Source organism: Flavobacterium sp. GW821-FHT11G01 (genome assembly GCF_058808175.1).
The window spans coordinates 1-425,447 of the sequence record NZ_JBXARK010000004.1 but is presented as its reverse complement, the minus strand read 5'-3'; the positions used below and the strand labels follow the sequence as shown (position 1 = coordinate 425,447).

Here is a 425,447-nt window from a genome sequence, read left to right as displayed (position 1 = left end):
GGATAGGGTTTTTTGTTTTAAACCCGTTTGTGTTTTAAAATTGGGATTTCTTTTCAATGTGAAACTTCTTGTTTACCTGAAACTGCGTTAGGGATCGCAGCGATATCCTTTTATGATATCTTGAGCTTCTTACCCAAACCAAATTCCAATCGCAAAAAATGTAACGGGCACTCCGGCCCAACAGGAAACGCACAGATCGTCTATGTGAAATAGCTTCTCTAGGACATTTTATCTTAAATTTTATATATTTGTCTAAATACTATTGCTCAAAATTTCAATAATACAAAAAATGAAAAATATTTTTCGTACAGAGGATTGTAATGAATTTGTAAACAGAATTAATCAGCTAACACCGGAGTCAGGGGCGCTTTGGGGTAAAATGAAAGTTGCACAAATGCTGGCTCACTGTAATGTTGCTTATGAAATGGCTTACGAAGATATTCATCCTAAACCGAATGCTTTCGTAAAGATGATTTTAAGATTATTAGTAATGAACTCAGTAGTAAGCGAAAGACCTTATTCTAAAAATAATCATACCGCGCCTCAATTTATTATTAAAGATGAACGAAATTTTGACATCGAAAGGAATAGATTAATTGCTTATCTTAATAAAACGCATGAATTGGGTGAAAGTTATTTTGAAGGAAAAGAATCTCTTTCTTTTGGAAAATTAAGCGCAGTGGAGTGGAATAATATGTTTTCAAAACATTTAGAGCATCACTTAAATCAATTTGGTGTCTAAATTTTTTAATTTAAAAGGATTGATTATGAGGAGTATAATTGTATTGTTTTTTCTGTTGTTCGGACTATGTTCTAATGCACAGAAACAAGAAGTTCAGAAAACCATAGAATACTTTTTTGAAGGATTTCATCAAAAGGATACGACAAAAATAAAGTCGGTTTGTGCTGACAATGTCATTCTTCAGTCGATAAGTGAAAGTGTTTCTAAGGGTAATAAATTATCTGATGAAAGTGCAAAAGAATTTTACAAATCGATTGCTTCAATTCCATCAAGCATGAAATTTCAAGAGAAAATTTTGAGTTATGCTATTCAAATTGATGGAGCAATGGCGCATGTTTGGGCGCCTTATGAATTTTATTTAAATAATAAATTAAGTCATTCCGGTGTCAATACTTTCACTTTATTTAAGGAAAAAGATTCCTGGAAAATTATCTATTTGATTGACACTAGAAGGAAATAATCTTTTTACGCGACGTAAGTTGCATAATAAAGGCAAATATCTGCCAATAAACATTCTTCGCATTTTGGTTTTGGCCTGCAGGTTTCTCTTCCTAAAAAAGAAATCGCCATTCCAATTTCGGACCAAATTGATTTTGGAAGTGCTTGCATAAGATCTTTTTCGACTTTATTTCCATCCTTACTTTCTTTTATGATTCCAATCCTTGGAGCTACTCTAATAACATGAAGATCAGCTATAATACCTTCTGCTGGTTGATTAATTTCTCTTAAAATAACATTAGCAGATTTTCTACCAATTCCTTTTAGACTCGTTAATTCCTTCATATTTAAAGGGATATTTTTATCTTCTTTAAGGGTTTTCGCAATTTCTAAAATCCATTGGGCTTTTGTGGGATAATTTCGAACTTTGCTGATATAAGGTATTAAAGTTTCAGAATCTGTCTGAGATAAACTTTTTAGTGTGGGAAATTTTTCAAATAAAGAAGGAGAAATTTTATTAATATTTGCATCTGAATCTTGTGCAGATAAAATCACCATTACCATCAATTGATATGTGTTTTGATATTCAAGAGGATGTTTCTTTCCTTTATACTTCGCCAAAATGGGTTGTAATTTCGCTTCCCAATCTGATGTTTCTCCAAATAAATTCATTTTTATATTTCTTTAGATTTAAATAAAAAGCGTATAACTATCACAAAATTAGCTACTTTTAATGAAACTAATAATTTTATTTATGACATTTTGATTTCCCAGAATTTTTCTATGACCTAAACCATCAGTTAAAAATAATAATCCGTTTTCTAAATTTTTATGAATGTGAATTCCCGCTTTTACAGGAACTTCCGGATCATCATTATCATGTATTACTAATACTGGAAGCTTTACTTTTTGAGCTGCTTTATAAGCTGAAAAATCATCCATTTTAACCTCGTATTTATGTTCAAAATGATCAAGCAGTTTTGTGCTCATTTCTGGTTTTAAACCTAATTTTGAAGTAAATTCATCCAGGATATCCTGAACAATATCGCCACTTCCAATTATAATTGCTTTATTTACTTTTAGTCCATCTTTAATAGCATTTAAGACTGACATTCCTCCTAAAGAATGGCCAATTGCAATTTCAAAAGGACCAAATTGTTTTTCAATTTCCAATATAGAATGAATAAATTCAGACATTATAGTTGTACTTCCTTGGGACTTTCCGTGCGCCGGTGCATCAAAACTAATGGTAGAATATCCCATTTTTAGTAATGCATCAGCGATCTTGAATAATTGTGTACCTCTGCCAGACCAACCATGAACTAACAAGATTTTATTATCACTTGTTCCATATTCATACGTGATTATATTTTTGTTAATAGCAGGAATATTGATTGTCTTTTTGGTACTTTTTAAATCCATCTCAAGCTCTCGTTTGGGAACTTTATGTTTTATTGGTGTTGTAAATAGTTTTGCAGCATAGGTTGTAGCCAATTTAGTAGATATAAAAGCACATAATTTAGCAGATAAAATTATAAACTGCGGAATTTTTAATGATTTAGTAGGATGAGTTTCCTTTTTTGCCATATTAATAAATTTTTTATGAGGGCTAAATGTTGTTTATTTTTTCCTAAATTTAGGAAACATAAATGTAGTACAATAAATAGATGTTTATAAATTTCTAAAATGGAAATATTTCATATCAGTGCAGAATGTTATCCAATGGCAAAAGTAGGTGGTTTAGCCGATGTTGTTGGAGCATTACCAAAATATCAGACAAATGCTGGCCATCAGGTTCGAGTTGTAGTTCCTTGTTATGACACAAAATTTAAAAAAGAAAATGATTTTGAATGTGTTCACTGGGGAAATGTTACGCTAGGAAATTTTGATTTTCCTTTTAGTGTTCTAAAAGAAACGTCTGATAAACTGGGTTATGAACTCTATTTGATAGAAATAAAAGAATTATTTGACAGGCCAAATGTGTACGGATATGAAGATGATATAGAACGCTTTTTATCTTTTCAGATCGCAACTTTAGATTGGATTACAACGCGTCAAAGTATTCCAAATGTGATTAATTGTCACGATCATCATACCGGATTAATTCCATTTTTGTTGAAATATGGATATAAATATGAGAGTTTACGAAGTGTAAGAACAGTAATCACGATTCACAATGGTTTATACCAAGGATGGTTTGGATTTGACAAATTACATTATTTGCCTGAATTCGACTTGATTCATGTTGGATTTTTAGAATGGAATCATTCTATTAATTCGTTAGCTGTGGGGATAAAATGTGCACATGCAGTTACAACAGTTTCTCCTAGTTATTTGAATGAAATAAATATTGCAGCAAATGGTTTAGAGGATTTGTTTAAATCTGTTAGAAGTAAATCAAAAGGTATTTTAAACGGTATTGATTTTGAAGTTTGGGATCCTTTAAAAGATAAAATGATTACCGAAAATTATTCAATCGAGACTTTTGAAAACGGAAAACAAAAGAACAAAGATAAATTGTGCGAGCAGTTTGAATTAGATCCTTCAAAACCTTTATTTAGTTTTATCGGACGCTTGTTTGATGAGAAAGGTGGCGATTTATTACCTCAGGCATCAGCTTTGGCTTTGTCTGAAAATTTTGAAAATATTAATATTTTGATTCTTGGGTCTGGAAACCCAGTTATTGAAGAGCAGTTGGTGCAATTACGAACGGATTACAATGGGAATTACAATGTTTTTATAGGTTATAATGAAGAATTAGCCCATTTAATATATGCAGGTTCAGATTATATTCTGATGCCTTCAAGAGTTGAACCTTGCGGTTTAAACCAGATGTATGCTTTGCGTTATGGGACGGTACCGATTGTTAGAAGAACCGGAGGATTACGTGATACGGTAATTGATTTTGGAGATAATGGAAATGGAATTTGTCATGATCAGGCTTCAGTAGGTGATATTTGTTATTCTATAAATAGAGCAATAAAATTATATGCTGATAAATCTAATTTCAATAAAATAGTAGAAAAAGGAATGGCTGCTGATCATTCCTGGGAAAGAGTTTGTCAAGAATATATAGAGATATACAACCTAATAATTGAGAAAAATGAAATTTAAAAAGAAAAATGTAGTTGCTATTATTTTAGGAGGAGGACAAGGATCACGTTTGTTTCCATTAACAGAAACAAGATCTAAACCAGCAGTGCCAATTGGTGGAAAATACCGATTAGTTGATATTCCTATTTCAAATTGTATTAATTCTGATATTTTTAAAATATTCGTTTTGACACAATTTAATTCTGCATCATTGAATGCACATATCAAAAACACTTTCAATTTTAGTATTTTCAGTCAATCATTTGTTGATATTTTAGCTGCAGAACAAACTCCGGACAATCCAACATGGTTTCAGGGAACCGCAGATGCTGTTCGTCAATGTATGTCCCATTTTCTTAAACATGAATTTGATCATGCTTTAATTTTATCTGGTGATCAATTGTATCAAATGGATTTTAACGAAATGTTAGAAGCCCATATTGCGGCAGACGCTGAAATTTCTATAGCTACTTTACCTGTAAATGCTAAAGATGCACCCGAATTCGGAATTCTGAAAACAAATCATGAAAGTTGTATCGAAGCGTTTATAGAGAAACCAGATGCTTCTTTATTGCCTCAGTGGGAATCTGATGTAAGTGAGCAAATGCAGGAGAAAGGAAAAAAATATTTAGCCTCAATGGGTATTTATATTTTTAACCGACAATTATTGGAAGATTTAATGGCTGATCCGCACACGAAAGATTTTGGAAAAGAAATCATTCCACAGGCTGTAGGAAAACATAAAATTTTGAGTTATCAGTATGAAGGATATTGGACGGATATTGGAAATATTGAATCCTTCTTTGAAGCAAATATTGGTTTAACTGCCGATATTCCAGAGTTTAATTTGTTTGATAATGATAATAAAATTTTTACCAGACCAAGATTACTTCCTCCATCAAAATTCAGAAATTCAATTATTAATCAGTCTTTAATTTCAGAAGGATGTATTATCAATGCCAAAGAAATAAAGAGATCTGTAATTGGTATTCGTTCCAGAATTGGAGAAGGTACTGTTCTTGAAAATTGTTATGTAATGGGGAATGATTTTTATCAGGATCTTGATGAACTAAATCATGAAGCAAATATCAATAAAATTCATGTTGGAATTGGAGAAAACTGTTTTATTCAAAATGCTTTGGTAGACAAAAATGTGCGCATTGGGAACAATGTTCATATTAGCGGTGGAAAGCATTTAGATAATTTTACTAACGAATTGTACAGTATAAAAGATGGTATCGTCGTTATTAAAAAAGGAGCGATTCTCTCTGATAATTTCAGAATTGAATAAAAAACATAAAAATTAATTTTTGCCATAAAAACCAAATATGAATAAAGTAATCACGCATTCTCTATTTACTGATTTTGATATAGACTTATTCAAAGCAGGGAAACACTTCAAATTATATGAAAAGTTAGGAGCGCATTTAGTTGAAGTTGATGGAGTAAAAGGTGTTTATTTTGCCGTTTGGGCGCCAACTGCACAATCTGTTTCTGTTGTGGGTGATTTTAATTATTGGACAGGTAATGAACATCAATTACAGGTTCGTTGGGATTCTTCGGGAATTTGGGAAGGCTTTATTCCGGAAATTACGAAAGGAGCACTGTATAAATATAAAATTCAATCCAATATTAATGGAATTGTTACTGAAAAAGCAGACCCTTTTGCTCTATATTGTGAAAAACCGCCTCATACCGCTTCTGTTGTATGGAATTTAGATTATAAATGGAAGGATGAAAATTGGATGCAATCCCGCCAAAATCACAATGCATTAGACAAACCTCATTCTGTTTATGAAGTCCATTTAGGTTCCTGGAAACGTGGTGATCATAACAGGTTTTTAACTTATTTGGAACTGGCAGATGATTTAGTTGCTTATGTAACAGAAACCGGTTTTACTCATGTTGAATTTATGCCGATTATGGAATACCCTTATGATCCTTCATGGGGTTATCAATTGACAGGATATTTTGCACCAACTTCCCGTTTTGGAAAACCACAAGATTTTATGGTTCTGGTTGATAAATTACATCAGGCAGGTATCGGTGTTATTTTAGATTGGGTCCCATCACATTTCCCGGATGATGCACATGGCCTCGGCTTTTTTGATGGATCTCATTTATATGAGCATCCAGATCGACGAAAAGGGTATCATCCTGATTGGAAAAGTTTGGTTTTTAATTATGGACGAAATGAAGTTCGTGCTTTTCTAATAAGCAATGCTGTTTTTTGGTTGCAACATTATCATGCAGATAGCTTGCGGGTTGATGCTGTAGCTTCAATGCTTTATCTTGATTATTCAAGAGAAGAAGGCGGCTGGGAACCGAATATTTATGGAGGAAGAGAAAATCTTGATACCATAAGTTTTCTTAAAGAATTCAATGAAGTAATCTATGCTAATTTTGATGGAGTACAGACTATTGCGGAAGAAAGTACTTCTTTTCCAATGGTTTCAAGGCCAACTTTTACTGGTGGTTTAGGTTTCGGAATGAAATGGATGATGGGGTGGATGCACGATACTTTAAAATATTTTCAAAAAGAAACGGTTTATCGAAAATACCATCAAAATGATTTGACTTTTTCAATGACGTACGCTTTTACTGAAAATTTTATGCTTCCGTTTTCGCATGATGAAGTAGTATACGGTAAAAAATCTATTGCTAATAAAATGCCGGGAGATGAATGGCAAAAATTTGCTAATTTAAGATTGTTATATGGTTATATGTTCACACATCCAGGAACAAAATTATTGTTTATGGGTTCTGAATTTGGTCAAAGTGATGAATGGAATTTTGAAAAAAGTTTAGATTGGCATTTACTTCAATATGACTATCATTCCGGAATTAAAAAAATAATTACCGATTTGAATCAGCTTTACAAATCTCAACCTGCATTATATGAAAAACAATTTACTGGTGAAGGTTTTGAATGGATCAATTACTCGGATCATCAAAATGCTGTTTTATCTTATATCCGAAAGGGAAATAATCCTAAAGAGAATTTAGTGATAGTTGGGAATTTCACGCAGGTTGTTCGTGAAAATTATAGAATTGGGATTTCACAAAAAGGTAAATTAATTGAAATTTTTAATACCGATGCTACTATATATGGAGGAAGCGGACTTGAAAATTCTGGTTCACTAAAAATTGAATCATCACCTTATGATGGCAGAGATTATTCTGTAGAATTAACTTTACCTCCATTGAGTGTGACTGTTTATTCTTTTGGATAAAATTACTGTATTAATTTTTAGAATATCATTTTGTCATTTTTTGATTCTAATATTACCGAATTGTTGATTTTTTGAGATGTAATTTGTTACTCATACAGAAAAAACGTTTTCGTGAATAAACCTCATATTCATAGGGGTTTATATACTTTTTTTGTATGTTTGAAATAGCGATATGTTAGATTAATTAATTCAATAGCGATATGATTACAAATACATCATTAGAATATAAAGGCGATTTATATCCATCAAAAATAGTTTCATATGAACATGAGGGTGATTCTATTTTTTTCAATACAGATAACAAAGTAATCTTAAAAGTCACTATTCTTCGAGACAGCTTAATCCGATTTCGTTTTACTACAAAGGGATATTTTAGCAATGATTTTTCGTATGCTATTGATAAAACGCAACTTCATGGTTATAATTTTCTGGAACTTACCGAAGAAGGAAATTATTTCCAGATTAGAACAAGTAAAGTAAAATGCAAAATTCAGAAAGCAGATCTTCGTTTATCCATTTACGATTTAAATGATCTTCTTATACTTGAAGATGAACTTGGTTTTCATTGGGAAGAAAGCTACGAATATGGTGGAAATATCGTAAAAATGAGTAAATCTTCTAAAGATGGAGAATGTTTTTACGGTCTTGGAGATAAAGCCACACAAATGAATCTAAAAGGCAAAAGACTTGAAAATTTTGCCACTGATCAATATGCATATCAAAAAGATCAGGAACCTTTATATAAAGTAGTTCCATTTTATATTGGTTTACATAACAAACAATCTTACGGTATTTTCTTTGATAATACTTTTAGAACCTTTTTTGACTTTTGTCAGGAAAGAAGAAATGTAGCCAGTTTTTGGGCTGAAGGTGGTGAAATGAATTATTATTTCATTTACGGTCCTCAAATGCAGGATGTTGTTACTACTTATACTGATTTAACTGGCAAGCCTGAATTACCACCACTTTGGGTTTTAGGGTATCATCAATGTAAATGGAGTTATTATCCTGAGAGTAAAGTAAAAGAAATCACTTCGAAATTTAGAGAACTTAAAATTCCATGTGACGCGATTTATCTCGACATTGATTATATGGAAGGTTTTCGATGTTTTACCTGGAATAAGGAATATTTTCCTGATCCAAAAAAAATGGTGGCAGAATTAGCAGAAGATGGTTTTAAAACGGTTGTAATCATAGATCCGGGAATTAAAATTGATAAAGATTATTGGGTATACCAAGAAGGCTTAGAAAAAGATTATTTTTGTAAAAGAGCAGATGGACCTTATATGAAAGGGAAAGTTTGGCCTGGTGAATGTAATTTTCCGGATTATACAAATCCCGTAGTTAGAGAATGGTGGGCAGGATTATTTAAAGAATTGGTTTCAGATATCGGAGTAAAAGGAGTGTGGAATGATATGAACGAACCAGCAGTTATGGAGGTTCCAAATAAAACTTTTCCGATGGATGTTCGTCATTCTTATGACGGAAATCCTTGTAGTCATAGAAAAGCGCATAACATTTATGGTACACAAATGGCAAGAGCAACCTATCATGGCGTAAAACGCTTTGCATATCCTAAACGTCCTTTTGTGATTACAAGATCAGCTTATTCAGGCGCACAACGTTACACTTCGTCGTGGACCGGAGATAACGTTGCAACTTGGGAACATTTATGGATAGCTAATATTCAGGTTCAGAGAATGTGTATTTCGGGAATGGGATTCACTGGCTCTGATATTGGAGGTTTTGCTGAACAACCAACGGGCGAATTATATGCACGTTGGATTCAACTAGGTGTTTTTCATCCATTTTGCAGAACACATTCTTCCGGAGATCATGGAAATCAGGAACCTTGGGCTTTTGATGAAGAAGTGATCAATATTACCCGAAAGTTTGTCAGTCTTCGTTATCAATTGTTACCTTATTTATATACTATGTTCTGGCAATATATTGAAGAAGGTGTTCCGATGTTAAAACCATTGGTTTATTATGATCAGGATGATACACAGACACATTATCGTAATGATGAATTTATCTTTGGAAATCAAATATTAGTTTGCCCAATTCTTGAACCTAATGCTGTAGGTAGACGCATGTATATCCCAAGAGGAGAATGGTATAACTACTGGACAAATGAATTTGCAATAGGAGGAAGAGAAGTTTGGATTGATACTAAATTTGATGAAATTCCGGTTTTTGTAAAAGCAGGCGCTATTATTCCAAAATATCCGGTTCAACAATATGTTGGCGAAATTGAATTTGATGAATTGACACTAGATTTATATTTCAAGATCGGAAAAGAACAATCATTTGTGTATGAAGATGCACAAGATGGTTATGATTATAAAAAAGGGCGTTACAGCTACTTATCTTTTAGAACGATTGGAAAAGAAAAAGAATTGATTATCCAGTTGCATAAAGAAGGAAAATATGATACACCATACAGCAAATACAAAATAAACTTAATTGGTTTACCTTTTAAAGTTACTGAAATTGAAATTGACAATGAAAAAGTAGCATTTGATCAGGTTTCTTTTGATTCAAATCATTTCTTAATCGTTGATAAAGAGTTTAATGAACTTCATATTAGTGGCGAATAAGTAAATTCTGATATGTTTGCAAAAAATTATATAAAATAAAAAGTTAATATTAATTGTATTTTTGTGTAGTAAAATATCAAAAATCATGAAAAAACATCTAATATTAGGGATTTGTGTAGCTGTTTTAATTGGCTGTGCAACCAATCCAATTACAGGAAAACAAAATTTGAATTTTGTTTCAAATAGTGAATTATTTCCAACTTCTTTTCAGCAATATAATGCATTTATCTCTGAAAATAAGGTTATAACAGGAACTGCTGATGCCAAAAGAGTTGAAACAGTGGGGCTAAGAATTAAGACTGCTGCCGAAAAATATTTAACTTACTTAGGACAAACGCAATATTTAAAAGATTATCGTTGGGAATATAAACTTGTGGATAATAAAGAAGTAAATGCATGGTGTATGCCTGGTGGAAAAATCGTAGTGTATTCAGGAATTTTACCTGTAACACAAGATGAAGCAGGATTAGCAACAGTTATGGGACATGAAGTTTCTCACGCATTGGCTAATCATGGTGCACAAAGAATGTCTGCAGCACAATTACAGCAAATAGGAGGTGTAGCATTAGATGCAGCAACAAGTAACAAGTCTGAGTCTACAAGACAAATATTTTCACAAGCTTACGGAGTTGGCTCAGAAGTAGGAGTAATGCTTCCATTCAGCAGAAGCAATGAAAGTGAAGCAGATAAAATTGGTTTAACATTAATGGCAATTGCGGGCTACAATCCAGATGATGCTATTGCTTTCTGGAGCAGAATGTCTGCTAAATCAGGTGCAGCAGGAACTCCGGAATTTATGAGTACACACCCTTCTGATGCAACAAGAATTGCGAATCTGAAAAAATTAATTCCAGAAGCAAAAGCTACTGCACTTAAAGTAGGTACAATAAGATAATTCAATTTTCAAAATATATTCAAAAGCCATTCTTTTAGAGTGGTTTTTTTTTTGTCGTAAATTTTAAATTGTTCATAATTTATTAATACACGAATTAGACAAAAAATTATTTGATTATCATAAAAATTAGATAAATTCGTAGCGCATTAACAAAACCATTTCTATGAAAAACCTACAAAAAGGAGATAAGAAATTATTAAATGCCTGGGCATTTTATGATTGGGCAAATTCAGTTTATACACTTACTATTGCTTCTGCAGTTTTTCCCATTTTTTATGAAGCTTTATTTTCAAAAGACAATCATTATATTGATGTTTTTGGGATGCACTTAAAGAATTCTGCTTTAATTAGTTTTACAACTGCTTTTGCTTTTTTGGTAGTTTCTTTTATTTCGCCGCTATTATCTGGAATTGCAGATTATGCGGGGAATAAAAAGTCATTCATGAAATTTTTCTGTTATTTGGGAGCTTTGTCTTGTATGGGATTATATTGGTTCGATCTTGATAACATTTATATCGGACTAGCATTTTATTTTCTGGGATTGATTGGATATTGGGGAAGTTTGGTTTTTTATAATTCTTATCTGCCAGATATTGCATTTGAAGAACAACAAGATAAAATAAGTGCAAAGGGATATTCTTTAGGATATATAGGAAGTGTAATTTTATTGATCATCAACTTAGCCATGATCATGAAACCAAAACTTTTTGGAATCACAGGAACAGATGGTGAAGCAGCAATGAAAGCGATGCGTTATTCTTTTATAATGGTTGGTGTTTGGTGGATATTATTTAGCCAGTACACTTACCACTATTTACCAAAAGGGAGTAAAGAAAATGGTCAAAAATTAAGTAATGATGTAATATTTAACGGTTTCAAGGAATTAAAAAAAGTTTGGAATTTATTAAAAGAGAATATTCCTTTAAGAAGATATTTAGGTGGATTTTTTGTTTCTAGTATGGCAGTTCAGACGGTTATGCTTGTGGCAACTTATTTTGGAGCTCAGGAAATTCAATGGTCATCAAAAGAAGAAGGAACAATTGGTTTAATCACTTGTATTTTGATTATACAATTAGTAGCGGTTGTTGGAGCGATATTAACCTCAAGAGCCTCAGCTAAATTTGGTAATATTCCAACTTTAATTGCAATAAATAGTATCTGGGCTGTTTCCTGTGGACTTGCTTTTTTTATTACAATGCCAATTCATTTTTATGTTATGGCGACGGTAGCAGGATTTGTAATGGGAGGAATACAAGCCTTGTCACGTTCGACTTATTCAAAATTATTGCCTGAAACAGAAGATACAGCATCATTTTTTAGTTTTTATGATGTTGCAGAAAAAATCGGAATTGTAATAGGAATGTGTTTTTACGGAATTATAGATCAATTAACTGGAAGACCGCGTATTGCCTTTACCATTTTAGGAATTTTCTTTGTTACAGCAATTTTTCTGTTGAAAAGAGTACATAAAAAAGGCGCTGTGAATTAATCAAGCGCCTTTAATAGATTTATTTTGAGTGATTTATTTGATTGATGACTTTTTCATTAGTGATTACACTTTTGAAATGCTTCCTGAACCAGAAACTTTTACATCACGTTTTTCTGGGTTTCCTGTATATTTAATATCTCCTGAACCAGAAACTCTGGCAGTTAAACTTTCGTTGCAGTTTACTTTAACATCTCCAGAACCAGAAACTGTGATATTGGCATTTTTAGATTTCAAATTTGCAGCTTCAATATCGCCAGAACCAGATAGTTTAATGGCTATACTGTCTGAATTTCCTTTTAGTTTAATATCTCCTGAGCCGCTCAAACTGAAATCAAAAGAATTTGTTGCAACATCTAAATCGATATCACCTGATCCTGATAATTTTGCGGTGAATTTATCATTTTTAATTGGAGATTTAGTTGTAATGTCGCCTGAACCAGAAAGGCTAAGCTCAGATATTTTCTCAAACGGAACTGTAATCTCTACTTTTTTTCCTATGCTCGGACGTAAATTCATCCCTTTTTTTACCTGAATTTTTAAAGCATTATCTTCAACTTCAACAATAATCGCAGACAGAATATTTTGTTCTCCTTTAATTGTAATTTTCCCTTCTTTTCCAGCTACTAAATCGACATCAAAAAAACCTGATATTTTAATGGCATCATATTCAGATGTTGTTCTTGTTTCAGTTACAACATTCCCGTTTCCGTTAATTTTTTCTTGTGCATTAGCTGTTAAGCCAATTAAAAATGCACCATAAACTGCTAATTGAATTATTTTTTTCATTGGTCTTTTTTTTTAATTATTGTTTTTTGATTAGTGTTACGTTTCCGTAATTAGAATTAATTAATACTTTATTTTGTCCTTTTTTCTTATTAAAGCCACTGATTTTTTTGCTTGAATTTTTGCTTTCAGTAACAGAAACCTCTAAAGAATTATCGTTTTTTATATTTCCATATTTAGTATTAATGTCAAAATCAAAAGCATAATTTGTATCGTATCCTAAAGAAACATCAGTATAATCAGTATTAATATTTACATTATTTGCTTTACTTGTTATAGTCGAAATATTTATTTTGCTATAAGTAGCGTCTAAATTTATATTGTTTGAAATTTCAGCGATAGAAATGGTAAGATAATTTCCGGATCCTGAAAAAGAACTTATTTTCTGAAATTTTAAGGTTCCGTAATTACAGTCATATTTAATATTTTGTCCGTCAGCAACAACTAAATCACTATAGTTAGTGTCAAGATTCAAATTACCTGAATCATTTATTTTTAATACTGAATAACGAGCTTCAACAGTTCCGTTTTTAATGTAATCAATAGTTGAATTTTGACAATATTCGATTTGAAATCTATTAGTTGTATTATTTAATTTTCCAACGGTAACTTTTCCATATTTACAGGTAATATCCGAAGCTCCTTCCAAAGTAACAATGTTAATGTTACCGTATTTATTTATCAATTTTACGGTTCCGTTTTTCGGGATTTTTATCACATAATTTATCTCAAAACTATTGTTGCTTCCTTTACTTTTCATTGAAGAATTGCCAAGTTTTGTTACGGCGGTTATCATAGATTTTAATGCTGTAATATCTACATCAATACTATTTAGCCTTTCATTTACCCAGTTTTCATTTGGTCCGTTAACCTTTATGGTAATATCAAAATCGATTTTATCTTCATCCCATGTTGATACTGAGATATTTCCATATTTATTATCAATATCAATTCCGGCATTCGAATTGACGATATAGGTTTTTTTAATGCTTTTTTGTTTTGAAATAAAAGTATCATCATTTGAAAATCCCAAAAAAGGAATCAAAAGGAGTAGAATAAGTATTTTATAATGTTTTTTCATCTGTGATGTTTTTTAGATTTTCGTTTTCTTCAATTCTTTTTAAAACAGTTTGCAAAAATGATATCCTGGTTTGCAAATTGCTGATCATGGCATAAATGATTTGTTTGTTTTCGCCATTCTTTTGTAATTCGTTAATAATTTTTTGATAATCGGCATCAAAAACTTTCATTTGTTTCAATGCATCATTAATGATTTGTTCGTTTTCAGGCGAACTTTTTTCTTTTAGTTTTACAAGTTCATTATCGATTAAGATGCTAAAAATTGAATCTGTGCGCTGTGTTTCTTTAGAGGCAAATTTGAATTCTTTTGGTTTTTCATTTTTATAAAATAATGATATTCCTAACATTAAAACAATCGAAGCCGCAATAGCTGTTACAAACCAGTAATTTCTCTTTGACTGTTTTTTATTTAGTTTATTTAAAAAATCTACCTGATGATCAGAATTCATTTCCTGAACGTCCCATTGATTTTCAAACTTGTTAAATAATTCATCTAAATTGTCATTTTCCTTTTTCATATATCCAAATTTTATTTTTTAGAGGTGATATATGGTATCGCCTTTTTGTTAATTTGTTTTTGTTGCCACAAAATTGTTTTAAGTGGCGATTTCATATGTCCTCTAATTTTTTTCGTAAACTTTCTTTTGCTCTGCTCAATGTTGTTCGGCAATTGGCATAACTAATATTCAAAATTTCGCATATCTCTTCCTGATCGTAACCTTCAATATAAAAGAGCGTCAATACCATTCGATAATTATCTTTTAGGCCTGCAATGGTATCTAAAACCTGTTTTACTTTAAGCGAATTCAAATCAATATTCTCAGAAAAAAAACTGTCATTTTCTTCGATTTTATAAAGTGTCTTGCTTAGATCTTCGATCTGAAAAGCATTATTCTTTTTGTAAAAATCAATACTATAATTGATGACAATTTTTTTCAGCCACGCTCCAAAAGCGACTTCCTGCTTGTAATCGTTTATTTTTGTAAAAGCTTTCAAGAAACCTTCCTGCATGACGTCTTGTGCAAAATGCTCGTCTTTTACAATCCTGTAAGCCACGTTATACATAGCCTTACTGTAACGATTATAAATTTCAAACTGTGCCTTCTGATTGTTGTTTTTACAAAGCGCGATTAATTCTTCGATATTTTGATTGGTTATACTCAAGTAATGGTTGCTAGTTTTTTATAAGGACTTTACTTTTTTTAATATGTTACACTTTTCATAAAATTAATTTTATTTTTTTTGAAATAATTAGATTTGTCACTTAAAAATTGAATTTCAAAACTGACTCTTTGCATTTGGCATAATGATTGTCTATTTTTACCGCCTATGTTGTAAAGGAATCACTTATTATAGTTTTATTAAAAACGAGAGTATTTGAGATTAAATTTACAACTTGGATTCAACTTTTAATGACAAAACGACTTATATACTATTATGTCAAATCATAAAATACTTACTATTGACAATCTGTCACTTCAAGAATTTGATTCAGAAGCAGAATTAATTCCATTATTAACTCCAGAAGACGAAGAGGAAATGAATAACGAAGAGCTTCCGCTTTCGTTACCTATTTTGCCTTTACGTAATACTGTTTTATTTCCGGGAGTTGTTATTCCAATTTCTGCCGGACGGGATAAATCTATTAAACTAATAAATGATGCCAATGCAGGCGGAAAAATTATTGGTGTAGTTTCTCAAATTAACGAAGAAGACGAAGATCCGTCTAAAGATGATATTCATAAAATTGGTACAGTAGCCAGAATTCTTCGTGTTTTAAAAATGCCTGACGGAAATGTAACGGTTATTTTACAAGGGAAGAAGCGTTTTGAAATTGATGAAGTAGTTTCAGAAGAGCCTTATATTACAGCAACTATTAAAGAAGTAGAAGAGAAGCGCCCTGAAGAAAATGACAGCGAGTTTACTGCAATTTTAGATTCTGTAAAAGAATTAGCTATTCAGATTATAAAAGAAAGTCCAAACATTCCTTCAGAAGCTACTTTTGCGATTAAAAACATTGAAAGCCAGTCGTTTTTAATCAATTTTGTTTCTTCTAATATGAATCTGTCGGTAAAAGAAAAACAAGACTTATTATCGATAAATGGATTAAAAGAACGCGCTTTGGAAACATTGCGTTATATGAATGTCGAGCTTCAAAAATTAGAATTAAAGAATGACATTCAGTCAAAAGTTCGTTTTGATTTAGATCAGCAACAACGTGAATATTTCTTGCACCAGCAAATGAAAACCATTCAGGAAGAATTGGGTGGCGTTTCGCAGGAAGAAGAAATGGACGAAATGGGACAGAAAGCGAAAACCAAAAAATGGGACGAAAAAACGCAGAAACATTTCGAAAAAGAATTATCTAAAATGCGTAGAATGAATCCGCAATCACCAGATTTTGGAATTCAGCGTAACTATTTGGAGTTATTTTTAGAATTGCCTTGGGGCGAATATTCTAAAGATAAATTCGATTTAAAATATGCTCAGAAAATATTAGATAAAGATCATTTTGGACTTGAAGAAGTTAAGAAAAGAATGGTTGAACATTTGGCTGTATTGAAACTTCGTAATGATATGAAATCGCCAATTATTTGTTTGACAGGACCTCCGGGAGTTGGAAAAACATCTATTGGTCGTTCGGTTGCCGAAGCTTTAGGACGTGAATATGTGCGTATTTCTTTAGGAGGTTTGCGTGATGAAGCAGAAATTCGCGGACATAGAAAAACTTATATTGGTGCAATGCCAGGTCGAATTATTCAAAGTTTAAAGAAAGCCGGAACTTCAAATCCTGTTTTTATTTTAGATGAAATCGATAAATTATCAAGCGGAAACAGCGGTGATCCGTCTTCAGCTTTATTAGAAGTTTTAGATCCGGAGCAAAACAGTTCATTTTATGATAATTTCCTTGAAATGGGTTATGATTTATCTAAAGTAATGTTTATCGCTACGTCAAATAATATGGCGGCAATTCAGCCTGCCTTGCGTGACAGAATGGAAGTAATCAAAATGTCAGGTTATACTATTGAAGAAAAAGTAGAAATAGCGAAACGACACCTTTTTCCAAAACAATTAGAAGCGCACGGATTAACATCTAAAGATTTAACCATTGGAAAAAAACAATTGGAGAAAATCGTAGAAGGTTATACACGTGAATCTGGTGTTCGTAATTTAGAAACTAAAATTGCTCAGGTAATTCGTAATGCGGCAAAAGCGGTTGCGATGGAAGAGGAGTACAATAAAAAAGTTACAGATGAAGATATCGTTACTGTTCTAGGTGTGCCAAGATTAGAGCGTGATAAATATGAAAATAATGATGTTGCCGGAGTTGTTACAGGTTTAGCCTGGACAAGTGTAGGTGGTGATATTTTATTTATAGAATCTTTAATTTCTGAAGGAAAAGGTTCATTGAGTATTACAGGAAATTTAGGTACTGTAATGAAGGAATCTGCTACGATTGCTTTAGAATATATTAAAGCCAATGCAAAAAAGTTAGGTTTAAATACAGAGTTGTTCCAAAAGTATAATATTCACTTACACGTTCCGGAAGGAGCAACACCAAAAGACGGACCAAGCGCCGGTATTGCAATGCTAACGTCTTTAGTTTCTTTGTTAACTCAAAAGAAAGTGAAAAAAAGCCTGGCAATGACGGGAGAAATTACACTTCGTGGAAAAGTTTTACCAGTTGGTGGAATTAAAGAGAAAATACTTGCTGCTAAAAGAGCTGGTATTAAAGAAATTATTTTGTGCCATGAAAACAAAAGTGATATTGATGAAATTAAAGGTGAATACTTAGAAGGTCTGACATTTCATTATGTGAAAGAAATGAGCGAAGTACTTGCTTTAGCGTTAACTGATCAGAATGCAAAAAACGCAAAAACACTGAAATAAGCGTCAATAAAAAGTTTACTATTTTTAAAATTCCAAATTCCAAACTGTAATTAATCAGAGTGGAGTTTGGGATTTTTTTATTGAAATTTATTTAAGCTTTAATTTTATTTTTGCTGTTATATAATTTTATATTTGTATTTGCGTTATTCCCATATAGGAATCGCCCCAAAAGCATGTTAAAACGATTTGTTTTACTTTTTTTTATCTTGATTTGTTCGATTTCCTACGGGCAAATTGGAGGGCGCTACACCTATCAGTTTCTTAATCTGACCTCGTCACCAAGGCAGGCAGCGTTAGGAGGAGAAAACATAACAATTTATGATGAAGATGTTAATCAGGCAATGTCAAACCCTGCAGCTTTAAATGAAGATATGGACAATCATTTAGCAATGAATTATGGGAGTTATTACGGAGAAGCTTCTTACGGAACGGCCTCGTATGCTTATACTTATGATCGACATGTTCAAACTTTTTATGCAGGTGTAAGTTATGTTAATTACGGAACGTTTGAAGGTTATGACGAAAATGGTCAGGCAACTTCAGATTTTTCAGGAAGCGAAGGCGCGCTTTCTCTGGGTTACGCCTATAATATTCCCTTTACAGATGTTCATATTGGAGCAAATGCAAAGTTAATAACTTCGACTCTAGAAAGTTATAATTCTATTGGTGGAGCAATTGATGTGGGAATTATGTATCAAATTCAAAAAAATAATGTAAATTTGGCTCTAGTATTTCGAAATATTGGTACACAGTTCACTACTTATTCAGGAATACAGGAGAATTTACCGTTTGAAATCATTGCTGGTGTTTCGCAAGAATTAGAACATGTTCCGCTTCGTTGGCATCTTTCGTTAGAAAATTTACAACAATGGAATATCTCTTTTTCGAATCCTGTTCGGGGAGAAACCAATATTGATGGAACAACAAGTGAGGAAAAAGTTTCCTTTGTAAATAATGCTTTGCGACATGTTGTTTTTGGTGTGGAACTTTTCCCTCAAAAAGCAGTCAATTTAAGGTTAGGTTACAATTTTAGAAGGGCAGAAGAATTGAGAATAGATGAACAACGTAATTTCTCAGGGATTTCTTTAGGATTTGGTTTGAAAATGAATCGTTTAAAATTTAATTATTCATATTCAAGATATACTTTGGCAGCAAACACGAGTCTTTTTGGGCTAATTTTAAACTTTCAATAGGTAATATTTATGAAACTATTTTATCTAATTCTATTTTTTACAACAGGTCTTTTTAACACCTCAAAGCTTAATTTTAAAGATGAATCCCTTTCGGAGATTGAAATCGAAAGAATTAATTATCATGTAAACACTGTAAGAGAAATGGTTTACGCCGGTCCTCAATACAATACTAAAATTGCTTTTTTAGTAGATATGAGAATAAAATCCGGAAAAAACAGATTCTTTGTTTATGATCTGGAAAACAACAAAATTTTAGATGAGGGACTTGTAGCTCACGGATCAGGTTCTGAAACCGGAATTAGAGGAGAACTTAAATTTAGCAATACACCAAATTCTAATTGCACAGCATTAGGCAGATATTCAATCGAGAAATGCTACAAAGGAATATTTGGAAAAGCCTACCGTTTAAATGGATTAGATGAAAGTAATAATAACGCTTTAAAAAGAGCTATAGTGCTTCATCATTATTCTGCAGTTCCTCTTGATGAGCAGGAATATTATATTTCAAACAGTCACGGTTGCCCAATGGTTAACGAAGAATTCTTTAAAAGAATTGAAAAAATAATTGATAGTTCTAAATCGAAAATTATCCTGGATATCTATTATTAGGCAGACGCTTTCATTTAGTTTAATATTTTAAAATAATAACCAAGTATCATATGAAGAAGATCTTAATCGTTTTTCTTATGATACTTTTTGTTTTTATAGGCTATATTTTTTTTTATAAAAGCAATAAACATTTTTCATCTGCTAGCGTAACAATTGATGTTAAGCGTATAAATGAAGTTAAAAAACTGATAGAAGGTAATAAAAAATACAATAAAAGAATTGCATTTTTTATTGATATGAAAATACCGTCAGGCAAGAATCGTTTTTTTGTTTATGATTTAAAGACTAATAAAATTATTGATAAAGGTTTGGTTGCTCATGGTTCAGGCTCAGAAACCAAAGTTAAAGGGAAATTGAAATTTAGTAACGTTCCAAATTCATTAAGTACTTCATTGGGTAAATATTATATTGGAAACCCTTACTATGGAAAGTTTGGGAAAGCTTATAAACTGTACGGATTAGATGAAACTAATAGTAATGCATTTCATAGAGATATTGTTTTTCATTACTATTTTGAGGTTCCATATCAAGAGCAAAAAGGATATATTTGCAACAGTTTTGGTTGTCCAATGGTCAATAAAAAATATTTTGAAAGAACTGCTAAAATAATTGATGGTTCTGAGTCAAATATTGTTATGAGTATTTATTACTAGCGGAACGATCAAACGACTTAAAATTAAATTTAAAATTGAAAAAATTGAAAAAAATTACGATTGCAATCGACGGATTTTCGTCAACAGGAAAAAGCACTTTGGCAAAACAATTGGCAAAAGAACTGGAGTATGTTTATGTAGATACCGGAGCAATGTATCGTGCAGTAGCTTTGTTTGCAATGCAGAATAATTTTATTGGAACTGATTTTTTTAATAAAGAATCATTGATTGAAACTTTATCGAAAATTCAATTAGAATTTAAATTTAATGCTGATTTAGGTTTTGCTGAAATGTATCTAAACGACGAAAATGTAGAGAAACAAATCAGAACTATTGAAGTGTCTAATTATGTTAGTAAAGTAGCTGAAGTTTCTGAAGTACGTTCTAAATTAGTAGAACAACAACAGGAAATGGGAAAAAACAAAGCAATCGTAATGGATGGAAGAGATATAGGAACTGTTGTTTTTCCAGATGCAGAATTAAAAATCTTTATGACCGCAAGCGCCGAAACCCGTGCACAAAGACGTTTTGACGAACTACAACAAAAAGGCGATGATGTGTCTTATGAAGATGTTTTAAAGAATGTTGTAGAAAGAGATTATATAGATACCCATCGCGAAGATTCTCCTTTAATCATCGCTGACGATGCAATTGAAATAGATAATTCTTACTTAACCAGAGAAGAACAATTTGCAGCTGTTTTAGAATTGATAGATGATGTTGTTAAAACGGCTTAATTTTTTGCAGATATCATTTTTAATGGTAGTTTTACCGCTTCATTTTATTTAAAAGACAATTTCATCATATGGGAATTAAAAACAGATTGATCGTAATGAGTTTTCTTCAATTTTTTGTTTGGGGAGCGTGGCTTATTACAATTGGAAATTATTGGTTTGGAACTAAAAATTGGGAAGGAACTCAATTTGGTCTTGTTTTCGGAACCATGGGAATTGCTTCTTTATTCATGCCTACTTTAACAGGAATTATTGCGGATCGTTGGGTTAATGCCGAAAAATTATATGGTTTTCTACATATTGCTTATGCATTAGTTTTATTTGGAATTGCACAGGTTACAACACCCGATACTTTTATTGCCGTAATGTTGGTTGCAATGTGCTGTTATATGCCAACAATTGCTTTGAGTAACTCTATTTCTTATACTTCGCTGAAACTTAATGATAAGAATATTGTAAAGGATTTTCCGCCAATTCGTGTTTGGGGTACAATAGGTTTTATTGTCGCCATGTGGATTACAAATTTAAGTGGAAGTAAAGCAACTGAATACCAGTTTTACATTGCTGGAATAGGAGCTTTAATTCTTGGAGTTTACGCGTTTACATTGCCAAAATGCGAACCACAGCGTTTAACTAAAGAAAATGCTTCGCTAACGGAGACTTTAGGATTAGAAGCTTTCAAGCTTTTTGGAAATTATAAAATGGCTTTGTTTTTTGTATTCTCTATGTTTTTAGGAGGTGCTTTGCAATTGACAAATGCTTACGGAGATGTTTTTCTAGATGAATTTAAACATTTTCCAAAATATGCTGATTCTTTCGTAATCAAATATTCGACTATCATCATGTCAATTTCTCAGGTTTCTGAAACCTTATTTATATTGGCGATTCCGTTTTTCTTAAGACGATTTGGAATCAAACAAGTAATGTTGATTTCTATGTTGGCTTGGGTATTGCGTTTTGGATTATTTGCTTTTGGAGACCCTGTAAGCGGATTATGGATGATTATTTTGTCTTGTATCGTTTACGGAATGGCATTTGACTTCTTTAATATTTCAGGTTCATTATTTGTTGAAAGTAATACTGATTCTAAAATTCGTTCTTCTGCACAAGGTTTATTTATGATGATGACCAATGGAGTAGGAGCTGTTTTAGGAAGTTTAACTTCAGGTTGGGCAATTGATCGTTTCTTTACTAAATCTTTCAGTAATACAATTGAATTATCAGGATTTTTGCAAACGGAAACTACAAATCCTAAAATGTTAGAATTTGTAAAAAGTCAGGGAAATTCAGTTTCTCCGGAAGGAATTTTCAGCAATCCAATTTTAATGAAAGACTGGCACACAATCTGGTTGTCATTTGCGGCTTATGCTTTGGTTATTGCAATTGCTTTTGCCGTTTTATTTAAACATAAACATGATCCAAAAGAATTGGAGAATTTGAGTCATTAAGAAAAAGTTTTTTTTCAAGACTTTTGTTTTGAAAATTAGAATAAAAAATAAATAAAAATACCACAATGATTTCCGCATAGAAATCATTGTGGTATTTTTTTATTAAATGAATTATATAATCGAATGTTATGGCAAAGACAAAAATAAAATTATATTCTCTTTCTGAAGTGAAAGACAAGTGTATCGGAAAAATTGAAACTAAAGAAAGAGATAAATACGAGAAAAGACTTCTCAAACATATTTCTAAATTGAAATAATATCTCAAGTAAGTCTTTGTCAAAGATAATTGCACATATTAAACCCGACAGGTTTTTAAAACCTGTCGGGTTTGTTGTTTTTAAAAAGTAACTTTTAAAAGATTAAGATTCTATTAAAAAACTTAAATTTGATTTTGTAATTAAAAGTTGTTCGATTATGATTAGACAAATTTTAGGAGTTATTATCGGTTATGCATTATTTGTAATTAGCTCTATATTTCTTTTTAAATTTTCAGAAGTGAATCCGCATGAGGAGGCTTCTAAGTTATTTATGGCTTGGACATTTGTTTACGGAACCGTTTTTTCGTTTATCAGCGGGCTTGTGACTCAATTGATTGCAAAGACAAGAAATATGAAAGTCAATTATGTGCTTTTTATTATCATGGCTGGTTTTGCGACTTTTTCACTTTTTAAGTCGAGTGGTAGTTCCTGGACGCAATTGTTGGCGATTTTTATTTTTGCACCGGTTTCTGTTTTGGGAGGGTTATTTTGGATTAAAAGAAGTAGAATATAATCTTTGTAAAAGATAGGTGTACATAGTAAATATCAGAATTTAAGATTCTTAAAACTACAAAACTTTCTTATCTAGCCCCGATAGAAGTGAAAATCCTTTTGTACCGGGGTTCGGTACAAAAGATTGTAACGTATAGCGGGACTGAACGTCTTAAAATAGCCTAAATCGTCTGCTCCTGACCAATTGACTGATAATCATTTAGAATTGTTTTGCTATTACAAATATTTGTAGTAATTTTGCAAACCTTTTGGCAAAGAAGAGTTTCCTTTAGGTATCAACTATTTATGTAAAACAACTTCTGTTTTTTCTACTGCTTTATGAAACTCGAGGAAAACAGAATACAAATTTTTATCAGAGCATGTCTGAACAATTAAAATCACAAGAAGAGTTTTTAGCAAATTTTAACTGGCATAACTTCCAAGAAGGAATTGATGCAGTAGATGAGAAAAACTTACAAGAATTCGAAGAACTAGTTTCAAAAACTTTCATCGCTACAGATCAAGAAGAAGTAGTTGAAGGTGTAGTTGTTAGAATTACAGATAGAGACGTTATCGTTGATATCAACGCAAAATCGGAAGGTGTTATTTCTTTAAACGAATTCCGTTACAACCCAAACTTAAAAGTTGGTGACAAAGTAGAAGTATTAATCGACATCCGTGAGGATAAAACAGGTCAATTAGTATTATCTCACAGAAAAGCACGTACTATTAAATCATGGGATAGAGTTATTTCTGCAAATGAAACAGGAGAAATCGTTAATGGTTTTGTAAAATGCAGAACTAAAGGTGGTATGATCGTTGACGTTTTCGGAATTGAAGCTTTCTTACCTGGTTCTCAAATTGATGTTAAGCCAATTAGAGACTACGATGTATATGTAAACAAAATGATGGAATTCAAAGTGGTAAAAATTAACCACGAATTCAAAAACGTTGTTGTATCTCATAAAGCGCTTATCGAAGCTGATATCGAAGTACAGAAAAAAGAAATCATCGGTCAATTACAAAAAGGACAAGTATTAGAAGGTGTTGTTAAAAACATTACTTCTTATGGTGTGTTCATTGACTTAGGTGGTGTTGATGGATTAATTCACATTACTGACCTTTCTTGGAGTAGAATCAACCACCCAAGTGAAGTTCTTGAATTAGACCAAAAATTAAACGTTGTAATCCTTGATTTCGATGATGAGAAAACAAGAATTCAATTAGGATTGAAACAATTAAACGCTCACCCATGGGATGCTTTAGATGCTAATTTAACTATTGGTGATAAAGTAAAAGGTAAAGTAGTTGTAATCGCTGATTACGGTGCATTTATCGAAGTTGCTGAAGGTGTTGAAGGTTTAATCCACGTTTCTGAAATGTCATGGTCAACTCATTTACGTTCTGCTCAGGATTTCGTAAAAGTTGGAGATGTTGTTGAGGCTGTTATCTTAACTTTAGATAGAGATGACCGTAAAATGTCATTAGGTATCAAACAATTGACTCAAGATCCATGGACTGACATTACTTCTAAATACCCAGTAGGTTCTAAACATACAGGTATCGTTAGAAACTTTACAAACTTTGGTATTTTCGTAGAATTAGAAGAAGGAATTGATGGATTAATCTACATTTCTGACCTTTCTTGGACTAAGAAAATCAAACACCCATCTGAATTTGTAAATGTTGGTGAAAAACTTGATGTAGTTGTATTAGAATTAGATGTTGAAGGACGTAAATTATCTTTAGGTCACAAACAAACTACTGCTAATCCTTGGGATCAATACGAAGATTCTTTCGCTGTAGGAACTATCCACAATGGTGAAATTTCTGAAATCGTTGACAAAGGAGCTACTGTAGAATTCGGAGATGATATCGTTGCTTTCATTCCTACTCGTCACCTTGAAAAAGAAGACGGAAAGAAATTGAAAAAAGGTGATACTGCTGATTTCAAAGTAATTGAATTCAACAAAGAATTCAAAAGAGTAGTTGCTTCTCACACTGCTATCTTCCGTGAAGAAGAAGAGAAAAACGTGAAAGCTGCAACTGAAAATACTTCATCTGCATCTTCTACAAATGCACCAGCTGCAACTTTAGGAGATAACAATGATGTATTAGCTGCATTAAAAGCTAAAATGGAGAAAACTGAGAAAAAATAATTCTTAGCTTTTTTATAAATAGAAAGTCCCACAGCAATGTGGGACTTTTTTTATGCTTTTTTGTTTGCTTCGCCAATTCGGCTAAAGCCTTGTATCAGGTTTTCTTTGTTTCAGGTCGTTGTGCTAAGTTTTTTTGAATCTATTTAAAATATAGCCCCCGGTTTCAACCGTGGGAGACGTATTGTGATATTCTTTGCGCTCCAATGTTGAAATCATTGGCTATGTTTGTATTATGTTGTGGCAGAAGTGCATAGCAATGAGTCTTTTACCTGGCATTTAATCCCGAAGCCTCGGGCTAAAGAATTGGCATTTTATTTTGAAGCTAATAATTTTGATTCTTCCGCAGTATATTCATCTACAATTGCGTAAGTATCGATTTTTGCAATTTTCATTTCATCCAAAATTTCAACCAAATTTTTAAAATTGCTTTTTGGGCTTGGTTTTATGATTACAATTGCACCATTTTTTGGCTTTCCAAGTGCTGTCAAATATTCTATAATTTTACTGTTTTTTTCAAATAACTCTTTACGAATTCCTTTTTTGCTATAATCTAATTTTTTTGGATTTTCTCTTGTCACAGATAAAAGACCTGAGTACGTAATTATTTTATTATTTTCATCTAATAAAATTGTAATAATACGACTTGGATCGCCCCCACAACTAATAACACAGGTAAATTCTTTGTCGGAATATCTTTCAGGCAAACTCAAATCCATAAGTTTAGGTTTGGATAATTCACCAACAACCATAAAAAATATAATTAACAAAAAAGATACGCTCACCATTGCGGTTAAATCAACTCTTGTGCTTAACTTTTTACTTCTTACTTTTTTAGTTAGGTTTTCCATAGTTTGACTTTTTTTATTTTGAAGCTAGTAATTTTGATTCTTCCGCAGTAAATTCATCTACAATTGCATAAGTATCTATTTTTGCAATTTTCATTTCATCTAAAATATCTACCAAATTTTTTAAAATTGCTTTTAGGGCTTGGTTTTATAATTACGATTACACCGTTTTTTGGCTTTCCAAGTGATATCATATAATCACTTACTTCTTTCTTTTTTCGATATACTTCCTTATGAATTCCATCCTTTCCAAATTCAATTTTTTTTGCTGTATCCAGATAAAATTCTAGTATTCCTGAATAAGTTATAATTTTATCATTTTCGTCCAATAAAATTGTATATAAACGATTTCCACGTACACAGCCACCGTATCCACCACGCTCTTTATCTGGTAGTGCTAAATCAAAGCTTTTTGGCTTCGCTAACTCAATCGTCACCATAAAAAATATAATCAGCAAAAAAGATACGCTGACCATTGCGGTTAAATCAACTCTTGTACTTAACTTTTTACTTCTTACTTTTTTAGGTAGATTTTCCATAAATGAATCTATTTGTTACGAAAGTTAGTAATAAAATTAACACAATAACGATCGAAGTTTTAAAAATAATTGAAAATAAATTTTAGTATTAATACCTTGTATTACAGTTGTTTTTGAAGATATTTTAATGTTTTTAAATCTTTTTTAGATTTTTCGCAAAACCAAAACAAATATATCACCGTAAATGAGCTTATAACTTAAAATATTAATTATGAAAACTAGAAAATTTTTAGCCGCAGCAATTTTAGCCTTGACATTCGGATTTACATCATTTGCACAAAAATCAGTTATGGTTGGTGGAGCAGCAATGTATCCTAATAAAAATATTGTTGAAAATGCAGTAAACTCAAAAGATCATACAACATTGGTAGCTGCGGTAAAAGCTGCCGGATTAGTAGAAACATTACAAAGCAAAGGACCATTCACTGTATTTGCTCCAACAAATGCAGCATTTGATAAATTACCAGCAGGAACTGTTGAAACTTTATTAAAACCAGAAAATCTTAAAATGTTACAAACGATCTTGACCTATCATGTTGTTGCAGGAAAAATGAATTCTTCTGATATTGCTAAAGCAATTAAAATGGGTAAAGGAAAAGCTACGCTTAAAACTGTTAGTGGTGGAACTCTAACCGCCTGGATGGATGGAAAAGATTTATACATAAGCGATGAAAGCGGTAACAAATCTAAAGTAACAATTGCAGATGTGAATCAATCAAATGGTGTGATTCATGTAGTTGATACTGTTTTATTACCAAAAATGTAATATTTACTTAATTCCAAATAATAAAAATTCCAAATCCCAATTTTAAAACTGGAATTTGGAATTTTTAAATTTATTGAGATTTTATAGTTTTATCGCTTTGCAGTTAAAGTTGACCCAGCGGAAGCCACAACAACACAAACCACAGCCAGAATTTCATAAAAACTTAAATTTTCCTGCAAGAAAATAAAAGCGCAAATAGCTGCAGCGGCAGGCTCTAAACTCATTAAAATACTAAAAGTACGTGGTGGAAGCTGTCCTAAAGCTTTCATTTCTAAAGTAAACGGAATAGCACTAGACAAAAGAGCAAGTGCAACTCCCATCCCGAAAAACTTTGGAGTAAGATTAGCTAATCCATTCTCGAAAAGTCCGAAAGGAAGAATTAAAATAGCAGCAAACAACATTCCGGTAGAAACTGCCTGACCACTATTCATAATCTTAGAAATTTTTCCACCCAAAACAATATAGGCAGCCCAAAGTGCACCCGCCAAAAGTGCAAATAGTACACCTAGTGAATCGATTCTGTCATTTGACCAGGGGGCTATTAACACAATTCCGGCTGCTGCAAGCAAAACCCAACAATAATCGATCATTCTCTTAGATCCAAAGATGGCGACTAATAAAGGGCCGATAAACTCTAAAGTTACAGCCAGACCAATCGGAATTCTTTCTATAGCGAAATAAAAAATTAAATTCATTGCACCCAAAGATAAACCGTACGGAACTACAATTTTCCATTGTTCACGTGTAATTGCTTTTAGGTTAGGTCTGTAAGCCAGTAATAAAATTAGCGCCGAAATACCAATTCGGATAGACGCAGTTCCTGCCGCTCCAATTGCCGGGAACAGCGTTTTAGCAATTGCAGCACCGCATTGTACACTAATAATAGCCAAAAGTACTGCGGGAACAGGCGGAATGTTGAATTCTTTATTTTTCATGAAAAATTGTAGTGATGACAAAACCTCAAATACGTTTTGTCAGATGTATTTTCTAACTTATTGAATAGAAAATTGAGATAAAAAATAATTTTTTACAAACTATTCTAAAGCACGTTTTGTAACATAAGCGCGATAGCCAATAATAGCCATCTGCCACTTTTTTGTTTTTGAAATGTCTAATCCTTGCTTAGTAAAACTTGGTAAAAGGATTTTATTGATTTTGGCTAAAATTTTAAACATAGTAGGTTTGTTTTTTCAAAGATATAAAAAAAGACTTTGCAGTTGAGCAAAGTCTTTTTTGTGGTTTAAAATAGTTTGGTTTTATAATTTTTCAGACAATAGTTTATCAATTTTTTCCAGCATTTCTTTAGTATTATTGTTTTCTGGCATCAATTCTAAAGATTTTTTATAATTATCATGAGAAATTTTCAGTTGATTGTTATTAAAATAACTTTCAGCTAAACTATTAAAAGCATTACCTGATTTTGGATTTTCTTTTGTATTTAATTCAAAAACTTTAATGGCGTCATTTAATCTTCCGTAATTCATTAATGTATAACCAATAGCATTTAAGCGATATTCAAAATTCCAATCAGGATGATTCTTTTTGATATTCAAATAATTTTGTTCTGATGCTGAAATGTCGAGTTTCAAAAAATCCTGATTAATTTTTTCTCCAGCTAAAAGATAGTCGTCCATTAGGGTTTTATCTACAATTGCAGCTACATGATTTATAACCTGACTTTGCACATATAAATTAGAGTATTTATGCCCATTTGATAAAAAGATGATTGTTAAATCGTTATCTGTAAATTTTCTAAAAGCTGTTTCATTTCCTCCAGTAAAGCCATACGAAGGTTTTTTGTTTACTGAAACAATTTCCCATCCGTACGCAAAATGATCTGTATTGTTTGCAAACGGAAAAGGTTTCCATATGTCATGTTTGGTTTCTTTTTTTAAATAAATGTTGTTGTCCAAATTTTGATTCCAATTGATAAATTCAGAGAGGGTAATATTTAAGCCATTAGCTGAATGTGAATCTGGACCGCTATTGTAGTTGTTTTTCTCATATTTTTTATTTTCTAAATTATAATTATAGCGAACTGCACCTTTTCGAGTAATTTGTCCAAAATCAGATAAAAAGAAAACGTCAGATTTTGCTTCCGGAAACTGATTTTTTAAAATATATTCTTCAAAAGTTAAACCTGTTATTTTTTCAATGATTTTAGCTAAAAACAAATAATTTGTCTGATTATAACGGTATTGATTTCCAACAACAAATTGCATTGATTTTTTTGATAACAAAGAAATTTTTTCAGAATACGGCAATGAAAATGGAATATCTTGAAATTGAACAATATCAGGAAGACCAGACGAATGTGTCAGTAAATTTTTGACTTTTATTTCCTGCCATTCTTTTGGCAGGTTATCTAAGTATTTAGAAATGGGATCTTCTAAAGATAACTTTCCAGTTTCTATAAGTTGAAAAACACCAACACTTGTGATTAATTTGGTTGTGGAAAAAATTTTAAAAGCAGTGTTTTTATCCACTGCTTTATTTTCTTCTAAGTTGGCTTTACCAAAATAGTTTTCATAAATTACTTTTCCATCTTTTATAACAGCCAAGGCCACTCCCGGAATTTCGTTTATATCAATTACATTTTTAATGTAATGATCAATTTCGTCTTTTGTAGATTTACTTTCGTTATTTTGACCAAACGAGAGATTTAAAACAAAAAGAAAGGTGATGAAAAGAGATTTTTTCATTTATGAAATTTAGAATTAAATAATTTTAAGTTAAGATTTTTTATAATCTTTCTCGTGTTTCTTCATTTCCTTTTCATAGGCTTTCATGTCCTTTTCATACTCTTTCATGTTTTTTTCATACTCCTTCATATCTTTTCCAACTGTTTCTTCGATGTGTTTGGCATACTTTTCCATATCAACATTGAATTTTTCCATGGCAATTTCATACTTTTCCATATCCTTGCCGTACAATGCTTCATGTTTAGACATGATTTCATCAACTTGTTTTTCGTACGCAGATAATTCTGGTTCAAAAGCTTCCATTTTTTTCTCAAATTCGGCCATATCTTTTTCAAATTTAGCCATTGCTACTTTATCTCTTGGGTTTGCCGGTGGCGCTGGAGCTTTAGGCATTTTGGACATATCAATAGCTGGCAATTTAGGCATAGATCCTCCAGGGAAAGCAGGCGCTATTGGCGGAGCTGGAGGTGCAATATTACCTATTCTGGCAGGAGGAGCTGGGGGTGCAGGAGGTACAATATTCTTAACATCCGGACTGTTTGCTTCTTCAACATCTGCAACGCGATCCTGAAGCATCATGGAGTTATTTGTATCACCATCTGTAACAACGCCAATTTTTTTGATATTATTATCTTCAGTTGATACCACCAAACCAAAGCTTTTTATTGCCTCATCTCCATCAATTTGAATGGTTTGAACTTCTTGAGCTCCTTTTTTGATGTTCATTTTAATGGCTGTCAATTCCTTATTTGTGTTTCTTTTTACATTGGATATAGCAACATCAAAATCGTGTTTTTGTTTTATTTTTTCAGAGATTACTTTTAATTCCTGATCTGTTGTTGTCTTTTCGATTTTGTAAACATCATCTGAAGTGGTTTTAGTAACTTCATGAGCTTCTTTTTTCTCCTGAGCAATAGTTTCTATTTGAAATAAAAACACAAATGCCGCCAGTGCTGGAATTATGGTGCAATACTTCCAGTAATTTGTTTTTTTTGATTGATTTTTGTTTAACATGACAATTCGTTTTTTGATTAATGATTGATAAAAATGATTGGTGATGGCAACACACGTTTCATGCGTTGTTATTTTTAAAAGCGTGTATTGATACGCTTTTTTGTCTGATATTTTTTTTGCTGCTTCATAATCGGCAATGAATTCAAGATTTTGAAGAATTGCTTTTTTGTACAACCAAATAATTGGATTGAACCAAAACAGCACACAGAATATTCTTGAAATAATGACATCTACAGTATGATTTTGATCGCTATGTACTTTTTCGTGCTCCAAAATACTTTCTAATTCTGATGCGCTGTACAGTGATGAGTTGTATACGATATAATCAAAATAAGAAAATGGCGCAATGTTTTCCTCAATATCTATAAATTTAAAATCGGCTTCCTGCTGTATTTTTTTTCCTTTTAAAACAGAATTTAAACTGTAAAAATCAGTTGCAAATTTTATGATAAGAGCCAAAAATCCAATTCCATAAATTGCAATTACAACATAATTCCAATTAATTTCAAATGATGCTTCCGGAATGGCATTAGTTTGCGGAATATAAACAGGAGAATAATTCATAGCAGGCATTGGAGTAGGGTCAACCCAGACAATTTTAGTATAAACCAAAAACGGCAATACTACAGAAGTGATCAATCCAGCCAAAAGAAACCATCTGTTGCTATTAAAGAAAGTTTCCTTGCGAAGTAGAAAAAAGTAAGCGAAGTAAAACAGAATTAATAATCCGCTAGATTTTGCGATAAAAATAAAAAGTGCTTCCATAATGCTTATTTATCTTCGTTTGGTTTTTCGATCATAGCTAAAATTTCACGTAATTCTGCCGCAGAGATTTTTTCTTCTTTGGCAAAAAATGAAACCATACTTTTATAAGAACTGTTGAAATAGTTATCAATAGCAGTGCTCATAAATCCTTTACGATAATCTTCAATACTTACAATTGGGTAATATTGATGTGTATTTCCAAAGGCATTATGGCTTACATATCCTTTTTCTTCCAGATTACGAACAATGGTGGAGAGCGTATTATAATGCGGTTGATCTTCCGTAATTTCAGCCTGAATTTCTTTTACAAAAGCCTTTTTAAGCTTCCATAAAATGTGCATTATTTCTTCTTCTTTATTGGTTAGTTTTAACATGGTTTTGGTTGGTTAAAAAATCAAAAAATATTATTCGGTTTCAATTTCGATTACGCTATTTTTATTTTGATCTCCATCTTTAGTTGTTGTTTTTGAACTCTTATATACACGAACTGTTTTACTGTTTTCAGGATCCCAATCTTTAATGTTTCCACTATACACAACTTCTCCGTCAACAATAATTATTTGGTTTGATTGCGTATTAGTATTATTTCCATTTCTTACCATATTTATGCTTGTTTGCATTTTTGGTTCAGAAACTACATTTGTACTAAAACCAATTTTTACATTTGTGTTTGTATGCACGTTTACATTAGTGTCACTATTTGCACTATTGCTTGTACTAATGCTTGTATGAGTATTATCAGTATTTTTAACATTACAGTTAATTTTAGCGTTTTTTACTTTTTTTACTTCAACTTTACTTTCTTTATCAATGATTTTAACTTCGTCAATTTGATTATCCGTTTTTAAACCTATTTTTTTAGAACCGTCGTTTTCAGTCTCAATAACGATTTCACAATCTTTTATTGCTTTATTTCCTTTAATTCGATAAGACTGTGATTGTTCAGCACCTCTTTTCAGATCAAATCTGATAGCTATTAATTCATTCTCTGAATTTCTTTCAACATCAGAAATCTTTGCATCAACATCATGATTTAGCTTCATTTTTTCAGCCATCTCTTTCAATTGCTGATCAGTTGTGTTTTTGTTGATTTTATACACATCAACAGTACCCTCTTTTTCTTTAGCTTCCTTTTTTGCAATTTCTCTTTTCTCTTTTGCAATTACTTCAATTTGAAATAATAACACAAAAGCGACGAGTGCCGGAATCACGACATAGAGTTTCCAGGAGCTCCTTTTTTTTGATTGATTTTTGTTTAACATGACAATTCGTTTTTTGATTAATGATTGATAAAAATGATTGGTGATTGATAGACAACTTTCATGAGTTGTAATTTTTAATAGCGTGTATTGATACGCTTTTTTGTCTGCTATTTTTTGAGCAGCTTCCTTATCTGCAATAAATTCAAGATTTTGAGTTATGGCTTTTTTATAAAACCAAATAACAGGATTAAACCAAAATAATATGGAAAAAGCTCTTGCAATTAAAACATCAATAGTGTGGTTTTGATCGCTGTGTACTTTTTCATGCTCGAGAATACTTTCTAATTCAGAAGCCGTGTACATTGATGAGTTGTACACTATATATTCAAAATAAGAAAAAGGAGCTATGTTTTCGTTTATATCAACAAATTTAAAATCAGCTTGTTGTTTTATTTGTTTTCCCTTTAGAACGGAATTTAAACTATAAAAATCAAAAGCAAATTTGATCACTAAGCCTAAAAATCCAATACTATAAACAGCTATTAAGACTAAATTCCAGTCAATTGTAAGTACATCTTTTTCTATCTGAGCCGAAACCAAAGAGGAATAATTTACATTCGAAAGTGGAGTAGGATTAACCCAAATTACTTTAGTATAAACTATAAAAGGAAGTATTGCAGAAGTAATTAAACCAGTCAACAAAAACCATCTGTTACTATTGAAGAAAGTTTCTTTGCGCAACAAAAAATAATAAGCGCAATAAAATAATATAACCAATCCAGATGATTTTGCGATATAAATGAAAAGTGCTTCCATAAAAAATAGTGTTATTTGTCTTCTTTTGGAGTTTCGATCATAGCAAGAATTTCGCGTAATTCTGCCGCCGAGATTTTCTCTTCTTTAGCAAAAAACGAAACCATGTTTTTATAAGAACTATTGAAATAGTTATCAATAGCCGTTTTCATATACTTTTTACTATAGGCTTCTAAAGTAATAATAGGGTAATATTGATGTGTATTACCAAATGCATTATGCGCCACAAAACCTTTCTCCTCAAGATTACGAACAATAGTCGAAAGTGTGTTGTAATGCGGTTGATCTTCAGTGATTTCAGCCTGAACCTCTTTTACAAAAGCTTTTTTAAGCTTCCATAAAATGTGCATGATTTCTTCTTCCTTGTTGGTTAACTTTTGCATGTTTTATAATTTTAATTCAAACCTACAACTATTTTTCTAGTTACGCAACTATAAAAATAGTTATTTAACTAAAAATTAAGTTTGTTTTGAGATAAAAGCACAGAAAATCTATTCAAATTTAAAAGTAATAAATTGAATTTGAGTAATTTAAGAGTTAAAATTGTTTAATGATTTTTTTCGAGAAGTAATGCTTTTTTAATCCAAAAACAACAAAGAGTAGCCACAACTCCAATGGAAGCCATGAAAAACCAATTGATTTGATATCCTAATCGGGTAATGATTTCAAAACCAACTTTTGAACTAATAATATGGGCTAAACTAAAACTCATGGTATAAAGTGCCATATAACGACCTTCCTGACCGCGTGGTGCACGGCTTAAAGCAAAAGCATTCGAAAATGGAAAGGTCAGAATTTCTCCAATCGAAATACAAATCATACTAATAACCAGAATTCCGGCCCAAATATTTATCAGAAGTAAAAAGAAACTTGAAGCCATAATAAAGGAACCCAGAATAATGATTTTAATTTTCGGAAAACCTTTGCGCTCCATAAAACCAACAGTTGGCATTTCTAAAGCAAAAATCAGAAGTCCGTTTAAAGTCATTAATAATCCGGTTTGAAATTCACTTAAACCGAATTTCTCATTATGATATAAAGGCAGTGTTGTGAAAAGCTGAAAGAAAATCATAGCCGTTACAAAACTCACAAATAAGAAAACCCAAAAGATTCGATCATGAAAAACTGACTTTTTATCTCCAGCACTTTCAATTTTATCATCATGAGCTACTTTTTTCTTCTCTTTAACTAATAAAGCAAAAATCGAAATTGAAATAATACAGGAAGCTCCGTCAACCCAAAATAAACCGGAATAACCAATTCCCATAATAATCAGTCCGCCTAAAGCTGGTCCGGCTGCGAAACCTAAATTTACGGCTAAACGCACTAAAGTTAGGGCACGAGTTCTGTTTTCGGGTTTGGCATAAGCACCTAAGGAAACAAACATTGCCGGTCTGAACATGTCTGCAATGACCATTAAAATAAACATTGCAATGCATAATCCCCAGAACGTCGTTATATATTGAACGAAGAAAAGCGAAACTCCACTGGTAAATAAACTAAAAATCATGATTTTATAAAACCCGATTTTATCTGAAAGTTTTCCGCCCAGCCAGGATCCTAACATAGATCCTAAACCAAATGAAACCATAATCCAACCTACCTGATTATAAGAGAAGTGTAAATCTTCTTTTAAGTATTTTGACAAAAAAGGAAGCACCATTGTACCGGCACGATTGATAAAAGTGACCAATGTAAGTATCCAAATTTCTCTTGAAAATCCTTTAAAATTGTTGATGTAGTGATTGGCTGCAGTTTTGAGCATTATAAAATATGTTATTTGCAACAAAGTTAGGAAACTTTGTCATGTATCGCGGTTGCTGCTTTGTTACTTTTAAACTATTTTTGTTGAAAATTTCCAAGATGAAAAAAAATGCATTTCTTGCTTTATTATTAATGTTTAATTTCGGCTTCAGCCAAAAGAAATTTGATAAAAAAGAAACAGAGAAATTTCAGAAGACTATAAATTCAGAATATGCTGATCCTAAGACAAGTCCGTTAATGGAAGAAGATTTAAAAGTTTTTAAAACTTTAGATTTTTATCCTGTTAATGCCAAATATTTTGTTAATGCAAAGTTTGTAAAAGCCAAAAATGAAAAGGTTTTCGAAATGAAAACTACAGGAACAAGAACACCAAAATATATAAAATACGGAACGTTGTATTTTACTTTGGATGGCACAAACCTAAAATTGAATGTATACAGAAGTATTGATCTTTCTAAAACTGAAGAATACAAAGATCATTTATTTCTCCCTTTTTCAGATTTAACTTCAGGAAAGGAAAGTTATATTGGAGGAAGATATATTGATTTAAAAATTCCAAAAGGAAATACTATTGCCATTGATTTTAATCAGGCTTACAATCCTTATTGTGCTTATAACCACAAGTATTCTTGTCCGCTTGTTCCGTTGGAAAATGATCTAAACGTTGAAATTAAAGCAGGGGTTAAAACTTTTCACTAATGGAATTCTTTAATTTTCATACCCATCAGTTTACGAACCAATCTAATGTTTTGGAATTGGTAAATCAATATCCAAATGAATTTGATGCTTTGATTCCGTTTTATTCAATCGGAATTCATCCATGGTATATTGTAGAAGATAGAATTGATGCCGATCTGAAAATTATCGAAGAAAAGTTACAAACTGAAAATTGTCTGGCTTTGGGAGAATGTGGTTTAGATAAAAGAGTTGAAATCCCGCTGGAACAACAGATTATAGTTTTTGAAAAACAATTGGCTTTAGCCGAAAAATATAAAAAACCAGTCGTTATTCATTGCGTAGCGGCTTTTCAGGAAGTGATTGAAATCAAGAAGAAAATGAAAATTTCAGTTCCAATGATTATTCACGGATTTTCGAAAAACAGTCAGCTTGCCAATCAGCTTATTGCAGCAGGATTTTATATTTCTTTTGGAAAATATTTACTCAGAAATCCCGAATTAAAAGCAGTTTTTCTGCAAATTCCAAACGATAGTTTTTTATTGGAGACCGATACGATTGAAGAAAACATTCAACAAGTTTACGATTTAGCATCAGAATATAAAAATATAACAATTAAGGACTTGCAAGGAATTATCTCAAGTAATTTTGAAGCTATATTTCGAAAGAATAAAGAATAAAGAATAAAGAATAAAGAATAAAGAATAAAGAATAAAGAATAAAGAATAAAGAATGTTGATAGAAATCTTTACTGGAGCTGAAGGCCGATGTGGAAAGAAACTTGAAACAAAATAAACAAAAAAATAAACAAAAGATTTTATGGCAGAGTGGACAGAAAGAGCCGAGCTTTTATTTACAAAAGAAGGATTAGAAAATTTAAAAAACTCCAATGTTTTGGTAGTTGGTTTAGGAGGAGTTGGATCATTTGCAGCTGAGTTTTTGGCGAGAGCGGGAGTTGGAAGTATGACAATTGTTGATGGCGATGTTGTTGATATTACGAATATTAACAGGCAATTACCAGCATTGCATTCTACAGTTGGACAGCCAAAAATTACTATTGTTGGAGATCGTTTGATGGATATTAATCCGGAATTGAAATTAACAAGAGTTCAGGAATTTTTATCTCCAGAAAGAGCTTTTGAAATTGTTTCTCCAGAATTTGATTATGTTTTGGACTGCATTGACAGTATTACTCCAAAACTGAATTTAATTATTGCAGCAAAACGTAAAAGAGTAAAAATATTAAGCAGTATGGGAGCTGGCGGAAAAATGTTAGCTTCAAAAGTAAAAGTTACTGATATTTCAAAAACCATAAACTGCTACTTTTCTAAAACCATCCGTAAACGTTTAAAAGCAGAAAAAATCAATAAATTGAAAGTGGTTTTTTCTTCTGAAATTCAGGATGAAAAAAGCTTAAAACTAACGGACGGAAAAAATTTTAAAAAATCGTTCTACGGAACAAACAGTTATATGCCAGGATTATTTGGCCTTCATGCTGCTGAAACCGTGATTCGTCATTTACTAAAAAAAGATTAATTTCAGGTTTCAGATTTGCTTATGTAATTTAACCGCAAAGTTCACGAAGCGCTACGCAATGATCGCAAAGTTATATTCAAAGACAAACAATTGAACCGTTAAAAAAACCTTTGAACCTTTGTTCCTCAGAACCTTTGAACCTTAAAAAAAAATGATAAAAACAGTAATTTTTGATATGGATGGTGTAATCGTTGATACAGAACCCGTACACCGTTATGCCTATTACAAGCAATTTTCAGAATTAAATATTGAGGTAAGTGAAGAAATGTATACTTCGTTTACCGGATTTTCTACCCGAAATACTTTTCAGAGTTTAAAAGGATTTTTTCCGGTAATTGAACATGAGGTTGAAGATTTGATTCAGAGAAAAAGAAACATTTTTAATGATGCTTTTGACACTAAAGAAGATCTATTGTTGTTAGAAGGTGTTGAAGATTTGATTAAAGATTTATATGCAAGTGGAATCCAGTTAATTTTGGCCTCTTCCGCATCAAAAGTTACGATTGAACGTGTTTTTACAAGATTCAGTCTGCATCAGTATTTTTCTCATATTGTAAGTGGCGAAGATTTTCCACAGTCAAAACCAAATCCGGCAATTTTTTTGCATGCAGCTTCATTGTCGATTGCACCAAAGGAAAATTGTATTATAATTGAAGATAGTACAAATGGTATAAAAGCAGCAAAAGCAGCAGGAATTTATTGTGTAGGGTATAACAGTCACCATTCGAAATTACAAGATTTATCAGATGCCAATTTAATTATCAATCATTTTAATGAATTGAATGCTGAAAAAATATCACAATTAGATGCTTGAATTAAGTTAAATTTAACATTTGTTACCTAATTGAATTTGTAAATTTGAACAAAACAAATAAAACCTAACAATGAAAAAACTACTTATTGCATTAGCTATCATAATAGCGCCTTTTGCTACAGAAGCACAAATAAAAACACCACAGGCAAGTCCTAAAGCTTATATCAAACAAACTGTTGGTTTGACAGATGTTGAAGTTACGTATTCAAGACCAGGCGCGAGAGGTAGAGCTGTATTCGGAAATTTAGTTCCGTTTGGTAAATTATGGAGAACTGGAGCGAATGAAAACACAATCATTAATTTTAGTGATGATGTTGTTATTGATGGTAAAACATTAAAAAAAGGAAAATATGCAATTTATACTATTCCTAAAATCGAAAGCTGGGAAGTGATTTTCTACCTTTCTACAGATAACTGGGGATTGCCGGAAAACTGGAGTGATGCTTATGTTGCCTTGAGAACTACGGTTAAAGAAAATGCGTTGCCAACGCCTGTTGAAACGTTTACAATTGGTATCAACGGTTTAGATCCTAATTTTGCTTATTTAGAAATGGCTTGGGAAAATTCTCATGTAGCTTTGAAATTTGAAGTTCCGACAGCAAAAACAGCTACTGCAAGTATCGATAAAGTTTTGGCTGGACCATCTGCAAATGATTATTTTGCTGCATCACAATATTTGTTCCAATCAAATGGAAACATTGAAATTGCAAGAACATACGTTGATAAATCTTTAGATATGAGTGCTGAAAAACCATATTTTATCTTAAGATTGAAATCGTTGATCCAGGCAAAACAAGGTGATAAAAAAGGTGCAATAGAAACTGCAAAAGCATCATTAGCAGCTGCTGAAACTGCTAAAAATCAGGATTACGTAAAAATGAATAAAGATAGTATTGCGGAATGGAGCAGATAATGCTTTAAACTTCAAAATCTCAAAAATCCAAATTCCAAAGCTTCTACAATCTTTGGAATTTGGATTTTTTTTTGCATATTTTATAAATAGACAGACTTGTCTGTTTCATTAAGTAAAAGTTATATCTTTGTCATTCATAAATTAAATTCGAATGTCACCAAAAGAACGAATTTTAGAAAAAACATTTACTTTATTTCATCAACAAGGTTATAATGCAACTGGTATTAATCAGATTATTGATGAAGCTAAAGTAGCAAAGGCCAGTTTTTATCAGCATTTTAAATCAAAAGAAGATTTATGTGTTGCTTTTTTAAATGAACGCCATTCTTTTTGGTTTAATCAATTAGAACAATTTACTTCTAATGAAAAAGAGGTTAAATCAAAAGTAATAGCTTCGTTTGATTTTTTAATCTTAATGAATAAAAATGAAAACTTCAGAGGTTGTAGTTTTTTAAATATACTTTCTGAAATTCCGTCAGGTAATGTTAAGATTTTAAATGTACTCCAAAGTCACAAATTTGATTTAAGAGCTTATTTCCAGAATATTATAAATAACGAACTACTGTCAGATCATATTTATTTATTGTATGAGAGTTGTATAATCGAAAGTCAATTATTCAAATCAAACCAACTTATTGAGCAATCTAAAAAAATCATTCAAACTTTAATTTCATAAAAATGGAACAAAAATTCCCCTTGCCACCTTTTACTTTAGAAAAGGCAAAAGAAAAAATTCAGTTAACAGAAGATGCATGGAACAGTCAGGATCCGGAACGAGTTTCAAAAGCTTATACGATTGATAGTGAATGGCGAAACAGGGATCAATTTGTAAACGGGAGAGAAGAGATTATTCGTTTTTTAACTCAAAAATGGAAAAAAGAAACCCATTATAAATTAAAAAAAGAATATTGGGCGCATACAGAAAATAGAATTGCAGTTCGATTTGAATACGAATATCAGGATCTTGAAGGAAACTGGTTTAGAGCGTATGGAAATGAGAATTGGGAATTTAATTCGAACGGTTTAATGCAAAAAAGATTTGCCAGCATAAATGATCTTGCAATTAAAGAAGAAGATCGAAAATTGAAGTAAATTAATTCAAACTCGGTGGTTCCGGAATCTTGATGTTTCTTTTGATCTTTTTTACAATCAGAAGATAGAAAGTGATTCCACCTAAAATAATTAACAATGCAATCTGTAGTTGCCCTAAGCTATTATTGTCGTTATACATTTTGTTGGCACTGGCTAATTTTGCCTTGCCTTCTTTTACCTGAATTTGAGACAGTGATTCTAATGTTTTAAGGGCTTCTCCACTGGAAAAAGCGATTTTATTCCAGTTTTTATTTTCAACCTGATTGTTTATTTCTTTGCAAGAAGCCAAAAAAGCGTCAAAATGCTCTTTTTCTTTATTGGTTAAAACTGTTTTGGCATACAAATCATCAATGTTGTGAACGATTTTTAAAGTATGAATAATTTCATCTTTCTTAATATTATCACTCAAATCTAGTTTTTCGGCTTCACTTTTTATAAAATGAAGTTCTTTAGCATATTGAAAAATATAGTGGGAAACCATCAAACGATCATTATAAATGGCATTGATGTTTTCGTTTACTTTTTTGGAATTACGTAATGTATTGAAATTACTCAATAAGATTATCAACATCACAATTAGTAAAATAAAAGCTGCTTTTGTTTTATTGCTATATTTTTTTAAATCCTTCATAATAAAGACGTTGTATTTTCAAAGATAAAAATTTTAAATTACACAAAAAGAAGCATTTATTAAATTCTGTTTATAAATACGATTTATTAAAAGCAAGTTGCAATAATAATGAAATAGGTAAAAGTAATATTATATTTAAAACCATAAATGCCATTTGAGGATTTCCACATCTAAAACCGGAGGTAGGCGGATCGATCAAATCTTTTATCCAGAAGAACAAAATAGGATAAATAAACATTATTAATCCTGTTATAAGATAAGTTAGTTTTTTTGATTCAAAATTAAATTGTTTAAAAAGGAATGTTACTATAAAAGGAACTAAGATATACGGTGCAAGAATAAGTAGCATATTGAAATTTCATATTTGTTTGGCATTGTAAATCTACTGAATGAAATTCAAAATATACTTCAAAGTTTCTGATTGTTGTTTTTCACGAGAAATTCGAGCCGAATTATCGCCAAATTGAAAGCCATAATAGCCAAACTGAGCATGATTGGCACCTTCAATTTTTACAAATTGTGCAGTTGTTGGGAGTTTTGATTTATTCTGAAGAATGGTTCTTTCATCAGCGACACCATCATCTGAGCCGTAAATTTTTAGAATTGGAATTGCACTTTCTGCAAGCGAAATATCTCGCGGATGTGTGGTGCCAATTAAAATTAACTTGTCAATTAAATCTGGGTTTTCTTTGACAAATATAGCTGCCATTTTTCCGCCTTGTGAATGACCGGCCAAAATATAGGTTTTGGTTGTATCAGCAAATAAATTAAGTTGTTTTGGAATTTCATATCCTTTAGAAGCTAATCTCCAGGGCATTTTAATCAAATAAACTTTAATCCTATTTCTGAAATCTTTCTGCATAAAGGTATATAAGCTTTTGGATCGACCATTGCACCTGGATAGAAAATAAAGACTTTATTAAATTTTTGCTTTGTTTCAAAAAGAAAATAATTGTCGTTTTCTTTTACTGAAATTTTAGCACTGTCTTTTAAAAGCGAATCTGAAATGCCTTTTGCCTGATAAGAATACACCAACCAAATTGTAAATGACATGGCAATTATAAACCATATTCGTTTTACTATTTTTAGAATTGGGTATTTCTTTTTCATTGCTTTTGACAACTTTTCACTTAATTAAATACTTCTGATTTTATAAAGAAAGAGATTAAAATTCCAAGCATATGAATTCCTAAAATATAATATTTCCAATTCGGTTTGTTGAACCAGATATAACCATAAACAGGAATTTGGATCAAAGCTATAAATAATGCAAAAAATCCAATTTCAAGCTGCAGTTTTGCAATTATCATAGTGTAGGGATAAATTATCTGGGCTGGCAGATAAGTTCCATGACCACCACCAGAAAATAGAATTGCAAAAAATAAAAGAAAAATTGTTATGGTAAGAGTTTTTGCTGTTTTCATGTACAAAAATAATTACTCCAAAACTATTTCCTCAACATCTGGCTTCCCTTTGAAAAATAAAACCTGCATCACTAAAGCCAATACTATCGTCAAAATTGCTCCAATAAAATTCAACCATAAATAACCTAGTTTCTCCTGAGTATAAATCATGAAATAATAGATAATAAAAATGGTAATTTGACTAATAATTGCACTATAAAACATTGGCTTTGCCTGAACCCGACGAAGATAAAATCCGACTAAAAAGATTCCTAAAACCGTTCCGTAGAAAATGGAACCAATAATATTTACCAATTGAATCAAATTCTCAAATAAGGTTCCCACACAAGCAAAAAGTATCGCTACAACTCCCCAAAACAAAGTGAAGAATTTGGTTGCATTCAGATAATGTTTCTCTGATTTTTCGGTTTTCAGATTACGTTTGTAAATGTCAATTGCCGTTGTAGAAGCCAAAGCATTTAATCCTGAAGCCGTTGACGACATTGCCGCAGATAAAATTACGGCTAACAATAAACCAATTAAACCTTTTGGTAAATAATGCAGAATGAAATGGAAAAAAACATAATCTTTATCATTGGTTTCACTGTTGCTGTCCGCTTTTGAAATGATTTCTTTGGCGCGGTCGCGAAGGTCTTTTTCTTTGTTGGATAAAGCGACTAATTCTTTACGCAAAATTGGATTATCATAATCCTGATTTAACTGATCGATGTACAATAAATTGATCACTTTTTTATCTTCTGAAAGCGTAATCAGTTTTTTCTCTAAAGCATGATATTCTTCTTTAAAAGCGGATTTTTCAATAACAATTTTGTTATTTGGATTAAAATTTAAAGGAACAGGATTGAATTGAAAAAAGACAAAAACCATAACACCGGTTAGCAAAATAAAGAACTGCATCGGAACTTTTAAAAGCCCGTTCATAATCAATCCCATTTGGCTTTCGCGAACCGATTTTCCAGATAAATAACGACCAACCTGAGACTGATCTGTTCCAAAATAGGCGAGAGCCAGGAAAAAACCTCCTGTGATTCCGCTCCAAAAAGTATATTTTTCTTCCGGATCAAAAGAGAAATCAACAATATTCATTTTATCATTCGCGCCTGCAATATGCATTGCACTTGTAAATGTCATGTCGTTTGGCAAGTAATGTAAGATCAGAAAAAAGGTGATAAACATTCCGGACATAATCACAAACATTTGCTGTTTCTGCGTTACGTTTACCGCTTTTGTTCCTCCTGAAAAAGTATAAATGATTACCATCAGTCCGATGATGATATTCATGATAGTTAAATTCCAACCTAAAAGAGCCGACAAAATAATGGCCGGAGCATAAATTGTAAGTCCGGTTCCTAAACCTCTTTGTACCAAAAAAAGAATTGCTGCCAGAGAACGTGTTTTAACATCAAAACGTTTCTCTAGAAATTCATAAGCGGTATAAACTTTATTTTTATGATATAACGGAATAAAAGTCACACAAATCACAATCATGGCAATTGGCAATCCAAAATAGAATTGTACAAACCCCATTCCATCATGATACGCCTGGCCAGGTGTAGATAAAAATGTAATCGCGCTGGCCTGAGTTGCCATTACCGAAAGTCCAACTGTATACCAAGGCGTTTCGTTGTTTCCTAAAATAAAATCTTCAACGTTTTTACTTCCTTTAGTCTTCCAGGAACCATATCCAACAATGAATAAAAGGGTAACAATCAGTACGATCCAATCAAATAGTTGCATAGGTTATGAGTATAATTGCATGATTAAGAAAAAAATCAGAATATAAATGGCATTGGCCACCAAAACGTAGGTGTAGCTTTTTTTCCATTTTTTTTGTTTTTTGGCTTCCATTTTTGTGATTTTTATTTCTTTAATTCTTGTTTAGGAGCTTCTATGGGTTGTTTTAGCGAAATGATATTCGAAAGCAATCTGTATGCACCCGCAACACCTTCCGGCAGTTCTCTAAAAAAGCTTAAACCGGTGTAAATATAATATCCTTTTCCATATGGTGCGACTAATAAAGCACCATCTTTAGCAGATTCACCTTTATCGTGTGATGAAATAATAGGAGTAAAGGCAGCATCATATTGGTCTGGATAATACAGCCCTTGTTCTTGTGTCCACCCTTGAAAATCTTTTTCAGTGATTTTATTAGGTACATTTAAAACAGGGTGATTTGGTGCTAAGAAAGTAATTTTAGCATTTTCTTCCGTTACACGATCGTTTGAAACTTTTAAAGGATAAGGCGCAATTTGGTCAGTAACCATTCTACCATAAGTATTGTATTGTACAATCATGTTTTTACCGCCTTTTACAAAATCAAAAAGTATTTTTTGTTTGTTGGCCAAAGCATTTACGGTATTGTAAGCGCGAACTCCGGTTATAACGGTACTGAAAGAATCTAATCTTTCAGGTGTAATTTCTTCGGGTTTTAAAATGGTAACTTTATATCCCATTTGGGTCAAACTTTCCGGAACCTCGTCACCAGCACCCATGATATAAGCAATGGCATCTCCCGAATTTTTTAAATCAATTCGGATGCATTTTGATTCAGCCGGTTTTAAAACCATTTGTTTGGTAATATGACTGTAATCAATAATTGTTTCGTCTTTATCAAAATGCTTATTGTCAACTATAGCAATTGCTTTTGCTACAGTTTCTTCCTGATTTACCGGAGGCGTAACTTCAAAATAAAACGTTTGTTCATTTCCTTTTTTATTTAAAGAAAACGGAATTTGTTTTGGTGAAACCACCCAACTTTTTGGCAATTCTAATTGTAAATTTCCTGTAATAGCATCTTTTCCGGCACGAACTTTTACCGGAATCATTTTGCTTTTGGTATCTTTAAAAATCAAGACTCTTTCTGAAATTGAAGTTGTAACTTCCGGAACAATATCAAGGAAATTGTACATTTCGCCTTTTACACCGTCATTGTATTTGTAAACAACAGTGCGCTCAAACGGAATTTCAATACCATTAATTTTTACATTAAAAACAACTTTTACCTCTCTGATAATATCCGGAATTCCAATGTTTTCCTGATTCGAAACTGTATACATTCCAACACTAGCTTTTTCTTTAAGCCAATAGGGTTGTGTGTATTCTAAGTTTTCGGGAAGTTGTATTTGAAGAATACTTTTCTGATCGTTATTGTTTTTTAAGATGCTGTTTTGAACCGTTGTTTTGTTATCTGGCAAAGAAGTTACACTTGTCAATTGCATTTCAATCGGACTTCTATTAATAACTTCAAGATTTAGTTTTATAGTACTACCAGGCGTTGCTTCCTGTTCGCTGGCAACTGCTTCTAGATATAAACCAGCACAAGAGGCAATAATATTTTTTATTGCGGCAGCTTTTAGGGGTTTCCAATGATCATCATCTAAAGCTTCGATCATTGTATAAGCTTTTACCAATTCTGCTATACTCGCAGATGGGTTACTGAAATTGTAATTAGCAATAATTTTAGAAATTAATTCACCAATTGGTTTTCCGTTTTTAACACGGTTCCATGAAGTATCAATTCCATCAAATAAATTATCTCTCTCTGTTGGAGTTTCACCATTAATAAGTTCCAGATATTCTGTTTCTTCACCACGGGCGCCAGTACTTCCAAAACCTTGAGACTGGTGACGGCTTCGGCTTAAAGCGGCAATTTCCTGATTTGATTTTCCGATTCCGGTATAATAAACGCCGGTTTCTAATCGGGTAAACTTTGATTTATTAGCAGCATCAAATTTTTCCTGGCTTCCATAAAACCACCATGACGGATTAAAAAATTGTCGTTTAACCTGCCACGGTTTTACATATTTTAATTGTTCAGGATATATTTTAGAATCATTGGTCAATTTAAAACTTTCAACACTCAACATCGCCGACGAAGTATGATGTCCGTGTGTAGTACCTGGGGAACGGTGATCAAATCGATTAATGATAACATCCGGCTGAAATTTTCTAATAGTCCAAACTACATCAGCAAGGACTTTATCTTTATCCCAGATTTGTAAAGTTTCATCTGGAGTTTTTGAAAAACCAAAATCATTGGCACGTGAAAAAAACTGTTCTCCACCATCAATTTTTCGGGCTTCAATTAATTCTTGTGTTCTGATTACACCAAGTAATTCACGCAATTGTGGACCAATTAAATTCTGTCCTCCATCTCCGCGTGTCAATGACAAATAACCAGTTCTGGCGTTCATTTCGTTTGCCATATACGAAATAAGGCGCGTATTTTCGTCATCAGGATGGGCGGCAACATATAAAACGGAACCTAAAAAGTTAAGTTTTTTTATTTGATTATAAATCTCAACAGAACTTGGTTTTTGTGGTTGTTGTGCAAAAGAAATTGAAATTCCTGTGAAAAAAAAGAAAAGAATTTGTAACTGAATTTTTCGCATAGCGTATTGTGGTGTTTTTGAAAGAGGTTCAAAAATAGTAATTATATTGTTGAACACTATTTAAATGAAATGTTAATGTTTAGTTATCGATTCTCTTTCAACAAAAGTTATTCCAAAAAAAAAGCTGCCAGATAAAATCTAACAGCTTTAAGAGAATTGATCTAAAAATTTAAATCATGTGGTATTTCTTAGGATTACAGAAAATTATTTCAATTTGTTTTCTGTGTCTTTATAGTTTCCAGTGATTGTTACACCGCTATTTTTTGTTACTTTTCCGTAGATCGTAATCGAAGAATCATTTCCGATGAAATTAATTTTTGCACCGCTATTTAATCTTAAATCACCCCAGATTACTACAGAACCTTCAATTTGCAGTGTTGCATTGCTATTGATAATAAGTTCAGTTGGATTTTGTTGTTGGTATTTACCCTGAGCTAAAGTTCCTCTCATATTAAAAGTTCCTCCACTATTTAAAATCAAAGTATTTTGAACGCTTATTGAACCACAATGTGTCAAAATTCCACCTGAATTAATAATTATCGAACTAATTGCTGTTGATCCAGAGTATGATTTTACTTCGTTAGAATTTAAAATTAAATTCTGCCCCTGATTATAAGCTCCGTATTGTGAGCAGCTTGCAAATGTTGTATTTGGTTTTTCCATTTTAATAATCTTCAAACCACCTTTTCCACTTGCAACATATATATAATCACCACTAGATTTTACGTAGTTTGATGAACCTGTAATTCCTACAGTTCCAACTAAACTAAGCTGAGATCCTGATTTGTAAACATTTAATCCTGCTGCACCGTTTGCTACAAAAGTATAACCATCGTTTACAGAAACTGCATTCGTAACATTATCTTCTCCAGCTGTTGTTAAACCTATAGTTTGCAATTTAGAGCCACTATTGATGTCATAAACACCTAAACCATTATAACCTTCAGAAACTAATAATTTTGTGCCATCAAAATCCATTGTTCTTTTTGCTCCGCTAACATCTGTAGATGTTGAAAAGGTTTTTTGTAAAGCTAAACTAGATTCGTTGTAAATATTTACACCTTTAGTACCACTTAAAGTAACAATTTTGTCACCACTTACGGCTACAGTGCGTAAATCTGCTAATGCAACTTTTCCTGTAATTGCTTTAGATGAACTGTTGATTTTATATAAACTTCCGGTATCTCCGGTTACAGCAAAATACGATGATGAATTTGCCGCAACATCAGTAGTAACTTTTCCTTCAAGGTTGTTGATAGTATATTTATCTGTAAGCAAACCTGAACTCAACTGCATATTGATTACAATTGACGGGTTTGTTAAAGTAGCATCTTTATCTATATCTGTTGCACCTGCAATAATTAAGTTTCCGTTAGAATAGGTAAGAGATGTAATATCTGTGTTAGCAATTAATGCCGATGTAATTAATTTAGGTTTATAAGGATCAGAAACATCAATTACGTCTATCGCTCCAGAATATGCATCACCTCTCATTGTATAAGCTACATAGGCATAGTTTCCGTTTACAGCAACATGATTGGCTTGTAAAGTTCTTCCGTTACTATCAGTTGGCGGATTTACTTCGGCGATTTGTACTAAAGGAAGATCACTAGTTGATTGAGCGCTATTTAATAATTTTGATGTTGAAATATTACTAATCGTAAGTACTCCCGAATTTGTTAAGTCAAGTCTGTTGTTCAACGAGGTAAGATCGTTGTTGATTTCGATATTATTTTCTTTTGCCTGGTTATCAGTAGAAGTATCATCATTACTATCACAAAATGTAAAAAGTGACATTGCTAAAAACGAAAATAAATAAACGCTCTTTTTCATAATTCCAATTTTGGTTTTAAAATATTTTGCAAAGATACGGTAGAATTATAACATAATAAGACAATTGTTAAGGATATTTTAACTTAATAACCTGTACTTCATGTATTTATATCAAATTGACAAAAAATTAACAAAATTTCAATATACTATGCGTGCATAAAAAAAGAGTATCAAATTTTTGATACTCTTTTGTGTTGAATACTAACTATTTAGCAAGTATTTATCTTCTTCCATGTCCATGATTATCATGTTTGTCGTGTTTATCGTGGTGATCATGATGATCATCATGACGATCGTGTTTGTCATAATGTTTGTAATCTCTATGATTATCATGACGATCATTGTATCCGTAAACCGGTCTTGGTTTATAAGGTCTTTGAGGTGCACCATGATATCCTTTGTAATATCTTGTTCTGTGACGATCAAAGTATACATAAGGCGTTCTACCGTGGTAATCATTCAAGACTACTTTATATCCTCCATATAAATCGTAATTTCTGTATTGTCTTGGTAAATAAGTTGTTCTAACCCATCTTCCATCACCAAAATAAATAAATTGTGATGCTCTAACATCGTAATATGCTTCAATATCTGGTAAATAGTAATATTCCATTTCAGCATATCCTGAAGGACCCCAAGCTGGAGGTGTTCCGATATTAACATTAATTGATACTTGGGCTTGTGTGGCGTTTGCAACCAAAAGGAATAATCCGGCGATTGCTATTTTTATTGTTTTCATTTTTTTAAAGTTTTAATGTTACTCTTGTTTAGGGATATTCATATACTGTGCCAAAAATAAAAAACAAATGTATTTGGTCGGATAAAATTTGCACTTTATCGATCGATAAGAGGTTAAGTGTTTTGTAAATATTTGATTTATAAACTGTTTTGAAATACTTGAAAATAGAAATAAAATTGAAAAATATTTTATTTCTATTTGTAATCTACAATTCTTGGTTTTCCAAGTTCAAAACTTTGTAAACCATAATCTGTAGTTTCAAAAGTATTGGTTTTGAAAACATTATCTCCTTCAAAAGGAATAGTTGGGTAATATGACAGTGACAGTTGAAAGGAACTGAAAACTAAATAGTCATTACTGATTACTAAGCCAAGAGTCACTTTAGAATACGCTTTATTTCGACCCATTGCATTATTTGGGCTTCCTAAAACCGCAATTGAATAATTAAAAAACGGATTCATACGAAATCCCCAAAGGGCATGAGGAGAATAAGTTTGAGTCTGAAGAGACAAAATCATTTTATTTGTTCCGTATATGGCACTGTTGAAACCTGCTAAACCATTTTGTTCGTTTATATTTAACTGGTCTCCCATAATATCTTCGCGATTCACACCAATAACAATTCTCGGATTAACAAATTGTCTTAGTTTCCATTTCCCTATAGTATATAGTTTTGTAAAATAATTGCTCTCAATTGCAAATGCTGTTTCATAGGTTTTAGACTGATGAAAAAAAGTGCCTGCTTCAAAATTAGTACTAAAGAAACCCCATCTGTAATAATTTCCAAATGAAAATTGACCACCTATATAAGGCCGCCACATTGTATTTTTATATTGATAGCCGAGTGTAATTCCGTAAATTCGGCCAATGGGAACATCTTCTGTTTGTCCGTTTCTAAAAATATAACTGTCTTTGATAAACTTTCTGGTATTGAGCCCAATTCCGGATAAAATTAGTTTTTCATCCGAATAAAAATGTGTAGGATCGTATAAATCTGTCGGACTTTCAGTATAATCTAAATTTAAAAAACGTGCTGAAACTATCAAATTAGTTATACCTCCATTATCGGTTTCAAATACTTTAGATGCCTTACCTGCCCAAAAATCCTGAAAATTATACTTGAAAGGCTGGTATTCATATGTCATATCTGGCGCCTGCAAAGTATCTTTTCTAAAATTTTGCCCCACATATACGCCGCCAGCCCACTTTGTTAGAGGGGAATAAAACAGACGTTCAACATTTATTGTTTTAGAATAATTATTGTCAAGATCAATATTATAATGTAGTGTCGCCCCAATATAAGTATTCTTGATATTAGGTACGGTATATGTTACATCATTACCATTTCGGCCATCATCGAAACGATTTGTGAAACGGTATTCTAATTGTTGACCAGAGCCAAAAAAATCTTTTTCTTTGAATCCAACTGAAACCTGATTACTTGAGATTGAGAATCTCGGAATTGTACTCCAGGAATCTAAAACACGAATTGTGATGTCAATAGAGTCTGAAGCCACTACCTTACGCGTTATTCGAACTGCAGTTACATATTTTTGCGCACGAATCAAACGCTCCGATTCCTGTACTTTATAACTATCATAAACAGAATTTCTTTTAAATAGCAATAAGTTCGTGATGGCAATTCTTTTTGTTTTTAGATGTAATCTGTTTCCTGTTCTTTCACCCCAATTTCGCGGTACCTGGGTCGTATCAGTAATAGAATGTCCAAACGGATCTAATGTTACAATATTTATTTTTCGGATAATTTTTCCAGTATAATCTGCAGTGTCTTGATGCACAATAAGTTCTTCTTTTTTTCGAGATTTTTTACTTCTAAAAAGAAGTTTATGAAGTGTTTGCGTGAATTTATTTTTCTTCGAATAATTTCGAATTTTATTGTAAATCTCGGTACTATCTTTTTTGCCTGACGTGTCTGTTTTTTTATCTACTTGTGCGTAAGACCCTTGCAGGCAAAAGAACAGTAAAATCAAAACTACTATTTTTTTCTTTAGAGACATTCAGGTATTTTTTTTGACTATAGGATAGATGATTTTTTTATGAATATAATGAAAATTGGTGTTATTTCCTCTTAATTCGTTTAGTTAGATTCAATTTTAGCTTTTCGAACGCGCCAGGTAAATTTCCTCGGCATATGATTGCCCATCAAATAACCCCATGGTTCTAAGGATTCGATTCTTTCAAAAATAATTTTTAAAATTGCCAACAACGGAATTGCCAGGAACATACCTGAAATTCCAGCCGCTGCTCCACCAACAATAATTCCCAAAATAGAGACAAAGGCATTAATTTCAACTTTAGAATTAATTATTAAAGGAACCAGTATATTATTATCGATTAATTGAACAATAACATTTACAATCAAAATACTTAAAATCATGGACATTTCCGGAGTTCCCGTTAATGAAGCTAAAAGCGATATAACGCCGGCTATTGCTATCCCAATATATGGTATTAAATTTAAGATACCTGTTATTAATCCTAATAGAATGAAGTATTTTACACCAACAATCCAAAGACCTAAACCCGTTAAGACAGAAACAACAATCATCTCCAATAATAAACTAACAATGTAATTGTTTATTGAAATCTTTATTTGGGATAGAATATCTTTTAAGGCAGCATGGTCTTCCTTATTAACTAATTTTGCCAGAAAAAGTATAAAATGATCTTTATAAAGTAAAAACAAAAAAGTGTAAATAGGGATGATAGTACAATCTAAAAGAAGATCAGTAATAGATAATATCGCAGAACCTACAGTAACAGCTCCTCCGTTCTTAACAGAATCTTTTGTTACAGTGTCAAGATATTTTTTTTGTTCGCCAATGCTTATATGAAAATTATCCTTTATAAATTTATGTACTTCAGTAATAAAATAATTGGTGTTTTTCTTTATGGCTTCAAAATCGTTGGCAATATCTTTGACCTGATAGGATATAAAAACTAATATTCCGACAATAAATGCGGCAAATATAAGGACACAAATTATCGCTGCAAGATGCCGAGGAAACTTAAACCTAACGTTTAATAATGTGAAAATTGGAAGTAATAAAACGGCGAATAGAAAGGCCATTAATACAGGTGTAATAATGTCTTTTCCTAAGCAGAAGATTACAGCAAAACAAATTAAACTTACAAGTATAAGGGAAAGTTTAGCATAAAATGGCAATTTTATTGAACGGATCATTTTGACAGGAAAAATTAGGTTTAGAAATCTGAATTAGATCTAAACAAAATTCCTGTTTTTTTTAAGAAATACCGTTCCACGTTTCCATAGTAACGTTACAAAATTCCCATTCAGCTAATCGAAAAACTCTTTGTCTTCGTATTGTGCTGGCATTATCGAAATTCCTTTTTGAAGTAAAAGGTTGTTTGGAAAAATGATTCTTTCGCCTTCTTTGGTTTTTAAATTGACATGAAAAGCGCTAATATCTTCGATTTCGGCTTCAATTGGAAAATCCTTATCATGAATTTTAATGGTATCACCAATTCTGAAAGGAAACGAAAAAAACAAAATCATTCCCGAAGTAATATTGCTCAAAATAGACCATTGCGCAAACATAGCAACTCCTATAACGGTTGCAACTGAAGAAACTGTAATAAATATATCTTCTGTATTAACTCCCCAAATTATAATCAAACTTATTGCAACCAAAATATTTATTAAAATATGAATGTATTTGATTACTAAGTTTGTTCGATGTTCTAATAACTGGCTGCTGCTGGCGTAACGACGAATTAATTTTGCAATAATAACTCTTAAAGCCACCAGCGCTAAAAGAAGTATTATAGTTGTTGCTATTTCCTGACTATATTCTTTAAAAGAAAACATACCTTATTTTTTTACACTAAAGTACTCAAATATTCGTAAACTTTAGCTGTTGGCAAGCCCATAACATTGGTATAAGATCCTTCAACTTTTGCAACTGCCATAAAACCAAACCATTCCTGAATACCGTATGCACCGGCTTTGTCGTAAGGTTTATAATTTTCTATGTAATATAAAATAGCTTCATCTGATAAATCATTAAAAGTTACCTTGGTAATATCATGCAATAGAGTAGAAGTAGTATTGGTTTTAAAACACACAGATGTAATTACTTCATGAGTAGTATTCGACATTGATTTAATCATTTCAAAAGCTTCTTCGGCACTTTTAGGTTTTCCTAAAGCTTTATTCTGATGCCAAACAATTGTGTCGCTTGTAACCAATAGTTCATTTTCCTTAAGTTCTCTTTCAAAGGCACTTGCTTTTAATTCGGCTAAAAAATCAGTGATTTCAACCGCTTTTAATTCTGGAGGATAAATTTCTTCAATATCTTTCAGTCTGATTTCAAAATCCAGATCTAAATCCTTGAAAAATTGCTGTCTTCTCGGAGAACCCGAAGCCAGAATTATAGTATATTTTTTTAATTTTTCTTTAAGCATTGTACTTAATATTTAAGGTAATAACAAGAATTGATAAAATCCCAAAAAGCAAAATCAATTTTAAAACCGTACTCAAATGGTGGAATTGTTTTTGAGATTTTGCACTAAATATTTTTACGATAAAATATAAAAGTGGTGCTAAAACAAAAGCAAAAGCGTATAAAGTTACAATAAGAAGATCGTTTTCGACAAAGTATTTATTGATATATAGCAGTGATAATATAAACGGAATAATAGCAAATCCTAAAGCAATTTTTGCGGCGCGGCTTATTCCAATTGCAATTGGTAAAGTATTCATTCCTTGATTGTAATCGCCATTTACATCTTCAATATCTTTAACTATTTCACGAATAAAATTTATCATGAAAGCAAATAAAGCGTAATCAATTAAAATAGAAAAAAGACTCGCCATTTGCGCCTGATTATCAACATTCGTTGCCGGAAAAAGATCAAAAACACCAATGATTATAACACTTAATGCTAATAATAATGCCACGACAAAATTCCCTAAAATCATAATTTGTTTTAAGGTTGTAGAATAGAAATAAAGCAAAGAAGCAATCAGAATAAAAATAGTTGCAAAACCTGGTCGCATGATCACATTAGACAAATAGAATCCAATGGCAACCCCAGTAATATTTAATCCGAAATAAATATTATAAGCTCTGGTTTCAGAGATTCCTTTTCCAATAACAACATCGTTTGGTTTATTGATGGTGTCTGATGCAACATCAAAAATATTATTGATTACGTAACCCGCAGCTGCCAATAAAACAGTACTCAAAACCAATAACCCGTATTGCCAATCGGCTAAAGCTAATGGAATATCTTGTTGTTTTAAAAAGGAATAACGAAATAAAAGCTGCATAAAAGCAAGCATCAATAGATTTTGATATCGAATGAGTTTAAGGTATTTCATTTAGTTTAAGGTTCTGAGTGGCTAAGTTGCTAAGGTTCTAAGTTTTTTTTTTAAAGGGGCAAAGGTTCTAAGGTTTTGGCTAATTAATAATTTACAATTAACAATTCACAATTCACCATTATTAATCGTGTTTCCCACTAAAATGTTCCATCCATTTCCCCTGTACTTTCATTACTTGTTCGATAACATCTCTTGCAGCGCCTCTTCCGCCTTTTACATGTGAGATATAACGGCAAATATTCTTGATTTCAGGACTTGCGTCTTGCGGGCAAGTTGGTAATCCTACTAATTTCATTACATGATAATCCGGAATATCATCACCCATATACAAAACTTGTTCCGGTTTAATATTATAAATATCAGTATATTCTTTAAAGGTTTTCACTTTATCCGGAGTACCTAAATGAATATCTGTAATCCCTAAATTTTTTAGTCTAACGCGAACGCCTTCATTGCTTCCGCCAGAAATAACACAGACATTATAACCACTTTCTACAGCTGCTTTCATGGCGTAACCATCACGAATATTCATTGTGCGAAGAATTTCTCCTTCATTGGTTACAAAAACCGAACTGTCTGTAAGTACGCCATCAACATCAAAAACAAACGTTGTGATGTCATTCATTATTTCTTTATAACTTTTTGCCATTATGCTGTATAGATTGTGTTAGTATTTTATAAATATTTTTTTGATTTTCATTGGTTAGATATTCCAAATGCGCTTCAATAGTACTTGAATCATTGCGTATAGCAGGTCCCGTTTGGGCATCAATTGGATCTAAGATTTTTATTTTCTCAGCCGTTTCCTGAATCAGCGGTTTTAAAATTTCGAATGAAACCTGATTATCTTCACAAATTTCCTGCCCAATCTGATATAAATGATTCGTAAAATTATTCACAAAAACAGCAGCGACATGCAATGCTTTTCGTTGCCCTGAATTTATAGGAAAAACAGCATTTGAAATACTTTTTGCGACTGTTTCTAAAACACGAAAATCAAAGGTATTGTCAGCTTCCAAGCATATCGGAATTACTGAAAAATCAATCTCCTTATTCTTAGAAAAAGTTTGCAAAGGATAGAAAACGCCTTTACGATTTTTAACGTCAAGTGTTTCAATAGAAGCAGTTCCGGAAGTATGAACCACAAGTTGATTGTTAAATGGTAGTTGTTGTGAGACTTCTGAAATTGCATTATCTGAAACAGCAATAATATAGAGATCAGCTTCTTTTAAATCTTCAAAATCATTGATAATTCTGTCATAATCAATTAAAGATGCCAAAGTTTCTTTTTTTCTCGAAAATACTTGCACAATTTCAACAGCTTCACTTTTAGAGAAAGCTTTTATCAAATGCTGCGCAACATTTCCGGAACCAATTAACGTTATTCGAATCATATCGCAAAATTAACATTATTTTTTTTAAAGTTCATTGCTTTGGTTAAACATGGAGAATCATTTTTGTTTTTTTTCCAAATGATGTATATATTTTTGGAAAGAAAATATATTAATATTTATCTTATTAATATATTTTTACAAACTAAAAACTTAAATTAACTTTAATGAAAAAAATTACTGCAATAATTGCAATATTATTTATGCCAATGTTAGGATTTTCCCAACAAATTAGTGATGGTTATGCAACTGGAATAGATAATTATACTACTCCTCTTAAATCTGGAGTTTATAGTGGTACAAATGCAATCGGTGGAATTCCAGATGCAAGCCATAGTTGGAATCATGTATTTGTTATTAGACACGGGAATCCTAGTAATAATCATCAATTACAAATTGTATCTTCATTTTCTGAAAATGACAGATTGTTTTTTAGAAAAATTGCTAGTGATTTAACTCCTTCAAATCCCACATGGATGGAACTTGCAACCCGAGGAACAAATACATTTACAGGAAATCAAAACATTAATGGTAATTTAGGTATCGGTACATCAAATCCGTCTTCTTATGAACATGGTGGAACTAATAAAGTGATTGAAATAAATAATTCAAATACAACAACAAATTCTCAATCTCATGTTGTTTTATCTTCTGGAGCAAATGCACCTAATAGTTCTATAGGAACTATAACATGGGCTTTACCAAATACATCTTCAAGTTTTAAAGGTGCAGGTTTCATAGCTATGAGAACAGAGGCTACCTCGACAAGTTTAAGTCCATCTACAGCAATGATTTTTGCTACAAGAAGTGCATCTACTGGGGTTTGGAGTGAGCAAATGCAAATTAATGGTATTGGTAATGTAGGTATTGGCACATCGAACCCAAAAAACAAATTAGACGTAAACGGAACAATTCATTCCAAAGAAGTAAAAGTAGATATGCTTAATTGGTCTGATTTTGTTTTTAAAAAAGAATATAATTTGCCAACACTTGCAGAAGTTGAAAAACATATTAATGAAAAACGACATCTGGAAAATATTCCTAGTGAAGAAGAAGTGCTTAAGAATGGTATTAATTTGGGAGAAATGAATGCTAAGCTTTTGCAAAAGATTGAAGAATTAACACTTTATGTAATTGATCAAAATAAGAACATTCAAAGTTTGATGGAAGAAAATAAAAAACAAAATGAAGAGATAAAAGCTTTGAAAGAGAATGTATTATCTAAATAGGCCAAAATAAAAACCCGTTACTTAACTAATTATAAGTAACGGGTTTATTTTGAATTTTAGTGTGATTAAAGTTTTACCGCTCCTTTTGAAACAGCTTCGCTTATCGTTGTTTTTTTAGCATATTCAGTTTTTTTAGAAGAAATTAATTCTATTTTTTCGCTTGCAGGACCATCGATTGTTACGGCTTTTGGCGAAGTGGAATTGAACTCAACATCTTTCAAAATCATATTTTTGCCGTTGTAGATTTCGAATATTGTTGGGTTCTGAATGTCTAATTTCGCGTTTGTAATTTTAATTCCGTTCGCATCAATTATAGAAAACCCTTTTTCAGCAGTAATAATTAAATTAGAAAGTTCTATATTTTGAAGATTCATTTCTGGTAAACCTTGTAAAAACACAGCCTGTTGTGCACCTTTAATAGTAATATTTTTGATCGAAATATTTTTAAACTGTGGCGTTTCTTCATTTACGGGAACTACTTGAGTTTTAATTTTAGTATCTCCTTCAGCCAATGTTTCTTCTATAGATTTTCCGCCATAATAAAGATTGAAAGAAATAGCCTGAGATGGAATATCAGTCATAAAAATATCCGAAATAAAGATATTTTCAACAATTCCGCCACGTCCGCGATTACTTTTAAAACGAAGTCCAACATCAGTTCCCATAAAAGTACAGTTAGATACATGAAGGTTTTTTACACCGCCTGACATTTCGCTGCCTACAGTTACACCGCCATGTCCGTGATAAACGATATTATTTTTTACAATAATATTTTCGCAAGGAACACCTCTTTCACGACCATCTTTATCTTTTCCTGATTTGATACAAATTGCATCGTCACCAACATCAAAACTAGAATTTTCCACTAATACATTTTTGCAAGATTCTACATCAAGACCGTCTCCGTTTTGAGAATACCACGGATTTCTAACCGTCACATTACGAACGATTAAATCTTCAACCATTAAAGGATGAATGTTCCAGGCTGGAGAATTTTGAAAAACAGGTCCGTCAAAAAGTACTCTTTTACTATTTTGAATACTCACCATTACCGGACGAAGAAAATCATGAATAGCCTCGAAATCTTCTTTAGTTTTTAAATCAAGACGTACATTTTGATCTGCTCCAACAGAAGCTTTCATAAAAGTCTCAGATGGATACCAACTTTCTTTTTTATCATTCAAAACACCACCTGAAGCAATGACTTTTTTCCATTGACTTTCTGTTAGTTTACTCTTTTTAACTTGTCTCCAAACTTCTCCTGAACCATCCCAAACCCCATTTCCTGTGAAGGCAATGTTCTCTAGATTTTTGCCATAAATAGGAGAGATGCAACGCCATGTATTCAGTCCTTCAAAACTGGTTTGAATAATCGGGTATAAACTTTTATCGGTTGAAAATTTGATTAATGCCCCTGTTTCAGCATGTAATTCAATATTGCTTTTTAAGATAATTGGTCCTGTTAACCAGATCCCTGGCGGAATGATTATTTTTCCGCCGCCTTTCTTTGAAACAGCATCTATAGCATCGGCGAAAGCCTTAGTATTTAAAACATAACCACCATTTACAGCTCCAAAATCTTTTATGTTTACGGTGTTATTTGGAATTTTTGGTTCCTGAATTTTGGCCATTTTAAATTCAATATTTTCATAAGAATCATAGGGCTTTGAATTTTGAGCAACAGTATTAGTTGACCAGTTTGATAACAAAACTGTCAAAGCAATACAGAATAAGTTAATTGATTTAGTTTTCATGCTTTAATTATATGAGTTCGGTGGTTAGTAGATACAATTCTTATAAATGAGTTTATTTTTTATTGATATGAGAAAAAGTATCTCTTTTAAAAAACAGATTTATAATGTAATCGATTACACAAATCTAGTAAAAAATATTTAGTATCAAAAGAAAATATTGAACACTATTTGTTTCTGATTGTTAATGAAATTTAAAAATCAAACTAGTCTTTTTTGGTTTTTATTAACAAAAGACAAATATAGGAACTCAACATTTTTAAGTACTTTTGTGGCACTTTTATACAATGTAATTCCTCAGAAATGGATAAAAAAATATTCTCTTTTTTGTTTTCTACACGATTAATGGCCGTTCTTTTTTTAACATTCGCAATCTCAATGGGTGTTGGAACTTTTATCGAAAGTAAATATAATACTGATACTGCCAGAATTTTAATTTATAATACATGGTGGTTCGAGGCTATAATGGTCTTTTTCATGATTAATTTCTTCGGAAACATCAAACGTTACCAATTATTAAAAAAAGAAAAATGGGCAACTTTCTTATTACACATTGCCTTTATTTTTATTCTTTTAGGAGCTTTTATTACGCGTTATATCAGTTATGAAGGTATGATGCCAATTCGTGAAGGAGCCGCTGAAAATCAAATTTATTCTGATAAAACATTCCTGACTGTATTTGCAGACGGAGAATATAAAGGCGAAATGAAACGCAGGGTTTTCGAAAAAAATCTTTTGTTTTCGCCTGTTACTAATAATGATTTTACACTTTCAGGAAAATTCGATGAAACTCCTTTTGAAGTTACGTACGTAAACTACATTATGGGAGCTAAAGAAACGGTGAAACCGGATCCAAAAGGAAGTTTATATCTAAAATTGGTTGAAGCAGGAGCAGGAGGACGTGAAGAACATTACCTTAAAGAAGGTGAAGTTCAGAACATTCATAATGTTTTATTTGCTTTGAATAAGCAAACTGACGGAGCAATCAATATTACTACAACCGGAGAAAAATATACAATTCAAACGCCATTTGAAGGAGAATTTATGCGAATGGCAGATAAATTGAAAGGAGCTGTTACAAAAGATAATGTACAACCTTTGATGATGCGTTCTTTATACAGTATTGGTGATATCCGAATTGTTTTTCCGGATCCTGCTGTTAGAGGAGTTATCGATTATGAATCTAATAATGATTTCAAGGCAAAATCTCATCATGACGCTTTAATTGTAAAAGTAAAAGCTGATGGTGAAGAAAAAAAAGTTCGTCTTTTAGGTTCTAAAGGTTCAGTAGGAGAGCCACAAACGGTTAAAATTGGAAAAATTGAATATAGTTTATTTTACGGAAGTAAAGCGTATATATTGCCTTTTAAAGTAAAATTGAACGATTTTATTGCCACTAAATATCCGGGAACTGAAAAAAGTTATTCTGCTTTTGAAAGCAAAGTTACCGTTCAGGATTCGGCTGAAACTTTTGATGCGAGAATTTATATGAATCACGTTTTAGACCATAAAGGATATCGTTTTTTTCAATCTTCATTTGATCCGGACGAAAAAGGAACAGTACTTTCTGTAAACCATGATTTTTGGGGAACTTCAATTACTTATTTAGGATATTTTATGTTATTCTTCGGTTTAATGGCGATTATGTTCACTAAACATTCTCGTTTTGCTGATCTAAAACGAAAACTTGAAAAAGTAAAAGAGAAAAAAGAAAAGTTAATTACTATTTTGGTTTTAATGATTGGTTTGAGTGGTTTTGCTCAGGCACCACATATTCATACACCTGGTCATGATCACAATCATACAGCAGATCCAAACAATCATGCTAATCATGTTACAGCACCACCAAGCCAGAAACAATTAGATTCGTTATTGTCAATCTACAAAGCTCCGAAGGAACATGCTGCCAAATTTGGCCGTTTGATTATTCAGGATGCCGGAGGTAGAATGAAACCTATAAATACTTTCTCATCTGAATTATTGAGAAAAGTAAGTCATGATGATAATTATAACGGAATGAATTCTGATCAGGTATTTTTGTCTATGACACAATATGCTCAGGTTTGGATACAGATTCCGATTATTTATATCAAGCCTGAAAATGATAGTATTCGTAGAATTATCGGAATTGAAAAAGGAGCGAAATTTGCTCCCTTTGTGAAATTCTTTGATGAAAACGGAAATTATAAACTTTCACCTTATTTAGATGCAGCCTACAAAGCAGCAAATCCAAATAATTTTGAAAAAGATTTTATCGAAACAGATAAAAAGGTAAATTTAATGGAATCTGCATTAAGCGGAAGTATCCTGAAAATTTTCCCAATTCCGAATGATCCAAACAACAAATGGATTTCTTATTTAGAAATTGAGCATGCTGGATTAAAAGGAATGGATGCTACTTATGTGAAGCAAATTTTGCCTTTATATTTTAGTGCACTTAATAATGGATCAATTTCAAAAGATTTTAAAACTGCTGATCAATTAGTCGAAAGTATCAATGGTTTTCAAAAGAAATTCGGAAGTAAAGTTCGTCCGAGTGAAAAGAAAATTGATCTTGAAATTGCCTATAACGAATACAATATTTTACCAAAAATGTTTTATTGGTATTCGCTATCGGGAATCCTTATGCTGATCTTTACTTTGTTTAGCATTTTCTTTGATAAAAAGTTTTTACGCATTACGGTAAATGGTTTTCATATTCTAATTGGGTTAATATTTGCGCTTCACACTGTTGCATTAATTGCTCGTTGGTACATATCAGGCCACGCGCCATGGAGTAACGCTTATGAAGCAATTGTATATGTAGCGTGGGCAACCATGTTCTTTGGATTGGCTTTTGACAGAAAATCAAAACTTACTGTGGCATCTGCAGCGTTTGTAACGGCGATGATTTTCATGGCAGCAAACGCGAATTGGATTGATCCTGAAATTGCTAATTTACAACCCGTTTTGAATTCGTATTGGTTAATGATTCACGTTGCAGTTATTGTAGCAAGTTATGGACCTTTTGCACTGGGAATGATTTTAGGTTTTGTGGCTTTGATATTGATTTTCTTTACCAATGAGAAAAACAAAGCAAAAATGGAATTGAACATCAAAGAAATTACCTATATCAACGAAATGTCGCTAACAATTGGTTTGATTATGTTAACTATTGGTAACTTCTTAGGAGGGCAATGGGCTAATGAAAGCTGGGGACGTTACTGGGGATGGGATCCAAAAGAAACCTGGGCTTTAATTTCGATTATGGTTTATGCGTTTGTAATTCACGCTCGTTTTGTTCCGTCTTTGAGAGGGAAATGGTTCTTTAACTTAATGAGTATGTTTGCTTTTATTTCTATTTTGTTTACGTATTATGGTGTAAACTTTCACTTGGTTGGATTACACTCTTATGCAAGTGGAGAAGCACATTCATTAAGCTGGATTTGGTATTCGTTAGGAACAATTTCTTTAATTGGAATTGTTACATATCCAAAATACCGCAAATATTATAAAAGTAAAAAGGTCAAAAAATAGATAATTATTGGGGAATAATTATTAATTCATAAAAAAAGGTTCAACATTACGTTGAACCTTTTTTATTTAAAAATGTAAGCTTTATTGTTTGGTTATAATTTCAGAAAAAACATAAAATATTTCAGTCGCAATTTGCAAGCTTCGTTCCTGATACTTTTCAGTTTGCTGCGGGGTGTTATCAAAAGCTTTCGGATCCTCGAAAGTAATAGGAATACGTTTTTCTGTTCCTGCTATAAAAGGACAACCATCATCAGCCTGTGAGCAGGTCATAATAGCTGCAAAACCGCTTTCCGGATTAAAAATATCATTATATGTTTTCGAAAATCCGATAACTGGAGATGCTGCCGAAGTAAATTTTATTGCATAAACCGGATTATTTCCCTCAGAAAGCATTTTAATCATAAAACCAGATTCTTTCAGAGTTTCTGCAATTTTTGGAAATAATGCAGTTACTTCTGTTCCGCCAGAATAGCAAAAAACATTTTTTACATCAAAATAGAAAGCTGCCGTTTGCGCCCAAACCTGCAATAAATGACTCCGCCTTGAATTATGGGTACAAATAAAATTTAACCTGATTTCATTATTGTCGTTTAGTTTTAACTGAATAAAATCAATCAAAGGCTGTAATACTTCTTTTCGTTCCAATGTAATCTTTTCAAAATCAAATAACGAAACGACTTTATTCAATTCAGGAAATAAGGTATTTGAATCAGTCATTTTTCAAACTTAAATTAACAACATCCGCCACCTGGCGCACAAGAATTTTCACTATCAGCATTTAAGTGGGTCAGTTTAATTTTTGGCTTTTCTGATGGAATTCCACATTGCTCTTGTGCAAGGCAAGCTGTTTTTTTATTCAATAATTCGAAATCTTTCCCATTAAAACCTAAGTCATATTTACCAATTGTAGTATCCTGATATTCAACTTCAATTTCAAAATCTTCTATCCCCAAAACTTTTTCAGAAAGTTCAATAATATGAATTAGTTTTTGTGGTTTTAAGCGATGTTCAAAATCATTGGCATCCCAAAGTTGGAAGTTTACAACTGTTTCTTTTCTAACTGTTCCTCCACAATCAATAAAGTTTTTAGTGATAAGGCCGACTTCAGTTACATGAAAATGCTCCGGAACAAAAGTTCCATTTGGCAATTGAAAATTTACTGTTTCAACTGTAGTTAATATTTTTTTAATTTCTGAAAGTTTCATAATAATTTGGTTTAATGATTAACAACATTCTTTTTTCTTTTTTTCGATATGAAGTGTGATGGTTTCGAAGAAACCTTTTATTTTTTCAAAACCTGCTTCATTAATACAATAACAAATGGCATTTCCGTCAATGTTTCCTTTTATCAGTCCCGCGTTCTTTAATTCTTTTAAATGCTGAGAAACTGTAGGCTGCGATAGCGGTAATTCATTTACGATATCGCCACAGATACAGGTGTTTACTTTTAATAGATATTCTATAATTGCAATTCTCGCAGGATGGCCAAGGGCTTTTGTTAAAATGGCCAATTCATTCTGATGATCTGTAAAGTGATCTGATTTAGATGCTCCCATTGTATTATATTTATATTGCAATATTACGATATAGTTGTCAAATTAAAAAATAATACCATTTTTATTTTTTAATACTTTCTGTTTAATTTATAGATTATAAGTTACTTTTAATGTAAACAACAAAACAAGAACAGTCATAAAACAAATTAAAAATATTATATGACTTAATGCCGTCAAAAAAAATGCCTTTAGTTTAGACATTTTATTAAAGAACTGAATATTAGTCCAAAAAATAAGAACAAGATCAATTGCATAAATAAGAGAGGTGATTTTTTGAATGTGAGGCGACCCATCAAAATAAAATATCAACGGAAATAAAATAAGATGGGCGACGAGTTTTTGAGATGCTTTGAAAGTATTTAGTACAAAATATTCAATAAAATTATATCCCTGATTTCTAAAACAAATATAAGTTCCTAAAGTAAAGATTGGTATTGTTGCTATGGTAATCCACGAAAAATGATGCGAGATCAAATCATTAATTTTTAAATAATCTACATTTGGATCTGTAGAAGTAACTTTGATTAAATTGATATCAAAATAATGATACAAAACGCCGTAAAGAGTTGCTAAAACTACAACCAAAGAAAGTGGTTTGAAATGTCTAACGCGCTTTCCTTCAATAAATTCTCTAATAGAATGTCCAGGTCTTGTATATAATTGCTTTATAGAATATAAAATTCCTTTGTCAAAATGTAGTAATCCATGTTGAATATCATGCCATAAAAAATGCCAGTTTATTTTATGAGTGTCGGCGGGCTGTCCGCAATTATTACAATAATGACCTTTGTAAATTTCATGGCAGTTTTTGCAAAGTATTTCCATCTTGTACTGTGTTTTATAATCTTATTCAGTTTTCTTCAAACCATTTGGATACATAATTGCCAAAAAAACGACAATCAATAAAAAGTTATATTCAACACCATTTCTTCCACCGCCAACAACAAACCAGCCTTCCTGAAAATGAACCATAATAATTCCCATCAACAAAACAAAAATGGTTACAAATCCAGCCAGTTTTAGGTATTTATTCAAAATTAAAAGTATCGCAGCAACTATATGAGATAATTTGATAGACCAGGCCAGAAAAACGCCAAAAGGAGCAAATCCAATCTGATTCAGATATAAATTTCCAAAATCATTAATACCATTATTAAATATTCCGAAAACGGAATGAGTAAGAAGAATAATAGCGACAGCAATTCTTAAAAGTAAAGTTCCGTTCATTTTGGTTTTTAGTTTGTTAGTTCAATTAAAAATAATAAAAAAACGCACATCAATTAAATTAATATGCGTTTTTAAGTTTTATGCTATGTTTATTTTTAAACTTTTCCTAAAGTATATAATTGTGTCATTGTTGGTGTTAAGCTTCCTCCGGCTGGTTCAAGCGTAATTCCAAAAGCCTCAGCTTCATTGGTACGATCTACAGCAAAGATTTTATTTGAATTTCCTTCAAAATCGCTCAATAAACCAATGCTTGTTGGCGTAAGAACCGGACTTAATTTTAAAGCCCAAACCTGGTAAACCATTCCTTTTGGAGGTTTTGGTAAACCTGCAGCATCAATATAAGTTGTTTTGGTGTCTTTGTTCCAATATACTTTTGCAAATGATGTTGGCGAAACAGCCTGACCACCAAGTGTTACTCCGGTATTTTTGATATCTCTAACGATAGTTAAGCTTTTTTCTGTTTCTTTATGTTGTTGGTCTAAATAAGCAAACTCTCTTTCGATTTTAGTTTTTTCATTGCCAACAGTTGCAATAGCATCTTTGGTTTTTGTCAATTCTAAAGTTTGATATCCAAGTCCTAATAGTAACAATACTGCAGCGGCCCAGCCCACATATTGTGACCATTTCGAAGCCGGTTTCATTTCGACTACTTTGCCATGCTTCAGTTCTAAACGAGCTTTTATTTTCTCGAAATTCGCTACAGAATGGAAAGGAGAGAAGCTTGATGATAAAGCTACAATAGCTTTTTCTATCAAAATAATTTCCTGATCCACTTCCGGACTTTTTTTAGCCATTTCGGCTATTTCTAAATTTTCAGTTTCGGTTAATAAACCATAAACGTATAATTCTAGAATTCCTGAGTCTATATATTCTTGTGCTTCCATTATATTTTTAAATAATTACGTAAATCGTTAATACAGTTTCTGTTTTGCGTTTTGATAGTTCCCAGTGGCAATGCCAATTCTTCTGAAGCTTCTTGTTGGGTATATCCTTTAAAAAATAACAAATCGATAATTTCAATACATTTTGGTTTCAGTTTTTTGACGAATTCCTGAATCCCAATCGTATCAATTTTATTAAGTAGTTTGTTACTGTCGTCTAACAGATTTACGAAATTATCTGATGAAAGGTTTTTTTGGCTGTTATTAAAATTTTTAGATCTTAATTTATCTATTGAGGTATTTCGGGCAATATTAAGGATCCACGTGTAAAAACGTCCTTTGCTTTCGTTATACGAATCGATATTTTTCCAGATTTTGACAAAAACTTCTTGCAAAACATCTTCAGATTCTTCCCGGTTTTTTATCAAAACGTGGATGACCGAATACAGACTTTTGGAATACATATCATACAAGTGGGTAAAAGCTCTTTCGTCTTTCTTGTAGATCAAAACTAATAATTCTTCTTGACTCATAGATTAAGGTTTTTAAAGTTTAAACAAAATTTATTGAACAATATGTGTTACTTGAGATAAAGATAATTTATTTTTTTATGAAAAATAGATTTTTTTTAATAGCTAAATCCCTAGTAAAATAAGGGATTTTAAAAAAAATATCATTTTTTTTTCATTTTTTTAAAACCAAAAACAATCCAATTACGTAAATGCTATTATAACATCAGAATTGTTAATCTGTCAAATAGCAAAATCTAAAAAAATGCAGGATAATAAGCTCTTTTAAGATTAGTCAGATCTATTCATTTTAACAGTTGTTTAAAGAATTTTTTAGGGTTTAATGAAGACAAAAAAGAATAAAACTATGAAAAATCTTAATAAATTAAAAATTTTAATTGTAGGTCTCACTGCGGTTTTGGCCTTGTCAAATTTTAACAATAAAAATATTCGAAAAGGAATTATCAAGCTTCATCATTCGGCTTTAAATGTTGCGGTTTGTCAAAGCAATTTTATTCAAATTAATAGTTGAAGATTTAATAGTTGATGTCCTCGGACTTCCAACCCGAAAATTATTTGCAAACTGTATTTTCCAAATTAAACGAATTAGAAATTTTCCTTATACACGCCGTTAAAAAGATCAGCTGGGGAATATGAATTAGAGTTTAAAATTAATTTTCACTATAACCGGGAGGCATCAACTATAATTTAAATATAAAGTAACTATAAGGTAAGAATTCAGGATAGCACCAATTTCTTATTTTATAATATAAAAGGAATATTAATTCATGGTTTGATTTGTTTGTATGGGGAGAAGCCTAACGAGTGATTAACGTTAGGCTTCGTTTTTTTATTTAACTTATGTTTAATAAAAATAAAGCAATCAAATTCTTTCTGTAAAACAGATTTTAACTAATTTTATAAAAAAATAAACGATGAATAAAATAGCATTTTTAGTTTGTAGTGCAGTCTTTTTAATAACAGCACAACTTCAGGCTCAAACAAGTATCAATAAATCTAAAACAGAAAAAGTTATGGGAAAACAAACCATCTATCAATTTAAAGTTGAAGATTTATCAGGAAACACTTTTGATTTTGCTTCTTTAAAAGGCAAAAAAGTCATGATTGTAAACACCGCTTCAAAATGCGGATTAACACCTCAATACAAAGATCTTGAAGCAGTTTACAAAGAATATAAAGACAAAGGTTTTGTTATTGTTGGTTTCCCTGCAAATAATTTTGCGTCTCAGGAACCAGGAACAAATGAAGAAATCCAAACATTTTGTCAACAAAATTATGGTGTAACTTTTCCAATGATGGATAAGGTTTCTGTAAAAGGAGATGATATGTGTGAGGTTTATAAATTCTTAACTCAAAAATCTAAAAACGGTTTACAGGATTCTGAAGTAGAATGGAATTTTCAAAAATACTTAATCAATGAAAAAGGAGAATTGGTAAAAGTTATCAAACCAAAAACCTTAGTTACAGAACCAGAAGTAATCAATTGGATTAAAAGTTAATCCAGAATGATCTAAACCAAAAAAATCCACAAATTTGAATTTAATTTCAGGTTTGTGGATTTTTTTTGAAGCTACTTCCTGCTGTCCACTGTATCTTTTATGGTGAACCCCACCACAAAAGGATGCCGTTCCCATCAGGGCTAGGGGCACTCGTTTTCAAAAATCAATCAATTCGTATTCTTATTTATAGCTAAAAATAGAAATCCGTTTAAATCAGCGTCATCCGTGTGCTATTTTTCATCTAAGTACCTTAGCGAACATTGCGTAAACCTTTGCGTTCTTAGCGGTTAAGCAAGAATCAATTGCATGAAAACCAAATCTAACCAATGATCAAATTTATAACCGACTTCACGAATTTTGCCTGTTACTACAAAGCCAAATTTTTCATGAAAAGCAATACTTCCTGCGTTATCAGCATCAATAGCGCCAATCATAACGTGGTAACCTTGTTCTTTCGCTAACCGAATTAGTTCGGTCAATAATTGAGATCCAATGCCTTTTCCTATTACATTATCAACTACATAAACTGAATGTTCTACTGTATATTGATAACCAATTTTTTCACGAAATTGTCCATAACTCCCAAAACCAACTACTTCACCATCTAAATCAGCCACAACAATAGGAAGATTTTTTGCAGTTTTATCTTCAAACCATTTTGTTTGTACTTCAAGTGTTTGAACATCATAACTATAATTAGCTGTGGTGTGTAGAATAGAATGGTTTACAATGTCCAGAATTTTTTCTAAATCATTTTTTGTCGCAGGTCTAAGAGTAAGGCTCATGGTTTTTATAGAATATTATTTTGTATTTAATTCAGCCAATAAAGTATCAACTTCTTTGGTGTTCGAAGTCATTTCGGTGCAAATAACTTTTGCATCATTGGCATATTGCAAAGCTGATTTTTTGTCTTTTATTTTATTATAGAGTCTTGCGACGAGCAAATTCCCCTCATAAGAATCATTTAATTCTAAAGAATGTTTTACCCAAAAAATAGATTTTTTAAGGCTTTCCGTATCCTGAATATGTTTTAAATAAGTTTGTCCAATATCTTTTAAAAAACTGGCATCGTTCCAAACTAATTTCTGGGTATCTGCAAGTGTTACTTTTTTATAAAACTGCCATTTTTCAGTTCTTTCGGCCAAAGTTAAATCAAATTTAAAAACTAAAGAATCTGTTTTTTGCAATCGTATTGATTTTGCAACTTCTCTTTGTTTATAATAATTAACAGTATCCAGATTATCAACCAACGGACGAAGTAATTCGGTTACAATACTTTCAATTTTGCGATCTACACGATTTTGCGAAGCTACAGCAGCAAACTCCTTTTGATGTTTTAAAACGTATTGAAATTCTCTCGAATTAATATCGGTAACGCCATTGGCAATGATTCTCCAATTGGTTTCGCTAATCAATTGTGCATCAGATTGGGTTTTAAGATATATATGAGTAGGAACAGATAAATCAGTTCTGTCTTTTCCTTTTTTTAAGGTGTTTAGGTAAGCAAAAAAGGTATTAGAATTACTCGGATCTGAAAGAAATTCTTTCTCCAAATAAGGCAATTGCATTCTCGAATTCAATGCATTTTTTACCTCGGTCATGAATTCGGCTGTTTTCATTTCACCTTTCAATACGTACAACAGTGTTTCATTGGAATCTAAAAACAAAAAAGTAGGGAGTGATTTTGTATTGTACTTATTTTTAAGTGCTAATCCTTCTTCTTTTTCGATATTTTTCCAAATGCAGACATAGTTTTCCTTTAAAAAATCCATCACGTTTGGATCGCTAAAAACTTCTTTTTTCATCTGATTACAATGAGGACACCATTCGGCATAAAGCATTATAAAAAGTGGTTTTCCTTCTGTTTTTGCCGTTTCTAAAGCTTTTTTATACGGAGTATCGTCAGGAACAAATTGATTTTGTGACTTTACGGCTTGTATTGAAATACAAAGTAAAAAAAGATAGATGAAACGCATATAAAGTTTTATTTTAATCAAAAAAATGCTTTTACAAATATATTTCCTTTTTCTAAAAACAGCCTTAATATCTTCCCAATTTATAAGTAAATCAAATGTGAAGTTTGTAACTTTGTGATATCAAAAAAAATCTTCAAGTTTAGATTTTCTTTAAAAATAATACGCCATAAGAATGATTTACCCCAAAATACCGCTTGCTCAAAGCATTATCGAAATTTGTTTAGCAAAAGGAATCACTAATATTATTATTTCTCCGGGATCAAGAAATGCACCTTTAACGATAGGTTTTGCACAAAATCCTAATTTTACCTGTTACAGCATTGCAGATGAACGTTGCGCAGCCTTTTTTGCATTAGGAATTGCACAGCAAACTAAAAAACCAACAGCAATTGTTTGTACTTCAGGTTCTGCATTATTAAATTATTATCCGGCTGTGGCCGAAGCATTTTACAGTCAGATTCCATTGATTGTAATTTCAGCAGATCGTCCTCAAAGTAAGATAGACATTGGTGATGGACAAACCATTCGTCAGGAAAATGTTTTTCAGAATCATTCGGTTTTCAATGCTAATTTAACCGAAGAAGCTTCTGATGAAAATGATTTAAAAATCAACAAAGCCATAGAGACGGCCATTCTTCAGAAAGGACCGGTTCATATTAATGCACCTTTTGAAGAGCCTTTATATGAAACTGTTTCAGCGCTTTCCGTTCAACCAAAAATCACAGATTCAGAAGAAATTATCGGAACAAAAACTATAGAAAATATAGCTGATTTTGTTTCAATTTGGAATTCAGCCAAACGTAAATTAATTATGGTTGGTGTTGATGATGCGAATAGTATTGATCAGGAAATTGTCGATAATTTTGCAAATGATCCGTCTGTTGTAGTACTGACAGAAACGACTTCAAACTTACATCACCCGGAATTTATTAATAGTATCGATACTTTAATTACGCCGTTTGATGATGTTGATTTTAAAGAACTTAATCCAGATGTTTTAATAACTTTTGGTGGTATGATTGTATCAAAACGTATAAAAGGATTTTTGCGCAAACATAAACCAAAAGAACATTGGCATATTGACACTTTGCGGGCTTACGATACATTTAGTGCTTTGACAAAACATTTTGTAATGCAGCCAAATGATTTTTTTACAGATTTATTATCCCAAACATCTTTTACGGAAAGTAAGTATGCGAAAAAAATTGCTAAAATTTACGATTTAAGAAAAGTAAGAAGAAAGGAATATCTAAATAAAATTCCTTTTTCAGATTTTAAAGTTTTCGAAAAAGTCATAGAATCGTTGCCTAAGAACAGTCAATTACAAATTAGTAATAGTTCGGCCATTCGATATGCACAATTAATTCATATTGATCCATCAATAGAAGTTTTTTGCAACCGCGGTACGAGCGGAATTGACGGCAGCACGTCAACTGCAATTGGTGCTTCGGTTGGAAGCGGAAAACCAAATGTTTTTATTACCGGAGATATTAGTTTCCTATACGATAGCAATGCTTTATGGAATTCCTACATCCCAAAAAACTTCAAAATTATTTTGATTAATAATGGAGGAGGGGGAATTTTCAGAATTTTGCCAGGACATGAAGAAAAACCTGTTTTTAATACCTATTTCGAAACCTCCCATCATTTAACCGCTGAGCATTTGGCTAAAATGTACCAGTTTGAGTATTTGACGGCTTCTGATAGTGCATCATTGGAAACCGGAATTCATAATTTATACGCTCAAAATGACAAACCTGTTATTTTAGAGATTTTTACGCCTACTACTGAAAATGATGTTATCTTGAAACAATACTTTAAAGAATTGATTTAATTTGTAAGTTAAATATTGTTAAAATTAATTAAAAAAAGTAAATTTAATTTTACATTTGGGTATATAATTATAACCAATATAAAATTATGAGCGCTAGAGAAGAATTAATTAAAAAGTATGCACTAGATCTTAAAGAAAAATGTGGAGTTACTCCAAATATGGATTTACTAACCAAGGTTACAATTGGTTGTGGGCCATCAATTTATAATGCTGATTCATCAACAGTTGCCGGATCGCAACAATCTGAATTAGATACAGTAAAAAAGAATTTTCTAATTAAGAAATTAGGATTAACTGACAGCCCCGCCTTAAATGCTGGAATTGCAACAGTTCTCGAGAAATATGGCAAATCTAATAAGCATAAATACAGAGTTGTTGTGTATTATTTACTGACTTTACACTTTAAAAAAGAAAGTGTTTACAAATAGAATATAAAGTAAAAAGCGCCTAACAAGGCGCTTTTTTTATTTATAGTAAAATCTTAACGAATCGGAATTGGAAATACCGGTATACTTGCATGACCTAGAGCATCAACTGTTTGTACGGCAAAGAAATAATTATCTTTAGAATACGGAATTTCAGCTTTAGTATCTTTTACAAAAAATGTTTTTTCCCAATGAGATGAAGATGTTTCTCTCATCAAAATCTGATAACCAAATTGCGGCTTATCTTCAGGAGCGCTCCAAATTAAAGTAGAGGAGTTAGAAAGGTTTTTAACTTCAATTCCAACATTTATCGGAGCTTTTGGAGACCACGCCAAGTTCGCTAAAACGGCTAAGTTGGCACAAGTATTTTTTCTTAAATAATCGAAATCCATAAATTCAGGAAGATCGCCATATTTTATGTTGTTCTCTGTTCTTAAATCCTGATGTTGATGGTCAAAATTTTCATTCATTTCACAAAAACGAACAGCTGTAAATCCGTTTTGGCTAAAAGGAGTATGATCTCCGCCACGTAAAAAACGATCGTTTCTATATACTAATTTCACAGAAAGCTGATCAACATATTGCTCTGTTGTTGTTTTAATATAACGTGCCAATAATCTCGAAGGACTATCATTATCGCGATTAATTGATTTACGCATTTTAGCCTCGTCTTCCGTTTCTAAATACGGAATAGTTTCACTAAAAACTCTGATTTGTGTATTATCTCTTAAATTAGTTCCACTAGATAAACTGTTGCCAATCATGTCATTATTAAGCATTGCGATAATATTCCAGTTTGATTCTTTAGCAAATTCAGCTAAATGACGAGCGCCGATAAGTCCTTGTTCTTCACCAACAACAGCAACAAAAATAATAGTAGCAGGAAAAGATCTTTTGCTCATTATTTTTGCCAATTCTATTACTGCCGCAACACCAGAGCCGTCATCATTAGCACCAGGAGCATCAGATTTTACATTCATTACATCTGAAACACGTGAGTCCAGATGTCCACTTATAATAAGTACACGATTATCATTAGGATCAGTTCCTTTTAAAGTGGCCATTACATTACCAAGCTGGCTATCTACTTTTACACGTTTTCCGTCTGCTTTAACGGTGAAATAATCTATTGCAGAAGTTAATCTTCCACCAGATTCTAAGGCATATTTATCAAACTCAGCCTTTACCCATTGTTGTGCAGCGCCAATACCTTTTGTTTTACTTTTGGTATCACTTAAAGTATGTCTGGTGCCAAAAGTTACTAATTTTCGAACAGTTGCTTCTAGATTTTCGGCTTTAACTTCTGAAATCATCTTTTTAATTTCCGGATCTTCAGTAACTTGAGAGATACTGATCTGAGAAAATAATAAAAAGGCACAAACGAAGTAAAAAGTAATTTTTTTCATTGATTTGGAGTTAATTTAGGTTCTCAAATTTAATTAAAAAGGATAAACGAAGATAGGATGTCTGTAGCTTTTTTTTAATCCAAAATATTTTTCGGTTTACCATTTTCAAACTTCGTACATTTGCAGCTGGAAACTTAGTCATTTATCGACTCAGAACTTAAGAATATGATTGAAATAGGAAAATACAATACACTTACCATATTACGCGATACCAAAGTTGGATTATTTTTAGGAAATCCTGAAAAAGATCCGGAAGGAATTCACGATATATTATTACCCAATAAATATGTTCCAAATGAATTTGAAATAGGCGAGGAGCTTATTGTTTTTGTTTATTTAGATCACGAACAACGTCCGGTGGCAACTACACTTGAACCTTATATTTTATTGAATGAATTTTCACTTTTAAGAGTAAATTACATCAATCAGGTTGGTGCTTTTATGGATTGGGGAATGGAAAAGGATATTCTGGTTCCGTTTAAAGAACAAGCGCGTCCAATGGAGAAAGGAAAGCGTTATCTGGTTTACCTTTATATGGATGAAAAAACCAATCGTTTGGTGGCTTCAAGTAAATTGAACCAATTTTTGTCAAACGATCAGCTTACAGTTGAAAAAGGAGAAGAAGTTGATTTGATTGTTTCACATATTACCGAATTAGGAATCAATGTGATTATCAATGAGAGACATAAAGGTTTGTTGTACAAAGATGAAGTTTATGATGACGCTATCAGAACTGGAGACAGAATGACGGGGTATATCAAGAATATTCGTCCTGATAATAAAATTGACGTAGCCTTGCAAGTGCAGGGTTATCAAAGTATTGAACCAAATGCAGAGAAAATTTTAGATGAATTACGCGCTAATCGTGGTTTTCTGAGATTAAATGATGCTTCACATCCTGAAGACATTAAAACAGTTTTGAAAATGAGTAAAAAGACCTTCAAAAAAGCAATTGGAGCTTTATATAAAGATAAACTCATCGAAATAAAAGAAGACGGAATTTATCTTGTAAAAGAGAATTAAAAATCACGTTTAAATATTGAAATTTATTCTAAAAGAATTTTTATAACAAGAAAGGCCGCTCATTACAAGCAGCCTTTCTCTTTTTATTCAGTTTTAAAAAAAATTGTAATTAAAAAAAAACAGAAATAAAATAATTCGAATCCATTAAAAGAATAACAACTTTATAAATTTTAGGAGTTACCCTCTCATCTGGTATGTCTTTAAACAATCAATACGTTCCTCTTAATAGCAAAAAATCAATTTCACGGCTAATCCATTTGGTTGATAAAATAACTTATAGAATGTTTTGGTTAGCATTTTTCCTCTTTTTCGTAATCAATCATATACTAATTACTTAAACAATTCTAACATTTAACCTTAGGTGTTACTGTCTCCTTTTTGAAGTTTTAACAAACGCATAAATCATTTGCTCATTAGTCAATGGTTTACTAATAAAAACCGTAAAAAAATGAGCGACAAAATTTTTAATTTTTCTCAAAAAAAGTCATTTTTTAGGTTAATAAATCAGTGAAAGAAAATCAATCATAAATCAATGAAATAAAATGTATCTCATTGATTTCTAGGGTGTAAAATTACTTAATTATTTTTGAAATCCAATGTTAAATAATGTTATTTTTTGTAAGTAAATACTATTTGCCGTATTCTTGAGAAATTTTAGTGCAGACTTAAGCCGATTTGAGTAGGTAAAAATGTAAAAATGCTTTATTTTTACACTATAATTATTAAAACTAAACAAATAGAAATGGATTGGATTACTGCCAGAGAATTTGAAGATATCACCTATAAAAAATGTAATGGAGTTGCAAGAATAGCGTTTAACAGACCTAATGTGAGAAACGCTTTCCGTCCAAAAACAACTTCAGAATTATACCAGGCTTTTTACGATGCACAAGAAGATACTTCAATAGGAGTAGTATTGCTTTCTGCCGAAGGTCCATCAACTAAAGATGGCGTTTATTCATTTTGCAGCGGTGGCGATCAAAATGCTCGTGGACATCAGGGTTATGTAGGCGAAGATGGTCAACATCGTTTAAATATTCTTGAAGTACAACGTTTAATTCGTTTTATGCCAAAAGTGGTTATTGCCGTTGTTCCAGGTTGGGCAGTTGGCGGTGGACACAGTTTGCATGTAGTTTGCGATATGACTTTGGCCAGTAAAGAACACGCTATTTTTAAACAAACAGATGCCGATGTAACTAGTTTTGACGGTGGTTACGGATCTGCTTATCTAGCTAAAATGGTGGGGCAGAAAAAAGCACGTGAAATTTTCTTTTTAGGAAGAAATTATTCAGCTCAGGAAGCAATGGATATGGGAATGGTAAATGCTGTTATTCCACACGATGAGCTTGAAGCTACTGCTTACGAATGGGCTCAGGAAATTCTTCAAAAATCGCCAACTTCTATAAAAATGCTAAAATTTGCCATGAATCTTACAGATGACGGAATGGTAGGTCAACAAGTTTTTGCAGGTGAAGCAACTCGTTTGGCTTACATGACTGAAGAAGCAAAAGAAGGAAGAAACGCATTCTTAGAAAAAAGAAAACCAAATTTCGGAGAAAATAAGTGGTTACCATAATAATTTTAGATTTAAGATTGCAGATTTTAGATTTATCTTAAAATCTGCAATTTAAATTCATAAATAACAATCTAAAATCTTAACTCTAAAATCTAAAATTAAAATAAATGAAACATTGGATTGAAGCCGCCAGATTGCGCACATTGCCTTTATCAGTTTCCGGAATTATAGTAGGAAGTATATACGCCTTATCAAACCCAACGGCAACCATCAATACACCAACTGAAGTTTTTAGTTGGAAAATTTTTGGTTTTGCACTTTTAACAACACTTGGTTTACAGGTTTTATCAAATTTTGCAAATGATTATGGAGATGGTGTAAAAGGTACAGACAATGAAGATCGTGTTGGTCCGCAACGTGCCATTCAAAGTGGAGTAATTACGCCACAGGCTATGAAAAAAGCAATCATAATTACGGCTGGATTAACTTTACTATCTGCTATCGTATTGATTTATTTTGCTTTTGGAGAAAGTAATTTCGGTTATTCTATCTTCTTTCTATTGTTAGGAGTTGCAGCAATTGTTTCGGCGATTCGTTATACAGTAGGAAATTCAGCTTACGGATACAAAGGTTTTGGAGACGTTTTTGTTTTCATTTTCTTCGGATTAGTAAGTACTTTGGGCGTTAACTTTTTATATTCAAAAGAAGTAGATCCACTTTTAATTTTACCTGCAATTTCTATCGGATTGTTAAGCGTTGGGGTTTTAAACCTGAACAACATGCGTGATGAAGAATCAGACAGAAAATCAGGAAAAAATACGATCGTAGTTCAAATTGGTGGTGCAAAAGCTAAAATTTATCATTTTACATTGATCATTACAGCAATGATTTTGGTTGTTGTTTTTGCTATTTTAAGCGATTATCGTTTCGACCAATATTTGTTTTTATTAGCTTATATTCCTTTAACTAAACATTTAATTACCGTTTATAAAAATCAAAACCCTAAGTTGTTAGATCCGGAATTAAAAAAAGTAGCGTTAAGTACTTTTTTACTTTCAATATTATTGACAGTATGTATGATTTCATTAATTTCAGACATCATTGTTAATCTCTTCTTAGGAGGAAGATAAAATAAAGTTCAATTTTAAATTGCTATAAAAATGAAAATTACATTCTACGGACACGCTTCTTTAGGCATCGAAGTTGGAGGAAAATATATTATTGTTGATCCTTTTATTACAGGAAATCCACAAGCTTCAGGAATCGATATAAATACATTAAAAGCCGATTATATTTTGCTTACACATGCGCATGGCGATCACGTTCTAGACGTTGAAGCTATTGCAAATCGTACTAATGCTGTAATTGTTTCTAATGCAGAAATAACCAGTTATTATGCAAAATTAGGTCATAATGCACATCCAATGAACCACGGTGGAAGCTGGAAATTCGATTTTGGAAAAGTGAAATATGTAAATGCCATTCACTCAAGTTCTTTTCCTGACGGAAGTTACGGAGGAAATCCTGGTGGTTTTGTAATCGAAGGCGAACATAAAAATATCTACATTGCGGGCGATACGGCTCTTACAATGGATATGAAACTGATTCCGATGCGTACTAAATTAGATTTGGCTATTCTTCCAATTGGAAATAATTTTACGATGGATGTTGAAGATGCTATTATTGCTTCTGATTTTGTAGAATGCGACAAAATCCTTGGTTATCATTTTGATACTTTTGGTTACATCGAAATCAATCACGAAGAATCAATTCGTAAATTTTTCGATAAAGGAAAAGATTTAATGCTTCTGGAAATCGGAGAATCTATTGAATTATAAATAGTTTCAGGAGCTAATCCCGCTATCCGCTATATCTTTTGTGTCTCGTTAAAGAAACGAGACACAAAAGGATATCGCTTCTATCGGGGCTAGGGCATTCGGTTTCATAAGAAACTACTTTGGCATAATTTATGTCGTTCTGAGATTAAAAGAAGATTAAAAAAACATTTTTATTTTGTCAAAAGATAATTTAATACAATTTGTAGCCAAAAAACTTATCCTAACATAAATATGAATTTAAAAAAAATTGCCCTATTTCTTTTAATTACAGTTTCATATAACTCTTTTGCTCAAAAAGATGGTTATTGGGACAAAGAGCGAGCAACAACTAAAGAAATTATTGTTTCTGCACGCGACCGAATTACTTTAAAAACAGAAGATCTTCCTGTTGGAACCACAGAAATTGTTTATCGAATTACACTTTTAGACGAAAACCAGCAAATGGCAAACAGTTTGGTTTCGGTCTTGAAAGCAATTCCAGACCCAACCGGAATCAGTCAGGGTTCTGCCGGAGCAGTTTTTCTAATGTCAAAAATCTCCGGAGATGATACATGTACGTATGCGCTTTTTACTTCAAATGAAAGTGCAAAAAAATACATTGAAGACGGAAAAACAGACAAAGCCTGCTATGCACAAGTAGATGAAGTAAGCAAAGACGCAAAAAGATTATCATTAGACAAGTCTTCTTGTTTAGGACAAGATATTAGTACAATTTGGTTTGGTTTTCACAGTAAAAACTGGCTTCTGAATCAAAAAATTGTTTTAGAAGTTGTGCCTTGGGTTGATACTAAATTAAACCGCGGTTGGAATCAGGATAACAAAAACGAAATTATCAGTTTATGCAAAACATCAACAATGGCACAGAAAATGGCCAATTCTGATGATTTTTGCGTTTGTATTTTAGACAAAATTATCAAGCAATATCGTTATACAGAGTTTCAAAAACTATTGCCAATCGAAAAAAACAAAGTCTACAAAGATTTTGGAAATGCTTGCTATAAAGATGCTGACATCTCTAAAAATGTATACGGCGATTTACGAACGCAAGCTGCTGCATTAATAAAATTGCAAAAATACAATGAAGCGATTCCAAAATTAAATACAATCATTAACGATGGAAAAGCCACAGCATTGGATTACAGTTCAATTGGTTATTGCTATATTATAACGAAACAATATGCCAAAGCAATTAAATTTCTCAAAGAAGGCGAGAAATTAGACGATACTGAATTATTAGTAAAACTAAATTTAGCCCATGTTTATTTGGTTAGTGATGATTATAGTGAAGCAAAAGTAATCTATAAAAAATACCAAACTCAAAACGTAACAGACAGCTTAAGTTGGAAAGACAAAACAAAAAAAGATTTTGAACTTTTTCAAAAAGCCGGATTACCTTCAAAAGACTTCGAAAAAGTTTTAAAGCTTTATAATTAAGTTGCTAAGACGCTGAGATACTAAGTTCTAAGTTCTTTTAGCTTCCGAATATCTCAGCATCTTAGCATCTTAGAAACTTAGTATCTAAAAAAATGAAAGCTTCTTACCACAAATATATGCTCGAGTTTAAACGTCCGTCTGGTACGTCACGAGGCATTATGACCGAAAAAGAAACCTGGTTTATTGTTCTTGAACAAAATGGTAAAAAAGGAATAGGCGAGTGCGGTATTTTGCGTGGTTTAAGTGCTGATGATCGTCATGATTATGAAGAAAAACTCAAATGGGCCTGCGAAAATATTCATCTTGGCGAAACTGCACTTTGGGAAGCTTTATTAGAATTTCCTTCGATTCAATTTGGCATAGAAATGGCATTTTTATCTCTTAAAAATGAAAATCCATATTTATTATTTCCTTCTGAATTTACGAATAATACGAAGTCAATTATAATAAATGGTTTGGTTTGGATGGGAGAAGCCTCCTTCATGAAACAACAAATTGAAGAAAAATTAGCTGACGGATTTAATTGTATCAAACTTAAAATTGGTGCCATTGATTTTCAGAAAGAATTAGAATTATTGCAATTTATAAGAAGCCATTTTTCTGCTGAACAAATTGAAATTCGTGTTGATGCAAATGGTGCTTTTGCTTTACACGAAGCTTTAGATAAACTAAATCAATTAAATCAATTCCAGCTTCATAGTATCGAACAGCCAATTAAAAAAGGAAATATAAAAGCTATGGCTGATTTATGTCTGGTAACACCATTTCCGATTGCTTTAGACGAAGAATTAATTGGTGTATTTTCTTTAGAAGAAAAAGAAAAATTATTACAAGAAATCAAACCTCAATATATTATTTTAAAGCCAAGTTTTGTTGGTGGCTTTAGAGGAACTCAGGAATGGATTACGTTAGCCGAAAAATACAATATTGACTGGTGGATTACCTCTGCATTAGAAAGTAATATCGGTCTTAATGCTATTGCGCAATGGACATTTACATTAAATTCAATAATGCCACAGGGCTTAGGAACCGGAGCACTTTATACCAATAATTTTGATTGCCCGTTAGAAGTCTCAAAAGGGCAATTATGGTACAATAAAACAAAAAAATGGGATTTATCATTTTTTGAAATAATATAAAACACACACTAAATTAAGTTACTAAAAAAGCCTTTGTCTCTTTATAACTCTGAATCTTTGAACCTCGATTTTCATTCTTTCCCTCCACGCAATCCGGCTTTCCAGGCTTTAAGCTCCTCCCATTTACCTTCATAAGATAATAAAGCCTGTCTTCCCCAGGTACTGGGATTATGTATAGCATAATTTTCTCCTCCGCCATCTAATATTGCTTGTAATTTTTCCGTTGGTGTTTCAGATAAATCTTTCCATGTTGTGATTCCGGCTGCATTTAATAAACTTTCTATTTTCGGGCCAATTCCTTCAACAATTTTTAGATCATTTTCTTTTATTTTTTTTCCAAAAACCGTCTTGGCTAGTTCTGCATCAAATAAAAATGTAGGTGTCGTATGAGTTACTGTAGATTGTTTTTTATTCGGTTTTGTCTTTTTTTCTGCTAAATCAGCTTCTAAAGACGAAATTCGGGTATTTAAACTTTTTGTGTGCGTTTTACAGGCATCTAAATCTGACTGTAATGCAGAGACAAGCGAATGATCTGTTTTTGATGATGCTTTCTTTCCTAAATAATAGCCTAAGATTCCAAAGACTACTCCCGTTAATAAGGGGATTAAGATACAAGAGATATCCATAGTAGTTATTTTTGATTGAACTTAAAATTATTGTTCGAAATGAAAATAAAGGTTTAATTCTCTATCAAAATTAACAAAAAAATAAATACATAATGTATTAACAACGCGTTAATATTGTGTTATTTATCTAGTATTTAAGGGGTTAGGTTTTTGATTCTTATTGACATTATGGAAACTCAATTTCAGAACTAAATTAAATTGAGTAACTTGCATTAAAAATTAATTGTGATACTAAAATGATAGAAATTGAAAGAAAGTTTCTTGTAAAATCGAATGATTTTAAGGAACAGGCTTTTACTCAAAATAAAATTGCTCAGGGATATTTAAGTTCATTGCCTGAAAGGACAGTTCGTGTTAGAATTAAAGGAGAAAGGGGCTTTTTAACGATTAAAGGAATTGGTCATCACGGTGGTATGTCACGTTTTGAATGGGAAAATGAAATTCCGCTTGATGAAGCACAGGAATTGCTAAAATTGTGCGAAAAGGGCAAAATAGAAAAAACGCGTTATGAAATAAAATCAGGAAAACATGTTTTTGAAGTAGATGAATTCTATGGCGATAACGAAGGCTTGGTAATGGCAGAAATTGAACTGGAATCTGAAACAGATACTTTTGAAAAACCAGAATGGCTAGGTGAGGAAGTAACTAATGATAAAAGATATTACAACGCCTATTTGAGTAAAAATCCTTTTAAAGATTGGGAAAAATAATTATGACAGAATATGATTTGATTATTGTTGGTGGCGGTCCAATTGGGTTTGCCTGCGCAATTGAAGCCCAAAAGAAAAATTTAAATTACCTAATTATAGAAAAAGGAGCAATTGTGAATAGCATTTTCAATTATCCTTTGTATATGACGTTTTTTTCGACTGCTGAAAGATTAGAAATAGGAAATATTCCGTTTAATTGCCTGGCACCAAAACCAGGTCGTCAGGAAGCTTTGGAATATTACAGAAATATTCATCGTTATTTTAATTTTTCGATTCATTTATTTGAAAAAGTTACTCAGGTTCAGAAATTAGAAAACATTTTTAAAATAACATCAGACAAGAATTTATACGAAGCCAAAAACGTAATTATCGCAACTGGTTTTTATGATATTCCGATTGAGATGAATATAAAAGGCGAAGAACTTCCTAAAGTTCGTCATTATTATAAAGAAGCTCATGAATATGCTTTTCGTAATATTTTAGTTGTTGGTGCTAATAATTCATCCGTCGATGCTGCTTTGGAATGCTGGCGAAAAGGCGCTAATGTTACAATGGTCATTCGTAAAAACGAAATAAATAACAGAGTAAAATATTGGGTTAAACCCGATATTGAAAATCGAATTGCAGAAGGAAGTATAAAAGCTTATTTTGAATCGAATATTACTGAAATAAGAGAAAATGAAGTCGAAATTGAAACTCCAAACGGAAAAGTTACAATAGAAAATGATTTCGTTTTAGCCTTAACAGGATATAAGCCAGATTTGACTTTTCTGGAAAAAATGGGAATTCAGCTTTCTGAAGATGAATTAAAAATTCCAACGTATAATCCGGAAACGATGGAAACTAATGTGGAAGGATTATTTTTGGCCGGAGTAGTTTGTGGCGGAATGCAAACGCATAAGTGGTTCATAGAAAACTCACGCGTTCACGCAAATATGATTCTTGATTACATAACTTCGAAGTAAAAAAGTTAGCCCCGAATTTCACGAATTTCCATGAATTAAAAATTAGTAGAATTCAACTTTCTACGCAATCTAATTCGTGGGAATTTGCGAAATTCGTGGCAAAAAACTTTTTAAGAACTACAAGAAAGCATTGAACAACCTACTTTAGAACGTGCCCAATCTGGTCGTTTTGCAAACCATTTTTCAAATCCCGGTTGTTCATCGTAAGGTTTTTGTAAAAGCAAATAAAATTCGTTTATTAAAGAATAATCGCCTTTGTCTGCGTCATCAATTGCCAATTGCGACATATAATTTCGCAATACATATTTAGGATTGATTTGATTCATTTTTTCAGCACGAACTTCATCTGAAAGCTCTTCAGTATTCAATCTTTGAAGATAAACAGTAAACCATTTCTTCCAGGATTCCAAAATATCTCCTTTTATTTCTTCAGGGAGATAAAAAGAATTCTGAATTTTTTCTATTGCATTTTCGACAGAATCTATCTTTGTTATCTTACTCAAATTTCTGAAAAAGATCGTCATATCTGTTTCTGATAATTGTAGAACAGCCTCTAAACCGGTAATTAATTTACTGTCAGTTACAGTTGAAGTAAATAAACCTAATTTACTTAAAAACATTGTTTTATAATCAGTTTCAAAATCAGATATAAATGATTCCAAAATCTTTTCTAAAGGTTCTGCTTCATTAATTAACGGATAAAGCGCATTGGCCAATTGATACAAATTCCATTGTGCAACCTGAGGCTGATTCCCAAAACGATATCTTCTGTTTTGTGAGTCTGTCGTGTTTGGGGTCCAATTTGGATCGTAGTTTTCCAGCCAGCCGTAAGGTCCGTAATCAATCGTAATTCCGTGAATTGACATATTATCTGTATTCATAACGCCATGTACAAAACCAACGCGTTGCCAATTAACAATCATTTCGCGGGTAGTATCAGCTACGGTTTTAAAGAACTGTAAATATTGGTTTTTTGGTTCTCCTTTAATTTCCGGAAAATAATGTTTGATAGTGTACTCTACAAACTCTTTTAGATTCTTTAGTTCGTTTCGTGCTGTAAGCATTTCAAAACTTCCAAAACGTATGAAAGATGGCGCAACACGACAAACAATTGCTCCTTTCTCATAAGCTGGGTTTCCATTGTATAAAACATCTCTTAATACCTGATCTCCAGATAACATTAGTGAAAGTGATCGGGTAGTAGGAACACCCAAATAATGCATGGCTTCGGCACATAAATATTCTCTTATTGAAGAACGTAAAACTGCTAAACCATCAGCGGTTCTTGAATAAGGTGTTTTTCCTGCGCCTTTTAACTGTAAAGTAAAAAACTCGTTATTATGTTCAACTTCTGTCAAATTAATAGCACGACCGTCGCCCAATTGTCCGGCCCAATTTCCAAATTGATGTCCGGCATAACACATTGCGTACGGACGAGTTTCAGGAAGAATTTCTTTTCCTGAAAAAGCATTCAAAAAGTCTTCGGACTGAATTTCATTCTTTGTAATTCCAACTAATTCTGCTACTTCTTGAGAAGAGTGAATTAAACTTGGATTTGAAGGTTTTGTCGGATTTACATAAGAAAATAACGTGTTTTTAACCTGACGAATTTCATTGGTTTCATCTGGATCTGCAGGTAATTCAGTTGTAAATCGATTATTTATTTTTAAATTTTTCATTGTGGTATTTTTTTTCGTCATAGATTAAAAAGATTTTATCTGCTTCTTTATAAATCTAAAAGAGATTTTGAAAAAATCATTTTAATCTTTATAATCTATAGCTAAATTTTTTTATAATCAATTCAATTTATCGGCATACATTTTTTTTAATTTCTGAACTTTCGGATCAATTACGATTTGACAATAACGTGCATCCTGATTGTTGTTGTAATAATTTTGATGATCTTCTTCTGCCTCATAAAACACTTCAAAAGCAGTCAATTCTGTCACAATCGGATCTTCATAAAAAGGTTTTACTTCTTCTAAAACCTGTTCTGCAATAGCTTTTTGTTCTTGATCATGATATAAAATAATGGAACGGTATTGCGTTCCAACATCTGCTCCTTGTCGGTTAAGCGTTGTTGGATCATGACTTGTCATAAAGATAAAAATTAAGTCATGATATGAAATTATGTCAGGATTGAAAGCGACTTGTATAACTTCAGCATGACCTGTTCTGCCAGTACAAACCTCACGATAGGGTGGGTTTTTAATAAAACCACCTGAATAACCTGATTTTAAAGATTCTACACCATTTAAACGCTGAATTACAGCTTCAATACACCAAAAACATCCTCCACCAAAAGTGGCTAGTGATAAATTTCCCATACAATAGTATTCTTAAATTTTATATGCCCTATTAATCCGATAGAATATTATGATAATTTGTTAAAAAAAACATATTTTAGTTAAATATACTAATCACTTATTGAATGTTTGAAGTTTACAATTGATAAATTCGCAATTTTGTAAAAAAGCAATTATATTTGCATCAAACTCAGGCACACTAATGGATAGCAAAAATAATACCATCACTTTAGAAACTTATTTTCAGGATTTTCGTAAAAATATTGTTGGAATTAATCAGGAATTTACGTCTCCGTACGGCAAAAAACAGATTATTTATACTGACTGGACTGCCAGCGGAAGGTTATATAGACCAATTGAAGAGAAACTTCTTAATGATTTCGGACCTTTTGTAGCCAATACACATACTGAAACCACTGTGTCAGGTACTGCCATGACAAAAGCTTATCATCATGCCAGAAATATTATTAAGCGTCATGCGAATGCAAATCAGGATGATGTTTTAATTACTGATGGAACCGGAATGACCGGTGTTATCAATAAGTTTCAACGTATTTTGGGTTTAAAAATTCCTGAAAACCTGAAAGACTTTACAACTGTTCCAGCAGAGAAAAAACCTGTAGTTTTTATTTCGCATATGGAACATCATTCGAATCAAACTTCATGGTTGGAAACAATTGCAGATGTTGAAATCATTCCGTCATGCGAAAAAGGGCTTTTTAGCCTTGAAAATTTGGCTGAATTATTAGAGAAATATAATAATAGAACAATAAAAATTGCCTCAATAACATCTTGTTCTAATGTAACAGGTTTGAAAACGCCTTTTCATGAAGCTGCAAAATTAATGCATCAGCATAACGGTGTTTGTTTTGTAGATTTTGCCTGTTCAGGACCGTATGTAGAAATTGATATGCATCCTTCTGATCCGGAAGCGTATTTGGATGCAGTTTTCTTTTCACCTCATAAATTTTTGGGAGGCCCAGGAACTTCTGGAGTTTTGATATTCAACAAAAAATTATACAATAATATGATTCCGGATTGCCCGGGAGGAGGAACAGTAAGCTGGACAAATCCTTGGGGAGAACATAAATATATTGATAATATTGAGGATCGCGAGGACGGAGGAACTCCTGGATTTTTGCAAGTTATTAAAACGGCGCTGGCAATTGAATTAAAAGAAGAAATGGGAATCGAGAACATTTTGCAACGTGAACATGAAATCGTTGATTATGTTTTTGATGCATTGGAACCTGTTGAAAATATAAAAATTCTTGCGGGACAACACAAAAATCGTTTGGGAGTGGTTTCTTTCTTTATTGAAAATCTGCATTTTAATTTAGGAGTGAAATTACTGAATGATAAATTCGGAATTCAGACCAGAGGAGGATGCAGCTGTGCCGGAACTTATGGTCACTTTTTATTGCATGTTGATCAGGAAACTTCGAATAAACTGGTTAACGAAATTACGATTGGCGATTTGATCAAAAAACCAGGATGGATAAGAATGTCTATTCACCCAACAACTACTGATGAAGAAATCGCTTATGTTTGTGATAGCATTAAAGATCTTGCTAAAAATCACGAAACCTGGGCTTTAGATTACTCTTATAATAATAAAACCAATGAATTTGTTCACAAGAATGCTACTTCATTTGAAGATGAATTAGTGGCTGGTTGGTTTAAATCTTAATATTAAAATGCTTTTTTAACCACAAAGAACGCTAAGGTTTTTTATATTGTAACTGCTTATAAACACAAAGTTCACGAAGCTGTTGTAGACTATAGATCTTATAAAATACAAACCTGATAAGTTTTAAGCTTAACGGGTTTTATGCTTCTTGAGAAAATTAAACTTCTAATCTAGCCCCGATAGAACTGGAAATCCTTTTGGGCCGGGGTTCGGCGCAAAAGATTGAAAGGGATAGCGGGACTGGTCGTCTTGAAAATCGGATACATTTGCTCCTAAAAAAATTAAACTACATAATTAAACGAACTCCGCCTAAATCTGAAACGCGGTAGGAGAATTTATTTCCCGGGGAAGCGATGAACATGAAGTTTTTTGGGATTTTCCATTTTTGAGAAAGTTCGTCGATAATCTCGGGTCCAAAAACGCCTTTTATTTCAAGAAATTCGATATCAATTTCATCGTACGCACGATCTAAAACTTCTAAATCTTTTTTTAGTGCTTCATTGTTTGCATCATCACTTTTTATATGAACGATTTTTAGTTTTTTGGTCGTTTCATTATTTTCAACATATTGCAGTACCTTGTTTAAGATCGCGATGTCATCGCCTTTGGTAAAAAAGACAAATTCCTGTGAATTAATTTCGATACTCATTTTTTGTAAATAGCGGTTGCTGATAATTACCATTCTTCGCAATGGCTGATAGAAATATTCTAATGCTTCAATTAAAAGTCGAATCAGCATGACACGGTTAAGCATGATTGCGATGAAAATTAACGACGGAATCATGTACTTTAAAAAAGTATAAAATGCATTGATGTTTAATTTCATGTTTCCTATAAAAGCGGCGATGATAAACGAAACAGCAATTACAACGGCGATACCTCGTGCACGCTCAGGTCTTGGCAATTTTCGACGTTTGAATTTCAGTAATAAATTCCCGATTCCAAATAACGCCATTACGGCCAAAAATGAGAAAGTATAAACGCCTGCCAACGATTCCAAATGTCCGCTTGTGGCGAAAAGTACTGATATACAAAGTACTAAAAAGCTAATTACGATTCTATAATGGGAGCCTCTTTTATTTTGTTTCAGGAAGAAATTTGGAAGAATACGATCTAAAGTCATTCGGTTTAATAATCCTGAAACACCAACAAATGAAGTTAAAACGGCACCACATAAAACTAAAACGGCATCTATAGAAATCAACCAGGCAAGCCAGGATCCGCCCGTAGTTTCACCGAGGTGTGCCAAAAGTGATTCTTTGTTCTCGCCAACTTCGGTAAGCGGAATTACACTTATTAATAGTATGGCAATTACGGGATTGAAAAAGCTGACAATTGCCCACATGTTTCGGAGTGTTTTTGGAAAAATGCCAGGTTCTTGTTCTTCAACAAAATTGGCAGAACTTTCAAAACCGGAAATCCCGAGCATCGCGGCAGAAAAACCAAGAAAAAGCGCTGTTTTTATATTTCCGGTTGCTATCGGCGTTTGCCAATTGATATGAAATGTTTCTAAACCATTATGTAACAAAAACCATAATGACGCTAAAACGAGCAGACTTAAGGTTGCAATGTGCGTTAGAAAAATAATTACGGCAACAAATGCAGATTCGCCAATTCCTAAAATGGCAAGTCCGGTAAACAATACTAAAACAATGACTGTAGCGATGGTGACATTCAATCCTTCAAAAATTCCGTGTAGGTAATGCATTCCTTCAGAGGCCGAAATTACAGCAGTTGCCATATAGGACAAAACGGTTAGTGTGGCTGCAAGAGAAGCAAGGCGTTTTGTTGAAGTGTTTAATAAAACATTGTAAGCACCACCGTTTAAAGGAATTGCGCCAACTACTTCGCCATAAATTCGTCTAAATAAGAATAAAACGACAGCAACAATTAATAAAGAAATCCAGGCATATTGGCCTGCATATAAAATAGTTAGTGCTGAAACATATAAACAGGAAGAACTAATATCGTTTCCGCAAATTGCTGTTGCCTGTAGTTGATTTAATTTTTTATGTATAACTTCTTTCATAAGTATTGAAAATTAAAAACGATTAATTCAATATTAAAAGCAACTAAAATAAAATCTTAAATAGGGCAGATATTTAGCTAAGGCGGAAATATATTTTGATTAATTCGAATTTTTGAACTTTCAATTTATGAAAATTATTCCGATTTCTGAAATTTTTTAAGCGATGATAAAGCTTGTTCTCTGATTTTGTTTTGAAAAAAACCTGTCCAGCCCAATAAATATCCTGTAACTCCAAAAGCTTGTTTTGACCATTTCCAGACATCAAAATTATCGGTATGTTTGATAATTAAGCCATCCTGAAACACAAATTCAGCTGAAATTTTGTTGATTACTTTTCGATTTGTTTTACTGAAATTATAAGTAGCAACCCATCTTGCAGAGCCCGTAAATTCATCTGCTTTAATATCTGAAAACTCAATTTTAATATTGCCTTTGCTTTTTAAAAGCAACATTTCCCACATTTTAGAAACCTGTTCTTCTTTTAATAAACCAAAAGCAGGATCAATAAAATGAACTTTCGGGTGATAACATTCACTCATTGTTTTAGCGTCGGCATTTGCAAAAGCAGTGTAGAATTTTGCAATTAAATTTTCGTTGGCGTTCATTTAAATAAAATTAGATTATAAATATAAGAGAAATTATATTAAATATTTTATTTATAATGCACTAATTGCTGCAGCTGTATCAAATGTTTTTTTTGATTTATCATATGGTGTAGAAAAATAAGCCATTTTATTTACTGCAGTAAAATATCCCGTTTGATTGCCAAAAGTTTTTGAGTTTCCTGTTATAATAAATCTAATTCCTTGAATGTCAGCTTTTTTTAGTTTGATCATTTCGGCAGGAGTGAAATAATAATATGAAGTTGTTTTACCTTCGACTGTTTCTTTTACATTTTTGTCTACACAAGGTACCACATCGCCATTAGCCAAATCAACATATACTCCTCCAGAAATTCTTGCTTCGCCATTGGCTGTTGCAATTGATAATTTTAAAATTCCACCTTTTTCTGTTTTGGCAATCTGAACATTTGTTTCTCCTGAAAAAGCATATTTCTCACAGATGAAATTATAATTTTGCGTTGCCGGATAAGGTTTTGAAGCTTTTACACTCATTGTTTCCTGAGCATTTGCAAATGTTGAAATTGACAGTAAGATTAAAAATGGTATTTTAAATTTCATAGTTTTAGTTTATTGTCCTTCTGTTTTAGAATCAAATTTTTCGTCCCAATCCATAGATTTTATTGCAGAAATTAAATTGTCTTCATTTACAAAAACTCTTAACTCTTTGTTTGCTACTTTTTTGCTGTATAACGCATGATAGCGGTAAATGACTTCTTGTTTCGTTTTGTAAACACCATCTAATTTCAAATCAATAAAACTTCCGTAATATTGTCTAAACCTCTGGCAGGTTTTTGTTAATCGTTCCTCCGTCGTATTTTCCATAACCGACTTTGTAACTTCTGTTTCGTTAAAAGGTTTAAATTTTGACGTGTTGCATGTTTCTAAAACACGCTTGCCTAAATCATAAGCTTTCTTTTGCTGATTTGCATTAACTTCGGCAGTTGGAACTGGTTTAATTTTTAAATCTTCGGTGTCCCGATTAACAGTTTTAGATTTACATCCAATTAACAACAACAAACATATAATCAATACTGCTTTCTTCATAACTATTTATGTTATTTTTAATAATAAGTTAGGGTCGGGGCAATTTTCAATGTAAAAATTCAAATCATTACTATTACAAACTCCGGGATAATCTCCCCAATAATCTTCAATATTTTGTATAATCTGAAAATGTACATGTGGTGCGTAATCTCCGTTAACGGCAGCGTTTCCAAGAGTTGCAATTTTTTCACCCTTTTTAAATTGCTTCCCAACACTTAGGTCTTTTATACTTTCTAACGATAAATGTCCGTATAAAGTATAAAATTTTTCATTTTCAACTTCATGTTCTAAAATGATGGTTGGTCCATAATCACCCAAGCCAATATTGTTTTTAAAACTATGAACTTTTCCATCAAGTGCCGCCAATACAGGTGTATCAACTTTTGTCCACAAATCAAGACCAATATGAATATTACGTTCCGGAATAGATTCGTTTTTAAAAATAGTACTTCTTTTGTATAACGTTCGACCTTCTATATAACCTCCAAAAGCTACTTCGGCGTTATTATTCTTTAAATAATTAGAAATAAAAATCTCAAATTCAGTAGCATTTTCTGGTTTGCTCTCCATTAATTCTTTATTCGTTATTGATAAATCTAAAGGAATGTATTTTGAAAAATCAATGCTGGAGTCGATAATTTTAGTAGGTGGAATGGCTTTTAAAATAGAAACTAGGGTTTTCATAAAAGGTAAAATTTAGGCAACTTTTTCAATTATTATTAATTCATTATGATCTTCAATTCGAGGTAACATTTTTGAAGAGAATAGTTCGGGATTTATTTCTGCAATATACTTCCGATTTCTGACATTATGTGCTTCATCCAGAATCATTGTGTTAAAAAGTACAAATCCCTGATCTTTTAAAAGAGAACAAACCCGTTCACTAAAAAAGCGTTCAAATAAAAAATTTGGCATTTTAGTATCTTCAAAAATGTCAATAATAATAAGGTTGTATTGGTGTTTTGTTTTTAAAACAAATTCAAAAGCATCATCAATTATAATTTCAAGTTGTTTGATCTGATTTAGATTAAAATAATCATTTGCAATCTGAATAATGTCTGAGTCAATTTCAACACCGGTAATTTTACCTTTGTATTCAATTTCATCAACCAGAGTTTTTACAACACTTCCGCCGGCAACCCCCAATAACAAAATATGATCCATATCAAGAATGGCTTTGTAACCAATATTCCGTAATCCGTACCTTAATATACGTTGCAAACTTCCGTACGAATAATTTGTGTTTTCAGAGTCTAAAACCAATTCACCATTTGCCCAGGTAACTTCGATCATTTTGCTTCTTGCCGATTTTTTCTTGAAAATTTTGATTGGAATGAGATAACTAAAAAATTTTTGAATCATTTGTAAAGCTTTTACTCAAAAATACCATTTTAAATCTTTTATTTTGCATGAAATAATAAATTTTAATGAAGAAACAGTTGTACAAATTCATCTTTTTTAAGCTAATGGGCTGGAAAATAAGAGGAATTGAAAATGCGGAAGTGAAAAAATGTGTGATGATGGTGATGCCACATACAAGTAATCATGATTTTTATTTAGGAATTTTTACCCGTGGAATTTCAGGATTAGAAATGAATTGGGTTGGAAAGAAAGAATTATTCCAATTTCCTTTTGGATATTATTTCAGAAGTGTAGGCGGTGAACCATTAGATCGTTCAGGCGGATTGAATAAAGTAGATTCGATTGCTGCCATTTTTGAGCGTAAAGAAGTTTTCCGTTTAGCAGTAGCTCCCGAAGGAACACGTAAAAAAGTAAAAGAAATTAAAAGCGGATTTTATTATATCGCGCTTAAAGCAAATGTTCCTATTATTCCTGTTGCTTTTGATTGGGGTAAAAAAGAAGTCAATTTAGGAAAGCCATTTTATCCGACGGGAGATTTTGAAGCTGATTTACAAATTTTAAAAAAGCATTATGACGGAGTTTTCGGTAAAATTCCTGAAGATGGATTTAAATTGTAAATTTTTGATTTTTTTTGAGATGCGTGAGAATCGCTTAAATGAAAAATAATTTCAAAAATTTTTAAATACGCGAAAATTTTAAATTACGGGACATATACCTTAAATGTCCCGTTTTTATAAAAAAATACAATTTTCTCAAGTTCGCCTTCTTCTGAAATAAAATTTGAGTTTTTTACTTCTACAGAATTTCTTGTTTCTGATTTTATTTCTTCCTTATAATTAATTTCAGAAAATAAATTTCCGGCTTCAAAATTTTCAGATGAAATAGGGACGAGCGGTTTTACAATTTCTGAAACTATCTGGTTACCTGAATTTACAACCTGATCTTCTGCTTTAGGAAAACTTCCTTTTCCATTTAATAGCCAGTATAAATCGACATCTGGAAAAACATCTAAAATTTTCATCACAAAATCCAAACTTGGTTTGTTTCTTCCTGAAAGTAGGTGAGACATACTAGAGCGCTGTACACCAATTTTATCAGCAAAAGAGGAGGCATTTAAACCATAATAATCTAGTATAATTTCAAGTCGTTTTACAAAATCATCTATGTTTACCATTGTAAATTATTATTTTTAAAAGTCATGTTTACAAATGTAATTAAAACAAAGTAATAAAGCAATTTTACAGATGTAAATCGTATATAAACGTTACAATATGGCTAATTATAACTTTAAATAAAGATATGTAACTGTTTGAAATATAGTATTAAAATGTTTCTATATGAAGTAATAACAAATGTTAACTGATAATGATAAAATCAAGGAATTAAAATACAAAACACTGTTTACAATTCTAAATTATCTCAATTTGTCACTGTTTACAATTGTAAAAATAAAGATGTTTACTTTTGTAAACTAATCAAAAGACAATGAATTTAGAAGAATTATTTTACCAGCACAAAGAACAATCTATAGAAGGGCGATACCTTACATTAGATCATATTCAACCTTTATTAGATAAATTAAATACGAATAATCAAGTACAGATTATTGGGAAATCGGTTTTGGATAAACCTATATATAGTTACCAAATTGGTACAGGAGAAACCCGTATTTATCTTTGGTCGCAAATGCATGGCAATGAAAGCACAACAACTAAGGCTCTTTTTGACTTTATTAATGTACTAAATAGTGATTCAGATTTTGCAAAAAAATTACTTAATACCTTTACTTTTTATGCTATTCCGATCCTTAATCCTGACGGGGCAGCACTTTATACACGTGAAAACGCTAACAAAATTGACTTAAATAGAGATTCACAAAACCTGACCCAGCCAGAAAGCAATGTTCTTAGAGAAGTTTTCGAAACATTTAAACCACATTATTGTTTTAACCTTCATGATCAGCGTACTATTTTTGGAGCTGGCAATACTGGTAAACCCGCAACAGTTTCTTTTTTAGCACCTTCTTATAATGAAGAAAGAGAAATAAATGAAAACAGACTAAAGGCTATAAATTTAATTGCAGGACTTAATGATGTATTGCAAAAATATATTCCGGGGCAGGTTGGTCGTTTTGATGATTCCTTCAATATCAACTGTATAGGAGATACGTTTCAATTTTTCGGCGTGCCTACAATCTTATTTGAAGCAGGTCATTTTCCGAATGATTATGAACGTGAAATCACTCGAAAGTTCATATTTTTCTCACTTATTTCGAGTTTTGAACTGCTTTGCGAAAACGATTTAGTTGATAACAGAATTAATGATTATTTGAATATTTCACAAAATAAAGTGGTTTTTTATGATTTTATGTATAAAAACATCAAAATAAATTATGATGGTATCGAAATTATTACGAATTTTGTCGCACAATACAAAGAAGAATTGATTGAAAATAAGATTCACTTTAATGCTTACATCACAGAAGTAGGCGAATTAGAAAATTATTTTGGACATTATGAATATGACGCTCACGGAGCAATTTATTCTGATAATCACAATAATTTTCCGAAAGTGAACGAAAAAGCAGATTTTTATTTAAATAAAAATGTTAAATTTGTTAACGGATTGATAAAAAGTTAATTTTTATGTGAATTTGTTGTTTTTTATATATATTTTTATACTTTGTAATAGCAATTAGTAATATTAATTAAAGAATTATGAGTAAATTTCGTTTAGATGAAGTAGATCACCAGATTTTAGATATGTTAATAGACAATACGAGAGTTCCGTTTACTGACATTGCAAAAAAACTATTGATATCTGCTGGAACAGTACATGTTAGAGTAAAAAAGATGGAAGACGCCGGTATAATAATGGGATCTTCACTAGCCTTAGATTACGACAAATTAGGGTATTCATTTATTGCTTATGTGGGTGTATTCCTTAATAATACATCTCAAACAAAATTTGTATTAGAGCGAATCAATCAAATTCCATTCGTAACAGTGGCTTCTGTAACGACAGGGAAATTTAATATCTTTTGCAAAATTAGAGCAAAAGACACTAAACACGCAAAAGAAGTAATCTTCATGATTGATGATATTGAAGGTGTTTACAGAACAGAAACTATGATTTCATTAGAAGAAAGTATTAACGATAAGAAGCGTTTGATGCATACTATTTTTAAAAATATGTAATATTTTCTTGAATGCTATATTAAAATATAACCTCAAGTTTATTCTTGGGGTTTTTTTATGACTAATTAACCAACCAACTACAACACGATTATGTACACGTTGCCAAAAATTGAACGTTTTAATCAAGATGTTCTCTCAAAATACCACATTTATAATAGTGTTTTTATAACGCTTCCCTTTGATTCTATTGATAATACAGGAGTTTTACTTCCTTTATTTACAGAAACATGCGAAACGGGATTTAGAAAACAAGAAACACCAAAAGAAATTTTCGATTTCTTTTCGAATAAATATTTAAACAACGCCTCTGAGAAAGAAAAAATCGATTTAATGTTTCGATTTATTCAATATATAGAACGTCAGATTGTATTGTTTGACGCCATTGAAGATGCTGCTTTTCCTGCTGTTAACAATATGGAAGGACGTGGATCTTTGCGCGATATCAAAGAAAAAACAGATGCTAAAGAGAAGAATGAAGAACTAATTGAGTTTCTTGAAAACTTTAATGTCAGAACTGTTTTAACGGCACATCCAACACAATTTTACCCTGGACCAGTTTTAGGAATTATAAATGATTTAACGGATGCTATTCGTTTAAATGATTTGTTGAAAATAAAACAATTATTAGCACAGTTAGGGAAAACACCTTTTATACAGAATGAAAAACCAAATCCATATGACGAGGCGGTAAGTTTGATTTGGTACTTAGAGAATGTATTCTACGCAACTTCAGGAGAAATTGTTCATTATTTACAGAAAAACATTCTTGACGGAAGTGCTATCAAAAATCAATTAATCAAACTTGGCTTTTGGCCAGGAGGTGACCGTGATGGAAATCCTTTTGTTACAACTGAAATTACATTGAAAGTAGCAGAACGTTTACGTACTTCTATTTTAAAGTGTTATTATGTTGAAATGAGAAATTTAAAAAGAAAGTTAACTTTCTCAGGTGTAGACACTTTGGTCTCTGAACTTGAACATAAACTTTACCGTTCTGTTTTCTATTCTAAAGGTGAAATTTACATCACATTAGAAGAATTACTAGCACAATTAAATAAAATCAGAACTATAATTATCGAAAAACACCAGTCGTTATATCTAGACGAATTGGAAGCTTTCCTGGTAAAAATTAACTTGTTCGGTTTTCATTTTGCAACTTTAGATATTCGTCAAAATAGCAAAATTCACGATGCCGTTTTTAAAGATGTTGTAAATCATTATTTAAATTCAGATTCAAAAATATTCCCGGAAAACTATTTCGAATTATCGGAAACAGAAAAATTAAATGTTTTATCAAAAGTTAAAGGAGATTTGAATCCTGCCGATTTTAATGATGAAATTACAAGATCAACTTTAGAATCAGTTCAGGCAATTAAAACTATTCAAAAGGCCAATGGTGAATTTGGTGCCAATCGTTATATCATTAGTAATAATGAAAGCGCTTTAAATGTAATGGAAACTTTCGCCATGATTCGTTTGAATAATTGGGAAAATCCTACTGTTGATATTATTCCACTTTTTGAATCAGTTGATGATTTGCAAAATGCACATGAAATTATGGAGCAGTTATACACTAATCCTGAATATTCTAAGCATTTGCAGGCTAGAGGAAACAAACAAACTATTATGCTTGGTTTCTCTGATGGAACGAAAGATGGTGGCTATTTAATGGCAAACTGGAGTATTTATCAGGCTAAAATTTCATTGACAGAAATCTCCAGAAAATATGGAATTCACGCTATTTTCTTTGATGGACGTGGTGGACCTCCGGCTCGTGGAGGTGGAAAAACACATAAATTTTATGCTTCTTTAGGGCCAAAAATTGAAAACAATGAAATTCAAATTACAGTTCAGGGACAAACGATCAGTTCGAATTTTGGAACTTTAGATTCTTGTCGTTATAACATCGAAAACTTATTAAGTGCTGGTGTTACTAATCAGGTTTTTAGTAAAGAAGATAATGAGCTAAATGCTGATGAAACTCAAATTTTGACACAATTGGCTGATTTAGGATACGATAAATACTTAAGTTTTAAGAATCATCCAAAATTCATTCCGTATTTAGAAAAGATGAGCACGTTGAAATACTATTCTAAAACAAATATTGGAAGCCGTCCATCAAAAAGAAGTAAATCAGAATCATTAGATTTTGCAGATTTAAGAGCAATTCCGTTTGTTGGTTCTTGGAGTCAGTTAAAACAAAATGTACCTGGATTTTTTGGAGTAGGAACTGCTTTAAAATATTTTGAAGAGAATGGACAATGGGATAAAGTACAAGATTTGTATCATAATTCTTTATTCTTTAAAACACTTTTGGAAAATAGTATGATGTCATTGGCAAAATCATTTTTACCATTAACAGCTTATATGAGAAAAGATCCTGAATTTGGCGAATTCTGGCAAATTATCTATGATGAATTCTCAGAAACTAAACGTCTTTTGCTTAAAATCGCCGGTCATAAAACCCTAATGGAAAATTATCCTGACGGTATAGCATCTATTCAAATAAGAGAGCGTATAGTGTTGCCATTGTTGACAATACAACAATATGCTTTATTGAAAATAAATGAATTGAATAAGGAAAATAATGGTAACGAAGAGTTAATCAAAGTTTATGAAAAAATCGTAACAAGATCTCTTTTCGGAAACACAAATGCAAGTAGAAACTCTGCCTAAAAATCGAATAAAATGAAATTACCTGAAACTGAATATTCCGGACCTTTTGCAAATTACATTCAGGAAGCCGGAGAAATTAATTTGATCGAAGAATTAGAAATTTCCCTTCATGATTTTATAAGATTTGTTCAAAACATTCCATTAGATAAATTTGATTATCGTTATGCAGAAGGCAAATGGACTATTAAAGATATTATTCAGCATTTAATTGATAGCGAGCGTGTTTTTGCATATCGTGCTCTGCGTTTTTCCAGAAATGATAAAACAGCCTTGCCTGGATTTGAAGAAAATGATTATGTTGATAATACAAATGCAAACGGAAGAAGTATTCAGGATTTATTAACGGAACTTTCTGCTGTAAGACATTCAAATTTATTATTTTACAAGAGTCTTTCTGAAGAACAACTTAAACGAATTGGAACTGCATCAACTCATCAACTTTCAGTTCGAGCTTTGGGATATGTTATTATCGGACATCAAAAACATCATCAGACTGTTTTTCAGGAAAGATATTTATAGCGCCCGAAATAATTAAAAACAAAAAATCCTGTGAATTTAGTTTCACAGGATTTTTTGTTTTTTGACAAGTTTGCCGTTGTAGAGAAAAAATCAATGTTAAAATATTTTTTGAACTATTTGTTCCTCTCAACAATCGCAAGACCTAATCTAATTTTATCATAAGATAAGTTTTCTTCAAAATGATCGTAATATGGTTTTAAAGCGGTTGGATATTCAAGTTCAATTTGGGCTTTGTGCAATTTTCTGACTTCTTCTTCAGAAACAAATTGGCCTAAGTCGATATCATTTCCGTCAATATATAATTTGGCTAAATGCGAAATAATAGTTGTCAATCCAAGCTTTCGTTGTTCAGCAATTTCTTGTACTGAAATCCCATTTTGAAATAATTCTAATGTTGTTTTGTATGTATTACCTTCTTTTTTAGCCTTGACTTTTGTGTTTTTTACTTTTTCATAGTAAACAATCGCATCTATAAACTCCTGGCCATATTTTTCAAGTTTGGCTTTACCAACTCCGTCAATAGCAAGGAATTCTTCATCGCTCATCGGGCGCAAAGTTTCCATTTGCCTCAGTACTGCATCACTAAAAATTACATAAGCAGGAACTTCTTCATCTTTTGCAATTTCGTAGCGTAATTTTCTAAGAATTTCAAAAAGAGAATTTTTAACTGTTTTAGGTTTTGCCTCTTTGATTTCGTTTTTATCAATTACTTTTTTAACAACTGTTGTCAATTTTACTTTTTCTCCTTCAAATAGAACTTTTTTTGCAAAAGAAGTCAGTAAAATTTTATTATGTTGATGAAAAGCAATTTCGCAATATCCTAAATTAATTAGCTGAATTAAATATTGATTCCAATCGTACCATGAAATGTCAGCGCCAATTCCGTACGTTTTTAAGCTTTGATAATTTTTTTCGTAGATATAAGCGTTTTTTGAGCCTCTTAAAAAATCTACAATTACAGCTAATGGTTCAGATTCCTGTAAACGGCTAATGGCTGACAATGCTTTTTGCGCGAGAATCGTACCATCGAAAAATTTTGGAGGATTTTTGCAAATATCGCAGTTACCGCAATTCTCTTTAACCAATTCACCAAAATAGGAGAGTAGAATTTTTCGGCGACAACTCAATGCATCGGCATATTGTTTCATTCGTTCTAGCTTTGCCAGCTGAACATCAGAATTCAAACCTTCAGAAGCAAATTTTTGTAATTGAATTACATCGGCATAACTTTCGAACAATACAGTTTCTGCCGGCAAACCATCACGCCCTGCACGACCAATTTCCTGATAATAGCCTTCAATATTTTTGGGCAAATTGTAATGAATTACCCAACGAACATTCGATTTATCAATTCCCATTCCGAAAGCAATTGTAGCACAAACTACCTGACAATCGTCATTTATAAATTCATCCTGCGTTTTGGCGCGAAGTTTATTATCCAAACCTGCATGATATGCTTTGGCAGTAATTCCCTGCTTTTGTAATTTATCAGCAAGTTCCTCAGTTGTTTTTCTGCTTAGACAATAAATTATCCCAGATTCGTTTGGTTTATTTTCTACGAAATCAATAATTTGTTTAACACGATCAAGCGCCGGGCGAACTTCTAAACTTAAATTCTTCCTGTCAAATGAAGCAATAAATGTTTTTGGGTTTTTTAATTTGAGTTGTTTTGTAATATCAGTACGTGTTGCTTTATCAGCTGTTGCGGTCAAAGCTAAAACTGGAGTAGAGGGGAAGCGACTTTTTAAATATCCCAAATTGGTATAAGCAGGTCTGAAATCATGTCCCCAGGATGAAATACAATGTGCTTCATCTATAGCAATTAAACTGATTGTTAGCTCATTAAAAATTACATCGAGATAAGATAAACTTTCCGGAGCAATATAAACGAGTTTAAAATTGTTCGATTTTAAATTGTCAATATAAAATTGTTGTTCTTCACTTGATTGACTACTATTAATGTAACAGGCATTAATTCCGTTAGTTTTTAAACTATCAACCTGATCTTTCATCAACGCGATTAAAGGTGAAATTACAATTGTGATTCCAGGTAAAACCAAAGCGGGCAATTGAAAACATATTGATTTCCCTCCTCCGGTAGGCATAATGGCTAATGTATCCTGACCAGAAAGTATTGTATTGATTATTGTTTCCTGATTTGGACGAAATTTTTCAAATCCAAAATTCTCTTTTAATTTGGCGTGTAGTAGTTCTGTATTCATCTGGCTGTTATTTTTTTAAACATTAAATTTAAAGAAATTTCTTATAAAATGTAAAAATATTAAATTTATTATTTAAAGAAAATATAAGTTATGCAAGGTTAATAAAAAAAGGAACCCGAGTAGAGTTCCTTTAATTTTATTTAGAAAGAGAAATTAATCTTCATCGTCTTCGTCATCATCTTCATCAGCGATATCATCCGGGTCTCTATCATCATCATCGTCATCACCACCGTCAACATCTGGCTTATCTTCTTTTTCGTCTTCTTCGTCATCATCAATATCGTCATCAAGATCAAGACCTTTTACTGGTTCGATTGTATCAACATCAACGTCGATATCATCATCTTCATCGTAATTTTCAATTCTATCAGCAAGTTTGGTACTAATTTTTACTAAATAAATAGTGTCTTCAGTACGAACTTCAACAGCTTCTACTAATTCGTTTTTAGCATTTCTAAAACGGATAACATCCGAATCATCATAACCATCAGGAAATTTTTCAACCAAAAGGTTCAAAATTTCATTGGTAAGTTTAGCGTAGTCTACTATAACTCTTTTCATAAAAATATACTATAAATCTAATAAATAAGCAAAAATTAATGGAGCAACAATTGTCGCATCCGACTCAATAATAAATTTTGGGGTTTTGATATCTAATTTACCCCAAGTGATTTTCTCATTTGGAACTGCCCCAGAGTAAGAACCATAACTGGTTGTTGAATCTGAAATTTGGCAGAAATAGCTCCAAAACGGAATATCATGCATTTCCATATCCTGGTACAACATTGGTACTACACAAATAGGGAAATCACCAGCAATACCACCACCAATTTGGAAGAATCCAATTCCGTTAGTGCTATTTTTTGGATACCAATCAGCAAGGAACGTCATATATTCAATTCCTGATTTCATGGTAGATGCTTTTAAATCCCCTTTAATTACGTATGATGCAAAGATATTCCCCATTGTACTATCTTCCCACCCCGGAACGATAATAGGCAAGTTTTTCTCAGCAGCAGCGTACATCCAGCTATCTTTTAAATCTATCTCGTAATATTCTTCTAATACACCAGATAACAACATTTTATACATGAATTCATGAGGAAAATAACGTTCTCCTTTATCATCAGCATCTTTCCAGATCTTGTAAATGTGTTTCTGTAAACGACGAAATGCTTCATGCTCAGGAATACAAGTGTCAGTAACACGATTTAATCCTCTTTCAAGCAAAGCCCATTCGTCTTCTGGTGTTAAATCACGATAATGTGGCACTCTTTCATAGTGAGAGTGTGCAACTAAATTCATGATGTCTTCTTCTAGATTGGCTCCAGTACAAGAAATAATCTGTACTTTATCTTGTCTAATTATTTCGGCAAAAATTTTACCAATTTCTGCTGTACTCATAGCGCCAGCCATACTTACCATCATTTTTGCACCGTTTGCAAGTTGTTGTTCGTATGCTTTTGCAGCATCAACTAAAGCAGCAGAGTTAAAGTGTAAATAATGTTTTTCAATAAACTGACTGATTGGTCCTTTCATTTTTTTTGTTTTTTTTTGAATTAAAAAGTTTAACCTTTTAGATGATACTGCAAATTAATAATTTTATAGATATTAACATTTAATTTGCAAGTTTTTTTTTATACTTTTTTTGTGTAGCCTAAAATCTTTAAAACATCGTCAGAAGTTTGTTGTTCTGAGAAAACTTCGGTTCCAATAATTCCGTTTTCATCACGATCTATTAAAATATGTTTTGGCTGTGGAATCAAACAGTGGTGTAAACCTCCATATCCTCCAATTGTTTCCTGATACGCTCCCGTATTAAAGAAACCAATATACAATGGCTTTTCTTTGTTGTATTTAGGCAAATAAATAGCGTTCATATTTTGTTCTGAATTGTAATAGTCGTCACTATCGCAAGTCAATCCACCTAATAAAACCCGCTCATAAGTATCATTCCAACGGTTAACCGCCAGCATAATAAAACGTTTATTTATAGCCCAAGTATCCGGCAAAGTAGTAATGAATGACGAGTCAATCATATTCCATTTCTCTCTATCATTTTGTTGTTTTTGATACAAAATCTGATAGATTGCGCCACCGCTTTCACCTACAGTAAACGATCCAAATTCTGTAAAAATATTTGGAACATCAACTTCAGCTTCATCGCATGCAATTTTAATCTGATTGATAATTTCATCAATCATATATTGATAATCATATTCAAAGGCAAGAGAGTTTTTAATCGGGAAACCACCTCCAATGTTCAATCCATCAAGAGTAGGGCATTCCTTTTTAAGCGCAATGTATACTTTAATACATTTTACCAACTCATTCCAGTAATATGCTGTATCGTTAATTCCGGTATTGATAAAAAAGTGAAGCATTTTAAGCTCTAATTTATCATTCTCCTGAATTTGTTTTTTATAAAATGAAACTATGTTTTTGTATCCGATACCTAATCTTGAGGTATAAAACTCAAATTTAGGCTCTTCCTCAGCTGCAATACGAATTCCTATTTTAAATTTACCTTTAATTTCAGCCTGAAGTAAATCTAATTCTTCATAATTATCAATAATCGGAATAGTGTTTTTATGTCCGTTATTGATTAGTCTTGCAATATTGGTAATATATTCGTCTCTTTTAAAACCATTACATATTACATACGTACTCTTGTTGATTTTACCATTCTCTAATAAATTCTCAACAATATTAATATCAAAAGCAGATGAAGTTTCAACATGAATATTATTTTTAAAAGCTTCATTCATAATATATTCAAAATGAGAGCTTTTCGTACAATAGCAATAGTAATACTTTGCTTCGTATTTATTTTTTTCCATTGATTTTCTGAACCAGGCTTTTGCCTTATTAATGTTTTCAGAAATCTGTGGTAAGTAGGTAAATTTTAGTGGGGTACCGTATTGTTCAACCAATTTCATCAAATCGATATTGTGAAACTGTAAATTGTCTTTGTTTAATTTAAATTCCTCTTGTGGAAAATAGTAAGTCTGATTAATTAGATCGGAATATTTTGTATTCATTTATTTTTCAATATTTTAAGTTGTAATTTTTAAATTTAGTAAACGGTGCTAAATCTAGAATTCAAACCCTAATATTGGCAAATACAATCTCCAGTTTTTCATGTTCTGCTTTCGAGTCTAAAAACACATCAAAACAAAACGGACTTTTACTATTATAAAAACGGTTCAACATTCTTAGTAAAGAACTATTGAGACGGTTTCTATAAGAACTAAAGTTTCTTTGTTTATTGTTTGTTTTCATCGTGGCAAATGTAAAAAATAATATATACCTAAAGCAATGCTTTTGATTAAAAAAAGTTTAAGATTTATAATCCTGAAACGCATCTAGAATCAATTTATTTTCAACGGATTGATTAATTTTAATTTTTCCGATTCCTTCAATCAGCGCAAATTGAATTAATCCGTACTCATTTTTTTTGTCATGAATAAGGAGTTCTAATATCGGATCGATATCATTTTCTTCAATTTGAACATCATCATAAATATTTTTTAGTGCAGTTTTAATTTCAGCATATTCTTCTGCAGAAATTAAGTTTTTATGCAATGAAATATAACTTTCCAAGATCATTCCTATAGCAATGGCTTCTCCATGTAATAATGTCTTTTTAGTTTCACTTTCCAAAAAGTAACTTTCGATGGCATGTCCTAAAGTATGTCCGAAATTTAAGGCTTTACGAATGTTTTTTTCTGTTGGGTCCTGAATTACGATATTATTTTTAATTTCAACTGAACGATAAATTAGTTCATCAAAATCAGCGTAATCTATAGATTTTAAATCTAAAAACTGTTTCCAGTAAGCAGAGTCATATATAAGTCCATGTTTTAGCATTTCAGCCAGTCCGGAACGCATTTCGCTTTGCGATAAAGTTTCAAGATATTGTGTATCAATCAAAACCATTTGAGGTACATTGATAACACCAATTTGATTTTTAAGATTTCCTAAGTCAACACCTGTTTTTCCTCCAACAGAAGCATCAACCATAGATAATAAAGTAGTTGGTATATTTATGAAGTTAACTCCGCGCTTGAAAGTTGAAGCTACAAATCCGCCTAAATCAGTCACAACGCCACCTCCAACATTGATAATAAGCGATTTTCTGTCTGCCCCAAGCTCTGTTAAAACATTCCAGATCTGAATACAGGTTTCAATGTTTTTATTTGCTTCTCCAGCTTCAAATTCAATGATTTCAATGTTTAAATCAGTTTCAAGTAAAGGTAAAAATTTAGGAAGGCAATGTTCATTTGTTTCATTATCAACTATAATAAACAAATTAGAATATTTATTTTCTTTTAAATGTGTATTTAAAGCTTCGTAGGCATTTTGGTTGAAATGCACGAGGTAGTTATTGGCTTGAATAGACTGCATATTTCTTTTTGGTTTATTGAAACCACAAAATACGGCATTTTTAAGGAAATAATATTCAAACTTTGAGTATAATTTGTTTCAAAAAGAGCTTAAATAAAATGGTATTAAATAAGGAAATTTTATTTTGTCGTAATTTTTTGTCATTTTAAAAATATTATTTTTGTTAAAGCTCACTTTGGCACTTTAACAGTATTGAATGCAAAATATGCCCTGTTTTACTAAATAATATTCAAAACTCTCTCTATATTTGCACAAAAAACAACCTAAATGGAAAAAATATTCGATAACACTCAAGTAGCATTCTCGCTTAAAAGTGATACTGAACTTGACAGAGCTTATTTTCTTTTTAAAATGATTGATAGCGAACCTTTGGTAAGAATTGGAACTGCCGTAACAAATTTTGCTATTAAGGCGCACCTTCCAGTTGAAGGATTGATTCGTGCAACGGTTTTTGATCATTTTTGTGGAGGAGTAAATGAAGATGATTGTATAACTGTAGTAGATAAAATGTTTACAAAAGGCGTTTCATCTGTTTTAGATTATTCAGTTGAAGGGAAAGAAGAAGAAGCTCAATTTGATGCAGCTTTAGAAATGACATTAAAAACGATTGAATTTGCCAAAGAACGTCTAGCAATTCCGTTTGCAGTTTTCAAACCAACAGGTTTAGGTCGTTTTGAATTATATGAGAAATTAGGCGAAAAGCAAACCTTAAATCCAGCAGAACAAGCAGAATGGGATAGAGTAGTAGCACGTTTTGAGAAAGTTTGTAGTGAAGCTCATAAAAAAGATGTTGCTTTATTGATTGATGGTGAAGAAAGCTGGATGCAGGATGCTGCTGATGATTTGGTTACCGATATGATGCGTAAATACAATAAAGAAAAAGCTATTGTTTTCAACACATTACAAATGTACCGTTGGGACCGTTTGGATTATTTGAAAAAGTTACACGAAATTGCTAAAGCAGAGGGATTTTTTATTGGAATGAAGTTAGTTCGTGGTGCTTACATGGAAAAAGAAAACAAAAGAGCGGAAGAGAAAAACTATGTTTCGCCAATTTGTGTCTCTAAGGAAGCAACTGATGTAAACTACGATGCCGCTGTTCATTATATGTTAGATCATTTAGAAACGATGTCCATTTTTGCGGGAACTCACAATGAATTGAGTTCTTATAAATTGATGGAAATGATGCAGGAAAGAGGAATTGCCAAAAATGATAATAGAATCTGGTTTGGACAATTATATGGAATGAGTGACAACATCAGTTATAATTTAGCTGAAAATGGCTATAATGTTGCTAAATACTTGCCTTTTGGGCCAGTAAAAGATGTTATGCCGTACTTAATTCGTCGTGCTGAAGAAAATACTTCTGTAGCCGGGCAAACAAGCCGCGAATTATCTATGATTAAAGCAGAAAGAAAGAGAAGAAAAGGGAAATAGTTTTCTGTTTCAGTTATAAACAAAAAGCTCCAATTTTAAATTGGAGCTTTTTTTGTCTTGTCTAAAAAGCTGATTTTCCTTAAATTTCCAGGGATTTGGATATGATTATGTAAACTGGACTAAAGTCCAGCTCTACAATATGATTCGTTCCTTTGGAACTTTAAAAAAACTCCATTTGATTTCACAAATGGAGTTTTTTTTATTGGAATATCTACATTAAGAATTGCTAAATTGCAGGTTACTTAGGTTTTTGTAAATACCATTTTCAAGATTTATTAATTCCTGATGTGTTCCTTCTTCAGTAATTTTTCCGTTATCTAAAACTAAAATTTTATCAGCATTTCTAATAGTCGAAAGTCGGTGTGCGATAATAATACTTGTTCTTCCTTCCATTAATACTTCTAAAGCTTCCTGAACTAATTTCTCACTTTCACTATCTAAAGATGATGTTGCCTCATCTAAAATTAAAATACTCGGGTTTTTAAGTAAAGCTCTTGCAATTGCAATACGCTGACGTTGTCCGCCAGATAATTTTACACCACGTTCTCCAACCAATGTTTCAAATTTTTCTGGGAAACCTTCTACAAAATTTAATGCATTTGCTTGTTTTGCAGCCAGCATAATTTCTTCATTAGTTGCGTCTGGTTTTCCGTAAGCGATGTTTTCCCTAATTGTTCCTCCAAATAAAATTACATCTTGTGGTACAATACTCATGTTTCCACGAAGATTTTCTAAATCATAATCGTAAATATTTTTTCCGTCCACTAAAATTTCTCCTGAAGTAATATCGTAAAAACGTAATAATAAAGATGAAATAGTAGATTTTCCGGCACCACTTGGCCCTACAATCGCTATTTTTTGGCCAAATTCAGCACTAAAATTTACATCTTTCAAAACTTCAACTTCCTTACGGGAAGGGTAACTAAAAGCAACATTTTTGAAAGAAACTGTACCTTTGATTTTTTCAATAGGTGATGTTCTTGGATTTGCATTGATTGCTTCCGGAGTTTCTTCTAATAATTCAAAAACACGCTCTGTTGCTCCAACTGCTTTTTGAATTTGGGCATACATTTCGGCAATTCCCCCAAAAGAAGCACCAATAAAGGTTGTATAAAGCACAAATGAGATTAAATCTCCAACACCTTCAACTTCTCCTTTTATTGTCAATGTGATTCCGTACCAAACAACGGCAACTACACATCCAAAAAGGCATAAAATAATAAACGAAGCAAAATAACCTCTGTATTGACCGCCTTTAATAGCGATTTTCACGATCTCTTTAATTTTATTTTTATAACGCTGAATTTCGTACCATTCATTTGCAAAAGCTTTTACATTGCTGATTCCTTGTAAGGTTTCTTCAACAATTACTTGGCTTTCTGCTACTTTATCTTGCGTTTTTTTTCCGTACTTACGAATAAATCTTCCAAAAATAACGGCTGCAACAGCAACAACCGGAACAATGGCCAACATCATTAAGGTCAGTTTTGGGCTAATATTTCCTAAAATGACAAAACCTCCAACAATTAATATAAACTGACGTAAAAATTCAGCAATTGTAGTAGTAAAAGTGTCCTGCAACTGTGAAATATCGGCACTAATACGGCTATTTAATTCTCCCACACGTTTTTGAGAATAAAATCCCATTGGTAATTTTACCAGGTTTTCATATAATGCAAAACGAATATTTGATAAGGAATTCTCAGTGAAATTTACAAATAATGAAATTCTGAAAAATGAAAAAACAGCTTGTAATGTTAGGATTACCATAAGTCCAACAGCAATTTCATTTGCCCTGCTTAGATCTTTATTAGTAACGCAATCAACTAACATTCCCATTAATTTAGGAAAGGCGAGGGCTGTGGCACTAGTTAGTAAGAGGAAAATCAAGCCTAGGAAAAATTTCCATTTGTGGCCTTTACCATATTTAAAAATTCGGATTGCTTTTTGAAGGGAATTAGAGTCTAATTTAGCTTTCGGTAAATCGTTTTCTTGAAATCTAGCCATTTGAGTATACAATTAAGGTATGCAAATGTAAGACTCTAACAAGTGAATACAAAAGAATATTCTCAATTACCTTTTCAGTTTTCTATTTTTAACTAAATAATAAGAAAAGTATAATTTTTATCTTCTTTTTAAAAAGCTGAAAAATAGCTTAGTAAAAAGAATACTTAAAAAATATTTCATTTTTTTTCTAAAAACACTTGCAAATACGAATTCTAGCTGTATATTTGCACTCGCTATCACAAACGATAGCAACCTAGTAAAATAGGGCGATTAGCTCAGCTGGTTCAGAGCACCTCGTTTACACCGAGGGGGTCGGGGGTTCGAACCCCTCATCGCCCACAAATTTCCAAAAACTCCAAAGTCATATGATTTTGGAGTTTTTTGCTTTATATACATTTTATGAGTTTTATCGTTTATATTTTATTTAGTGGAAATAAGAACAAATTCTATATTGGATTTACTTCAAATTTAGAAGAAAGACTTGTTCGACATAATCAAAAAAGCAAAGGTTTTACAGGCAATACAAATGACTGGAAAATTGTTTATAGTGAAAAATATGAAACTAAGGAATTAGCTCATAAAAGAGAATTACAGATTAAATCATGGAAAAGCAGAATTAAAATTCAGGAATTAATTAAAAATAAAGATTAACAAAACTTGTTCAGAGCATTCCGATTTTTCATCGGAAGTGGTCGGGGGTTCGAACCCCTCATCGCCCACAAATTTCTAGAAACTCCAAAGTCATTTGATTTTGGAGTTTTTTATTTTCTATAAGTTCCCGGATCTTTTCTGCTTAGTCCTGTTTTGAACTCTAATTCACAATTTAAAGAAGTTAGAACGCATAAAATGCTATAATGTTTTTTCACTATATTTGACCTAAGTATCTGCTTGTTTATTGAGTTTAATGTTTCGAATTTAGTAAACTAAATGATATTTATTCATCTTTTATTAAACCCAAATTTAAAAATGAAAAAAAAATTAACCTCTCTTTTATTCGTATTTACTGTTATAAATATGTTTGGGCAAATGCCAGACTCGTCAAAATCGGATAAAGCGAATTCTAACAATAAAGTTTTACCACCTAATGAGATAATCTCTAATAAAGCCATAAATCCGCTTAAAAAAGTTCCATTAGATGAAGCATTAGTGTTAATTTATGATTACGATGGTTCTCTTTTTTCATTTGATTTAGAATCGGAGCAAATTGCATGGACTGTAAAGGCTACTGATGCTTATACTGAAATGTGCGGAAATGCAGTAACGTTACAGGATGGAGTTATATACGTTCCGTTTATTAATGGTGAAATTTTTGCAGTCGATAACCAAACTGGTGCTATTTTTTGGAAATCAAGAATAGGTAATATTACAGATCAAATTGTACTAAAAGATCAAATTCCAGTTATAAATGGTGGAAAACTGTATATAACTTCTCAAAATGGCAACATCTACGCTCTTAATATCAAAGACGGTAGTTTACTATGGAATTACAAGCTAGATTCTCCAAATAATGATATTCCGGTTCTCTTTTTCGATAACAAAGTTTTTACCCAAAGTGGATCTAATTTCTATAGCCTTGATGCTAATACCGGAAAACTTATTTACCAAAAAAGCTTTGAGGAAACGCTGCACGGAAAACCTGTAACAGATGGTGAAAATGTTTTTATAGCCAATGAAAAAAATATTGTTTTTGCCTTAAGCCCTAATAAACCTGATATTTTATGGGAATTTAAATTTGATGAAAATCAACATAGTATTAAGGAACGAATATTTAGCAAAGACAAAAAAGTATATTTTGCAACACAAGGCCCTGAAATTTCTTCTATATATGCTGTGGATTCAAAAGCAGGAACTCAGATTTGGAGAAGAGATTTTCAAAATGATAATATCGACTATATCATTGAAGAAAGTGATAATATTTGGGGATATACTCATAAAGCAAAACTTTTTCAAATAGACATAACAAACGGTGAAATAGCATTCGAGGTAAAATTAACAACCAAACCTATTTCAAATCTTGAATTTCCGAATGATGATTCTTTGTTTTATTATTCTGACGCTGCTTTAATTCAATTTGAATTTAAAACAAAAGATGAAAATGAAGTTTATCTGCGAACCTCTATTAAGGATAACGTCTATAACGCTTATCTAAAAATAATTCGATAAAAAAAAGAAGCTGTCTTATTGGACAGCTTCTTTTTTATAAACTCCTTATACTATTTATTTAGCCAGCAATTTTCTTATTTCAGCTGCTATATTCTCTAAATTACCCGGAGCATTTCCTGTTGCTACAAATTTTATAACTCCATTTTTGTCTATTAAAAAGTTTTTAGGAATAGAAGCTGTTGCGTATTCATTCCATATTTTGCTATCAGAGTCAACGCCATAATTAAAATCAATTCCGTCTTTTCTTAATTTGGTAACTTTATTTAAAACTTTTTCTTTCGTTTCTCCACTAGAAATTGCTAAAAACACAAAATCATCTTTTTTAAACGGTTCGATTATTTTTGCTGGAATATCATAAAACTCCATTAAACAAGGCGCGCACCAGGTTGCCCAGAAATTCACCAAAACAACTTTCCCTTTTAAATCAGAAAGTTTTATTTCTTTTCCATCAATTAGTTTTAAAGTAAAATCTTTTGCCTTGTCGTTTACATTTAAAATATATTCTTTTTTATCAGCCTTAACTACACTTTTACTTTCTGCTGGTTGAGAATTGATGTTTTTATCTTTTTCAATTTTTTCCTGTTCCGTGTAAATCCCAACTAAAATTATAAATTCCTTATCTCCAATTTTATCTCCAAACTTATTAGCTAATTCATTTCTTTCCTTTTCTGAAACTCCTTTGGTCATTGATTTAACATAGCCATCGGCGCCATATTTTTCAACTGTTTCCATTGAGACAATCTCATTATTAACGATAATTACATATTCAGGCTTTTTGACAACTTTATCTTGTCCATAAAAGGAGTGAGTAATTATTATAAGGGCAAAAAGAAATAGTTTTTTCATGTTTAACTAGTTTTGAAACAGTTGTTTTTAATTCTGATAAATTTACTTTTGTGAATATAAGAAATATCTTTATTGAGGATAATTAATTCAACAGTATTAACTAAATCAATTTACTTTTTCCCTGAATTGAGCCGGAGAAATCCCTTCTTTATTTTTAAAAAATCTGCTGAAGCTTTGTAAATCTTCATAACCAAGATCGTAAGCAATTTCTTTTATGGACAATTGTGTATAAGCAATTTGCTTTCTTGCATGAATCATAATACGATCATGAATAATACTTAAAGGTGGCCTTTCAGAAAAAACAGCAAAAAGATTTGATAAGGTTTTTGGAGATTTATTGAGTTTTGAAGCATAAAAGGCAACATCATGATGTTTGGCAAAATGTCCTTCAACAAGGTAATTAAATTCTCTTATAATGTCGGCCTGACTATTTTCAAGTTTAACATAATTTGTTGTCAACATCAGGCTTCTTGCGCATAAAATCAGCACACGTTTTAGCATCGATTGTAACATGTCAATCTGTAAATTGTCTTTGGCATCCATTTCAGATAATAAAATATCCCAGGTCGTTTTGAAGCTTTGAAGATGGGCTTCTGAAATCGAAACTATCGGAATTCCCATTGCTCCATAAAATAAAAGTCCTTTGCTTCCAACTTCATTATCATTATTAATGATGCAATAAAAGTTTTGATTGAATCTTAACATTTTGGCACTTTCAACTTCTAAATTATCAATTTGATGGAATTCCGTCAAAAAAATAATTTCATTTTGAGATAATTGATATTTGACTTTATCAACAGAAATATTCATCTCAGAACCTGTATTCCAAAGCAATGTCAATTCAGTGTCTTTCGCTCCAAATACCAGATCTTTATTTTCAGCATTAATCTCTGTCAATAATAAAAATTGGTGCGAAGTTCCTTTATAAATCATGTGAAATCTGTAGTGGTTATAAGATGTAAATATAATTATTATAAGCTGTTGGCTATAAATAATTTTAATACATAATATCTATGGCATTATAGATTGAACAAGACTTTTAAAATTTACCAACAGCTTTATTATATTCAATTGTTATATTATTTATTTAGGAAAATTGCCAAACTTTCGGGAAAATGTGCCTATAACTGCCTTTGTAAATTGATTCAATTTTGCAATGTCAAAGAGACAAACAAAAGAGTAACAATTTATAAATCACAAAATGAAAACAATTTACAAAACAAGAAAAATCAACGGAGTTGAAATTTTTTACAGAGAGGCAGGAGATAGAAGCAAACCAACTTTAGTTCTTTTGCATGGTTATCCGAGCTCTTCTCATATGTACAGAAATCTTATTCAGGATCTGTCTGATCGTTATCATCTAATTGCTCCTGATTATCCTGGATACGGAAGAAGCGAGCAACCTCCAATGTCTGAATTTGAATATACTTTTGACAATTATGCAAAAATTGTTCATACACTTCTTGAAGAATTAGAAATCAATAAATTTAGTCTTTACTTAATGGATTATGGTGCTCCGGTTGGTTTTAGAATTGCAAGCCAAAATCCAACGAAAATTGACAGTCTTATTGTTCAAAACGGATGCGCATATGAAGAAGGACTTGAAGAATTCTGGACTCCGATTAGAGCTTACTGGAATAATATAAACGATAAAGAAGCAGAAAAAACACTTGCTACTTTTCATCAGCCAGAATTGCTTAAGTGGCAATACACACACGGAATTCCTGATCCAAGTGGAGTTTCACCTGATAACTGGGAAATTGATTTAAGACATTTAGAACGTCCTGAAAATAATGAAATTCAGTTAGCGATGTTTTACGATTATCAAAATAATGTAACCTTATATCCTAAATGGCAGGAATACTTTAGAACTTACAATCCGGAAATGTTGATCGTTTATGGCAAAAATGATTATATTTTTCCAGAATCAGGAGCAGAGGCTTTCAAAAAAGACATTAAAAATCTGGAATATCATCTTTTTGATGCAGGACATTTTGCATTGGAAAGTAACGGAAATGAAATTGCAGCAATTATTGGAGATTTCCTTTCGCGTAAAGTGAGCAAATAATTGTTCATTTAAAATTCTTAATTGTAAATCCTGCAAGCTGATTTTTTCAATTTGCAGGATTTAATTATTTTATAACAAAAACTAACTACTTTCCTGATTATTAAAGTTGTACATTTATAAAGCTTCCCAATTAGCATTAAAATGAGTTGATGTCTTTTTTCACATTAAGGAAAAATTGCCAATTCTTCGGGAAAATCTGTCAACCCCTAACGACAGAAATAATTTGAACTTTGTAATGTCTTATTATAATTAAAATCAAACAACATGAAAAAAATAGCAATTAATGGTTTTGGTAGAATTGGAAGATCATCACTAAAAATAATTTTGGATACTCCAGATTTAGAAGTGGTAGGAATTAATGATTTAATGACAATTGAAAATGCCGTTTACTTATTAAAATACGATAGTATTTACGGCAAGTACAACAAGAAAGTAAGTTTTGAAGGCGATTTTATATTGATTGATGATCGCAAAATAAAATATACCGCAATAAAAGATCCTGCAGAATTGCCTTGGAAAGAGTTGCAAGTTGATGTAGTAATAGAAAGTACAGGTTTTTTTACCAATAAAGCAGATGCAGAAAAACATTTGACCGCAGGGTCTAAATTTGTTGTTATATCCGGACCAACGAAAGATACACCAACAGTAGTTCATGGCGTAAACACCGAAGATGGCAAAGTTGCTGTTTTTTCATGCGCAAGCTGTACCACCAATAATATAAGTCCGATTATTGAAATTTTAGGACGACGAATCGGTATTAAAAAAGCCATCTTAAATACAACTCATGCTTACACAGCATCTCAGACATTGGTTGATGCGCCGTCTAAAAGAGAGCCAAGAATGGGCCGAACAGCAGGAATTAATTTAGCGCCAGCTGCAACGGGTGCCGCAATTGCAACAACAAAAGCTTTGCCTCAGTATTTAGGAAAATTTGATGGTGTTGCTGTAAGAGTTCCAGTTGCTGTTGGTTCAATATCTGACATTACTTTTGTGACCGAAAAACCAACAACTGTTGAAGAAATTAATTCGGTTTTGATAGAAGAAGCAAAAACAGAGCGTTATCATAAAGTAGTTGCCGTTACAGATGAACCTCTTGTTTCTACAGATATTATAAAAAGCCCTTTTGCTGCCACCGTCGATTTAGAAATGACCCGTGTTGTTGATGGCGATTTGGTAAAAGTAATGGCCTGGTATGATAATGAATGGGGTTTCACCAACCAAATGATCAGACAAATTCAGGAATTATAAGATTCAAAAAATCTTTAGAAGTAAGGTATAAAAATCCAAAATATCAATTATGAATTACGCGCAATTAGCATTTACGGATACCATAAAAAAAATGCAGGAAGAGGTGGGGAGCAGAAGTGCTTATGACCGAATGGAAAAAATGTCGGTTGTGGATGGATTGACAGAAAATGAAATTAGGTTCATTGGTGATAGGGATAGTTTTTATATGGCCAGTTTTGGAGAAAATGAATATCCTTACATTCAGCATCGTGGCGGACCGGCAGGATTTATAAAAGTATTAGATGATAAAACGATTGGCATTGTTGATTTTTCAGGCAACAGACAATACATATCCACGGGTAATATTACGAAAAATGAAAAGGTAGCTCTTATTATGGTTTCGTATCCGCAAAGAGCCAGATTAAAAATCTATGCAAAGGCAAAAATTGTAGAACTGAAAGACCACGAAGCCTTATACGATTCTTTAAAACCTGAAGATTATAAATTCCGTCCCGAACGAATGATGATTTTTGAAATTCAGGCTTACGACTGGAATTGCCCACAGCATATTACACCACGTTATACAACAGAGGAAATTGAAGAAGCTTTAGTACCTCAAAAAAAATACATCAATGATCTGGAAAATAAAGTAAAAGAACTCGAATTGAAATTATCAAATAATAAGTAAATATGAATATTGATATTTTGGCTTTTGGTGCACATCCTGATGATGTAGAGTGTGCAGTTTCAGGCATTATTTTAAGTGTAACAGCAAATGAAGGAAAAGTTGCAATTGTTGATTTGAGCAGGGGAGAACTTGGCACTTTTGGCGATGAACATTCACGAAAAAAAGAAGCAATGGCAGCTTCAAAAATACTCAAACTGTTTGATCGGATTCAATTAGATTTAAAAGATGGAAATATAGAAAACACCCACGAAAACCGTTTAAAAATAATTCATCTTATTAGAAAATACCGTCCAAAAATTGTTTTGGCAAATGCTGTCCGGGATCGTCATCCGGATCATCACAAAGCAGCAGCGTTAGTTTCAGAAGCTTCTTTTTTAGCTGGATTAAAGAAAATTGAAACTTTTGATGATGAAGGAAAATCTCAGGAAAAATGGCATCCGGAAGTTGTATATCACTATATTCAGGATCAATTTATTGAACCAAATGTTGTAGTTGATATTAGCGATTTTTTTGATCGAAAAACAGAAGTAATTAAGGCTTATAATTCTCAGTTTGTTACTGCCAATGATAATAAGGCAAATGGTATAATGAATTTACTAAAACAAATTGAAAGCACAAATCAAATTTTTGGCAGGGCAATTAACGTAAAATACGCTGAAGGACTTACGAGCGAACGTTATGTTGGGACACGTAATTTGCTTGATTTATTATAGTACAAAAACTCCATTCGCCGCGGCTAATGGAGTTTTTTTTTACAAATAAATTTTAATTATTTTTTACCAGGGGCTAACTCCGCTTTCATCTTCTATATCATTGCTGAAAAACATTCCTGTTGGTCCATTTTCATCTGTTACTGTATGTTTAATAATAAAAGTTGCAGCACTTTCGACTGTTCCGGGACCGTTGTGGTGATTAAAATCTGTTGCTGTATAACCAGGATCGATGGCATTTACTTTGAATGGCAAATTTCTCAATTCATGAGCCAATACAATGGTATAGGCATTTAAAGCTGCTTTTGAAGTTCCGTAACTAGCTGATTTAAAATCATAATATTTCCAGCTCGGGTCACTATGCAGCGTCAAAGAACCAAGACCAGAAGTAATATTGCTGATCCTTGGGCTTTCTGATTTTTTAAGCAATTCTAAAAATGCCTGAGTAACACTAATTACTCCAAAAAAGTTGGTATCAAACACCTGCTGAATAGCTGAAATTGATGTATTTGAAGCATTTTGAGGAAATTCTCCGCTGATTCCTGCATTGTTTATCAGAATGTCTAATTTTCTTTGTTCATTTTCAATTGTTTTACGTGCAGCTTCTATAGAAACAGGTTTTGTAACATCTATTTCAATTGCTTTGATATTATCAAATCCTTCTTTTTTTAATTCCTGCACAACTGTATTTCCTTTTTCAAGATTACGTGTTCCTAAATAAACGAATAATCCTTTTTTTGAAAGCTGTTTTGTTATTTCTAATCCAATGCTTCTATTAGCTCCGGTAATTAATACTATTTTCATTTTTTATTGTTTTAAATTGTTGAAGCAAAGTTGCTTCAATTAAAAATGAAATCATTTGCCATTTGGCAAAAAGCAATTTAGCGAATATTTTTTCTAATGCGGCTCAACGAAGATTGTGTAATTCCCAAATAAGAAGCGATATAAGAAAGTGGAATACGATTGACAACATTAGGATAAATCTTCAGAAACATCAAATAACGTGTCGTTGCATCTTCTGAAACCAACGGACTTCTTCTTTCTATTTTTTGTATCAATGCCCTTGAAGTGATTTTGTTTACAATGGCTTCCCACGGAATGATCGTATCTAATAGTTCTTTCCAGTCTTTCTTGGAAAAAACCAACATTTTGCAGTCTGTTATGGCTTGTACATAAGCATTTGAACAAATGTCATTGTTAAAACTTTCCAAATCAACTACCAGATTGTTTTCATCAATAAAATATTTGGTAATTTCTTCGCCTTTATTGTTGTAGTAACAAACTCTTATAATGCCTTCTAAAGTAAAACCAACTTCCTGGGCAATTTTTCCTGCTTCAGAAAAATATTCGTCTTTCAGAAGGATTTTTTCTGTTGCCTTTTTTGAAATTAAATCTAGTTGCTGTTGATTTAAGTTCCCAAATTGCAGTATATATTCTATAAATTCTTTCATACTGCAAGTTAATCAAAGTTATTTTTTGATTATTTGCCATTTGACAAATAATGACTTTTAATTTATAATGTTATTTTAGTTAACTCATTTTCAAGCCGATCAAAATTCTCTTCATTTTTATCTACCACATAGGGTCTAAGTTTCGCGCATTCTTCGGCAGTATTAAAAACCATTCTGAAAACGAGTTTTGTTTTATCATCTGCTATTTTTTCAAAAGTAGCAACTATGTTGAATAAGGGTTTAGAAATCCGAATCCAGGCAATTTCAGTTGGTTTTTCAATTTTCACAAATTCACATTCATTTTGAAAATTTCCTTTATCCGGAGCGTGCATTATAAATTTCCATCTACCGCCCGGCCTAAGATCAAACTCTTCAAAGGTGTTGGTAAATCCTTTTGGTCCCCACCATTTTTTAAGATGATTTGGATCTGTCCATGCCTTAAAAACAAGTTCCTGAGAAAAGTTTATAATTCTCGAACTAACAATTTCGCAGTCAGGAGTTGTTGGGAAAGTTACTGTTGCCATTTTACAGATCTTTTAAATTATTTATTAGAGATTTCAAAATCTCTTAACCGTATCATATTAATCATGTAAGGCCACATTTCATTTCCTGTAGCACCAGGATAAGCCCCCATATTTGATGTTTCTTTAAAATCGCCTTCTTCAACACGCTGAATTTCTGAAATGTATTTCAAAGAAAATTTTGTTCTGTTTTTAAAAGTCAATAGCACTTGCATGTTTTTATTTTTTTCCTTTTCACTTTCTCCATGAGTTCCTATGCAAAAATAAAAGTCGATTGTTCCTTCTTCACCATTCTTTTCAAATAAATCCTGGTTTTCAAAAGTATTAATTATCTCAGTAAAAGGTTCAAATTTAATGATGGAGTAGGTGATGTTTTTTGGATCTTCTGTATTTAATTTAATGGTAAATTTTGCGCCAATAGGAAATTCATAACCAGAGTTATAAGGGCTTGGTAATTCTTGTGCAAAACCATTCAGGCCTAAAAGCAGGATTAAAAAAGTTACTATCAGTTTCATATAATTTGTTTATTTATTATTAAAGAGAGTCCGAAAAAAAACTTGTCTTTCTATAATTCTATAGGTTTAATTCTAATTCCATTATCGGCATATATCTGTCTTTTATAGAAGTTTCAATTTGCCCTGTTTTCATGAATCCTAATTTAGCATAAAATTGCTCTGCATTTGGTTCTGAATGTAGTATAATTTTGTTAATGTTAGTTTTACTCAAAGAAAAGAGAAAGTGTTCCATTAATTTTCCACCAAATCCTTTTCCAATGAATTCTGGTAAAACAAATAAATTATCCAGTTTTACAGTCTTCTCATCTTGATTTAAGAAAGAATAATAGCCCACAATTTGATTTTCAACGGCTAATTTATAAACCGGATTTTTATCGATATAAACCGGAGTAACTGTTAAAAATTCTGACCAGATTTCGATTTGTTCAGCAGAATATCCCCAATAAGCCTTTGATTTTTTAGTGATTTCTGTCAAAATTTGATGATCGCTACTTAGCGCCTTTTCTATTACCATTCTCGATTTAAAACTATTATTTAAAAGAATAAAAATAGATAAAAAGTGCTTCTTAAAAAATTAAAGCTTTCTTAAATTGGTTTGAATACTTTTTTACTTATTGTAAATTAGCCATTTACGATAATTTTAAATATAAAAACCATGAAAAATAGAATCCTAATAGTCGTTTTATTACTAGGTTTTGTAATATCGGCGAAAGCACAAAAAAAGATTGAAACTACAGAATTACCTAAACCTGCACAAGAATTTCTGCAAAAATACTTTAGCAATACAACTGTTGACATTGCCAAGAAAGATGCTGAGCATGGTGAAAAAGGGTACGAAGTCATACTGAAAGACGGAACGGAAGTAGAGTTCTGGAAAGACGGCTCCTATCGCGAAGTAGACGGAGATGATAAACCAATTCCTACTGGATTCATTCCTGCATCTGTCAAAGATTATGTTTCAAAAAATTATCCAAATGAAAAAATAACCCATATCGATTATGGACATAAAGATCTCGACGTTGACTTAACAAATGATATTGACCTTGAATTTACTAAGGAAGGGAAAATTTTAAAAGATAAAAATAATAACGTCAAGTAATTTCTAAATGATAAGCCTCCAAAATCAATGAATTTGGAGGCTTTTTTTTTTGGAGTTTTTAGTATAAACTTTTCACAAGTGTATAATCTTTATACACTGCAATTTCAGCTTAAAATCTCTAATCAACTCATTGTCAATTTTAAATGATAATGGCATAAGGCTTGTAAAATGGGATATAGTCAATTTCTTCGAATAAATATTTTTTATCATTTTTTGACGATTAATTAATATTCAAAAGGAATGCCAATTTAATAAAAGCCATTAAGAAACAGCAATTGCCCATTATGAAAAGCGAAACAATTATTCAGGAACAATTTTACACTTCAAACAATATTAGCAATAAAAATGAACTTCCAATTAGCAGCTCCATTTTTAATATTAAGAACCAATCTTCACATAAAGATTTTAAGAAAAACGCAAATCCATTAAGTTTTATTGTGCTTATTGGCACTTTTGCATTAATGCTTGCAGGTTCTTTTTTAGTTTATAAGTTACAATCAGATTTTGATCAGTTTCACATAGACAGAATAAATTCTACATGGGGACTGCCTTTTTTAATTATAACAGGAGCTTTATTCTTTTTTCAAACTGGTTCATTTTTATATAATTTATACCTGTATTTTAAATATAAACCAATTGAATCTGTTGCAGATGATTTATTGCCAACCTGTACTGTAATTGTACCGGCATACAATGAAGGAAAATTGGTTTGGGAAACTTTATTAAGCTTAGCAGAAAGTGATTTTCCGGAGCAAAAACTACAAATTCTTGCTATTGATGATGGAAGTAAAGACGATACCTGGTACTGGATGCAACAAGCTAAAATTAGATTAGGAGATCGTTTATCAATATACCAACAACCAGAAAATAAAGGAAAACGTCATGCTTTACATCGCGGATTTGAACTTGGTACAGGAGAAATTTTTGTAACAGTTGATAGTGATTCAATTGTAAAAAAAGATACTTTAAGAAATCTTGTAAGTCCGTTTGTTGTTGATAAAAAATGTGGTGCAGTTGCAGGAAATGTTCACGTTTTGAATAATAAAAAAGCTTTATTGCCTAAAATGCTAAATGTGAGTTTCGTAATGAGTTTTGAATTCATGCGTTCTGCTGAAAGTATGTTAGGTTCAGTTCTTTGTACTCCTGGCGCTGCAGCGGCGTACAGACGTGATGCTGTCTTTAATTGTCTGTCAGAATGGATTGATCAGACTTTTATGGGACAACCTTCAGACATTGGTGAAGACCGCGCTATGACCAATATGATTTTGAAACAAGGATTGCATGTTTTGTTCCAAAGAAATGCTGTAGTACTTACAAATGTTCCGGAAGAATACGTTGGTTTGTATAAAATGTTCATCAGATGGGGAAGAAGTAATGTGCGTGAGAATATCATGATGGCGCAATATGTTTTTAAAGATTTTAGAAATGAATCTAAATTTGGTGCCCGTCTTTTATTTTTAAATCAATCGCTAAAGATTGTTATGGCCTATCCATTCTTGTTATTTATGCTGTTTTTTATAGCGATACATCCAATTTTATTTTTTAGTTCTACACTTTTAAGCATTTTAATTGTTTCGAGTTTCTCTGTACTATTTTATGCAAAAAGATATAGTTTATCTGAGGCTTTCTGGGCATATTCATATAGCATTTTTTACACTTTCAGTTTATTCTGGATTACGCCTTATGCTATCGTCACAGCCAATAAAAGAGGCTGGCTAACGAGAGGGTTGTCTGAAATAAAATAAATAATTAAAACGCCGCAGAAAACTAATTTTGCGGCGTTTTAATTATTTATTTAATGTCTTGACATTATTTTATATGGAGCACAAAAGAAAAATATTCACCGTGATCTGAGACACCTTTATCTACGGCAAGAAAACCTCTTTTTTTATAAAATTCAATAGCTCTGGTATTCTTTACCAAACATTTTAATGTGATAGGAGTTTTCATTATTTGAATAGCTTCTTCTAGTAAATTTGTTCCAATTTTATGTTGCTGATATTCAGCATCTATATAAAAATGATGAATAAAATTGCCCGGAAGCCATAACGAAATAAATCCGACAACTCTATCATTAAAAACAGCTACCAGAACAAATTCTCCCTCTGTTTCACGATCAAAATCACTAAGATTATAATGCTGAGTATCCAGCCAGTAAAATGTTTTTTGGCGCACTTCCAGAAATATTCTTTGTAAATCGGCTATGTGGTTTCTATTTTTTTCGACGATTTGAAGCATTTTTTCATTTAAACTGATTCCGCCCAAATTTACAATAAAATGAATGGTTTATAAACATAAAAAACTCCTAATAACTAAGTTTATCAGGAGTTAATTGTATTTTTATGGTATGTTATTTTAAATTGCTTTTGAATGAATTTATATTTTCTTAAGTGTAATTTTTACTTCTTTTAATTTTAATATCAGTTCATCATCTGTTATAGTGCTTTCGCTTGGAAACGGTGTACCAGTTTCGTCTTTAATAATTAAACTTTTCCCTCCTTTTGTCAATGCATAAGTACCATTTGTAATTGGCTGGAGCAAGAATCCCGTTACATGCCCATCTTCTGTGAACGTTAGGTTTCCAGATGTTAAAATAACATGTTTTGCTGAATCAGAAAGTGTTACTTTATTAGTTTCAACAGCTGTTATTTTCCAGGAATTTACCAATTTATTTCTTTTACTATGGCATGAAATCATTAATAATGTCAGCAATGCAATTCCGAAGATAAATAATTTAGATTTTTTCATGGTTTTGAGATTAAAAATTAAACATGAAAAGTTACAAAAAAAAAATATAATTAAAATATTTAGGATCAAGTATTTATAATTTTTTTCCTCCAAAAAATTAAAAAAGCTTGAAAATGCTGTTATCGGTAACGTATTGAAGATGAATAATCTATAAAAAATGAAATTTTATTAGATATTAAATAGTTTTCAATTTCTATATTTGAGATTCATTTTTTAAGTTATACTATGTCAGTTTCAAAAAAACACATTTTATTTTTGATTTCTTTTTTATTTTTAAGTTGTAGCTCTCAAAAAAATGTTTTGGAGCAGGTTTTAAGTTCAAATGATGCAAAAATAAAAGACGTCATGAAAAAACCTGAGCAATATGAACTACAAATTATATACACTAAAATAATAAGAGAAAACGGTAAAATTTCTTTTAAAGATTATATGTATCATGCAAATGCTTCAAATTATTATTATCCTGCCAGCACGATAAAATTACCTATTGCAATTCTGTCACTAGAAAAATTAAATACTATTGAAAATACATCAATTAATAGCACTTTTACAATCGAAGGCAGCGCTGAAAAATTAAAATTGGCAGACGAAATTACTAAAGTTTTTGCCGTAAGCGACAATGTTGCCAGTAGTAATTTATTTGAGTTTACCGGTTTTGATTATATCAATCAAAAGATGCAAGAGAAAGGATTAGAACCATTTAAAATTAATCATCGCCTTTCTGGTTCTGAACCTGCAAACCCTCTTGTAAAGTCTGTAACGCTTTATAAAAATGATGGAACCATTGAAGTTTTTCCGTCCAAATTAAACGAAAAAAGTCCTCCTTTAATTCTTAATAATCTTAAAAAAGGAATTGGTTTTATGAAAGATGGGAAGCTTATAGATGAGCCTTTTAATTTCGACAGAAAAAATTATTATCCATTAGAAACACTACATAATACGTTAAAAAGAATTGTATTTCCTGAAGCTTTTGATGTAAACCAACGTTTTAAAATTACGGATAAAGAGCGTGAATTTATTTTATTTTCTATGCAGAATTTACCTCGAAATGCAGGTTACGATTCTAAAGAATATTTTGATAGTTATTGTAAATTTTTCATGTTTGGAGATTCCAAAAATCAAATTCCGGATAATATAAAAATCTACAATAAAATTGGAGAAGCATACGGAACTATGACTGAAACAGCCTATATCAAGGATTCAGAAAATAATGTGGAGTTTCTGTTATCTGCTACCATGCTTGTCAATAAGGACGGTATTTTTAATGATAATGTTTATGAATACGAGACTATCTCGCTTCCTTTTTTTGCGGAATTAGGGAGGCAGTTATATGCAAAATCTAAAATGTGAATTTGTAAATTGTGAAATGTAAGATGATATTGATACAATTCTAATTTGATATTGTAATTAAACTAATTAAGAGTTAAAGCTCCCAGAATTTCTTCATATAAAAATGGGCCACCAGGATAAGTAGCGGTATAGTCCAGATTCATCCAAACCTGACCGCGATCATCAATATGATAATGAATTCTTTTACCGTAACTTTCTTTTACAAAAAGCACATTTTTGATAAGATAATTGACTTTTTCAAGATCAATTAAAGAACCAATCAGGATTTCAGGGTAAATATGCCCTTTTGTATGAATAAGTCGTGGAGTACCTCCAATAGAACGTATTGCAGCAGCCATTAAAATAGAATGATCATCACAATCTCCTGAAAAATATGCCAACGACTCGCTGGCAGTCGCAATATAATCTCCTTCTTTTGGATCGTTGACATAATTCCAACGCCCATTTATCTCTTTAAAGACAGCAAAACACTGAATTATAGTTCTGTAATCTGAATATCCTTTAACGCCTTTAAAATGCTTTGTTGTAGCCATGATAGCGAAATTGCGAACCTTTGGGTTTTGATATTCTATAGCATTAATAATCTTTGATTTATTGGGAAACGGAAGCAATTTTGCCGCAATAATATCCTGTGGATAAGGATTATCAGACATGGTATAAATCATCGAATTATAATCTTCAGAAATTTCATTGAATCCATAATTTCCAATAACGCTTCCGTAAAACAAAACCAATAAATACAAGGCAATGCATAGAATAATAATCGTTCGCAGCAACATCAGAAAAAAGAAAATTGCTGCAAAAACAAATATGAAAATAAAAACCCGATCTAAATTAAAAGGCCATTTTAGATCGATTAAATTTTGATGCAGAATGATAAAAACCGGAATAGTAATCAAAAGACTCAACAGCATAATAATAATCCTATCCCAAGGTGATTTCACCTGTAATTTGGATTTTAATTGCGGAAAGTTGATTTTAGGGAATTTCATCATAAGAATTAAAAGCAGTTTTTACAGCGCTTTTACCGTTTCAACAAAAGTACTTTTTTTATCAATAATTCCCAGATCAAATAATTGATTTTGAATTTTATCAAATGCTTTTTCGTTTAAATGTTTTTGTGACCATTGTGTTAACTTCAGCCATTCCTGAATATCTTCTGTTTTCTGATTAAAAAGATCGGCCAAAGTTTTATCAATATCCGGAATTTGAGCAAAATCATGAGTCGTTTTATTGATGATTTCAAGGATTTTTTCGACAACTTTTGGATTCTTTCTCAAAAATTCATCGCGAACTGTAATCACAAATGAAGGCCATGGAGTAGGGCAGTCGCCAACACGTCTAAAAATTCCCTGATCAACAAGAGGTTTTGTCATAAAACGCTCCCACATAAAATAATCGGCAGTTCCTTTTGTCAAAGCTTCGACAGCTCCATCAATTGTATTTATAATTTCAAATTGCAAATTATCTGTTTCCCAGCCTTGTTCATGTGCATTTACGTATGCCATTAGTTGAGAACCTGAACCTAATCTCGAAATCGCTACTTTTTTATTTGCAAGGTCTTTAACAGAATGAAAATCTGATTTTGCGGCAACGTGAATTCCCCAAATTAAGGGAGATTGCACATAAATCTGAACAATTTTACTCGGATTTCCTGCAACAATATCTTTTACAATTCCTTCTGTCAAAATAACGGCAATATCAGCTTCACCATCACGAAGCATCTGACACATTTTACCTGTACCTTCAGGAATATTTGTCCATTGCAAATCTATATTTTCTGCTTCAAATTCACCACTTTCAATGCATAGTTGCCATGGCAAATTGAAGTGTTCGGGAACACCTACAATTTTTACAGTTTTCATTAATTTAAGTTTAAGTTAAGTTGTTTGGTATGCGTATTTTAAGTTTGTTTAGTTTTTTAATAAATCTGCTCTGTGCTTTTCAGAAAGGCAAGGCTCTGCAAAATCTATTACAGAAAGTTCTACATATTCATTTAGCAGATTTTTCACAACAGAATAATCCACTTCCCGAGTTATTTCAACAGCAAAAAGAGTCTCGTTCATACCTTCAGATTCACAATTTAATTCTTTCAGTTTCTCCCTAATAATTTCCTTGTCAAAACTTTTTTCTAAAATGACAACCTGAACAATTGAGTTTCCTGAAATTTCAATAGTTTCTCTGTAAACCAATTTTTGTTCATCTTGATCAAATTCTGCAAAGAAAATATCATCTGTTGCGATTAAAGGTCCAAAAAACGGAATATTATCTAATCTAAAATATCCTTTTTCCAGATCGATAATTTCTGCCCACATCGTTTCTACAACCGTATCTTCTAATAGATCACTATAATATTTGAATAGGATTTTTTTATGCGTTTCTGCCATTATTTTATTTATACTTTTTAAGCACATCCTAATAAATAACTTTTAGCGATGGCTTATAATTATCTAATTTTCAAATTGACTAATTATCTAATCAATTTCACTAATTATTGCTTTTAACGGTGATATAACAATTCGATATCCGTCAGGATCCTGAAACATTTTGCCATTTTCATTCCAAAACGGGTTAATTGCAGCTATTATTGAAATATTGTTGCGTACGAGCTTATTTTCCAATTCATTGTAATCTGAAATTGTCTTCGGATAAAGTACAATAACATCTTCTTCATCAAAAGTATGTTTGGCTTTTGAGTCGGATTGGGTAAATTCAAAATGCCAGTCTAAACCTGATTTCCCAATAAAAATACCATCGTAATTATTGTGATTTTGAAAACCGCCTAATTTTTCGAAACCAAGAATATCAACATAAAAATTTTCAATTCTTGCCAAATCATTTGTGTGTCGGGCCACTCTTAAAAACATAATCTATGATCTAATTTGATTGATATGATGTTCTAAATGTTCAACGTAATCTGTCATAAGAAATCTCAAATCAATGACAGAATCATCATTTAAAATAATTTCATAATCTAAAGTTTTCTCATCAACTGATTTCATGATTCTTATGATTTGTTTGTTTAATGAAAACCACAACTGTGTCAATTCATTAATCTCTTTAGTCTGATACTGATTTAAATTTACTAAATCAATTTGATTATAAGGTCTGTGTCGATAAGGTTTTTCCAGATAATTGATTTCTGTAAAACGAACTAAATTGTGAATTGCAGAATCAATTAAATGTCCTAAAACTTCCTTTTTAGACCATTTTCCAGGCTTCCTTTCTTCTAATAAAGATGAGTCAATTGTCGGAAAATAATTGACATTTTCATCCAATAATTTCTCAAATTGAAGAATTGAATCTCTCATGAATTATCTAATTATCTAATTGATAAATTTTCTAATTAATTACCAGCCAGTTTATTCAATGTATAAGCAATAAGTGCGTCCACGGCTTTGTAAGGATCTTCACTAAAAGTTCCTGAAGCACGATTGGCAATAATTGCATTTAAAGATAACGCATTATGACCTAAAAGCGCAGAAAGTCCATAAATAGCTGCTGTTTCCATTTCTAAATTGGTAATTTTATGATCGTCAAAATCAAAACTATCCATTTTATTGTTTAACTCTTCATCCTGAATATTCAAACGCAATACACGCCCTTGTGGACCATAAAATCCACCTGCAGTTGCTGTAATTCCTTTAAATATTTTATCAGATTCAATAATTTTTTCTAATGTTTCAGAGCACGGAATAGCATACGGCCTTCCTTTTCGGATATCCCAATTGGTATGCATTATAAAAGCATCCTCAAGTGCATCCTGCGAAACATCATCAATCAAATAGGAGCGGAGCATATTGTCTAATCCAAGCCCAAATTTTGACATTACAAAACTGTCTACTGGAATATCAGCATGCAAAGAACCTGAAGTTCCAATTCTGATAATATTCAGGGAAGTCAAATTTTCTTTTGGCTGACGTGTTTCCAAATCAATGTTTACCAAAGCATCTAATTCATTCAGAACAATATCAATATTGTCTGGACCAATTCCGGTAGACATTACAGAAATTCGTTTTCCTTTATAAGTTCCGGTTTGCGTTTTAAACTCTCTTTTTTGTGTCGAAAATTCAATTTTATCAAAAAACTGAGTGATTTTTTCCACTCGATTCTGATCTCCCACAAAGATTATATCATTTGCAATATGTTCAGGACGAAGGTTTAAGTGGTAAACGCTTCCGTCTGGATTTAGTATTAATTCTGATTCTTTTATCATTTTTTTTGAGGTGCTAATGTTTGTAAAAGGTACAAAGTGGCAAAGATTCAAAGAGACAAAGGTTTTCTTTCACGGAGAACTTGAAACATGAAAATAAAAAACTTTATTTATCCTCCAACTCTTTTTGTTTTAAAGCCTTTTTCTTTTAAAATTGCCATGATTTTATCACGATAATCTCCCTGAATGATGATCGAATCATCTTTAAAAGTTCCGCCTACACTTAGTTTGGTTTTAATTTCTTTGGCCAGAATTTTAAAATCTTCATCAGATCCTTCATAACCTTCGATTATAGTGGTTGCTTTTCCTTTTCTTTTTTCAAATTTGCAGATCATTGGCTCTTTTTGAACATACAACACATGCTCTTGTTCCTGAACTTCTTCAGGCTCATTTGATTCAATGTGATCTGGAAATAAGTTTTTTAATTGATCTTGTAAGTCCATTATTCTATTATTAAAATTAAAAAGACATTAAGCGTAAACTCAATGTCTTTTTATACTTCTCGTAAAATTAAAGATTATTTCTTAATTAAACCTAAATCTACTAAACGTTCGTATAAATAATCACCTGCTGTGATGTCTTCAAATTTCTTAGGATTTTCAGCATCAATACAGTTCTCTAAACAATCTAAGCGCATATCGCTCACCGGATGCATAAAAAACGGCACAGAATAACGAGATGTTCCCCATAATTCTCTTGGTGGATTTACAACTTGGTGAATAGTTGATTTTAGTTTGTTATTGGTATGTCTTGACAACATATCACCAACATTTATCACTAACTCATCATCTGCTGCAATAGCATCAATCCATTCTCCATCATGATTTTGAACCTGAAGTCCTTTTCCCTGAGCACCCATTAAAAGTGTAATCAGGTTAATATCACCATGAGCTGCTGCACGAATCGCGTTTTCTGGCTCAGAAGTAATTGGAGGATAATGAATTGGTCTTAAAATTGAGTTTCCTTCTTTAGCATATTGATCAAAATAAAATTCGTCTAATCCTAAATGCAAAGCCAAAGCTCTCAACACATAAATACCTGTTTTTTCAAGCATTTGATATGCTTCTTTACCAACAACATTAAAACGTGGTAATTCTTTAACTTCAACATTGTCTGGATATTCTGAAGCCCATTTTGAATCTTTGTCAACATACTGACCAAAATGCCAAAATTCTTTCAAATCTCCCTCTTTGCGACCTTTAGCATGCTCTTTTCCAAAAGATACATAACCTCTTTGTCCGCCAATACCGGGAATTTCATAATTATGCTTAGTTTCTACTGGCAAAGCGAAAAATTTTCTAATTTCGCTATAAAGCTCGTCTACTAACTGGTCATCTAAAAAATGACCTTTTAGGGCTACGAAGCCAATGTTTTCAAATGCACTGCCGATTTCATTTACAAATTTTTGTTTACGTTTCGGGTCGTCCGAAAGGAAATCACGTAAGTCTACACTAGGAATGTTTTGCATACTTTACATTTTTTATTTTAAGATGAAAGGTATCGTAAAACCTTTCAATAACAAAGGTAGAGAATATTTTAGAATGGAATTTTAAAAGTTATAATAAAATTAAAAATATATAACAAAAATGAATAAAATTGTTATATTTTTCTATATTTGAAACGCTAAAAAAATGAACAACCCTATGATCTTTTACAGACAAAACCTTACTGATGATAAATTACTTGAATTATATAAAAGAATCCTCAAACCTCGTTTGATCGAAGAAAAGATGTTAATCCTGATTCGTCAGGGAAAAGTATCAAAATGGTTTTCAGGAATAGGCCAGGAAGCTATTGCAGTAGGAGTGACGTCTGTTTTGGATGAATCCGAATATGTATTGCCAATGCACCGAAATCTGGGTGTTTTTACCACAAGGGATATTCCTTTGCACCGATTATTCTCTCAATGGCAAGGAAAAGCAAACGGTTTTACAAAAGGAAGAGACCGCAGTTTTCATTTTGGAACACAGGAATATAAAATCATCGGAATGATATCGCATTTGGGTCCGCAATTAGGAATTGCTGATGGAATTGCATTAGCCGATAAACTTCAGAATAATAAAAAGATTACGGCTGTTTTTACAGGTGAAGGCGCAACCAGTGAAGGTGATTTTCATGAAGCACTGAATATTGCTGCTGTTTGGAAATTGCCGGTAATGTTTATTATCGAAAACAATGGTTACGGTCTTTCGACGCCTACAAATGAACAATATTTATGTGAAAACCTTGCTGACAAAGGCGTTGGTTACGGCATTGAAAGTCATATTATAGACGGAAATAATATATTGGAAGTTTACAACAAGCTTTCAGAATTAAAAGAACAAATGCAAAATGATCCGCATCCGGTTTTATTGGAGTTTAAAACTTTTAGAATGCGCGGGCACGAAGAGGCGAGCGGTACCAAATACGTTCCACAGGAATTGATGGACGAATGGGCAGTAAAAGATCCGGTGACGAATTATCGCGATTTTTTAACTAAAATTGGTGTTTTAACCACTGAATTTGACGAGCAATTACATGCTGAAATTAAGCAGGAAATTGATGAAAATTTAGCCCTTGCAAATGCTGAACCTGAAATTATTCCAACTTATAGTGGAGAATTAGATGATGTTTACAAACCTTTTATTTATGAAGAAGTTAGTCCTTCATCAGAAACAAAAAATATTCGGTTTATAGATGCTGTCAGAAACAGTTTGGAACAATCGATGGAGGCTCATAAAAATCTGATTATTATGGGTCAGGATATTGCAGAATATGGTGGCGCTTTTAAAATTACAGATGGTTTTGTTGAGTTTTTTGGAAAAGACAGAGTTCGTAATACGCCAATTTGCGAAAGCGCTGTGGTTTCAACAGGAATGGGATTATCCATTAATGGTTACAAAGCGATTGTAGAAATGCAATTTGCCGATTTTGTTTCAACAGGATTTAATCCGATTGTGAATTTATTAGCAAAATCGCATTACCGCTGGGGCGAAAATGCCGATGTCGTAGTTCGAATGCCTTGTGGTGGCGGAACTCAGGCGGGACCTTTTCATTCTCAGACTAATGAGGCCTGGTTTACTAAAACGCCAGGTTTAAAAGTAGTCTATCCCGCATTTCCTTATGATGCAAAAGGTTTATTAAACACTTCGATAAATGATCCAAATCCGGTTTTATTTTTCGAACACAAACAATTGTACAGAAGCGTTTATCAGGATGTTCCAACAGATTATTATACCATTCCACTTGGAAAGGCAGCAGTTTTAAAAGAAGGAAATACGGTCACAATTATTGCTTTTGGCGCTCCGGTTCACTGGGCATTAGACACTTTAGCCAAAAATCCTGAAATCGATGCTGATTTAATCGATTTAAGAACACTTCAGCCTTTAGATACCGAAACTATTTTTGCATCGGTTAAAAAGACAGGAAAAGTAATTATTTATCAGGAAGACACTATGTTTGGCGGAATTGCAAGCGATATTTCAGCTTTAATTATGGAAGAATGTTTTGAATATCTCGATGCTCCGGTAAAAAGAGTGGCCAGTTTAGATTCGCCAATTCCATTTACAAAAGCATTGGAAGATCAGTTCTTACCGAAAAATCGTTTTGAAGAGGTGTTATTCGAATTACTGAAATATTAAATGCAAAAAGTAGATTGCTTTGCAGAATGAACATTTTTTCTATCTTTAAAGCATAAAAAACTTAACTTATGAAAAAACTGTTTGTTTCATTTTTTGCCATTTCATTACTATTTTCCTGTAATAAAAGCACTAAAACCAATACAGATAAAGCTTTAGACCAAAAATTTGATAAGTACAAGGACAGATTCGTTACCCATTTGTGGGAAATCAATCCGGGTTGGGCTTCTGGAGTTGGTTATCATAAATTAGATAGTGTTCTTGTAGTTCCGGATTCAAAGGAAACGAAAGCACAACTTGATTTTGCTAATGCTCAATTGGATTCGCTAAAGCAATATGATATTGAAAGTTTGTCTGACAATAATAAGACTGATTTTCAAATGATAAAAAATCAGTTAGAAGCGACTATTTTCAGTATTAAAGAATTAAAATCAACAGAATGGAATCCTGCAGAATATAATGTTTGTGGCGCTTTCGCGGAAATTTTAAACGGAAAATACGATTCCTTAGAAGTTCGTCTCCATGCTTTTAATATCAAAATGAATAACATTCCGGCTTATTATGAAGCTGCCAAAAAGAATATTAAAAACCCAACAATTGAACATACTGATCTTGCCATTGCTCAAAACATTGGAGGATCTTCTGTTTTTGAAGCCGATTTAAATGCAGTTTTAAAACAAAGCAAATTGAGTGCTGCTGAAAAAAAAGAAATTCAGGACAAAGCAAAAGTTTCGATAAAAGCTATTAAAGATTATGCTGACTGGCTTCAAAAATTACCAAATAAAACGCCTCGTTCTTTTAGATTAGGAGCTGATTTATATGCCAAAAAATTCAATTTTGATATTCAATCCAGTTATACTGCTGACGAGATTTATAAAATTGCCGTTGATCATAAAAACGATCTACACGACAAAATGTTTGTAATTGCAGATAAACTTTGGGCAAAATACAAAGGAAATGCTCCAAAACCAGCTGACAAACTGGACTTAATCAAACAAGTTATTGATAAAATTTCATTGCAGCATACTACTCCGGAGAAATTTCAATCGGAAATTGAAAAACAAATCCCGGAATTAACTGCTTATGTAAAAGCCAAAGATTTATTATACATAGATCCGTCAAAACCTTTAGTGGTGCGCAAAGAACCGGCTTATATGGCCGGTGTTGCAGGTGCTTCAATTTCTGCTGCAGGGCCTTATGACAAGAATGCAAATACGTATTATAATGTTGGAAGTATGTCGGGCTGGACAGCTGAAAATGCTGAAAGTTATCTGCGTGAATACAACGACTACATTCTTCAAATTTTAAACATTCACGAAGCGGTTCCCGGGCATTACACACAATTGGTTTACAGTAATCAATCGCCAAGTATTATAAAATCTATTTTAGGAAATGGAGCAATGGTTGAAGGCTGGGCAGTTTATGCTGAAAAAATGATGTTGGAGAGTGGTTACAAAAACTCTGATGAAATGTGGTTAATGTATTATAAATGGAATTTAAGAACAACTTGCAATACTATTTTAGACATTAGCGTTCACACGAAAGACATGTCTAAAGAAGAGGCCATGATTTTACTAACCAGAGAAGCTTTTCAGCAACAAGCTGAGGCAGAAGGGAAGTGGAAACGTGTAACTTTATCTCAAGTGCAATTATGTTCCTATTTTACAGGATATACAGAGATTTACAACTTGAGAGAAGAACTTAAGAAAAAGGAAGGTGACAAATTCAATTTGAAACAATTTCACGAAAAATTCCTGAGTTTTGGAAGCGCTCCGGTAAAATACATCAAAGAATTAATGTTATCTAAAGAGTAACTATTTCTAAAATATTTAAAGAAAAAGGTTTGACGAGATTATTATCTTATCAAACCTTTTTTCTTTTGTTAGATTTTTACAACTAAACGTTTTCCATCTGGAACCTCGGCATTCCACATTTGTTCAATATCAATTAAATTAATCTCTTCGATATTTACTTTAATTTTGTTTTGAGCGGCCAAAAGAAACATTTCCGGAAGTATTTCTGAAAACAATAATTTGACTTCTTCTTTAGACCAGCTTCCTAAACCAGAGCCTGATAATTGAAGATCAACGCTTCTCAAAATTCCCGCTGATAACTGAATGGAATCTCCAGCCATGCTTCCAATATTTACATAGCGCACTTTATGGGTAAAAGAACCTTTTCCTTTTAAAGCCAAAAAAATTAATTCTGCAGAATGTCCCCACAAATAATCCAGGATAATATCGATAGGCGTGTTTAAATGAATTTCCTGAAGTTTTTTGATAATGGTTTCATCATTTTCTTTAAGCAAAATAACTTCGTCAGCACCTAATTCTAAAAGATTCTGGAATGTTTTTTCGTTTCTTGCGGTAACAATTATTCTTTTTGCTCCGTAATATTTCGCAATCTGAATGGCCATTTGACCTGTAAAACCGGCTCCTCCGTTTATCAAAACAGTTTCTCCCGGTTTTATTCCCGCCCTAAATTTAAGTGCCATAGCAGAACCTGCAACTGCATTCGGCATTGCCGCAGCTATTGTATTGCTAATTCCTTCCGGTAACGGCACCAAAATATTCTTATCTATGAGCGTTTTCTCTGCCATTGTGCCGGTAATTCCGCGAGCATAAACTCTCGTTCCGTTTTCCAATAAACCTACTGCATCACTGCTAACAACAAATCCGTTTTCACTTTGATTATCTGAAGAATAATGTTTACCGCTGGCTTTTCCTTTATCTAAATTCGTAATAGCTACGGCTTTGACAGAAAGTAAAATTTCATTTTCATTTTGTGGAATTGGTTCTGCAAATTCTGCATATTTTGGCGATTCGCCTTTTGTATAAACTACTGCTGCTTTCATAATTATTTAATTTTATGAGGCAAAGTTAGAACGTCATTTTTCTGCCGACGATAACATTTGTTATCAAATGAAATCAGAATTATTTTTTGTGAAGCAACTGACTTTTTATTCGGCTTAAATGAACGGTACTTACGCCGAGATAAGAAGCAATATAATGTTGTGGTACACGCTGCAGCACCTGAGGTCTTTCTTCAATTAAATTAAGATAACGCTGAGCAGGAGAGTCTTTTATAAAGGAAACAAAATGTTTCATATAATCAAATGTGCGCTCAAAAAGCATGTTGATAAAACGATCTCTTAATTCTGGAATTTCTTTGATTTCTTCTAAAATTTTATCCAAATCACTTTTTTGAATCCACCATAAAACAGAAGTTTCAATGGTTTCAATAACAACCGGACTTGGTATCTTTTTCATGAAACTTTCAATAGAAGCAACGCTTTGATTCTCGAAGAAAAACTGAGTTGTTAAATCTTTTCCGTTATTATTAAACCAAACCCGAATACAGCCTTTTTCGATTATAAAAAGCCTTTTTGAAATTTCTGCTTCTTCTAAAAGAATTGTTTTGGCAGGAACTTCGAGACGTTTGAAATAGCTCGTGTATTCATTCCATTTTGAATCGGTGAGAGGGAATTTATTTCGGAATTGATCAAACATTATCTTTTATTACTTTAGTTCTGGAAATTGCATCATGAAAGCCATTTCGAGAATAGAAAAATGAAAATCGATCAAAGGGAATAAATCTGCAAAATGTTCTACTTACAATATCCATTAGTTCAGGCTTATTACCTTCTAAAGTTACAACCTTAGTTTTAGTTATAATTTTCCCCAAAGTCTTTTGAAGTCCATGCTCAAGAGGGATATAATAAAGAGAAACAAAAAATACTAGGGAACCAATTCTGTAGATAGCTCGTTCAGTTTGATTTATCAATGGCAAAAACGTTTCAATGACAGGGACAATTATAAAATAAAGAATAAAAATTACAATAAAATCAATTGCAAAATTTACAAATCGAATTCCTGCTCCAACTGTATTGTTTTCAACTTTTTTGATGATTTGGTCTTCGATTTGAACTTTAGTAGTTAACGTTTCAAATTTAGATGCATCAATTTTTCTTAAATCAATTTCTTTCTCTGCAGCATCAATAGCCAATGCTTGATATTTGGTACGATTTACTGTCACAATCTTAATTAATTCTTCGTCTGTTTTATTAGACATTACCTTCGTAAAGTTGTTCTCCATTCTTAACATCGATATTATTTAAACAATATAAATATAAATCTAATTCGAATTCGATTCCAATTCAAACAATTGCACCTGACTTTTCAATCGGTCAATCAACAAATTCATCATTCTTTTATTTAAGCTTGAAGAATTTTGAATATAAGTTTCATATTCTTCAATCGTAAAAAGTGCCATTACAATTCCTTTTAAAGAATTTCTGAACTTAATATCTTTTTGAATGGAATTTTCTATGGTTTGAAGCTTCTTTTCGACCGTATAGGAATAAAAATCGGCTTTGTTTTTATTTACGTAGTTGATAAAAACCGCAATAAACAAATCATTTTGTAGTTTTAAAATAGGCCTAATCGTCTGATTTTGAAACAACTCATCTACCGAAGATTGAGCACTTACAGTTCCTAAAGTTTCGCCTCTGAATTCTCTTAAAAAAGTGTCTCTATCTGCCATGTTTTTTCTTTAAATTTAGAAAAAATTCCAATACAAAAAATCTATTTTTACTCCTATAAATTAAAATTATGCGATTTCATACCAGAAAGTGGGTTAAGCCCGAAGATTTAAATCCGAACGGAACTTTATTTGGCGGAAAATTATTAGCGTGGATTGATGAAGAATTAGCTTTGTACTCTATTGTACAGCTTCAAAATCCTAAAGTGGTTACCAAATACATGTCAGAAATCAATTTTAAAAGCTCTGCCCGACAAGGTGATATTGTAGAAATTGGAATTGATGTCGTTAAATTCGGAAATACATCGCTTGTTTTAAAATGTGCCGTAAGAAACATGATGACACGTGAAATCATTATCACCATCGATCACACTACAATGGTAAATCTGGATGAAGAAGGAAAACCAAAAGCCCACGGAAAAACTCAAATAGAGTTTGTAAAAGACCGTTTGTAATTTTTTATCGGTCACATAAGTGATAAAAGTTCATTTTAACTAAGCCATAAAAAAACAAGGATGTTTAAAAATTTAATAACTGTTTTTATTCTATTTTCCTTTTTAATCTCTTGTAATTCTAAAGAAAATAAGGATAAATACAATCGTGTTTTTTATCGTGCCGTGAATGGCAAAGACACCGCGATTTTAGACATCAAACTAAACGATAAAAGATTTTACGGCCGTTATGAAATATCATATCATAAAATCGGCAAAGATTCAGGCGATGTAAGAGGAGATTTGAAAGGCGACACACTTAGAGGTGATTTTCATTTTATCTCTAATGGAGGAAGCTGGAAAAGAATTCCGATAGCTTTATTAAAAAAAAATAACAAACTGATTCTCGGAAAAGGCGTAATTGGAACTTATTTTAATCTTCCTTTGTTTCTTCCTGATGTTCCTATAGAATACAATAATGCAGAATTTGTTTTTGAAAAGATAGAAAAGTAGTTTCAAAGCAATGTATTTAACCGCAAAGTTCGCAAAGGTTTTTCGCAAGGTTAGCAAAGAACAACTTTGCGTTCGTAGCGTAAACCTTTGCGAACTTTGCGGTTAAGCTATGTTCAAAGCAAAAAGTTAATCCAATCGACCTATCTTTGAAGGCAATTCGAATATTTCTAGATCAAAATATTCAACAGAAGCCATTATATGATCAAAAATATCGGCCATGATATATTCGTAATTCGCCCAGCGTTTATCACTTGAAAAAGCATAAATCTCTAACGGAACTCCATGTTCGGTAGATTGAAGCTGGCGACACATAATATGCATATCTTTATTTAAACCAGGATGCGCCACTAAATATTGCATGATATATTTTCGGAACAAACCTAAATTAGTCATGTTTCTTCCATTCAAAGACAAGGTTTTATCGACACCATGCATTGCATTATATTTTTCAATTTCAGCTTGTCTGGTAACGATATAAGATGAAATAAGCTGTACTTTTTTCATCTGATTCAAATCTTCATTCGTCAGAAAGCGAATACTGCTGCTTTTGATTAAAACATGTCTTTTAATTCGTCTTCCTGTAGATTTTTGCATACCGCGCCAATTCTGAAAAGAGTCTGAACTTAAAGAGTAGGTCGGAATTGTTGTAATCGTGTTATCAAAATTTCGAACTTTTACAGTTGTTAAATTGATTTCAATAACATCTCCATCGGCACCAAATTTATCCATGGTAATCCAGTCGCCAATACGAACCATATCGTTAATTGCCACCTGAACACTCGAAACAAATCCTAAAATTGTATCTCTGAAAATCAAGATAATAATGGCCGAAAGTGTTCCTAAAATAGTAAGCAATTCGCCTTTTTTGATTCCAAATAAAGTCGAAATAATCATCGCAACTCCAAAAATCCAAAGCACAATCATAATAACCTGAACGAAACTATCGATCGGTTTGTCGCTGTATTCCGGTTTTTGTTTTAAATAATCGCGTAAAGCATTAAAAATTGTTCTGATAATCCATAAACTGATCAAAACGATATAAATGCCTACTATTTTTCCAAAAAGGGTTTCCCAATATTCATAACGGTCCAAAATGATTGGAACAGCCTTATAAATAAAGAAAAACGGAATTAAATAGGCCGTGTATTTTGTGGTTTTATTGTGAATTAGATAATCATCAAACTTTGTTTTGGTTTTTTGCGCAAAAACAGCTGTAAGCGTTACTAAAACAAATTTTGCAACATAATAAATAGCATAAGCCAAAGCCACCATAATGGCGATATTAAAGATAAGGCTGACATAAGACGCAAAGTTGCGACTCATTCCCCAATCTCTAAAAAGCGGATATAAAAAGTTAAATATTTTATCCAAAAGCTTATGCATTATTTTCTAAATATTTTTTCTCAATATAGAAAGTTCCAAAGGGAACAAGAGAAGCTATCAAAATAATTCCAAAAGTTTTTAAATCCCAGTTTTGAGATTTTCTTAATAAAAATGCCAATATAATATATCCAATAAACAACACACCATGCGTCATTCCTAACGGACGTAAAATAGTATGGTAAAGTTCCGGATTGTTGTTTTTAATGATAAGCATGTTTGCGAATAAAACTAAATAGGAGATTCCTTCTAAAATTGCAGTAACTTTGAAAATCTTGAGCATGTATCTATTTTTTGAAATTATACAAGCAAAATTAAGTATTAGGATTGGTTTTTGCGATATGAATCCGGAAACTAATTTATTTTTGTATTCTTAAACTTTGATAATGAGTAAGCGCGATTTAAAAAAATATTTAGCCGAATTAAATAAGGAACAACTCGAAGAACAAATTATCGAATTATACGAGAAATTTATTCCTGTAAAAACCTTTTATGATTTTGTTTTCAACCCAAAAGAAGACAAACTCTTGCAGGAAAGTAAAACGAAGATCTCTCATGAATACTTTCCAATAAAAAAGCCTAATGCAAAATGGCGTCCAAAAGCAAAAATGCGTAGGTCTGTTGCTCAGAAAATGATCAAGCATTTTATTTTGTTAGGAGTTGATCCATTTATTGTTGCCGATTTGATGTTGTACAATATCGAAATTGCGCAAACGTTTTCTTCAGGAAATTTTGTAAAGCAGGAATTATTTTACAAAAGCATGTTTAATTCTTTTGACCAAGCTGTTAATTATATCATTTCTAATGGAATTTTGTTTGACTTTAAACCCCGAATTTTAGAAATTCAGCACCAAACTGTTCAACAAAAATGGAAAAACAAGTATGATTTTGAGGCAGTTTTAGAAAAAATTGATATTTAAATAACATTCTCATAAAAAATCTTATTTAAAAAAAACATTTATTTTAGGTTAAAATAAGATGAATAACTGTTTTTTAGGTGTATTTTTGCAAAAATCCAAAAATAAACAATGTCTCAAAACACTTTAGAAATAGAAAGAGAAGAGAAAAAAGAACTTTATGCATACCAAAAAGGCGATATTGACGCCATTTTTGAACGTTTAGATAATGCTCCAGCTCAACATCATCTATTGTACCAATTACCTACAGGTGGAGGAAAAACTGTAATTTTTTCTGAAATCGTTCGTCGTTATTTAGCTAATAATGATAAAAAAGTGGTTGTTTTAACGCACCGTATCGAACTTTGTAAGCAAACTTCAAAAATGCTTAAAGGTTTTGGCGTTAGCAACAAAATAATCAATAGTAAAGTAAAAGAATTGCCTGATCAAAACGATTATTCTTGTTTTGTGGCAATGGTTGAAACTTTAAAAAACCGTATCAATGATGAGAAACTGCATCTTGATAACATTGGTTTGGTCATTATTGATGAGGCACATTACAATTCATTTAGAAAATTATTAAACTCATTCAAAAATGCTTTTATTCTTGGAGTAACAGCAACGCCTTTGAGTTCTAATATAAAATTACCAATGCACCAGAGTTATGATGAGCTTATTGTGGGAGACACAATTAGTTCATTGATTGACAAAGGATTCCTGGCACGTGCTACAACTTACAGCTATGATGTTGGTTTGACTTCATTAAAAGTTGGTATCAACGGAGATTATACTGTAAAATCATCTGATGATTTATACACGAATACAATCATGCAGGAAAAACTTTTGCATGCTTATACTGAACGTTCTTTGGGTAAAAAGACTTTGATTTTCAATAACGGTATTCATACATCATTATATGTATACGAAACGTTTAGAGAAGCAGGTTACGACATCAGACACCTTGATAATACAAGTAGTTCTGAGGAACGTAAAGATATTTTGCAATGGTTCAAAAAGACTCCGGATGCGATTTTAACATCAGTTGGAATTTTAACTACTGGTTTTGATGAACCAACTGTTGAAACTATTATCTTAAACAGAGCAACAAAATCTTTAACTTTATATTACCAAATGATTGGTCGTGGATCTCGTAAACTACCTGGTAAAGATGAGTTTACCGTTATCGATTTAGGTAATAATGCTGCACGTTTTGGTTTATGGAGCGAGCCGGTAAACTGGCAACATATCTTTAAATCACCTGAATTTTATTTGGAAAATCTACGTGATGATACTGAAATCGAATTGTATTTCAAATACAGTATGCCTCCGGAATTACGTGCAAAATTCAGTAAAACTGCCGATGTTACTTTTGATGTTGATGAAGAACACAAATTAATCATCAAACAAAATTTACGTTCTAAAGTAGTATTAGACAAATCATTAGAACAACATGCTTCTATGTGTGTTGATAATACTGAAACATTGCAAGAAGCAAAATCATTAGGAAAAGAACTTGATGACGATATTGAATGCCGCATCAAACGTTATGCAAAATGTTTGAGTCAATGCAGTAAAAACTACCGCGAATGGCTTGTTGATGATTATAAAAAGAATATGACTTTATTGATCGGAAAAAAATACCGTGAAAAAATCATGAACGAACCGGATTGATTTTTTTAAGTTAAATGTTAACTGTAAAAAGTTAGAAGTTTCAAAAGAATATCATTTTGAAGAAGGAGAAATCATATTACAAAGCATAGTATTGTGTGCTAAGGATTATGTGATTTCTCCTTCGTCGAAATGACAAAAAGAATCGAAGATTCTATAAAATCATTTTAATCTGAGTAATCTGTGGCAGAAATCTAAAATCTAAGATCAGAACTCTAAAATACAAGTTATGTCTAAACAATTCTCAGCATTAGGAGTTTCAGCACCAATTTTAAAAGCGTTAAGCGAATTGAACATTGTTGAACCAACAGAAATTCAACAAAAAACAATTCCGTTACTTTTAGCTGAAAGTCATGATGTTGTTGGTTTAGCCAAAACAGGAACAGGAAAAACTGCTGCTTTTGGATTGCCTTTATTGCAGTTAATTAATACTGAAATAACAACTGTTCAGGCAATAATTTTAGTACCAACAAGAGAACTTGGACAACAAATTTTTAGAAATTTAGAAGATTTTGGAAAACATATTCCAAATATCTCAATAGCTTCAACTTGTGGTGGAATCCCAATAAAACCACAAATTGAACGTCTTACCCAACCTACACACATTGTTGTTGCTACACCAGGACGTTTAATCGATTTGATTCAGCGTAAAGCAATTGATTTAAAACAAACTGAATATTTAGTTTTAGATGAAGCCGATGAAATGGTTTCTATTCTAAAAGAAAGTTTAGATGAAATTGTTGCTGAACTTCCTAAAAAACACCGCACTTTATTGTTTTCTGCAACTTTACCGGGAACAATCAAGCAATTGATTCAGAATTACTTAAACAAAAATGTAGTTCAGGTTAGTGCCAATATGGAAACTGTTGGTAACCAAGGAATTGATCATGAATATATTGTAGTTGATCCTATTGAGAAATTAGATGTTTTAATGCATTTTTTAAATTCAAAAGAAGGAGAACGTGGAATCATTTTCTGTAAAACTAAAGCTGCAGTGAATAAATTGGCCAAAAACCTGGCAATAAATCGTTTTTCATCAGGAGCACTTCATGGAAGTTTATCGCAAGGAATTCGTGACAGAATTATGGAGCAATTCCGTGAAGGGCATATCAATATTTTAGTTGCTACAGATTTAGCTGCAAGAGGAATTGACGTAAAAGAAATTTCTTATGTAGTAAATTATCATTTGCCGGATACTTACGAAACTTATGTTCACCGTAGTGGAAGAACTGCCAGAGCAGGAGCAAAGGGACTTTCATTAACTGTTTTACAAGAGGAAGAAGTAAATGAAATTCCGGAATTTGAAAAAGAACTAGGAATTAAATTCACTAAATTCCAAAAACCTTCAGTTGTTAGTTTAGAAGAAAATAATACGCTTTTATGGGCAAAACAAATCTTCAAAACAAAGCCAAATCACGATATTTCAGCTGATTTAAAGACAAAAGTAAAAACCGTTTTTCATCATCTTACCAAAGATGAATTAATAGAAAAATTGATGGCGAATTACGTTTTACAAAACAAAGTTGAAGTAACAGAAAAGCCTGTTAAAAAAATCAAAAAGTAATATTTTGAGCTAGTGACTTTCTCAATTTATGTCGTATATTTATAAAGTACTTTTTTTAAAAAACATACTTAATAAATATACCACATATATGAACATAGTTATTATAGGAGGTGGTTTTGCAGGAATTAATCTGGCAAAAGAGCTTGTAAACCATCCACAAATACAAGTAACACTTGTAGACAAAAACAATTATAACTTTTTCCCACCACTTATATATCAGGTTGCGACGGCATTTTTGGAACCTTCAAGCATTAGTTATCCTTTCAGGAAGTTTTTTGCGGGTAAAAAAAACCTGCAATTTCGTTTAGGAGAATTGTTATCTGTAGTTCCTGAAGAAAATAAAATAGTTCTCAGCAATGGCGAATTAACATACGATCATTTGGTTTTTGCTACAGGAGCTGAAACAAGCTATTTTGGAATGGAAAATGTAATGAAAAATGCCATTCCGATGAAAACTCTAAATGATGCCATCGAAATGCGTAACGCATTGCTTAAAAATCTTGAAAAAGCTGCAATCTGCAAAGATATTCGTAAACGCCGTAAATTATTAACGATTGTTGTTGCCGGAGGAGGACCAACCGGAGTAGAAGTTTCCGGAATGTTTGCTGAAATGCGTAAAAACATTTTATTAAAAGAATATCCGGAATTAGAAACTTCTGCCAGTAATGTTTATTTGGTCGATGGGGGAGACGCACTACTCTCTCCTATGAGTGAAGCTTCTCAAAAAGATACACTTGAAGCACTTACAAAATTGGGCGTTGTAGTGAAGCTACATACGCGTGTTACAGATTATGTTGACGATACTGTATTTTTTGAAAATGGCGAAACCATCAAAACCAAAAATCTAATTTGGGCTGCCGGAGTTTCTGCTAAACTTTTTGAAGGAATTCCGAAAGAAAGTTACGGACGTGGTAAACGTATGGCAACGGACCAATATAGTAAGGTAAATGGACTTCAAAATGTTTATGCCATTGGAGATACCGCTATTTTAGCCGGAGATAAAAATTTTCCTGATGGACATCCGCAGGTTGCGCAGGTCGCCATTCAGCAAGGTTTAAATTTAGCCAAAAACTTTAAAGCAATGGTTCAAAATAAACCTTTAAAACCATTCGCATACAATGACAAAGGCTCTATGGCAATTATAGGAAAAAACAAAGCTGTAGTAGATTTACCAAGTCCGAAATGGCATTTTAAAGGATTTTTCGCCTGGATTATCTGGTTATTTATCCATTTGATTTCTTTAATAACTTACAGAAACAGACTGAACACTTTTTGGAACTGGATGGTAGCGTATTTTGCTAGAGATCAATCACTCAGAATGATTATTAGACCTGAAAAAAGACAACAAAGCGAATAGATTAAAATTCCAATCCATATAAAAAAAGCCAAAATCTCTCCATAGATTTTGGCTTTTTATATTTAACAATATGTTACATTCCATTTGAAATTTAAAATATTGAGATTTATTACTTTGCAGAAACTTCAACTTTTTCTTTGATAAAACGTTTTCCAATGTTTAAAATAACAAGCGCAATTAAAGTAGTTACGGTCATAATAAGAACCATTGGAGCAACAGAATCTTTAACAAAAACTCCAACAGCAAAAGAGGCTAAAGCTCCCAAACCTAATTGAATTGCACCCATCAAAGCAGAAGCACTTCCTGCATTTTTAGCAAAAGGAGCCATGGTCAGTCCGGCCGTATTTGGGTTTGAGATTCCCAAACATCCTAAAAATAAGAACAACATTGCAATCGTTTCATATAACCCTAAAAGATTATTTACTGAAAGAATCAAGAAAACAATACTGATTACAGATTGCGAAATCAAAGCAGCTAAAATCATTTGTTCACTAGAAAATCTCTTCAATAAAATAGAATTTAACTGGCTGGATCCTATAAAGCTTACCGACATAAAGGCAAAAATCCATCCATATGTTTTAGCATCAACATTATAAATATCCATAAAAACTATAGGAGAGGCCGCTACATAGGTAAATAAACCGGAAAAAGCTATTGAACCTGTAAACGCATATGTGTAAAACTGAGGCTCTTTTAGCACTTTCATAAAATTCGAAATAATTGGTTTTGGCTTTAGTGAAATTGAAGTATCCGGTTTATAAGAATTTGGTAATCCAATTTGTGAAGCAATTAAAATCGCGATTCCCATGCACATTAATATAAGAAATACAATGTGCCAACCGAAATCTTCTGTTACATAACCGCCAATTGTTGGCGCTAACATTGGCGAAAGCCCAAGAACAAGCATTAATAAAGAAAATACTTTTGGAATATCCTTTACAGGAAATAAATCGCGAACCATCGCGACAGAAGCAACTGTTGCAGCACAGCTTCCAATAGCCTGAATAAATCGTAAACCAATAAAAGTATCAATATCAGCAACATAAACACAGCCTAACGAAGCTAAAATATAAACAAGCAAACCAACAAACAAAGGTTTTTTTCGTCCGAAACGATCTAATAATGGCCCGTAAAGCAATTGTCCGGCAGAAATTCCAATAAAATAACTTGATAAACTCATCGAAACTTTAGCAACAGTAGTATGCAGATCCTTTGCTATACCAGAAAAACCTGGTAGATACATGTCGATCGAAAAAGGGCCAAGAGCTGTTAAAGAACCTAAAATAAGTATGAGTTGAATATATTTTTTTGTTGTCATTTTCTTAAATAATTGCTTTTAATTTCATATAAAGGTAAATTTTAACTACCTTGTTAGATATAATAATTGTTTTTATGCAAAAAATGGTTATTATATAAGTTTTCAAAAATGTTTTGAAACAATAATTCTAAAAATTTAAATTATGAAAAAATTCACTTTACTATTAGCGCTTATTTTTACAACAATTTCATTTGCTCAAACCATAACTTCAAAACAAGAAGATGCAAATGTAGAACAATACGCATTGCTTACAAAAGTAAATCAGTATTATCCCGACATTACGTTAAACAAAACAATTACCAATTTTTACGCTGATGGAAAAATTATTGACTCCCAACAACAATTTGATTTAAAAGGAACAAAATTTTCAAGCTATAAGATTGGTATCGAACCAGGCAATAAAAAATTGTTATTCGAATATATTTCTGATGAAACAGGAAAAGTTTTCGGTGATGTTCAGCTTTTTAAAGGAAATGCTCTTCGAACAACGTTTTCTGATAAAACAAATGAAATTGAAGTTTCGCTTAACGGAAAATCCGTTTATTTGAAAAAATTAAATTAATTTTCATTTAAAGGAAATATAAAGCATCGCAATCGTGATGCTTTTTTATTTTATATTTGAATCTGATTCTAAAAATCATTTTAATGCAAAAAATTATTTTATTACTATTTATTATTTCATTTCAGGCATATTCCCAAACCAACAGATTTAAAGGAACCTGGAGCAACGAGAATTGTGAAAATTGCAGTAAAGAATATATTTTTACAATAAACGTAGCGCAGTCAAACTACAAGATATTTGGAATCATAGAAATTACGAGCAGTAAACCTGAACTCAATTCCGGAATTTTAGAAGTTACCGGACATGTCTATACTATGGGCGAACGCGCACAGATTACAATAAAAGGAAAAAATGGAGTTTCTGCAGCTGGAATACTTTTAGAACAAGAAGGGAAACTTCATTTCATAAAACGTGGCGGCGATGACATTGTACCAAAAGATCTGGTTTTAAACAAAATAAACGAATAAGCGCTATTTTAGCGTTATTCTATTTGAACTATAATTTATATTATGTAAAATAGAATATTTTAGAAATCACCTCAATTCCAGTCTACTTGCTCTTTAAAAGCATTCTAGATGTAATAATAAATATCAAAAATGCGATAAATGAAATAAAATCCGCCCTATTAAACTCTGTTGAATTTAATAATTCACTGTATTTAAAAGCTTTACAATAAAACGAAAGTTAAATAATAAAGAAATTAGCCAATAAAAAATCATTTTACAGTTTATAAAACCACAAATTTTAACATTTCCTTAAAATAATTACATTCTGGTAAAGATGCTTTCATTGTAAGACTTTATTTTATTATTTTTACATTCGATACTTTAAAAAAATTATCAAACGTATGAATACAATTGCTGAGCATATTGCCGATTTTTTAAAAGAATACCCACCATTTGATAATTTGACTTTTCAGGAATTATCTGATATTGCAACCAATATCAGAGTTATCAATTTAGAAAAGCATACTGTATTGTTTCAAAACAATGACGTACTTCATGATAGTTTTTATGTTGTGGCTTCTGGTGTAATAAATTTAACAACAATCGCTGATGCTGAAGAAACAATTATAAATAAATGCCACGAAGGAGATATTTTTGGTTTAAGACCTTTTTTTGCCAAGAATAACTATATGATGACCGCGAAAGCACGTGAAGAAAGTATTATATATGCTATTCCAATTGCTGTTTTCAGGCCTTTTGTTGCCAATAATTCTGATGTATTAAACTTTTTGCTAGAAAGTTTTGCTGTAAATTCAAGACACACAAAAGACAGTGTAAATTCAAACGGAAAAGTGATTTCTGATACGTCATTTTATGTTGATCAGCAATCAGAAATGCAATATATTCAATCCCTTAGCTATAATAATTCACCTTTAACGACTGAAGCAAGCCATGTTGTTAAAGATGTTGCCATTTTAATGACTGAAGCTATGGTCGATAATATCATTGTGTGCGAAAAAAACAAGCCAATTGGTATTGTTACTGCAACAGATTTATCATCAAAAATTGCAACCGGGCGCTATCCTATTACTGAAACAATTGATAAAATCATGTCTTCGCCTGTAGTTACTGTAATTGAAAATGTATCGCTTGCTGAAGCCCAGTTATTAATGCTAAAACATAATGTAACCCATTTATGTGTTACTAAAGATGGTACAAATAAATCTGCTGTTAAAGGAATTATTTCTGAGCACGATTTAATTGTTGCTCAAGCAAGTAATCCTGGTGTTTTAATCAAAGAGATTAAACGTTCTCAGCTTCCGAAAGACTTAAAACAAATTCGCGATCGTTTGTCTGATTTGATTCAGAATTCGATTCAGAAAAACATTCCAATTTCTCATATTAGTAATATTGCCAGTGAGATTAACCTTGCTATCATTAAACGTGCGGTTGAATTGTCAATTTTAGACTTGGGCTCACCTCCTGCTCGATTTGCATGGTTAAGTATTGGTAGTCAAGGTCGTAAAGAACAGCTTTTATTAACAGATCAGGACAGTACTTTAATTTTTGAAGATGTTACTCCGGATAAATACAGAGAAACAAAAGATTATTTTTTAAGACTGGCAAAAAGAACAACTGCTATCTTAGAAAAAGTCGGTTACGAATATTGCCCAAATGGACATATGGGAAGTAATATGTTGTGGTGTAAATCATTGACAGACTGGACAAAACAATACAACAGCTGGATGAATACTCCAGGTGAAAACAGTAACGATTTGAGCAGTATTTTCTTTGATTACGAGATTGTTTTTGGAGAACCAAAAATTGAGGAAGTAATTGAAAATGTTATTTTTAAAAATGCTGTAAACAATACTTTATTCTTTGACTTTTTAGGAAATGATGCTTTAAAAAGAAATTCACCGTTAAGTTTCTTCAAGAAATTTATCGTTGAAGAAGAAGGCCCGAATAAAACAAAATTTGACATTAAAACCCGTGCATTAATGCCTTTGATTGATGGCGCACGTTTATTAATTTTGAATGCTAATATTAAAGGGATAAAAAATACTTATTTAAGATTTAAACAGTTAGCGATAACTGACTCTAAAAATGCAGAAATATATTTAAGTTGTGCTGAAGCTTTTTTAACTTTATCTAAATTTAGAACTGTTGAAGGATTGAAAAATGACGATTCAGGACAATACATCAATCTTAGAGAAATGTCTAAAACAGATAAGGAAAAATTGAAAAATGCTTTAACACCAATGAAAGACCTTGAGGAATTAATTAAGAGTAAATTTCAACTTACCCAATTCTCATAAAATATGCTAGACTGGCTGAAAAATATTAATAAAGAATATCCGGATTTCTGGAAAGATTATTTAACAAAATTTGAGACAAAACCCAACAGATTTGTGGTTTTGTCGACTGAAACTTCAGGATTAAATCCCGATAAAGATGTTATTTTATCTTTAGGAGCATTTTCAGTTATTGATGACGGTATTGTAATTAAAGATAATTTTGAATCAGTTTTACTGCAATATAAATACCTGCAGGATAACGGACTTTCAAATGAATTTATCATTGAAAGTAAAATGATAAAAATGCCAGAACCTGATGCAATTGAAGCTTTTATAAACTTTCTGGGAAATGCCATTTTAGTTGGCCATCATATTAATTTTGATATCGAAATGCTGAACTCAGCTTTGGAACGTCTCGATTGCGGCAGAATAAAAAATGAAGCTTTGGATGTTGATGTAATGTACCGAAAATTGATGGATGTAAATGACAAACAATTTTCATTAGATGATTTATGTGAAATATATAAAATTCCAAAAAGCGATCGAAATTCATCTGCTGAAGATGCATACAGAATAGCGCTGTTATTTTTAAAATTAAAATCGAGATTAGGAATTAAATAAAAACTAAACCCCATAAAAAATGCCTCTTAAAATTAAGAGGCATTTTTATTTATAATTATCTTCAGAATTAAGAAATTCTTTCTTTCATAATTTCTTCTACAATTTCCGGATTCAATAATGTTGAAGTATCTCCAAAATTAGAAAAATCTCCTTCCGCTATTTTACGTAAAATTCTACGCATGATTTTTCCGGAACGTGTTTTTGGCAAACCAGAAACAAACTGAATTTTATCTAATTTTGCAATTGGTCCAATATGGTCTGCAATATATTGATTAATCTCTTTAGTCAGGTTTTCTTTATTTCTAACTTCTCCTGTTTCTTTCAAAATTACATAACCATATAATGCGTTTCCTTTAATATCATGTGGAAAACCAACAATTGCAGATTCTGCAACAGCCTGGTGTTCGTTAATTGCATCTTCGATAGGAGCTGTTCCTAAATTATGACCAGAAACAATTACAACATCATCTACTCTACCTGTAATCCTGTAATATCCAACTTCATCTCTTAAAGCTCCGTCTCCTGTAAAATATTTTCCAGGGAAAGAAGAGAAATAAGTGTCTTTATAACGTTGATGATCTCCCCAAATAGTTCTGGCAATTCCAGGCCATGGAAATTTAATACATAAACTTCCAACAACCTGATTTCCTTCAATTTCATTGCGTTTTTCATCCATTAAAACGGGTTGAATTCCAGGTAAAGGTAAAGTTGCATAAGTTGGTTTTGTTGGTGTAACAAAAGCAATTGGAGAAATCATGATTCCACCAGTTTCCGTTTGCCACCAGGTATCAACCACAGGACATCTTTTATCTCCAACGTGGTCATTAAACCAGTGCCAGGCCTCTTCGTTGATTGGTTCTCCAACAGACCCAATAACTTTTAATGATTTTAGAGGATATTTTTGAATATAATCTAAACTTTCTTTTGCTAATGAACGAATTGCAGTTGGCGCTGTATAAAATTGTGTGATCTTATGTTTTTCGATAATATCCCAAAAACGGCTAAAATCCGGATAAGATGGAACTCCTTCAAAAATTACAGTTGTTCCTCCGTTTAATAATGGTCCGTATAAAATATAAGAATGACCAGTAATCCAGCCAATATCAGCAGTACACCAGAAAATATCATTTTCTTCGTGAGCGAAAACATTTTTAAAAGTGTATGCTGTATAAACCATATATCCAGCTGTGGTATGAACCATTCCTTTTGGTTTCCCCGTAGATCCTGAAGTATATAAGATAAATAAAGGATCTTCAGCATCCATAATTTCAGCAACACTATTATCTAAAGCTGCATCTAATAAAGGCTGTAACCATTGGTCACGACCTTCTTTCATTTTAATTTCAGTTTGAGTTCTTTTCGCCACTAAAACTTTAGAAACTGATGGACAAGATTCTAATGCTTCGTCTACAATTCCTTTAAGATCAATCGTTTTGTTTCCTCTGTAACCTCCATCAGATGTAATGACCATTTTACATTCGCAATCATTAATTCTGGCAGAAACTGCAGAAGCAGAAAATCCTGCAAAAATTACAGAGTGAATGGCTCCTATTCTCGCACAAGCCAAAACAGCAACTGCCAATTCCGGAATCATTGGTAAGTAAATACAAACTCTGTCTCCTTTACGAACACCTTGCTCACGCAAAACATTCGCCATTTTGGAAACTCTTTCGTAAAGTTCATTATATGTTATATGTAAAGCTTCTTCAGAAGGATCATTTGGTTCAAAAATAATCGCCGTTTTTTCTCCTCTTTTGCTTAAATGTCTATCGATACAGTTTTTTGTAATATTAACTTTAGCTTCAGTAAACCATTTTACTTCAGCATCAGCCATATTAAAATCAACTACTTTTTCCCATTGTTGGTACCAAGTAAAATTTTCCTCAGCTATTTTTCCCCAGAATTTCCTTGGTTCTCTTATTGACTTATTGTAATGTTTAAAATATTGTTCTAAATTTTCAATTTTATAATAACTCATATGTTTTTGGAATTTTTTTATAAATGTATTAAATATCAGCGTATTCTTAAAATTATTTAATTCATAAATTTTGGCAAAAAAAAACACATATTAAAAAAAATACAATCTTTTAATATATATAATTTAAAAATTTAGTTTTTGACACAAAATTACATATTGCAAAAAAGGCACGGTAAATAATTACCGTGCCTTTTTATTTTTAACAATTTCAATAACAATTAATTTTTTGTAATTCTGTATTACAATCTGCAGCTCTACTTTGAAAATAGTAGCAACTTTATTAATTAAATAGAAATCTCAACAAGTATATTTATTTCTAAACATACCCCATTATAAGGGATTACCTCACTTAACTTACTTTCTCACAGAAGTTAAGTGAATGCAATATTGCAGCTATATTCATTTTTCTTAATAAGTGCTTACTAATTCAAAATATTAAATAAAACAGAGATACAGTGCAAATCCCATCACAGTCGAATGTGTGGTAATTCCCAATTTATTATCCAATTTTTTTCATTGCAGTCATAGATTCTCTCAACCATGCTCCTACTTCTTCGATAGGATGTTGACGAATTTCTTTGTTAACCGCAATTAAAATAGCATTATCTACTCCATTTGAAGTTGAGAATGGTTTTCCAATTATGTTTGTTTCAACAGTTTTCATGTATTCCGTTAATAACGGCTTGCAAGCGTGATCGAATAAGTAACATCCGTATTCTGCTGTATCCGAGATAACACGATTCATTTCAAACAATTTTTTTCTTGCAATTGTATTTGCAATCAAAGGTAATTCGTGTAATGACTCATAATAAGCTGATTCTTCAATGATTCCAGCTTCAGTCATGGTTTCAAAAGCTAATTCAACACCAGCTTTTACCATTGCAATCATTAATACTCCATTATCAAAATATTCTTGTTCAGCAATTGGAGCATCTGTTGGAGGTGTTTTTTCGAAGTTAGTTTCTCCAGTTGCAGCTCTCCATGTCAATAAATTTTTATCATCATTAGCCCAGTCAATCATCATAGTTCTTGAGAATTCTCCAGAAATAATATCATCTTGGTGTTTTTGAAATAATGGACGCATGATATCTTTTAATTCTTCAGCAATTTCATAAGCTTCGATTTTTGCAGGATTAGAGAGACGATCCATCATGTTTGTGATACCACCATGTTTCAAAGCTTCAGTGATAGTTTCCCAACCATATTGAATTAATTTTGAAGCATATCCTGGCTCAATTCCTTTTTCAATCATTTTATCAAAGCATAAAATAGATCCTGTTTGCAACAATCCACAAAGAATAGTTTGCTCACCCATTAAATCTGATTTTACTTCAGCTACGAAAGATGATTTTAAAACTCCAGCTTTGTGTCCACCAGTTGCAACAGCATAAGCTTTTGCCTGATCTAAACCAAATCCGTTTGGATCATTCTCAGGGTGAACTGCGATAAGTGTTGGTACACCAAATCCTCTTTTGTATTCCTCACGAACCTCAGAACCAGGACATTTTGGAGCACACATAATTACAGTAATATCTTTACGAATCTGCATTCCTTCTTCTACGATGTTAAAACCGTGAGAGTATGCTAAAGTCGAACCTTGTTTCATTAATGGCATAATAGCCGTAACTACAGCAGTATGTTGTTTATCCGGAGTTAAATTACAAACTAAGTCTGCAGTTGGAATTAATTCTTCATATGTACCTACTTTAAAACCATTTTCAGTTGCATTTTTATATGAAGCTCTTTTCTCTGCAATTGCATCTGCACGCAATGCATATGAAATATCTAAACCTGAATCTCTCATGTTTAAACCTTGATTCAAACCTTGTGCACCACAACCAACAATAACAACTTTTTTTCCAGCTAATGCTGCAATTCCGTCTGCAAATTCAGATTGCTCCATAAATTCGCAAACTCCTAATTGTTCTAATTGTAATCTAAGTGGTAGTGTGTTGAAATAATTTGCCATTCTTTTTTAATATTTAATGATGTTGTAATTTAATAATTGATTTGATATATAACTAAAATGATAATTAATTAAAGGTTTCTAATAAAGATGAAATTTCCATCTTTTCTTTGGAAACAGATATTCTTCCTGAACGAACAAATTGCATAATACCGTAAGGTTTGAATTTTGCATATAATTCTTCAATTTCAGAACGTCTTCCTGATTTTGAAATCACGAAGAAATCACGAGAAACAGTCACGATTGTAGACTGACTTTCTTTAATGATATTTTGAATCTGTTTTTCATCAAATAACAAACTTGATTGTATTTTAAACAAGGCATTTTCTAAGAAAATTGTTTCTTCATCAGTATGATAAAATGCTTTGATAACCTCAATTTGTTTTTCAATTTGTCCAACAATATTCTGAACCCATTTCTCCGTTGTATTTACTACAATGATAAATCTGGAAACATTCTCTATTTCTGATTCTGAAACGTTTAGACTTAATATGTTAATGTGTCGCTTTAAGAATATTCCAGATATTCTATTTAACAAACCCACGTTATTTTCTGAATATACCGATATGGTAAATGTTTTATCTTCCATGTTTTTTTATAGTTTTTTTTGTTTCAAGTTTCAGGTTTCAGGTTGTCGAACTTGAAACTAAAAAAACTTGAAACATGAAACTTTTTTCTAACTTAATCTAATTTCTGAAACACAAGCTCCTGTTGGAATCATCGGGAAAACATTGTTTTCCTTTTCTACCATAACTTCTAAGAAATAAGAGTCTTTTGAAGCCATCATTTCGGCTACAGCAGCATCCAGATCTTCTCTTTGTGTTACTTTTTTAGATTTAATATGATATCCTTCAGCAATTGCAACAAAATTTGGATTGATCATTTTTGTCGAAGCATATCTGTTATCGAAAAACAATTCCTGCCATTGACGCACCATTCCTAAAAATTCATTATTTAAAATGACAATTTTCACTGGTACTTGTGTCTGAAAAATGGTTCCTAATTCCTGAATTGTCATTTGGAATCCGCCATCACCAATAATAGCCACAACTTCACGATCCGGTCTTCCCATCTTAGCTCCAATAGCAGCTGGCAAAGCAAATCCCATTGTTCCTAAACCACCAGAAGTAATATTACTTTTAGTCGAATTAAATTTTGCATAACGGCAAGCAAACATTTGGTGCTGACCAACATCTGAAACGATAATCGCATCACCTTTTGAGTGTTTGTTAATCATTTCCATGGTTTCTCCCATTGAAATACCTTTACCATTCGTTGGATTTAATTCCTCGTTTATAACAGATTCTACTTCTATTTTATACAATTCTTTAAACTCATTATGCCATAAATCATGCGATTTTGCATCAATTAAAGGTAATATTGCATTTAAAGCTTCCTTAACATCTCCTAAAACAGCTACTTCTGTTTTTACGTTTTTATCAACTTCTGCAGGATCAATTTCAAAATGAATTACTTTTGCCTGTTTAGCATAAGTAGCTAATTTTCCAGTAACACGGTCGTCAAAACGCATTCCTAATGCGATTAAAACATCACATTCGTTAGTCAATAAATTTGGACCGTAATTTCCATGCATTCCTAACATTCCAACGTTTAAAGGATGATCTGTCGGTAAAGCAGAAAGACCTAAAATAGTCCAAGCTGCCGGAATTCCGGATTTTTCAATGAACGCTTTTAATTGTTCTTCGGCTTGACCGAGAATGATTCCCTGACCAAAAACGATAAATGGTTTTTTAGCGCTATTGATCAAAGCCGCAGCTTCCGCAACTTTATCTAATTTTAATTTCGGAACCGGAACATAACTTCTGATTGCCGTACATTTTTCATAACTAAAATCGAACTCATCAAACTGAGCGTTTTTAGTAATATCAATCAATACAGGTCCCGGACGCCCAGAACGTGCAATGTAAAACGCTTTTGCAATGATTTCAGGAATTTGAGAAGCTTCAGTAATCTGAAAATTCCATTTTGTTACCGGAGTTGAAATTCCGATAATATCTGTTTCCTGAAAAGCATCAGAACCCAACAAATGTCTTCCCACCTGACCTGTAATACAAACCATTGGAGTTGAGTCGATTTGAGCATCTGCAATTCCTGTCACTAAGTTTGTTGCTCCTGGACCTGAAGTAGCAATTGCTACCCCAACTTTTCCCGTAGCTCTGGCATATCCTTGAGCTGCGTGCGTTGCACCTTGTTCGTGACGTACTAATACATGGTGTAATTGATCCTGAAATTTATATAATTCGTCATAAACCGGCATTATGGCTCCTCCAGGATATCCGTAAACTAAGTCTACTCCTTCTTCTAATAAACATCTTATAACGGCTTCTGCCCCTGATATTTTCATAGTATATTTTGTTTTATCAATGTCAGCTTCAATTAAAATTGACATTGATTTTTGATATTGTTATTTAATTAGTTATCGGTAACGCAACCTGTAGAAGCGCTTGAAACCGATCTGGCATATTTAAGTAAAACTCCTTTTGTAACTTTCAACGGTGGTTGAACCCAAGCCGCTTTTCTAGCTGCAAATTCTTCGTCAGAAATTTTAAGATCTATGGTATTTTTTACAGCATCGATGGCAATTAAATCACCGTCTTTTACTAAAGCAATACCACCACCATCATAAGCCTCTGGTGTAATATGTCCTACGACAAAGCCATGTGAACCTCCAGAGAACCTACCGTCTGTAATAAGAGCGCAGCTGCTTCCTAATCCGGCTCCAATAATAGCCGATGTTGGTTTTAGCATTTCAGGCATCCCCGGACCACCTTTTGGTCCACAATACCTGATGACGACTACATTACCTGGTTTTATTTTTCCGGCTTCAAGACCTGGAATCACTTCAAATTCACCTTCAAATACAACAGCTGGACCTTCAAAATATTCTCCTTCTTTTCCGCTGATTTTTGCTACAGCACCTTCAGAAGCAAGATTTCCATATAAAACCTGAATGTTTCCAGTTGGTTTTAATGCTTTTTGAATTTCATGAATTACTTCTTGTCCATCTTGTAAATCCGGAGTAGAAGCTAAATTTTCAGCTACTGTTTTTCCAGTTACTGTCAAACAATCTCCGTGAATAAGCCCAACTTTCAATAAATATTTCATTACTGAAGGAATACCCCCAGCCTCATGAATATCTTCCATCATGTATTTACCACTTGGTTTCATGTCAGCCAAAACAGGTGTTCTGTCATTAATTGCTTGAAAATCATCTAAAGTGATTTTGATATCAACAGCGTGCGCCATTGCAATTAAGTGCATAACCGCATTTGTAGAACCTCCTAAAACAGCTACGATTGTAATAGCATTTTCGAAAGCCTTACGAGTCATGATATCTCTTGGCTTAATATCTTTTTCTAATAAAATTTTGATTGCTTCTCCTGCAGCAAGACATTCGTCTCTTTTTTCCTGGCTTAAAGCAGGATTTGAAGAACTGTATGGTAAACTCATACCTAATGCTTCAATTGCTGAAGACATAGTATTTGCAGTATACATTCCACCACAAGCACCAGCCCCCGGGCATGCATTTTGAATTACTCCTTTAAAATCTTCCGGAGTAATTTCGCCTTTTACTTTTTTTCCTAAAGCTTCAAAAGCAGAAACAATATTTAAAGATTCACCTTTCCATTTTCCTGAGTGAATTGAACCTCCGTAAACCATCATTGACGGGCGGTTTAATCTTCCCATTGCGATTAAGGCTCCAGGCATATTTTTATCACAACCCGGAATAGCAATTACACCATCATACCATTGTGCTCCCACAACTGTTTCAATAGAATCTGCAATTACATCACGAGAAACCAATGAAAAACGCATTCCTTCAGTACCGTTAGAAATTCCGTCACTAACACCAATAGTATTAAAAATAAGTCCGACCAGATTTGCATCCCAAACACCTTTTTTAACATCTTTTGCTAAATCATTCAGGTGCATGTTACAAGTGTTACCATCGTAACCCATGCTCACAATACCTACTTGTGCTTTTTTCAAATCTTCTTCAGTTAAACCAATACCGTACAACATGGCTTGCGCCGCAGGTTGTGTTTGATCTTGAGTGATGGTTTTGCTGTACTTATTTAATTCCATTATGTGTTAATTTATTTTAATTTTTATTCAAAAAAAAACCTTCCAGTATTTGGAAGGTTTATAATATAGTTTTTCAATTATATTTATACCATTCCCGATGCAGATGTGAAAACCACATTGACAACAACGACAGAAGTAATAATAATTGAGATTTGCATCTTGTTATTTTTTTAGTGTGACAAAAGTATAAAAACTTAAGTGACTAAAAAAATAAAATCTCAACATTTTAGATACTTCTTGTTATTTATTTCAATTTTTAACAAAAAATATTAAACAATTGTCGATTGTCCGATATGAACGTTGTCATTATTAAAATATAACAAATCGTCTTTGCTGAAAATAAAATTAGAAACAAACTCCCCTACTTCGTTTGTACCGAATTTTGAATCTGCTTTTAAATCAACAGTAACTACTTTAAATTCAATTGCTTTTTCTACCGCTTTATAAATTACATTAGCTTCTTTAGTTAATCCAAAATGCTCTAATAAAAGTCCCGCTGCTAAAATCGAAGCAATTGGATTGGCAATATTTTTTCCTTTTGCCTGCGGATATGACCCATGAATTGGCTCAAACAAAGCATTTTTTTCTCCTATAGATACTGATGGTAATAAACCGATTGAACCTGTAATAACACTTGCTTCATCAGATAAAATATCTCCAAACAGATTCTCTGTTAAAATCACATCAAATTGCTTTGGATTTAAGATGATTTGCATTGCAGCGTTATCTACAAATAAAAAGTCTAAAGCCACATCTGGATAACCCTCACCCACTTTCTGAACTACTTTTCTCCATAATCTTGAAGTTTCCAAAACATTTGCTTTGTCGACCATTGTTAACTTTTTACGTCGGTTTTGTGCCGATTTAAAAGCTAAATGTGCAATTCTGGTAATTTCTTCTTCTGAATACTCACATAAATCAGAAGCATGTGTACCTTCTTCATTAAGTGTTTTTGCTCCAAAATAAGCTCCACCTGTTAATTCTCTGAAAATAGTAAAATCAGCGCCTTCAATAATTTCTCTTTTTAAAGGAGAAGATTCTATTAAGGCTTTATAAGGTTTAATAGGACGAATATTAGCAAACAAACCAAGCTCTTTACGAAGTTTCAACAAACCTTGCTCAGGACGAACTTTAGCATTTGGGTTATTATCGTATTTTGGATCACCAATAGCACCAAGCAAAACAGCATCTGTATTTAGACAAAGATTAAGCGTTTGTTCCGGCAATGGATTTCCCGTTTTGTCGATGGCGATTGCACCCATGAGTGCCTCTTCAAAAACAAATTCATGATTGTACACCTCGCCAATTGCGTACAACGCTTTTTTGGCTTGTAAAATTACTTCTGGTCCAATTCCGTCTCCTGGTAAAACTGCTATTTTCAAATTCATAATGCCTCGTTCTTTATGTATTTAAATCTTTATTTTTCTCTTTCTTCTTTCTTCTATTCTCTTTTCAACTAGCTTCTGATCAAATCACCCTGAATTTTAGAAGCTTCAATAATCTGATGAATATCAGCATCTACAACTTCTTTTTTAATATCAGCGAATTTCAAAAACTCAACATAAACAATATCCAATTGTACTTTTGTTAGCTCGTAACCTACTTTTTTAGCACGGTAAGCCAAAGCAGCTCTTCCGCTTCTTGCTGTCAAAATAATAGATGATTCATTTACACCCACATCAAGCGGATCCATGATTTCATATGTTGCTCTGTTTTTAATCACACCATCCTGGTGAATTCCTGAACTGTGTGCAAAAGCATTTGCTCCCACAATTGCCTTATTTGGCTGAACAATCATTCCCATACTTTCAGATACTAAACGACTCATTTCGTTTAATTCTCTTGTATTGATATTTGTATCTAAATTAAGGTAAGGATGTTGCTTGAAAATCATTACTACTTCTTCAAGTGCAGTATTTCCGGCTCTTTCACCAATACCATTAATAGTACATTCTATTTGTCTTGCTCCATTTATTGCTCCTGCAATAGAGTTTGCAGTTGCCATTCCTAAATCATTATGACAGTGGCAGGAAAGGATTACATTTTCGATTCCTTTTACGTTTTCTCTTAAATACTTAATTTTTGCTCCGTATTCTTCCGGCAAACAATATCCTGTTGTGTCAGGAATATTTAATACTGTTGCTCCCGATTTAATTACTTCTTCGCAAACTTTTGCCAAGAAAGCATTATCTGTTCTACCAGCATCTTCAGCGTAGAATTCTACATCTTCTACATATGATTTTGCGTGGGCTACTGCAAATTTTGCTCTTGCAATAATATCTTCAGGCGTTGTTTGTAATTTGTGGAGGATATGAGATTGTGAAGTTCCGATTCCAGTGTGGATTCTAGGTTTTTTAGCATGCTTTAAGGCAGCTGCAGCAACATCAATGTCGTTTTTTACGGCTCTTGTCAATCCGCAGACGGTTGCATTTTCTACAATTTTACAAATCTCAGAGACCGATAAAAAATCGCCCGGACTTGACACAGGAAAACCTGCTTCGATAATGTCAACTCCCATTTTGTCTAGTCGTTCTGCGATAACTAATTTTTGTTTAGTATCTAACTTACATCCTGGAACTTGCTCACCATCGCGCAAAGTGGTGTCAAAAATTTGAACTTTCTCTCTATTCATATTCATTTATTTAATGTAATTTCACATCTTGATAACAAATATATATTGTACTTATGCAGTATGAAATTCATTTTAATGAAATTATACTGTTCATAACACAATTTATAACGAGTTAAATACTTAATAATCAATAAGTTATATTATTATATTTTACAATGGCTAACCATCAAAAAGATTTCTTATTTGTTTTAATAAAATCGCTTTCCAAATCCGAAAAAAGACAGTTTAAAATTTTTGCAAGCCGATTGGAAACGAGTTCGAATACTAAATTCATTGAATTATTTAATATTTTAGATAAGTCTGAAACCTATGATGAAAAGCTTATACTGAAAAGCGGTATTATAAAAAAAATTCAGTTATCTAACTTAAAATCATACTTATACAAACAAATTCTTGTTAGTATTCGTTTGAATATACCGAGTCAGAATATTCGTTATCAATTGCGCGAACAAATAGATTTTGCCGGTATTTTATACAATAAAGGCTTATATAAACAGAGTTTAAAAATTCTGGATAAGACAAAAATCATTGCACTCGAGAATGATGAAAAATATATGGCCTATGAAATTGTGGAGTTCGAAAAACTAATCGAATCACAATATATTACCAGAAGTATACAGGGTCGTGCAGATGAATTGGTAATTCAGGCTAAAGAATTAAATTATCGTAATACTATTTCGAGTAAATTATCGAATTTATCCCTTCAACTTTACGGAATCATGTTAAAAACAGGTTACGTAAAAAACGATGAAGAGTATAAATATATTGATGATTACTTTAACAGACATACTGCAAAATTAGACGAAAGTAAATTTGGATTCCGCGAAAAATATTGGTTTTACAATGCTAATCTGTGGCGTAGTTTCCTTGTACAGGATTTTTTGGCGAGTTATAAATATGCTTATAAATGGGTGACATTGTTTTATGATAATCCTAATATGATTTACCAAAATCCGGTATTTTTTCTAAAAGGAAATCATTACTTTTTAGAATCTCTTTATATGTTGAAATACAAATCGAATTTCAAAAAGTACTTATCGCTTTTAGAAGAAACAATTCAGGATGATAAATTTCCGGTAAACGATAACATTGCATCGCTATCATTTTTATATGTTTATAATAATAAACTGAATTTGCATATTCTGGAGGGGACTTTTGCGGAAAGCGAATATTTGATTCCGGAGATTCTGGAGAAAATAAAAATTCACAGCGACCATCTCGATGAACATCACGAAATGTTGTTTTTCTATAAAATTGCTTCTATTTATTTTGGAAATGAAAAATATAACGAATGTATTCTTTATTTAGATAAAATAATCAATAACAAGAACTTAACTATGCGTGAGGATTTAATGTGTTTTGCGAGACTATTGTCGTTGATTGCGCATTATGAGTTAGGAAAAGATTATTATTTAGAAAATCATCTTAAAAGCACTTACAAGTTTTTATTGAAAATGAATGATTTGCATGAAGTTCAAAAGGAAATCATCAAATTCCTGAGAAACCTGAATAATTTTTATCCCGCAGACATTAAAAAGGAATTTATTAAGATGCGTGAGCGTTTTATTGAATTGGAGAAAAATACCTATGAAAAAAGAGCTTTCTTATATTTAGATATTATTTCATGGCTGGAAAGCAAAATTGAAAACCGCAAAATTGCTGATATAATTAAGGAAAAAGCAAAATTAAGTAGCCGTTAGGAAGTATTACAATTAAAATCAAAAACAAACCCCGACAGATTCTTAAAACTGTCGGGGTTATTTTTTAAACATTTACTTTGTTTATTCTATAATAGCTAATTCTTTAAATATTGATTTGGTGATTTCCTTTCTGCAATTTCCAAAATTAGGTGAATTATTTTTTCTGTTTTGCAGGAGCCTGGTTGCAAAAAAATAAGTTCCTTTTTTATTCTCGATATAACCAACCCACCAACCAATATTAAAGCCGTTTTCACGTGTCCAGCCAGTCTTAGAACGAATATTATATTGCGCATTCTGCTCACTAAGCATCACTTTTTTTACTATTTCAATATTCCTTTTTGAAAAGGGCAATTTTTCTGAGTATAATTTTCTGAGAAATTCAACCTGATTGATTGGCGAAATCCCAAAAGCTCCAAAATTCCAGAAATCGGCATCTTTTTGAGAAAGATCCACATTACCATATTTGGCTAGTGTTAAATATTTTTTATAATTCTCCTTTCCTATTTTCTTTGCTAATTCCACAAATACCCACCCGGCCGACACTTCAAAAGCTTCTTTTATGGTCATATCATGATAAATTTCAGGTCTGTAACCGTATTTTACAGTATCTGTTGTTTTTACCCATTTCACCACTTCATTCTCATCAGATATTGTTTTTGTTTCGAGTGCTATAAGAAAATTAATAATTTTAAATGTAGAGGCAGGTAATGTTTCTACATCAGTATCAATCGTATCAGATAAAATCCATTTTTGTTTTACATTATCATAAATAGCAATGGATCCTGTAACTTTACAAGAATCGAAATATTTTTTAAATTCCGGATGTAGAATAATTGTATCTTTTGATTCTAAGGCTGACCCATATGTCTTTTTTTTACTTGACAAACAAGAGATAATCAACAACAAAGTCAATACGCTTAAAATTATTTTTCTTAATCTCATGTTTATCGAAATTTTGCAGTGTCTCTAAAAAAACTAATTATTCAATTATATTAGAATTCGTTACATAAAAGTTTTTATCAACTTCTAATGTTCTGTTTTCATTAGTTGTTTTTAATGATTGCCATTCTGTTGTTGGTTTCAACCAGGTTTCTGTACCGTTTATTTTCACTTTTACCGGCATATCAAATTTAGAAACACAGTTTGTCCAATGATATCCTAAAGTTCCATTTTTAAACATATATTCAAAAACCGGAATTTGAGTTGTGGTCAAATACTGAGCAAAAACTCTATTGAAATTAATTCCGGATTGTGTATTAATGTAATCTTCAATTTGTTTAGAGGTAACTGTCTGATGATAGAAAGTACTATTTAAGCCTCTTAAAATCGATTTCCATTTAGCATCATCATTGATAACCTGACGAATTGTATGCAGCATGTTTGCTCCTTTCGGATACATATCGCCTGATCCTTCGTTATTTACATCGTAATGCCCGATAATTGGTGTATCATTATGAATGTTTTTTCTACAACCAATTACATATTCAGCTCCGGCTTCTTTTCCGTAATAATATTCTACAAAAAGGCTTTCAGAATAGTTAGTGAAACTCTCATGAATCCACATATCCGCAATATCTTTATATGTAATATTGTTAGCAAACCATTCGTGTCCAGATTCGTGAATGATGATAAAATCAAATTTTAATCCCCAACCAGTTCCGCTTAAATCTTTTCCTAAATAACCGTTTTTATAAGCGTTTCCATAAGTAACACTACTTTGATGTTCCATACCTAAATAAGGCGCTTCAACTAATTTATAGCTGTCTTCATAAAACGGATAAGGTCCAAACCAGTTTTCGAAAGCTTTTAGCATTCTTGGAGCATCTTTAAATTGTTCTTTAGCTTTAGCCAAATTATCACGCAAAACATAATAATTACAATCTAAATCACCTTTTTCTCCTTTATATTTTTCAGAGAAATTAACGTAGTCTCCAACATTAATGTTTACACCATAGTTATTAATTGGGTTTGAAACATACCAATTAAAGGTTTTTGTACCATCCTTTTCTTTTTTCACACTTTGTAATCTTCCGTTCGATACATCTGTCAAATCTCCTGGAACATTCACGCTAATCAACATATTTTCAACTTCATCATACATATGATCTTTACAAGGCCACCAAACGCTGGCACCTAATCCCTGACAAGATGATGCTATAAAATCTTTTCCGTTGTTGTCTTTTTTCCAGGTAATTCCGCCATCCCATGGTGGTCTAACCGCTTCTTTAGGTTTTCCTCCAAAAGAAATTACGATTTCTTTCGTCTCTCCTACTTTTTGTTTCGCTGTTAACTGAATGAAAAAAGCATTTCCATCTCTTTCAAATTTCAATTCTTTTCCGTCTTGCATCACTTTGTAAATTTGCATTGGTTCCTGCAAATCGATCTGCATTTTATTATTTTCTGACAAAACAGTATATTTTACGGTATTTGAACCTGTAATTGTTTTTTCAGCCGAATTTACTTTTACATCAAGATGATAATATTTTAAATCCCACCATGAACGTTCTTTAGTAATGCTTCCGCGAAGAGAATCCTGGTGTGTAAAAACGGTCTCAGACTTATTTAGTAGTCCTTGTGCATTGGCATTAAAACCAACCAAAAAAGCAATAAAAATGCCTCCAAAGTAATTTTTCATAAAATTAGAAATTTGAAATAAATAGGGTATTTAGACGAACTTAATCTTCAACAAAAGTAAACATTCGGATCAAGTTTTTAATAATTTTATAATTTCGATTAGAAAAATTTAATGTTAAAGTTTACAATTCTTCCCTATTTTAGCTATTTTAATTTTTTACTATTGTTTTATGAAATCTATTTCAATTGTTTCTTTTTTATATTTTATGTGCTCGATAACAGTATACTCACAAAACATACCTATTCATAAAACAACTGATAAATTACTTATTGATGGAGATTTATCAGATTGGAAAACACCTTTTTTTGGTCCGTTTGTTGTTCATAATTCAGCAGAAAAAGCTACACAAAATACTATGGTTTCACTTTCGTGGAATGATGACAACCTATATATTGCCTATAATTCAGTCGATTCTAAAATCATTGGATCAAGTCAGAAAAAAGATTCTCAAATTTTTAATACTGATGATTTAGTAGAAATTTTTATTGATGCAGATGGAGATGGGCAAAATTATGTAGAGATTGGCGTAAATGCTTTTTCGACACATTATGATATGCTACTAAAATGCATTTCACCTGATTGTGGCGGATGGAAAACTTCAATGACCTTTGATATTGAAGGCCTTGAAACAGTTAGCAAAATAACAGATGAAGGGTTTACAACCGAAATTAAAATTCCTTTTTCAAGTCTGGAAAAAATTCAAAACGGTAACTTTAAGAAACCTGTATTAGGAACAAAATGGAAAGGAAATACTTTTAGAATTGATTACGGTAATACAACAGAATATCTTGCATTACAACCTTATAAAAGTTTAAAATTCGGATTTCATAAACCGCAGGAATTTGCTGTTTTTGAGTTTGTACAGTAATTATTTAAAGTTTTTAGTCAGTTTCAGGTTTCATGTTTCAAGTTCACTGAAATAACTTGAAACATGAAACCTGAAACTATTTTTTTACTTCTGGCGCTTTTTCAAAACATCCACAACGTCATTCAATTGAAAGCCTTTTGCCTGCAATAAAATCAAATAGTGAAATAATAGATCGGCGCTTTCGCTAAGAAACAAATCATCATTATCATCTTTTGCTTCGATAACTACTTCCACAGCCTCTTCACCTACTTTCTGTGCAATTTTATTGATTCCTTTTTCGAATAAAGAAGCGACGTAACTTTTCTCAGAATCAGCATTTTCTCTACGCGTTTTAATCGTGTTTTCTAATTGAGAAAGGAAACCGTAATTTTCTTTGTTTTCTTCCTGCCAACACGTATCAGCGCCAGTGTGACAAGTTGGTCCAACAGGTTTTGCCTGAATTAAAAGTGTATCGCCATCGCAATCGTTTTTAATATCTACAAGTTCTAAAAAGTTACCACTCTCCTCGCCTTTTGTCCAAAGTCTTTGTTTAGAACGGCTGAAAAAGGTAATCTTTTGAGTTTCTATTGTTTTTTGAAGCGATTCTTCGTTCATATAACCCAACATTAAAACATTTTTTGTTTCTGAATCCTGAATTATCGCCGGAATCAATCCGTGTGAGCTTTTTATATCTATGTTCATTTTATTTTAGATTTTAGACTTCAGATTTTAGATTTCTGAACTTTATATTATTTTAGATTTAAATCTTTCTTCTTGCTTCTTGACTCTATTTTCTTAAAGTCGAACCTCAATATCATTCTTTCTTAATTCTTCTTTCAGAGCTTTTATCTCAATTTCTTTAAAGTGAAAAACGCTCGCTGCCAAGGCTGCATCCGCTTTTCCTTTTTTGAAAGAATTTACAAAATGCTGAATATTACCCGCTCCGCCCGAAGCTATAATTGGAATATTGATTAATTCTGATAATTTAGCCAAAGCCTCATTGGCAAAACCATTTTTAGTTCCGTCATTATCCATTGATGTGAATAAGATTTCTCCTGCACCACGTTCTGCCACTTCTACAGCCCAATCAAATAAATTTAATTCTGTTGGGACTTTTCCGCCAACTAAATGTACAATCCATTGTCCGTCAATTTGTTTGGCATCGATAGCAACCACAACGCATTGACTTCCGAATTTCTGTGCCAAATCGTTGATTAACTGTGGATTTTTTACTGCAGATGAATTGATTGAAACTTTATCAGCACCATTATTCAACAGAATTTCAACATCTTCAACAGATGAAATTCCACCACCAACCGTAAACGGAATATTGATTTTTTCCGCCACACTTCGCACCATATTCACCAACGTTTTACGACGTTCTTCCGTTGCCGAAATATCCAGAAAAACCAATTCATCAGCACCTTCTGCCGAATAAATTTCTGCCAATTCAACCGGATCTCCAGCGTCGCGCAAGTCAACAAAGTTAACGCCTTTTACGGTTCTTCCGTTTTTTATATCCAAACAAGGAATGATTCTTTTTGCTAACATTTTTTTAATGTGTTCATGAGAAAATTTGATAATTAGATAATTTAAGCGCAACGCTAAACAATTATCTAATTTTCTAATTGACATATTATCTCAATTACTTATTTTCTAATTATAAAATCCTCTAATTGTTTTAGCGTAATTCTACCTTCGTAAATCGCTTTTCCTATAATTGTTCCTTCACAACCTAATTCGGCTAATTTTGGCAATTCATCGAAAGTTGAAATTCCTCCCGAAGCTATAAGTTTTACTCCATTCGCTTCTTTCAAAATTTTCCCATATAAATCAAAACTTGGTCCTTCTAACATTCCGTCTTTTGCAATATCCGTGCAAATAACATACTGAATTCCTTTGGCTTGATATTCCTGAATAAACGGAATCAAATCTTCATCTGAATCTTCTAACCAACCTGAAACCGCTATTTTTTCATCTTTCGCATCAGCGCCCAAAATGATTTTATCTGAACCATATTCTGAAATCCATTTTTCGAATATTGCTCTGTTTTTTACTGCAATACTTCCGCCAGTAATCTGACTTGCACCGCTTTCAAAAGCAATTCTTAAATCATCATCCGATTTTAAGCCTCCTCCAAAATCAATTTGCAAACTGGTTTGAGATGCAATTTGTTCCAAAATTTTATAATTCACAATTTTACTCGATTTTGCACCGTCTAAATCGACTAAATGTAAATATTCAATTCCGTGTGCTTCAAATGATTTAGCCACTTCAAGCGGGTTTTCATTGTAGATTATTTTGGTATCATAATCGCCTTTTGACAAACGAACACATTTTCCGTCAATGATATCTATGGCTGGTATTATTCTCATTTTATTTAAGTCTTAAAGTTGAAACTCTAAAGTCGTAAAGTCTTTGTTGTAGATTTTCAAAGTTGATATTTTGATTAATTTTTGAAATTGGAAATTTTTACATTTTTAAAAAATTTTCCAGAATCTTTTCTCCAACTGCTCCACTTTTTTCCGGGTGAAACTGGGTTCCGTAAAAATTATCTTTTTGCAAAGCCGATGCATATTCTAACTCGTAATTTGTTGTCGCAATAGATTCTGCACAATTTGGAGCGTAAAAACTATGCACTAAATACATAAATTCATTCTCTGGAATTTCTTTAAACAAATCCGATTTTAGATCATAAATCTGGTTCCAGCCCATTTGTGGCACTTTTACTTTTGAGGTGAATTTAATCACATCAACATCAAAAATTCCCAAACCTTTTGTGTTGCCTTCTTCAGATGATTTACACATCAATTGCATTCCCAAACAAATTCCCAAAACAGGTTGTTTTAAATTCGGAATCAAACTATCCAAACCGCTTTCTTTCAGTTTTTTCATCGCCGAACTCGCCTCGCCCACGCCTGGAAAAATCACTTTATCAGCAGACTGAATTTCTTCCGGATTATTACTCAAAACAGCTTTAAAACCTAATCGTTCAATAGCAAACATAATGCTCTGAATATTTCCTGCTCCGTAATTTATAATTACTATTTTCATTTAAAAAGCTTTAAGCTTTAAGCCGTAAGCTTTAGGCCTAATGCCTATTGCCTATAGCTTATTGCGTTTACAACATTCCCTTCGTCGAAGGCAAAATCATTTTTTCTGTATCTCTTTTCACCGCTACTTTTATTGCTTTTGCGAAAGCTTTAAAAATTGCTTCAATTTTGTGGTGTTCGTTGGTTCCTTCCGCTTTAATGTTGATGTTGGCTTTAGCTCCATCAGAGAAGGATTTAAAGAAATGATAGAACATTTCTGTTGGCATTTTACCGACCATTTCACGTTTGAATTCAGTTTCCCAAACTAGCCAGTTTCTACCTCCAAAATCAATTGCAACTTGCGCTAAACAATCATCCATTGGCAAACAGAAACCGTAACGCTCGATTCCTAATTTATTTCCGAGTGCTTTTGCGAAAACTTCTCCAAGCGCAATTGCGGTATCTTCAATCGTATGGTGTTCATCAACTTCTAAATCTCCTTTTACCAGAATTTCTAAGTCCATTTGACCGTGACGTGAAATTTGATCTAACATATGGTCGAAAAAGGCAATTCCGGTTTCGATCTTGCTTTTTCCGGTTCCGTCAAGATTTAAGTCGATAAAAATATCGGTTTCATTGGTTTTACGAGTAATCGACGCCGAACGTGCTTCTAATTTCAAAAACTCATAAATTTCCTTCCAACTCATAGTTTGAAGAATAATCGTTTGATCTAATTCTTCTCTCTTTGATGAAATTTCATTACTTCCGATTCCGTCATTATCATTGATAAAGATCGCTTTCGCACCAAGGTTTTTCGCCAATTCAACATCTGTTAAACGATCTCCCAAAACAAAAGAATTTTCCAAATCATATTCCGGATTATTCAAATATTTCGTCAACATTCCGGTTCTTGGCTTACGTGTCGGTGCATTATCTTCCGGAAAAGATCTGTCAACAAAAATCTCATCAAACAAAACCCCCTCATTTTCAAAGGCTTTAAGAATGAAATTTTGTGTTGGCCAAAACGTATCTTCAGGAAAACTATCCGTTCCTAATCCGTCCTGATTGGTTACCATTGCCAATTCGTAATCTAATTCGGTGGCAATTTTAGCCAAATATTGAAAAGCTTTTGGATAAAATTCTACTTTCTCCAAAGCATCTAACTGATAATTTTCAGGTTCTAAAACGATCGTTCCGTCACGATCGATAAAAAGTACTTTTTTCATGTTTTTATTTTTGAGAATAAAGAAAAAAGATTAAAGAAAATAGACTTTTCATTCTAGCTAGAAAGCTCTTTCATTTTTTTCTTTCTTCTTTACTCTATATTCTTTCTTCTATTTCAATAACTTCAATTCTTTAATTAAAACTGCATTTTCTTCTGGTATTCCAATTGTAAAACGCAGACAATTTTCACATAAAGGCTGAGTTGTTCTGTTACGAATTACAATTCCTTTTGCAATTAATTCGTCATATCTTTTGTTTGCATTATCTACTTTTACTAAAACAAAATTAGCTTCTGTAGGATATACTTTTTCCACAAAATTTACTTCAAGTAAAACTTTAAGCAATTCCTCTCTTTGCTCAATAATAGAAGCTATTTCTTGCTTTATTTTATCTGAATCTTTCAAACGAGAGATTGCTCTTTGCTGCGTTAATTCGTTTACATTATAAGGTGGTTTTATTTTATTTAAAACCGAAATTACAGCTTCAGAAGCATAACAAACTCCTAAACGAATTCCAGCTAAACCATACGCTTTTGAAAGTGTTTGTGTAATAACCAAATTTGGATATTCATCCATTTCTGTCAACCAGCTTTCCTTATCCGAAAAGTCAATATAAGCTTCATCAATTACAACCAAACCTTTAAAGTTTTGAAGTAATTTTACCACACTTTCATCTGAAAAAGAATTTCCTGTTGGATTATTTGGCGAACATAAAAAGATGATTTTTGTATTCTCATCAACAGCATCTAAAATTTTATCGATTTGTGGCTGAAAATCTGTTGAAAGCAAAACTTCTCTGTTTTCAACTGCATTTATATTCGCTAAAACGCTGTACATTCCGTATGTTGGTGGTAACGAAATAATATTGTCAATTTTTGGTTCACAGAAAGCTCTGAAAAGTAAATCTAAAACTTCGTCGCTTCCGTTTCCTAATAAAATCTGACTTGATTTTACGTTATTATTCTTCGCCAGAATCGCTTTAACAGAATTCTGTTGCGGATCCGGATAACGATTCACACCATTCTGAAACGGATTTTCATTAGCATCCAAAAAAATCATTTCGGCTGTATCAAATTCTTCAAACTCATCTCGTGCCGACGAATATGGCTTTAATATTTTTACGTTTTCACGTGTTATTGTATTTATATCGAATTTCATTATCTTAATTTTTGGAACATAGAAAATAGAATAAAGAGAATAGACTTCTCATTTTATCTCCAAACTTTCTATATTCTTTGTTCTATATTCTTTATTCTAAACTCTTTAATCTCAAAGTAACAGCATTCTTGTGCGCTTGTAAACCTTCGGCTTCAGCCATAATTTCGATAGCTTTTCCAATATTTTGAATTCCGGTTTTAGATATTTTCTGGAAAGTCATTGATTTCATAAAACTATCCAGATTTACTCCGCTGTAATTCTTCGCGTAACCGTTTGTAGGCAAAGTATGATTTGTACCAGACGCATAATCTCCAGCGCTTTCCGGTGTATAATTACCAATAAAAACTGAACCTGCATTTACTATTCCGTTACAATAAAAATCATCGTACTCTGAACAAATAATAAAGTGTTCAGGTCCATATTCATTGATTAAATCTAACGCAATCTGATCATTTTCGACATAAATCAATTTTGAATTTTCAATAGCCTTTTTTGCAATTGCTTTTCTTGGAAGTTCTTCAATTTGAGATTGAATTTCCGTTTCAACAGCATCAATCAACCTTTTTGAAGTCGAAACTAAAATTACCTGACTGTCTGTTCCGTGTTCTGCCTGAGACAATAAATCGGAAGCTACAAATGCTGGAACTGCAGTATCATCGGCCACAATCAACAATTCAGAAGGTCCTGCAGGCATATCAATCGCAACGCCAAATTGTGTTGCTAATTGTTTTGCCACAGTGACAAATTGATTTCCAGGTCCGAAAATTTTATACACTTTCGGAATCGATTGTGTTCCAAACGTCATTCCGGCAATTGCCTGAATTCCGCCCACTTTTAATATTTTAGTTACGCCGCATAAATTGGCAGTATATAAAATTGCCGGATTAATTTTTCCTGTTTTATCCGGAGGCGAACATAAAACAATTTCTTTACAGCCTGCAATTTCAGCAGGAACAGCTAACATTAAAACTGTTGAAAATAAAGGCGCCGTTCCACCCGGAATGTACAATCCTATTTTTTGAATTGGTCTTTTTTCCTGCCAGCAATTTACACCTTCAATGGTTTCAACTGAAATTCGTTCTGTTTTTTGAGCGGTATGAAACTTCAGAATGTTTGCTTTTGCCAATTGAATGGAATTTTTCAATTCATCTGAAATTGAATTAATTGCTTCTTCAATTTCTGCTGGAGTAACTTCGTAATTATCTAAAGTGATTCCGTCAAAAATTGAAGTGTATTTTGCAACGGCTTCATCGCCTTTTTTCTGTACTTCTTTAAAAATTTCTTTTACCGTAACTTCGATATCATCGATCGTTTTGGTTGGTCTTTTTAATATTTCTGACCAGGTTTCTGGTTTTGGATTGTCTATTTTATTCATTATTTTTTGCTTTATGCTATAAGCTGTAGGCTATAAGCTTTATTTACTTTGGCTTTATTTTTTGGCTTACAGCGTATTGCCTAAAGCCTAAAGCGGACGAAGTCCTAAAGAACCATTTTCTCGATTGGGCAAACTAAAATTCCTTCTGCTCCGGCTTCTTTTAGTTTATCAATTACGTCCCAAAAAGTATCTTTATCGATTACAGAGTGTACGCTGCTCCAACCTTCCTGAGCTAATGGCAAAACAGTTAAACTTCTTAAAACTGGTAAAATTTTTCCGATTTCATCAATTTTATCGTTTGGCACATTCATCAAAATGTATTTTGAATTTCTAGCTCTTAAAACAGATTGAATTCTGAATTTTAGCGTATCAATGTGTTTCTGGATTTCCGGAGAAACTTTTGGAGAAACCGCCAAAACAGCTTCACTTTTAAGAATAACTTCAACTTCTCTTAAATTATTTTTGAAAAGCGTGCTTCCGCTTGAAACGATATCTACAATAGCATCAGCAAGCCCGATATTTGGTGCAATTTCTACAGAACCGGAAATTTGGTGTATATCAACCGTTAATCCGAAAGAATTGAAATATTCGTTAACCGTGTTTGGATAAGAAGTTGCAATACGCAAACCTGCTAAATCCTGAATAGAATTGTATTCGAACGTTTTTGGAACTGCAACAGAAACCTTGCATTTTGAAAATCCAAGCTTCTGAATTACTTCGATATGTTTTCCTTTTTCTACTAATAAATTATCGCCAACAATGGCTAAATCTACTACTCCATCAATTAGATACTGTGGAATGTCTGAATTTCTAAGGTATAAAACCTCTAAAGGAAAATTGGAAGCTTCTGCTTTTAACTGATCGTTTCCATTATTAATCGAAATACCGCAGTCTTTTAGAATTTGAATGCTGTCTTCGTTTAAACGACCTGATTTTTGAATTGCAATTTTTAAAGTACTCATTTTTTAGTTGTTTGTTGAATTAATAGTTTGAGTACAAAGAATTGGTATAAAAAAACCCGTTTGATGTACTCAAACGGGTTTTAAAATATGATGATTTACATGCATACCATTAACACATCGCTTGAGAGCAATAATGAAAATGATGATGATGTAATTGATTTGAAATCATTGTTTGGTTTGTTTTATAATTCTTTGATTCGGTTGCAAATATACTAGTTAATTTCATAAAAAAGCAATTTTTAATTTAACTTAACGATAGTTTATTGTTAAAAAATATTTCAGATGTCATTTCTGTTACATTTTTTCAATTTACGATAACGTTTTCATGTTTTCACTAAAACTTAAAATAACCGTGGTTCCTACTCCTATTTCACTTTCAATTTTAAACTTAATATCCAGTAAGTCTGTTGTTCTTTTTACAATCGACAAACCTAATCCAGTCCCTTTAATTTCAGGATGATCTGTAGAATCTGATCTAAAAAATGGATTTAAAATATTTGCTAAATCCCCTTTTGCAATTCCGATTCCGTTATCTGAGATTTTACAAATTGTTTTTTCATTTTGTTTCGAAAGCGCGATCAAAACTTCTCCATTATTATTAGTATATTTAATTGCATTAGAAATGATATTCCTTAAAATCGTTACCACTAAAAAATTATCAGACTGAATATAATAATCTTGTTCGGCATTGAATTTTACATCAATTTTCTTGGTACTTATTTTCTCTGCATTTAATGTTAAAACATCTAAAATCAAAGCATTCAAATAAACTGATTCTGCATTAATATTTTGTTTTTGATTCTCGAAACGAGCCATTAAAAGAAGCTGATCTACTAACATATTTAAATGATCAACTTCATTTATACAGTAATTTATTTTTTCTTCATATTCCTTATTATCACGTGGTTTACGAATCAAAACTTCAAGTGTTCCTTTTATAACCGTTAAAGGGGTTCTTAACTCGTGAGACGCATCAGAAGTAAACTGTTTTTCGCGTTCAATTGCATCTTCAATTCGATTTAATAAATTATTGATGGTTTTTGAAAGTGTATACAATTCATCACGCGTTTTGGGCAACGGAATTCGCGTTTTCAGATTGTCTTTCGTAATAATTTTTGATGTATTTATAATTGCATTTATCGGTTTTATACTTCGTCCGGCAAAAAAACGGGCAATAAAAAATAGCAATAATAAGATTGCCAAAAAAGACAAAGACATGATATCAAATAAATTATTCAATACCATTTTAGAATCAGCCAAAGACATGGCTACAATAATAAATCCTATTTGTTTCTTTTTAATATGAAGCGGAACCTGAATTTGTCGAATGGCATGATCTCCCATTTTGGTATCAAACAATTCATAATCTTCTACAGAATCTTTAAATTCAAGTGTTTGAGTTTTTAAATTAGGTGCCTTTTCGATGATCTTTTTATTCAAATCTAAAAATTCGACAAAAACCGGATTTACATCAACAGTGTTGTGCTCCCGTTCATTCCATTCTTCTTCATCAATTAGAATCACTTTTTCGCCTACAACTTTAATTTCTGCTAAATGATTCTGAATTTCAACCTTTATATTTTCATCAATATGACTATAAACAGTATGTTTTACGATCGAATAAATTACCGAAAAAACCACTAAAATCAGCAAACCTGTCGTGATTATATAGTTTAAGGCTATTCTATTTTTAAAAGAAATCTGTACCATTTATAAGTCGTTTGCGATATAGCCAATACCGCGGATTGTTTTTATATAATCTTCTTCAATCTTTAAATTGAGTTTTTTTCGAATAGCATTCATAAAAACGTCTATAACACCAGTATCATATTCAAAATTAATTTCCCAAACATCTTTTAAAATCTGGTTTCGGGTACAAACCTTCCCTTTGTGCTGAATCAAATAAGTCAACAATTCAAATTCTCTTTGTGTTAAAGCGACTTCTTCATCATTTTTAAGCACAATATGCTTCGATAAATCTATTTTAATAGTTCCTAAAGTTAGCGTTTCAGTTCCTTTTCTATTTCTAAAATGAACTTTAATTCGTTCCACCAATTCTTCAAAACTAAAAGGTTTTTTGATATAATCATTAGCACCGGCTTTTAAACCTTCAATAGTTTCCTGGACAGTATCTTTTGCTGTTAAAAAGATTATTGGTGTTTTCTGGTCTTTAATTCTAATGGCTTTACACAAATCTAAACCATTGATTTTAGGTAACATCCAATCTAATAAAATTAAATCAAATTTCTGATTTTGAACTAATTCAAAACCTTTTGAACCATCATTGGCTGTAGTTACCTCGTATCCTTCTTCCTGCAAACCTTGTTGCAAAAACTGAACAATACCCAACTCATCTTCAACTATTAAAATATGCATGTATCTATTTAATTTAGATTTTATTCTTATTTATTTCTGCTTGAATTATTCAAAGGTAAATATTTTAAGATTCAGAAAACGCTTAAAATCATTAGAATAATATAAAGTCAATTATCTTAAGAAAACATTAAGTTAACACTAAGTAAGGTAAAAGCTGAACTTAATCCCGAATTAATGAATCAGAATTAATTTTGTAAAAAAAATAATTTCATGACTTTTTACAAGAAACTTGCCCCTTTTTACAATCTTGCATTATTCTATTTTATCATAAGTTTTCTGTTGCGTATTGTACTTTTTTTCCATCCAATAACGCAAAGCTCTTTTACGATTCTTCAAAGCTTGAAAATCTTTAGTTTAGGTCTTATTTCTGATTTTTTTGTATTTGTTGTAGCAAGTATTTTTTTGTGGTTGTATTTGGTTTTTATTTCGAATTCTAAATACAATAAGCCTTCCGGATATATTATTCTTGGAATATTTGTTGCTTTATTTCTATATGTAGCATCAGGAAAAAGCATTTTTGATGAATATGGTGGTGCATTACCAAGAATTGTTCTAATTTTTATCGGAATTAAAATGACTCTTTTTGCTCTTTTACTTTTTCTTCCAAAATGGAGAGACAAAATTAGATTTTGGTTATTTGCTTTTGTGATTTTTTTATACGTTTTATTAATACTTCAGAATGGTTTAAGCGAATATTTCTTTTGGAATGAATTTGGTGTAAAATACAATTTTATTGCTGTTAATTACCTGATTTACACAAATGAAGTTATTGGAAATATCATGCAATCCTACCCTGTAATTCCTTTGTTTTCTGCTTTATTCCTGATAACTGGAATTGTTACTTATTTTATTCTCAGAAATTCTAAAAACTTTATCAGAGAAATTCCGAACCTGAACGAAAAAATAAAACTTTCCGGAGTTTATATCGTTTTATTTCTGATTTCGTTAATTGCTATTCCAACTTTAGCCAAAACAGAAAATTCTAAAAATGTTTTTGTCAATGAACTGCAAGCTAATGGATTGTACAAGTTTTGGTTAGCTTTTCAAAATAATAAATTAGATTATTTTAAGTTTTACAAAACCCTTCCTAACAAAGAAGCTTTTGCGATTTTGAAACGTCAATTTCCAACTATTTCCGGAGAAAATACAACTCGAAAAATTATTGGAGATTATCTTGAAAATCATAAAAATGTTGTTTTGATTACTATCGAAAGTTATAGTGCCGATTTCATGAAAGCTTATGGAAATGAGCAAAATATAACTCCATTTTTAGATAGTTTAGCGCAAAAAAGTCTGCAGTTTACCAATTTATACGCAGCGGGAAACAGGACTGTTCGCGGACTTGAAGCTGTAACTTTATGCTTACCTCCTACTGCCGGAGAAAGTGTGGTTAAAAGAGAAGACAATAAAAACAAATTTTCAACCGGAGCTATCTTTAAACAAAAAGGTTACAATGTAAAATTCATGTACGGAGGAGATGCTTTTTTTGATAATATGCAGGATTTCTATTCCGGAAACGGTTATCAAATTGTAGATAAATCCAGTTTTTCTCCTGAAGAAATCACATTTTCAAATGTTTGGGGCGTTTGTGATGAAGACATGTATAACAAAGCCATAAAGGTTATGAATACTGAAGCAAGTCAAAACAAGCCTTTTTTCAATCATATTATGACGGTAAGTAATCACAGACCTTTTACTTATCCAAACAATAAAATTGATATTCCAGGTGACATAAAATCTCGAGATGGTGGTGTAAAATATACGGATTATTCATTGCGAAAATTCTTTGAAATGGCGCGTAAACAATCGTGGTTCCAGAATACAGTATTTGTAATTGTCGCTGATCATTGTGCTTCGAGTGCCGGAAAAACACAATTGCCACTTGATAAATATAGAATTCCGGCTTTCATTTATGATCCTACAGGCAAAGCTGCAAAATGCACTAAATTAATGTCTCAAATTGATTTAATGCCAACGCTTTTCGGACTATTACATTTTGATTATCAAAGCAAATTTTTTGGTCAGGATGTTTTAAAACAAGACTACAAACCAAGAGCTTTTATCGCTACTTATCAGGATTTAGGCTTGATAAAAGATAATGTTTTGACGATTTTATCTCCAAAACAAACCGTAAAACAATTTGAATTAAAATTGAATCCAAAATCAGGAGTTGCTCCTGAATATCAAATTTACTATGATGAAATCCCTTTAAAAACAGAAAGAACTGATTTGATAAATGAAACAATTTCGTTTTATCAGACGGCTTCAGATATGTTAAAGGAAAAGAAATATCAGAAATAGAATTATTTGTTTCAGGTTTCATGTTTCAAGGTTTTATGTTTCAAGGTTTTATGTTTCATATTTAACCGCAAAGTAAGCAATGATTTTACACTAAGTTCGCAAGGGAATCATAAAAAAAACGCCTCAGTTCTATTGAATTGAGGCGTTTTTATTTAGTTTTCAAAATTGAAATAAAATTTAATCATTTTGATTTTTCATTCCGAAAAGATTTCCGCTTTGATATAGTTTTAAATCATCTTTTAAAAATTGATAATTTCTTTGTGTAACTGCTGGTGAATCTAAATCGCTTAAATCAGGTTTTCCTGCATTTACCCAGGCAGTATACCAAAAACTTGCAGTTGCCTCAATAGCTTTTCTCATCTGACTTTCAACCATTCCATTTAATTCTTCATGCAATTTCTTAGCGTATTCATCAGAAAAAACAGCTGTATTGTATTTGCTTTTCAATACTTTACCATCAGCATCCAGAACAAAAGTTTTATTTTCAGGAGTTGAAGTTCTTAGTTTTTTATCTACATCCAATAAAGGCTTAACTAAACTGTGTGTATCCTTAATGATATCCCAGGTTGCTTTATGAACATCTTCATAATAATGCGCCTGCGGAACATTTAGCTTATAATTTTTAGCAAATAATTCAGGTAATCTGCTTTCCCAAAGCGAGTGAATTCCTTTTTGATCGCTTAATTGTCCGTCATGATTTGCAGAAGTATGCAATGGCATATGCGCATCACCAACATAATGTCCTAAATCAGCAGCAAGAAATAGAATTTCGGCTCTGTTTTTGTCTTTGAAGGCTTTAGTTAATTTGGTCATGATATCTTCAATAAACCAAGGCAAAACTCCATTGTCATTCAAAAATTTAGCGTCATATTTTTTTGTTGCTTCTTCCAGAGTTTTAGGTAAACTATCAATTGGGCCGGCAAAATTTTCCAAATCCATATAATGTCTTGGATTTTCATCTTTGTATTTTAAAGCATATTTACGAATGTCCGGTACAGAAGCTTCTTGTGTAATAAAATCAATATGATTATAGAAGAATATTTGTAATGGTTGAGGCAAAGCCATTACTGCGGCTTTATTAATACGTTCGTGACCAACGATTCCCCATGACAAGGTCAAAAATCCAATTCCTAATGCAAAAAAGGCGATTAGTCTTGGCTTGATTTTAAATGTTTTCATTTTGTAAATTTGTTTGAAGGGCAAATTTATCTCATTTAAAGATAATTCAAAAGTAAACAGATAAAGATTATGTTAATTTAATTTTCTTTCAAGTTTTACCCTTATAATTACTATAAGTTTAATTAAAACTTTCTTTGTAATTTTATTCTTATTTTTGCCTCAAAACTTAATTATATGTGCCTAATTTGTTCAACTATTTTCCTGTTTATTTTTACTTCAATTTGTACAGCACAAGATATTGTACAGCTAAAAAATGTTAACGATACTATTCTCAATACCAAAAGAACATTAAAAGTTTCTGATCCTTTTAATGAGGCAAAAACACTACAAAAATTATTTCCGGGTAAATCGTATAATCTTTCTGATCATAATACTTTTACAAGCTGGAACTGTAAAACCTGCAAAACTGTTGCCTACACTGATGTTAATGGAACAGAAGGAGATCAATTATTTCCTTATAAAGAAGGAGTTGCTTCCAGAGTTATTACCAGCATAGATTATTCGGATTCAAAAGGAAATCAGTTCAAAATTTTAGCATTTAATCATTCTGTTTATGATGAAGATGGTTTACAAACCGGTCGTTTTTCCGGTGGTTTATTGGGTCTGGCCAAATTCAATAAAAATGGAAATAGTTGGGAAATGAAATCTTTTCAGCCGGCTGTTGCTGCGTTTGGCGCATTTGCGCAATGCCCTACTCCAAAACTTTTACAAATTGGAGAAGATCAATATGCTTTTACTTTATTGCATGTAAACGGCGGAGGTGGCGGTCCGTTTGAGGGTTATCTTTATCTGGTTGCAGGTTTTGATGGTAAATATCAGCCAATAATGGAGGTCAATTATTATCAGCTTACAAATATTGAAAACACAACATGGTCAAGCTCTTATTCCGTTGTTGATGATGGTACTAAAAAGTATTTCAGAGATATTATTATCAAAACAAAGGGCTCTTACAGAAAAGCGAAAGCTGATGATGAATTCGAAGTAAATTTGCCAGATGAAATAGCATCAATGGCTAAAACAAAAAAGCAATTTGACTTTGAGATCGAAAAACGATACGCGTTTATTGGAAAATACTACAAAACGACTGGTAAAGCAGTTGTAAAATTTTCAAATGTAAAATAACGATCATACTAAATAAATAACGGATACCAAGCCGAGACCGGCAATAAAAATCCAAAGAAAAACTCCTTGTAATAACGGCTTCATTCCTACTGATTTTAATGTTGTAAAGTTTAAAGTCGAACCTATTAAAAATAAAGTTATTGTTAAACCGATTTTCGCAATACCTACGATATGTGGCGAAACAGTAGCAGGTACGTAAGTATTAAAAAGCATTGCCAGAATAAAAAATCCGATAAAATATGGAATTTTGATTTTTGCTGTGTCACTTTGCGATTTTTTATTGAAAAGAAATGCGGTTAAAAGTGAAATTGGAATAATCCATAATGCTCTTGCTAATTTTACTGTTGTTGCAACTTGCAATGCTTCTTCCCCATATTTGTTGGCAGCACCAACTACTGAACTGGTATCGTGAATGGCAATAGCGCACCACAAACCAAAATCTTTCTGAGATAAATCAAGCTGATGTCCGATAAACGGAAAAACGAACAGAGCAATTGAATTCAGAATGAAAATTACGCCCAAAGCAATTGAAGTCTGATTTTCGTTTGATTTAATTACGGGAGAAATCGCTGCAATAGCACTTCCTCCACAAATTGCTGTTCCGCACGAAATTAAATGTGATGTTTTTTTACCTGTTTTAAGCCATTTCCCTAATAAAGTTCCAAAAATTAAAGTGCTGAAAATAGAGAAAATAGTTAATAGCAAACCTTCTTTTCCAGCCGAGATTGCTGATGTCGCATTCATTCCGAAACCTAAACCAACAACTGAAAATTGCAATAAAAAAGTAATAGCTTTATTATTGAATGCTACAAATGGATTTCCGAAAACATTTACAGTCAAAACTCCCAATAACAAAGCAATGGGTGGAGAAATAAGCGAGAATAGGCACAATGCAATTATTAATGCAAAAACGGCTTGCTGGAAATAAAGATTCACTTCGAATAAATGGATTTCAGAATGTTGCTTCGTTTTCAAAATAGACTATTTGATAATTATTATACAAAGGTCTGCTATATATGTTGAAAACACCAATCGTAAAATACAATTGATTATAACTTTAAATTATAATAAGATGATAAATTCTGAATAAAGAGTTCTGATAAAGAATCTGATTTTCCGACTAAAGTGATGATATAAAAGTATCTTTCGACAGATAAATTCTCCACATCTAAAACAATCAATTCATTATTTTTCAACTCATTACTTACCGCGTGTATTGACATAAAAGCAAAACAATCTGAATTTAGCAAATATGACTTTATGCTTTCTGTACTTCCCAATTGCATTTCGATTTGTAAATCCGTTAATTTTACATTTAGTTGTTTTAGAGCATATTCAATAACTTCAAGTGTTCCAGAACCTCTTTCACGGGTTATAAATTTCATTACTTTTAAATCTTCTAATGAAATTTTATTCTGCTTGACCAACGGATTTTTGGTATTACAAACCAAAACCAATTCATCTTTTAAAAACGGTATGTATTTAATAGATTGATTTTTAGATTGCCCTTCAACAATTCCAATTTCGATTTCTTTGTTGATTAAGGCATTCTCAATTTGTTCTGTATTTCCGTTCAGCAAATTGACTTTTATATCTTTTTGCTTTTGATGAAAACGCGCTAAAACCGGCGAAATAATATATTGAGAAATGGTAGTACTCGCTCCTAAACGTAACAAACCCTGTCGATCCTTGATAAAAGAACTCATATCAAAATCGATTTCCCTATAAATTTCAAAGATATTTTTGGTATGTTTTAAAAGAATTTCTCCTGCCGGAGTTAAAGCAATTTTAGAACCGTTTCGTTCAAACAGTTTGGTTTTATAGGTTTCTTCGAGTTCTTGAATGTGTTTAGAAACTGCAGGCTGGGAAATGTATAATTCTGTTGCCGCTTTAGTAAAGTTTAAGCGGAGTGCAACGGTGTAGAATACTTTTAGCCTAAAGTCCATGTTTAATTATTTTAAATTCTTTGTGAATCTCTGTGATGTCTTTGAGAATCTTTGTGTTATAATTATTTCACAGAGATTCACAGAGCTTTCGCAAAGTTTCACTGAGGAAAACAGACTAAAATTACAACAATCCGTTATACTTTCTCACAAACCACTCCGTCGTCAATAAAGCTGCAATCAAAATCAATAACCAAACCCAATCAATCAGAGGCGTTTTAGTCGAAACATTTTTTTCGATCGATTTGTATTCTTTGTTTTCTAAAAGAGTATTGATTAAATCATCTGCCTGATTTTCGAAAAAAGCTTTTCCGTTGGTTTGTAATGCCAATTGTTTCAACTTTAAAACATCCGGATTTACAAATTGCTTTTCGATATCAAAATCCAAAATTTCAAAATGACTTGAGTACGAAGTGTTAGAATTTAGTTCTTTTACTGAAAAATTATATTTTCCAGCTGTTAATCCGTCAAGGTTTACTGAGAAAGAATTATTTCCTTTTAATAAATCGTAATTTTTGCTTTGTTTGGTTTCGGCATTTGTAACAGTAATCGTCAATCTTGCTTTTTCGTCAAACTCATAGTTTTTGTTGAAATATTGCGCATTGATTGCAATAGCTTCCCCCGAATTATAAAAGCTTTCATGCGTTACCACCAAAGATTTTTTTGAATTTGTTGAAGCTAAATATTGAATAATCTTATCTATGAAAACATCATATTTTTCAAATGACTGGTTGTCGATATGGCTTTGTAAACGCCATTTCCAGCTATTTTCTCCTAATAAAAAAGCCGTTCTTTTGCCTTGATTTTCGGCGAAAGCCAATAAAGGAGCATTTGTTGCTACATTTCTAATTTTGGAAGAAAGCAAAACAGATACATTTCCGTTAGTTGAAATAGTTCCGAATAAATTTTGCAAAGGAGGGAAATTTTCAAAACCAAAATCCTCAATCGCAAACAAATTAAACTGAGATTGAAATTCAGACAAATAATCTTCTCTTTGTCCGCTCATTTTAAAAACCAAATTGTTTTGCTGTTGGTTTAGAAAATTAAAATCAGTGTTGTTACCGGTAATGATAAAAGTATTTCTTCCGGCTAGTTTATTATTATCAAATATTGCTTTAAAAGCTGTTGTTGGCTGATATAAAACCAAAACAGAAACATCTTGCAATGAATTGATATCATTTGGTTTAACCAAAATTACTTTACGTTGCGCATTAACTTCTATAGAGCGCTTTAACGATGCAATATCAGGATGATTTATAGACGAAACAATTGCAATTGTTGACTTTTGATCAATTACTTCAACTGCAAAATTCTTTATATTATTGTAGCTGTTTTTCTCTTTTGCATTTGAAGAAATAGTTGCTTTAAAAATTTGCAAACCTACTTTATCAGCAGGCAAAAGCAAATTTATTGTTGCTGTTTTTTTAGAAGGTGAAAAAGAAATTTTTTCTTTTGCAACTACTGAACTTCCTTGCGAAATTGTAAAATCGGCATTTGTAGCTTTGTCTCCGGCATATTGCAGAAAAACTTCAACCGGGAATTTATTTTTATGAAAAGCGTATTTGTTTACGTTAAGCTGATTGATTTTTAAATCAAAAAAAGTAGTTGTATCTCCCACAACCAAAGGATAAACTTTATTGACAGGATCAAATCGATATACATAATCGTTTCCTGTAGTTTGATTTCCATCTGTAATTATAACTGTCGGGAAAATCAGGTTTTTATTGATGCTTTTTAAATTCTTGGCAACTTCATCGAGATTAGTTTGTTTTCCTTTGAAATCAAATTTATCTGAAGGTTTAAAATCGGCATCAAATTGATAAGACTGGATTTCAAATTTCTCCTGAAGTGCAGGATTTGAAATTATTTTTTGATATAATTCGGCAACCTTTTTGTCTGATTTTAAAGTAACAATAGAACTCGAATTATCAACCGCAATGGCTAGTGGTGTTTTTGTTATTTCAAGCGAATTTTTTGAAACAATCGGATTTATTAATAAAACCAATAATCCGAAAATAGCCAGAAAACGTAAAAAAGCCAAAAACACAATCACATTGGATTTGTTTTTGGCTTTAAAATAATATTGAAAATACGACAAACCGCCCGCTATTACTAAAGAAAGCAATAATAATAGAATCGTATTTGTTGTCATATATAATTAGTGTTCAGTAATCAGTTTTTAGTGATCAGTTTTTAGTGATCAGTTTTTTAAATGGTCGAATTTTAGTGGCCAGAATTTTAAAATCAGTAAACTGAATACTAAAAACTGAACACTGAAAACTTTCTTAGGTCAACATTCCTCCACAAACATTAAGAACTTGTCCTGTAACATAGGCACTCATATCTGAAGCTAAGAAAAGACATGCGTTTGCAACATCTTCAGTAGTTCCACCACGTTTCAACGGAATTCCGTCTCTCCATCCTTTTACTACATCTTCATGTAATTTTGCAGTCATTTCTGTTTCGATAAAACCTGGCGCGATTGCATTACAACGAATATTACGAGAACCTAACTCTAAAGCCACAGATTTTGTAAAACCAATTGCACCAGCCTTAGAGGCTGCATAATTCGTTTGACCAGCATTTCCTGAAACTCCAACTACAGAACTAATATTAATAATAGAACCTGAACGCTGTTTTAAGAAAGTTTTTTGAATTGCTTTCGTCATATTAAATACTGACTTTAAGTTTACATCAATAACCTGATCAAAATCAGCTTCTGACATACGCATCAATAAATTATCTTTTGTAATACCAGCGTTGTTAATTAAGATGTCAACCGTTCCGAAATCAGCCAAAACAGCATCAACAAAAGTTTGCGCTTCATTAAAATCGGCCGCATTCGATTGGTATCCTTTTGCTTTAACTCCTAAAGCGTTCAATTCAGCTTCTAAAGCCTCTGCAGAAGCAGCAGATGAGCTATAAGTAAAAGCAACATTTGCTCCATGTTTAGCAAAAACTTCAGCAATTCCTTTTCCAATTCCACGACTAGCGCCCGTAATAATGGCAACTTTTCCTTCTAGTAATTTCATATTCAAAATTAATTTTAATATTTATTTGTAGCTATTCCTGCTAAGAATGACTTGTCAAATATATGATAATTCCCTTTTTAAAAAAATAACAATCGCAATAACCTTTCAACATTACAAAATATTAGTATTATTTATGGATTAAACAAAATCAAAAAAGCAGCTCAAAAATTGAGCTGCTCCTTCTTCAAAATAAAAATAAAACTAAATTTTTAGATATAATTTTGCTTTGTTATGAGAAAAAAAACTAATAACATTAACGCCATAATAAGCATTCTATAAATTGATGATTGAAACTGTTTTGTATCATTGAGTTTGTCTTCTCTTCGTTGCTTTAATAGATCGATAATAATTACCGGAATGATTACTATTAGGGAAATCCACAAGTAATATGTTTTATATTCGGGATAAAATCCTGTCATCGCAATAAGTATAAGAGCCCATAAAAAGAAAACAATTTTTATTGGTGTTATATGTTTTTTCGTCATCATATTAAAAAGTTTTTTCAAAAAAGCAGCTCAAAAGAGCTGCTTTTTCCAAAATTAAAAACAAAACTAAAATTATTGATTACTGAAATGAGTATGCAACCATTCTAAAAGGTGTTGTTGTACTCGTAAATGTATAAGCTGTATAACCTGAAACCGGCGTTTTAGCAAAATAAAGCCCCTGAGGATTCATAAATTCGTCGTCAAGTGCTTTTAAGAAAGATGGCGTTGCTATTGCTGGGGCTGCTGCAGTTGCAGTTGATTTCCAAACTCCCGGAACTAAAGTAACTGTTTTATTTGTTGCATTACTTTGTATAGTGAAATAATGGTATCTTCTGGCAATTACTACAGCTGGGTTTGAAACAGCAGCAAATCTATATTCTATATAACTCGTTCCGTCAGGATTGTTAAACCATGGTTGTATTCTCTGAATCATTACACCTGTACCTGCTAATGCCTCTGCATTTGCTAATAAAGATAGGAATAAAGCAGAATTTGCTGGTTCTGGTTTTGTAATACTATAGATATAAGCATAAACATTATTGGCACTGCCGGGTAACAATAATTTATAATCATCTGTTAGAACAAGCGGTTTAGACGAGTATTTTATAGTGGCACTTACACCATTTGTACCCGTTGCTTTGAAACTTCCATCAGCATCATTGTATACAAAACTAGTTAGTTTTTGTCCAGCAATTTCTACGGCTGGGCTAACTACAATACCGGTTGGATTATAACCTACCCCCATATCAATAACTTCCGAAGATCCAGCATCGATAGATTTTGATATTGCAAAACGAGATGCCGGACTAAAAGAAAAATCATAAATATGAGTAGCTGTTCCGTCATTGGTTTCAAGCAATCTAAATAGTGGTCTGCCTGCTCCTCCAATTACATTTTGTTCCATCACCAGGTTTTTAGGCAAATCTGCCCAATCCTTAGCGGTTGCTTTTACAAAACGTACTTCTCTAACTAATCTATTGCTTTTAAAAAGAATATCTCCGTTTTCTTGTCCATAATATAAAAACTGAAAATCACCCAAATATCCTTTTCCTCTTAACGCAGTGGTTGGAAAACTATTTGAATCTGACAAAAGATGAATTCTGTTATACGTGTCAAATAATAAACTAACGGTACTCCCTAAAACAACGCTGTAAGTACTTTCATACGTTGCTGTATCATCATCAAAATCTGATGCCATTTGCACTTTTCCATCAGCAGAAAATTTAAACAAATGCGTGTAACCTCCTAATTGTGTGTCATCTGTAAAATAAACAGCTTTCCATCCAAATTCTGATGAGAGTAATGCCGTATTTAATTCGCTTTTTTGCTCATTTAAACGCTCTACCGGAGTTTTATCGAATTTTGGCTCTGCCTCAGTATCGCTTGAGCATGAGCCAAGTAAATGTATTGCCAAAAAAGCAACCATCAGGTACTTAAATATATTTTTTGGTTTCATAATATTTATCTTTTAAATTATAATTGCCGGGCTTAATTATTGATAACATTGTTTGTGTTTTTTTCTGCCTGATCTCTCAAAGCATAAAAATCAATATTAAAAGCATCTTTATAATACTGTACAACAAGCGCTTCTTTTTGTTTCACTTTTTGTCTTCCACTTTCTTCTGTAATACTGGCAAGTAACATTGCATATTCTGCTTTTGAACTTGTTAATATTGTCGAGGCTGTTTCAGCAAAATCTTCAATAATATTATTTCTGGCGTAATTGGTTACAAAACCTAAATTTCTGGAATCTTCAAGTTCTTCTAAATGCCATGTTCCGGTATAATCTCCAGGACTTATTTTTTGCCAGGCTTGCTCATCAAAAGGTTTATTTTGATTTAGAATATGCACATATTCGTGTTGAATAGTATGAATAAACTCTGTAACATTAGCACGATTTGTTTTGTCTAAATAATCAACTTCAAAAAGTGTAATTCTTTGTCCTGAATCTGCAATTCCTAAAGTTCTTGTACCGTTTGTATTGGAATTTACTCCTCCAACCAAAACAATTTCTCTTGGTGCAATTTTTTTCACGAAATCAGAACCACCAACGGTACTATAACTATCCAGCCATATTTGTTTTACAACATCTAATGCAGGTTGTACGCTTGAAATCATTGGAGGAAATAAAAATCTGTTATTGTCAACCGTATTCTGATTCCACTTGTATTGTGCATTAATGTTATACGGTACCAGATAATTTGTCGTAATCCAGTTATCTAAGGTTGTTTTTTGAGGCTGTGAATAATCAAGTTGACTATCACCTGGTCGATCTTCGTGCGCGCACGCTCCAAAAGTCAAAACCCCAGCTACAAATATTATTGTTTTATATTGTTTTAATATTTTCATAATTTCTAAAATTTTAATTAAAAATTTATCTAGGATTTTTTTCAACGCCATTATTAGATGCACTAAGAGGAATTTGCATTGCTCTACGCTTGTCATCTTTAACCAAAACATTCGTTGGTTTTCCGAAAGTTGGGTGAGTAACCACGATATTAAAACGTTTCACATCTAACCATCTTAATCCTTCATGAACAAAATCTCTTCTTCTGGCCTCGGCAATAGCTTTAACATACGAAGTTTGTACTGGTGTCATGGTGTAATATGGAGTGAATTCATTAGCAATAACAGGATACATTGTTGTTACTCTTGCCTCTGTCAATTTATCTGTTGTCGGATTATAACTAGTTGTTCTTGTTCCTAAAAAGTATTCTAATTCAGTATTAGCTTCTGCAATTCTACCTTTCATAACAAGTGCTTCAATGCGGTTTAAATAAAACTCATCATTAGATAAAAGCACTACTCCTACATACGCTTCTCCAATATTGGCGGTTAGATTTGTATATTTAAAATACTCCTCAAATTTTGGTGTAAAAAGCGTTCTACTACTATTATAAGTATAAAAATCATATAACCAAGTTTTACCAAACGGATTAGTTTGACTTCTAAAAAGTTCTGTTTGTTTATCATCTGATAAATAAAAATTGTTAGTACTTGCTGATCTGCCAAGTAATGTATTTGGAGAGCCAATCAATAAATTGGCAGCATATGATGATTTTCCGTACTCAATGAATTGAATATCCGGTGCGAGACTTGATAAAGTCGCATAATCTTTTAGTTTACCTACTGGTTTAGAACCAAGGCTTTCAGAAACTTCAAGTACTTTATCCCAATCTCCTTTTACTAAATAAAAACGGCTTGCAAAAGCTTTAGCGGCATCTTTATTAAAATGAAATTTAGGTTCTTTATAGTCATTGGTTACATATTTCAAACCTTCTTCAATATCCTTTTGAATAAAATCAAACACTTCTTTTACACTATTTCTTGTGTATTTTTTCAACAATTGCGTTTCTGGTTCCGTAACATACGGAATTCCCAAATCTGTTGGAGCAGTTGCCGGATTGTAACGATTAGACCAAAACGAAACCAACATAAAATGAGAATATGCTCTTGCCAGTAATGCCTCACCTTTTTGTGGATTTAATGTTGCAGGATTACCCAATTCATTAATTGATGCCAAAGCCTCATTAGCATGTGCAATTGCTCTGTAACATGCATCCCAATAATACGCTTCCGTATCAATATTGGTTTCATCATGCATTTCCCAGTTATAGCTTTGCTCATTTTTTATCGTTACTGACCCTAGTTCTCCATCACCAACATTGTCAGACATAGTTTCGGCTAAATCCATATAAGAAGCTAAAGGATAAGCATATACTAATAATTCTGAAATTTTTTCAGGTGTATCGATTTGAGTTCTGTTATCAGGTATTTCCGAAAGGAAATCATCACAGCTACTGATACTTATAAGTAGTAAAAAAGCTGTAGTTATTTTTATATATTTTATATTTTTCATAATCAATTATATTAGAATGAAAGGTTCATAGAAAAACTGTACTGAGTTGTGATTGGAAAAGCGACACCTCCAGTATTACGAAATTCAGGATCCTGTCCGTTTAACCTCTTGTCAGAATAAATCAACCAAGGATTAACTGAAGAACCTTTTAATGTAAAAGTACTTAGTCCTAATTTTTTCTTGAAATCATTTGGGAATTCCCAGCTTAGGGAAACGTTTTTCAATCTCACAAAATCTCCATCTGCAATTCTCACATCAGAATAATTGTAAGTATTATAAGCACGTCCAAGAGTATTAACACCGTCATAATTTGTAATTAATCGTTTGTCAGCAATTACAGGAACATTTGTAAACTCCTCATCACCAGGATTTATCCAACGATTTGTAAAATCTTTTGTAAATACAGTCAAATCATCATATTGGCTGCTAAAAGCAGGATTTAAACGTACCTTATTTCCGCCAGAACCTACAATAAACACATACAATGACCAGCTTTTATAGGTAAAAGTGTTAGCTAAACCAATCGATTTATTTGGCTCAATAGAACCTTCATATTTCAAATAATCAGTAACATTTTCTGTATCCTGAAAATTAGCGCCGGTAACGTTATCATCTTCACCATCCTGCATAATAAAAGTTGGCAAACCTTGATTATTCAAACCTGTAAACTGGTATGAATAAATTGAATTTCTTGGATGACCAATAGCATTTCCTCCATTTCCATCAACTAAATCAAATGCTGAAGGTTGGTTTTCAAGTTTTGTGATTTCCTGATTAAAAACCGAAAAGTTAAGCGTTGTCGACCATTTAAAACTATTTGTTATAATGTTTTGAGTTGTAAAAGCAACCTCAAGACCTTTCGTTTCCATGTTGGCATTATTTCCTTGTTTGATTTTTTGTCCTCCAATTCCTGAAGTCACAACATAATCAACTAAATCAAATGCTTTACGGCTGTAAACATCTGTTGTAAACTGGATTCTGTTATTGAACATTCCTAAATCTACTCCAATATTGGTTTCAAATTGTTTTTCCCAAGTCAAATCAGAGTTTTGCAATTGATCAATTTCAATCCCAGTTTCTCTGTCAGAAAGTCCTAAACGATCTGTAATATAACTTTTATAAATAGCCAATGAGTTGGTTGCGGGACCAGCAGTAGCAGTCAGTCCGTAAGAAGCTCTAAGTGCTAAATTATTTATAGTTCCTGAGTTTTTCATGAAATCTTCTTCAGCAACATTCCATTTACCACTAAAAGTATAAGTTGGTAACCATCTTGATGAACCACTATTTCCTTGTCTGTTTGAGCCATCATAACGCCCCGTGATTGATCCTGTATAACGACGATCATATGTATACCCTACTTTTCCAAAAAAACCAACTGTTCTTTCTCTTTCAGCTGCAAAACCATAATAAGAATTTCCTTCATTGATAATTTTTTCAATAATTCTAGGATCTGTAAAAGCTGTAAGCCCTCTGTCATATTGAAGTCCGGCAGCAGTAAAATTGTCGCTGTTTCTATCCAGAGATCTAAGTTCAGTACCAAAGAAACCTTCTAATTCATGTACATCGTTAAGCGTATTTCTATAAGTAACACTATTTCTGATGTTATAAGAAGTCAAATCATTTGTAAATTTTCTCAAAAATCCTCCATTCGGCAATACTGAAATTGCTGGTGCTGTTAAATCGTCCGGATCTTTGTATAAAAAGATATTAGCGTTTCTAACCGTTGTATTTACACCATCTACACCATATTCTGTTCCTGCTCTATAAGCTCCTACTACATTAGAATTTTCATAAATTTTATGCTCTCTTGATGTATTGGCATATCTTGCAGAACCTGTAAGATTGTAGGTTAAATTTTTATTGATTTTATAATCTAAATCCAATTGAAAACGAATGTCTTTTACTTTAATTTCTAAAACATTATTTTCTAATTCGTTTATAATGTTCATTGGAGCCCAGTTGTTTCTGTAATATTCTAAATTACCAGATTCATCGTAAGGTCTTAACGTTCTGCTTGTGCTTAAAACATAGTTAAACGGGTTAATATCAAAATCTCTCGTTACGTTACCAAATACAACATCTTGTTGACTTTCATAAGTTCCAGGAGCTTCCTGATCACGCACAGATGCTAATGTAGATAACGTAAGATTCAATCTGTCATTTATGTAAAATGTTCCTTTTATGTTTGATGATAATTGTTTCACATTGTCTGCAATAGTCCATCCCGGATCAGTATAATAACCTAATGAAGCGTAAAACGTATTATTTTTTCCTCCACCAGAAAAGCTCAACGAATGGTTTTGTGTAATAGATGGTCTGAACAAAACACCAAACCAATCTGTATTGGCTAATTCATATTTTCTTAAAAAATTATTTCTGCTCACAGGATCATTATTTACTAAATAACCACCTGTTTCCGGCACATAGGTATTGATAGCTCTACTCAAAATGTTGTAAACACCACCGTAACGACCTTGAAGAGTTGATGGTACATCAAGAAATCCTTTTTGCTCCATTTCTTTTAAAATACTCATTGATTCCTGAGAATTTAAAATATCATATTGTGTATAACTTGGAACTGTTCTTACAGTATTCTCCCCTGTATAAGTTACTTTTAAAGGTGCATCTCTACGTCCTTGTTTGGTAGTTACAACCACAACTCCATTTAAAGATCTTGAACCATAAATAGAAGTTGCCGAAGCATCTTTAAGGATTTCAATACTTTGAATATCGTTAGCATTTAAACCTGCAACTGATGAACTCAATAAAGTTTCTGAGTTACCAGAAGCTAAGTCTGCAAAAGAAATATTAATAATATCTTCCTGAACAACACCATCAATTACCCATAATGGTTTGGTATCTCCAAAAATAGAAGATGATCCACGAACTGTAATTTTAGGAGCAGTACCAAAAGTTCCTGTAACATTTTGTACCGTAACTCCAGCCGCTTTTCCTTCAATCATTCTGCTCACATCTACTACTCCATCAACTTTTAACTCTGCTCCTGAAATTTTACTAATCGCTCCTGTAAAAGTTCTTTTTGAAGTTTTTTCGTAACCTGTTGTTACTATAACTTCTTTAAGATTTTGGCCGGCTTCATTTAAAATAATTGTTGGAGAAGTGTTTTCGATACCAATCTCTTTCGTTTCCATTCCAACATAAGAAATGACTAATGCATTACTATTGGCAGGCATTTCTATAGAAAAGTTCCCGTCAAAATCTGTTAAGACGGCAATTTTAGTTCCTTTAGCTAACACTGTTGCTCCAGGCAAAGGCACTCCACTAGGATCGGTAACTTTTCCTTTAATAATAGGACCTGCAGCCAATATTTCAAATAATGAATCGTGATTTATTGCACTAGAAAAAGGATCTGTAACTATATTTTTTTGCAAAATAATCTGATTACTAACTTCTGAGTAAGTAATATTAAAAGGCACTAAAATTCGGTTAAGGATACTTGACAAAGTTTCTTCATTTGCCTCGATACTTACCTTTTGATTTAATTGTGGCAGTCTTGAATTATAAGAAAATTTCACATGTGCAGATTTTTCAATTTTAGACAAAGCATTGTCTAAAGTTAAATTTGCAACTGTAATTGTGACTTTTGTATCTAGTTTTCTTTGTCCATTCACACTGTTTGCCATGGTAACACTTGAAAACACAAGTGCTAAGACAAACTGAAATAGCGTTATTTTCATGATTCGATGGAGTAATCGTTGTTTAACAACTGGTTTTTTCATAATTTTGGTTTGTTTTGATTAATACTATTCGCGTGTATTTTAAGAAACGTATTGAATTGCTCTTTACAGAGAGGAATTCAACTTTATTAAGTGTCGATAATGTTACAGCATTTCGGCACTTTTTTTTTGCATTTTGGTTTTTACATAGGCAATAAATGTGAATTTCTGGTTTGGTTAATTTTATTTTATTTGGTTTTACATTTTATTTTCTAAGCTTATCTTTATAATTACAGTTATAGAGAAAAGACTAATTGCAACCTTCTGATGTAATCGTGATTTGATTTCCATTCATCTCAAAATTGGTATTAGTTCCAATACTTTTACAGACAATTTTTAGCTTTTCTGTCAAAGGCTGATCACTCAACGAAGTAGTAAGATGGCAATCTTTAAGTTTGTTTTTAGGATAATCAATATCGACTAAATAAGCTTGCTCTATTGTTTCAAAAATTTGCGAAACCGGAATATCCGTAAACTCAAAGCTTAACTGTTCAATATTACCAACACTTTTTACTAAAGCCTCATCTTGAGTAATATTTGTTATTTTATTGAATTTCAAATCACTTCTTAAAAACCGAAGTGCCTGATTAGGAAGCAGAACCACTTCTTCCTGATTTGATTTTGCCACCAAATCATTTGACTTTACCTTAACTTTACCGGTGCGAACAAGAACTTCAACGTCAGGCTGATCAGAATAAGCTTTTATTCTAAAACTAGTTCCAACTACCTTTGTAACTATCTCGTTTGCATAAACGTAAAAAGGTTTTTTTGGATTTTTACTAATTTCAAAGAAACCTTCGCCGGATAAATAAACCTTTCTTTCGTTTCCGGTAAAGATTTTAGGGTAACTTAATTTACTATTGGGCTGTAATAAAACCGAACTACCATCAGACAATGTGATAATTTGCGGTTTACTAGAATTATTAGTCTGTTCAACTAAACCTTCACTATTTTCATCGATTAACTCTTTGTAAGTAACAACATTATCTGTATTGAAATGATTTTTATAAAACCAAACTGACATTAAAAAAAACATTAAACTTGCAGCAATTCCTGTTAGAAGATGTCTTCTAAAGAAATTTACTCGTGAGTTTTCAATAAAATTAATTTGATTTTCTTTTTCTTCGATTTTTATCCAGGTAGCTTGTAACGCTTTATGGATATCTGAAGAAGATAATTCCGTTTCAGGAACTTTCATTGCCAACAGCAAATGTCTGGCATCTTCTACTAACTTAGCACGTTGGCGATTTTCTAAAGTCCATTCTTCCCAGCCATCTTCGTCAATTTTTAATAAAATCCATGACTGGAATGATTTGTCAGAAAGAAAGTCTTCTATTTCGATATATGTATTACGTTTTTGCATCTAAAAATGAGGTTACAAAAACATAGAGGACAGAACTCTTATTATATACTCACCAAATTGTGATTTTTTTTATTTTTTTTGAAATAAAATTAAAAACTACTTGAAGATAGTACTAGAAATAATGAAAAAACACCTTTCCAATCTTTGCGAAGACTAAGTAAACCACGGTGTAACAAATTACTTGCTGATTGATAATTAACATCCAACATTTCGGCAATTTGCTCGATAGTTAAGCCTTGATGATAACGAAGGTATAAAGCTTCTTTTTGACGGGAAGGTAATTCGTTCAGTAATTTATTTAAATGAACGATTTTTTCTTTTGTAGCATAATCATCATCAATGAGTTCATACTCTACCGAAAATTCTAAAAGAAATGCTATGGAATCTGTACTGGTAGTTTTACGAAAAATATGGTCTCTCTCATATAAACGAGCAATCCTTTTGCGCACACTCGATAATAAATAAGCTTTAACGACAACTGAACTTTGTAATCCACTTCGATACACCCAAATATCTGTAAATACATCCTGAACGCAATCCTGCACTTTTTCTTCAAAAGGAGAAAGTGAATTTCCATAGCGTACTAAATCAGCATAATATCTTTCAAATAATATAGAGAATGATTTTTCATCACCTTCTTTTAAATTATTCCAAAGCGTAATATCGTCAAAACTATTAAATGGTAAAATTGCGGCTTTCATAGTATAATTTGGGTAGCTTCTTTAAAAAGATTTTTCACATAATGTTAGGAATCTATTTTTTTAACATTATCCTTTCGTTTTGTTCGATAAATATAGAAAAGCAATTATTTAAATCCCAATTTTTTTACATAAAAGAAACAGTTTCTTAATGTGATAAACTGTGTTTTTCCTAGATTTTACGGGACTTCTGTCAAATGTTAGAATTTTTTTTCTTTAACATATTTTTATGATTTGTACGATTTTACCTTCGTTTATATTAATGTCTTTTTTTACCTATAAACTTTTTTATAAATTAATTTAAATCCAATGTTATTCTTGTAAATAGCATCAGTAAATTAAAAATCTATTTCATAAAAAAAAAGCCTTACTAAATATTTAGTAAGGCTTTTGATAATTTTTTATTTAAAAACTTTCTAGAAAGCTACATTCCATCTAGGTAATTTTGCATTTTCATCTAAGAAATTCTGCAAAACCTGTCCTTCAACTGCGGTTGGGATTGCTTTTACATCTGCATTAAAAGTCTCGTACCAAACCACTTCTAAAGCATCAATATTTTCCAATTTCATTTGTGCTGGCCAAGAATATTTTCTTCCAGTTTTAGCAAATTGGTGTCCGTTTACGATTTTATCATATAAACCACCATTTTTGCTTTTTAACGTTCCATCATTCTGAACAGTTCCTGTAGAAGCAACCATTATTAATTCTTTTGCATCACCTTCAATAGCATAAACAACAAAAATTCCTGCACCTCCTTCAGGAGCATTGCAAACTTGTTCTAAACTATCTTCGATCGTAAAAGTAAAACTGTTGCTTACTTTAAACTTTTTTAATTCTTTACTCATCTTTCTTATTTTAAGCTTCTAAGAAACTAAGTCTCTAAGTTGCTAAGTTTTAAATTATATCCCAATTATTTTAAAAATGTAAAAAAGTCTCAACACAATATTGAGACTTTTTTTTGGAATTTTTTATTTTAAATATTGGAGATTATCCAAGTACTTCTTTTACTTTTTTACCAATTTCAGCTGGTGAATCAACAACGTGAATTCCGTTGTCTCTCATAATTTGTTTTTTAGCAGCAGCTGTATCATCAGAACCACCAACAATAGCACCTGCGTGCCCCATTGTTCTACCGGCAGGAGCAGTTTCTCCAGCAATAAAACCAACAACTGGTTTACGGTTACCATCAGCTCTAACCCATTTAGCAGCATCTGCTTCTAATTGACCACCGATTTCACCAATCATAATGATAATTTCAGTTTCCGGATCGTTCATTAACAATTCAACAGCTTCTTTAGTAGTAGTTCCAATAATTGGATCTCCACCAATTCCGATAGCTGTAGTTATTCCTAAACCTTGTTTTACAACCTGGTCAGCAGCTTCGTAAGTTAAAGTTCCTGATTTAGAAACGATCCCAACTGTTCCTTTTTTGAAAACGAAACCTGGCATAATACCAACTTTAGCTTCTCCCGGAGTAATAACACCTGGACAGTTTGGTCCGATTAATCTAGAATTTCTTTCTTTAACATAATTATTTGCTTTAATCATATCTGCTACAGGAATTCCTTCTGTAATAGCAATAATTACTTTAATTCCAGCATCAGCAGCTTCCATAATTGCATCAGCAGCAAAAGCTGGTGGTACAAAAATGATAGATGTATCAGCTCCAGCTTGATCAACAGCATCTTTTACTGTGTTAAAAACCGGACGATCTAAATGGCTAGTTCCTCCTTTTCCAGGAGTAACACCACCAACAACATTAGTACCGTACTCAATCATTTGAGAAGCGTGGAAAGTTCCTTCGCTTCCTGTAAATCCTTGAACAATTATTTTGGAATCTTTATTAACTAAAACACTCATGATATATATTTTATGTAGTTTTTAAAATTGTGATGCAAAAGTAAGGTTTTGTAATGTATTTTAATCTTTTTGTCTTCAAAAAAATCAAGAAAATTGACTCATTTGATAACCGCGATACAATTTATCATCCTTAATTTGCCAAATTGTAGAAAAATGGGCTAATAACATCTCTTCTCTTGGGTTTTCAATCGTTTTCACATAATGAGAATAACGTATTGAAACCAAATCATCTTCAGCAATAATATGACTAATTCTAACTTTCGAACGTACGTATGCACGACTAAGTTCATTGGCCATATTCACCATAGAATCGTAATCCATCTGAATTAATCCTTTGCTACTATTCCATTCGACAATAATATCCGGATGCAAATAGGTTTTAATGATTTCACTATCAATCAAGGCATCCGACTTATAAAATTTTTGAACAAATTCTTTTATAGACATATTACTTCAATTTATTTAGAATTTCAGGAATCTTTTTGATATTAGCTAATTGTTTTAACTTTTCTCTTGACTCTTCAATTGGCGTACCAAAATAAGATTTTCCACCTTCAACGGATTTAGTAACTCCGGTTTGTCCCATAATAACAGCCTTCGCCCCTATTGTGATACCACTAGTTGTACCAACTTGTCCCCAAATTGTTACTTCATCTTCAATAATAACACAACCTGCAATACCAGTTTGCGATGCTATTAAACATTTTTTTCCAATAACAGTATCATGCCCAACATGAACCTGATTGTCAATTTTTGTTCCTTCTTTAATCGTTGTATCTCCGGTAACACCTTTGTCAATAGTGCAAAGTGCACCAATTCCAACATTATCTTCAATAACAACTCTTCCTCCGGAAATTAACTGATCGAAACCGTCTGGACGTTTTTTATAATAAAAAGCATCAGCTCCCAAAATTGTTCCCGCGTGAATAATTACGTTATCTCCAATTACTGTATGATCGTAAATAGAAACATTTGAATGTATCAGACAATTTCTACCAATTTTAACATGGTTACCAATAAAACTATTAGGCTGAATTACAGTACCTTCTCCAATTTCTGCCGAAGCTGAAATTGCCACATTTGCAAATTGAAAAGGTTTGAAGTGTCTGGTTAAAGTGTTGAAGTCTCTGAAAGGATCATCAGAAATTAAAAGTGCTTTACCTTCGGGGCAATCTACTTTTTTATTAATTAAAACAATAGTTGCTGCTGATTGCAAAGCTTTGTCATAATATTTAGGATGATCAACAAAAACAATATCTCCAGGCTCAACAACATGTATTTCGTTCATGCCTAAAACTGGAAAGTTTTGGTCACCAATAAATTCGCAATTAAGCAAATTTGCAATTTCTTGTAAAGAATGACTCTTTGGAAATTTCATATATTTTAATTAGAAAATTTGTCAATTAGAGAATGTGTCAATTAGAAAATGTGTCAATTAGAAAATAAAAATTATTCAATTTCTGCATATGCATCAATTCTCTAATTGACTCATTGACAAATTATCCAATCAAAAATTACTCTTTTACACGCTCCATGTAAGAACCTGAAGCAGTATCAATTTTAATTTTATCACCTTCGTTGATGAATAACGGAACGTTTACAGACGCTCCAGTTTCTACCGTAGCAGATTTTGTTGCATTTGTAGCTGTATTTCCTTTTACTCCAGGCTCTGCATAAGTTACTTCAAGAATTACTGAAGATGGCATATCTACTGATAAAGGCAAATCAGTTTCAGTATTTACCTGAACCATTACACTTGTTCCTTCTTTTAATAATCCCGGAGCATCCAAGATATTTTTATTCAAAGAAATTTGCTCAAAAGATTCTGTATTCATAAAGTGAAACTCATCTCCTTCGGCATATAAAAATTGATAATTATGCGTTTCAACACGTACGTCATCAATTTTATGTCCTGCAGAAAATGTATTATCTAGTACTCTTCCTGTAGTTAAACTTCTTAATTTTGTTCTTACGAAAGCTGGACCTTTTCCAGGTTTTACGTGAAGAAATTCAACAATTTTATAAATATCGTGATTGAATTTAATACACAATCCGTTTCTAATATCTGATGTAGATGCCATTTTATTTAATTTTAGATTTTTGAATGTAGATCTTAGATTAAAAAAGAATCCATAATCTGCATTTTATTATTTTTTATTTATTTGTGCTTTAATGATGAAGTAAGAAATCTAAAATCAGATATCTAAACTCTAAAATTAATAGTTTCCTGAATAACCTTTCATAATTCCTCTTGATGAATTTCTGATAAAATCTAAAATTTCATCTCTCTCAGGAGTAGCTTCCATTTCTGCTTCAATAATACTTAAAGCCTGAGTAGTATTGTAGTTTTTTTGATATAAAATCCTGTAAATTTCCTGAATTTCTCTGATTTTTTCTGTGCTAAAACCTCTTCTTCTTAAACCAACTGAATTGATTCCAACATATGATAAAGGTTCTTTAGCAGCTTTTGTATAAGGCGGAACATCTTTTCTAACCAAAGATCCACCAGAAATCATAGCGTGATCTCCAATGTGAATAAATTGATGAATCGCTGCCAAACCTCCAATTACTGCATGATTTCCAACAACCACGTGACCTGCCAAAGCAACTCCGTTTACAATAATGGCATTATTTCCAATTTCACAATCATGTGCAATATGTGCATAAGCCATAACTAAACAATTGTTTCCCAGAATAGTTTGTCCAGATGCAACTGTACCTCTATTTATAGTAACACACTCTCTAATTGTACAATTATCTCCAATAATGGCAAGAGAATCTTCCCCACCAAACTTTAAATCTTGTGGCACTGCAGAAATTACCGCTCCTGGAAAAATATTACAATTTTTACCAATTCGAGCGCCTTCCATAATGGTCACATTTGAACCAATCCAGGTACCATCACCAATAATAACATTATTGTGAATTGTTGTAAAAGGTTCAATTACAACGTTTTTAGCGATTTTAGCGCCAGGATGAACATATGCTAATGGTTGATTCATCTGTATGTTTTATATTTTAAATTAAAATAGTCTAATTTGGGCAACAAACGTAAACAATAATTTTCATTAATATTATTGTTTTTTTACAATTTGGGCCATTAATTCTGCCTCAGTAACTAATTTACCATTTGCGTATGCATTTGCCTGCATATGACAAATTCCTCTTCTGATTGGAGAAATTAGTTCGCATTTGAAAATTAATGTATCACCTGGCAACACTTTGTGTTTGAATTTAACATTATCTATTTTCATAAAATAAGTCAAATAATTTTCAGGATCCGGAACTGTGCTTAATACCAAAATTCCTCCTGTTTGTGCCATAGCTTCAACAATTAAAACTCCCGGCATTACTGGAGCCTCAGGAAAGTGACCAACGAAGAAATTCTCATTCATCGTTACGTTTTTTAAACCTACAACATGACGATCAGACATTTCTATAATTCTGTCAATCAACAAAAATGGTGGTCGGTGTGGTAACATCGCCATGATTTTGTGAATATCCATCAAAGGTTCTTTGTTCAAATCATAAACCGGCACGTGATTTCTTTGCTCAATTTTGATGATTTTTCCAATCTTTTTAGCAAATTGAGTATTTACGTAATGACCTGGTTTGTTTGCTATAATTTTTCCTTGAATCCTTACCCCAATTAAAGCTAAGTCTCCAACAACATCTAATAATTTGTGACGAGCAGCTTCGTTTGGATAATGTAAAGTCAGGTTATCTAAAACACCGTTTGGCTTTACAGAAATTTTATCTTTACCAAAAGCTTTCTTTAAATTTTCCATTGTAGAATCAGAGATTTCTTTATCTACATACACAATTGCGTTATTTAAATCTCCACCTTTAATTAGTCCGTTTTCTAATAAAGATTCTAATTCATGTAAAAAACTAAAAGTTCTTGAATTAGCAATTTCTTCTTTAAAATCGGCTATGCTTTTCATGGTTGCATTTTGTGTACCCAATACTTTAGTACCAAAATCAACCATTGCAGTAACTTGATAATCATCGCTTGGCATTACCAGAATTTCACTACCTGTAGCTTCATCAGTAAAAGAAATTACTTCTTTTACTACATAAACATTACGTTTAGCATCTTGTTCTTCGATTCCGGCTTTTTCTATTGCTTCAACAAAATATTTTGAAGAACCATCCATAATTGGTAGTTCTGAAGCATTTAATTCTATGATAACATTATCCAAATCACAACCTACCAATGCGGCAAGCACGTGCTCTGGAGTCTGAATTTTTACACCTAATTTTTCTAAATTGGTTCCTCTTTGTGTATTAACAACATAATTAGCATCAGCTTCAATCACTGGCTGACCTTGCAAATCTACTCTTACAAAAGTGAAACCATTATTAATTGGAGCTGGTTTAAAAGTCATTGTAACTTCTTTTCCAGTGTGTAATCCAACTCCTGTTAGTGAAATTTCATTTTTGATGGTCTTCTGTTTAACCATTATTTCCATTTTTTGGGTTTATTATTTGTTTTTTTAATTCATCCAGTTCGGACACAATTTTGGGTAAATTTTTAAAATGTACATATGATTTATTAAAATCAGTATATCCAAGTGATGGCGTTCCTTGCAATATTTCATCATCTTTGATGTTTCTTGCTACTCCTGATTGAGCCTGAAGCCTAACATTATTCCCTATAATTAAGTGTCCTGCAATACCAACTTGCCCGCCAATCATACAGTTTTCCCCAATTTTTGTAGAACCAGCAACGCCCGATTGGGCAGCAATTACAGTATTTTTACCAATTTCTACATTATGTGCAATCTGAATCTGATTGTCTAATTTTACTCCTTTTCTAATAATAGTAGAACCAAGAGTAGCTCTGTCAATTGTAGTATTAGCACCAATATCTACATTGTCTTCTATAATTACATTCCCAATTTGAGGAACTTTACTATATACACCTTCTTCATCTGGCACAAAACCAAAACCATCAGCACCTATTATAGTTCCTGAATGAATGGTACAATTATTTCCTATTACTGTTTCTGAATATATTTTAGCTCCGGCAAAAATATACACATTGTCGCCAATGACAACATTATCACCAATAAAACTGTTGGGATAAATTTTCACATTATCACCTAAAACTACATTTTGTCCTATATAACTAAAACTTCCTAAATATAAATTTTCACCATATTTAGTTCCTTCAGAAATAAAAGACTGGGCTTCTATTCCGTTTTTATTCAACTTTACCTGATTGTAAAACTGTAAAAGCTTAGAAAAAGACGCATACGCATCTTCAACTTTTATTAAGGTTGTAGTAATTTCCTGTTCTGGTATAAAGCTGTCATTCACAATTGTTACTGAAGCCTTTGTAGTATATATGTAGTTGATATATTTGGGATTAGCCAAAAAAGTAAGCGATCCTTCCTCGCCTTCTTCGATTTTAGATAGTCGGGAAACTTCGGCATTGGGATTCCCAACAACTTCTCCTTCTAAAATTCCTGCTATTTGTTCTGCTGTAAATTTCATTGCGACAAAAATATAAAAAATAGATTTTAAATGTTAATTTTAGATAAGTTGTTTTGGAAAACAGATGTAATATTTTGTCACCAATTTAGATAACGATTTCAAATTCAACTGATCAGACGCTTCTACAACATCTTCAATTGTTTTATCTTTTTTCAAAATTCGTATCGGTTCAGCCTCTTTGCTATAAGCCTGGTTTTTAATTTTTCCTCTAAAAATAAAATACCCGGCTTCTAATTGCGAAATATGATGTTCTTCGGCAAACTCTTCTTTCATAGATTGCGATTCCTCCATTGGAATCTTCTCGGCACTCAATTTAATCTTCAATAAATCTCTGTTAATGATCATTTTACTTAAAGTAGAAAGTACAAAATCATCTTGCTTTTGCCATGCTTTTAAGGCACTTATAATATCAAAATCATCCAATTGAGAGAATAAATCTAATTTTTCAGCATCAAAATCTTCTAAAGTAACTTTGTTTTTCATAAAAAAAGAAAGTGGTTCACTGCAAGGCAGAGAGATTCCTTTTAATGTTAGTTCTTTTGCTCTTTTTAGTACTTTCATTAAGATTAGTTCGGCAACTAAACTAGTTTTATGCAAATAAGCCTGCCAATACATTAATCTTCTGGAAAGTAAGAATTTTTCTACTGAATAAATTCCTTTTTCTTCAATAACTAATACACCATCAACAACATTCATCATTTGAATCAATCGCTCTGAATTGACATTTCCTTCTGCAACTCCGGTATAAAAACTATCACGTTTTAAATAATCCATTCGATCCATATCTAATTGACTAGAAATCAATTGCAACATGAATTTTCTATGATATTCACCTTTAAAAACCTGAATAGCCAAACTTAATTTTCCATCAAATTCTTCATTAAGCTGATTCATAAATAATAATGAGATAGCCTCATGATTCACGTCTTCAACAATACTTTTTTCCATAGCATGCGAAAACGGACCATGTCCAATATCATGTAATAAAATAGCTATCAATAGAGCGCATTCTTCTTCCTGAGAAATTGCAACTCCTTTAAAACGAAGTGTTTCAACTGCTTTCTGCATCAAATGCATGCATCCTAAAGCATGGTGCAAGCGCGTATGATTAGCACCCGGATAAACCAAATACGATAGTCCCATTTGCGAAATACGGCGTAAACGCTGAAAATATGGGTGTTGAATTAAATCGTAAATAAGTTCGTTCGGGATTGAAATAAACCCGTAAATGGGATCATTAAATATTTTTAACTTGTTGATATGAGTCACTATTTGGTTATTTTTTTGGTCAACAAATATAAGTAATTTAGATTTTAAAATTGGAAACATTTAGAATACAGTCCGAAACATTTTTTCTAAACTCCGTTTTCATAATTTAAAAAAATATCTTACAAAATAAATCTATTTTTTCAATACAAAATCACTTTTTATTCAAAAATTTCTTTAGAATAATTACTTCCTCTTTGAATAATTTATTGTTGTTTTTTCAAACCAAATAATTTTAATTTTAAAATTAAGCCTTCTTTCTTTTATCAGTTAAATATTTTCGAAGTGGAATATCATAAAAGGTCATTACTAAATACGCAAATCCAACCAAAAGAATGGTTCCTGTAATTATGATAAAAGCCAATTGATTTGTCTGTGGTTTGTATTTTGTGTAATAATTTAAAAACATCCAAATTACCATATAGTGTGTCATATATAAAGGATATGAAATTTTACCGGAGAAGACACAGACCTTTCTCAACCCTTTTGTTAGTGTAGCTCCCGCTCCTAAAACAATCAATAAAGGAAAATATAATAATACAATTATAGGTTCCATAAGCCAGTTCCAATCTGTAAAAGGCATTAATAAAGCAAACAAAAGCAATACCGATAAACCTGCAAAACCAAGTTTTGATTTGATAATCCAATTAGAGCGATAGATCAACATTCCGGCTAAAAATGAATACGAAATACGAGCACTACCATCCCAAAAACTAGCGTCACCCCATCCTCCCATTAACGAACCGCCGGCATGATAACTAGCATAACAAATTCCGATAGCAGCCAGAATCGTTAATAAAAATAACGAACGCTGACTTAGCTTATATAAAAAAAGAGCATAAAATATATTGGCTACATATTCCCAAAATAAAGACCAGGCAGGAGCATTTAAACCAAATAAGTTAAACGAGCGTTCTGCCATTACCGGAAAAGGGATTAGAAGAATAGAACTTAAAAATATCAAAATCAATTTACCTGTTTCATAAGTTTCAGACTGATTTCTAAATGGATCAAAAAGGAAAGCCAACAGCCCCAATACTGATCCAAAAATAACCAAAGGATGCAATCTGATAAGTCTTGATTTAAAAAATTCGAAAATTCCCATTTTTTCAATACGATCATTATAGGCATAAGCGATAACGAATCCGGATAAACAAAAGAAAAAATCAACCGCAAGAAAACCATGTGCGAAAAAATTTTCTTTGGGCATATACACCATTTCCATAAAATGAAAAAGCACAACTACTAAAGCAGCTATGCCTCTTAACCCGTCCAGAATCTCAAAATGTTGTTTCGTCTTTAAAACCGCAGCATCAATGTTTGTCATATTTCTTATTCTTAATCTTTGTTCTTTTAAAAAAGTAGTATTTCTTATTTTTACGAAAATATAAAAAAACAAATACTATCACCTAATAACACTTTATTTTTAGAAAATTTTAATTGTTACTAAAAATATTGAAGTTCTGTAAAAACAGTTTTATACCGTTAGAGGGCAATTTTTATTTAAAAACTTGAATTATAATATATATTGATTTTCAAATCAATACCTCAATTAAAAAAAGATTTTAATCAAAAAACAGCATTAGATATTCTGAATTTTATACTATTTTTAATACTTTTTAAGTTCTATACTTCTAAATTGCATTAAAATTAAAATACGTTTATGGACAAGATAAAAATACTTTGGGTCGATGATGAAATCGATCTTTTAAAGCCACATATATTATTTCTGGAGAAAAAAAACTACGCTGTAACTACTTGCAATAATGGCTTAGATGCTATTGCTTTGTTTGAAGAAGACAATTTTGACATTGTTTTTTTGGATGAAAATATGCCGGGAATGAGTGGCTTGGAAACACTTTCAGAAATGAAAGAAAAAAAATCGGCCATTCCGATGATTATGATTACCAAAAGTGAGGAAGAATATATAATGGAAGAAGCCATTGGTTCTAAAATTGCTGATTATTTAATAAAACCTGTAAATCCAAATCAGATTTTGTTGAGTTTAAAAAAGAATCTGGATCATTCTCGCTTAATTTCTGAGAAAACAACTTTAGATTATCAAAAGGAATTCCGTAAAATTTCAATGGAACTAGCAATGGTTAATTCTTTTGAAGATTGGGTTGAATTGTATAAAAAACTGATTTTTTGGGAATTAGAATTGGAAAACATTAACGATCAGGGAATGATTGAAATACTTGAATCTCAAAAGATTGAAGCCAATTCACAATTCGGAAAATATATCGAAAGAAATTACGAAGACTGGTTTGCTCCAAAAGCAGACAAACCAATTCAATCGCACAATTTATTTAAGGAATTAGTAGTTCCTGAGCTCAAGAAAAAAGACAAACCAATTTTGTTTGTTGTTATTGATAATTTGCGTTACGATCAATGGAAATCATTTGAAACTGTTGTTTCTAACTATTATAAATTAGAAAAAGAAGTTCCTTATTTCTCCATTCTTCCAACTGCAACACAATATGCCAGAAATGCCATTTTCTCTGGATTGTTACCAATAGAAATGGAAAAACAATTTCCACAATATTGGAAAAACGACGTTGAAGACGGCGGTAAAAATCTTTACGAAGCCGAATTTCTTTCTGCTCAATTAAAACGTTTAGGATTAAACATTAAGGAAGATTATTTTAAAATCACAAATTATGCAGGTGGTAAAAAACTGGCAGAGAATTTCAAAGCATTAAAAGGCAATGATTTAGTAACTGTGGTTTACAATTTTGTAGACATGCTATCGCACGCTAAAACCGAAATGGAAGTGGTAAAAGAGCTTGCTTCTGACGATAAAGCGTATCGCTCATTGACTTTAAGCTGGTTTAAAAACTCTCCTCTTTTAGAAATTATTCAACAGGCACAACTTTTAGGTTTCAAATTAATCCTGACAACAGATCACGGAACAATTAATGTAAAAAACCCTTCTAAAGTTGTGGGAGATAAAAATACAAGTCTAAATTTACGTTACAAGACGGGACGTAGTTTGACTTACGAACAAAAAGATGTATACGTTGTAAAAGAGCCAAAAGACATTGGTTTGCCAGCTATTAATATGAGTAGTTCGTTTATATTCGCTAAAAATGATTTCTTTTTAGCGTATGTAAATAACTATAATCACTATGTCAGTTATTACAGAAATACCTATCAGCATGGTGGAATTTCATTAGAAGAAATGATTATTCCATTTTTGGTTTTCAATCCTAAGTAGAAAAAGTCGCCACGAATTGCACAAATTTTTACTATTTTTTAAGTTAAAAAAGTAAAGTTTAATTCATGAAAATTTATGAAATTCGTGGCCAAAAAAAATACAAAATGAATATCGTTTTTTCATTAGATCAAATTCAGGAAGTAGCAGAGCAAATTATAGCTTCAAATTCAAAAAAAATCATTCTTTTTAACGGAGAAATGGGTGTTGGAAAAACTACTTTAATCAAACAATTATGCAAAAGTTTAGGAGTTCAGGATGCCACAAGTAGTCCAACCTTTTCTTTAGTTAATGAATATTATACTTCTAACAATCAAATTGTTTATCATTTCGATTTCTACAGATTAAACAAAGAAACTGAAGCGCTTGATATGGGCGTTGATGATTATTTGTACTCTGGAAATTGGTGTTTTATTGAATGGTCTGAAAAAATTGCCAGTTTAATTCCTGAAGATCATTCTACAGTTACAATTGAGTTATTGGCAGATGGAAAGAGAGAACTGAAATTAATTTAAATTCCACCGAGATCCACAAAGCTTACATTAAGATTTGCAAAGTTTTTTAAAATATTTCTTTGTGTAGCTCTGTGTAAGCTTTGCGGATCTCTGTGAAACAATATACAATAATGAATACCCAAAATATAGTAGAAATAATCCCCTTTTCTTCAGATTTAAAAGAATACATCAAGATCTTGAATATAGAATGGCTCGAGAAGTATTTTAGAGTTGAAGAAAAAGATGAATTAGTACTTTCTAATCCACAGGAAGAAATTATAGATAAAGGCGGAATGATTTTTTACGCTAAATACAATGATGAAATCCTGGGAACAGTTTCTTTAATGAAAATTGATGAAGACACTTTCGAACTGAGCAAAATGGCTGTTTCGGACAAAGCACAAGGCCTGGGAATTGGAAATAAATTATTAATTCATAGTATTGCTGTCGCAGAAGAAAATAACATCAAAAAATTACTTTTATATTCAAACAGAATTTTACTGCCCGCACTTCATTTATATAAAAAATTTGGTTTTGTTGAAGTTCCATTAGGAGATGTGAGCTACGAAAGAGCCGACATAAAAATGGAAAAAACAATCTCTTAATATTGACTTTTAGTATTAGCAGAATATTTGCACTAATTTTAAAACTTTTTACGTAATTTGTACTCTTAATTTTTTGCACAACCCATGTCAATTACCTTAACTCCATTTACGAAACAACAATTGTTACCACAAGAAGAAAAACTTGAAGTGGGCCGATTTAAAAGAGAGCTTTTCATAGGGATACCTAAAGAAACCAGTTATCAGGAACGTCGTATTTGCCTGACGCCAGACGCCGTAAATTCACTTACATACGAAGGGCATCGTGTAATGATTGAATCTGGTGCCGGAGAGAGTTCGAGTTATTCTGACAAGGAATATAGTGATGCTGGTGCAGAAGTAACAAAAGACACTAAAAAGGTTTTTGGCTGCCCGATGCTACTAAAAGTAGAGCCGCCTACTTTGGCTGAAATCAAAATGATTAATCCGGAAACTATTATTATTTCGGCTATTCAGTTAAAAACAAAAAAGAAAGAATACTTTGAAGCTTTGGCTCAAAAAAAGATAACAGCATTAGCTTTTGAATATATTAAAGACGAAGACGGCTCTTATCCTGCGGTTAAATCTTTAAGTGAAATTGCAGGAACTGCTTCTGTCCTTATTGCAGCGGAATTAATGATTACTGATGAATTTGGGAAAGGGTTATTATTCGGTAACATTACCGGCGTCCCTCCTACTGAAGTCGTAATTTTAGGTGCCGGAACAGTAGGCGAATTTGCTGCTAAAACTGCTATTGGACTTGGCGCAAACGTGAAAGTTTTTGATAATTCCATCACAAAATTGCGTCGTTTACAAAATAATTTAAATCAAAGAATTTTTACATCAACAGTTCAGCAAAAAGCATTATTAAAAGCTTTAAGACGTTGTGATGTCGCAATTGGTGCGATGCGAGGTAAAGAGCGTTGTCCTATTATAGTAACTGAAACTATGGTGGAACACATGAAAAAAGGTGCAGTGATTGTCGATGTTAGCATAGATACTGGAGGATGCTTTGAAACTTCAGAAGTGACAACACACGAAAAACCTACTTTTATAAAAAGCAATGTTTTACACTATTGTGTACCTAATATACCATCAAGATATTCTAAAACTGCTTCATTATCAATTAGTAACATATTAACTCCCTACTTACTTCAGATAGCCGATGATGGTGGTTTAGAAAGTTCTATCAGATGCAATAAAGGCTTAAAAAACGGAATTTATTTATACCACGGAATCCTAACAAATAAAGCAATTGGCGATTGGTTTGATTTACCAGACAACGATATTAATTTACTTGTATTTTAAAGGAACTTTAGTGTACCTTTGCAAAAATTTTATTTCATGAAGTTCGTACATCGTTTTGCTTATTATTTGATTGGTTTGATTATGGGATGCTTTTTTGTAGCCCTTGTTTTTAGTGGAAAAGACACTCGTTGCAACTACTTTCCAAATGCAAGAGTTTTAAATAATTTGCGTACAAAACCTTTTCAATATTCAGATAAAGCAATTCAGACTTTGAACGAAAAATGGATTGATACTGCAGATATCAAAAACACATTAACTTACGGAGATGTAGATTTTGACCAAAGTAATGTTCCGTTCAAAACTGGAAAATTATATATCATTGAAGGCAAAACAGTAAAAAATCAAGAGATTATTCTAAAAGTAGTAAACTACGAAAAGAAAGCTGTTTTAGAAGAAATCATAAAAAAATAAATAAAGAGTAACACAAATTTCACGGATTTTCACTAAATAGTAATTTGTGATAATCCGTGAAATTTGTATTTATTTACCACTCAATTTCCTTAAGTCCTTTTGATTTCAGAAAAGCATTTGTTTGGCTAAAGTGTTTATTTCCAAACCAAAATCCTCTGTTAGCGCTTAAAGGCGACGGATGTCCCGATTTTAAAATATGGTGCTTTGAAGAATTAATCAAAGTTGCCTTCTTTTGTGCAAAACCTCCCCACAGCAAGAAAACAACATTTTCTTTTTCAGCAGAAATTTGTTTAATGACAGCATCAGTAAATTTTTCCCAACCCTTTCCCTGATGGCTTCCAGCTTCTGATTGTCGTACTGTTAAAGTTGCATTTAAAAGAAAAACACCCTGATCTGCCCATCGTTCTAAATTACCGGTTTTAGGCAATGGTACGTTAAATTCATTCTGAATTTCTTTGAATATATTCTGAAGTGATGGTGGAAAAGGAATTCCATCATTTACAGAAAAACATAAACCATTTGCCTGATTTGGCCCATGATAAGGATCTTGGCCAATTATGACAACTTTTACTTCATCAAAATGGCAATGATCAAAGGCAGAAAAAATTTGATTTCCTTTTGGATAACAAACTTTAGTTGCATATTCCGATTTTACAAAATCAATTAATGCCTTGAAATATGGTTTTTCAAATTCTTCATTCAAAACTGGTATCCATGAAGAGTGCATTTTTACGTCCATAACTTTTTTTATGCGAATTTCAGAAATTAATACTTAAAATCATATTTACAAGAACATAATTAAACATCAAGTTATATCAATCATAATGTTTTCGTACTTTTGCTTTTACTTTCATAAAGAAATTAAATGATCAGTATTACCGAAAAAACATTACAAGATTTACAATTTCCAACAGTGCTCGAAACTATTTCTGCAGGCTGTAATACAGATATTGGAAAAGAAAAAGCTTTACAAATAATACCATTTAGAGACAAAGAAACTTTGATGCAGGCTTTGATGCAAACATCAGAATATGTTTCTTCTTTTCAAAATAATAACGCAATTCCAAATCATGGATTTGATGCCATAACGCACGAAATCAAATTCCTGGCTATTGAAGATAGTTTTCTGGAAGTAGGCAGTTTTAGAAAAATTGCGACTCTTTCCTCTACGTCAAATTTCTTATTGAATTTCCTAAAAAAGTTTGATGATTATTATCCGAATCTAAATGCAAGAGCTTCAAGAGTAGAATATACCAAAGATATCGTCACTACAATTGATGCTATTGTTGACAAATATGGAGAAATAAAAGATAATGCTTCACCTGCTTTATTGAGCATTCGCCAAAATATGAATTTGGTTCGTGGTAAAGTAAATCAAAGTTTTGGAGTTGCCTTGACACAATATAATAGTCTTGGTTATTTAGACGATATCAAAGAAAGTTTTGTTCAAAATCGTAGAGTTTTAGCCGTTTTGGCAATGTATCGCCGTAAAGTAAAGGGTTCTATTTTAGGAAGTTCTAAAACCGGAAGTATTGCTTATATTGAACCCGAAGCTACTTTAAAATATTCAAGAGAATTAGCGAATCTGGAGTATGAAGAAAAAGAAGAAATTACCCGAATTTTAAAACAATTATCAAATCAGATTCGTCCGTATTTACCTTTGTTAATTGAGTATCAGGAATTTTTAAGTGATATTGATGTAGTTGCTGGAAAAGCAAAATATGCTAATAGAATTAACGGAATATTACCAACCATTACAGAAGAAAGAAGATTGTTCTTTAGAGAAGCCTATCATCCGATTTTGTATTTGAACAATAAACAGAAAAACGAAATTACACATCCTCAAACTATTGAATTAAAACAAGATAACCGAATAATTGTAATTTCAGGACCTAATGCGGGCGGAAAAACTATTTCGCTAAAAACTGTTGGGTTGTTACAATTGATGTTGCAATCAGGAATGTTGATTCCTGTTCACGAGCGTAGTGAAACTTTCTTGTTTGATAGAATTTTGACTGATATTGGAGACAACCAATCTATTGAAAATCATTTGAGTACTTATAGTTATCGTCTTAAAAACATGAATTATTTCTTAAAAAAATGCAATAAGAAAACCATGTTTCTAATTGACGAATTTGGTACAGGTTCTGATCCGGAATTAGGTGGGGCTTTGGCTGAAATTTTCCTGGAAGAATTTTACCATCGTGAAGCATTTGGAATTATCACCACGCATTATTCAAACTTGAAAATTCTCGCAAACGAATTGCCTTTTGCTACAAATGCGAATATGATGTTTGATGAAAAGTCGCTTGAACCAATGTACAAGCTAGCTTTAGGTCAGGCCGGAAGTTCATTTACTTTTGAAGTTGCATTGAAAAATGGAATCCCATTTGGATTAATCAATCGTGCCAAAAAGAAAATCGAAGTTGGAAAAGTTCGTTTTGACAAAACCATAGCAACTCTTCAAAAAGAGCGTTCTAAATTGGAAAAAACTTCCATCAATTTAAAAGAAGAAGAAACAAGAGCGCGTGAGGAAAGCAAAAAAATGGAAAACATCAATGTAAAAATCAAGCAGAAACTGGAAAGCTATCAGGAATTATATGATAGCAATCAAAAGACAATTTACATTGGTCAGAAAATTGAAGATATCTCGGAGAAATATTTCAACAATAAAAACAAGAAAGAACTTATTGGTGAATTTTTAAAAATCATTGAGATTGAAAATTCAAAACGTAAAAAAGCAACTCCAAAAGAAGCCAAAGCCATAATCGAAAAGAAAAAAGAAGTTATTGCAGAAGTTTCTGTTCAGGTTGAAGAAATTCGAAAAGAGAAAAAAGAAAAGAAATTGAAACCTATTATCGAAAAGCCAAGACCTATTTTAAAAGTTGGCGATCGTGTAAGAATGTTAGATGGACGATCTGTTGGAAGTATCGATGTAATAGAAAAAAATAAAGCAACTGTGAATTACGGAATCTTTACTTCAAAAGTAAGTTTAGATGAATTGGAATTAGTTGAAGCTGCGAAGAAATAATTTTTAAGGTGTAAAATGACTTTTTTGTTCTTAAATTATGATGAAAAATCTTCAGAATTAAAATAAAGCTATTTAATCAAATATCTTCGAAAATACGAGAAAGAAGATCATATATTTTAAAAAATACCTTAAAATTAATTTATGAAAGCTGTTTTTAATTTATAAAACTTATTTAAAATTTATTTTCAATAGATAAAACAAATAATCAAAATAGTCAATTACAAAAGACCTTAAACCTTGATACTTTAAAATTAATGCCCGACTTCCCAAAAAATAAAAAAATAATTCTCTTCGATGGTGTTTGCAATTTATGCAATAGCGCAATTCAGTTTATCATCAAAAATGATAAAAAAGATATTTTTCGTTTTGTGGCTTTGCAATCAGAATTTGGAAACGAAATTTGCAAATACATTGGTGTAGATCAAAATAAGATTGATAGTATTGTTTTATACAATCCTGGCGTGGCTTATTATTATAAATCTGCAGCCGCTATAGAAATTGCAGAAGATTTGGGAGGAATTTATAGTTTGATTTCAATTTTGAAAATCTTTCCTGAAAAACTGAGAAATTACTTTTATGATTATATTGCTAAAAACCGATATAAATGGTATGGCAAAAAAGAGAGCTGCATGATTCCAACTCCAGAATTAAAGGAGAAGTTTTTGTAAACTAATTTACTAATTGGAAACGAATGGAAACTTATGAAGTAAATCATTCCTGAAAATCTAATTTACAAATCTTTTTCTTACTTAAATTTAATTTGTATATTTCTGAATTCAACTAATCACATGAAAATATTAAAATTAATTCCGCTAATCTTTTTATTTACTAGTACCAATTTGTTGGCTCAGTTAATGAATACCAAAGAAATTCATCCCAGTACTTTAGAAAAAGAAAGGAAAATTAGAAGTGAAAATAACATTAGTGAAACCTTTGAGTACACTCAATTGAGAAATAAGGACAGCATCCTGAAGTCTCATAAAACATTTAATAAAAATGGTGAGTTGCTTACCAAAACAGTATTCTCTTCAAAACAAGATACTATAAACTATGTTATGTATGAATATGAAGACGGAAAAGTAATGAAATCAATTATACTTACCAGAGATAAAAATGTGCTGGTTTTTTTAGACATTCGAAACTATTTTTATGATAAAAACGGAAACAACACCGAAATAAAATTCATTAATAAAAATGGAGATACAATTTATCAAAAAATAGACTATTACAGCAATAACTTAAAAAAGACACTACATACAAAATGGCGAAATAATACAACTTTTTCTATTACAGAAGAATATTTTTACTCCGATAATAATTTAGTTAAAACAAAAACATATCTGCCAAATGAGAAGTTGTTTTCTGAGACAGCCTATCAATATGATAATCTTGGAAATTTAGTCGGTGATTACAGATTACTAAACGGAAAAAAAGACGTTATTAGTTTTTATAAATATGATGGAAATAATAATTTAATTGAAAGTGGTTTTAAATTTTCATCTAATAGTTATCCTACTCTTTATAAAACAAAATTCGAATACGACAAAAATAACAATGTCATAAAAGAATACCATACCGGAGATAAAAATAAATATGTTCTTACCATTTCTTATAAAAACTTTGAATAAATTATTTTTATCAATGGACACAAAAAAAGGATGCTAAAATTTTTAGCATCCTTTATCTATTAAAAATTAACTAGATTATCTAATCAACTTTCTATATTTCAAACGTTTCGGAGTTAGATCTCCACCTAAACGTTTCTTTTTATTTTCTTCATATTCAGAGAAACCACCTTCGAAATAATAAACTTCAGAATCTCCTTCAAAAGCCAAAATATGTGTACAAATTCTGTCTAAGAACCATCTGTCGTGCGAAATAATAACAGCACAACCTGCAAAATTCTCTAAACCTTCTTCAAGGGCACGAAGTGTATTTACATCTAAATCATTCGTAGGCTCATCTAATAAAAGTACGTTTCCTTCTTCTTTCAAAGTCATTGCTAAGTGCAAACGGTTACGCTCTCCACCAGACAACATTGAAACTTTTTTATTTTGCTCTCCGCCACCAAAGTTAAAACGAGATAAATAAGCTCTTGAGTTTACTTGTTTTCCACCCATCATAATCAATTCCTGACCGTCAGCAAAGTTTTCCCAGATTGATTTATTTGGATCAATATTAGAGTGAGATTGATCTACGTAAGCGATTTTAACTGTTTCTCCAACTGAAAATTCTCCGCTATCTGTAGCTTGTTCCCCCATAATCATTTTGAAAATAGTCGATTTACCAGCACCGTTTGGTCCAATAATCCCAACAATTCCAGCTTGTGGTAAAGTGAAATTTAAATTATCATACAATAATTTATCTCCAAAAGCTTTGGCAACATTTTTAGCTTCAATAACATTAGTTCCTAAACGTGGACCGTTCGGAATATAGATTTCCAGATTTTCATCCAGTTGTTTTTGGTCTTCATTTAACAATTTGTCGTAATTCTGTAAACGCGCTTTTTGTTTCGTTTGACGGCCTTTTGCTCCCTGACGAACCCAGTCCAGCTCACGTTCTAACGTTTTTCTACGTTTAGATGCTACTTTTTCTTCTTGTGCCATACGACTAGATTTTTGATCTAACCAGGAAGAATAATTCCCTTTCCATGGAATACCTTCTCCTCTATCTAACTCTAAAATCCAACCTGCAACATTATCAAGGAAATATCTATCGTGCGTTACTGCAATTACAGTTCCGGCATATTGTGCTAAATGTTGCTCTAACCAAAGTACAGACTCAGCATCTAAGTGGTTGGTAGGCTCATCCAGTAACAATACATCAGGTTGTTGCAACAACAAACGACATAAAGCTACACGACGGCGCTCACCACCAGAAAGGTTTTTGATTGGCGTATCTCCTTCTGGCGTACGCAAAGCATCCATTGCAATTTCAAGTTTTGTATCGATTTCCCAAGCACCAAGAGCATCAATTTTGTCTTGTAAAGCTGCCTGACGATCCATCAATTTATCCATTTTATCTGGATCTGAATAGTTTTCTTCAAGACCAAATAAATCATTAATTTGATTGTATTCTTCTAAAACTGCCATAGTTTCTGCAGCTCCTTCACGAACAATTTCAATTACCGTTTTAGAATCATCAAGAATTGGTTCTTGCTCTAAATAACCAACAGTATAACCTGGTTGAAAGACAACATCACCTTGATAATTTTTATCTACTCCGGCAATAATTTTTAAAAGAGAAGATTTTCCAGAACCATTAAGTCCTAAAATACCAATTTTAGCTCCATAAAAGAAACTCAAATAAATATTTTTAAGAACTGGTTTGTCTGCTCCCTGATAGGTTTTACTCAATTTTTGCATCGAGAAAATTACTTTCTTATCGTCTGACATTTTTTATATTTTTTATTTATTATTTTATTTTTTATTGACTTCTATATTACAATCGCCTTTTGCAACTGCTTTACAAATATTCTAAACTCTTCCTTTCAAAGCATTAAAAACCCAGGCATTTGCAAAAAATCCAACACCAACGGCTACAAATCCCCATCCTGATACTTCACTATATCTAAAAGCTCCAAGACCTATAAGTAACAATCCCATAAGTATCATTATAAAAGTAGCCCATCCTAAAACGGTATTTTTATTCATTCCCATAATTGTAATAATTATTTTTTAATGTGATTTATTTTTAGAAGTGCAAATATCGTGAATTTTCGTGGCTTAATTAAATATTTTATACAGCATTTCTTTTAGTAAATCTGATTGAGGTAAAGCATTTGCGCCAACTCCTTTACTTTTAACATCTACATCTCGCAAAGCACCTACAATCTGACTCACTTTTCGCATTGGATAATTCTTTAAAGCCAAATCATATTCCTTTAAAAAATAAGGATTTACCCCAATTGCTGAAGCTACATTTTTTGGATTTTTATCCTTTAGTCCGTGGTATTTAAGGAGCTGAACAAAAAATCCAAAAACCAATCCCGTTGTCATTACCAATGGATATTCTTTTGGATTATGTGCAAAATTCTCCGCAATTTTGTAAGCTTTCAATTGATTGCGTTCACCAATGGCTTTTCGAAGTTCAAAGACATTATAATCTTTACTAAAACCAATATTTTCCTCTATATGTTGTGGAGTGATTACAGTTCCTTGTGGTAAAATAATCTGCAATTTTTCTAATTCATTGTTGATTTTGCTCAAATCAGTTCCCAAAAACTCGACTAACATTGCATTTGCCTTTGGATCAATTGTATATTTTTTTCCGGCAAGAATTCGCTTTATCCAATCACCTACCTGATTTTCATACAATTTTTTACTCTCGTAAACGATTCCGTTTTGTGCTAGTAATTTCGTAACTTTTTTTCGTTTATCAAGTGTTTTGTATTTATAGCAAAAAACCAAAACGGTTGTTTCCATTGGATTATTTACGTACGATTCAATTTTATCTATTGTTCTCGATAAATCCTGTGCTTCTTTTACAATAACAACCTGACGGTCAGACATCATAGGATAGCGCTTGGCCGTTGAAACAATATCTTCTATAGAAACATCTCTTCCATATAAAACTGTTTGATTAAATCCTTTCTCTTCTTCAGAAAGAACATTTTGCTCTATATACTCCGATAATTTATCAATATAATAAGGCTCTTCGCCCATCAAAAAATAAATCGGTTTTATATTTCCTGCTTTAATATCATTAACAATTTTTACAACTTCATCCATTCAAATCTTTTGTTTCAGGTTTCAGGTTTTTAAGTTTCAGGTTCGTTTCAATAACTTGAAATTTTATCCCGAGACTTCGGGAGAAACCTGAAACTATTTTAATATTTTTGCTTTATGCAACGATTAAATTTTCCAATCTATAATTTTCGATTCAAAAATAGCGAAAATAAAGTGTCAATTTTTGATGAAATCAGAAAAAAATTCATCATTCTTACCCCTGAAGAATGGGTTCGTCAGCATGTTGTTCATTATTTAATGAATGAAAAAAAATATCCAAAATCTTTAATAAACGTAGAGAAAGTTTTAACAATCAATGGCTTACGAAAAAGATATGATGTTGTTGTGTTTAATTCTGATGGTTCTATACATATATTAGTAGAATGCAAAGCACCAGAAGTAAAAATATCGCAGGCAACTTTTGATCAAATTGCACGTTACAATATGACAATGCAGGCACGGTTTTTGAAAGTCACAAACGGTCTGAATCATTTTTATTGTCAGATGGATTTTGAAAATGAAAAATATGAGTTTTTAAAATCATTACCAGATTACAAAGAAATTTATTAAATTATAATATCAATACTTTTGGATAAAATAGCAGTTGTCATTTTAAATTGGAACGGAATAAAATTGCTTGAACAGTTTTTGCCCTCAGTTATTCAATTTTCAGCAGAAGCTACTATATATGTAGCTGATAATGCTTCTACAGATGATTCGATAAATTTCGTCAGACAAAATTTCCCTACTATAAAGATTATTCAGAATAGCGGTAATCACGGTTTTGCAAAAGGCTATAATGATGCTTTAAAAGAAGTAAATGCTGAAATATATGCTTTAGTCAATTCAGATATTGAAGTAACTGAAAATTGGTTAAAACCAATAATTGAAACTTTTGACACCGAAAAACAAACCGCTATTATTCAGCCAAAAATTCTTGATTTTAAAAACAAAGAATATTTTGAATATGCCGGTGCTGCAGGTGGATTTATAGATAAATATGGGTTCCCGTTTTGTCGTGGACGTATTTTCGACACTGTAGAAAAAGATAATGGCCAGTACGATGATAATTGCGAATTATTCTGGGCTTCAGGAGCCTGTTTTTTTATCCGAAAAGAAGTATATGATGAATTGAAAGGCTTTGATGAAAGTTTCTTTGCACATCAGGAAGAAATTGATTTGTGCTGGCGTGCCGCAAACGAAGGGCATATTATTAAATATAACTCTAAATCAGTTGTATATCATGTTGGAGGTGCAACATTACAACAAGGAAATCCAAAAAAGACATTTTTAAATTTCAGGAATTCATTGCTAATGTTGGTGAAAAACCTACCCAAAAAAGGCTTGTTTTTTAGAATTTTCTTTAGAATGGTTTTGGATGGAATTGCCGGTATCCGTTTTCTTACACAAGGAAAATTCAGTCATGCTTTTGCTATTTTAAAGGCACACTTTTCTTTTTATTGTATATCTTTAAAGTATATTCGAGAAAGAAAAGATTTTCAAATACAGCAATACTATACCGTAAAAAGTATCGTTTACCTATATTACATCAAGAAAATGACTGTATTTAAGGAAATCTTTAACAGTAATCAAAATATTAAAAACTAAATTTGTAATCAACGTTTAATTAAATATAATACCTATGAGAAAAATAGTTATCGCACTATCAGTATTAATGGCCTTAACTTCGTGTGTATCGAAAAAGCAATATGCAGCATTAGAAGCTAAGAACAAAGAGACACAAGATTTATTAAACTCTTGCACAGTTAAATTAAATTCTTGTTTAGAAGAAAAAGCAGGATTAGCAGCTACAGCTGAAAGCTATAAACAACATAATCAAGACTTGATCAACAGCTCAAAAGATTTAACTGTTTTAACTACAAAAGGAGCTGAAAACCTTGAAAAATCTTTAGAAAGTTTAAAAGAGAAAGATTTAAAAATATCTAGACTTCAGGACGCTTTAACTAAAAAAGACAGTGTTACTTTAGCTTTAGTTACAAGTTTAAAAGGTGCCGTTGGAATTAACGATCCGGATATCGAAATCAATGTTGAAAAAGGAGTTGTATTTATTTCTATCGCAGATAAACTATTATTCAAAAGCGGTAGCTATGAAGTGAGTGATAAAGCAAAATCTGTTTTAGCAAAAGTTGCAAAAGTAGTAAACGACAAACCAGATTTCGAATGTATGGTTGAAGGTCATACAGATGATGTTCCATACAAAAGCAATGGAGTTTTGCTAGACAACTGGGATTTAAGTGTTAAACGTTCTACATCTATTGTACGTGTATTGACAAATGATCTTGGTGTTAACCCTGCAAAATTAATTGCTGCTGGTAGAAGTTCTTACGTACCTTTAGTTGCTAATGATAGCGCTGAAAACAAAGCTCGTAACAGAAGAACTCGTATCGTAGTTATGCCAAAAATCGATCAATTCTATGATATGATTGAAAAAGAAATGAAAAAACAAGCTAAATAATTTAGCGTTTTACATACTTTATAATACAGAAAAAGCAGGTCAATTGACCTGCTTTTATGTATCCTTAATTTTTTTAATAACCAATTAAATATAAATCAAGAATAGCATTATTTTTAATTAACTAACTAAATTTTAACTATACTAAAGTTAGTTATTTATTTTAAACTTTTATGCAATTTCAGTTTTTTTTTACAAAATTCCAATATCGCCCTTTCCTTCTCTGACAATTATTGGTTCATGTTCTGATAAATCAATTATTGTAGAACCTACATTATCACCATATCCTCCATCAATTACCATATCAACAAGGTTTTGCCATTTCTCAAAAATTAATTCCGGATCTGTTGTATATTCAATTACATCATCTTCATCACGAATAGAAGTTGAAACAATTGGGTTTCCTAATTGTCGAACAATTTCAAGAACAATATTATTATCAGGAACACGAATCCCGACAGTTGTTTTCTTTTTAAACTCTTTTGGTAAATTATTATTTCCAGGTAGAATGAATGTATAAGGACCAGGTAAAGCTCTTTTTAAAATTTTAAAAGTTGACGTATCAATCTGTCTTACATAATCTGATAAATTGCTCAAATCATGGCAAATAAAGGAAAAGTTAGCTTTTTCTAATTTTACTCCTTTAATTTTTGCAATTTTTTCTAATGCACGAGAATTGGTAATATCACAACCTAAACCGTAAACAGTATCTGTTGGATAAATAACCAAACCTCCATTTTGTAAAACCTTTACAACTTTAGCAATCGCAGCTTCACTTGGTTTATCAGGATATATTTTTATAAATTCGGCCATTTATGTTTTTTTGTTTAAGGTTTAATTTTGTTGTTTTGTTTCAAGTTTCAGGTTGCTTAACAGAACTTGAAACTTGAAAACTAAAACTTTTTTAACCGATAATATCTAATTTAGCGAATCTTAACAAGAGCTTTTTAATTCCGCCCACTTCAAATTTAATTTCAGCTTTTTTATCAGGGCCAAAACCTTCTAAATTAACCACTTCACCTTTTCCAAAACGTTCGTGCATTACTACATTCCCAACAGTTAATTTGCTGTCAAATAAATTGGCATTTGAAGCACTTGGCGCATTTCCAGTAACAGGTTTTAATTTTCTAATATTTAAATCCGGTTTTGGTTCATTATCTGTAATATGTTTTGGTGGCGTTCCTCCTACTGGTTTTGCCAGTCTTAATTTCGATTTATCTACATCTCCAAAAATATCACCGTCAATCATTGGCTTATAACGGTAATTACTTTCGGCAGGTGTTAAATATTCTAAATATTGCGGATCAATTTCTTCAATAAAGCGAGATGGTTCACTGTCTGTCAGTTTCCCCCAACGGTAACGAGACTGTGCATATGTCAAATATGCCTGATGTTCTGCACGAGTTAAAGCTACGTAAAATAATCGACGTTCTTCTTCCAATTCACTTCTGGTGCTCATACTCATAGCACTCGGAAACAAATCTTCTTCCATACCAACCACAAAAACATGAGGAAACTCTAATCCCTTTGCTAAGTGAATCGTCATCAATGCGACACGATCTTCATCAGAAGTATCTTTATCTAAGTCGGTTGCCAATGCTACATCTTCCATAAATTCAGATAAAGCTCCTCTTGCACCGTCAATTTCTCTCTGGCCTTCCGTAAAATCTTTTATACCGTTTAATAGTTCTTCGATATTCTGAATTTTTGCCATTCCTTCCGGTGTAGCATCTTTTTTTAATTCCTGAACCAATCCCGTTTTTTTAGCGACATGGTCTGTAATATAAAAAGCATCCTGATTTTCATTGATGACCTGAAAACTCTGAATCATCGTCACAAAATCATTCAATTTATTTTTTGTTCCGGTATTCAGTTTCAAATCAATTTTATCAATATTCACCATCACTTCCCAAATTGAGCGTTTGTAATGATTGGCAGCAATAGTCAATTTTTCTACTGTAGTATCTCCAATTCCACGTGCCGGATAATTGATTACACGAATTAACGCTTCTTCATCTTTTGGGTTAATGATCAAACGTAAGTAACACAAAACATCTTTGATTTCCTTCCGTTGATAAAAAGATAATCCACCATAAATTCGATACGGAATATCACGTTTTCTTAATGCATCCTCCATTGCACGCGATTGCGCATTAGTACGATACAAAATTGCGAAAGCTCCGTTATGCAACTGATTTTGCATTTTCTGTTCAAAAATGGTACTAGCCACAAAACGTCCTTCCTCTGCATCTGTCAAACTACGATGCACTTTAATTTTTGCTCCAAAATCATTCGCTGTCCAAACTACTTTATCCAATTTGGTTTTATTATGCTCCATTACAGTGTTTGCCGCTTCCACAATATTTCGTGTCGAGCGGTAATTTTGCTCCAGACGAAACATTACAACACCTTCATAATCCTTCTGAAAATTCAGGATATTATTAATGTTCGCTCCACGAAAAGCATAAATACTCTGCGCATCATCCCCAACTACACAAATATTCTGAAATTTATCTGATAAAGCCCTAACAATCAAATATTGAGAGTGATTTGTATCCTGGTACTCATCAACCAAAATATAACGAAAACGGTTCTGATATTTTGCTAAAACTTCCGGAAAACGGGTTAACAACTCATTAGTTTTCAACAACAAATCATCAAAATCCATCGCGCCGGCTTTAAAGCAGCGGTCTACATATTGCTGATAAATTTCTCCTAATCTTGGTCTTTTTGCCATAGCATCAGCCTCTACTAATTCCGGATTGTTGAAATACGCTTTTACCGTAATTAAACTGTTTTTATAGCTCGAAATTCGGCCTAAAATCTGCTTTGGTTTATAAATATCACGATCCAGCTGCATTTCCTTAATAATTGAAGAAATTAGTCTTGCCGAATCTTGTGAATCGTAAATTGTAAAATTGGAAGGATAACCCAAATGATCTGATTCTGAACGCAGAATACGGGCAAAAATCGAGTGAAAAGTTCCCATCCATAGATTCTTAGCCTCTGTTGCTCCTACAATATCCGAAATCCTGTGCTTCATTTCACGGGCCGCTTTATTTGTAAAAGTAAGCGATAAAATGTTGAATGCATCAACACCCTGTGCCATCAAATAAGCAATTCTAATAGTTAAAACACGGGTTTTTCCAGATCCTGCACCAGCAATAATAATCATTGGCCCGTCTTTCTTTAAAACGGGTTCTCGTTGTGCTTCGTTGAGCTGGTCAATATATTTTTGCATGAAATTTTTCTCCTTTTATGCAAAAATAAGAATTATAGATTTAATAAGCTACTAAGATTCTGAGGTTCTAAGTTACTAAGTTTTTTATTTTTTTTTAAGCAGAAACAATTGGCATTTATGAAACAGGATTCCCGATAGCGGCGATATCAGGGATAATTTCAAACAATTACTTTTAAAATTATTTGAAAGAAAATTCTTTAAAAATATAAAAACTATTATATTTGCAACACTAATAACACAGTAAATGGATATAAAATTAACCGAAATTGCTGAAAAAACTTTTTACCAAATCATTAGTAAATACAACAAATCTAAATCAATTAAGTTCTCTAATCAAACAATTTCTATAATAGAAATTATTGCACAAAATAATCTTATCGGTTCAAAATATAAAAAGACACCCTTTCGTAAATTTCTTGTATCAAATCAAATTTATCTATTTTACATTATCGAAAAACAAACTATATTCATAGTCCTTTTCTGGGATAATAAAAGAAATCCAATAGAATTAGATGTTATACTGAGCTCTTAATTTTTGCTTGAAATCTTCAAAATCAATTGTTCTTCCTGCTTTAATATCTTCTTCGCTTTTTTGCAATTGTTGCATTAAAATTTCTTCAGGAAACAATAAAGTTGTAATCAATTTCACTTCTTGATGCGTAAAACCATTCGATTTTAATTTTCTGTAGTATGTGGCGTGCTTTAAGCCTAATTTTTGCATAAAAAATTCCGCCTTATAATAAGACTTGCTTATTAATTCTGGTAAACTATAAATGTAATTCTCGTAATTTTCGACTATTTCTATCATTAAATGATACTTTTAGTATTATTATTTAACAAATATACTCTAACAAAATGATATATCAATGGAAATAAATTAAAAAAACTTACCATCTTACATAAGTTTTGAAATACTTTCTTTCGATCTTTACTTAAAAAATACATCATAAGAAAATCGAATCAACGTTCCAATAACAACAACTAAAAAGAAAATCCTAATAAATCCATTTCCCTTATTAATAGCTAGTTTTGCTCCAAGCCATCCGCCAAGTCCGTTACTTACTGCCATCGGAATTGCTATTGTCCAAATTATTTTTCCTTTTATCATAAACAAACAGATCGAACCAAAATTGGTTGCCAGATTTACCATTTTAGCATTCGCAGAAGCGTGTAAAAAATCAAAACCTAAAAGCGCTATAAAAGCCACGACAAAAAAACTTCCTGTTCCAGGGCCAATAAATCCGTCATACAAACCAACAATCACACTAATAACCACTGCGTAAATTATTTGTGTCGTTGCCGAATGATCTTTTGCAACATGCTGACCAAAATTTTTCTTCACATAAGTATATATAAACAATAAAGACAAAACAACAAGCAAAAGTGGTTTCATAAAATCATTACTGACCAAAGTCAATATAGTAGAACCTAAAAATGCTGATGGAACAGCTAAGCACATCATAATCAAAAGTAATTTCCACTGGATAACTACTTTTTTCAAATATTGAAAAGCAGCAAAAGCGGTTCCTGTGAAAGCCGGTAATTTTAAAGTTCCAATAACTGTCGAAACAGGTAAATTCGGTAATAAAATTAATCCCATTGGAGTTTGGATCAGTCCGCCACCGCCAACAATGGCATCAATAAATCCTGCGGCAAAAGCAGCTAAACAAAGTAAAATTATAATATAGCTTTCCATTAATCTTATATATCAGTTGATTTTGATAACTGTGACAAAAGTAGACTTCCCTTTTGTTTATTACAATAGAATTAATCTTGTTTTCTCAGCAAAAATTATATTTTTGTTGAAAAATTGAACCAAATGGATTTTACAAGAATTATAGAATTAGCAAGTTATACTTTACCTGCCATCGTAACCGGATTTGTAGCATACAGCTTTTTTGAACTGCATATTAAAAACAACGATAAGAAACGTGCTTTTTTATTAAACAGAGAGTATCAAAAGCAATCTTTACCAATACGTTTACAGGCTTATGAGCGTATGACTTTATATTTAGAACGTATCAACTTAACTAAATTATTGATTAGAATTGCGCCAATTTCAAACGAAAAACATGATTATGAGAACTTTGTAATCGATCAAATCGAGCAGGAATTTGAACACAATTTAACGCAGCAAATTTATATGTCTGACGAATGTTGGACGATCATTACAACTGCTAAAAATTCAACGATACAAATCATTCGTAAAGCTGCCATGAGCGACCGGGTTGACAGTGCTGATAAATTAAGAGAGAAAATTTTGAATGATTTATTAGAGAAACAATCTCCTAGTAATGCTGCTTTGGGATATATTAAAAATGAAGTTTCGGAACTTTGGTAGAATCACCATTTTAGATTTTAGATTGACATCATTGCAATCTAAAATCTAAAATCAACAATCTAAGATTGCCTATTGTCACTCATAACTTCAGACTTATTCTGAGCATATTCATAACCTTGTTCCCACCATTCTTTCATTACTTCCTTATTGAAAATTAGTGCATTATCAGTTAGTTTTGTGGGAGTGTAATATAAGTTAAGTTTCACATTCTTGTTATTTGCCATAAGTTTTCCTATAGCAATATCATGTTTTTCGACTTGATCTAAGGCAATTCGGAACAAATCAATCATTAGTGAAAATGGGTTTTTACCGATAACCATTTTATCCATATTCACTTCTGTTTCTAAAATAATTACATCTATTTCTGTGGCACCGCGATTAATGGCTTCACGAATTGGAACCAAGCTTGAAAATCCGCCGTCGCCATATTCGCAATTGTCTTTCTCCACTAAACTCATAAACGGAACATAGTTGCTCGAGATCCATGACCAATCACAAAACTCCTCATACGTACAATCTTTTACTGATTTGTATTCTGATTCATTTTTAGTAAAATTTGTAACTGTAATGACAACATCATTATTAAGTTTTTTTAATTTATTAAAATCTGATATCGAAAAATTATTCTTAATATATTTTTTTAAACCTTTGCTTTCGCCAAAAGTCCGTTTTCCTTTAAAAAATTGGCGTAAAACGTTGAAATGATTAATAGTCACAATATCAACTCCGTCTTTGTTTTTAACCACAAAAGGGCAGATATTGAAAATGCTTCCCATGGTAACATTCGTATAAACCGAGTGAATTTTTTTAATATGACCCAAAGCCAAATGCGGAATTAACAAACTTCCGGTAGAAGTTCCCAAAAACAAATCGTATTCGTGATTTTTTTCTTCTATTAGATATTGCGCAACACCACCGGCAAATGCTCCTTTACTTCCTCCACCAGAAATAACCAATGCTCTCATAAATTTATTGTAGGTTTTGTATTTTAGAGAATAGAAAAAAGAATAAAGAGCAAAGACTTTTCTATTCGTTTAATCTTTGCTCTTGTCTCTTTACTCTATTCTCTATATTCTATTTTCTAAATTCTATTCTTTCAGCAAACGATTCAATTGAAACTGTTCATCGGGGGTCAAATTAGGCAAAATTCTTTCAAACGAAGCACGCATTTCAGGATTTTTTAATAACAATCTTATTGTATCTCTTCCAAATTTTGAAAATTGCCACATATGATGCGTTGTTGCTGCAACTAAATTACTCAAAACCTGATCGTTAATAATTTTAAACGCAATTAGCTTTTCTAGTGCATTTTGTCGTGTTGTAGCTTCATATTTTGTAGAAGAAAAAGCAATTAATTCTGAAATCAAGGTTTCTGAATTATCAGAATATTTTGGAGTCGATAAAGCTAATGAAAGCCATAAAGTACGCAGATTATAATCATTGAAACCAATCCAGTCTTTTGATTTATTGAGATAAACTACCCGATGTTCCGGAAAATTTCTCCATAAATAATACAAAGCAATTTCCTGGGTTTGATACGATTTATCATCTAGTAACGTTTCGTATTCTGCTCTAAAATCTTCAGGAATTTTAGACAATGAAGTAGCTACAGCCTGACGAACCTGAATATTATTAGTATGTAAAGCAATTAACAATAAAGGCTTTTTTAGTTCATATTTCTCATTTTCTAACTGATCAACAATAGCTTCTTTTACAGAAAAATACACATCTGATTCTAACGTTTTCTTTAAGAAAGCTTCTTTTTCTGCTAGAGATATTTTCTTCAATTTATCTACTTCTAATCGAACCTGAATTGCTTTATTTTTACTCAATAAAGCATTTGCTGTTGCTGTATCAAAAACAGTCGATTCTAACCATGTTTTCTGAAATTTATCTAAATCAAAATTAGATACCTTTTTAATTTCATTAAAGAAATCCTGAGTGTTTACCGTCTGGTATGCATATTTTTTTAAATAACTTTTTATGGCTTTTTTGAATGCTTTGTCTCCAATCGATTCATGCAAAACAAATAATGCCCAAGCACCTTTTTCATAAAAAGTAAGTGAACTTGCTTTGGCATTCAAAACCGGAATTGTATCCGTTCTTGATGCAAATTTTATTTGCTGTGCCGTATCATATAATTTCGAATAGAAATAGTCATCACCATAAATTTCTCTTTCTGCCAATGCTGCATAATATGTTGCAAAACCTTCCTGAAGCCAATGGTGCGTACTGCTTTCAGCCGTAATTAAATCTCCAAACCAATGATGTGCTAATTCATGCGCATCGACATTAGTATAATTTCGATCTTCAAAACCAATTAAATCTACCACATATCTTGTGGCCAAAAGTGTCGAAGTAGTATTTTCCATTCCGGCATACAGAAAATCCCGAACCGGAATTTGTCTGTAAATTTCCCAAGGATATTTTACACCAATTTCTTTCTCCAAAAAATCAAAAATACGTTTTGAATAGCGAAATGTTGGTTCAAAACGATTTACATCTTTATGCTCTAAATAATATTCCAACGGAACTTTAGATTTTGCTGTCAATTCTTTTTTATCATATTTACCAATGGCAAGCATTAATAAATAAGAACTCATTGGTTTTTCCATTTCGTATTGCCAATGGTTCAAATTTCCGTTCGACGTTTTTTCTTTTAAAATTCCATTTGAAACTACTTGATATGTTTTATCATAATTGATTCCTAAATTGAAAATTACTTTTTCATTCACATCGTCAAAACTCGGAAACCAATTGCTGGTGTATCTTCCCTGCCCTTGTGTCCAGATTTGCACTTCTGAGTTTTCAATAGTAACAAAGTACAAAGCCTGTTTTGGTTTAACCGAATATTGAAAAGTTAGATGATTCTCTCCTTTCTCGAAATTATTTACGATTTGCAATTGTTTTCCAGTATTTACAAAAAGAATATCTTTATTATTAACCTGAACTTTAGTAAATTCCATATTTTTTGCATCGATCTTAATGGTATCAATTGGTTTTAAAACCTCAAATCGATAATCAATCGAGCCGGAAACCGATTTTTGATTGGCATTTAATAACAATTGCCCTGAAACGGTTTTAAAATCGACAAATTGGGTTTGCTGCGCAAAAATGAATGTTGTGAATAATAGAAAGATGTATTTCATTGAAATAATTTTGTAGGCGAAATTCCAAAGTTACAAAGGTTTCATCAACAAATCGAATGAAATTTGTAAGTTTACCACATAAAATAACAACAGCGTGCCAACACCCAAAAAAGCCTTATTTAATTGGAGCAGCGGAAAAGATTCTGCTCTTGCCTTATATAAAATTCAACAAAATTCTGATTACAAAATTGAATGTTTATTGACGAGCGTTAATCAGCAATATCAGCGAATTTCTATGCACGGTGTTCGTGTTGAACTACTGCAAGCACAAGCAAAAAGTATTGGATTACCATTGAAAATTTTACAGGTTCCGGAAATGCCAACAATGGAAGTTTACGAAAAAGTAATGACTGAAACTTTGACTGAAATTAAAAGTCAGGGGATCTCGCATTCTGTTTTTGGAGATATTTTTTTGGAAGATTTACGTAAATATCGTGAAGATCAATTGGCGAAAATTGGTTTTGAAGGGGTTTTCCCAATTTGGAAAATTCCAACAAAAGATTTAATTCAGGAATTTATTTCATTAGGCTTTAAAACTATTGTTGTTTGTGTAAATGAAAGATATTTAGATAAAAGTTTTGTGGGCAGAATAATCGATCAGGATTTTATTAATGACTTGCCTGAAAATGTAGATGTTTGCGGAGAAAATGGCGAATTTCACACTTTTGCTTTTGATGGACCGATTTTCTCAAAACGAATTGATTTTGAAATTGGGGAAATCGTTTATAGAAAATATGAGAAACCTAAAAACGAAGATTCGTCAGATACTGCTTGCGATACGAGTGCCAGCGATGCTTTTGATTATGGATTTTGGTATTGTGATTTGATTCCTAAAAACTAAATTAAACAATTAGAAAATGTGTCAATTTGATAATTTAAGAATATCTATAATTATCACATTTTCTAATTGACACATTTTCTAATTGACACATTTTCTAATTTTCAACATACATTTTAAGCAAATTTGTAACCGTATTCCAGTTTCGCATTGTTACTATAACATTCAGTTTTTTTTCAATGTATTTGCCTTCCAATCTTGTTTTTCCTGCGCCTACAGCATATTTAATAAAAATTCTGTTTCCGTCAATATTAGCTTCATCAGGTTTAAACTGACTAATTTTCAAATCATTAATATTTTCTTTTTTTAATTCAGTCGAAACAAAAGCTACATAGAGTTTTTTAGTGTCTATATCTTTCTCTTTCAAAAATGTATTATTTGCAAAACACAATTCTAAATCTTTCTTAGCGATAACAATTGTTGGAACTTCATGACCAAAAACCTTAAAAATTTCCTGTTTGATCATAAAACCAACTTTCGAAGCTTCTTCTTCACTATCTACAAAAACATTTCCTGATTGCAAATAAGTTCGTACGTTCTGAAAACCAATATTCTCTAACATTGTTTTCAAAGCTTCCATTTTCATCATATTGTGACCAGAAACGTTAATTCCTCGTAAAAGTGCTAAGTGAGTTGTCATATTAAAGTATTTTAAAAGAAAAAAGTATTCAATTTAAAAAACTGAATACTTTTAATTGTTTAGCAAACTTACGGTTTTTATTTTGCTTTTTTGTATGTATAGTAACGATCACACATACCGGCATTATCATTTAAACGACCTGATTTATCTAAAGTTAAACTCTCAAGCAAACCTCCTGTACAATTTGATATTAAAAAACTTTGCTCGGTGTAAGTTAAAACAAAAACAGTTGCATTTTCGTTGGTTTTTATTTCAAAAGTGCCGGATAAAGTCGTGATCTTATTTTCATAATTTCGTGTTTTTGTAAAAGTATTATCTTTATTAAATTGATACGAAAACTGTGTCGAAGATGGATCATTTGCGTATGGTTGATCGGCAAACTGATTCCATTTTCCATAATAATCAGAAACTACCACATCATCAGAATCATTGTTTGAACAGGAAACAAGCGTAAGAAAGAAGGCAAATAAGATCATAAAATTTTTCATTTTATTTAAAGGTTTAAGGTTACTTATTATTAAGACTTTCTCTTCTTAAAATGGTTGCGTGTTAAGCTATTAAATTAACGCTAAGATAATATTGAAAGGTTGAAAACGTTATCTAAATCAAAAAAGTGAGTAAACATTACATTTTCAAATTTCCCAATTAAAATCTATCTTCGCTTTTCCAAAGACAAAAGAGTATAGAATAAAGAACATAGACTAAATCTATTCACTTTATTCTATACTCTGTTTTCTAAATCTAAAGTCTAAGCCAGTCTAAAATCTAAGAAGTCTAAAAAATGTCTAACAATCTCCTTGAAACCCCAATCGAATACTTAAAAGGCGTTGGCCCAAGCCGTGGTCAATTGCTTCGTAAGGAATTAGGTATTCATAAATATGGAGATTTGGTTAATTTTTTTCCAAATAGATACATTGACAGAACACGTTATTATAAGATAAACGAGCTTCAAAATACGGGAACAGAAGTTCAGATTATTGGCAAAATCATCAATATAAAAACGGTTGAATTTGCTAAAAACAAAAAGCGTCTGGTTGCCACTTTCGTGGATGATACAGGGCAAATTGACCTCAATTGGTTTCAGGGACATAAATGGATCAGAGAAAGTTTAAAACTCAATGAGGTTTGTGTCATTTTCGGAAAATGTTCCTTATATGGAAGTCAGTTTAGCATGGCGCATCCGGAAATTGAATTGTTGAGCGAGCATGAAAAAAGTCTTCGATCTGCCATGCAACCTGTTTATCCTTCGACTGAAACACTTACAAATCGAGGAATTTCAAACCGAACGATTAATAAGTTGATGGAACAGCTTTTTATCGAAACTCAGGCTTTATTTACCGAAACTTTTCCGCCTTATTTAATAGAAGAATTAAAGTTAATTCCGAAAAGAGCGGCTTTATTCAATATACATTTTCCAAAAAGTACTGAAGTTTTGGCAAAAGCTCAATTCCGCTTAAAATTTGAAGAATTGTTCTTTATTCAACTTCAGTTAATTACTAAAAACCTGATTCGGAAGCACAAAATAAAAGGACATCCGTTTACTAAAGTTGGTGAACTTTTTAATGAATTTTATCAAAATCATTTGCCTTTTGAATTAACAAATGCTCAAAAAAGAGTAATAAAAGAAATTCGTTCAGACATGGGAAGCAACGCCCAGATGAACAGATTATTGCAAGGAGATGTAGGTTCCGGGAAAACAATTGTGGCTTTTATGAGCATGCTTTTGGCGATTGATAATGGTTTTCAGGCTTGTTTAATGGCTCCAACGGAGATTCTGGCTAATCAGCATTTTATTGGTTTATCTGAATTGGCAAAAACCTTAAACCTAAATATAAAAATACTTACCGGCTCAACTAAAACTGCAGCCCGAAAAATCATTCACGAAGAACTCGAAAATGGCAGTTTACATATTTTAATTGGCACGCACGCTTTACTCGAAGATAAAGTACAATTTAAAAATTTAGGTTTGGCCGTAATTGATGAACAGCATCGTTTTGGTGTAGAACAACGTTCCAAATTATGGAAGAAGAATGATATTCCGCCACACGTTTTAGTGATGACCGCCACTCCTATTCCGAGAACTTTAGCAATGAGTTTATACGGAGATTTGGATATTTCTGTAATTGATGAATTACCTCCGGGCAGAAAACCAATTCAGACTGTGCATCGTTTTGACAGTAATCGTTTGAAAGTTTGGAAATTTCTTCGTGACGAAATTGCCTTAGGAAGACAAATTTATATTGTTTATCCGCTGATTCAGGAATCTGAAAAAATGGATTATAAGGATTTAATGGATGGTTATGAAAGCATTTCTCGTGATTTTCCGTTACCACAATATTCCATTTCAATCTTGCACGGCAAAATGAAACCAGCAGATAAAGACGCTGAAATGAAACGTTTTTCTGAAGGAAAAACCAACATTATGGTGGCTACAACTGTAATTGAAGTTGGTGTAAATGTACCAAATGCGAGTGTAATGATTATTGAAAGTGCTGAACGTTTTGGATTATCGCAATTGCATCAATTACGCGGGCGTGTTGGTCGTGGTGCAGAACAGAGTTATTGTATTTTAATGACCAGCCATAAATTAAGTGCTGACAGTAAAACCCGAATGGAAACTATGGTTCAGACAAACGATGGTTTTGAAATTGCCGAAGTTGATTTAAAATTGCGTGGTCCCGGAGATTTAATGGGAACTCAACAAAGTGGTGTTTTAAATCTTCAGATTGCAGATATTGTTCGTGATCGTGATATCTTAAGCTTAGCAAGAAATTATGCAATGAAAATTCTAAAGGAAGATGGCCCTCTTCAAAAACCTGAACATGCTGTATTAAAAGCTGTTTTTATCGAATTGACTAAGAAAAAAAGTATTTGGAATTATATTTCTTAAAGTTAGGCTACAAATATTTAAAGAGACAGCGTTTTAGAAAACCTGAAATCTGAAACTTAAAAAAAGCCTCATTGTATCAAACTTGTATTACACATTAAGTAAGTGTAAATATTCAATTGTCCTTCTGAAGGGTGATTTAGATTTGTTGGGGTGCAAATTTAGATTTGAATATTTTCGTCGATACAATGAAGCATATTAATTTTAATTATTTCTTTTTAGGTGCCTCTTTCTTTTCAAAAAGACCGGTAAAAAGACCTTTGCTTACTTTATTTTTATCATCTTTTCCTGTTGTCACGAGATGATCAATATATTCCATATATGTTTTTTTGCGTTCTTCTAAAAAACCAATCAAATATTCCTCAGATGCTAACATACCGCTGGCTTCTTCTATATGCAACAACTTTTTATACAGAGGTTCGATGAACTTTACAATAATATCCTCAGGAACAGACTTTCTTGTTCCAAAATAACCAACGATTTCCCCATCAGAATCGGCTATAATTTTAAAATCGGTAATTACCCAATAATATCTGCCCGTTTTAGACATGTTTTTGATGATGACATGAATATTTTTACTCGATTTAATACTATCCCATAAGAATTTAAAAATCACTTTTGGCATATCAGGATGACGAATGATGTTGTGAGGTTGTCCAATAAGCTCAAATTCATCATAACCGGACACGTCAATAAAATCTTCATTAGCGTATAAAATAGTTCCTTTTGTATCTGTTTTACTGAGTAATACTTTATTCTTATTCCAATCAACTTCTCTGTCTGATGGCGTCGGGCGGGTAATCTTGGTATCCATAAATTTTGTATTTAAAATTAATATGTAATTACATTCTGAGTATAATATTTGATTCCATAAAGTATTAATTATTGTATACAAATGAGTTTTGAGTCTTTACTTTAAAGGTTTGTTATTTATTGATTTAACATGAATATCATTTACCATATCATCAATTTTTTTGGCACTATCACGCATCATATCCAAATAACTCAAAAGCTGATCGTTATCTGTATGCCCTTTTGAAACATCAATAAGTTTTAATACTGAACTTACAGGCAATTTTAGGTCTAAAGTTGTTCTGTGTACAAAATCATTATATTCTTTAGTAGCCGATAAAGAACTATATTTTGCTGATGCCAATTTCATGTTTTCCAATTCATATTCATCTGATATTTTAGAAATATGATTTTGACTATGTGTTTTAAAGTAGTAAGCCCAATATCCGTTCATAAAGAAAACAACCGCAGCCAATACAATATGTATAATTAGCGTTTCCATGTCAAAATTGACTTGTGAAAAATACAATTGTATTCCTTTTGGATCATTGTAAACAAAATTTTGCATATAAGCCAAGGCAATATGATGTCCTACCACCAAAAGCGTAAGCGGAATTTGTAATTTCCAGTTTTGATAAATAATCAGAATTGTACTGGCAATGAAAACTGTGAAATGCATTTCGAACAAACCATGCATCTGATAAATATATTGCGCCATGAAAATAGCAAGTACAAACGCTAAAACATATTGGTAAAATTTTGAGTTTTTAAGAAAAAATTTTGCCGAATAATAGGCTAATAAATTTAAGGTACCTACTCCAGCCCCAATTTCCCAGGTATCGTATTTAAATGCTAATGCGATTCCGAGAAGAAAATAAATGGCAAGAACATAATTAATAATCGTATCCGATTTTTGTGTCATTGTAGACATAAAACTGTGCAGATAATCCTGTTCGTTCAAACTAGCTTTTGCTTTCATAATTTAGGTAATGTTAAGGTTAGATTTATTTAGTGCATTTTGGTAATGAACATCCATAAGCTCGAAGAGCTAAAGCATCAAATGAAGGGGCATTTGTATGACTTAATAAAGAATCTATTGCCTGTTCGGCATAATTACTGTCAGCATTGGTACAATATCTTGTTTTATTATAGTTTCCGCGATAATATAAGTTTTGAGAAGCATCAACAAGAACCGCCTGAGGCGTTGAAAAAACGCCACAATTTTTTGCTATTTCCTCATCAAAATAAACAGGAATCTTAGCATCAAATTTTTTCTGAATTTCTTCGATTGTGAAAGTCTTTTCTTTGTTTAGGACTACAATCTTAAAGTTAATCCTGTCTCCATACTTTTTAATCAAACCACTAACATGTGGCACATTAAAACGAGAGCATGGACAATCTGGATTAAAAAAATGTATAAAAACGGGTCTTTGATCAGTTACGCAACATTTTAAATCAATTTTACTTCCCATAGCTATCTCATGATAATTTCCAGGAACTGGTGTAGGCAAACTGTATTTAAATTCGTTTTGCCAGAACAAAAAAGAAATCGCAGCAAGTAAAAAAGTAAACCATAAACCAAGAAGTATTTTTTTCTTCATAAATAGACGATTTTTAATTTAAAACATAAACAGTTGTTAATTTATTAATTCTTAAAAAATAAAAAAATTAACTTAATACAAATAAAAAACCTACATATATTAACGTTTTGTACACAAAAACATTAATTTTCTCACAAAAAAATCATCATATTGTTTAACTTTATCAATGTTACAAATAAAATCGATAAAGAGCAAAATAAATCGGACAAAATACGATAAAAAACACCAACATGTGTTTTTTCTTACTTTTCAAATAGGTAATTTTACGCTTTTTATCAGTAAAAACTTAAAAAAATAATCGATTTTGACCACTTGTCTTACTTTTCATTCATTTAAAAAAGACCTAAATTGTTATTCAAAAATTTTTTTTTAGAACAACATTAAACCTTTGTAAACAAAAACAGTCTTATATATAATCTAATTTAAAAACTTGTACATACAAATGTTAAATAAAAGCCAACCTCTTTCGATTTCGGTTCAAAAAGTTAAATTTGTAAGCTACTAAAAACAATCCCAAAAAAACATTTACCTCAATTTTATGAAAGTAAAAAATCTAATTTATGCCCTACTAATTATAGCGCTCGGAGGGTTCATTGCCTATAGAGTTGTTTCTAACAAAAGCAAAAACGACGAATCTAAAAAGTCTGGCGATAAAGACCGTCCTACAACCGTAACAGGACTTGTTGTTAAAACTTCTACGTTTGACAATAACCTATCATTGTCAGGATCTATCGAAGCTAATGAACAAATAGAAATTCACAGTGAAGTTTCAGGAATTGTTGAAGGCATTTATTTTACTGAAGGTACATATGTAAATAAGGGACAAGTACTTTTTAAAGTAAATGATATTGAATTAAGAGCACAATTAAGACAAGCTCAAACTAAAGAAGGTTTGGCAGCTGAAAACGAAAGAAGAGCAAAACTACTACTTCAAAAAGAAGCTATAAGTCAGGAAGAATTTGATGTGGCAAATGCAGATTATGCTTCTATGAAAGCGCAAACTCAATTAATTAAAGCACAAATTGCTAAAACTTCTGTAAAAGCACCATTTTCAGGAAAAATTGGTTTGCGTTCTATCTCGCCCGGAACTTACATAACGCCAACCGTTTTAGTAGCAAAACTGGTAAACACCGGAAAATTAAAAATAACGTTCTCTATTCCTGAAAAATACGCTTCACAAGTAAAATCAGGTTCGACTATAGATTTTTCAGTTTCAGGATCTGATAAAGTTTATTCAGCAAAAATATATGCCATTGAACCAGAAGTAGAAGTAGCAACTCGTACTTTACAAATTCGCGCCATTGCTGATAATATTGATGGAAAACTTTTTCCCGGAACTTTTGCTGATGTAAAACTACCTTTGAGTATTATTAAGGATGCAATTTTAGTTCCTTCAGAAGCTATAGTTCCTGTGCAAGATGGTAAAAAAGTGTATATAGCTAATATGGGGAAAGCTAAGGAAATTATGGTTGATGCAACAACAAGAACAGATGCTTCAATTTTAATTCTTTCAGGATTAAAAGCAGGTGATACTTTAATCACAAGTGGAGTTATGTCATTGAAAAACGAGGCTCCTATAAAAGTTAATGTAAAAAAATAGAGATTTTGAATTTTGAGTTATGAGCTATGGATTATGAGTTTTCAAAACTTTAATCTATTCTCTTTGTTCTATTTTCTTTATTCTTAAATCTAAATCTAACATGAGTTTATCAACTACAAGTATAAGAAGACCCGTTTTAACCATCGTACTGAATCTTTTGATTATTTTATTCGGTTTCATTGGTTATACATTTTTGGGTGTTCGCGAATTCCCATCGATTGATCCGGCACAGGTTTCTATCAGAACAAATTATACCGGAGCCAATTCTGATATTATTGAATCACAAATTACAGAACCTCTTGAAAAAGCAGTAAATGCCATTGACGGAATTAGAAATATTACATCGTCAAGTAATCAGGGAAGCAGTAATATTACCATAGAATTTAACTTAGATAAAAACCTTGAAGAAGCCGCAAATGATGTTCGTGACAAGGTTTCGCAAGCGGTTAGAAGTTTACCACAAGATATTGATGCGCCACCGGTAGTTTCTAAAGCTGATGCTGATAGTGAATCTATTATTTCCATGACAGTTCAGAGTGACACCAGAAGTTCTTTAGAATTAAGTGATTATGCTGAAAATGTTATTTCGCAACGTTTAGAAACAATTCCCGGAGTAAGTGGCGTACAAATTTGGGGACAAAAACGCTACGCAATGCGTTTATGGATCGATCCTGTAAAATTAACAGCTTACGGTTGTACAGTTGCAGAAGTTCGCGACGCATTAAATGCACAAAATGTCGAATTACCTTCAGGAAAACTAACTGGAAATAACACCGAATTAACTGTAAAAACAATCGGGAATTTATCTAAACCCGAAGAATTTAATAATATAATTATTCGTACTGATGGCGATAAAATTGTTCGTTTAAGTGATGTTGGAGGTGCTGAATTAGGACCTGAAAATATCGAAACTTCATTAACATCTTCAGGACTTCCAATGATTGGATTGGCTATTGTACCAATGCCTGGTGCCAATTATCTTGATATTTCAAAAGAGTTTTATAAAAAATATGACGCTTTAAAAAAGGATCTTCCAAAAGATATCAAATTAAATATTGCACTTGATAATACACTGTTTGTAAAGAAATCAGTACTTGAAGTAGCTGAAACTCTTGGAATTTCGATCATTCTGGTAATTATCATTATTTATTTGTTTTTTAGAGATTGGGCAATTGCTTTCAGGCCTTTAATTGATATTCCGGTATCGTTAATTGCTACGTTTTTTATCATGTGGCTTTTTGGATTCTCAATAAATGTATTAACTCTTTTAGCTATTGTTCTGGCAACTGGTTTAGTAGTCGATGACGGAATTGTGGTTACTGAAAATATCTTCAAAAAAGTTGAAGAAGGAATGTCGCCAATTGAAGCTGCTATTAAAGGCTCTAACGAGATATTCTACGCCGTAATATCGATTTCAGTGACTCTGGCAGCAGTATTTTTACCTGTTATTTTCTTAGAAGGTTTCGTAGGGCGACTCTTTCGGGAGTTTGGAGTTGTAATTGGTGCAGCCGTACTTATTTCTGCCTTTGTATCTTTGACTTTAACACCAATGTTGAACGCTTATTTAATGAAAGGCGGCGAACAGAAAAAATCCAAATTCTACATTAAAACAGAGCCGTTCTTTGAAAAATTAAATAGTGGTTATGCCGATGCATTAAATCGCTTTATGGACAGAAAATGGATTAGTTTTCCTATTTTAATTGCTTGTTTTGGATTGATATATTTGTTTTTTACAATACTTCCAAAAGAAACGGCTCCATATGATGACCGTAGTTCTGTAACGATGCGTATGACAACTCCGGAAGGTTCTTCTTATGAATATACTAACCGTTTTATGCAGGAAATGTCAAAATTGGTTGATGATTCTATTCAGGACAAAAAAGTAAGTTTAGTAATTACTGCCGGAGGTTCAGGAGGTTCTGCAACAAATTCTGGTTTCATAAGACTTTCGTTGAAAGATCCGGACGAAAGAACGAAGTCACAAAAAGATATTGCCGATCAATTAACAAAATGGACTAAAAAATATCCAAGCGCTAAGACATCTGTGCTTCAACAGCCAACAATTTCCGTTAACAGACGTGGAGGTTTGCCAATTCAATATATTATTCAGGCTCCTAATTTTGAAAAATTACGAGAAAAAATTCCAGTTTTTATGGATGAAGTTGGTAAAAGTGATGTTTTCTCTACTACAGATGTAAATTTGAAATTTAACAAACCTGAAATCAATGTTAGTATTGACCGTGAAAAAGCGGAAAGTTTAGGAATCTCAATCATTGATATTGCTCAAACGTTACAACTTTCATTAAGTGGACAACGTTTTGGATATTTCATTAAAAATGGAAAACAATATCAGGTAATTGGTCAGTTTGATCAAAAAGACCGCTCTAAGCCTTTGGATTTAACGTCGATGTTCGTGAAAAACAAAAATGGAGAATTGATTCAGATGGACAACGTAGTTAAGGTTGAGGAACAAAGTAATCCACCACAATTGTATCATAATAACAGATATATGTCGGCTACAGTTTCTGCAGGTTTAGCACCGGGAAAAAGTATCAGTGATGGTATTGAAGAAATGGATAGAATTAAAGCCAAAGTTCTGGATGAAAGTTTTACAACCGATTTAAGTGGAGAATCAAGAGATTTTGTTGAAAGTAGCTCAAATACTTCTTTTGCTTTTGGATTGGCTTTATTGTTAATCTTTTTAATTCTTGCAGCACAATTTGAAAGTTTTATTGATCCGTTTATTATTATTTTAACGGTACCAATGGCGGTTGCCGGAGCATTATTTTCATTATGGTTATTCAATCAGACATGGAATATCTTTAGTCAGATTGGAACGGTAATGCTTATCGGACTGGTAACTAAAAACGGTATTTTAATCGTGGAGTTTGCCAATCAGTTACGAGAACAGGGAAAACCAAAATTAGAAGCTATTTTAGAAGCTTCAGAAGCACGTTTACGACCGATTTTAATGACGAGTTTAGCGATTGCCTTAGGCGCGTTGCCAATTGCAATGTCACTTGGAGCGGCATCTACAAGTAGAATCGGGATGGGAGTTGTAATTGTTGGGGGGACTATTTTCTCTTTAGCATTAACGCTTTTTGTAATTCCGGCGATTTATTTAATGTGGTCTAAAGCCAGAAAACATTATCCGGAATTTGATCATATTGACGAATACGAAAAAGAAAGTAAATAATTTATTAGCCCCGAATTTGAGTCAATTGAATTCGGGGTAAAAGAAAACAAATATGAATACTAAAATTTTGTTCCGCAGTTTGATATTCTTCTTCTTTTGCATTACACATATAAATGCGCAGGAAGTTCTGACTATTGAAGATGCTATGAAAATCGCTTTAGAAAATAATTTTGAAATTAAGATTGCCAAGAATAACACAAAAATAAGCGAGACCAACGTTACAATTGGAAATGCAGGAATGTTACCTGTTGCAACGGCTTCAATAACAGACAATAACAGTATCCAGAATTCATCGCAAACACGTCAGGATGGTACTTCAACCTCTTTGGATAACGCAAAAAATAACAGTTTGAACTACGGCGTCAGTTTAGGCTGGACTGTCTTTGATGGTATGAAAATGTTTGCCAGACTTGATCAGTTAAAAGAACTTCAAAAACTGGGCGACGCTCAATTAAAACAAACGATTTTAATTAAGATTGCACAGGTAAATTCTTCTTATTATGATTTAGTACAACAGCAACAACAATTAGCTGCATTAGACACTACAATCGTAATTTCTCAACAACGTTTAAAGTTAGCTCAAAACCGTTTTAGCATCGGTAAAGCTTCAAAATTAGAAGTTTTAAATGCTCAGGTAGATTTAAATTCAGATCAGGTTGCCTTATTAAGACAAAAAGAATCCTATATAAATGCTAAGATATTACTAAATCAATATTTAGCACGTGACCCAAAAATCGATTTTAAAGTTATTGATTTGGTTACTGTTGACAATACATTGGTTTTGGCTAATTTAATGGAATTGGCACAAAAACAAAATCCTGGCTTAGAAGCTCAGATTATCAATAAACGAATTGCCGAATTACAATTAAAACAAGTAAAAGCAGACCGATATCCTGTTGTAAACTTAACTTCTGGCTACAATTTTTCAGAAAACCAATCTAGCTTAGGATTTACAAGCCAGTCTTCAGCAAGGGGTTTAAATTATGGTTTTAACGCAACTCTAAACATCTTTGATGGTTTTAATCAACATCGAAATGAAAAAGTAGCAAAACTGGAAATTGAAAATTCTCAAATCGCAATTGAGCAACAAAATATGATTCTAAATACACAATTAAGCACTGCTTTTCAAACATATTTAACCAATTTAGAATTAATTGATCTTGAAGAAGATAACGAAGCTATTGCCAGACAAAATTTAGAAATTACACTGGATAAATTCAAAATCGGAACCATAACAACACTTGATTTCAGAACGGCTCAGCTTAATTATGTTAATGCAAAAGTGCGTTATAGTAATGCACAATATGTAGCTAAATTATCTGAAATTGCATTAAAAGAATTAGCTGGAAATATTAATTTTTAAGTAAATTTGTTTCAAAACAAAGCTGAATGATTGCATATAATACTAAGGAGTGGTTTACTTTTATTTTTCATTTCCATAAATCCGATACTGTTCGAAAACTATTTCCGATAATGATTGCAATTGGAATTTATTCCGGAATTGTAGGTTATTTAGAGGTTGTTTATCTGGGAATTGACACCAATCATTATATCAAAAATATTCCGTTAATGCATGGAATATTAGGTTTTGTAATATCGCTTTTATTGGTTTTCAGAACCAATACGGCTTATGATCGTTGGTGGGAAGCCAGAAAACTTTGGGGCGGTTTAGTAAACAACAGCCGCAATTTTGCCATAAAACTATCGGCTATTTTACAAGATGAAAATGATCGTAAATTTTTCAGGAAGTTTATTCCAGGTTATGCCTCGATCTTATACAAACATTTAAATAATTCTGAAACTGCAAAACAGCTTTTTGACGATGTAGATTTAGAATTGGATCATCATAAACACAAACCTAATCAGGTGAAACGTATGATGTCCCATAAAATTAATGACTTATACGAAGCCAAAAAAATTACAGGCGATCAGCTTATTATTTTAAATAACGAGCTGGTTGCTTTTACTGATATCTGTGGAGCTTGTGAGCGAATCAAAAACACACCTATTCCCTACTCTTACAGTGCTTTTATTAAAAAGTTTATCTTTTTTTACACGATGACTTTGCCTTTTGGCTATTCTTTAAGTCTTGGGTATTATGTAGTTCCAGTAGTGGTTTTTATTTTTTATGTTTTGGCAAGTTTGGAGTTAATTGCTGAAGAAATTGAAGATCCTTTTGGTGATGATGAAAATGATTTACCAATTAAGAAGATTTCAGAAAATATCAAAAAACACGTTGAAGAATTGATTTAATTTAAGAAGTGTACATTTAACATATATTTTTAATATATTAGTACAATATATGTTAAATAAGTATCTTTTAATATTATTACTTCTATCGATAAATTTAGGATTCAGTCAGTCTGAATGCTATAATTCGGATTTTTCAGCTGGAAACTTTTCCGGCTGGGAAGGCTATAATGGCATATATAATAATCCTTATTTGTCAAAAGGTTTTATGCCAACCAGACATAACATTATTACTACATCATCATTAGATTCGCGAACTTGTAATAAGTTAACTACAATACCTCCTGGTGAATCTTTTTCAGCAAAGCTAGGAAATGAATTTGCAGGCTCCGAGGCAGAAATGTTAGTTTACTCGATGAATGTTACGCCAGAAAACAGCATTTTTTTATACAAATATGCTATCGTGGTTGAAGACCCTGGTCACAAACCCAATGAACAACCCGAATTTAGCGCCCGAATTGCAACTGTATATGGAGGAACTATCGACCCTCTTTGTGGTGATTATAAAGTTTATGCCGGCCAGGAAGGTCAGGATTTTAACGCTTGTACATATATAGACCCCTTAACTAACCGTCAACATAAGACTTTATGGACTGAATGGAAAACAGTTGGAGTCAATTTATCCGCTTACATCGGAAGTACAGTAAATATTGAATTTACAACAAAAGATTGCGTTTTTGGAGAGCATTTTGGTTACGCCTATATTTCAGCGAAATGCGCTAAATTAAAAGCAGATTTAAAAGTATGCGCGAGTGATGTTAATTTTGAATTATCTGCACCTTACGGATTCAGCAAATACCTTTGGACTTATGAAGGACAACCCGTTGGCCTCGCAGAACAAACTACCTCTTTACCTTTGGCAGATTATCCGGAAGGCGCTATTTTTGAATGTACGATGACTGCTTTTAGTAATGCCAATCTTTGCGAATCAAAAATCCAGATTGCTTTAACAAAACCAACAAAAATTTCGCCTCTATTTGAGGCAAAAACCTCTTGCATTACTAGCCAGACTACTTTTAATCCTGTAATTTTTGAGAACCAGACCACAACAAGCGAACCTAATGTAAAATGGAATTGGGATTTTGGAGACGGAACAACTTCGACTGAAAAAAATCCCAAACATATTTTTACGACCTCAGGAAATTATAACGTTAAACTAACGGCCACAACCGAAAGTGGCTGTACATTTAATTTGATTAAACCTGTTTTAATTAATAACAATCCTACTGCGGAACCTATTTTAAATCTTAATCAAAAATTCTGTAATCAAAATGCAACGATTAGTGCTATAAATATTGGGAATCAAAATCTGAAATGGTTTAGCAGTTTAACATCAACAACAGAATTACCACGCACAACCCCTTTAGTTGATAAAGCAACCTATTATAGTGCAATAAGCGATAATAGTTGTTTAGGAAAACGACTTGCTTTTGTGGCATCAGTTTCAAATCTACCCGCTCCAACCGGTGATGCAACCCAATATTTCTGTACTATTGACAAACCAATCATTGCGGATATTGTTACAAAAGGTACTGGAATAAAATGGTTTAAAAGTCCAACGGATACGAACGCATTAAATGTTTCAACAACATTAATTAACGGTATCTATTATGCAGTCCAAACAGATTTACAAACAGGATGTGAAAGTAAAGACCGTCTGAAAGTTAGCATCGTTTTGCAAGACCCCGCAAATACATTACCTGAAAGTTATAAGAAAGAATTATGTTTAGATGACGAATTAGTCATTCGCGCTTTGAGAGACAATAATGCCGAAATGATTTTTTATGATTCAGAAAATGCTATTAATCCTCTCTCAGATAATTCTCCTGTTCACAATGGTACTACCTATTATGCGTCTATATTTGATCCTGAAACCAATTGTGAAAGCATCAAAAGATCTGCCATTTTGGTTTCGGTAATTCCATGTCAGTTGGTGATTTACAATTCTATTACAATTGACGGGAACGATATGAATAATCATTTTGTCATAAAAAATATAGAATTTTTTCCGGAAAATACGGTTGAAATTTATAATCGTTTTGGTCAATTAGTTTATAAAACAGCTAAATATGGTATAAATGAAAATTATTTTTATGGTGAAGCAAATGCCGGAGAAGTATTTCAGAAGAGTAAAAAACTACCAACAGGTTCTTATTTTTATATCATAAACTTTAAGAAAACCGTTTCATCAGAAAATAATTTGCAAAAAGGTTTTCTTTATATCAGCAACAATGAATAGCAATCTAAAAAAAATACTAGTTTTTGTTGCAGTCCTATTTCTATCGTATGCGGTTAGATCACAAAATGATTCCAAATTATCGATATTCAATTATAATCCTTTGATTTACAATCCAGCTTTTGCAGGAGCAGCTGACGGACTGAATATAGCAGGAATTTATTCCACTCAATGGTATGGATTTGATGGTGCTCCAAAAACACAATATTTATCTGTTGACACCAAATTACCTTATGAAAAAATCGGACTTGGCATAAGTTTATACCATGATGTTATTGGTCCGGCAAGAGAATATAATATCGAAGGAAATTTCGCTTATTATCTCGATTTAAACTACAAATATAAATTAGCTTTAGGGCTAAAATCCGGATTGAACTCTTATAAAGTCGATATGAATCAACTTGATGTATATCAACCTGGTGAGGATGTTTTTAATTCTGGTTTTGAAAATCATTTATCACTAATACTGGGATTGGGAGTAAACTTATATTCTGATAAATTTTTCATTGGTATTTCAACTCCAAATGTTCTTGTATCAAAGTATTACAATGCAAATTATTCAACTGTTCTATCAAAAAGAAAGAATAATTATTATTTAAACACAGGTTATAAATTTGAATTACAACGTGATGTTAGCTTAACACCAACAGCTTTGATCAGAGTTACAGAAGGCGCTCCTGTAAGTGTTCTTACTTCATTGAACCTGAATTGGTATGAAAAATATATTGCCAGTTTAAATTTTGATTATAATTCTAGTGTTGGGCTTCTTTTTGGAGTTCGTATATTTGATAATTTGAAAGTTGGTTATTCTTATGATCAATCTATAACTAAATTTAGTCGTTATAATAATGGTACACATACCTTTTTGTTGACCTATACGCTACTAAATGAAAATAGTGAAAAATGTAGCTGCAAAATTTATTGAGTGTTTTCTGAGCTAGCATTTATTTTACCCTTTAATTGAAGAAAAGCAGTTTATTTGAGTTTTCATAAGACACTATAATTTCATATTCTTTTTTATAGTCCGATTTTTATAGTTAATTATCAAAATAGCAGACATTAAAATACGGAATAATTTGTAACTACTGATTTTCAATAAATTAAAAACAGCCAGAAAAAACCAAATAAATAGTTTCCAACTCCAACGAGCAATCCTTATATTTGTATCCTCATACAAGAATAATATAGTTAACATGAAAATATCTTACAACTGGTTAAAACAATTTATTAAAACAGATTGGACATCTGAACAAACTTCAGAATTGCTTACAGATTTGGGTCTGGAAGTCGAAGTTGTTGAAAAATACCAATCTATAAAAGGTGGTTTAGAAGGAGTTGTTGTAGGACACGTACTTACTTGTGAAAAACACCCTGATGCTGACAGATTAAAAGTTACAACTGTAAATATTGGTTTAGAAGCTCCAGTACAAATCGTTTGTGGTGCTGCCAATGTTGCTGCAGGACAAAAAGTTCCTGTTGCTACTATTGGAACTGTTTTATATGATAAGGAAGGTGCTGAATTTACTATCAAAAGAGGAAAAATTCGCGGACAGGAAAGTCACGGAATGATTTGTGCCGAAGATGAATTAGGCTTAGGTACAAGTCACGACGGAATCATGATTCTTGATGATGCATTAGAACCTGGAACTCCGGCTGCAGAAGTTTTCAAAATTGCAAATGATGAGGTATTCGAGATTGGATTAACTCCAAACCGTGCTGATGCTATGAGTCATTATGGAACTGCACGTGATTTAAGAGCAGGAATGCTACAACGTGGTGTAAACGTAGAATTAATTACACCATCTGTAAGTAATTTTAGAGTCGATATGCGTACTTTAAAAATTGACGTTAATGTTGAAGATACTCATTTAGCTCCAAGATATTGCGGTGTAACTATTTCTGGAATAACAGTTCAGGAATCTCCAACATGGTTGCAAGATCGTTTAAAAGCTATTGGATTAACTCCAAAAAATAATATTGTAGACGTTACTAATTATGTACTACATGAATTAGGACAACCTTTACATGCCTTTGATGCTGCAAAAATCAACGGAAAGATAATTGTGAAAACACTTCCTGAAGGAACTAAATTCACAACTTTAGACGATGTTGAAAGAACACTGCACAAAGAAGATTTGATGATTTGTGACGAAAAAGGCCCTTTATGTATTGCGGGAGTTTTTGGAGGAAAAAAATCAGGCGTTACTGATGGTACAACTTCAATATTCTTAGAAAGTGCTTATTTTGATGCCGTGAGCATTCGTAAAACAGCTAAGAGACACGGCTTAAACACAGATGCTTCTTTCAGATTTGAAAGAGGAATTGACCCAACTATAACAGAATATGCCTTAAAACGTGCTGCCATTTTAATTTTGGAAGTTGCAGGTGGTAAACTTACATCTGATGTTGTTGAAGTATATCCTAAAAAAATAGAAGATTTCTCTGTTTTATTGAATTTCAGTCATGTTTATAAAATTATTGGACAGGAAATTCCAAAAGATACCATCAAAAAAATTCTGGTTTCTTTAGATATCAAAGTAAACAGCGTATCTGATTCTGGTTTAGGATTGACAATTCCGGCTTATCGTGTTGATGTACAGCGTGAAATTGATGTAATCGAAGAAATATTAAGAGTTTATGGCTATAATAACATTAATTTCTCTAAGAAATTCAATGCTACTGTTGCCAACTCACCAAGAACTGAAGATTATAAAGTTCAAAATGTAATTGCTTCTCAATTGAATTCTCAAGGTTTCCATGAAATGATGGCGAATTCTTTGACTACTGCAGCGTATGCAAAATTATCAACTTCATTAAAAGAAGAACACAATGTTACAATGCTTAATCCGTTGAGCAGTGATTTGTCTACAATGCGCCAATCTTTATTGTTCTCAGGTTTAGAAGCTATTTCATACAATATTAACAGAAGAAATTCTGATCTAAAGTTATTTGAATTCGGAAAAACTTACCACAAATTTCTTAATGGATACGAGGAGCATAAACATCTTTCTTTATTAATTTCTGGAAACAGAAATAAAGAAAGCTGGACAAATCCGCAAAAAACCACCGATTTCTTTTTAATGAAAGGATATGTAAAAGGTATTTTATCACGTTTAGGAATTGATAAAATTTCGAATGCTCCAGTTCAAACTGATATATTTTCAGAAGGAACTGCGATTTGTTATAACAATGATACTTTAGTTGAAATGGGTGTGATCAAGAAATCAATTTTAAAGCATTTCGGGATCAAACAAGATGTTTATTATGCAGATTTTAATTGGGATTTAATACTTAAAATTATCACAGGTAAAATTAAATATTCTGAAATTCCTAAATACCCTGAAGTTCGTAGAGATTTAGCTTTGCTAATTGATCAAAGTACAACATATGAAAGCATCTTTAACCTGGCAAAACAAACCGAGAAAGCACTTTTAAAAGACATTAATTTATTTGATGTTTATGAAGGTAAAAATCTTCCGGAAGGCAAAAAATCATATGCCTTGAGTTTTACTATTCAGGACAATACGAAGACGCTAACAGATAGTCAAATTGATAAAATAATGACAAAATTACAGCAGACTTTTGAAACTGAACTTGGAGCAGTTTTGAGATAAAAAGCTTCTATTTATAAGAAACCCGACCTTAACAAGTCGGGTTTTTCTATTTTAAAAAGTTACACGTGTTGATAACCTCCTTGCTCCTACTGAATTAGGATGTATTTCATCTCTCCAGTATTCTGATGAATTTAAAAGACCGCGGTAATCTATTATTCTGCTCTGAAAACGATAACCGTTATAATTGAAATGATTTTTTATTTGCCATAAAAGTGCATAAAAGCGATCTAATAATCGGATGATAATATAACATCTCAAAATTTCATCTGTAATTCCCAATCGGTCAAGAACAGGTTTTATCCATGGTCCTAAAGGCAAACTTAATCCCGCAATTGAAGGCTGTACACCAAGTTTGAATAAAGGATAATCATAAGTATGCATATAAAATATGGTGTTTGGCGTACAATGTGCGTTTACAATACTTCCAAATCCCATGTAATTTTGCATTATTGTAGTAAAAATAGAATTGAGATTTGCTGAATTAAAAAGTGCGCTGTCAAAAGTATTGGTATTTAAAAATCTTTTATACAAAATACATTTTTGATATAAAGCATCTCCTGATAAACTTCGGAGTTCATTTAATTTTGCCTGATCCGTAAAAAAGCTGGAATTAAATGTCGTAACTCCTGCATTTAATATCCTTCCAAGTTGCGGAAAAACGTCATTTCCTCCTCCACTAAAATAAATTCGGTCAATTCGATAACCGCTTACATATTGTACAAAATGAGTTCTGTCAGCATACATTTGCGAAGTTGTTTCTCCAAATTTTGCCAAATGAAGGCAATTCAAATTTAGCCTTTGATTGCGATCTGTTATTGTATCGTACAAATCTAAAATTCTTGGAACAGGATAATCCAGCCACGAATCTCCTTCAAAAATAACATTTAGAGTATTTGCATTTCCGGCATTTCTTCTAAAGAGAAAGGAATTGGTTAAAAACGGCTGATGCAGGGATTCGTCTTCACTTTCTGTAAGCGCGGTAATTCCTCTAGGTAATTGTTTTAAAGCAGTATGAGCGGTATCATTCGGATTAATGATTCCGGTAACCTGAATATTGTTATTAGCCTGAAAATTCAAAATTGAAATTATAGTAGTATCAGTCTGACTATTAGCTATATTTCCACTAACAGCAACCGGATAACCTAACTCTTTGAGATAATTTTGAATTTGCAGAACGTCCTGCGGATTATTCACTGCATTCAATCCAACACTATTACGCAATAATTCCGGAGGTGAAACAGTTTCAGGATTCTGATTTATAATCGACGGATTAGAAACTAAATTTTCCATAATATTTAATGTTTATATTATTTTATTAGGATTGATATAACCATGTCCGGCTCTGAATATTTCAATGGAATTTTCTTTAAAAGAGGCAGAATCACAGGCTTTAAAAAGCTTTTTTCTGATGGACATGATATCAAGCTGTGGTTCTTTTTCAAGAATTTTCATTACCAGAGAAGCCACAAAAGGCGCTGCCATGCTACTTCCGCTTTTAGAAGTAAGTTTATTGGAAGCTCTGTTTTCTTTGCTGGAAGAAGAACAGGATGATCTTATTTTAAAACCTGGCGCCACAACTTCTGGCTTCATGCGTCCATCGACAGTTGGGCCTGAACTGCTAAACGATAAAATAGGTTTTGCATCATCATTTTGATTGTATGCACCAACAACAATACTATATTTCGAATTGCAAATTGAGTTGGTTGTATGTGTTTTATTTGCAATTTTGGGTAAAAAAATAGATTGTCCGCCATCATCGCGTTCTATATAACAATGATATCTTCCGTTTTTCACCTTATTTCCAACCAATTCAATGGTCCAGAATTTAGAGTTTAATTTACCATTGACCAGAATATTAATTTGGTTTTTATTGGTATTGGGTTCATTACGCCTATGCAGACAAATCCCCACTTCATCACCATCTTTTAGAATCAATTCGTCTTTGAATGGTGTCGACGAAAGCAATATTTTCTGATTATCATCATATATGTTCACACTCAAAATATCATCTCCATGATACCAAATTTCCATTTCGTTTGGCGTGCGATCGTATTTTTTAAACATCCATGGTATCTTAATTTTTTGATTGAATTTGATATCACCATAAGCATGTACGTTTGCCTGATGATAATTGCCCGTACTTTGTACTATGGCGGTTCCCTTTTTAGTTGTCAAAATATAATCAATCGCCTGTTCTACTAATGTTTGTCCTGTATGTGCGTCTCCGTGGCCGCCAAGACTCATATTTATTACAATTGGACGATCTCCGGCTTCTGTCAGTAAAAAATCAATACCTTCGATTAATTTAACCGAATCGCCCAGAGATAAATTACAGCCATTTACCAGATTTACTCCCATATCAACTGCCAAAATTTCAACATCAGGAGCGAAACTTTTTTGCGCAACCGCACCATTCCCACAGGCAATTCCGAGAACGTGCGTGCCATGCGTACCATTACCAAACAAATCTAATTTTCCTGGATGATAGCCTATTTTTTTAAATGGAAATTCATCTAATAACGCTTCGTTAATCTGAGCTTTAGAAATAATTCTTCCATAGCCAAATTTGTTTTCCTCATATCGATCAGATTGTACCCAGATTTTCTCGAAACGTGTTTTATCATTTTTAATAAAATCCGGATGTGAAAAATCAAAACCAAAATCTATAATTCCAAAAACAACATTTGAAACATTTCCATCTGAGACATCATTTTTTTTGTCTAAAATTTCATTTGATGAAACTTGTTCTATTGCAATATTTGCCGGAACCACACTGGGTGCTTTTAAACTTTTTACTTTCTTGCTATTGTAAATTCGGCATAAATAACGGCGCTGTGTTCTGATGCTTACAATTGTTCCAAATTCTGAAATAATCTTACAATGTTCCGGATATTCTTTTTCTTTTTCCAGACGCATTAACAACGATAATTCTTCATCCTGATTGCCATATAATATTATTTTTAGTCGTGGATCCATGAGTTTGCATTTTAGGGTTGTAAACTAATTCTACTCAACTTAAAATCAATATCATACAATTCAGAATTAAGATAAGAGAAGTACAGATTTTCTTCAACTAAAGAAGAAAAGACAACATCAATTCCATTTCCCTGTGCAACAAAATCATTAATCTCACTCACATATTGACTGTTTTTAAGATTTATTTTTTCCAATCCAAAAATAAAATCCAAATCTTTTTGATCCAGCTTTGAAAGGTTTGGATCTGCTAAAATTTTAGACAATAAATCGAGTGTTTTATCGATCGGAAATATCTTTTTCGGAATCAATTCTTTAAATAAAAGAACCTTTTCTTGCTCTGCTTTTTTTGAAAATTTAAGATTGCCTGCAAATAAGCTTGGACGAATACAATTGATTTTTTTCAAAATTTGACTGGTCGTTTTTTCAATTTTATCTAAACTGATTGCTTGGTGGTTAGAGACAGCGGTTTTCATTTTGTATCCGTTTTAGATGATGCTTTCTGTGTAACAATGTTCTTGGTTGCCGTTGCAGTATCTGGTGCTGGCTTTGTTGTTGAAATTTCGTTTAGTTTAATTTGAATTTCAGAAATAGATTCTTTTAACTTCTTATTTTCACTCTCGATATTCGTAATCGTTGATTTCAAATCTGCAAATTGTGTCGTAATAGTCGCCAAAGCAGTTTTGTTTTCTGAGATTTCAGCTCTAATAGTTTCCAGCGTCACGGTATTACCTTGTGTTGGTGTTTCGTTTCCTTTTGTTTCTGTTGGAGGATTCACTACTGTTACAGGAGGCGGAGGTAATTCCGGAGCTTCAGAAGTTACTGTAACTGCTGTTGCTGTAGCATTTGCAGTAATGAACTTCTCACCTTCAATTTTGGCTTTGTTATCTATAATTAAATAGCTCATCAACGGATTTTCAGAAACCATTCCCGTTAAAAGCGCCGTATTGGTAATTTCCTGATTTCCGGGAACATTATAAAAACTGGCTCTGCTGTTGGCTATCACATAATTGATTAATAAATTAAATGGATTCATCTCTTTATAATTTTAAGGTTAAAAAAATAAAGGGCAATTGGGTCTCAACTGCCCTTTTTACATTTACTTATTCATCATCATCATCATAACAAGTGGCAACATCGTATTGTTGTTGCCTGTATTACCCTGATTTTGTTGAGACATAATTAAAACTAATGGCAACATCATGTTCGAATTATCAGATTTTCCAGAACCTGAATCACCCATTGTAGTCATCATTGGTAATAACAAGGACATTGTTTGGTCAACTACTATAGCACTACCGTCCTGAACAATCGTATCTGGTTTTCCTACTTCAGTTGCAGGAATGACTTTAAGTTTTGTAACATCTAACTTTGGTTGATTTAATAAGGATCCCATCATGCTCATCATTTGCATATTTTTTAGGACCTTAGTTTGATTATCGCCTTTACGGGCATCTAACTTAGCCAGTTCTGTATGCTTTTGATCTAATGCAACCAAGGTTTTATTAGTGGCTAATGATGTCTTTTTAAGCTCATTTACCTGATTAGAAATTGCATCTAATGATTTTTTTAATTCGCTTTTTGTTGCATAATCATTAGCTCTTCCGCTCAGGGCTTTTCCAAAGTTTGATCTTTGTTTTACCGCTGAACTCACATTTGGTCTAATACCTTTTATAGAAGGTCTTTTTTTTGCGGCTTCATCATAACTTTCGTCATAACTTTCTAATAAATCTTCGCCTAAAAGATCTTCGTTGAAATAATCTTCATTTAATAAATCTTCGTCTAAATAACTTTCGAAATAGCTCATAATTTTAAATTTTAATGGTTAATTTTTATTGAAATAATGTTTGTTATACTTCTGGATAGCAGGCTGAATATATTTATTGAAAAGAATAAAATCAGGAATACTGTTACCTGGTTTTCCGGTTCCAAAACATTCCGGGCAATCACCATTTTCGCCAAAACATTCCGTACAGGCACCAATTGCTTTTGCTAAATCATCATTTTGATTTAATTCAAATTCAAGCTGAAATTTCAATCCTTCGATAATGGTAAAAAGCTTGTGATTGATTTTTTTTAATTTCTTGATTTTTTCTTCAAGTACTGGATCAATCTTCGGAATTTCTTTTTCCTCTTCAGGTTCTTTTTTCCCCATCATGGGTTGCATCATCTCAAAATATTTAGCCATTTCAGGATTATGTTCTTTCAAATATTCTAAATAAGCATCCATTGTTATAACTTTTAGGTTTTATAAACTGGCAATAGAATTTTCAAGTCTATTGATTCTGTTAGGGGTATTTGTGCCAACAAACTGGCCGTATTGGTCAACATAATAATCTTCCGTCGGAATTAATCCACCGTTATAATATTCATACAGAATATTTTCAGTCAAATAATTTACACTTTCGATTAATTCTGCAAAAGAGTGACTTTCAATTGGTGCATTCGGACTTGCAGTTCCTAAACTCTGTTGCGCCTGACCTGCCTGAAATTGAGGATTATTGATAATACCTCCCAATTGATTGTACAAACCTTGCACTCTTCCAATATCCTGAGCTGCCTGCGGACGCAATTGCACCGGATTGTCCTGCACATATTGTTGAATTGCCGGAAGTGCCGCTCTGCCTGCATCAGCAAGATATCGGGTTGTATTGCCCCAAGCTTGTCTAACTGGCGAAGGAGCCTGTCTGCGTTGTTGTGGTGCTGGTCTTCGTTGTTGCTGTGGTGGTGCTGGTCTGCGTTGTTGTTGACGACTATTATCTAAGGCAGCACTTCCTGCTCCTGCGAGATTACTTACTAATCCGCCAACAGCTCCTCCTATTTGAGGCGCGCCGAAATAAGTTCCAACAGCAGTTCCTACAATTGGAGCAACGGCAGATACGCCACGTAAAACTCCTGAACCTATACTACTGGCCACATTTCCTAAACTTGACCAAAAACCTTCTGCTTCGCTTTCCGACATTTGGTCTACTCTTGATAAAAGGACATCTTCTAGCTCGCTTTCGCTCAAATTAGAATATTCTGGTCCTAAAACATATCGTACAGCTTCAAAATAATTGTCTTCGCTGAATGATTCTCCCTGAAAAACTTCATGATATAAACTCATAATTTTTAGTATTACAATTAACTCTTACTCTTTTTAACAGGCTTTTCAGATTTCGCCTATCCATTTTGTGCACAAAAAGGAACGATGTAAAATTGGTTTTTTATAAATTACTACAAAACAGTGGTTTAACCCAATTTTTTAAATAAATTTACCCTTACAAAAAAGGGTATATTTCCCCTTGTCTCTTGTAAGGGTTTAAAATATTTTTGCCCATGATATTTGTTAAAACAATATTCAACAATCAATTAAACCATTAACTATTAAAGATTTAATTCTAACATTATGGAAAAAGAAACTGGAAGACCGACCCAATTAATTACTAGAAAATTCGCAAAAGAATTACACTTAAATTTTATGAAATACCGAGCCAGTATTATTGCTAAATACATCAAAAAAGAAGATGCAAATGCTGTCTGGTTTTCTGTAGACGAACTTGAAAATTATATTCATTACATCAAATCTAAAGGTGAAAAAACCGGATATGACGTAAATGGAATTCGTATTTACTTTGGAGTATATCCTGAACAGAAAAAATATGCCGAAAAAGCAGGTTTGATGACTGTGTTTTTGCAAGCTACCGGAAAGAAAATCAGAACAGCTTCTAAAGAAGGAGAAGTACAAACTTTTGCTCTAATGATGGACAGTGATAGCGGCGATATATCAAGTATTGAACCAATGAATTATGGCAGTATCGGAAGACCGCCTAGCCTATTATACTAAAAAATTATGTTTGAATTTTTACGCTTTTATACTTTTTATTTAGCTTTATTCTCTGGAATTATTGGGTTGATATCAATGCATAAACTTCCTAGTAATAGAGCTAAATTTTTAGTAATTTTAATTTGGTTTTCTGTTGTAATAGAGAAAGTTGGCTATTATTTTACAGAATGGACAGGCTTATTAAATTACTATGTTTTTAATTTTTATATGCTGATAACCTTTTCTGCTTATATATTGCTTTTAAGGAGTTTATTATCAAAAGTAAATCATAGATTAATAGCTAATCTTTGTTTTATGTTGTTTATCATCTCCTATTTTTTGAACATTTTATATTTCAAAGAAGATGTAAACCACTCATTTACTTACAGTTTTGCTATAGGAGTAATACTAATTATGATATTGGCCTGTTTGTATTTAGTTGAAATTTTTAATTCGGACAAAATATTAAATTTTAAAAGATCCGTCTTTTTTTGGTACATATTAGGAATATTAGTTTTTCATGTACCGTTTTTGCCTTTTATGCTGGCTTTAAACTGGTTTCTGATCAAACATGATGAATCGATTTTTAGTTTAGTAGTTTTTATTTTAAATGTCCTGGCACATAGTTGCTATATTATTGGATTTTTATGGAGCGAAAAGAAATACAATTATTAGTCATTTCGTTAGGTATCGTTTTCTTAACTTTACTGGTCATTCTGCTTGTTATATTCTTTTATTTTTTAAAAAAGAAAAACAACTATCTGGTTGAGAAAATGGAGTCAGAACTCTATTTTCAATCGGAATTAGTGAAAACCAGAATAGAGATAAAGGATCAGACACTGAGTGAAATTAGTAAAGAACTTCACGATAATATTGGCCAAATTATTTCTGTTGGTATCATGCAGCTTAACATGTACCTCAATAGCGGAAAACCTGTTCACCATAATGAACTCCATGATTTAAAAGAAATATTAGCCAAATCATTAGATGAAATAAGGATTTTATCCCGAATCATTAATAAAGACAATTTACTGCAAAGCAATTTTATCGAAGCCATAAAACAAGATTTAGAGCGTATAAAAAAGCTAAAAAATATAAAATATCATTATAATCTTACAGGTGAAATTCCGAGTATTAGCCAGGAACACGATTTGTTTATTTATCGAATTTTTCAGGAAGCACTACACAATAGCCTAAAACATTCACACAGTGATTTATTTGAAGTAAATATCAACACAACGGATACTGTTTTTCGCTTAGAAATGAAAGATTTCGGAATTGGATATGATACTAGTCAAATAAATTCCGGACTGGGCTTAACCAACATGAAATTAAGAGCCAAATTAATTGGAGCGCAGCTAATAATGAATTCAGATTCATCAGGAACCACCGTAACATTAGAATATCCCTTAATCAAAAACCAATGAAACCACAAACTAAAAACAAAATTATCATTGTAGACGATCATCAGCTTTTTTCACAATCTCTGGAACTTTTAATCAATAGTTTCAAAGATTTTGAAGTAATAAACCGTTTTGAAAACGGGAAAGTCTTTCTTTCGTATTTACAGGAATATCCTGATACAGAAGTCGACCTTATTTTATTGGATGTCAATATGCCTGTTTTAGATGGCGTAAGCACCATGAAATGGATAAAAGAAAATAAACCCGATTTAAAAGTTATAGCCCTCTCTGTTAACGATGACGAAGAAATCATTATAAAAATGATTACTAATGGGGCAAAAGGTTATCTGTTAAAAGATACATCACCAGAGATTTTTAAGGATGCCATGATATCGGTTATTGAAAAGGGCTTTTATTTTACAGAGATGATTTCCGGAATGTTGGTCAAAAAAGCCAATGATGATTCGAAAAAAATCAGTTTAAAAGAAAAAGAAATTGTTTTTATAAAACATGCCTGTACCGAGAAAACCTATAAGGAAATTGCTTCAGAAATGTGTTTAAGCCCCAAAACAATTGATGGTTATCGAGAATGTCTTTTTGATAAACTCGAAATCAAAACCCGAATTGGATTAGTGCTTTATGCTATAAAACATAAAATCGTTTTGGTTTAAATCAATACGTAAGCACCGCAAAAATGGGATGATTTTTAATTTTCTCTCTGCCGTTTAGAAAAGACAATTCCATCAAAAAATTACACTGTACAATTTCTCCTCCCAGTTTTTCTACCAATTCACAAACTGCTTTAGCAGTTCCTCCTGTAGCCAGAACATCATCGTGAATCAAAACACGATCTCCTTTCTGAATGGCATCTGTATGCATTTCTAAACTATCGAATCCATATTCTAATTCATACGAAGCCGAAATAATTTCATAAGGCAGTTTTTTAGGTTTCCTTACGGGAACAAATCCGGCATTTAATTCGTTTGCCAGTAACATTCCGAAGAAAAAACCACGACTCTCTGCTCCTACTACCTTATTTATTTTTTGTCCTTCTAATGATTTCAGCAGGATTGATAAACATTCTTTCCTTGCAATTGGGTCATTTAAGAGCGGTGTAATATCTTTAAACAAAATTCCTTCTTTCGGAAATCCCTGAATATCACGTATATAATTTTCAATCTTCATTTTTTTTTAATTTTCTGCAATTTTATGCTTGTATATCTCACATTTATCTCTATATTTGCACCCGCAAACAGCATTCATCAAAGCTACGAAAATTAGCCGAATGTAGCAAAAAGGCCTCGTGGCGCAACTGAATAGCGCATCTGATTACGGCTCAGAAGGTTACTGGTTTGAATCCAGTCGAGGTCACTTCTAAAATGGAATAATCCCTATGTATTTGATACATAGGGATTTATTTTTTTATACTGGGGTTACAACCTAAAACACATAAATAAATTAATTACCTAAAAATCAATATCTTACAAATTCTAAAAATTATTAAGTTATGATTTTTTCATTTGCAACTTCCCATAAACGCCCCAAAATAATAATTTGGAAATCATTAAATAAAAATATTACTTTTATTAAAAAACAAAACGATTTAATTAAATTGATAGAGCTTTAATATTAATATCCTAAAAAAGATAATACGTACATATATCCCAATTTGAATGTAAACTGCGTTCTAACAATTGATAAAATAAATACTTTGCCTGAAAAGCAAGTAAAAGAATTAACATTAAAAGTATTATTGAAAATGGCGATAGTTTTGAATTTATTTGTGATGACGACAGCGAACTAATTGAACGATTAAAAGAAATCCTTAAATCTAAAAAAAACATCCGATCTACTGAAAAATGACTGAACCACTTCAAACAATTGACAATATTTTCTTTGTAATTATTATTGCAATTTTGACACTATGGCTTACAGTAAATACGGCTATTGGCGGAATAATTAAAGAAAATGGCACTGGATGGAACAAGTATACAAGCAGAGGTAAAAGTGTATTAATAGTAGGAATTTCAATAATTATGGTTGGTATATTTCAGGAGATTAATAGTAGAAAAATATCTACTATTAACGATGATAAATTTAAAATTGAAAGAAATAAACGTGATAGCACAATTACCGAAGGTGTAAAGATTGGTGTAAATTCATATAGTAAAAATCTCTTCAATGATATGTCACAAGCATTTAAAAAGCAGGGCTTGCAATATGATAGTATAAAGAAACAAATTATAATCCTAAAAGACTCTATAAAAAAAGGTGGGAGAGATCCAATAGAACCATTCATCCGAATTAGAGAATTGCAAATTATTGACAGTAGTGATGTTAATAGTACTTACAAAATTCGCTACGAAATAATTTCTGACGACGCAGTTAGTTACAATTGTAATTTTGCATTGGATATTTTTTCTTTTCCGTCCGTTGGAAATGACATTATGACAATTAAAACTAATGTTAAAATACTCTACAACGGTATTACAATTCCTCGCGCCAATTCTGTGAGTAACAGTCTAATTATTCCAAGGGACAAATATTTCCACGCTCTATATGCATTTAGACTAAAAGGTTCGTACTGTCTGACAGACAAGGAATGCAAAACCGGTAAATCAAAAAAAACAATAGATAAATTTTATCTTCTAAGACCACAGTCCTCCAAAGGAAAATTTGAACTGCCCGTTCAAGAACACGAAACAGCATTGCGAGCATTTATCTCGCAATTCAATTTATAAAAGTTCAATTAAATTTCCAGAAACTAGCCAATATAAATAAAAAATTAATTACATGTTCGACGAAGCAAAAAAATCTGTAGAATCAATTCTATCTCAAAGACTTTCTAGTCCATTCTATGGAACACTTATAATCTCATGGTTAATTTGGAACTGGAAAATTGTTTATCTCACAATTTTTATAAGCGAAAAAAATATCACTGGTACCAAAATAGCGTACATACTTGCAAATTATAATGATATATGGCATCTAGTATGGTATCCGTTGATTTCTACAGCAGTACTAATATTATTTTTACCATTAGTAACTAATGGAGCATTTTGGCTTGACTTACTATACAACAGATGGAGAGTCAATATAAAAAATTCAGTGGAAAGCAAGCAACTTTTAACAATCGAAGACTCAATAAATTTAAGAGAACTCCTTCTTTCAAGTGAAAAGCGCTTCGAAACATTACTGGAAGATAAAAACAAAGAAATTGAACAGCTAAAAGTTATTATTGAAAATTATTCAAAAGAATCTCAATTTATTAATGGGGATATTAATAAAATAAATACCAATCATGACGAAATAGGAACGATAGTTAGCACAATTAGAAAAACTAAAATTCTATCAGAATCAATTGAAATAATTAGAAAACATGTTAATAATGGAGCGATGGGACTTCAAAACATACTCGATCCAGCAACCTTTAATTTTTTTATTTCCAATGACATTATAGAAAAGGCGGGGAACATATTTCAATGGACTAAATTTGGTAAGCAAGTCAATAGAGTTTTAACTAATGAAAAATATGATGCGAAAAACGGTTTAAATTAATATTAGACAATTAAACTTCCCATTTACTTCCCAAAATAATAAAATGAAATCTGATATTCAACACATTAACATAGACATTACATTACAGTCGAGGTCACAAAAAGAGACAACTAATAAAAAGTTGTCTCTTTTTTTATGCACTAATATGACTGTTTGAAACAAACAATCTAAAAGTGGCTTCCTTAAAGATTTAATCGAAGCTGAACGATGATTCGAAGTCCCACAAAAGCTAAGGCGAATTTCAAATAAATAAGCCATCGCGGAACTATCCATACATATTTTTTATCTCCGACATAACAAAGGTACTTTGGGTACTCCCTATACTTTCAACTGATCCCAATTTATTAAACACAAAATCCTGATAATGCTTCATGTCTTTGGCAGAAACTTTCATTAAAAAATCGTAATCACCAGAGATATTGTAACATTCCACCACTTCTTCTATTTTCATAATATCACTAACAAACTGATTTCCAATATTACGATCATGTTGTTTAAGTTTGATATTACAAAAAACTATGAATCCCCTGTTTAATTTTTCTGCATCAAGGAGTGCTATATACTTCTTAATATAACCACTGTTTTCTAATCTTTTAATTCTCTCAAAAACAGGCGATGCCGAAAGATTTACCATTTTAGCAAGCTCTTTTACAGTGTATTTAGAATTATCGTGTAGTATATTTAATAACTGAAGATCAATATCGTCTATTTGTTCCATAGAATGTTTTTACTTTAAACAGGTTTTAATTTATTCCGAACGCAGAATAAAATTCTTCAAATATAACCAAAAACAATACAAAAATCTTATTTTACGCACGTTAAAAACATAACATACTGCAGTGTTCATCTTCACAGCATAAAAATCTAAAAGGCATTATTTTATAACGGGGAGCGTTATGCTTGGTGCTTTATCCAAAAAAGATAAAGGTTCACCTCATAAATAAAATTATACTTCTTTTCGTCGAGCCATACCCTGAGCGATGATACTAGCGGCAATCAATTGCAAGGCATGATAAAGCATGAGTGGCAGCAATACGATGCCGGTGATGGTACTGTGCTGAAAAAGTACTTTTGACATAACGGTGCCGTGTACCAATGACTTTTTAGACCCGCAGAATAAGACAGTAATACGGTCTTCATCTGAAAAACCAAGCAGGCGGCTGAGTAGTCCGACACAAAAGAATACGGCAAAAAACAATGCCATCATCCCTGCAGCGAGTCCAACAAGTTCAAGTGCGGTGAAACCTTCAAAAAGATGTTCGGAAAATGACTTGCAAAATGAAGTGTAAATAATCGTTAGAATAACTGACTGATCGAAATATTTGAGCTGTTTCTTGTATTTTTCGGCAATGGCGCCTAAACGGGAATTGAGGCTTATGCCAATGATGACAGGCAGCAAGACTTGAAGAATCAACTTTATGACGATTTGAGTGACATCAAAATCGCCTGTCGAAGAAGCTATAAACAGCCCAACCCAGAGCGGCGTAACCACTACTCCAATCAAACTGGAAATGCTCGCATTGAAAATGGCTGCGGGAATGTTTCCCTTAGCGATGGAAACCATGACCACCGAAGAGGAAACTGTGGATGGTAAAGCTGCAAGAAAAAATACACCCAGCCAAAGCAGCCCGAAGCCGTTATTTATAAACAACGGGCGAAATGCCAAAACAAGGAGCGGAAAAAATAAAAAGGTTGTCAACTGGACGACAATGTGCATTTTCCAGTTGGAAAGTCCGGCTTTTAGTTTCTCAACACTTAGTCGCATGCCATAAAACAAGAAAATAAAGGAAACGCCAGCATTGGCAATCTCCTCAAGCGAAACAGGGTCTTTGACCATGCCTGGCTTTGGCAAAAAATAAGCCATCAGAATCATGGTGGCTATCATTAACAGGAAACCGTCGAAACCTGCTTTTTTTAATACTTCTAATAATTTCTTCAATGTGTTTTAAATATTATTCCTCCGTGGAGGCACGGACTCCATTATTAAAATATTGAGACTAAATCCCAAGTTCTTTGCGTATAATTTCTGCTCCTGCGCTTAAAGCACTTAACTTGCCTCTGGCTACGTTTCGAGATAGCGGAGCCATACCGCAGTTTGTAGAAGGGTAAAGATTTTCGGCATCTACAAACTCAAGAGCTTTACGCAGGGTATCAGCTACTTCTTCTGGTGTTTCGATAGTGTTGGTCGCCACATCAATGGCGCCTACCATTACTTTTTTTCCGCGAACAAGTTCCAATAAATTTAAAGGCACATTGGAGTTGTGACATTCTAAAGACACCACATCAATTTTAGATTTTTGAATTTTCGGAAAAATTTCTTCATATTGTCGCCACTCTGAACCTAATGTCTTTTTCCAATCAGTATTTGCCTGTATTCCATAACCATAGCAAATATGAACCGCAGTTTGACAGTGTAAACCTTCAATGGCTCTTTCTAATGCTGCCATTCCCCAATCGTTTACTTCATCGAAGAACACATTAAATGCAGGTTCATCAAACTGGATAATATCTACCCCTGCGTCCTGAAGTTCTCTTGCTTCTTCATTGAGTGCTTTCGCAAATTCCCACGCCAATTTTTCCCGGCTTTTATAATGGTCGTCGTACAAGGTATCAACCATTGTCAGCGGGCCTGGCAATGCCCATTTTATAGGCTTATTAGTCTGTTTACGTAAAAATTTAGCATCTTCAACAAAAACTGCTTTTTGACGTGCCACCTCACCTACAACCACTGGAACACTCGCGTCATAACGGTTACGGATTTTTACTGTTTTACGGTTTTCAAAATCTACACCGCTTAAATGCTCAATAAAAGTCGTTACAAAATGCTGGCGCGTTTGCTCGCCGTCACAAATGATATCCAGATCTGCCAATTGTTGTTCCTGCAGAGAAATGCGTAAAGCATCTTGTTTCCCTTCAAGTAGCTGATCGCCTTCTAATTTCCATGGTGACCAAAGTTTTTCGGGTGGTGCAAGCCAGGCAGGTTTGGGTAAACTTCCAACAATAGAGGTGGGTAATAATAATTTCTTCATAATAGTATAATTTTAATGCGTTGTAATCAATTAAAGGGTAAAATTAGCTGACCATTGTTCCAGGAGACTTTTGTAAGGTTTAATAAAATGCTCTTCTGCATATTTACCCTGTTCAACAGCCAAACTGCTGCGCTCTTCGCGGTCATAAACCACGCGAGTCAGTGAATAATCTTCGTGTTTAAGAGTCGGTTGATAGATTTTCCCAGCAACTGAATTTGCATTGTAAATTTCAGGTCGATAAATCTTCTGGAAAGCCTCCATCGTGCTGATTGAGCTGATTAGTCCAAGATCAGTATAATCGGCAAGCAGATCTCCTGAATGATAAAAAGCCATCGGTGCCACACTATTCGGAGGCATGAAAAAACGAACTTTTAAGCCCATTTTAGAGAAATATTCATCAGTGATAGAATACTGATCCTGCAGATACTCAAAACCCAGAACCGGATGCTGACACTCAGTGCGAGTATAAGTTTTGTTGCTCGATACACTTAAACAAATGATCGGTGACATCTTAAAGTGCTCTTTATAAGTGGCTGAACTCACAAAGCACTTATAAAGTTTTCCGTGCAAATCACCAAAATTTTCAGGAATACAAAAACTAGATTTATTTTTATTGTGCTCGATCAATAAAATACTGAAATCATAATCACGAACATAAGAAGAAAAATTATTTCCGGCAATACCTTCGATACGCTGGCTGGTCTTGCGGTCAAAAATATTCGTTTTTAAAACTTCAATCAACGGCAGATTGTTACTACCATTCTTATCATCAATACGCATCGTTACTGTGATGATTTCAAGTTCTACAAGGTAACGATCCCCTTTTGGATTATCAAAGTGAGCCAATGCATTAAATCGATTGTTAATCATATTTAAGGCATTGCGTAAGTTTTGTTGGCGATTAGCTCCTCTAGCCAGGTTTGCAAAATTGGTTGTCAAACGCGTTTGGCTTGAGGGGTGATAGTTTTCATCTAAACAAGTGCTCTCTAATGTGAATGCAAAATCATTCTTGATTGTATTCTGGGCGTTTTCAATATCCTGTTTTTCGCTTATTCTTAAATCTTCTTGTATGTTCGCTTTCATTTGATGACAAGGTTTAGTTTTTTTACCTTGCAAATTTGAAAATAAAAGATTTAATATTTTACAAAACCAAAAAAATCAGATAATTATTCTTTTTTAATATAATTTTTAAGATTATTAATCTTTTTACAAATATAATAACAAAGGAAAACAGATAATTATTCTTTAGAGAACCCGAATATGACTGATTTGAAGCTTCCCATAGCAATTCAAGTCTCAAAAAACAAAACAAATAAATTTATCTTTGCCAAAATTTAAGATAGGCATACTAATGAATTTGATAGAAAATTTAAAATGGCGCTACGCCACAAAAGCTTACAATAACATTAAAGTAACAGAAGAAGAGGTCGATCAGATCTTAGAGGCTATAAATCTTTCAGCATCTTCTTGTGGTCTGCAATCTTACCGTGTTTTTGTTGTAAGCAACCCGGAAATCCAAAAAAAATTAGGTGCTGATTCGTATAATACACAGATTAGCTCTTGCTCTCATTTGTTGGTTTTTGCTGCATTCAATGACATGTCTTCAACTTATATTGACGATTACATGGCAATGACAGAAAAACAAAGAGGTCTTGATGCTGGTGCTTTATCAGGATTTAGAAATGGACTGCATTCCTATTTTAGCAATATTAATGCAGAACAAAAAGCCTTTTGGGCAGCCAAACAGGCTTATATTGCACTAGGAACTGCACTTATTGCTGCGGCAGAATTGAAAGTGGATGCCACTCCTATCGAAGGATTTAATGCCGCCACTATCGATGCCGTTTTGGGTTTGAAAGAAAAAGGGTTGCATTCTACCGTTATCCTTGCTTTAGGATATCGGAATTCGGAAAAAGACTATATGGCAGCTACGAAAAAAGTTCGTTTACCTATAGATGAAATGATAACTAAAGTTTACTAATACTATTAGATATGTTAATTATTACGGTAAAAGTATACGTTCAACCTTGTAGACTTGATACACATATTTTGGAATCATTAAAGAAAACACTACTTTTAATTAATTATAAACAAAAAGTTTAATTAAAATAGTAAAAACCAATTAGAATTAGGCTTTAAATATCCGCAGCATTTCAATAGAATGTTAAAAAAGAATGCAGGTTATAACTCCTTTGAATATAGAAACTTAAACTAAATTTTACCTTATTAAAAAAAATGCTTGAAAATTTTCCTTTTTATCTAGGTTTAATAATCGTTATTTTATTGCTTATTATGCTTGCTAATAAAATAAAAGTAGCATACCCTGTATTACTGGTATTAGCAGGATTGGTAATCAGTTTTATTCCAAAAGTTCCAATAATCGAAATTGAGCCTGACCTTATCTTTTTGATATTTCTTCCCCCATTATTATATGAAGCTGCATGGACAGTTTCCTGGAAAGAAATGTGGCGCTGGAGGCGTATTATTACTAGTTTTGCCTTTATAGTCGTTTTTCTCTCTGCTCTTTCCGTAGCATTAGTAGCGAATTATATTATTCCCGGATTTTCTCTTGCGCTCGGTTTTTTATTGGGCGGAATCGTATCTCCTCCAGATGCTGTAAGCGCAGGTGCAATTTTAAAATTTGTGAGAGTTCCTAAAACAATTTCATCTATACTTGAAGGTGAAAGTTTATTGAATGATGCTTCTTCTTTAATTATTTTCAGATTTGCAATGATCGCCGTAGCAACAGAGCAGTTTATATTTTACAAAGCTGCAATAAGTTTTAGCTGGATGATTATTGGAGGCGTTGCAATTGGATTGTTAATAGGATGGCTCTTTATGAAAGCACATAAATATTTACCCACAAATGCCAATGTTGATATTGTCTTATCGCTTCTTACACCTTACATCATATATATTGCAGCTGAAGAAGTACATAGTTCTGGTGTTTTAGCGGTAGTTAGTTGCGGTTTACTTTTGTCTAATAACAGACATCGTTTTTTGAGCAGTAAATCTAGAATTCAGGGAGTAAATGTATGGGAAAGCCTTTGTTTTATTTTAAATGGACTGGTTTTTATGCTGATTGGTTTAGATTTACCTCAAATTACTTCTGGACTTGAAGATATCAGTATCATAGGAGCAGTCGGATATGGCGTTTTAATCACTGTTGTTTTAATAATAAGCAGATTAATATCTTCCTACGGCGCTATAATTATCACATTAATTGCACGCAATTTTATTACGGTTGCTGACACAAGACATCCTGGATATAAAACTCCTTTTATTCTTGGCTGGACTGGTATGAGAGGTGTTGTTTCTCTGGCGGCGGCATTATCTATTCCAGTATATTTAAACAATGGTAACGGTTTTCCGCAGCGAAATCTCATTTTGTTTATCACTTTTATTGTGATTCTTTTGACTTTGTTAATTCAGGGATTAACGCTCCCTTATTTCATAAAAAAAATAAATCTTCCAGCAATCTATGATCCACTTTCTCGAGAGGAATCCAGTACTATTTTGCGAAAAGATCTTGCTGAACATGCTTTACATTATTTAAAAACAACGTATCAGGATCAGCTGGAAAGTAATACGTCATTGCAGCAGCTCATTCAAAAATGGGAACTTCACAGCAAAGGAATTGATAACGAATCGGTTAGTAACGAACTTAAAATCATTTATCTTGATTTAATAAATCATCAGAGACAATGGCTGATTGATAAAAATAAGGAAGATCAAAGTATAGATGAATCTATCATCAGAAAACAGATGTATTATTTAGATCTTGAAGAAGAAAAACTGATTCACTTTTAGCAGTTATACTTTGTTTACTATCATTTTGGAAGGAATACCTTTTTGCCACAAAAAATTAAGTCCTTCTTTTCACTTTAATTAAAAATTATCAGATCACATTTTGCGGAAAAAATCAGATTTAAAATCTAATAATTCTATCAATCCCCGACAGTACATCTAAACCAAATTTGTAAAGCCATGGGAAGACAGACACTACATATGATATGCTAATCTATTCAAATCTTCCATAAAATTTGTTGTAATTTTTCCCCGTTGAGATCGCAAAAAATCCCATTTCTAACGAAATGGGATTTTTTTTATACTTTTTTGTTACAATAAACGCAGATAGAAATTCAGAATAAAAAACATCAGATTTCATCAACTTTTCTTTAAGTAAACAATTTTAGTTTTCCCTATTTTCCCATTAAATGAAAATGGAGCCTGATCAAAATAGTCCAAAGAAACACGCACTAAATACATTCGAGGTACAATTAAGATACAATTTGAAGAAGTACAACTAAAGTCGTAAATCAAAATAATTTTATAAAGTAGCCCTAAAAATTTTGATGCTCAAAGTTTTATGTCAAATCGTAATCAACATAGATGAACATCCACTTCAGAATTTAAGATCAACTTAACATTGAAAATATTGGCTAAAAAACAAGATTGTTAATAATTAATTATGTTAAAAAAAACCAAAGTCATTTTTTATATTGTAGTATTTTTATTTAGATTTGAACCATGTTAAAATTTAACTATTGCACTAACGATTATTAATTAAAATCGTTAAAATTTAAACCGCCAACAATCAAATCCTCACAAAAAAATTATGAATTTCATAAAATCAAATCACTGTTCTTCAGCAAACCTTTATAAAAAAGTACTATTTCAATTTCTATTATAGAATCAACAATCTTCTAACTCCATAACCAAAACAAATCACACAACAAATGCATTTTATTTCTATTTCTCAAAAAATAGAATAGAACTATAATGCCTATTTTCAAAAAACCACAACCAATTAATGAGACAAACAATTCTAGCATTATGTTGCTTTCTTTTTTTATCAAATACTTTACAGGCACAAATATCAGGCACAGTTAAAGGATATGTAACCGATACCACAAACAATTCGACTTTAACGAAAGCATCAGTCTCTTTGTTAAGAGCACAAGATTCCATTTTAGTAAAATTTACCCGAGCCAAAGAAAATGGTTATTTTGAGTTGAATAATATTAAAACCGGTAAATTTATTTTATTGGTTTCTTATCCCAAATATGCTGATTTTGTAGATCAATTTTCTGTTGATTCCACAAAGTTAATCAAGGATTATGGTAAAATTAATTTAGAAGATAGAGGAAAAATACTATCCGAAATAATTATCAAAGGCAATAGAGCCGCCATGAAAATCAAGGGAGATACATTAGAATTTGATCCAAAAGCATTTAAAATAGAACCTAATGCAAAAGTGGAAGATCTGATAAAACAATTCCCAGGAATACAAATTGATAAGGATGGAAAAATTACCGCTCAAGGCGAAACTGTAACCAAAGTTTTGGTTGATGGTGAAGAATTTTTTGGTGATGATCCCACTTTAGTTACAAAAAATCTACGTGCGGACATGGTTGATAAAGTACAATTGTATGATAAAAAAAGTGATCAGGCCGCTTTTACAGGAATTGATGATGGTCAGAAAACCAAAACGCTGAATGTTAAACTTAAAGAAGACAAAAAAAATGGTCATTTCGGGAAAGTAGAACTCGGAGGAGGAACTGATAATTTTTACAAAGGCCAAGCCATGTTTAATAAGTTTTGGGATAAGAAAAAATTAGCAGCTTATGGCATTTTAGGCAACACAGGACAAGTAGGATTAGGATGGGGAGATAAAGATAAATATGGCCAAAACAGTTATCAGGTAGCTGATGACGGCGGTATTAATTTTTCAAACAATGGAAATGATGAATTTGAAAGTTGGGATGGACAATTTAATGGTGAAGGAATTCCGGTAGCTCAAACTGGCGGAATACATTTTGACAATAAATGGAACAAAGACAAAGAATCTATTAATGTAAATTATAAAATTGGCGATATCAAACTTTCAGGAAATCGCAATGATATTAACCAACAAAATTTAAGTTCTAGCAGTATTTATAATACTTCAGATAAGAGTTTTGAGAAAAACATGACTAAAAATAAACTTGATCTAGCTTATGAAATTAAAATTGATTCTACTTTAACTTTAAAATTAAATGTAGATGGCTTATTTAAAAATAGCAATTCAAGTGAAGCAGAAATGCGAAAAGGTACTGACGAACAAGGTAACCAATTGAATAATTTGAAACAGACAACTACAAACGATGTTGATGATAAAATATTTAATATGAATACTTTATTAACCAAAAGGCTTAAAAAAACGGGACGAACGTTATCTCTTAATTTAAACCAATCAAGTACAAATAGCAAAAGTGATGGTTATTTAAATTCCAGAGCTGAATTTTTTACAACGTCCGTAATTAATCCGGATAGCACCAAAGTAGTCGATCAAAACAAGGTCAATACTATTAGCAATACCGTTTTTAAATCAAATTTAATTTATACCGAACCGTTATCCAAGAGTCTGTCTTTAATTCTTAATTATGGATTCAACATCAGTAACGGAAAAGCTGATCGTAAATCTTTTAATCAATCTCCAAATGGCGATTATACTGTTTTGGATTCCGTCTTTAGTAATAATTATGAATTAGACCAAACGATAAACCAGCTTGGGGCGATTTTTAATTACAAAAAAAATAAAACTGTTTTTTCGTTTGGTACTAAAATTAGTGGTGTAAACTTTAAACAATATGATGTTTATACAGATAGTTCTTTTAAGCAAAAATTTGTCAACTACATGCCTCAGATAAACTATCAATATAATTTTAAACAAAGAGAATCACTGCGTTTCTCGTATAACGGAAACACCGATCAGCCAACATTAGAACAAATACAACCGATACGAAATAATCAAAACCAATTAAATACGATTTTGGGTAATCCAAATTTAGATCCTTCTTTTAGAAATAATTTTAGAGGAAATTATTATTCGTATAAAGTACTTAGTAATCAATATTTTTCGGTTAATGGATCGTATAATTTTACGCTAAATCCAATAATAAGTAATGTGATTACAAATGACAGAGGAGAAAGTATTTCTCAATTTGTAAACCTAAAAGACAAAGTTGCAACAAGTTATTATTTGAATAGTAATTTTGGCAAAACAATCAAAGCCATAGACATGAATGCAGGAATTGGTTTAAGCGCCAACAAAAATGTAAACTATAATTACATCAATACAAAACTGAATCAAACTAAAAATTCAACTTATTCCTTTAATTTAAGCTTATCAAAGAATAAAGAAAAAAAATATAATTTTAATACCAGCTTCGGACCTACTTACAACGTTGCTAATGCAAGCATCAACGAAAATAGTGATAGTAATGGTTGGGGTTTTAATGGAAATTTCTGGTCCAGTGTACAATTACCTTTCAAACTGGAAATTAGCACAGATGGTAATTATCAATATAATGGAAAAACACAAGTGATTCAGGAAAGTTTTGAACGTTTTATTTGGAATGCATCTGTTACCAAAAAATTCTTAAAATCAGATAATTTAAGAGTTTCTATAACGGGAAGAGATCTTTTGAACCAAAATGTAGGATTTAATCGTTCTGCATTCAATGGAAATATCAACCAAAGTACTTATACAACTATCCAAAGATACTTTATGTTCTCTGTAAGCTGGGATTTCAGCAAAATGGGCGGAGGAGAAATTAAACAAAACTAAAACCATGAAAACAATACTAAATCACATCTTAATTTTAATAATTGTAGTGACAAGCTGCAATACTTTTGCACAAAATAATCACTTTGTACAAAATGGCGTAATCGAATTTGAGAAAAAATCGAATATGTATGCTTTGATTACAAAAAAATTAAAAGGAGAAACGGATAGTTATTATCAAGCTGCTTTTGAAAGTTATAAAAAAACCAATCCACAATTTAAAACTACAAAAAGCATTCTCAGTTTTTCAAAAAACAAGAGTTTATACAAATGGGATGAAACAAATCAATCAGCAAGCAACAGTTGGATTGGTGACGATGCAATGGCCAATTTAAAAAATGTTATCGCAACAGATCTAGATACCCAAACCAGCATTACACAAAAAAACGTTTACGATGATTTATATTTAGTTAAAGATAGTTTACGCAAAATTGACTGGAAAATTACCGATGAAACCAGAGAAATTGCGGGCTATGAATGCCGCAGAGCAAATGCTATAATTATCGATTCTGTTTATGTTGTTGCCTATTACACAATTCAAATTCCGTTCTCAGGCGGCCCTGAATCTTTTACAGGCTTACCCGGAACAATTTTAGGCTTGGCTATGCCACATGAAAACATGACATGGTTTGCCACAAAAGTTACTGAAATTCCAGTTACTGACAAAGATTTAGCTCCACCAATTAAAGGTAAACCTACTGACAATAAAGGACTAAACAAAATACTTTTGGATGCTTTGAAAGGCTGGGGAAAATGGGCAAGAAAGACATTACAAGCCTACTCCTTGTAACACTATTGAAACTTGTTTTTATACAAAAACTAATCTAAATAATTCCTGAGATTTCCAGAATATATCAGAATACATATAAATGGAACACCAATTTCATTAAATCTTGCATAAAATAATTTGTAATTTGTATGTTCGCGGTCACTTTAAAAACGTTAAATCTTTTAATTTAGCGTTTTTTTATTCTTTTCAGCACGATTTAATCATTTTTAACTTCATATTTAAAGCGGTTTGAATATCGCTCTCCGAAGTGTTTTTTCTTTACGCTGCTTTTTTACTTTCTGAATATTTAATAAAAAAGTAATCAGCCTAAACACCACTTTTAAATTATATAAATTCCATGCAGAATTCTATAATTTGGGAAGCAGCTTGCTCATGTAATTTTGAATCAGAAATAAAATCTTAATATTCTATAATAAATTAATCATGAATTCAAAGACTACTTTTAACATACTTAACTCAGTTGAACGATTTAATAATCCAGCAGAAATGAATTTTAAAAATGCAGAAAATTTTTCTGAAAAACATGAAACAGCTATAACCGACTTATATTACAAATATGAAGATGAACCGGATTTTGACTGTGACTTTTTAACCATTCAAGACTTTGCTGAACAAGAAAATATAGATGAATTAGAATCTGAGGATAATTTAATCGATAGTTATGGAGATGATGAATGGGACGCAGATATCTATGACCCGTATCTTGAGTCTAGTTATTTTTAAGCATTTATCTTCAATTAGAAAATTACTGCAAACAGGATTTGTCCTTCCTGATCACACGAAAGTATAATAACACTTCGAAAGGTAAACTAATGGGAATTACGTAACTACTAATGCTTTAAGTATAACAAATAGATTTAAGTTGATATTATCTTTACGAAAAATAAAAGCTCCATGGAAAACTTAAATATTCAATCTCAGAAAATTCAAAAATGCCCTTATCAGGTTATGGCTTACGGTGAAAATAATTGCGATGTGGACTATCGCACTGCGTATAAAGGAAACTGGGGGCATTGGGATGAACCTATTGAAAAATCACTGCCTACTACTGACACAGAGGATTCTGAAATGGTTATGAATTAAAATTTATAACTTTTTCTTACTCTTTCACTATATAAAAAATAAAAAAGCCTAATAAAATAGGCTTTTTTATTTTTTTTTATGACAGCTTTAAAACTTCTGTCGATAGATTGCAAATTCTAAGCAGCAATATCTATTTATGCTTTTTCTACTTGCTTTTATAATTAATAATAAACATAAAGCATAATTTTCGAATTAGAACTGTCGATAATTTTCTCCAGTCTTTTAAAAAACAGTTCGTTTACCATTGGGCAGCCGTGGCTATTACTGATATAATAATCCTGCTCTTCATACGGTACAGCCGAATACTGGTGCAGCACAACAGCTCTTTTTAAGGCATTGCTGTTGGAATCATCCAGTCCGTTAAGTCTGTAGGCTTTTCCGAAAATGCCGGTATAGGATTTCTCGACTGAGTATCTGCCAAGGGAAGTGCAATTTGAATTGGGAGTATTACTGAATTTCAATTCTCCTCTTATTCCGGTCTCCGATCCGCTTCCATGAGCTACAAGACCCTGGTCAAGTATTTTGTTATTTTGAAGATCGTAGACAAAAAAACGGTTCTTGCCCGATTTAATTTTCATGTCTACCAAAAAGGCAATTTTAGTATTATAGCGAACATTAGTGCCTAATACTGATTTGATCTCGCTAACGTGATCAGCAAGCCTTGAAAACTCAAGTTCCGATAATGCTTCTTTTTTATCAGTTGCATTGTAGGTGGTAAAGGAACTCAGAGAAACCAACAATACCATAAAAAATATTTTCATACGCAATATAAAATGAGTTAAGTAAATTGAGATTTGGGAAACTGGAAAACTTAAACTTTCATTGATGTTGCAAACATAAGCAGATATTTTATATAATTCCCATGTTGACCTTGTTAAATTTTTAATAAATAACTGATTTACTGATAAATATCATTCTTAATACAAAAAAACAGTGACTCCATAAAGTCTCTGAGTATCCGAACAAGACAAATAATAAAAAAAGCACTGAAAACCAATCATTTTCAGTGCTTTTTCGATTCTTTATAATTTACGTATGTTATTTCAATTGAGTAGTATCTACTCTTGTTGGCGTATCTTTTCCACTAATAATCGAAGAAGAACTTAATGCAATTGATTTTATTATTTGCGTCATGTTATCGATATCTAACGATTCAAATTCATCATCGGCTGTGTGATACGTTAGCTCATTATCCATTTTTGAAGTAGAAATAGTATGAGCAGGAACTCCAAGCTTGGCTAAAGTAGCGTTGTCTGAACGGTAAAACAATTGTTGGTCCGGATAAGGATCTGCATAAAATGTAAAATTTGTTCCTGTTAAATTAGTTTGCAAAATTTGACCCATATTCGACTTTTCGAAGCCTGTAAGGTAAGCAGAGTTTTTACCCCATTTAGATTCTGTTCCTATCATTTCTATATTGAACATCGCAATCACTTTTTCTGGCGCAAGCTGTTTAGAAAAATATTTGGCTCCATAACCCCCTATTTCTTCCGCTACGAATGTGGTAAAAATAATAGTACGCTCGTTGTTATTTTGTTTTTTAAAATATTTCGCAAGCATAATTACTGCTGTTGTTCCAGCTGCATCATCATTAGCACCATTATAAATAGAATCTGTTGCAGTATGCGGAGCTCCTTCTTCTGGAGAGCCCACTCCTAAATGATCATAATGACCTGAAAAAATCACATACTCATTTGGTTTCGTTTTTCCGGGTAATATTCCAACAACATTATTCAATGTTTTTTTGGAGATTGTATTCGTTAATTCAATTGAAAAAGTGGTCGCTTCTGTGGTACCAAAAACAAACATGATCGTATTGTTTCCTGGAGTAGCATTTACGCGATCAATATGTTGAATATTTGGTAAAACTTTATCAAATGAAGGATCAACTAGTACCAAAAGATTTTTCGAACTTTTATAATATTCATTAAATTTCTCGCCAATATTATCGCCTTTACTGATTTTTATAATAGTAATATCACTTTTTTCAGTTAAAGAAACCTGAGGAAGATAGGAGAATGTTGCAACTTGATTGTTATTGATTTCTTTGCCGTCAATAGTAATTTTTGAAGAAACGGGTTTAGAGGAAGTCAACGAAAATTCTTGTCTGTAATTTGTTGCTGCATTGAAAGTTTGCAAGCCAATTGCTTTAAACTCCGATTCTATAAAGGCCGATGCTTTGTCAATACCGGGAGTAAAAGTTCTCCTGCCCTGCATATCATCAGCCGAAAGAATTTTCTCTACACGAGTTACTTCCTTGTTCGTAATAATTTTATCAATCGATTGTCCCTGTACAGTATAACATTGACTTAGAACAAACATACTAACAATAATTTTTTTCATATTTTACTTTTATAAATAATATTTTGGTTAAACCAAAAGTAGGTTAATTATTTGCAAAATTTAGCGCTAGATTGAGAAAATGAGGTTCTGTCGCAGCTGTCAGGATCAAATATAAGAATTTGAGTAATTTAAAAGTTCTCCCGCCAATTTACAGAACGATTTAAATATAGTTATCATTTGTTTAACCCGATTGAGTGGCTTCCTAAATATAAAATAATCAAGAAAAAATAAGAACTAACAATTAAAATTCGGGAAATTTTTATTAGGTGTAGAATTTCTAAGAAGCAAAAAAATTGCGCAAAGTCAGAGACATTTGCGCAGCGTTTTATAAGGAAGACATGGGAGATCTTTTTTTTTTATTTTAAGTTGCCGTTTTTGTTGCCGTTTAAAATATGCTAATAACTTTTTTTTAGGGTAAGATATTAAAAATTAAAAGCCTGCTGCAGGCTTTATATATTATGTTCATTAATTCTTATCCTATTTTTTCATTAATCCTAAAACATAATTTTTTAAGAGACATTACTGTTATACATAATCTCTATTAAGGCTTTAGCTTTCCCTTCTTTTCTGTAGTTAATTCTTTGCTACACATAATACTTTCCCTTATTACCACAGGCTTTGTCTTAATGACCATTGTAGGATCAACCTTAGGTTTTTCTACTGACTTTTTTTCTTCCATTTTTTCTATATAATTAATGATTTCTTTATAATTCTCAATTGTAAAATTATTTTTCTCCTCTTTCTTTTGGATTATTACAAAACTTGCCAAGCCAAGGTACAAAACTAAAGTTGGTATCAAAAACCTAAACGCTTTTGCAAAGTCATCACTTTTATTTCTGTAGATTTTAATATTGTTTTCTAATACTGTTTCAATTTCCGTCAAATAGGTCACTTTCAAATATTCGTTGAGCAAGTCTTCGTCTTCAGTTTCTAGTTTCTCTTTATATTGGGATAATATATCACTGTAAAAAAATTTAGGCTGATTTATATAAGAAACATTCACTGGACTGATCAAACAGTAAGTTTTATATAGTGATATTGCCAGCATTCCTATAAACAGCATTACAATTGTCATAAAAATATAACCGCATTCTGTTTTAAATAAAAATTTTAAAATTTCAACAACATAAAGACCTATAAAAGTAAAAATCACTATAAGAAACGAAGTCTTATTTTGATTTTTCTGATATAGGGACTGGTAAAACTCAATTTCCTTTATGTTTAATTCGATTTTTGTATTGATATCCGTTAGTTTCAAATCTCTTTTTTTAAATTGTTCATAACATCCAATTAATGTTAGGTCCTAGTAATTGACTTCAATGGAACTACATTTATTTTGATTGAATTCATAACAGGTAAACTCAACGGTCATACCATCACTTTCATAGGTAAATCTGCCAGCGTGACTATCCGTTGGTTTACCAAGATGGTTAAATATACTTTCACTTGTTTGATCTAGTAGTTTTAAATTAGAATCATAGATCGATTTATATGCTAAATATTGATTAAATTTTTCTATACTATAACCAGTTGAAATTGCAATAGACATAATTTTATCTGATGCCTTATACAAATAAATCGTAATAAAATCCTCATAATTAAGGGTGTAAAAATTAAACTTATCATTATTTTTTTCATCTTCTTCTGTTGGATTCCCTAAACAATCAATCAAATCTTGCCTTGTACTCTCTTTTGTTAAACCAAGGAATTGTTCAAATGTCAAAATTCGCCTTCCGTATTCTTCTAATCTGTGGCTTATATATTTAAAATCATTTATCCCTAAAAGAACATTTTTTTGGTCTAGCACTGTTTTTTTAAGAGTTTCATTTTCTAAAACTAATGTTGAATTTTCAATCTTCAATAGATTATTAAAAGTTTCGAGTTCAGTAATTCTGACGGTTAATTGTTCATTCTTAACTTTTATTTCGAAATTTTTTTGATCAAATTCAAATTTGGAAATAATTTTATTAGTTAACTCAAGAAAATTTGTATCGTTATGCTTTTCGGGAGTCAAAACATTCATTTCACTTAATAAAATGCTGAAATTTGCAAACATTCTTCTAATTTCAGACATCAATTCAATGTCTTCAAAAATTGGAGCAGCATAAGCTATACTACTTAGAGACTTAGTTTCGTCTGTTAATTCTTTTATTTTCGCATCCCAATACTTCATATATTCAACAATCTTTAAACTATCATGAATTTTTGCATCACTTGAAACTATCGGAAATATTCGATCTCGTGCATCTTTATATCTCAACATTTCTAAAACTTCAAACATGCAATTTTTAGATTTCAGATATTTATCACTTATTATAACAACAATATAATTTCCTTTACCTAATTCACGCATAAAATCTTTAATACTATCCTTATACTGAATTGTTTCAACATCAATTTGGACTTTAAAATTATTTTCCAGAAATGTATTGTATAAATTTTCAACTAACGGAGACCAATTTGAACCATTTTCTTGTGTTTCCCAAGCATATGAAAAGTATATTTCTGGCTGTTTATTTCTCATTTTTATGCGATATATGTTAACGTTCTATTAGGTCTATTGCCAAAATCTGTTGTGGCTGTTGGCAGTATTACTTTATCTTTCTAATTCTTCATGTCTAAATTTAAGTCCATATTCTGAAAAATATTTGCTCATAGATTTTAGAAGACTATTAAAGTTTTCATTGAATAAATCGTAATTTGACTTTTGGTCAGCATAATATTCTTTTGTAACCTTATCCGAATTTTGTACCGCTTCTTTGTAAGCGAAATTTGTACTATATCCGACTTCTTGTAAAAGAGAAATTTTTATAATTCCAAAATGTTTCTTGAATGTTTGTCTTACTAAATGGCTAATTGAAACTATATCATTTGCATTTTCAATAATATCTGTGTTTTTGGCGTGAAAAAGAACTAAGTTATGATAATCAGAATAAAGTTTTCTATGCGCCGTTTCAACTACTACTTGGTAATCAGTCATAACTTGTGCAAGGTCTTTTCCAATAAAATCGCCAAAATTTTGAGAGTGAAGATCTCTAATTTCTAAACATCTTTCAAAAAATTGATTTAATACCTGAACAGATTTTTCATCAATAATCGAGCTTTGCTTTGACAAAACTGAAAGTTGAGCATTAATTGTTGATAATTCTTTTCGGAAATCTTGTTTAACAATTTCCGCAACTTTTGTTAATTGTGGCAAATCTTCAATATTCGCTTCATTTTCAATTTTTTTCTTGTAGTATGATTTTAATAAATCAAGCAAGAAGTAAAATGCAATTCCACCAAAAAAAGTTGTCATTTTGTCCATTTGTTATTTAGTATTACTGCTAATGTTGTCGCTTCTAACATGGTAAGTTATGAAAATTAGTATTTACTATGCATTTTGTATTGTGCAAAAAACCACGCTCCACGAAGCATTCTTATTTACGTTGCGCAAATGTCTCTGACTTTGCGTGATTTTAAACAAATATAATTGAAAAATAGAGACTTCATAAAGTCTCTGACTTTAAAACTAATTTTCTTAAAATATTTCTCCTGAATGTAAAAAAAAACCGATCGCGCGGATTTGTAATCCATGCCCGCAAAGTATATCTTAACAGATTTAAAAAAAGAAAATCCATTTTTTATTAATTAGGAACGGTCACGGGAAAGAATTTCCGCGCTATCGTTGCGCATATCCGGGCGATCGATTTAAAACTTAAAATATAGAATGTTTGAAATTCTCTTTACTTTGCTTTTATTATTACGTATAATTTCGCATCATACAGCTTTAATTTATTTATATTAGCTTATTACTACGAATAGTGGAGTTTTAAGTATTATATTAAATTTTAAATAATGGGTGTTTACACATATATAGAGGTTTATAAAAAAGATATGAGTTATATTAAAAGTGTAAACTCCATTTTAGGAATATTTCAAGTAGATTTTGACGCCAAAGAAAAATTTAGAATAAGCAATAATTCAAAATCATTTTACGGAGGCATTAGATCACTAGATAAACTCAAAAATGTTGATCTAGGATATACCTACGAAATTTACGAGGACTATCTTAACCTATTTATGTTTTATGTACTTGCTAATGGAGATTATGGTGAAAGTGCAACAAAAGAGAATGGAAAAATCGAAAGTTTGTTGTTTGATCCTTCCCGAGTGATTAAAGGAATCGATACTTTATTGCAGATAATAAAATATTTCGAGCAAGAGGATTTAGATGAATTGCAAAAATATGGTGAAATAGAAAACTTAAATGAATTACGTGATATACTAAAGTTGGCTGTCGAAGAAGATAGTTTGATTGGCTGTAAAACTGCTTAAATTATAATTTTTGATGACGTCTATCTTATTGTAACAACATTCTCTCAGTAATCATTTTATTTGAGAAAACATCAATCCCAGTAACTTCGGCATACTTTACGTTTGGTAACCAAAAAGAACCTCCTTCAATGCGCACAAATATTTTTTCTACCTGAATTTTTTTCTGATTTACATTTACAAAAACATGATATTTTTGATCGGAATCTGTCTTTTTCAAGATTAACGGCAACTTTTTATACGATACAAACTGAAGCTCAAACTCTTCATTATTTAAGGTTTTACTTTCTATTCCGTAGGCAAATTTGCGTTGTATATAATTAAAATCTTTTTTTTCTCCTTTCTCAGCGTAACCAATCCAATAGGCTTTTATAGGATTGCTTTTGTCTATTTTTCCATTTTCCTGGTAGTTTAGGACATAAATAGCAGTGTTTGTATTGGGGTCGCGCTGAATGTAAAACAGCATATTATCTATGTTTTTAGGCGTTGGAAAATGTAATGGCGATGGATTTTTGGATTGTGCCAATGCATTTTCAGAAATTATACTTACTAAGATCGTTATAACGATTATCGATTTTGTAAAATATTTAAAGGGAAATTTATTCATAACGAAATATTTATAAGCTAATTTGAAACGGTTGTGTGTAATTATTTAACACATAGAAACATAGATTTGGGACGCTTAAAAAGGCGTTTCACTTGTTTAAACAAACATAGCTATGTGTAAAGAAACTAGTTTCTTTTTTATATTCTTTTTATGTATCTAAAACCTATGTTTCTATGTGTTGAATTACTTTTTTTTCTAACTACACGAATTAATTTGGTTCGATTACGTTCTCTTTCATTTACTCTAAAAACCCGTTGAGTGCAATTTTTTAACACATAGAAACATAGATTTGGAACGCTTAAAAAAAGGCGCTTCACTTATTTAAGCAAACATAGTTTGGCTATGTGTTAGAAACTAGTTTCTTTTTGTTTTCTTCTTTTACATATAAAATCTATGTTTCTATGTGTTGAATTATTTTTTTTCTAACTACAGGAATTAATTTGATTCGATCACATTCTGTTTTTGGTTTGTCTTAAAAACCCAATATTTAATCAGTGGATAATTGAATCCATAAGAAACAAAACTATCCGTGATTAATCTTCCGATTCTGTAATCGATTTGAAATGATTTTTGCAAAATAAGCGTGCCAAATGATTTTAAGGAAATGCTTCCCAGCACCACCAACGCAAATTTAAAAAGCTGATTATTGATGGGACTGCTATAACCCGATTGATTTTTAAATACCCAAAATCTATTGATGCTGAAATTGATAACGGCACCGACGGTTCCGGAGATTAGAATAGAAAAGGTAAAATGCAGTTTAAATACTTCTGTTAATAAAATCATCAAGCCATAATCGGTAATGCCGCCTAAAAATGCCGCAACTTGTGCTTGTAGAAAAGTTAAAACGGATTTTTTCCTGAACATAAGTAAGTCGAAAGTTTAAAAGTTCTAAAGTCAAAAGTCCCAGTATTACAGATAAGGAATTGAAATCAATTTGTTATTTAAGTTATTTTAATTTCAAAATACGATATTATAAAAATTGTGGTTTATCAATTGTGGTTTTTATCTTTTAAATCGCCTAGCTTTAAAAGCTTTACGCTATCTATGATATTAATTACAAGTAATATAATAGTGATTAAACCAGCCAAATAGGTAATTGATCCGGGAAATAAAACTTCTGTAATTAAAATGAATGCAATAATAAACCGAAGTTCTGTTGGGCCAACCAAACCAGAATCGATACTGTATTCATTTGTAATTTTGTAGCGTAATTGGCTGATGATGATCGACCAGCCATACAAGGCGACAAAAGCAAAGGCTACTATTTGTGTGCCATTTTCAGCATAAATGTAGTAGCCAAAGCCTATAAGTACAATACCAATCCAATCGGCAATAATATCGAGTGCAAAACCATACCAACGACGTGGAATATTTCTATAATAAGCCAATCTTCCATCTAAAGAATCGCCTAACCAATTTATAACCAATCCGATAATACCCAAAAGCAAATACCCATTTGATACATAAGTACCTAAAACAAAAGCTAAAAAAACGAATCCAGAACCTAGTGTACCAATGAAAGTGAGTACGTTTGGCGAAATGAATTTAGGCACCTTTGGAAGCAAAAATACAATCGTTAACTGTTCTGCTCTTTTTAAAATATTGGTACGCTGACGGTCTGAAAATGTTCTTTGTGCAATTTCACTATAACCTTCAACCTGTGTGTCTTTTTCCATTAGTAGCCCAATATTTTTCTTTGCGTATTTTTAAAAAAATCAGTGGTACTTTTTAGTTTACCTGATCTAACCAGATAACTAAATGCGAGGACAATCAGCATAATTATTTAACAATACCTGCAAAACGTTGATAAAAAACCGTTGGACTGTTCTCATCTTTCGGAGCATATTTTCCTGCTATAATCGGAACATAAATAACCCTTCTTCTGCTTTCTTCGCCACGGATAGTTGATTCTGCCACTCTGTGCCACAAACGGCCATCGTGAATGGTTAAATCTCCAGCTTCCGGAGTGATAGAAACTTCTTGTGGATCAGGTTTATTATCTAAAAAGTACTTTTTACGAAAAAGCATTTGATAAATACTTTGTTTGTGCGTACCCGGAATGATTTTAAGTCCGCCGTTTTCGGGTTGTAAAGTACTTAAGTGAATACCCACATTAAGCATTGGGTTTAATTTTCCACCATAAAAAATATCTCGCAAACCGTCTGTATGCCAGCCCATTTTAGTAAACTTACTTTCTGGACCATTAATATAATGATTGAAAACCATTCCGTCTTTTTCTTCAGTACCTAATCTTGCGCCCTCGCCTGCCAATGGTAATAAACTATTAAATCTTGGATCAAGTAAAAGGCCGCTTAAGGTTTGATGATGTTGATTGATAAAAGCAAAACGTTGTACAATAGGAGAACCGTCTAAATCTTTTCCGTATTTAATGGGAACACCATTTACTTTTTGAAGGTCATTGTCAATCCATTTTTGCTCCACTTGTTTTGACGCATCAATGATGGATGAAACCGTTTCCGGATTTATAAATTTTTTGAAATGGATGAAACCATGTTCGTTAAAAAAGTTAATCTGCTCAGCAGTTAATTGCTCAGTAAGGGTAAAAGTTTTATAAGAAGATACCATAATAAATATATTTAATAAATGAAATAATAGTGTTTGAAATTTTATCTAAAGGATTAGCAACAGCAACAACAGCAACACATTCGCATAGTGTTGGCGTGCATTCGATCTTTAATAAAATTAAACTCATTTCTCATATTAGATATACTCTATAGAATTAGTAGATATTTATGCAAATGTAATATAATTTCTAATTTGCAAAGAATTTTTTTTTATTTTTTTTTGAAAAAATTAAATTTTATAGATCCCAGCAGCCGTTTTTTCGATAAAAGCCTTTGGTAATATACGGTTGGCGTAAACCGAAATGATATTGGTAAAACCCGGAATAACTTCTGATTTTTTGTTGAACATGGCTTTTACTGCCATTTTTGCAACTTCATCTGGTTGCATATTAAATTTTTCGGCCATTTTATTTAGAGCGTTTAAACCCGCTCTTGCAGCAAAACCAGTATCAACCGGACCCGGACTAAAACAGGTTACTGAAATTGAAGTTTGGGTAAGTTCGAAACGCAAGGCGCGCGTAAACGATAAAACAAAAGCCTTTGTAGCCGAATAAACAGCCAGCGTAGGTACAGCCTGGTAGGCAGCAGTACTCGATATATTTAAAATATAAGCTTGTTTTTGTTGTGAAAGTAGGGGTACTAATAAGTGTGAAAGTTCTACTACTACATTCATGTTAAGTTGCATCATGCCAAGCTGATCGGCTAATGCAGACTGACTAAAATCGCCCCACACACCATAACCGGCATTGTTAACTAAAATACCAACCGGATAGTTATTCGTTTTTATCCAATCGGTTACTTTTAGCGATGCATCCTTTATCGAAAGATCAATAGATAAAACAGGAGCATTGATGCCGTATTTAACCTGAAGATCATCAGATAGTGTTCTTAACTCTTCTTCACTTCTTGCAACAAGCAATAGTGGATATCCTTGTTTAGCCAATTCATAAGCAATAGATTTTCCAATGCCTTTGCTGGCGCCAGTTATTAAGGCATACGGTTTAGTTTTTTCGCTCATTTTATTCATTTAATCATCAAATATAAAGATTAAATGTAAACGTTGGGTATGTAACGTGATACTGGTTACCCGCTTCCCTACCCTTTGTTAGTATTGCACTCAGCATGGACCTCCGATCGCGCAGATTTGTAATCCGTGCCCGCAAAGTATATCTTAACAGATTTTAAAAAAGAAAATCCAGTTTTATTAATAATTAGGAACGGGCACAGAAAGAATTTCCGCGCTATCGTTGCACATATCATAGCTATTGGATTAGAAAGTTTCTTAGCCAATTCTTCATCGCTTACTATTATTTGAATTCTTTAAGTATGAATGGAATTTTCATTTCTTTTCAATGGAGGATAATCTCCCAATGCAGGAAACTTATCAAGATCAACATTTATGGAATCGTTAAGTCCCGCCATTTGATGTTCGGCATGGCGATATTGACCAAAACTTGGCCATACAGGTCCTTTTTTGAAAATTTTCCAGCGCCATACAAGAGCGCACACAACTAAATTGGCAAGGAAACTAATCGATGCAACTACAAGAGCGCTTGTCTGACTGATTGGAATTGGAACAAAACTTTTTTCCATAACAAAGAAGCTGAAAGAGAAAAGATAGAAGTAAAAGAATCCCAAAGTAATTCCCCGATTAACGACCCAGGTACCTTTGATCCACAGTGCTAAAAAAGTCGCAGTTAAATTCAGCGCTATACTGTTTGAAGTATATTCATTAAAATTCAGATAAGAGAATGTAATATTCCATAAATCATATGCAATAATCCAGATTTCGGGCTGCCCCGGCCAGATCAAATCTTTTGAAGGCTGACGGTTTGGGCCAATTCCTCTCCAGCGTGTCATGGCCAGAATACTTAGGATTCCCGCAGCTCCATTTAAAATATTAGGCAAGTAACCTGAATGAAAATCTACTTCACAGGCTTCAAATATATTAACAGCCAATATTGCCGCACACAAAAAACGCATCCAGATATATTTTGTCCACGAAGTATGTCTTGCTGTCCAAAATATCCAAATTGTAAATACGAGTGTATAATTTTTAACCCAGCGAAACAATGGCATATTCTCTAATGTGTTCATCCAGTAGATAGACAAAATCAGTACACCTACACCTGCTACAATTGGTGTAAACCATTTGTATTTTCTCCATACCAGGAAAACGGCTGTAAGTCCGACAAATAATAAAAGCCAATGTATATAAGGCCAACCTATACTGCGATGTATGAATTTTAAATTTTCCCCGCCTCCGGCACCCGGAATATTTACAACCATTGATTCGCTGTCTAAAATTTTAAACTGTACATTATTAACCTGAGGTGCTTCAACAGCTCCACTTATTGTTATTACATTACCATTTTGACTGTAATTAACCCTTTCCCGGGCATAATTTCCGGGCATAGTCCATATAAGTTTTGCTGTTCCATCTTCGCGAAAACGCAAAAGATACCAGGAACTCGCTACTTTATTCCCTTCCTTACCCTGCCCTTCTGTAATTACTACCCATTCTCCTTTTTGCTTCGCAATGGATGGTACTTTATCAGTTGGTATCGATTGCTGAGTATCATTCTCAAAAACTTCAAAACTTCTTTGATCACAACTTGAAAGAAAAAGTATAATGAATATTACTCCTAAAATGCGTGTTACAATTTTTTTCATCAGATTCAAATTTGGGTTGATAAAATATAGTTGTTTGATAACTTCTTTATATAATTGTTTTTAAAAAGTCTCTCCTTTTTGCTATGTACTTAAGGATTTCTTCTTCTAATTCTTTTGATAAATTTTCAAATCCCGGTCTGCATCGAAAATCTTCTTCAATTCTTTTCTTAAAATTTTCTCCATTTTCTTTATAGTTACTTCAAATCAATATCAACTTTATCAATTATTCCTGTGAACTTAAATGGAAGTTTATAGGATTTTGCAACTGGAGAACCAGTATCTTCACCAATTCCGAAAGTATCGATTCCGAAACGAGCTGCAACGGTTTTATCGATTCTGCCTTCTCCGACTAACTTATCGTTGATATAAAGTTTTCCGGTTCCGCCTTTTCCAGTTCCGCCGCCGTCATAAGCAAAATCAAATCTGACAGTGCTTTTTCCAATTGGGAGTGATTCTTTAGAATTAATCACATAACGCGCATCATCAAAATAATTATAATGATAAACCAGTTTTCCATTTTGTACATACAATACAAATCCTGCCGAACTTCCGCCAGAAGCGACAATAACACCGCTGTCTGATTTCGATTTCAGTTCAATTTCAGCCGTAATACTGTGCGATTTATTTTTAGTATTTGGAGAAGCTGTTTCTGCCAGTCTTGTTGCCCCTGCATAAAAAGTAAAATGTTTGCGTTTAGGATCTGATGGCGTTGGTTTTGGCGAAATTAATCGGCCAGTTCCTCTGTCATCTAACGGATAAACATTATATTTCTTAGCTTCTTCATCAAAAATCGCCTTTAATTCCTTTAATTTTTCAGGATTTTTTTTCGCCAAATCAACAGATTCACTGTAATCTTCATCTATATTATAAAGTTCCCATTTGTCTTTATCCCAATTTCCTGGTGCAAAGTCCTGTTTCCACGGAAAAGTATGCTGTGCAGCCGCAACCCAGCCATTATCATAAATAGCCCTGTTACTGAAAATCTCAAAATATTGTCTCGTTCTAACAGGTTTAGCATTTTTATCTGCAAAAGTTGATAAGAAAGAAACACCATCCATAGGTTTTTGTTCTACGCCATCAACGGTTTTTGGAGCTGGCAAATGAGAAGCCTCTAAAATTGTAGGAAGCACATCAATAAGATGCACAAACTGACTGCGCATTCCGCCTTTATCTTTAATTACTTTTGGCCAGCTTACCACCATCGGGTTTCGGCTTCCGCCAAAGTGAGAAGCTACTTGTTTTACCCATTGAAAAGGAGCATTCCCAGCCCACGCCCATCCTACCGGATAATGTGGCTCTGTATCGGGATCGCCAATTTGATCCAAATGTTTTAAGTTATCTGCCAAAGGAGTTGCAATTCCGCTCAATGCTTTAATTTCATTGACTGTTCCTTCCATTCCTCCTTCAGAACTTGCTCCATTATCTCCAACAATATAAAATATCAAAGTATTATCAGCATCAGGAAGCTTGCTGATAGCATCCAAAAGTCGTCCTGTTTCATGATCAGCAAACGAAAGATATCCTGCATAATTTTCCATTAAGCGCGCAAATAGTTTTTTCTGATCGGCAGAAAGTTTGTCCCAAGGTGTAACCCAGTCTGGTCTTGGCGTCAATTTTGTTCCCGGAGGAATAATTCCCATTTTCAATTGGCGTTCGTATGTTTCTTGTCTTACTACATCCCAGCCTTTGTCAAATTGTCCTCTAAATTTTTCACGCCATTCTTTTGGTGCATGATGCGGAGCGTGTGCAGCACCCGGAGCAAAATACAGCATAACCGGTTTTTGAGGTGCTACAGATTTGCTGTATTCCAGCCAGTTGATCGCTCGATCAGTCATATCGGTCATGAAATGATAACCTTGTTCTGGAGATTTGTCTGGTTCCACGGCTTTTGTATTTTCAAAAAGAACCGGGTAATACTGATGTGTTTCTCCCGCATTAAATCCATAAAAGTAATCAAACCCTAAACCTGTAGGCCAACGATCAAAAGGACCAGTAACAGAAGTTTCCCAGTCTGGAGTATTATGATTTTTTCCGAACCAACTTGTGCTGTATCCGTTCCCTTTTAAAATTCTACCCGAAGTTGCAGTTGTTTTTGGAATCATACAATTATAACTCGGATATCCGGTAGCCCATTCGGCCAAAAAGCCTGAACCGGCATTGTGATGATTTCTTCCGGTTAATAACGCAGCACGCGAAGGTCCACAAATTGCGGTAGTATGAAAACGGTTGTATTTTAAACCATTAGCAGCTAATTTATCTAATTCTGGTGTTGGAACTGGTCCTCCAAATGTACTTACCTGTCCAAAACCAACATCATCCAACATAATAATAATCACATTTGGTGCTCCTTGTGGCGGAGTAACCAGTTTTGGCCATTCTTCTTTTGAATCTTTATAGGTTTCTCCGATTTTACCGCCAAAAGGAGGTTCAGGAATTGGAAGTATGGTTCGGTCTAATTCTCCCGAATCTGTTTTCTCTGTTACAGAATTATTTTGCTTAGATTGATTACAGCTGAAAAGAAATACAGCTAAAATTACGAGCAGTTTTGGGCTAATAAAAGATTTCATATTTCTAAATTTTGTGACCAGCACTAATTTACAAACATGAGCAGTACAAAAAAATTTAATGATGTTTCAGATTATAATTTGCAACGAACTTTTTAAACCTTTTCATAGAATCATATTACTGAATTCAAAATACTATAAAACACTACTAAAAATCAACTTATTTAATTTCACCCAACAATTATATAATATATAAACTGGATTTTTGTTTGTACACAATTTTTACTTTTCAAATCACATTTTACAAATTCATTTAAAAGTAAATGGTTTGCAAATTGTGCCTCGTGAGTCACAAAATAAAAAACTCTAAATCGTTTGATTTAGAGTTTTTTATATATTTCTTAAATAAAGAGTTTACATAAGATATTTGATGTGAAGGATTATTTATGATCAAATTCCTTTCGGTTGTAAAAAGAATCATCATCACTATTATAAGAGCCGGGATCATTTTCAGGGTAATAAGAATTCATTACTCTTCTTTCATAGTCCCTGTCAAAATTGTGTTGTCTGTCATATCGATTTGTCTTTCTAAATGTATCATACCCAATACTGTTTGCCATAACAATTTTCGTGTCTTTATTTATATTTACAGATCCGATTGGTATGATAATATGGCTGTCACCGTCTTTGTAGATAAATTCCTTTCCGTTGTCGTTTGCTATAACATCATGAACCTCGTTACGGCCGTCTTCTATTAATTTTTTATCTACTTTTACATCCAGATAAACAACACGTTGCATATCCTTATTGACCCAAAGATTATCAATTGTGCCTATAGTGTGGTTGTCAGCGTCTACTATTTTCCACCCTCTTACATCAGAGTAGTTTGATGCAATTTTATAATCAGACAGTTCATCCAATCTATATAAATTTCTATCTCTATTTTCCATAAATTTCTTTTTTAATTAAATGTATATTTTTTCTATTTCTGTAGATTTAACTACATGAGAATAGAACAGATGTTTAAACCTGATCCTTCAAATGCTTATTGTGCACTTGTTGTGTTTTCGATTTCTACACCGTTTTCACTTTTAACTTCATGATCTACACAAAAGATGTAGTATATAATTGCACCGATTACTAACAGTGCCGCAATCCACGGCCATACCGGTTTCTTTCTCTCAATTTTAATTTCTGCCATAACTTATTTTTTTGAATTTATACTAATTTTAATACACTATTAAAGATACAACTGAGAGGAAATTAAGAAGTATTTAATTACAGGAAGATTTTACACAATTCCCAGTAGATTGATTTGGAAGATTATTTTATTTTGTGAATCTATACCTGTTTCTATATTTATAAGAATGGAAAATTAGAATTGATTTCAGCAAGATGATAACTAAGCTTCCGCTAAATGAAAAGGAAAGAATTATGGTGTTGTGTAGTCTAAAATAAAAAAGAAATCTATAGAAATAAATAAGCATAAAAGAGATTTCAATCGAAATCTCTTTTACTTTTGCCAAATGTTAGAAATTCTTTACCAGGACAAATATATTATAGCAATCAATAAACCAAGCGGATTGTTAGTTCACAAATCATTTTATGCGCGCGATGCAAAAGTGTATGCCATTCAGGAATTGAGAAATCAAATAGGCCAACACGTTTATCCTATTCATCGGCTTGACCGCAAAACATCTGGTGTCTTGTTATTTGCGTTGGATAAAGAAGTTTTAAAAATTATGAATGATCGTTTTGCCATACGCGAAGTCGAAAAAAAATATTTAGCTATTTTACGTGGCTGGTCACCCGAAGAACTAACGATTGACTATGATTTAACGAATGATGATGACATTAAACAAAATGCAATAACACACTTTCATCGTTTGCAAAATGCCGAAGTTGCGTTAGAATTTAATAATAAACCAACGTCACGATATTGTTTGGTAGAAGCAATTCCCGAAACTGGACGTATGCATCAATTACGAAAACATTTCAAACATATTTTTCATCCCATTTTAGGAAGTCGCCCACATGGTTGTAACAAGCAAAATAAATTGTGGCTGGAGAATTTTGACCTCAAAGGAATGATGCTTCATGCACATCAGTTAATTTTTAATCATCCCATAAATAATGAACAACTAATCGTGAATGCAAAGATTAATGATGAGTTTAGTAGAATAGGTACTATTCTTAATCTGGATTTGAGTAAATATCAGTAGAATATTATTGTAATGCATTAAAAAAAAAAAACACATAGAAACATAGATTTTATGTTTTGGAAAAGTAAATCAAAAAGAAACTTGTTTCTCACACATAGCTATGTTTGTTGATGCAAGTGAAACATCTTTCTTCTGTTCAATAATTCTATGTTTCTAGTGTTAAATATAATTGCAGCCAACGTTTTATCCTCAACAAATCAACAACAATCGATATTCCTCTTCATTTTCTATTGGTGCTCTATGAATACAAGGTAGTACTTGTTGTTTTGGATGATCTACAGCAAGTCTCCAAAGATGTCCTAACCCTAAATTAACAGGTTCTGCATTTGGATTGACCTGATAATGCAAATCAAAATAATTTTCCTTTAAAAAGTCTTCGAATTCTTCCGCTGGTCCATCATAAAGCTCTTTTAGCCTTGTTCGGATTTCTGGAATTAGAATTTTTTGCTGTGCTTCCGAATTAGAAACAATATCACTTGCCGCTCCGTGATAGGTACATAAAAAAGTATCTGTTGCAATGGGAGAACGATCAACATGAAACGAATACACATCTGTCGATATGAAATCAAATTCATCATCACGATCATAACATTTGAGTAAATTAAGAGAAGGCGAAGCTCCAAAATCAGCTAATAATTGTAAATCATTTAAAATTATTTCCCTTGCTTTATTCCCTTTTTCTGATAATTGGAGTGCGATTAGATCTTCCGGATAAATTTCTGTTATATTTTCTTTTAAAGATAACTTGACTACAATCTCATTAAAATCGCCATCCAAATTTCTATACCAGCATAACGCATTCATTTCTCCCCAGAAATCAGTATCTACAAGCTCAGAGAAAGAAGATACTACTTCAATTTGGCTGTTATCAGAAAATGTATTGCTCATAGTATAATTTAGAGGCTAGTTAGTTCATTCGTTACAAAATTATGTAATAGCAATAAACATATGTCAATCTGACAAGAAAAAAAATATATTATATAACGAATAACAAAATAGCAGACCTAACTTTGATTTTTTAATAGCGTTAAAATTTTGTCATGCAAAATTTAAAATACGAATATAGAAATATCTAATTTATTTTAATCAAATTGATTATTCTATCGCTTAAATGAAGATTAAAAAAACAGAAATTTATCTATCTTTTGAGTTTGGTATAATAAAAGTAAGTATGATATGTAAGTAAATGATAACATCATTATTTTGCATAAATGCGTTATATTGAGTTATTACAAAATAATCAAATATTAACCATTTAATTAACCTATATTCGTTCAATATCAAATTACCCTTAATGATCAATTGAGGCTTCCTTTTTAAATAATTATTAAAATATAGGTGCTTTTCCGGCAAATTACCGCCATTATTTTTTTCAAATACAACTTCGCTTTAATATGAGCATAAAAGAAAAAAATGGCGATAAGGAAATTATCCTTTCCCACGAAGAAATCGTTTCTCTTAAAAAAGAAAACAATCGAAGCATTGCAGCATTTGGTATTGCTGAAACAGAAATTAAAAAACTCAAAGAAGAGCTTCATATAAAAGAACAACAGTTAAGAAATCAAATCGATGCTATTAACACCACAAATGCATCCATAGAATTTGATCTGGAAGGCAATATTTTAAATGCCAATAAAAATTTCCTCAAAATTATGGGGTATGCTGCAAAAGATTTGATTGGAAAACATCATAGTCTTTTAGTAGATTCAGCCTATTCAAAATCAAATGCATATCAATTTTTCTGGAATAGTTTAAAAAACGGGATTTATCAAAAAGATGAATTCATAGCGGTTGCTAAAAATGGTAAATTAATATGGTTTTTAGGTAGTTATAATCCCATTTTTGATACACTTGGCAAACCTTATAAGATTCTAAAAATAGCGACAGATATTACACTTGCCAAAACACAGTTTTTGCAGCTGGCAGTCCAGGCCCAGGAAAAAGAAAAAAGAGCATCTGAGTTAATTATCGCCAATAAAGAACTTGCTTTTCAAAATAAGGAAAAGGAAAAGCGTGCAGCTGAATTAATTATCGCCAATAAAGAGTTGAAATTTCAGAATGAACAAAAAGAAAAGCGTGCAGCTGAATTAATTATCGCCAATAAAGAACTTGCTTTTCAAAATAAAGAAAAGGAAAATCGTGCAGCAGAATTAATTATCGCCAATAAAGAGTTGAAATTTCAGAATGAACAAAAAGAAAAACGTGCTTCTGAATTGATTATCGCCAATAAAGAACTGGCTATTCAAAGTAAAGAAAAAGAAAAACGTGCTGCTGAACTTATAATTGCCAATAAAAAACTTGCTTCTGAAAAGATTTTGAAAGAAAAAAGAAAAGTGGAAAAGCTAAAACGGGCAGCAGAATTGATTATTAAAAATAGAGAACTTGCCTATCAGGAAAAACGAAGCAGTGAGCTAACCCTTGCCAATGATGAACTAAAAAAAGCTCAGGAAGAACTGGGATCATTTTCCTACTCCGTTTCTCATGATTTGCGTGCTCCAATTCGGGCCATTAATGGTTATACACAAATCCTGATAGAGGATCATGCTGATTCAATAGATGATGATGGAAAAAAAATGATACAAGCCATAATTAACAATTCTACTAAAATGGGAATATTAATAGATGACTTACTCGCTTTCAGCAAATTAGGACGTAAAGAAGTTTCTTCTACCAATATAAATATGACGGCACTAGTAAATGGAGTTATAAACGATATCACAATTGAAAAAGGCGAAAACAGACCCATATTTGAAATTGAAGAACTTGCTCACTCACATGGAGATCCTTCGCTAATTAAACAAGTTTGGATCAATTTAATCTCTAATGCTATTAAATATTCAAAATATAAATCAGAAATCAGAATTAAAATTACTTCAGCCCCGGAAAAGGATAAAATTATTTACAGTGTAAAAGACTGGGGAGCAGGATTCGACATGGCTTACTACGATAAATTGTTTGGCGTTTTCCAACGTCTGCATTCACAAGACGAATTTGTAGGAACAGGTATTGGACTGGCTATAGTACAAAAAATAGTCAACAGACATTCGGGAACAGTGTGGGCAGAATCAAAACTAGATGCAGGTGCTAATTTTTTCTTTAGCCTGCCAAATATTAAACATTAAAAATAAAAAAAATGGATTACGACGATATTGAAATTTTATTTGCAGAAGATAGTATGGAAGATGCCATGCTAACTGTACGTGCGCTTAATAAAAGCGGCTTTACCAACAAACTCTTACATGTAAAGGATGGTGCAGAAGCACTTGATTTTTTATACTGCAAGGGAATTTATTCTGAGCGAAATCCTAAATCACATCCAAAACTTCTTCTCTTAGATTTAAAAATGCCAAAAATGTCCGGAATGCAGGTGCTTGAAAAGGTTAAAAGTGATGATGCGCTTAAATCTATCCCAGTTGTCATTCTGACCTCTTCACAAGAAGATCCAGATATTGCTAAATGCTATAATCTTGGTGCTAACAGTTACATTGTAAAACCTGTAGACAGTAATAATTTTTTTAATGCAATAAAAGAACTTGGAATGTACTGGATGATATTGAGCCAGCCTGCGAATTAAGTATTTAAGTAATACATCTAAAAATGATTCCTTTCAAATGAAAAAAGATATTAAAGCATTAATATTAGAAGACAATACTGCGGATGCAGATTTACTGGTCCGCCACTTGAGAAAATCAGGACTGTCATTTGTATCAAAAATTGTTGAATCAAGAAAATCTTTTGAAGAGTCTCTTGACACATTTTTGCCAGATATTATATTATCAGATTATTCACTTCCTTCATTTGATGCTGTTTCGGCTTTTAAAATAATAAAAAACAAAGATCTTAATATACCTTTTATAATTATCTCAGGTACAATTGGAGAGGAAAATGCTGTAATGCTGATAAAAGAAGGTGTAACAGATTATGTTTCCAAAAACAATTTCTCATCCCTGATCCAAAAAGTAAATAGGGCGCTCAAGGAAGCAGAAGAATTAGTTCAGAAAGAAGACCTTATTGAAAAACTTAAAATACAGACAAAAGCACTACTCATTGCAAATCAGGAATTAAAGCTTAAAAATGCTGAAAATGAAAAAAGAGCAATTGAATTAATTAACGTAAATAAAGAACTTCTGGCTTTTAATTTTATCTCAAGTCATGATTTGCAGGAGCCTCTTCGAAAAATTCAGACTTTCATTTCCATTATTATGGAAAAAGAGATGGAAACTTTAAGCGAAGCCGGAAAAAACAATTTGAAACGCATACATGTTTCTGCAACAAGAATGAGACAACTTATTGAAGATTTACTAGATTTTTCAAGGGTTAGTGTTGTCGATCATCCTTATGAAATGTGTGATTTGAGTGATATCATTAAGGATGTAAAATCAGAACTTTCAGATACAATTGATCAAAAAAAAGCTATCATTGAAATAAATGGATTAGTACCTGTTTTTATAAGGCCATTCCAATTTAATCAGCTTTTATTCAATTTAATCAATAACTCATTAAAGTTCTCTATCCCTGATATTGAACTTCATATTACCATACAATCCACTATTCTTAAATATAATGAATTCAGGTTGCTTAACCTGCCCGATAGTCCACAAGTTTGTGATTATTGGAATCTTACATTTAAAGATAATGGAATTGGTTTTGAAGAACAATACAATGAAATTGTTTTTATTATCTTTCAAAGACTTCATCATATGCAAGAATATTCCGGAACCGGAATTGGTCTTGCAATTGTAAAAAAGATTGTAGACAACCACAACGGAATTATAATTGCTGATGGCAATTTAAACAAGGGAGTAACATTTAATATCTATATTCCAATAATTAAGGAAAATATTCAAGCTTTAAATTAGTATGAGACGAAAACAGCAATACACTACGATAATGAGTTATATATAACCTTTCCTTTTTTCCAGTTAAATTAATATATAAATTATTCCGTTTGAAAGTAGAAATGAATAATATACGTAACTGGGTTATCTTACGTTGTAAAAAAAACTACCCAAACATCATTTAAAACGAGTTTGGGTAGCTAGAAAAATTACTTATTTAGAATGATTTTTTTGGTTGTCATTTTACCATCGGTTATGACCTGAAGGAGATAAATTCCTTGTCCAAAACTATTCAAATCAAGTTGTTGTTCATTTCCTTCAAAAGTGGTGTTCAACAATTGTTGTCCTAAAGTATTGTACAAACGAACGTCAGATTTTGTGTTATTTTCTAAACTCAAATTCAAAATTCCGTTTGTTGGATTTGGATACACTACCAATCCGTCAGCAACTCTTATGTCTTCAACATCGGCAACATCCAACATTTTTCTAGTTCCGGAACATCCAGAAATATAATTGTGCTGAATATCATCAATCCAAACCGTCATTGTAGTAGCTGTATTGTTTTGTTTGATAACAATTGCATCCAAAGTTACAGATGCCCCGCCAACGATTCCGTTTCCAGTTGTGATCGTTGTTCCTACTGCATTTGGTAAAAACCATTCGTAGTAATTCCAGGTTCCGTTATTGATAATTGCAATCGGAGGCAATTCTTCCAATCCGTCAGCATCATCAATCCAGGCAGTTACAACCGCTCCAGCGTTTGCTGTACTTGTTTTCAGCCAGAAACCAAAAGATCCCTGATTACCAACAAATGCCTGATTACTTGCAGGAGTTCCTCCACCAGAAAGTAAACGTACTAACCAGTTTGTAGTTACCGAAGTATTGTCATTCAAAACTGCTTTTAAACTTGCAGTACCGTTTTTGAAACCGTCTGTAGCTCTGGCTAACGTAGAAGTAGTTGCGATACCAACCGTAGAACCCGAAGTAGTTGGACTTTGCGTAAATCTTCCGGCAGAAGCTTCAAAAGTTTCTAATGTAGTAGTTGTATTTGATCCCACGCAAACTGTCATTGTATAGGTATTGCTTCCGCAAGCATTTGAGGCTACCAAAGTAATCATTTTTGAACCTGCAGTTGTAAAACTTACTGATGGGTTTGCAGCTGTACTCGTTGCAGGAGATCCGTTAGGGAAAGTCCAGGCATAAGTAGTTGCTCCCGTAGAAGTATTTGTTAATGTCATGCTCTCTCCAATAGCCAATTCTGTCAAAGGAGCTGTGAAACCTGCTACAACAGTCGCTGCAGGGTTTACTGTTACCAATCCTGTTATTGTTTTAGTATCAGAACCAGTACCATTTGTTGCTGTTAAACTTGCATCGTAAGTTCCTGCTGTGTTGTAAGTAATTACAGGACTTGCAACAGTACTTGTACTTGGTGTTCCTCCTGGAAATGACCAACTGTAAGAAGATGCATTTGTAGAACTACTAGTATAAGTTACCGTTTGTCCTGCACATACTGTAGCAGTTGCTGGTGTAAAATTAGCTACTGGAGCTACAACATCTGGCAAACAATCGATAAAATCAAATTTAATAGCGTCTGCAATAACAACTCCTGTTGTACCTGTTGTACGAATCACCACTTTATGAATTGAACCTGCGCTCAAATCATATCTTCCTAATGAAACCCAGGTTGCATTATTGATTTGTTGATTTACGGTAACTGTGGTTGTTCCATTTTCATGAATGATATCTACAGGAACATTTGTCGGACGGTTTGTACCTGCTGTGAAGTTGATAAACACCTCATATTTACCTCTTTGAGCAATTGATGGTGTAAAAGTTGCTGTTTTTGTACCCTTAGCAGTATCGCCATCATGCACATAATCTGTACCAATATAACCAGTAGTTGCTGCGGTAGAAGTCCATGCGCCTACAAAAGTCGCAGCTAAATTATCAACAGTAATAGAAGTTGAACCCGGCAAAGTACAACCTGCACTTTTTGGAGTAAAACTTACCGGAGTTGAATATTTTGAAGTTCCTGTTGCGGCACTATAACTTCTAATTGTATAGTAATAAACAGTTCCTCCCACTGGAGATTCTGAAACCGCTGCGCTAGTCGTATTCCAGGAATATGTTTTTACAGTATTTACAACATCATTTACCACTACTGTACTATTTGGTGAAGTTGAAGCTGTAAAACCATCTGTATCTGTCCATCCGGTATTGGATTTAGAAACCTGAATACGGTAATCTGCTGTAGCAATTGTAGAATCCCAAGTAAAATTTACCGGAGTACTTATATATATCTGACCAGCTGTAGGAGCTGTAGGAGTTGGAGCATTTGTTACTCCTCCAGCAGCAATTTTCCCTAATAAAACATTCCAACGAGCAGTAGTAAGATTAGGGCAATCTGTTGATAATTTTACGTCATTATGTCCGTAGATAGCACGATTTCCGTTACTAACTCTCCTAGTTTTAGAAATTCCATAACGGTCACAAACATTAATTGCTAAATCTGCCGCTGCATTCAACATTGGCTGACTGTCCCACATGGCCAGGTTAGTAGACAAAACCTCATGTTCTGTACTAACTCCTGCCCCATTCCATTGTGGTTCACCCGTTACACCTTGTGCATAAGCGCGATCAGCTTCACGAACAACCTGAGAAATTTGTCCATCAGAGTTACGAATACAATAATGCGCAGAAGACGGAGTCGTTCTACTACAATCGCTAAACCAGGAAATTGCTCCTTCGTAAGTTCCTGTTGCCATATAGTGTACAAAATAATAATCGACACCATAACCGCTACGTCCTGAACCATAGTTACAAGTCGTAAGTCTTGATAAAGCTCCAGGATAATCAACAGCAGCAACTGCTTCAGTCCCACTTCCTTTTGCTGTAGAGCTTTTTGAAGTTTTAGTTGATGGAATTGTTACGGCATTTCCTTTAATATCAATGATTTCTTTCCAAAGTGTAACCGTTTTAGAACCCTCTTTAATTACCTTAAAGAAACGTTCTGCCAATGAAGTTTTCATAGCTTCGTTTTTCAAACCAGTCAACTCACGAGTAGCATCAAACCAATCTTCCAAACCTTTTGGGTTTTCATTAGTTTGGTAGCTTTTTAGTAAAGCTGCTGCTGCTCTAATATTTGTTTTTGCATCCGTTTTAATAGCTTCCGGAGTAGATTTGATTAATTTTGCAGCGACGGCAATTTGGTTGTTATAATCGCTTTCAATCAATCCCATTACACCCCAAGACCCGTAGAAAGAAGAAGACACTTGTGCCCAGTTACTTTGTACTTGCCCTACTGCCATCAAAATTTCTACAGGAACACCAAATTCTTTGCCTGCATCAGCAAAATATTTAGCCATTGTTCCTACAGACGGATGAGGTCTGTTTAAGTATTCTTTCAAAAGTTCCCCATTGTGATCACAATCTAATTCATCGTGCTTTTGTGCAGCATTTGGCTTTTGAGTCGAAACATTTTTTTTGTTTGTTAAAGCCAAATAATCATCCATATCTCTTTGTAGAAATACTTCGCCATCAGCTTTAACTTCTTTTTTAATTGAAGATTTTACATACTTGTCTGCTAAAGAATACAACTCGGCATCACTTGCCTTTTTGGAGCCTGGCGTTGTCTGCGCCAAACCGGTTGCAACACTTAACAAAACCATAATTGCAGCAATTTGGTTTCGGAAATTAATAGGTTTGTTTTTCTTCATGCTTTTTGTTTTTGTTAATAAATGGTTTAAATTGGTTATGATTAATAGTAAGAAATTACATAAAAAAGTAAATTTTTAAGCATAAAAGAGCCGCCACCTTAGTTGGCGGCCTTTTAGCCTACAAACAAAAATTACTTATTTAAAATGATTTTTTTAGTAGTGATTTTTCCATCTGTAGCAACCTGAAGAAGGTAAACTCCTTGTCCAAAATTGTTCAGATCAAGTTGTTGTTCCGTACCTTCAAAAGTGGTACTTAGCAATTGTTGTCCTAAGAGATTAAACAATCGAACATCAGATTTTATATTGCTATCCAATTTCAAATTCAATATTCCGTTGGTTGGATTTGGATACACGATTAATTCATCAGAAACTTTAATGTCTTCAATCTCTGCAATCTCTTCTGTGTGTGACATTTTTCTAGTTCCGGAACAAGCCGAAATATAGTTATGCTGAATATCATCAATCCAAACCGTCATTGTAGTTGCAGTATTGTTTTGTTTGATTACGATAGCATCCAACGTTACTGAGGCTCCGCTAACAATTCCGTTTCCTGTCGTAATAGTAGTTCCTACTGCAGTTGGTAAAAACCATTCGTAGTAATTCCAGCTTCCGTTGTTGATGATCGCTAATGGAGGTAATTCTTCTAAACCGTCAGCATCATCAATCCAGGCCGTAACAGTTGCTCCAGCGTTTGCAGTACTTGTTTTCAACCAAAATCCGAAAGATCCCTGATTTCCAACAAAAGCCTGATTATTGGCTGGTGTTCCTCCACCGGAAAGTAAACGTACTAACCAATTTGTAGTCACCGTTGTATTATCATTCAAAACTGCTTTTAAACTCGCTGTTCCGTTTTTAAAACTGTCTGTAGCTCTCGCCAGTGTTGATGTTGTGGCAATTCCTGTAGTCGAACCAGATGCTGTCGGAATACTGGTGAATCTTCCTGCTGAACTTTCAAAAGTTTCCAGTGTAGTTTTGGTGTTCGTTCCAACACAGATTGTCATCGTATAAGTATTACTTCCGCAAGCATTTGAAGCTACCAAAGTAATAGTTTTAGTGCCTGTTGTTGTAAAATTTACTGTCGGACTTGCAGCTGTACTTGTTGCCAGAGAACCATTAGGAAAAGTCCATGCATAAGTTGTAGCGCCAGTAGAAGTATTGGTTAAAGTCATATTTTCACCAGTTGCCACTTCTGAATAAGGAGCGGTAAAACCAGCTGTTACTGCTCCTGAAGGATTTACAGTAATTACATTCGTTAATGTTTTAGTATTTGAACCAGCTCCATTTGTCGCTGTAAGAGCAACATTATAAGTTCCTGCAGTATTATAAGTTACAACCGGATTTGCAGCAGTGCTCGTACTTGGGGTTCCTCCTGAAAATGACCAGCTATAAGAAGTCGCATTGGCAGAAGCATTGGTATAAGTAACCGTTTGTCCGGCACATACAGTTGCAGAAGCTGGTGTAAAATCTGCTACTGGTGGCGTAGCATCTGGCAAACAATCTATAAAATAGAATCGTACCGCATCAGCAATAACAACGCCCGAAGTACCTGTTGTACGAATTACAACTTTATTATTAGTACCCGCACTTAAATTATACGTTCCTAACGAAATCCAGGTTCCGTTATTAATTTGCTGATTTACAGGAACAGTTATTGTTCCACTTTCGTGGATGATATCCACAGGAACATTATTCGCACGATTGCTACCAGCGGTGTGATTGATAAAAACTTCATATCTGCCTCTTTGAGCAATTGTTGGAGTAAAAGTTGCTGTTTTTGTACCTTTTGCTGTATCGCCATCATGAATATAATTCGATCCGACATAACCCGTAGTTGCAGCTGTTGCTGTCCAGGATCCTACGAGTGTTGCATCAATATTGTCAATGGTAATTACAGTTGCTCCTGGTACCGTACAATTGGCACTTTTTGGAGTAAAACTTACAGGAGCAGAATATTTTGAAGTTCCCGTTGCAGCACTATAACTTCTAATTGTGTAGTAATATGTCGTTCCTCCTATCGGAGCTTCATAAACTGCAGCATTAGCCTGATTCCAAACATAACTCATAGTTGTATTCACAACATCATTTACCACAACCGTACTATTTGGCGTTGTAGCGCTTGTAAAACCGTTTGTTTCTGTCCATCCGGTTGCAGATTTTGAAACCTGAATACGATAATCTCCATTTGTAACTGTAGAATTCCAGGAGAAATTTACCGGAGAACTCACATACAATTGTCCTTCTGTCGGATTTAAAGCTACTGGAGCAGCAGGCAAACTGCTATAGGTACAACCCGTTATATTAGCACTTTCGTTATTGTTTTTATCTAAAGCTGTTACCAGGAAATAATTATTTGGCGCAGTTAATTGAGCTGTAGTCAACGTAATTTGAGTTGCATTTACAATATCCAAAACTTTGGTACCGTCTTGTTTAAAATTTGGAATATCTGCCTGCGTAGCAAATGCATACACCACATATTTTATAGCCAAATCGCCATCAGTAGCGGCAATTGGAGCATCCCATTTCAAAATATTTCCTTCAAATCGAATATTAGTTGGTTCCAACGGACATACATTATCTTTCCATGGCATCGATGGTGGAAAAGATTTATATCTGTATTGATTATTTTGTAAAGTTGTTGCGATTCCTTTTTCGTTACTCATAATATATTGAGTCGAATAAGAAGTCTGGCCAAAAGTATTGGTCATTCCTGGAATTCTATTTTGATCGATCTGATTTTGAATTTCCGAAGCGGGCCAATTCTGAGATGAGGTACTCGGTAAACGATCATAACCCTGGCTAATATATAAATGTCTGCCATAAGTTGCTACCTGATCATTCCACCATTGCGAAAGTTTGATGTAATCCTGAGAACCGCCAATTTTCCAATATAATTGAGGAGAAATAAAATCTACTTTACCATTTTGCAACCAATTTATTGGATCACAATATAATGCACTATAGGAAGGATTTCCAACAATTCCAGACGGAACACCACTTTTCCAGATACCAAACGGAGCAACACCAAAAACAATGTTTTTATTATTAGTAGTATTGATAACCTGCAAAGCATCATAAACACCTGCAATCATTTTATTCACGTTATCACGGCGCCAATCATCAATATTGCTTATTCCTGTCGGATTATTATTGGCGTAAGTAGCGGCATCCTGATTGTTTGCCATCCCCTGATCCGGGTAAAAATAATCGTCAAAAACAATTCCGTCAATATCATATCGCGAAGCAATATCTTGTACAATACTTATAATATAATTTTTTACAGCAGGCAAACCCGGATTCAAAATTTTAAGATTAGCATTGTTAGAAGCTGTAAAAACCCAGGAAGGATTTAGTTTAGAAACGTGATTATTGGCCAAAGTATAGCCGCCAACACTTGCACGATAAGGATTTAACCACGCATGCAAATCCAATCCTCGTTTTCTACATTCTGTAATAGCAAAACTCAAAGGATCCCACAAAGGATTTGGTGCCACACCTTGAGTTCCTGTTAACCAATATGACCAAGGTTCTATTGATGAATTATAAAGCGCGTCACATTCTGGCCGAACCTGAAAATAAACAGTATTGATTCCTGTAAGAACCAATTTATCCAGAATTGTAATCAATTCGGCTTGTTGAACTGCAGGAGTTGCAGTTCTGTTACTCGGCCAATCTAAATTATAAACGGATGTTAAATAAGTACCTCTCAAATCTGCTTTAGGGCTTGCACTTATCTCAGCGCCACTATTAGAACAACTAAGTGGGATATTGGTTCCCTGGCCTAACATAAGGCCATTAACAGCTATTAAAAAGAATAAATTAAGTAATTTTTGCTTCATAGGTTTGCTTGTTTAAGTTTAATAAAGGTAAATATATCACAAAAACATGCACAAATATCAATTTTAAAACATCATTTTAACTTAAAAAATGCAAAATAACGCATTTTTAAGTTAAAATAACGCATAAAACCTAGTAAACACAAGGAGTGTTTTTTCAAATATGTTCAACAATTGTTAATAAAAATAATCTAAAAGTTTAAAACTTTTTTAATTTTTAAAGAAAAATAATACAAAAATTATGATTTCTGAATAAAAAAAGCCAATCAATTTTGTAAGAGCCAAGCACTTATATACATAATTTAACGAATATTCATTTAAAAAGAATTTATACTGTATCTCTTAACCAAATGATAAAAGTATTGATCTGTCATTCCGTGCTATATATTCTACAACCAAGACTGTTGCCAAAGTTATTATAGCTGAATCTAAAAAAGCCTGACTTTTAGGTCAGGCTTTTTGTAAAATTTTATATTTCTAATAAACATTATTCCATATTATTCTCAGCAAGCCAATCATAGATTTCGGTTTGCGCACGTATGGGTTCATCTGTACTTAAAATATTCAATTCATTATTTCCTTCACTATTTATGATTCTTCTTTTTGTATTGTCTTCTAGTTGTAACTGAATAATTGCATTAATTTCTGCAATGTGTTTTTCATCATACAACGGAAAAGCAACTTCTATTCTTCTATTTAAATTTCGGCTTAACATATCGGCAGATGATAAATAGATTTTTTCCTGGCCATCATTCGCAAATTTGTAAATTCTGGAATGTTCTAAAAACATATCTACAATTCTATAGATTTTTATATTCTCGCTTACATTTTTAATTCCCGGCAATAAAGTGCAAATTCCACGTACAATCAATGTTATTTGAACGCCTGCCCTGCTTGCTTCAATAAGTTTATCAATAATATCTTTCTCATCAACTCCATTTACTTTCAAAAACACAGCAGCTTCTTTTCCTGCTTTTTTATTTTCGATTTCAGTATCTATTAATTCTAATAACTTCTCTTTCATATTAAAGCCTGCCGCCAGAATATGTTTAGGTGCTTCTGCTTTTTTCTTGGTTTTTAAAAATGTAAAGACCTTTTTTAGATCATCTGTATATTTTTTTTCAGAAGTAAAAAATCCAAAATCAGAATAAATATTGGCTGTACTTTCATTAAAATTTCCCGTCGACAAATAATTATAATGTTTTTTATTTCCGTATTTGTCTTTCATTGTCACCATTGCCACTTTAGCATGAACTTTTAAATTCGGCATGCTTTGAATGATTTTTATTCCGGCATTTTTCATTTCTCTGGACCAGAATAAATTATTGTATTCATCAAAACGTGCCTTGACTTCTACAAAAACAGTTACTTTTTTACCATTCTTAGCAGCACTTATCAAAGCATTTGCGATTAATGATTGCGATGAAATTCGGTATAAAGTAATTTTTATCTCAAGAACGTTTCTGTTAATTGCAGCATGATTAAAAAATTGAAGTACATAATAATACGATTGATACGGAAAGTGCAACAATTGATTTTGTTTGTCAATAATTTCAAAAACTGACTTCTTGCTTTCAAAAGGTAAATGTTTGAGACCCGGATAATTTATTCCCTGAAGATTTGGCTTAACAGGATTTGGAAACTTGAATAAATCATAAAGATTATGATGGCTCCCTCCTTTTATCATTTCATCTTTTTTAAGGCGGAAAATTTTTTTACATACCGAAATTGTTTCAGCATCCATATTAGAATCATACAGAAATCTTGTCGATGAACCACGTTTACGTTCTTCAATTTTTGCTTCAATTTTCGCTATCAAATCTCCTGAGTTTTCGTCTTCTATCAAATAATTTTCATCCCGATTTAATTTGATAGCATTACAGGAAACCACTTTCCCGGCAGGAAATATAAGAGATAAACAATTCTTTATTATAGTATCAATCGAAATAATATAATGTGTATCTCCTTGACTTTGCAATTGTTTATATCGATCCAGTTTATCCGAAGGAATATTCAGATAAGCATAATTATAATTGCCTGCTGTATCTTTTAACTTTACCAGGAAATATAAACTTCGATTATTTAAGAAATACGTTTTAGGCTGATTTATTGAAATATAAATTACCTGAATATAAGAGAGAATAATACTTTTAAAATAATATTCGATTTCATGCAGATGCTCTTTTAAAAGCTCTTGATTTTCGTAATATACAATATTATTAGCCGCTAATTCAGGCAGTATTGAACTCTTCCAAACCGTTCCGAATCTATTTTGCTGAAGATTTACTTCGGCGAGAACCTGATCTAATAAATCTGTATTTTTTTTTGATTTTTTGATCAGCAATTTTCTGATTTTAACCCTGAAAAATTCATCCAGATTAGAAGAATGAATAGCTAAAAATTTAATTCGTTCGTATAGTGAATTATTTGAGTCATCAGCTTCATCCAAAATACAATTATTGAAAGAAAGCCAGGAGATTTCTGAAGATATAAGGTGGTTCTGCACGTGTAATAAGCTGCTATTATATGAAAATAAATTGGTTTATGTTTTATTGATACACTTGTAAATTTCAGCATTAATTATCTTAAAATATAAATACAAACAGCCAGTTAACCATAATTTAATTTACCGGTAACATATCTTAATTCGCATAATATCATGATGATAACTGTCTATATGTAGTATTATAACTCTTATATCTGCAAAATATACATCAACGTTTTTACTGACTTCACAAACAACAATAATCCTAATCCTATTAACTTTTTGTTAACGGTATTATAATACCACCAAGATAGTACGATTTCTCTTTTAAGGTACTTACAAGTAGTAAGAATTATAATTCAAAACACACCTATCGATAAAATTTCAAAAACAACGTTTCCGTCGCTGCTGATTATTTTTTCTCTCAGTTAGTTATTGCTATCAAATAATTTATCAAAATCAATGAATTTAAATATGTTATAAACAATTAAACTAGAATTATGAAAAAACAGAATCGAAAAAAGATGTTAAGTAAGGTCTTAATTATGATGTTATCGGCGATTACATTCTCTTGTCAGGATACGACATTAGATGAAGTAGAAACTACAGCTGTGGTAACAAAACAACAAAATACCAAAAAAATCAGCGTAGCAGCAGTTTCTGATTTGGCAAGAAGATGGGCACCTATTCATTATAAAGATGTAGATGCGACAGGAACTTATGCTGAAGGAGGAAAATCAGATTACCTTACTGCTATTAATTATGACAACGACTGGAATGGCGAAAACAACTGGAACAATCTTCCTGCTTATGCTAATTCTTTAGCTGCACATTGTTACTATTCAGTAGTCGAATCAAACACACACTGGTTTATTACTTATGCTTTCTTTTCTCCAAGAGATTGGACAGATAATCCGCTTTTATACCAATTAGACCAACACGAAAATGATTTAGAAGGAGTATTAATGATTGTTGAAAAAAATGGTACTACTTATGGTTCTTTAAAAGGAGCTGTTACCGTAAGTCATTCCGATTTCTTTTCGTATGTACCATCAGGCAGTTCGTATGTAAGCGGATTAGAGAGTGTTGATGGAACATTACAAATGAGAGATTATAATGGAGAATTACATCCTATTACAGCACAAGATGCTAAGGGACATAGTCTTAAAGCCTGGCCGCAGCACGATATAGATGGAGATGGAATTATCTACTATCCTTCGGCAACTGGAACTGCACAAATACCATCTGATAATTACGACAACTATGTAGAGTATAAACTTGTCGATATTTTTGAAAACGGAGGATTATGGGACCAAAGATTTAACACTCAATTGTTTTCTAGTCCAGGCGGAGGATTTACAGGAAATGATTTTAAAACTGGCGGAGCCAATGCTCCATGGGCGTGGAATGATGGAAATGATGCTATTGTACAAGGTGGCGAATTTGCAACGGATCCTGCCAAATTAGCTGATAATTATTTTGACGGCGTAGGCAATTTATCACGCACTTATACTAATAATAAATACAATAGCACAGCGGGGGGTATTGTAACAGTTTATCAAAATTGTAATTATACGGGTTATGCAATTGCCTTGCCTACGGGAGATTATACATTAGCTCAACTAAAATCATATGGTATCGTAAATGATGATTTGTCTTCTGTTCGTTTAGAAAATGGATACAAAATTACAATGTATCAGAATGATAATTTTGGAGGAGAAACTGTTGTAATAACAGGAAACAATAGTTGTTTAGGAAGTTTTAATGATAAAGCCAGTTCTATAAAAATTAGCGCTATATAAACTGACTTTTATTTTGAATTTGCAAAAGCCCATTCTTACTGAATGGGCTTTTTTTATGTTTTAATACCCTTTTAACCGCCATTCTTATTGGTTTTTCGGTTCATAAAGCATTGCTGTGCATAAACAGTTTTTTCTTTCCTTGCTCATCAATATCGGACAGTTTACACATGATTTACAGTTCTCCCAAAACGCTTCATCTGAAGTTAACTCCGAGAAAGTAACCGGTTCAAAACCGAGTTCATGGTTCATTTTCATAACAGCAAGCCCTGAGGTTAAGCTAAAAATACGAGCATCAGGGTACATTTCCCGGCTCAGTTCAAAAATCTTCTTTTTGATTTTTTTTGCAAGTCCGGTATGTCTGAATTCAGGCGCTACAATAAGCCCTGAATTAGAAACATAGTTATTATTTTCCCAGGCAGAAATAAAAGCGAAACCCGCCCATCTTCCATCTGATGCAAAAGCAATGACAGCTTCTCCTTTTTTCATTTTTGTTTCCAAAAATTCTGGAGAACGTCCTGAGATTCCTGTTCCCCGTTCAATAGCAGAAGATAATGTGACCTCACAAATCTGTCTGATCCAAAAAGCATGAGTGGCTCTGGTTTTTTCAATAGTAAAATCAATTGGTTCTTCAGCCTGTTCAACGGTTGTTTTTTTTATATTGTGAAATGAGTCTGAAAAGAAAGAATTTTTCTTAGTTAAGTGTATTGTAGAATTTATTAAAGGGTTTATAATTTTCATAATTGTTTAAGATAAATTGCATTAATTGTGAATTGGAAATATGGAGTAAATAGTTTATAAACAGGACTTAGATTATTTGAGAAATTATCAAAATTGCAATAAAGAAAACAATCATAAATACCATTAAGTTGATGATCCTGTCTTTTCTCTGCATCGATTTATTTGATGCATATAGTTTCGTAATCTCTATTTTTCTTGTTTTATTTGCTTTCATATTTTTTTATTGATAATTTTTTGGATTTGTGTGATGAGTTCATTTGCCTGTTAAAGACAAACGACATGCCAAAGCATTTCATCTAAAAACAAAACTCTAACTATCAATTAATTACAAAACAATCATTCTTTATTTATTTTTAAATACTATCAAAATGATAAGATTAGCTATTCAAAATGATAGTATAATAGTATATTCGTGATCACCGGAATGGAAATTCGAATTGTGTTAAAACGATAAGAGACTCCACAAAAAAACCTCTAAAATCAAATGAATTTAGAGGTTCTAATTTTTTATAGTGATATACTTTCTGCCTAACTAGTTTGATTTTATAACTGCAGGTGGTGTCCATTTTCCGTTTACCACCTCTTCTTTTGGCCAATACGTACGTAAATAAAGTGAAAATACTCCTTTTTCCACAGCAGGCAGCCAATTATTCTGCCATTCACCCTCAAGCGGAATAGATTGAACATATATAGTTAGAGATCCATCGCTGTTGTATTTCATAGTTTTATTCTTTGTTCCCAATGAATATCTGTTCAATTTATTAATTTCAAAAAAATGATGTTCATTGTATAGCGTGAGAGACCAGAATCCGTTTACAGGAGGCAGCTGTCCTTTATCAAAAGTAATTTTATATTTATTAGAGCTATTCAGCCGGACGCCTGCTGAATCTAAATCCTGATAAAAATAACGTGTCTCATTTGGAGCATTTACCAGGATATTTGATTTGGCCACAGCTGTACGCGTAAAATAATCGGTTCCCCACGATGCTCCATTTGCAACAGAGGACCAATGATACGGGAGTTGTATACCCCAATTACGGAATTCAAATAAAGGTTTTATTACTTGTTCGTCGGTTTCAATAGCTGCATTTATCATTGCCTGTTTAAGTTTCGGATCTTTTTTAGCCGCTTCAATTACAGCAAGTATTTGCTTGTATTTTGCTTCCTCTCCTATGAGTGGTTTGGCATCCGCTAGTACTATTGGAAGTTCATCAAAAAAGGTTTCAGGATGCACCCATACAGCTTCAGCCTTTCCTCCTTCGCCTCCTGGAATTTTTTTAATATTAGCCCAGTCAATAGTCTTCATCTTACCATCATAATCCGATAAAGGATACATAACTACTAATTTTAATATTTTCTGAATGATTTTACGATCTTCGTCTGTATCATCCATGAAGATACGGGGTCCTACTAATCCTGTATTGGTCGACGCTCGGAAAACTTTTGTTATTCCTTCTGGCACCTCTCCTTTCCAATTTGGTCCTGCCAATAAATAAAATCCCGGTTTATTTTTATACATTTTACCCAGTTCTGCAAAACCTTCTGTCCGCAAATCAACAATTTGGTATACCCAGAAACGTTCACCAAAATCTGGGACTTGTATAACTACTGGGGACTTGTCTAAAGCAAGACATCCAATACCATAAACTACATCTTGGTTAGGACAGGCCACGGCACGTTCTGTGGGTATTACATAATCAGTGAGCATAGCAAATCGATTGAGTGGCGCCATAATCAGGGGTCCGGACAATGCCATCTCTTTCACATCTTTGAAAGCCATACGTCGATTGTACATGTTTACCATTGGCCATGCCCAGAAATAAGCATCGCGTGCAACGAGTCTTGCGTAATCTTCAGTTATCTTAATGTTTGTATCTGGACCTGGTGGTAATGAATCTGGCAAGTGTTTTAAAGTAGTGCTACTTTTACCTTCATTTGATTCATCAATATTTGTGTTTTTATTTTGATTACACCCTACTAACAGAGCTATTGCAAATAGTGAAATAAGTTCTTTTTTCATGGTATGAAATTTTAATTGCGTTTCGCTTTTAATTAATTCCCTCCTTCTTTGTATCTCAGGATTTTTTTTATTTAATCAATATAAGCTTAGATGTTTCTAACAATATAAAAGAGAATTTCTTCTTCTAATTCTTTCGATAAATTTTCACATTCTAGCTGATGCTGAAAATTCTTTTCATACTTTTTTTTAATTTTTTCTGCTTTTATAATACTGTTACAATACTCATCGCAAATGTTTTTAAATTCTTCATCTACTAAATAAAGGGCGCGTACGGCGTCAAAATTTTCGGCAAATTTTACATTATATAATTCATCAGGCAGTGTCATAAGTTTAAGTTTTGATACCATTCATTAATTTACTCTTTCGACATTTTTACTTTGAATTCATTCTCTACGTTCTGATAAGCATCATTACTTACATCATACACTACTTTTTCAATTTTACCACCTGTAAAATCGAATTTAGCTTTATATTGTTTGCTGACCGGATCGCCGCTGTCACGCCCCACACATAAACCTTCTCCGGAAAGAGCATAATGTCCTGCTTGTGTGCGAAAAGGTTTTTCGTCTACTACTTTATCATCCAAATAAAGCTTCATTTTTCCTAAAGTTTCATTTTTATCGCTCATTTTTTCTTTTATAAATTCTACTCCAACAATATGTTTTCCTGTTGAAGGTGCAGAAGTGCTTAAAACCTGTTGAGGCGATAGTCCAAGGAAATTATATTCGTAGTTAAGTTTTCCATCTTTTACAAATAAAGAATAACCTCCAAAACGTGATCCCTGAGATACTATTACTCCCTTTGTATCTTTTGTAAAATTTACTTCTGTCAGGATTTTAAATGAACGCCCAAGAGTTGGAGCTGCAGAAGCTTCAGGAATTTCTGTTGTGCCTGGATAGTAAATAAAACGACCGTCTGCCGGAACTTCTTTGTGATATTCCATAGCATGAAATTCATTTACGGAAACATCATTTAGTGGCAGTACATGGTATTTTATTGCTTCGTCCATCCAAACCTGTTGTAGCTCTTTTACTTTATCTGGATATTTTGCTGCAAGATCTGTCGATTCTGATCGGTCAGCATCTACATTGTAAAGTTCCCATTGATCCTTATCGAAATTTCCAATATTTACAGGTAATGCACCGTGAACTGCTGTTGCTTTCCAGCCGTCTTTCCAAATACCTCTGGTACCAACCATTTCATAGTATTGTACTTTTTTAGCTGTAGGCGCTTTTGCATTATCAAAACTGCTTAGCATAGAAACACCTGCAAGAGGTGTCTGCTTCACACCTTCTACTACATCTGGCATGGTTACACCACAGGCTTCTAATATTGTCGGTACAATATCGGTACAATGGTAATATTGGCTTCTAAGTTCTCCTTTGGCTTTAATTCCTTTTGGCCAGCAGATAACAAGAGGATCAGCTGTACCACCACTGTAACCAGAATATCTTTTAAACATTTTAAAAGGTGTCGAAAAAGCAGCTGCCCAACCTGTTGGATAATGATTATAAGTATCCTCTGATCCTAATTTATCCATCATGCTTAAATTAACCTTCATGTCATCCGGATAGGCATTAAAAAAATTATTTTCATTTACTGATCCGTTTGGCGATCCTTCTGCCGAGGCGCCATTATCAGCACAGTACATAATAAGAGTATTATCAAACTGTCCAGAATCTTTCAGGTATTTAATGACACGTCCAACCTCAGCGTCGGTAAATTCAGAATAAGCCGCATAAACTTCTGCCATGTGGCTGAATAATTTCTTTTCATCGGCAGTAAGACTATTCCAGGGTCTTACAATATCTCCTTCAGAAAACTTTCCTTTAGGCATAGGATTTAAAGGGGTAAGTTTAGTTCCTTTTGGAAGTATGCCTTTGTCAATCATACGCTTAAGCACCCAGTCTCTGTAAGCTTCGTAGCCATCGTCAAATTTGCCTTTATATTTTGCAATATAATCGGCCGGTGCATGATGTGGTGCATGGTTAGCTCCTGGATTATACCACATAAACCAAGGCTTGTCCGGCTTTGATTGTTTTGAATCCTGAATATAGGCAATTGCTTTATCGGCTAGATCTTTACTTAAATGATAACCTTCTTCTGGCTGTTTTGGCTGATCTATAAAATGGTTGTCTTCTATAAGACTTGGGTACCACTGATTGGTTTCTCCTCCTATAAAACCATAAAATCTATCAAAACCAAGTCCAAGCGGCCAGCGCTCTTTTGAGGAAGCCATGTCCAGGGCATCAACTGGAACATTATGGTTTTTGCCTATCCAGAATGTTGACCATCCGGCCTGACGAAGTACGGTCGCAAGTGTAGCATTTTCTTTTGGAATATGTCCACTGTACCCCGGAAAACCTACAGCAGATTCTGAAATGGAACCAAATCCATTCTGATGATGATTACGTCCTGTGAGTAACGTAGAACGTGTTGGGGAACAAACAGATGTTGTATGCCATTGCGTATAAGTCAATCCATTTTTCGCCAGTTCATCCATTACAGGCATATTGATTCGGCCTCCATAAGGTGACCAGGCTGCAAAACCGGTATCATCATATAAAATTATAAGAACATTTGGAGCATCTTTAGGGGCTTTTGGTTCAAGAAACGCAGGCCAGTCCGCTTTTGAGTCGCGTATATCTAATTTAATATCTCCAGTAAATTTCTTTTCTTCTTGTTTTTTAGGAGGATTCTGCGCCATTATTACTACACTACAAAATAAAATGAGAATTTTAAAGATTTTCATGATTGTAATTTTTTGGGGTTATACAAAAAACTATTAATAGCTGATATTGACAACTTTTAAATATCCTCGAAATTACTTATTTGTGTATTTCCAGTATTTAATTAAAGGGAAAATTATGTTGCAGATTATAATATGAAACCATTTCATTTATAAAGAGTTGAAAATATCTAATCGAGATATTGTTGCTAATAATGGGTTATAGTTTATTATAAAAAGACTCATTTTCGGATTGCGATATGCGCTAAAACATTTCAGCTTTTAGAATGTCCGCTTCGACACCTACTTCGCCTGCTTAACCTAATTACAGATTGTACAACGTGCATTATCAAAATACTTTTGTCCACGAATTTATACACCAAAAGATATTAAGGGTTAAGAAGCAATTCACCCATTCGATTATTTCCATTCAATAGTTCATTCATCACAAAACCATTATTAGATGACTAATCTAGTACAGGATTTGTTGCTAATGTTTTTTACTATTGACTATTATAATGATTGCATTTACTGCTTTTTTTTGGCTAAATTTGGGTTTACTGATTTATCTTTAGTTTTATTTATAAGGAAAAACAATTACAATCATTAAAAAAACAATTCATTAATACATAAAAAATTATGGAAAATTTAAAAAAGGCATACATAGCGGGAGGCTGCTTCTGGGGAATGGAAGACCTATTCCGTGTACGTCCCGGAGTAAAAGATACTCAGGTAGGTTACATTGGTGGACAAAATGAGAACCCAACTTATCATAACCATCCTGGGCATGCAGAAGGCCTGGAAATTATATACGATCCAAATGAAACATCATACAGTGAACTTTTGGATTACTTTTTTAGAGTTCACGACCCTACAACTGTAGATCAACAAGGCAATGATATGGGATCAAGTTATCGTTCTGCCCTGTTTATTCAGGACAAACAGGAAGAAGAAGCTGCCAAAGAAGTAATTAAGATTGTTGAGGATTCAAAAAAATGGCCTGGTAAAGTGGTTACTACACTCGAGACCTATACAAAGTTTTGGCCTGCCGAAGAATATCATCAGGATTATCTTGTAAAGAATCCTAATGGCTACACTTGCCATTTTGAAAGATTTGGCACATTTCTGTAAATTAAAATTCCCTTTAGAGAAATTATACTGTTAAAACCTTTGCTCCTGCAGCAATCGTGCTGAATGCTGCAACGAGCCGAAACTAATTGTTTTAAACGTATTATTTCCTTAATAATCCCATAAAAATACCACAATTGATTACTATTAAAGAATGCCAAAAAGACCAGCTTGATTTATTATTTAAAATTGCAATTCAAACCTATAACGGCACTTATCAATATTTATGGTCAGATAAAGGAGCCTGGTATCTTGAAGAATATTATAAAAAAGAAAACTTCAATGAGGAACTTTCAAACCATGATATTTTTTACTTTTTAGTTTATGACAACGACAAAATAATAGGTTATTTTAAACTAAAAAATGATGTCTTAGCTCTTTATCCTGATAAGCAGTGTATAGAAATAGACAAATTATACTTTCTTAAGCAATATGTAGGCAAAGGAATTGGAAAAAAAGTCATGGAATTTATCTTTTCATTTTCTGAAAAAAAACAATGCAGTGTACTTTGGCTAAAAGTAATGGAAAGCAGTCTTGCCAAATACTTTTATGAGAAACATGGTTTTACAACAACCGAAAAAAGTTATTTAGATTATCAGACAATGCAACCTGAATACCGATTCATACTCACTATGGTTAAAAAAATTGATGTTGTAATTCCAATTAAATGAGCTGGTTACTTTTTCTGTAAATCAATATTTAAAATTAAAACCAATAAAAACTATATTCCCTTCATCAGAATTAAAATAAGCGGCCTGAAGACTAAGAGAGCTCAGTCCGCCAAGCCAGATTCCGCCACCTTGCGAAGTATGCCATTTTTTAGAAAGATCGTTTGCTATCCAGACACGTCCAACGTCAAATCCACCATAAAGACCGAAATCAATCGGAATGAGCCCTGTTTTAAAACTGGCCACTTTTAGTTTAAGATTTGAGCTGTCATATAAACTGTTTTTACCACTGAAGCGTTCGTTACGATAGCCTCGCAAACCATTATTACCGCCAAGAAAAGAAGAATGATAAAAATAATAATTATCACCAAAAATAATTCGGCCCTCAGCAACAGTTTGAAATACCAGATTACCTGAATTGGTAAGTTTATCCTCGAGTCCTATTTTTCCAACAAAATAACCAAAGTTGTTATCACTGTTGTCGGTATTGATTTTCCACCCTGCCTTAGCCGATGCATATAATCCTTTCGTAGAAAAATCTTCTGCATCTCTATTGAGATACATTATAGATGCCTCTGTACCAACATAGTTTTGATGCTCAAAGACAGCGGGATCTACATTGGCAGGAGTAAAAAAACGATCATCCATTTGCTGAATTTCATAACTTTCAAATAAAGCTTTAATTTTAAATTTGTGATATTCTAATCCTGCATTTAAATTCGTCTGTCTGGTTCTTGCACGGTTATAATCTTTACCGAGCGTATTATCATCATTTACTGTTTCGTTTCCATAACCAAAGAAATTATTCGAAAACTTAGTTCCCGAGAAATAGGCTTCGACTAAAAAGTTGATGTGCGGAAAAACATTAAAAAAACTTCCATTATATCCGGCTTCAGCTGACTGATAAGTGAAATAATAATTGGCAAAAATCTCATGTATTTGTTTATGCGGATTTCCATTAAAGGCATTGTAAGTGTAAGTATCTTTAGCGCCCAATACAAAACCGTCATCAGTAGCATAACCTAATACAGGCACTAAAATATTATTGCTTGGAATAAAGTATCTGAAATGCAAATTATTAGTTTCGTAAAGTGAAGAAAACTGTTTTTTTGAAGGCTGTTTGGCATCTATACTATTCTTTTCATAATCGTAGTCATAAATACGGATCTTATCATTATTCTCAAAAGTATAATGGTCTGTTCCATAGCCTCCGATAATCCGTACCAAAATCTCCTTGTCTCCGTCACCACGAACTATAAAATCATCATCTCCATTGAGTCCGTAGATCCAAATCTCACAGGTATTATCAGAATTAATTACTGATGAATAAAAAGGCTGGGCACTATTACCGGCAGAAAATATTTCTATGGCTGTATTACCCTTTGGCTGTCTTGTAATCTGAAAAATATCTTTTTTATCAGTACCATGAATGACGACTTTTTCATTGAGAAAATCAGCATATTCTAAGGCCATAGTATTCAAATTTTTAAGCCTGTTTTTTAATTTAGTTTTAATTTCTTCCAGAGCCTGATCCTGCATTTCTTGTGGAAGGTTTAAAAATGCCTTGTCAATTACAGCGTCAGTTAACCCTTTTTGAATCGATATTGCTTCTTCACTCCAAATAGATGCATCATATTGGGAAACAAAAATCATATCCAGGTTATACGCTTCAGAATTAAACCATTTTACATTATCCAGATTGTCATCATAACTTTGCCAAAAACGGGTTTCCGGAACTCTATTTTTAACAACTGCTAAAGCGGCACCATCAAATTTGGAAAAAGCCGCGTCACGATCTCTGGGTATTGGCGAATAAATGCCTGACTTATTTCCTGTTTCCCTAAGAGCCCATCTCCATTGGTTCTCGTGACGGTCCCAGTCTCCAATAAGCATATCAAAAATTCTGGAGCGAACGTACTGACGTTTATCTATGGTATATTTATCTGTAGCACGCAGCTTTTCAAGAACTTCTATTGTATTTGCAAAATCAATTATTTTACCAGGATTTTCAATTGATGTGTGCTGATAACCCTTAAATTCTTTCTGATCTTTTGATGGTCTTTCTTCAATGTAATAGAGTCCATTGCCATATTTATCATTTAAATCTCCAAATCCTGGCTGTTTGGGGAAATAATATAGCTTTGTGTTGGAATGATTAATCAAAGCTGCTTCTGCCAAATCATTCACCGCCAGCTGGGCATAAGGATGCGCTGTGGTAAAAAAATCTGAGACTAATTCCTCTGTAGCTGTATCATCATATGCATCGGGATTAAAAGCAATTCCTTTTAATTTAAATCGTAAAAATTTGAGCGCGTCTTTATGCAATGAGCGCATTACATATTGCTTTCCGTTTTTACTTTCAAGTCGCAAAGACTGTGACTGATGTCCTCCTCCTTCTTTTAATATAGTGACTCCTCCATATAAAGTATCTAGCAAGGCGGTCTTTACCGTTACCTCTCTGGAATAATAATCACGGTAATGCTTGCCCCAGAATATTTTGTAAAACCACGATTTAGAAGTTTCTTCTTTACTTAATATTTGGGCTTTTGTAGTACCTGAAAAATCAGAAAACGGAGTATTTTTTTGTTTTTCTTCTATATTTGGAAGTGCCTTATTTACTGGATGACGGTATAATAATTTGTTGTTGTCAAAGGAATAAAATTCTACATCTGAAGAACCATCCGCGTAATAATTAAGTTTGGCATATCCCTTTTCACTGGAGCTGTAAATACCTTTATAACTCAATTTTCCGCCCGGAGCTGTTATTAATTCTTTGGAGAGTTTTGTAGCTTCGCTTTTTGAAAGAGAACCGCTGATAATTTGATGAATACCATTTCCTTCTAAATATTGCAGACTGTTTTCATGTCCGGAAACAATAACAATGTTATCAGATAGTTTAGCCAGTGCAGCCACAAAACTAGTTAATTCCTTATATCTGTTATAAGCAATATCCTCTGAACTCGTCCCTCCTAGTTTGCGAACCGTCTTATCAGCCAGACCAATTAGAGGCAAAGGATGTTGATAATCATTAAAACTATATTTACCACCATGTTTGCCATTGCTGAAAATTGGATGATGCATCGCTATAATTACATTTTTAAATGCGGCATCACGTATCATACTTTCCAACTCTTCCAGAAAACGTCTTCTGGTTTTAATATCTGGGGAATCTTCATTTATATACTGAACATCATCCCAGTTTGATATATACCACTGTGAATCAATAAATATAATTTCGAGATTTTCATTAATAGCTACTTTGCTTAAAGGTCTCCCGTTTTTAGGTAAATATCCAACTGTATTATTTGATATACTTTTTACTAAATTCTGGTTCTCTTGTATCTTTCTGCTATTTTTATACTTCCACTCATAATCACCGGGAAGAAAATACGTTTTTCCACCATAACCTTTGCTCATTTCTGTCTGTTCAGTTAACAATACTTTATCAGAAAGAGTATCTTTTAGATGTCCGGATATATTGTCACCCAACAACAAAAAGACAGAATTTTGATCTGTTTGTTTTTTTAAGATTTCGTTAAACTGACTTAAAGTATTGTTATCCGTAGTTTTTTCTCCATAACCTCCAGCTAAATACACAGAATAAACAATCTTTTTATCTGGTGCATCGGTAGTTTTTTCAATCGATCGTTCCTTGAATGTGGCGCATCCTGCTATTTGTAATAAAACCAGGATTACTAAAATGACATTTTTTTTCATAATGTTACGTTTAAATGAAAAATAAAATAGACACTACTAAGCGTACTTTTCTGTACTTTTAATTGTAAATTATCACAATTAAAAATACAATTAAACCACAATATACAATGAGCGAGCCGTTAATGTATGATGTTAAAAATCAAGACATTACAGGTACACCTATATTATCTTTAGCTTTATTTCGTTAATTGATAAATAGGAATTAGTGATATTTAAAAAATCAATACTAGTACACAATTAAGAAGTCATTGCTACTATATTCTAAATTGTTATCGAATGTAATTAAAGAAAGAGCATAAACAACAAATGTTTAATCCTTATACCTTTTAATTATTTAAAGGATTTAAAAAACTCATAGGCTCTTTTCTCTGCATATGAATACGTTGAATTACGCAACGGAAAAGCACAGTGTCCTCCATATTTTGGGGTTTCAAGAAAAACATAGGCACTATCCTGAGCTATAGCTGTTGGGTAACATCTTTCGCCTAAAAATGGATCATCCAGAGAATTAATAATTAAAACCGGAATGGTAATATTTTTAAGGGAGAATTCCGGAGAAACACGTTGATAATAATCATCCCGACTGGCAAAACCATGCAAAGGCGCTGTAAAATAATGGTCAACCTCATCAAAAGAAGAAATTCTATCAATTTGATCGCGGTTTATAAAATCAGGAAACTGTGCTGCTTTATATTTCAGCTTTTTCTTGATGTCAATTGTAAAATTCTTCAAATAAACCCGGTTAAAGCCTTGCTTGAGTATAGCCGCGCTTGTTGCAATATGTGTGGGCACTGAAATGGATACTCCTGCCTTTATGCGCTCATCAATTTTTGTCCAGCCAAAATAATTCAAGAGCTGAACGCCTCCCATTGAATATCCAATTAAATAAACATCTTCGAATCCTTTTTTTAAAACAAACTGAACCACTTCATCCAGATCATCAACGGCACCGTGATGATAAAGTCTCGGCAACCGGTTCATTTCTCCTCCACAGGTGCGATTATTCCATGCGAAAACTGAAAAACCTTTCTGCTGAAAATAAGTCGCACAACTATTGTTATACGTTCTGCGGGAATCACCTTCTAAACCATGACATAAAATTACCGCCTTTTTAGGATCATTTATAATAAAATCAATATTGATAAAATCTCCGTCACTCAACTCATGTTTTTGTCTTGTGTATCCCGGAACTTCAAACTTCTTAAACAGCGCCGCATAAATAGTAGAGATATGCCTGTTCCGATGAATAATCGGAGGAAAATTATATTCTGATTGTTCAATTACTGGCATGATAAGAAAAGTTTTTATTGGGTTATACAAATCTAAGAAATCAATCAATATGTAACTTAAAACTGTCTTTTTTATTTCATTTTTTGATTCAATACTCAAAAAAGGTTTACGACAAAATAGTGTAATTTTAAGTAATTCTTTAAGTTTCATACGTGTTTATGAAATTTAGTTTTGGGCATTACGCATTTCAACATAAACATTACAACGTATTGAAATTTAACCTATTACAATTAAATAAAAAGTAATTTACATTCATTGATAAAATTATATTTTGTAATTTAGTAAAAATTTAAGAAGAAATAGATTTCTTTTATGCCTATATGCCTACCCGATTATTTACAATCACAGTGTTGTAAATTTTAAACATGTCTTTAGAATACTACAAACTAAGACAATCCAAAATACAATTCTTCAAGCCTGGAAATTGCCCCCAATTTTAAGCTATAATTTACTATTCAATATTTTCATATTTAACCATAAATATATTTATTATGAAGATAAAATACTTTTTTTGGGTTAGTTTGTTTTTTTTTATTTCTCAAATAAATGCTCAGACAAACAATGTAGGTATAGGAACTCTCAATCCAGACAATTCAGCCGTTTTAGATTTAACAAGCTCTAGTAAAGGACTTCTCGTTCCCAGGATTAGCCTGAAGAGCACTACAGACCAGACAACAATTAGTAGTCCTGCACAAAGTTTATTAATTTATAATAATGCTTCTACTGCAGATATTACGCCGGGGTTTTATTACTGGGACACAAATAAATGGGTAAAAATAACAGGTGAAGCTAATATGCCAAATGAAATAACTCGATTAATACCTGTCATTCCGCAATCTCCTTTAGAAGGACATAAAATTGGTACTTATGTTAATGAAAATAATGTTTCAACTGATATTTTGGAAACTGTTACCAAATTAAATAATTTAGGTAACGGAAAGTACCAATACAATGATGAAAATGGCACAACAATTACTATAGATCTTTATGCTGATATTGTTAGTAATCCAAACTTTATTAATGATATTACGTCAATTATTCAGAATGGTGCAGAAACAGTAACAACTATTACTCCGGTAGTAAATTCCGGAAATGTTATCGCTACTTATAAAAATGAGGATGGTGTCGAAGCTGATATTAAAGAAACACAAACCTCCTTGATTTATGACAATGTCAATAAAAAACTAGTTTATAATGGCGAGGGAACAACTTCAACTGAAATTTCACTTTCAAGTTTGGTTAGAGACAATGAAACAAAATATACAACGGGAATTGGAATTAATTTATCGGCCACAAATGAATTTTCGGCGAAAACAAATGATCCAATCTGGAATGCCAGTTTACTGCAAGGAAACTCAATTTCTACGACTATTCCATTAACAAATCAGGTTTTAAAATTCGATGGAATAAACTGGACGCCTACAACTTTAATTGATAATATTCCTTACATTGCTGGAGCCAATATCGACATAACAGGAAATGTAATCAGCGCAACTGATACGCAGTACACTGCCGACGAAACCACGATTAATTTGGCAGGTACAGTTTTTTCCGTACCAAATTCTACCGCACAATGGAACGCAAACCTGTTACAAGGAACTCCAATAAGCACTAGTGCTCCAACGGCCAGTCAGGCTTTAATTTATAATGGCATTAATTGGACTCCTACCTCTTTAACTGATAACAACACTACTTACACTAATGGAACCGGGTTAGATTTAACAGGAACTGTATTTTCGTCCCAAAATACAAATGCAATTTGGAATGCCAGTCAATTACAAACACAACCTATAAGTAACACAGTTCCTACAGATGGACAAGCGCTGGTTTTTAACAGTATTGCTGGAGTTTGGGAACCACAAGATCAGCAAAATGCTACTTATTCTGCAGATGAAACAACATTGACTATCTCAGCTGGAAATCAATTTTCTGCCTTAAATACTGTTGCACAATGGAATGCTAATCAATTACAGACAATCCCTGTAAATAGCGCTGTTCCGGTTCTAAATCAGGCTTTGGTTTTTAATGGCACAAGCTGGGCGCCTGAAACTTTAATAGACAATAATACTACTTATACTGCTTTGTCTCCCGGAATTAATCTTACAGGAACCGAATTTTCTGTTCCAAATACAACGGCAATATGGAATTCTAATTTATTGCAATCAACAGCAGTAAGCGCTATAGTTCCAACAGCAAATCAGGCATTAGTTTATGACGGATCTACTTGGATGCCTACTACTCTAATTGATAATAATGATATTTATAGTAATGGAACAGGATTAGATTTAACAGGAAACGTTTTTTCGGCTCAGACAACAAATCCAATTTGGAATGCAAATCAGCTTCAGACGCAGCCTATTAGTGCAACACTGCCAACAAATGATCAAGCTTTGGTTTACAACAGTACAACTTCACAATGGGAACCGCAAGACCAGCAAAATGCTACTTATTCTGCTGATGAAACTACAATAACCAAATCAGCCGGAGACCAATTTTCAGCACTAAATACTACTGCACAATGGAATGCCAGCCAATTACAAAGTAAACCCATTAGTGCAACAGCTCCAACAACAAATCAAGCTTTAGTTTATAATGGTGCAACCTGGACAGCTACTACATTGACAGATAATAACACAACTTACTCTGCAACATCACCCGGAATTACTTTGGCAGAAACTGTGTTTTCTGTTCCAAATACTACTGCACAGTGGAATTCTGATCAATTGCAAGGAACTCCAATAAGTACTAGTGCTCCAACGGCCAGTCAGGCTTTAATTTATGATGGCATTAATTGGACTCCTACCTCTTTAACTGACAACAATACAACTTATACTAATGGAACCGGGTTAGATTTAACAGGAACTGTGTTTTCGGCTCAAAATACAAATGCAATTTGGAATGCCAATCAATTACAAACACAAACTATAAGTAACACAACTCCAACTGATGGGCAAGCATTAGTTTATAATAGCATCGCAGGTGTTTGGGAACCACAAGATCAACAAAATGCTACTTATTCTGCTGATGAAACAACACTGACTATTTCAGCTGGAAATCAATTTTCTGCCTTAAATACTACTGCACAATGGAACGCAAATCAGTTACAGACAACTCCTGTAAATGGCGCTGTTCCGGTTCTAAATCAGGCCTTGATTTTTAATGGTACAAGCTGGGCGCCTGAGACTTTAATAGATAATAATACCACTTACACCGCTTTGTCTCCCGGAATTAGTCTGACAGGGACTGAATTTTCTGTTCCGAATACAACGGCAATATGGAATTCTAATTTATTGCAATCAACAGCAGTAAGCGCTACAGCTCCAACAGCAAATCAGGCATTAGTTTATGATGGATCTAGTTGGGTGCCTACTACAATAATTGATAATAATGATATTTATAGTAATGGAACGGGATTAGATTTAACAGGAAACGTTTTTTCGGCGCAGACAACAAATCCGATTTGGAATGCAAATCAGCTTCAGACACAGCCTATTAGTGCAACACTGCCAACAAATGGTCAGGCTTTGGTTTATAACAGTACAACTTCAGTTTGGGAACCGCAAGACCAGCAAAATGCTACTTATTCTGCAGATGAAACTACAATAACCAAATCAGCCGGAGACCAATTTTCAGCACTAAATACTACTGCACAATGGAATGCCAGCCAATTACAAAGCAAACCCATTAGTGCAACAGCTCCAACAACAAATCAAGCTTTAATTTATAATGGTGCAACCTGGACGGCTACTACATTGATAGATAATAACACAACTTATTCTGCAACATCGCCCGGAATCACTTTGGCAGGAACTGTGTTTTCTGTTCCGAATACTACTGCGCAGTGGAATGCAAACCTATTACAAGGAACTGCAATAAGTACTACCGCTCCAACGTCAAGTCAGGCTTTAATTTATGACGGAACATCCTGGATTCCAACAACATTAATTGACAACAATACAACTTATACTGCAATAGCTCCCGGAATTACTTTAACAGGAACTGCATTTTCGGTTCCAAATACAACGGCACAATGGAATGCAAGCGAATTGCAGACACATCAAATTAGTGCGACTACTCCAACAGATGGACAAGCATTAGTTTATAATGGGACTACGGCTGTTTGGGAACCTCAAAATCAGCAAAACTCAACTTACTCTGCTGATGGAACAAACATTAATTAAATCTGCAGGAAATCAATTTTCTGCTTTAAATACTACTGCACAGTGGAATTCAAATCAATTGCAAAGTCATACAATAAGCGCTGTAACTCCAGCTAATGGTCAGGCATTGGTTTATAACAGTACCACTTCGGTATGGGAACCTCAAGATCAGCAAAATGCAACTTATTCTGCAGATGAAACTACAATCACAAAATCAGCAGGAAATCAATTTTCAGCTTTAAATACTGCCGCGTTATGGAATGCCAATGAATTGCAATCTAAACCAGTCAGTGCCACAGTTCCGATTGCTAATCAGGCATTAATCTTTAATGGTACTAATTGGGCACCTGCAACATTACCGGATCAAAACGTTATTTATGCCGCAGATGAAGTAACCTTAACTAAATCTGTAACAAATCAATTTTCAGCATTAAATACAGCGGCACAATGGAATGCGAATCAACTGCAAAGTCATCCGATAAGTGCGACTTTGCCAATAAATGGGCAAGCGTTAGTTTTTAACAGTACAACTTCAGTCTGGGAACCTCAGGATCAACAAAACGCAACTTATACTGCAGATGAGACCACAATTACCAAAACAGCTGGAAATCAATTTTCAGCCTTACATACAACTGCTCAGTGGAACGCAAATCAATTACAGACAACTCCTGTAAGTACTGCAGTACCCACTACAAACCAAGTTCTAGTTTTTGATGGAACAAATTGGATACCGACAACTTTTACCGCGACAGCACCAGGAATTTCTTTAACAGGAACCACATTTAATGTACCTAATACAACAGCGCAATGGAATGCCAGCCAATTACAAAGTATTGCCGTTAGCGCAACAGTTCCAACAAACAATCAAGCATTGATTTACAATGGTACAAACTGGACACCTACAACATTAGTTGATAACAATACAGTTTATACAGCAGTATCACCCGGAATTACTTTAACCGGAACTGCTTTCTCGGTGCCATACGCAACTCCACAATGGAATGCCAGCGAATTGCAGACACATCAAATTAGTGCGACTACTCCAACAGATGGACAAGCATTGGTCTATAATGGAACCACTGCTGTTTGGGAACCTCAAAACCAACAAAATACACTTTATTCTGCAGATGAAACTACATTAACGGTATCAGCGGGAGATCAGTTTTCTGCCAAAAATACTGTGGCACAATGGAATGCTAATCAATTACAAACCAGACCAATTAGTGTAACAACTCCAACCACAAATCAAGTTTTGCTTTATAATGGGACAACTTGGACGCCTACTACTTTGACAGATAATAACACAACATATACTGCCACAGCACCAGGAATTACCTTGACTGGCACCGCATTTTCTGTACCTAATACAACAGCTCAATGGAACGCTAGTCAATTACAGACTCATCCTGTAAGTGCCACAGCTCCAACAACGAATCAGGCTTTGATTTATAATGGCACAAATTGGGCACCAACAACACTCGTTGATAACAATACAACTTATACTGCAACATCACCAGGAATTTCATTGACCGGAACTGCATTTTCTGTACCTAACACAACGGCACAATGGAATGCTAATCAGTTGCAAAATAGAAATATCAGTGCAACTGCTCCAGCCAACGGACAAGCTCTAGTTTACAATAGTACAACATCTGTCTGGGAACCTCAAAATCAGCAAAATGCAACTTATTCTGCTGATGAAACTACTATCAGTTTATCAGCCGGAGATCAATTCTCTGCTAAAAATACCGTTGCACAATGGAATGCGAATCAATTGCAAACACATCCAATAAGTGTTACTGCCCCTACTGCAAACCAAGCTCTGATTTTTAACGGCACAACCTGGACACCAACTACATTAGTAGACAATAATTCAACTTACACTGCAGGAACAGCATTAACATTAACCGGAAGTGTGTTTTCGGCACAAAATACTAACGCCTTATGGAATGCCAATCAGCTGCAAACGATTGCTGTTAGCACAACAGCTCCAACAACTAATCAGACATTGGTTTATAATGGAACAAGCTGGACACCAACAACAGTCGTAGATAATAATACAACCTATACGGCGACATCACCGGGAATTTCATTAACAGGAACTGCTTTTTCTGTTCCGAATACAGCAGCACAATGGAATGCCAATCAATTACAAAGCAGAAATATAAGTACAACGTTGCCAACCAACGGACAGGCATTAATTTACAACAATACAACTTTAGCTTGGGAACCACAAAATCTGCAAAATTCACTTTATTCTGCAGATGAAACTACATTAACGGTATCAGCAGGAAATCAGTTTTCTGCCAAAAATACTGTGGCACAATGGAATGCTAATCAACTGCAGACCCACCCAATAAGTACAACTGCTCCAACCACAAACCAAGTTTTGCTTTATAATGGGACATCTTGGGCACCTACTACTTTGGCAGACAACAATACAACTTATACTGCAACAGCACCTGGAATTACATTAACTGGTACTGCTTTTTCGGTACCAAATACAACGGCTCAATGGAACGCTAATCAATTACAGACTCATCCAATAAGTGCCACAGCCCCAACAACGAATCAGGCTTTGATTTATAATGGCACAAATTGGGCACCAACAACATTCGTTGATAACAATACAACTTATACTGCAACATCACCGGGAATTTCATTAACAGGAACTGCGTTCTCAGTACCTAACACAACGGCACAATGGAATGCCAATCAATTACAGAGCAGAAATATTAGCGCAACTGCTCCAGCCGATGGACAAGCTTTAGTTTACAATAGCACAGCATCTGTATGGGAACCTCAAAATCAGCAAAATGCTACTTATTCTGCTGATGAAACTACAATCAGCTTATCAGCCGAAGATCAGTTCTCTGCTAAAAATACCGTTGCACAATGGAATGCCAATCAATTGCAAGCCCATCCAATAAGTGTTACCGCTCCAACTGCAAACCAAACTCTGGTTTTTAACGGCACAACCTGGACACCAACAACATTAGTAGACAATAATACAACTTACACCGCAGGTACAGCATTAACATTAACCGGAAGTGTGTTTTCGGCACAAAATACTAACGCCTTATGGAATGCTAATCAGCTGCAAACGATTGCTGTAAGCGCAACAGCTCCAACAACCAATCAGACATTGGTTTATAATGGAACAAGATGGACACCAACAACAGTAGTAGATAATAATACAACCTATACGGCGACATCACCAGGAATTACTTTAACTGGAACTGCATTTTCTGTTCCAAATACAGCTGCACAATGGAATGCTAATCAACTTCAAACAAAACCTATAAGTGTTACTGCTCCAACAACAGGACAGGTTTTAACTTACAATGGCACAAGTTGGGGCCCGGCAGCAGTTACAGTTCCAATAACATCACCTTGGCGCGATCCTGATAATGCAGGTGCATCTGCAACAAATACTGCATCAAGGATTTACTTTACCGGTAAAGTAGGTTTTAACACCACAAATCCAGTTAATATGCTGGACTTAGGTACAACATTTGGAAATAATACTTATGCTGAAGTCGGTAAAAAATTAGCAATGTATAATTCAGGTGGTAATGATTTTTATGGATTTGGAATGGCAGATGCTCGACTTTTGATGTGGGCAGCAGCCAAGAAAACCCAAGCGGCAAATGTAATACTTTACAGTACAGGAGCATTAGAATTATACCCATCAGGAATAATTGACGCAGATCCTACAGTGGCACAGCGTCTATTTCTTTCAGATGCTAATGGTAACTTAACAATTAAAGGTTCAGGAACTAGTACACAAGCTTCTTGGAATGTAAGCTCAGATTCACGTGCTAAAAAAAATATCACACCTTTTACATCTGGCTTAAAAGAGATCATGAAAATCGAACCCAAAACATTTGAATATAACGGCAAATTTGACACAAATGCAGATGGCGTTGTTCATACTGGAGTTATTGCTCAAGATATTCAAAAGGTATTGCCAGGATCAATATTAGAGACAAAAGACAGTAAAGGAGAAAAATACTTGCAGCTTAAAGGTACCGATCAAATTTTATACAGTTTGGTAAACGCCACTAAAGAACAGCAAAATGAAATTGTATCAACTTCAGATAAAGTGAAAGAGTTAGAAACCAAACTCGAAAAACAACAAAAAGAAATTGATGATTTGAAAGCTTTAGTTGCACAGCTGGCAGCTAAAAAATAAATGTAATACTATGAAAAAAAAGTATGCATATCCTATAATAAAAACCAGTAAAGCCATTTGTATCGCTTTCTGTTTTTTTCTGCTGCAAAATAGTTACGCTCAATTTGTAAACAGCTCTGTCATCAAAGTAACGCCTGGCGGAATTCTTTCGCTGCACACAGACTATGAAAACAAAGCAGAAGGTCAGTTAACCAATGATGGTGAACTACATGTTTTTGAAAACTGGAAAAATGATGGAACTACAAAATTTAGTACGCCTAGTAACAGTAAAACTATTTTTGAAGGCAACGAAGAACAGATAATTGAAGGCATTACCGTTTCCAATTTCAAAAATATTGCTTTCAATAATACAACAACGACGATTCCGTTTCATTTGGCAACAACTATAAATATTTTTGGTCAAGCCGAATTTATAAACGGAGTCGTTAATGCCACTAGTTACGGAGGAAAGATGATTTTTAATGAAAATACTTCACATGTTTCAACAAGTGATTTGAGTTTTGTTGATGGTGAAGTCGAAAAATTTGGACGTGAAGAATTTGAGTTTCCTGTTGGTTCAAAAGGTTATTACAGACCTTCATCTTTGGCCGCATCCACAGCACAGGAATCTGGTTTCTCTAGTGAATATTTTTACGACCCTTCTTTTTTTCTACAAGAACCTTACGGCACGAAAGAAGAAACTATATTAGCTATTGACAATGTTGAATATTGGTTTGTTCAACGAAAACTTGGTAATGAAAATATGGTTTTAAGTCTGACTATAGATCCCGCAACCACGCCAGACGGTTTTTTAACCGATGAATCTGACAAACAAATCGTTTTAATTCGTTGGGATGAAAACGAAAAAAAATGGGTTAATGAAGGCGGTGAAGTGGGAAATACAACTGTAAATGGCCAAAACATAAAATTTATAATGGCTGAAGTTAGCCAGTTTGGAAAATTTACTCTTGGCAAAATAAAAAAGGGAAATGGACCAAATCAGGATTTAATAATATATAATGCACTTTCGCCAAACGGAGATGATAAAAACGAATTCTTTCATATTAAAGGAATCGATAATTATCCGGACAACGAAGTCGAAATTTACAATCGCTGGGGAATAAAGGTTTATAGTGCAAAATCATATAATGAGAGCGATACTGTTTTCAAAGGTTATTCTGATGGACGTTCGACAATAAATGATACTAAAAAATTACCTGACGGAACTTATTTTTATACTTTGAAATATATAAAAGATAATATCAAGTATTCACGTTCCGGATATTTATACATTTCCGAGTAATTTTCTGCAGGCTTTTTGCAGGTTTTAAAAAATTTATATGCTTTTTTCTCTGCATAGGAATACATTGAATCACGTAGCGAAAAGGCAACATTCAGATCCTGCAAGATCCAAATGTTTATTATATAACAAACATCCTCAAAAAAGAATTAAATTTGAATTGCCTTTATTAAAAATACTATTATGAAAAGCTTTTTAATTCTTTTAATATCAATTTTCTTTTTTTCATGTCAACAAAAAGAAAATAAGAAAACTAATATTGATGTCTCAGCCCCTATTCTCGAAAAGAAAAACAATGAAGAGAGCAAACAAATAACTGAAGAAAACAAACAAGTAGGCGACACTATCTTCATGAATTCTATAAACAAAAAAGGTTTATTTATAGCTGAAGGTTCTTTAGATTCTATTCATTCAAAAATATACATCAAATTTAAAAATGAAGATTTAGGCGAATTGAACGCAAAGATTGTCCCTACTACAGGCAAAGGAAATATCCGTTTTAACCAAATTATTTTTCCTGATAAAACTTCAGATGGACCTTTTGGAATGGATTTGAATATTCAACTCAAACAAAAAGGAAATCATATTCTGGTAATTGGACATTCACTAATGGCTGACAATCCCTATTTTGGTAAATTCAGCGTAGAATTGGAGAATAAAAAAGAATAATGATACATTACGGTTTTGGCATATAACTCCCCTTTAAAATAAGCTTAACAGATCCAATTGTAACACCTAAAATTAAAATATTTGTCAGGCAAAAAACAAGTAATGCAAGTGCTGTAACAACTGAATCATTTGCCTTTAAAGCAAATAGGGATAAACCTTGGGATAAAGTGGCAATTCCAAAAATATAAGCCCAATAACCTGGAGCAAAAGGTTGTTCTTTGAGCCATTTTAGAGCAAATGTTATCGATACAAAAATAAATAAAGCATATCCCATAAGGGCATAAGTAACAGGCATACTTGATGTTGTACCTGCTAAAACCTGATAAGCGACAAATAAAATAACAGCTGGCGCCATATAAATTCCCATAAAATTTCTGGTTTTAATCCCAAGTCCACCCACTGTTAATTGTTGAGTAATTACAGAATCCATAATCAACCAGGAAACAGTACCAATACCCAAAAGCATAAAGCCATAATTAGTGTAGCCCAATACCCCGGCTACAAGAGCATTTACCATTATACTTGCTGTAAAAGTTAGAAATAATGAGGGTGTGGTTTGTTCGCTTTGACGTTCTTGTATCCACAATTTTGAAAGTCGGTAAGCACCATAAATAAGATTGAAAATTGAACCAATCCAGAATAATGAAACAGCAATACTTTGATCATAAGGATGAAGTGCCAACGCCATTAAAATAACAGATTCCGGAATCAAAGCTAAGAAAGAAGACTGAACAGGATCATTAAATTCAAGTAATGCCACTTTTCTGTGCTGAATCCACTTATTACAATAAAGCGTGAGCCACCATAAAAATGAAATAACAGCTAATCCTTCCAGGATTTCACCAAAATAGGCGGGTAAATTCCATAAAGCAACTGCATTTCTCCATGCGTTTCCTGTTTCGGCTAATCCTAAGGTCATTGCAAAAAACGATGCCGGTGCTATTGGTAATGTAAACTTCTGTGCCTGATAACTTTGCTCCTGAACTTTTTGAATAATTTTATCCATCATTAAAATATTTAAATTAACTTTGAGCAAAATTATACTGATTTTATAAATTTATATCTGTAATATTATACACTAATTTAGTAATAAACTACGATGGCAAAAAACAATCTCTATCTTCCATATGAAGTTCTTTTTAAGGAAATTGATGATTCGCTGGCAACAAAAGTGGGTAATAATTTCTTCGAATTAGTATATATCATGTCTGGAACGGGTATTCAAACTATAAATGAAAACCGTTTATCGTATCAACCTGGTCACTTATTTTTAATAACTCCTGACGATAGCCATGGCTTAAAAATTGAAAGCCCTACTTCAATTTTTATTTTACGCTTTACCGATATTTATATCAAAAATGGACCATTTACATCCAATAATCTTTATAAGTTAGAATATATATTACAACACGCTAATCACCAGCCAGGCTGTATTTTAAAAAGAATTACAGACAAAAATCTGGTTCATCCGGTTATTGATGCAATCAGGCATGAATATCATAATCCTACACTTTATAATACAGAACTTATTCAGTTATTAATTAACACTTTAATTGTAATTATTGCCCGAAATATTTCAGAATATTTACCTGAAAACATTAATAAACAAACAGATGTAAAAGCACATGCATTATTGCAATATATTCAGTCTAACATTTATGAGCCTGAAAAATTAAGTGTGGCTGTAATGAGTGAAAAGTTTGGAATTTCAGAAACGTATTTGGGAAGATATTTTAAAAAACAAGCCAACGAAACACTACAAGATTATATTTCAAAATACAGAATAAAACTTGTAGAGAACAGATTAATGTATAGTGATTTGCGAGTGGGTGAAATTGCCAATGAATTAGGTTTTAATGATGAGAGTCATCTGAATAAAATCTTTAAAAAACATAAAGGTACTACTCCATCGTTGTTTAGAAAAACACCTCAGCATATTTAAACCTGATAAAATCTAGTGCGACTTCTTATCTATATGTTTTTTAAAATTACCGCAATTATTATAAGGAACACTCCCACCCATTGACTAAAAGAAACAGATTCATTTAGTAACAAATGTGCAAATAAGATCGCGACCGGAATTTCCAGAGATGTAAATATTGCTCCCAATCCCATTCCTGTTAAAGGCATTCCTTTAGCAAATAATATAGGAGGAAGAATGGTACCGAACAGTGCTATTACTATACCCCAACTTAAGAAAATGCTAAAAGAAAATTCGTGTAGAAGAGAAGAACTGAAGACAAGCACAACTGTAATAAGACCTCCGGTTACCATTAAAAAACTTCTTTTAATTGGCGGAAAACTCAATTCGATGTTATTCGATGAATAAATTGTAGCGGTATAAGATAATGCTGCCAGAATGCCCCAACCAACTCCTATCCAATTAATTTGGTTGTAATATTGCCAAATATCAGTTGCTATTAGGGTTCCAAAAATTATTATTACAACAGTAGCAATCTTGGCAAATTCCGGTCGTTTTTGTTTTTGTATCATCTCTACAACAAGACTCATCCATACTGCCTGAACAAGAAGGACTATACAAATACTAACAGGTACATATTTTACTGCCATATAATAGAAGATACTTGTAAATCCTAATGAAGTACCAGCCAGAATAAGTTTACTGTAACTCTTAAAATCTTTTTCAGTTGCATTTACAGCAACTATTGACTTACCCGAAATAATAGTAAGAATAAGCAATATAATAAACCCTATAAAAAACTGAGAAATAGTTACTTCTGCAGTATTATAACCATCACTATAGGCTAGTTTTACAAAGGTTCCTAACATTCCATAACAGCAGGCAGCTAAAATAATAAACAGGCTTCCCTTAAATATCTGACTGTTCGATTTCATAACCTGACTTTATATTTTTATGTACCTTATTGGTAATTAATTTTCTAATGGCTTGATGTGCGGAATCAACATTTTGGCGTAGCTTTTCGGGATCAAGAGAAACGCCCTCAATTGTAACGGTATGTATATTATGAATCCCTATTAATTTGAAAACCGTTTCGAGGTAAGTATTTTGAAAGTTCATATGCTCATTTGGCTCTCCTTTTCCATAACCTGTTCCACCTCTTGTTAATAGAAGAAAGAGTGTTTTATGCTCCAGCAAACCTTTATAAACATTTGTTGCATTATCAGGATTGAATTTCCATGTTTCATTAATTCGTATTATCTGATCAATATATGCTTTTAGAATGCCCGGTACTGACCAGTTATACATAGGCGAACCAAGAACGATAATATCGGCATCTTTCAGTTCTTTGATATAAACATCACTAACTTTGAGTGCACTTTTATCGGCTTCACTCCTTTGCTCTTTTTTCTTTGATGCTGCTTCGATCCAACTTTCAGTAACATAGGGAATCTCAGAAATGGTCAGGTCACGAAAACTAAAAAGAGCTTCACCATTAATATTTTTCCATTGGTTTATAAAAACTTCTGTAAGCTCACGGCTTTTTGATTCGGAACTTCTTGCACTTGTATTAATTACCAGTATTTTTTTCATGATAAATATTTTGAAGCAAAATTAGCCGGCATTTCTATTTTAACAGGATACCACTTCTCACAAATAAAAGGATCCAGCTTCTTCCGAAAAAGGCAATCAGCATCAGAACTAATAATAAATAATCTGGTTTAAAGGCTCTAATTATTCTCAAATACATTTAGACAGGCCAACACCGAATCACAAACCAAAAATGAAGATTCATTTCCTGATTTGAGAAATCCGAAATCTTCAAGATTTTGAAGTAAAGACAACAATGGATCATAATAACCATCAATATTTAACAATACAATTTGTTTTTGATGAAGCCCAAGCTGTGACCAGGTAAGTATTTCAAAGAGTTCTTCTAAAGTGCCAATGCCTCCGGGCAAAACAATAAAACCATCTGCGAGCTTATTCATTTTGGCTTTTCTCTGGTGCATATCTTCTACCAAAATAAGTTTGGTTAATCGAGTATGTGCAACTTCTTTTTTCTGAAGAAATCTCGGTAAAACCCCTATAACTTCGCCCTGATTTTCTAAGACTCCATCTGCTAAAACGCCCATTAAACCAGTAGCTGATCCACCGTAAACTAAACCAAAACCTTTTTGGCTTAATAATTTGCCTAAATCATAGGCGGTTTCCTTAAAAATGGGTTTAGTACCAAAACTGGAACCACAGAAAACTGCTATCCTTTTTTTCATAATTTCTAATTTATGTACTGTAAAATAAAGTCATACCCTACTACTATTAAAGCTCCAGATTGCACACAACACAGGCCCCAACTTTAAAACTGTCATCTGGGTCCTATAGTTTAGCAAATCTGGGATAAAATAAAAACACAGACTGACAATACCTTTGTCCCTATAAAAACATAAATAAAGAAAATTATGGAAGATACATTTAAAATTCCCCAGCTGCTTTTAAGATACGCACTGGGTATCACGTTCCTAACTCCGGTTTCGGACAGATTAGGTATTCTGGGTCCTGCTGGTACCGGTAATATTGAATGGGGTAACTGGCAAAATTTCATTGATTACACTTCTACCCTTATGCCTTTTTTTGACAGACCAATGGTTAATATCATGGGACTTGTCGCAACAGTAGCCGAATTATCGATCGGTATCTTTTTAATTTTAGGATTTAAGACTAAATGGTCGGCAATCGGAGCATCAGTTCTTACTTTCACATTCATCGTCTTTATGACATTTTCAGTAGGAATTCAAAAACCAATTAATTATGGTGTTTTTACAGCCAGTGCCGCCAGCCTTTTACTTTCGTTTATTCCAAATTACCAATGGAGTTTAGACAATCTTTTTAAAAAGCAAAAATAGTGACTATGTAACTATTTGATATTCTCTATATAATTCTATTGCTATGAAAATAGAAAATATAATAAAATCCGCTGCCACATTAACAGTAAACAAACGAATACTATTGAATATCATATATATCCAAACTACCTTTAAGGAGGGTTTAAACGAAATATTAAAGTTTCATAACCTTTCTAAAGAACAATATGATGTTTTAGTGTTATTAAGGAACCTGAATGGCAAATGTGCTAACATGTATATGATACAGGAAAGAATGGCATCAAAAACAAGCAATACTACCAGACTTATTGATAAACTACTTCTTAAGGGATTTGTAACCCGCGAAGAATGTCGCGAGAATCGGAGAAAAACTGATATATCAATTACAAGAAAAGGAATATTGCTTCTTGAAGATGCTGAACCCAAAGTAAACACTTACGAAACAAAACTAGCTGATAATCTGACTCTGGATGAAATGGAAAGTCTTCATCATCTTCTGGATAAATATCGAAATAGCAATTACAAATAAATATAAAATTAAAAAAAATGAAAACACGTCTTAAAATCGACCAGGTCGAACCTGCAGGATATCAAGCAATTCTTGGCCTTGAAAAATTTATAGAAAGTACTCCACTGACAAGAACACATAAGGACTTAATAAAAATCAGAGCGTCACAGATAAACGGTTGTGCTTTTTGTATTGACATGCATACCAAAGAAGCGCGCAAAGCCGGTGAAACGGAACAACGTATTTATACACTCAATGCATGGCGCGACACTCCCTTTTTTACAAATGAAGAACGCGCAATTCTGGCCCTGACAGAGGAAGTAACACTAATTAACGGGCATGTTAAAGAGGAGACCTATCAGGCTGCATTAGAAGCTTTGGGAGAAACATATCTTGCACAAGTCATTTTAGCCATAATAACTATAAACGCCTGGAACAGAATTGGAATTACAACACAGCTCGTTCCTGCTTAAAATAAACTGATTGTAAAATTCAGTAAGCTGCTCCGTTTTCTAAGCGAGCAGCTTTTGTCTTTGAAATACGCTCGTCATTTTCTAATAATTAAGTTAGAAAATTATAAATTTACTAAGACATCTGAGGAATATCGCTAATCTAAAATAGTACAAATGCTTCCATATAAATCACTTATACAGCTCAACAGAGACTCAAATGTTTCTCTCTATGTACAATTGTGCAATTGTTTTATTCAATTGATTACCAATGGCACACTAAAGCCCTCCGATATTTTGCCAAGCACAAGAGTACTGTCTGAACTGACGGGAATTAGCCGTAATACTGTGAAAGTTGCATACGAAGAACTTATGAGCCAGGGTTGGGCAGAATCTATTGAACGCAAAGGGATATTTGTACTCTCTAACCTTCCTGAACTTTCAGAAAAGAAAAAGCATAATCCTATTTCACCTTTTAAAGAGAAACCGGAATCTTTTAAATGGAATAATCCGTTTGTGGAGAAGTTTGCTGTTGAGGATTATCAGAAATCAATTCTGACAATCGATGACGGTTTCCCGGACGTCCGACTAACACCTGTAGACCTCTTAATGCGGGAATACAGAAGCATATCCAAAAGATTCTATGGAAAGAGCTTTCTAAAGTACGGTCATCCTAAAGGTTCTGAACATCTTCGGATGGCATTATGCAGATATCTTTCTGAAACAAGAGGTCTTACAGTCAGTGCTGAAAACATAATCATTACCAAAGGAAGCCAAATGGGTATTTATCTGGCAACCCAATTATTACTGACTTCATCAGACAAAATTGCCGTTGGAGTTTCAAATTACCGCTCAGCAGATGAAATTTTTAAATATAGCGGTGCTGAACTTTTGAGAATACCTGTTGATGAATTTGGGATGGATATTGATTATTTAGCCGATATGTTGCAACACCACAAAATAAAAGCGGTGTACATTATCCCTCATCATCACTTTCCAACAACAGTTACTATGAGCATGGAAAGAAGACTAAAGCTTCTTAAACTCGCTGAAAAATATTGTTTTGCAATAATAGAAGACGATTATGACTTTGATTTTCATTATGATAACAAACCTTATATACCACTAGCCAGTATAGATCACAATCAAAATGTTATTTATATTGGTTCGATCACCAAAACCTTTGCTCCTGCACTTCGTATTGGTTTTCTAATTTCAGATCCACAATTTGTAAATGCTTGTGCTTCGTTAAGACAACTCATTGATAAACAAGGTGATTCTTTACTTGAAGAGGCATTTTCATCTCTTTATGATAATGGAGAAATGGAAAGGCATTTTCGTAAATCGATCAAAATATACAGACAGAGAAGAGATTTTTTTTGTGAGATACTCGATACTAATTTTAAAGATGTAATTACTTTTAAAACTCCTGAGGGCGGAATGGCTGTGTGGGCCTTATTTGATAAAAAAATAAACCTTATAGAATTAGCCAGCCGTGCAGAAAAGAAAGGATTAAAGATTTCAAATGGTACGTTTTATAATAACGAAATTTTTACCCCTAATGGACTTAGACTTGGATTTGCAGGAATTAACGAGCGAGAAATCGAACAATCGCTTTCCATTCTCCGTCAGATTATTTAAAAACAAATAGAGATCAGGAAAGCGAACTATAAAAGTAACCTCCGATTTACATAGGAACACTAATTCCCAACATGCATCTGCTTGTGTTCTCCTCATGGTCGTAGGCAGGCATGATCCATAGTGTAACTTTTAATTTTGTAATGGTATATCTGAAATTGGGTCCAAGTCCATGGTATCTCCAATCCATCATTCCCAGACTTATCTTCTCCGAAAATTCGTAAAATATATTGACTTTATACAAATAATTATCGGCACCATCTCCTTTCTCTCCCAATGCAAGAAAGCTAACACTTCCATTCTTTAACCAAATACTAGAAGAATATCGGGGTGAATGATGTCCTTGCTCAATACCCGCACTTACAGAAAAAACAATTTTTTCTATTGGTGAATAAGACAATCCTATTAAAGCCTGTCCCCATTTTTCTCTTGTCAGTCCAAAAAAAGTCAGTGCAAATTGATTGCTTATTTTTTTACTTCCAAAATAATCGATTATGGGTTCAATTGATCCATCGCTATTCAATTTAGAATATTGCTCGAGCTGTGCCTGAGCGAATATTGGAAAAGCAATAAAGAAAATAACCGTTAAGTATTTAGTATTAAAGTTTCTAAAATTTGTTATTCTTTGAAAGAGGATATAAATCCCTGTTTTTAAATATTCCCAAATTAATAGTATTGCATCTGAATTTTTCATTTTATGGTGTATCGGTGATCAGAAAGCAAAAGTACCAGAGCATGTTGATTGCTATCGACCCCAGCTTCAAGAAAGGGGGTAACCCAGTTTTATTTGAAAATCTTAATTTATACCGAGTAGTATCAATAGTTTTTTACTACAAAATACTATAAAAGTGCATTATAATCTAAATCGTTTAAAGCTATATACAACATATAGGTTGAAATTCATTTTGTACATTTACAAGAAAATATTTTACGTCGAAAATGCTTAATACCTTACATGAATATCTTATTGACAAAATAGTACTCTCTGAAAAAGAATTACTTTTGATTGATTCTGTATCAATAGTTAAAAAAATACGAAAGAAGCAATTTATACTAGAGGCAGGAGAAGTATGGAATTATAACGCATTTGTGTGTAGGGGATTAATAAAAACATTCTCTATAGACAAGGATGGAAAAGAACATATTATAAATTTCTCACCGGAAAATCACTGGTTTGGAGACCGTGAAAGTTTAACAAATAACACTCCTTCCAAATTCAATATTGACGCAATCGAAAATTCAGAAATCATATTAATAAAGAAAGAAGATTTTGAGATGCTCTGCTATGAAATTCCCTCTTTCAACAACTTAGTAAATACTATTTTACAAAAGAGTTTTATGGTTTCTCAAAACCGTATACATGCAAGCATAAGTCTTTCTGCAGAAGAAAAATATCAAAACTTTCTAGACTCGAATCCTTTATTAATAAATCGCATTCCGCAACATATGATTGGGGCTTATCTTGGAATAACTCCAGAAACCATTACACGAATTCGCCGTAACCCAAAAAAATAATTCTTATTTATTTTTCCTTGACATTTGTTTGTTTTTTTTTCAAACAAATGTCAAGGAATACAAATGCTGGTGTTATAGATCTTTGTATTGTTAAATTATAAATTTAGTAACTATGACAAAGACAATTTTTATTACAGGTACCAGCACCGGATTTGGAAAACTGACAGCTATAACCTTATCAAAAGCAGGACATAATGTAATCGCTGGCATGCGTGCTACAAATGACAAAAATAAATCGGCAGCGGAAGAACTTTCTTCATTTCCAAATATTGAAGTTGTAGAAATAGACGTTACTGACGATGTTTCAGTACAAACAGCATTTCAAAAAGTACTTAGCAAATATGGAAAAATAGATGTTTTGATAAATAATGCAGGATTAGCAGGTTTTGGATTAGTTGAAGCTTTTTCAATTGACCAGATCAAGAATTTTTTTGAAGTTAATTTTTACGGTATCATTCGTACTTATCAGGCAGTATTACCTTCTATGCGAGCTGCAAAAAGTGGTTTGGTAATTAATCTTACCTCAGGCGCCAGCGGCCATTCCCTACCTTTTATGGGACCCTATTTAGCTTCTAAATTTAGTGTGGAAGCCATTACCGAATCTCTTCAGGATGAATTAAAACAATTTAATATCGAAAACGTTACTATTCAGCCAGGTGTTTATCCCACTGAAATGAACACTGGAGTAAAAACTGGTAATAATGCCGATTACACAGAAATTATAAAAGCTTATGATCCTGTCGCAAGTGAAATGTTTAATGCTATTGGCGCAGGATTATTTGGAAAAATGCAGGAATTTAATATGGACCCGCAAACAATAGCCAATGGCATACTGGAATTAATTAATATGTCTGATGGTACAAGGCCTCTACGTTTTCCTCTTGATGCTATTGCAGAAGGAACTGATGTTGCATTTATTAATTCAAGAGCAGAGCACAAAGCGAAGTGGCTAGCTAAATATACCAGTTAAAACTACGAAAAACCTAAGTATTTTAAATTCAAAAAGCCTTCACAAATGTGAAGGCTTTTTCCAAAAAAAAAATAAACAAACTGAACACAAACTTAAAGCGATCTTAAACACGAAATCGCTCTAATTATCTTCATAATTTTTTCAATACTTTTTCAGGATAATCTGTAATAATTCCATCGACTTGTAAAGCAAACATCCTTTCAATGTCTTTGTCTTCATTAACAGTCCATGGTATAATTTTCATCTTCAAATTTCGAAGTGAATCCATCTGCATTTTATCAAGCAATTTGTAATTCGGACTATAAATCTCCGGCATAAAGTCAAGCTTTGCCAGATTTTCTGTCAAAGTACCTTCACCTACAAGAAAAGCGATGATAACTTTAGGATATTTTTTATGAAATACGTTTAAAAGTACAGGATCAAAAGACTGTATATTCATCTTTTTTTCAATTCCTTTATCAGTAATGATTTCCATAACCATTGCAGAAAATACTTCAGGTTGTGGTTGTCTTTTGCCATAATCTGATTTTTCTGACTTGATTTCGATATTGTATCTGACCGGTTTTAACTTATTTGTTTTGATATAATGCTCCACACTATCAATTACTTCTGAGAGTAATGGTTTATAGGTTTTCATTTTTTGCTGTGCCGGAAAATTAGAATTTCCTCTGGAACCGCTGTCAAATCTTTTTATGTTTTCATAGTCCATTTCATAAAGATTATAAGCGTGTTCTTTCTCTTTTACTATAGAATTTCCATCAGGATCTGACATATATTGGGCAGACATAAAAGTCTCATGCGAAACCACTACTTTCTGATCTTTAGAAATCACAACATCAAGTTCTATAACATCAGCACCTTTTTTTATTGCACTTAGAAAAGCCGGAATGGTATTCTCAGGTAAATTGCCGCGATCGCCGCGATGTCCCTGTACTTCAACCGTATGTTTTTGAGATTTCTGAGTTTTGGTCGCACAATGACTGGCGGTTAGCAATAAAGCAAAAAGAAATAGAATTTTTATTGTTCTTATCATCTTGTCTTTAGATTATTTTACTTTGTCAATTCTGTAACTGCTGCTAGCCGTATGGGTTTTACCAAACATATCTGTGGCTTTTATTTCAATAGTATGGTGTCCCAAAGCAAGATCAGAAGGGATATTTCCTCTCCACACATGCGTACTTTTTTCAGGATCTGAAGAGCGTTTTCCAGGCATCAGCACTTCTGAGAGTTCCCATTCGTAAACCAACTCTACATATGACGGATCTTCCGCCTGTACATAATCCATTTCTTTCCATTCTCCCTGATCCACACGGTAAACCACTTTATCTTTTTTACTTCCCATGAAAAAATTCACAAACACACCTGATTTAGTACGCTTGCCTTTGGCAACCACCTTTGGCGTAAAAACTTTCATTTGATACTCCTGTGGTTTACCAGCCGTTTTATAATCTACCGTATATTGGTTTCCTGTAAAATGAATAAAAGCATATCCCTTTGGTGTTCCGTCTCTCATAACCGAAATAGGAATTCCTTTCTCGTCGAGTTTTCCGGAATACCAATCGCCTGAAGTTGTTCCGATATTATAATGATGATGTGGTTTCTCTTGCAACCAGCCATCCTTCTGATCGAAAAAATCCTGACGTTGCATATGAGTATGGGCAGAAAGTGACAACGTGTTTGGAAAATCTTTCAATAATTCAAATAATTTTTGACGATCACTGTCTCTAAAAGAATCATCTTTAGCATCTGGCTCACTAAGCGGAATATGAAAAGCCATTACAATCAGATTGTCTTTCGGTACAACCTTTAGATCATTTTCTATAAATTTCATTTGTTCCTCTGTAAAACCTCCCCAATATCCTTCATTATCTCGTGGATCCGGATATAGCACATCATCAAGAATAATAAAATGTACTTTACCATAATTAAAAGCATAATTTGCAGGCCCAAAATGTGCTTCGTAGGTTTCATCAGCCATATTATCAGCCTTGGCATCAAAATTTAGATCATGGTTTCCTAAAAGATTGTACCATGGAATTCCAATTTTCTTTACAGCCTGGATATAAGGATTAAATAAGCTAAGGTCATTCCCTACCAGATCTCCCATACTTAGTCCAAACGGAATATTCTTGATCCCTTCAACTTCAGAAACAATTCCTCTGGTAAAAAAATCAACTTCTTCAAGATTATATGGTTGTGGATCTCCAAAGACTAACGCTGTAAAATCTGCCGTTTCTTTTTGTGGGATTAATCCAAAATCAACAGATTCCGGGAGTTTTCCTGTTGGTGCTACACCTTCAAACTTACTTTTAGGAGATCCTTCCGGTTTGTAATTGTAAAAAAATTGTGGAAGATTATCTTTATTAACCACAATTTTATAACCCGATGGTTTAATTACAGCAATAATCGCATCGTTTTCCACGGGAAGTACATAGTTTCCTTTTTTATCGGTTAACACTACCTCGCGCCCATTGGTTACTGCAATACTGGCGATACCTTTTTCTTTTTTGTCCTTTTTTCCGTTTTGATTTAAATCTTCAAACACGTTTCCTTTAACAGTTGTCTGCGCTGTCAAAATCCCGCTAAACAGTAAAGCACTTAATATAATTGTCTTTTTCATTTTTAATTTTTTATTTATCCCACCAAACTTTAGAATTGATATTATCCCCTTCAATCATTTGAATGGCTTCCATATAATTTTCTGTGTTTTTAATCTGCTGATTGTCCGGATAAGTGAATCTTGAAGGCATAATTCCTCCATTAAGCATAGCAGTTGTTTTGGGTAAAACCGGAAACCCAGTTCTGCGGTATTCAAACCATTGTTGATAGTCTGTAAAATACAACGCGTAATATTTTTGAAGCATGATTCTCTCCAATGTTCCATTATACTGCGCCTGTACATTATCAAAATAAGTTGCAGGAACTACTGCTTTTACTTGTTCAATAGCCGATTTAACACCTTTTATATAATGCCCGGCAGCATCAGCAACATATCCACGTTGAGCCATTTCTGCTTTAATGAATTCCACTTCAGCATAAGTCAAAATAAATATCTGCATCGGATTCTGTGCCTGCACATTTAGCAATGTAGAAGCATTGTATTTAAACTGTGAATCTGAACCCGCATAAGCACTTGTAATTCCTTTATAACCAAGAGGTGCATTCGTAACAAGAGTAGTTGCTCCTGTTGCAATTATGGCCCTTCTTGGATCTTCCAGAACATTAAGATTATCAATAAAAAACGAAGCCATTTTTATATTAAGATTAAAATCCTGAGGTCTTCCCCACGGAGACATATTTGGAGAAACACCTGTTACTTTTAAAATAGCTCCTTCTGCCGTAGTGGTAAAAACAGGATAAATTTCAGGATGCTCGATCATATAAGTCAGCTTTTCAAATGCTTTTGTTTCGGTGCGGTTTGAAATCCTTAATAACAATCTCATTTTTAAAGAATTGGTAAATTTCTTCCAGCTGGCAACTTTATTCTGAAATAAAATATCTTCCGCATAAATCATCGGTTTGTTGACATCATAAAGTGTGTTAGCTCTTTCCAGATCTGCCAGTAATGTTTCATAGATGAATTCCTGTTTATCATATCTTGGATAGAGAATACCGTCTTCACCACGCGCAGCTTCAGTCATAGGAACTGGCCCGAAAAGATCCGTTAAATTAGCATACACCAAAGCATTAAGCGTAAGGGCAATTGCTTCATAATTACCATCTTTTGCTTTCGCAGATGCCATACGCATCTCTCTGATGTTATTAAGCCATTTGTAATAATTATTCCATGCCGAATTACCAATGTTGTTGCTGACATCATAGCGATGAAGTCCGCCTGTTATGCTTGGAAAAGGCAATGATACCTGCATCAGGTTGAAAGTAACATCAACACTTTGAAGTGCATTCTGAGAAGCAATCCCATAAATTATGGGGTTTAACAGTGTACCGGGACTTACCTCTGTTATAAGATTAGGATTTTCATTAAGTTCTTCAAAACCTTGTGTACAGGAAATACTCATTCCGGTTAGCACTACTAATATTGCTGCAATTTTTATCTTTTTCATTGTTTTATTATAAAGTCAAACTTAAATTAAAGCCATAGGTTGTTGGTGAAGGCATTTGTCCAGTCTCTACACCAGGAAGAATAGTGTCTCCATTTAATGCGGCAGTTTCAGGATCATAGATTGGAAAATCTGAAATAACCGCCAAATCTCTTGCAAAAACGGAGAACTGAACCGACTGCAATCCTGTGTCTTTAAGCCATCTTTTTGGCATAGCATATTGAAGGCTGATTTCACGTAGTTTCGCATAAGAAGCATCAAATGAATTTGATTCAATATTAGCTCTACGGTAATAACGCACATACCAATCTGCTGTAGCAACTTTCTTTGTATTTGGTGAATAAGTTCCATCAGCATTCTGAATCACACCATCTCCGATAATATAACCTTCTGCCCTTCCCATATTATTAGAATTTAATTTCCCTTGCTCAGCAAGTTTGTGATGTGTCATTGAATAAAGAACGCCACCGTACTGTCCGTCAACAGTTACATTCATGGTAAAATTTCCGATAGTAAAAGTATTGGTCAAACCCGCTTTCCAATCCGGGCTTGCATCACCAATGTATTGAATCTCTTCAGGATATGCCGGAAGACCTGCTGTGTCATAAACAATTTTTCCGTCAGGTGATCTTACAAATCCAAAACCATAAATGGCACTTGTAGTTCCGCCAACTTTTGCAATGATAGAAGCTGTTCCTCCTGTACCAATAATCTGTTGTCCATCGATTCCTTCAGCAAGTTCCATTACTTTATTCCAATTGCGTGACCAGTTCAGGTTTGCATTCCATTTGAAATTTTTATTATCAATAAATTTTCCACCAAGAGTAAGCTCAATACCACGGTTTCTTACTTCGCCTCCGTTTAATACAGCTCCACTGTAACCCGTTGAAAAATCCATTGGAATATCAATGATCTGATTTTTTGTACTACTCTCATAAACGGTTGCATCGGCTGTCAAACGATTGTGAAGCATTCTGATTTCAAAACCAGTCTCAAAACTGGTCGTAATCTCCGGCTTAAAATGGTCATTATATAAAACCGTTAACGTTTGAGCTGAACTTGGAAAAGCGCTCTGTCCGTAATATTTTTGTGTTTTATAAGGTTCTGTATCATTACCAACCTGTGCATAGGAGAATCTGTATTTTAAATAATCGATCGCTTTTGGCAAAGCAGCCATTTCTGAAATGATTAAACTTGTATTTACAGACGGATAAAAGAAAGAATTGTTTTTTACCGGTAATGTACTGGTCCAGTCATTTCTTCCTGTAACATCTACAAAAAGCATTTCGCCATACGACATCGAAACTAATCCATAAAGACTATTCATCTTTTTATAGGCATCTCCCAAAGTTAAAATCGGAGCGCTTGAACCATTTGAAAGTTTATAAACTCCCGGAACTACCAAGCCAGTTACTTCTGCCTCTGTTCTTCTGTATTTGTAACTCATAGCATTTCCTCCGGCTGAAGCAGCAAGAGAAAACTTGTTTCCAAAATTCTTTTTATAAGAAAATAAAAAGTCGGAATTGATTTCCTGTTTGTATACATCCTGTCTTTCATAGAAACCTTTTGCATATCTGTTGATACTGTAAGGTCTTTTTTGTTCTCTGGTCTGATTGTAAGTATTAAGAGCCGAACGAACCATTAAATCCAGGTTCGATGATAATTTGATGTTGGCAAAAATATTCCCAACAATCTGATCACTATTTAAAGTATTGGTTGCCTCATAAGCAATTAGATATGGATTATCAATAAAAGAACTAAAAGGATGCAATTGCTGAATTTGTTCTTTTCCTTTTTCCCAAATTGGACGATACCAATCCAAATCAATATTGGGCTGTTGGAAAATCATGAAATAGGCAATAGAACCGTTATTATAACCAGTTGAAGGAAGATTATCACTGTTTCTGGTATTGTAGTTTACAGTAGTTCCTAATTTGATTTTATCGGATACCTGATAATTGGCATTAATTGCCGCAGTCACCCTGTTAAAACCAGTGTTTGGCATAATCCATTCGTTTTTCTGATGACCTAATGAAAGACGCATAGATCCTTTATCGTCACCTCCCTGTATAGAAATATTATTATTTAAGGTTATCCCGGTGTTCCAGAAATCTTTACGATTGTCTCTATACGAAGTCCATGGAACCCTGTTTACCGACTGGCCCTGAACCGTTGGATCGTATTGATAAAAATTTTGTCCGGTAAAAGCAGGTCCCCAGGCACTGCTGGTTCCACTTGTACTGGTTCCGTCAGCAGAATTGCCATAAGAATAATATTGATTACCCTGAGCATCTGGTGAATTCCCCGTTCCTTGTCCGTAAGTATACTGATAATCTGGCCATCTCTGGATTTTATCAAAAGCGGCGCTACTACTATAAGATATACCCAATCCTTTATTTTTCTTACCCGATTTTGTTGTTAAAATCAAGGCTCCATTTGCGGCACGGCTTCCGTAAAGCGCAGTAGCTCCTGCACCTTTTAAAACGGTAACACTTTCAATATCATCAAGATTAAGATCAGAGATTCCGTTACCATAATCAATTGGAGAGTCTTCCCCCATATAGGCGCTTGTTGAACCCGAGGTTGTCATTTCTGCATTTACCGGTACTCCGTCGACTACAATCAGTGCATAATTTCCTTTAGGACTTAATGATCTGTTTCCTCTTAGAGTAATCTGCTGCGAGTTTATAGGTCCTGATCCTGCTGAGATAATGCTCAATCCGGCAACTTTTCCTTTTAAAGCAGATGACCAGTTATTCGATCTCGCCTGAGACAAACTTTCTGATTTTATAGTCTGCTGTGAAAAACCAAGTCGTTTTTCTTCTCTTTTAATTCCTAAGGCGGTTACCACAACCTCATTTAACTCACTTGTACTTAATTTCATGGTAATTTTCAGAGGCGAATTACTAATGGCAACATCCTGTGAAAGATAACCAAGATAAGAAACTGTAAGAACTGCTGAAGAGTTTGAAACTGCAAAACTAAAATTCCCTTCCATATCGGTTAACGTACTGGTTTGCGTTCCCTTTTCAAGAACTGTAACACCCGGCATTGGAAAACCACTTTCATCTAGTACTTTCCCGCGTACAGTCATTTGTACACGTAGATTCTTAGTTACTATAATAGTGTTATTAATTTTTTTGAAAGAAAGTCCGGTTCTTTCTGCTATTTTTAGGAGAATTGCATCCAGGCTTTCCTTTTCAGCAAAAATCGTGATACGTTGAGAAGTTCCCGATATTTTTTCATCAAAAACAAAAGTGAATGCTGTTTTTTGTTCAATCACTTTAAAAAATTCTGTAATTGTTGCGTCCTTCAGGTTTAGGCTAATTTGATTTTCCTTTATCGGATTTCTCATCGCAAATCCATGGAGAGTCAAAAAGAATGTTATCAGTATATAAAGATTTTTCATCTTAATATACTTATTGAAAAAAAATTGTAGTTTCGTATTCATTACTATTGGGCTATAAATTTTTATTTGTAGTCTTTTTTTTAATGCCCGTTTCCGTTGCACCGGAGGCGGGTTTTTAATTTTTTAATATTAAGGCGTCTTTCTTCTTATAACGATATGGTTTTGGGTTAGGTAAATGATTTTCAATTGTTTCAAAAAGGCAATACTTTCCAGTACATTCTCCAATTTTTCATCTTTAAATTTTCCTGAAATAGTAAGTTTTTTTATTTCCTGATCTTCAAATGTAATATCCACATTGTACCAGTTTTCAATGATTTTTGCAGTTTCAGAAAGGGATGTGTTTTTAAGAACAATAGTGTTGCTGGTCCAGGCAATCCCTTCGGTGCTATCATCTGTTGAAATATGGAAATCAGCATTACGTTTCAGATCAGCCTGTTCATTTTTCACAATAACTACTTTCTTTCCTGAAGCAGAGCTAACTTCAACTCTTCCGGTGAGAACACTTACTTTGGTAGATCTATGTTTATAGGAGTTGACATCAAATGAAGTACCTAATACCCTAACTTTTACATTATGAGTTTGTACAATAAAAGGTCTTTTTACATCACGAAAGACTTTAAAATAAGCCTCTCCACTAAGTTTGATATTTCGGGTTTCACCAAATTCTTCCGGATAAGTAATACTGCTATTAGAGTTCAGTACAACGATACTACCATCTTGCAACAAGACTTCTTTTTTCTCTCCTTTTAGAGCAATCTGAATTATTTCTTTTGGTGCCAGGGCAAATTTTACAACTGAAAAAGAAATTCCAATAGCAACAATTAAAATCGCTGCAATTCTAAGCGCTCTTTTAAATTTGAAATTTCGTGGTTGTTTTTTGGTATGTAATTCCTGGAATATTTTTCCAAGAATAATATCCCCTTTTACATCGGGGAATTGATGCAGATTAATTATTGAATTATCCTGCATTTTGTCGAAAAAGGCTTCAACTGCCATTTTTTCTTCAGGTGTGCAAGTACCTTCTGTGTATTTTTTTGCCAGTAGCAAAAGGGTTTCTTTTTTCAAAATGAGTGCTTTTATAGATAAGTCACCAATTTTGATCAGTACAAGTAGTCGAAAAAGTAGTCTTAACGTTTTCTTAAAACTGCTTTTATTTAGTTAACATAAAGAAAAGCTGCCCAGTAAAAAATCAGAGAATTATAATGATGCCCGTTAAGGCGCAACTGTTTTAAAGCATTGCTGATGTGCTTTTCAACCGTGTGAATGGAGAGGCTTAATTTTTCTGCAATTTCGGCATTCGAAAAGTGTTCTATACGACTTAATAAAAAAACCTCACGGCACTTGGGAGTTAATTGACCAATCTGGTTCATAATACCCTTTTCGAATTCAACATATTCAATATTATCCACAGTATAGCCCGGTTCAGGAATGGCCTCAAGAACTTCAAAATGCTCACGATCAAACTTTAGACTTCTGATGTGATTGGCAATTTTATATTTTACAGCTCTAAAAAGATAAGCTTCTAAATTGAGAATCACTGTATTTGCTGAATTTTTCCAAAGACTGATAAAAATTTCCTGAACGATGTCCTCACAGATTTCTTCTTCTTTATAAATCTTAAAGGCATAAGTATATAATTTCTTCCAATACCGGTTGAAAATAATTGCAAACGCATCGTGATCCTCCTGAAAAATCAATTTCTGGAGTTCTTCGTCAGACATTTGCAAAAGATAGTTTTTCATAATAGATTTAAAAGAGCAAATGAAAACTAACGAACAAAAAATACCTAAAAAGTTGATTTATCTTTGTGTTAAATTAATAATGTTATGAGAAATTAGTCTAAAACTACCTATTAGATAGTGATTAAAGAATCATAATAAAATAAGCTATAATGAATGTTAAGATGATTTTCTGTAAGTTAATCCGTTGGCTTTATTCACATGTTCGCCTTAGTTCAATAAAAAATTGCCGGCATCTCTAAATGTATTTTTTACACATAAAAAAGTATCATACATAGCCTTAAAGTGGACTATTAATGACCCAATGTTTCATCATTTTTCTCTAACTTAGCACATTCAATCTTAAAATATAAGATTACAACAAACTTCGTTTTTCTGCAAAGAACTGAATGAAAAAGCATTACTGTTTTTTCTCTTGCTTATTTTCAGAAAAAGCATTTTATAATAATTTTAGTTAATTGAAAACTATGAACAAATTTGATTTTGGAATTGTAGGATTAGGTGTAATGGGTCGTAATTTACTTTTAAATATTGCGAGTCATAAATTTGCAGCAGCAGGTTTAGATTTAGATACCGAAAAAGTAAACTCTCTTCAACAAGAAGCTGATGCTGATCATACTATTGAAGCAACAACAGATGTTAAACATTTTGTAGAACTAATTCAACAACCAAGAGCGATAATGTTGCTTGTTCCTGCAGGGAAACCTGTTGACAGCGCAATTGCAAGCTTACTTCCTCATTTAGACAAAGGAGATATTATAATTGACGGTGGAAACACTTATTTTACTGATACAGACCGTAGATTTTTAGAATTATCCGAGAAAGGAATTCATTTCTTTGGAATGGGAATTTCAGGTGGTGAAAAAGGTGCCAGATTTGGTCCTGCAATGATGCCGGGCGGTGATCAGAAAGCATACGAAAGACTTCGTCCAATTTTTGAAGCTATTGCAGCAAAAGTTGACGGTGAACCTTGTGTAGAATATCTTGGAAATGGTTCTGCCGGAAACTACGTTAAAATGGTTCACAACGGAATCGAGTACGGAATTATGCAGTTAATCTCTGAGATTTATGACCTGATGAAAAGAGGTTATAATCTGGATGATAATACAATTCAGAAAACTTTTGAAGAATGGAACCAAACTCATGATCTTAAGTCTTATTTAATTGAAATTACCGGAAACATTTTGAAACAAAAAGATGAAGACGGAACTCAATTAATCAATAAAATCTCGGATTGGGCAAAATCTAAAGGAACAGGAAAATGGACCTCGCAAAACGCAATGGATTTGCAAGTTCCGATTCCTACTATTGATGCGGCAGTTTTTATGCGCGATATGTCTAAAACGAAACCAGAAAGAATTGAAGCGGCTAAAAATTTAGTTTGGAAGGCTAACGAAACTGATGTAAATACTACCGAAGCAATTGCAGCATTAAAATCGGCTTTATATTTTTCTATCGTTGTGACTTATGCACAAGGTTTAGCACAGCTTCATACTGCTTCAAAAGAATATAATTACGGATTAAATTTAGAAACGGTTGCCAAAATCTGGCGCGGTGGTTGTATTATTCGTGCCAACATTTTGGAAGATTTCAGAAAAGCGTATGTGACAAAATCAGATTTACCAAACTTGCTTTTAGATTCTGGAATTGCTTCAAAATTAACAGAAAATCAAGCAGGAATGAGAAATGTTATTCAGTTTGCTGTTCAAAAAGGATTGCCTGTTGCCGGACTTATGAATTCGTTAGCTTATTTTGATGCTTACAGATCTGAAAATCTCCCAACAAATTTAATTCAGGCACAGCGTGATTATTTTGGAGCACACACTTACGAACGTATCGATACCGCTGGTGTTTTTCACACACAATGGTCTGAATAATAATTTATAAGCAATACAACTACAAGCAACACAACTACAAAAATGAGTAAAATCAAAAATATAAATCCAACAATTATTGTAATTTTTGGAGGAACCGGAGATCTTGCAAAGAGAAAACTCTTTCCCGCATTTCAAAATCTGTTTCTTGACGGCCGTATGTCTGAGAAATTTCAGATTATTGCTCTTGGAAGAGCCGAAAAAACTGATGAAGATTTTCGCAGTTACGTCTTAGAAAACATACATACCTTTTCTAGAAAAAATGACGTTTCTGATCCTCAAACTGAAAAATTTCTTTCTCACATAACGTATCAAAGTTTTGATATTGATAAAGAAGATTCGTATCAAAGATTAAATGAAAAGATAAATGCTATTGATCAGACTTTTGGAGAACGTGCCAATCGTCTTTTTTATCTTTCTATTACACCTTCTTTTATTACTACAATTTCTAGTAATATTAATAAAATAGGTCTTGCCGCTAATCCAAAACAGGATCGTATTATTATTGAAAAACCTTTTGGTTACGATAAAACTTCGGCGATTGAATTGAATACAATGCTTTCGCAGACTTTTAAAGAAGAACAAATTTACAGGATTGATCACTATTTAGGTAAAGAAACTGTTCAAAATATTTTGGCTTTCCGTTTTGGAAATTCGATGTTTGAACCTTTATGGAGCCGTAATTTTATTGACTTTGTTCAAATTACCGTGGCCGAAGAAGTTGGCGTTGAAGAGCGCGGCGGTTTTTACGAAGGTGTTGGAGCTTTAAAAGATATGATCCAGAACCATCTGCTTCAAATTTTATGTATGACAGCTATGGAAGCTCCGGCTTCACTACAAGCTGATGACATTAGAAATCGTAAAGCCGATGTTTTAAAATCGATTCGCCGCATTAAACCGGATGAAGTTGATCATTATATTGTCAGAGGTCAATACGATGCTGGCGAGATAAAAGGAAAACCAGTTCCCGGATACCGTCAGGATAAAGGAATTGCTCCGGATTCTAATACAGAAACCTATGTAGCAATGAAAATTTATCTGGATAACTGGAGATGGCAGGGAATTCCGTTTTATTTACGTACAGGAAAACGAATGGAAGAAAAACAATCTTCAATTATTATACAATTTAAGCCAGTTCCGCATTCTTCATTTTCTTATGGAAAAGAAGGAATGACACCAAACAGGTTGATTATCAACATTCAGCCAGCAATGGATATCAAGCTGCAGTTTATGACCAAAAAACCAGGTCTGTCACTTTCTTTAAGACCGGCAGAAATGATTTTTGATTATTTCTCTTGCTCGACAATGTCACCGGAAGCTTATGAAACTCTTATTGCTGATGCATTAGTAGGAGATCCTACCCTTTTCATGCGTTGGGATCAGGTAGAGCAAGCGTGGGATGCTATTGATACCATTCAACAAGTATGGAAAACTACAGCACCAACCAATTTCCCAAATTATAAAGCAGGAAGCTGGGGACCTGAAGAAGCAGATGAATTATTGGCTCGCCAGGGACATAAATGGATTCCGAATACACAAACAAAAGAAGAAGTTTTAAATGATACAGATTTACAATAATACAGAAGAAATCAATACTAAAGCGGCAGATCTTTTTGTGGCAGAAGCTCAGAAAGCAATTGCCAATAAAGGAAATTTTACAGCCGTACTTACAGGAGGTTCTTCTCCTGCAGGTATTTACAAACTATTAGCTTCTGACGATTACAAAAATAAAATAGACTGGAGTAAAGTTTTTATTTTTTGGGGCGACGAGCGTTGGGTACCTCTTAATGATGACCTTAGTAATGCAAAAATGTCTTATGCGACATTATTAAGTCATGTCCCTATTCCAAAAGAAAACATTTTTGAAATGTACAAAGATGGTGTTACACCTGAAGATTTTGCAGCTACCTATGAACAATCCATCAAAAAAGTCCTTGGAGATGAAGGGAAATTTGATCTTATTTTGTTAGGTATGGGAGATGATGGACACACAGCTTCTCTTTTTCCTGGTCAGGCAGTATTGGAAGAACAAAAAAAATGGGTTGATGCTTATTATTTAGCTCCTCAAAAAATGTATCGTATCACGCTTACTGCACCACTAATTAATAAAGCTGAAAAGATCATTGTAGTGGCTTTCGGAGAGAAAAAAGCACCTGCATTGAAAGAAGTAACAAGTGGAGCATACAATCCCGTGACTTATCCTATGCAATTGATTAAACCTGTTTCTGGTGAATTGCTATTTCTTGTAGATAAAAGTGCTGCTGGCACAAATTAGAAACTTGTTTTATAACCAGTTTATGTTCTTAATAAACTGGTTATAAAACTAATTTTTCCACAAATAGTATATATCTATTATCCTATTTAATTTTTCTTTCCATAAATTAACTGACATTTATTTGGAAATTGGTTTTGAGAATCTCTTCTATTTTTCCTTTGCATTTAAAAATACAACATCGACTTATTAATTCAAGATCAGGCTAACTGTTTTTCATTTTAATTTCATTCTTAGCACTTACATTACTATATTTGAAGTGTAAAAACTACACCCTGTATGATGTTGTCCCTTCTCTTTCAAATTCTTATTTCCTGGCTGGTTGCCTGTTGTATTCTAAGAATATTCAATAAGGGATTATCCGCAAGAGACAACGAATTTTACCAAGAACCCACACTGCTTACAAGTCTTCTTTCTATTATAAATATTGATTTATCGTTAAAAGCGAAATTACAAGCCGGAAAGATATTGCATCATAGCTTAGGGTTTTGTTTTTCAGCAGTTTATTACCTGATATGGTATTCTGAATTTGCAGAAATTTCATGGACAACAACTATTATTATAGGTTGTGTGAATGCCTTGATACGAATTATAAGCTGGATCTTTCTGCTCGAAATTATACCATCAATTTATACTGTCAATTTTAAGGGATACTATTTACAATTGGTATTCGTACACAATATTTTTATCATTATTGCCTTTTCTGTTGATTGGCTCTTCCTGTCATAAATTCTAACTCACAATGAAATAAAAAAGTTGTCACTTATTTGACAACTTTTCTCTCCATATTCTGTATTATACTTTTTTAAATAATACAGAAGCAAACTAATGCTGATTAATTCTTCCTAAATGTTCTTCCATCACAAAATACCTCTATACTTTAATAGAGGTGATTTTTAGTTTTAATTGAACCGAATTTTAGAATTTGAAAGTCAAATTTACCAGGAAATTTGCCGGTGGCTGAGGCGCTCCCCAAGAACTCCAGTATTTCTCATTGGTCAGGTTATTCAACTTAACTCCCACTCTCCAGCTTGATTGCTCGTAAAATACAGTTTGATTAAAAATCGTGTACGACGGAATATAAAAAGTATTCGTAGTCGCCATATAACTTTTGTCGACATAATTAGCTCCAACTCCAATGCCAAATCCTTTTAAAACATTTTGAAATTTATACGAAGCCCAAAAGTTGACTACATTTTCAGGTGCGTCCTGAGCTTTATTGCCTTCAATCGCTTTGTTTGCCTCGCTTGTTTTAACGATACGATTATCATTATAAGCATATCCGGCCGTAATGTCTAAACCAGGAATCGGGTTCGCCAAAAATTCAAACTCAACACCTTTACTTACCTGTTTTCCATCTTGTTGGTAAACTAAATCGGCTTGTCTTATTACAGCGTTGTCATTTGTAATTTTATAATAACTAACCGTAGTACTTAGCTTTTTATTAAATAATTCCGTCTTTATACCTGCCTCATATTGATTTGCATAAAGCGGATCTAATATCAATTGCTCGCCACTTGGTTGTGAAACCGGTGCTAGATTTTGGAATCCGTTCATGTAATTTCCAAATATAGAAACCTGATCCTTAACAACTTGATATACAACTCCTAATTTTGGTGACAAGGAGTTTTGACTATAGCCCGGTACAGTTCCGCTTTCTTTTCGGTCAAAATTATCTAAACGCAAACTTGCCATGGCATACAATCTGTCAGCAACACCTAAAACATAAGATGCATAACCGCTAAAAGTATATTCATCTCTTCCGGCTCTTATAACCGGTGCCAACAATACTTTATCAATTTCACTTCTTCTTACCGGAGTAAAATTGGTCGTTACATCAATTGTTCTAAATGGAGCTGTAGGCGTTGGTGTTGACGAAAATGTATCGGTATAATATCTATAATTAGTACCAATTAATATTTTATGTTTTAAAATTCCTGTTGAAAATTCACCATTAATATTTTCCTGAATATTAGTGTAATTACTTGAAATAGGTCCAAAAAGAGTTGCACGTATAGTAGCGGTAGTAGGCGAAGTCCAGGTTGGTAAAACCTGATAACTATATTCTAAATCTTCATTCACGTAAGAAAACAAAGTAGTTGATTTCCAATGATCTGATATTTGATATTCTGCCTGAACAAATGCCTTAGATGAAGAAGATTTTGCATCAGCATCCTCATGTACCAATGCTTTTTTATAATCTAATTTTATATCTCCCGGATTAGTAATTCCCGAAGTAGCGGTAACAGTTGGAAATAATGGTTTGGTACTATTAACCTTAAATAACTCTGCATCTATATTGAAAGTAAGTTTTTCACTTGCTTTAAAAGTAATACTTGGTGTAAAAGACAGCGTCTTATTAAAACCGTAATCTAAAAAGCTTTTTTCATTATTGACTGCTGCATTAAGTCTAAAAAGTACTTTTTTATCTTTAGTTAAAGATGTATTGATGTCAACTGTAAGTCGGTTTACACCAAAACTTCCCGCTGTATACGAAATTTCAGTTGCTGATGCCTCAAAAGGTTTTTTAGTAACCAGATTGACAACGCCTCCGAAAGAAGAAGCAGACGAACCGAATAAAGTTCCTGAAGGTCCTTTTAATACTTCAATTCTTTCTACGTTTGCAATACCAACAGTTGATCTTCCTGATAATGTTTCCATTCCGTTTCGGGAATTAATTCCCACAGTGAAACCTCTAAAAATGACAGCAAACCCGCCAGAAGGATAATTAAGCGGTACAACTCCTGGTGCGTTTCTTATTGCACCTGCCGCATCAATTACAATTTGTTCCTGAATAAGTTCTTTATGTATAACATTATAAACTTGAGGGTTTTCTATGTTTTTAAGAGGCATTCTGGCAACGTATTGCGTTTTTTTAGAAAGAAGGCTCTTTCTGTTATTAATCACTACTTCTTGTAACTCTTTATTAGAAACAGTTAGCTGTAAATTTAATACAGCAGTTTTGTTGTTTTCAACCAGAACTTCTTTTTCTGAAGTTTCATAACCAGCCAGAGAGATTTGCAATATGTAATTATTTTCTCTTACTCTGCTAATCTCAAAATTACCATCTTCATTTGTAGTAGTACTGTATTTTGAGTTTTTAAGTATAATATTTACATCTGATGCAGGTTTCCCGTCAGAAGTTGTGATTAGCCCTTTTATTTTTCCATGATTTTGTTGAGCAAAAGAAGAAAAAGCTGAAAAAAGACAAACAATAAATAAAAACTTTGATGTTCTTAAACTAAGATATTTCATTGATTTTTAGTTTTGGTTAGTAATTATTTTTATTTAGAATTAATAAAAACAGTGCAAAAATAAAAATTAATAGTTGTTTAACAAGTAATATTCTAGTTTATTCTTAAGAAATAAAGTTTATGTTTTATGCTACCTATATTTTCTTTTTTTACTTATAAACTAGACAGAATATTTAGTTTATAAATTCAATATTTTTTTTAAAACATAACCTATATTTAGTCTAAATAAGTTTAAATTTGCGCCAGAATACGGTGAAAACATATTTCAAAGCAAGTAATTTGAGATTGCGAATAAAACTTATATATGAAGAAAACATTAAAAAAGAATATTGGCTTATTACATTTATGGTTAGGACTTGGCTCTGGTATAATTGTTTTTATTGCCGCATTATCGGGAAGTATTTTGGTTTTTGAAAAAGAAATCGATAAAGCTATAAATCCTGAGTATTATAATATTTCAACGATAGGAAAAACAAAAAAGAGTATAGACTACTGCGTAGATGTACTTCAAAAACAATATTCGATAAAAAAGATTACTCGTATTTATACTTTTAATGATCCTTCGCGCACATTTCAAATTTTGGCAAAAGATTCAGATAAAAAAGCACAATTCTTTTCTATTGATCCCTATACCGGAAAAGTTCTGGGAACAACACCACAAGAAAGCAGGTTTTTTGTTATTGTTTTATCCCTTCACAGGCAATTATTATTAGGAGAAACCGGTGAAATTATTATGGGAACTTCTTGTTTAATCTTTGCTTTTATGCTGATTTCCGGAATCATATTGTGGTGGCCTAAAAAAATGAAAAATCTAAAGCAAAGGTTAACCGTAAAATGGGGTGCTTCTTTCAAAAGAGTAAATTGGGACTTTCACTCTACTTTTGGTTTTTACAGTTTTTTAATTCTACTTATTATTTCACTTACCGGATTGTCTTTTGCTTTTACCTGGTTTCAAAATGGTGTTTATTTTCTGGCGGATGGCACAACAAAAAAGCCTTCTGCAAAAGTAGAAAACCCAACTAAAATAGATCCTAAACTAGATAATACTACTTTTTATCAAAGTATTTACGATAAGACCGACAGCATTTTTCCTTATACTGGAAACATTCAGATTAGAATGCCTGCGGACACTATTAATAGTATTTTGGTACTTAAGGAAAATATAGAAATGGCCATTCCAAATCAATCAAGTGCTGCTTATTTTGATAAATATACAGCTAAAAATATTGAAGCAAGACCCTACAAATTATACTCAAACGGCGAGATAATAAAACGTCTGAACTATCCTATTCATACGGGAAGTATTTATGGTCTTCCGACTAAAATAATTGCATTCCTGGTAACGCTATTTGCCATGACATTACCTATTACAGGATTTTTGATCTGGTTAGGAAAAAAAAATAAAAAAAAGAGCAAATAATTTTGCAATAATTATAAAAGCCAAAAGCCACTCTTTAAACGGAGTGGCTTTTGTTTTGATTCTGCTATAATAAACAATATCGAGTTGTGATTTTTATTTATTCCGACAGATTGTTTTAAATTATAGTAATACTATTGAGCATCCCATGCTGCACTAGCATAATAAATAGAACTTGTTACCGGAGCTTTCCAGTATTCCTGACTACCTCCACGGAACGTGTGAAGACTTACTGCATTAACATTTCGTTTAGCATCGTTAGTCACCCAACGAATTGTCTGATTCAATAACTCTGTACCGTTTACATAATATTTTACATATCCATTAGTATTTGAACCTGTATTTAACTTAACAGAAATCTGACAGTTATAGGTCACGCCTTCTTGTATGTAGTACTTTTTTCCAAAATCATTACCAAATTGTCCAGGCTGATCTTTATAATAAACATAAGGTTGAAGATAAGCTCCGCTTCCTTTGGCAGAATTTGATCCATTCGGACAATACCACATAAATCTGGCGCTACCACCATTTCCATCCCATCCTGGATCACCACCGGTATTTTGGTCTCCAATTAGAATACCATATCCGCATTTACCACCTCTGCTCCAATAAAATCCGGAGTTAAATTTCATCTGGAACCAAACAGTATAAATACCTTCTGACCAAACGCCATACGATGTACACAAACCACCAGGACACGATAATGTATTTGTCTGAAGTGTGATCGTTCTGGCTCCAGCACCACCACCTGCGGCTGCGGCTGCTGCGACTGCAGCTTTGTTAGCACTCTGCAACGCTTCCTTATTAGTACCTTGCGCTACTTCTTTGTTAACGGCTTGTGGCTCATTTAAATCTTGTTCCTTTTCACAGGAATTAAACACTACTGCTGTAATAAATAGCAAACTTGTTAATTTTAAGAATTTTTTCATTTTTAAAAGGTTTATGGTTAATAATTAATAGTTAGTTTATTACAAATCATATCTATGCAATTCGTAATAACAGTGTAAAGTTGATGAATTACTATACGCAACGGGTGTAATAAAGTACGTTTTTACGTACGCAGAAGTCCTGAACATACGTTTTACATATATTATTTAGGTTTTAAAAACAGTATCAATAAAAAAAAGACTAAAAAATTACACACTACTCAAATAATTAATAATCAAACATATACCTTAGAAAGATTATATTCCCTAGTTTGGTTGGCTATAATTAAGACATAAGGTAGATTTATGACTATTTTTAAAAGAAGCGTTAAAACTGTAGTAAAAAATTTCTGCATCGGAAAGAAGAAAAACAAGACATTGTAAAACAAAAAAAACGAGTTAATATAAAATTAACTCGTTTCTTGTTTTAGCTTTCTTTGGGGGCATCAAGCTATTTTTTTATTTTATATCTCAAACTTAACTTTGAGAAAAAAATTAAATTTTACTTTCATCGTCAACAGCATCCTGCCATTTGTCCCATACTTTGACACCTGCATTGTATCCATCATAACCAAAGTTCTGACTTAACTGACCTTTAATATTAGGTTCTATAGCAAGTCTATAAGGAATTGGCCAGTAATTATTACGTTTGTCCATAGTATAAAACTTTACACCTGGTTTAATAGAAATACCCGCTGGATATTTGTTGTAAAGGGTGTAATGTACAATACGTTGGTACCAATAACTTCCTCCAGCTTTATCTGTTCCTGATTGTTTATCCCAATTGGTTTTGCTGTAGGTATTCCCCCATTCATCTGGTTTTCCGCTAATAGCCAAACAGTGCGAAATACGTTTTAACTCCACATTTCTCCATTCTTCCATATAAAGCTCTCTTCCTCTTTCTGCGCAAATATCACCAATAGTTACAGTAGTATACATTTGCGTAGCTTTCGCTCTTGCTCTTACAACATTTACATCCTGAGCTGCTCCAGTAGCATTCCCTTGATAAAAACGTGCTTCTGCACGTAACAAATAAGTCTCAGCTAAACGGTAGATGTACAAATGTGCACTAGCTCCTGCTGTAGCTCCCTGAAAATCATTTGCTGCCGGATTAGCTTCAGCTACAACATCGTGTAAAAAGATTTTATAGTGAGGAAAATCAAACCAATCACGAATAGAATCTTGCGCCAACAGTTTGCCAGCTGCATCCTTCATTCTAAAACTTTGTCCAGCCCATACAGTACTACCACCTGCACCAGGAGCGTATTTAAGGTCTTCCATATTCACCCAGTTACCAACAGTGCTATTATGTCTAAGATCTTGTTTATCCTCAACACCGTTCACAACCCACATAGGATGTTGTGAATAATAAGAACCACTGATAGTACCAATACCACGTCCTATTGCTCTTTGATAATCATATTTTGCATTATAATTCGTTTTATCAGTCAATGGAAAACGTGGTGCTGCTGTTTTACCATCAGGAGTAATTAAATTAGCATCGTTCCAGTTAGGCCCAAAAATTCTCATCGAAGCAAATGCTAAAAATGATTGTGCTCCACTATTTGGCGCAACCAATATAGCTTCAGTATTAGCAGTAATCACTTTGTTTTCAGGTCTGTGTAAATCCCAGATTACATTTCTCGTAATAGGCCATGCCGTAGGATTTCCTCCCGGATCAAAAATACCCAGATTACCTTGAACTAAAGCGTAACCCGATTGATTAATCAAAATATTGGCTTGTGCTTCAGCTTCCGCAAATTTACCAGATGCCAAATAACATTTAATTAATAACTGACGACATGCACCTTTGCTAACCATACCTACATATCCAATTTTTGATTGCTCTGGCACAAACTGTACCGCTTTTTCCATATCAGCTGTGATCATTTCTATGATGGCTTCCTTTTTAGTAGAATAATAACTCTGCTTTGGAACCTCCAGAATTTTAGTAATCAACGGTATATCTCCAAATTGATACACTAAATTAAGATAACGGTATGCTCTATGAAAATAAGCTTGTCCGATATATTTATTTTTAACCTCGTCAGATAATTTCACATTACCAATAAATGATAATACGGTATTAGCATTCTTAATACCAGTATAAGCTTCAGTCCAGAGAAACCCAAGATAAAGCGATTCACCACTTGGATCTCTTCGAAAATCTCCAGTAGGAACTATGGTAGCAGCATAATCAGCAATATTACTACCCGTATCCGTTTTTCCATATTGTGCCATATCAGAGAAAAGATACTCTGTACCAATAGGCACACTAACACCGGAAAAACCATAGTGAATATAATTATTACGCAGCTGTTTATCGCACAGTGCTAAAGTTGCCTGTAACCCAGCTTCTGTAGAAAATGTGGTTTCAGGTTCGTAAAACGAAAGCGGGTCTGCTTCGAGAAAATCTTTTGAACAAGAACTAGACAACGCAGCCAATACTATCAAAGGCACCAGTCTTGAAATTTTACTTTTTATAAATCTTTTCATTGTTGAATAATTTTTAAAGTTGTACATTAAAACCTAGATTAAACTGACGTGTTGCCAATCCTCCTGTTTCCGGGTCTCCATAATATTTCCATTCTTTAGAAGCAGACCATGTTGCTACGTTTTGAACCGAAGTATAAATTTTTAAATTTTTAATATGCACACGATCTAAAAGATCTTTAGGAAGCGAATAAGCCAGTGAAATGTTATCCAGACGGATAAAACTGCGATCATACAATTTTCCTGGTGCAACTGGAGTTCCAGCAGGTCCTTTAGCATCAAGACGCGCCCAATCATTGGTTGCATTGTCAAGTGTCCAATACGGGTTTACATATGGATTGAAGTTGAATTTATACAAACTCGCATCGTTGAAAGTGTTCATATAATTTGAATTAAGTGATTTACCTCCATTATATGAATACATACTGATAGCCAAGTCCCAATTTTTATAAATTTTAAAATCATTACGCAATGACCACTGTACAGGAGGATTTGAATTTCCTAAAAACTGCTTGTCTTTTTCATTATAAACCGCTTTTTTATAAGCAACACCATCTGTACCAACCGCATCTACATCGTCTGCAGTATAGCTGTTATCAACTTTTGGATCTCCTGGACGCTGTCCGTATTTTTGAGCCTCTTTCCACTCATCCTTTTGCCAAATTCCAGTTACCTTATAATCCCAAATTTGAGAAATCGGTCTGCCTATAAACCATCCATTAGCAGAATCATCACCCTCTTTTTTTCCAATAACATTACCACTTGCATCCTTAATATCTACCATATTGCCATACAATGACACAATTTTATTCTCGTTATAAGATATCCCAAATGTAGTACGCCATTCAAAGTTTGGTTTTTTCATGTTTAGCGTGTTAACACTCAATTCAAAACCTTGATTTTCAACCTCTCCAAGATTGGTTGCAATTGATGAAAATCCAGTAAAACCAGGCAAAGATTGACTCATAATCATATCATGAGTAGATGCCTTGTAAAGATCTACAGTAGCCGTAATACGATCATGTAAGAAACCTAAGTCAAGACCAATATTAGTTGATGTTGTTTTTTCCCATTCCAAATTTGGATTTGCCAAACGATCAAGTGCTAAGTACTTCAACTCAAGCGCTTTTCCTGAAGGATCTAAATATCCCATTGTTCCGGTATTTACTAAGTTTGCCACAGAAATGTATGGATCAGCAAGCGACCTGTTTCCATTTCTACCCCATGATAGACGTAATTTACCTGTAGTCATGGCATCCCAATTAAACCAGTTTTCATTTTTAAAGCTCCATGCAACTCCAAATGAAGGGAAAACTGCATAAGGATTTGAAGCTCCAAATGCCGAATATCCATCACGACGCACAGTCGCTGTCAACATATAACGATTATCATACGAATAGAATAGTCTTGCCATCAAACCATCTGCTGTTTCATGTGAGTCATATGATCTAATCGCGCTATTTGCCATTGTTGCAGTATTAACATTGTGAAACCCTAAAGCATCTGAAGGTTGAATATTATAAGCATCCATTCCATCTGACCAATAACGGCGTTCTTCAGCTTCCTGAACAAAAGTTGCAACGAAGTGATGTTTTTCAGCAATTGTATAATCCCAAGCTAATGTATTATTCAGGTTATATTCAAATCTTGTAGCATTATTTCTGGTTGCTCCAGTAGTAGCTGCAGGCCAGTTTGGATTTTGTGTTGACCTGAAATAACGATCGTGAAAAAACTGATAACGAGGAGAAATATTAAATGAATAAGTAATACCCAAAGGTAAAGTTACCTTTGTATTGAAAATAGCATTCAATGTTGTATATCCTGTCTCCTTCTCAATAAATTGACGCTCATAGTAATAGTTATAATTTTGTCCTGAAACGTTTTTCCCCATTGGCTGTCTCTCATAGTTACCATTTGCATCTATAAAAGTTCCAAATGGGCTGGTTCTCATCATATTATTATCCCCAGCATTTGTACCTAAAGAAGGCGTAACATCTCCATCTGATCGATCCTGAAAATTAATATTTGCTCCAAAGTCAAGCCAATCTGTAATTTTAGCATCAACTTTCATATTGGAACGAGCTGATTTATAATCATTTCCAACAATAGCTCCTTCTGAAGTTAAATAACCAAAAGACATGTAGTAATTAACCTTGTCGCTTGCTCCGGAAATACTTAAATTATTATCATGATTAATTCCTGTTCTAAAAGAGCTGTCGCTCCAATCATGTGTTTTGTCTGCCAGAAAGTTTGCCATTAGTGAAGGATCAAAATTCAATCCTAAACGTGCTCCCCATACTTCTTTAGAACTTTTTCCTACTGTTTGAGTAGCTGGTTGATACGCTAACCATTGCGCTTCAGTGATACCCCATTTACCTAAATCATTAGGGTTTGAAAAATACCCCGGTTTACCAGGAGCAACTGTTCCTGATATAAATGCTTCGTATTGTCCAGATGCTGTATTTACACCATAAGTTTGGGCAGTTTCCCAATCTTCACGATATTTTAAATATCCTTCTGGAGAATACACACCACGATAAGCGCTTTTGTTACTAATCGTTGTATTTGTAGTAAAACTAACGATAGGCTTACCCGTTTTACCTTTTTTGGTTGAAATAAGAATAACCCCTGCTGCCGCTTTCGCTCCATAAACAGATGCTGCCGACGCATCTTTTAAAATATCAAGCTGGGCAATATCATCAGGATTGATTTCTGAAAGTTCACCATAAAACTGCATTCCGTCTAAAATAATAAGCGGTGAATTATGACTTCCTCCTGTATAGACAGAAGTCTGCCCTCGAACTTGTATACTTCCTCCTCCTTTTGCAGAAGGATCATAACCTACTCTTACACCAGGAGTACCTCTTAATACATCCTGAACTGTCTGTGGGTTTTGGTTCGCCAGTTTATCAGGTGTTACCTGAACAATTGCTCCCGTCAAATCCTTTTTCTTCATTTTACCATACCCAACTACAACAACTTCTTCTAATGAAGTGGTAGCTTTTTGCAGTTTTATAGTAATTGAAGGTTCGCCTTTTAAAGTAACTTCCTTAGTTACATAGCCTAAATAAGATACTATTAACACAGCATTCTCGCTATCTACTTTTAAAGTAAATTTTCCATCAAAATCTGTTGAAGTAGCATTTTTACTTCCTTTTTCTAAAATTGACACTCCCGGCATCGGCATACCGCTTTCATCATTTACTTGTCCTTTAATGCTTTTCTGCGGATTTACATTTTGTGACTCTCCTGTACTCTTAAAGCTAATTGCGTAACCATGGATTTGCGCTAAAGAAAACAATGCACAGAATATCACTATTTTCTTTTTCAAATTAAATCCAGATACGCAATTAGGACTTTTTTTAATCCTAGTAAAATTTGTCATTTTGGTTTGTAATTTTTGGTTATTAATTAGTTAGTTTTTTTGAAAATCACCGTAAAGTCTGTTTAATGAATTCGTGATTTTACATTGACAAAATTGATTAATAAATGGGTCTTTGAGGGATCCATAAATCCGTTTTAGGGTATACTAAAGTTTCGTTTTGTCGTTTTTTAGTATAAAAAAATACTATTATTAAAAAAAAACTCACAAATAATTAAGGATTCGGCACTACTGACAAATATCTTTAAGTTTCTTTTAACATAAACAGTAGTTGTTATATAACCGCTTTAATCTAATTATATGCTTATAATCAATCTACAACACGTCACATTTTTTTTCTAACACTGGTAATAAAAAACATCTGCAAGGTCAATAGTTGAGTTTTTATTGACTACTTGCTAAAATTGATTTGCATCTCTTTTCGGATTACTTAACCCGTTTAACTTGTAAACTGATTCCCAATTAACAATAAAAAGCCCTGCATCAAAAAAGATGCAGGGCTTTTAATAAATTATCCTGAGAACCTAAAGTTGAATATTCCTGAACATTGTCTTACTTTACATCAAACCATAGTTTTGTAGTAAGCAAGTCCTTTCCTTGTACAGAGACTGCAGCTTGATAACTAGTTCCGTTCAACGACTGTTCTGTACCTGGGTAAAAGAAACGAGAAGGAATCTTTCCATCCAAAACTGTAGCGGGACCAGCTGTTAACACAGGATAATCAAGTCTTCTCCACTCCACAAAAGCATCAAGGCCTTGTCCGTAGAATGCGATCCATTTTTGTGTACCGATCGACTTGGCATAATTTGCTGCGTCATATTTCACTGTCGCCTGATTAAGGTAATTTGAAATTGCTGTCGCATCAGTAATACCAAATTGATTGAATGATGCTGTAATTGCATTTTTATAAAGCTGTTCAGCATTTCCGGAAATATAACCTCGGGCTACAGCTTCTGAAAGATTGAATAACGTTTCAGAATAAGATGCAATGACTGCTGGAGATGTCGATGTCAGGAAGTAAGTACCTGGTTTTGATGTTTTAGCAAAACCCTGACTATTGGCATCACTGTTAGATAATCCATTTGCACCTCCAACATATTTGCCTACACTTGTATCTGATGGCAGTTGCGCATATACAGGCAAACGCGGATCTGCTAACTCATTTAATTTATCTACCAATGTTTTCGAAATACGATAATCATCACGAGTTTCAAACCATGCCGAAGCCGGATTTTGCTGAGGAGAACTGATATAAGTAAACTTAAAAGTATCATTATTACTGCTAAGTACTCCAGCCGCATCACTAGTTGCATCAATTGCCGCTTGTTTAGCTAATGCAGGCTCTCTATCTGAAATTCTTAACGCTATACGCAAACGAAGTGAATTTACCAGTTTTTTCCATTTTGTAATATCGCCTTTATAAACCAAATCACCAGTTACAGCTCCGTTTGCTGTATTAAGTAAAGATTGAGCTTGTTTTAAATCTTCAAGTAATCCTGTATAAACCTCTTTTTGAGTATTATATGCCGGTGTTACTTTTAGACCTGCTTCTTTATAAGGAATACTTCCATAAGCATCTGTCAACAATAAAAACGTCCATGAACGTAAAGTCAGTGCAATTCCTTTATAATTTGAATTTGCCTGTTCAGCAGGAAAATTCAGAATCGTGTTCAAATCTGTAATTAAGGTTGCATATCCCGTATTCCACAAAGAAGTGAAAGAAGTATTAGAAACATCGTATCGGTCTGGTTCTGTATATTGGATTTTAGCCCAATGCTGCACAAATAACAAAGACGAGTCAAAATTATTTGTTGATCCCCAATATAAGTCAGCTCCCTGTTTTAATGTTCCTGTTAACAGATAAGGTGCCAATGGTGTTTCAGTTGCATTTGGATTTTTATTAATATCATCCAAAGTATCACTACATGATGTCAGTGATAATGCAAATAGTGTTGTATATAATAGTTTTTTTAGCATGATTTCGTTTTTTAAAATCTAAGATTAACATTAAGACTAAAGTTTCTCGTAGTTGGTAAAGCTAAACTCTCCAAACCTTGTGCATTTCCTGTATTGAAAGCTGTTTCAGGATCAATATTTGGTGCATCTTTATAGATAAATAACAAGTTACGACCTACGGCTGTAATACTTGCTCCATCCAATCCTAACTTCCTTGCAAATGATTTATTGAAGTTGTAAGCCAATTTTACTTCCCTTAACTTTACAAAAGTTGAGCTGTAAATATAAGCTTCGCCAATATTGTATGATGCCTTATAATATTCTTGTGCACTAAGAACTGAAGTATTTGGAGTTCCATCAGCATATGCTCCGTTAAAGATCATTCCATCATCATATACTACTGCTCCACCAGGTGCAGTTGTACCAGCAGGAAGTAAGGTTTTCGTAGTACCATTAATGTAATAGTTTAATCCACCATTCTCTGCGCCACGACCTGGAAGCGTTTGCGCTAATACTCCGGTGTAATTACCAGTTCTGTTCGTTCCGGAAAAAAGCTCTCCTCCTACACTAGCATCAACAAGGAATGAAAGTTCAATATTTTTGTATGTCAATGTATTTGTAACTCCGGCTAAATAGTCTGGTGTATAATGTCCTAATACTTTTTTATTGGGATCAGCTTTTGGTAATCCATTCGCTCCTACTACTATATTTCCATTTCCATCGCGCTGATAAGCAGTCCCATAAAGTGCACCATAAGCTTGTCCTACAGATGCTAGTACATCAACACCTCCTGAAGTACCAATGGTGTAATTTTGAATCTGTTTATCATAATCCAAAATCTCTACTTTACTTATATTCTTTGAATAATTTACAGCTACATTCCATTTGAAATTTTCACTTTGAACAGGATTTCCGTCCAATTGAATTTCTACACCATGATTGTTTATTTTACCTGCATTGATTAATTGCGAATTATAACCACTGGCAGCAGTTGTCTTTATCTCCAGAATTTGGTCTAAACTATTAGTATTATAGTAAGCAACATCAAGATGTAGTCTGTTTTTCCAGAAAGAAGATTCTAAACCAATTTCAGTAGAACGTGTTGTCTCCGGTTTTAAGTTCTCATTAAGTTTCTTTTGTGAAGAGGTTTGAATCGGATTTCCGTCAAATGCAGTTTGAAAATTGTAAACTGTAGACAATTGGTACGGATCTGCATCGTTTCCAACTTCAGACCATCCGCCACGTAATTTTAAGAAATCGAGTGTATTGCTTTTCAGATTCAAAGCATCAGATAATACCAAACTACCATTAATAGAAGGATAGAAATAAGAACGATTACTACTTGGTAATGTCGATGACCAGTCATTACGGGCTGTTACATTTAAAAATGCATAATTTTTATAGCCAAATTGTGCCGAAGCATATGCACTGTATACTCTTAATCTTGATAAAGTGTTCGATGAAGTTAAAGGATCTCTTGAATTGGTCAATGTGTATAAATCTGGAACAGCCAAACGTGGTGCTTTTTGATAATTGTTTGCATCACTGTGATTACGGACATTGAATCCAGCAAGAGCGTCTAAACTAAAATCATCGTTCAGTTTTTTAGTATAGGTAAAAATACCTTCTGTGTTTTGTTCGTTTACAGTATACGCATCTTCAGCATACGAGCCGAAAGGAGTTCCATTTGTGCCATACTTAATCTCGTACTTTCTGCGATCGTTATAATAGTCAACTCCTGTGCGGAATTTAAAATTAAAGCCATCAAAAATCTTTGCATCCAAATGAATATCACCTATTAAACGATTACGTTGTTGGCTGGTTGTATTGTAATTGGCATTCCAATATGGATTGCTGTAATAGCTGTTGTTCCAGTTTCTATTCCAGTCATTGTTAAGTTCATTGATGTCTACCTGACGTCCGAACCAAAGAAATTGTAACATTACACCGGCAGCACGGTTACCTGATGGTCCACCTGGTAAAGCTGGCGCATTGGTAACAATATAGTTAGCCGTTACTCCTACTTTTACATTTTTAGATATTTGATAATTAGAGTTAACTGTAAAGTTTGTTTTATTGACTTCACTGTTAGGCACTGTTCCTAATTGTTTTTGATTATTTACTCCCAAACGAAAATCTGATTTTTCATCCGATTTGGCTACAGAAATACTATTATCATAAGTAAGACCAGTATTAAAAAAGTCTCTTACATTATCCGGATGGGCCACAAACGGCACTGCCTGACCATTTGAATAGAACTGAGGAATAAGGCGTCCATCTAATTTAGGTCCCCAACTTTCATCAACTCCATCATTAACTCCGCCTCCTTTTCCATCTACATAGCTAAATTTTCCGTTTGATCCTTGTCCATATGAATTTTGAAAACTTGGCAAAGTAGAAACCTGAGAAATCGTTATACCAGAATTGAAAGTTATACCTAGCCCTTTTTGATTTCTTCCTGATTTAGTTGTGATAAGAACCACACCATGCGCAGCACGCGAACCGTAAAGAGCGGCTGCATTTGGTCCTTTCAGTACAGTCAGCGTTTCAATATCCTGCGGATTTAAATCGGAAATAGCATTTTTAAAATCACGGGTGGCTCCACCAACACTTCCTAACTGTGAGTTATCTACCGGAACTCCATCAACCACAAATAATGGCTGATTATTTCCAGCTATTGATGTTTCACCACGAATAATGATACGAGAAGATCCCATATCTCCCTGCGAATTGGTGATGCGTACTCCTGCTAATTTACCACTTAAGCTATTTAAGAAATTCGTTTCTTTTGTATCTGACAATTCCTTCCCTTTAAGTCCCTGAGTGGTATATCCTAAAGATTTCTTTTCTTTCGTAATACCAAGTGCTGTAACCACTACTTCTGAAAGTGCATTCTGCTCCTGAGTAAGATTAATAACAATTGAGTTTGTATTAGCAACAACTTCCGTTTTTTTGTATCCTAAATAACTTACGATTAACGTATAAGGCAATTTTTGTCCTGTTTGGAAAAAAAACTTCCCATCAAAATCTGTTACAACGCCGTGTGTAGTACCCTTAATGTTTATTGAAGCGCTAATAACAGGCTCTTTTGTAACTGCATCTATTACCGTTCCTTCAAGTTTGGACTGAATTAACGGTTTTGTTTCCTGAGCTTTAGCCCCTATGGAAATCAAGAAAATACATAACCAGATATATCTATTTAATTTTTTTTTCATTACTTTGTTTTGGTTTAAAAATAAGTGAGCCCTGAACGGATTAACTCCATTCTCGCTTTTCTTATAGAGAGATGAACAATTTCTTTAAGCTTTACCATTTCTGCTGCAACAGAAATGGTTTTTTTATTTACAACACATTCGCTTTTTCATTTTTATATATTTTAGATTACTACTATTTAAAATTGTTTTTTTATAAATTCCCTCGTGCAATTAAGAGTTCATTTATTAAAATTTTTCATGAATTAGGTATTTGAAGAATTTTAAAAAGGACCAAAATCTTCAGAATAAATCTTCAAAATGGTAATGGTTTTTAAATAAAACGTATTTGATAGTCTTGCATCCCTTTATATTTAAGACTTTTAAATTCTACCAATTTGATAGAACAAAGGTATATTAAAAATATTTAATCCAAAATTTTACGTGAAATTTTTGCAAAAAAAATGTTAACTAAAATTTTAGTAAAATTTTAAATCACTTCAAATAAGACAGTTAATAATTTGCAATTTCTTTTAATAAATACGAATTTTCTTAAATTTAAAGGCGTAAATTATCAACATTAACTGTTTTTAAGACTCCAAAAGTCAGATAATTTAACCGTTTTTAAGACTGGTAATTCTTTAAAACCCTTTAAAAAATGGTTTATATATTTTAAATAATTGACATCAGATTTCATTTTAAACTATCTTTATAATAACAAACCTTCATTTTTTTAATATGACCGATAAATCACTACTCCGAGGTTCTATTTTCAGACATCTTGACGGCTTAGCTGTTGCGCCAGTAGCAATAGCACTGAAGAAAAATGCAGTTTTAGAGTTTATCCTGAACAAAAAGCAAATACAACTAACACAGCTTGTAACTGCATTTAAAGCAAATGAAGGCTATCTGAATGTCGGGCTGAGAATTTTAGCTTCTCAGGGCTTTTTAGACTATGAAGTCGATAACAAAACACAGGAAATTAAGATCTCAGTAAATGAAAAGACAGAAATAGCTTTTTCATTGTTTTATCTCTACGAAGATGTTGTCGATTTACTTCACTTTTCTATCCAGTTTCATACCCGCATTTTTGACGACGTACCTTTCGAAAAACTCAATGTTATTTTTGAAAAATATAAAAATAGATATGGAATTACACCCTCAGATGATGCTCTTACAAATACGATTCAGGATCAGATTTTAAAGCATGTTGAAGGCTATTTGATTGCGCCAACAATAGTTCGTTTGGCAATGAACGGAATGTTTCACAAATATTTCATGGAGACTTCTTTCAAACCGGAAGAGTTTCATAAATCTCCCGAAAATTTTAAAAAAATATTAGACTTCCTTGTCCATCTTGGATGGTTCCTGGAAAAAAACGGCAATTATCAATTTACCGAAATAGGTTTGTTTTTTGCAAAGAGATCTAGTGCCTACGGTGTTACAGTTTCTTATTTACCGACATTTGCTAAAATTGAAGAATTAATTTTTGGTGATCCGGCAGTCTTAAGAATGATTGCTGATGGCGAAAACGAAATTCATGTTGATCGTGAAATGAATGTCTGGGGAAGCGGCGGTGCTCATGACACGTACTTTAAAGTGGTAGATGAAATTATTATTAAACTTTTTAACCTGCCAATTGAAGAACAGCCAAAAGGAATTCTGGATATGGGATGTGGCAATGGCGCTTTCCTGCAACACATATTCGAAGTAATCGACAGACAAACCTTAAGAGGTAAAATACTTGATGAGTATCCATTGTTTTTGGTTGGCGCTGATTATAATCAGGCCGCTCTCAAAGTAACCAGAGCCAATCTTATAAAGGCAGATATTTGGGCAAAAGTAATTTGGGGAGATATTGGACGTCCTGATATACTCTCGGACGATTTAAAAGAAAATTACAATATTGATTTGAAAGATTTACTTAACGTGAGAACTTTTTTAGATCATAACCGAATTTGGAAAGATCCGGAAAACATTAACAAAAATAGAGTTAGTAAATCTACCGGTGCATTTGCCTATAGAGGAAAAAGAATCAGTAATAATCTGGTAGAAGACAATCTATTGGAACATCTACAAAAATGGTCGCCGTATGTCCGCAAATTTGGTTTGCTTCTGATTGAATTACACACCATAAATCCAAAACTTGCTGCCAATAATTTAGGAAAAACTCCCGCAACTGCCTATGATGCTACACATGGGTTTTCCGATCAATATATTGTTGAGATAGATGTTTTTAATAGTGTTGCCGCAGAAGCAGGATTATTTCCGGATAAATCAATTTTTAAAAGATTTCCAGAAGCTGATATAGCAACGGTAAGTATCAATTTATTAAAAGGAAACTAAATCTAAAAAAACCTCCAAAATCAAATGAATTTGGAGGCTTTTTTTTAACTGTCTTAAGCTTCTTTAAAAAAACTATGATATCAATACTCTTTTATATTTAGGTATGTCTTTTAGAACAATTCCAGTACCTCTCACTACAGCTCTTAAGGGATCTTCAGCAATATATACCGGAAGATCTGTTTTCCTTGAAATCCTTTGATCGAGACCACGCAACATTGCTCCTCCACCAGCCAGATACAAACCTGTATTATAAATATCTGCAGCCAGTTCAGGTGGTGTCAAAGAAAGTGTTACCATAATAGCATCTTCAATTCTTAGGATTGATTTATCTAAGGCTTTCGCAATTTCTCTCGAAGTAATCCTGACTTCCTTAGGTTTTCCGGTAAGCAAATCCCTTCCACGAACCATTAAATCATCAGGTGGAGAATCTAATTCTTCAATAGCAGCACCTACATCTATTTTTATTTGTTCGGCCGTAGCATCTCCAATATATAAATTATGATGTGTTCTCATAAAATACAGGATATCATTGGTAAAAACATCTCCGGCAATTTTTATGGATTTGTCACAAATTATGCCTCCTAAAGCAATAACAGCAATTTCTGTAGTTCCTCCACCAATATCAACAATAATATGCCCTTGTGGCTGCATCACATCCAAACCAATTCCAATTGCAGCTGCCATAGGTTCGTGAATTAAAAATACTTCTTTTCCGTTTACTCTTTCACAAGATTCTTTTACGGCTCTCATTTCTACCTCTGTAATACCACTGGGAATACAGACCACCATTCGGAGTGCGGGAGTAAAAAAATTCTTCTTTAATTCGGGGATATTTTTAATAAACCAGTTAATCATTTTCTCCGATGCATCAAAATCTGCAATAACACCGTCTTTAAGCGGCCGGATCGTTTTAATATTTTCGTGTGTTTTACCCTGCATTAAGTTAGCCTCTTTGCCTACAGCAATAATTTTTCCGTTTCTAATATCCTTTGCCACGATCGAAGGGCTATCCACAACTACTTTTCCATCATAAATTATTAAAGTATTGGCGGTGCCTAAATCCATAGCTATCTCCACTGTCATAAAATCAAATAAGCTCATAATATAATTTTCTATAAATAACGAACGTCTTTGTTATTGTTTTATTCTCTAAAAAGAGGAATTTTAATTATAATTTATGAAATCCTATTAAGAATTGGCGCTATATTTTTAATAATATTAATAATTTTCTGATTAAAATAAAAACTTCCATTGAACAGCCAAAAGGATTCTACCTATAATTTTAAGTCATAATATCTTAAATTTAATTTTCTGTTTCATTCCATCATCTTAATTTTTGAACAAAAAAAAACTCCAAAATCATTTGACTTTGGAGTTTTTTAAAATTTTGTATAGCTATTACATTTCGTTCAGGTCGTTGAACTCGTGTAATGATTTCAATGTGCTTTCGTAGAATAAAATCGCAGCAATAAGATTTCCTTTATCAGAATAAGGCATCATCTTTCTTTGGAAATCTACTGTAGTATCCAAGAATGTTGTTGTACCAATTGCCTGATTATCTAATACTTTTTTGTGTTCAGAATCGTCCGGAATACCTAAATCTGCCATCGTAACACCTGGTTTAGTAACCAAAGCAATGTACGGTAATGTTTTCACCAAAACTTTAATACGTTCGATGTATAATTCTAAAAGTTCTCCTTTTTGCATACCACTCAATTCTTTTTGATCATGGTATTTACGAATTAGAGCTGTTGTACTGATGATACTTCTTGGAGCATTTTTTGCCTGTGCTGATATAGCGCCAGTTGTCAAGAAGAAAAGGACACTTAGTAGAGTAATTTTTATTTTCATTTTCTTAATGTAGGTTGGTTGTTTGATAAAAACAAAAATATATAAATTAACTTAAAATACAACTTTATTGTTTTCTTTTTTCTAAAAAAAGTTAACAATTAGTTTTGTGTCATCGTAATAGCTTATAAAAATTAAATTTTATATAGTATTCAATTAATATATTAATCTTATTTTTCCGACAATTATTATGACTTTATTATTCTAAAACGCCCTGGATATTTTATCCATATACTTTTTTTGTTGCCGTAATAGTCCATAAATTCTCCACAAACAAAAACAGCATGGGCAGTTGACCAGGCAACAACGCCACAAAATTCACTTCCGGACTCTCGTTTTAACTTTTGAATTTGTTTCCCTTTTTCGAATCCTAAATATTTATAAATTGTTGGAGTATATACTTCGCCATCTTCTAAATCTTCTAATGCTCTATCAAAAGTTGACTCGTTGTCAATAATTTGCTTGTATTTTGCCATAACTGCATATGTCAATACTGCATAGTCTGTTATTTTTTCACTCTCACAATTGTCTTTGATAAATACAAAACCAGCTGATACTTTGGCCTTATTTAGTTCATCATTTTTCAGATTAAACGAGGCATTATTTTTTAATGTAATTTTATATAAGCTGTCATTTACTTTTTCACTTATAAAAAGGTTGTCTAATCCATAAACATTTAAAGCTGCTTTAATAAAAGCAATCGATGAGCAGTTTGTACGTTCTCCTTGTTTAAAGCTCTCGAATATTTTATCCGCACTCAATTGCGAATAAGCATTTGAACAAATGAACATTAAAAATAAAAATATTGAAGTAACAGATTTCATTTTCATTAGTTTTATAATTGTTTCCCAAACTGATTTTTGGGAATAACAGATTTTACAAATCTATAAAAATCAACCCATACTTTTTTTTTTACTTTTTAACTTTTTTTAAACTTTATATATGGCACCTCAACTGAGGCTTTTGAATACATAACTATTTAGCACAACTGCTAATTTATTAGGTATAAAGCAAAAAAAACGTCTCAAATATTATTTTTGAGACGTTTTTAAAATTTATTTTTTTTCTTCATTGTTTAACTTATCATCAAATTCAGGTTCCTTACCTTTAAATTTGTGAGTGTCAACATCATAATTTTCATCGTTTGTTAAAACTTCATCATGATCTTTATATTGATGTTTTCTGGCATCACTTCTATCAGCGCCAACCTTGTTAGCCCCTTTCGGATTTTGATTATTTGTATTCATAATATGTAAGTTTTAAAGTTTTATTAAAATTACTTTAAATACCTACTTATATACTTATATAATCATTTTTAAAAGTTATAAAAATACAACAGTAAATGCGATCAAAACTAAATTTATCTTGCTGTTAAATTTAGAGAAACTGTAGAAAGGTTTCCAAGTCCATCAAAACGCTCTGCCCAAATTTCAATATAATCTCCTGTTTTCATTTGTACCGAGCCTACGATAGGCAACGCTACAATACCAGTAGTCGTAAGAAGCCCGCTACTAGCTCTTCCGTATACCTTCGTTTCAGTAAGAATTGTACCATTTTTTGCTATATAAAAAATCATAGTTGCGTCGGCAGTAGTTTGATAGGAAACTGAAGCTGCGACCTGAAAATATCTTGTTTTGGTTCCTCTATACGTAATAATGTTATCTCCATCTCTTGTAAAACGAAATAAATTATTAGAATTAGTGGTCCCAACTATTTTTTTTCTGCCCGTAGGTCCTGTAACCGTAAAATTAGTTGCTACACCACTACCAACTGCAGCATTCAGATTAATGTCACCGGTAGATTCATTATCAGCTTCACGCGGAATCCCGGGTGATTCTACTGTCCAGGCATTACTAAAATTATAACCTGTGTAAGTTGATCCACTTGGATAGCGGTTGATAATACCTAAAGGTGATGTAGTAGTACCAGAAAAAACCGTACCTATTAAAATACCTGTCCCTACAGTAAGACTCGCAGCGCTAACATCTAACGCTACATCACTTCCGTTAACCGTGCTAAAACCACTATTCTTTTGTATTAAGCCAAAAGTACCTGTAAGTGTTTCAAAAGTTCCATTATTAGTATTCAACCAGGCTTGATTACTTAGTAACAAATTACCAATATTAGAATATGTAATTCCGTTAGCGTTGCCCACAAACTGAACAATATTACCAAAATACAATCCAAAACCTGAAATAGTGCCAACACTAGCAGTCATTCCATCAATAATTGTATTTTGGACCAAAAGAGAGGAATTAGTTCCTATTCCAGGGCCAGTAATATTAAATGCAGTCACCCCTTTTAAAGTTACATTTCGAATACTGCCACCTGTGTTTCCCTGAAAAACAACTCCTGAAGATTGGAGAATATCTTCATTTGTATCAACTCCTGAAACGTAGGCATTGTTTAAATTAATAGGAAATGAGAGTGTAATAGTTCCATTTATTTCATAAAGAGTATTACTGGTTAGCAGATAAGTTGTATTTCCTCCCGCGATTAATTCTGGTGCGAGATCTGCCGCTGATTTTACCAGTTTATAATTATTTCGTAAAACAGAGCTCTCATTAGCAATTTTTACCCATGAAGTGGTACTAAGATTATAATAATAAAAGGCTTTAACAGTAGTATCATACACTAATAAACTTTCGGCAGGAGTAGTGATTGCATTTCGCTCTGTTGTGGTCATCCTTGGGGCTAATAACCCCTTTGTGGTTGAAGTAATATCTAAGACAGAACTTGCGTTTGGAGTGACAGTACCAATACCAATTTGTGCATGGCCTAGAAATGTTAAAAAGAAAAAGAATAGTAATAATATAATTCTTGTATTTCGCGGAGTAGATACATTTATCATAATTTCTTATTTTTAGTTTATCGTTACTTATAAAGTTTCTAATTTTATTCTCTCATTTATTATCTAAGTAAATTTGAAATGACAACTTTTTGCGTTAATTTTTCATTATCTGTTGTTAAGAACTCAACTATATAAATTCCATAGCTTAAGCCGTTAGTCGAAAAAGAAAAATTGGAATCTGTTCCCAAATCATCTTTAGATAAAACTACTTTGCCAAGCATGTCGTAAAGTTTAAATGACTTTATTGCTAAATTATTTGGATTTGAAGCCTTTAGACTGTTTTTACTATTATCCTGAAAAATTATAAATTGCCTTTGGGCTACTTCACCTACTCCAAGCGTCTCACTCATAAAGGTGATTTTAAATCTTTCTGAATATGTGCCAGGAGAAACGGTTGACTGATACGTTCCGTTTTTTATATCATGATAAGATTGATCAAGAGCATCATAAAGATAAATTGTTTGTGAATTATTAAAATTGTTTACTTCAGGAATATAAAATTTAAAAGTAGCATTGGTGTTTGCTTTAACCGTTAACGGTATTTTTTTTGCCGGATCAAAATTGGTTCCCTGAATGACATAATTACCATTTTCAATCCTGAATGCCACATCATTGGGAGGGCTGGTATCCATATTTAAAGCATCAATACCAAAATCTACACCGTCTGTAGCCTCAGGCAAAAATGCCAATGCCAGCTGTCGGGTAAATTGATTGTCGATAATAGTATTTAATTTAAAATATTGAACAACAACTTCTTCATTGTCATTTGTGTTATTAGTTTTATTAGTAGCTTGTTTTGAAGGTTTTTCAAACTGAGAAACTCCCAAGCCTTCTTTGGTATAGACGCGATGTGAGTTTTTAAATGTAGCCGTACTACTAGCATTGCCAAAAATTACAAATCCCTGTCCAATTGGTGCATATCTGCGTGGGATTGAAGGTGCAGATGATAACCCTGTTGTATTTAAAGTTCCGTCTTGATTATAAGAATTAAATGTTGCGGGCACATATAAACCTTCAGAACCTAACAACAGTGGAGCATAACTACCATATCCTCCTCTATAAGCGGAGAGGTAATGAGAATTTACATTTTTATCCTGCTGCCAGAAATAAGCAATTCCTCTGGTCGCCACATTTGACGGGTCTAAAAGAAATGCATTTAAATGCAAGGCAGACGGGTATGGATTACCTGTTAAAGTTGAATTATTAAGCCCTAAATTTATCGTAATATTGCCATCATTTGGTTTTCCTCTAAAATCATATCTTTGTGCACTTCCGGGATTGTTTACTATGCCAGTTCCTTCAGGGTTTGTACTATCAGTCCCACTGGTTCCTTTCATAGAAAAACCTTCACCTGCGCCTATAGTACTGGCATTACCAACAAACAGCCATTGCGAATAATTATTTGCATTTACTAACTTATAAATCCAAACTGATGATATCGAAAGCGGATTGGCAATTCCGTCATTACCACTAATAATAGTTGCTGCATTTGAGTTGGTTGATGTAATTGGCTGATTAAGCATTGTGATTCCGAAATTTTCGTTTCCCATAGCTGCAGAAGCATTTCCAACGGGCGAACACCAATAATTATACTCGAAATTATCACTTGTTCCTTCCTGATAAACGGATAATTTTCCAAGTCCGGTATTAGTAGATAAACCAATCGTTCCCTGAATTAATTGTCCATTATTTCGAAGATATAAATTTGAGTTTGTTGCTAAATTAATGTTCTGCGTTACAAAAAGAATTTCGTTTTTAACGTACATATTAGCAGTAGATCCAAAATAAATCTGAGCCAAACATTTTGTAGTACTAAGTAACAATAAAAATAATATTTTTCTCATAATTCCAATATTTAGAGTATACTAAAAATTACATACAGATTTAGTTGTCAAAACATTTTATGTTTTCTTTTTTCTGACAACAAAAAAGCCTAGCAGAATAGCAGAAGCAATTAAAAATAAAATTTTATCATTGATTGAAGCTGGTAATCCCACTGGTGGTGGAATGGTTGGTGGCGGAGGTCCCTCGCCCTGAAATGAATAAACTTTAAGTGATAAAAAAAATAATAAGAATACAATTAACGTCGTCATTTTATATTTCATAATATTTAATTTTGAGTATTAAATAATTGTAAAAACAAATTTTTAAAGAAAAATCAAGACATTAATTAGATAAAATTGTCATGAAAACACCTACATTTTGGCATTATTACTGTGTAGGTAATTTCATTCGACTTATATTTTTGGTATTCACTAAATTATGATTTATCTTACAAATTATTTTACATTTTGAAATGTTAATATTTATATAATTCCCATATTAAAGTGTTAAATTTCCTTATAATAATATAATTTAATCAGCTACTTTTTTCTCAACTTGCATTTTACGTGTGTATAAAAATTCCAAAGTAAGCTTGTAGTAGTAATGTTTTATCCTAAATTTGCACCGCGCAAAAAGCATCTATTAATAGAGTCTTTTTTTAAAGAAAGAAAAATTGGAGAATAAACAGACAAGCTGGACCATTTGTCCCGAATGTAAAGGACGAGGCAAAAAAAGTCAAAGACTCAGTAAGAAAGTCAGACTCCACTACAAGACAGAACTCGACCAGTTTGAAAAAACAAATGGTGAAGGAAAGGTTCCTGTTCGTCCTAAGGCTCATCTATATTTATGCCTGAATTGTTCAGGATCTGGATTACTTCCTTCTGTCAACTCTCCTATTGCTGATAAAGAAAATTATCCACACATTGCGATTATCGGTGGTGGTATTGGAGGAGTTGCTCTGGCTGTAGCTTGTTTACACCGTCGAATTCCTTTTACTCTTTATGAGCGTGACAACAACTTCGATGCACGATCTCAGGGCTACGGACTCACCTTGCAACAAGCCAGTAAAGCGATTGAGGGATTGGGAATTTTCTCTTTAAAAGAAGGAGTTACTTCAACAAGACATATAGTTCATACCACAGACGGAAAAGTAATCGGTGAATGGGGAATCAGAAAGTGGTTGCAGTTGGAGGAAAAAAAATCTCCTAAACGCACAAATGTTCATATAGCAAGGCAATCCTTGCGCTTAGCTTTATTAGAGCAACTCGGTGCACATGATGTGGTGCAATGGGGACATCAATTAATTGATTTAAAAAAATCCGATGATAAATCTTTGGATATTAGCTTTCAGGTCAATGGAGAAGTAAAAGTCATTAAAGCCGATCTTGTGGTTGGGGCTGATGGTATTCGTAGTGCGGTACGAAAATTACTAATTGGTGAAAACATTACCCCTTTACGTTATCTTGGTTGCATTGTAATATTGGGAATTTGTCCGTTAAATGTTCTCAAAGATCTTAATAGTTCTTTATTAGATTCTGCTACGGTATTTCAAACAGCCAATGGTAATGAGCGAATCTATATAATGCCTTATGCATCTGACTCTGTGATGTGGCAACTTAGTTTTCCAATGTCAGAAGAAGAAGCCAAAGCATTAAGCGCTCAGGGACCTCAGGCACTCAAGGAAGAAGCTTGTCGCAGAACACAATGGCACGATCCTATTCCACAAATTTTAACTGCAACTTTAGAAACTCAGATTTCCGGCTATCCTGTATACGACAGAGAATTACTCAATATAGAATTATTAGAAAAAGGTGGACAAGTGACTCTTATTGGAGATGCAGCTCACCCAATGAGTCCTTTTAAAGGACAAGGTGCAAATCAGGCCCTTTTGGATGCGCTCTCGTTGGCTCGTGGAATAGCAAAAGGATGTAAATCTTTATCGCATTGGAAAAAAGTTGGATTGCGGGAAAGTGTACTAAATGAATTTGAATCGGAAATGTTAGAACGCAGTGCTGTCAAAGTGAAAGATTCAGCAGAAGCTGCAGCGTTTCTACATTCTGAAATTATACTTCATGAGGGCGATGAGCCAAGAGGGCGATATTTAAAGAAAAAAGATCAATTTTGAAGTTACCATTATCTTATTATCTGAATCAAGACGTAATTTTCCTGGCAAAAGATTTGCTCGGAAAAGTGTTGTTCACTCAAATTGATGGACAAATAACAGCGGGTGTAATCGTAGAAACGGAAGCTTATTTTGGCGAAATAGACAAAGCTTCTCATGCCTATGGCGGACGACGTACCAATCGAACTGAAATAATGTACAACGAAGGGGGTGTTTCTTATGTATATTTATGTTATGGCATACATCATTTGTTCAATGTCGTTACCTCCGTTAGAGGTGAGCCTCATGCAGTATTAATAAGAGCAATCGAACCTATGATTGGTACAGAAATAATGGAACTAAGACGTAATATGTCGATTAACAAAAGTGCTATTTCATCTGGTCCGGGTTCTGCGGCTAAGGCTTTGGGAATTGATAATTCATTTAATCAAAAAGATTTAGGCGGAGAAGAAATCTGGATAGAAGATTATAGTATTAGATATCCGGATGATCAGATTGTAGCCTCACCCAGAGTTGGCGTCGCATATGCACAGGAAGATGCTTTTTTGCCGTGGAGATTTTTTGTTAGAGGCAATAAATATGTTAGTAAACCAAATAAGGTTTAATTTAAGGCTACCGAACAAATCTATAGTTCAAATAGTGCAGAAGGAAATTCTTAAAATAAAAATACTGATTTAGCATTGAGTAAAACCATCTGCCTTTTTTCAATTAAAACAATACGGTTAATTAAAAATCAATATATTTGCAACTCAGAAAAACAAATGAAAAACAGTATTAACATCTCTATTATAATTAATGTAGCCATTATTAGGTGTCTATAGAGAGGTGTTATATAATATATCTAAAAATATAATTTAAAGACCTCCTTAATCAGGAGGTCTTTTGTTTTAAACAACAATGAAAAACGTAACAACTAACATTATCACAATTATTATTATTCGTATCACATGACGAGTCAGGATTCTATTGCGCAATAATAAAAACCTTTCTCCTTCAAAACGAGAAAGGTTTTTTTTTGAAAAAAGTACATCAAATAATAAACAAATACTCAAAAAGAAAAGCCATGAAAAACCAATACACCTTTACAATTTATGCCGAAGATCAAATACAATTATTCCAAAAAATCACTTTAATCTTCACAAGGAAAAAAATTAAAATAGAAAGCTTTAATTTTTCTTCTTCTGAAGTTGATCAAATATCCCGTTTCACGATCGTAGTGACAGAAACTTCTGAAGTCGTACAAAATTTAGTACCTCAAATAGAAAAAATTATTGAAGTTTATAAATGTTATTGCAATACTAATGAAGAAATTATTTGGAAACAGCTTTCTCTTTTTAAAGTACCAACAGCTATCATCTATGAAGATAATTTGAGTAGTTTTCTAAAAAAAACAAATGCCATAGCCGTTTCTATCGAGAGCGATTATACTGTATTTCAATCCATTGGAAACGAAAAAGAAATCGATGATCTAATCCTAAAATTGTCTAATTACAATCTTATTGAATTTATAAAAACTCCCAGAATTGCATTGATTAAAAACAGTAAAGGTTTTGCGAAGGAATTATCAGATAGGGAAAGAGAAAAGGGAACTTTTTCTATAACGCTCTGGAAAACTTAAAATCATTATATTTACTTTTTGGTTTACAAAATTCGTTGTGTGAATGATCCTGTTCCTGCTTCGTTAAATCAATTAATTTTAAGCAGTAAAGATGGAAAATCATATCGTATCACCGACATCTATATCATTGGCTGACAACCAAATACTAAACAGTCTAATAAAAAAAGCAGATTTATTACCTGATCCTGAATCTCGATTAGATTCTATGGAAATGAAAGAAACACCGCTTAGTGATCCTGATATTACCTTTAGAGATTTGACAGATGCCGTAAGCAAAAAAGAAAGTATTCACCTACTGATTGCTAAACTTGATGTTGAAAATAGTATTAGATATCAGCGAACTGTAGAAGATACGTATTGCAATGTTTACTCTTATGATTATTGCTATTTCTCTAAAGTTTATCTTCCAACAGTTTGGTGGACAGAGGAATCTCTTGAAAAAATGGCACAAGGACAAGAGGTTGAAGCTATTTTTGAGAAAACCGTAGACAGAATTTATTCTAGCGCCATAACCGATTGGTTTTCTGAATGGGGACCTAATTTTGGCTGGCAAAAAATGTTTACTGCCGAAGAAATTCAAAATAAGGTAAATGAAAATGGCGGAATTGGAATAATTTGTGCCAAAAGAAGAGAAAAAGGACTTTCCGGACATATTGTTCCCGTAGTTCCGGAAACAGATTTGCATAAAGCTTATCGTGAAAACGGTGTTGTCCTATATCCATTGCAATCTCAGGCTGGAAAACTGAATTACAATTATTTTTCGGAAGTAAGAAAAGACTGGTGGAATGACGAATTATATTCTTCTTTTGTGTTTTATTATCATGAATAAATAAAAGCAATTGAGCTGTTAGTCAAACACTCACAAAAATAATTGATTTTCAGCGTGTTAACCACTTGGAAATAACATAATAAAACACTACTTTTGCAACTTGGAAAAAACAGGAATAGCTAAAAAGTACAATTAGGCTATTCATCTGCTTAAATTATTGATATAAAAGTAATTAATAACGATTATAGTTTTATAAGCCCCTTTATAAAATTTTACTTTTTCATCAGTCTTTCAGTCGATATAAGTGCAAAATTCCTGAAACTAAATATACATTTCTTAAATTCTAAAAGTCAAATAAAACTTTTTTAATGGAGGCAACAATTTATGCGATCCGTTGCAGCTTTTTTGTCTCTGGTCTTGACCAAATAGATTTGTATTTCCGAATAAAAAACAACTTTATAAATTACATAACCATAAAAAGAAAATTAGTATAAATGAAAGACAATCAGACAAAAAAATATTATTGGGGAATTGGATTAGAAAACGAAACCTATATGCAATTTGAGGAATCCTTAATAGTTTCTGGTGAGTTTATACAAGAAAAAATTGGTTTTGAAAAATACAGCATAGATTATAGAAAATGCTATAAACCAGAAAGCCTTGCTCCTGTTTTGAAAAAAGCTTTTAGCTCAAAAGAAAACTATAAAGTGAGCAGAATGATGAACAGTCATTCGCTGGAAAAACTGGATATCAACTATCAGCATAAAACATTATCTCCAATAAAACCATTGCTTGACACAGCAACTGGTGAAGTAAGCGCAGAACCAATTGAAAATCCAGAATATTTAGGGAAATCGATCATGGAACTTTTCCTTGAAGATCAGCCGTACAATATTCAAAGCATGATTACCCAAAGAAACAAAACAATGGGCTCTGTACATTTTGATGGCGATTCGATCGAATTTGTAACCAAATATTTTGAAAATCGTACAATTGCGGATTCGTGCAAAGAATTAAAAGCAACTAAAAAGTTGTTTCTGGATAAAATCAATGAATCATCTGTTTTAAATGGAAAATTAAACTTTCCGGATTATAACAACGGTCTTAATATGTTCATGACCAATCAGGAAAACCTGGTTTTGTTTAATAACGGAACGTACCATTTCCATATTACTTTGCCATCATTGACTGAAGATAGCCGAATTGTTGATTACAATGATTTTGAAAAAACACATGCCAACGCGATTTATTTATTGCAATGGTTTGAACCGTTTTTTATAGCAACACTTGGAAGTCCTGACATTATGGGTGTGATCAGCGACAAATACAGTCTTGACAAGAAATTTACCTTAGGTTCTATGCGAAATGCAATGTCGCGTTACATTGGCGTAGGAACATATAATAAAGCAATGCCAAAAGGGAAAATTCTAACTTATAATGTAGATAATTTTAGAAAGCTGCTAAAATTTGAAAAGGAAGAAAACGTTTGGTGGCGTGATCAGATCGAAACTGAAATGGAATATGAAATGCTTTCGGAAGTGGGGCTTGATTTTAATCAGGAAAAAATGTACCAAAGCGGTTTTGAATTCAGAAGTTTTGATGAATTCCCGGCAGAATACCTAAATGATGTTCTTTTTTCAATTATTTTGATTTGTGAGCACTCTTTAAATCTTCCTGATGTACAATGGGGACATGACAGCAAAGCCTGGAATAATTTGGTTTTTAAAACCTTAAAAATGGGTTATGCGACTGAAATTAATGAAGAAGAAAAGAAAGAAGTTTTAGATTTGCTTCAATTAGTAAATCCGTCAGATAGTAATTATGATGCATTAAAATCTGAATTTGAAGCTATCACAATGCTTGACGAATTTTTCTTTAAAATTCTGGCTGTTTTACACGATAAATACAAAGACAACAACATTTGTCTGGATGCAATGTATGGGCAAAAAACAACTGTTGCGCCAAAATGGGACAACTTTAATAAATATCAAACAGAAAGACATTTAAAGCAAATTGGTGCTTTTTGTGATAATTAAAAAATTAGTTTACTGATAATACACTAATCCTTATGTCTATATACATAAGGATTTTTTATAGTTGATTTTTTATTGAAACAATGTTGCATTTACAAATAAGAATTTTATATTTGCAACAACATTGCGTTAAGCACTGTTCATTATAATGATAAAGAAATTCAAAATAATATCTCTTTTCATGCCGTTGGTTGTAGTATTTGCAATACTATTTCCGGCGATACATTCTTATGAACACATACAAAGTCACAATGCTTCGCATAAAACTGTAAAACTACAGTTCCACACCACTAAAACCGACTTAAAAGTACACGATCATTCTAACGAAGAGTGTGCTATTTGTCATTTCAAATTTAGTCCGGTTGCTACTTTTTCTTTTAGCTGTTTTCAGTTTTATAAAAATAGTACGTTAATTCACACCGTACATTTTTATGCCAACTCCTTTTCTGAGTTTTTCAAAGGCTCTTTATTTTCCCTTAGGGCGCCTCCTGTTTTCTAAAACCATAAAAAGTAAAATCATTTCAATTTGAATTGAAGTGCATTGATGTGTTTTAGAAGAAAATAGTTTCGAAAGAGTATTTATGCTTTTTCCAAATACTTGCTATTTATCTGATTTTTCTTGTATCTGATTATAAAGTGCAGTCTTTCAAGACCAAACTTCAAATTATTTCAGTTTAGAAAATATAGTACGTTTCAAACATGCTCTAAATTATCAAGGCAACATTACATCGTGTAAACGGTGCAATACTTCATTTTACTTTTCACATTTCACATTTCTCATTTCACATTTTCCTTTTAACCATTTCCTATACGAAATGCACTCCTCTGTAACCCATATTTTATAGTTATGAATACTCTCAAACACGCAACAATCAGAATCCTTGTATTCTTTTGTTTAACTGCCTTTGCTCTCACCTCTTGTGAAAGTGACAAAAATGAAATTGATACCGAATATCCTGTAATTGATGTTTCGGCTGCAAATGCATTCCCAATACAATGCAGCGAAGTAACGCGCGGACAGAAAATTACGTTCAGGGCAAAATTTACAGACAATACTCAATTAGGATCTTACAGTCTGGACATTCACCACAATTTTGATCATCACACGCACAGTACTGAAGTCAATAATTGTGATACTGAACCTGTCAAAAAGCCTGTAAATCCTATGTTGTATATCAATTCTGTCACAATTCCTGCAGGTCAAAAAAATTACGAAGCAACGCAGGAAATCACGATTCCGAATGATGTTGATCCGGGTGATTATCACTTTATGATTCGCCTAACGGATAAAGAGGGTTGGCAAACCATCAAAGGATTAAGTATTAAAGTTTTATAAGTTGTTTTTGATGTATAAAAATAAATCAAATCGATTGAGAACCTTTTGCCTGTTACTTTTTTGTTTTACTATAGGAACAAAGACTTCAGCGCAAACTTTTCGTCTGTCGGGTAGCGTATTTTCTAATGGTCAAAAGCCATTAGAAGGCGCTATTGTTACCCTTCATCCATCCAATACAACCACAATTACAGATAAACTGGGTAATTTCTTTTTTAATCAAATGCCAAAAGATTCGAAGTTTCTAACAGTACATTATTCTGGTTACGCGCTTTATGAAATGAAACTTTCCTTAGATAAAAACGAAATTATAATTCCGAAGATACTATTGCATCCGGAAATAAAAGAATTACAAGAAGTTATCATTACAGATTCATATGAAATGCGACGCAAAAAAGAAGCATCGCTTAATCTTGAAATCGTAAACAGCAGTTTTATTCAGCGGAATCTCGGCGGAAGCCTAATGCAGTCTTTGCAAAGAATTCCGGGGGTTAAAACCATTTCCATTGGCTCTGGCGGCTCAAAACCCTTAATTCGCGGACTGAGTTTTAATCAGGTTATTGTTGTCGAAAATGGTATTAAACACGAAGGTCAGCAATGGGGCGCCGATCATGGTTTAGAAATTGATCAATATGCCGTAAATCGTGTAGAAATCATAAAAGGTCCCTCCTCTTTTATCTATGGATCTGATGCTATTGGTGGTGCTGTCAACATAAAACCTGTACCATTTCCTTCTAAAAACACATTAGGCGGAGGTGTTGATTTTACCGGCAAAAGCAATAATGAACAATTTGGAGGATCGATCAACCTTTTTGGTCGTAATGAAAAATGGTTTTTTGATACCCGAATAACAGCTATGGATTATGGTGATTATCGCGTTCCAACAGATACGGTGCAGGTTTACAATTATGCCGTTCCGCTTTATAAAAATCATTTACGCAACACAGCAGGACGCGAACTTGACTGGCATGCAAGCGCCGGATTTGTTGCTGAAAAATTTAAATCGGTTCTCTATTTCAGTAATATTTACAGCAAAAGTGGCTTTTTTGCCAATGCGCACGGTCTCGAACCGCGAAATGTAGATACAGCACTTCATGATAAATCGAGCAGGGATATTTTGATGCCTTTTCAGGAAGTTACTCATACCAAAATTAGTAATACAACTTCTTTTCAATTGGGTACCCATCAATTAGAGACGCAATTGGGTTTTCAGAAGAATTTCCGCAGAGAATACAGCCATTATGTCAATCATGGATATATGCCACCTGTCTATCCTGTTGACATGTACGCACCACAAAACCTGGAAAGACAATACGATAAAGAAGTTTTTTCTGCATCAATTAAAGATGGATTTTCAATCCAAAATCATCAACTTACTATAGGACTAAATGGTGAAAGACAACAAAATGAAATAAATGGCTGGAGCTTTTTAATCCCGGCTTTTAACCAAATCAATGCCGGATTATTTGTTTACGACAAAATGCAATTCAATGATTTATGGCTGCTTCATGGCGCACTGCGACTGGATTATGGTCAAATTGAAATGAAACAATACACAGACTGGTTTCCGAGTGAAATTACAGCAAACGGCCAAACTACTTCCGAATATTTAAAACGTTCTGAAAAACTGACAAGAACATTCAGCAGTTTTAACTGGTCGGCTGGTGTAAATTATACTCCTGGGCAATGGTCGTTAAAGGCAAATCTGGGAACGAGTTTTAGAATGCCAATTGCAAAGGAACTTGCATCAAACGGTGTCAATTATCACTATTTTAGATTTGAGAAAGGAAATCCCGATTTAGCTCCCGAACGCTCTTATCAGCTAGATCTTGGTATGGAATGGCAATCGAATAAATGGTCATTTCAACTGAGTCCGTTTTTCAATTATTTTCCTAATTACATTTACCTGAATCCCACTTCTCAGCATGATATTTATTATGGTGCCGGTAATCAGGTTTTTGAATACGAACAAAGCAGCGTCATGCGTTACGGTGGCGAATTGCAAACCCGTTATCAATTCCTGCCTCACTTAAGTGGCGAAATCCTGGCGGAGTATCTATACTCGGAACAATTATCAGGCAGTAAAAAAGGCTATACACTTCCCTTTTCGCCGCCTGCCTCCGTTTTGTTTGGATTGAATTATACACCGGAAATCAAAAATTTAAGAGATACTTATTTTTCAATTGATTACCGTTATACGGCTGCGCAAAATCAAATTGTTCCTCCGGAGAAAAAAACAGAAAGCAGTAATGTATTTAGTCTCGCAGTGGGAACTAAAATGACAACAGCACAACAGGATTTCATTATTAGCCTGCAGGTTCAGAATTTGTTCAATACCAAATACCTCAATCATACCAGTTTCTATCGATTAATCGAACTACCCGAAGCCAGTAGAAACATTATTCTATCGGTGAAAATTCCCTTTTTAATATCTAAATAAAATGCACTATAAATCAAATTTAATTCCTAAACCTATGAAAAAAGTAAAATCATTTCTCCTGCTATTTGTTGCTTTCGCTGCCTTTACGGCTTGCAATAACGACGACAATGAAACTATTGTATCCAAACCCACAGCCGAAAATATCGAAATTGGAACCGCCAATAACAAGCGTGCCCTTATTGGTCGTGATTTTCATTTTAATGCCGATGTTGTAGCAGGCAATAAAATTGCCGGTATACAACTAAAAATCCTTCCCAAAAAAGGAGAAATCTATACCAAGGACTGGAAGTTTGAATTATCATGGATCGAATATAACGGCGCCAAAAACACCAATGTACACAAACATTTCAATATTCCTGCCGAAGCTCCTGAAGGAAAATTTGATTTTTATTTTATTGTGAAAGATGAAAACGGGACCCAGCTCGAAATTAAAGAAGAACTAACTATTACAGACCCATCGAATATGCCCGCTGATCCTTTAATTGGCAGAGACATGCTTTCCAGAAATGACGATTTGATTTATTATATGGAAACCTGGACAGAACCGGAATTAATCTTCAAAAAGAATGACCTGCTCACCGCACACGCACAGGTAAGTCAAATTATGGGAGATGGTATCTTATATTCTGTTTTAATAAAAAAGAGTCTCAACTATCATCCTGAAAGTGTCGATAATCTGGATTTTAAAAAAGTAATTATCATCTCAAAGGTCGAGCATAAAGGTCTTGCTCCAGCTTCAAAAATTGCTACCCTTCAAAAGATAAATGAGGTCTGGGGTGGTGAAAGTATCACAATTGGCGCCGAAAAAGATGCGGAAGGAACTGCAATTACAGCAGACAAAGCATGGCAATCCGGCCAATACAATTGGGTGGTGCTTTATAAAAATACAACCTACAATCTGAGTGTCTACAAATCGATGCCAATTACAATCAATTATTAATTCCAAATAGTAACTTAAACACCTTTATAAAATGAAAAACAATTATTTCAAACTGATTTTCCTATTCGCTTTAGCTTCGTTTACCATCTCCTGTAACAATGACGACGATGACGCTACACCAATTCCGGATGAAACATTATCAGAATATAAATACGTAAGAATATTGCTTTCTGATGAAAAAACAACCGCTCTTACACTTGTAAATCCATTAGATGCCACTACAAATCTCTTTAATGCTAAATTTGCAAAATCAGCACTTTATACTACAGAATCTGGCAGATACGCCGGAATTATTCACAGAGCAGATAATACTGTCGAAACTTTTGACAGCGGATTTGAAAGCCACGGTGACCATGTTGATGTAGACGGAATTGCAAAGTTTGGTAGTTTGACTGGCCAATCGCTTATGCCAACCCATTTTAAAAGTAAAATTGGAGAATTAATGACATTCAATGACGGAGACGGAACATTATCCGTTGCCAAAGAAACAGAAATTAATACGGCCGGAGCGAAATTCAAACTAATAAATTCTGGTTTAGTAGCACATCACGGTGCAATGGCCAGTTTTACCAATGGTAGTTATGCTATTACGGTAAAAGATAATTCGGTTGCAGGAACACTGCCTGAAAAAGTAAAAATTATTGATAATACAGGCAAAACCCTTTTTGATGCTACTGTGGCGACAAAAGGTATTCACGGAAATGCTTCAGACGGAACTTATGCCGTTTTCGGATCTGCAAGCGGCGTTTTGGTTGTTGAAAGTTCAGGAAAGCAGAAGCTTATTACACTTCCGGAAGATTTTGCAACTGCTTGGTTTGGAACTATTTTAGAGACAAAAGCCAAAGGCAAATTTATTGGCTATACTGCTGCAAAAGGTGCTTACCTAATTGATGTGGTAAACGGAACGATTAAACCTATTTTGCAAAGTACTGCAATCATGCAATGTAAAGTAAGCTACAACGCCACAAAACTCGGAATCCTATTGCATTCTGGTGAATTTAAATTATTCAACCTGACTAGTTTACAAATTGAAAAAGAAGGGAAAATAATAAGCGAAACTGCAACAGATGCTACTCTAAAACCTCAAATGCAACTAACAGAAAATTTTGCTTACATCACCGCTCCAACTTCGGGAGAATTATTACAGCTGGATTTGAGAAGTATGACAATTATAAAGAAAATAAAGGTTTCGAATACGCCTTATATGATCACAATTCTTGGTTTTGAGAATAGTAAAAGTCATTAATAATCAATTACAAAAAAGCCCATTCCTTTCGGTTTGGGCTTTTTATTAGTCTTACAATTCAGGTTATTTATAGCTGATTTAGGCTCTTTTAATTTCCCACCACAGCTTTTAATGATATATATTTATCTAAGGTTTTGAAATCGTGCCCTTTTCCTTTCATCGATTTAATAAAAGAAGGTGTAGCACCTACTGCTTTTGCTCCTACTACATCACTAAGATCTAAATTATTAAACCCAAGATCTTTATACTCTAATATTAATTCAGGGGTTACATTTAGTGATTTCAAAGCAAATAAATCTTCTGTTTTGATATCTTTATAACCTGCTTTCTTAAAACTATTTATATATTCAGGCGTTATATCTAATGATTTCAAAGCCATCAAATCTCCGTTTGAAAGATCATCATATCCTATTTTTTTGAAAGATTCAATAAAAGCCTGATCAATGTTTAATGACTTAAATGCAATCATATCAGCATCTGTACCTTCATTATTTTTAGCATTGTTAGCATTATGAAAATCAGCAACATACTTTCCGTCAATACCTTGAGATTTCAATGCAATAATATTATCCGGACTAAGATCTTTGTAACCCGCTTTGCGAATTTCCTCGATATAAGCTTTCTCAATACCCAATGCTCTAAAAGGAACAAGATTATCTAAATCAATATCAGGAACTGCTTGTTTAATTGAAGTAATATAGGCTTCATTTACATCTAAAGCTGCAAGAGGAATAAGTTGATCTTTATCCAGATTGTTGTAACCATTTTTCTTAAGCATTTGCACAAAAGATTGTTTGATATTGATCATAAAGAAAACCATAAGATCTTCATCTTCCTTAAGATCAATTCCTTCCTTACGCATTGCTGTACCATAATCTTTGTTGGCCGTAAATTTATATGTTCCCATTCCTTTGTCGCTTTCAAACTTACCAATGAAAGTCATTGTTCCGGCTTCACGAGTTAACGTAAATGTCCCTTGTTGGTCTCTGGGAAGATCTTTAAATTCACTCAACTGAAAAGTGCTCGAAGAATTATCTTTCTCATCGCTCTTAAATTGAATATTTACGGTATTGCCTTTGATAGTGGCAAACCAATTTCCTTCTGTTTCCATTCCGCTCTGAATGTTTGAATGCCCTTCTTGTTTTTGTTCTTTTTCTTTAGAAACAAGGTTTTGACTTTGCGCTGCCGGTTGATTAAAAAGGCAGGCAAACAGCACCATAATTGGCACCAGGAAAAAATATTTCCAGGTGGTGTGCACGTTTGATTTTTTTGAGTTCATCATGATGATTCGTTTTTTTAATAATGATTGATTATAATTAGTTGTAAGACTCAAAGGGAATTGTGGCGCCGCTACTTTAAGCAGGCTGAATTGATAACTTTCTTTCTCCACCGCATCTTGCTGTAACATTTGATTATCTGTAAGGAATTCAAGATTAGTTTCTAAGGCTTTTCTCCATTGCCACGCAAAAGGATTAAACCATTGAAAAATTAGAACTACCTCGGCAAGCAGAAGATCAATCGTATGTTTTTGCTCAATATGAATTTTTTCATGCAGCAAAATCTGATTGTAGGTTTCCCATTCATACTTTTCGGGATTGATAAAAATATTATTGGCAAAAGAACAAGGCGCTTTATCGCCCGTAATTTCGACAATACGGAATTTTCCATCCTGAATAACCGACTTTGAATAGGCTCTATAAAATAATAAAATAGCCTGCATCAAAAAGTTAAGTGCAAAAATTATCACGCCAAACCAGTACAGATAAATCAACAACTTAGTAAATGATTCAATATTAATCACTTGCTTTGTTTCTTCAATGAGAGTTGGTTGTTGAATTTGTTCTTTTAATGGTGGAGTTACACTAGAATTAAATGAGTTTTTTGCTACTATAACAGGCTTTTCGACAGCAATTTTTCTGAAAGATAATTGCTGAGGAACAGGAACCAATGGCAAAATAAAAGCCAATGCCATACAGGAAAGTAATACAAACCGGTTTAAATGAAAGAAAGTTTCTTTTTGCAAAAGTAGTTTGTAAAATACCAAACAGGCAGTAAGAATAAGCGCTGAATATAGAATATAAGGTATCATATCTTTTCTTTTTTAATAATATTTACTATTTCATCTAATTCTTTTTCTGAAAGTTTTTGCTCTTTGGCAAAAAAGGCCAACATTCGGGGATAAGAATTATCAAAATACTGACTAACGATATCCTTCAACGCAAATTGTTGGTACTCTTCCCTACTGATTACCGGAAAAAAACAATGCATATTTCCAGCTGTTTCATGATTCAGGAAACCTTTTTCTTCCAATATTTTCACTATTGTGGCCACACTGTTATAATGTGGTTTCGGATCTGGTAATAATGGAATAATATCTCTTATAAAAGCTTTGTTCAAATCCCAAAACACCTGCATGATCTGTTCTTCTCTTTTTGCTAGTTTTATCATGGTTACAAATTTCATGCAATATACTACTAATTAATTAGTAGACAAACTAATTTGTTAGTATTTTAACTAATGCATTAGTAATCGGACTAAATTTAAAGCATTAAGCAACTTATAAAGTATTAAATATCAATAACTTAAAACAGTTTAAAACAAAACAAATCCAGGTGAATTTCTATCTTTATAATTATGTCGCAATGTCAATCATGCAAAACAAAACTCTTATTATATAAAATAACATAACCACAAAATTGCTTATTTTTATGTTCCTTATTTTGCCGGCTCCAGATTGTTAATGAATTTAAACAAATAAATTATGAGCGATATTGCACGAAGATTTCCCGAGAATCCACTTTTGATGCCTAAAGATTTACAGGCAAGTAGCGAGGAATTACAAATTATCAGTCTTTTAAATCCGGGCGTTTTTGTTTTCGAAGGAAAAACATGGCTTTTAGTTAGGGTTGCAGAAAGTATAGCTCAAAAAGAAGGAGTTATCTTTTTTCCTGTGGTAAACGCATTAGGTAAAATCGAAATTATTGAAATACCGCTTAACGATCCTGATCTTGTTGCTACTGATGCCAGAGTAATACAATACAAAGGACTAGATTATTTGACCACACTCTCTCATCTTCGTCTATTGTGCAGTGATGACGGAATTCATTTTTATACTCCTGAAGGCTTCAATTCTCTTGTAGGTTCAGGAATATTAGAACAATTTGGTATAGAAGACGCCAGAGTTAGTTATTTAGATGATCAATATTACATCACTTATACAGCAGTTTCTTCTAACGGTGTTGGAGTTGGATTGCGTACGACCAAAGACTGGAAAAATTTCGAAACAAAAGGCATGATATTTCCGCCACATAATAAAGATGTTGCCCTTTTTGAAGAAAAAATAAACGGCAAATTTTACGCTTTACACAGACCATCAAGTCCACAAATTGGAGGAAATTATATTTGGCTGGCCGAATCTCCCGATGGAATTCATTGGGGAAATCACCAATTTCTTCTGGGAACACGAATGGGACTTTGGGACAGTGCCAGAGTTGGTGCCGGCGCGGCTCCAATTAAAACAGATAAAGGATGGCTCGAAATTTATCATGGAGCAAATGCAGAACATCAATATTGTCTTGGAGCATTTTTAATGGATCTTGAGGATCCTTCTAAAGTTATTGCCCGTACGGTAGAACCTATAATGAGTCCGCAGGAAAATTATGAATTGAGTGGCTTTTTCGGTTATGTGGTTTTTACCAATGGCCACGTCGTTGAAGGTGATAAAATTACTATATATTACGGAGCTGCAGACGAATTTGTATGTGGTGCCTATTTTTCAATTAAAGAAATTTTAGCAGCTTTAGAAATATAAATCAAAATTTATTTTCATCTATAAATCAAAACATTACAAAAAAATAATTATATTTAAATCCCCCAAAAATTACAAATCATTTACCTGTTTTAAAACTATCATTCACCAAAAATTAAAAATATTATGAAATGGTTCACTAGTTTAATGGTAAAATTTAAGGGGAAATTTTCAAATTCGATAATTGATAAATCGTCAGAGAATTTAGAAAAAGCTAAAAAGCTTTATTTGGCTAACCAATACGAGGATGCTTTGGTATGTCTGAGTACTATTTCGAATTGTGATTCACAGCCGGATGCCTATAAACTTAAAGGCGACTGTCTTCAAAAAATGAATTTTCATTACAATGCAATAGAAGATTTTGATAAAGCAATTGAAACCAATCCTTTGGAATTTTCAAATTATTACAGTCGGGCCGTTTCTAAAAAAGCCATTTTAGATTTTACCGGACAAATTGAAGATCTCCATAATGCAATTTATTACTACAATAAAAATGTTGTTTTAAAAAAATCAGTTCTTAAAGCTTTTGAATCTGATTTGTTATCTGCGAAAATGAATATTGAAATGCTTGCAAAAAATGCTTCAGAAATGACAAAAACTCCGGCCATGGAAATTAAAAACCACATCAGAGAATCATTATATCTTATAAGAGAGGTTAAATCAAAAAATATACTGCTTGAATAGATAATAAAAATAAAGCCCTGAAAAATTTCAGGGCTTTATTTTTATTTCTTCTTTTTCGATTTTGATTTCGATTTTTTAGCTTTCTTTTTAGCTATTTTTTTTGCCTTAGCTTTATCTTTTGCTTTTTTCGCTTTGGCTTGCTTCTTAGCTTTTGCTTTTTGCTTGGCTTTTTTAGCTTTATCTTTCTTTTTATCCTCTTTCGCTTTTTCTTTTTTCTTAGCTAGTTGTTTTTTCTTTTTTGCTTTTTCTTTGTCCTTGTCTTTTGCGTCTTTTTCTTTCATCTTGGTCTTCTTCTTTTTAGATTTACTATTACTTTTATCTTCTGAAACAATTTCTTCCGTCTTTTCCAAAGCCTCTGCCGAAACAGCTTCTTCTTTTTGTTCTGTAGCTTCTGGTACTAAAACTTCAGGCTTTACAGGTTTCTTTCTTGTATTGGTACCTTTTGGCTTTACTGATACCTCTGGATTTGAATTTGTTGTTTCTGTTTTTACTTCATTTTCAGAAGCAATTTCATTTACAACCACTTCTCCACTCAAGTTCTCATTTCCTAAAGGTTGATTTAATTCATTTGCATTCTCTTTTTCTTTCATATGGCTTATATTTATTAGAGGTGAATTTTAAATAATCATTAATGTTATTTCTACTTTATCTTAATGTTAATTAATTATTAACAAATATACCGCTAAAAGCAATTGCCCAATGTTAAGTTTTACTTCAAACTAAAAACTTAACATTGGAGATTTTACACCTTAATCAAATGCCTGAGTATTTTGGTAATTGCTTGTTATTTTATCTTACGAATTTTATAAATTCTAAATCTAATTATATAATTACTTTTCATAAGTATTTGTCAATTTTGATATAAACAAATACTAACATGAAAAACTTTTTACGCAACAACGGTTTATGTATCTGCTTTTTAGCATTATTTATTGCATCTCTGGTTGGTCAGATAATTTTCGGATTTGAAGAACATAACAAGGAGCTTATTGAAGAAGGTAGTACTGCAATAAATCTTTCTGCCTATTTTGTTTCAGGTCATTTTATTCAATCGACTTTTGAGAATTGGGAAAGCGAATTTCTTCAAATGGCCTTGTTCGTTATATTCACTATTTTTTTAATGCAAAAAGGATCATCTGAATCCAAAGATTTGGATAAAGATGAAGAAGTGGACCGAGAACCCTCGCCTATCCGAAAAAATGCGCCCTGGCCTGTAAAAAAAGGCGGCTGGATTCTGGCTCTTTATAAACATTCCCTCACTATTGCGTTATTATTACTATTTGTAATTTCTTTTATACTTCATTTTTATGGAAGTTTAAAAGATGAAAATGAGCAATTAGCTTTAAAAGGAATGCCTTTAGAGTTTGTCTCAGATTATATCGCAGATTCAAGATTTTGGTTTGAATCCTTTCAAAACTGGCAAAGCGAATTTCTCTCTGTATTTGCCATAATAATCCTTTCTGTTTATTTAAGGCAAATAGGTTCGCCACAGTCCAAACCTGTTGATGCACCTCATATGGAGACTGGTGAATAACACATGTTTTCAGAGTTTATAATAAAAAGAATCTTTTTAATCCCTTTAAAATTATCATTATGCATACAGTTACACCTTGGAGCGCAACAGCTCAGGAAGATATTGAGAATAGTGAATTACTTTTAGAAAGAAAAGTTCTTGATTATACTTATCAATTTTACAACACAGGCGATTCTTTATGGATCGTGGTTCTCCTTCCCCAAAACGGAAAGTTGGCTTTTCGTACAGCATTTGGAATGAACAGCTGTTTTGAAGTTGCCAATCTCTTTAATGATGAAGAAACAATAGTTATTTTATTAAACTCTAAACTTGGAAGTTATGAAGTTCGTGTTGATTTTCCGGATCCGGCAACACCTCTCTTCCATTATATCACCACTTTTACGGCAAATACTGCTTTGATGATTCCATTTTGGCCAAGAGATATAATGCCTCTTACACAAAATGGCAACGTAGAAAATACAAACGGAACAATTCATATGGAACAATTTGGTTCCAGATCAGGATTAATATTTGCCAGTGTAACAAAACCCAAGACTGGATCCTTTTTTTATTATCAAAATCTTACATCGCTGTCTGAATATTGCGAAGCGACCCAAACGGAATCAAAAAATACAGTTGGGGGAAAGTGGCCAGAAATCGGATTTAAATTACCTATTACAGATAAACTGCCTCTTCCTTCAGGTAAGGCTTTTATACTATCAGATGCTTATGTAGTACTGCAAAAAGAAGTAATTAAAGAAACGTCGTCAATTTGTGAGCACTTTTTAAATAATCTTGTTAAGGTATATAAAGTGCTTCAACAACCAAGAATTGAATATCACAACTGGCCAGAAATTGCTCAAAAAGTTTTGACAGATCTCTATAATAACAAAGGTTCCTGGACACAAACAAATGGAATTCCATATCTAAATGCCTATCTATGCGACTACGAAACTCCAGCTGAAAGTATGGTTCAGCTTGCGGTATTAAGTCCTTTTAAGGAATACGAAAAGTGGAGTGGCGAAAAACATCCGCTATACGATGATTTAATTAAAGGATTACCCGCTTTTTACGATCCAAAAATTAATTGTATTAACAGATGGCTTCCGGCACTTGCCAATAAACTGGATCAGTCTGAAGAACAAAAGAAAGAAATGGTGATGGATTCCTGGTATTTACACCATCCCTTAATGAATTTGGCCAGACTGGCTTTACATGGAGACCAGACAGCTAAGAAACTTGTATTAGATTCTATTGATTATGTCATAAAAGTGGCGCATCATTTTAAATATACATGGCCCGTATTTTACGATATGGAAACGCTTGAAATAATCAAGAAAGAAACAGCTCCGGGTGCCGGCGGAGAAAGAGATGTTCCTGGCGCATATGCTCATTTAATGCTGCTGCTTTTTAAATTAACCAAAGAAAAAAGGTATTTAAACGAAGCAAAAAAAGCAGCAAAAAAATTAGCAACATTGGGTATTGAAATTTTGTATCAGGCTAACAATACAGCTTTTGCGGCCGGAGCATTATTAGAATTGTATAAAATTACCCATGAAAAAATATATCTGGATATAAGCAACACCTGTCTTACCGGATTATTTAAAAATGTACAGCTTTATGATTGCAAATATGGTTTTGGTAAAAACTACACTAATTTCTTTTCCATATTTCCGCTCAATAATGCGCCATATACCGCGGCATATGAAGAATTAGAGGTTTACGCCGCATTATCAGAGTATTTTATTCAGGCAAAAGACGTAGATATATTACCATCGTTGAAAACTTTAATCCCGGAATTTATTAAATATGCCGTCAATAGAATTGCGTACTATTATCCACCTATGCTGCCAAAAGAAATGCTTTCTGAAGAAGTAAAAACTGGAGAAATACAACATAATTTATGGGTGCCATTAGAAGATTTGTATAATGGTTGGGAACAAAGTGGTCAGGTTGGCCAGGAAGTTTATGGCGCTGGAATGGCATTTGGAATTGTACCAAGGCAATACATCAAAATCGATGAAGATTTTCTCCTTTTTATAGATTATCCTATTATAAAGCCTGTCAAAAGAGGAAAATCACTTACTATAAAACTGGATGGAGATAAGGATATGATTTACAATCTAAAAATTATAAAAAAGAACGATCACAAAATTCAAATGAAAGTATTTCAGAATAAGGAAACCCTGAAACCATTCAAAGAAAACCTAAAAATACACGAATACGAAATTTCAGGCAAGGGCTTAATTAAAGTACAATGGTAATGTACCACAAATAAAAAAAACATCATGAGAAAGCTAACTGAATATTTTGGACAAAACATTAAAGATAAAAGAATTGTGATAACAGGCGGTACTACCGGAATAGGAAAAGCAACTGCTGATTTATTGGTTTCTCTTGGAGGTCGTGTACTTATTTTTGGCAGAGATCATGAAGACTTTAAACAGGCTTTTGATGACATTAAAAAACATTTTCCTAATTGTGAACTTTACGGCACTCCCGCTGATGTAACGAAAAAAGAAGATATAGATACGATCTTAAAAATAGTAGATGAAGAACTTGGCGGCATTGACATTTTGATCAACAATGCGGGTCTTCCGGCTGATGGAATTACTGAATGTACTTTTGAAGACTGGAAATACATCATTGATACCAATATCATGGGATATCTTGGTTTTAGCAAAGAAGCCGTTTCGAGAATGTCAGAACAAAAATCAGGACATATTATTAATATCGGATCGATGAGTGCAGAAAGTCGCTCACCGGAAAGCACGATCTATGTAGCCACGAAATCTGCGATACGGGGATTTAGCACTTCATTGCGAAAAGAGGTTAATCCTTTGGGAATTAAAGTATCGCTAATTGAACCCGGAGCCGTAACCAGCGATATGCAGCCGGGCACAAAAGAAGAACATCAAAATAAAATAGATAAGCTTGAAATGCTTGAGGCTGATGACATTGCCATGAGTATTTTATTCTGTCTATCTCAACCAAAGAGATGTGATATTGTAACCATGCAAATAAGACCACATCTTCAAAGCATATAATGGTAATTGTACAACCTTATAAAACAATCTTATAAGATGTTGGCAAATACATAAAGTAAATTTGAAACACTGAACATAAATACACACAAACAATTGATATTCTGTTATTAACACATTTAAAATATCCAAAAAAACAAATCAAAATTTACTGTATATGAAAAATTTACAAGACGAAAAACAGCGTGATTTATTACAAAATAAATCAGACGGAACTAATAAGTTTCTGACTACTGATCAGGGCGTTCGCATTAACGACGACAACAATTCGCTTAAAGCTGGCGAACGCGGCCCTTCACTACTCGAAGATTTTATTCTAAGAGAAAAAATTACGCATTTTGATCACGAAAGAATTCCGGAAAGAATTGTACACGCACGTGGTTCTGGTGCTCATGGTTTTTTCGAAGTGACTAACCCGATTCCTGAATTGACTAAAGCCGGATTTTTAAAAGAAGCTGGGCTAAAAACACCTGTTTTTGTTCGATTTTCAACAGTTGCCGGTTTTAGAGGTTCTACTGATCTTGCAAGAGATGTAAGAGGATTTGCTGTTAAATTTTATACACAAGAAGGAATTTATGATCTTGTTGGAAATAATGTTCCTGTATTTTTTATTCAGGATGCTTCAAAATTTCCTGATTTAATTCACGCCGTAAAACCGGAACCTCATAACGAAATTCCACAAGCTGCTTCTGCTCATGATACCTTTTGGGATTTTATTTCTTTAATGCCAGAATCCATGCATATGATTATGTGGGCGATGTCTGATCGCGCTATTCCAAGAAGTTATCGAATGATGGAAGGTTTTGGTGTACATACTTTCAGATTAATTAATGAAGCAAACGAATCAACTTTTGTGAAATTTCACTGGAAACCTAAATTAGGAACGCATGCCGTAGTTTGGGACGAAGCCTTAAAAATTTCAGGTAAAAATCCTGATTTTCACAGACAAGATTTGTGGGAAGCTATTGAAAATGGAAATTTCCCTGAATGGGAATTGGGCGTACAAATTATTCCACAAGCAGACGAACATAAATACGAATTTGATTTACTGGACCCAACTAAAATTGTTCCTGAAGAATTGGTTCCCGTAAAAATAATTGGCCGAATGGTACTAAACAAAAATCCGGACAATTTCTTTGCAGAAACAGAACAGGTTGCTTTTCACCCGGGACATGTTGTTCCAGGGATTGATTTCACTAATGATCCGTTGCTTCAGGGAAGATTGTTTTCATATACAGATACACAATTATCAAGATTAGGAAGTCCTAATTTTCATGAAATTCCAATTAACAGAAGCGTTTCGCCAATTCACAACAATCAGCGTGACGGGCATATGCGCCAGGAAATCAATAAAGGTCGTGTAAGTTATCATCCGAATTCACTTGGTGGCGGATGTCCTTTTCAGGCTAAAATTGAAGAAGGTGGATTTTCAAGCTTTAACGAACGTGTAGATGCACATAAAGTGCGAGAAAGAAGCGAAAGTTTTGCGGATCATTTTGGTCAGGCAAAGTTATTCTTTAACAGTCAAACCACTACTGAAAAAAGCCATATTGTAAAAGCGTTGCGTTTTGAACTTGGTAAAGTTGAAACAGTTGCAATCAGAATCAGAATGTTGGGGCTTTTGTCTCAGGTAGATATGGAATTGGCTGAAAAAGTAGCTGAAGGATTAGGTGCTACAGTACCAACAATACTTGAAACTCCTATAAATAAAGGTGTTTCTCCTGAAAATGAAATGGGAAATCAGGAACCACGTTCAATTGAGTCATCTGTAAAATCTTCTGACGCGCTTTCTATGATCAAAAATCCAACGAATACACCAACAATAGCTTCGAGAAAAGTGGCTATACTTTGTGCCGATGGTGTTTCTGCAGCTTCAGTGATGAATTTGAAAAATATATTATTAAAAGAAGACGCTAAAGGATTTGTAATTGCTAAAAATCTTGGATCTGTTTCCACTGACGAAGGTGGCGCAATTCCGGTCGATTTTAGTTTATTAACTACATCATCAGTACTTTTTGATGCCGTTTATATTCCACATAGTGAAGGCTTAAATGATTTGGCAAAAAATGATGATGTACTTGAATTTTTAAACGATGCTTACAAACACTGCAAAGTTATTGGCGCCGATGGTCAGGCAATTGGAATACTAAGCGAAACACCATTTGCTTCAAAACTTAATAATGATGATGCTGGTATTATTTTATACAGCGATCCTGCAACAGAAGCATTTGCACTCGATTTCATAAATGCTATGGCAAGCCATCGTATTTGGGAACGCGAAGAAAATTTATACAACTAACACTAAAATATAAATCATATGAAAAATTCAGATAAACCTGCACCGAGTAAAACTGCAGTCAATAAAAACGGTAAAAATAATATTGTATCACCTTCTGCTGATGCTGCTTCGGAGTTAAAAGATTTCTTTATAGACAGCCTTAAAGATATTTATTGGGCAGAAAATGCACTTGTTAGTGCTTTGCCTAAAATGGCTTCAAATGCCACATCTGCTACGCTTACCAGTGCTATTTTAGAACACCTTACCGTTACAGAAAACCAGGTAACAAGATTGGAGAAAGTTTTCGAGTTGCTGGGTGAAACTGCAGAAGGAAAAAAATGCGAAGCTATGGCCGGATTACTTAAAGAAGGCGACAGCATTCTTCAGGAAACGGTTCCAGGAGCTGTGAGAGATGCCGGAATTATAGCGGCTTCACAAAAAATTGAACATTATGAAATTGCATCTTACGGTACTTTGTGTGCCTTTGCAAAAACACTTGGCGAAAATGACGTCGCAAAATTGTTAACGCAAACTCTGGCTGAAGAAAAAGAAGCCGATTGTGTGCTTAATGATGTTGCACTAAATACAGTAAATATGGTTGCAGCTGAATAGCAGCGTACTTTATTACTTATTTTCATTTACTAAAAAACATCTGCGTAACTGCAGATGTTTTGTTATTACAATCCTAAAAAAAACCATTTAAAAAAATTGCAGTTGATCAACAAAATACATTAAACAGTGACTAATTATTTCAAATTGAAGAGATTTCCAAAACATCAATAAGTTGCAACAGGCATAAACGGCTCTGTTTTTGATAATCAATTCGATATATAGGCAATAAATAAAAGAATTAAATGTTTATGTTAAGAAGTTAAATCTAATATTAACTTATATATAAAATAATAAAAAAGTATGAAAAAGATTTTGTTTTTAGTTATGATGATTGGTATTTCGCTGCATGGGTTTGCACAAGATGAGCTTAAGAGAAAGCAGCAATCAATCCAACCTAAAAATTCAGAAAATAAAGAAGCTATTCCGCCAACAGAAACACCTCCAACAGAAGAACCGCCAGCACTTTCAAAAGAGCCGATTGTTTTGAAAATTAATCCGGATGAACTTTTCAATAATAATGTCCTTTATAAAAGAGAAGCCAACGTTGAAGGTATTTTTTACAGACGAAATGAATATTTAGGAGGTTTTGTAACAAAATCTTTTACCTCTACAATTCGTTACAGAGATGCTGCTTTTGTTGATGGCGATAAGATCAAAGTATATTTAAATGATAAAGTTATTGAACCGGAAGTTCTTCTTGATGGAAGTTATAAAGGTTTTAAAATAAATTTAGTGAAAGGAATCAACAAAATTGATTTTGAAGCTTTGAATGAAGGTTCTGCTTCGCCAAATACAGCTGAATTTCAGGTTTACGATGATAAAGGAGTTGTGATAGAATCCAGTCAATGGAATGTTGGTACAGGTTACAAAGCCGTTATTATTCTCTATAAAGAATAAACTTAAAAGGTTTAATTATTCATTCAAAATTATTTAGGGGGGCAAAGTGAAAAAATCATTTGTCCCTTTTTTTATATCAAAATTCTTTCATTTCTATTTTAAAAACAAGCTTTAAAACATATCTATTGTAAATCAAATATTTATGCAAATAATTTTATTCTTTTTTGTAAATTTGAGGTATCCCTTTACTAAAATCTGACTTTATAAATTTATTTTTTTTAAAACTAAAATTTGTAAAGCGAAAAGCAATGCATGGAGTTTTAATAAAATTTTAAGTTTTTTTTCGTTAGCAAAATCACTAACTTGTATAGAACTATTAATACATAGGTAAGCTTATTTTAAAATAGATATGCTTTTTAATTTATCCAAAAAAGGATCATAAAGTAAAAATAAACTAAAGTCATTTTTATCCGTTAAAAATAAAATGGAACTGACTTTATCTAACAAAAAAAAATAAAAATATGCGAGTACCCATCATTAGAAAAAACATAGTATTTACACCAGATTCGAAAAGAGTTGTTGCCCGATATTTTATGAATGGCGACGAACGAACCCAACAAATGGTGATGCGGATAATGATGCTGGATGAAAAACAGGTTTTAGAAACTTTAGAACAGACACTTCGCGAATTTGCGAGACGACACCGAAATATTTCAAGCATATTTTTAAAACACTGCGAGAAAATCAGACCTATAATTGAAGGGATGCAATTAGATTACGAGGCAATATCCCTCGATCGAAAGATGCTGATAGGTTCTTACTGTACCATGGAATATGCTATCGAATCTGCCGCTATTTTTAACCCTTCCATTATTGAAGATTTTGATCAGACGGGATTAGAAATGGGCGAAAAACGTGTCATTATTTCGTTTAGAGCCACGGGTGAAGGTCATATTTCTTCCATTGTTTTCAGAAGAGGAATTCTGGATCGCAACAACAACCTTCAGGTCATGAAGATTGGACATCATATCGATAAAGCCGAAATTGAACATAAAACTTTATACAACAAAGAGCGATTCTTAATGAAACTGTATGAAATGCATACAGATGATAAATACATCGCTCAGGTTATGAAGGACTTGCCAGATGAATTTGAGTATGCTGTCTTAAAAAGCATGGTCAAAACCAGCTTAAGTGATCCTTCAATTAGTCAGGAAAGAAGAACTGCTCTCGAAGAAATAATCTGGCTGGCCAATTCTTTTTATGATTTGTCATTCAAACATGATTCTGATATAACAGAGCGTGTTATTTTTCCGATATCAGAATCTGAAAGCCGTGGTATAGAAGATGCCCGTTTTGTTCGTTTTGATGATGATCACGACGATTCTCATCGCGTAATGGCCACTTATACTGCTTATAATGGCCACACTATATTGCCTAAACTTATTTCGACCGAAGATTTTTACACTTTTAGAGTAATGCCTTTGCATGGTGTGGGTGCTCAGAACAAAAATCTGGCCTTATTTCCGAGAAAAATTAAAGGCAAATATGCGATGCTTTCGCGTATTGATGGTGTTAACAACTACATTATGTATTCAGACAGGGTTACGCAATGGAATACCCCTATCCTACTTCAGGAACCGCGTTTTGCCTGGGAATTTACTCAGATCGGAAATTGCGGATCACCACTCTGGACAACAGAAGGATGGCTTGTTATTACCCATGGCGTGGGTACAATGCGACGTTATTGTATTGGAGCGTCTTTATTTGATCTTGACGATCCGTCTAAGGAAATTGGAAGACTAAAAGAACCTTTGCTTTCTCCTCTTGAAGACGAACGTGAAGGTTATGTGCCGAATGTCGTTTATTCTTGTGGTGCCATCGTTCATAACAACAGTCTGATATTGCCTTATGCTGTATCTGATTATTCTTCTACTTATGCAGTTGTCGATTTAGTCGATTTATTAATGGCTTTAAAGAGTAGTAAATAAGATTTTAAACTTATTTTGTTTTTATAAAATAGAAAAAATCCCATTTCGGTATGAAATGGGATTTTTGGCTTTTATTTATTGATAAGAAATTTATTCAATAGTAGTTTCCGGATCAATAATTTCAGGTTGAGGCCCTGTATAATGATGATCATCCAGCCAGGCAATAAACAGTTTATAGCCAATTGAAAATACAATTGGGCCTACAAATAGACCAATAAATCCTGACATTATGAATCCGCCAATAACGCCCAAAAAGATTACAAGCATGGGTACCAAAGCGCCTTTACCCAATAAAAGTGGTTTTAAAACATTATCTGAAAGTCCGCTTATGATGAAAAATATGGTCCAGCCAATCGCGTAACCCGAATCTCCTGTAGAAAAAAGATAGACAATTACACCAATGTTAATAATAATGGGCCCAATTTGTAAAATAGAAAACACAAGACAAATCAACGTCAATATTCCAGCATATGGAATATCGGCTAAAAACAGTCCGAATGCCTGAATAATAGTCTGAATAATGGCTACTCCCAAAATTCCTTTTACAACCTGATAAATAGTAGAAACGGAGATGGTCATAATTTCGTCTGCTTCGGTTCCGGCAATCTTCTTTAGAAATTTATAAACCAAAGTCTTAGCTCCAGGTGAAACCAATAAAATTCCGGCAATAATCACCGAAAGAATAAACTGTAAAAAAGCGACACCTGAACTCAAAATACTGCCCATAATTTTTGTCGAAAGATCTTTAATCTGATCCTGATATTTAACAACACTCTGTTCCAAATCTGTTGATGCGGAAAGCAAAAACTCATAAAGAGGTTTCCCGATTACAGGCCATTCTTTAATCGAAGCGCCTGGCGGAGTAACTTTTAATGTACCGGCATCAAAACTGCTTTTCAATTCTAAAAAATTGGATGTTGCCGCTTTTAACGCATAAACCACTGGCAATAACATTACAGCTATAATGGTAATCGTAATTATTACAGCGGCTAAAGTTTTTCGGCCTTTTAATATTCTTTGCAGAAAATTAAATAAAGGATAAAATGCTACAGACAATATCGCTGCCCAAAGAATTGGCATAAAAAAGGGCATTAGTAATTTAAGACAAAAACCAACAACCAGAAAGATAAAAAATAGCTGTAAAATAGTGTCAAAGAGTTCCTTCCGTTTATTCACATTCGAATTTTCCATTTTATTTTGTTTTTAGATAATAATTGGTTTTACATGTTTGTTTGTTATTTTTTTAAAGAAAAATTGGCATCAGAAACCAATCTTCCTATTAAGATTACGGGATATAAAACACCTGTCAGCACCTCTATCTGAACCAGGGAACGAGCAAAAGGATGAATAGGGACAATTTCGCCATAACCGGTTGAAGTAATGGTGATATAACTGAAATACATAAAATTGGCTTGTTCACTACTGGTTTCAAATGGAGAAACAGCCATTTGAAAAGAACCTTCGATGTGTTTAAAAACAAATAAATAAGCGGTACACCAGAGATTTACCAATAGCATATAAACGACAACCGAGCCAATAATGCGATATTGCGTTACTGGTCCAGGCTCTAATACTTTTATTAAAACCAATGTAATCAAGAGTAACATTAGAGCTAAGGTTAAGAAAAGATCAGCAAATACGACTAAGAGATTGGTCTGAAAAAAATCGATCCATTGTACCATTAAAAACAAAAATGGAATAATAGAAATATAAAGGGCCTGCCTTTTATTTTTTGCTAATGAAACAATTCCCGCCAAAATGAATAACATCCAAAAAATATTGATAACAACCATAAAACGAGAATAGCTGCCAAATAATGGAATCACTACAAAATGCATGATACATAGCAATAACAACATAATGCTAAGTCCACTTTCCTCAGTCCATAAACGATATAAAAAACGATCTTTCTTTAGTTTCATAATAATCCGATTGTCAATTAAATAAGATGCTAAACAATGTTTTTATCCAATATTTTATATTGGTATTGGCTCTGCTTCTACTTTTCCAATTGGTCTGCGCCAAAGTTTAAAAAGAAGAATAATAAAAATGGGCAAAAAACAAATCGCTGACATGACAAGATAAATGTCTTTGTAGGCCAGCAATATTGATGCTTGTGACGTTTGGTTCGAAAGACTTTTCTCTGCTTTTTTCTGAGCTTCGGCATCAGATAAGCCCATGAATAAAAAGTTTCTTTTGGAATTGGCTAATTGATTCTCTGCCTGTTTATTTGTCGCCGTCAATTGCTGGCTAAGGCCTGTTTTGTGTTGTATATTCATATTGGCGATACAGGTTCCTAAAACAGCACTTCCTAAAAGTGATGCAAAAACGGCCTGTGCAATAATACCGCTCATCATTCTTGATGTGCTTAGTTTTGGTGGCACTCCTTCTGAGATATAAAGCAAGGATACCGGGAAAAGAAATCCCATTCCGAGTCCTTTAAAAACCAATGGCAAAAAGAAATCTGATGCATCTATTCCGGGATAAAACCTTAAAAAAAGAATAACATGATACAATCCGTAACAGGCAAAGCCAATAATCCAGATGGTTGCCAAATAGATGCGTTTGTATAAAAGATAAGTTGACAGCGGAATCGAAATACACAAACCAAGCAATAAAGCAAGATGTGTTTGTGCTCCCAAAACCGAATCAAAACCCAGGATATTCGTCATATAACCCGTTACAACGCTTCCAGTTCCGTTCATAACGCCAATATAAAACATCAAAAAAGCACCAATAACTACGTTTTTATACCGATAAACATCAGGATCAATTATAGGATTTTCTGTAAAACGGACATGAAGCAAATAAATTCCGAATAACAGAAATAAAAAAGCGGTTGCCAATCCTATTTTGGGATCGTCGAACCAGTTTCGTGTTTGTCCTTCGGCACATAAAAAAAGAATAACCATAAAAAACAGAATCATGATGATCCATCCTCTCCAGTCAAACTGAAATACTGTTTTCATAGGCGCCACATCAGCTTTATAAAAATACCAGGCCAATAGAATACAAACCAAAAAATTGACATTCAGAAAATAAATACCAAAAGTCCAGTTATGCAAACTCGTAAAATGAGCTCCAAAATATTGATACAGATGCTGGCTTCCCTTCTGAATAAACTGCAATATTCCATACAATAAAGCCATATTAAAAACGGGATTGTATTTTAATAAAATAGGCACCATCGAAGCAAATATTCCGATAACGGAAACAATGGCCAAAAGAGCGCGACAAAAAGTAAACCACTCTATGGTTGGTGCAAATAACGAAGCCGTATTAAAAAGCAGTGATAAAAAACTCACCGATAAAATCATGGTGCGAACCCGAATCTGTTTGCCCAGTTTTAGTCCCAAAGGCATAAAAGCCAGCATGGTAAAAATGGGAATATAAACAGAATAGGTAAAAACAATAGTCGAAGCTCCAAAATGTCCGAGAATTTGCGAATTATCATAAGCCGTAACATTCAATCCATTAAAAAAAGGAATCGTAAGGACGTATAATCCTATGAGAGTAAAAAGACTTCCTTTTTTTCCTGCGATCATTTTTTACTTTTTTACTTCAACAGTTACATTCATTCCGGGTTTTACTTCTTCCAAATCCTTGGTCGATGCTTCAAATTCAATTCTAACAGGAATCCGTTGGGTTATTTTTACAAAATTCCCGGTTGAATTATCAGGTTCCACCATCGAGAATTTCGCTCCCGTGGCCGGAGAAAAACCAAGTACTTTTCCTTTAAATTCTTTTCCGTCCAATGCATCAATGGTAATCGTTACGGGTTGTCCTTGCTTTATTTTTTCGATCTGGGTTTCTTTAAAATTGGCCGAAATCCATAATTTTTGATTCAATACAATCGTAGCTATGGTCTGATTGGCGTTGATTAATTCTCCGATAGAGAGATTGCGTTCTCCAACATAACCATCAGATGGTGCGATAATGTTGGTATAAGATAATTGCAATTTGGCAGCATCAAGATCTGCTTTTTTTCTTGCGACTGTTGCCCTCGCGGCTTCCAGATTGATATTGCTTTGTTTGGTTACAGAACCGCTGGCTTCCAATCCTTTTTGACTTGCTTTTACATAAGCTTCTTCCGATTTCAATTTCGAAATCACCTGATCATATTGGTTACGCGTCACGGCCGAATCGGCATACATATTTTTGAAACGCTGATAATCTTTTTGGGCTTTTTCAAGACTTGCCAAATCTCCGGCCAACTTTTCCTGACCCGAAGCCTGATTCGAAGCCGAAGTCGTAATAGTCTGCTGTAAGGAATGCAGGTTTCCCTCGGCTATAGCCAAATCAGCTTCAGCTTGTTTGACCTTAATGATGTATTCCGAATCATCCAAAATAACCAATGTATCGCCTTTATGAATATATTGATTGGCTTCAAATCTAATTTCCTTAATATGACCGGTTGCTCTTGCTGCAACGCTATTTATATAAGCTTCGACCTGAGCATTATTAGTAGTCTCATAATTACTGAAATCAAAGAATAAGCTTAAAATCCATAAAGCTCCGGCAATCAAAAAAACAAAAGACAAAACCGTTAAAACCGTATTTCGTTTTTTGTCTTTTTTCTGAATTGCTTCATTTGGTGCATTTTCTTCGCTCATGATATCATATCTTAAAGTTTACCCATGGCATATTGCAGGGAATAATATTGAATAATTAAGTCTAAATTGGCGTTAACCAGTGAGATACGGGAATTATTCAATTGTAATTCGGCATCTACGATTTCGCTGATTAGGGCAAAATCATTATCATATCTGCTTTTTACAATTTTATAATTGCTCATAGAAAGCTCCACATCTTTTTTATAGGTTTTGATATTCTCTTTACTTTCAGCATAACGTACATAAGCATTTTTTACTTCGGTACTAATTTGATCTTTCGTTACTTCCAAGGCAATATTACTCTTATCAATCTCCAATTTATCGCCTGATATTCGGTGTTTTAAAGTATAAAAACTCGACACATCCCAGCTTAAAGAAAGCCCTGCTGCCCAATAATTAAGAATATTGACATAAGTGGGCCATTGTGCCGGATATTCGGTATTCAGAATAAGATTGGCGTTGATATTGGGTCTGAATCCGCTTTTGGTTAAACTCAAATTAGATTCAGAGAAGTTAATTCCTATTTCAGCACGTTTTATTTCTTCTCTGTTTAGAAAAGCTTCGGTTAAACTTTGCTGAAGATCTATATTTTCTGTAGGAAGCATGCTTTCTGCAACTTCAGGTTTTAAAATCGTATTGGTCGGAAAACCAATTAAGATGTCCAGATAATTACTGATCAATTCGATTGTATTGGTGCTTCTAAAAACTGAAACCTTAAAATTAGATTGCTGTAATTCGGTTCTCAAAAGATCACTTTTTAAATTTTGACCATTATTGACGCGCGATTTTAACTGGCTGATACGAAGATCTGTATTGATTATATTTTGTTTGGTTACCTCAATTTGGCGGTATAGTTTTTCAAGCGTAAAATATTGTTCTGTGATTGCGTTTTTTACTTCGGCTTCGGTCATTTTAACAACCGATTCCTGCATCTGACTAAGTAATTGCTGCTGATTAATTCTGTTGTTAATTGAACCTCCATTATAAATTGGTACTGACGATACTATATTGGCAAATCCCATATGATTGAGATAATCAACTGTAATATTGCTTTCATAAAATCCGTCATACAGTTTTGGATTCCCTATGTAAGTATATCCAGCGCTTAATCCCACACGTGGCATTTTGGCAATCTTAGCCTGATCTACATTTTCATTGGCGATGGCCAGATTGGTGTTGGCTATTTTAATTTGTTTATTATTCTGAAGGCCTAGTAATAGGGCTTCATCCAGCTTTATTTTTTTTGCAACAACGAGACTATCCTGCTGAGCAAAACTAAAGCTGACATTACATATCAAAAGACAAAATAAAAACTTTAAACCTAAATCTTTTAATTGCCAATAATTCATAAGATTTAATTCATTTAGTTATATAAGATTGTATTTAGAAACAATTCATTGTCAATAACTGCAGATAAAAGATTAGGCGGGGAAAAATTGAATATTTTGAATTATAAAAATTGGGATATACTATCAAATTTAATATTTATTTTAATAACTCTAAACAAATGTTAAATTTATTTCCAAATAATTCAATTAATTCTTAAAATAATGAAATTATACTAAATCATACTTAGGAAACTTATAGTCTCTTTTACAATAAAATCCCATTTTGAGCTTTGATAGATTTTGGAATATCTTCTTCCCGCATCATTTGTTTCAAATCAATTTCGATGGTTCGGCAGATAGAAAGCATCGGAATATCATTTGCTAAACCTCCAAATGGATTTTCAGAATAATCACCAACAAGCTCCATTAATAAAAAAATCCAGGAAACAATACTTACTACAGGAATAAACAACCATACATTATAAGGTCCCATTTGATCAAATTCGGCAATTAGGCCAAATGGCAATAAAATAATAAAAATCCAGACAAATAAAATACTTGCATAAGCATATAAACGCGGTAACGGGAAATTTTTAATTCGCTCTGCCTTACCCTGTTCATCATATAAATTATTCAGAAGTGTTTGCAATTGAACATGATAGAAATCGTTAATGATTTCATTTTGTCTAAGTTCCATCAAATCTTGAGATTGTAAATCAATAATATGCGTAGCTATACTCTTGAATTTTTTCAAATCCGCATATTCTTCTTTACCCAGATGTTTTTCTAACATTTCTTTTGTAAAATCGTCTTCAAGAGTATTCTCAACGACTTTTTCGATTGTTCTTCTACTACTTTTGGCGATATGAGTTCCCAGACTAATATGTTCCCAGGATGTTGGTATCAATAACTGATCGCGTAAGGCATACACATAAGCAATATTTCTATAAATAAGTTTTTTGGTAATAGCATTAATTTCTTCTTCTGAAAGTTTACCAACAGAAAGTTGTTTTTTAATATAACCTCTTGTAGTAACTCCCCACATGCGGCTCAGATTAAGAATCGTTCCCCACACTTTTCGGGCTTCCCAAATTCTGTCGTAAGATTGGTTATTTTTAAAACCGATATAAAAAGATACTGCAGTCCCTATAATTCCGATGCTGACCCACGGAATCGCAATCCATTTTAAATGTAAATATTCATATGAGAATAAAACCAGAAACGACCACACGATAATCCATAATAAGTAACCTCCGCTAAATTTTACTATTGCACCTAAGCTGAAACTATTATTTACAAACATAAGTATCTGATTTATAATCATTATAAAGATAAAAATTAGCTTAATACAAACTTCATTAATGTTAAAAAAAATGATTTAGAACAAAGACTGAAAGAAGCTTTTTTACTACGTAATATTGATATTATATAAAATAGGATATAAAATTGTGTAATTTTTAGCCGCTTATTTTATCTATTTTTAGGACATGAAGTATCAGCATATTTTGATAATAGATGATGATCCTGAAGATATTGAAATATTTTCAGAAGCCGTTAATTCATTTAGGGAAAACATCACTATTACAGCCTCTACAGATGCGCTTCTTGCTTTAGAAGACCTAAAAAAAACAGTTCAGTTACCTGATATCATTTTTCTCGATTTACAAATGCCGCGCTTAACCGGAAAAGATTTTTTACAAAAATTGAACGAAGATGCTACGCTGCAAAATATTCCGGTTGTAGTATTATCAGGTCAATCTGATGTAATTGTAAAGGATATGTACCAAAAAATTGGGGCCAGAAATTATATTTGTAAACCAAATAGTTATAAAGAGCTGATCGAAGAACTTCGTGAGATACTTCAATCTTAAAAATCACTGGCAGTATTCATTACTTTAATCTGAATTTTATTATTAATACGCTAAAAAGCTATTTGTTTCTCTCTATATTTGATTGTTTATAAACCCTACCATTCAAATATTTTAGAAAACAATGAAGCATTCGTACTTATATCTGTTAATTCTTATTTCTTTACCATCTTTTTCGCAGGCACCTTCTTCAACAGCACATTATGATGTAAAGAAAAAAAGATTGCTAATTCAGATGTGTTCGATGTTTTTGTATGCCAAAAATCAGGGTAAAATAGACGAAGACAGCGCAACCGTTTTGGCTGTAAAAGCTTATAAACTACCTCTTTCTTTAAGCTATGATGAAGGCTTTTATGATGAAAATCTTTTGACTACAACCAATCTTCTTGATAATAAAAATAGTATTGCTTTTAATAGAATACTAGCAAAATCAAAAAATACAAACCGTATTAAATTGCTATTAAATCTGGGAAGTTATTATCTTTTTAAACCCGGAACCAAACCCGAAGATCTTCAAAATGCTTTATCAAATATTAATGAAGCACTACAAATTAGTACTCAACTTAAAATTCAAAAATGGCAAAATGAGAGTTTGAAATTGTTGGGGAAATATTATGCTCAGACCAATAATGTAGAAAGTAAAAATTGTTTTGCAAAAGTGGTAAAGGAATGCCGCAAACAAGAAAATCAAAAAGAACTTGCCAATGCTCTTGCCAATCAGGGACAATATTTACCTTTTTCTGATCCGCAAAAAGAGATTATTTTAAAGGAAGCCACCAAACTTTATACTGCATTAGGCTTAGAGGAGAAAAAGATAGAAGCACATATGCGACTTATTACCGTTCATTATGCAACAGGTAACTTTAAATTAGCGCTTAAAGAATTCTATCAGAGTTTATACGATCAGAGAAAAACTGGTTTTAAACACACTCATTTTACCGAAGCCACAATTTCTTATATAGAACTTTTTCGGTATAATAGTAAAAGTGCTTTGTATTATGCTTTAAGAAGTATAAAAACAATGCAAAACATTAATGATTATAATTTTGCAGATGTCTTTTACCTGCGTTTTGGAAACGTCTATTTAGCTTTGGGACATTATGAAGAAGCCTTGGATTTATACAAAAAAAGTATCGAAGCAGGAACGCAAAACATTAATAGCGGAGGTTTCTACAGAAGTTATGTAAGTCTTGTTGCTGCCATGTCTTCAAGAGGAAAAACCAAGGAAGCCATTGATTATATCAACTTTATGACGGCAAAATATCCACCAACAAATAATTTTGACAAGATGATTGTGAGGAGTACTATGGGTACTGCCTACGAACATATAGGAAATTACAAATTGGCTGATAAAAATTTTAAGGAAATGGATCTTTATGCGCGACAACTTAAAGGTCCGGAAACCTTAATGGATGTTTTAAATGCTTATTCTTCAATGTCTTCCTTTTATGCCCGAACAAATCAATCGGCGGAAGCCAAAAAATATTCTGATAAAGTTTTAGCTTTATCAAAAGTCTACAAGAGAAATTATACTTCTGAAAATCTTGAAATGGCTTTATTTAAGATTGATTCATTGAATGAAAATTACGCTTCAGCTTTAAAACATTATCAGCTTTATAAAAAGATTACAGATTCGGTTGTAGATTTTTCGAAAAACAAACAAATTGAAGAACTCAAAATTCAGTATGAAACATTAAATAAAGAACAGGAAATAAGTCTTTTAAGCAAACAATCGAAATTGCAGGAAAGTGAATTGCGCAAGTCTAAGCTTTTAAATACTTTATCGATTGGAAGTTTAGTTTTACTTTTAATAACAATTGGTTTGTTATACAACCGGTACCGTTTAAAACAACGAAATCACGCTAAACTCGAACTGAAAGAAAGAGAAATCAATCAGAAAAACATCAATTTAAGGCATTTGCTGGATGAAAAAGAATGGCTATTGAAAGAGATTCATCATCGTGTAAAAAACAATCTTCAAACCGTTATTAGCCTTCTGAATTCACAATCAGCTTATTTGGATAACGATATGGCTTTATCAGCTATAAAGAACAGTCAGCATAGAATTCATTCGATGTCTTTAATACATCAAAAATTATATAATTCGGAAAATATTTCAACTATTAATATGCCAAATTACATCAAAGAATTGGTTGAATATTTAAAGGAATCTTTTAACCTTGGACAGAGAGTACGATTTCAAATTAATATAGATCCTTTAGAATTGGATGTGGCACAAGCAGTTCCGTTAGGGTTAATTTTAAATGAAAGTATTACAAATTCAATTAAATATGCTTTTCCGGATGATCGTACAGGAATCATTAATGTGACTTTAGAAAAAGTAAAAGAAAATTACTATTTACTAACGATTTCTGATAACGGAATTGGTTTTGATACTAGTAGTAGTTCTGAGAGAAAAAACTCTTTTGGAATGAGTTTGATAAAAGGTTTAAGTGATGATCTGGACGGAAAACTTTCAATAGAAAATCAAAACGGAACGGTTATAAAAATTGAGTTTTTATCTGAATTTCTCATTGATAAAAATCAATAAATTCCAAATTTTTAAAATTCCAAATTCCAATGAGTAATAAACTCAGAGTTGGAATTTGGAATTTTAAAAATTTGGAATTTTCTTTTAATTATTTAGATTCAAGGAAAAAATCTAATAATCCTTTTTGAACGGCTTCTGTATTTTCCTGAACGATCCAGTGACCTGCATTTGGAATATTAGTTTCACGTACATCATTAGCAACCAATTTGGTATGATCTTTTAAAAATGCTGCTGCAAAATATTGACCACCCATAGTTAGAACTGGCATATTTAATTTTGTTTTCATGAATTCAACATTATCTTTTCCATCTTCCGGAAAAGCTCCAAACCAATGAAAACTTCCTGTTGTTGCTCCTTTAACAGAATAAGCGCGAATGAATTCTGCTGTTTCTTCTTTTGTAAAAGAATCTTTATTTGCAGCAACTACAGGCCAAAATCCAGTTAGGAATTCTTTTTCTTTTCCGGCAACGATACTACCTGAAGATTGCCAGCTAAAAAATCCAAACCACCATGCAGAAGCCGAAACTTGTGACCAAACGGGTTCGATTCCCGGAAGCAAGGCATCCATTAAAGCTAATTTTTTTACTTCGCCAGGATATTGCGCAGCATAAGCATAAGCAACCATTAAACCGATATCATGACCCGCTAAATTGATATTTTTATAACCTAGTTTTTTTACTAATTCATGAATATCAGTTGCCATTGTTTTTTTGTCATAGCCGCTTTCTGGTTTTCCTGACTCTCCTACTCCTCTCAAATCCGGAGCAATAACAGTAAAGTGTTTAGAAAGTTCCGGTAATAATCTGTTCCACATGTACCAGTTTTGACCAAACCCGTGAAGTAATACTAATGGTTCTCCTTTTCCTCCAATTACGTAATGAATATCAACGTTATTTACGTTTACTGTTGCGTGTTTAAAATTAGCAGGTGGATTTGCAGCTTTTACTGATTTGTCTTGTGCCTGGCTAGTAGCGCCTATTAAAAGTGCTGTTGTAATCATTGTCAAATTTTTAATTATTGTTTTCATTTTTATGTTGTTGTTAAATATTTATGGGACAAATTTATAATAACGGAACGATCGTTCCGTTATTATTTTTGTTAATAGTTTGTTAAAACAATTAATAAAGAAGTTAAGTTATAAATAAACCCTGATTTTACTGACAATCAGGTCATTTTTTTTAAATGAGGATAATCAGAACACTTTAACAATGAATAAGAAAATAATTACAAAATAAGATTGTAAAAATGATTTTTAGATTTCAAAAACCAAATTGCAATATAAAAAAAACACCAATTTCAGTGCTGATTTGAAATTGGTGTATAAACTAATAATACTAATTATCAGTTTTATGATAGAGTAAGTGATATTATTAAGATTTGAAATCTGTTGAAAAAGTAAGTTCTTTATTGGCTTCCATTTCAGTTTTCAACGAATCAATTTTATAATTAGCAAATCCATAAGCATCAGATCCGGTTAGTAAACGAAGCGGAGGTTCCGGAGTTTGAGTGACTTTTATAATTAGATCGGCAACTTTTTCCGGATCGCCCAACTGTTTGCCCGGAATATCATTTTGATGTGCATTTACACCATCACGAATATTTACATAAGAATCAATCGGATTTGCAGCCGCAATCAGCGAAGTACTATTTAAGAAATTCGTACGCACATAACCCGGTTCTATAATCGTTACATTGATTCCGAAAGGTTTAACTTCCTGAGCTAATGCTTCAGAAAGACCTTCTACGGCAAATTTAGTAGCACAATAAATTCCCCAGCCTGCTCCGGCAACCAATCCAAAAACAGAGGAAAGATTTATAATATGACCAAATTTAGCTTCTCTCATATGCGGTAAAATAGCTCTGGTTACATTTAGTAAACCAAAGACATTAACATCAAAATTGGCACGAACTTCAGTATCAGAACTTTCTTCTATACCTCCGATTAAACCATAACCCGCATTATTGACCAAATAATCAATTGCACCAAATTGTGCAATTGCAGCTTCTACAGCATCTTTTACGCTATTTTCATCCGTTAAATTGACTTGTAAAGGAAGAAACTGTGGAGACGAAATTCCAATTGCTTCTTTTAATGAGGCTGCATTTCTAGCCGTCGCCGCTACATTATATCCTTGTATCAATAATTGTTTTACCAGAATAAGGCCAATTCCTTGCGAAGTTCCGGTAACAAACCAAGTTCTATTTTCATTTTTCATAAGCTGTTTGTTTTTAAGGTTTATTGTATAAAAGGATAATCGGTGTAACCTCTTGCCGTACCGCCACCAAATAAAGTATGAGTATCGGAAATTTCATTTAAGCTCAAATTTTGTTTCACTTTAGCGGGATAATCAGGATTGGTTAAAAAATGTCGCCCAAAACCGATTAAATCGACTAAATTTTCCTTGAGTAATTGCTCCGCTTCTTCGGGAGTTTTATTACCAGTAGCAATTATGGTATTTTTAAAAGTAGCTCTGAGTTTAATTCTAAAATCAATTGGAATTTGAGGTGCATCATCCCAATCAGCCTCGCAAAGATGAATGTAAGCAACATCGAGTTTGTTTAATTCGGCTGCGGCGAGCATTATGGTTTCTAAAATCTCAGGATCATTCATATCTTTAAAACTGATAAATGGCGATAACCTAACTCCTGTTCTTTCTTTTCCTATTGCATTCGCTACCGCTTTTGAAATTTCAATCAGCAAACGAATTCTGTTTTCCTTTGTCCCTCCATATTCATCAGTTCTTTTATTACTGTTGCTTCGCAAAAACTGATCGATCAAATAGCCGTTTGCGCCATGAATCTCAACTCCATCAAAACCTGCCTCAATAGCATTTTCAGCACCTTGTACAAACTCTTTAATTACAGTATTAATATCGGTTTTGTCCATTTCTCTGGGTTCATCAACCGGAACAAAAGTGGCATCTCCATTTAATGCGCCGTCAAAAATATAAACACTGGTATTTTGGGCAGTTAACGCAGAAGGCGCTATAGGTTGTAATCCGTTAACTTTTGAACTGCTCACCCTGCCAACATGCCATAATTGCAAAAATATTTTACTACCGTTTTTATGTACTGCATCTGTTATTAATTTCCAGCCTTCTATTTGTTGCCGACTGTAAATTCCCGGAGTATTGGCATAGCCTTTTCCCTGTAAAGAAACCTGCGTTGCCTCGGTAATTATAATACCGGCCGTACTTCGTTGTGCATAATATTCGGCCATTAGTGCATTTGGAATATCGCCTGGCTGCGAAGCTCTTGAACGCGTCATTGGAGCCATTAAAAAACGGTTTTCTAATTGATTTCCGCTTAACTCATACTGCTGAAATAATTTTTGATACTTCATATTAATTGTTATTTAATACCTGATTTTTGGTCTTATCATTCCCGTATGATACTCTTATCTTCATAAGCCATTTGAGCAATCTCGTCTTTTCGTCTAAAAGTAACGCCTTTATGTTTTTGAATGTAAGCAAGGATTTCGGTCGTTGCGGCAACCATTTGCGGCGTCCCTCCTATACGATCATGAAAGCTTATTGACATTTGTCTGCGTTTTTTTTCAGATTCCTTGTAAAGCTGATCGAATTCTAATATAACCTGACGCGCAAATTGATCAGCGCTAAAGTTCTTTCCTTCGATCAATACAATATCATTACAGCGAATGGTGTACGGAACTACGGCAAAATCCTTTTCTTTTACCTTTATTAAAAACGGCTCGTCGCGACTTAAATCATCAATGTGATACTTAAAACCAAGTTCCTGCAAAATTTCCAGCGTATTTGGACCTCGTCTTAGCCAATTTGCATTATAACCCACAGGATTAAAACCAGTTACTTTTTTAATAGCATCTGCACCATCTTTGATAAACTTTTTTTCCGTTTCATAGGGCATCGTATATTCCGTTGCCCAATCCATTCCATGAGCAGCGGCTTCATGACCTCTTTGTACAATTTCTTTCGCCAGTTCCGGATTTTTTAATACTGCTGATCCCACCATATGCGAGGTAACCTTAACTCCAAACTTATCCCAGTTGTCCAGCATTCTCGGAATTCCTTCTTTGTATCCATATTGATACCAGGTTTCACCTGGAAGATCAACAAATCCTTTTTGCATATTTTGCGGAAAAGGACTTTCAGCATTTACAGGCTGTCCTCCCGCTTCAAACTGCATCGACAGCGATACTACCAAACGTGAACCGTCAGCCCATTTGCTTACAGAATCTTCGTTGTTAACTATTGTATTTGCTTTTAAATCGCTTGAAAGTAATGTAGTCGTTGGTAACAATCCTGCAAGCCCAACAAGGCTTGCTTGTTTAAGAAATGTTCTTCTGTCTTTCATATTGACTTATTTTTAGGTTTTTAACCCTTATTATTATTTCATTTAAGTACTTTTTCAATAATTAAAGTCTCTTCATACAGTGAAAATTTGCTTATCAGATTATTTTCAACTGTTATATGTATGGCAAGTGGCATTTTAAAATGTTTGCCATTTTTTTTCACTGTTCTTTCCACAAAACCAAAAACGGCTACTTCATTTCCTCTCAATAAAAAAGATTGTGCCTCGAGTTTTTCACTTCCATCAACAAAATAACTAAAGAGCGTTGCAAACAATTTTGAAATTTCTTCTCTCTTAGAACGATGTCCCGTCCATGGCATGTATTTCGATTCAAATATGTACCAATCGACCTTTTCTGAAACCATAGAGGAAATTTTTTCCGGATCTTTCGCATCGATATAGCCAAAGAACTTCTCTACGGTTTCTTTTGTTTTGATTTCTTCATCCGTCAATTGTTGTCCGTATACTGAAAAATGAAGCAAGAGAATCACTAGTATTACATATATCTTTTTCATTTTTTGGTTCCGTTTTCTTTAATATCCTTATAAGCATTCGGAATATTAAAATTGAAGTGAAGCCAGTTAAAAAGTTCATACCCTTTATCATACTCTTTCATCGTTACCGAAGCTTTTGTTTCTTCTAAAGTCAGACCTTTTTTTACTGCATTTTCAACATTTGTTTTTAAGGCTTCAACGTAATCAATAGTATATTTTATGCCGGCTTTATTGGTAACTCTTCCGTGACCCGGAACTACAATGTCATTGTCACCAATCATATTGTAAATCTTATTCAGATTATTTACAGGCTCCAAAAAGTAGCCATCAAATAACCATGGGATGGTTGGACTTTCAGCTATAAAAGGATTTCCTGCCCACAAAACATTGCCTTTTGGTGATTTTAAATACACAAAAAGATCTGCTGGAGATTGGGCTGTTCCCACATTAATAATTTCAACAACATTTCCTTTTCCCATATCAATTTTCATGCTTTGATTGATGGCAATGGTAATGTCTGCTGGGCGATAAACACTTTCTTCAATACCTCTTCCTTTTCCAAAAAGCATAATCATAAACTGTTTGATATTGTCATAATTTTTAGAAAGATTGTCTTTGCAGAATTCGTTCTGAATCACAATCGTTTCTTTCGGAAGCAAATAATTCCCGAAACAATGGTCGCCGTGATCGCTGGTATTGATAGCATAAATGATAGGTTTTGGCGTAATAGATCGTATCAGTTTATAAAGCTGATCATAAAGTCGTTTGCTCAGCATGGTTTCGATAAGTAAAACGCCTTTGTCACCTACAATAAATCCTGCCGAAGTGGCTTGTGCAATGCCTTTTGATGTTTCTGCTTCGGCTGTTTCCGGAGCGACTGAATAAACATTGTCAGCAATTTTATGCAATTTTAAAGTGACTTTATTGGCATCCCAAATCGGAACATGATCGGGCATTGGAAACTGGGCGTGCACTGCATTACTTATAAAAAGTAATACAACAAGCGTAATTCCTGTAATTATTTTTTCAATTTTCATGATTTATATTTTATAGTTTTTATTGTTTTTTTTGATATCCACCAAAATATTTAATAGGCGACCAATCTGGAATTACGGGAGCAATAGCGGGATCCAGTGCTTTGAAAGCTTCATTTCCGTAAACCACTTTTCCATTAACAATAGTCAGGTCAGATTCAATATTTCGAACTTTATCTGCGTCAACAGTGAAATAATCGTCTGATAAAATCGACATATCTGCATACATTCCTTTTATCAACTTTCCTTTTTCGCTTTCTTCGCCCGAAAACCATGCACTTCCTGAAGTATATAATTGAAGTGCCGTAAATTTGTCTAATATTTGATCTTTTGGCCAAAACTGCATACCACCTAAAGTTTTTCCGGTAATAAGCCAATGCATTGCCATCCACGGATTATAAGTGGATATTCTGGTTGCATCCGTTCCCATTCCGACAGGGATTCCCATCTTAAGCATTTCTTTTATCGGAGGTAATTGTGTTTTTGGTGTTCCGTACATTTTTTGATACAATTCTCCCTGAAAATACATTCTGAATTGTACTGCGATTCCACCGTTTAGCGCTTTTACTCTTTCTAATTCCTGTGGTGTAATAGTTTCGGCATGATCAAAAAACCATCGAAGTCCATTAAATGGTATTTCCTTATTCACTTTTTCGAAAACATTGAGCATTCTGTCGATAGATTCACCATATGTGGCGTGCAATCGAAAAGGCCATCTGTTTTTAACTAATAACCGAATAATAGGTTCCAGATCGTTTTCCATTTCATCTGAAAGCACAATTCTTGGTTCCAGGAAATTTTCAAAATCAGCAGCAGAAGCCACTATATTTTCTCCTGCTCCTTCCTCAGTGTATCCGTTGGCAACTAAAAGATTGTCATTTTTATTGATTAAAGTTGAAGCAACCCATTTTTCATAATCCTGCAGCTCTTTTCCTTTTTGTTGTGCAAAAAGATAATAGGAAATTCTCAGATTTAATTTTCCCTGTTTCGCCAATTCCATCGAGGTCGAATAATCTGCAGGAAAGTTTTGTGATCCGCCTGCAGCATCAATTACAGAGGTTAATCCAAACCGATTCAATTCTCTGTTAAACTGAAGCGAACTGTTGATTCTTTCTTCCGGACTTAGTTTTGTCGTTAAACCTAAAGTGGTATAAATGGCTTTAGGAGTTTCTTTTGCAAACATTAATCCGGTCAAATTACCGTTTTTATCCTGTTCTAAAACACTTCCTTCATAGTGTGTATCTTTTGTGTATCCTAAAACTTCAATTCCTTTTTTGTTTAGAAAAGCCTTTCCGTACAAATAGGTTATAAAAACGGGTTTGTCAGGAACAGCCTCATTTATCTCTTCAATTGTTGGCTGTCGTTTTTCTTCAAATCCATATTCATTCCAACCGCCAATCACTTTAATCCAAACACCGGGCGGAGTTCTGGCCGCTTGTTCTTTTAGCATTTCCATGGCTCTTTTTAACGTTTTTACACCGTCCCAACGCAATTCGGCATTATAATTAAGCCCTTCACGAATAACGTGTATGTGACTGTCGTTTAAACCGGGAACAACCGTTTTACCTTTTGCATCTATAGTTTGTGTAGTGCCTGTTTTAAATTTTTCCAGAATACTTTTTGTCGTTCCGGTGGCTAAAATGATTCCGTTTTTAGAGGCAATTGCCTGAGCAAATTCACCGGATTTTTGCATCGTAGCAATTTTTCCGTTAAAAATAATCAGATCGGCTTTTTCCTGAGACTGCATTAACAGACCAAAGAAAAATAATAGTAGTACAAATATTCGTTTCATTGCTTTTAGATTTAATTGGTCTGTTTGCTATCTTTTAAAATTTATTTTGATAGAAAAAAGGCAAGCAAATCTTTTTGCACCTGAGCCGTGTTTTCCTGTACTAACCAGTGACCTGAACCTGCAATTTTTGATTCGGTTACATTTTCTGCTACTAGTTTAGAATGGTCTTTTAAGAATGCTGCGGCAAAATATTCTCCTCCCATTGCCAACAAAGGCATTTTTAGTTTTGTTTTCATGAAAACCAGATTGTCTTTTCCGTCCTGAGGGAAATTTCCAAACCATTTAAAACTTGATTTTGCTCCATCTTTAACAGCGTAAGCTCTAACAAATTCTGCCGTTTCTTCTGGTGTAAAAGGATCTTTTACATGTCCCACCATTGGCCAGAAATTAACTAAAAACTCTTTTTCTTTTCCTTTTACTATATCTCCGGATGCTGGCCAGGCAAAAAATCCAAACCACCATGCTGAAGCCGACACTTGCGACCAAACCGGTTCAACTCCAGGAAGTAAGGCATCCATTAATGCTAATTTTTTAACTTCACTGCCGTACTGTGCCGCATAAGCGTAGGCAACCATAAGTCCGATATCATGACCGGCAAGATTGATATTATTATAGCCCAGTTTTTTCACTAATTCATGAATATCTGTAGCCATTGTTTTTTTATCGTAGCCTGATTCCGGTTTATCTGATTCACCAACACCTCTTAAATCGGGTGCGATAACCGTGAAATGTTTAGAAAGTTCCGGAAGCAGACGATTCCACATGTACCAGTTTTGACCAAAACCGTGTACTAATACAAGAGGATCTCCTTTTCCACCAATTACATAATGAATATTGACACCGTTTACAAAAGCGGTCGCATGTTTAAAATTAGCCGGAGGATCTGCCGGTTTTACAGTTGCTGAATCTGTTGTGACTTTAGCGTCCTCTACAGCTATTGGTTCTGCTTTTTTGTTGCACGACACAAGCATAAAAAAACTAATTACTAAAAGGCTTAAAAAGTTTTTTGTGCTTTTCAGTCCTGCATTTTGTTTGGAAATTGATTTCATAATTTTAGATTTAAAGTGGTTATTTTTAATTGTGAATTGTGAATTATTAATTGTTTACTTTACTCGTTACTCTTTACTCGTTACTCTTTACTCGTTACTCGTTACTCTTTACTCGTTACTCTTTACTCGTTACTCTTTACTCGTTACTCTTTACTCGTTACTCTTTACTCGTTACTCTTTACTCTTTACTCTTTACTCTTTACTCTTTACTCTTTACTCTTTACTCTTTACTCTTTACTCTTTACTCTTTACTCT

361 protein-coding genes and 2 tRNA genes are annotated in these 425,447 nt (G+C 32.9%); 149 read left to right on the top strand and 214 right to left on the bottom strand.

Annotation, left to right across the window (positions count from 1 at the left end; genetic code table 11):
• The first annotated feature begins 289 nt into the window (after positions 1-289).
• Together AC1RRN_RS10720 and AC1RRN_RS10715 are read left to right on the top strand one after the other, a co-directional pair.
• Positions 290-742: a DUF1569 domain-containing protein gene (locus AC1RRN_RS10720; protein WP_492967297.1), complete on the top strand. Its 453-nt coding sequence runs from the start codon at positions 290-292 to the stop codon at positions 740-742.
• 25 nt (positions 743-767) lie between these two features.
• On the top strand, positions 768-1,202 hold the full coding sequence (locus tag AC1RRN_RS10715) for a nuclear transport factor 2 family protein (RefSeq protein WP_492967296.1): 435 nt from the start codon (positions 768-770) through the stop codon (positions 1,200-1,202).
• Positions 1,203-1,207: 5 nt separating this feature from the next.
• Here AC1RRN_RS10715 and AC1RRN_RS10710 read toward each other — a convergent pair whose 3' ends face one another.
• Entirely contained in the window at positions 1,208-1,852 is a 645-nt protein-coding gene (locus tag AC1RRN_RS10710) for an endonuclease III domain-containing protein (protein WP_492967295.1), read from the bottom strand.
• A 48-nt stretch (positions 1,853-1,900) separates the two neighbouring features.
• Positions 1,901-2,767 carry an alpha/beta hydrolase gene (locus AC1RRN_RS10705; protein ID WP_492967294.1) on the bottom strand — a complete coding sequence of 289 codons (867 nt, stop codon included), beginning with the start codon at positions 2,765-2,767 and terminating at the stop codon, positions 1,901-1,903.
• Between the two features lie 99 nt (positions 2,768-2,866).
• Between AC1RRN_RS10705 and AC1RRN_RS10700 the strand changes: the two genes are divergently transcribed.
• The 6 genes from AC1RRN_RS10700 to AC1RRN_RS10675 all read left to right on the top strand — a co-directional run bounded on the left by AC1RRN_RS10700 (position 2,867) and on the right by AC1RRN_RS10675 (position 12,490).
• Positions 2,867-4,294: a glycogen synthase gene (locus AC1RRN_RS10700; RefSeq protein ID WP_492967293.1), complete on the top strand. Its 1,428-nt coding sequence runs from the start codon at positions 2,867-2,869 to the stop codon at positions 4,292-4,294.
• Positions 4,284-5,564 carry a glucose-1-phosphate adenylyltransferase gene (locus AC1RRN_RS10695; RefSeq protein ID WP_492967292.1) on the top strand — a complete coding sequence of 427 codons (1,281 nt, stop codon included), beginning with the start codon at positions 4,284-4,286 and terminating at the stop codon, positions 5,562-5,564. Before AC1RRN_RS10700 ends, AC1RRN_RS10695 begins: the two co-directional genes overlap by 11 nt.
• Before the next feature lie 37 nt (positions 5,565-5,601).
• Positions 5,602-7,506, top strand: a complete 1,905-nt coding sequence (glgB, locus tag AC1RRN_RS10690) for a 1,4-alpha-glucan branching protein GlgB (RefSeq protein ID WP_492967291.1) — start codon at positions 5,602-5,604, stop codon at positions 7,504-7,506.
• Positions 7,507-7,706: 200 nt separating this feature from the next.
• Entirely contained in the window at positions 7,707-10,106 is a 2,400-nt protein-coding gene (locus AC1RRN_RS10685) for a glycoside hydrolase family 31 protein (RefSeq protein WP_492967290.1), read from the top strand.
• 85 nt (positions 10,107-10,191) lie between these two features.
• Positions 10,192-11,001, top strand: coding sequence for a M48 family metallopeptidase (locus AC1RRN_RS10680; protein WP_492967289.1), 810 nt, complete (start codon positions 10,192-10,194; stop codon positions 10,999-11,001).
• 163 nt (positions 11,002-11,164) lie between these two features.
• Entirely contained in the window at positions 11,165-12,490 is a 1,326-nt protein-coding gene (locus AC1RRN_RS10675) for an MFS transporter (protein ID WP_492967288.1), read from the top strand.
• 63 nt (positions 12,491-12,553) lie between these two features.
• Here AC1RRN_RS10675 and AC1RRN_RS10670 read toward each other — a convergent pair whose 3' ends face one another.
• The 4 genes from AC1RRN_RS10670 to AC1RRN_RS10655 all read right to left on the bottom strand — a co-directional run bounded on the left by AC1RRN_RS10670 (position 12,554) and on the right by AC1RRN_RS10655 (position 15,517).
• On the bottom strand, positions 12,554-13,276 hold the full coding sequence (locus tag AC1RRN_RS10670; protein WP_492967287.1) for a head GIN domain-containing protein: 723 nt from the start codon (positions 13,274-13,276) through the stop codon (positions 12,554-12,556).
• 16 nt (positions 13,277-13,292) lie between these two features.
• Positions 13,293-14,354, bottom strand: coding sequence for a DUF4097 family beta strand repeat-containing protein (locus AC1RRN_RS10665; RefSeq protein WP_492967286.1), 1,062 nt, complete (start codon positions 14,352-14,354; stop codon positions 13,293-13,295).
• Positions 14,338-14,871 (bottom strand): anti-sigma factor, encoded by a 534-nt coding sequence (locus tag AC1RRN_RS10660; RefSeq protein WP_492967285.1) that lies wholly within the window; start codon positions 14,869-14,871, stop codon positions 14,338-14,340. Before AC1RRN_RS10660 ends, AC1RRN_RS10665 begins: the two co-directional genes overlap by 17 nt.
• A 91-nt stretch (positions 14,872-14,962) precedes the next feature.
• Positions 14,963-15,517: an RNA polymerase sigma factor gene (locus tag AC1RRN_RS10655; protein ID WP_492967284.1), complete on the bottom strand. Its 555-nt coding sequence runs from the start codon at positions 15,515-15,517 to the stop codon at positions 14,963-14,965.
• 273 nt (positions 15,518-15,790) lie between these two features.
• On the opposite strand from AC1RRN_RS10655, the gene lon reads away from it, so the two are divergent.
• The 9 genes from lon (at position 15,791) to rpsA (ending at position 25,789) form a co-directional block, all read left to right on the top strand.
• Positions 15,791-18,244, top strand: coding sequence for an endopeptidase La (lon, locus tag AC1RRN_RS10650; RefSeq protein WP_492967283.1), 2,454 nt, complete (start codon positions 15,791-15,793; stop codon positions 18,242-18,244).
• A gap of 173 nt (positions 18,245-18,417) precedes the next feature.
• Positions 18,418-19,437, top strand: a complete 1,020-nt coding sequence (gene porQ / locus AC1RRN_RS10645) for a type IX secretion system protein PorQ (protein ID WP_492967282.1) — start codon at positions 18,418-18,420, stop codon at positions 19,435-19,437.
• Between the two features lie 9 nt (positions 19,438-19,446).
• Entirely contained in the window at positions 19,447-20,046 is a 600-nt protein-coding gene (locus AC1RRN_RS10640) for a murein L,D-transpeptidase catalytic domain-containing protein (RefSeq protein WP_492967281.1), read from the top strand.
• Between the two features lie 50 nt (positions 20,047-20,096).
• Positions 20,097-20,699, top strand: coding sequence for a murein L,D-transpeptidase catalytic domain-containing protein (locus AC1RRN_RS10635; protein ID WP_492967280.1), 603 nt, complete (start codon positions 20,097-20,099; stop codon positions 20,697-20,699).
• 44 nt (positions 20,700-20,743) lie between these two features.
• Positions 20,744-21,436, top strand: a complete 693-nt coding sequence (gene cmk, locus AC1RRN_RS10630; protein WP_492967279.1) for a (d)CMP kinase — start codon at positions 20,744-20,746, stop codon at positions 21,434-21,436.
• Positions 21,437-21,504: 68 nt separating this feature from the next.
• On the top strand, positions 21,505-22,881 hold the full coding sequence (locus AC1RRN_RS10625) for a nucleoside permease (RefSeq protein WP_492967278.1): 1,377 nt from the start codon (positions 21,505-21,507) through the stop codon (positions 22,879-22,881).
• Positions 22,882-23,009: 128 nt separating this feature from the next.
• Positions 23,010-23,138 carry a hypothetical protein gene (locus AC1RRN_RS10620; RefSeq protein WP_492967277.1) on the top strand — a complete coding sequence of 43 codons (129 nt, stop codon included), beginning with the start codon at positions 23,010-23,012 and terminating at the stop codon, positions 23,136-23,138.
• Positions 23,139-23,295: 157 nt separating this feature from the next.
• Positions 23,296-23,652 carry a hypothetical protein gene (locus tag AC1RRN_RS10615; protein WP_492967276.1) on the top strand — a complete coding sequence of 119 codons (357 nt, stop codon included), beginning with the start codon at positions 23,296-23,298 and terminating at the stop codon, positions 23,650-23,652.
• A 358-nt stretch (positions 23,653-24,010) separates the two neighbouring features.
• Positions 24,011-25,789 carry a 30S ribosomal protein S1 gene (gene rpsA / locus AC1RRN_RS10610; RefSeq protein ID WP_089354646.1) on the top strand — a complete coding sequence of 593 codons (1,779 nt, stop codon included), beginning with the start codon at positions 24,011-24,013 and terminating at the stop codon, positions 25,787-25,789.
• 311 nt (positions 25,790-26,100) lie between these two features.
• Here rpsA and AC1RRN_RS10605 read toward each other — a convergent pair whose 3' ends face one another.
• The gene (locus AC1RRN_RS10605; protein WP_492967275.1) at positions 26,101-26,637 is read right to left on the bottom strand and encodes an ExbD/TolR family protein; all 537 of its coding nucleotides are present in this window, start codon (positions 26,635-26,637) and stop codon (positions 26,101-26,103) included.
• Positions 26,638-26,732: 95 nt separating this feature from the next.
• Positions 26,733-27,173, bottom strand: a complete 441-nt coding sequence (locus AC1RRN_RS10600) for an ExbD/TolR family protein (RefSeq protein WP_492967274.1) — start codon at positions 27,171-27,173, stop codon at positions 26,733-26,735.
• Between the two features lie 211 nt (positions 27,174-27,384).
• Between AC1RRN_RS10600 and AC1RRN_RS10595 the strand changes: the two genes are divergently transcribed.
• Positions 27,385-27,939, top strand: coding sequence for a fasciclin domain-containing protein (locus AC1RRN_RS10595; RefSeq protein WP_492967272.1), 555 nt, complete (start codon positions 27,385-27,387; stop codon positions 27,937-27,939).
• 89 nt (positions 27,940-28,028) lie between these two features.
• Here the strand turns inward: AC1RRN_RS10595 and AC1RRN_RS10590 are convergent, their stop codons facing one another.
• The 8 genes from AC1RRN_RS10590 to AC1RRN_RS10555 all read right to left on the bottom strand — a co-directional run bounded on the left by AC1RRN_RS10590 (position 28,029) and on the right by AC1RRN_RS10555 (position 36,200).
• On the bottom strand, positions 28,029-28,874 hold the full coding sequence (locus AC1RRN_RS10590; protein ID WP_492967271.1) for an EamA family transporter: 846 nt from the start codon (positions 28,872-28,874) through the stop codon (positions 28,029-28,031).
• A 99-nt stretch (positions 28,875-28,973) separates the two neighbouring features.
• The gene (locus AC1RRN_RS10585) at positions 28,974-29,114 is read right to left on the bottom strand and encodes an SsrA-binding protein (RefSeq protein ID WP_492967270.1); all 141 of its coding nucleotides are present in this window, start codon (positions 29,112-29,114) and stop codon (positions 28,974-28,976) included.
• 81 nt (positions 29,115-29,195) lie between these two features.
• Entirely contained in the window at positions 29,196-30,641 is a 1,446-nt protein-coding gene (locus AC1RRN_RS10580) for a serine hydrolase (RefSeq protein ID WP_492967269.1), read from the bottom strand.
• A gap of 30 nt (positions 30,642-30,671) precedes the next feature.
• Positions 30,672-32,420, bottom strand: a complete 1,749-nt coding sequence (locus tag AC1RRN_RS10575) for a M56 family metallopeptidase (RefSeq protein WP_492967268.1) — start codon at positions 32,418-32,420, stop codon at positions 30,672-30,674.
• A 5-nt stretch (positions 32,421-32,425) separates the two neighbouring features.
• A complete protein-coding gene (locus tag AC1RRN_RS10570; RefSeq protein ID WP_492967267.1) occupies positions 32,426-32,794 on the bottom strand; it encodes a BlaI/MecI/CopY family transcriptional regulator in 369 nt (122 codons plus the stop codon).
• Positions 32,795-32,824: 30 nt separating this feature from the next.
• Positions 32,825-34,438, bottom strand: a complete 1,614-nt coding sequence (locus tag AC1RRN_RS10565) for a M56 family metallopeptidase (RefSeq protein WP_492967266.1) — start codon at positions 34,436-34,438, stop codon at positions 32,825-32,827.
• 11 nt (positions 34,439-34,449) lie between these two features.
• Positions 34,450-34,818 carry a BlaI/MecI/CopY family transcriptional regulator gene (locus tag AC1RRN_RS10560; protein WP_375031510.1) on the bottom strand — a complete coding sequence of 123 codons (369 nt, stop codon included), beginning with the start codon at positions 34,816-34,818 and terminating at the stop codon, positions 34,450-34,452.
• Positions 34,819-34,982: 164 nt separating this feature from the next.
• Positions 34,983-36,200 carry an MDR family MFS transporter gene (locus AC1RRN_RS10555; RefSeq protein WP_492967265.1) on the bottom strand — a complete coding sequence of 406 codons (1,218 nt, stop codon included), beginning with the start codon at positions 36,198-36,200 and terminating at the stop codon, positions 34,983-34,985.
• Positions 36,201-36,298: 98 nt separating this feature from the next.
• On the opposite strand from AC1RRN_RS10555, the gene AC1RRN_RS10550 reads away from it, so the two are divergent.
• The 7 genes from AC1RRN_RS10550 (at position 36,299) to AC1RRN_RS10520 (ending at position 41,229) form a co-directional block, all read left to right on the top strand.
• Positions 36,299-36,898, top strand: coding sequence for a DUF1684 domain-containing protein (locus tag AC1RRN_RS10550; protein WP_492967264.1), 600 nt, complete (start codon positions 36,299-36,301; stop codon positions 36,896-36,898).
• Positions 36,898-37,554 (top strand): TatD family hydrolase, encoded by a 657-nt coding sequence (locus tag AC1RRN_RS10545; protein ID WP_492967263.1) that lies wholly within the window; start codon positions 36,898-36,900, stop codon positions 37,552-37,554. Before AC1RRN_RS10550 ends, AC1RRN_RS10545 begins: the two co-directional genes overlap by 1 nt.
• A gap of 139 nt (positions 37,555-37,693) precedes the next feature.
• Positions 37,694-38,410 carry a tRNA threonylcarbamoyladenosine dehydratase gene (locus AC1RRN_RS10540; RefSeq protein WP_492967262.1) on the top strand — a complete coding sequence of 239 codons (717 nt, stop codon included), beginning with the start codon at positions 37,694-37,696 and terminating at the stop codon, positions 38,408-38,410.
• A gap of 151 nt (positions 38,411-38,561) precedes the next feature.
• Positions 38,562-39,224 (top strand): HAD family hydrolase, encoded by a 663-nt coding sequence (locus tag AC1RRN_RS10535; protein ID WP_492967261.1) that lies wholly within the window; start codon positions 38,562-38,564, stop codon positions 39,222-39,224.
• Positions 39,225-39,294: 70 nt separating this feature from the next.
• Positions 39,295-40,137, top strand: a complete 843-nt coding sequence (locus AC1RRN_RS10530) for a DUF2911 domain-containing protein (protein ID WP_492967260.1) — start codon at positions 39,295-39,297, stop codon at positions 40,135-40,137.
• Between the two features lie 151 nt (positions 40,138-40,288).
• Positions 40,289-40,813 (top strand): TetR/AcrR family transcriptional regulator, encoded by a 525-nt coding sequence (locus tag AC1RRN_RS10525; protein WP_492967259.1) that lies wholly within the window; start codon positions 40,289-40,291, stop codon positions 40,811-40,813.
• Between the two features lie 2 nt (positions 40,814-40,815).
• Complete coding sequence (locus tag AC1RRN_RS10520; protein ID WP_492967258.1) at positions 40,816-41,229, top strand: DUF1348 family protein; 414 nt, start codon at positions 40,816-40,818, stop codon at positions 41,227-41,229.
• A 1-nt stretch (position 41,230) separates the two neighbouring features.
• Here the strand turns inward: AC1RRN_RS10520 and AC1RRN_RS10515 are convergent, their stop codons facing one another.
• The 15 genes from AC1RRN_RS10515 to AC1RRN_RS10445 all read right to left on the bottom strand — a co-directional run bounded on the left by AC1RRN_RS10515 (position 41,231) and on the right by AC1RRN_RS10445 (position 57,006).
• Entirely contained in the window at positions 41,231-41,860 is a 630-nt protein-coding gene (locus AC1RRN_RS10515) for an MCP four helix bundle domain-containing protein (protein WP_492967257.1), read from the bottom strand.
• Between the two features lie 382 nt (positions 41,861-42,242).
• Positions 42,243-42,722, bottom strand: coding sequence for an alpha/beta hydrolase (locus tag AC1RRN_RS10510; RefSeq protein ID WP_492967256.1), 480 nt, complete (start codon positions 42,720-42,722; stop codon positions 42,243-42,245).
• Positions 42,683-42,970 (bottom strand): hypothetical protein, encoded by a 288-nt coding sequence (locus AC1RRN_RS10505; RefSeq protein WP_492967255.1) that lies wholly within the window; start codon positions 42,968-42,970, stop codon positions 42,683-42,685. Before AC1RRN_RS10505 ends, AC1RRN_RS10510 begins: the two co-directional genes overlap by 40 nt.
• A gap of 20 nt (positions 42,971-42,990) precedes the next feature.
• Positions 42,991-43,284: a hypothetical protein gene (locus AC1RRN_RS10500; RefSeq protein ID WP_492967254.1), complete on the bottom strand. Its 294-nt coding sequence runs from the start codon at positions 43,282-43,284 to the stop codon at positions 42,991-42,993.
• Between the two features lie 12 nt (positions 43,285-43,296).
• Positions 43,297-45,021 carry a sodium:solute symporter family protein gene (locus AC1RRN_RS10495; protein WP_492967253.1) on the bottom strand — a complete coding sequence of 575 codons (1,725 nt, stop codon included), beginning with the start codon at positions 45,019-45,021 and terminating at the stop codon, positions 43,297-43,299.
• 122 nt (positions 45,022-45,143) lie between these two features.
• Entirely contained in the window at positions 45,144-47,675 is a 2,532-nt protein-coding gene (locus AC1RRN_RS10490) for a PIG-L family deacetylase (RefSeq protein WP_492967252.1), read from the bottom strand.
• 204 nt (positions 47,676-47,879) lie between these two features.
• Entirely contained in the window at positions 47,880-49,508 is a 1,629-nt protein-coding gene (locus tag AC1RRN_RS10485; protein WP_492967251.1) for an LVIVD repeat-containing protein, read from the bottom strand.
• Positions 49,509-49,728: 220 nt separating this feature from the next.
• Positions 49,729-50,247, bottom strand: a complete 519-nt coding sequence (locus AC1RRN_RS10480) for a hypothetical protein (protein WP_492967250.1) — start codon at positions 50,245-50,247, stop codon at positions 49,729-49,731.
• Positions 50,248-50,441: 194 nt separating this feature from the next.
• On the bottom strand, positions 50,442-52,265 hold the full coding sequence (locus AC1RRN_RS10475; RefSeq protein WP_492967249.1) for a hypothetical protein: 1,824 nt from the start codon (positions 52,263-52,265) through the stop codon (positions 50,442-50,444).
• Between the two features lie 80 nt (positions 52,266-52,345).
• Positions 52,346-53,452: an AI-2E family transporter gene (locus tag AC1RRN_RS10470; protein WP_492967248.1), complete on the bottom strand. Its 1,107-nt coding sequence runs from the start codon at positions 53,450-53,452 to the stop codon at positions 52,346-52,348.
• Positions 53,453-53,566: 114 nt separating this feature from the next.
• The gene (locus tag AC1RRN_RS10465; RefSeq protein WP_492967247.1) at positions 53,567-54,097 is read right to left on the bottom strand and encodes a mechanosensitive ion channel domain-containing protein; all 531 of its coding nucleotides are present in this window, start codon (positions 54,095-54,097) and stop codon (positions 53,567-53,569) included.
• Positions 54,098-54,108: 11 nt separating this feature from the next.
• Positions 54,109-54,693: a Maf-like protein gene (locus tag AC1RRN_RS10460; RefSeq protein WP_492967246.1), complete on the bottom strand. Its 585-nt coding sequence runs from the start codon at positions 54,691-54,693 to the stop codon at positions 54,109-54,111.
• The gene (locus AC1RRN_RS10455; RefSeq protein ID WP_492967245.1) at positions 54,686-55,612 is read right to left on the bottom strand and encodes a geranylgeranylglycerol-phosphate geranylgeranyltransferase; all 927 of its coding nucleotides are present in this window, start codon (positions 55,610-55,612) and stop codon (positions 54,686-54,688) included. The genes AC1RRN_RS10460 and AC1RRN_RS10455 overlap by 8 nt, the downstream gene beginning before the upstream one ends.
• Before the next feature lie 121 nt (positions 55,613-55,733).
• Complete coding sequence (locus AC1RRN_RS10450) at positions 55,734-56,261, bottom strand: KdsC family phosphatase (RefSeq protein WP_492967244.1); 528 nt, start codon at positions 56,259-56,261, stop codon at positions 55,734-55,736.
• Positions 56,245-57,006, bottom strand: coding sequence for a Rossmann-like and DUF2520 domain-containing protein (locus AC1RRN_RS10445; RefSeq protein ID WP_492967243.1), 762 nt, complete (start codon positions 57,004-57,006; stop codon positions 56,245-56,247). The genes AC1RRN_RS10450 and AC1RRN_RS10445 overlap by 17 nt, the downstream gene beginning before the upstream one ends.
• Before the next feature lie 164 nt (positions 57,007-57,170).
• Between AC1RRN_RS10445 and AC1RRN_RS10440 the strand changes: the two genes are divergently transcribed.
• Positions 57,171-58,232, top strand: a complete 1,062-nt coding sequence (locus tag AC1RRN_RS10440) for a hypothetical protein (RefSeq protein WP_492967242.1) — start codon at positions 57,171-57,173, stop codon at positions 58,230-58,232.
• A gap of 65 nt (positions 58,233-58,297) precedes the next feature.
• Here the strand turns inward: AC1RRN_RS10440 and AC1RRN_RS10435 are convergent, their stop codons facing one another.
• A complete protein-coding gene (locus AC1RRN_RS10435; protein ID WP_492967241.1) occupies positions 58,298-59,986 on the bottom strand; it encodes a glycoside hydrolase family 28 protein in 1,689 nt (562 codons plus the stop codon).
• Between the two features lie 300 nt (positions 59,987-60,286).
• Between AC1RRN_RS10435 and AC1RRN_RS10430 the strand changes: the two genes are divergently transcribed.
• Complete coding sequence (locus tag AC1RRN_RS10430) at positions 60,287-63,499, top strand: cytochrome c biogenesis protein (protein ID WP_492967240.1); 3,213 nt, start codon at positions 60,287-60,289, stop codon at positions 63,497-63,499.
• Between the two features lie 81 nt (positions 63,500-63,580).
• On the opposite strand, the gene AC1RRN_RS10425 is transcribed toward AC1RRN_RS10430, so the two are convergent.
• From AC1RRN_RS10425 to AC1RRN_RS10395, 7 genes are all read right to left on the bottom strand, one after another.
• Complete coding sequence (locus tag AC1RRN_RS10425) at positions 63,581-64,216, bottom strand: low molecular weight phosphatase family protein (RefSeq protein ID WP_492967239.1); 636 nt, start codon at positions 64,214-64,216, stop codon at positions 63,581-63,583.
• A gap of 14 nt (positions 64,217-64,230) precedes the next feature.
• Complete coding sequence (locus AC1RRN_RS10420; RefSeq protein WP_492967238.1) at positions 64,231-64,704, bottom strand: DUF6428 family protein; 474 nt, start codon at positions 64,702-64,704, stop codon at positions 64,231-64,233.
• A gap of 18 nt (positions 64,705-64,722) precedes the next feature.
• Positions 64,723-65,055 carry an ArsR/SmtB family transcription factor gene (locus AC1RRN_RS10415; protein WP_492967237.1) on the bottom strand — a complete coding sequence of 111 codons (333 nt, stop codon included), beginning with the start codon at positions 65,053-65,055 and terminating at the stop codon, positions 64,723-64,725.
• A gap of 87 nt (positions 65,056-65,142) precedes the next feature.
• A complete protein-coding gene (locus tag AC1RRN_RS10410; protein ID WP_492967236.1) occupies positions 65,143-65,880 on the bottom strand; it encodes a DUF3667 domain-containing protein in 738 nt (245 codons plus the stop codon).
• Positions 65,881-65,901: 21 nt separating this feature from the next.
• Positions 65,902-66,282 (bottom strand): DoxX family protein, encoded by a 381-nt coding sequence (locus AC1RRN_RS10405; RefSeq protein WP_492967235.1) that lies wholly within the window; start codon positions 66,280-66,282, stop codon positions 65,902-65,904.
• 95 nt (positions 66,283-66,377) lie between these two features.
• Positions 66,378-67,166 carry an anti-sigma factor gene (locus tag AC1RRN_RS10400; RefSeq protein WP_492967234.1) on the bottom strand — a complete coding sequence of 263 codons (789 nt, stop codon included), beginning with the start codon at positions 67,164-67,166 and terminating at the stop codon, positions 66,378-66,380.
• Positions 67,166-67,696, bottom strand: coding sequence for an RNA polymerase sigma factor (locus AC1RRN_RS10395; protein WP_492967233.1), 531 nt, complete (start codon positions 67,694-67,696; stop codon positions 67,166-67,168). The genes AC1RRN_RS10400 and AC1RRN_RS10395 overlap by 1 nt, the downstream gene beginning before the upstream one ends.
• A 911-nt stretch (positions 67,697-68,607) precedes the next feature.
• Between AC1RRN_RS10395 and AC1RRN_RS10390 the strand changes: the two genes are divergently transcribed.
• The gene (locus AC1RRN_RS10390; protein ID WP_492967232.1) at positions 68,608-69,192 is read left to right on the top strand and encodes a glutathione peroxidase; all 585 of its coding nucleotides are present in this window, start codon (positions 68,608-68,610) and stop codon (positions 69,190-69,192) included.
• 287 nt (positions 69,193-69,479) lie between these two features.
• Here AC1RRN_RS10390 and AC1RRN_RS10385 read toward each other — a convergent pair whose 3' ends face one another.
• Positions 69,480-69,977: a GNAT family N-acetyltransferase gene (locus AC1RRN_RS10385; protein ID WP_492967231.1), complete on the bottom strand. Its 498-nt coding sequence runs from the start codon at positions 69,975-69,977 to the stop codon at positions 69,480-69,482.
• A 15-nt stretch (positions 69,978-69,992) separates the two neighbouring features.
• Positions 69,993-71,168 (bottom strand): thioredoxin family protein, encoded by a 1,176-nt coding sequence (locus tag AC1RRN_RS10380; protein ID WP_492967230.1) that lies wholly within the window; start codon positions 71,166-71,168, stop codon positions 69,993-69,995.
• A gap of 172 nt (positions 71,169-71,340) precedes the next feature.
• Between AC1RRN_RS10380 and menD the strand changes: the two genes are divergently transcribed.
• Together menD and AC1RRN_RS10370 are read left to right on the top strand one after the other, a co-directional pair.
• Positions 71,341-73,002: a 2-succinyl-5-enolpyruvyl-6-hydroxy-3-cyclohexene-1-carboxylic-acid synthase gene (gene menD / locus AC1RRN_RS10375; protein WP_492967229.1), complete on the top strand. Its 1,662-nt coding sequence runs from the start codon at positions 71,341-71,343 to the stop codon at positions 73,000-73,002.
• 86 nt (positions 73,003-73,088) lie between these two features.
• Complete coding sequence (locus AC1RRN_RS10370) at positions 73,089-73,430, top strand: DUF2853 family protein (RefSeq protein WP_492967228.1); 342 nt, start codon at positions 73,089-73,091, stop codon at positions 73,428-73,430.
• A gap of 53 nt (positions 73,431-73,483) precedes the next feature.
• Here AC1RRN_RS10370 and AC1RRN_RS10365 read toward each other — a convergent pair whose 3' ends face one another.
• Complete coding sequence (locus AC1RRN_RS10365) at positions 73,484-74,833, bottom strand: M28 family metallopeptidase (protein WP_492967227.1); 1,350 nt, start codon at positions 74,831-74,833, stop codon at positions 73,484-73,486.
• A 165-nt stretch (positions 74,834-74,998) separates the two neighbouring features.
• On the opposite strand from AC1RRN_RS10365, the gene AC1RRN_RS10360 reads away from it, so the two are divergent.
• From AC1RRN_RS10360 to AC1RRN_RS10335, 6 genes are all read left to right on the top strand, one after another.
• Entirely contained in the window at positions 74,999-75,856 is an 858-nt protein-coding gene (locus tag AC1RRN_RS10360) for a CvfB family protein (RefSeq protein WP_492967226.1), read from the top strand.
• 742 nt (positions 75,857-76,598) lie between these two features.
• Complete coding sequence (locus AC1RRN_RS10355) at positions 76,599-77,432, top strand: 1,4-dihydroxy-2-naphthoyl-CoA synthase (protein ID WP_017498510.1); 834 nt, start codon at positions 76,599-76,601, stop codon at positions 77,430-77,432.
• A 107-nt stretch (positions 77,433-77,539) separates the two neighbouring features.
• Entirely contained in the window at positions 77,540-78,502 is a 963-nt protein-coding gene (menA, locus tag AC1RRN_RS10350; RefSeq protein ID WP_492967225.1) for a 1,4-dihydroxy-2-naphthoate octaprenyltransferase, read from the top strand.
• A gap of 30 nt (positions 78,503-78,532) precedes the next feature.
• The gene (locus AC1RRN_RS10345) at positions 78,533-79,210 is read left to right on the top strand and encodes a metal-dependent hydrolase (protein ID WP_492967224.1); all 678 of its coding nucleotides are present in this window, start codon (positions 78,533-78,535) and stop codon (positions 79,208-79,210) included.
• A gap of 231 nt (positions 79,211-79,441) precedes the next feature.
• Positions 79,442-80,644 (top strand): tetratricopeptide repeat protein, encoded by a 1,203-nt coding sequence (locus tag AC1RRN_RS10340; protein ID WP_492967223.1) that lies wholly within the window; start codon positions 79,442-79,444, stop codon positions 80,642-80,644.
• Positions 80,645-80,736: 92 nt separating this feature from the next.
• On the top strand, positions 80,737-81,783 hold the full coding sequence (locus AC1RRN_RS10335) for an o-succinylbenzoate synthase (protein ID WP_492967222.1): 1,047 nt from the start codon (positions 80,737-80,739) through the stop codon (positions 81,781-81,783).
• A gap of 71 nt (positions 81,784-81,854) precedes the next feature.
• Here the strand turns inward: AC1RRN_RS10335 and AC1RRN_RS10330 are convergent, their stop codons facing one another.
• On the bottom strand, positions 81,855-82,409 hold the full coding sequence (locus tag AC1RRN_RS10330) for a helix-hairpin-helix domain-containing protein (protein WP_492967221.1): 555 nt from the start codon (positions 82,407-82,409) through the stop codon (positions 81,855-81,857).
• Between the two features lie 236 nt (positions 82,410-82,645).
• Here AC1RRN_RS10330 and AC1RRN_RS10325 point away from each other — a divergent pair, with 236 nt between their 5' ends.
• The gene (locus AC1RRN_RS10325) at positions 82,646-83,119 is read left to right on the top strand and encodes a CYTH domain-containing protein (RefSeq protein ID WP_492967220.1); all 474 of its coding nucleotides are present in this window, start codon (positions 82,646-82,648) and stop codon (positions 83,117-83,119) included.
• Positions 83,120-83,121: 2 nt separating this feature from the next.
• Entirely contained in the window at positions 83,122-84,084 is a 963-nt protein-coding gene (locus AC1RRN_RS10320; RefSeq protein WP_492967301.1) for a YpdA family putative bacillithiol disulfide reductase, read from the top strand.
• Between the two features lie 110 nt (positions 84,085-84,194).
• Here AC1RRN_RS10320 and AC1RRN_RS10315 read toward each other — a convergent pair whose 3' ends face one another.
• Complete coding sequence (locus AC1RRN_RS10315; protein ID WP_492967219.1) at positions 84,195-85,763, bottom strand: protein adenylyltransferase SelO; 1,569 nt, start codon at positions 85,761-85,763, stop codon at positions 84,195-84,197.
• Positions 85,764-85,880: 117 nt separating this feature from the next.
• Entirely contained in the window at positions 85,881-86,411 is a 531-nt protein-coding gene (msrA, locus tag AC1RRN_RS10310) for a peptide-methionine (S)-S-oxide reductase MsrA (protein ID WP_492967218.1), read from the bottom strand.
• 181 nt (positions 86,412-86,592) lie between these two features.
• On the opposite strand from msrA (AC1RRN_RS10310), the gene AC1RRN_RS10305 reads away from it, so the two are divergent.
• Positions 86,593-88,080 (top strand): aminotransferase class V-fold PLP-dependent enzyme, encoded by a 1,488-nt coding sequence (locus tag AC1RRN_RS10305; RefSeq protein WP_492967217.1) that lies wholly within the window; start codon positions 86,593-86,595, stop codon positions 88,078-88,080.
• A 286-nt stretch (positions 88,081-88,366) separates the two neighbouring features.
• Here AC1RRN_RS10305 and AC1RRN_RS10300 read toward each other — a convergent pair whose 3' ends face one another.
• The 6 genes from AC1RRN_RS10300 to AC1RRN_RS10275 form a co-directional block, all read right to left on the bottom strand.
• Entirely contained in the window at positions 88,367-90,109 is a 1,743-nt protein-coding gene (locus AC1RRN_RS10300) for an APC family permease (protein WP_492967216.1), read from the bottom strand.
• Between the two features lie 134 nt (positions 90,110-90,243).
• On the bottom strand, positions 90,244-90,714 hold the full coding sequence (locus AC1RRN_RS10295) for a nuclear transport factor 2 family protein (RefSeq protein WP_492967215.1): 471 nt from the start codon (positions 90,712-90,714) through the stop codon (positions 90,244-90,246).
• A 51-nt stretch (positions 90,715-90,765) separates the two neighbouring features.
• Entirely contained in the window at positions 90,766-91,290 is a 525-nt protein-coding gene (locus AC1RRN_RS10290; RefSeq protein ID WP_492967214.1) for a hypothetical protein, read from the bottom strand.
• 9 nt (positions 91,291-91,299) lie between these two features.
• Positions 91,300-91,776 (bottom strand): hypothetical protein, encoded by a 477-nt coding sequence (locus AC1RRN_RS10285; protein WP_492967213.1) that lies wholly within the window; start codon positions 91,774-91,776, stop codon positions 91,300-91,302.
• Positions 91,777-91,782: 6 nt separating this feature from the next.
• Positions 91,783-92,460, bottom strand: coding sequence for a peptidoglycan DD-metalloendopeptidase family protein (locus AC1RRN_RS10280; protein WP_492967212.1), 678 nt, complete (start codon positions 92,458-92,460; stop codon positions 91,783-91,785).
• Between the two features lie 12 nt (positions 92,461-92,472).
• Positions 92,473-93,138, bottom strand: a complete 666-nt coding sequence (locus AC1RRN_RS10275; RefSeq protein ID WP_492967211.1) for a spermidine synthase — start codon at positions 93,136-93,138, stop codon at positions 92,473-92,475.
• A 65-nt stretch (positions 93,139-93,203) separates the two neighbouring features.
• On the opposite strand from AC1RRN_RS10275, the gene AC1RRN_RS10270 reads away from it, so the two are divergent.
• The gene (locus AC1RRN_RS10270) at positions 93,204-93,755 is read left to right on the top strand and encodes a 1-acyl-sn-glycerol-3-phosphate acyltransferase (protein WP_492967210.1); all 552 of its coding nucleotides are present in this window, start codon (positions 93,204-93,206) and stop codon (positions 93,753-93,755) included.
• Between the two features lie 83 nt (positions 93,756-93,838).
• On the opposite strand, the gene AC1RRN_RS10265 is transcribed toward AC1RRN_RS10270, so the two are convergent.
• Positions 93,839-94,312, bottom strand: coding sequence for a helix-turn-helix domain-containing protein (locus AC1RRN_RS10265; protein ID WP_492967209.1), 474 nt, complete (start codon positions 94,310-94,312; stop codon positions 93,839-93,841).
• Positions 94,313-94,623: 311 nt separating this feature from the next.
• Between AC1RRN_RS10265 and AC1RRN_RS10260 the strand changes: the two genes are divergently transcribed.
• From AC1RRN_RS10260 to AC1RRN_RS10245, 4 genes are all read left to right on the top strand, one after another.
• Positions 94,624-95,778, top strand: coding sequence for a M14 family metallopeptidase (locus tag AC1RRN_RS10260; RefSeq protein WP_492967208.1), 1,155 nt, complete (start codon positions 94,624-94,626; stop codon positions 95,776-95,778).
• A gap of 77 nt (positions 95,779-95,855) precedes the next feature.
• Entirely contained in the window at positions 95,856-96,335 is a 480-nt protein-coding gene (locus AC1RRN_RS10255) for an Lrp/AsnC family transcriptional regulator (protein WP_007805990.1), read from the top strand.
• Positions 96,336-96,425: 90 nt separating this feature from the next.
• Positions 96,426-99,011 (top strand): phosphoenolpyruvate carboxylase, encoded by a 2,586-nt coding sequence (locus tag AC1RRN_RS10250; RefSeq protein ID WP_492967206.1) that lies wholly within the window; start codon positions 96,426-96,428, stop codon positions 99,009-99,011.
• A 12-nt stretch (positions 99,012-99,023) separates the two neighbouring features.
• Positions 99,024-99,530 carry a DinB family protein gene (locus tag AC1RRN_RS10245; RefSeq protein ID WP_492967205.1) on the top strand — a complete coding sequence of 169 codons (507 nt, stop codon included), beginning with the start codon at positions 99,024-99,026 and terminating at the stop codon, positions 99,528-99,530.
• Positions 99,531-99,643: 113 nt separating this feature from the next.
• Here the strand turns inward: AC1RRN_RS10245 and recQ are convergent, their stop codons facing one another.
• From recQ to aroB, 5 genes are all read right to left on the bottom strand, one after another.
• Positions 99,644-101,752: a DNA helicase RecQ gene (gene recQ, locus AC1RRN_RS10240; RefSeq protein ID WP_492967204.1), complete on the bottom strand. Its 2,109-nt coding sequence runs from the start codon at positions 101,750-101,752 to the stop codon at positions 99,644-99,646.
• 153 nt (positions 101,753-101,905) lie between these two features.
• Positions 101,906-102,313, bottom strand: coding sequence for a DNA primase (locus AC1RRN_RS10235; protein WP_492967203.1), 408 nt, complete (start codon positions 102,311-102,313; stop codon positions 101,906-101,908).
• Between the two features lie 9 nt (positions 102,314-102,322).
• On the bottom strand, positions 102,323-103,291 hold the full coding sequence (locus tag AC1RRN_RS10230; protein WP_492967202.1) for a deoxyhypusine synthase family protein: 969 nt from the start codon (positions 103,289-103,291) through the stop codon (positions 102,323-102,325).
• A gap of 98 nt (positions 103,292-103,389) precedes the next feature.
• Positions 103,390-104,793, bottom strand: a complete 1,404-nt coding sequence (locus AC1RRN_RS10225; protein ID WP_026985070.1) for a type III PLP-dependent enzyme domain-containing protein — start codon at positions 104,791-104,793, stop codon at positions 103,390-103,392.
• 298 nt (positions 104,794-105,091) lie between these two features.
• Positions 105,092-106,159 (bottom strand): 3-dehydroquinate synthase, encoded by a 1,068-nt coding sequence (gene aroB, locus AC1RRN_RS10220; RefSeq protein WP_492967201.1) that lies wholly within the window; start codon positions 106,157-106,159, stop codon positions 105,092-105,094.
• A gap of 267 nt (positions 106,160-106,426) precedes the next feature.
• Here aroB and AC1RRN_RS10215 point away from each other — a divergent pair, with 267 nt between their 5' ends.
• Complete coding sequence (locus AC1RRN_RS10215; RefSeq protein ID WP_492967200.1) at positions 106,427-107,596, top strand: proline dehydrogenase family protein; 1,170 nt, start codon at positions 106,427-106,429, stop codon at positions 107,594-107,596.
• A 216-nt stretch (positions 107,597-107,812) separates the two neighbouring features.
• Here the strand turns inward: AC1RRN_RS10215 and AC1RRN_RS10210 are convergent, their stop codons facing one another.
• The gene (locus AC1RRN_RS10210; protein ID WP_492967199.1) at positions 107,813-109,603 is read right to left on the bottom strand and encodes an ABC transporter ATP-binding protein; all 1,791 of its coding nucleotides are present in this window, start codon (positions 109,601-109,603) and stop codon (positions 107,813-107,815) included.
• Between the two features lie 264 nt (positions 109,604-109,867).
• Between AC1RRN_RS10210 and AC1RRN_RS10205 the strand changes: the two genes are divergently transcribed.
• From AC1RRN_RS10205 to AC1RRN_RS10195, 3 genes are all read left to right on the top strand, one after another.
• Positions 109,868-109,942: transfer RNA gene (locus AC1RRN_RS10205), tRNA-Val, on the top strand.
• A gap of 60 nt (positions 109,943-110,002) precedes the next feature.
• Positions 110,003-110,254, top strand: coding sequence for a GIY-YIG nuclease family protein (locus AC1RRN_RS10200; protein WP_492967198.1), 252 nt, complete (start codon positions 110,003-110,005; stop codon positions 110,252-110,254).
• 315 nt (positions 110,255-110,569) lie between these two features.
• Positions 110,570-111,766, top strand: a complete 1,197-nt coding sequence (locus AC1RRN_RS10195; RefSeq protein ID WP_492967197.1) for an outer membrane protein assembly factor BamB family protein — start codon at positions 110,570-110,572, stop codon at positions 111,764-111,766.
• A 54-nt stretch (positions 111,767-111,820) separates the two neighbouring features.
• Here the strand turns inward: AC1RRN_RS10195 and AC1RRN_RS10190 are convergent, their stop codons facing one another.
• Positions 111,821-112,612, bottom strand: a complete 792-nt coding sequence (locus tag AC1RRN_RS10190) for a TlpA family protein disulfide reductase (RefSeq protein WP_492967196.1) — start codon at positions 112,610-112,612, stop codon at positions 111,821-111,823.
• Between the two features lie 105 nt (positions 112,613-112,717).
• Complete coding sequence (locus AC1RRN_RS10185) at positions 112,718-113,545, bottom strand: helix-turn-helix domain-containing protein (protein ID WP_492967195.1); 828 nt, start codon at positions 113,543-113,545, stop codon at positions 112,718-112,720.
• A 268-nt stretch (positions 113,546-113,813) separates the two neighbouring features.
• Between AC1RRN_RS10185 and AC1RRN_RS10180 the strand changes: the two genes are divergently transcribed.
• The 4 genes from AC1RRN_RS10180 (at position 113,814) to bshB1 (ending at position 117,308) form a co-directional block, all read left to right on the top strand.
• On the top strand, positions 113,814-114,680 hold the full coding sequence (locus AC1RRN_RS10180; protein ID WP_492967194.1) for an alpha/beta fold hydrolase: 867 nt from the start codon (positions 113,814-113,816) through the stop codon (positions 114,678-114,680).
• A 264-nt stretch (positions 114,681-114,944) separates the two neighbouring features.
• Positions 114,945-115,928 (top strand): type I glyceraldehyde-3-phosphate dehydrogenase, encoded by a 984-nt coding sequence (locus AC1RRN_RS10175; protein ID WP_492967193.1) that lies wholly within the window; start codon positions 114,945-114,947, stop codon positions 115,926-115,928.
• 49 nt (positions 115,929-115,977) lie between these two features.
• Positions 115,978-116,595, top strand: a complete 618-nt coding sequence (locus AC1RRN_RS10170; RefSeq protein ID WP_492967192.1) for a pyridoxamine 5'-phosphate oxidase family protein — start codon at positions 115,978-115,980, stop codon at positions 116,593-116,595.
• Positions 116,596-116,597: 2 nt separating this feature from the next.
• Positions 116,598-117,308, top strand: coding sequence for a bacillithiol biosynthesis deacetylase BshB1 (bshB1, locus tag AC1RRN_RS10165; protein ID WP_492967191.1), 711 nt, complete (start codon positions 116,598-116,600; stop codon positions 117,306-117,308).
• A gap of 63 nt (positions 117,309-117,371) precedes the next feature.
• Here bshB1 and AC1RRN_RS10160 read toward each other — a convergent pair whose 3' ends face one another.
• The 5 genes from AC1RRN_RS10160 to AC1RRN_RS10140 form a co-directional block, all read right to left on the bottom strand.
• Complete coding sequence (locus AC1RRN_RS10160; RefSeq protein ID WP_492967190.1) at positions 117,372-118,109, bottom strand: SDR family NAD(P)-dependent oxidoreductase; 738 nt, start codon at positions 118,107-118,109, stop codon at positions 117,372-117,374.
• A 77-nt stretch (positions 118,110-118,186) separates the two neighbouring features.
• Positions 118,187-118,756: a Crp/Fnr family transcriptional regulator gene (locus tag AC1RRN_RS10155; protein WP_492967189.1), complete on the bottom strand. Its 570-nt coding sequence runs from the start codon at positions 118,754-118,756 to the stop codon at positions 118,187-118,189.
• Positions 118,757-118,818: 62 nt separating this feature from the next.
• A complete protein-coding gene (locus AC1RRN_RS10150; RefSeq protein WP_492967188.1) occupies positions 118,819-119,280 on the bottom strand; it encodes an SRPBCC family protein in 462 nt (153 codons plus the stop codon).
• A gap of 17 nt (positions 119,281-119,297) precedes the next feature.
• Positions 119,298-119,792, bottom strand: a complete 495-nt coding sequence (locus tag AC1RRN_RS10145; RefSeq protein ID WP_492967187.1) for a hypothetical protein — start codon at positions 119,790-119,792, stop codon at positions 119,298-119,300.
• A 58-nt stretch (positions 119,793-119,850) separates the two neighbouring features.
• On the bottom strand, positions 119,851-120,306 hold the full coding sequence (locus AC1RRN_RS10140) for a GNAT family N-acetyltransferase (RefSeq protein WP_492967186.1): 456 nt from the start codon (positions 120,304-120,306) through the stop codon (positions 119,851-119,853).
• Positions 120,307-120,447: 141 nt separating this feature from the next.
• Here AC1RRN_RS10140 and AC1RRN_RS10135 point away from each other — a divergent pair, with 141 nt between their 5' ends.
• Positions 120,448-120,891: a PepSY-like domain-containing protein gene (locus tag AC1RRN_RS10135; protein ID WP_492967185.1), complete on the top strand. Its 444-nt coding sequence runs from the start codon at positions 120,448-120,450 to the stop codon at positions 120,889-120,891.
• A 284-nt stretch (positions 120,892-121,175) separates the two neighbouring features.
• Positions 121,176-122,636 carry a glycosyltransferase family 2 protein gene (locus tag AC1RRN_RS10130; protein WP_492967184.1) on the top strand — a complete coding sequence of 487 codons (1,461 nt, stop codon included), beginning with the start codon at positions 121,176-121,178 and terminating at the stop codon, positions 122,634-122,636.
• Positions 122,637-122,700: 64 nt separating this feature from the next.
• Here the strand turns inward: AC1RRN_RS10130 and AC1RRN_RS10125 are convergent, their stop codons facing one another.
• Together AC1RRN_RS10125 and AC1RRN_RS10120 are read right to left on the bottom strand one after the other, a co-directional pair.
• Positions 122,701-123,129 (bottom strand): GNAT family N-acetyltransferase, encoded by a 429-nt coding sequence (locus AC1RRN_RS10125; protein ID WP_492967183.1) that lies wholly within the window; start codon positions 123,127-123,129, stop codon positions 122,701-122,703.
• Between the two features lie 138 nt (positions 123,130-123,267).
• Positions 123,268-123,639 (bottom strand): hypothetical protein, encoded by a 372-nt coding sequence (locus AC1RRN_RS10120; RefSeq protein WP_492967182.1) that lies wholly within the window; start codon positions 123,637-123,639, stop codon positions 123,268-123,270.
• Positions 123,640-123,864: 225 nt separating this feature from the next.
• On the opposite strand from AC1RRN_RS10120, the gene AC1RRN_RS10115 reads away from it, so the two are divergent.
• Positions 123,865-124,989 carry a serine hydrolase gene (locus AC1RRN_RS10115; RefSeq protein WP_492967181.1) on the top strand — a complete coding sequence of 375 codons (1,125 nt, stop codon included), beginning with the start codon at positions 123,865-123,867 and terminating at the stop codon, positions 124,987-124,989.
• 62 nt (positions 124,990-125,051) lie between these two features.
• Here AC1RRN_RS10115 and AC1RRN_RS10110 read toward each other — a convergent pair whose 3' ends face one another.
• From AC1RRN_RS10110 to AC1RRN_RS10075, 8 genes are all read right to left on the bottom strand, one after another.
• Positions 125,052-125,984, bottom strand: a complete 933-nt coding sequence (locus tag AC1RRN_RS10110; RefSeq protein WP_492967180.1) for a transglutaminase-like domain-containing protein — start codon at positions 125,982-125,984, stop codon at positions 125,052-125,054.
• Positions 125,985-126,002: 18 nt separating this feature from the next.
• A complete protein-coding gene (locus AC1RRN_RS10105; protein WP_492967179.1) occupies positions 126,003-126,854 on the bottom strand; it encodes a substrate-binding domain-containing protein in 852 nt (283 codons plus the stop codon).
• 48 nt (positions 126,855-126,902) lie between these two features.
• Positions 126,903-127,376, bottom strand: a complete 474-nt coding sequence (locus tag AC1RRN_RS10100) for a DUF4265 domain-containing protein (RefSeq protein WP_492967178.1) — start codon at positions 127,374-127,376, stop codon at positions 126,903-126,905.
• An 87-nt stretch (positions 127,377-127,463) separates the two neighbouring features.
• Positions 127,464-127,856: a VOC family protein gene (locus AC1RRN_RS10095; RefSeq protein WP_492967177.1), complete on the bottom strand. Its 393-nt coding sequence runs from the start codon at positions 127,854-127,856 to the stop codon at positions 127,464-127,466.
• A gap of 3 nt (positions 127,857-127,859) precedes the next feature.
• Positions 127,860-128,300, bottom strand: coding sequence for a DinB family protein (locus AC1RRN_RS10090; RefSeq protein ID WP_492967176.1), 441 nt, complete (start codon positions 128,298-128,300; stop codon positions 127,860-127,862).
• A 35-nt stretch (positions 128,301-128,335) separates the two neighbouring features.
• Positions 128,336-129,205: a nucleoside phosphorylase gene (locus AC1RRN_RS10085; RefSeq protein ID WP_492967175.1), complete on the bottom strand. Its 870-nt coding sequence runs from the start codon at positions 129,203-129,205 to the stop codon at positions 128,336-128,338.
• A 107-nt stretch (positions 129,206-129,312) separates the two neighbouring features.
• Positions 129,313-129,645, bottom strand: coding sequence for a translation initiation factor (locus AC1RRN_RS10080; protein ID WP_059115351.1), 333 nt, complete (start codon positions 129,643-129,645; stop codon positions 129,313-129,315).
• Positions 129,646-129,719: 74 nt separating this feature from the next.
• Positions 129,720-130,670 (bottom strand): isopenicillin N synthase family dioxygenase, encoded by a 951-nt coding sequence (locus AC1RRN_RS10075; protein ID WP_492967174.1) that lies wholly within the window; start codon positions 130,668-130,670, stop codon positions 129,720-129,722.
• A gap of 175 nt (positions 130,671-130,845) precedes the next feature.
• Here AC1RRN_RS10075 and AC1RRN_RS10070 point away from each other — a divergent pair, with 175 nt between their 5' ends.
• Positions 130,846-132,822, top strand: coding sequence for an alpha-ketoacid dehydrogenase subunit alpha/beta (locus AC1RRN_RS10070; protein WP_492967300.1), 1,977 nt, complete (start codon positions 130,846-130,848; stop codon positions 132,820-132,822).
• Between the two features lie 68 nt (positions 132,823-132,890).
• Positions 132,891-134,633 carry a DUF885 domain-containing protein gene (locus AC1RRN_RS10065; RefSeq protein WP_492967173.1) on the top strand — a complete coding sequence of 581 codons (1,743 nt, stop codon included), beginning with the start codon at positions 132,891-132,893 and terminating at the stop codon, positions 134,631-134,633.
• A gap of 68 nt (positions 134,634-134,701) precedes the next feature.
• Here the strand turns inward: AC1RRN_RS10065 and AC1RRN_RS10060 are convergent, their stop codons facing one another.
• The 4 genes from AC1RRN_RS10060 to AC1RRN_RS10045 form a co-directional block, all read right to left on the bottom strand.
• Positions 134,702-135,673, bottom strand: a complete 972-nt coding sequence (locus AC1RRN_RS10060; RefSeq protein ID WP_492967172.1) for a quinone oxidoreductase family protein — start codon at positions 135,671-135,673, stop codon at positions 134,702-134,704.
• Between the two features lie 79 nt (positions 135,674-135,752).
• A complete protein-coding gene (locus AC1RRN_RS10055; RefSeq protein ID WP_492967171.1) occupies positions 135,753-136,328 on the bottom strand; it encodes a Crp/Fnr family transcriptional regulator in 576 nt (191 codons plus the stop codon).
• Positions 136,321-136,890, bottom strand: a complete 570-nt coding sequence (locus AC1RRN_RS10050) for an RDD family protein (protein ID WP_492967170.1) — start codon at positions 136,888-136,890, stop codon at positions 136,321-136,323. The genes AC1RRN_RS10055 and AC1RRN_RS10050 overlap by 8 nt, the downstream gene beginning before the upstream one ends.
• Positions 136,891-136,953: 63 nt before the next feature.
• Complete coding sequence (locus AC1RRN_RS10045) at positions 136,954-137,361, bottom strand: glyoxalase (protein ID WP_492967169.1); 408 nt, start codon at positions 137,359-137,361, stop codon at positions 136,954-136,956.
• Between the two features lie 68 nt (positions 137,362-137,429).
• On the opposite strand from AC1RRN_RS10045, the gene AC1RRN_RS10040 reads away from it, so the two are divergent.
• Together AC1RRN_RS10040 and AC1RRN_RS10035 are read left to right on the top strand one after the other, a co-directional pair.
• On the top strand, positions 137,430-137,813 hold the full coding sequence (locus AC1RRN_RS10040) for an acyl-CoA thioesterase (protein ID WP_492967168.1): 384 nt from the start codon (positions 137,430-137,432) through the stop codon (positions 137,811-137,813).
• Positions 137,814-137,873: 60 nt separating this feature from the next.
• Complete coding sequence (locus AC1RRN_RS10035) at positions 137,874-138,302, top strand: hypothetical protein (protein ID WP_492967167.1); 429 nt, start codon at positions 137,874-137,876, stop codon at positions 138,300-138,302.
• Positions 138,303-138,428: 126 nt separating this feature from the next.
• On the opposite strand, the gene AC1RRN_RS10030 is transcribed toward AC1RRN_RS10035, so the two are convergent.
• Positions 138,429-139,685 (bottom strand): mechanosensitive ion channel family protein, encoded by a 1,257-nt coding sequence (locus tag AC1RRN_RS10030; RefSeq protein WP_492967166.1) that lies wholly within the window; start codon positions 139,683-139,685, stop codon positions 138,429-138,431.
• Positions 139,678-139,965: a DUF3817 domain-containing protein gene (locus AC1RRN_RS10025; protein ID WP_492967165.1), complete on the bottom strand. Its 288-nt coding sequence runs from the start codon at positions 139,963-139,965 to the stop codon at positions 139,678-139,680. The genes AC1RRN_RS10030 and AC1RRN_RS10025 overlap by 8 nt, the downstream gene beginning before the upstream one ends.
• A gap of 103 nt (positions 139,966-140,068) precedes the next feature.
• Here AC1RRN_RS10025 and AC1RRN_RS10020 point away from each other — a divergent pair, with 103 nt between their 5' ends.
• The 4 genes from AC1RRN_RS10020 to AC1RRN_RS10005 all read left to right on the top strand — a co-directional run bounded on the left by AC1RRN_RS10020 (position 140,069) and on the right by AC1RRN_RS10005 (position 145,167).
• Positions 140,069-140,602, top strand: coding sequence for a DUF6155 family protein (locus AC1RRN_RS10020; RefSeq protein WP_492967164.1), 534 nt, complete (start codon positions 140,069-140,071; stop codon positions 140,600-140,602).
• 108 nt (positions 140,603-140,710) lie between these two features.
• On the top strand, positions 140,711-142,249 hold the full coding sequence (locus AC1RRN_RS10015) for a DEAD/DEAH box helicase (RefSeq protein ID WP_492967163.1): 1,539 nt from the start codon (positions 140,711-140,713) through the stop codon (positions 142,247-142,249).
• Positions 142,250-142,475: 226 nt separating this feature from the next.
• Positions 142,476-143,810 (top strand): DEAD/DEAH box helicase, encoded by a 1,335-nt coding sequence (locus tag AC1RRN_RS10010; protein ID WP_492967162.1) that lies wholly within the window; start codon positions 142,476-142,478, stop codon positions 143,808-143,810.
• 88 nt (positions 143,811-143,898) lie between these two features.
• The gene (locus AC1RRN_RS10005; protein ID WP_492967161.1) at positions 143,899-145,167 is read left to right on the top strand and encodes an NAD(P)/FAD-dependent oxidoreductase; all 1,269 of its coding nucleotides are present in this window, start codon (positions 143,899-143,901) and stop codon (positions 145,165-145,167) included.
• 109 nt (positions 145,168-145,276) lie between these two features.
• On the opposite strand, the gene AC1RRN_RS10000 is transcribed toward AC1RRN_RS10005, so the two are convergent.
• Positions 145,277-146,485, bottom strand: a complete 1,209-nt coding sequence (locus AC1RRN_RS10000) for a multidrug effflux MFS transporter (RefSeq protein WP_492967160.1) — start codon at positions 146,483-146,485, stop codon at positions 145,277-145,279.
• Between the two features lie 142 nt (positions 146,486-146,627).
• Between AC1RRN_RS10000 and AC1RRN_RS09995 the strand changes: the two genes are divergently transcribed.
• The 4 genes from AC1RRN_RS09995 (at position 146,628) to AC1RRN_RS09980 (ending at position 150,411) form a co-directional block, all read left to right on the top strand.
• The gene (locus tag AC1RRN_RS09995; RefSeq protein ID WP_492967159.1) at positions 146,628-147,047 is read left to right on the top strand and encodes a hypothetical protein; all 420 of its coding nucleotides are present in this window, start codon (positions 146,628-146,630) and stop codon (positions 147,045-147,047) included.
• Between the two features lie 83 nt (positions 147,048-147,130).
• The gene (locus AC1RRN_RS09990; RefSeq protein WP_492967158.1) at positions 147,131-147,514 is read left to right on the top strand and encodes a hypothetical protein; all 384 of its coding nucleotides are present in this window, start codon (positions 147,131-147,133) and stop codon (positions 147,512-147,514) included.
• Positions 147,515-147,894: 380 nt separating this feature from the next.
• A complete protein-coding gene (locus AC1RRN_RS09985) occupies positions 147,895-149,811 on the top strand; it encodes a DUF294 nucleotidyltransferase-like domain-containing protein (protein WP_492967157.1) in 1,917 nt (638 codons plus the stop codon).
• A gap of 3 nt (positions 149,812-149,814) precedes the next feature.
• The gene (locus tag AC1RRN_RS09980; RefSeq protein WP_492967156.1) at positions 149,815-150,411 is read left to right on the top strand and encodes a 3'-5' exonuclease; all 597 of its coding nucleotides are present in this window, start codon (positions 149,815-149,817) and stop codon (positions 150,409-150,411) included.
• Between the two features lie 67 nt (positions 150,412-150,478).
• On the opposite strand, the gene acs is transcribed toward AC1RRN_RS09980, so the two are convergent.
• The 7 genes from acs to AC1RRN_RS09945 form a co-directional block, all read right to left on the bottom strand.
• Complete coding sequence (gene acs / locus AC1RRN_RS09975) at positions 150,479-152,389, bottom strand: acetate--CoA ligase (protein ID WP_492967155.1); 1,911 nt, start codon at positions 152,387-152,389, stop codon at positions 150,479-150,481.
• A gap of 499 nt (positions 152,390-152,888) precedes the next feature.
• Positions 152,889-154,358 (bottom strand): ketol-acid reductoisomerase, encoded by a 1,470-nt coding sequence (ilvC, locus tag AC1RRN_RS09970; protein ID WP_492967154.1) that lies wholly within the window; start codon positions 154,356-154,358, stop codon positions 152,889-152,891.
• A 64-nt stretch (positions 154,359-154,422) separates the two neighbouring features.
• On the bottom strand, positions 154,423-154,944 hold the full coding sequence (gene ilvN / locus AC1RRN_RS09965; RefSeq protein WP_026985121.1) for an acetolactate synthase small subunit: 522 nt from the start codon (positions 154,942-154,944) through the stop codon (positions 154,423-154,425).
• A gap of 87 nt (positions 154,945-155,031) precedes the next feature.
• A complete protein-coding gene (gene ilvB / locus AC1RRN_RS09960) occupies positions 155,032-156,720 on the bottom strand; it encodes a biosynthetic-type acetolactate synthase large subunit (protein ID WP_492967299.1) in 1,689 nt (562 codons plus the stop codon).
• A gap of 68 nt (positions 156,721-156,788) precedes the next feature.
• Complete coding sequence (gene ilvD, locus AC1RRN_RS09955; RefSeq protein WP_492967153.1) at positions 156,789-158,462, bottom strand: dihydroxy-acid dehydratase; 1,674 nt, start codon at positions 158,460-158,462, stop codon at positions 156,789-156,791.
• 269 nt (positions 158,463-158,731) lie between these two features.
• A complete protein-coding gene (gene leuB / locus AC1RRN_RS09950; RefSeq protein ID WP_492967152.1) occupies positions 158,732-159,850 on the bottom strand; it encodes a 3-isopropylmalate dehydrogenase in 1,119 nt (372 codons plus the stop codon).
• 68 nt (positions 159,851-159,918) lie between these two features.
• A complete protein-coding gene (locus AC1RRN_RS09945; RefSeq protein ID WP_492967151.1) occupies positions 159,919-161,094 on the bottom strand; it encodes a 2-isopropylmalate synthase in 1,176 nt (391 codons plus the stop codon).
• Positions 161,095-161,249: 155 nt separating this feature from the next.
• Here AC1RRN_RS09945 and AC1RRN_RS09940 point away from each other — a divergent pair, with 155 nt between their 5' ends.
• Complete coding sequence (locus AC1RRN_RS09940) at positions 161,250-162,794, top strand: hypothetical protein (RefSeq protein ID WP_492967150.1); 1,545 nt, start codon at positions 161,250-161,252, stop codon at positions 162,792-162,794.
• Positions 162,795-162,875: 81 nt separating this feature from the next.
• On the opposite strand, the gene AC1RRN_RS09935 is transcribed toward AC1RRN_RS09940, so the two are convergent.
• The gene (locus AC1RRN_RS09935; protein WP_492967149.1) at positions 162,876-163,736 is read right to left on the bottom strand and encodes a penicillin-binding transpeptidase domain-containing protein; all 861 of its coding nucleotides are present in this window, start codon (positions 163,734-163,736) and stop codon (positions 162,876-162,878) included.
• A 37-nt stretch (positions 163,737-163,773) separates the two neighbouring features.
• On the bottom strand, positions 163,774-165,429 hold the full coding sequence (locus AC1RRN_RS09930) for a M1 family metallopeptidase (protein ID WP_492967148.1): 1,656 nt from the start codon (positions 165,427-165,429) through the stop codon (positions 163,774-163,776).
• 169 nt (positions 165,430-165,598) lie between these two features.
• Between AC1RRN_RS09930 and AC1RRN_RS09925 the strand changes: the two genes are divergently transcribed.
• Positions 165,599-166,297 (top strand): carbohydrate-binding family 9-like protein, encoded by a 699-nt coding sequence (locus AC1RRN_RS09925; RefSeq protein ID WP_492967147.1) that lies wholly within the window; start codon positions 165,599-165,601, stop codon positions 166,295-166,297.
• Between the two features lie 84 nt (positions 166,298-166,381).
• Here the strand turns inward: AC1RRN_RS09925 and hisIE are convergent, their stop codons facing one another.
• From hisIE to AC1RRN_RS09875, 10 genes are all read right to left on the bottom strand, one after another.
• Positions 166,382-166,978 (bottom strand): bifunctional phosphoribosyl-AMP cyclohydrolase/phosphoribosyl-ATP diphosphatase HisIE, encoded by a 597-nt coding sequence (hisIE, locus tag AC1RRN_RS09920; protein WP_492967146.1) that lies wholly within the window; start codon positions 166,976-166,978, stop codon positions 166,382-166,384.
• A 93-nt stretch (positions 166,979-167,071) separates the two neighbouring features.
• The gene (gene hisF, locus AC1RRN_RS09915) at positions 167,072-167,827 is read right to left on the bottom strand and encodes an imidazole glycerol phosphate synthase subunit HisF (RefSeq protein WP_492967145.1); all 756 of its coding nucleotides are present in this window, start codon (positions 167,825-167,827) and stop codon (positions 167,072-167,074) included.
• A 98-nt stretch (positions 167,828-167,925) separates the two neighbouring features.
• Positions 167,926-168,651 (bottom strand): 1-(5-phosphoribosyl)-5-[(5-phosphoribosylamino)methylideneamino]imidazole-4-carboxamide isomerase, encoded by a 726-nt coding sequence (hisA, locus tag AC1RRN_RS09910; RefSeq protein WP_492967144.1) that lies wholly within the window; start codon positions 168,649-168,651, stop codon positions 167,926-167,928.
• Positions 168,652-168,748: 97 nt separating this feature from the next.
• Positions 168,749-169,330: an imidazole glycerol phosphate synthase subunit HisH gene (gene hisH, locus AC1RRN_RS09905; protein ID WP_492967143.1), complete on the bottom strand. Its 582-nt coding sequence runs from the start codon at positions 169,328-169,330 to the stop codon at positions 168,749-168,751.
• 67 nt (positions 169,331-169,397) lie between these two features.
• Positions 169,398-170,534, bottom strand: a complete 1,137-nt coding sequence (gene hisB / locus AC1RRN_RS09900; RefSeq protein WP_492967142.1) for a bifunctional histidinol-phosphatase/imidazoleglycerol-phosphate dehydratase HisB — start codon at positions 170,532-170,534, stop codon at positions 169,398-169,400.
• 108 nt (positions 170,535-170,642) lie between these two features.
• The gene (gene hisC / locus AC1RRN_RS09895; RefSeq protein WP_492967141.1) at positions 170,643-171,689 is read right to left on the bottom strand and encodes a histidinol-phosphate transaminase; all 1,047 of its coding nucleotides are present in this window, start codon (positions 171,687-171,689) and stop codon (positions 170,643-170,645) included.
• Between the two features lie 91 nt (positions 171,690-171,780).
• Positions 171,781-173,064, bottom strand: a complete 1,284-nt coding sequence (gene hisD, locus AC1RRN_RS09890) for a histidinol dehydrogenase (protein WP_492967140.1) — start codon at positions 173,062-173,064, stop codon at positions 171,781-171,783.
• Between the two features lie 104 nt (positions 173,065-173,168).
• Positions 173,169-174,026, bottom strand: coding sequence for an ATP phosphoribosyltransferase (hisG, locus tag AC1RRN_RS09885; protein WP_065450122.1), 858 nt, complete (start codon positions 174,024-174,026; stop codon positions 173,169-173,171).
• Positions 174,027-174,335: 309 nt separating this feature from the next.
• Positions 174,336-175,736, bottom strand: coding sequence for a sensor histidine kinase (locus AC1RRN_RS09880; protein ID WP_492967139.1), 1,401 nt, complete (start codon positions 175,734-175,736; stop codon positions 174,336-174,338).
• Complete coding sequence (locus AC1RRN_RS09875) at positions 175,737-176,402, bottom strand: response regulator transcription factor (RefSeq protein WP_492967138.1); 666 nt, start codon at positions 176,400-176,402, stop codon at positions 175,737-175,739.
• Between the two features lie 210 nt (positions 176,403-176,612).
• Here AC1RRN_RS09875 and AC1RRN_RS09870 point away from each other — a divergent pair, with 210 nt between their 5' ends.
• Entirely contained in the window at positions 176,613-178,703 is a 2,091-nt protein-coding gene (locus AC1RRN_RS09870) for an LTA synthase family protein (protein ID WP_492967137.1), read from the top strand.
• A gap of 177 nt (positions 178,704-178,880) precedes the next feature.
• Here AC1RRN_RS09870 and AC1RRN_RS09865 read toward each other — a convergent pair whose 3' ends face one another.
• On the bottom strand, positions 178,881-179,882 hold the full coding sequence (locus AC1RRN_RS09865) for a zinc dependent phospholipase C family protein (protein WP_492967136.1): 1,002 nt from the start codon (positions 179,880-179,882) through the stop codon (positions 178,881-178,883).
• A gap of 174 nt (positions 179,883-180,056) precedes the next feature.
• Here AC1RRN_RS09865 and AC1RRN_RS09860 point away from each other — a divergent pair, with 174 nt between their 5' ends.
• Complete coding sequence (locus AC1RRN_RS09860; protein WP_492967135.1) at positions 180,057-181,004, top strand: hypothetical protein; 948 nt, start codon at positions 180,057-180,059, stop codon at positions 181,002-181,004.
• Between the two features lie 3 nt (positions 181,005-181,007).
• Here the strand turns inward: AC1RRN_RS09860 and AC1RRN_RS09855 are convergent, their stop codons facing one another.
• The 20 genes from AC1RRN_RS09855 to AC1RRN_RS09760 form a co-directional block, all read right to left on the bottom strand.
• Entirely contained in the window at positions 181,008-181,979 is a 972-nt protein-coding gene (locus tag AC1RRN_RS09855; protein WP_492967134.1) for a YeiH family protein, read from the bottom strand.
• Positions 181,980-182,053: 74 nt separating this feature from the next.
• Positions 182,054-182,950, bottom strand: coding sequence for a LysR family transcriptional regulator (locus AC1RRN_RS09850; protein WP_492967133.1), 897 nt, complete (start codon positions 182,948-182,950; stop codon positions 182,054-182,056).
• A 121-nt stretch (positions 182,951-183,071) separates the two neighbouring features.
• Positions 183,072-185,099: a hypothetical protein gene (locus AC1RRN_RS09845; protein WP_492967132.1), complete on the bottom strand. Its 2,028-nt coding sequence runs from the start codon at positions 185,097-185,099 to the stop codon at positions 183,072-183,074.
• A 133-nt stretch (positions 185,100-185,232) separates the two neighbouring features.
• Positions 185,233-185,979 (bottom strand): 3-oxoacyl-[acyl-carrier-protein] reductase, encoded by a 747-nt coding sequence (gene fabG / locus AC1RRN_RS09840; RefSeq protein WP_492967131.1) that lies wholly within the window; start codon positions 185,977-185,979, stop codon positions 185,233-185,235.
• A 564-nt stretch (positions 185,980-186,543) separates the two neighbouring features.
• Entirely contained in the window at positions 186,544-187,920 is a 1,377-nt protein-coding gene (locus tag AC1RRN_RS09835) for a DUF4302 domain-containing protein (RefSeq protein WP_492967130.1), read from the bottom strand.
• Positions 187,921-187,952: 32 nt separating this feature from the next.
• A complete protein-coding gene (locus AC1RRN_RS09830) occupies positions 187,953-188,813 on the bottom strand; it encodes a zinc-binding metallopeptidase (protein WP_492967129.1) in 861 nt (286 codons plus the stop codon).
• A 25-nt stretch (positions 188,814-188,838) separates the two neighbouring features.
• A complete protein-coding gene (locus AC1RRN_RS09825) occupies positions 188,839-190,323 on the bottom strand; it encodes a RagB/SusD family nutrient uptake outer membrane protein (RefSeq protein WP_492967128.1) in 1,485 nt (494 codons plus the stop codon).
• Positions 190,324-190,334: 11 nt separating this feature from the next.
• On the bottom strand, positions 190,335-194,063 hold the full coding sequence (locus AC1RRN_RS09820; protein WP_492967127.1) for a SusC/RagA family TonB-linked outer membrane protein: 3,729 nt from the start codon (positions 194,061-194,063) through the stop codon (positions 190,335-190,337).
• A gap of 247 nt (positions 194,064-194,310) precedes the next feature.
• The gene (locus AC1RRN_RS09815; RefSeq protein WP_492967126.1) at positions 194,311-195,423 is read right to left on the bottom strand and encodes a FecR family protein; all 1,113 of its coding nucleotides are present in this window, start codon (positions 195,421-195,423) and stop codon (positions 194,311-194,313) included.
• Between the two features lie 89 nt (positions 195,424-195,512).
• The gene (locus tag AC1RRN_RS09810) at positions 195,513-196,124 is read right to left on the bottom strand and encodes an RNA polymerase sigma factor (protein WP_492967125.1); all 612 of its coding nucleotides are present in this window, start codon (positions 196,122-196,124) and stop codon (positions 195,513-195,515) included.
• A 413-nt stretch (positions 196,125-196,537) separates the two neighbouring features.
• Entirely contained in the window at positions 196,538-196,966 is a 429-nt protein-coding gene (locus tag AC1RRN_RS09805; protein WP_492967124.1) for a hypothetical protein, read from the bottom strand.
• A 142-nt stretch (positions 196,967-197,108) separates the two neighbouring features.
• Complete coding sequence (gene sucD / locus AC1RRN_RS09800; RefSeq protein ID WP_007808093.1) at positions 197,109-197,981, bottom strand: succinate--CoA ligase subunit alpha; 873 nt, start codon at positions 197,979-197,981, stop codon at positions 197,109-197,111.
• Between the two features lie 84 nt (positions 197,982-198,065).
• Positions 198,066-198,428 (bottom strand): nuclear transport factor 2 family protein, encoded by a 363-nt coding sequence (locus tag AC1RRN_RS09795; RefSeq protein WP_492967123.1) that lies wholly within the window; start codon positions 198,426-198,428, stop codon positions 198,066-198,068.
• Between the two features lies 1 nt (position 198,429).
• Positions 198,430-199,359 (bottom strand): UDP-3-O-(3-hydroxymyristoyl)glucosamine N-acyltransferase, encoded by a 930-nt coding sequence (locus AC1RRN_RS09790; RefSeq protein ID WP_492967122.1) that lies wholly within the window; start codon positions 199,357-199,359, stop codon positions 198,430-198,432.
• Positions 199,360-199,495: 136 nt separating this feature from the next.
• On the bottom strand, positions 199,496-200,062 hold the full coding sequence (efp, locus tag AC1RRN_RS09785; protein ID WP_026985157.1) for an elongation factor P: 567 nt from the start codon (positions 200,060-200,062) through the stop codon (positions 199,496-199,498).
• Positions 200,063-200,197: 135 nt separating this feature from the next.
• A complete protein-coding gene (gene lpxA, locus AC1RRN_RS09780; RefSeq protein WP_017497513.1) occupies positions 200,198-200,983 on the bottom strand; it encodes an acyl-ACP--UDP-N-acetylglucosamine O-acyltransferase in 786 nt (261 codons plus the stop codon).
• Between the two features lie 72 nt (positions 200,984-201,055).
• A complete protein-coding gene (locus AC1RRN_RS09775) occupies positions 201,056-202,444 on the bottom strand; it encodes a bifunctional UDP-3-O-[3-hydroxymyristoyl] N-acetylglucosamine deacetylase/3-hydroxyacyl-ACP dehydratase (protein ID WP_492967121.1) in 1,389 nt (462 codons plus the stop codon).
• Positions 202,437-203,480 (bottom strand): UDP-3-O-(3-hydroxymyristoyl)glucosamine N-acyltransferase, encoded by a 1,044-nt coding sequence (lpxD, locus tag AC1RRN_RS09770; RefSeq protein WP_492967120.1) that lies wholly within the window; start codon positions 203,478-203,480, stop codon positions 202,437-202,439. Before lpxD ends, AC1RRN_RS09775 begins: the two co-directional genes overlap by 8 nt.
• A gap of 39 nt (positions 203,481-203,519) precedes the next feature.
• Entirely contained in the window at positions 203,520-204,749 is a 1,230-nt protein-coding gene (locus tag AC1RRN_RS09765; RefSeq protein WP_492967119.1) for an HD domain-containing protein, read from the bottom strand.
• 244 nt (positions 204,750-204,993) lie between these two features.
• Positions 204,994-206,073, bottom strand: coding sequence for an acyltransferase family protein (locus AC1RRN_RS09760; RefSeq protein WP_492967118.1), 1,080 nt, complete (start codon positions 206,071-206,073; stop codon positions 204,994-204,996).
• 336 nt (positions 206,074-206,409) lie between these two features.
• Here AC1RRN_RS09760 and porX point away from each other — a divergent pair, with 336 nt between their 5' ends.
• From porX to AC1RRN_RS09735, 5 genes are all read left to right on the top strand, one after another.
• On the top strand, positions 206,410-207,963 hold the full coding sequence (gene porX, locus AC1RRN_RS09755; RefSeq protein WP_492967117.1) for a T9SS response regulator signal transducer PorX: 1,554 nt from the start codon (positions 206,410-206,412) through the stop codon (positions 207,961-207,963).
• A gap of 104 nt (positions 207,964-208,067) precedes the next feature.
• Entirely contained in the window at positions 208,068-208,475 is a 408-nt protein-coding gene (gene tsaE, locus AC1RRN_RS09750) for a tRNA (adenosine(37)-N6)-threonylcarbamoyltransferase complex ATPase subunit type 1 TsaE (RefSeq protein ID WP_492967116.1), read from the top strand.
• 110 nt (positions 208,476-208,585) lie between these two features.
• Entirely contained in the window at positions 208,586-209,059 is a 474-nt protein-coding gene (locus tag AC1RRN_RS09745; protein WP_492967115.1) for a GNAT family N-acetyltransferase, read from the top strand.
• Positions 209,060-209,143: 84 nt separating this feature from the next.
• Complete coding sequence (locus tag AC1RRN_RS09740; RefSeq protein WP_492967114.1) at positions 209,144-210,343, top strand: alanine dehydrogenase; 1,200 nt, start codon at positions 209,144-209,146, stop codon at positions 210,341-210,343.
• Between the two features lie 36 nt (positions 210,344-210,379).
• Positions 210,380-210,754: a DUF4258 domain-containing protein gene (locus tag AC1RRN_RS09735; RefSeq protein WP_492967113.1), complete on the top strand. Its 375-nt coding sequence runs from the start codon at positions 210,380-210,382 to the stop codon at positions 210,752-210,754.
• 73 nt (positions 210,755-210,827) lie between these two features.
• Here AC1RRN_RS09735 and AC1RRN_RS09730 read toward each other — a convergent pair whose 3' ends face one another.
• Positions 210,828-211,493 (bottom strand): uracil-DNA glycosylase, encoded by a 666-nt coding sequence (locus tag AC1RRN_RS09730; RefSeq protein WP_492967112.1) that lies wholly within the window; start codon positions 211,491-211,493, stop codon positions 210,828-210,830.
• A gap of 126 nt (positions 211,494-211,619) precedes the next feature.
• Here AC1RRN_RS09730 and AC1RRN_RS09725 point away from each other — a divergent pair, with 126 nt between their 5' ends.
• The 3 genes from AC1RRN_RS09725 (at position 211,620) to AC1RRN_RS09715 (ending at position 215,413) form a co-directional block, all read left to right on the top strand.
• Positions 211,620-213,785, top strand: coding sequence for an endonuclease MutS2 (locus AC1RRN_RS09725; protein ID WP_492967111.1), 2,166 nt, complete (start codon positions 211,620-211,622; stop codon positions 213,783-213,785).
• Positions 213,786-214,039: 254 nt separating this feature from the next.
• On the top strand, positions 214,040-214,453 hold the full coding sequence (locus tag AC1RRN_RS09720; RefSeq protein WP_492967110.1) for a thiol-disulfide oxidoreductase DCC family protein: 414 nt from the start codon (positions 214,040-214,042) through the stop codon (positions 214,451-214,453).
• 120 nt (positions 214,454-214,573) lie between these two features.
• Positions 214,574-215,413 carry a hypothetical protein gene (locus AC1RRN_RS09715; protein ID WP_492967109.1) on the top strand — a complete coding sequence of 280 codons (840 nt, stop codon included), beginning with the start codon at positions 214,574-214,576 and terminating at the stop codon, positions 215,411-215,413.
• A 75-nt stretch (positions 215,414-215,488) separates the two neighbouring features.
• Here AC1RRN_RS09715 and ettA read toward each other — a convergent pair whose 3' ends face one another.
• The 3 genes from ettA to holA form a co-directional block, all read right to left on the bottom strand.
• Entirely contained in the window at positions 215,489-217,180 is a 1,692-nt protein-coding gene (ettA, locus tag AC1RRN_RS09710; protein ID WP_026985169.1) for an energy-dependent translational throttle protein EttA, read from the bottom strand.
• A gap of 81 nt (positions 217,181-217,261) precedes the next feature.
• Positions 217,262-217,438: a CAL67264 family membrane protein gene (locus tag AC1RRN_RS09705; protein WP_089069631.1), complete on the bottom strand. Its 177-nt coding sequence runs from the start codon at positions 217,436-217,438 to the stop codon at positions 217,262-217,264.
• A 72-nt stretch (positions 217,439-217,510) separates the two neighbouring features.
• A complete protein-coding gene (gene holA / locus AC1RRN_RS09700) occupies positions 217,511-218,515 on the bottom strand; it encodes a DNA polymerase III subunit delta (protein ID WP_492967108.1) in 1,005 nt (334 codons plus the stop codon).
• Positions 218,516-218,629: 114 nt separating this feature from the next.
• On the opposite strand from holA, the gene AC1RRN_RS09695 reads away from it, so the two are divergent.
• Genes AC1RRN_RS09695 through AC1RRN_RS09685 form a run of 3 tightly spaced genes read left to right on the top strand, consistent with a single transcriptional unit; the run spans position 218,630 to position 220,988 of the window.
• Positions 218,630-219,082 carry a type I restriction enzyme HsdR N-terminal domain-containing protein gene (locus AC1RRN_RS09695; protein ID WP_492967107.1) on the top strand — a complete coding sequence of 151 codons (453 nt, stop codon included), beginning with the start codon at positions 218,630-218,632 and terminating at the stop codon, positions 219,080-219,082.
• 18 nt (positions 219,083-219,100) lie between these two features.
• The gene (locus tag AC1RRN_RS09690) at positions 219,101-220,120 is read left to right on the top strand and encodes a glycosyltransferase family 2 protein (protein WP_492967106.1); all 1,020 of its coding nucleotides are present in this window, start codon (positions 219,101-219,103) and stop codon (positions 220,118-220,120) included.
• Positions 220,121-220,154: 34 nt separating this feature from the next.
• A complete protein-coding gene (locus AC1RRN_RS09685; RefSeq protein WP_492967105.1) occupies positions 220,155-220,988 on the top strand; it encodes an OmpA/MotB family protein in 834 nt (277 codons plus the stop codon).
• Between the two features lie 189 nt (positions 220,989-221,177).
• Here AC1RRN_RS09685 and AC1RRN_RS09680 read toward each other — a convergent pair whose 3' ends face one another.
• The 4 genes from AC1RRN_RS09680 to AC1RRN_RS09665 form a co-directional block, all read right to left on the bottom strand.
• Positions 221,178-221,798: an L-threonylcarbamoyladenylate synthase gene (locus AC1RRN_RS09680; RefSeq protein ID WP_492967104.1), complete on the bottom strand. Its 621-nt coding sequence runs from the start codon at positions 221,796-221,798 to the stop codon at positions 221,178-221,180.
• A gap of 91 nt (positions 221,799-221,889) precedes the next feature.
• Positions 221,890-224,226 carry an ATP-dependent helicase gene (locus tag AC1RRN_RS09675; RefSeq protein ID WP_492967103.1) on the bottom strand — a complete coding sequence of 779 codons (2,337 nt, stop codon included), beginning with the start codon at positions 224,224-224,226 and terminating at the stop codon, positions 221,890-221,892.
• Between the two features lie 508 nt (positions 224,227-224,734).
• Positions 224,735-225,034: a hypothetical protein gene (locus AC1RRN_RS09670; protein ID WP_492967102.1), complete on the bottom strand. Its 300-nt coding sequence runs from the start codon at positions 225,032-225,034 to the stop codon at positions 224,735-224,737.
• Between the two features lie 120 nt (positions 225,035-225,154).
• Positions 225,155-225,922 carry a sulfite exporter TauE/SafE family protein gene (locus AC1RRN_RS09665; RefSeq protein ID WP_492967101.1) on the bottom strand — a complete coding sequence of 256 codons (768 nt, stop codon included), beginning with the start codon at positions 225,920-225,922 and terminating at the stop codon, positions 225,155-225,157.
• A gap of 123 nt (positions 225,923-226,045) precedes the next feature.
• Here AC1RRN_RS09665 and AC1RRN_RS09660 point away from each other — a divergent pair, with 123 nt between their 5' ends.
• Positions 226,046-226,567, top strand: a complete 522-nt coding sequence (locus AC1RRN_RS09660) for a DUF7935 family protein (RefSeq protein ID WP_492967100.1) — start codon at positions 226,046-226,048, stop codon at positions 226,565-226,567.
• A 59-nt stretch (positions 226,568-226,626) separates the two neighbouring features.
• On the opposite strand, the gene AC1RRN_RS09655 is transcribed toward AC1RRN_RS09660, so the two are convergent.
• Both AC1RRN_RS09655 and AC1RRN_RS09650 read right to left on the bottom strand, forming a co-directional pair.
• Positions 226,627-227,532: a patatin-like phospholipase family protein gene (locus AC1RRN_RS09655; RefSeq protein ID WP_492967099.1), complete on the bottom strand. Its 906-nt coding sequence runs from the start codon at positions 227,530-227,532 to the stop codon at positions 226,627-226,629.
• Between the two features lie 123 nt (positions 227,533-227,655).
• Positions 227,656-229,716, bottom strand: coding sequence for a M1 family metallopeptidase (locus tag AC1RRN_RS09650; protein WP_492967098.1), 2,061 nt, complete (start codon positions 229,714-229,716; stop codon positions 227,656-227,658).
• A gap of 94 nt (positions 229,717-229,810) precedes the next feature.
• On the opposite strand from AC1RRN_RS09650, the gene AC1RRN_RS09645 reads away from it, so the two are divergent.
• Positions 229,811-230,557, top strand: a complete 747-nt coding sequence (locus AC1RRN_RS09645) for a Dph6-related ATP pyrophosphatase (protein WP_492967097.1) — start codon at positions 229,811-229,813, stop codon at positions 230,555-230,557.
• A gap of 94 nt (positions 230,558-230,651) precedes the next feature.
• Here AC1RRN_RS09645 and AC1RRN_RS09640 read toward each other — a convergent pair whose 3' ends face one another.
• Together AC1RRN_RS09640 and AC1RRN_RS09635 are read right to left on the bottom strand one after the other, a co-directional pair.
• Positions 230,652-231,194: a DUF1697 domain-containing protein gene (locus AC1RRN_RS09640; RefSeq protein ID WP_492967096.1), complete on the bottom strand. Its 543-nt coding sequence runs from the start codon at positions 231,192-231,194 to the stop codon at positions 230,652-230,654.
• A 77-nt stretch (positions 231,195-231,271) separates the two neighbouring features.
• Positions 231,272-231,670 (bottom strand): hypothetical protein, encoded by a 399-nt coding sequence (locus tag AC1RRN_RS09635; protein ID WP_492967095.1) that lies wholly within the window; start codon positions 231,668-231,670, stop codon positions 231,272-231,274.
• A gap of 305 nt (positions 231,671-231,975) precedes the next feature.
• Here AC1RRN_RS09635 and recG point away from each other — a divergent pair, with 305 nt between their 5' ends.
• Positions 231,976-234,084, top strand: coding sequence for an ATP-dependent DNA helicase RecG (gene recG, locus AC1RRN_RS09630; protein ID WP_492967094.1), 2,109 nt, complete (start codon positions 231,976-231,978; stop codon positions 234,082-234,084).
• A 205-nt stretch (positions 234,085-234,289) separates the two neighbouring features.
• Here recG and AC1RRN_RS09625 read toward each other — a convergent pair whose 3' ends face one another.
• The 3 genes from AC1RRN_RS09625 to AC1RRN_RS09615 all read right to left on the bottom strand — a co-directional run bounded on the left by AC1RRN_RS09625 (position 234,290) and on the right by AC1RRN_RS09615 (position 236,474).
• Positions 234,290-234,895, bottom strand: coding sequence for a PAS domain-containing protein (locus AC1RRN_RS09625; protein ID WP_492967093.1), 606 nt, complete (start codon positions 234,893-234,895; stop codon positions 234,290-234,292).
• Between the two features lie 96 nt (positions 234,896-234,991).
• Complete coding sequence (locus AC1RRN_RS09620) at positions 234,992-235,852, bottom strand: hypothetical protein (RefSeq protein WP_492967092.1); 861 nt, start codon at positions 235,850-235,852, stop codon at positions 234,992-234,994.
• Positions 235,853-235,877: 25 nt separating this feature from the next.
• Positions 235,878-236,474 carry a DUF6436 domain-containing protein gene (locus AC1RRN_RS09615; protein ID WP_492967091.1) on the bottom strand — a complete coding sequence of 199 codons (597 nt, stop codon included), beginning with the start codon at positions 236,472-236,474 and terminating at the stop codon, positions 235,878-235,880.
• Positions 236,475-237,012: 538 nt separating this feature from the next.
• Here AC1RRN_RS09615 and AC1RRN_RS09610 point away from each other — a divergent pair.
• The 7 genes from AC1RRN_RS09610 (at position 237,013) to pheT (ending at position 249,370) form a co-directional block, all read left to right on the top strand.
• Positions 237,013-238,074 carry an efflux RND transporter periplasmic adaptor subunit gene (locus AC1RRN_RS09610; RefSeq protein ID WP_492967090.1) on the top strand — a complete coding sequence of 354 codons (1,062 nt, stop codon included), beginning with the start codon at positions 237,013-237,015 and terminating at the stop codon, positions 238,072-238,074.
• Positions 238,075-238,174: 100 nt separating this feature from the next.
• Positions 238,175-241,270: an efflux RND transporter permease subunit gene (locus tag AC1RRN_RS09605; protein WP_492967089.1), complete on the top strand. Its 3,096-nt coding sequence runs from the start codon at positions 238,175-238,177 to the stop codon at positions 241,268-241,270.
• Positions 241,271-241,322: 52 nt separating this feature from the next.
• On the top strand, positions 241,323-242,633 hold the full coding sequence (locus AC1RRN_RS09600) for a TolC family protein (protein ID WP_492967088.1): 1,311 nt from the start codon (positions 241,323-241,325) through the stop codon (positions 242,631-242,633).
• A gap of 26 nt (positions 242,634-242,659) precedes the next feature.
• Positions 242,660-243,523, top strand: coding sequence for a bestrophin family protein (locus AC1RRN_RS09595; protein WP_492967087.1), 864 nt, complete (start codon positions 242,660-242,662; stop codon positions 243,521-243,523).
• Between the two features lie 49 nt (positions 243,524-243,572).
• Positions 243,573-245,759 carry a T9SS type B sorting domain-containing protein gene (locus AC1RRN_RS09590; protein WP_492967086.1) on the top strand — a complete coding sequence of 729 codons (2,187 nt, stop codon included), beginning with the start codon at positions 243,573-243,575 and terminating at the stop codon, positions 245,757-245,759.
• Entirely contained in the window at positions 245,752-246,681 is a 930-nt protein-coding gene (locus AC1RRN_RS09585; RefSeq protein ID WP_492967085.1) for a PorP/SprF family type IX secretion system membrane protein, read from the top strand. Before AC1RRN_RS09590 ends, AC1RRN_RS09585 begins: the two co-directional genes overlap by 8 nt.
• Before the next feature lie 232 nt (positions 246,682-246,913).
• Positions 246,914-249,370 carry a phenylalanine--tRNA ligase subunit beta gene (gene pheT / locus AC1RRN_RS09580; protein ID WP_492967298.1) on the top strand — a complete coding sequence of 819 codons (2,457 nt, stop codon included), beginning with the start codon at positions 246,914-246,916 and terminating at the stop codon, positions 249,368-249,370.
• A gap of 51 nt (positions 249,371-249,421) precedes the next feature.
• On the opposite strand, the gene AC1RRN_RS09575 is transcribed toward pheT, so the two are convergent.
• The 7 genes from AC1RRN_RS09575 to AC1RRN_RS09545 form a co-directional block, all read right to left on the bottom strand.
• Positions 249,422-250,660, bottom strand: a complete 1,239-nt coding sequence (locus tag AC1RRN_RS09575; RefSeq protein ID WP_492967084.1) for a peptidoglycan-binding domain-containing protein — start codon at positions 250,658-250,660, stop codon at positions 249,422-249,424.
• A gap of 12 nt (positions 250,661-250,672) precedes the next feature.
• On the bottom strand, positions 250,673-252,346 hold the full coding sequence (locus AC1RRN_RS09570) for a S8 family serine peptidase (RefSeq protein WP_492967083.1): 1,674 nt from the start codon (positions 252,344-252,346) through the stop codon (positions 250,673-250,675).
• 11 nt (positions 252,347-252,357) lie between these two features.
• A complete protein-coding gene (locus AC1RRN_RS09565) occupies positions 252,358-252,819 on the bottom strand; it encodes a hypothetical protein (protein WP_492967082.1) in 462 nt (153 codons plus the stop codon).
• Positions 252,816-253,379 carry a hypothetical protein gene (locus AC1RRN_RS09560; protein ID WP_492967081.1) on the bottom strand — a complete coding sequence of 188 codons (564 nt, stop codon included), beginning with the start codon at positions 253,377-253,379 and terminating at the stop codon, positions 252,816-252,818. Before AC1RRN_RS09560 ends, AC1RRN_RS09565 begins: the two co-directional genes overlap by 4 nt.
• Before the next feature lie 63 nt (positions 253,380-253,442).
• Entirely contained in the window at positions 253,443-254,150 is a 708-nt protein-coding gene (locus AC1RRN_RS09555) for a hypothetical protein (protein ID WP_492967080.1), read from the bottom strand.
• Between the two features lie 18 nt (positions 254,151-254,168).
• Positions 254,169-254,573 (bottom strand): hypothetical protein, encoded by a 405-nt coding sequence (locus AC1RRN_RS09550; protein ID WP_492967079.1) that lies wholly within the window; start codon positions 254,571-254,573, stop codon positions 254,169-254,171.
• Positions 254,574-254,591: 18 nt separating this feature from the next.
• Positions 254,592-255,449, bottom strand: coding sequence for a hypothetical protein (locus AC1RRN_RS09545; protein ID WP_492967078.1), 858 nt, complete (start codon positions 255,447-255,449; stop codon positions 254,592-254,594).
• A gap of 282 nt (positions 255,450-255,731) precedes the next feature.
• Here AC1RRN_RS09545 and AC1RRN_RS09540 point away from each other — a divergent pair, with 282 nt between their 5' ends.
• The 4 genes from AC1RRN_RS09540 to AC1RRN_RS09525 all read left to right on the top strand — a co-directional run bounded on the left by AC1RRN_RS09540 (position 255,732) and on the right by AC1RRN_RS09525 (position 258,222).
• Positions 255,732-256,169, top strand: a complete 438-nt coding sequence (locus tag AC1RRN_RS09540; protein WP_492967077.1) for a hypothetical protein — start codon at positions 255,732-255,734, stop codon at positions 256,167-256,169.
• A gap of 6 nt (positions 256,170-256,175) precedes the next feature.
• Complete coding sequence (locus tag AC1RRN_RS09535; protein WP_492967076.1) at positions 256,176-256,823, top strand: hypothetical protein; 648 nt, start codon at positions 256,176-256,178, stop codon at positions 256,821-256,823.
• 98 nt (positions 256,824-256,921) lie between these two features.
• Entirely contained in the window at positions 256,922-257,575 is a 654-nt protein-coding gene (locus AC1RRN_RS09530; protein ID WP_492967075.1) for a sensor histidine kinase, read from the top strand.
• Entirely contained in the window at positions 257,572-258,222 is a 651-nt protein-coding gene (locus AC1RRN_RS09525) for a response regulator (RefSeq protein ID WP_492967074.1), read from the top strand. Before AC1RRN_RS09530 ends, AC1RRN_RS09525 begins: the two co-directional genes overlap by 4 nt.
• Position 258,223: 1 nt before the next feature.
• On the opposite strand, the gene AC1RRN_RS09520 is transcribed toward AC1RRN_RS09525, so the two are convergent.
• Entirely contained in the window at positions 258,224-258,736 is a 513-nt protein-coding gene (locus AC1RRN_RS09520) for an adenine phosphoribosyltransferase (protein WP_492967073.1), read from the bottom strand.
• Positions 258,737-258,848: 112 nt separating this feature from the next.
• Here AC1RRN_RS09520 and AC1RRN_RS09515 point away from each other — a divergent pair.
• The 3 genes from AC1RRN_RS09515 (at position 258,849) to AC1RRN_RS09505 (ending at position 261,109) form a co-directional block, all read left to right on the top strand.
• Positions 258,849-258,922: transfer RNA gene (locus AC1RRN_RS09515), tRNA-Arg, on the top strand.
• Between the two features lie 488 nt (positions 258,923-259,410).
• On the top strand, positions 259,411-260,292 hold the full coding sequence (locus AC1RRN_RS09510) for a hypothetical protein (protein ID WP_492967072.1): 882 nt from the start codon (positions 259,411-259,413) through the stop codon (positions 260,290-260,292).
• A 52-nt stretch (positions 260,293-260,344) separates the two neighbouring features.
• Entirely contained in the window at positions 260,345-261,109 is a 765-nt protein-coding gene (locus AC1RRN_RS09505) for a hypothetical protein (RefSeq protein ID WP_492967071.1), read from the top strand.
• A 265-nt stretch (positions 261,110-261,374) separates the two neighbouring features.
• On the opposite strand, the gene AC1RRN_RS09500 is transcribed toward AC1RRN_RS09505, so the two are convergent.
• The 4 genes from AC1RRN_RS09500 to AC1RRN_RS09485 form a co-directional block, all read right to left on the bottom strand.
• Positions 261,375-261,827 carry an Lrp/AsnC family transcriptional regulator gene (locus AC1RRN_RS09500; protein ID WP_083694586.1) on the bottom strand — a complete coding sequence of 151 codons (453 nt, stop codon included), beginning with the start codon at positions 261,825-261,827 and terminating at the stop codon, positions 261,375-261,377.
• A 228-nt stretch (positions 261,828-262,055) separates the two neighbouring features.
• On the bottom strand, positions 262,056-263,048 hold the full coding sequence (locus AC1RRN_RS09495) for a bile acid:sodium symporter family protein (RefSeq protein WP_492967070.1): 993 nt from the start codon (positions 263,046-263,048) through the stop codon (positions 262,056-262,058).
• A gap of 58 nt (positions 263,049-263,106) precedes the next feature.
• Positions 263,107-264,138, bottom strand: coding sequence for a methionine synthase (locus AC1RRN_RS09490; protein WP_492967069.1), 1,032 nt, complete (start codon positions 264,136-264,138; stop codon positions 263,107-263,109).
• 30 nt (positions 264,139-264,168) lie between these two features.
• A complete protein-coding gene (locus AC1RRN_RS09485; RefSeq protein WP_492967068.1) occupies positions 264,169-265,221 on the bottom strand; it encodes a DUF1852 domain-containing protein in 1,053 nt (350 codons plus the stop codon).
• Between the two features lie 268 nt (positions 265,222-265,489).
• On the opposite strand from AC1RRN_RS09485, the gene AC1RRN_RS09480 reads away from it, so the two are divergent.
• From AC1RRN_RS09480 to AC1RRN_RS09455, 6 genes are all read left to right on the top strand, one after another.
• On the top strand, positions 265,490-266,119 hold the full coding sequence (locus tag AC1RRN_RS09480) for a nitroreductase family protein (RefSeq protein WP_492967067.1): 630 nt from the start codon (positions 265,490-265,492) through the stop codon (positions 266,117-266,119).
• A 254-nt stretch (positions 266,120-266,373) separates the two neighbouring features.
• A complete protein-coding gene (locus AC1RRN_RS09475) occupies positions 266,374-267,948 on the top strand; it encodes a Na+/H+ antiporter (protein WP_492967066.1) in 1,575 nt (524 codons plus the stop codon).
• Positions 267,949-268,951: 1,003 nt separating this feature from the next.
• Positions 268,952-271,750 carry an outer membrane beta-barrel family protein gene (locus AC1RRN_RS09470; protein ID WP_492967065.1) on the top strand — a complete coding sequence of 933 codons (2,799 nt, stop codon included), beginning with the start codon at positions 268,952-268,954 and terminating at the stop codon, positions 271,748-271,750.
• Positions 271,751-271,754: 4 nt separating this feature from the next.
• The gene (locus tag AC1RRN_RS09465; RefSeq protein WP_492967064.1) at positions 271,755-272,537 is read left to right on the top strand and encodes a GLPGLI family protein; all 783 of its coding nucleotides are present in this window, start codon (positions 271,755-271,757) and stop codon (positions 272,535-272,537) included.
• 423 nt (positions 272,538-272,960) lie between these two features.
• The gene (locus AC1RRN_RS09460; RefSeq protein ID WP_492967063.1) at positions 272,961-273,260 is read left to right on the top strand and encodes a hypothetical protein; all 300 of its coding nucleotides are present in this window, start codon (positions 272,961-272,963) and stop codon (positions 273,258-273,260) included.
• Positions 273,261-273,431: 171 nt separating this feature from the next.
• Complete coding sequence (locus AC1RRN_RS09455; RefSeq protein WP_492967062.1) at positions 273,432-273,620, top strand: hypothetical protein; 189 nt, start codon at positions 273,432-273,434, stop codon at positions 273,618-273,620.
• Positions 273,621-273,781: 161 nt separating this feature from the next.
• On the opposite strand, the gene AC1RRN_RS09450 is transcribed toward AC1RRN_RS09455, so the two are convergent.
• From AC1RRN_RS09450 to AC1RRN_RS09430, 5 genes are all read right to left on the bottom strand, one after another.
• Positions 273,782-274,381, bottom strand: coding sequence for a murein L,D-transpeptidase catalytic domain-containing protein (locus AC1RRN_RS09450; protein WP_492967061.1), 600 nt, complete (start codon positions 274,379-274,381; stop codon positions 273,782-273,784).
• Between the two features lie 277 nt (positions 274,382-274,658).
• Positions 274,659-275,963, bottom strand: coding sequence for a M20/M25/M40 family metallo-hydrolase (locus AC1RRN_RS09445; RefSeq protein ID WP_492967060.1), 1,305 nt, complete (start codon positions 275,961-275,963; stop codon positions 274,659-274,661).
• A gap of 541 nt (positions 275,964-276,504) precedes the next feature.
• Positions 276,505-277,221 carry a hypothetical protein gene (locus AC1RRN_RS09440; RefSeq protein WP_492967059.1) on the bottom strand — a complete coding sequence of 239 codons (717 nt, stop codon included), beginning with the start codon at positions 277,219-277,221 and terminating at the stop codon, positions 276,505-276,507.
• Positions 277,222-277,266: 45 nt separating this feature from the next.
• Positions 277,267-278,487, bottom strand: coding sequence for a toll/interleukin-1 receptor domain-containing protein (locus AC1RRN_RS09435; protein ID WP_492967058.1), 1,221 nt, complete (start codon positions 278,485-278,487; stop codon positions 277,267-277,269).
• 72 nt (positions 278,488-278,559) lie between these two features.
• Positions 278,560-279,261, bottom strand: coding sequence for a hypothetical protein (locus tag AC1RRN_RS09430; protein ID WP_492967057.1), 702 nt, complete (start codon positions 279,259-279,261; stop codon positions 278,560-278,562).
• Positions 279,262-279,800: 539 nt separating this feature from the next.
• Between AC1RRN_RS09430 and AC1RRN_RS09425 the strand changes: the two genes are divergently transcribed.
• Positions 279,801-280,280: a hypothetical protein gene (locus tag AC1RRN_RS09425; protein ID WP_492967056.1), complete on the top strand. Its 480-nt coding sequence runs from the start codon at positions 279,801-279,803 to the stop codon at positions 280,278-280,280.
• A 25-nt stretch (positions 280,281-280,305) separates the two neighbouring features.
• Here the strand turns inward: AC1RRN_RS09425 and AC1RRN_RS09420 are convergent, their stop codons facing one another.
• The 9 genes from AC1RRN_RS09420 to AC1RRN_RS09380 form a co-directional block, all read right to left on the bottom strand.
• Positions 280,306-280,884 (bottom strand): DUF4833 domain-containing protein, encoded by a 579-nt coding sequence (locus AC1RRN_RS09420; protein ID WP_492967055.1) that lies wholly within the window; start codon positions 280,882-280,884, stop codon positions 280,306-280,308.
• A 435-nt stretch (positions 280,885-281,319) separates the two neighbouring features.
• Complete coding sequence (locus tag AC1RRN_RS09415) at positions 281,320-281,751, bottom strand: GtrA family protein (protein ID WP_492967054.1); 432 nt, start codon at positions 281,749-281,751, stop codon at positions 281,320-281,322.
• 125 nt (positions 281,752-281,876) lie between these two features.
• Positions 281,877-282,563, bottom strand: a complete 687-nt coding sequence (locus tag AC1RRN_RS09410) for a CDP-alcohol phosphatidyltransferase family protein (protein ID WP_492967053.1) — start codon at positions 282,561-282,563, stop codon at positions 281,877-281,879.
• 103 nt (positions 282,564-282,666) lie between these two features.
• Positions 282,667-283,473 carry a phytanoyl-CoA dioxygenase family protein gene (locus AC1RRN_RS09405; RefSeq protein WP_492967052.1) on the bottom strand — a complete coding sequence of 269 codons (807 nt, stop codon included), beginning with the start codon at positions 283,471-283,473 and terminating at the stop codon, positions 282,667-282,669.
• A gap of 228 nt (positions 283,474-283,701) precedes the next feature.
• Positions 283,702-284,490: an SDR family NAD(P)-dependent oxidoreductase gene (locus AC1RRN_RS09400; RefSeq protein ID WP_492967051.1), complete on the bottom strand. Its 789-nt coding sequence runs from the start codon at positions 284,488-284,490 to the stop codon at positions 283,702-283,704.
• A gap of 302 nt (positions 284,491-284,792) precedes the next feature.
• Positions 284,793-286,145: a DUF5692 family protein gene (locus AC1RRN_RS09395; protein WP_492967050.1), complete on the bottom strand. Its 1,353-nt coding sequence runs from the start codon at positions 286,143-286,145 to the stop codon at positions 284,793-284,795.
• Between the two features lie 194 nt (positions 286,146-286,339).
• Entirely contained in the window at positions 286,340-288,712 is a 2,373-nt protein-coding gene (locus AC1RRN_RS09390) for an arylsulfatase (protein ID WP_492967049.1), read from the bottom strand.
• Between the two features lie 377 nt (positions 288,713-289,089).
• The gene (locus AC1RRN_RS09385) at positions 289,090-289,599 is read right to left on the bottom strand and encodes a PRC-barrel domain-containing protein (protein ID WP_492967048.1); all 510 of its coding nucleotides are present in this window, start codon (positions 289,597-289,599) and stop codon (positions 289,090-289,092) included.
• Between the two features lie 95 nt (positions 289,600-289,694).
• Positions 289,695-289,850 carry a hypothetical protein gene (locus AC1RRN_RS09380; protein ID WP_492967047.1) on the bottom strand — a complete coding sequence of 52 codons (156 nt, stop codon included), beginning with the start codon at positions 289,848-289,850 and terminating at the stop codon, positions 289,695-289,697.
• Positions 289,851-290,175: 325 nt separating this feature from the next.
• Between AC1RRN_RS09380 and AC1RRN_RS09375 the strand changes: the two genes are divergently transcribed.
• Complete coding sequence (locus AC1RRN_RS09375; RefSeq protein WP_492967046.1) at positions 290,176-290,871, top strand: pseudouridine synthase; 696 nt, start codon at positions 290,176-290,178, stop codon at positions 290,869-290,871.
• 189 nt (positions 290,872-291,060) lie between these two features.
• Here the strand turns inward: AC1RRN_RS09375 and AC1RRN_RS09370 are convergent, their stop codons facing one another.
• Positions 291,061-291,759, bottom strand: a complete 699-nt coding sequence (locus AC1RRN_RS09370; RefSeq protein WP_492967045.1) for a DUF1826 domain-containing protein — start codon at positions 291,757-291,759, stop codon at positions 291,061-291,063.
• A gap of 506 nt (positions 291,760-292,265) precedes the next feature.
• On the opposite strand from AC1RRN_RS09370, the gene AC1RRN_RS09365 reads away from it, so the two are divergent.
• From AC1RRN_RS09365 to AC1RRN_RS09355, 3 genes are read left to right on the top strand one after another with little or no spacing between them, the layout of a single operon-like run.
• Positions 292,266-293,993: a PAS domain-containing sensor histidine kinase gene (locus AC1RRN_RS09365; RefSeq protein WP_492967044.1), complete on the top strand. Its 1,728-nt coding sequence runs from the start codon at positions 292,266-292,268 to the stop codon at positions 293,991-293,993.
• A gap of 11 nt (positions 293,994-294,004) precedes the next feature.
• Complete coding sequence (locus AC1RRN_RS09360) at positions 294,005-294,445, top strand: response regulator (RefSeq protein ID WP_492967043.1); 441 nt, start codon at positions 294,005-294,007, stop codon at positions 294,443-294,445.
• Positions 294,446-294,482: 37 nt separating this feature from the next.
• Positions 294,483-295,730, top strand: coding sequence for a sensor histidine kinase (locus AC1RRN_RS09355; protein WP_492967042.1), 1,248 nt, complete (start codon positions 294,483-294,485; stop codon positions 295,728-295,730).
• Positions 295,731-295,918: 188 nt separating this feature from the next.
• Here AC1RRN_RS09355 and AC1RRN_RS09350 read toward each other — a convergent pair whose 3' ends face one another.
• The 3 genes from AC1RRN_RS09350 to ppk1 form a co-directional block, all read right to left on the bottom strand.
• On the bottom strand, positions 295,919-299,425 hold the full coding sequence (locus AC1RRN_RS09350) for a golvesin C-terminal-like domain-containing protein (RefSeq protein ID WP_492967041.1): 3,507 nt from the start codon (positions 299,423-299,425) through the stop codon (positions 295,919-295,921).
• A 131-nt stretch (positions 299,426-299,556) separates the two neighbouring features.
• The gene (locus AC1RRN_RS09345) at positions 299,557-303,261 is read right to left on the bottom strand and encodes a family 10 glycosylhydrolase (protein ID WP_492967040.1); all 3,705 of its coding nucleotides are present in this window, start codon (positions 303,259-303,261) and stop codon (positions 299,557-299,559) included.
• 484 nt (positions 303,262-303,745) lie between these two features.
• Entirely contained in the window at positions 303,746-305,764 is a 2,019-nt protein-coding gene (ppk1, locus tag AC1RRN_RS09340) for a polyphosphate kinase 1 (protein ID WP_492967039.1), read from the bottom strand.
• Between the two features lie 479 nt (positions 305,765-306,243).
• On the opposite strand from ppk1, the gene AC1RRN_RS09335 reads away from it, so the two are divergent.
• Positions 306,244-307,545 (top strand): beta/gamma crystallin family protein, encoded by a 1,302-nt coding sequence (locus AC1RRN_RS09335; protein ID WP_492967038.1) that lies wholly within the window; start codon positions 306,244-306,246, stop codon positions 307,543-307,545.
• 84 nt (positions 307,546-307,629) lie between these two features.
• On the opposite strand, the gene AC1RRN_RS09330 is transcribed toward AC1RRN_RS09335, so the two are convergent.
• The 4 genes from AC1RRN_RS09330 to AC1RRN_RS09315 form a co-directional block, all read right to left on the bottom strand.
• On the bottom strand, positions 307,630-308,283 hold the full coding sequence (locus AC1RRN_RS09330) for a GNAT family N-acetyltransferase (RefSeq protein WP_492967037.1): 654 nt from the start codon (positions 308,281-308,283) through the stop codon (positions 307,630-307,632).
• Between the two features lie 532 nt (positions 308,284-308,815).
• On the bottom strand, positions 308,816-310,303 hold the full coding sequence (locus AC1RRN_RS09325) for a DUF1254 domain-containing protein (protein WP_492967036.1): 1,488 nt from the start codon (positions 310,301-310,303) through the stop codon (positions 308,816-308,818).
• Between the two features lie 86 nt (positions 310,304-310,389).
• Positions 310,390-310,650 carry a hypothetical protein gene (locus AC1RRN_RS09320; protein WP_492967035.1) on the bottom strand — a complete coding sequence of 87 codons (261 nt, stop codon included), beginning with the start codon at positions 310,648-310,650 and terminating at the stop codon, positions 310,390-310,392.
• An 8-nt stretch (positions 310,651-310,658) separates the two neighbouring features.
• Positions 310,659-313,055 carry an arylsulfatase gene (locus tag AC1RRN_RS09315; RefSeq protein WP_492967034.1) on the bottom strand — a complete coding sequence of 799 codons (2,397 nt, stop codon included), beginning with the start codon at positions 313,053-313,055 and terminating at the stop codon, positions 310,659-310,661.
• Positions 313,056-313,670: 615 nt separating this feature from the next.
• On the opposite strand from AC1RRN_RS09315, the gene msrA (AC1RRN_RS09310) reads away from it, so the two are divergent.
• Both msrA (AC1RRN_RS09310) and AC1RRN_RS09305 read left to right on the top strand, forming a co-directional pair.
• The gene (gene msrA / locus AC1RRN_RS09310; RefSeq protein ID WP_492967033.1) at positions 313,671-314,162 is read left to right on the top strand and encodes a peptide-methionine (S)-S-oxide reductase MsrA; all 492 of its coding nucleotides are present in this window, start codon (positions 313,671-313,673) and stop codon (positions 314,160-314,162) included.
• Between the two features lie 134 nt (positions 314,163-314,296).
• Positions 314,297-314,830 (top strand): GNAT family N-acetyltransferase, encoded by a 534-nt coding sequence (locus tag AC1RRN_RS09305; RefSeq protein WP_492967032.1) that lies wholly within the window; start codon positions 314,297-314,299, stop codon positions 314,828-314,830.
• A 21-nt stretch (positions 314,831-314,851) separates the two neighbouring features.
• Here the strand turns inward: AC1RRN_RS09305 and AC1RRN_RS09300 are convergent, their stop codons facing one another.
• Both AC1RRN_RS09300 and AC1RRN_RS09295 read right to left on the bottom strand, forming a co-directional pair.
• Positions 314,852-318,544, bottom strand: coding sequence for a bifunctional metallophosphoesterase/BamA family protein (locus tag AC1RRN_RS09300; RefSeq protein WP_492967031.1), 3,693 nt, complete (start codon positions 318,542-318,544; stop codon positions 314,852-314,854).
• A gap of 330 nt (positions 318,545-318,874) precedes the next feature.
• Positions 318,875-319,834, bottom strand: a complete 960-nt coding sequence (locus AC1RRN_RS09295; RefSeq protein WP_492967030.1) for a YheT family hydrolase — start codon at positions 319,832-319,834, stop codon at positions 318,875-318,877.
• Positions 319,835-320,325: 491 nt separating this feature from the next.
• Between AC1RRN_RS09295 and AC1RRN_RS09290 the strand changes: the two genes are divergently transcribed.
• The 4 genes from AC1RRN_RS09290 to AC1RRN_RS09275 all read left to right on the top strand — a co-directional run bounded on the left by AC1RRN_RS09290 (position 320,326) and on the right by AC1RRN_RS09275 (position 330,137).
• Positions 320,326-324,015: a beta strand repeat-containing protein gene (locus AC1RRN_RS09290; RefSeq protein WP_492967029.1), complete on the top strand. Its 3,690-nt coding sequence runs from the start codon at positions 320,326-320,328 to the stop codon at positions 324,013-324,015.
• Positions 323,996-328,189 (top strand): tail fiber domain-containing protein, encoded by a 4,194-nt coding sequence (locus AC1RRN_RS09285; protein WP_492967027.1) that lies wholly within the window; start codon positions 323,996-323,998, stop codon positions 328,187-328,189. Before AC1RRN_RS09290 ends, AC1RRN_RS09285 begins: the two co-directional genes overlap by 20 nt.
• A 10-nt stretch (positions 328,190-328,199) precedes the next feature.
• Entirely contained in the window at positions 328,200-329,471 is a 1,272-nt protein-coding gene (locus AC1RRN_RS09280) for a T9SS type B sorting domain-containing protein (RefSeq protein WP_492967026.1), read from the top strand.
• Positions 329,472-329,651: 180 nt separating this feature from the next.
• Complete coding sequence (locus AC1RRN_RS09275; protein WP_492967025.1) at positions 329,652-330,137, top strand: hypothetical protein; 486 nt, start codon at positions 329,652-329,654, stop codon at positions 330,135-330,137.
• 7 nt (positions 330,138-330,144) lie between these two features.
• Here AC1RRN_RS09275 and AC1RRN_RS09270 read toward each other — a convergent pair whose 3' ends face one another.
• A complete protein-coding gene (locus AC1RRN_RS09270) occupies positions 330,145-331,143 on the bottom strand; it encodes an SLAC1 family transporter (protein ID WP_492967024.1) in 999 nt (332 codons plus the stop codon).
• 93 nt (positions 331,144-331,236) lie between these two features.
• On the opposite strand from AC1RRN_RS09270, the gene AC1RRN_RS09265 reads away from it, so the two are divergent.
• A complete protein-coding gene (locus tag AC1RRN_RS09265) occupies positions 331,237-332,079 on the top strand; it encodes a helix-turn-helix domain-containing protein (protein WP_492967023.1) in 843 nt (280 codons plus the stop codon).
• 29 nt (positions 332,080-332,108) lie between these two features.
• Here AC1RRN_RS09265 and AC1RRN_RS09260 read toward each other — a convergent pair whose 3' ends face one another.
• The 3 genes from AC1RRN_RS09260 to AC1RRN_RS09250 form a co-directional block, all read right to left on the bottom strand.
• On the bottom strand, positions 332,109-332,993 hold the full coding sequence (locus AC1RRN_RS09260) for an EamA family transporter (RefSeq protein WP_492967022.1): 885 nt from the start codon (positions 332,991-332,993) through the stop codon (positions 332,109-332,111).
• Positions 332,968-333,651 (bottom strand): FMN-dependent NADH-azoreductase, encoded by a 684-nt coding sequence (locus tag AC1RRN_RS09255; protein ID WP_492967021.1) that lies wholly within the window; start codon positions 333,649-333,651, stop codon positions 332,968-332,970. The genes AC1RRN_RS09260 and AC1RRN_RS09255 overlap by 26 nt, the downstream gene beginning before the upstream one ends.
• A gap of 137 nt (positions 333,652-333,788) precedes the next feature.
• Complete coding sequence (locus tag AC1RRN_RS09250) at positions 333,789-334,331, bottom strand: LOG family protein (protein WP_492967020.1); 543 nt, start codon at positions 334,329-334,331, stop codon at positions 333,789-333,791.
• Positions 334,332-334,517: 186 nt separating this feature from the next.
• Between AC1RRN_RS09250 and AC1RRN_RS09245 the strand changes: the two genes are divergently transcribed.
• The 4 genes from AC1RRN_RS09245 to pdxR all read left to right on the top strand — a co-directional run bounded on the left by AC1RRN_RS09245 (position 334,518) and on the right by pdxR (position 337,538).
• Positions 334,518-334,961: a DoxX family protein gene (locus AC1RRN_RS09245; RefSeq protein ID WP_492967019.1), complete on the top strand. Its 444-nt coding sequence runs from the start codon at positions 334,518-334,520 to the stop codon at positions 334,959-334,961.
• 43 nt (positions 334,962-335,004) lie between these two features.
• Positions 335,005-335,469 carry a MarR family winged helix-turn-helix transcriptional regulator gene (locus AC1RRN_RS09240; RefSeq protein WP_492967018.1) on the top strand — a complete coding sequence of 155 codons (465 nt, stop codon included), beginning with the start codon at positions 335,005-335,007 and terminating at the stop codon, positions 335,467-335,469.
• Between the two features lie 17 nt (positions 335,470-335,486).
• On the top strand, positions 335,487-335,921 hold the full coding sequence (locus tag AC1RRN_RS09235; protein ID WP_492967017.1) for a carboxymuconolactone decarboxylase family protein: 435 nt from the start codon (positions 335,487-335,489) through the stop codon (positions 335,919-335,921).
• A 153-nt stretch (positions 335,922-336,074) separates the two neighbouring features.
• Positions 336,075-337,538, top strand: coding sequence for a MocR-like pyridoxine biosynthesis transcription factor PdxR (pdxR, locus tag AC1RRN_RS09230; protein ID WP_492967016.1), 1,464 nt, complete (start codon positions 336,075-336,077; stop codon positions 337,536-337,538).
• A 46-nt stretch (positions 337,539-337,584) separates the two neighbouring features.
• Here the strand turns inward: pdxR and AC1RRN_RS09225 are convergent, their stop codons facing one another.
• The gene (locus AC1RRN_RS09225; protein WP_492967015.1) at positions 337,585-338,229 is read right to left on the bottom strand and encodes a hypothetical protein; all 645 of its coding nucleotides are present in this window, start codon (positions 338,227-338,229) and stop codon (positions 337,585-337,587) included.
• 245 nt (positions 338,230-338,474) lie between these two features.
• Between AC1RRN_RS09225 and AC1RRN_RS09220 the strand changes: the two genes are divergently transcribed.
• Positions 338,475-339,050 carry a Crp/Fnr family transcriptional regulator gene (locus tag AC1RRN_RS09220; RefSeq protein WP_492967014.1) on the top strand — a complete coding sequence of 192 codons (576 nt, stop codon included), beginning with the start codon at positions 338,475-338,477 and terminating at the stop codon, positions 339,048-339,050.
• Between the two features lie 112 nt (positions 339,051-339,162).
• Positions 339,163-340,020 carry an SDR family oxidoreductase gene (locus AC1RRN_RS09215; protein ID WP_492967013.1) on the top strand — a complete coding sequence of 286 codons (858 nt, stop codon included), beginning with the start codon at positions 339,163-339,165 and terminating at the stop codon, positions 340,018-340,020.
• 130 nt (positions 340,021-340,150) lie between these two features.
• On the opposite strand, the gene AC1RRN_RS09210 is transcribed toward AC1RRN_RS09215, so the two are convergent.
• The 6 genes from AC1RRN_RS09210 to AC1RRN_RS09185 all read right to left on the bottom strand — a co-directional run bounded on the left by AC1RRN_RS09210 (position 340,151) and on the right by AC1RRN_RS09185 (position 349,232).
• A complete protein-coding gene (locus AC1RRN_RS09210; RefSeq protein WP_492967012.1) occupies positions 340,151-341,053 on the bottom strand; it encodes a glycerophosphodiester phosphodiesterase family protein in 903 nt (300 codons plus the stop codon).
• 12 nt (positions 341,054-341,065) lie between these two features.
• Positions 341,066-342,640, bottom strand: coding sequence for a calcineurin-like phosphoesterase C-terminal domain-containing protein (locus AC1RRN_RS09205; protein WP_492967011.1), 1,575 nt, complete (start codon positions 342,638-342,640; stop codon positions 341,066-341,068).
• A 10-nt stretch (positions 342,641-342,650) separates the two neighbouring features.
• Positions 342,651-344,084 carry a SusD/RagB family nutrient-binding outer membrane lipoprotein gene (locus AC1RRN_RS09200; protein ID WP_492967010.1) on the bottom strand — a complete coding sequence of 478 codons (1,434 nt, stop codon included), beginning with the start codon at positions 344,082-344,084 and terminating at the stop codon, positions 342,651-342,653.
• 7 nt (positions 344,085-344,091) lie between these two features.
• Entirely contained in the window at positions 344,092-347,490 is a 3,399-nt protein-coding gene (locus tag AC1RRN_RS09195) for a SusC/RagA family TonB-linked outer membrane protein (RefSeq protein ID WP_492967009.1), read from the bottom strand.
• 129 nt (positions 347,491-347,619) lie between these two features.
• Positions 347,620-348,555 carry a FecR family protein gene (locus AC1RRN_RS09190; protein WP_492967008.1) on the bottom strand — a complete coding sequence of 312 codons (936 nt, stop codon included), beginning with the start codon at positions 348,553-348,555 and terminating at the stop codon, positions 347,620-347,622.
• 89 nt (positions 348,556-348,644) lie between these two features.
• Positions 348,645-349,232 carry an RNA polymerase sigma factor gene (locus AC1RRN_RS09185; RefSeq protein ID WP_492967007.1) on the bottom strand — a complete coding sequence of 196 codons (588 nt, stop codon included), beginning with the start codon at positions 349,230-349,232 and terminating at the stop codon, positions 348,645-348,647.
• 464 nt (positions 349,233-349,696) lie between these two features.
• On the opposite strand from AC1RRN_RS09185, the gene gnd reads away from it, so the two are divergent.
• From gnd to pgl, 3 genes are read left to right on the top strand one after another with little or no spacing between them, the layout of a single operon-like run.
• Entirely contained in the window at positions 349,697-351,106 is a 1,410-nt protein-coding gene (gnd, locus tag AC1RRN_RS09180; protein ID WP_492967006.1) for an NADP-dependent phosphogluconate dehydrogenase, read from the top strand.
• A 42-nt stretch (positions 351,107-351,148) separates the two neighbouring features.
• Positions 351,149-352,681 carry a glucose-6-phosphate dehydrogenase gene (zwf, locus tag AC1RRN_RS09175; protein ID WP_492967005.1) on the top strand — a complete coding sequence of 511 codons (1,533 nt, stop codon included), beginning with the start codon at positions 351,149-351,151 and terminating at the stop codon, positions 352,679-352,681.
• The gene (pgl, locus tag AC1RRN_RS09170) at positions 352,662-353,378 is read left to right on the top strand and encodes a 6-phosphogluconolactonase (RefSeq protein WP_492967004.1); all 717 of its coding nucleotides are present in this window, start codon (positions 352,662-352,664) and stop codon (positions 353,376-353,378) included. Before zwf ends, pgl begins: the two co-directional genes overlap by 20 nt.
• Before the next feature lie 915 nt (positions 353,379-354,293).
• Here pgl and AC1RRN_RS09165 read toward each other — a convergent pair.
• The gene (locus AC1RRN_RS09165; RefSeq protein ID WP_492967003.1) at positions 354,294-356,630 is read right to left on the bottom strand and encodes a TonB-dependent siderophore receptor; all 2,337 of its coding nucleotides are present in this window, start codon (positions 356,628-356,630) and stop codon (positions 354,294-354,296) included.
• Positions 356,631-356,933: 303 nt separating this feature from the next.
• Here AC1RRN_RS09165 and AC1RRN_RS09160 point away from each other — a divergent pair, with 303 nt between their 5' ends.
• A complete protein-coding gene (locus AC1RRN_RS09160; RefSeq protein WP_492967002.1) occupies positions 356,934-358,049 on the top strand; it encodes a PepSY-associated TM helix domain-containing protein in 1,116 nt (371 codons plus the stop codon).
• A gap of 131 nt (positions 358,050-358,180) precedes the next feature.
• Here AC1RRN_RS09160 and AC1RRN_RS09155 read toward each other — a convergent pair whose 3' ends face one another.
• The 5 genes from AC1RRN_RS09155 to AC1RRN_RS09135 all read right to left on the bottom strand — a co-directional run bounded on the left by AC1RRN_RS09155 (position 358,181) and on the right by AC1RRN_RS09135 (position 370,018).
• Complete coding sequence (locus AC1RRN_RS09155; protein ID WP_492967001.1) at positions 358,181-358,975, bottom strand: polysaccharide lyase; 795 nt, start codon at positions 358,973-358,975, stop codon at positions 358,181-358,183.
• Between the two features lie 492 nt (positions 358,976-359,467).
• Positions 359,468-361,468, bottom strand: a complete 2,001-nt coding sequence (locus AC1RRN_RS09150) for a RagB/SusD family nutrient uptake outer membrane protein (protein ID WP_492967000.1) — start codon at positions 361,466-361,468, stop codon at positions 359,468-359,470.
• Between the two features lie 13 nt (positions 361,469-361,481).
• Positions 361,482-364,850 (bottom strand): SusC/RagA family TonB-linked outer membrane protein, encoded by a 3,369-nt coding sequence (locus AC1RRN_RS09145; RefSeq protein WP_492966999.1) that lies wholly within the window; start codon positions 364,848-364,850, stop codon positions 361,482-361,484.
• Between the two features lie 549 nt (positions 364,851-365,399).
• Complete coding sequence (locus AC1RRN_RS09140; protein ID WP_492966998.1) at positions 365,400-366,824, bottom strand: SusD/RagB family nutrient-binding outer membrane lipoprotein; 1,425 nt, start codon at positions 366,822-366,824, stop codon at positions 365,400-365,402.
• A gap of 11 nt (positions 366,825-366,835) precedes the next feature.
• Entirely contained in the window at positions 366,836-370,018 is a 3,183-nt protein-coding gene (locus AC1RRN_RS09135; RefSeq protein ID WP_492966997.1) for a SusC/RagA family TonB-linked outer membrane protein, read from the bottom strand.
• Positions 370,019-370,732: 714 nt separating this feature from the next.
• On the opposite strand from AC1RRN_RS09135, the gene AC1RRN_RS09130 reads away from it, so the two are divergent.
• The gene (locus AC1RRN_RS09130; RefSeq protein WP_492966996.1) at positions 370,733-372,340 is read left to right on the top strand and encodes a class I SAM-dependent methyltransferase; all 1,608 of its coding nucleotides are present in this window, start codon (positions 370,733-370,735) and stop codon (positions 372,338-372,340) included.
• A 72-nt stretch (positions 372,341-372,412) separates the two neighbouring features.
• Here AC1RRN_RS09130 and AC1RRN_RS09125 read toward each other — a convergent pair whose 3' ends face one another.
• The 7 genes from AC1RRN_RS09125 to AC1RRN_RS09095 form a co-directional block, all read right to left on the bottom strand.
• Positions 372,413-373,441 carry a rod shape-determining protein gene (locus AC1RRN_RS09125; RefSeq protein WP_492966995.1) on the bottom strand — a complete coding sequence of 343 codons (1,029 nt, stop codon included), beginning with the start codon at positions 373,439-373,441 and terminating at the stop codon, positions 372,413-372,415.
• Between the two features lie 297 nt (positions 373,442-373,738).
• Positions 373,739-374,191, bottom strand: a complete 453-nt coding sequence (locus AC1RRN_RS09120) for a hypothetical protein (protein WP_492966994.1) — start codon at positions 374,189-374,191, stop codon at positions 373,739-373,741.
• 185 nt (positions 374,192-374,376) lie between these two features.
• Positions 374,377-375,012, bottom strand: coding sequence for a hypothetical protein (locus tag AC1RRN_RS09115; protein ID WP_492966993.1), 636 nt, complete (start codon positions 375,010-375,012; stop codon positions 374,377-374,379).
• 231 nt (positions 375,013-375,243) lie between these two features.
• On the bottom strand, positions 375,244-375,435 hold the full coding sequence (locus AC1RRN_RS09110) for a hypothetical protein (RefSeq protein ID WP_492966992.1): 192 nt from the start codon (positions 375,433-375,435) through the stop codon (positions 375,244-375,246).
• Between the two features lie 113 nt (positions 375,436-375,548).
• Entirely contained in the window at positions 375,549-377,039 is a 1,491-nt protein-coding gene (locus tag AC1RRN_RS09105; protein WP_492966991.1) for a phage tail-like protein, read from the bottom strand.
• 59 nt (positions 377,040-377,098) lie between these two features.
• Positions 377,099-378,883 carry a DUF8693 domain-containing protein gene (locus AC1RRN_RS09100; RefSeq protein WP_492966990.1) on the bottom strand — a complete coding sequence of 595 codons (1,785 nt, stop codon included), beginning with the start codon at positions 378,881-378,883 and terminating at the stop codon, positions 377,099-377,101.
• A gap of 57 nt (positions 378,884-378,940) precedes the next feature.
• Complete coding sequence (locus tag AC1RRN_RS09095; protein ID WP_492966989.1) at positions 378,941-379,144, bottom strand: hypothetical protein; 204 nt, start codon at positions 379,142-379,144, stop codon at positions 378,941-378,943.
• Positions 379,145-379,536: 392 nt separating this feature from the next.
• Here AC1RRN_RS09095 and AC1RRN_RS09090 point away from each other — a divergent pair, with 392 nt between their 5' ends.
• The 9 genes from AC1RRN_RS09090 to AC1RRN_RS09050 all read left to right on the top strand — a co-directional run bounded on the left by AC1RRN_RS09090 (position 379,537) and on the right by AC1RRN_RS09050 (position 391,364).
• Positions 379,537-380,988 (top strand): FAD-dependent oxidoreductase, encoded by a 1,452-nt coding sequence (locus tag AC1RRN_RS09090; RefSeq protein ID WP_492966988.1) that lies wholly within the window; start codon positions 379,537-379,539, stop codon positions 380,986-380,988.
• Positions 380,985-381,590, top strand: a complete 606-nt coding sequence (locus tag AC1RRN_RS09085; protein WP_492966987.1) for a DNA-3-methyladenine glycosylase — start codon at positions 380,985-380,987, stop codon at positions 381,588-381,590. Before AC1RRN_RS09090 ends, AC1RRN_RS09085 begins: the two co-directional genes overlap by 4 nt.
• Before the next feature lie 458 nt (positions 381,591-382,048).
• Positions 382,049-382,603, top strand: a complete 555-nt coding sequence (gene ilvN / locus AC1RRN_RS09080) for an acetolactate synthase small subunit (RefSeq protein WP_492966986.1) — start codon at positions 382,049-382,051, stop codon at positions 382,601-382,603.
• Between the two features lie 91 nt (positions 382,604-382,694).
• The gene (locus tag AC1RRN_RS09075) at positions 382,695-383,432 is read left to right on the top strand and encodes a hypothetical protein (RefSeq protein ID WP_492966985.1); all 738 of its coding nucleotides are present in this window, start codon (positions 382,695-382,697) and stop codon (positions 383,430-383,432) included.
• Between the two features lie 434 nt (positions 383,433-383,866).
• Positions 383,867-385,408 (top strand): hypothetical protein, encoded by a 1,542-nt coding sequence (locus AC1RRN_RS09070; protein WP_492966984.1) that lies wholly within the window; start codon positions 383,867-383,869, stop codon positions 385,406-385,408.
• A gap of 844 nt (positions 385,409-386,252) precedes the next feature.
• Positions 386,253-386,741 (top strand): DUF4625 domain-containing protein, encoded by a 489-nt coding sequence (locus tag AC1RRN_RS09065; RefSeq protein ID WP_492966983.1) that lies wholly within the window; start codon positions 386,253-386,255, stop codon positions 386,739-386,741.
• A 10-nt stretch (positions 386,742-386,751) separates the two neighbouring features.
• On the top strand, positions 386,752-389,178 hold the full coding sequence (locus tag AC1RRN_RS09060; RefSeq protein ID WP_492966982.1) for a TonB-dependent receptor: 2,427 nt from the start codon (positions 386,752-386,754) through the stop codon (positions 389,176-389,178).
• A 34-nt stretch (positions 389,179-389,212) separates the two neighbouring features.
• Positions 389,213-390,118, top strand: coding sequence for a DUF4625 domain-containing protein (locus AC1RRN_RS09055; protein WP_492966981.1), 906 nt, complete (start codon positions 389,213-389,215; stop codon positions 390,116-390,118).
• Positions 390,119-390,149: 31 nt separating this feature from the next.
• Positions 390,150-391,364 carry a hypothetical protein gene (locus tag AC1RRN_RS09050; protein ID WP_492966980.1) on the top strand — a complete coding sequence of 405 codons (1,215 nt, stop codon included), beginning with the start codon at positions 390,150-390,152 and terminating at the stop codon, positions 391,362-391,364.
• 88 nt (positions 391,365-391,452) lie between these two features.
• On the opposite strand, the gene AC1RRN_RS09045 is transcribed toward AC1RRN_RS09050, so the two are convergent.
• Positions 391,453-393,453 carry a M56 family metallopeptidase gene (locus AC1RRN_RS09045; RefSeq protein ID WP_492966979.1) on the bottom strand — a complete coding sequence of 667 codons (2,001 nt, stop codon included), beginning with the start codon at positions 393,451-393,453 and terminating at the stop codon, positions 391,453-391,455.
• On the bottom strand, positions 393,450-393,812 hold the full coding sequence (locus tag AC1RRN_RS09040) for a BlaI/MecI/CopY family transcriptional regulator (RefSeq protein ID WP_492966978.1): 363 nt from the start codon (positions 393,810-393,812) through the stop codon (positions 393,450-393,452). The genes AC1RRN_RS09045 and AC1RRN_RS09040 overlap by 4 nt, the downstream gene beginning before the upstream one ends.
• 313 nt (positions 393,813-394,125) lie before the next feature.
• Between AC1RRN_RS09040 and AC1RRN_RS09035 the strand changes: the two genes are divergently transcribed.
• Both AC1RRN_RS09035 and AC1RRN_RS09030 read left to right on the top strand, forming a co-directional pair.
• Positions 394,126-395,175, top strand: coding sequence for a glycoside hydrolase family 130 protein (locus AC1RRN_RS09035; RefSeq protein WP_492966977.1), 1,050 nt, complete (start codon positions 394,126-394,128; stop codon positions 395,173-395,175).
• A gap of 123 nt (positions 395,176-395,298) precedes the next feature.
• The gene (locus AC1RRN_RS09030) at positions 395,299-395,856 is read left to right on the top strand and encodes a hypothetical protein (protein ID WP_492966976.1); all 558 of its coding nucleotides are present in this window, start codon (positions 395,299-395,301) and stop codon (positions 395,854-395,856) included.
• A 41-nt stretch (positions 395,857-395,897) separates the two neighbouring features.
• Here the strand turns inward: AC1RRN_RS09030 and AC1RRN_RS09025 are convergent, their stop codons facing one another.
• Complete coding sequence (locus AC1RRN_RS09025; protein WP_492966975.1) at positions 395,898-396,446, bottom strand: hypothetical protein; 549 nt, start codon at positions 396,444-396,446, stop codon at positions 395,898-395,900.
• 287 nt (positions 396,447-396,733) lie between these two features.
• Between AC1RRN_RS09025 and AC1RRN_RS09020 the strand changes: the two genes are divergently transcribed.
• The 7 genes from AC1RRN_RS09020 to AC1RRN_RS08990 all read left to right on the top strand — a co-directional run bounded on the left by AC1RRN_RS09020 (position 396,734) and on the right by AC1RRN_RS08990 (position 406,131).
• The gene (locus AC1RRN_RS09020) at positions 396,734-397,390 is read left to right on the top strand and encodes a DUF6766 family protein (protein WP_492966974.1); all 657 of its coding nucleotides are present in this window, start codon (positions 396,734-396,736) and stop codon (positions 397,388-397,390) included.
• Positions 397,391-397,449: 59 nt separating this feature from the next.
• Entirely contained in the window at positions 397,450-399,633 is a 2,184-nt protein-coding gene (locus AC1RRN_RS09015; RefSeq protein ID WP_492966973.1) for a hypothetical protein, read from the top strand.
• A 24-nt stretch (positions 399,634-399,657) separates the two neighbouring features.
• Entirely contained in the window at positions 399,658-400,416 is a 759-nt protein-coding gene (locus tag AC1RRN_RS09010) for an SDR family oxidoreductase (RefSeq protein ID WP_492966972.1), read from the top strand.
• A 154-nt stretch (positions 400,417-400,570) separates the two neighbouring features.
• On the top strand, positions 400,571-402,712 hold the full coding sequence (locus tag AC1RRN_RS09005) for a catalase (RefSeq protein WP_492966971.1): 2,142 nt from the start codon (positions 400,571-400,573) through the stop codon (positions 402,710-402,712).
• Positions 402,713-402,730: 18 nt separating this feature from the next.
• Positions 402,731-403,303: a YciE/YciF ferroxidase family protein gene (locus AC1RRN_RS09000; protein WP_492966970.1), complete on the top strand. Its 573-nt coding sequence runs from the start codon at positions 402,731-402,733 to the stop codon at positions 403,301-403,303.
• A 300-nt stretch (positions 403,304-403,603) separates the two neighbouring features.
• Positions 403,604-404,200 (top strand): hypothetical protein, encoded by a 597-nt coding sequence (locus tag AC1RRN_RS08995; protein WP_492966969.1) that lies wholly within the window; start codon positions 403,604-403,606, stop codon positions 404,198-404,200.
• A gap of 461 nt (positions 404,201-404,661) precedes the next feature.
• Positions 404,662-406,131: a glycoside hydrolase family 130 protein gene (locus AC1RRN_RS08990; protein WP_492966968.1), complete on the top strand. Its 1,470-nt coding sequence runs from the start codon at positions 404,662-404,664 to the stop codon at positions 406,129-406,131.
• Between the two features lie 90 nt (positions 406,132-406,221).
• Here the strand turns inward: AC1RRN_RS08990 and AC1RRN_RS08985 are convergent, their stop codons facing one another.
• The 6 genes from AC1RRN_RS08985 to AC1RRN_RS08960 all read right to left on the bottom strand — a co-directional run bounded on the left by AC1RRN_RS08985 (position 406,222) and on the right by AC1RRN_RS08960 (position 413,375).
• Positions 406,222-407,322, bottom strand: a complete 1,101-nt coding sequence (locus tag AC1RRN_RS08985) for an AI-2E family transporter (RefSeq protein WP_492966967.1) — start codon at positions 407,320-407,322, stop codon at positions 406,222-406,224.
• Positions 407,323-407,366: 44 nt separating this feature from the next.
• Complete coding sequence (locus AC1RRN_RS08980; RefSeq protein WP_492966966.1) at positions 407,367-408,053, bottom strand: ion channel; 687 nt, start codon at positions 408,051-408,053, stop codon at positions 407,367-407,369.
• Between the two features lie 54 nt (positions 408,054-408,107).
• On the bottom strand, positions 408,108-409,676 hold the full coding sequence (locus AC1RRN_RS08975) for an efflux MFS transporter permease (protein ID WP_492966965.1): 1,569 nt from the start codon (positions 409,674-409,676) through the stop codon (positions 408,108-408,110).
• A gap of 3 nt (positions 409,677-409,679) precedes the next feature.
• Positions 409,680-410,744, bottom strand: coding sequence for an HlyD family secretion protein (locus AC1RRN_RS08970; protein WP_492966964.1), 1,065 nt, complete (start codon positions 410,742-410,744; stop codon positions 409,680-409,682).
• Between the two features lie 11 nt (positions 410,745-410,755).
• Positions 410,756-412,093, bottom strand: coding sequence for a TolC family protein (locus tag AC1RRN_RS08965; RefSeq protein ID WP_492966963.1), 1,338 nt, complete (start codon positions 412,091-412,093; stop codon positions 410,756-410,758).
• A 244-nt stretch (positions 412,094-412,337) separates the two neighbouring features.
• Entirely contained in the window at positions 412,338-413,375 is a 1,038-nt protein-coding gene (locus tag AC1RRN_RS08960; RefSeq protein ID WP_492966962.1) for a bestrophin family protein, read from the bottom strand.
• 184 nt (positions 413,376-413,559) lie between these two features.
• Here AC1RRN_RS08960 and AC1RRN_RS08955 point away from each other — a divergent pair, with 184 nt between their 5' ends.
• Together AC1RRN_RS08955 and AC1RRN_RS08950 are read left to right on the top strand one after the other, a co-directional pair.
• A complete protein-coding gene (locus AC1RRN_RS08955; protein ID WP_492966961.1) occupies positions 413,560-413,943 on the top strand; it encodes a response regulator in 384 nt (127 codons plus the stop codon).
• Between the two features lie 121 nt (positions 413,944-414,064).
• The gene (locus tag AC1RRN_RS08950; RefSeq protein ID WP_492966960.1) at positions 414,065-416,491 is read left to right on the top strand and encodes a histidine kinase dimerization/phosphoacceptor domain -containing protein; all 2,427 of its coding nucleotides are present in this window, start codon (positions 414,065-414,067) and stop codon (positions 416,489-416,491) included.
• A gap of 88 nt (positions 416,492-416,579) precedes the next feature.
• Here AC1RRN_RS08950 and AC1RRN_RS08945 read toward each other — a convergent pair whose 3' ends face one another.
• From AC1RRN_RS08945 to AC1RRN_RS08910, 8 genes are all read right to left on the bottom strand, one after another.
• Positions 416,580-417,518: an alpha/beta fold hydrolase gene (locus AC1RRN_RS08945; RefSeq protein ID WP_492966959.1), complete on the bottom strand. Its 939-nt coding sequence runs from the start codon at positions 417,516-417,518 to the stop codon at positions 416,580-416,582.
• A 343-nt stretch (positions 417,519-417,861) separates the two neighbouring features.
• Positions 417,862-418,707: an oxidoreductase gene (locus AC1RRN_RS08940; RefSeq protein ID WP_492966958.1), complete on the bottom strand. Its 846-nt coding sequence runs from the start codon at positions 418,705-418,707 to the stop codon at positions 417,862-417,864.
• A gap of 20 nt (positions 418,708-418,727) precedes the next feature.
• On the bottom strand, positions 418,728-419,834 hold the full coding sequence (locus tag AC1RRN_RS08935; protein WP_492966957.1) for an alkene reductase: 1,107 nt from the start codon (positions 419,832-419,834) through the stop codon (positions 418,728-418,730).
• Positions 419,835-419,869: 35 nt separating this feature from the next.
• Positions 419,870-420,826 carry a polysaccharide deacetylase family protein gene (locus AC1RRN_RS08930; RefSeq protein WP_492966956.1) on the bottom strand — a complete coding sequence of 319 codons (957 nt, stop codon included), beginning with the start codon at positions 420,824-420,826 and terminating at the stop codon, positions 419,870-419,872.
• Between the two features lie 38 nt (positions 420,827-420,864).
• Positions 420,865-421,338, bottom strand: coding sequence for a nuclear transport factor 2 family protein (locus tag AC1RRN_RS08925; protein WP_492966955.1), 474 nt, complete (start codon positions 421,336-421,338; stop codon positions 420,865-420,867).
• On the bottom strand, positions 421,335-422,354 hold the full coding sequence (locus tag AC1RRN_RS08920) for an MBL fold metallo-hydrolase (RefSeq protein WP_492966954.1): 1,020 nt from the start codon (positions 422,352-422,354) through the stop codon (positions 421,335-421,337). The genes AC1RRN_RS08925 and AC1RRN_RS08920 overlap by 4 nt, the downstream gene beginning before the upstream one ends.
• Positions 422,355-422,373: 19 nt before the next feature.
• On the bottom strand, positions 422,374-424,143 hold the full coding sequence (locus tag AC1RRN_RS08915; protein ID WP_492966953.1) for an amidohydrolase: 1,770 nt from the start codon (positions 424,141-424,143) through the stop codon (positions 422,374-422,376).
• Between the two features lie 41 nt (positions 424,144-424,184).
• Positions 424,185-425,192: an alpha/beta fold hydrolase gene (locus tag AC1RRN_RS08910; RefSeq protein WP_492966952.1), complete on the bottom strand. Its 1,008-nt coding sequence runs from the start codon at positions 425,190-425,192 to the stop codon at positions 424,185-424,187.
• Positions 425,193-425,447: the final 255 nt, after the last annotated feature.

Coding starts and splice junctions, on each gene's coding strand:
- AC1RRN_RS10720 (WP_492967297.1), top strand. CDS start 290: ATGAAAAATATTTTTCGTACAGAGGATTGTAATGAATTTGTAAACAGA.
- AC1RRN_RS10715 (WP_492967296.1), top strand. CDS start 768: ATGAGGAGTATAATTGTATTGTTTTTTCTGTTGTTCGGACTATGTTCT.
- AC1RRN_RS10710 (WP_492967295.1), bottom strand. CDS start 1,852: ATGAATTTATTTGGAGAAACATCAGATTGGGAAGCGAAATTACAACCC.
- AC1RRN_RS10705 (WP_492967294.1), bottom strand. CDS start 2,767: ATGGCAAAAAAGGAAACTCATCCTACTAAATCATTAAAAATTCCGCAG.
- AC1RRN_RS10700 (WP_492967293.1), top strand. CDS start 2,867: ATGGAAATATTTCATATCAGTGCAGAATGTTATCCAATGGCAAAAGTA.
- AC1RRN_RS10695 (WP_492967292.1), top strand. CDS start 4,284: ATGAAATTTAAAAAGAAAAATGTAGTTGCTATTATTTTAGGAGGAGGA.
- glgB (WP_492967291.1), top strand. CDS start 5,602: ATGAATAAAGTAATCACGCATTCTCTATTTACTGATTTTGATATAGAC.
- AC1RRN_RS10685 (WP_492967290.1), top strand. CDS start 7,707: ATGATTACAAATACATCATTAGAATATAAAGGCGATTTATATCCATCA.
- AC1RRN_RS10680 (WP_492967289.1), top strand. CDS start 10,192: ATGAAAAAACATCTAATATTAGGGATTTGTGTAGCTGTTTTAATTGGC.
- AC1RRN_RS10675 (WP_492967288.1), top strand. CDS start 11,165: ATGAAAAACCTACAAAAAGGAGATAAGAAATTATTAAATGCCTGGGCA.
- AC1RRN_RS10670 (WP_492967287.1), bottom strand. CDS start 13,276: ATGAAAAAAATAATTCAATTAGCAGTTTATGGTGCATTTTTAATTGGC.
- AC1RRN_RS10665 (WP_492967286.1), bottom strand. CDS start 14,354: ATGAAAAAACATTATAAAATACTTATTCTACTCCTTTTGATTCCTTTT.
- AC1RRN_RS10660 (WP_492967285.1), bottom strand. CDS start 14,871: ATGAAAAAGGAAAATGACAATTTAGATGAATTATTTAACAAGTTTGAA.
- lon (WP_492967283.1), top strand. CDS start 15,791: ATGTCAAATCATAAAATACTTACTATTGACAATCTGTCACTTCAAGAA.
- porQ (WP_492967282.1), top strand. CDS start 18,418: ATGTTAAAACGATTTGTTTTACTTTTTTTTATCTTGATTTGTTCGATT.
- AC1RRN_RS10640 (WP_492967281.1), top strand. CDS start 19,447: ATGAAACTATTTTATCTAATTCTATTTTTTACAACAGGTCTTTTTAAC.
- AC1RRN_RS10635 (WP_492967280.1), top strand. CDS start 20,097: ATGAAGAAGATCTTAATCGTTTTTCTTATGATACTTTTTGTTTTTATA.
- AC1RRN_RS10625 (WP_492967278.1), top strand. CDS start 21,505: ATGGGAATTAAAAACAGATTGATCGTAATGAGTTTTCTTCAATTTTTT.
- AC1RRN_RS10620 (WP_492967277.1), top strand. CDS start 23,010: ATGGCAAAGACAAAAATAAAATTATATTCTCTTTCTGAAGTGAAAGAC.
- AC1RRN_RS10615 (WP_492967276.1), top strand. CDS start 23,296: ATGATTAGACAAATTTTAGGAGTTATTATCGGTTATGCATTATTTGTA.
- rpsA (WP_089354646.1), top strand. CDS start 24,011: ATGTCTGAACAATTAAAATCACAAGAAGAGTTTTTAGCAAATTTTAAC.
- AC1RRN_RS10605 (WP_492967275.1), bottom strand. CDS start 26,637: ATGGAAAACCTAACTAAAAAAGTAAGAAGTAAAAAGTTAAGCACAAGA.
- AC1RRN_RS10600 (WP_492967274.1), bottom strand. CDS start 27,173: ATGGAAAATCTACCTAAAAAAGTAAGAAGTAAAAAGTTAAGTACAAGA.
- AC1RRN_RS10595 (WP_492967272.1), top strand. CDS start 27,385: ATGAAAACTAGAAAATTTTTAGCCGCAGCAATTTTAGCCTTGACATTC.
- AC1RRN_RS10590 (WP_492967271.1), bottom strand. CDS start 28,874: ATGAAAAATAAAGAATTCAACATTCCGCCTGTTCCCGCAGTACTTTTG.
- AC1RRN_RS10585 (WP_492967270.1), bottom strand. CDS start 29,114: ATGTTTAAAATTTTAGCCAAAATCAATAAAATCCTTTTACCAAGTTTT.
- AC1RRN_RS10580 (WP_492967269.1), bottom strand. CDS start 30,641: ATGAAAAAATCTCTTTTCATCACCTTTCTTTTTGTTTTAAATCTCTCG.
- AC1RRN_RS10575 (WP_492967268.1), bottom strand. CDS start 32,420: ATGGAAGCACTTTTTATTTTTATCGCAAAATCTAGCGGATTATTAATT.
- AC1RRN_RS10570 (WP_492967267.1), bottom strand. CDS start 32,794: ATGTTAAAACTAACCAATAAAGAAGAAGAAATAATGCACATTTTATGG.
- AC1RRN_RS10565 (WP_492967266.1), bottom strand. CDS start 34,438: ATGGAAGCACTTTTCATTTATATCGCAAAATCATCTGGATTGGTTATA.
- AC1RRN_RS10560 (WP_375031510.1), bottom strand. CDS start 34,818: ATGCAAAAGTTAACCAACAAGGAAGAAGAAATCATGCACATTTTATGG.
- AC1RRN_RS10555 (WP_492967265.1), bottom strand. CDS start 36,200: ATGCTCAAAACTGCAGCCAATCACTACATCAACAATTTTAAAGGATTT.
- AC1RRN_RS10550 (WP_492967264.1), top strand. CDS start 36,299: ATGAAAAAAAATGCATTTCTTGCTTTATTATTAATGTTTAATTTCGGC.
- AC1RRN_RS10545 (WP_492967263.1), top strand. CDS start 36,898: ATGGAATTCTTTAATTTTCATACCCATCAGTTTACGAACCAATCTAAT.
- AC1RRN_RS10540 (WP_492967262.1), top strand. CDS start 37,694: ATGGCAGAGTGGACAGAAAGAGCCGAGCTTTTATTTACAAAAGAAGGA.
- AC1RRN_RS10535 (WP_492967261.1), top strand. CDS start 38,562: ATGATAAAAACAGTAATTTTTGATATGGATGGTGTAATCGTTGATACA.
- AC1RRN_RS10530 (WP_492967260.1), top strand. CDS start 39,295: ATGAAAAAACTACTTATTGCATTAGCTATCATAATAGCGCCTTTTGCT.
- AC1RRN_RS10525 (WP_492967259.1), top strand. CDS start 40,289: ATGTCACCAAAAGAACGAATTTTAGAAAAAACATTTACTTTATTTCAT.
- AC1RRN_RS10520 (WP_492967258.1), top strand. CDS start 40,816: ATGGAACAAAAATTCCCCTTGCCACCTTTTACTTTAGAAAAGGCAAAA.
- AC1RRN_RS10515 (WP_492967257.1), bottom strand. CDS start 41,860: ATGAAGGATTTAAAAAAATATAGCAATAAAACAAAAGCAGCTTTTATT.
- AC1RRN_RS10510 (WP_492967256.1), bottom strand. CDS start 42,722: ATGCAGAAAGATTTCAGAAATAGGATTAAAGTTTATTTGATTAAAATG.
- AC1RRN_RS10505 (WP_492967255.1), bottom strand. CDS start 42,970: ATGAAAAAGAAATACCCAATTCTAAAAATAGTAAAACGAATATGGTTT.
- AC1RRN_RS10500 (WP_492967254.1), bottom strand. CDS start 43,284: ATGAAAACAGCAAAAACTCTTACCATAACAATTTTTCTTTTATTTTTT.
- AC1RRN_RS10495 (WP_492967253.1), bottom strand. CDS start 45,021: ATGCAACTATTTGATTGGATCGTACTGATTGTTACCCTTTTATTCATT.
- AC1RRN_RS10490 (WP_492967252.1), bottom strand. CDS start 47,675: ATGCGAAAAATTCAGTTACAAATTCTTTTCTTTTTTTTCACAGGAATT.
- AC1RRN_RS10485 (WP_492967251.1), bottom strand. CDS start 49,508: ATGAAAAAGAGCGTTTATTTATTTTCGTTTTTAGCAATGTCACTTTTT.
- AC1RRN_RS10480 (WP_492967250.1), bottom strand. CDS start 50,247: ATGAAAACAATAAAAATAGCAATCGCCGGATTATTCCTTTTGGTTGCA.
- AC1RRN_RS10475 (WP_492967249.1), bottom strand. CDS start 52,265: ATGTCTCTAAAGAAAAAAATAGTAGTTTTGATTTTACTGTTCTTTTGC.
- AC1RRN_RS10470 (WP_492967248.1), bottom strand. CDS start 53,452: ATGATCCGTTCAATAAAATTGCCATTTTATGCTAAACTTTCCCTTATA.
- AC1RRN_RS10465 (WP_492967247.1), bottom strand. CDS start 54,097: ATGTTTTCTTTTAAAGAATATAGTCAGGAAATAGCAACAACTATAATA.
- AC1RRN_RS10460 (WP_492967246.1), bottom strand. CDS start 54,693: ATGCTTAAAGAAAAATTAAAAAAATATACTATAATTCTGGCTTCGGGT.
- AC1RRN_RS10455 (WP_492967245.1), bottom strand. CDS start 55,612: ATGAAATACCTTAAACTCATTCGATATCAAAATCTATTGATGCTTGCT.
- AC1RRN_RS10450 (WP_492967244.1), bottom strand. CDS start 56,261: ATGGCAAAAAGTTATAAAGAAATAATGAATGACATCACAACGTTTGTT.
- AC1RRN_RS10445 (WP_492967243.1), bottom strand. CDS start 57,006: ATGATTCGAATAACGTTAATTGGTTCCGGAAATGTTGCGCAGCATTTG.
- AC1RRN_RS10440 (WP_492967242.1), top strand. CDS start 57,171: ATGAAAAAAATTACTGCAATAATTGCAATATTATTTATGCCAATGTTA.
- AC1RRN_RS10435 (WP_492967241.1), bottom strand. CDS start 59,986: ATGAAAACTAAATCAATTAACTTATTCTGTATTGCTTTGACAGTTTTG.
- AC1RRN_RS10430 (WP_492967240.1), top strand. CDS start 60,287: ATGGATAAAAAAATATTCTCTTTTTTGTTTTCTACACGATTAATGGCC.
- AC1RRN_RS10425 (WP_492967239.1), bottom strand. CDS start 64,216: ATGACTGATTCAAATACCTTATTTCCTGAATTGAATAAAGTCGTTTCG.
- AC1RRN_RS10420 (WP_492967238.1), bottom strand. CDS start 64,704: ATGAAACTTTCAGAAATTAAAAAAATATTAACTACAGTTGAAACAGTA.
- AC1RRN_RS10415 (WP_492967237.1), bottom strand. CDS start 65,055: ATGGGAGCATCTAAATCAGATCACTTTACAGATCATCAGAATGAATTG.
- AC1RRN_RS10410 (WP_492967236.1), bottom strand. CDS start 65,880: ATGGAAATACTTTGCAAAAACTGCCATGAAATTTACAAAGGTCATTAT.
- AC1RRN_RS10405 (WP_492967235.1), bottom strand. CDS start 66,282: ATGAACGGAACTTTACTTTTAAGAATTGCTGTCGCTATTATTCTTCTT.
- AC1RRN_RS10400 (WP_492967234.1), bottom strand. CDS start 67,166: ATGGAAGCACAAGAATATATAGACTCAGGAATTCTAGAATTATACGTT.
- AC1RRN_RS10395 (WP_492967233.1), bottom strand. CDS start 67,696: ATGAGTCAAGAAGAATTATTAGTTTTGATCTACAAGAAAGACGAAAGA.
- AC1RRN_RS10390 (WP_492967232.1), top strand. CDS start 68,608: ATGAATAAAATAGCATTTTTAGTTTGTAGTGCAGTCTTTTTAATAACA.
- AC1RRN_RS10385 (WP_492967231.1), bottom strand. CDS start 69,977: ATGAGCCTTACTCTTAGACCTGCGACAAAAAATGATTTAGAAAAAATT.
- AC1RRN_RS10380 (WP_492967230.1), bottom strand. CDS start 71,168: ATGCGTTTCATCTATCTTTTTTTACTTTGTATTTCAATACAAGCCGTA.
- menD (WP_492967229.1), top strand. CDS start 71,341: ATGATTTACCCCAAAATACCGCTTGCTCAAAGCATTATCGAAATTTGT.
- AC1RRN_RS10370 (WP_492967228.1), top strand. CDS start 73,089: ATGAGCGCTAGAGAAGAATTAATTAAAAAGTATGCACTAGATCTTAAA.
- AC1RRN_RS10365 (WP_492967227.1), bottom strand. CDS start 74,833: ATGAAAAAAATTACTTTTTACTTCGTTTGTGCCTTTTTATTATTTTCT.
- AC1RRN_RS10360 (WP_492967226.1), top strand. CDS start 74,999: ATGATTGAAATAGGAAAATACAATACACTTACCATATTACGCGATACC.
- AC1RRN_RS10355 (WP_017498510.1), top strand. CDS start 76,599: ATGGATTGGATTACTGCCAGAGAATTTGAAGATATCACCTATAAAAAA.
- menA (WP_492967225.1), top strand. CDS start 77,540: ATGAAACATTGGATTGAAGCCGCCAGATTGCGCACATTGCCTTTATCA.
- AC1RRN_RS10345 (WP_492967224.1), top strand. CDS start 78,533: ATGAAAATTACATTCTACGGACACGCTTCTTTAGGCATCGAAGTTGGA.
- AC1RRN_RS10340 (WP_492967223.1), top strand. CDS start 79,442: ATGAATTTAAAAAAAATTGCCCTATTTCTTTTAATTACAGTTTCATAT.
- AC1RRN_RS10335 (WP_492967222.1), top strand. CDS start 80,737: ATGAAAGCTTCTTACCACAAATATATGCTCGAGTTTAAACGTCCGTCT.
- AC1RRN_RS10330 (WP_492967221.1), bottom strand. CDS start 82,409: ATGGATATCTCTTGTATCTTAATCCCCTTATTAACGGGAGTAGTCTTT.
- AC1RRN_RS10325 (WP_492967220.1), top strand. CDS start 82,646: ATGATAGAAATTGAAAGAAAGTTTCTTGTAAAATCGAATGATTTTAAG.
- AC1RRN_RS10320 (WP_492967301.1), top strand. CDS start 83,122: ATGACAGAATATGATTTGATTATTGTTGGTGGCGGTCCAATTGGGTTT.
- AC1RRN_RS10315 (WP_492967219.1), bottom strand. CDS start 85,763: ATGAAAAATTTAAAAATAAATAATCGATTTACAACTGAATTACCTGCA.
- msrA (WP_492967218.1), bottom strand. CDS start 86,411: ATGGGAAATTTATCACTAGCCACTTTTGGTGGAGGATGTTTTTGGTGT.
- AC1RRN_RS10305 (WP_492967217.1), top strand. CDS start 86,593: ATGGATAGCAAAAATAATACCATCACTTTAGAAACTTATTTTCAGGAT.
- AC1RRN_RS10300 (WP_492967216.1), bottom strand. CDS start 90,109: ATGAAAGAAGTTATACATAAAAAATTAAATCAACTACAGGCAACAGCA.
- AC1RRN_RS10295 (WP_492967215.1), bottom strand. CDS start 90,714: ATGAACGCCAACGAAAATTTAATTGCAAAATTCTACACTGCTTTTGCA.
- AC1RRN_RS10290 (WP_492967214.1), bottom strand. CDS start 91,290: ATGAAATTTAAAATACCATTTTTAATCTTACTGTCAATTTCAACATTT.
- AC1RRN_RS10285 (WP_492967213.1), bottom strand. CDS start 91,776: ATGAAGAAAGCAGTATTGATTATATGTTTGTTGTTGTTAATTGGATGT.
- AC1RRN_RS10280 (WP_492967212.1), bottom strand. CDS start 92,460: ATGAAAACCCTAGTTTCTATTTTAAAAGCCATTCCACCTACTAAAATT.
- AC1RRN_RS10275 (WP_492967211.1), bottom strand. CDS start 93,138: ATGATTCAAAAATTTTTTAGTTATCTCATTCCAATCAAAATTTTCAAG.
- AC1RRN_RS10270 (WP_492967210.1), top strand. CDS start 93,204: ATGAAGAAACAGTTGTACAAATTCATCTTTTTTAAGCTAATGGGCTGG.
- AC1RRN_RS10265 (WP_492967209.1), bottom strand. CDS start 94,312: ATGGTAAACATAGATGATTTTGTAAAACGACTTGAAATTATACTAGAT.
- AC1RRN_RS10260 (WP_492967208.1), top strand. CDS start 94,624: ATGAATTTAGAAGAATTATTTTACCAGCACAAAGAACAATCTATAGAA.
- AC1RRN_RS10255 (WP_007805990.1), top strand. CDS start 95,856: ATGAGTAAATTTCGTTTAGATGAAGTAGATCACCAGATTTTAGATATG.
- AC1RRN_RS10250 (WP_492967206.1), top strand. CDS start 96,426: ATGTACACGTTGCCAAAAATTGAACGTTTTAATCAAGATGTTCTCTCA.
- AC1RRN_RS10245 (WP_492967205.1), top strand. CDS start 99,024: ATGAAATTACCTGAAACTGAATATTCCGGACCTTTTGCAAATTACATT.
- recQ (WP_492967204.1), bottom strand. CDS start 101,752: ATGAATACAGAACTACTACACGCCAAATTAAAAGAGAATTTTGGATTT.
- AC1RRN_RS10235 (WP_492967203.1), bottom strand. CDS start 102,313: ATGAAAAGAGTTATAGTAGACTACGCTAAACTTACCAATGAAATTTTG.
- AC1RRN_RS10230 (WP_492967202.1), bottom strand. CDS start 103,291: ATGAAAGGACCAATCAGTCAGTTTATTGAAAAACATTATTTACACTTT.
- AC1RRN_RS10225 (WP_026985070.1), bottom strand. CDS start 104,793: ATGAATACAAAATATTCCGATCTAATTAATCAGACTTACTATTTTCCA.
- aroB (WP_492967201.1), bottom strand. CDS start 106,159: ATGCAGTCTATTCAAGCCAATAACTACCTCGTGCATTTCAACCAAAAT.
- AC1RRN_RS10215 (WP_492967200.1), top strand. CDS start 106,427: ATGGAAAAAATATTCGATAACACTCAAGTAGCATTCTCGCTTAAAAGT.
- AC1RRN_RS10210 (WP_492967199.1), bottom strand. CDS start 109,603: ATGGCTAGATTTCAAGAAAACGATTTACCGAAAGCTAAATTAGACTCT.
- AC1RRN_RS10200 (WP_492967198.1), top strand. CDS start 110,003: ATGAGTTTTATCGTTTATATTTTATTTAGTGGAAATAAGAACAAATTC.
- AC1RRN_RS10195 (WP_492967197.1), top strand. CDS start 110,570: ATGAAAAAAAAATTAACCTCTCTTTTATTCGTATTTACTGTTATAAAT.
- AC1RRN_RS10190 (WP_492967196.1), bottom strand. CDS start 112,612: ATGAAAAAACTATTTCTTTTTGCCCTTATAATAATTACTCACTCCTTT.
- AC1RRN_RS10185 (WP_492967195.1), bottom strand. CDS start 113,545: ATGATTTATAAAGGAACTTCGCACCAATTTTTATTATTGACAGAGATT.
- AC1RRN_RS10180 (WP_492967194.1), top strand. CDS start 113,814: ATGAAAACAATTTACAAAACAAGAAAAATCAACGGAGTTGAAATTTTT.
- AC1RRN_RS10175 (WP_492967193.1), top strand. CDS start 114,945: ATGAAAAAAATAGCAATTAATGGTTTTGGTAGAATTGGAAGATCATCA.
- AC1RRN_RS10170 (WP_492967192.1), top strand. CDS start 115,978: ATGAATTACGCGCAATTAGCATTTACGGATACCATAAAAAAAATGCAG.
- bshB1 (WP_492967191.1), top strand. CDS start 116,598: ATGAATATTGATATTTTGGCTTTTGGTGCACATCCTGATGATGTAGAG.
- AC1RRN_RS10160 (WP_492967190.1), bottom strand. CDS start 118,109: ATGAAAATAGTATTAATTACCGGAGCTAATAGAAGCATTGGATTAGAA.
- AC1RRN_RS10155 (WP_492967189.1), bottom strand. CDS start 118,756: ATGAAAGAATTTATAGAATATATACTGCAATTTGGGAACTTAAATCAA.
- AC1RRN_RS10150 (WP_492967188.1), bottom strand. CDS start 119,280: ATGGCAACAGTAACTTTCCCAACAACTCCTGACTGCGAAATTGTTAGT.
- AC1RRN_RS10145 (WP_492967187.1), bottom strand. CDS start 119,792: ATGAAACTGATAGTAACTTTTTTAATCCTGCTTTTAGGCCTGAATGGT.
- AC1RRN_RS10140 (WP_492967186.1), bottom strand. CDS start 120,306: ATGGTAATAGAAAAGGCGCTAAGTAGCGATCATCAAATTTTGACAGAA.
- AC1RRN_RS10135 (WP_492967185.1), top strand. CDS start 120,448: ATGAAAAATAGAATCCTAATAGTCGTTTTATTACTAGGTTTTGTAATA.
- AC1RRN_RS10130 (WP_492967184.1), top strand. CDS start 121,176: ATGAAAAGCGAAACAATTATTCAGGAACAATTTTACACTTCAAACAAT.
- AC1RRN_RS10125 (WP_492967183.1), bottom strand. CDS start 123,129: ATGCTTCAAATCGTCGAAAAAAATAGAAACCACATAGCCGATTTACAA.
- AC1RRN_RS10120 (WP_492967182.1), bottom strand. CDS start 123,639: ATGAAAAAATCTAAATTATTTATCTTCGGAATTGCATTGCTGACATTA.
- AC1RRN_RS10115 (WP_492967181.1), top strand. CDS start 123,865: ATGTCAGTTTCAAAAAAACACATTTTATTTTTGATTTCTTTTTTATTT.
- AC1RRN_RS10110 (WP_492967180.1), bottom strand. CDS start 125,984: ATGATGAAATTCCCTAAAATCAACTTTCCGCAATTAAAATCCAAATTA.
- AC1RRN_RS10105 (WP_492967179.1), bottom strand. CDS start 126,854: ATGAAAACTGTAAAAATTGTAGGTGTTCCCGAACACTTCAATTTGCCA.
- AC1RRN_RS10100 (WP_492967178.1), bottom strand. CDS start 127,376: ATGGCAGAAACGCATAAAAAAATCCTATTCAAATATTATAGTGATCTA.
- AC1RRN_RS10095 (WP_492967177.1), bottom strand. CDS start 127,856: ATGTTTTTAAGAGTGGCCCGACACACAAATGATTTGGCAAGAATTGAA.
- AC1RRN_RS10090 (WP_492967176.1), bottom strand. CDS start 128,300: ATGAGAGATTCAATTCTTCAATTTGAGAAATTATTGGATGAAAATGTC.
- AC1RRN_RS10085 (WP_492967175.1), bottom strand. CDS start 129,205: ATGATAAAAGAATCAGAATTAATACTAAATCCAGACGGAAGCGTTTAC.
- AC1RRN_RS10080 (WP_059115351.1), bottom strand. CDS start 129,645: ATGGACTTACAAGATCAATTAAAAAACTTATTTCCAGATCACATTGAA.
- AC1RRN_RS10075 (WP_492967174.1), bottom strand. CDS start 130,670: ATGCAAAACATTCCTAGTGTAGACTTACGTGATTTCCTTTCGGACGAC.
- AC1RRN_RS10070 (WP_492967300.1), top strand. CDS start 130,846: ATGATCTTTTACAGACAAAACCTTACTGATGATAAATTACTTGAATTA.
- AC1RRN_RS10065 (WP_492967173.1), top strand. CDS start 132,891: ATGAAAAAACTGTTTGTTTCATTTTTTGCCATTTCATTACTATTTTCC.
- AC1RRN_RS10060 (WP_492967172.1), bottom strand. CDS start 135,673: ATGAAAGCAGCAGTAGTTTATACAAAAGGCGAATCGCCAAAATATGCA.
- AC1RRN_RS10055 (WP_492967171.1), bottom strand. CDS start 136,328: ATGTTTGATCAATTCCGAAATAAATTCCCTCTCACCGATTCAAAATGG.
- AC1RRN_RS10050 (WP_492967170.1), bottom strand. CDS start 136,890: ATGTCTAATAAAACAGACGAAGAATTAATTAAGATTGTGACAGTAAAT.
- AC1RRN_RS10045 (WP_492967169.1), bottom strand. CDS start 137,361: ATGGCAGATAGAGACACTTTTTTAAGAGAATTCAGAGGCGAAACTTTA.
- AC1RRN_RS10040 (WP_492967168.1), top strand. CDS start 137,430: ATGCGATTTCATACCAGAAAGTGGGTTAAGCCCGAAGATTTAAATCCG.
- AC1RRN_RS10035 (WP_492967167.1), top strand. CDS start 137,874: ATGTTTAAAAATTTAATAACTGTTTTTATTCTATTTTCCTTTTTAATC.
- AC1RRN_RS10030 (WP_492967166.1), bottom strand. CDS start 139,685: ATGCATAAGCTTTTGGATAAAATATTTAACTTTTTATATCCGCTTTTT.
- AC1RRN_RS10025 (WP_492967165.1), bottom strand. CDS start 139,965: ATGCTCAAGATTTTCAAAGTTACTGCAATTTTAGAAGGAATCTCCTAT.
- AC1RRN_RS10020 (WP_492967164.1), top strand. CDS start 140,069: ATGAGTAAGCGCGATTTAAAAAAATATTTAGCCGAATTAAATAAGGAA.
- AC1RRN_RS10015 (WP_492967163.1), top strand. CDS start 140,711: ATGTCTCAAAACACTTTAGAAATAGAAAGAGAAGAGAAAAAAGAACTT.
- AC1RRN_RS10010 (WP_492967162.1), top strand. CDS start 142,476: ATGTCTAAACAATTCTCAGCATTAGGAGTTTCAGCACCAATTTTAAAA.
- AC1RRN_RS10005 (WP_492967161.1), top strand. CDS start 143,899: ATGAACATAGTTATTATAGGAGGTGGTTTTGCAGGAATTAATCTGGCA.
- AC1RRN_RS10000 (WP_492967160.1), bottom strand. CDS start 146,485: ATGACAACAAAAAAATATATTCAACTCATACTTATTTTAGGTTCTTTA.
- AC1RRN_RS09995 (WP_492967159.1), top strand. CDS start 146,628: ATGAAAAAATTCACTTTACTATTAGCGCTTATTTTTACAACAATTTCA.
- AC1RRN_RS09990 (WP_492967158.1), top strand. CDS start 147,131: ATGCAAAAAATTATTTTATTACTATTTATTATTTCATTTCAGGCATAT.
- AC1RRN_RS09985 (WP_492967157.1), top strand. CDS start 147,895: ATGAATACAATTGCTGAGCATATTGCCGATTTTTTAAAAGAATACCCA.
- AC1RRN_RS09980 (WP_492967156.1), top strand. CDS start 149,815: ATGCTAGACTGGCTGAAAAATATTAATAAAGAATATCCGGATTTCTGG.
- acs (WP_492967155.1), bottom strand. CDS start 152,389: ATGAGTTATTATAAAATTGAAAATTTAGAACAATATTTTAAACATTAC.
- ilvC (WP_492967154.1), bottom strand. CDS start 154,358: ATGGCAAATTATTTCAACACACTACCACTTAGATTACAATTAGAACAA.
- ilvN (WP_026985121.1), bottom strand. CDS start 154,944: ATGGAAGATAAAACATTTACCATATCGGTATATTCAGAAAATAACGTG.
- ilvB (WP_492967299.1), bottom strand. CDS start 156,720: ATGAAAATATCAGGGGCAGAAGCCGTTATAAGATGTTTATTAGAAGAA.
- ilvD (WP_492967153.1), bottom strand. CDS start 158,462: ATGGAATTAAATAAGTACAGCAAAACCATCACTCAAGATCAAACACAA.
- leuB (WP_492967152.1), bottom strand. CDS start 159,850: ATGAATTTGAAAATAGCAGTTTTACCAGGAGACGGAATTGGACCAGAA.
- AC1RRN_RS09945 (WP_492967151.1), bottom strand. CDS start 161,094: ATGAATAGAGAGAAAGTTCAAATTTTTGACACCACTTTGCGCGATGGT.
- AC1RRN_RS09940 (WP_492967150.1), top strand. CDS start 161,250: ATGGCTAACCATCAAAAAGATTTCTTATTTGTTTTAATAAAATCGCTT.
- AC1RRN_RS09935 (WP_492967149.1), bottom strand. CDS start 163,736: ATGAGATTAAGAAAAATAATTTTAAGCGTATTGACTTTGTTGTTGATT.
- AC1RRN_RS09930 (WP_492967148.1), bottom strand. CDS start 165,429: ATGAAAAATTACTTTGGAGGCATTTTTATTGCTTTTTTGGTTGGTTTT.
- AC1RRN_RS09925 (WP_492967147.1), top strand. CDS start 165,599: ATGAAATCTATTTCAATTGTTTCTTTTTTATATTTTATGTGCTCGATA.
- hisIE (WP_492967146.1), bottom strand. CDS start 166,978: ATGAACATAGATATAAAAAGCTCACACGGATTGATTCCGGCGATAATT.
- hisF (WP_492967145.1), bottom strand. CDS start 167,827: ATGTTAGCAAAAAGAATCATTCCTTGTTTGGATATAAAAAACGGAAGA.
- hisA (WP_492967144.1), bottom strand. CDS start 168,651: ATGAGAATAATACCAGCCATAGATATCATTGACGGAAAATGTGTTCGT.
- hisH (WP_492967143.1), bottom strand. CDS start 169,330: ATGAAAATAGTAATTATAAATTACGGAGCAGGAAATATTCAGAGCATT.
- hisB (WP_492967142.1), bottom strand. CDS start 170,534: ATGAAAAAAGTACTTTTTATCGATCGTGACGGAACGATCGTTTTAGAA.
- hisC (WP_492967141.1), bottom strand. CDS start 171,689: ATGAAATTCGATATAAATACAATAACACGTGAAAACGTAAAAATATTA.
- hisD (WP_492967140.1), bottom strand. CDS start 173,064: ATGAATAAAATAGACAATCCAAAACCAGAAACCTGGTCAGAAATATTA.
- hisG (WP_065450122.1), bottom strand. CDS start 174,026: ATGAGTACTTTAAAAATTGCAATTCAAAAATCAGGTCGTTTAAACGAA.
- AC1RRN_RS09880 (WP_492967139.1), bottom strand. CDS start 175,736: ATGGTACAGATTTCTTTTAAAAATAGAATAGCCTTAAACTATATAATC.
- AC1RRN_RS09875 (WP_492967138.1), bottom strand. CDS start 176,402: ATGCATATTTTAATAGTTGAAGATGAGTTGGGTATTGTTCAGTTTTTG.
- AC1RRN_RS09870 (WP_492967137.1), top strand. CDS start 176,613: ATGACTTTTTACAAGAAACTTGCCCCTTTTTACAATCTTGCATTATTC.
- AC1RRN_RS09865 (WP_492967136.1), bottom strand. CDS start 179,882: ATGAAAACATTTAAAATCAAGCCAAGACTAATCGCCTTTTTTGCATTA.
- AC1RRN_RS09860 (WP_492967135.1), top strand. CDS start 180,057: ATGTGCCTAATTTGTTCAACTATTTTCCTGTTTATTTTTACTTCAATT.
- AC1RRN_RS09850 (WP_492967133.1), bottom strand. CDS start 182,950: ATGGACTTTAGGCTAAAAGTATTCTACACCGTTGCACTCCGCTTAAAC.
- AC1RRN_RS09845 (WP_492967132.1), bottom strand. CDS start 185,099: ATGACAACAAATACGATTCTATTATTATTGCTTTCTTTAGTAATAGCG.
- fabG (WP_492967131.1), bottom strand. CDS start 185,979: ATGAAATTACTAGAAGGAAAAGTTGCCATTATTACGGGCGCTAGTCGT.
- AC1RRN_RS09835 (WP_492967130.1), bottom strand. CDS start 187,920: ATGAAACCAAAAAATATATTTAAGTACCTGATGGTTGCTTTTTTGGCA.
- AC1RRN_RS09830 (WP_492967129.1), bottom strand. CDS start 188,813: ATGAAAATATTAAAACAATATAAAACAATAATATTTGTAGCTGGGGTT.
- AC1RRN_RS09825 (WP_492967128.1), bottom strand. CDS start 190,323: ATGAAAAATATAAAATATATAAAAATAACTACAGCTTTTTTACTACTT.
- AC1RRN_RS09820 (WP_492967127.1), bottom strand. CDS start 194,063: ATGAAAAAACCAGTTGTTAAACAACGATTACTCCATCGAATCATGAAA.
- AC1RRN_RS09815 (WP_492967126.1), bottom strand. CDS start 195,423: ATGCAAAAACGTAATACATATATCGAAATAGAAGACTTTCTTTCTGAC.
- AC1RRN_RS09810 (WP_492967125.1), bottom strand. CDS start 196,124: ATGAAAGCCGCAATTTTACCATTTAATAGTTTTGACGATATTACGCTT.
- AC1RRN_RS09805 (WP_492967124.1), bottom strand. CDS start 196,966: ATGAGTAAAGAATTAAAAAAGTTTAAAGTAAGCAACAGTTTTACTTTT.
- sucD (WP_007808093.1), bottom strand. CDS start 197,981: ATGAGTGTTTTAGTTAATAAAGATTCCAAAATAATTGTTCAAGGATTT.
- AC1RRN_RS09795 (WP_492967123.1), bottom strand. CDS start 198,428: ATGTCTATAAAAGAATTTGTTCAAAAATTTTATAAGTCGGATGCCTTG.
- AC1RRN_RS09790 (WP_492967122.1), bottom strand. CDS start 199,359: ATGAAATTTCCAAAGAGTCATTCTTTACAAGAAATTGCAAATTTGCTT.
- efp (WP_026985157.1), bottom strand. CDS start 200,062: ATGGCATCTACATCAGATATTAGAAACGGATTGTGTATTAAATTCAAT.
- lpxA (WP_017497513.1), bottom strand. CDS start 200,983: ATGAATCAACCATTAGCATATGTTCATCCTGGCGCTAAAATCGCTAAA.
- AC1RRN_RS09775 (WP_492967121.1), bottom strand. CDS start 202,444: ATGGTTAAACAGAAGACCATCAAAAATGAAATTTCACTAACAGGAGTT.
- lpxD (WP_492967120.1), bottom strand. CDS start 203,480: ATGAAATTTACAGCAGAACAAATAGCAGGAATTTTAGAAGGAGAAGTT.
- AC1RRN_RS09760 (WP_492967118.1), bottom strand. CDS start 206,073: ATGACAAACATTGATGCTGCGGTTTTAAAGACGAAACAACATTTTGAG.
- porX (WP_492967117.1), top strand. CDS start 206,410: ATGGACAAGATAAAAATACTTTGGGTCGATGATGAAATCGATCTTTTA.
- tsaE (WP_492967116.1), top strand. CDS start 208,068: ATGAATATCGTTTTTTCATTAGATCAAATTCAGGAAGTAGCAGAGCAA.
- AC1RRN_RS09745 (WP_492967115.1), top strand. CDS start 208,586: ATGAATACCCAAAATATAGTAGAAATAATCCCCTTTTCTTCAGATTTA.
- AC1RRN_RS09740 (WP_492967114.1), top strand. CDS start 209,144: ATGTCAATTACCTTAACTCCATTTACGAAACAACAATTGTTACCACAA.
- AC1RRN_RS09735 (WP_492967113.1), top strand. CDS start 210,380: ATGAAGTTCGTACATCGTTTTGCTTATTATTTGATTGGTTTGATTATG.
- AC1RRN_RS09730 (WP_492967112.1), bottom strand. CDS start 211,493: ATGGACGTAAAAATGCACTCTTCATGGATACCAGTTTTGAATGAAGAA.
- AC1RRN_RS09725 (WP_492967111.1), top strand. CDS start 211,620: ATGATCAGTATTACCGAAAAAACATTACAAGATTTACAATTTCCAACA.
- AC1RRN_RS09720 (WP_492967110.1), top strand. CDS start 214,040: ATGCCCGACTTCCCAAAAAATAAAAAAATAATTCTCTTCGATGGTGTT.
- AC1RRN_RS09715 (WP_492967109.1), top strand. CDS start 214,574: ATGAAAATATTAAAATTAATTCCGCTAATCTTTTTATTTACTAGTACC.
- ettA (WP_026985169.1), bottom strand. CDS start 217,180: ATGTCAGACGATAAGAAAGTAATTTTCTCGATGCAAAAATTGAGTAAA.
- AC1RRN_RS09705 (WP_089069631.1), bottom strand. CDS start 217,438: ATGAATAAAAATACCGTTTTAGGATGGGCTACTTTTATAATGATACTT.
- holA (WP_492967108.1), bottom strand. CDS start 218,515: ATGGATGAAGTTGTAAAAATTGTTAATGATATTAAAGCAGGAAATATA.
- AC1RRN_RS09695 (WP_492967107.1), top strand. CDS start 218,630: ATGCAACGATTAAATTTTCCAATCTATAATTTTCGATTCAAAAATAGC.
- AC1RRN_RS09685 (WP_492967105.1), top strand. CDS start 220,155: ATGAGAAAAATAGTTATCGCACTATCAGTATTAATGGCCTTAACTTCG.
- AC1RRN_RS09680 (WP_492967104.1), bottom strand. CDS start 221,798: ATGGCCGAATTTATAAAAATATATCCTGATAAACCAAGTGAAGCTGCG.
- AC1RRN_RS09675 (WP_492967103.1), bottom strand. CDS start 224,226: ATGCAAAAATATATTGACCAGCTCAACGAAGCACAACGAGAACCCGTT.
- AC1RRN_RS09670 (WP_492967102.1), bottom strand. CDS start 225,034: ATGATAGAAATAGTCGAAAATTACGAGAATTACATTTATAGTTTACCA.
- AC1RRN_RS09665 (WP_492967101.1), bottom strand. CDS start 225,922: ATGGAAAGCTATATTATAATTTTACTTTGTTTAGCTGCTTTTGCCGCA.
- AC1RRN_RS09660 (WP_492967100.1), top strand. CDS start 226,046: ATGGATTTTACAAGAATTATAGAATTAGCAAGTTATACTTTACCTGCC.
- AC1RRN_RS09655 (WP_492967099.1), bottom strand. CDS start 227,532: ATGAGAGCATTGGTTATTTCTGGTGGAGGAAGTAAAGGAGCATTTGCC.
- AC1RRN_RS09650 (WP_492967098.1), bottom strand. CDS start 229,716: ATGAAATACATCTTTCTATTATTCACAACATTCATTTTTGCGCAGCAA.
- AC1RRN_RS09640 (WP_492967096.1), bottom strand. CDS start 231,194: ATGACAACTCACTTAGCACTTTTACGAGGAATTAACGTTTCTGGTCAC.
- AC1RRN_RS09635 (WP_492967095.1), bottom strand. CDS start 231,670: ATGATCTTATTTGCCTTCTTTCTTACGCTTGTTTCCTGTTCAAACAAT.
- recG (WP_492967094.1), top strand. CDS start 231,976: ATGTCTAACAATCTCCTTGAAACCCCAATCGAATACTTAAAAGGCGTT.
- AC1RRN_RS09625 (WP_492967093.1), bottom strand. CDS start 234,895: ATGGATACCAAGATTACCCGCCCGACGCCATCAGACAGAGAAGTTGAT.
- AC1RRN_RS09620 (WP_492967092.1), bottom strand. CDS start 235,852: ATGAAAGCAAAAGCTAGTTTGAACGAACAGGATTATCTGCACAGTTTT.
- AC1RRN_RS09615 (WP_492967091.1), bottom strand. CDS start 236,474: ATGAAGAAAAAAATACTTCTTGGTTTATGGTTTACTTTTTTACTTGCT.
- AC1RRN_RS09610 (WP_492967090.1), top strand. CDS start 237,013: ATGAAAGTAAAAAATCTAATTTATGCCCTACTAATTATAGCGCTCGGA.
- AC1RRN_RS09605 (WP_492967089.1), top strand. CDS start 238,175: ATGAGTTTATCAACTACAAGTATAAGAAGACCCGTTTTAACCATCGTA.
- AC1RRN_RS09600 (WP_492967088.1), top strand. CDS start 241,323: ATGAATACTAAAATTTTGTTCCGCAGTTTGATATTCTTCTTCTTTTGC.
- AC1RRN_RS09595 (WP_492967087.1), top strand. CDS start 242,660: ATGATTGCATATAATACTAAGGAGTGGTTTACTTTTATTTTTCATTTC.
- AC1RRN_RS09590 (WP_492967086.1), top strand. CDS start 243,573: ATGTTAAATAAGTATCTTTTAATATTATTACTTCTATCGATAAATTTA.
- AC1RRN_RS09585 (WP_492967085.1), top strand. CDS start 245,752: ATGAATAGCAATCTAAAAAAAATACTAGTTTTTGTTGCAGTCCTATTT.
- AC1RRN_RS09575 (WP_492967084.1), bottom strand. CDS start 250,660: ATGGAAAATTTAGTTTCTAATCCGTCGATTATAAATCAGAATCCTGAA.
- AC1RRN_RS09570 (WP_492967083.1), bottom strand. CDS start 252,346: ATGGATCCACGACTAAAAATAATATTATATGGCAATCAGGATGAAGAA.
- AC1RRN_RS09565 (WP_492967082.1), bottom strand. CDS start 252,819: ATGAAAACCGCTGTCTCTAACCACCAAGCAATCAGTTTAGATAAAATT.
- AC1RRN_RS09560 (WP_492967081.1), bottom strand. CDS start 253,379: ATGAATCCATTTAATTTATTAATCAATTATGTGATAGCCAACAGCAGA.
- AC1RRN_RS09555 (WP_492967080.1), bottom strand. CDS start 254,150: ATGAGCTATTTCGAAAGTTATTTAGACGAAGATTTATTAAATGAAGAT.
- AC1RRN_RS09550 (WP_492967079.1), bottom strand. CDS start 254,573: ATGGATGCTTATTTAGAATATTTGAAAGAACATAATCCTGAAATGGCT.
- AC1RRN_RS09545 (WP_492967078.1), bottom strand. CDS start 255,449: ATGAGTTTATATCATGAAGTTTTTCAGGGAGAATCATTCAGCGAAGAC.
- AC1RRN_RS09540 (WP_492967077.1), top strand. CDS start 255,732: ATGGAAAAAGAAACTGGAAGACCGACCCAATTAATTACTAGAAAATTC.
- AC1RRN_RS09535 (WP_492967076.1), top strand. CDS start 256,176: ATGTTTGAATTTTTACGCTTTTATACTTTTTATTTAGCTTTATTCTCT.
- AC1RRN_RS09530 (WP_492967075.1), top strand. CDS start 256,922: ATGGAGTCAGAACTCTATTTTCAATCGGAATTAGTGAAAACCAGAATA.
- AC1RRN_RS09525 (WP_492967074.1), top strand. CDS start 257,572: ATGAAACCACAAACTAAAAACAAAATTATCATTGTAGACGATCATCAG.
- AC1RRN_RS09520 (WP_492967073.1), bottom strand. CDS start 258,736: ATGAAGATTGAAAATTATATACGTGATATTCAGGGATTTCCGAAAGAA.
- AC1RRN_RS09510 (WP_492967072.1), top strand. CDS start 259,411: ATGACTGAACCACTTCAAACAATTGACAATATTTTCTTTGTAATTATT.
- AC1RRN_RS09505 (WP_492967071.1), top strand. CDS start 260,345: ATGTTCGACGAAGCAAAAAAATCTGTAGAATCAATTCTATCTCAAAGA.
- AC1RRN_RS09500 (WP_083694586.1), bottom strand. CDS start 261,827: ATGGAACAAATAGACGATATTGATCTTCAGTTATTAAATATACTACAC.
- AC1RRN_RS09490 (WP_492967069.1), bottom strand. CDS start 264,138: ATGAAGAAATTATTATTACCCACCTCTATTGTTGGAAGTTTACCCAAA.
- AC1RRN_RS09485 (WP_492967068.1), bottom strand. CDS start 265,221: ATGAAAGCGAACATACAAGAAGATTTAAGAATAAGCGAAAAACAGGAT.
- AC1RRN_RS09480 (WP_492967067.1), top strand. CDS start 265,490: ATGAATTTGATAGAAAATTTAAAATGGCGCTACGCCACAAAAGCTTAC.
- AC1RRN_RS09475 (WP_492967066.1), top strand. CDS start 266,374: ATGCTTGAAAATTTTCCTTTTTATCTAGGTTTAATAATCGTTATTTTA.
- AC1RRN_RS09470 (WP_492967065.1), top strand. CDS start 268,952: ATGAGACAAACAATTCTAGCATTATGTTGCTTTCTTTTTTTATCAAAT.
- AC1RRN_RS09465 (WP_492967064.1), top strand. CDS start 271,755: ATGAAAACAATACTAAATCACATCTTAATTTTAATAATTGTAGTGACA.
- AC1RRN_RS09460 (WP_492967063.1), top strand. CDS start 272,961: ATGAATTCAAAGACTACTTTTAACATACTTAACTCAGTTGAACGATTT.
- AC1RRN_RS09455 (WP_492967062.1), top strand. CDS start 273,432: ATGGAAAACTTAAATATTCAATCTCAGAAAATTCAAAAATGCCCTTAT.
- AC1RRN_RS09450 (WP_492967061.1), bottom strand. CDS start 274,381: ATGAAAATATTTTTTATGGTATTGTTGGTTTCTCTGAGTTCCTTTACC.
- AC1RRN_RS09445 (WP_492967060.1), bottom strand. CDS start 275,963: ATGAAAAAAATTATTGTTAGTATGTTTGTTCTAAGTCAATGTTATACT.
- AC1RRN_RS09435 (WP_492967058.1), bottom strand. CDS start 278,487: ATGAGAAATAAACAGCCAGAAATATACTTTTCATATGCTTGGGAAACA.
- AC1RRN_RS09430 (WP_492967057.1), bottom strand. CDS start 279,261: ATGACAACTTTTTTTGGTGGAATTGCATTTTACTTCTTGCTTGATTTA.
- AC1RRN_RS09425 (WP_492967056.1), top strand. CDS start 279,801: ATGGGTGTTTACACATATATAGAGGTTTATAAAAAAGATATGAGTTAT.
- AC1RRN_RS09420 (WP_492967055.1), bottom strand. CDS start 280,884: ATGAATAAATTTCCCTTTAAATATTTTACAAAATCGATAATCGTTATA.
- AC1RRN_RS09415 (WP_492967054.1), bottom strand. CDS start 281,751: ATGTTCAGGAAAAAATCCGTTTTAACTTTTCTACAAGCACAAGTTGCG.
- AC1RRN_RS09410 (WP_492967053.1), bottom strand. CDS start 282,563: ATGGAAAAAGACACACAGGTTGAAGGTTATAGTGAAATTGCACAAAGA.
- AC1RRN_RS09405 (WP_492967052.1), bottom strand. CDS start 283,473: ATGGTATCTTCTTATAAAACTTTTACCCTTACTGAGCAATTAACTGCT.
- AC1RRN_RS09400 (WP_492967051.1), bottom strand. CDS start 284,490: ATGAGCGAAAAAACTAAACCGTATGCCTTAATAACTGGCGCCAGCAAA.
- AC1RRN_RS09395 (WP_492967050.1), bottom strand. CDS start 286,145: ATGAAAAAAATTGTAACACGCATTTTAGGAGTAATATTCATTATACTT.
- AC1RRN_RS09390 (WP_492967049.1), bottom strand. CDS start 288,712: ATGAAATCTTTTATTAGCCCAAAACTGCTCGTAATTTTAGCTGTATTT.
- AC1RRN_RS09385 (WP_492967048.1), bottom strand. CDS start 289,599: ATGGAAAATAGAGATAGAAATTTATATAGATTGGATGAACTGTCTGAT.
- AC1RRN_RS09380 (WP_492967047.1), bottom strand. CDS start 289,850: ATGGCAGAAATTAAAATTGAGAGAAAGAAACCGGTATGGCCGTGGATT.
- AC1RRN_RS09375 (WP_492967046.1), top strand. CDS start 290,176: ATGTTAGAAATTCTTTACCAGGACAAATATATTATAGCAATCAATAAA.
- AC1RRN_RS09370 (WP_492967045.1), bottom strand. CDS start 291,759: ATGAGCAATACATTTTCTGATAACAGCCAAATTGAAGTAGTATCTTCT.
- AC1RRN_RS09365 (WP_492967044.1), top strand. CDS start 292,266: ATGAGCATAAAAGAAAAAAATGGCGATAAGGAAATTATCCTTTCCCAC.
- AC1RRN_RS09360 (WP_492967043.1), top strand. CDS start 294,005: ATGGATTACGACGATATTGAAATTTTATTTGCAGAAGATAGTATGGAA.
- AC1RRN_RS09355 (WP_492967042.1), top strand. CDS start 294,483: ATGAAAAAAGATATTAAAGCATTAATATTAGAAGACAATACTGCGGAT.
- AC1RRN_RS09350 (WP_492967041.1), bottom strand. CDS start 299,425: ATGAAGAAAAACAAACCTATTAATTTCCGAAACCAAATTGCTGCAATT.
- AC1RRN_RS09345 (WP_492967040.1), bottom strand. CDS start 303,261: ATGAAGCAAAAATTACTTAATTTATTCTTTTTAATAGCTGTTAATGGC.
- AC1RRN_RS09335 (WP_492967038.1), top strand. CDS start 306,244: ATGAAAAAACAGAATCGAAAAAAGATGTTAAGTAAGGTCTTAATTATG.
- AC1RRN_RS09330 (WP_492967037.1), bottom strand. CDS start 308,283: ATGAAAATTATAAACCCTTTAATAAATTCTACAATACACTTAACTAAG.
- AC1RRN_RS09325 (WP_492967036.1), bottom strand. CDS start 310,303: ATGAAAAAAGAACTTATTTCACTATTTGCAATAGCTCTGTTAGTAGGG.
- AC1RRN_RS09320 (WP_492967035.1), bottom strand. CDS start 310,650: ATGGTATCAAAACTTAAACTTATGACACTGCCTGATGAATTATATAAT.
- AC1RRN_RS09315 (WP_492967034.1), bottom strand. CDS start 313,055: ATGAAAATCTTTAAAATTCTCATTTTATTTTGTAGTGTAGTAATAATG.
- msrA (WP_492967033.1), top strand. CDS start 313,671: ATGGAAAATTTAAAAAAGGCATACATAGCGGGAGGCTGCTTCTGGGGA.
- AC1RRN_RS09300 (WP_492967031.1), bottom strand. CDS start 318,544: ATGAAAAAAAATGTCATTTTAGTAATCCTGGTTTTATTACAAATAGCA.
- AC1RRN_RS09295 (WP_492967030.1), bottom strand. CDS start 319,834: ATGCCAGTAATTGAACAATCAGAATATAATTTTCCTCCGATTATTCAT.
- AC1RRN_RS09290 (WP_492967029.1), top strand. CDS start 320,326: ATGAAGATAAAATACTTTTTTTGGGTTAGTTTGTTTTTTTTTATTTCT.
- AC1RRN_RS09285 (WP_492967027.1), top strand. CDS start 323,996: ATGGAACAAACATTAATTAAATCTGCAGGAAATCAATTTTCTGCTTTA.
- AC1RRN_RS09280 (WP_492967026.1), top strand. CDS start 328,200: ATGAAAAAAAAGTATGCATATCCTATAATAAAAACCAGTAAAGCCATT.
- AC1RRN_RS09275 (WP_492967025.1), top strand. CDS start 329,652: ATGAAAAGCTTTTTAATTCTTTTAATATCAATTTTCTTTTTTTCATGT.
- AC1RRN_RS09270 (WP_492967024.1), bottom strand. CDS start 331,143: ATGGATAAAATTATTCAAAAAGTTCAGGAGCAAAGTTATCAGGCACAG.
- AC1RRN_RS09265 (WP_492967023.1), top strand. CDS start 331,237: ATGGCAAAAAACAATCTCTATCTTCCATATGAAGTTCTTTTTAAGGAA.
- AC1RRN_RS09260 (WP_492967022.1), bottom strand. CDS start 332,993: ATGAAATCGAACAGTCAGATATTTAAGGGAAGCCTGTTTATTATTTTA.
- AC1RRN_RS09255 (WP_492967021.1), bottom strand. CDS start 333,651: ATGAAAAAAATACTGGTAATTAATACAAGTGCAAGAAGTTCCGAATCA.
- AC1RRN_RS09250 (WP_492967020.1), bottom strand. CDS start 334,331: ATGAAAAAAAGGATAGCAGTTTTCTGTGGTTCCAGTTTTGGTACTAAA.
- AC1RRN_RS09245 (WP_492967019.1), top strand. CDS start 334,518: ATGGAAGATACATTTAAAATTCCCCAGCTGCTTTTAAGATACGCACTG.
- AC1RRN_RS09240 (WP_492967018.1), top strand. CDS start 335,005: ATGAAAATAGAAAATATAATAAAATCCGCTGCCACATTAACAGTAAAC.
- AC1RRN_RS09235 (WP_492967017.1), top strand. CDS start 335,487: ATGAAAACACGTCTTAAAATCGACCAGGTCGAACCTGCAGGATATCAA.
- pdxR (WP_492967016.1), top strand. CDS start 336,075: ATGCTTCCATATAAATCACTTATACAGCTCAACAGAGACTCAAATGTT.
- AC1RRN_RS09225 (WP_492967015.1), bottom strand. CDS start 338,229: ATGAAAAATTCAGATGCAATACTATTAATTTGGGAATATTTAAAAACA.
- AC1RRN_RS09220 (WP_492967014.1), top strand. CDS start 338,475: ATGCTTAATACCTTACATGAATATCTTATTGACAAAATAGTACTCTCT.
- AC1RRN_RS09215 (WP_492967013.1), top strand. CDS start 339,163: ATGACAAAGACAATTTTTATTACAGGTACCAGCACCGGATTTGGAAAA.
- AC1RRN_RS09210 (WP_492967012.1), bottom strand. CDS start 341,053: ATGATAAGAACAATAAAAATTCTATTTCTTTTTGCTTTATTGCTAACC.
- AC1RRN_RS09205 (WP_492967011.1), bottom strand. CDS start 342,640: ATGAAAAAGACAATTATATTAAGTGCTTTACTGTTTAGCGGGATTTTG.
- AC1RRN_RS09200 (WP_492967010.1), bottom strand. CDS start 344,084: ATGAAAAAGATAAAAATTGCAGCAATATTAGTAGTGCTAACCGGAATG.
- AC1RRN_RS09195 (WP_492967009.1), bottom strand. CDS start 347,490: ATGAAAAATCTTTATATACTGATAACATTCTTTTTGACTCTCCATGGA.
- AC1RRN_RS09185 (WP_492967007.1), bottom strand. CDS start 349,232: ATGAAAAACTATCTTTTGCAAATGTCTGACGAAGAACTCCAGAAATTG.
- gnd (WP_492967006.1), top strand. CDS start 349,697: ATGAACAAATTTGATTTTGGAATTGTAGGATTAGGTGTAATGGGTCGT.
- zwf (WP_492967005.1), top strand. CDS start 351,149: ATGAGTAAAATCAAAAATATAAATCCAACAATTATTGTAATTTTTGGA.
- pgl (WP_492967004.1), top strand. CDS start 352,662: ATGATACAGATTTACAATAATACAGAAGAAATCAATACTAAAGCGGCA.
- AC1RRN_RS09165 (WP_492967003.1), bottom strand. CDS start 356,630: ATGAAATATCTTAGTTTAAGAACATCAAAGTTTTTATTTATTGTTTGT.
- AC1RRN_RS09160 (WP_492967002.1), top strand. CDS start 356,934: ATGAAGAAAACATTAAAAAAGAATATTGGCTTATTACATTTATGGTTA.
- AC1RRN_RS09155 (WP_492967001.1), bottom strand. CDS start 358,975: ATGAAAAAATTCTTAAAATTAACAAGTTTGCTATTTATTACAGCAGTA.
- AC1RRN_RS09150 (WP_492967000.1), bottom strand. CDS start 361,468: ATGAAAAGATTTATAAAAAGTAAAATTTCAAGACTGGTGCCTTTGATA.
- AC1RRN_RS09145 (WP_492966999.1), bottom strand. CDS start 364,850: ATGACAAATTTTACTAGGATTAAAAAAAGTCCTAATTGCGTATCTGGA.
- AC1RRN_RS09140 (WP_492966998.1), bottom strand. CDS start 366,824: ATGCTAAAAAAACTATTATATACAACACTATTTGCATTATCACTGACA.
- AC1RRN_RS09135 (WP_492966997.1), bottom strand. CDS start 370,018: ATGAAAAAAAAATTAAATAGATATATCTGGTTATGTATTTTCTTGATT.
- AC1RRN_RS09130 (WP_492966996.1), top strand. CDS start 370,733: ATGACCGATAAATCACTACTCCGAGGTTCTATTTTCAGACATCTTGAC.
- AC1RRN_RS09125 (WP_492966995.1), bottom strand. CDS start 373,441: ATGAGCTTATTTGATTTTATGACAGTGGAGATAGCTATGGATTTAGGC.
- AC1RRN_RS09120 (WP_492966994.1), bottom strand. CDS start 374,191: ATGAAAATAAAAATTACTCTACTAAGTGTCCTTTTCTTCTTGACAACT.
- AC1RRN_RS09115 (WP_492966993.1), bottom strand. CDS start 375,012: ATGAAATCTGTTACTTCAATATTTTTATTTTTAATGTTCATTTGTTCA.
- AC1RRN_RS09110 (WP_492966992.1), bottom strand. CDS start 375,435: ATGAATACAAATAATCAAAATCCGAAAGGGGCTAACAAGGTTGGCGCT.
- AC1RRN_RS09105 (WP_492966991.1), bottom strand. CDS start 377,039: ATGATAAATGTATCTACTCCGCGAAATACAAGAATTATATTATTACTA.
- AC1RRN_RS09100 (WP_492966990.1), bottom strand. CDS start 378,883: ATGAGAAAAATATTATTTTTATTGTTACTTAGTACTACAAAATGTTTG.
- AC1RRN_RS09095 (WP_492966989.1), bottom strand. CDS start 379,144: ATGAAATATAAAATGACGACGTTAATTGTATTCTTATTATTTTTTTTA.
- ilvN (WP_492966986.1), top strand. CDS start 382,049: ATGAAAAACCAATACACCTTTACAATTTATGCCGAAGATCAAATACAA.
- AC1RRN_RS09075 (WP_492966985.1), top strand. CDS start 382,695: ATGGAAAATCATATCGTATCACCGACATCTATATCATTGGCTGACAAC.
- AC1RRN_RS09070 (WP_492966984.1), top strand. CDS start 383,867: ATGAAAGACAATCAGACAAAAAAATATTATTGGGGAATTGGATTAGAA.
- AC1RRN_RS09065 (WP_492966983.1), top strand. CDS start 386,253: ATGAATACTCTCAAACACGCAACAATCAGAATCCTTGTATTCTTTTGT.
- AC1RRN_RS09060 (WP_492966982.1), top strand. CDS start 386,752: ATGTATAAAAATAAATCAAATCGATTGAGAACCTTTTGCCTGTTACTT.
- AC1RRN_RS09055 (WP_492966981.1), top strand. CDS start 389,213: ATGAAAAAAGTAAAATCATTTCTCCTGCTATTTGTTGCTTTCGCTGCC.
- AC1RRN_RS09050 (WP_492966980.1), top strand. CDS start 390,150: ATGAAAAACAATTATTTCAAACTGATTTTCCTATTCGCTTTAGCTTCG.
- AC1RRN_RS09045 (WP_492966979.1), bottom strand. CDS start 393,453: ATGATACCTTATATTCTATATTCAGCGCTTATTCTTACTGCCTGTTTG.
- AC1RRN_RS09040 (WP_492966978.1), bottom strand. CDS start 393,812: ATGATAAAACTAGCAAAAAGAGAAGAACAGATCATGCAGGTGTTTTGG.
- AC1RRN_RS09035 (WP_492966977.1), top strand. CDS start 394,126: ATGAGCGATATTGCACGAAGATTTCCCGAGAATCCACTTTTGATGCCT.
- AC1RRN_RS09030 (WP_492966976.1), top strand. CDS start 395,299: ATGAAATGGTTCACTAGTTTAATGGTAAAATTTAAGGGGAAATTTTCA.
- AC1RRN_RS09025 (WP_492966975.1), bottom strand. CDS start 396,446: ATGAAAGAAAAAGAGAATGCAAATGAATTAAATCAACCTTTAGGAAAT.
- AC1RRN_RS09020 (WP_492966974.1), top strand. CDS start 396,734: ATGAAAAACTTTTTACGCAACAACGGTTTATGTATCTGCTTTTTAGCA.
- AC1RRN_RS09015 (WP_492966973.1), top strand. CDS start 397,450: ATGCATACAGTTACACCTTGGAGCGCAACAGCTCAGGAAGATATTGAG.
- AC1RRN_RS09010 (WP_492966972.1), top strand. CDS start 399,658: ATGAGAAAGCTAACTGAATATTTTGGACAAAACATTAAAGATAAAAGA.
- AC1RRN_RS09005 (WP_492966971.1), top strand. CDS start 400,571: ATGAAAAATTTACAAGACGAAAAACAGCGTGATTTATTACAAAATAAA.
- AC1RRN_RS09000 (WP_492966970.1), top strand. CDS start 402,731: ATGAAAAATTCAGATAAACCTGCACCGAGTAAAACTGCAGTCAATAAA.
- AC1RRN_RS08995 (WP_492966969.1), top strand. CDS start 403,604: ATGAAAAAGATTTTGTTTTTAGTTATGATGATTGGTATTTCGCTGCAT.
- AC1RRN_RS08990 (WP_492966968.1), top strand. CDS start 404,662: ATGCGAGTACCCATCATTAGAAAAAACATAGTATTTACACCAGATTCG.
- AC1RRN_RS08985 (WP_492966967.1), bottom strand. CDS start 407,322: ATGGAAAATTCGAATGTGAATAAACGGAAGGAACTCTTTGACACTATT.
- AC1RRN_RS08980 (WP_492966966.1), bottom strand. CDS start 408,053: ATGAAACTAAAGAAAGATCGTTTTTTATATCGTTTATGGACTGAGGAA.
- AC1RRN_RS08975 (WP_492966965.1), bottom strand. CDS start 409,676: ATGATCGCAGGAAAAAAAGGAAGTCTTTTTACTCTCATAGGATTATAC.
- AC1RRN_RS08970 (WP_492966964.1), bottom strand. CDS start 410,744: ATGAGCGAAGAAAATGCACCAAATGAAGCAATTCAGAAAAAAGACAAA.
- AC1RRN_RS08965 (WP_492966963.1), bottom strand. CDS start 412,093: ATGAATTATTGGCAATTAAAAGATTTAGGTTTAAAGTTTTTATTTTGT.
- AC1RRN_RS08960 (WP_492966962.1), bottom strand. CDS start 413,375: ATGTTTGTAAATAATAGTTTCAGCTTAGGTGCAATAGTAAAATTTAGC.
- AC1RRN_RS08955 (WP_492966961.1), top strand. CDS start 413,560: ATGAAGTATCAGCATATTTTGATAATAGATGATGATCCTGAAGATATT.
- AC1RRN_RS08950 (WP_492966960.1), top strand. CDS start 414,065: ATGAAGCATTCGTACTTATATCTGTTAATTCTTATTTCTTTACCATCT.
- AC1RRN_RS08945 (WP_492966959.1), bottom strand. CDS start 417,518: ATGAAAACAATAATTAAAAATTTGACAATGATTACAACAGCACTTTTA.
- AC1RRN_RS08940 (WP_492966958.1), bottom strand. CDS start 418,707: ATGAAAAATGAAAATAGAACTTGGTTTGTTACCGGAACTTCGCAAGGA.
- AC1RRN_RS08935 (WP_492966957.1), bottom strand. CDS start 419,834: ATGAAGTATCAAAAATTATTTCAGCAGTATGAGTTAAGCGGAAATCAA.
- AC1RRN_RS08930 (WP_492966956.1), bottom strand. CDS start 420,826: ATGAAAGACAGAAGAACATTTCTTAAACAAGCAAGCCTTGTTGGGCTT.
- AC1RRN_RS08925 (WP_492966955.1), bottom strand. CDS start 421,338: ATGAAAAAGATATATGTAATACTAGTGATTCTCTTGCTTCATTTTTCA.
- AC1RRN_RS08920 (WP_492966954.1), bottom strand. CDS start 422,354: ATGAAAATTGAAAAAATAATTACAGGAATTACGCTTGTTGTATTACTT.
- AC1RRN_RS08915 (WP_492966953.1), bottom strand. CDS start 424,143: ATGAAACGAATATTTGTACTACTATTATTTTTCTTTGGTCTGTTAATG.
- AC1RRN_RS08910 (WP_492966952.1), bottom strand. CDS start 425,192: ATGAAATCAATTTCCAAACAAAATGCAGGACTGAAAAGCACAAAAAAC.